A 461373-nucleotide genomic window follows, 5' to 3' on the forward strand; every position below is an offset into this window, starting at 1 on the left:
GCGTATCGGCGCCGCGTTTTCTGGCGGCCATCATGGCCAGTACCCGGAAGGTGTCATCAATGGTATCGACACTGGATGCGTTGACGGTTTCCAGACTTCGGGTGTCCGGCAGAAACTCGTCCAGAACCGTCACAAAGGTATTGGCCGCGCGATTCCAGGCGCCGGCACCCTGCTTGAACTGACTCCAGCCCAGCATGTAACGCGCCTTGGTGCTGAATTCCGCGCTATTGCCGGATTCAATCAGTTGGCGATAGCCGGCTTCTGCCTCCGCGTAGCGACCGGACGCGAAGGCCGATTCGGCAATCCGGAACCTGGCCTCTGGCACCAGCGGCGAGTCAGGGTAGAGCCCAACCAGCTGTTTCAGGCGCTGGATGGATTCCTCATGGTTGCCGGTCAGGGCATGGGCTTTCGCCATCTGATACAGCAGCTCGTCAAGACTCCCGCTGAAGCTGCCCCGCTCGAGAATCGATTCGTAGCTGCTGATTGCCTCGCGGTAGACCTGCACTTCCTCCGAGGGTGAGAACCCGATGTCTTCCCCGGACCGGTCCCGAATGTTGCTCAAACGGTTCAGGGCATCGATCCGCACCTCAGGTTCATCGGAGTTCCGGAACAGGCTCTGATAGCGCCGCGCGACTTCCGATGGCGAAATGGCCGGCAAGGGGCGGGATTCGAATTTGAGGAACACGGGGCGCATATCGCCAATGGTTTCGCCATCGCGCCCGAGCTCGACCCGGAAGGATTCCTGGGCCATCACCGGCGAAATGAACCAGAGCGCTGCCAGGAACCCCGGAACCAAACGCATCATGGCCGCCCCTCCCCGGTTTTTTCCCCGGACAGCTCGGCTTCGGCAAGATTCTGCAGGGCAAGATACTCGTACAGGTGGGCGATCTGTTGTGCGGTTTTATCGAGCGCGAACGCCATCCGTTGATCCTGGCTGGCAACGTACTCGAGTGTCATGGTGTCCAGCGCCGTCTCGGCGTCGCGCCGCAGGCCTTGCACCGAGGACATCAATGCCTCGTTCCTGCGCTTCAGCGCCAGCGCCTGGTCACGCAGTGCCCTCAGAACTCCCGGTCGCTCGGATACCCTTTGATCGAGGGAGTGCAGTTTTTCCCGGGTATCCGCCAGGGTTTTCGACAGCTTGGCCAGACGGCTTTCCTGGCCAGCATCCAGCGTTTGGGCCAACAACTGGTCGAGCCGCGCCCTCAGGTCGGCCCCCTGCTTGGCGAGCGCTGTTGTGCCGGTACCGGCAGCCCGCCCCCCAACCAGGGCAATCTGCTCCGCCAACACACTCGCAAAGACCTGCAGATCCCGCTGGAAACCGGCAAGCTGAGTCTCCATCGCTTCCAGGGTGGCGACCCGCCCTGCGGCCTGCTGGGCTTCCGGCTGTTCCATGAAGCGGAGCAGGTAGGCCGTGCGTGGCTGGGCCAGTTTCCGGCTGTCGGCCAGGAACCAGTCGACGCCGGTTTCGCCGGCGTCTTCCACCAGGCTTTTGTACGCCCCTTCACTCCGGATTTTGTCCGCCAGTTTGCGCAGCGTCACCCGCTCACTTTCAAAGGCGGCGTTGGCCGCCAGATACGCCTCCCCGGCCTGGCCGAGATAGCCAGAGAGATCGTATCCCCGGCCCATGGCAATCCATGCGTCGGCAACGCCCGGGTACGCCAGGGGGTATTTCCGCGCCCGGTGCCAGCTCTGCATGGCAGCCCGGTGGTTGTTCCTTTGCGAGAGCGCCAGGCCATGAAGGTAGAGCGCTCTTGGCGTATTGAAGCTGTCCAGCGCCACCTTTTCCAGAAAGCCGATCGCCTTCTCGTACTCCTCATGCTGATAGGCAAGGTAGCCGGCTCTTATGAGCAGGCGGTTGCGAAGGTCTTCCCGGCGTGCCGACTTTTCCTCCGCCTCCAGCATCGCCATTGCGACCCTCAGGGCAACGAGCGCGCGGGCGGGATTCAGATCTTCCCGGGCATAATCGGTCGACAGATTGAGATAGCCAACCGCGGCCCAGTACCCCGCTTTCATTTCAGCAAGGACGCGCCCGGCCTCGTCCGTCTGGCCGTTCAACCGGGCCTCTTCCGCCTGCTGATAAAGCTCCCGCTGGTGCCTGTCGCCCAGATCGATACCCAGGCCGCTCGCCTGCCTGAACTGTTCCAGGCCTGCCCGGATATCAGCCGGCAAATCCGATGAGGCAGAAACCATCAACGGGCTGGTCACAAAAAGCGCAAGGCTTATGAGCAGGGTACGGAAGGTCATGGCAACCTACTTCCACTCAACAATCGAAACCCGGGGTTCATAGTCTGGCGCACGCGCTTCCAGACTCATCTGAAGCCGCAGGGCGCCCGGGCGCTTGCTGAACCGGTATACCGACTCACGCCGGACGAAGTCCTCATTGGCGGAGCGGGCCGTAATAACCGTCTTCAGCTCATGCTCGCCGTTCCGGAGATTGCCGATAAACAGTTGCTGAATACCGCCACGTTCGAGGGACGCCCGTTCTCTTTCGCTGTACAGGTGTGAGGCGACGGGCTGGCCGTTCAGGAAAAGCTCCACCGAATCAAGATCAAGCGCCTCCCGGCTCTGAAGTGTCAGAAAAACTGCCAGTCGCGTATTGGCGGGATGCAACAGCTTCTGTTCCAGGGCAAAAACCGTGTCGGAGTGCCTGTCCACCTCAGCGCCCAGGGCCTGGATTCTCTCATCAAGGGCGGAGGCCGCCAGTACCGGCGCTGAGAGCAGCAGAAAAGAAAACAGCCAGCCGGTCAATAAGCCGAGTTCATGAATCCGGCGCTTTTGTAGAAGTTGTATGCCGAACATAAGCCTCCTGCCTGAGTAACCCGCGCAAACTTGTGTAACAGAACGGAAGAAAGCGTAACACTTGGTAACCGCCAAGAACGGTATCCAGATCACCAAATGGAAAACAGAGAGCGAACGATGAGTGTCGAGTTATTTGACAGAGACAGGGATAACTACAGCAGCTTGGCCATGGCACAGAAATGCGGGAACCCGCAACCACTTGATTTAAATACCGTTAACTCAAGTGGCCCTGTAATTGCTGATGGGGAGGCGACGGGAGCGCCGAACAGGCAACCCCCGTTTGATATGCCGAGCTTTGCCGATGCCCTCAACCGCATCGGCTTTTTTTATTCGGGGTCAGATGAAATTGGGGTCAGATGAAAATTTCATCTGACCCCAATTTCATCTGACCCCAAGTTTACTTGCTGAGTTGCCTCATGGCCGATTCGAGGCCTTCGACGGTGAGCGGGTACATGTGATCATTCACCAGTTGGCGGGTCATGGCCAGGGAGCCACCGTTACCCCAGTAGCTTTCCGGCAACGGATTGAGCCAGACCACCTTGCGGAAGTGATCGGAAATACGCTGGAACCAGGCGGCGCCGGCTTCCTCATTCCAGTGCTCTATCGAGCCGCCGGGGTGGGAAATCTCATAGGGCGCCATGGTGGCATCGCCCACAAAGATCACCTTGTAGTCGGGGGTGTATTTGTGAAGGATATCCCAGGTGCTCATGGTCTCGTTCATCCGGCGGATGTTGTTCTTCCACACACTCTCGTAGAGAAAGTTGTGGAAGTAGAAATATTCCATGTGCTTGAACTCGAGACGCGCGGCCGAGAACAATTCCTCACAGACACGGATATGCGGGTCCATGGAGCCACCGACATCGAAGAAGATCAGCACCTTAACCGCGTTGTGCCGCTCCGGCACCATTTTCAGGTCCAGATAGCCGGCATTCCGGGCCGTTGACCGGATGGTATCGTCCATATCCAGCTGGTCGGCCGCGCCCTGGCGCGCGAACTTTCTGAGCCGCCGTAGCGCTACCTTGATGTTCCGGATACCCAGGGTGATGCTGTCATCCAGATCCTTGTATTCCCGCTTTTCCCAGACCTTCACCGCCCGGCCATGGCGGCCGTTCTTCTGGCCGATCCGGAAGCCTTCGGGGTTGTAGCCATTGGCGCCGAAGGGCGAAGTACCGCCGGTGCCGATCCATTTGTTACCGCCGGCATGGCGCTCCTGCTGCTCCTCCATGCGCTTCTTGAAGGTTTCGATCAGCTCCTCGAGACCACCGAGAGAGTCAATCCTGGCCTTCTCCTCCTCGGACAGGTGCTTTTCGAACTCGGCCCGCAGCCAGTCATCCGGAATCAGCGCTTCCAGAAGGTCGTCCAGGTTCTGGATGCCCTCGAAATACGCCTGGAAGGCCCGGTCGAACTTGTCGAAGTGGCGCTCATCCTTGACCAGGCACAGACGGGCCAGGTAGTAGAACTCTTCCATGTCGGCAAAGGCCAGCCGGTGCTGCAGGGCTTCCAGCAGATCCAGAAATTCCCGCAGGCTGGCCGGTACCTTCGCTCGCCGGACTTCGAGAAAAAAATCAATCAACATAAAACGTGACTCTTGCCAATGTTCTTGCTGAGAATCAGCTGCGGCGGCGCGCCATGAATGCGAGCTTCTGCAACAGATGCACGTCCTGCTCGTTCTTCACCAGGGCACCGTACAGTGGCGGCAGCGCCGAGCTGGTATCCTTCTCCTGCAACATTTTGGCGGACAGCTCATCAGCCATGAGCAGCTTCAGCCAGTCAATCAGCTCCGAGGTAGAAGGCTTCTTCTTGAGCCCCGGTACCTTGCGCACATCGAAGAACACTTCCAGGGCATCACGAACGATTGCCTGTTGCAGTCCCGGGAAGTGAACATCCACGATACTCTGCATGGTGTCATGGTCCGGGAAACTGATGTAGTGGAAGAAACACCGGCGCAGGAACGCATCGGGCAGTTCCTTCTCATTGTTGCTGGTGATCACGATGATCGGGCGGTGTCTGGCCCGGACCGATTGCTGGGTCTCGTAGACAAAAAACTCCATCCGGTCGAGCTCGAGCAGGAGGTCGTTCGGGAACTCAATGTCCGCCTTGTCGATTTCATCGATCAGCAGCACCACCTGTTCTTCAGACTCAAAGGCCTCCCAGAGCTTGCCCTTGACGATGTAGTTGCTGATGTCCTTGACCTTCTCGTCGCCCAGTTGGGAGTCGCGCAGGCGCGAAACCGCGTCGTACTCATAGAGTCCCTGCTGGGCTTTGGTCGTGGACTTGATATGCCACGGAATCAGCCTCATACCCAGGCCTGCGGCCATTTCCTCCGCCAGCAGGGTTTTCCCGGTGCCCGGCTCGCCCTTGATCAACAGCGGACGCTGGAGCGTGATCGCGGCGTTGACGGCCATTTGCAGGTCATCGGTGGCAACGTATTTCTCGGTACCGGTAAACTTCATGGGTCTGGTTCCTGTCGGTTACTTTTTCGGATCTTTTTCGTCGGCTTGTTTTTTCGGATCGTTATCCGGCAAACCGGATTCATCCTCATCGAAATCGGGCAGATCGTCGAACTCGGACAGGTCAAAATCCTCCAGTCCGAATTCTTCGTCGTCTTCTTCCTCCGGAGCGTCGGCATCGGAGGGATCGGCAACATCTTCCAGCTCCGGGATTTCCTCGTCCGCTTCGTGTTCATCGATGACCGCCTCGAGTTCCGACATATCGTCGGCCGGAGCCTCTTCGGTGACCTCCGGTATTTCCTCCGGTTCTGGTTCTGGTTCTGGTTCTGGTTCCGGTTCCGGTTCTGGCTCAGGTTCCGGCTCGGCTTCTGGCTCCGGATCGGCATCCTCTTCCAGATCGTCGATCGTTTCCCGATCAGCCGCAGCGGCGGCCTGGGCTTCCTGGTGCTTGCGACGTTGGCGGATGACGGCCCAGACCACGCCGGCTAACAGGGCAATGCCACCGGCACCCGCCGCAAGCACCCAGAGGGGAACCGGCAAGGCGCTGGTGTCTTCCTCCGGATCCTGGGCATTCGGTGCCGCAGTATCTGCGGGCGTTGCAGAGGTCTTTTCAGGTGGCGCTGAGGGCTCTTTACCCTGAGCTAATGGCTCCTCCACCTGACTGACATCGATGGGCGGAACAATTGTTGGCTGGGCCTGTTCAACAGGGGGTACTGGCACTTCGGCCTTCGGCTGCGGCTCTTGCGGCAAACCGGCAACCGAGCCATCCGGGGCGGCGCCTTCCGGAACGGTATATCCCACCGACGCGCTGAACTTGCGGCTGAAGGTCTGGCCGTCCGCGATGACCGCAATCTCGTACAGGCCCGGGGCCGGCAGGCGATTGACCGTATCACGGTAGATGCCGTCTTCCGGCGGCTGCCCTTCTGACAGAACCTTGGTTCCGCTGCGACCATCCTCGGAGGTGATGGTCAGACTGACCTCCAGAACTCCGAGGAAGTCCGGATTGGTGATCTTGTCCTGCTGTTCGAAAAACGCGATCTCGATAGCCAGCGGCTCTTGCGCAGAGAAGCTGGTGGACAACGGGTTGACTACCATTCGCAGGTCGCTGACAACCGTCACCCGGCTGCCCTCACCCAGTTCGCCGTTGATACGCCACTGGCCTGCCACCGGCTCATTCACCGTAATCAGGTCGTACCCGGCTTCACGAACCCAGCGGACGTTATCCGGCGAATCCGCCAGGTTAACCACCTTTTCGTCCGGTCGGATCAGCTCCAGTTCCCGCGTGGCGGAGGTTTCGGCTTCGCCCCAGAAAATCAGGGCGGTGAATTCCCGAACGCCGTCGTCAACGGTAAAGCCATTGCCCTCAATGGGAATCTGCTCCTGGGGGGCGGCCGTGTTCAGGGCCTCCAGGAATGCGAGGTTCAGTTCATCTGCGGTTTCCGCAACCTGGTAGCGGCCGCCAGACATTTTGGCCAGCGCTCTAAGAAACTCGGTATCACCGGCCTCAGACAGCGCAATCGGGTGGAAGGTGGCGCCGTTGGCAACCAGCGCCGGCACAACCTTTTCCAGAATGCGCTGCTCCTCGGCGGCATTGGCAGCCGGATCTTTGGAAATGTCGACCTTGCCATCGGTCAGCAGAATGAAGTGCGTCCGGCTCAGATCACCGTCGGTGTAGTAGCCATCGCTGGCCACTTCAATGGCTTTGCCCAGGTTGGTTCTCAGGGCCACGGAATTGATCTGCTCCGAGCGCTCTATGGCGGTTTCGCGCCACTGACCGGTCACCTCGCGGTGCGGAACCAGCATGTTCACATACTGCCCGAAGGTCCAGACACCCGCTGTGGCACCCTCGGGCAGGAGCCGGGCCAGCAGGCGCACGGCCGGTTGGCGAAGGTTCCCGGGATCGCTGTCCTTCATGGAACCGGAGATGTCGACAATAATCCGCACATCCGGCTTCGCAGGCAACTGAACATCGCCAGTTTCCTGTGCCGCCGCCAGCGTTGACAGACTAACGGCAAAAATCAGTGCAAGCAGGCCCATCAACCGTGGCATAACGACTCTCACAGCGGTCTTCCATTCTTGTTATTCATCAGCGTTAACGACTAACCAGGCGATAACGAACCAGATCAAGCAACCAGACCAGGAGCATGACCAGGCCGGCAAGCCCCAGATTGAATAACGCCCGCCCGGCCGCGTCGGCATTTCCCAGAATCATCTCATAGCCGGCGAACAGCCAGGCCGGTATCCACCAGTTCTCGAAAATCTGCGACTCGACGGGAGTCAGCAAGAGTGCGACCAGCGCAGCAAGAAGCAGGGTTCTCAGGCCGTACAGTGGCAGGAAGCGAGTGAGGCGCTTCATCATGTAAAAGAACACGACAAAGGCTATCGCGTAAGCGGCCCAGAAAATGCTGTAGGCCAGTTGTGCATCGGTATCAATCATTACAGAATCCAGTGAATGATGTGTTCTTCCCAGTCCTCTTCCGGCACCCGGGCCTCAGAGATAGCCCGGTGACGGATGGAAACGCCCGCTTCGTGCACCGACTCCGGGTCCCCACTGCGAAGCGGGTGCCAGTCAGCCAGCGGCCGGCTTTCCGCCAGGGTTCGGTAGGCGCAGGTGTAAGGAAGCCAATGGTAGTCCGTGACGGTACCCGGTGTCAGCACCGTGCATTCCGGGACTTTATCCAACCGCTCTTCATAGACGGTACAACGGCAGGTTTGCTCATCCATGTACCGGCACACCAGATCGGTGTGATACACCTCGCCGGTGTCTTCATCTTCCAGCTTGTTCAGGCAGCATTTGCCGCAGCCGTCACACAGGGATTCCCATTCCCCGGGTGTCATCTCATCCAGACGTTTGCGTTGCCAGAACGGCACCTGGGCAATCATGGATTGCGCTGCTCCGGTTTTCTCCGGAAGTCCACCACATAGCCATCCTGCTCTTCGGGCATCTGGAGGAAGAAGTCTTTGTCCCCGATGGCCTCAAGCACCTGTTTGCCGGTTGTCCGGGCCAGTTTTCGATCCGGTGTCAGCACCAGATCCATCGAATGCACGGGCTGCCCGAAAATACCGCGCAGGCTCTCCGGCAGCTCCTCCCACTCCTGGCCACGTCGGACAAAAATGTAGGTGTCGCGCTTTTTGCTGCTACGGAATACAGAAACAAATTCCCGCTTTTTCATGACGTCAGTAATTCCTCGATATCAGGGCGAACCGGCGCCAGGATTCTTGCCCGCCAGCCCTGAAAAAATTCATGTTGTGCCAGGTCACGATTCTGCACCAGCTTCTCAAGCCGCTTTCTTGGCGCTAGTAATTCTATTGGAATATCAGCATCTTCCGCCGCTTTCCTGAACAATCGCTTTAGCTGCTTGAAGAACCCCTGCTGGTCTCTCGACAAGGGCGGAGCAATGCGCTCGATACCGGAATTATCCGCGGTCGCGCCTTTGCTCACAAGGTCAAGCACGATGTCGCCGTAGCGTCGAACCGCCCCGGACGGCACACCCTGAATGTTGGAAAGCGCCTTCGGGGTATCCGGCATGGCCTCGGCGATGGCGATCAGCAATGCGTCCGACAGCACCCGGTTTCGGGGTCGGTCCTGCTTCTGGCATTCCAGCTCCCGCCAGCGCACCAGTTCCCGGAGCACGCCCTGCTGCTGTGGCGTAAGTGTCCAACCGCCCCGAAGCTTCAGGTAATGATTCTCCGGATCTTCCTGCCCAGCCAGCTCGTTGGCGAATCGGGTTGACTCCTCGGCCAGAGCAACCTCCAGGCCCCGCTCCCGCAACAAAGCAGTCACCCACTTATGCATGGGTTCGAGAAAACGGATATCGTCAACGGCGTAGCGCTGCTGAGCATCGCTCAGGGGCCGGGCCAGCCAGTCAGACCGGGTGGCGGATTTGTCCAGGGTTTCACCAAACAGCGTCTCCACCAGCCTGGCGTAGCCCAGGGAGAATCCGGCGCCGGCCATGGCAGCACCAATCTGCAAATCAATCACCCCTGCAGGCTCAAGGTTGAGCCACTGCCGGAACAGCTCCAGATCCTCGCTCATGGCATACAAGAGCTTGGGCGTTTCCGGGTCGGTCAGAATCTCCCGGAAGCGGCGGGATTGTTCGGCGACTGCCGGGTCCACCAGACAGAACTGGCCATCCAGGCCGAGCTGGACCAGCCCGGGGATCGGGTAAAAGGTGTTGACCCGTTCGAATTCCGTATCCAGTGCCAGGGGCTTGCCCGGCGCCCGATCCAGCCATTGGTCGAGCATTTCCGGCTCGCGGATCCAGTGGATGCTGGCCGGTGCCGGGGGAACATCAATAGCCGCAGCGGCCTGGGCGGAAATATCCATAGAAGTGCCTGGTCAGATTTATTCGGAGAGAGGTTTTCGGCCCCGGAACGCGTGGGTCAGCGTAAAGCCGTCGACATAGCCCAGTTCACCACCCACCGGAATGCCGTGGGCCAGTCGGGTGATCAGAATTCCGCGGCCATCAAGCCGGTCGGCAATGTAGTGGGCTGTGGCTTCACCTTCAACGGTGGGATTGGTGGCAAGAATCAGCTCGGTAACGCCTTCCTCCCGAACCCGCCTCAGCAGCCGTTCGATACCAATTTCTTCGGGGCCGACGCCATCAATGGGCGACAGGTGACCCATCAACACAAAATAGCTGCCCCGGTAATCACCGGCCTGCTCAATGGCCAGCAGATCCGACGGGCTTTCCACCACGCACAGCGTTCCCGTGCGACGCAGGGGATTGTCGCAAATGCCGCAGATTTCGGTATCGGCGAAATTCTGGCAACTTTCGCAGCGCCGGACACCATTCATGGCCCGGCTCAGGGCGTCCGAGAGACGGGTACCGCCGGAGCGACCCCGTTCCAGCAGGTGAAACGCCATGCGCTGGGCTGTCTTCTGCCCAACGCCGGGCAGGCAACGAAGGGATTCAACAAGCTCATCAACCAGGGGGCTGAACGCCATGAAATGTCCTCAGACTGCAGCAGGATGGAATTCAGAACGGCATCTTGAAACCGGCAGGCAGGCCCATGCCAGACATCATACCGGACATCTTTTCCTTCTGGTTCTCCTCAACCCTACGGACCGCATCGTTTACGGCCGCCGCCAGAAGATCCTCCAGGATGTCCTTTTCCTCCGCCATCAGCGAAGAATCAATATCCACCTTGCGCACATCGTGACGGCCATTCATGGTCACTTTTACCAGCCCGGCACCGGCTTCACCAGTCACCTCCGCCTTTGCCAGTTCCTCTTGTGCTTTCTGCATATCTTCCTGCATTTTCTGGGCTTTTTTCATCATGTCGCCCATATTGTTCATCATGCGTTATCTCCTGCTTGTCTCAACCGGCCGGATACTCTCTTCGACTACCCGCGCTTCAAATCGTTCAACAATAGACTGTACGACGGGATCCTTCCGAATGGACGCCTCCGCTGCCTCCTGACGCGCCTGCCTCTGGCGTTCCTCATAGGCCGCCGGGGTATTCGGGCCAGGCTCGCCCTGCTCTATACGTAACTGAGTGGAGTCGCCGAAGTGGTTTCTCAAGGCAGCGAGGATTTTTTCCTCGTGGCGGGTGTTCAGCAGCCTGGCATGGCCCTGGTCGATCACCAGGGTGATTGTGTCGCCTTCCCGACTCATCGCTCCGTGGCTGGCCAGATTGCCGGGCATACCAACAATGCCGAGGCTTCGGAAATCGCGGTGCCACACGAACTCACCCTCTGGTTCCGCGGGGATCGGAGATTCAGGCTCCGATGCCGACTCAGGTTGAGACTCAGGCTCCTGCTGAGGCTCTGGTTCCAGCTGAGGTTCAGGCTCTTGCTCTGAGACGGCTTCCGATCGTGTCGGATACGGCTCGTCGTATTCCTCGGCCGCCGGGTCAGGTTCATCCCGTGGCTCTGAGACCGCACTCTGGCCGCCGGAGCTGACAGCAGGCGGCTCACGGCGGTCAGTACCGGGGCGGAACGCCAGCATCCGGAGCAGGGTCATTTCGAACCCCATACGGGCATCCGGCGTAATGGCGAGATCTTTGCGGCCTATCAACGCCGACTGATAGAACAGCTGGGCATCTTCGGCGCTGAGTTTTCGCGCCAGCGCCTGGACCTGCCCGGCATCGCCAAGGCTGTTATCAGCACTCCCCGGCACCACCTGCTCCATGGTAACCCGGTGAAACAGCGACAGCAGATCCGCCAGAATCACGCTGTAATCCGGGGCAAAGTCCGAGATCCGGCTGATTTCCGCCAGCAGGGCCGGGCCATCGCCTTCAACCAGGGCATTCACAATGCGCTCGATGTCCCGCTGGTCAATGGTGCCCAGCATGTTGCTGACATCACTGGCGGCCAGTTTCTGGTCACCAAAGGCGATGGCCTGGTCGGTCAGGCTCAGGGCATCCCGCATGCTGCCGTCGGCGGCGCGGGCCAGAAGCCAGAGTGCGGGTTCCTCAAAGGGGATCTCCTCCGCGCCCAACACATGCCTCAGGTGGCCGGCAATGTGTTCCGGGGTCATCCGCTTGAGGTTGAACTGAAGGCACCGGGAAAGCACCGTCACCGGCAATTTCTGGGGGTCGGTCGTCGCGAGCAGAAACTTGACGTGTTCCGGCGGCTCCTCAAGGGTTTTCAGGAAGGCATTGAAGGACTGGTTGGTCAGCATGTGCACCTCGTCAATGAGGTACACCTTGTAGCGGCCGCGGCTGGGCGCGTACTGGACGTTGTCGGTCAGTTCCCGCATGTCATCCACGCCGGTGCGGGAGGCGGCATCGATCTCGATCAGATCAACAAAGCGCCCCTCCTGAATCTCCCGGCAACTGGAGCATTCGCCGCAGGGATTCGGGGTAATACCGGTTTCGCAGTTCAGGCAGCGCGCCAGAAGCCGGCCGATGGTCGTTTTGCCCACCCCACGGGTACCGGTGAACAGATAGGCGTGGTGCAAACGCTGGCTTTCCAGGGCGTGAATCAACGCCTGGAGCACGTGTTCCTGGCCCACCATGTCCTGAAAGGTCCGTGGGCGCCATTTACGGGCAAGTACCTGGTAGCTCATGTTCCGCCAACTGCAGTTAAAAACGGCTCTAACCTTAGCACGGACAAAGATTCAGAAGAAGCAGACGTGGTCCCCGAAATACGCAGAAAAGTGAACGGGTATCGGGGGAAATCAGGGAGATAGAAAAAAGATAGAAGCGAAAGAGAAGGGAAAACTGGGGGTGACTCCATCAGCGACACCCCGGCACACAATTCCACCGCTTCGGCTGCTCCCTTCCGGGCCTGACCGGGTTCACGGTTTCATGTTGCGGAGGCACCAATGGAGCCACCATAACGGCGTTTCAGGACAATTCCCTGAAAGCGGCGCGCATCTTAGCAAAAGGGTTTGCCGACTACAACGAGAAATCCAGAGCAACCCCAATCAGCCCTTATCGCAGGGGCATCTTTACAGCGGAAGTGGCACCTCATCCTGGCGGAACCAGCAGGCCAGGCTGTAACGGGTACGATTAGCCGGCAGTACTTCATGGGGTATCTCTTCGCTCATGAACAGCGCCATGCGCCCGGCCTCTGGCAAGACCGTACCGCACACCTCATGTTCACTGTCCCGATTGAATACCTGAAGCATGCCACCGTCCGCTGCCTGCCAGTCCTCGTTCAGGTAAAGCACCAGGCTGACCACCCGCGACGCCCTGCCCTGAAAACTGTCCAGGTGCTTCTTGTAGAAGTCACCGGGGTGATAGGTGGCGTAATGGGTCTCGAACCGTTTCAGGCCCAGAAACAGTCTCTGGTTCAAGCCCTGGCGAATTGTGTCAAAGAATTCAAACAGCGCCGCCTGAGGCACGGTAACGCCTTGCAGCCAGGCGATCTTGTCACGGCGCACAGATCGGTCACGTACCAGATCATTGCCACGCCCAATGCCGGCCTTCTTCATGGCAGCGGTGCGATCCAGAATGGCAACTTCCTGCTGCAGTGCCGCCAGCAGATCAAGACCGAGCCGGTCACGCACATCCAGCGTCATCCAGCCCTGCTCGCTCAAGCCCTCGGCCAGCTTATCCAGCCAGGCCCCGGTGACAGCCTCAGTGCGGTCGTGAGCGAGATCCACAGGCCGGATATCACTGCCAGCCACGGCATCCTGCGCCATACTGGCGGGCGTGATCAGGGGGTCATGAATGGGAGTGACAACCGGCGTTTCCATCGGCGAGCCTCGTACAGAATTTGAGCGTATTTTAGGCGCAATTGTCGCCGGAGCGGCAGTTTTAATTTACTCTCTGTGTAGGCAAATACACTTAACAGGGATTGATAAGTCACTCACCATGTCAGAAAGCAGTAACAGGCCACCAATATCACTCTCTCCGGGCCAATGGTCCTTCACACGCTGGAAAACCATCGGCCAACTTGAAGCCCTTGAGGTGCACCACCCCCTGTTCCAGGCCACCCTGTTTCTCCAGGGGGCCCACCTGGTGAGCTTCAAGCCCCAGGACGAAGCCGACTGGCTATGGGTGAGCCCCGATGCCCGGTACGAACCAGGCCGCGCAATCCGGGGCGGCATCCCGGTTTGCTGGCCCTGGTTTGGCGACCCGGCGCGAAACGCGCCCGAAGTTCGCAAACGGATTCACACCGAGAGCGCCCACGGCTTTGCCCGCACCGCCCTCTGGAAACTGGAGGACGTGCGCGAAAATGCCCATGAAGTGGAAATCAGCCTGTCGTTGGATGCCAATGAGGATTTCAGCGACGTCTGGACAGGCCACGCGCTCGCCCTGCTCACCTTCAGCTTCTCCATCCGGGGGTGCCAACTGGCATTGACCACCACCAATCTCGGCAATGATCCCCTGGCTTTCAGCCAGGCACTGCACACCTACTTACCCACCAGCGACATCACCCGAACCCGGGTGCTGGGGCTTGGCAATAGCCAGTACATCGACACCCTGGATAACTGGGAATACCACAACCAGGAGGGCCCTGTGTATTTCCGGGGCGAAACCGACCGGATCTATGAAAGCGGCGAACCGCTAATCATCGTAACACCCCGCGCCAGCCGCAAGCTCTCCGCAGTGGGCAGCGATTCAACGGTGGTCTGGAATCCTGGACCGGCCAAGGCCGCAAAGCTGTCGGATTTTCCGGATACCGCCTGGCAATCGATGCTGTGCGTCGAAACCGCCAATGCCGCCGGCGATTACCGGGTGCTTAATAGCGGACAAAGCCACACATTGGGCGTTTTTATCGGAAGAAAAGCATGAGCCTGGCATCGTTTCTGAAATCCAGACTGGTTTCCGCGGAGCTGGACCAACACATCAACCGCATCCGCAAGCCCATCGGCACTCTGGGTTACGACCCCTGGGGCTACAACAACGAGGCCATCAAATACGGGCTCTCGATCACCAAACAGATCTACGAGAAGTACTTCCGGGTGCAGGCGCACGGCGTCGAAAATATCCCCGCTGAGGGGCCGGTGCTGATTATCGCCAATCACAGCGGGCAGTTGCCGATTGACGGCCTGCTGATCGGCTACGCCCTGGCCTCCCGGGAAAAAGATGCCCGCATTCCAAGGGCAATGATTGAGCGCTTCTTTCCCACCGTGCCCTGGCTGGGCAACCTGCTCAATGAAGTCGGCGCCGTACTTGGCGACCCGATCAACTGCGCGAAAATGCTGGCGAATGGCGAAGCCGTCATCGTCTTCCCTGAAGGCATACGCGGTTCCGGCAAGCTCTACCAGGATCGCTACCAGCTCAAACGCTTCGGCAACGGCTTCATGCACCTGGCGATGAAGTACAAGGCACCGATCGTGCCGGTGGGCGTGGTAGGCTGCGAGGAAACCATCCCGGCCATCGCCAACATCAAGCCCCTGGCAAAAGCCCTGGGTATCCCCTACGCCCCGGTCGCCATGCCCGTGGTACTTCCGGCCAAAGTACACCTGAACTTCGGAGCCCCGATGTATTTTGATGACCTGGAAATCCCCGAAGAGCAGGTCACCGAGCGGGTGGAGACCGTCAAGGCGGAAATCAGCCGGCTGATCGACAAGGGACTGAGCGAACGGAAAAGGCTTTTCTGATGACCGAACAACGCAGACCGCACATCCTGATTACCGGTGCCGCCGGCGCCCTCGCCCAGCAGGTCATCGAACAGCTCCGGGATACCTGCGACCTGGTGGCCGTCGACTTCCGGGAACAGGTGTATCTGGGCGACGACATCCCCAGCTACTGCATCGACTTCAACAAGCGGGTGTTCGAGGACCTGTTCCGGCGCTACCAGTTTGACGGTGTGATTCACATGGGCCGGATCATGTCCAGCCAGCTCACCCGCATGCGTCGCTACAATGCCAACGTACTGGGCACCCAGAAGTTGCTGGATCTCAGCCACAAATACGGCATCAAACGGGTGGTGGTGCTCTCCACCTTTCATGTCTATGGGGCGGTGGCCTACAACCCCGCACTCATCGACGAATCCGCGCCGCTCAAGAGCGCGGGGCTCAGTGCCGACCTGATTGATTCCGTGGAGCTGGAAAACCTCGCCAACATCTACCTGTGGCGGTATCCGGAACTGAACATCACCATCCTGCGGCCCTGCAACATCGTGGGCCCGGGCGTGCGCAACACCATCAGTACCCTGCTGGCGAGTGAACGGGCGCCGGTACTGGCAGGTTTTTCCCCGATGATGCAGTTCATCCATATCGATGACATGGCTGATGCCATCGTTCTGGCCTACAAGAAACCGACCCGTGGCGTTTACAACGTGGCGCCGCAGGATTGGGTGGCTTACCAGCATGCGCTCAAGCTTTGTGGCTGCAAGCGCTTTCCGATTCTGTCGATACCACCAGCGGTACCGAGATTCATCCTCAGTACGCTCAAGCTGAAAAGCTTTCCCTCCTATCTGATGGCGTTTTTCAAGTATCCGGTGGTGATTGACGGGCGGGCGTTCGCCAAAGAATTCGAGTTCACCCCCAAACGGCCATTGAAGGAGATCTTCCGGTTCTATCGGGATAACAAACGGCCGGTTTGATCGTTTGTGTTTAGTTTTCAATACAGGGCGCAAAGATTGTGTCCATATTTTTAACACATCACCTGGCGATCTCTTACCTGAATGCTAAGATATTTTTTATAAACAGTAAGTTAGGAAAGGTGGAACGATCTCTGCTTACTCTTCCTCCCGTGTTTACTACATCACATAGGAAGGGAAAGATCATGTCCAAATTAAAAAGGATCGGGACCGCAGTTGGTCTGGCCACGCTTTTATTTTCACCTATTGCCTCAGCCAACCTGCTGACCAATGGAAGTTTTGAGCAAGAATTAGTTTTGGGTGAGGCTGGAGGAGGTTGGGGCTTTTTCAGCCCTGCCGACATCGACGGTTGGTCAAGTGAAACGAACAACATCGAAATCTGGAATTCAGGGTTTAACGGTGTAGACGCGGCTGACGGAAACCAGTTTGCGGAGCTCAATGCTCACCCCGAAACAGGCAACGCGTTCACTCTTTTTCAGGACATCATTACCACCATCGGTGACAGCTATGAGCTGACATTTGCCTATCGTGCAAGATCCGGCCAGGAATCCTTCAGCGTCGGTGCAGGCAGTCTGACGGACACAGTAGCTAACACCAATACAACAAGCTGGACGGTGTATTCAGCGTTATTCACAGCTTCAGAGGCAACCACCAGGCTGCTGTTCACCTCAGTTGATCCAGAAACCGAGACACTCGGCAACTTTCTGGATAACGTCTCAGTAAACAGAGTTCCCGAACCTGGCACTCTTGCGCTTCTCGGTCTCGGATTAGCAGGTCTTGGAATCTCGCGCAGACGCCGCGGCTAAACCCAGCGGTATGACCTCAAAAAGCCAGCGCCTGAAAACCGCTGGCTTTTTTAGTGAAGGAGTTAACCTGACTTTCAAACAAAGCTATTCTTCCCAGAGACACTTCATCTTCTCGGGGCAATGAAGCATGTTCAACAACATGGACGTACTCAGCTACTCGCTGGCGGCGATTACGTTCGGCCTATTGGGAATATTGGTAGCCGCACGCTACTTGCGCCGGGGCGTAGACCGCGCCCTGGCTGTCGCGGCATTCGTGTCAGCCGTGTGGGCCCTTGCTATCTTCAGCCAGAGTCTCTGGGGACACCCGGGATTTAACATCCGATACCTGATTGAACTGATTCGGGACGCTGCCTGGATTTACCTGCTGTTTGCACTGCTTAAAGACGGACTGCGGGAGAACAAGCTCGGCGGCAAGCTAAAACGAATCCTCGGCACCAGCGCTGTCATCCTGCTTATTCTGCTGATCAGCACCGGCGTGATTGAGTATTTCGGCAGCGTCGACGCCTCTACCGGCAAGGTAAAACTGCTCGGTCAGATTGGGCTATCGCTGCTGGGCCTTTCGCTGGTGGAACAGATCTGGAGAAATTCTCCCAGCTTCGGCCGCTCCAGCATCAAGTATATCTGCATCGGCGTAGCCACCATCTTTGCCTTCGACTTCTTCATGTATGCCGATGCCCTGCTGTTTGGGCAGGTGGCGGACTCATTCTGGAATGCACGCGGGTTCGTCAACGCCCTGCTTACCCCGCTTTTCGCGGTCAACGTTATCAACACGCGCAAACAGCCTGTTGATTTCCAGCTTTCGCGGTCTGCGGTGTTTCACGCCGGCACCCTGGTATTCGCAGGCGGTTATCTGCTGTTCCTTGCCTTGGGTGGTTACTACGTCCAGGTGCTCGGAGGTGACTGGGGCGAGGCCCTGCAGGTCCTGTTCTTCACCATCTCGCTGGTATTCCTGGTAACGCTTTTGCTGTCGCGCCGGATCCGCGCCAAGCTGATGGTGCGAATCAGCCAGAATTTTTTCGACTATAAATACGACTACCGGGAAGAGTGGCTGAAAATGACCCGGGAACTGGCGGATCTCAGTGATGACCCGCCACTGCCCGAACGTGTTATTCGCATTCTGGCGAGCCTGGTGGAAAGCAATGGTGGCGCTATCTGGCTCAAAGGCGAGCAGGAAGGCTACACTCTGAAAGCGGCCGTCAATCTATCCACCCCCAAGCACACCCTGATTGACAGTGACGCGGAACTGGTGCGTTTCTTCTCACATCGTGAATGGATTGTCGACTTACACGAATACCAATTGGATCCGGTCAGCTATAACCTCCTGGAAATCCCGGACGCCATTACAAAAACCCCGGACGGCTGGCTGGTTATTCCGCTGTATCTGGGCAACGAGCTCTACGGCATGGCGTTGGTCGGCAACCCCTATGCCCGGGTTGTCCTGAACTGGGAGAACTTCGACCTGATCAAGGTGGTCGCCCGCCAGACTTGCAACCTGCTCGCCCAGGCCGATGCGCAAAGCCGCCTTTCCAGAGCCATGCAGTTTGAGGCCGTCAGCAAAGCCTCGGCCTTTATGGTTCACGATCTAAAAACCGTGATCGCCCAGCTGTCGCTTCTGGTGAAGAATGCACCGAAGCATCGGAATAACCCGGCCTTTATTGATGACATGATCAACACCACCGACCATGCCGTGCGGAAAATGTCGAGCCTGGTGGATCATATTCGCCGGCCCGGCACCGATGACGAGGCTCAGCTAAAGCTGATAAATCTTTCCACCCTGATTACAGAGCTCATCGAGCACCATCAGCATCAGGCGCCCGCTCCGCACCTGGAAGGAGAAATGCCAGAGGCCATCATCAAGGCCGACCCTGAGCAGCTCCGCAGCGTTCTCGGCCACCTCATCCAGAACGCTCAGGATGCCACGCCACCGAATGGCGACATCACGATTGCCCTGAAAATCGCAAAAGGCAATGCCGTCCTGTTCATTCAGGATTCGGGAACCGGGATGACCCGGGAATTTATCTCGAGTCAGCTATTCAAGCCGTTCGAAAGTACCAAGGGCCTGACGGGAATGGGTATTGGGGCGTATCAGGCTCGCGAATATGTCCGGAAGATCGGAGGTAATATTGATGTCACCAGCGAGCCCGGAATTGGCTCCTGTTTTTCCGTTCGGATCCCGCTTGCTGATGAAAAACTCCCGACAGAGGATTTCAAGACCAAACAACCAGTTGCCGTGTCCCAAGACCCGATGAAAAGCGCCAATTATTTGCCATAATTGAAAAGGAACGAAAACCAGCATTGCAAAGTGTCAATCTTCGGTCGAGAATCAGTAGTGTGGAATTATCTTTTAAAAGGACTTGTTGTAGTTGTGACCAGACGACTCTTGATTGTAGAAGATGATCCCGGCCTCCAGAGCCAGATGCGTTGGTGTTTCAGCGAGGATCTGGAAGTATTCCTGGCGTCGGACAGGGAGTCTGCACTCACCTGTCTGCGGCGGGAAGAGCCCGAGGTGGTAACGCTCGACCTGGGCCTTCCTCCCGATCCGGGCGGCGCCGCTGAAGGCTTCAGGCTGCTGGAGGAGATTCTCCAGCTAGCCCCGATGACCAAGGTCATCGTGGTCACCGGGCGCGAAGACAAAGAAAACGCCGTAAAAGCCATCGGCATGGGCGCCTGCGACTTCTATCAGAAACCCCTGGATGCTGACATCCTTACCTTTGTGGTCAACCGCGCGTTCCGGCTGGCGGAACTGGAGCGAGACAACCGCGAACTTTCGCGCCACCGCAATGGCACCAACATCAAGGGCATTGTTGCCGCCAGCCCCCAGATGCTATCCGTTTGCCGGACCCTTGAGAAAGTCGCCCCCACGGATATAACAACCCTGATCACCGGGGAAACCGGCACTGGCAAGGAACTGCTGGCCCGCGCCCTTCACGAGCTGAGCCACCGTGCGGAAAAACCTTTTGCCGCCATCAACTGTGCTGCCATCCCCGAGAACCTGCTTGAGAGCGAGCTGTTCGGATTCGAGAAGGGCTCCTTCACCGGAGCGACCCAGAGCAAGAAAGGCAAAGTCGAAAGCGCCAACGGGGGCACCCTGTTTCTCGACGAGATCGGTGACATGCCCATGGCACTGCAGGCCAAGCTTCTGCGGTTCCTGCAGGAGCGCGTGATCGACCGGGTCGGATCGGTAAAACCAATATCGGTCGACGTTCGCGTTGTGTGCGCCACCCACCGGGATGTTCAGGAACTGATCAGCGAGGGCACGTTCCGCGAGGATCTGTACTACCGCATCAGTGAAATCACCCTGGATGTGCCCGCCCTGCGGGATCGTGAGGGAGACGCCCTGCTGATAGGGCAATCGTTACTGAAATCCCTGGGCAAACAGATGGATCGCCCCAACCTCGTTTTTACCGAAGACGCCATCAAGGCCATCAAGAGCTATGCATGGCCCGGCAACGTGCGGGAAATGATCAACAAAGTGAAGCGTGCCACCATCATGGCCGATGGCAAACGGGTGACCGCCGCCGACCTGCAGCTCACCTGCGACGAGGCAGGCCCCGAAAGCCAGCTCAACCTGCGGCAAGTGCGTGAGAACGCCGAGCGCGCGGCCATTCTGCAGGCCCTTCAGTCCTGCGGGTTCAATATGGCACAGGCCTCGCGCCTGCTGGGCGTGACCCGGCCAACGCTTTACAACCTGACAGACAAATACCGCATAAAAACATCATCAGAAGCATCAAGTGCCTGAGTAACAGGCAGGGAATCCAATAAAGACCCAAAAGGGAAAAGGAACAGGGCGATGAAACCAGTTTCAGCAGTACGTGCCACCCTTCTTTCGGTTGCCATTTCGTTTGCTCTCGTCGGCTGCGGCGAAGACACCCCTGAAATGACGCCGGAAGAGATCAAATATATCAGCCACCTGGATCAGTCACGCTTTTTCCAGCGCCAGGGGGAGCTCAAGGCCAGTACGCTGGAGGCGCGCAGTGCGATTGAGTTGCAGCCCGATAAAATTGACCCCTACTTTCTGATCATCGACAACCTGCTGAAGGCCGGAGATGCAATTAATGCAGAAAGACAGCTTGACTGGGTGATGAAGCAAGTCCCTGAGGGGGAAATCAGTAGCGAGGCCCAGAATCGCGCCAGCCTCATATACGCCGAAGCGAACCTCATGACCAACGAGTATGAGCAGGCTTTGGCCGCACTGGATAAAGTTGCCTCCCCCGACCGTTCCGTCGAGACCCAGGCCGCACTGCTGGAAGGCAAGATCCACCTGGCTTCAGGCAAACTGGACGAAGCCACTGAGGCTTTCGAGAAAGCCAGAACGATTAACCCGGGAGCGGTTGAATCCGTGATTGGCCTCTCCAGGATCGCCTTTGCCCGGGGCGACAAGGAGAAAGCCCAGGAACTGATTGCCAAAGCAGAAGAAATTGATAAGGAGAGCACAGATCTCTGGCTCTGGAAAGCCCAGCTAGCCCACGCCGAAGAACAGTGGCAGAAGGCGGAAGACGGCTACATCCGGGCACTCGAGGATATTGGCCAATACGATGTCATGACCCAGCGTAAATACGCCACTATTTCCGCCCTGATTCGGGTATTAAGAGCCCAGGGGAAACAGGCGGAAGCGTTTGTCTATGAAGAGATACTGGCCAAGTCCGCCCCCGGCACAATCAAAAGCAATATGATGGCCGCCCAGGACGCCATGAAACAGGGCGACCTGGACAGCGCAGCACGATACCTGGAAGAAGTGCTTGCGCAAGCCCCTGGCCATGAGCCCTCCGCACTGATGCTGGGGCTCGTGCGATTCCGACAGGGCCGTGTGGAAGAGGCAGAGAAACTGCTGGCCCCTGTAGCCGAAATGGGGGACTCAGAGTTGGCAAGCAAGTTACTGGCAGCGACCAGACTGCAAATGCACAACCCTCAGGGCGCACAGGAAGTACTCGACAAGCTGGAAGGCAAGGACTCAGACCCTGAAACCCTCGCCCTGGTCGCAATAACTTCACTGGCAAGCGGTGACACCGAAACCGGTGAAGCGCTCATGGAAAAGGCTCTGAAACTCAACCCCGATAACCACCAGCTAAGACTGCGATATGCCAACTATCTGATTCAGCGGGGAGATTATTCACGGGCAATTGACCAGATAGCACAGGTACTTCAGAAGGCACCAGAGCTGGATGAGGCCCGGAGCCTTTTGATTCACGCCCAGGCCAGCTCCGGAGATGCGGCGGCCGCCATCAAAACAGCGTCCGAATGGATCAAGGATGAGCCAGACAATACAACGGCCCTGATTATTCGTGGAAACCTGGCTGCCAGCGAGAACCAGATCAAGGAAGCTCGCGGATACTTCACCCAGGCCCTTAATAAAGATCCCGAAGCAGTGGCCCCCGTTATGGCACTTGGCAGATTGGCGCTGAACCAGAAAAACCAGGCCGAGGCGCAGAAACAGTTCCGCAAAGCCGTCGAAATCGCCCCGGACAACCGGCTCGCCCTCCAGGGGCTTACCTCGGTTCTGAACCGGGATGAAACCGAGACTTTCATGCGGGAAGTTCTCAAAACACACCCGGATGCAACCGGCCCTCGCCTCATACTTCTGGAGCTGGCATTACTGCAAAATGCCACTAAAGAAGCAGACGACCTTACTGCATCGTTACTCGAACGAGCCGAAGAAAACACACCATCGCAGGCTGCACCGCTTGTTGCGAACATCTACAACGGTGTGGCAGCCAAGCTCAGGCAAGCGGGCGAGACAGACCGTGCCTCGGTTGTTCTAAACCGCGCCAGGGTACTCTTCCCCGACAATGAGGCAATTTCACTTCAGGCGGCTGCGCAGGCATTTGCTGCAGAGAACAGCGATGAGGCCCGGCGCATCCTCCAGGAAGCCAAGCTGCAACATCCGGAATCACCGGCGCCTTATCTGGTAGAGGCACGTTATTTTGAAAGCCGGGAAGAATATCAACAGGCAGCCGATTTCTATCAACTGGCCATGGACAAAAAGCCCAGCGCTGGCCTCATGAATGCCTATGCTGAAGTTCTGCAGAAAGCAGGCAAGGACGCAGAGGCCCTGTCGCTGCTGGAATCCGGTATTGATACCTATCCAGATAGTGCGCAACTGCGCCTGAGAATTGCACTGCTTCAACAGGCTGAGGGCGCGAACGACAAAGCCAGAGCCAATTACGAAAAACTACTGAGTGCAATGCCCGAGAGCACAATTGTGCTGAATAATCTGGCCTGGCTGTATCATGAAGCCGGCGATGAGCGGGCTGTGACCATGGCCAGAAAAGCCTATGATCTTGCCCCCGACAATGCCGCCATAGCAGACACCTATGGATGGATCATGCTGCAAGCCGGCAACCATGAGGACAGCTTGCCGATCCTCGAAAAGGCTCATGAGCTTCAGCCCGGGTCAGAGGAGATCGCTCTGCATCTCGCAGAGGCTTACAAAGCTGCCGGCAAGAACGCAGATGCCCAACGAATTCTGGAAAAATTTGGCGGCCAGGGCTAATGGAGCGAGCTTTAACAACGCGGTACCTCTGGGTGGCCGCAATTCCGCTTTTGGTCGTTGGGTTATGGGCTGAGTGGCAGTCATTTTTTCACCTGTGGTACGGCTCTATCATCTACAACCACGGGTTTCTGGTGCTCGGCGGCACCCTCTTTCTTCTGTACCGAAGAAGGCATGCCCTTAAGGCTCTGACCCTGAACGGTTCGCCTCTGGGGCTGCTTTTTCTGGCTGGATCCATTGCGGTTCTCATCCTCTCTCAGGCCGCCGATATCAGGGTATTCCGCCTGGCGCTGGTTCCCCTGATCATTATTTTCTGGGGCTGGTCCATCTGGGGAAAGGCATTTTTAAGCAGTGCAGGCGGGCCGCTCCTGCTGCTCATTTTTGCCGTTCCGGTGTGGGACGACCTCTCTCCCCTGCTCCAACACATTACCGTTTTTTTCAACACGATCCTGCTCCGGGCAGCTGACATTCCGGCGACCATCCATGAATTCTTCATTACCCTGGACGTTGGAACCTTTTTTGTTGAGAACGGCTGCAGCGGTGTGCGATACATGATGGTCGCGCTCTTTCTGGCCGCCTTCTACGGACTGCTTTACTACCGCTCGAACATACGTATAGCACTTTTAATTATCGCGGCGGGCCTGCTGTCCATGGTAGCCAACTGGATACGAGTGTTCGGAATTATTGCGGCGGGGCACTACACCAACATGGAAACCTCGCTGATTGAGGACCATGAGCTCTTCGGGTGGGCAGTCTTCATCGTTGTTACACTGGTGCCCCTGTTCTTTATCTCGGGCAAACTGGAACAGGCTCTCCCGGGTATTGACGACAGCTCCAACCACGGCAAGCCGGAGGCCGTGCCGGCGAGCGGGGCATATACTTCCATGAAGTGGCCAGTCATCGCCTCGCTACTCCTGCTCTTACCCCTGCTCGTGCCAGCAGCCCTCAATGCCCGAACCGAGACGCTGGCCAGTTCATGGGCACCGAAATTGCCCGAACCCGACTCCCATTGGAGCGGCCCCCTGCGGCACGCGAGCATATGGCAGCCTGATTACGTAAAACCAGACATCAACCTGGGCGGCGTGTATGTATCCGACGATCTGGAACAGGTGCAGATGCAAATGACAGGCTATCGGCGCCAGGCCCAGAATAAGGAACTGATCTTTTACGGAAATCAGCTTTTCGACCGCAAGCAGTGGAAGCTTGTATCCAAAGCCTCCCGAACACTGAAAAGCAACCTGAGTGTGAGCCCGGATACCATCAATGAGACCGTTATCCAGAAAAACGGAGAGAGCTCCTACGTTATCCTGTGGTCCTGGTATCAGGTGGGTGACCAGCTTACCAGCTCCAGAACGGAGGCGAAGATCCAGGGGGCGCTCAATAAACTCAGAGGAGACGCCCGTGGCGCCTTGTGGGCACTTGCGGGGCGTTGTGGAGGCTCAAACGATGCTGAATGCGCCGATCAACGGGTCATCTTCGAGCGCTTTCTCCAGAGCCTGAAGTAAGTATTCAGCTCGGCATAAAACCGAGTGTCGATAAATGAGAACCGAGTTATTCAATTAATGTAACTTGAGGATCGGTATAATCACTCGCAACCCCGTTTGTGTCCACCGCTCGTATCTGGAACTGCCATGTTCCGGGAGGAAGATCACTAACAACATAGGACTGGTTCTCAGCCTCTATCCTGATCGGCCCCACAGCGGCAGCGATTGGCTCCAGTTTTATAGCATCCGCTATAACGTAGCCATCAGCGTTGTTAGATAAGGAAACGGTTACCTGGCTGGCACCGGGAATGAAGGACCCCAGATTCTGCCAGATTCCACCACCTGAGGTCTGATCTACTGTGAATTGCTTCTCCTCGATGCTACCACTCTCAGACTCATACTGGACCCGATAGGTCGCGTTTGTGGCGCGATTGCTGTAAGACGTCCAGTTAACAGATACACGGTGCTCCGTTCCCGGTGTAACGTTACTTACTAACCAGCTCGCGACGTTTTCACCGGACCCAGCGGGCATCGCTACATAATTTTCGCCAATATACCCTTTTGTTGCGGTCGAAGTACTCGAGTCAGACCCGTAAACCACAAATTCGGGTGAGCTGTTATCCGAAACTATTCCCGCGGTACTCCCACCGTCCGTTCTTGCATATTTCAGCTCGTAATAATCAATCTCTTCAGGGGAAAGAGCGTTTCCGTCAGTTCGCGTAACCGGCGGCTCCCAGGTGAGCAGGACTGTATTCGCCGCTAATACACTTGCGGCATTCGTCGGCTCTGTTCCTGCCAGATACTCCTGGTAGTTGGTATAACCGTCGCCGTCTGCATCCAGGTCACTGTCTGGTGAGGTCGGGTCCAGTGATGCTGTGGTTTCGTAACCGTCAGGCATGCCGTCGCTGTCGGTATCGAGGTTAAATGGGGCCGTCATCCCCAGAAATTCCTGCAGATTGGTCAATCCGTCGCCGTCAGGATCCTGCCCGGCATCCAGGGCGTTAGTTGGATCCAGCCCCTGATTAAGCTCCCAGGCATCCGGCATGCTGTCATTATCCGCATCCGCATCCGCAGAAGACGTTGCGGGTGCCTCCTCGAAAAGCACTGCATCAGCGATGACATAACCATTAGCGTCATTGGAAACAGTTACCCGGCTGGTGAGCGACGACATCCGGAAAGTGCCTAATTTGAACCACTCTCCGCCAAACTCTGTTTGATCAACCTCAACCGTCGTCGTAGTCAGATTATCCTGCTCGTTCAGGTGATGAACGACATACTTTACATTTGTGCCGCGGTTGCTGTGCGACGTCCATCTGACGAACACATCAAAACGTTTTACAATATTGAGGTTCCAGGTCGCAGTCTTTGCTCCTGTGCCACTCTCCGCAGCCAGATATCCTTCACCGATGTATCCACTTGTAACCGAGGATTGCTTCCACTCTCCGTCGGTGTAAAAGCCAGGGTTTGAATTATCGATAACGTATTCAGCACTAATGCCTGCCGAGGGTGCCGGCAGCTGGTCAACATCCCCTTTTGGTTTAAGGCTACTGCACCCGGTTACTACACTTCCCGACGCAACCGCCAATACCACCATGTTTATCCGTTTCATCGTCGTCCCATCCTTGTTATGCACAACAACTATGAGAATGATGGCACATATTCGGGCTTCCACAGGCCGGGCGCTAGTTCATTTCGCGATATGCCCGAGGCCTTTATCGCGAACCCTGCTTACCCAGCTTTCCCTTCTTTTTATAAGGAAAAACCCTATCAGGCCCAGGCAGGAAAGTATCAGGGCTGATGGTTCCGGCACGCCGACTGCAAAGGATGGTTGACCGAAACCACCTTGGCTCGAACCTGTCGAATGATTTTACACGTTCAATTCTGTAGCTTAGCGAAGTGATTGATTTAAAAGTTTTGGCTTAGTATTTGCTTCCCTGAAGCCTTGGCAGTGATTTCACCATTTGTTGGCCCATGGCCCCAAAAGACGCTCGTCAATTTATCGCCTCTATGGAAGAGCGACTCGAGAGCGTCAGGACCTGACAAGTAAGGAGACAAAGTGATGGGTATTGCATATAAAAAGCTTGGGGCGGTCTTTGCGCGGGCAGGAATACTGGCAAGTATTCTAATGGCGGCATCTTCGTTTTTGATTCCGTCGATTACCGAGGCATCCATAATCACTGTTGATCCTGGTGATTATGCAGAGGGCGCTGACCTGTCTAATGTTTCTCCATTTGTCACGTTGCAATATTTAGATGGCTCGTACGGCTCTTATCCAATTAAGGCGAAGAGGTCCTTCTTTAGCGGCGACCTCACTTTTGGGACTATGCAATCCCAGTGGGTTCAGTGTGTCGGACGGTATGAGTGTGCTCAAGGTTTTGGAATGGCATTTACGCACTCTCCCCGATGGGTTTCTTTTTCAATGACGCTCACAAATATTGTTCTCAGCGAGCTGAGTACCCTAGTTTGGCACGCTTTCGATGAAGTTGGCGATGAGATAGCCTGGCAACGAACGATAACTTATGGCCTTGAACCCGGACAGTTTTATTCGTGGAATATCGCCGTCCCGAATATGAAGTATCTCGTTGTAGGTGGTGGTGGCTATCCAAGCCCAGGAGAGTTTAATCAGCTTTCCTTTGCCGTGGGGGTGGCCGAACCGTCAGCACTAGCTCTTTTCTCTCTAGGATTAATGGGTTTATTCTTCAAGAGAAGGGTAATTCATTTAGAAGCTGGCCTACGAAATCGCCAAACCTAAGCCCTTTGCTCATACGCTGCATCAGTGGATGCTGGCGTGTCACCGCCAGAAAGTACCGGATGGATCCGGAAGCATTGGATTACAGCCTCAATCGGTGGGAAGCGCTGACGAGCTATTGTCCCATAACTGGAAGCCAGCTATGCCTGGCAAGATGTGATGACCAGAAGCTTACGACCCATCGATCCATCTCTTTGCCATAGTAGTCTGCTCAGTCGTTGGCAAGTATTGCGCCAAGCGCCAAAATTAAGCAGTTAGAGAGGAAGCGATTTCAATTCTGTTAAAAAAACTGACAGGATCTTGTTTAGGAAAGTAGGGGAAACTGTTTCTAAGACGCCCATTCCGATATCACGGAAGCAATCAAGGACACATCCTGGCTCGTGACATCCTCATGGCTCGGCAACGTAAGCAGTCGATTGGCAAACGAGGCAGCATTTGGGTAATCGCTAGCTGAGCCGGGCACGATACCCTTCAAACCTTCAATTTCGGGCAATGCTCGCTCATAGAAAGCATTCGCCCCAATGCCCTTTTGGTTAAGCGCATTAATCGCTCTATCCCTGACGTGCTGATTGGGGGCCAATACCCCATACCGCAGCGTCACACGGCCCTCGGCCTGTGGGGCTATATCTTGCTCCATAAACAACGTCCAGCGGCGCTGCCGGAGAAACCCAAGTTTCCTGGTGTATTCTGGTGAGATTGACGCTCGGTTCTTAGCCTCACTGATACCCGCCTCCAGGAGCCCAGCTGGTAGCTTCAGACGGCACAGCCTGACCAAAGGCTTGTATACCGTACTACCAAGCCCCAAAAACGGCACCCGCCTGAGCAGACCGTAACCGAATCGCCCCAGAAGAAAATTGAACAGCTGTCGTCTGGCCTTCCATTTCCAGTCAACGTCCAACTGGATTTCAGGCAGGCCGCTGAGTAAATCAGACGTGGCGGGGCCATGGTCACGGCGAACCAGGAGTGCCCCTCCACCCATCAGGTTAATCGGCTTGCCACGACCAAAACTAAGCACAGCACAGTCCGCGATTGGATCGCGGGCGCAATCCGGCGGAAAACACTGAGCGGAATCTTCAATTAGCCAGACACCATGGTCCCGACAAATACCTGCCAGCGAAGACAATTGCTCTGGCACACCCAGAAAGCCAGCGGCGATCACCGCTACGGTCGCGGCAGAAAGGGAATTGGACAGTTTTTCAGGATCCATGAACGGATAGTCTGGCAGCAAGTCGACCAGCACTGGCCTGGCTCCCTGCGCCACAACCGCAGCCACCAAATCCGGGCAGCCATAGGCAGGCAGAATGACCTCCGGCGTTGAAGGTCTCCGGCTGGACCGAGTGATTGCCAACAACACAGCTGAAGACAAAGCCTGGGTGCCGGAGCCCATGCACCAGGTGTGGTAATTTTCAGCCCACGGCAACTGCAGGTTGGTGCCGGGATGAGGAACCGGAACACGGCTTCCAACGGGCCTCAGCATACCCGTCATCGTTTAGAAGGCGTCCAGACTGTCATTCGCCGACCCTTTAAAAAGTCGATGGTTGCTCGAGCGATCGCCAGGTTCACCTGAACGAAGAAGTAGGGAATCTTGAAGACCGTACGTTCCCGGAGCCCTGGCTTCAGATGCCCGGCGATCACGACACCATAGAACAGGATCTGAACCAGTAAGGCGACCTTGTAGATAACACCATGACCGGTTAACAGTACCGAGATGATAAACAGCAAAACCTGAAACCAGGGAACCGCCCAGCGCATCAGCTTGTGGCCAAACACCTGAAAGGAAAACCAGCCAAACCGGATCGGGTTGAGAACCTCCAGGTGACGGCTAAGGGCTGTGAGCCCCCGGATAATGGTCCGGATCTTCCGTTGATACTCTTTGGAGGCATCAGCTACATCCTGATAGAGGCCCAACACATCGGGTGCGGTTACCGCCACCAGGCCGTGGCGGGCACAGTTGAGCGCAGTATTGAAATCGCTGGGGGAATAGATGTCCCATTCATCACATACTGAGCGCCTGGCCGCAAAAAATGATCCGCTGAGCCCCACCAGACCAGCCCTATCGGATTCCAGCCCCCTGAGCCACATCTCATATCGGACATAGGCACCCTCACCCACAATGCTGCCATCACGGCTAACGAACCGATCCTCACTGGATACAGCCCCAACGGTAGGATCATCGAAATACCGCACCATCCTGCCCAATGCATCTTCAGGTATGGAGGTAGCCACATCCGAAAATATCAGAATATCGCCCGTAGCCCGTTTGATGGCCTGCAACTGGGCGTGCTCCTTGCCTTTTCGCTCCTCTGAACGAGCAAGCTTTACACCGCGCACCTGGTAGGCCAGTACGATCTGGTCTGTATCATCAGTAGAGGCATCGGAAGCGACAATGATCTCCAGCTCGGGATAATCCAGGGCCAGGCAGTTTTCAATCTTTTCCTGAATGCGGTGCGCTTCATTGTGGGCCGTAACAATAAGAGAGACCCGTTGAAGTGCATTTGCCTGAGCGATATCCCTGCCAATTCCAGAGCGCCGCGGTATGAAGCCTAGTATGAGTGGATAGAGAAAATAGCTGAACAGTACACCAACAACTCCAAACCAGAACAGAATTACCAGCATTTCTCCCAATCCCTGTGAATCCTCGTGGATGACATCTCTGCACACTACTGGCAGAATCCCTATGGCAACGAATATACATGGACGAGTACGCCAAAACCATTGGTGAAGCCGACGGAGGCCCGAGGCGTGGCATTGATCCGATCTGTTCTTAAATCAGGCGCACTTGCCGTGCTTGCAGGATTCGGCTGGCTGCGAATCCGCTTATCCACCAAGCCAACACTCTTGGTTTTCACCTATCACAGAGTGCTGCCCGCCGACTCCTCCGAAAGAGCAGCAGAACAGCCTGGCATGATCACTAGCCCCGAGACGCTGCAAAAGCATATTCGACTCGCCAAAAAGCTCGGGGCTGAATCCATACATTTGGACGAATGGGTAAAACTGAGTAAACAGAACCACACGCTCCCCAGGCTAGCTATCGCCTTTACGTTTGATGACGGCTGGAGAGATAACTACCAGCACGCTTACTCAACGCTAAAGATACAGAATACCCCGGCCACTATTTTTCTGGTCACTCAGATGATCGATACCGATAAAACGTTCTGGCCCGAACAAGTCCTTGAATTACTGACCACCCATACCCTTTCCATCAGTGACAAAACTTTTGATTGGCTCCGCCCGCACCTTCCGGCATCAGTAACTGATTGCGAATGTGGGCCTCTCTCGCTGATGGAAGGCGATGAAGTAATTTCTCGACTCAAGTCAATGGACGACAAGACGATCCTTGCGAACCTTGAAACGGTGTATCAAGCCTACCCCGATCTCGCACCGGCAAAAACCTCAAGGGCAATTCTAAGCTCCTCCGAGCTTGACGAAATGTCGACCGCCGGACTGGTTCGATATGGGGCCCATACCAGACACCACTACCGGCTTAACCGGCTAAATAACAAACAAATGCTGAAAGAAGAAATAGCAGGCTGCAGTGACGACATGAAAGCTCTCAGCAAGGCTTCCGTACCCGTTTTCTGTTATCCCAACGGAGACATCACAGGCGAGGGAGAGGCATTGGTCTCCGAGCATTACGAAGCCGCCTGCACCACCAAAACGGGCTGGAACCGCGCCGGCTGTGACCCTTATGATCTACACAGATTCAATCTTCATGACGGGAACAGTCATAGCAGCCGGGCCCTGCTGGCAACCATCGGGCGCGGTCTTCTATGACTGCGGACATCACCAAGCCAGTGGTAACCCATATTGTATCCGGAGATTTGTGGGCAGGTGCAGAAGCACAGGTCTTTCAGCTGATCCAGAGGCTGGCAGAGAGCAAAACAGTGACCCTTTCTGTCATCGTTTTTAATCCCGGAGATTTATACCAGAAGCTCTCAGATCTCGGCATATCCGTCGAACTCGCTGACGAGAAAAAATTGGGGCCCCTCTCACAGGTTAATGCCATCAGAAAACACCTGATCCAGCACCGGACCCAGGTGGTTCATACACACGGATTCAAAGAAAACATCCTGGGAACGATCGCCCAACACCTCTCAGGAGTCCCGAAATCTTTGCGAACTGTACATGGCAGTCCGGAAACGCAGTCTCAAAGGCGATCTCTCAAAAAAGCAGTTATCACACTGATAGACGCCATCGCTGCGCGCCTTGGCCAAGATGCCCTGGTGGCGGTATCAAGCCAACTTTATAAACAGCTTTCTAAGACATTTCCCGGGAAAACGACCGTAATTCTCAACTTCATTGATACCGACACTTCGAATTCAGGAAGCTTGGATCGTAACTCTGGTAACAAGCAGGACGAATTTGTGCTGGGTCTGGTGGGTCGATTAGTTCCGGTAAAGCGTGTAGATCTGTTTTTAGAAGCCGTCGCCATTTTAAGAGAACGATACCACAAGCCCGTTAAAGGCGTCGTTGTAGGGAGTGGCCCGCTTCTTGACGAACTTCGGCACCAAGCAACATCTCTTGGAATTGGCGAACACGTTAAATTTACCGGCTTCAGCAACAGCGTTCACAAAGAATTGCTGGCGTTTGATGCCCTTCTGATGCCTTCTGATCATGAGGGACTTCCCATGACTCTTTTGGAGGCTCTGGCATTGCGGGTTCCTGCCATAGGGCACAATGCTGGCGGCATTCCGGAAGTTCTTGATGGAGGACATTGCGGACTGCTGGTTGACCACCACACGCCCGAAGGCTATGCGGATGCTGTTTTGAAGCTAATGGGTATGCCTCCTTATGAGGTCGACCAACTGACGGAGCGTGGTTCAAAGCACCTGACAAATAATTTCGACAGTCGGAAAAATTCAGAAAAATACGAATCTCTGTACAAACAACTAGTTAACAGCTAATTGCAAAACTTAAAGTACCTAATCATCCAGATATTAAAAGCCGCTCAATATGATCATTGCATACATGTACGAGCTTCAGGTCTATCCGCCTCGAGGCGGCAACCACCGTCACGCCTATGAACTGGTTTCCGGTTTTATAGCAAAGGCCCATGAAGTCAGGGTCCTGAATGACCCGACAGCTCCCGGTGCCCAAAATTTCCCCCATGACCATCTGGATGGGTTTCTGGAAGGCGCTGATGTTCTTTACGTGCGAATCGACGCCCGCCCGGTGAGAAACACATTGTTTGAAGAAGTCATAAAACAGGCCAGGTGCCCCGTGGTTTGGGAGGTAAACGCTCCCGCCAATGAGGCTCTGGCCTATTCCTGGCTGGGCGGAAAACTTGATCTTCGCAAAGAGTCACCCCTCAAACAGCTGAAGCGCTTCGTGCACGCATTACGCCAATACCCACGCATCTACCTTGAAGAAAGCACCAGAAAGGCACTCTCAAAAAAGGTTTCCGCTCATATTTGCGTCACCAGAGCGTTGGCACAATACTCAAAGATTCGACTGGCAGCTCGCTCAACCGTGGTGAACCCCAATGGCGGCAACCCTCTCCCTCGACCCGCGTCGAATGAGGAAGCTGGCAAAGAAAAACGCTTTACCGTGTTGTACAGTGGTTCGGCCATGTACCCCTGGCAGGGGCTTCACTACCTGAATGAAGTGACCGCCAAGGCCCTCGAGCAGGAGCCGGAAGTCGAGTTTGTTTTCTGTGTTTCGTCCCATCCGGAAGCTATTGTTCAACGCGCCAATACAACCATTCATGTGGGCCTTCCTCACGATCAGATTCTCAGCAAGATTGGCTCGGCGGATGTCTGCATTGCCCTTTATCCCGACTATCCATGGTCTCCATGGGGGCTTCATAACTCTCCAATGAAGCTCTTTGAGTATTTTGGCTGTGGCGCCGCTACGATCACTTCAAATCTTGGCCAGATGAAAGATCTATTCACGGGAAAGAACGTCTGCCTTTTAACGGAAAACACTCCTGAAGCGATATTGACCAATATCCAGAAGATCAAGCGCAACCCATTACTGAAAAAACAACTCCAGGAAAATGCATACCGCCTGATTACAGAGGAAATGGGCTGGGATCGAGTTGTTGAGAAAACCCTGAACGTCTTCGAGGAGGCCCTGGATGAAGCAAGGTAATCTCCTCTTGGCATCCAACTATTCTTCGGACACGGGCTACGCCTGGTGGTTGATGGAGTTCTTCTGGCTAATTTTTTCAGAGCGTTCCGCGTTTCAAACAACTTATCTCGCCTACCCGAAGATCAGATCAGTGCCATCGGCTATCGCGAAAAGCTCGATAAATACCGTAGAACTCGATCTAACAGCACGAGACGGAGCCAGCACTCAAAAAATATGTCAATTTATCAGAAAAAATCATATCAAATGCCTGTATCTCACCGACCAACCTTATTTCTCATGGCAGTATCTCGCATACCGTTTGGCAGGTGTGGAGCACATTATTGTGCATGACCACACCCCTGGCGACAGACCGTCGATTACAGGCCTCAAGGGCTTTGTTAAGGCCGTGCGAAATCGCCTTCCCCTGCTCACAGCAGACCTCGTGATGAACGTATCGCCGCTAATGCGCCGCAGATCATTGCTTAATGGAAGGATTCCCTCGAATAAATGCATCAGTATACAAAATGGTATTGATGTCAAAGTTCCAGAGATCGGATGTACAACAAAAACCAACGGGCAATCTATACGAGCAGAACTCAACCTACCGGCAGATTCGGTAATTGTCGTGACAGCCAGCCGGATGCACGCTTATAAACAAGTCGATTTCGCAATCCAAACCTTCGTCAGGGCGTTGTCGCACACAACCCGGAATCTGCATTTCCTGATCATCGGCAACGGGCCAGACGAAGATCAGCTCAAAAGCATGCAGGAAGTCCAGGAGAATCCGAACAGGATTCACTTTCTCGGGTACCGCAACGATGTCCCACAGATTCTTGCTGACTCCGACATCGCTATACACTGCGCCAAGGGCGAGGGATTTTCACTCTCAATCATCGAGTACATGCATCAGAAGCTTCCCGTTTTAGTGCCTGACACGCCCTCGGTTTCCCAGGCACTGGAGCATAGGAAGAGCGGCCTTATTTATCAGGCGGGGAATCTTGAGTCGGCAACGTCCTGCCTTCTTGAACTGGCTGAGGATAACGACCTACGTTCAACCATGGGGCAGAACGCTAAAGATACATGCCTTAAGAAGTACACCATTGATCAGACCAGACGCCAATTTACAGAAGCACTTGACGCATTTGGGATCTAGTAATGAAAAGGATAATCTTCGACTTTATTCGCCCACCCGAACCTCGCCTCGAGCAGGTGGAATCCGGGGAGGCACCAAAGGAATCGCTCGTCGGTTACTATTACCTTAGGAAGTCCGGCTACAACGTGGCCCATACATCACGACCGGCAGTTGAACAGGTCAACGGGAAACTACGCCGCCTTATCCGAAGCCTGGAGATCCCCTCCTATTCCGACCTGAGAACATGGCGTACGGCCGATACCATCGTCCTCGTAACAAGAATGTCGCTACTGCCAGGCATCGTGATTAAGCTCATGGGCAAGGAGCTGGTATTTTATGACGCCATGCAGACACTGCCAAAGCACCCTTTAAAAAAGATGATACTGAAACTGGTGATCGGCCTGGCCGACAAGATTATCGGTTTCTCAGAAAACCAGCTAAGGGAATGGGAAAAACGCTATCCGGCATTCCGGGAAAAGGGAGCGGCAATCAACTATGGGATTGATTCTGACTTTTTCTCACCAAACGAGATACAAGCAGAGCGATCCAGCCAATACATCTCTGTTGGCCGGGATCCCAACCGTGATTTCTCCATCCTCAATGATTTTCTCAATACTCCATCACGTAAACTGATACTGGTCACCAAGGATTACCTTGTGACACCTCAGCTAAGAGAGAATCCGGCAGTAGAAATCCTGGATGGCTTGAGCTATGAGGAACTGGAAAACCTTTACCACCAGAGTCAGGCCACTGTTATCCCCCTGAAAAAAGGAACAACCCACCTGAGTGGTATCAGGGCCTCCCTGGAAGCCATGGCAAATAGAACACCTGTCATCATTGCGAGAAACCAGAGCCTGGAAGAATACTTTACCGATCGAAAGCATGTGGTATTTTTCGAACCAGAATCTTTAAGCTCACTCGAGTCCGCGTTGCAGTTCCTGGAACAACCGGAGAATCGGACACGGATGGTTGAGGAGGCGTATCAGCTTGTGCGCGAAAAATATAACTACAAACAAATGGCTGAATCGCTTATTCGCACTATTGAAGGCTGAAATGGAATATGTATAACGTTGTTGTTGTATTGAATGCGGACGGTCGCAGTATATCCAAGTCCGAGACCTTTATTCACTCTCATATCGATAGCTTAAGAAACGAGTTCAACGTGACCACGCTGGTGGGCAACCCGGGCCAGCGCAAGATCCTGGAGGAAGGCAAGGATTTCCAGTCGCTCCGTTTCATTCCACGTGCAATCCGGAAGCTTTTACGGCTCCTCCACAGAACAACTATACGCCAGCAGGATAACGCCGCACTGGGAAAGTTCTTCAAGAAACGGAATATCCATTGCTGTTTTGCTGAGTATGGTATGAGTGGCGTGGGAGTCATGGAGGTATGCCGGCGGCTCAATACTCCACTGCTAGTCCACTTTCATGGTTATGACGCATATCGCAACGACCTCTTGAAGAAATACCGCCGTGACTACTACGAGATGTTCCAGGTTGCGGAAGGTATCATCGCCGTATCGAAAGACATGAAAGGGAAACTGGAACGAGAAGTAGGATTCGCAGAAAAGATCATTCACAGCTCTTGCGGTTTTAACCCTTCAATTGTCAATAACTCGGAAACTCTCTCCAAGCAGCCCAATACTGTAACCTTTGTAGGCCGGCTGACACCGAAAAAGGATCCCGTCGGATTAATCCGGGCCTTTGCCGCTGTAGTATCAAAAATCCCTGAGGCCCAATTGACGATTATCGGTGATGGTGAACTAAGATCCCACTGCGAGAAAACGATCCTGGAACTGGACCTACAAGAAAATGTCACATTACTCGGCTGGAAGGGGCATGACGAAGTGCTCGGAATCCTTGGACAATCTACGGCATTCGTCATGAATTCTGTAACGGCTAAAAATGGCGATAAAGAAGGTACGCCTGTTGCCATTATGGAAGCCATGGCTCTCAAAAATATCGTCATCGCGACCCAGCACGGCGGGATCGTCGATATCATCGAAGATGGCAGGAGTGGTTTGCTTTACCCGGAGTTCGATTATGAACTCCTGTCCCACAAAATGATCGCAGCATTGTCTGGCGCTTGTGATCCCGCGATCCCGGACAATGCACGTCAGTATGCTATCAGCAACCTCAGCGCTTCACTCAAGAACCAATTTTTGAACACGCTTGTTTGGCAGAGCATAGAGAAATCTACCTCTTCGCTTTGAAAGGGCATGATGCGTAAAGACCCGGCTTTAAAAGGGCTGTGTCAGGTTGAGGGTATGAGTTGATAAAGTTTTCCAGGGCATCGTCTTCGACCGCCCCCTGAATAGCTAGTGGCTTTGGCGGTTTAATATTATATGCGGAAAAGTAGTCGCGAAATTTAACACCATCGCCGCCAAGCTTCGACGTGAATTCTACCTGTGCACTTGGTATCGAATAGGCATTTCCCAATATGAGACCGTGAAGCGAGCTTGAAAGTATCATTTCGCATTTCTTGAGATCCCGAACTATGGATTCCACATCCCTGGTCCGTACATCGATGACATTGACCCGCTCGCAACCCTCAAAACTGGCTTTAGCCTCATCGAAATTACAATAATGCGGAACCACCCCAAATTTGTACTGCTTTGGCACCTCCGGATTATAAAAATCGGGTAAGAGAACAGCAGGATCACCATATATTTCCGGGCAGTCATACCCCAACTCCAGCATTCTCTGGCGGGTGAAAAGCCCCCGAACTGCGCAGGTTTTTCTGGGGCGCCAGAAAACCTCATCGGTAATCCCCCCATTTTTAACGGGGTTCAAAAGTAGACCTCAGGCCATCATGGCCAATTTTTGTTGAGGAGTAATTCCTCCGAGTCCCATATTGGGGCGTTCGTGATTGTAGTGCCAGAGCCAGCGGGTGGCATAATCCTGGACTTCTTCGGTGCTGTCGAACAGATACTGTGCCAGCCAATCGTAACGGACCGTTCGGTTGTAGCGTTCGATATAAGCATTCTGCTGGGGTTTGCCAGGCTGAATAAACGCCAGCTTGATCTCTCGTTTTTCGGCCCAGGCTGACAGCTTGCCGCTGATGTACTCAGGCCCGTTGTCACAACGGATAGAGCGCGGTTTACCCCGCCATTCAATGATCTGCTCCAGTGATCGGATAACCCGTTCTGCCGGAAGCGAGAAGTCCACTTCGATGCCAAGCCCCTCGCGGTTAAAGTCATCGATCACATTCAACAGCCGGTAACTGCGTCCGTCGTTGAGCTGGTCGTGCATGAAGTCCATCGACCAACTGTCGTTGATCATTTCCGGCACAGCCAACGGTTCCGGCTTTTCACGAACCAGACGCTTCTTGGGCTTGATGCGCAGATTCAGTTCCAGCTCCCGGTAAATCCGATAGACCCGTTTGTGGTTCCAGGTAAAGCCTTTCACATTGCGCAGATGCAGGAAGCACAGACCAAAGCCCCAGTTCCGCTGATTGTGGGTCAGCCGCACCAGCCAGTCCGCGATCTCAGCGTTCTCGCTGCTCAGTTTGGGATGATAGCGGTAGCAGGTCTCACTGATGCTGAACATCCAGCAGGCCAGACGAATGCTGACACGCTTTTCATCAACGGCTTTCTGCGCCATCTCACGGCGACGAGACGGCTTCACCACTTTTTTTCGATGGCTTCCTTGAGAATGTCAGCCTTCAGCCGCTCCTCGGCATACATCTTCTTGAGCCGGCGGTTTTCATCCTCCAGCTCTTTCAGGCGGGCCATCATCGATGCATCCATGCCGCCAAACTTGGCGCGCCATTTATAAAAGCTGGCACTGCTCATGCCGTGCTCACGGCAAAGCTCCGGAACCGGTACGCCGTTCTCGGCTTGCTTGAGTATCGACAGGATCTGGCTGTCGGAAAAACGTGACTTCTTCATGCAGAATCTCCCTGCGTGTAGCTTACGGAAAATTCTACTTTTGATCACCGCTGTTTTTCGGGGGGATTACCCATCCTGCTCAATGATCCCTGAGCCCCAAACAATACTGTCTTCACAGAACCAACGGACGCACGATCCCACAGTGATGAATACCGTGCTGAGTGATTTATTGGAAGGCTTGCGATGAACTGGCTCGATACCAGAAAGGCTTTTAAACAAATACGGGCCTATCCAATCGCCAAAATTCAGAGGCGGCCCCTCCCACCAAAAAAGATTAGATCGGCTCTCAACTCTGACCGCACGTAGTCCAGCTCTGGCATAAGATTTAAAAACGTCCATTGTTTACCCTGCCCTGTTTTCCTCTACATAGAAATAATCGATGGCTGTATCACATCAGAATTCATGACGATTTCTCAGAACCAGCTTTCCTTTTAATACGCGATTTGACCAACCCGTGGAGATCCGTCAACGCAGGGAGTTTCATGCCTATTGCCAAACCGATGTACAAAACCACACCAGCGAGGACCTGAATCAACAATTCAACTAACGGTTTCTCTAAATCTAAATAAAAGCCAATCAAAAACACGGGTACCGCCATCAAACTTGCTGCAATTAATGTCGGCAACAAGGCTCTGAAAAAATCCAGCAACCGCAGTCCGATCAAAGATCCGGCGCGGGACAGAGTAATCTGAGTATTTATGAGAACAGCTACCAGCGATCCTGTCGCAATCCCGACAAGCCCCCAGGGCAAACCAATAACCACACCAAGAATTGCAATTGGTCTGGTCACGAGATTAACCCGGAACTGAAGCTTCGACGCACCCTGGGAAAGATAGACAGAGCCCGTAATGGTTACGATCGACGATGCGATACCTGCAATAGAAAGGATCCGAATGATCGGGATCATCGCAGCCCACTGCTCACCTAAAACGCCTACGACAAAGTTATCTGCCACAGCCATCATGCCTAACATCATTGGAAAGGTTGCAAGAGCAATTGCCTGAGTGCTCCTCAAGTAGACTCTCCTCACCCTTGCAACGTCGTCTTGCACCATGCTGAGGGCCGGGAACATCACATTCCCGACCACGTGCGATATGTTTTTCAGAGGTAGCAGTAAAAGAGTTTGGGCTCTGCCCAAAATCCCAACGGCGTCACTCCCCAGATAGCGACCAGCCAAAAGTTTATCGACCGTGCGTGCCCCGTACTGGATCATCTGTGTACCAAAGACATACATGCTGAAATTCACCAAACCTTTGAGAGCGCTGAAACTAAACGCCAGCCGAGGTATCCAACGGCAGGACAAACAAATAACTAGAGTTGTCACCACACTGCTAGCGACGGCTTGCCATGCCAAGGCCCAAAATCCATAACCAACCACGGCCATATAAACGGCCAGAGCCCCGGCGCAAAGCATCCCCAGAAGATTTGCAATAGCGACATAGCCAAAATGCAGCTCTCTTGCGAGCCGGTTTCCAGGAACCAGGCGAATTGCGTCCAGGACGAACTGAAGCGAGAGGATTTTTGCAATTAATGACAATTCCTCCCGCTGGTAAAAGGCTGCAATCCAGTCGGAACTGATGAAAATGAGTCCAGTGAAGAAAAGCCCAAGCCCGAGGTTAGTCCAGAATACTGTGGAGTAATCCAGCTCTGTCACATCCTTTTTTTGAATCAGGGCTGAGCCCAAGCCGACATCTGCTAATAAACCGGCAAACCCCGTGAACACCGCGACCATAGTGATAAGGCCAAAATCGTCAGGGGTAAGCAAACGGGCGAGAGTTATGGTGTAGCCAAGAGAAACCAGCTGAATGACCACCCGACTACCACCACTTATCGCGACAGCATTTACTACTCTGTTTTTGTATTCACTCACGGATGAGTATCCTAATTACCTTCATCTGTGATCGCTCTCTGAAATATCCGGCAACAAATTCACAACCTCAAAGGCCGCTGTTCTCAAATGGGCAACTTTCTTCTCTATTATTTTTCTCACAACTTCGTAGTCATCAATGGCCGTTTTAACCAATGAGATAAGCTTTTCACCGGAAAGGGAATCGACATCAGTATATTGATTTTCCATCTCCAGCCCCTCGAAGAGTTCAACCAGCTTGAATTCATAAGCAACCCCAATTGTCACAACACCCGCCACTAGAGCGAGAATGGCAGCATGCATTCGCGTGGCAATTACCAAGTCGAATTCGGAAATGTCTTCAATAAATTGATGGGGCTGACGGTTACGGGAATCGATCTTAATACTTTCTCTGAGATCAGGCGATACCATATCCGCTATGATTTTCGCTTCTCTTGAGTCGTCCGTCCAGTATGATTCTATGCCCTGGCACGTTGAAATAAATACCACTTCACAGGACATAGTTTTTATTAACTCACTAGCCAAACAAGAAATTGAGTGCCGATACAACTCCTTTTTTTCTTCGTTAAAAAATTCAAGAGACCTAACCGATATGGCTACCTTTCGTATAGTCTGTCCATCGCTGGAAAACTTCGCCCTGGCACCGGAGGCAAGGGCAAACGCAGCGTCTGGGACAACATGCACATTTCCCGCTTTGCACCCTATTTCTCGCGTGTTCTCCAGTGAACGCTGATCCCTTAGAAGTAATAAATCAACCCTTTCAAAAATCTTACGAAACTCAAGAACGTTCTTAGGGTTGGTAAATGGCCCCAAACTCTGAGTAAACAATACAATGGGGACCTCCGCAGCCAGGGCCAGCTTAAATTCAAAAATCCTAGGTTCCAGATTGTAATTTTCGACTAAATAAGTACCACCAGCGCTAACGATTATATCAGCGTTATTGTACCTTTTAAGTCTTTCAAACAAGCTTCTTCCTATAACAACTCTAACAAGGCTCTGGGGAAATCCTAACTTTAAGAGTGTTAATGAAAACCTACAGATAAAATAACGCCCCCTATTGAACCAATGCCCATAACCTACTTTTTTAAGTACTTTTTTTATTGAACTATCAGATGGACCATTAAAAATAGAGGATGCAAATTCCGCCCACGGGCGGTGGCGCTTCGCGGCTTCTGCGGCAGTATCGAAAACCATTATCGAACAAGACGCACCATATTTCTCTTCTAGAACATTCATCATGCCCTGTAGGATAGCGGCATCACCAAGATTCAACGAAACCTGATTTATAACTACGATCTTGATGTTATTTTTCATAACCAAATTCTTCCATCATAGATGCACAAATGGAATTTATTTTATCTAACTGTCTAACTGCATAAAAATCTACCCATGTGACCTTTGAATTACCTTTAGGTTGAAACTGGACATCTTGAATACTTTTAGCAGACCGCAACTTTTCATATCCTAATTTAATTGCCAGCTCATCAATCACTTCCTTCTTGTTCCGATTAAACTCTTCATATCTAATCAAAACCGAAGTATCTTGATTATTAGATATTATTTCGGCAATCATAGCCCATCTGTTGGCGAGAACTTCAATATAGTCGTCACCGGCGATATCCGGGTATTCACCTTTTAATAGCGACTTCCAACCGAACGGTAAATCGAGTTGGTCTAACGTTACCTTAGATGGATCACCCGGTAAATTAAGCCTGTTAAGTATTGATCGAATGGTATCCCGGGGATCTCGAATGATGGAAACAATCTTCATATTTGGAAACACACTGCGAAGGTCTGTAAGCATCATCGGAAAATGAGGATCTTTTATAACAATAGAACGAAAAAACTGGGGGTGGGACTTAACCAACTGGTGAAATGAAATCTCTCTTTTTTCCAATCTAATTCGAGCATTAACATCAATTAGATTTATCTGATGAAGAGGATCACTACTAACATCTCGATTTATCGTCGCACCTAGAATCTTAGCCACAGCAGTTGTACCGGATTTATGCATTCCTGCCAGAACGATTTTCGGTTCTTTTCGGCAAAGAAAATTCTTAAGGCTTGAACTTCTCCGATTTTTAAACACCTATTACCTCTACCAGTATATCTATTTCAAAGGCTTTATTGGTATAGTGATATTACAACCCAATACTCTATTCCTAAAAGTCAATCCATAATTAACTTCGGAAAAGTTGTATTCGCCGGCACAACGATAAATTAAACACATTACTGGAGAGGTGGAAAGCGGAGACTATTAGAAAAGATCTCATCAAACCTCCTTTGTTTGACTTCATGCAGCCTAATCTATCGATAAACCCTAACGATTGTTAAACCACATACTAGGTGACCTAAGCCCGTTCAGCAATAGAAATCAACACTGTTTGTCAAAATGTTGATCGTAATTTCATTATCAGAAGATGTAACCTCAATTTCAAAGAACCAAGCGGACCGGCAAGCTCTTGACCCTGGCAACTGGTGGATCAAGGCATCTGCGGGAGCATTCTTCCGCAGCTCGAAAAAGCTGGCCAACGAAGGCCCAAATCATACGGGTATGGGAGGCGTCAATCTAGGGACCTTTGAGCCCCCCCGATTCAATGCTTTGTGATGTAAGGTCGATCGGGCGACGTTCCGCACACGAAATTAGTGAACCACCTCTCGACCAGTCACAAGCAGTAACCGAATTGCAACCCGACAAAACGCAATATTTTGTCAAATCGCATATAATGGTCCCTCGAACCAGCTTGGGAGCATGATCGACATGGCATTTTTCAGACCCTTCACCACACTCGCTGTCGCCACTCTCTTCGCCAGTGCTGCCCTTGGCCAGCCACTGATAGTGGATTCATTTGAATCCGGGGACATGTCGGCAACAAACGAAGATGGCTTCGACTGGGGTGCAAACAATCGAACATCCGTTGTCACCGCTGATGCTGCCGTCTATAACAACAAGACGATAGAAAACCCGATTGGCAGTGACCAAAATTGGAATCCCAAGGATGGTGAACACAGCTTACGATTTCGATACCCGGCTGGGCAGCCCATGGCCGAACAGCGATTCAATCTGGGCAAACACTACAGAGACGTCTGGGTGACTTACTGGATCAGAGTTCCTTTTAATTTCACACAAGGGTCGCTAAACAGTAAATTCTTAGCACTGTGGCCATCAACCTACGATCGTCCAGGTACCGTCACTTGGCAAACGCGTCCGAACGGGAATGGCGGTGCCAATCTCGTATATCAGGATGGCGGTGTAACAGGCGGGGAGATTGGTTCAGCCGCCTTCATATCAGTTCCTGACGACAGGGGGCGCTGGATGCAGGTTGCCGCCCACGTCAAGGCATCCTCAGGCCCAAGCGCCAATGATGGGATAATCCAGTTATTCCGCCGATGGGAAGGCGCAGATTCATTCACCAAGATACATGAAAAGCTAACTGCTGATACTTGGGATGACAGCAGTAGTCAGCAAGGTTTATCTCAAGGCTACATTATGGGATGGGCAAATGACCCTTATGATCAAGATACTGAATGGTTGCTTGATGAGTTCGCCGTTTATACTGAATCACCAATCGATAATGTTTTCATCAGCGAAAGGCCGAACCCACCCACACTTACCCTACGATAGCTGAAATTCGCATCTTCAATAGCGTGGACTCTGCCCCAACACGATGATGTTTTGGCTGTCCACGCTAATCCAGCAGGCAAGCCACTAAGGTATCTAATAATTTTTTGCCCTGCCTTTAATCGCTCTAAATAATGAAATAAATCTTGCAATGAAATAAACATAATTCAATATGGAATTTTGCAAAATAAGATTTTTCCTAGCCCCCCTAAAGCGCATCTCACTAATAATCAGATTAAGCCCTAAAAATAAAAAAATAAGCACTAAAAAAACGATGTATTTCCCACTTACTAAAAAACCTAAGAGTATAAGATGGGCGAGACCATAAGCGATTGCCATTAACGCGATCCTTGAATTTAAGAAAGCATTAAGGCTCATAAAGTCTCCCTCTCCATGCCAACACTCTCTATTCATAAAGCTTCTTATGTCCGTCGGATAACCTAAGTGTATAGACTTCAATTTAGAATCTGGCTGATACTTTATCTCCGGGTCAATTTTTGCTCTATTACAAAAGTCTACATCCTCTCCTGTTTTCAATTTAGGATTAAATCCACATAACTTATCAAATGCATCACGCGAAGCAATCAAATTCCCCCCGTTTATATGAGTGCTTTTCATATTATCAAACCAACATCGCTCTATCCAAGATGAGTCTTCTCTTATACCGTACTGGAAACCAGTTACAAAAGGCGCGACTTTGGATTTGCATAAAATTGAAATACGTGAACCCCAGTCACCCTCCAATACAACATCAGCATCAATGAAAGCGAGCACTTCTCCCTTAGCATACTCTACTCCAATATTCCGTGCCTGGGCTACGGAGGTACGGGAAATATTAATTACTCTGACCTGAGAAAAAGATGAAGCTACGGTAGCGGTATTGTCTGTTGACCCATTATTTATTATAATAACCTCGTAAATTAAACCTTTTCCATTAAGCGCCATTGATATGGAAGAGCAGCAGGAAGCTATATAGTCCTCTTCATTAAACGCTGGAACTATTATCGACAAATCCATAAATCTCCCAAAAATCAAAAAAAATCCGAAGATAATTTACATCCATACCGCTTCAATCTGACTTTTTAACAATATTAGTCAGTGCAACCAATAAAGAAAGATGGATCCATAAAAATGGATAATAAGCTACAGTCACAAACTGCCCCGCAACGGTAAATCCGAGAAGTGAAATATTCAACCCCAAACCGATATTTTTTATAAAATAAATAGCTCCTTTATCTATATCACGGGCCTTAATTACGGCCAATATTAACATACTAATGAATATAAAAAGTCCAATTAATCCTGCATCTGTCCCTACCTGAATAAAAATATTATGCGGCAATTCCACTCGGTCAACTAACAAATCTTCCGGGTAATACCGAGCAAAGTATGGAGCGAAATTAAAATATCCCACACCGAGGATCGGGTTATCCTTAATCATTTCAAGTCCATTTTCCAGATAAATAATTCTTTGGCGCGAAGTTCTATCCTCCCCCATAGAGTCGAAGCGCTCTTTCTGGGCATCCGGCAGGAATGTCCAGATCAAAAATATCGAAACGAGCAAGGAAACAAGAACTTTTGGTTTAAATACTACCTTATAATTCATAAAAACAAGCTGTACGGCTAGAGCAATCTGTCCCCCGCGGGAACTGGAGCCAAGAATAACCATAACTGCTGTAATGGGCATCAGCATCAACAGGCGATACCATATTTTGCTTACATAGGGTTTAAGCGAATGCGCAAAAACCCAGGCGATCGGCCAAAATACAAGCATCTGGATCGCTAGCTCGCCGGAATTCTGGAAAAAGCCCTCCGGCCCCATCAACCCCCAGTCAGTAAAACCAAAACCTCGCTTTGCCCATGTGATCGCAAGTGATAACGAAAGTTTGAAGGAGGCCAGAAAAAAGATGCACAAAAATATAAAAAATCTCTTTCTTGTATTTATGATATTTATAATTAGGAAGTAAATTATCACCCACAAATAATAATTATCCAGCTTTCCATAAGACACCGATGGGAAATAAGAAAACACACTGGACAAAAGAATTACGATCAGAAAAATAATCAGTAAAACATTTACCGGCGAAGAAACCCATCGAACCGTTCTGTCTGCGAAGCACCCGAAAAACGCTCCGATTAACGCCAACTGCGTCCAGGGGAGAAAATCTATGGCCGGATAGATTGATTGAGGACGCACATACTCGAAAAACAGATAAACGCAGATCATCCAGAAGGCAAAGCTTTCACCTTTGAAATATTGCCACATCCTACCGATCTTGAGGGAATAAAAATCCTCGTCGGCGATTTCTCTTACCTTTTTACGCATAGAGCCCCCGGACACATTCCATTACTTTGGACTCACACCGTGTGAAAAACACCGGGCAGCAATTGAAGGGATCGTGGATATACGAGATGGGGTTTCGGCAGTAGCTGCCAGCCAGAACCATGGAGTACCCCTTCCCTACTTTCTTCTCGAACTGATAAAGGTGGGAGGGTTCCATAACAACAATGAGATCCGAATCCCTGAACTCAAAATCCCGGACATTTATTGTTTTATGATTTTCCAGGCTTAAGCCCTGCCCCAGGGCGAATTCACGGGCCCGGGGATCTGCAGGATAGGCATCGCCGCAATTCAGGCCGCAGGAGGCAGCCTCCATACCGAGGCTGCGGGCATAAACTTCCGCCAGAGGGCTCCGGCAGATGTTGCCACTGCAGATGAAAACGGTACGCCGGGAGGCAATGGAACCTGTGTCGCAGGAATACTTACGGTAGGCGCCTGACAATGCCAGCGCCCGATGATAGAAAAAACGGACAAATCCCTTTTTCGAGCCAAACCGCTCGTAAACCCACTGGCCCAACGCACAATCTCCCTGTAGTTCGAACCGAACGCTAACTGACTTCCCTTTATGCCTTCATCATGCCACAACTATGGTTCTCACTGTGACCCCATCAGGCCTTTTCCTGCACACAGGCATGGCGGTGATAGAATTCACAGTCATTATGCAGGATAATTGGCCAACAGTTGAACACTTGGTAAAAACACAGGACGTTATTACCCATGGAACCCAGAGTTCTGGTGCTGGATGGAAATCAGAGGGCGGCACTCGCTGCGGTTCGTTCGCTGGGTGGAAAAGGTTTGTGGGTGGCCGTTGGTGAGTCCTGTTCACCTTGCATGGCGGGTCTATCCCGCTTTTGCTGCCAAACCACAACCTACACAGATCCGTTTACCTCGCCCAGGCAATTTTTTGAAGACCTTCTGAAACACATCCGTGAACTGAATATCACGTTTCTGCTTCCCATTACGGAGGCTACCGCCTACGTTGTTCTCGCCTACCGTAACGAACTGCCTCAGCACGTTACTCTGCCCTTTGCTGAAACGGAGTCGGTAGAGCGGCTGGCCAACAAAAACCGTCTGTTTCAGCTTGCGCTTGACCAGGGCGTGCCGGTGCCGGAGACGATCTTCTGTGATCATGCTGAAGATGGCCTCAAGGCTCTCGAATCGATCGACCGGTTTCCCGTGGTGTTGAAGCCCTTTAAATCCAAAATTCTTGAGCCGGATGCCATTCTTGCAACGCAGGTTGTCATTGCGAACTCCCGCAAGGAAGCCGTCGATGCCTTGAACAGCCACTTTTTCTTTCAGTTTCCGTTCACTATACAATCGTTTGTAGAAGGCTCCGGCCAGGGCATTTTTGCGCTTTTCGACCACGGCGAACCTGTGTGTTTTTTCGCCCATCGCAGGCTTCGTGAGAAACCACCTGGCGGGGGCGTCAGCGTCCTTTGCGAATCGGCGCCCGTGGACGATCAGCTCCGAATGCATGCAGAAAAACTGCTTCGTTCGGTCGCCTGGCATGGCGTCGCCATGGTGGAATTTCGCGTCTCTGCAGATGGCACGGCGTACCTGATGGAAATAAATCCCAGGTTCTGGGGCTCATTGCAGTTAGCCATTGATTCCGGGGTCGACTTTCCCTGGTGGCTGTACCTGGCCAGCACAGGGCAGACTGTGCCGGAGGTACCGTGGCAACACCGACGGGTACGATGGCTGCTCGGCGACGTGGACCGGCTTTACCTGGTGTTGAAATCCTCATCAGACACATACAGCATCGGCAAAAAGCTGGTTGAGATCTTGCGGTTTTTCAAACCAGGCTGGCGAACCCGTCACGAGGTTAACCGCTGGCAAGACCTCCGCCCTTTCTGGTTTGAGCTGAAACAGTACTTACGCGCACTCAAAAGCTGACGCATTCTATGAATAAACCGTATGTCATCATTCTTGCCAACGGCCTTAACGGGCTTGGTGCCGTGCGCTCCGCCGCGCACGCAGGCCTGCGTACCTACACGCTTCTGACAAGCCAGACCGATCTCAGCGCCTACAGCCGATACAGCCAGTACCGATTCCTGTTACCGGCAACCCCGGGGGTGGAGGACATTCGGCCCATCCTTGACCATCTGTACCGTAATGAAGACGGGCCGGGTGTCCTGCTGGCCTGTTCAGACCTGGCGGCGGAACTGCTGGGCAAACTGAAGACCGAGGGTTATTCCCATCACCACCTGATTGTTCCGACATCGGAAACGACGGAAATCCTCAATGACAAGAAACTGGAATGCCAGTCCATGGAGGAAGGCGGGATCACCCTACCCAAAACTTACTACGAGTTGGCCACCGATGTTCCGGACGCTTTCCCGATTATTATCAAACCCCGAACCTTTCGGGAGTATGCGGTACTGGGGGCAAAGAATGTCATTGTTAACACCCGGGCCGAACTGGAGGAGTTCCGGGAGCGCTTCCGTGGCAAGCTTGATCGTTTTATTGCCCAGGAAGTGATAGAGGGTGACGACGATAATCTGTGGGTATGCAACGTTACCTTTGGCCTCAACAAAGAGCTGAGCGCGTGCTTCGTGTTCAACCGCCTGGGAACCATGCCTTCGCATTATGGCGTAACATCCCTGGCAATTAGCCGGGAGAATCAGGTACTGCGCGATGAATGCGCAAAGATTGGCAAGGCCCTCAATTACTCCGGGCCGGCGATGATCGAATTCAAGAAAGACCAGAACTCGGGGGATTATTTCTATATTGAGACCAATCCGCGGCTGGGAATGTGCAACTGGTTTGATACGCGGTGTGGAATCAACAATATTCTTGCCTGCACGCAAGTCGCCTACGGCAATAAGGTGGAGTTTGCACCGCAGAAAAATAACCGCCTTTACTGGAATTTCTTCGGAGATCTCGTTGCCCGGCTTGAAGACCGGGAGAACGTGTTTGCGGTATTGTTGCGCTACCTGATGTTGCTTCGTTACCGGCGGGTGGCAGCCCTGTTTTACTGGAAAGACCCGCACCCGGCGATCAGATACTCCTGCATGTCTATCAGGGATATTGCTACCCGGGTTGGGCGCAAATTACGTGGTGACACCCATTAGCCCCGGAGCTTCTCTTTCACTGCCTCGAAGCGGTTAACAATCTGGAGGAAATCCGCTGTATTCTCCGGCAAGGAAAAGCGTGGTAACTGATAAGGGTCCAGCCCCCGCCTTACGTAGGCTGGAACCGTATTGAAGGCCATACTGAACCCGGCCTGCCTGAGTTCTTCCATGTCCTGATCATCGTAATCTGCAGGCCGGCCTGTCGGGTAGGCAAAAACTTGTGGCGCATACCCCAGTTCCTCACCTGCCCGCTCAAGAGAGCCACGGATTTCCTCGCGTTTTTCTGTTGGGCTTAATGTCGAGAGAATCCTGTGGGACCGTGTGTGCGGATAAACACCATGCCCCCTCTCACGCAGTGATCTCGCATCCGCCCAGGACATCGGGCGATAGTCCGGCGGAATCGAGGACGGAAACTCAACACCCAGTTTCCCGAAAAACTCGTCACGCAACCATTGGTAAAGCTCTCCCTGAGGCCCGGCTTTCAGGGCCTCACGCAGCTCCCTGGCAGTTTTCCCAAGCGATTGCGCTTCCAGGTTAACCGAAAAGATAGCCCCGGATGGCAAGTCAATGTCCGCACGCCGTACCTGGGAGTGTTTGAGGGCGAAAGCAACCTGGTCATCCCAGGGCCATAGCTGCTGGTCAAGCAGGCCCGTGATGACAAAGAAGTTCAGCGGGAAACCGAATTCGTCAAACACCTTTGCCGCCACGTCATGATGATCATAAAAGCCGTCATCGATCGTGAATAGAACCGATCTGGATGGTATTTCCCTGCCCTCATCAAGAGATTGCCAAAGCTCATCCATTGAAAGAATCTTGTACCGTCTTTCTGAAAGGTAATGAAGGTAACTGCGTAATTGCTCCGCAGTAAGTCCTCCCGGAACCCCGTCATCCCCTTCTGTTACGCGATGAAGCATAAAGACAGGCACGCTGCCGGGGCACAAAAGCCGGTACAGACCGGTTTCGCCCAGTATATTTGCCCATTTCAGAACCTGTTCCTTCAATGGTTTACTCCCATGAGAGTCGGTCGCAACTCAAAGTGGTGCACCTTGATTCACTTTTCCACCGGGAAAACTTCGCGTCCATCTCGAGCAAACCTGCATCCAGTGTCATCAACCACCACATCAGGCGAGCTGAGGACTGAACGATGGGAATGTCGGCAGGCTCCAGCGTCAAACCCAGTACTTTATTGATCCCGCCTGTGTTCGATAGCACCCTGTCCAGGCGGGGTTTCAACTGGCTTGTAAGCCAGCTTGTTTCCGGTGTCACGAAGCCGATTTTGGGCCACTCAACAGCGGATGAATCGACCAGCCGCCTGAAAATCTCTCTCAAAGCTGGCTTCGCATCGCCAGCTTCATCAAAACGAAGTTTGAACGGGAGTTTTCTCGCGATCTCAACCATACCCTGTGAAAGGAAAGGATAGTAAACAGGGATATTTGAGTCACTGGCTAATTTACCGTTGCGCTCCAGCATACACCTCAGAAAAAGGGCGGTATTGGCTTCAAGGCTCATCCCAACGATATTTGCGGATTCATAAGCACTCAACGGTATCCCGGAAAATGGTGATACCCCCAGCTTTCTGACGACAGAGACTTGCTGCTCTTCGTAGTCGATAGTGAACAGGCCACTCAGCAGCGATTCGAGATCGTTCGCCAGGATCCTTTTCAGGTGGTCACGTTTTCGAGGGCTGACTTTGCCCAGAATCATTGAGATAAGGGGTTTGAAAAGGCCTGGAACCCGGCTGGCCCAAACCAGTTTCTTGTGGATCTTTACAACCGATCTGTTGCTCTTGGTGCCAAATAAAGCGTCTGCACCGTCACCGGCTATGATGGCATCGTAGCCTTTGATTTCCTGAAAAATCCTGCGGACGACGATATTGTTGATATGCCTTGAGGGCCCCTCGAGCATTGAAACGACATCCGCAAAAACAGCGCCCAGGTCCTCCAGCTTCAGTGTGACGATTTCGTGCCTCAAACCCAGCTTTTCCGCGACGTATACGGCCCGTTCCAACTCAGGATTATCGAAGCCTTCGATTTCACAGGAAAACGCCACACAGTCAACAAAATGTTTCTTGGCGTAGGCGGCCATTATTGATGAATCAACGCCACCACTCAGTAACACGGCAGCGCTGCGCACGGTCTTGCCAAGACCGGCAAACTCGCGCTCAAGCGCATTCTCGATGCGGCTGACGACGCCGGCCAATTCAAGAGTTTCGTCAGGCTCAATCACGAGAGGGTAAGGCTTATTGATGTGTGCAGTGTTACCTCCCCTGTCGATTTCAACCACACCGTTATCGTGTACTTTTTCAATGCCTGAAATCATGCTTTCAGGCGCACGACAGAATCCGAGCCAGAAACTGTCCGTTAAGGCTGCTGGTGAAACCGAGAGCGACTTTATCCAGGGCAACAGGAGGTACGCTTCTGAAGAAACAGCCAGTTGTCGTTCGTCGGAGCTGTAATATACCGGCCTCATCCCGAATCTATCGGTCATCAACCGGACATTAGACCCGTTCAGTTGACATACAACGAGGGAAAAGCAGCCTTCAAAGTCTTCTTTCAACGGATCGCCAGGCTGAGCGAATAGCGTTCGAAAGTCCTTTGCGTCACCGGAATAGGCCGACAAAGCGCCCGCACGGCGAAAATAACCGCACAAAATAAATAGCAGGCCCAGAGATTCATCCCGATGAACGCTTACCTTGCCTGAGTAGGCAACATGAATGTCACCATGGGAAAGCGTCTTTATATCTCCCACACGAGGCGTCGACTCTTGCAATACCGCTTGCACTGACGCCGATGCGACATCAGGGCCCGCTTCCTTGCCCTTACTGATATATACCAAGAACCTGGACATCCTTTATCCATCCCTTTTCTATTTCACCAATTGGCGATAGATTTCCTTGTACCTCGTCAACATGGATTGCAAAGAGAAGCGCTCTATAGCACTTCGTCTCGCCTCACCTATCACACTTTTTCGCCTGGACTCATTCATCATGGTCTGAACGGCCACGACGATGGCCCCGGCATCTTTTACTGGCACCAAAATGCCCGATACGCCGTCAGTGATGATTTCTTCGGGCCCACCACTTCGGGTCGCAACTACCGGCACCCCGGCCATCATGGCCTCCACGGTGGAGATAGAGAAGCCCTCAGATACGGAAGGCAAAAGGAAGATATCGGCCTGCCGGAGAATATCGGCGACATCGTCCCGGAATCCCAGCCAATGAATATTGGGTTTTCTGGGAGCCTTTGCGACCTGATCCATAAGTTTGTTGAAAAGCGCTTCTTTCTGGTGCCCCACTACCACAAAGTGAACCTTAGGGTCCCTCTCCGCCATGATGATCGCGGCGTCAACCAGGTATTCATACCCTTTGGCCGGGCGGATGTTGCCGATGGAGACCACAAGGGTCACGTCCTGAGGCAGCCCGAGTTCTTCTTTGAGCCCCGACGCCGGGGCTCCTCTGAACGCCCTGGGGTCCACTCCGTTATAGATGAGTTTCAGCTTATGGGTGGATAAAGGGCTGCGATCCGCCAGTTCTTGCTGAAGCCGCTTTGACACACACACGATGGCGGAGGCTCCGCGGCCTATCAGGAAAAACTTCGCCCGTAAAAACCGTTCCCTGGAGGCGACATCGACGGCGCCATGAAAAGTGGCAATCATTGGTTTTCGGCAGACCAGGGCCAAAAGCGCGCCATACACGTTGGAGCCCAGGAGGTGTGCGTGAATCAGCTCCACCCTCTCGCTTGCAATCAACTGGCGCAGGGCACTGACATAGGCAAGATTGAAACTTCCCTTGGAATCGATAATGTGTGGCGTGATGCCAAGGCCGCGCACCCTGTCGGCCACCCATCCCTCGCCACGCAGTACTACGATATTGCGGAAGTCCGTTTGCTCAAGCTCTTCCAATAGATTGGTGAATACGGTTTCCGCGCCACCGGGCCCCGTTGTATCTATGAGATGCAGAATGGTCGTCATCGCACTCCCTGCAACAGATGGTTCACCCTCTCATCCAGTATAGGGCACGGAACAGAACGCTTTTTACAAGCATGATGGAAATGAACTGGTACTGATCCGTCGCAAACCGGGACTTATAGTCTTCATGCTTGCCCTGGCCTGCCAGCAGATCCAGCCTGTGGGTGTCCTGGGCGTTGAACGCCTCCTCAATGGCATAACCCAGATGCAGAGAGCCAAGGGATAACTTCCTGTGGAAGTCTTCATCAAAGCCTGCCTGGATATTGTAAACGACGCCTCGAAACCACACATTATAGAGTACTGAAACCACGTTGCCGTCACAATACAGGGCAGACAACAGAGGCTTGCCCCCCTCTGCCTCAACCCGGGACAGAAACTTTTTATGGAACTCCAGACTGGTTGGCGTTACACAGTTCTTCTGCCACCTGGCCACATGAAACCGGTTAAGATGCTGGAAGAACTCATCGCTATTGGATGGCCAGAGATTTTCCTGCCGAACGCCCCCAAGTGACTCCAGTATTTTCCTGCGATTGAAAAGGCGCAAGCGGCTGTTGGCACCCAGGGAGGCGATGTAGTTATCGAAGCTTCCCGATGTCGACACTGCGTAGCCATTATCTGACGCGGTAATCCGGAATGCCCAGTTATGGGTGGCGGCGATGGTCACCAGGGCAGACAACTCTTCAGAGCCAGTACGCAGGTCATTGAAAACGGCTTCGGTCCAGGGGTCCGCCTGGAGCATCTCGTCCATGTCCCTCAACAAAGGCTGACCACTCAGGTTATCCGGGCAAAACTGGTTATATTCGGTTCTGGGCGTTCTCAACTCACGGTAACTGGTTCCTACGAATTGAAGTGAGCGCACCGGCAGCAATCCCTTAAACCGATATCTGGACTCGTACAGGCCGGATACCCGGCCATCCCACTCTCTGAGCAGCCTGAAGCCTTTCTGGTTGCCCCAGGTTTCCCACCATGCGCTTTGCCAGGCCTTCGTCTGGAACAGGCTCATCAAGGAAGCCCCTTTACGATATGAGGCCCTAGCAGATTCGTCAGTTTCACTGGCAATCGTCGCCATACCGCTATCATCAGTCTGAATTTCGGGTTGTGGGGATTCAGCGCCGGTAGTTCGGCACCGGCTGGAAGCAGGTAGTCCCAGTAAAGCTTGAGGGCCTGCGCGCCCCATTGCTGCTTGAAGCGGTAGGTACCGGCATCATGGCTGCAGCGGCCAAAATCAAACACTTCGAAACCCTGCTGGACGGCAAACTCCAGGATTTTCCAGTACATGCTCATGTTGATACCGGTGTGGTTATACCGCCGCAGCGTCGATGCCCAGGGAATTTCCATTCTACCGCGGTAGCCGGTCAGAAAGGCGCAGCCGACTGCTCGCCCATCTATCTTCGCCACCACAAGCCAGGCCTGCCCGTGCAGGGCCCGTAACAGATTGGCGAAAAAGTCCTTGCCATAAACGGGGGTGCCAAGGTCACGCATGTTCACTGAGAAAACCCGGTAGAATTCGTCGAGTAATTCCAGCCCACCAATACGGAATTGGCTCATTTCCCGCTCGCCCCGGCGGATCTGGGCACGGACTTTGGGCTGGAAACTGTCCCAGAGCTCACCGGTGTTCTCCGGCAATGGCAACCAGAAGCTTACTTTGTCTGTCTTTTGGGGCAGGCCCAGATCATTATCCTGGCAGAAGCGGAGCTCCAGGTGCCTGGCGTTGGTTTCCTGCCGCCAATGATCGGCCTGTGCGATCAGGCTCCGTGCAATATCACGGTTGTCTGCCAGCACACCGCCGTAGTTGAAATAGGGCATGGCGACAAGGAAGTTACCGAACAGGCGGCTGTTGAGCTGGACGACAGGGAGAACGCCAACCACGTTGCCGGTTGCGTCCAGTGCGCAGAAATATCGGGTACTGTGACCGTAGGTAAACTCAATAAACGAGGTTACTGTCGGGCGGTGCCATATGGAGGCTGCCGGATGGCCTGCCAGGTAAGCCTCAACAGCGGGAAGAAGGCTTTCACTGCATTCTTCAACGCTTACTGCACCGCAGGTTGGCTTGCTGGCAATAGCCGGGGGAATTTCTATCGGCCCCGGCGCCCATTTTTTTTCTGCCGGGGTTTCATTGAGCTGCTTTTTAAGGCGTTTCTGAAGCTGCTTTATCTCATCGGAGACCTGCTTCAGCTCACTGATAAGTTCGTCTTTACCCAGGCCTGAATTCCGGGCCTCGCCTACCTGACGGCTCAGGCGGCCTTTGACCGATTTAAGCTCATCCAGCCGGTCTTTTGATGCACTCATCCGGGGCTCAGGCATCTCCATTCCCATTGCGCTATCCTTAAAGGTCTCTTAGACGACAACAGCACCAGCGGGTATGTTTGTCTCCGATAGTACATCTGAAACCGAACCGAAACGGAAGTCCCCGAGCAAGCGCTCCAGCCTGCCCATACACTTGTCCAGGTTGTTATAGTGCCGGAATCGCGACAGCGCCTTGACCTCTAGGCGGGGTTGCCCGGTATCGATTTCCCATGGATGGAGGTAAAAAATGAAGGGCTGCCCTGCCCTGTTAATCTTCCCCAGCCCCCAGCGGCTCAGCCAATAGGGATACAGGCGGAAGTACCCACCGCCGGCTATCGGTAACCGGTAGTTCCCCAAAGGGCAGGTGGACAGCGGGAATTCGATCAACGTTCCGCCGCCGGGCGCTTCCAGGCGATAAGGCTGATGAGGTGTTCCCGGCATGCCGTAGCGGTCATGGTGTACGGGGAAGATGGAGGAGTCCCAGGTAAATCCTTCTTCGCAAAGGATATCCAGCGCCCAGCGCGACTGTGCCGTAATCGAGTAGCTGGCTGCCCGGTAGCCGGTAATCGGCTCACCGGTGATGTCTTCCAGTATCTGCTTCGACTTGCGTGTTTCATCCCGAAACACATCCGGCGTCTGATTATAGACGAGTTGATGGCTGTATCCGTGGCTCGCAATCTCGTGCCCGGCTTTCTGGATACGCCGGATCAGTTCCGGGGATCGCTCAGCCACCCAGCCAAGGGTGAAGAAGGTTGCCTTCACATCCCGCTCAGAGAAGAGTTCAAGCAGCTTATCGGTGTTTGCCTCGACGCGGTATTCCATCGAAGGCCAGTCTTTGCGGTCTACCGCTTCAGCCAGTGCTGCCACCTGAAAGTAGTCTTCGACATCAATGGTCAGCGCGTTCTTTGTCACTTCCATGGTGCTCCGGATAATGAACGTCGTGTTGCGACTGCGAATCAGAAGAACTGATAAGCAAGGCCCAGGGATATCCAGTTCTCCTGGTATTCGTTCGAACTCAAATCACTGGTTCTGGTGGTGTGACCAATCCGGCCGTTAAGGCCGAGATCCCGGGTAAGCTCATACAGCAGGCCAATGTCTGCTCTGTAGGTGCTGTCATTCAGACCGTCCGCATCAAATGTACGGTACTGATATCGAGCCCGGGTCTGAAGCGAGAGCAAGGCTGAGATGGTGCGGTTGTAGTTGACTGAAATACCCACCTTGTCCTCAACTTCATCCGTGCTTAGGTAATCGGAACGGTTGGCGAACACACCCACACTGACCCGCGAAGCATCACTGAACTGCCTGGAAATACCCGCATCCAGTGCCGTAACCTCTACCGCAATGGTTTCACGGAGGTTGAAGACGAACTCTCCGAACCTGATATCAAAATCCGACGTCTGGTCCGTCAACTCCCGGCTGGCCCGGATAAAGGCCTGGGTCACGGCGTTTATATCCCGCTCAAGAGAGAAGTCCCATACAACACCGTCACTCGACTGGCTGTTAGCTCCGACACGGCTCTCGAGCTGGCTGACACCCACACTTCCCGAAAACCTTGTCGCCCGCCAGGATTTGGAAAAAAGCACGCTGGCCACGTCGGTGTCTATTTCTGCGCCGGTATCCAGCTCGACCCGGTTGGTACTGAACTGAAGCCCGCCTGAGAGCGTCTGGCTGAAGATATGGTTCCAACTGGCTGAGCCAATGTAACGTTCGCTATCCCTGTCCTCCGGTTCACTGAACTCGGTGTTGCCATATTTTGCAGAAAAGGTTAGCTGGTCAAGGTCGCCAAGCATCAACGAATAAACCGGCCCGGTACGGAAGATGTTCTTGCGGGTGCGGTTATCCGGTGTGTCGCTGGCCCTTGCGTTTTGGGCTACGTCTCGCAGATAGTCCGAGACCTCCCAGGAAAGGCCTCTTGCCAATGCGCAATCCCCGGAGAAATCCAGCGATGCATAATCCTGAGGGTCATAGGTCTCGTTGTACCAGACACCATAACCAACGGATGCCGCGGTACTTGCCTCACATTCGCCGGGATCGGTCTGATGTGCCAGTGTCAGATTGACTCTGGTTTCAGCATCACTGGTTTCGTCAGAAGAGGTGAGTTCAGTATTGTCACTGAAACGATTTGTCAGCTCTCCTGACAAGGCCAATGGCTCTGCCTGCGCGACATTGATCGCCGAGAAAGCAGCACAGAGAACCGTAAAGCTGAAAAACTCTGGGCACTTCCGTAGACCGGATAATCTAGCCATTTATGACAGCTCCAACGAATTTTTCCGAGTGAAACGCCAAGGCGGCCTGCTCCACGGCACTGACAGTCATGCCTCCATGGGGAACAACCAGCATCGCATAGTCACACAACTCGGTGAGTATCCGGGCGTCAGGTGATTCTGAAATAGGCGCGGTGTCGAGCACGATAAACCGGTCTGGGTACCGTCTTCTCACCGCCTGCAGAAACTGCTTCATGCGGAAGGAGGTAAAGAACTCACTCGGTGTTTCACGCCGGCTTCCTGCCGGAATCAGGCGTAACCTGGGGATACCGGTCGGATACAGAATCCGTGAAATGTCAAAATCAGGGTCGTCCAGGAAATCTGTCAACCCGTATTCGGGAATGATATCGAGAGTCGAATGCAGCGCAGGCTCCCGCAAATTACAGTCAATGATCAGCGCAGTTTTTGCCTGGTCGAACGCAAACGCCGCTGCCAGGTTCAGGGAAACAAATGACGCCCCGGCGCCTGACCGTGCGCCACTGACCACGAGGGTGAAATTGTTACCGCCAGACTTTTCCAGCAGTTTGGTGCGCAGGTTCCTGAAATGGTTAACCAGCCTTCTGTTACTGGATTCGGGATAAATGATCCGCCGTTCATCCAGATCATCCGGCGTGAGCCGGCGCGGCTCCTGCATCCGGACAATCTGTTTGCTGATGACATACCGATCTACGGCTCCAGGCCCGAGCTCCAGGGAGCTGGGCACAAGCATCCGGGAATCCTCCGAATCGGAGTACGGTATGCCTCGGCTGACCGAGCTGCCCGGCCCGGCGCCACGATCTCCAGACCCGGCTTGGTAGTCAGGGCCCTCACCGTTCTTGCCTTTTTTTTCAGACACTTCGTTGTATCGGTCCGTCCTGGGATCACTCATCAAAACACTCCAAACACTGCGGCCAGAGCGACTGCGATATAAGCACTGGTAACAATGACTGCCATGAATACAACACCCATCGTAATCCTGCGGTCCCGTCGCTTTTCAAATGGTGTTCGTGCTTCCGGCAGTTGCTCCAGTATCGGCAATTCCAGCACGTCTTCTATCTGCTCACGGGAACGCACCCTGGGGTCAACCTGCAACAAAGCCGCAACGGCACCAAATGGCGCGACTAACCCAACGAACAGGCCCGCCAGTGCAAACATCGAGAATTTTGGCCCGCTCGGGCTGTTGGGGTACTGAGCGGTTTCGTTGATTTTGTAATTCAGTCCCTGGCCTTCAATATCCAGATGCATGGAAACGCGCGCCTTTTCCCTCCGTCTGAGGAGATCGTTATAAATTTCCTTGTTAACTTCCAGGTCTCGCGTCAGGTCTGAGTACTGCGCCTTGTTCGCCTGGATACGCTCCATGCGTTTGGTCTGTTCGGTTATCAGCTGTTGCAGTGAGTGAATCCGTGTTTCAACGGTTTGAATGTCAGTCCGGGTTTGTACCAGTGAGGACCGAATGTCCTGGTAGACCGGGTTGGCAATATTGATACCACCAAGCGATTCCGGTGATTCGGTCTGATCTGCGAGAGCCCGTTGCCGCTGCTTCTGAAGCTCTGAAATCTGCTCCCGAAGAATGATAATGTCCGGGTAGGTATCGAGGTAACGCAAGCGCAAATTGTCCAGTTGCGCCTGCATTGCACTGATGCGCTCCAGGTACCCATCCGACGTTTCCCCTTGCCTGATTCTCGGGCTGATTTTGGCCATTTGCTCTTCAAAGGCGTTGGCCCGGGTTTCAAGCTCTTCCTTTTCAAGCTGGGCCAGCTCCAGACGACTGCGAAGGTTGGCTAACCTGGCGTTGGCACCCTCCTCTGTGCCGTCAACATTCTCCGACAGGAACTGCTTCAGGCGCTCCTCGACACCGGCGATCTGTCGCTCGTAACTTTTGACCTGTTTGTCAATAAAGTCGTAAGCAGAACGGCTCTCCGCCCTTTTACGCTCGCTGTTCTCGGCAATAAACGCCTGCCCCAGTTTCTGGGCAACCTGGAAAGCTTTCATGGGAGAGGAGGCTGAATACCCAATGCTGAAGTAGTTGTCGCCTCGCGTGACTACCGACATGTTACTGCGGATGCCGCTTATCCTGCCGATCAGTGCCTCAGGACTCAGGTCGTCAGCATTTTCGCCGTAAATATCCTTGTCGGTGGCAATTGTTTCCATAACGCTGCGGGACCAGAGCAGCTCTCTGGCGGCTGATGCTTTTTCGCTAATCTCGGTCGTAACGGCCCGCCCTTCCATCAGCGGCTCGATGATGTTTCGGGCGTCTACAAAGATAATAACCTGCGACTGATATTTATAAGGCCACAAAAAACCGGCAGCCAGCACGGCAAAACTGACAAACGCAAACACAGATAACGCAAGCCATTTACGGGCCCGGATCTCGCGAGCTATCTCTGCAGGCAACTGACTTAACGGAAGTGCCATCTTTTTTACCTCCTGACTGAATGCGCCAGCCGGTTCTTTATTTCAGGGTCTATCAGAGAGTTCGCTCGGGCACTGTGAGGATGTCCCCCGGGCGAAGCCTGTAGTTGGTCGAAATATCGCCACGGGTCAGTATGTCATCCAGTCTGATTGGAATGGCAACCACCTTTCCTTCAACGACCCGGTACAGCATCGAGTTGTTGGGAGCAGCAAAGGGTGACAGGCCGCCTGAAGTCAGCACCATATCCAGCACTGTCATGCCGGCACGGTGAGGGACGGAGGTAGGTTGTGCCACCGCGCCGGTCACCCGGACGCGATCACTGAATTCATGGCTTCCCATGCTTGTGACAACCACGCTGACCTGTGGCTCACGGATGTACGACTCAAGATTCTGCTCGATATCGTAGGCCAGTTCTTCAGGAGTTTTTCCGCTGGCCTGAACATCACCAGCGAGGGGGACCGAGATCTTTCCATCCGGCCTGACGGGGACAGAAATGCTGAGATCGTCGTTACGCCAGACCGAAACCCGGACAACGTCCGTCGCACCAAGAATGTATTGATCCACACTGTTTCTTGTGTCCACAGCCAGAGCTTTCTGGATCATTTCGGGCGATGACGCACCGGGCCCGGCACAGCCTGCAACAAACACTACCGCGGTGAGGGACATCAGCAGCCCCTGCAGTGAATACTTCGATGACATTGTCATTCCTCTCTAGTTCCGTTTCTGATTCCATGTCTCGGGGAGAGCAGGTCCCGAAACTACCTTGATCCTTTCTTGAACAATACCACTTCTACTGTCTGAATTATAATCAACAAATCCAGCAACAAACTTTGATTCTTGATGTAGTAAAGGTCGTAGCGGAGTTTCTCCCGCGTATCCTCCTCATTGTCCGCGTACGCGAAACACAGTTGAGCCCAGCCGGTCAAACCCGGTTTGACTCGATGCCGCTCACTGTAAAATGGAATCCTTTCGGACAACTGTTCAACGAATACCGGCCGTTCGGGGCGCGGGCCGACAAAGGCCATGGTGCCGTTGAGCACATTGAATATTTGTGGCAGCTCGTCGATTCTTACCTTGCGGATGAATTCCCCGACCCGGGTCACCCGGGTATCATTTCTACTCGCCCACACAGCCCCGTTTTTTTCGGCATCCGTGATCATCGAGCGAAATTTGTGGACCTTGAACACGCTGCCGTTAAGACCCACCCGTTCCTGGCTGTAAAAAACCGGCGCCTTCAGGCCGTCTTCAATCTTGATCGCAATGGCGGTCAGTAGCATCAGTGGCAGGCCAGGCAGCAACAGTGCGACGGCCGCCAGCAGGTCCAGGGAGCGCTTGCCAAAGCCGAACACCGAGGAAACGGTAAACCCGTCGGAAAATACCAGCCAGCCGCGAGTGACCATTTCCAGGGCCACTTTCCTGGACTCCCGCTCATAGAAACTGGCGCCATCAACAATCTTTACACCTTCCATCTTGCATTCCAGCAGGTCTTCCATGGGCAACCCTTTGCGGCGGTCGTCCACGGCCACCACGATTTCGCTGACCGGGTGCTTGATGATGTATTGCTGGAGTGTGGTGGGTATGTTCAGCAGGTATTCTTCACTGATATCCACCGGCTCGTCTGGCAGGGGAACAAAACCCACCAGGGTGAAACCCTTGCGGTTCATTGGCGTTTTGAGATCTTCGTGGATCTGCCGCGCCCGGTAGCCGGCGCCCAATACCAGCACCTTTCGTTTGAAGGCTTCCTTGCCCACGGTGGCAATGAAAAGCGAGCGTGCAATGCCCATCAGGAAGAAGCCGAACACAGACGCCGTTGACAATACGCCGCTGGCACCGACATACCACAGCCAGTCTGGCGCCAGCAGATAGGCGAAGCCGCATAAAGGAATACTGACGATCAGGGCCATGAGGGTGCGAAGCATCATCCCCGACATGCCTTCCTCGAGGCGGGACTGGTGAACACCCAGCGCTATCATCACCAGCAGATTCATCGCGGCAAATACAGTCGCTGATGGCAACAGGAAGTTCAGGTTTTCAAGGAAGAAGGAAAGATCGCCGAAGTAGCGAAAGAACACCGTCAGGCCAAGGGCAAACGCCAGCAGCAGGAAATCTATCAGGCCTAGAAGGACATAGGGAAGATGGATGTAGTGTCTGAACAATCTGACGTGGGCCACGCCAACTCCTTTTGCTGCTCACAACAAGAAAACGACGCATCCGGTGCGTTTGCATACAGCGTTATATGACCAGCAGTGTACTGTAAATTTCTGTAACTGCAATCGCCAGTAAACAAACACACCTGCCCTACTGTAAAAGAACCTGACAACCCTGATTTGAAGTCAGATCACAAAAAGACTCGCGAATTCATGAACCGGTGTCGCTTCCAGCGCTTTCTGGTTCCTGCAGAGCTGGTCAATCCTTTCGCAACGCTGGCCGGGGAACCGCGTGGCGAGGTTCGTATAGAACTTGCCTTCCAGTAGCGGAATCCCCTCTTTCCTCCGGCGACGGTGGCCGATGGGGTATTCAACCGCGACCTTGTCCGTACTGCTGCCATCCTTGAAAAACACCTGAATGGCATTCGCGATGGAGCGTTTGTCCTCTTCCAGATATTCCCGGCTGTAGCGCTCATCTTCCACCACTTCCATTTTTTCCCGAACTCTGTCGATGATCGGGTTGGCCTTATGAAAGCTGTTTTCGTAGTGCTCGGCCGTCAGGTTGCCAAAGATCAGCGGCACCGCCGCCATGTACTGCAGGCAGTGGTCCCGATCCGCCGGGTTGGCCAGCTTGCCCTGCTTGGAGATGATGCGGATGGCGGATTCGTGAGTAGTGAGGACTATGCGATCAATTTCATCGAGTCGGTCTTTAACCTGGGGGTGCAGGGTGACTGCCGCCTCAGCCGCTGTCTGGGCGTGAAACTCCGCGGGGAAGGAGATTTTGAAAAGAACATTCTCCATCACGTAAGAGCCGAATTCCTGGGGTAACGAAAACTGGCGCTTATCCTCGGGCTTGAGCTTCTGATCTTTGTTGGTTTTGCTGAACAGAACGTCATAGAAGCCCCATTGAGGGGCTGTGAGGGCGCTCGGAATGCCCATTTCTCCGCGCATGGCAATATCGGCCAGGCGCACAGCCCGGGACGTGGCATCCCCGGCGGCCCAAGATTTTCTGGAGCCGGCATTGGGCGCGTGGCGGTAGGTTCGCAATGACTGGCCATCCACCCAGGCGTGGGACAGAGCCGATAGCAGTTGCTCCCTGTTAGCGCCCATCAGTTTTGCGGTAACCGCAGTCGACGCCACTTTTACCAGCACCACATGATCCAGCCCTACCCGATTGAAGGAATTCTCAAGCGCCAGTACCCCCTGGATTTCATGGGCCATGATCATGGCCTCCAGCACCTCTTTCATGATCAAAGGCGGCTTGCCGTCAGCCACCCGTTTCTGGGAAAGGTGATCGGCCACCGCCAGAATCCCCCCCAGGTTGTCAGAGGGGTGGCCCCACTCGGCAGCCAGCCAGGTGTCGTTGTAATCCAGCCAGCGGATGATGCAGCCAATGTCCCAGGCAGCCTTCACCGGATCCAGCCGGAAGGAGGTTCCGGGAACCCGGGCGCCGTGAGGAACGACCGTGCCCTCGACGAGCGGGCCCAGGTGTTTCGTGCATTCCGGAAAGCGCAGGGCCAGCAAGCCACAACCCAACGTGTCCATCAGGCAGTTTCGGGCGGTGTTCCAGGCCTCTTTGCTTTTTACCTGGTAGTTGAGGGTGTAATCGGCGATGGCCTGGATGAGGTCGTCGTAATCCGGGCGGTCGTTGATATCGAACGTTGCTGACATGGCGGCGGCTCCTTCGATTCTTGTGTCTGCTCATCACAGACTAGCGCACCTGGCACCAAGGCCCAAAGGCTGACAATAGAAAGACGTGTGTCGCAGCAATTACTTCCGGTCATCAAGACTGGTTTTTTCATCAGCCTTAACGTGCACCTCTCTCAGCCTGAAGCATCTTCTTTTAAACCGGATTACATTAAGTCAGCAAATGTGTAAATTATTCTGACAACAATAAATATAATGTTGTATCAATTTAGTTACATATAAATCAAACCAACTGTAGAGTTAAAATACCTGTTAACGTTAACTGCATTTGATTAAATTTATAGAAAGAAAAGTTATTTAAATCAAATGGTTATGATATTTATACAGAGATGGCCTCAGAAACCGTTAAAATATTTTAATGAATAGTCTCGTGGGAAACTTCCCTAATTTAACTTCAACTATTTGTTTGTTCTTCAGTTCTTTAAAATCAATCGTTTTCAAAGCCGTAATGGTACAACGTGGTTTTGCCAGCATTTTCTCGCCTATAATCTTTCCGCTATTAATGAACAACCCGTTAGCAAACTTTAACCAAGCATTCATGGAATTATCTATATATCGTGGGAACGCCAGTGAATAGCACCGCCATAGCATCTGCACTTGCCGAATGGGCCACCATTCTGGATGAATCCGGAGTCATCGCGGCGGGTGCAGCGAAGTTTGGCGCATCCACGACAGGGGCAAAACGCACTATTCCTGCGGTACTCCGCCCCGCTAACCAGGAACAGGTCGCGTCGGTTCTGCAGGTGGCGCAACGATGGCGTGTCGCGGTTTATCCGGTGAGTACCGGCAATAACTGGGGCTATGGCAGTGCCAACCCGGTTGAGGATGACTGCGTCATCCTTGACCTCAGCCGGCTCGACCGAATTTCCGAGTTTGATGCCGAAATGGGCGTTGTCACGGTTGAACCCGGTGTAACCCAGGGCGCCCTGAGAGAATTCCTGGACCGCCATGATGGCAATTACCTGGTGCCGGTAACCGGTGCCGGGCCCACGTGCAGCATTCTGGGTAACGCGCTTGAACGGGGTTACGGCATCACTCCGATTACTGACCATTTTGCAGCCGTGACCAAAATTGAAGCGATCCTGCCCGATGGCACCCTGTACCGCACGTCACTCAGCGAACTTGGTGGCGAAGAAGTGGACGGACTTTTCAAGTGGGGCGTCGGCCCCTATCTCGACGGCCTTTTCAGCCAGGGGAACTTCGGCGTGGTTGTGAAAATGACCATTGCCCTCGCGCCGGCGCCTGAAACCGTGACGGCGTTTTTCTTTTCCACCAAAGACGACGCAAAACTGGAAGCGCTGGTGCCGACCGTCAGGGCTGTGTTGCGCGCGCTTGGCGGTTCAGTTGTCGCGATTAACCTGCTCAACAGCCAACGCATGCTTTCGATGATGACGCCCTTCCCTGAAGACCGGGCCGTTGATGGCGTTCTGCCTGCTGACGAAGTGAAAAGTCTCGCCAACAGTCATGGCGTTCCGGCGTGGAGTGGGGTTGGCGCTATCTATGCCTCGAAGGAAGTCGCCCGAGCGGCCCGGCGCACATTACGGCGCCTGCTCGGGCCGGTGACCGACCGCCTCGTCTTTATCAACAGGCGAAAGGTTGGCGTGGCGCGCAGTCTTTCCCGCGTACTGCCTCCCCGGCTGGCAACGAGGGTGAGAGGCATGGCAGACACGCTCTCCGGCGCGCTGGAAATCATGCACGGCGCGCCAAATGATGTTGCGCTGGCCCTGGCCTATTGGCGCTCGGGCACCCTCCCCCAGCCGGGACAGCCCAAAAACCCTGCGAGGGATGGCTGTGGTCTCATCTGGTTCGCACCGCTGGTTCCGATACGCGGGGGCGACGTTCGCCGCTATATCAATATGATCGAGAGAATTTGTCCGCAGTATGGAGTCAATCCGCTGATTACCTTGACGACGGTAAACGACCGCTGCTTCGACTCCACCGTTCCACTGCTTTTTGATCGCCGGGATCCCGATGCGACAGCCCGTGCCAACGAGTGTTATCGGGCTCTGTATGACGCCGGCCAGAAGGAAGGCTTCCTGCCCTACCGACTCAACATCGACGCCATGGGCACACTGAATTCCGGTGGCTCGGCTTTCTCCAGACTTGCCAGTCAACTGAAAGCCGCAGTCGACCCCAATTATATCCTGGCACCAGGACGTTACGTGCCCAGGATCAAGCGTTCCGAGGTCTGATGCGCTGTAACCTCCGATACGCCCGTAGTACGCCATCAAATGGAGTTTAGACGGCGCTTTTTCTCACTGCGACTATCGCTACAACAGCTCCCTGAATGGGGAAGAACGAGGGCCAGAAAATGAACTCAGGGTTTGCACTTCGTCCAGAAACAGAAAATCAACAAAGTCATGAAGACGTCAGTACCATTTTCAACTCGGTATTCAATGTCGAGTTAGCAACCTCACAAGAGGCAATCAACAAGGTCTTCGAAGTGCGATACCAGGTTTACTGCATCGACCGGCCATTCGAGGACCCCAATTGCTTCGCCGATAAACGCGAACACGATGCATATGACCTGCGATCGGCTCACGCGCTGATTCGCCACCGAATGACCGGCGACAGCGTTGCCACTGTTCGTCTCGTTATGGCGGGTGATAACCCGGACCAGGCCGACTTTCCGATGGAAGCCCCCTGCATCCACCGGATGAACCAGCACGCCCAGGAGGCTTTTGCAGGCGCACGCCGGGAAAAGGTCGCGGAGATATCACGGATGGCCGTCAGCCGGGAGTTTCGGCGGCGCCTGAACGAGGACGAATCCGGCACAGGCATCAGCGATTTCGTCTGCTACAGCGATTCGGAAAACGGCAAACGCGCCATGCCCTACATCAGCCTCGGACTTTTCGCCGGCATCCTCCAGATGTCGGTCAGACACGGCATAACCCACTGGATTGCTGTGATGGAACCCGCCCAGCTGCGCCTGTTAAAGCGATTTGGTGTGGAGTTTGATCATGTGGGCCCGCTGATTGAGTATCACGGTCGCCGTCGCCCGGCTTTCACCGAGGCAGCCTCACTGATTGAAGGTATAAGAAGGCGACGCCCGGATGTCTGGTCTCTCATTACGGACAATGGACGTTATTTGCCTGCAAAGCCGGATACTGATTTTGCGGAAAACGAGAAACAGGTTGCCTGATCCTGCACCTGAGCGATGCTCGCTGGCCCCCAGTGACTTTGCTTTGGGCGCTGGCCAAGACTGAAAAAGCCCCCGCTTGTTAGCGGGGGCTTTTTACCGGCATTACCATCTGAATGCTGTTTCTATTCAGACTTTATGCCTTTGCAGCTTTTCTCCTGCGTGCCAGTCCAAGGCCGGCAAGGCCCATGCCCAGCAGAGCCAGGGTGCCTGGCTCAGGCACTTCTACCGCTGTGATCTTGAAGCGGGTATCGAAATGATTGGCTGTTCCCTCTTCGGTCAGAAGACCAACGCATCCGGAGGCAGCGCCCGCTGCTGTACAGGCATCATCATCCAGAACGGCCAACCCGATCAGTTCAAGGAATACTGTATACTTGTAATCATCGAGAATGAACGAGGAGGCGAACTGGAAGCCACCTGAACCGTTATCCACAGCGCCCAGGTCCTCGAAGTTGTCGATCGTGAAGATATCATCGCAGTTGGAGACTGAGTCGTCGACACAGTTTCCATTATTCAACGTTTCATTGAAGAAGCTGATGAACTTAGTCGATGTTGGGGGCAGCGGATCGCCAGGAGGTGCAAACGGAGTCAGGGTCAGCGTCGAAGTCAGATCGAAGCTGGCCAGCGCCGCGCCACTGGCTGGGAGCGTATTGTTGGTGTGGGTGAATACCCCACCGTCTACGAAACCCCCGTTGGTCATCAGACCACTCGGCTCAGCAACATCAGTGATCGAGACAGACGACTGTGGTCCGGAACCAACGCCCCAAGACAGCTTGCGGTCAGAGTCAGTGGCTGTAACAGATCCATCGCCGGTTGTCTGGGTCCAGTTGGAGAATACGCTGTCAACCTCATATCCCCAGTCGGTGATCATCACTGCGCTGGCAGATTGCGCCGCCAGAGCAAAGGGTACGACAAGAGCCGATAGAAGGGTTCTTTTAAATGCAGTTTTCATAATAATCTCTCCTTGATTGATGACGCTGTCAGTTGCTGGACTTCAAGTACGCACGTCAGCGGTCCCTAACCTATAAGCATCAGCCATGCCATGAAATTAAATCTTTTATCTTTCAGTAAACTATCGTCAAAATTCCATTGGCCTTGAGAGCAAGGTGTAAGCATCTTCGACATTCAGAGAGCACAAATACATCGCTTCAGGCGCTATGTATTTTTTATAAGGGCTTCGAAGGAAGCAATCAGAAGAAAGGTGTTTAGATAAGCCTTTTTTTAGTAATTTCAGGATTAAGAATGTCTTTAAAAATAAGGCTCGCCACAAGGAATGTAAACTAACCTGACACCGTAAAAGCCAGGTTGATCTATATTGTGGTCAAAGGTGCAGGCTATGCACCAGCCAGCGTTATACTTGAGGCAGGGCTCAGTCTGAAAGCCCGCTCCTACCTGTCGACTTTCCTTACACAATTGCAATTCCCGCCATCAATTATGCCGACAATCCATTGTTTTATATGTCTTATTTTTTTAAGGCCCTAAATTTGCTATGTCGCTGACTCGGACATCCATTCGATAGTTGGAGTTGCCTTATGAGAAGGATTGATCAATTGGTGGCGGGTACCGCGCTCACACTGTTTGCCAGCGCGGCATCTGCCACCATTATTATTGATAACAACACGACCGGTTGGTACAACGACGGCTTGGGGGATCTGGCAGAAACCTACGGCCCGCTGTCCTCTTCGTTTCCGGGTGCAGGAGTCAGCGAGGGAGACCCCGTTGTCAACCCGCTGCCCGAGCCGGATCTCTCCCTGACCCCAAACCTGGGTAACTGGCTTGGTGCTGATTTCACGGCGGGAACCTGGAGCGGCCCAAACACCCCGATCCCCGGAAGCTGGACGGTTAATGATGAGACAGCCATTGTCTATCAATTCATTCTGGATAAGGCAGCAAGCATTACGGTTGATATTGGCGTAGACAATGGGATCTTTGCCTGGATCAACGGTAATTTCGAGTTTGGTGCCATGGCAAGCGGTGGCTCCAGCCCCGGGGAATATTCCTTTGGCACTGTGCTGGGTGCAGGAACGCACTATCTTCAACTTCTGCGGGAGGACCACGGTGGAAGCACCGGGTACGACATCATGGTGACGGCGGTGCCTGAGCCCGCCACATTGGCGCTTATGGGGTTAGGCCTGCTGGGTATGGGCATGGCCCGGCGTAAAAGCTGAGCCCAGCCTACGGGGGTGCCGCCAGGCCCCCCGTTGACAACTCCCCCGCAATCTCTCGCTGCAGGTTTGTAAATTCCGACTCAGAAACGGTCTCCGGGCACCCTCACCCAACCCTCCATCAAAACCCGCGCACTACGGCTCATAATGGCTTTGGTTGCCGTCCACTGACCATCCACTTCCTTTGCTTCCGCCCCAACACGCAAGGTGCCGGAAGGATGGCCGAAGGTCACATGAGTGCGATCTCCCCCGCCGGCGGCGAGGTTCACCAGGGTTCCCGGAACCGCCGATGCCGTAGCAATGGCCACGGCAGCCGTGCCCATCATGGCGTGGTGGAGTTTGCCCATGGACAGAGCGCGGACCAGAACATCCACATCCCCGGCTCCGATGCTCTTTCCGCTTGAGGACACGTAATCCGCAGGCTTCGCCACGAAGGCTACTTTCGGGGTGTGCTGACGGTTTGCCGCTTCTTCGATGTTCTGGATCAGCCCCATTTGCACCGCGCCATGGGCCCGGATGGATTCAAACCTGGCGAGGGCCTTGGGGTCGGAGTTGATGTCGTCCTGCAGCTCGGTGCCCTTGTATCCGATGTCTTCGGCGTTAACAAAGATGGTGGGGATGCCGGCGTTGATCATGGTGGCTTTCAGGGTGCCGACGCCGGGTACTTCCAGGTCGTCCACCAGGTTGCCGGTGGGGAACATGGAGCCTTCGCCATCGGCCGGATCCATGAATTCCACCTGTACTTCGGCTGCTGGGAATGTGACACCGTCCAGCTCGAAATCGCCGGTTTCCTGCACTTCGCCGTTGGTGATGGGGATGTGGGCGACGATGGTTTTCCGGATGTTGGCCTGCCAGATGCGCACGGTGCAGGTCCCGTTTTCCGGAATCCGGTCTTTGCCGACAAAGCCGCTGTTGATGGCGAAAGCGCCTACGGCGGCGGTGAGGTTGCCGCAGTTACCGCTCCAGTCCACAAACGGCTTGTCGATGGAGACCTGGCCGAACAGATAGTCAACGTCGTGGCCCGGCTGGGTGGGTTCCGCCAGGATCACGGTTTTGCTGGTGCTGGAAGTGGCGCCGCCCATGCCGTCGATTTGTTTCTGGTACGGGTCCGGGCTGCCGATTACGCGAAGCAGGAGTTTGTCTCTTGCCTCGCCCGGGGTTTGTGCCGCTTCCGGGAGATCCTGAAGGCGGAAGAAGACGCCTTTTGATGTGCCGCCACGCATGTAGGTGGCGGGGATTTTGATTTGTGGCTTGTTAGGCATGGGGTACCTTTTGGCTTTTTGTCGGATTACGCTGCGCTAATCCGACCTACATGGGGCGGTTTCATTGTCGGATTACGGCTTTGCCTAATCCGACCTACGTTGGTTTGGCTATAGCCATGGCGTAGGTCGGATTAGGCCCAAAGGGCCGTAATCCGACATTTTTTCAGGCTACGCAGCCCCTTCGGACTGCAGGAAATCCTCCGCAAACCGCTGCAACACACCGCCAGCACTGTAGATGGAGACTTCCTCAGCGGTATCCAGGCGGCACATCACGGGCACGCGTTCGGTGCTGCCGTTCTTCCGATGGATGACCAGCGTGAGCTCGGCGCGGGGCGCCGGGCTGCCTTCTACGTCGTAGGTTTCGGTGCCGTCGAGGGCCAGGGTCTTGCGGGTGGTGCCTTCCTCGAACTGCAGGGGCATTACGCCCATACCGATCAGGTTGGTCCGGTGAATCCGCTCGAAGCCTTCGGCTGCAATGGCTTCTACACCGGCCAGGGCAACGCCCTTGGCGGCCCAGTCCCGGGATGAGCCCTGGCCATAGTCGGCGCCGGCGATGATGATCAGTGGCTGCTTGCGCTCCATGTAGGTTTCGATGGCTTCCCACATGCGAACAACCTTGCCTTCCGGCTCAATGCGGGCCAGGGAGCCCTGCTTCACGTTGCCGTTTTCGTCCCGGACCATTTCGTTGAACAGTTTCGGGTTGGCGAAGGTAGCGCGCTGGGCTGTCAGGTGGTCACCACGGTGGGTTGCGTAGGAATTGAAGTCTTCCTCCGGCACGCCCATTTTGTGCAGGTATTCACCGGCGGCACTGTTCATCATGATCGCGTTTGAGGGCGACAGATGGTCGGTGGTGATGTTGTCCGGTAACACGGCCAGCGGGCGCATACCCTTGAGGGTTTTCTCACCGACCATGCCGCCTTCCCAGTACGGCGGGCGACGGATGTAGGTGCTCTGCGGGCGCCACTCGTACAGCGGGTTGGTGTTGGCCTGGGCATCCCGGGTGATGTCGAACATCGGGATGTAGGTGCTACGGAACTGTTCCGGCTTCACGCTGGCTTTCACGATGGCATCGATTTCCGCATCGTCCGGCCAGATGTCTTTCAGGGTGACGGGGTTACCGTCCTTGTCGTAGCCCAGGGCATCTTTTTCGATGTCGAAGCGGATGGTGCCGGCGATTGCATAGGCCACCACCAGCGGCGGCGACGCCAGGAATGCCTGTTTGGCATAGGGGTGAATCCGGCCGTCGAAGTTCCGGTTACCGGAGAGCACCGCGGTGGAAAACAGGTCGCGATCCATGATTTCCTGGGCGATTTTCGGATCCAGAGCGCCACTCATGCCGTTACAGGTGGTGCAGGCAAAGGCCACCACGCCAAAACCGAGTTGCTCCAGTTCCGGCAGCAATTTGGCTTCTTCCAGGTACATCTTGACCGTTTTGGAGCCCGGCGCCAGGGAGGTCTTCACCCAGGGCTTGCGGGTCAGGCCCAGCTTGTTGGCGTTTCGGGCGATCAGGCCAGCGGCCACCATGTTGCGCGGGTTACTGGTGTTGGTGCAGCTGGTGATGGCGGCGATGATGCAGGCGCCATCCGGCATCTTGCCCTCTTCCTGTTCCCACTCACCGGCAATGCCGCGCTCTGCCAGCTCGGATGTGGGCAGGTGCGCATGGGGATTGGAAGGACCAGCCAGGGTACGAGTAACCTTGGACAGGTCGAACTTCAGCACACGCTCGTATTCCGCGTTCTTCATGCTGTCGGCCCAGAGGCCGGTTTCCTTGGCGAACGTTTCTACCAGGGCCACCTGATCGTCCTCACGGCCGGTCAGTTTCAGGTAGTCGATGGTCTGGCCGTCGATGTAGAACATCGCTGCCGTAGCACCGTATTCCGGGGTCATGTTGGAGATGGTGGCGCGGTCGCCTACGGTGAGGCTGTCAGCGCCTTCGCCGTAGAATTCGAGATAAGCGCCAACCACGCGCTCCCTGCGCAGGAATTCGGTAATCGCCAGTACCATGTCTGTGCTGGTGATACCCGGCTGAATTTTACCGGTCAGCTCAACACCGACGATATCGGGCAGCCGCATCATGGAGGCGCGGCCGAGCATCACGCTCTCGGCTTCCAGGCCGCCTACACCCACAGAAATAACGCCGAGGGCATCCACCATCGGGGTGTGGCTGTCAGTACCGACACAGGTGTCCGGGAAGGCGACACCGTCACGGCGCTGCACCACGGGAGACATCTTCTCCAGGTTGATCTGGTGCATGATGCCGTTGCCCGGCGGAATCACGTCCACATTCTTGAACGCGGTTTTGGTCCAGTTGATGAAGTGGAACCGGTCGTCATTGCGGCGGTCTTCGATCTGGCGGTTCTTCTCGAACGCGTCTTTCTCGAAACCGGCGTGCTCAACGGCCAGGGAGTGATCCACGATCAGCTGTGTGGGAACCACCGGATTGACCTTGGCGGGATCACCGCCCTTCTCGGCGATGGCGTCACGCAGGCCGGCCAGATCCACCAGCGCGGTCTGGCCGAGGATGTCGTGGCAGACCACGCGGGCCGGGTACCAGGGGAAATCCAGATCGCGCTTGCGCTCGATCAGCTGTTTCAGGGAATCCGTCAGCACCTCGGGATCGCAGCGGCGGACCAGCTGTTCGGCCAGGATTTTGGAGGTGTACGGGAGTTTGTCGTACGCGCCGGCCTGGATGTCTTCCACGGCCTGGCGGGTGTCGAAGTAGTCCAGGTCGGTGCCTGGTAGGGGTTTGCGGTAGTTGGTGTTCATGGGCGGTACCCTGATTCTGGTATTGTCGGATTACGGCTTCGCCTAATCCGACCTACTTGGATAATGGCGCTAACCCGTAGGTCGGATTAGTTTTTGTCGGATTACGGCTTCGCCTAATTCGACCTACTTGGAAGATGACGCTGGCTTGTAGGTCGGATTAGCCGAAGGCGTAATCCGACACTCAGGCCTTAATTCAATTCACGGCCGCTCGTCGATCGGCACCCACTTGGCATCCGCCGGGCCGGTGTAATCGGCGCTTGGACGGATAATGCGATTGTTCTCGCGCTGCTCTTTCACGTGGGCGGTCCAGCCGGACACGCGGGACATCACGAAGATCGGGGTGAACAGCTCGGTCGGGATGCCCATGAAGTGATAGGCCGAGGCGTGGAAGAAGTCGGCGTTGCAGAACAGTTTCTTCTCGCGCCACATGACTTCTTCACAACGTTCGGAGACCGGATACAGCACGGTGTCGCCCACTTCGTCCGCCAGCTTTTTGGACCACTGTTTGATGATGGCGTTGCGCGGGTCGGAATCCTTGTAGATCGCGTGGCCGAAGCCCATGATCTTTTCCTTGCGCTCGAGCATGCCCATCAGGCCTTCTTCGGCTTCGTCCGGGGTCTGGAAGCGCTGGATCAGTGCCATGGCGGCTTCGTTGGCACCACCGTGCAGCGGGCCGCGCAGGGTGCCGATGGCGCCGGTGACGCAGCTGTGAATATCAGACAGCGTGGAGGCGCAGACGCGCGCGGTGAATGTGGAGGCGTTGAACTCGTGCTCGGCGTAGAGAATCAGCGACACGTTCATCACGCGTTCGTGCAGTTCGCTGGGCTTCTTGCCGTGCAGCAGTTCCAGGAAATGACCGCCGATGGAATCCACATCACTTTCGGTCTCGATGCGAACGCCTTCGTGGGCGAAGCGGTACCAATAGGTGATGATTGACGGGAACACCGCCAGCATGCGGTCGATCTTGTCGTCCTGCTCGCTGAAGTCCTGTTCGGTTTCCAGGTTGCCGAGCATGGAGCAGCCGGTGCGCATCACGTCCATCGGATGTGCGTCCTTGGGAATGTGCTCCAGAACGGTTTTCAGAGCATATGGCAGGCCACGCAGGTTCTGCAGTTTCTTGACGTAGGCGTCCAGCTCCTGGCGGTTCGGCAGTTTGCCTCGCAGCAGAAGGTACGCGATTTCCTCGAATTGGGCCTTCTCGGCCAGATCCGCGATGTCGTAGCCGCGGTAGGTCAGGCCCGCGCCGCTCTTGCCGACAGTGCACAGTGCGGTTTCACCAGCTACCTGGCCACGAAGGCCGGCGCCGCCGAGTTTTTTTGCTTCAGCCATTGTTGTCTCCCATCTTTATCTTGTTTGGGGTGTCGGATTACGCCTTGGGCTAATCCGACCTACTGATTTGTTGCTTAACTTTGGATTGGGTTGTCGGATTACTGTCAGTCTTAAAGGCGGGGGCAGAAGAAAGCGTTCTTCTGACCCCAGGTTCACATTCCTCGACCTCGGGGGTGGTTGTCGGATTACGCCTGCGGCTAATCCGACCTACATTTCCAATGCCCGAGTTTTGTAGTTTTGTAGGTCGGATTAGGCGAAGCCGTAATCCGACAAACCACATCTCCAATGCCGGCGTTTTGTAGTTTTGTAGGTCGAATTAGGCGGAGCCGTAATCCGACAAACCACATCTCCAATGCCGGCGTTTTGTAGTTTTGTAGGTCGAATTAGGCGGAGCCGTAATCCGACAAACCACATCTCCAATGCCGGAGTTTTGTAGTTTTGTAGGTCGAATTAGGCGAAGCCGTAATCCGACAAACCACATCTCCAATGCCGGCGTTTTGTAGTTTTGTAGGTCGAATTAGGCGGAGCCGTAATCCGACAAACCTCATTAACCTTTGCTCTGCTGGAACAGCTGATCCAGCTTCTGCTCGAAATCGTGGTAGTTCAGGAAATCATACAGCTCCATCCGGGTCTGCATCAGATCTACCACATCTTTCTGGTCACCCTTCTCCAGGATGTTCTGGTACACCGTCAATGCCGCCTTGTTCATGGCCCGGAAGGCGCTGAGTGGGTAGAGCACCATATCGGCGCCGGCCTGGGCCAGTTCTTTTCGGTTATACAACGGTGTGGCGCCAAACTCTGTGATATTGGCCAGGATGGGCACATCCAGGGCTTCGGCGAAGGCCTTGTAGTGCTCCAGCTCGGTGACCGCTTCGGCGAAGATGCCATCGGCACCGGCTTCGATGCAGGCCTTGGCGCGCTCAATGGCAGCGTCCAGGCCTTCCTTTTGGAACGCATCGGTACGGGCCATGATGAAGAAGTCTTCGTCTTCACGGGCATCCACAGCGGCCTTGATACGGTCAACCATTTCGTCCTGGGACACGATTTCCTTGTTCGGGCGGTGGCCACAGCGCTTCTGGGCAACCTGGTCTTCGATATGGACAGCGGCTGCGCCGGCGCGTTCCATCTCGCGGATGGTGCGGGCGATGTTGAAAGCTCCGCCCCAGCCGGTGTCGATGTCGACCAGCAAGGGTACGTCGGTGGCGGCAGTGATGCGGCGCACGTCTTCCACGACGTCATTCATGGTGGTCATGCCCAGGTCCGGCAATCCGTAGGAGGCATTGGCGACGCCGCCGCCGGACAGGTAGATGGCCTGGTGACCGACTTTTTCAGCCATCATGGCGGCGTAGGCGTTGATGGTTCCTACGATCTGCAGGGGCTGGTTTTCTTTCAGGGCCTTGCGGAAGCGGGCGCCGGGGCTGAGTTTTGTGGACATGGTGCTGGCCTCTTCTCTTTTGGATTCTTTCTGTCGGATTACGCCGTTGGCTAATCCGACCTACGGGGTCTGAGTTTATTTGTCGGATTACGCCTTTGGCTAATCCGACCTACGGGGTCTGATTTTGGTTTGTCGGATTACGCCTTGGGCTAATCCGACCTACGTTAGATCGTTATGTCGCCTTCCTGGATCTTTTTCTCGATGTTCAGGCGGGCGGCGTTTATATGGCGTTTCATGAGAAATTCGGCGAGTTCGCCGTCGCGTTGGGCAATGGCTTCGACGATACGGCGGTGTTCACCCAGCGCCCGGTGGGGGCGGCCGGTGGAGGTGCTTAACCGGTAACGGTACATCCGCACCATGTAGTACAGATCGCCCAACAGCATCTGGGCCAGTTTGGTATTGCGGCTGCCGGTGGCGATGCGGTGGTGGAAGTCGTAATCGCCTTCAGCCTGGTAATAGGCCTGGCCCTGGGCTTCGTCGATCATCCGTTCGTGGCTGTCGAGCGTGGCCTGAAGATCAGCAATGTCCTGGTCGGTCATGCGTTCGGCGGCCTGGCGAGCGGCCAGCCCTTCCATCACTTCCCGAATGCGGTAGAGCTCCATCAACTCAGAGGCGCTCACGGAGACCACTTTTACCCCGGCATGCGGCCGGCGTACCAGTAACCCACGGGATTCGAGGCGCCCGAGCGCCTCCCGCAAGGGGCCGCGGGTAAGGTTGAAACGGGAACAGAGCTCCACTTCACCGATTTTTTCGCCGGGAATGAGGTCGCCCTTAACAATGGCTGTTTGCAGACAATCAAAGGCTTCGTCAGCGCGGGTATAGGTTTGGATCGTGGTATCGGCCATGCTTTGTCAACAATAGTGACTGAATTAATCCAAAACTTACGCCTATGGATACTTATTGTCAACAATCCACAGGCTAAAGATTGCTCAGTTGTTGACACAGCGTCCTACTTGCCCAGTAACTCCCCGACCGCCTTCAGATTGCTGACGTGGTCGCAGAGCGTTTTGATGATCATCAGTACGGGCGTCGCAATGATCAGCCCCACCGGCCCCCAGAGCCAGCCCCAAAACAGCAGGCCGATGAAGATCGCCACTTCGTTAAGGCTGGAGACGCGGCTGGTGAGCATGGGCAGCAGCAGGTTCCCCTGAATGCTGGTAACCACGAGCGAGGCACCGGCGACGATGACCGCCATATCGAGAGAGCCAAACTGAATGAATGCTGCCACGCCGGAACCAACCAACACCAGAAACGGCCCCAGGTATGGCGCTGCACTTGCCACACCGGCGACCACGCCCCAGAACACAGCCTGCTCCATTCCCAGTAAAAAGAAGGCCAGCCAGGTAAAAAAGCCCACAAAAAGAGCGCCCAGAAGCATCACAAACAGGAAACGCCGCACCTGGCTGTGGAACTCATTCATGATCCGCGCAGCCTTGCGCATGCTATGGAATGCCGGCCCCGACAACTTGACCACTTTGCGCTTGTAGAGCCGCCCCGCCGAAAGCATGAAAAACACCAGCAACAGGGCGGAAAAAGCCTGGGAAGTCATTACCAGTATCGTAGAGGATTCCTGCATCAGGTATTGCCAGACACTGAACGACTTATCTACCACCCTGACTCGCATCACATCCGGCTGCTGCTTTGCCACCTTCTCATCCTGTTGCTTGGAGGTGTCCTCGATTTTCTTGGCCACCTCCTGCGCCTTTTCCATGACACTCTCTTCCTCAGGCGCCGCGCGGGCGTCTTCCCGCTGGAACCGTTCGATGGCCAGGGGCGCTTTCTCCAGTATCGCCAGGGTTTCACGGTGCAGAGGGATGCTCGCAGCGGCAATCGTGCCCACCACAATAGTTAATACCAGAAGGGCACCGAGGACCCGTGGGACCCGGAATCTCTCAAGCCCAGTCACCATGGGATCCAGGGCATAACTGATGAGAATGGCCACCACCAGAGGAAGCAGCACCGCCTGTGCCCAGGAGATAAAATACAGGCCAGCAACACTGGTGAGGATGACCATTGCGGTGCTGCGGATGTTCACCCTCGGGGTGACATTGCGTTCAGGCTCTGGTGTTAATTCCCTTGGTTCCATGGCCATGCCCTTTCCTGTTCCGGAGGCGGCGTGTATTGGTAAATCCAGGTTTCCGTGAGCGGTTCGTCACCCAACCGGAGATAAAGCCGGATATTGATGGGCTCGAGGGAGTCGCCGGGCACCAGGTCGAACATGGCGCGATAGCCATTGATTGACGACAATGGCCGGGCAGAGGTGATCTCGACGTCTCCACGGCTGACACTGATCACAGGTTCTACCTCGGCATTGTCGCCAAGCATCTCGAGGGCACCGCCGGCGAAGTCGACGGCAAAACGCCAGGAAAAATAGGTCCGGTCCTGGCCAATAACACCGCCAAGCCCGGTCCTCGTTGCCTGAACCGTTGCCAGTTCATAGGGTCTTACCGGCGGCTGCTCGCCCCAGTGCAACCGGTAACTGAACAGGTACTCCTGGCCCGGCAGCAAGGGTTTTTCCGGATGCCAGAATGCCACGATGTTGTCGAAGGTTTCGTCAACGGTCGGTATCTCCACCAGGTCAATGCTGCCCTGCCCCCAGTCGCCCCGGGGTTCCACCCAGACACTCGGGCGAAGGTTGTAGAATACCCCATCATCCTGGTAGTGGTCGAAGTTGCGGTCGCGCTGCAGTAACCCAAAACCCCGGGGGTTGTTGTCCTGAAAACTGTTGAACCGCAGGTTCGTCGGGTTCACCAATGGCCGCCAAAGCCACTCCCCGCTGCCGGTGTGCATTGCCAGCCCGTCGGAATCATGAATTTCCGGCCGCCAGTCGTAGTCCATGCGCTGGCTGTTCTCGCCCACCTGATACATGCTGGTCAGCGGCGCAATACCCGCTCTTGGTATTTCAGTTCGCGGGTACAGTGCGACATCCACATCCATCACCATATTTCGCCCCGGGTCCAGAACGAATGCATAGGCACCTGTGACGCTCGGTGAATCCAGAAGCGCCCACACCCTGAGAAGATGACTGCCCGGCTCGGGCTTCTGCAGCCAGAATTCCGAGAACCGTGGGAACTCTTCCTGGCGATTCATACCGGTATCAATCGCCAGCCCCCTGGCCGACATGCCGTACTGCATGTCGGATCCTACGGCCCGGAAATAGCTTGCACCCAGAAAAGCCGCCAGGTCTAGCGCAAAGTTGTTTTGATAGTGAACCCGGAACCCGGCATAGCCCAGATCGTCCGGCAGATTTCCCAGGGGCTGCTCCCCGCCATACTTGAACAGGTCCTGGCGGTACGCCAGCTCATTCGCCTGGCCATCAATTACCTCGTGGATCCTGACCGGCTGCAGAAAATAGAGCCCGAGGTGGAACAGCTGGATCTGGAAGGCGCTGTCCGTATCACGCCAGAGGGCCTTGTCTGCCCGGAAGCTGATGGCCTGGTAATCATCCCAGGAAAGTGTTCGGAGCGATTGCGGCAACTCCCCTTCGTGGGAAACATAATCCTCACCGGCAAGTGCCCGGGCCTTGCCTTTCAGCCAGGCATAACTGAACGGCTGAGGATCGCTACCAGACACGGGCTTGATACCCGCCCCGAACACAAAAGGTGCCACGGGAAGTGCACTGGCCCCCATTAACGTGGCCAGCGCCTTGACCAGTGTCCGTCTATCCATCATTACCCTGTCTCCTCTGAGGTTTTGAACGTACAACTGCCGGAAGTTAAAGAGGGCCCTGGGGACGATTCTTGCGCCCTATACACTGCCCCCAATAGCTGTTGTCAGGCGCACGCCAGGCGCCGGCATGCAACTCTTCGAGCGACGCCCGGTCACGGGCCAGAAAACTCAGTTCGCCGCTGCTCAGGCTCTCAGCCCCACGGTTCAGGCATCGGTGCACAGAGGCCTCAAGCTCTGCGCGTCTGGGACCCCGGCGGTGATTCCGGGCCAGGGCCTGGTGCAGACGATTAAGCCGGGGCACCAGGACCGCCTGCTCGAACGGGCTGAGCAAATGGTCACCGGCCTCGGCCGCCCGGAACCGCCGGGCATCTTCCAGCAGCGGCAAGGGGGCCTCGAGCTCTTCCGGAATGCTTAGCAGGCCCCGGTCCCTCAGATAGCTGCCCGGCCCGGTGCGGCTGAGGAACACGGCTGTCGGGGCCGCCAGTAACAAGGGTATTGCCACGGGGAGCGACCAGAGGAAAAAAAGCGGATCCAGACTCCACGCAAACGCCGACCAGAAACCACCCAGCAACATACCAGGCAACTGAGTGACCAGGGCCTCCCGCCAGGTGGTTTCCTCGGTCCGGTTCTGGCCGGCCCAGGTGAGTGACAGGTTGAGCAAGGCTCCAACCACAAAACGGCTGTGCGCCCACATCCGTACCGGCGCCAGCAGGACCGAGATAACGATTTCCAGCAGAACACTGGCGAACAATTTCAGGAAGCCACCGTATTTCCGGGCATACCGGTGCAGCACCGCATCAACGATGGCAAGGAACTTGGGTAGAAATAGCAGGGAGAGTGTGGTAAGCGCCAGGCTCAGCGCCCACTCCGGCCGCCACTCGGGCCAGAGCGGGAACAGCCCCACCCGGCCCTCGGGGAAATACTCGATCGGTGAAAGTGTCATTCGGGCTGCTTCCACCGTGGTCAGGATAAGAAACCCGAGCCAGAGCGGAGACGCCACGTACGCCATGATCCCGTTCAGAAAGGCCATGCGGTGAGCAAATCGCAATCCCGGTTCCCGAAGCATCACCCAGAGGTGCTGCAGGTTGCCCTTGGCCCAGCGATTGTCCCGGGACAACTCATCCGCCAGTGTCGGTGGTGACTCCTCGAAACTGTTGCCGAGCCCGGTCTCCAGCCAGATTTCGTAGCCAGCCCGCCCCATGTAGGCCGCTTCAACGAAATCATGGCTCATGATCGGCCCGCCAAATATCCCGAAGCCGGGCAGTTTGGGCAAGCCACAGTGTTTCATGAAGGGCTCGACGCGCAGGATCGCGTTGTGGCCCCAGAACGCGGCGTCGCCCATCTGTATGGCAGCCAGGCCAGTGGCAAACAGCGTTGAGTAAAAACGGTTGGCGAACTGCTGGAGCCGGGCAAACAGGGATTGCCCGTTAATAATGGTTGGATTGGTCTGCAGGATTCCGACGCCCGGCTCACGCTCCATGAGACGGACCATGCGCACGACGGTTTCGCCGCTCAGCAGGCTGTCGGCATCCAGCACCACCATGTATTTGCACCGGCGCCCCCAGCGGCGGAGAAAGTCCGCCACATTGCCGCTCTTGTAGTTGAGGTTAACCGGGCGTCGCCGGTAAAACAGCCGCCCTTCTGCGCCAAGTTCCCTGGCCAGCGCGTGCCAGGTTGCCTGCTCTTCCAGCCAGACATTCGGGTCGCGACTGTCGGAAAGAATGTAGAACTCGAAGTGCTCGATATGGCCGGTACGCTCTATGTCCCGATAAACCGCCTTCAGGCCACTCAGGGTCCAGTGCACCGGCTCATGGTAGATGGGCAGCAGGATGGCGGTTTTTGCCAGGGGCGTATCAGCCAGCGCTTCGCTACTGTGGCGCCGCAACAGAGCGTGCCGGTCGCCACCGATCAGGCGCAACACAAAGCCCAGTACAGCGGTCCAGAAGCCAATCGCAATCCAGGCGTAAAGGATCGCGAACAATGCCGTCATGCCCAGTTCCAGCCAGGTGCCACCGTGATAGGGCAAAACCCAGAGCAGGTAATAGCAGGCGACGGCGGTTTGCCCCAGCACAAAAAGAATCAGCAGGCTGCGACGGAAAAAGGCAACGCCACGCCAGCGATGACGAGGCGCATCGGTAACACCGGAGGTCTTAACCATGAGTCGGGTACCCGATGCTGCCGCGACACAGCGGCGGATTGGGTGCCGGGAGTGCCTCCTCCTCGATCGGGAAATAGGCCGGGAGCCGATCCATGGTCTGGACGAGCAGGTCCGTCTCGCTCAGGCGGCCGGCTGCTTCCGGTTGCCCGGACTCGGCCAGTGTATCGTCCATAAGCTGAAGCAGGGTGCGGCTGCGGGCCCGGGTCATTTCGACCCCGGATTCTGCGAGATAGCTGAACACCCGCACGAAGACACGCTGAAGGGTCTGATCTGCCATGAAATACCTCCTTTCGTCACCGGCGTTATTCGGGGTTGGCCCGCAAGCCCGTCGATGGCGCCAGTGAATACGTCCATGTTTCGGTCAGCGGCTGGTCGTCCAGGCTGAGAAACCCTCTTAACGTCAGTGGCTTGGCCACGTCCGGCCGTGCCAGAATCGAAAGCCGCCAGACATTACTGGCTTCGATATATTCAACAAAGTGCTCGATCACCTCAACGCCTTCGCCGCCGGTTACCTGGCTGACAACCGCCGCATCCGGCCGCAGGCCGTCCAGTGGTTTGCCCTGGAAGTCGACGATAAACCGGTAGGCTCCCGCTCCCTCACCACCGCCCGGCCGGTTACCGTCGCCGAGAAAGGTCTGCATGGTGCGGCCGGAGGGGTGGCCGGTAACCTCTGGCCGTCCGAACGCCAGGGCATATTCAAACCGGCGCTGTTCGCCGGCCTTCACTGCCTGGTCCGATTTCCAGAATGCCACAATGTTGTCGTTGCTTTCCGCATTGGTTGGAATCTCGACCAGCACCACTGACCCTGCCCCCCAGTTGTCCTTTGGCTGAACCCAGGCACTGGGTCGCAGATCATAACGCGCCTCGCTGTCCTCAAACTGGTGGAATTTCTGGTCACGTTGAACCAAACCAAATCCCGCCAACTGCTTCACCTGATGAAAGCTCAACTGCAATTGCGAGGGATTCAGCAGCGGGCGCCAGAGCCACTCACCGGATGCGCCATCATGAACCAGCAGCCCATCCGAATCATGAACCTGGGGCCGCCATTCCCCCCTGGGCCGTATCGTGTTGTCGCCGTAGTAAAACATGGAGGTAAGAGGCGCCAGCCCCAATTGCCGGATGTCGTTCCGGAAAAAAAGTTGTGCCGTCACCTGCATCCGGGTACTTGCGCCGGGCCGAATCACAAAGCGGTACGCGCCGGTCAGGCTGGGGCCGTCCAGCAGGCCATATACCACCATGGTGTCGCTGCCCGCTGCAGGGCGCTCCAGCCAGAACTCCGTGAACGATGGAAATTCCTCGCCCGAGGGCAACCCGGTATCCACCGCAACACCGCGCCCCGAGAGCCCGAATCGCTGCCCTGCCCCCACGGCCCGGAAATAACTCGCGCCACCGAACACCAGAAACTGGTTCTGGATATTCTTGCCGGCCAGCGGAAAGGTCAGTTTGAACCCGGCGTAGCCAAGGTCTGCCGGGATGCGCTTCGCCAGTTCCGGGTTCGGATAATCGAAAACGGTCTTGTCGAACTCCAGCGGGTGGACCCCTTCACTGTCGATCACATTCAGTTTTACCGCGTGGGAATAAAAGCTCCCCTGGGGGATCATCATTACCTGAAACTGCGACCGACCCAGACGCCAGATGCTGGCTTCCGGTTTGAAGCGAATCGTCTGATAGTCCGGGTATTTCAGTGCCCTGAGAAACTCCGGTGCCAGCGGCGGAGCCTTGTAATCCTTCTGGGCCAGTACCTCGGCCTGCGCCGCCACATTCTCAAAGTCGAATGCATTGGCGATGGCCGGTAACCCAAACAAAAGACCAGCCAACAGGCCGGTAATTGATAGTGCTGATCCTTTCATGCAGAAAATTCCTTGTTTTCCCGTACTTAAATGTAGCACTTCATGCGGACATGGTCTCAAGTGACATCTTCGTAACGGCATTGAAAGGACAATAACTACGAAGGGACCCGGGGTTATGGGCCAATCCGGGTATGGGAGGCCTTAGATTCCCACTGACATGGACAGGGAAATGTCTGGGCTGGCCGGTCGCTGCATCGCCTGGCCGGAGAGGTCCAGAATCTGGCCAACGCTCATGCTGGCGTGGAAACCCTGCCCCTGAAGGCGCAGGGAGATTTCTCCGGTACTGGCGCGAAACCGGTCCTGACCTGCTCCTGAGGTTGACGCCCAGCCCTTGAGAACCGAGACCATAAGGAAGGAATTGACGGCGTCTGTGAATGGCATGGAGTAACCCGGGCTACGGGCGTTCAGACGAACCCACCCGCCTTCCGAGACATACATTGACTGGCCATTGAACCCCTTCATCATCGATGGCCCTGCAATCTGCAGGTATTCCGACGAGGCCAGATCATCCGGCGCGAACTGATAGCGGCCAGCGACGCCGAGATCCCAGGTGTAGAACGACCGGTTCAGCGATGCGGATAGCGCCAGCTTGTGGAACCGATTGCCCTCTGAGGAAGACCCCGTTGTGCTCAGGGATTCCCGGGTTTCCCAGCCGCCCAGCGCGGTCAGGCTCGATCCGGCCATAAAGCCCCCCGGCAGTTCCCGCTCTCCGGAGCATCGCACGCCAAGACGGGAAATTTCATGCGTGGAATCAGAGACCCACATCGATTCTTCAAACGACCGGCTCGTGCCCTTCGAATGGCTGAACAGGCTATCAAGCTGCAGACCCTGCCAGGACCAAAGCGAGCGGCTTCCGGAAATCGTCAGCCCCTCGTATTCGCCCTGGGCATCCAGTTGCTGCCCGGCGCTTTCCACCACGCCGGAATGCCGTGAGTCTTCCATTGCCAATTGAAAATCAGTGCCCGCTACCGGAAGGGAATATCGAAACACGAGGGTCTGGGAGTCGCTCCCATCCTGACGGGACGCCGAATCCCTGAAATCGAGGGCAATATCATGGCTGGACCAGATCACATTGTTGCCCGCCAAATTCAGGCGGCCCTTCGCCTGCTCATCGCTCTGGTCCGAATTGCCTGAGAACTGGAGGTGTGATGCCAGAAAACGGGAAACCGATTTGAGCAGGTTCTCCGGATAGAGGTCCCAGGCGGTCGGGTTTACCGGTACCCGCTCTGCCAGGGAGACAGCGCCGGCCGGCGCGCACCACAACAGTGCAAGAAAACAATAAATTCGCACAAGAAACGCCTCGGGAGGTCACTCAAAGAATTACCAACACTTTAAGTGTCACAGGCCCGGTAAGCCACAGCGTATTGCTAAAATTTACAATTTTAATGTTATTTAAAAACAGTATCTTATAGATACATGTGAAAGCTGTATCTTAATGTTGCAGACGGCCGGCTAGCGGCAACACAGACACACTCTTGGTTACAATTACCCTCTGTCCCCCTGCATTTCGTTCAGCAACTTGGTTAAACTCGGCACACTTTGTGATTGACCAGCAGTGAACAAGCTGACGTAATGGCGTCACGCAGCGCCCACAGGCCGTGACCTCAACGAAATTAAGGACAAGCGTTATGATCAAAAAGTGTCTGTTCCCTGTTGCCGGTTACGGCACCCGATTCCTGCCCGCCACCAAGGCCATGCCCAAGGAAATCCTGCCCGTGGTAAACAAGCCACTGGTGCAATACGGCGTTGAAGAAGCTGCGGAAGCCGGCATTCACGAGTTTGGCTTTGTCACCGGCCGGGGCAAACGGGCGATTGAAGATCATTTCGATATCAGCTACGAACTGGAGCACCAGATTGCCGGCTCCGGCAAGGAAGACCTTCTGACCTCAATCCGCGACCTGATTGATCACAACACCTTCGCCTTCACCCGGCAAAACGAAATGAAAGGGCTTGGCCACGCCATTCTCACCGGCCGCAACCTGGTGGGCGACAACCCGTTTGCGGTGGTACTGGCCGACGACTTCTGCATCGGCCCCGAAGGCGAAGACGGTGTTCTGGCGCAGATGGTGAAGCTTTACAACCAGTTTCGCTGCTCGATTGTTGCCATAGAGGAAGTGCCCGAGGACGAAACCCATAAGTACGGGGTGATTGCCGGCGAGTCCATGAAGGATGGCCTGTACCGGATCACCGACATGGTCGAGAAGCCGGCACCCAAGGATGCACCGAGCAACCTGGCGATTATCGGCCGTTACATTCTGACGCCGGACATTTTTGATATTATCGAGCGCACCCCGGCGGGCAAGAACGGTGAGGTGCAGATCACCGACGCCCTGCTGGAACAGGCCAGAAACGGGTGTGTGCTGGCCTATCAGTTCAAGGGCCGCCGATTTGACTGTGGCAGCATCGATGGCTTTGTGGAAGCCACCAACTACGTTTACGAGAACATATACAAGAAAGGCAAAAAGTAGGCGGAAGGCGCGGGCCGTCAGCCGCCCAGAATCTGAAGAACCATTCGCCGGTTTTCCGCACTTGTCCTGCGGAACCGGCGAAGCAGTTCCGTCTCCTCTAGTGTGAGCCTGGCCCGCTCCAGCTCTTCCTCAAGTTCACCCAGCGACACCAGAAGATCGTCACTTTTATCGAGGGCAATCCCGGGCAGCTCCAGTTGCCCGTCGTATTCAGGCTCCTCTGGCTCCCAGTGCTGAATGGATTGCATGTGCTGCATGGCCAATTACCTCGTCATTCCAACCGCGACCAATGTCCCGGAAAATGCCGTGCGAAGTGAATTAATCCTGAAATGTAGCGTACATATAGCTTTGCACACAATCTGCCTATACTGAATATGGCAATAACCGGACAGGACGTTTATGGCGGCAAGAATCCTGGATATCGAGTCGGCATGGGAACTGGTACTCAGTGCAGTAAACCGCAGCAATGTGACACTGCCATTGCCGGGCACAGATATCGAAGCCGTAGAACTGAATGGCCATGGTGCCTGGCACCTGGTTCAACCCGCCACCCGTGAGGCACAGGATCTGCTTTCGGTGTTTCTCCCGCTTTGCCGCCCCTTGCCGGCAGACGGACGTTCCAAAGTGATCGGGCAGCTTGGCCAGAGCCTGGACGGGCGCATTGCAACCGCGACCGGGTGTTCACGGTTTATCAACGGTGACGATGGCATTACCCACCTTCACCGGATCCGCGCGGTATCGGATGCTGTGATTGTTGGCGCTGCCACGGCTTGCACCGACAACCCCCGCCTTACGGTTCGTCGCACCCACGGCCGGAACCCCGTGCGGGTGGTGATTGACCGGCACCGTCGGGTTCCCGACAGCCACTTGCTGTTCACCGATGATGTATCCCCTACCCTGCGGCTGGTTGCCGGCAACTATGAGAAGCAGCGTCATGCCGCTGTTGAGCCTGGCGTTACCGAAATACCCTGCCTGGGCCCTGCAGATTCGAATGCCCCTGCGGATCCCCGACTGATTCTCCAGGTACTCGCCGATTTCGGATTGAAAAAGGTCTTTGTGGAGGGTGGCGGCGTTACGGTGTCGGCGTTTCTGAATGCCGGCCTGCTGGACCGTCTGCACGTAATGGTGGCGCCGATGATCATTGGCAGCGGCCGACCGGCCTTCTCGCTGCCGGAAATTGATTTACTGGACGACGCGCTGCGGCCCAGGGCTCAGTTAATCAACCTTGGCAGTGACATGCTTTTTGATCTGGATTTTACCCGCGCTCCCGTCGCCTGCCCGTGAAGACAAACGCCAGGCCTGGAAGGCTGGAGAAAAAAACCAGAGCACCGTACCCCACGCTGAGCGCAACGCCCTGCTCAGCTGGCAGGCCCGCCAGCGGCCAGAGCACAGCCGCGGCGCCTTCCCGGATACCCCAGCCGGCAACCGTCAGCGGTATCACCATACTCAGCAGCAGGACACTCCCCAGGCCGGCCACCACGATAGCAGCGCCCATACTATCCAGATAACCCGCCCCCACAGCCAGGCACAGGAACACGCCCAGATAGCTGGCCAGCACCAGCAGGGACGTTGCCAGTTGAACCGGCATGGCCGGCCAGCACAGTAACGCACGAAACAGATCCCGGCGGAGGCGGTCAAAATAGCCGGCCAGCCTTTCAAGCATCGCCCGGAAAAACCCGGTTTTCAGGGCAAACGCGAACGCAATCGCCAGCAGTATCAGCGCTGCGACTGCCGGAAGAGCTGTATCGGGCTGCAATATTCGGGGCGGCTCAAGTCGGCTGGATTGCATCAACCAACCAACGGACACCAAAACCACCAGTACCAGTATTAACTGACCGGATAACCGCTCAATGGCCACGGCGTGGACGGCGGTCAGCCTCTGGCCCGCAGAGGCGCCATGGCGCCAGGCGCGGTTGACATCACCCAACACACCTCCGGGCAATACCTGGTTCAGGAATGTGGCCAGATAATACTCCTGAATGGCCAACTGAAGCGGCAGACAGAGCCCCAGCCTGTGCGCGGTATAGCGCCAGCGCCAGGCCGACAGGACCACCTGAACCAACGTGAGTGCGAGGGCCGGCACGATCACCAGGGGTGAAACCGCACGCAGCTCCCGCCAGAGAGTCTCACCATCCAGCAACCAGACAACCAGGGAGATCAACAGGCCGGATAGCAGCCAGCGGCCCGCGAGCCGGGCCAGGCGGGCGCTCAGGTCGGGCAAGCCATCGCCTCCGGTGGCAGCGCCAACAGATCGACGTGGTTCACCCGGATTGTCAGCCCAGCCTCCGCAAGCTGCACCTTGCGGGTTTCCAGCCAGCCGGAAACCCGGTCCCTGTGGTCAGGCGCCTGCTCCAGTGCCGCCTCTACCCAGCCCGTCATCAGCATCTCCATCAACGCCGCGTCGCCGGAACCCAGTTGCCAGGGCGAGTCTGCCAGCTCAACCTCATACCCGTGCCGGGCAAGCCCTTGCTGCAGCGCCGCCGTCGCCTCCGGACCCAGGGCTGCCCCTGTGCCCTTGTCGCCTTGCTGGTGCTGGTTGACCAGCTCGCGGATCAGCGAATCGTCAGAGTGCCCGGGCGACACATCGAACTGCCCGCCGTAGCTGAGCACCACCAGCACCGCTGCCTTTCTGGCAGCGGCCGCGTCGACCAGGGCATTCAGCCAGCGCTCCGACACCAGGTCGATCAGCGCCGAAGCGGTGATCACCGCCACGTCCGCCGACAGATGCTGGCCGACGCTTTCCGGAGTCAGCAGCGCAGCCTCCGTCTCAAACGGCACATCCAGTGCGCTCACCCGCTGGCTTGCTTCCCGCAGCAATCCGGTGTCCTGATCGAGGGCCAGCCAGCTCTGGGGCACCTGCAGGGCGCGGACCAGATAAACCGCATTGGAGCCGCGGCCGGCGCCAAGATCGACAATCCGCAAAGGTTTATGGCGGTTCCCGGCTTGCTGATCGGTATAGCGGCGGTTCAGCCACCGGTTGAGTTGCACCGTCAACGCCCGGGAGCGCGCCCGATGGTCGGCGCCTTCTCTTGCCGTCAACCAGTGACTGGCAAACGACGACTGACGGTGAGCCTGCCGTTGGCCCCCACGGAACTCCGCCATGGCCGCCAGGAAGTCCACGGCGGTGTCCGACCATGCCCGGATCCGCCTGGATTCCTTGCGGGCCAGCTTACCGGCATGCGCCCGTTCTTCCGGGTGTTCCAGCCAGCGCCTGATGCGCGCCGACAGCGCCCTCACATCACCAGCGCAATACTGAACGACGCCGGGGCGGGCGCCGGTACTCGCCAGGGCCCCGCCGTCCGAGGAAATTACCGGCAGGCCGCACGCCAGGGCCTCGTCGATCACCATGCCATAACCCTCGTAGAGCGATGGCAACACGAAGATATCCGCCCGGCGATACTGCTCGGCCAGCGCGCCCTCCTCCAGCTCGCCGGTTAGCTCAATACGGTCTTCCAGGCCGGCAGCCAGGATCTGCTGCCGTACCTGCTCGCCATACCGGGCATTGCGGGTCTCCGAGCCGGCCAGTACGCAATGCCAGGGCAGGCCATCGAGGCTTTTCAGGGCCTCGACCAACTGGTGCTGGGCTTTCCTGGGAGAGAAATGCGCGACACAGAGCAGCCTGGGAACTCCCTGTGTGGTGGCTAATTTATCAGCAGCCACCAGATCGCTGATTTTCGCCACACCGGGTTCCGCCACGCGGATTATCCCGGCCGGTACGTCATAATCTGCGAGCCGGGAGGCGGTGTGTCGACTGGTCGTAACAACGCCCTGCACGAAGGCCAGGGCACGCCTCTCTGCCTCAAAGAACCAGGCCCTGTCGGCCTCATTCAGGCCGGTTTCGTCCGCCAGCGGATGATGCACCAGGGCCAGCATTTGCAGGCGCTCGTGGTGTTTGCCGAGGACCTCTGGCAAGCCACCCATGGCAAGCCCGTCGAGCACTGCGCAGGTGCCATCGGGCATGGCCCCAAGCTGCTGGGCCAGTGCCGCCCGGGCCTCGGTATCAGGGCGCGGAAAGCGGCCTGGCAATCCTGTTACCCGAGCTCTGTAGCCGCGCTCGTTGAGCGCCTCCACCAGTTTGCGCACGTAACGGTAGCCGCCGGTGTTCTGGTCTGGATCTCCCGGGACCAGGAACTCGACGAAAGCGGAGCTTTCAGATTCCGGCATGGTAGCTGGCCCAGGCAATGTGGGACTCAGACAGTGTGACTTTGAGGCTGACGATGCCCTTCCCCGTTTCGCCCAGCTTCCCGGCGTGGATGGCTGCCGCCATGCGATCAAACACCATCCGGGCCATGAATTCGGTGGTGGTGTTCCGGCCCGACAGCTCCGGCAGATCATCCAGGTTCTGCATGTTGAACTCGCCGAGAACGTCTTTCAGAACCTGTGACGCCAGGCCGATATCCACGATCAGGTCATCCCTGTCGAGCTGATGACGCTCGAAGGTGACATCCACCACGTAGGTGGCGCCGTGCAGTTTTTGCGCCGGTCCGAAAATCTCCCCGTTGAAGCTGTGGGCAATCATCATGTGGTCCCGAACGGTCAGGCCAAACATAGGGTCTCCTTGGCGGTTGAAGTGATATTGTCAGTAGACAATCCGATGGCACAAAGTATCCCGGCCATCAATCAGAATTCGTGGCATGGCCTTTGGCAGCTCTTCAAACCGGCACTCACCGGTAATCAGCGCATCCAGCGTGTCATCCCGGAGTAACTCCAGAGCCAGGGCCAGGCGCTGCTCATAGTTCCAGCGGGGCACCCGGGCGGGGCTTATCCGGCCTACCTGGCTGGATTTCAGCGTCAGCCTTCGGGGATGAAAGGCCGCACCGAGAGGCGCCGATACCGGCTGATCGCCATACCAGCTCATTTCCACAATGGTCGCCTCCTGGCCCGCCAGCCCCAGAGCCGTTTCCAGGCCGGACGGATGACCACTGGCATGGATCACCAGGTCGTGGTCGTCCGGCGCCGGCCCGCTACTGAAGGTCAGCCCCAGGGATTCCGCCACGGCCCGCCTGTCCGGGTTGGTATCGATCGCGGTCACCCGGGTTCCGGGAATGCGGCTGGCCAGCCACGCGACCAGCAGACCGACCACACCCAGGCCAACCACCGCAATGCGGTCGCCAATCGCCGGCGCCCCATCCCACAACCCGTTAACAGCGGTTTCCATATTGGCGGCCAGTATCGCCCTCTCCGGGGGGAGCCCCTCCGGCAGCAGTGTCACCGCCGCAGCGGGGACCCGGTAATGGTCCTGATGCGGGTAGAGGCAGAAAACCGTTTTACCGAGCAGTTCGGCAGGGCCACCCAGCACGCGCCCGACATTGGCGTAGCCATATTTCACCGGCCAGGGGAAATCCCCCGCCTGAAAGGGCGCGCGCATCCGGGAGTGTTCAGTTTTCGGAACCCGGCCATGGAACACCAGCGATTCGGTGCCCCGGCTGATACCGGAATAGAGCGACTCGACGGTAACCAGGTGCCCGGCCTGTTGTGCATCCGATTCTGCCAGACACGTTTCGAGGATTTCGCCCTTACCGGCACCGGTTACCCACCAGGCGCGAGCCCGTTCAGAGGAGTTACTGCTCTCAGCATCAGATTGCAATCGAAGCTCCTTTCATTGCTGCCCAATTCGGCCTTTGCGCCGGGAGGGCCTGAAGGTCTGAATGGACTCTCCGCTCGTAATCACGAAGAGACGTATCAACTATAGTCAGTGTACAAGGCATCTGCGGTGCCCGATGCCTGCAAACCTATACGCTGGAGTTCGGTGATGGATTCTAACGGCCAATCCGCTTCATTCAGGTTTCCGCTTTCGCTGGATCTGGCCTGGGGCTTTGGTCTTGTGCTCATCCTCGGCCTCGCAGCCGGCTGGCTGGCCGATCTGTCGTTGATGTTCCATGCCGTTACGTGGCTGCTCTATGGCACTGTGGCCGGTTGTATTGTGCATTACTGGCCTGCCACCCGGGACTTCGGCTGGGCTAACCGGGCAACCCTGCTCCGGACGGGCCTGGTTGTTATTCTGGTCGCCTTGGCGCCCTTTGCGGATCAGCTTGCTGGCGACCTCTGGCTTTATGGCTCGCTGGCCGCACTGGCGCTGATCCTGGACGGTGTCGACGGCACGGTGGCCCGGGCGACCGGATCCCAGAGCGATTTCGGGGCCCGGTTTGATATGGAGCTGGATGCCCTGTTCATCCTGGGGCTCAGTGTCGCTGTCCTGGCTCTGGATAAGGCCGGCATCTGGGTACTGGCACTTGGCGTGATGCGCTATGCCTTCGTGGCTGCCAGTGGCCTGCTGGGCTGGCTCAAAGCGCCACTGCCGGAGAGTTTCCGACGCAAAACGGTCTGCGTATGGCAGATCGTCACCCTGGTGGTAGCAGTGCTGCCGCCGGTAAATAGCCTGTTCGCCAGCACCACGCTTGCCACGGCCCTTGCCCTGCTTGCGTGGTCGTTTTACCTGGATGTCCGCTGGCTCTATCGAAGGAGAGATTCCAATGATGTCTGTTAATCGAAACGCACTCTTCCGGTCCGTTGTCGGGTTTCCGGCGATTCTGGCACTTAGCCCGGCGGCAGTGGCAGAGCCACGGACCTACGTCGTTGATGACGAGCACTTTTCCATCATGTTCGAAATCATGCACATTGGTTATGCCCCGGTCATGGGGATGTTCCGGGAAGTTGAAGGCGAATTTGTCTACGACGAGGAAGCCAGGAAGCTTAGCTCCGGCCAACTGGTTTTCCAGAGCGACAGTGTGTACACCAACCATGAGAAGCGGGACGAACACCTGCGCGGCAGCGACTTTCTGGGCACCGAAAAATATCCGGAAATTACCTTTACCGTCACCGACTTCAAAACCACCGGCGAGAACACCGGTAAGGTGACCGGTGGCCTCACGATGCTGGGCCAGACCAACCCCGTGGTGCTGGACGTAACCCTCAACAAGTCTGCGGTTTACCCTTTCGGCCACGAGGAATACACCCTGGGCATCAGCGCGTCCACTACGCTGAAGCGCAGCGACTGGGGCATGACCTACGGTATCGACCAGGCCATGGTGGGTGATGAAGTCACCCTTCGGTTTGGATTTGAAGCAAATCGGGAATCCTGAATGTTCTGAGCCCCCGAATAGTGTGACCGCTATCACAACGCAGACACATTCTGTTACATAAATCGGCGAGATTTTTGGGGTATGCGGCAAAGCCCGTTATGGTTAGGAAGCCAAAAATAAAAAAAGGAATGGATGCATGGCCCGGAAGGTGCTGCTGCTTCTGACACTGGTTTCCACAAGCGTATTGGGGATGGGGTATTTTCTGTCGGCGGAGAATCATCGCGCTTTCCGCTGGCTGACGACCCTGGCAAGCTCCCCGTCTCCCGGGCCTCTGCACCCGGCCTCAGCCGCGGCCCCGGCTGAGGCCTCCGCCAGCCAACATTCGCCTGAACCGCCGTCCGATAATGCCCTCGGGTTTATGCTGGCGAGTGTCGCCGAGCAATACGCGCAGTCCACCCGCTACCCGCCCTGGTCGGTCCCGCTCAGTGCTGCCCAGGCCCGGGCTTACCAGGGCAACCACTTTGAGCCGGTCGCCCTGCCCCTGGAAGGTGGCGGGCAATTTACCGTTACCCTTGAGAAGTACCGGTTTACACGGGGAGACACGATACTGGTCGCTGCCGCCATTCAGGGGCCACAGGTTGTTGGCCGCCCCCTCACGGCAACGCTCGAGAAGCCCACAAGCCGCGATGCTGTTGCCAGTGCCATGCTGGAACCGGCCGGGGCACCGGGCTATTTTCAGGGCGAACTGGAGGCAAAGGCAGAGCCGGGTGAGTATCGCCTGATCGTGGAGGCGAAAATAGACGGCCAACCTGTCCGCCACGCATCCCCCCTGACCATTGAGCCCTACCTCGGCGAGTTCGGCAGTCTCGGCGACCCGCATGTCAGTAACAACAATCTGGTCATTCCCATCCGGTTCTCAGCAGAACAGCCCGGTTTCTATGCGCTTTCTGCCCAGCTTTATGCCGGCCAGCAGCCGGTCGCCCAGCTTCAGACGGAACAGCGTCTGGACGGCACGTCCGACACCATCAATCTCAGGGCCCATGGCACTGTCCTTGCCAACAAGAGCGATACCGGACAATTCCAGCTGCGCAATATCCAGATCCGCCAGCTACCAGCCAGGCCCGGTGACCGGACCCACTATGGGTTTGGCCCCGACGAGGGCTACACATTCACACCGCCGGATCTTGATGATCTGACCGACACGCCGGCGGCGAACCCCGAATCAGAACAGCGAGCAGCGCTGCTCCGGCAGCTTGCCGAAAAGTTCTGATGGCAGGGCCTGGCCCTGCACCGGCTAGCGCCGGGCAGTACCGCCTCAACCGGCGGGTAAACGTCTTGAAACAACAATAATGCTGCAAAGACGGAGCAAACATGAATACAACAATGATCGGAAGTGCCTGCAAGACCGCCCTGGCGGTCGCCATCACCGGCAGCCTGTTTGCCGGAACCGCCCAGGCCCAACTCGCCGGGCACAATATCATCCTGGTGCATGGCTTCCAGCAGGATGACCTGGCCAATCCACCGGCCAGTTTCCAGGACGTCAAAAACGCCGGTGAAGATTACTGGCGCACCTTCTGGCTCTCCCGCTCGGAGGCCCGCATTGACTGGGCGAGCAACGGGCGGGTTGAGGGAAGCATCGCCCAGCAGGCCTATCAGCAGCTGCGCCAGATCAGCCAGCAAGGGCTGTGCAATAACTATTGCATCGTCGTTTCCCACTCCACCGGCGACCTGGTAACCCGCTATCTGCTGGAAAACCAGGCCCGCTGGCTCCAGTCCGACGGTCTGCAGCCCCTGAAGATCCTGGCGGCGATTGACTATTCCGGCGCCGGTGGTGGTACCGAGCTGGCGAACCTGGCCATGAGTCTTGCCTACAACGACAGCTGGTACAACTGGCCTCTGCGGGCAGCGGTGGAAGCGTTCACGGGCATCGAGCCCGAGCCCGGGAAACTGGGCGTGGTCAACGACCTGCAAACCAATACCGCCCGTAACCTGGCGGTCAGCCCGAACTCGATTCCGCGCCTGCGGTTTGTCGCCGGTGGCTCCTCCTACGGCGGTATCACCAAGCCGTTCATTGCCGGCACGGACGATGGCGTGGTGCCCACCCATTCTGCCTGTGGCGCCACCAGCGCAGATGGCGTCGAATCCTGCTCATCGAGCATCAGCCTCGCCGGCAAAGTCACCGGGCAGGACGGCCCTGACGGCCTGTACTACAACCACTACCCGGTGCTGATGAACGAGGGCGCTTCCCACAGCGGAGTGCTGGGAACCGAGACCGGCAACATCTCGGTACCCGTCGTGAACAACGCCACGCTCGGTGGGCTGCGGGTGGATTTCGCCAGCCGCACCTACAATCAGCGGGCCTGGTGGCAGTGGTGGGGTGATGGCGACCAGTACATTGAGGTTCCCGGTTCAGACCAGACCGACATGTCGACCCTCGTGTACACCACCCTGAATAACTGACCGCTTCCAGAGTATTCAGAAGATGGGGTCAGATGAAATTTTCATCTGACCCCGATTTCAACCCCGATTTCACAACTTCCTCGGTAGTTTTCCCATCTTTCCTTTTTAGTTCGCAAACTATACATTGGTGCGCTTCCTCATTGATTCATCCGTTGCCGGCATAGCGATTCCCCAATGTCTGACGCTCACAAATCCGATCTGTTACTGGTTGTTGTTACCCTGTTTGCGGCCATCAGCTGGATGTTTTCCAAAGAATCCGTACTGCTGATGCCTCCCCTGATGTTCATGGCCGCCAGATTCCTGATCGCCGGGGCCGTACTTACCCTCTTCGCCCACCGATCCCTGTTGGCGCTCAGCCTGGATCAGCTGCGCCGCAGCGTGGGTGTGGGCCTGGTGTTTGGAACGGCGATGACCTGCTGGGTGATGGGCCTGTTTTACGGTAAGAGCCTGGGAGAAGGCGCATTCTTGACCAGCCTGGGTGTCGTGATTGTCCCCATCATCGCGCGGCTGGTGTTTCGGGAAGCGCAGCCTCCCAGCACCTGGCTGGCAATACCCATTGCAGTCGCCGGCCTTGCCCTGCTGTCACTGAAGAATGGTTTTCGGCCGGAAGCGGGCCAGATCTTTTTCGTGATGGCAGCCACCATCTTTGCGCTGTATTTCACCCTCAATACCCGGGCCGCCAATCAGAGAACGGTGGTGAACCGGCTTGGCAAAACCGTGGAAAAGCAGCGAGTGCCCGCCCTGCCCCTGACTGCCATCGCATTGCTCACGGTAGGCCTGTTCACCCTCGTGGAATCCGCCATTCTTGAAGAGTGGCAACCCACCCTGAGCGAACCCGCCCCTTTATTAATCTGGTGGGTTCTGGCCAGCGCGGTGATTGGCACTGCCGGGCGATTCCTGATCCAGACCTTCGCCCAGAGCCTGTCTGCAAACAGCCATGGTGTGGTGATTCTGGTGCTGGAACCGGTATGGGTCGCGCTGTTTGCTGCAGCCTGGTTCGGTGAAACCATGACCAGCATTCAGCTGGCCGGTTGCGGCCTGATTTTCACGGCACTCATCGTGAATCGGTGGACGGTGCTGAGCAAGGTCATCAAGGAGAAACTCCGGAGCCGGAAAACCACATAAAAGTGGTTGACCAGCGTGAGAGGAATCAGTATATTTCGTCCCCGTTGCAGGACACAGGACCATAGCTCAGTTGGTTAGAGCGCTACCTTGACATGGTAGAGGTCCCCAGTTCGAATCTGGGTGGTCCTACCAATCCTGCCAAGAAAGTCAGTTACTTACGCGCCCCGTGAGAACTGGCTTTTTTTCTTTCCCGATATTTTCCCAAAACCAAGTACTTATACAGTAAGCCGTAGCTTCTTTTGGCCTCATGCTAAGGCACCCATTAGACAGAATGGGAAGTCGAGCCAAATCCTTTTCAATGACCAAAAATTAGAACTAAGAGCCGCGTGCCAGTGTCAGAATTTATTACGGTGATTCAGTTCCCTTTCCAATGTACAAGAATAAACCAGCTTTTTTTAGTAACTTGTATATGTTGGTGTCCAAATTGCTGGACACGTTCCGATGAAATCTAATCACAAAACGGAACGTGCACATTATGAAAATTTGGGCTCTTATAACACTTACATTAGTTTCTTTAACCATCAATGCGGAACCAATTACGTATAAGTTCACCGGGCACATAACTAGTTTGGGCGACAGTTGGGCAGGCGGTTATCCCTACGACCCGGGGTTCCGTGATTGGTGGCCCGAACTTGGTGACCCTTACAGTGGAACAGTCACTGTCGACGAAGATGCCTTAATTTACGATGCGACCTCCTGCATTGCTGGCCCTATCTGCGGCGGGCTAGTTTCGTTTGAAATGATTTTAGGAGGGGGTTCAGTCAGCTTTCAAAAAGGCAATGGCACTGGTATCGAAGCATACGGCTCCTCCCTCTACAATTTTACTGCATGGGCAACAAGCTTCCGTGGAGATGGTGCGTTTTACGACAGTTTCTCATTTGACTCAACAGGCTTTCAGGCCGTCGATAACGAATATTGGGATAGCATTGCAGGAAACGCTGACTCCTTTGTTCGCGTTCCTGAACCGCCAACTCTTGCTCTCTTAATTGGTTCTCTTCTGGCAATTGGCTTCCGAAAAAATTATCAACGCCTTTGAACAAACAGCATGAAATTCTTTATTTTTGCATTTACCCGGAAGCAAGGGATATCGCATAGGGGTTGGTGCAAATTTCGGACAGTACCGGAAAAGCAGCCGTGTAAACTCGCGTTGGTTTGAAGGATTAAGCCGTCTCGGACCAAAGCCGGCATGGATGCCCGGCGAACGAGACACCTGCCCATTGGTGCGAGCGCAGTGAAAGAGCTGCCTGAGGCTATTGAGGGAGGGGCCCGCCCCCCCTCCTCTTTTTTTCACTCCTTGAACGGACCAGGGATCTGGCGCAACACCAGCAGCACGAGCTCGCTCTCCTGAGCGAAAATCACCCTGAAGAACTCGTTACATAAGAAGCAGAGCGCTCCTGTCATTCAGAGGTCGTCTTGCAGAAGTCGAACAAACACCCCCCACCTGATGATCCACTGCCCGCAGCTGGGGGGATCATCGCCCAGGCCCGGAAATCCATGATCGCCAGCCCCTACATCATCCACCGCCGACCGGTTCGCAAGGTGGCAGCCGAGGGCCGGGACCAGTGGGCCAGGCTCACCCCCAACACGTTCACCGCGGAGTTCCGTAAAACCCGGGACAAATGCAAATGCTTCGAAAACATGCCGAGGCAGCACCGCCCAACCTTTCACGAGATCCAGGCCTTGGGTTCATGATTGTACAAAAAGTAGGGATTCTACAACGAGACCTATATCCAGCCGCTCATGGCGCACGCTTATCAGAAGATGACGGAGCATTATCAGCAGTGGCATGGGCAGCAGTGGGTAACGGTTGAGGCGGGGCTGAAAATCAAATGAGCAGTCCCGCTCTGGTAGCCGATTCGTCTAAGCTAAAGGTAAAAAGCTAGCAAGGTATTTAATTTACCTATACAGTATTGGCACCTATTGCTTAATTTATACACAATAACTAAGATAAAGCCCGTTTTTGATGGACTACGAGAAAGCCCTTAAGGATATACCGGCGCCGGCACCAGGTAATCGCAAAGAAATTTGTTTCCTTCAGATACACCCTGAAACCGTTGCGACCTACGCTAATGCTGGCAAGCGGACTAAGCTATTCGAGATGCTTTACAACGTCTGCGGAGTTGTTCCACCGGTACCCAACATTGGCTTTCACGAACAGGAACACGTTTTTCCTGATCACCATGGTGGCGTGAAGCACGCTTGCAGCCTGTTTCAAGGCATAAACCGACCGTTCGTCGACAATGGTCGAGATGGTGAAATTTTAGTATATATCGTCAAACCCAAGTTTTTTTACGAGTACATCGCTCACATGGTGTGCGTGGCTCAAAGGCAAGAAGTTCCACAAGAGGCACTTTTTGCCATTTATGTAAATTTTGAAGATCCCGACTACACTGATGGAGTAATTCTTGGCTGGGAGTGGATTCCAGCAGATACTCAAGATTGCTACCTCCCGGAAGATCATGAAGAAAGGTATGAGAAGAGGGTTTGGTAATGGAAACGCTTAATACTGTTCTGGATAGAGCATTCAACGTCTCTCTGGCCGAGGCCTTCGAGGCGAAAGCAACCTACAACGCCCCAATGGATTGTGTCGAATACGTCAACTCTGATGAGTTTGCTTTGGCTGTTCGTATCGACGGTTTCCTCACCCTGTACAAAGACAAGTCTCGTCAGCGTGTCATTGGCTTTAAGTGCAAAGGTTTCCGTTACATTTTTGAGCGGGTCCGTGAACAGCATCCTGAGATTGCTGAGTGTCACTTCATCCCGATGATTCGGATAATTGAGGCTGCGCTCTCTTATGCTGGTGACGAGTTGTTTGAAGGCAAGCGCGCAGCTTATGAGCAAGCTCGGGAAATTGCTGACCGAGAAAACGTTCAGATCGAGTGCCCCGAACTCAAAGCTGCGTAACGATTACACAGCTTCAAAAAACCAGGCCATCGGCTTGGTTTTTTTGTGCCAAAATTTTCCAGATATACAGTACGTAATGCGTTGACTTATATAGCCTGCAAAGTGTGCATTGAAGGCGGGCAATCTACGATAATATTTACATTTAGTTCAGACACTTACTTTGCTTAGTGCGTTATTTTGACATGGTAGAGGTCCCCAGTTCGAATCTGGGTGGTCCTACCAATCCTGCCAAGAAAGTCATTCACTCGAATGAGCTCTTAAACACGAGTATTGACCCTGGTTCGAACAGTTCAACTACAGTCCTTCCCTAAAATACCCTCAGAGACCAGAGAACTTATCTGTTCAGGAGACAGCCCCAGGACCGTTCCAAGTATCTGGCCAGAATGTTCGCCAAGCAGCGGGGGCGCCGAGCGGTAATCCACGGGAGTCAGAGTGAACCTCAGAGGATTCCCGACAGTCGGGACGGCGCCCAACACCGGATGGTTCAACTGGCGCTGTATACCGCGAGCGAGCACCTGTGAATCCGAGAACACCCGATCGATAGTGTTGACGGGGCCGCAGGGAACCCCGGCCTTTTCAAGTGCGCCAACCCAGTCATCAGTGCTACGCATTACGGTCGCCTGGCGAATCCTCGGAACCAACTCTTTCCGATTGGCCACGCGTGCGCGATTGGTTTTAAAGCGCTCGTCGCCAGCCCATTCCGGGTGCCCCAAAACATCACACAGGCGGGCAAACTGCTCATCGTTGCCCACCGTCAGCACCATATCGCCATCGGCGGTCGGGAAGGCCTCGTAGGGAACGATGTTCGGGTGCGCATTACCCATTCGCTGCGGAACCGTGCCGCTGGTGAGAAAATTCATGGCCTGATTGGCGAGCGAGGCTACCTGGACATCCAGCAAGGATGTTTCAACGTGTTGCCCCATGCCGGTTCGCTCCCGGTGATTCAACGCGGCAAGAATCCCGATAGTTGCGTATAGGCCGGTCATAATATCTGTCATCGCAACTCCGACCTTCACCGGGCCAGCTCCCGGGGCGCCGTCAGGCTGGCCGGTGATGCTCATTAGGCCTCCCATTGCCTGAATCAGAAAGTCGTAGCCGGGCCGGCTGGCGTAGGGGCCATCCTGGCCAAAACCGGTAATAGAGCAGTAAATCAGGCCGGGGTTCATTGCTTTGAGACTGTCATAGTCCAGACCATACCGCTTTAATCCGCCGACCTTGAAATTTTCCAGGACGATGTCGGATTCAGATACCAACTTACGAACAAGCTCCTGACCTTTGTCGGTGGCGATGTCGATCGCCAACGACTGCTTGTTGCGGTTGGCAGAGAGGAAGTAGGCGGACAGCTCTGATGAGCCATCGGCTCCTGTAAGGTAGGGTGGCCCCCAATTTCGCGTGTCATCCCCTGAGCCGGGGCGTTCGACTTTGATGACCTCGGCACCCAGATCGCCAAGGATCTGAGCTGACCAGGGACCGGCCAGAACTCTCGATAAATCCAGGACACGAAGGCCTGACAGCGATCCGGACATCCACCTCTCCTGTTTCAGTGCTTCAACGCATACCACCAAGACACAGGTATTTGAGCTCCATGAACTCATCAAGCCCGTAACGGGAACCTTCGCGGCCCAATCCACTTTCCTTCACCCCGCCAAATGGCGCGGTTTCTGTAGAAATGATGCCATCGTTGATACCAATCATGCCGGTTTCGAGTGACTCGGCGACATGCCAGATCCGCTGAATGTTCTGACTGTAAAAATACGCGGCCAGACCAAACTCTGAGTCGTTAGCCATCGTAATCGCCTGATCCTCAGTCTCAAACCGGAAGATCGGGGCAACAGGGCCAAAGGTCTCCTCCCGCGCCACCAGCATATCCTGAGTGACGTCAGTCAGGATGGTGGGCTCAAAGAAGGTCCCTCCCAGGGCATGGGCCTTTCCCCCCAGAGCCACCCTGGCACCATTGGAGGTTGCGTCAGCAATATGACGCTCAACCTTATCAACGGCAGCCTGGTTGATCAGGGGCCCCTGGTGAGTCTCACCCTCAAGGCCCGGGCCTACAACAAGGTTGCCGACCGCCGACTTCAATTTTTCAACGAACGCGTCGTAAACGGATGACTGAACATAAATTCGGTTGGCACAAACACAGGTCTGGCCCGTATTCCGGTATTTGGATGCCATCAATCCGGTAACCGCAGCATCAAGGTCGGCATCGTCGAAAACAATGAACGGCGCATTGCCACCAAGCTCCAGACTGACCTTTTTGACGGTGCTGCTAGCCTGGCGCATCAGAAGCTTACCCACTGGTGTGGAGCCGGTGAAAGACACTTTTCGCACAACAGGATTTGTGGTGAGCTCTTCCCCGACCTCCGGGGCCCGGGCCTTTGAGCAGGTCACGATGTTCACGAGGCCAGCCGGCAAGCCGGCTTTTTCTGCAAGTACCGCCAGCGCCAGGGCACAAAGCGGCGTATCTTCTGCTGGCTTGACCACGACCGGGCACCCGGCCGCAAGCGCGGGTGCCACTTTCCGGGTGATCATTGCAATCGGAAAATTCCACGGTGTGATCGCAGCGACAACGCCAATGGGCTGCTTGATCACAAGTATCCGTTTGTCCCGTCCATGGCCGGGAATCACATCCCCATAGGCCCGCTTCGCTTCTTCAGCAAACCATTCCACGAAGCTTGCGCCATACCCGACTTCTCCCCGGGCTTCGGCAAGCGGCTTGCCCTGCTCCGCCGTCATCAGTCGGGCAAGATCTTCTTTATGCTCCATCATCAGGTCGAACCAGCGACGAAGTATCGCCGCCCTTTCCTTTGCCGGAACTGCTCGCCAGGCCGGCCAGGCCGCTTCAGCCGCGGCGATGGCCGCGCGGGTGTCTTCTGCCCCCATATCGGGAACATCAGAAAGATGCTCACCATTGGCCGGGTTGGTGACGGCGAAGCTCTGGCCAGAGTGGGCTTGCACCCATTCGCCATTGATATAGGCACGATTACGCAAAAGCGCGGAATGACTCACAACAGGATTCATCTCAGTCCTCTCAATAGCGAATTATCAGTCGCGCAGCAGGTAGCTTTCAATCACATCCCTTACAAACACCGCGTATTCATCGGCGAGCAGTCAGGGTGATAATGCCCGATCCTGCTCCACCATTATCAGCTCCTCAAGATCAAACTCCTCTGCCCTGGCCCGCGCCTTGAAGGCTTCGATTGCCTCTTCGCTGACCTCCGGTGTTCGGGACAGGAACCACAGGTAGTCCCGGTTGTAGCCGGTCACATAGGCGTAGGAATAGGCTTCCTTGTCCAGTTGGAAAACGACATAAGAGGCATAGAAGGGGCCGAAGAAGGAGACTTTAAGGTGGCCGGTATTTTCATCGCCCACAAACACGGCCCGCCCATCGGCGACGTCCCACTGGCCTTCCTCCGCGTTGTAGCCCCGATTAATGACTTTGATGCTGCCATCATCGTTACGGCTGTATTCTGCACGGACATTGCTGAGACCACGCTCGAAGGAGTGGTCCAGGCGAGCGATCTCATACCATGTGCCGAGGTAGCGCTCGGCGTTAAACCCCGTCACCGGATTGATGCCCTCCGGAACACCGGTGCAGCCGCCCAGAACGGCGAGTATAACAAGCAGGAACCAGTTTTTTACCACATGCATATCGTGCGTTTCTCCGTGACCGGGCAAACCATAAGCAAAGGGCCAGCGATCGCTGGCCCTTTGCTTTAGACTTTATAGAAGTCCCGATACCAGTCGACGAATCGGGCGATGCCTTCATCCACCGTGGTGGAAGGCTTGTAGCCGACGTCATCGATCAGATCATCCACGTTGGCGTATGTCGCCGGCACGTCACCCGGTTGAAGGGGCAGCAGATTCTTTTGGGCTTTCTTACCCAGCCGCTCTTCAATGATCTCGATAAAGCGGGACAGCTCCACCGGGTTGTTGCTACCGATGTTGTACAGACGATACGGCGCCTTACTGGTGCCCGGATCAGGCGTTGCGCCGCTCCAGTCCTGGTTCGGTTCCGCCACATGATCGAGGGTGCGGATCACACCCTCTACGATGTCATCAATGTAGGTGAAATCCCGACGGTGATGGCCATGATTGAAGACATCAATCGGTTCGCCGGCGAGAATCTTTTTGGTAAAGATAAACAACGCCATATCCGGCCGGCCCCAGGGACCGTAGACCGTAAAGAACCGCAGGCCCGTGGTCGGCAGGTTGTACAGATGGCTGTAGGTATGGGCCATCAGTTCATTGGCTTTCTTGGAGGCTGCGTAAAGGCTCAGTGGATGGTCAACGTTGTCATGCACCGAGAAGGGCATGGTTTCGTTAGCGCCGTATACCGAGCTGCTGGACGCGTACACCAGGTGTTTCACACCATTGTGGCGGCAGCCCTCCAGGACATTCATGAAGCCAACAAGGTTGGCGTCCACATAGGCATTCGGATTCTCGATGGAGTAACGCACCCCGGCCTGGGCCGCAAGGTGCACCACACGTTCCGGTTTTTCGCTAGCAAAGAGCGCCTCCATGGCCGCCCTGTCAGACACATCCTTGCGGACTTCGGTAAAGCCCGCCTTGGCAGTCAGCCTTGCCAGGCGAGCTTCCTTCAGGTTCACATCGTAATAGTCATTGACGTTGTCCACGCCAATGACTTCATCACCCCTGTCCAGCAGGCGATGAGCCAGATGTGATCCGATAAAGCCCGCGGTACCGGTTACGAGAATCTTCAAGTGTCTCTCCTTGGAACTTAATAGCGCCCTTAGAACGTAACGCCCGCGCTCACAAACGGCCCGCCGATCTCCACATCCAGCCGATCATTGCCGTCTTCGTAATCGATGGCCATCTGGCGATAGCCTGCCCGGAACTGAAGCAGAGCGATCTCGTACTGGCCGTAGGCGTTGAAATCGCGCAGCGAGTCGCCGTCGAAGCTGATGAAGTTGCCTTCCGCGCCCACTGACACTCCGGTAAACGGCAGGTCGAAACGTGCGGCGACATAACCCATCGGGATAACTGCATCGACCTTGGTTTCGTTAACCGCAAATCCGCCACCGATCTGCTGCACGACAAGCTTGCCGGAGAGGTCACGGGCCGTGAGGCCAAGATCAAGGTTCGCCCAGTTATCAAGCACTTCGTAGTAGAGTGTGAGGTCCAGTTGATCCAGATCGAACTCGGACTGAACCGGGACACTGCCCGGAATGCCGACAAACCCGGATGTACCCAACTCCCCCCGGCCACTCTGCTGAACCAGCGTATAGTTCAGGCGAACGTTGGGCAATATCGGTACGGGATGCTCAAAATACACTGACGCATTGGCATTGGAATCACTCTCGAGGTTGAGATCGTTCTCTACATCAACAACGTCATTATTGGTGGCGGCCTGACCGGAAAGATCAGAATCCCAGTAACTTACGCTGGCACCCAGACCGACGACGTCCGCCTGGGACAAAGGGGTTACCAGGATCAGGGAACCACCTACAGCAAGCATCAGTTTACGCATGGCACACCTTTTTGATTTGTTTTCAGTTTTAATCAGTCGAACTGGATACCCAGCCGACGGCCAACTTCCTCGTAGGTTTCAATAACCTCACCCAGGCCCTGACGGAAACGGTCCTTGTCCATTTTCTTGCGGGTTTCCCTGTCCCAGATCCGGCAGCCGTCCGGGCTGAATTCATCACCCAGGACAATCCCGGTGCCACTGCGGCCAAATTCGAGCTTGTAATCCACCAGCAGCATGCCGGCTTCATCAAACAGCGCCTTGAGAACATCGTTCACCTTGTAGGTGAGCGCTTTCATCCGGGCCAACTCATCAGCCGTTGCCCAGCCAAAGCTGACCGCCAGGGACTCGTTAACCATCGGGTCGTGGAGCGCGTCGTTCTTCAGGAACAGCTCATAGGTGGGCGGATTCAGCTCCTGCCCCTCAGCCACGCCAAGGCGGCGGCACAGACTGCCAGCGGAAATATTCCGAACCACACACTCCACCGGGATCATGTCCAGCTTTTTGACCAGAGATTCCGTGGACGACAGCAGCCCTTCGAAGTGAGTCGGCACGCCCGCCGCCTCGAGCTTTTCCATGATGAACGCGTTGAATTTGTTGTTCACCATGCCCTTGCGGTTCAACTGTTCCTTTTTTTCGCCATCAAAGGCGGAGGTATCATCACGGAATACCATCACGAACCGTTCGGGATCGTCTGTACGGTAGACTGATTTTGCCTTGCCGGCATAGAGTTCTTCACGCTTTTCCATCAGGGGTCTCCGAAAAGCGGCCGCGGCAGGCGGCCCCTTTCTGAATCAGTATAGATAATCGAATAGTTGTGTGAGCAAATCGGCCGTGGTGCGGCTACCAGTGTAACCCGGTACGGGTTCGGTAGAGACCACAATGGTTCCGTTTCGCTGATTGAGATTCACCGTATGGGTATGCCGTGGCGCTTCCGCATCGCTGAACCAGCTGAACCAGCCCGGATCCCGCTCATCCTCGGTACGGAAGTCCACCTGAAACCAGCCTTCACTGCGATTCAGGTCAACAACCGGGATGTCGGACTCCGTAAGCGCCCGGTTCACTTCAGCCCAGGAGCGGCCGTAATCCAGCTCCATCCGGATAGCGACGGCTTTGTCATTTTCCGAAATCAGGCGGACGAGCGGTTCGCTGACCATGCCGGAGGCAGCACGGGAAAAGGACTTGCTCTCCTCCCGGCCCCTGAGAAAATCGCCCAGGTCTGCCAGAATGCGCTTTTGCGTGGCCAGTGACTGCTCTGAGGGGGAAGAGACGCCAGTCCAGGGCAGCATTTCGTCTGGCTGATCGGCAACGTCCAGCTTGCGCACCTGTATTTCCGTGGTTTTGCGCCGGACACCGGGCGCCATGCGAACCTGCACAACCACCTTCCGCTCTTCAGCAGACGGATCGTCAGGCAGTTCCAGCAACTGTCGGGCGCGCTTGCTGAAGTTCGCCAGCTCACTCTGCAGAATACCCAGTTGGGGGCTCTCCAGGGCCACGCCAAGGCCGCGCTCAGCCATGTAGGTATTCACGGCGGGCCAGATCCGCCCTGGTACATCGTTCACCAGGAGCCAGACTCTGCCATCCAGTTCTTCGATGACGTAATTCTCATCAAGGATGTCAGAGGTCATGTCCGGCGGCTGCGGAATTACAGCCGGGTACATTCTGCTCGCATCGGCCGGTTCGACATCACGGATGGGCATGGTCTGGCTGAACCGGGACTCATCTGCCGACTCCGGCAGTTCCAGCGGCTCACCTTCCTTCGCGTTCACATACCGCTCGGAGCGGTCTTCTACCAGACTGCATCCGGCCAAGGTTGCGATAACCAGCAGGCCGGACAAAACAACAACGGATTTCAGCATGGCGGTGTTAACGGTTCCTTGTAGAACCTGCATCAGGTTACTCCGGGTCAGGGACAAATTAAGCAAACTCAGAGTACACCTGAGGCCTTGAGGGCATCTTCGACTTCACCGTGGAACTTCTCACTGAGCGGTGTCAGCGGCAGGCGGATGCCCTCTCCGATCATTCCCATACGATGCAGCGCCCACTTCACCGGGATCGGGTTAGCCTCGAGGAACAGCTTCCGGTTCAGCGGCATCAGCAACTCGTTGAGCCGCTCGGTTTCGGCGCGATTGCCGGCAATCGCCGCCTCGCAGAGCTGGGACATTGCCTTTGGCGCCACATTGGCGGTAACCGAGACATTGCCCTTGGCGCCGGCAAGCATGAGCTCGGCCGCGGTGGCGTCATCGCCGGAATATACCGCAAGGCGCCCGTCCAGAGCTTCAATCAGTTCGGCACCGCGGGGAATGTTACCGGTGGCGTCTTTAATACCGATAATGTTCGGGATGTCTGCCAGGCGCAGCACGGTCTCGTTGAGCATGTCACAGGCGGTTCGGCCAGGCACGTTGTAGAGCATCTGGCTCATTCCCGGGACGGCTTCGGCAATCGCCTTGAAGTGCCGGTAAAGGCCTTCCTGGGTCGGCTTGTTGTAGTAGGGCACGACCAGCAGGCAGGCGTCGGCCCCCAGCTTGTGGGCCTCGGTCGTCAGCTCGATGGCTTCGCGGGTGCTGTTGCCGCCAGTGCCGGCGATCACCGGAGCCCTGCCGTTCACACGTTTGATGATGTGGCCGATAACCCGGCAGTGCTCGTCCGGGTCAAGCGTTGCGGATTCGCCAGTGGTACCGACAGCGACGATTCCGTGCGTGCCGTTTTCAAGATGAAAGTCTACCAGCTTGTCCAGATCCTCCCAGTGAATTTCACCGTCTGGATGCATGGGCGTGACCAGTGCGACAAGGCTACCCGTAATCATAAAAGCTCCGTCCGAATAAAACCGATATGGTAATGTTGGGCACGAACTGACACAAGGAAATTAAAGGAGATGTCATGCCATCCGTCGAGTTAAACAAACCTGTTCCCGATTTTGAAGCGCCGGCAACAGGCGACCAGATCATTCGCCTGGACGACCTCAAGGGCCGCAATGTGATTATTTATTTTTACCCGAAAGACAACACGCCCGGCTGCACCACCGAGGGACAGGACTTCCGGGACCGGATGCAGGCGTTTGAGGAGCTGGACACGGAGATTATCGGGGTCTCCCGGGATGGCCTGAAAGCACACGAGAATTTCAGGAAAAAACACGAATTTCCTTTCCACCTGATTTCCGACAAGGACGAGACCCTGTGCAAGCTCTTTGATGTCATCAAGCTCAAGAAACTGTATGGCAAGGAGTACATGGGAATCGACCGCAGCACCTTCCTGATCGACAAGGAAGGTGTGCTGAAGGCCGAGTGGCGTGGCGTCAAGGTCAAGGGCCACGCCGATGAGGTTCTGGAGGCTGTAAAGGCGCTTTAAGCCTCTTCGTCACTGCTTTTCGGTCTCTGGTAAAGGAAGGGAGTCCTTTACCGGCCAGGCGGAAAACACCGCCTTGAGCATGGTTGCCAGAGGAATGGCAAAGAACACGCCCCACAAGCCCCAGATGCCCCCGAAAAAGAGCACTGCGACGATGATCACCACCGGATGCAGGTTGTTCACTTCCGAGAACAGCACCGGCACCAGGACATTGCCGTCCAGAGCCTGAATGATACCATAGATGACCATTATCCAGATAAACTGGCTGCCCCAGCCGAAGGCAAACAGCGCAATGACGGCCACTGGGATAGTCACCACGGCGGCGCCGATATAGGGAATCACAACGCTCAGGCCGACCAGCAGGGACAATAACGCCGCATAGGGCATGCCGAGAAACTTGAAGGCAATGTAGGTGACTCCGCCGACAATCAGAATCTCAAGCGCCTTGCCCCGGACATAATTGGCACACTGCAGGTTTACCTCATGCCAGATCTGCAGCATCATCGGACGCTGGGGCGGGAGCAGCCGGGCAACGGCACCCAGCAGGACCTTCCGGTCCTTGAGAAAGAAGAACACCAGGATCGGCACCAGCACCATATAGATCAGCAACGCCACCAGATCCGGAATGCTCGACAGAGAGAAGGACACCAGCCATTGGGTGAACTGGCCAACTTCGGTGCTGACCTGCTGATAAACCGTACTGACCGCCTCAGCGGAAATCAGGTGGGGGTACTGCTCTGGCAACAATTCAAGGTAGGACTGGAGCCCACGAATAATCCGGGGGGCTTCTCCGGCCAGGGCACTGACCTGCGTCCAGACAAGCGGCAGCAGGCCAAACAGGAAACCGACCAGGATACCGAGGAAGACGAGGAACACCCCGAGAATGGACACAGTCTCGCCAACGCCCAGCTTGTTTAGCTTGGTGACCAGCCCCTGCAGAATAAAGGCAATAATAAGCGATGCAATGGCCGGGGCGAGCATGGCGCCAAACAGGATGACAAAAACCGTTCCGGTAACCAGAATCAGAAACAGGATGACCGCTTCTTCGTCCGAGAAATATTTGTGCGCAAGACTGCGTAATGTCCTGATCATTTGAAACTCCGGAAAATTAACCGCCGCACTTTATCACAAACCGGAACTGGCCGGCGGATTCGGAACTGCTGATCAGGGTGTGTCGGGATAGCTGCAGAAATGCCGGTATATCGCGGGCGGAGCCGGCGTCGGTGGCCAGAACCTCCAACTCCTCGCCGGGGGCCATGGAGTTCAGCTCCAGTTTGGTTTTCAGCAGCGGCATCGGGCATTGCAGCCCGGAGGCATCAAGGGATCGGTCAACCATAAAAACGGGGCACCATCGCAGTCACTATAAGCGGATTTAACAAGCAGGCATTATGCCGACAGTGATAATGTATTGCATCACAATCCTCTTCAAGGAGAGGATCAGAACTTTTTATCGTAACCCGCTGTCAAACCGGCAATTCAGATCACAGGTAACCGGCATTACATGATTGTTAACCAGCCCGTGACCAGGGCACTTCCAGGATTACTGACATCGGTTTCACTGGCCTTTGCCCTGCTTGTCACTGCCTTGCCCGCTCAGGCGCAGGAAACCGAGCTGCCCAGCATAGGGGGCGCCGGCGGCGGCCTGATTGCCGGCCAGCAGGAATCAGACATTGGCCGACAGGTGATGGTCTCCATTCGCCGGTCTGCCCCGCGCATTACCGACCCTCTGGTCTACGATTACCTGAGCGCCATTACCTACCAACTGGTGCCTTATGCCCCTCTCCAGGAGCGGGACCTGACCCTCGCGCTGATTGACAGCCCCGCCATCAATGCCTTTGCCGTGCCCGGTGGCGTTGTCGGGGTCAACGGCGGGCTTTTCCTGAACGCTGTGACTGAACAGCAGTTCGCATCCGTGCTGGCCCACGAACTTGCACACCTCAGTCAGCGGCATTTTGCCCGGCGCATGGAGCAGCAGGCAACCAATGCGCCCCTGACTCTGGCGGGGATGATCGCCGGCATCGTACTCTCGGCGGTGACTCAATCGGACATAGGATTTGCAGCCATTGCCGGAAGCCAGGCACTGGCAGCGCAGAATATGCTGGCCTACAGCCGGGCCCATGAGCAGGAGGCAGACCGGATTGGCATGGATATTCTGGCCTCCGCGGGAATGGATCCAAGCGGCATGCCGGAAATGTTCGAAATCATGATGCGGCAGAATCGCCTGCAGGGAAACCGGCTGCCAGAGTACCTCTCTACCCACCCCCTGACACAGAGCCGTGTTGCCGACACCCGCAACCGGGCCGCCCAGTACCCCGATGAAAAGATCCGGGACGGGCAGGAATACCACCTGATGCGCAGCCGCCTTCAGGTGCATTACGCACCCTCACCGGAGGTCGCGGTGGAAACCTTCGAGGCCTACCTTGAACAGGCAGACCCGAAGAGAATTGACGCCATCCGGTATGGCTTGTCGGTCGCCTACCTCGAAAACAGGCAATATGAGAAAGCGGCAGGCATCCTGAACGAACTGCTGGAAAAGAATCCCGGCCGGATCACCTTCCAGGTTACTCTGGCAGAGGTTCGGCTTGCCCAGAACAGGCCAGACGATGCCAGGGCAATCCTCACGGAGGCTCTGGCACGAAACCCGGGCAACTATCCGATTACCTACACCCTGGCCGAGGCGGAAATTGCCGACGGGAATGGCGCCGCGGCCGCCGACTACCTCAGGCAACTCACCCGCACACTGCCGGGCCAGGAACATCTCTGGCTAAAACTTGCAGAAGCTGAGGGCATGGCCAGAAACATTGTGGGCGTTCACCGGGCCCGGGCCGAGTACGATGTGTTGATGGGGGACCTGGAGGCTGCCCAGCGACAACTCAGACAAGCCCAGGAGAAACTGCCAGCGGGCACACCCCAGAGGCAGATCGTGACCGAGCGCCTCGCAGAGATCACCAGCCGGTTAAACGCCCAGTCCAATGGCTGATCAGGCGTTACCGGCCGCCTTGAGATTCATATTGGCGGTAAAATCGAGCATGCGCTGCAAGGGCATCAATGCGCGCTCTCGCAGTGCAGGGTTCACATGCACCTCCTGATCGCCCCGCTCCAATACCTGCAACAGATTTTCAAGGCCATTCATCGCCATCCACGGGCAATGGGCACAGCTGCGACAGGTCGCCCCGTTGCCCGCCGTGGGCGCTTCGATCAGCGTCTTGTTCGGCGCCAGCTGCTGCATCTTGTAAAAAATGCCATTGTCGGTGGCAACAATGAAGCTCGCGTTGGGCAGTGTCTGAACCGCATGAATCAACTGGGACGTTGAACCTACTACGTCGGCCATCTCCACGACTGCATCCGGCGATTCCGGGTGTACCAGAACCGCCGCATCCGGATAGAGCGCCTTGAGGTCTTCAAGACCACGGTACTTGAATTCCTCATGGACGATGCAGGAACCATCCCACAGCAACATGTCGGCGCCGGTTTTTTTCTGAACGTAATGCCCAAGATGCTTGTCCGGCGCCCAGAGGATCTTTTCACCCCGGGCATCAAGATGGTCGACAATGGCCTGGGCGCAGCTTGAGGTGACGACCCAGTCTGCCCGCGCCTTGACCGCCGCAGAGGTGTTGGCATAAACCACCACGGTACGGTCCGGGTGCTGATCACAGAACGCCGAAAACTCGTCTTCCGGGCAGCCGACGTCCAGGGAACAGGTTGCCTCAAGTGTCGGCATCAGCACCCGCTTTTCCGGATTCAGGATCTTGGCGGTTTCCCCCATGAAGCGAACCCCGGCGACCACCACAGTCGACGCCGGGTGCTGGTTACCGAATCGGGCCATCTCGAGGGAATCGGCGACACAGCCGCCAGTCTCTTCGGCGAGGCGCTGAATATCAGGATCCGTATAGTAGTGCGCCACAAGCACCGCATCCTGCGCTTTCAGGGCGGATTTGATGCGGGCTTCCAGGTCAGCCTTTTCGCTGGCGCTGAGCGGTTTCGGTTCAGCGGCATGGGCCAGGTGTTCCTGGACAAGGATACGGTCTTCAGCGTGTGTCATTACGGCATCTCTGTGTTGCGTTCACGGGGCGATTATAGCATTTCAGGACCCGTTTTAATGATTCAGAAACACGGGTGTCATCCGATCATGATGGCTTTTCCTGTCACCTGTGTAACTAGGTAAGAACGTATACGCAAAAAAAAAGAGCCCGGAGGCTCTTTTTTCCCAAAAACCCTGAGGTTTCTGTTATTTGGTGGGTCGTGAAGGATTCGAACCTTCGACCAATTGGTTAAAAGCCAACTGCTCTACCAACTGAGCTAACGACCCATGACTGCCGATCAAAGCCTGGGGCCCCGATCCATACCGAGCGACTCAGTCCACCCGGTATTTCGTATTTGGTGGGTCGTGAAGGATTCGAACCTTCGACCAATTGGTTAAAAGCCAACTGCTCTACCAACTGAGCTAACGACCCAAACGAGGCGCATATAGTAATGATTTTTGGCCGCTGATCAACCCCTTTCTTTCAGGTTTCTCAACATTTTTGCCAGACCCGGGCCTCAGATCTTACCGGACTCCAGATACTTCCTGGCCAGGTCTGCAGCACTGCTGGCCGGGTATTTATCGATGACCTCCTGCATACGCCGCCGCGCCTCGTCCTTTTTCCCCAGGCGGTCAAGGGTCACGCCAAGCTTGTAGAGCGCATCCGGGGCCTTCCTGTGATCGGCATAACGTGTCGCGACAATGGTGAAGGCCTGCTTTGCCTGTTCCAGTTGCGGCAGAACCAGATACACCTCTCCGAGCCAGTAATAGGCGTTTACGGTGAGGTCGCCTTCAGGGTATTTATCGAGAAACTCGTAAATCCGGCTGATGGCTTCGTCATACTTCTTTTGCTTATGAATGAGATTCTGGATTTCGTCATACGCCTTGCGCTCGTCGGGGCCTGGCGGGCGATAGTCCTTGACCACCGGTTTGGCGCCAGCGGTGGCCGGGCTCGGCCCTGCAGATGCCTCCGGCGCCGGCCGGGAAGCGAGCTTTTCAGACAGGTCAAGAATACGCTGGTCCAGGTCTATATACCGGTCGCGCGCCTGCTCCTGCAAGCGGTTAATCTCGTGCCTCTGTTCTTCCACATCACCCTGAAGACGCCGGACTTCACCCTGAAGCTGCTGGATCATATAGAACAGCTCAGCGGTGGCCTGGCTGTTATTGGCACTACGCTGAACATCCGGAGCTGATTGCGCCAGCACTGCCCCCGCATGCCCGAGGGCAAACGGGAGCAGAACTGTCGCCATGAGTGTTTTTCTCATGGTGCTTCCTGTGCTGTGTAATTACTCAAATACGAGTTCCACACGACGGTTCTGGGCCCACACGCTTTCACCGGAACCCATCACTGCCGGCTTCTCCTCGCCATAGCTTACGGTTTCAATCTGGCCGCGTGACGCACCATTGACGATCAGGAAGCGCTCCACTGCGTTGGCGCGGCGCTCGCCCAGGGCCAGGTTGTACTCCTTGGTGCCACGCTCATCGGCGTGACCTTCAAGGCGAACGTTCTGGGCCGGGTTATTGGCAAGAAAGCGGGCATGGGCCACCAGAACGTCACGGGCTTCCGGCTTGATTTCCGCGGTGTCAAAATCAAAGTAGAACACCCTGATCTCGCGCAGCGCTTCCATCTCGGCCTGTTCACGGGCTGCCATGCGCTCTTCTTCTGTCAATACTGACGAAGACACGCCACCCTGACCCTCACCACTGTATACGGTAGACCCGCCTTGCTGATCCACAGCCCCAACGTCTGAGCCCATCGCACCTTCTTCCGTGGTTCCGCCGGTTGAGCTACAGCCGGCAACAAGACCTACTGAGAGTAGAAGGGCAAATACCTTGAATTGAGCAGAAATCTTCATAATCTTTTCCTTTCAGTTGATTGACGTTGTTTCCTGAACGATTACTGAGGCCAGTCAGGCGACAGCAATCAGCGAACCAGGGGTCCCCAGGCGGGGTCCCGAACTTCACCCTCTGAACCCGGCAGGCTGTAGGCAGCACCGCCGTCCGAGGATATAACGGTCAGCACACCAGTGCCGTTCTGATCGGTTGCGTAGATCAGCATCCGGCCATTCGGAGCAACACTGGGCGATTCATCAGATCTGGATCGGGTAAGGATCGTTTCCTCCCCGGTCTCCAGATTGGTGCGGGCGATATGAAACGCCTGATCCCGCTGATGTACGTAATACACAAATTCTCCATTGGGACCCGGACGCGGCCGGGCGTTGTAACGACTTCCGAAAGTAATCCTCCGGGGTTCGGCACCGGGCGTTTCCATGTGGTAGATCTGGGGCCCACCGGAACGGTCGGAGGTAAAGAAAATACCCTCACCACTGGCGTCCCAGACTGCCTCTGTATCGATTGCCCAGTGATCGGTCAGTTTCGTCAACTGACGATTCTCCAGATTCATGCGGTAAATCTCCGCGTTACCGTCCTTGGACAAGGTCATCAGCAGGGATTCGCCATCCGGAGACCATGCCGGAGCCGAGTTCAGACCCGGGAAATCGGCGACCTTGGTGCGTTTTCCGGTGGCGAGTTCGTGCACGAAGATCACCGGCTTGCCGGTTTCAAACGACACGTACGCCAGTTTCTTGCCATCCGGTGACCACGCCGGCGACAGGATCGGCTCCCGACTTTCCAGCCGGATGCGGGCACGCTTGCCGTCCACATCGCTGACCTGAAGCCGATAGCGAGATTCGCCATTGGCTCTGTCCAGCGTCACAAACGCAAGCTGGGTCGAAAAGATCCCGGGCACGCCGGTAATGGCTTCGTAGACCTTGTCGCTGATGTGATGAGCCAGGGAGCGCATGTTGGACGCCGGCGCTGCCGCGGTTTCTCCGAGAACCCGCTCCTCCCGGTTGACATCGAAGAGTTCGTAGCGGGCCTCAACCCGGTCGCCACTGCGAGTGAGCGAGCCGACCAGAACATAGCGCTGGCCCAGCAAACGCCAGTCCCGGAAATACACCTCTTCCCTCCTGGACGGAAGGCTCAGCATCTTTTCGGGCGGAAGCGCACGGAACTCACCGGTCATGGCGAGATCCGCCTGTACAATGCTACTCACCGTATCGCCAGCAGGCATCTGGCCCGACTCGGCGAAGGGAACGACGGAAATCGGTATGGCGGAATCCGCACCTTCGGTGATCCGGATCAACAGTTCCGCACGCACGCCGGAGACCATCACAAACAAAAGCATGATGACTGCCACGAGTGTTCTGGACGGGTAGTGCCAAATCCGCTGCGTCATAGAGTTATCCGTGCCCTTATCTCAACCTGCGCGGGTTGAATTCAATCGTAAACTGCCGGAAATAGCGTTCAAACGTATCCCGGTCCTCTGGTATCGGGTAGCGGCTAAGAGAGCGCACTGCACTCAGAGCCGAATTGTCAAAAGCTGTGTTGCCGCTGCTACCCACCAGCTTAACACCTGCCAGCTCGCCCGTCGGCAACAGGGTTATCTGGAGGCGGGCGGTCATATCCTCGGTCGCGGAGGATGGCGGATACCAGGCCTGGCTCAGGCGTTCCCGGATCAGCGCCTGATACTTTTCACTTTCCGACAGCATCCTCGCTTCTCTGGCTTTTGCGGCCGCAGCTTCCTGTCGGCGGCGGGCCTGCTCTTCAAGTGCCGTCCGGGCAGCCTCTGCCTGTGCCTCCAGCTGCTGCTCCCGGAGCTTACGTTCCGCCTCGAGGCGTTTACGTTCGGCTTCCTGGCGGGCGAGCTCTTCCTGCCGCTTGCGCTCGGCCTCTTCCTGCTTCCTCAGCTCCTCCTGGCGGCGCTTTTCTGCTTCCGCCTTCTTTCTGGCCTCTTCCTGCCTGCGCTTCTCTTCCTCGGCCTTCTGGCGCTCGCGTTCCCTGGCTTGTGCCTCCGCCTTTTTACGGGCCGCTTCCTCCTCACGAGCCTTGCGGGCCTGCCGTTCCTTCGCTTCGGCTTGCTGTCGCTCCTTTTGCTGCTGAAGCTTTTTCTGTTCTTCTTCCCGCTTCTGCTCGGCGATTCGACGTGCTTCCTCTTCCTGCCGAAGCCGCTCAGCTTCTTTCTGCTGACGCTGTTCCTCGGCCTTACGCTCTTCATCAAGCTTCTGCTGATCAACCGGATCAACCACCGGGCTCGGCTCAGGTTTCTGCTGGGTAATCAGGCGGGCCGCTATGCTCCGGGGTGGCGGCTCATGCTCCTGACTGGTCCATGACCAGCCGGCCACAGCAATGCCCAGAATCAGCACATGCAAGGTCACCGAAAATACCACCGGCGATTTCCAGGGTGGCACGCCGTTTGGGCCCACTTCGCGTTCGTTATCTCTCACAACTTTCCTGCCCGAGCCGGTATCACTTTTCTTCCCGGGGTGATTCGGTGATCAGGCCGATACTGCTGGCACCCGCCCCCTGCAATTCCGCCATCAGACGCACGACCGTCCCATAATCCACGTACTCATCACCCCGCACAAGAATTTCACTGGAGCTGCGCTGGGACAGGATTTTGGTAATCCTTTCGCGGACGTCGGCCAGGGACATCGGGTCGCTGCCTTCGTCGCCCACTTCCACGTAATAGGCGCCGTTGGCGTCTACGGATACGATCACCGACTCGACGTTTTTCTCGGCCTGGATGGGGTCTGAAGTAGTCTCCGGCAAGTCCACCTTGACGCCCTGCGTCATCATCGGCGCGGTAACCATAAAAATAATCAGCAGCACCAGCATTACATCAATGTACGGAACCACGTTGATTTCCGACATTGGCTTGCGCCGTTGCTCCGGCATCATTCCCATGCCTTTCATAACTTTTTACTCCTGCCGTGACTCCTGCCATGAACGCTGGGGACCATTTACGCGGCGCCCCTGTCACTCTGGTGAACCCGTCTATGAAGAATGCTGGAGAATTCTTCAGCAAAGGTTTCATAATTCTTCAGCAACGCATCGGACATTGCGGAGAAGCGGTTGTAGGCGATGACCGCAGGAATGGCTGCGAAAAGGCCCATGGCGGTTGCTATCAGTGCTTCGGAAATACCCGGGGCAACGGTGGCGAGCGTCGCCTGCTGGACCTGGGCCAGCCCGCGAAAGGAATTCATGATCCCCCAGACAGTCCCGAACAAGCCAACGTAAGGACTGGTTGAGCCAACAGTCGCCAGAAACGGCAGATGGGCCTCCAGGCGCTCCTGTTCGCGGGAAAAGGCAACACGCATGGCCCGCTGTGTACCTTCCATTACCGCGTCGGCGTCGCGACTTTGCTGACGCAGCCGGGAAAATTCTTTGAAACCGGCCCTGAACAGGGACTCCATGCCGGAAAACGGGGTCGGTTCGGCATTCACCTCCCGGTATAACTGGCCGAGATCCATGCCGGACCAGAAGCGATCCTCAAAGGCCAGTTGGGCCCGTTTGGCTTTCCGGAACACCTGCAGACGCTGAAAAATAAGCGTCCAGGACATGATCGAAGCGAAGGCCAGCAAAAGCATGACCAGTTGCACCAGCACACCGGCATTTGCAATCAGGTACCAGACTGATATTTCTGAATCCACTTCTTACTCCTGGCTCATTCTGTTAGTAGATTGAGGAGGCCGGACGTTCCTGCCCAGCACTTCCTGCATGTTTTCCGGCAGCCGGCGGGGCCGGCCGGTATCCAGTGCAACACAGGCTACCCGTACTTCGCCATCACAGAGCAGTTTCCTGTCGGCGGCACGGATGACTCTCTGCCTGAAATCCATCCAAACCCGGCCAAAGGCCTCCGGCTCAGCGGTCACCAGCAACTCGTCGTCGAGCTTCGCCGGGATCGAATAATGGAGGTTCAGCCGCTGCACAACGTAGCTGATATTGTCGGCAAGCCCGGCCCTCAGGCCCACACCACAACTGCGCACCCACTCGGTCCGGGCCCGCTCCATGAAATGAAGGTATTTGGCATGGAACACGATGCCGCCCGCATCGGTATCTTCAATATAGACCCGGACCGGTAATTCGAATCTGGCATCAACCAACTGATCAGCCAAAAAGATCGTCCTCCCTGCCCGATTTCGGCGGGATCACCCCGAAATGCTGGTAGGCGTTGGACGTAACCATTCGGCCCCTGGGCGTGCGAACCATATAGCCCTGCTGGATAAGGAACGGTTCAAGAACATCCTCGATCGTGCCCCGTTCCTCACTGATGGCGGCGGCAAGGCTCTCAACCCCCACTGGGCCACCATCAAACTTTTCAATCATTGCCAGCAGCAACCGGCGGTCCATATGGTCAAAGCCCTGATTGTCCACTTTCAGCATGTTCAGGGCCTGATCGGCAATGTCCGATGTGATACGACCATCGGAACGGACTTCGGCAAAATCACGGACCCTGCGCAACAGACGATTGGCAATCCGTGGGGTTCCCCGCGATCGCCGGGCAATCTCGAAAGCACCGGCCTCGTCGATGGTAACCGACGACAGGCGGGCGGACCGGACGATAATGCGGGTGAGGTCTTCGGTGTTGTAGAACTCGAGACGCTGAACAATACCGAAGCGATCCCGTAAAGGCGATGTCAGCAAGCCGGCACGCGTGGTCGCTCCCACCAGCGTGAACGGTGGCAGATCCAGCTTGATCGAGCGGGCGGCCGGACCTTCACCGATCATGATATCCAGCTGATAGTCTTCCATCGCCGGATACAGCACCTCTTCCACCGCCGCGCTGAGGCGGTGGATCTCGTCAATGAAGAGGACGTCGCCCTCTTCAAGGTTGGTCAACATGGCCGCCAGGTCACCGGCCTTCTCCAGAACCGGGCCCGAGGTCGTCTTGATGGATACACCCATCTCGTTGGCAATGATATTGGCGAGCGTTGTCTTGCCAAGGCCGGGAGGGCCGAAGATCAGGACATGATCCAGCGCTTCCTGGCGGCCACGGGCCGCAGAGATGAAAATGCCCATCTGTTCCCGGACCGTCGGCTGACCCACGTATTCGGCCAGCAGGGTCGGGCGAATTGCCCTGTCATGCACTTCTTCGTAGTCACCGGCCCGGGCCGAGATCAACCGGTCGGATTCGATCATGGCATCACCCATGGTGTGGGAATAAACATCGTGCCTTACCTTTTACCCGCAACGACTTGGCGCTGCTCCAGGCTGCCCCAATTGTACAAAGGGGTTTGGAGGTGTCACGTTACGCTCTATTCAGATTCGCGACAGGTTTCTGCGATCAGGCCGGTATCATATTGCGAAGGGCCAGCCGGATCAGAGCCTCACTGGTCATGCCCTCCTCTGCCACCTTGCTGATCGCCCTGGCGGCCTCCTGGGGCTTGTAACCCAGCGCGATCAGGGCGGCTTCCGCCTCCTCTGTCGCCGCCGGTCCCTGATGCAACGCCTGTCCGGCAGCCGCCCCCGCTCCTGTCGTATCCGGCGACGTTGGCACAAACTGCCCTTCAAGTTGCCCTATCCGGTCAGTCATTTCAATAAGAAGCCGCTCGGCCGTTTTCTTGCCCACCCCGGGCAGCTTGACCAGCGAGGCGGAATCACGGGCTTCAACACAGCGAATGAACTGCTGGGCGTCGAGCCCGGAGAGAATGCCAACGGCCAGTTTTGGCCCTACGCCATTCACCCTGATCAGCAGCCGGAACAAATCCCGGTCGAGCCGGGAGGCAAAACCATAGAGGCTCTGGGCATCTTCGCGAACGGCAAAATGGGTGTGCAGCGTCACTTCCTCGCCGGTTTCAGGCAGATGAAAGAACGTGGTGTAGGGAATATCGACTTCGTAGCCGAGGCCGGCACACTCTACCAGCGCCTGACCCGGAGCCTTTTCAACCAGAATACCTCGGATACGACCAATCAAGGGGTGTCTCCTGTGGCTCTTGTGAGCGGATTATTGCTGTCGCACGCGACCGCCTCGTACCTTCCCGGCGCCACTGGCCACCCGCAGGATACTCTGGCTCATGTGGGCGTGGCACATGGCGATTGCCAGCGCATCTGCGGCGTCTGCCTGTGGCTTGCGGGAGAGAGAAAGCAGCACCTGGACCATATGCTGGACCTGGGACTTGTCTGCCCCACCCTTGCCGACCACCGCCTGCTTGACCTGCCGGGCGGAGTATTCGTGAACGGCCAGGCCGCTGTTTGCGGCACTGACAATGGCGGCCCCACGGGCCTGCCCCAGCTTCAGGGCCGAGTCGGGATTGCGCGCCATGAACACCTGCTCAATGGCGAACTCCTCAGGACGATACTCACCAATCAGGGTCGCAAGGCTCTGAAAGATGGTCTGCAGGCGCTGCGCCATCGGCATCTCGCCCACGCGGATGCAGCCACTATCGAGGTACTCGATATGCCGGCCTTCCGCGCGGATGACACCGTAACCGGTGATTCTCGAACCGGGGTCTACGCCCAGAATTATCGCCACATCAGCGCCCCTGAATGGTCACCGCGACTCGTCGATCGCCCGAGCGCGGAGCAAGTGCCCTCGCGCCGGTTACTCACAACTTACTCCTCACTCCCGGCTGATTCGGCGGTGTTGCCTTCCACCGGCTTTGCCGGCTTGCGCAGACGAATATGCAGCTCGCGCAACTGTTTCTCGTCGACTTCGCCCGGCGCCTGGGTCATCAGACAGGTGGCGCTCTGGGTTTTCGGGAAAGCGATGACATCACGGATGGATGTGGCGCCGGTCATCAGCATGATCAGGCGATCGAGGCCGAAGGCCAGGCCACCATGGGGCGGGCAGCCGAACTTCAGGGCATCCAGCAGGAAGCCGAACTTGGCCCGAGCCTCTTCCTCGCCGATCCCGAGAATGCGGAATACCGTTTCCTGCATTTTCTCGTCGTGAATACGGATTGAACCGCCACCCAGCTCTGTACCGTTCAGCACCATGTCATAGGCCCGGGACAGCGCGTTGGCCGGATCTGCAGCGAGGTCTTCCGGGCTGCAGGAAGGTGCGGTGAACGGGTGGTGAATGGCCGTCAGACCACCATCCGGGGTTTCCTCGAACATCGGGAAATCCACAACCCAGAGCGGCGCCCAGTCGGTGGTCAGCATGTTCATGTCGTGGCCGACCTTGATGCGCAGGGCACCCAGGGCTTCATTCACCACGCTGGTCTTGTCGGCCCCGAAGAACACAATGTCGCCGTCTTCCGCTGCGACGCGCTCCATGATTGCCATGGCCACGTCATCGCCCAGGAACTTGATAATGGGCGACTGCAGGCCTTCCACGCCCTTGGACAGATCGTTGACCTTGATGTAGGCCAGCCCCTTGGCGCCGTAGATACCAACGAATTTGGTGTAGTCGTCAATCTGCTTTCGGGTCAGCTCGCCGCCCCTGGGTACCCGCAGGGCCGCCACACGACCTTTCGGATCCTTGGCGGGGCCAGCGAAGACCTTGAAGTCCACCCCTGCCACCAGGTCATTGACGTCCAGCAATTCCAGCGGGATGCGCAGGTCCGGCTTGTCGCTGCCGTAGCGCTGCATGGCCTCGGCATAGGGCATTTGCGGGAACGCGGGCAGCTCTACGTCAAGTACGTCCTTGAACAGAGAGCGAATCATGTCCTCATTCAGGCCCATCAGGATCTTTTCATCAATGAAGGAGGCCTCAATGTCGACCTGAGTGAACTCCGGCTGACGATCAGCCCGCAGGTCTTCATCCCGGAAACACTTAGCGATCTGGTAGTAGCGGTCAACACCAGACACCATCAGCAACTGCTTGAACAGCTGGGGCGACTGCGGCAATGCGAAGAACGAACCTTCGTGGGTGCGGCTGGGCACCAGATAGTCCCGGGCGCCTTCCGGCGTGGCACGGGTCAGGATCGGCGTTTCCACATCCATGAAGCCGTTGCTGTCCAGGTAGTTACGGATGTAGCTGGTAACCCGGGAGCGGAAACGCAGGCGGTTGATCATTTCCGGGCGGCGCAGATCCACATAACGGTAGCGCAGGCGCACATCCTCGCCCACATCGACATGCTCGTCCAGCGGGAACGGCGGCGTCGCCGCGGCATTCAGGATGCTCAGCTCCTTGCCCAACAGCTCAACCTGCCCGGTCGGCATGTTGTTGTTCTCGGTGCCGGCAGGACGACGACGCACCCGGCCGGTAACCTTGATAACAAACTCGCTGCGGACCTTTTCCGCCAGGGCAAAGCTTTCAGGGGTGTCCGGGTCGACAACCACCTGAGACATACCATCCCGATCCCGCAGATCCAGGAAGATAACTCCACCGTGGTCACGGCGACGGTGCACCCATCCGCAAAGCGTGACTTCCTGATCGATGTGGGATTCGTTGATCCCACCGCAATAATGACTGCGCATACCGGTTCCCGTTACGTTTGATGTGTTCAAATTTGGTTCTTGAATCTGGTGCTTTAAGCACCGCACCGGATGTGGTGGCTCTATCCGAAACACGCTGTGAATACGTCCATGTACGCTCTGCTCCGCCATCCATGGCTCCGCAAGGTTTCGGATAGAGCCACCACACCCGGCGCTACCTTGTTCGTGCCCGCTCAAAAATGTTGCGACCATAGCGGAAAAGCCGCCCATTATAAACACAATGGCGCTGAAAATCAGGCGTGCCGGCACGCAAATCCGGCGGCCGGATGACTGCAGGTGAGCAGCCGGCTAGAATGCTTCTTTTTTACCAGCAGACGGAGTCTGAATTTGGCCACCAGAGCGGAGCAGAAACTCAAAACCCGGCGGGCACTGATGGACGCGGCGCTCTCGCAACTCAGCGCGGATCGGGGCTTTGGCAGTCTCAGTTTGCGGGAAGTTGCCCGGGAAGCCGGGATTGCTCCCACCTCTTTTTACCGGCATTTCGCTGAGCTCGATGAACTCGGGCTTGCGCTGGTGGACGAAGGCGGTGTTGCCCTGCGCCAATTGATGCGCCAGGCCCGCAAGCGGATTGCCCGGGACGGCGGCAGTGCCATTGCCACCTCCGTGGAAACCTTCATGGAGTATCTGGGCAACAACGCAAACCTTTTCCGGCTGATGCTGCGTGAGCGCACAGGCGTGTCGACAACATTTCGAACAGCGGTAAAGGCTGAAATCGACCATTTTGTCACCGAACTGGCCGACGATCTTCGGCGAATCGCCGAGGCCCAGAGCAAACCGCTCTCGGAATCAAGGCTGGTGGCCGAAGCCATGGTGACCCTGGTGTTCAACCAGGGTGCGGAAGCGCTGGATGCGACTCCGAGGGAGCGAGAGGAGCTGAAGGTCAAACTGAAAACCGAGCTCAGGATGATCCTGGTCGGGTCCCAGACGCTGGCGAAATATCGGGCCCGCTCGGAGCGCTAGACGCCCGACTGCAGCTTTGCGCAGACCGGGGCGAGCAGACTCCGGACCTGCTCCAGTTGGGCTTCGGTGTAGGGCGCCGGCGCCTGCTTGCCCCATACCGGGCCCGGCCACGCCGGGTCTCCTTCGAAACGCACGATGTGATGCAGGTGCAGTTGGGGCACCATGTTGCCAAGGGCGGCGACGTTCATCTTGTCGCCCCCGAACAGGTCCATCATGGCCTCGCTGAGCACTGAGGACTCCCGCAACAGTTGATGCTGCTGTTCTGCCGATAGCTGGTAGATCTCCCTGATGCCCGCAACCGCCGGCACCAATAGCAGCCAGGGCCAGGTGCTGTCGTTCATCAGCCGGATCTCGCACAGCTTGCTGCAACCCAGGCCCAGTGTGTCGGCAGCCAGCCGTTCGTGTAACCGGAACTCCTCTGACCTGCTCATGATCGCGCTCCTTCGTTACGCCCAATGGTTATTACGAATGAAACCGGGAGCGACCCCGTCCGATAGCGTAGTAAACCAGCTCATACCGCTCCAGCATTTCCGGCTCATACAGATTGCGGCCGTCGAATACCACCGGCTCACGGAGGGTGGCGGCAATGGATTCGAAATCCGGGGAGCGGAACTCCTTCCACTCGGTGCAGATCGCCAGCGCGTCCGCACCCTTGAGCGCCTGCTCCTTGGTGCCACAGAGCATCAGCGCTGGCTGATCGCCATAGATTCGCTGGGTTTCCTCCATGGCTTCGGGATCAAACGCCTGCACGGTAGCACCGGCCTTCCACAGATCTTCCATCAGGGTTCGCGATGATGCCTCGCGCATGTCGTCAGTGTTGGGCTTGAACGCCAGGCCCCAGAGTGCCACGACCTTGCCCTTCAGATCGCCATGGAAATAGTGGCTGATCTTGTCAAACAGAACGTGTTTCTGGGCGTAGTTCACGCCTTCTACGGCATTCAGAAGTTTCGCCTCGTAACCACAGTCACCGGCTGTCCGGGCCAGCGCCTGGACATCTTTCGGGAAACAGGAGCCACCGTAGCCGCACCCGGGATAGATAAAGTGATAACCAATACGCGGGTCAGAACCGATACCGCGACGGACCGCTTCAATATCCGCGCCCAGCCGTTCAGCCAGGTTGGCAATTTCATTCATGAAGCTGATTTTGGTGGCCAGCATGGCGTTGGCGGCATATTTGGTCAGTTCCGCAGACCGCAAGTCCATGAAAATCATGCGGTCGTGATTGCGGTTGAACGGGTAATAGACTTCCCGCAGCAGCTCCGCGGCGCGCTCGCTGTCTGTGCCCACCACGATCCGGTCCGGCTTCATGAAATCATTAACGGCGGCCCCTTCCTTGAGGAATTCCGGGTTGGACACGACATCAAAATCCAGCTCCAGCCCGCGATGATCAAGCTGGGCACGAACGGCCGCCCTGACCCGGTCACCCGTGCCCACCGGGACCGTAGACTTGTCGACCAACACTTTGTAATCGTCCATGTACTGACCGATGGATTGAGCCACGGCCGTCACATACTGAAGGTCTGCAGAGCCGTCTTCGTCCGGCGGTGTACCCACGGCGATAAACTGCAGGGTGCCATGGCGGACGGCTTCTTGCGTGTCCGTGGTGAAGGCAAGACGGCCCGACTCAACGGTGTGCCTGACAATGTTTTCCAGACCTGGCTCGTAGATGGGAATCTGGCCATTTTTGAGCTTCTCGATCTTGCCCTGATCAACATCCATGCACAGCACGTTGTGACCGACATCTGCCAGACATGCACCGGTCACAAGGCCGACATAACCGGTTCCAAAAATCGTAATCTTCATCCGTTAAATCCCGATTCAAATACAAAAAGGTTAATGAGGGTCTTCTGCTCTTTTCTGCTGCCAGATGGCTTCCCAGGCCAGAGCCGTAGAGACAATCGTGCCCAGATCGTCGTAATCGGGCTGCCATCCAAGGGTTTGCCGAATGAGCGTGTTATCGGCCATCAGCGCCGCCGGGTCGCCGGCCCGCCGGCCGGTTTCGGTGACCGGAAAATCGACGCCGGACTGTTTCTTCACAACGTCAATCACTTCCTGAACCGTGAACCCACGGCCGTAACCGCAATTCAGGACTTTTGAGTCACCACCGGTTGCCATGTAATCCAGCGCCATGACATGGGCTTTGGCCAGGTCTTCCACATGGATGTAGTCGCGGATACAGGTGCCGTCCCGGGTATCGTAGTCCGTGCCAAAGACACTCATACCCTCGCGCTGGCCGGTCACGCATTCACAGGCCACCTTGATCAGGTGGGTCGCTTCAGGCGTAGCCTGGCCAAGCAGGCCGTCGGGGTTGGCACCGGCGACATTGAAGTAGCGCAGGATCACATAGTTGAGACTGGAGGCCGCGGCGACATCCATTATCATGCGCTCACTCATCATCTTGGAGGCGCCATAGGGATTGATGGGAGCCAGCGGCAGATCCTCGGTCAGCACCGTCTGCTCCGGCATGCCATAGACCGCCGCGGTGGAGGAAAACACCATGTAAGGTACCTGGTGTTTCTCGACTGCTTTCAGGAGGTTCAGGGTGTTACGGGTGTTGTTGCTGTAGTACTTCAGGGGGTTGGCAACCGACTCCGGCACCACGATGTTGGCCGCGAAGTGCAGGACCGCTTCAAAGTTGTGGCGGGAAAACAGGTCGTCAATCGCGGCTTCATCGGCCAGGTCCCCGACGACCAGCTCACCAGCAGTGACTGCCCAGCGATAACCTGTGGACAGGTTGTCAAACACTACAATATCGTGTCCGGCGTGACCCAATTGACGAACCACATGACTGCCAATATACCCGGCACCGCCGGTAACGAGGACTTTCATAGACGAGAACTACTCCTTCCCTGAAGGTTGTTTGCGGCGACGCCGTATTTCTGCACGCCGTTGACTGAAAAAGTCGCTGATTGTCTCACTGCACCGGGTCGCCAGAACCCCGCCCACGGCAGTTACATCCCAGTTCAGGTGCGGCTCATCCAGTGTCCGGCGGGCTGATTCCACCGCCCCGGCCTTGGGTTCAACCGCACCGTACACGAGGCGGCTGATCCGGCTATGCACAATGGCACCTACACACATGGTACAGGGCTCCAGCGTCACGTAAAGCGCGGCACCGGGAAGCCGGTAATTGCCGGCCCGAGCGGCGGCATCACGCAGGGCCCGGATTTCGGCATGTGCAGTCGGGTCACACCCGGAGATTGGCGCATTGCAGCCTGCACCGATCTCCCTGCCATCAAGTACCACCACGGCGCCCACCGGCACTTCGCCTTTCTCGGCCGCCTGGGCAGCCAACTCAAGCGCGCGATTCATCCAGTGTTCGTCAACCCTGCTTTGATCAGACATTACATCCAGCTTTTCATCAATCGACCGGACCGCCCGGCCGGGAAAAGCGCGGTGCGGCGAACGGGAGGATAGCGCCCGGAACTCCGGATTTCCAGCGGCAGCGCCACTTTGCCCGGGGCAATGAGGAATCTGGCCGCCTTCCTGTGCCATGACCAATTGCGGTAGGATGATTGATCACCCACGAAAATCCCGGAAGGCTGCGCCAGTGGACTCCAAATTTTTCTGGATTATCCGGCAGCACCTCAGAAAAATCTGGGTGCGCGTGATCAGTTTTGCGCTGCTCGCTGTTCTGACTCTGGCCCTGACACCGGTACTTTCACCCCTTATTCCCACGCATTTGGGTGCGAGCCTTGGCAGTGTTTCGGTTGACCAGATTCTGACAATCCTTGCCTCGTCCATGCTGGCGGTGACCACCTTCTCTTTATCGATCGCGGTGTCCGCATTCGCTGCCGCAGCCGCCAACGCCACCCCGCGGGCAACCGCGATTCTGCAACAGGATCCCACCACGCAGAATGTGCTTTCAACCTTTCTGGGCGCTTTTCTGTTCAGCCTCATCGGGCTGATCGGCCTGCGAACCGACTTCTATGACCAGCAGGGGCAAGTCTTTCTGTTTATGGCGACGCTGGTGGTTGTATCGCTGGTGGTGATTGCCTTACTGCGCTGGATCGGGCATATCAGCAACTTCGGGAGAATGCACGATATCCTCTCGCGTGTGGAACGGGCGGCAACAATCTCGTTCCGACACCAACTGGAAAACCCCTACCTGCGGGCCAGGCCCCTGTCAGGCAGCGTACCCGACGATGCCTACCCGATCGCCCCCACCCGCACCGGCTATGTTCAGCATATCGACATCAAGGCTCTGAACGAATGCGCCCGCAATCAGCAAATTGACATCTATATCGACGCCTTGCCCGGAACCTTCGTGCACGCTGCTGCCCGCCTGGTTCGAATCCGGGGGGCGAACGTCAGCGCCAAGCAGCAGCAATTCCTGCGCGATGCATTTACCATCGAGACCAAACGCTCATTTGATCAGGATCCACGATTTGCATTGATCGTTTTATCGGAGATTGCCTCCAGGGCGCTGTCGCCGGCAGTGAATGACCCCGGAACCGCGATCAGCGTTATTGGCCATCTGGTTCGGGTATTGTCCACCTGGAAGGAACCTCAAGAGCCACCAGTCGACTTTCCCTCGGTACATGTGCCCGCGGTTCTGCCGTCCGACATGATTATTGATGCGTTCCGACCTATCGCGAGGGATGGCGCAGCGTTCATCGAGGTACAGGTCCGCCTGCAGAAGGCCCTGGCGTCGCTGGGCAGGATTGCACCGGAGATCTTTGGACGACCGGTCGCCGAGCTATCGGCCTACGCCATTGACCGTGCGGCCGACGCAGGCATGTGCCGGGAAGAACTGAAGAGCCTGGAAACACTCAGAGTGCCATCCCGCGCCGGCAGTAACGCCGGGCAGAATGACGACACCTGGGAGACACTTTAGCCTGATCCGCAATCGCGGGTCTTATTCCCACTCGATGGTGGCTGGCGGCTTGGAGGAAACGTCGTAAGTGACCCGGGACACACCGGTGATCTCGTTGATGATCCGGTTGGAAACGGTTTCCAGCAGGTCGTACGGCAGGTGTGCCCACCGGGCGGTCATGAAATCGATGGTTTCCACGGCGCGCAGGGCCACCACGTATTCGTAGCGGCGTGCATCGCCGACCACGCCTACGGATTTGACCGGCAGGAAAACGGCAAACGCCTGGCTGGTCTTGTGGTAGAGATCGGCACGGTGGAGTTCTTCCAGGAAAATGGCGTCCGCCTTGCGCAGAATATCCGCGTATTCCTTTTTCACCTCACCGAGGATACGAACGCCGAGACCCGGCCCCGGGAACGGATGACGGTAGACCATGTCGTAGGGCAGGCCCAGCTCAAGGCCGATCCGGCGCACCTCATCCTTGAACAGTTCCCGCAGCGGCTCCACCAGTTTCATTTTCATGGTTTCCGGCAGGCCACCGACGTTGTGGTGGGACTTGATCACATGCGCCTTGCCGGTCTTGGAGGCCGCCGACTCGATGACATCCGGGTAGATGGTGCCCTGGGCAAGCCAGTTCACGTCGCGGATAGTGGCGGCTTCTGCGTCAAACACATCGATAAAGGTGTTGCCGATGATCTTGCGCTTCTGCTCGGGATCGTCAACGCCCTTGAGTTTCGACAGGAACAGATCTTCCGCATCCACCCGAATGACTTTCACCCCCATATTGCGGGCGAACATGTCCATCACCTGGTCGCCTTCGTGGAGGCGCAACAGGCCGTTATCCACGAACACGCAGGTTAACTGATCACCAATGGCGCGATGCAGCAGCGCTGCCGTTACCGAGGAATCGACACCGCCAGACAGGCCCAGCAGCACCTTGTCAGTGCCCACCTGGTCACGAATCTGCCGAACCGCATCGTCGACGATCTTGGCCGGTGTCCACAGGGCATCGCACTGACAGACATCCAGGATGAAATGCTCAAGAATCCGTTTGCCCTGAAGTGTGTGAGTCACTTCCGGGTGGAACTGGACGCCGTAAAGGTTCCGGCTAAGGTCCTGCATGGCGGCAATGGGAGCACTCTCGGTGGAGGCCAGCAGCTCGAAGCCTTCCGGCATGGCCACTACCTTGTCGCCATGACTCATCCAGACGTCCAGCAGTGAATCGCCGGTGGCCGTCAGGTGATCCGTAATGTCCCGGAGCAACGGGCCGGCCGCGCGCACTTTAACCTGGGCATAGCCGAACTCCCGTTTCTCGGAGCTGGCCACCCGGCCGCCGAGCTGCTCGGCCATGGTCTGCATGCCGTAGCAGATCCCCAGAACCGGAATGCCGCGATCAAACAGGCCTTCCGGCGCCCGCGGGCCACCCAGTTGGGTGACCGATTCCGGCCCACCGGCAAGGACAATCCCCTTCGGGTTGAACTCATCAAGTTCTTCATCGGTGATATCGAACGCCCTGATCTCACAGTAAACGCCGATCTCGCGAACGCGGCGTGCAATGAGCTGGGTGTACTGGGAACCGAAATCAAGAATCAGGATGCGGTGGTCGTGAATGTTATGGGCCATGGAGTCCTCGGAGCTAAATGAACAACGCGGCCCTCAGGGGAGCCGCGTCTGGTCAGGCAATGATTAACCGATACGGTAGTTAGGCGCTTCTTTGGTGATGGTGACATCGTGCACGTGGCTCTCACGCATGCCCGCGTTGGTGATGCGCACAAATTCCGGTTTGGTGCGCATCTCTTCCATGGTAGCACTACCGGTGTAGCCCATAGCCGCACGAAGGCCCCCTACCAGTTGGTGCACAATATTGCGCATGGGCCCCTTGCAGGCGACACGACCTTCAATGCCTTCCGGCACCAGCTTCTCAATGCCTTTGCTGGCATCCTGGAAGTAACGGTCACTGGAGCCCTGCCCCATGGCACCGATTGATCCCATGCCACGGTAGGCCTTGTAGCTGCGGCCCTGGAACAGCTCTACCTCGCCGGGCGCTTCGTCGGTTCCTGCCAGCAGACTGCCGATCATGACGCAGTGGGCGCCGGCAGCAATCGCTTTGGCGATATCGCCGGAGAACCGAATGCCGCCGTCAGCAATCAGCGGCACTCCGCGTTCTTTCAATGCCGCCGCAACGTTCGACACTGCGGAAATCTGGGGTACGCCAATACCGGCAACGATTCGGGTGGTACAGATCGAACCAGGGCCAATACCAACCTTCACCGCGTCCGCGCCGGCATCTGCCAGGGCCAGGGCTGCGTGTGAGGTCGCGATGTTGCCACCGATCACCTGGACTTCCGGGAAGTTCTGCTTGACCCAGCGCACACGCTCGATCACGCCCCGGGAATGGCCGTGAGCGGTATCAACTACAATGACATCGACACCGGCTTCAGCCAGCGCAGTAATCCGGGCCTCGGTATCGCCTCCGGTACTGACAGCAGCGCCAACCCGCAAACGGCCCTGGTCGTCTTTGCAGGCCAACGGGTAGTCCTTGGCCTTCTGGATGTCCTTGACGGTAATAAGCCCGCGCAGCTCGAAATCGTCGTTTACCACCAACACCTTTTCGATGCGATGGCGGTGCAGCAACTCTTTGACGTCGTCCAGGCTGGCGCCCTCTTTCACCGTAACCAGCTTCTCCTTCGGCGTCATGATGTCCTGGACCGGGGTGTCCATCCGGCTTTCAAAACGGATGTCGCGGCCGGTAACGATGCCAACCAGATCGCGGCCATCTACAACCGGCAGGCCAGAGATGTTGTTTGCCATGGTAATGTCAACAAGCTCACGAACGGTGGTATCCCGCGTAACCGTAATCGGATCTTTCACCACACCGCTTTCGAACTTCTTGACCTTGCGAACCGCCGCTGCCTGCTGCTCAACGGTCATGTTCTTGTGCATGATGCCAATCCCGCCTTCCTGAGCCATGGCAATGGCCAGGTCAGCATCGGTGACGGTGTCCATGGCGGCCGACACAAGCGGAATGTTCAGAGTGATCGTCTTGGTCAACCGAGTCTGCAGGCTGACCTGGTGAGGCAGAACTTCTGAATATCCGGGGACCAGCAGAACGTCATCAAATGTGAGGGCTTCTTCGGCAATTCGCAGCATTGGGATCCGCCTTTTGAACGTGCTAAGTTGGGAATTTCCGTGCTGTACCCGCGGCGGTACAGCAAAGCAAAATCCTTAATCGATCTATTATAAAGGGGCACTCGGGGACAGTAAACCACGCCGTTTTTAACGTTTGATTGCATCTTTTTGAAATTTCGCTATTTTTACCCTCCCACTTTTCGATCATTTCGGCTATTGCGTATGGATAACGACGGAGTCAGACCGGTGACATCCTCCCTTCAGGACACCCGCCCCCGGGCCCTCAGCGTCAGCGAGCTCAATCACCAGGCCAGGCATCTGCTGGAGTCCAGTTTCATGCAGGTGTGGGTGGAGGGTGAACTGTCCGGTTTCTCACGCCCCTCCTCCGGCCACTGGTACTTTTCCCTCAAGGATCGCAAATGCCAGATCCGCTGCGCCATGTTCCGCGGGATGAACCAGCATATCCGCACGCTCCCGAAAGAAGGCGACCAGGTGCGCATCCGGGGCAAAGTGACTCTCTATGAGAACCGGGGCGACTTCCAGATCATCGTCGAGCACATCGAACCGGCGGGGCTTGGTGAACTGCAGCAGGCCTTCGATGCGCTCAAGCGCAAACTCCTGGCCGAAGGCCTGTTCGATAACGCCCGGAAAAAAACCATTCCCTCATTGCCGGGGCATATTGGTGTGGTGACATCGCCTACCGGTGCCGCCATTCACGACATTCTCACCGTGCTGGCACGACGCTGCCCGGCCATTCCGGTTACGCTTTATCCAACCGCGGTTCAGGGCAAGGCCGCAACCGCCGATATCGTCCGCGCCATTGAGCGGGCCCAGGCCCATGGCGCTGCAGATGTACTGATTATCGGCCGCGGGGGTGGCTCCCTGGAGGATCTCTGGTGCTTCAATGAGGAGGCCGTGGCCCGGGCCATTGCGGCCTGCAAGATCCCGACCGTGAGCGCGGTTGGCCACGAGGTGGATGTGACCATTGCCGATTTCGTGGCCGACCTGCGAGCCCCCACGCCCTCCGCCGCCGCCGAAAAAATCTCTCCGGACCAGTCCGCCTGGCTGAAACAGCTCCGGGAACGGGAGCTACGGCTTTTCAGCGCGGCAGGGGTGGCCCTGAAACGTTTCGGCACCCAACTCGGGCACCTCACTGCACGGCTTCGGGACCCCAGACGGGAATTACTGGAAAAAAACCAACGACTGGATGAACTGGAACTGCGACTGGAGAAAGCGATCCGACAGCGGCTCAGCACGGTTTCCGTGAGGGGCGACCACCTGGAACAGAGGCTGGCTATGCAGTCACCTCAGCGGAGGCTGTCACAAAGCCGGGACATGGTGGCGCGCACATCCGAGCGACTGGTCGCGGCGATGCAACGAGGTCTCAGCTACCGGCAGGAAAAGCTCGAACACGCCGCGCAGTCGCTCAACATCATGAGCCCTCTGGCTACGCTGGGCCGGGGCTATGCCATCGTCAAGGATGGCAATGGCAATATCATCCGGGAAGCGGCCAGAGTCAGCCCCGGCGAGACCGTTTCTGCACGTGTGGCCAGGGGTGAAGTGACGGCAAGGGTGACCTCGGTCAAATCAACGGATGAAAGCGGCCCCTAACTCCCCAAACTAAGCCAATGGTCTACTAGTCCATGTTCTCAAACGGCCTAAAGTTGTCAGGAAGCGCATTAGAACAACAACAGGCACGATGAGGTGGAATCTATGGACTATCACTCAGAATTCCGGCGGTCGATCGACAAACCGGACGATTTCTGGCGTGAACAGGCGGAAAACATTGACTGGATCGAACCGCCCAAAACCATCTGGCAGCCAACCGATAATGGCCACGGCCAGTGGTTCCCCGACGGCATACTGAATACCTCCGACGTTGCCCTGGACGCCAACATCCGGGCTGGTCGCGGCGATCAGAAAGCCCTGATCTACGACTCACCGGTTACCGACACCCGGCGCTCCTACACCTACAATGAGCTGACAGATGAAGTGGCCCGCTTTGCAGGCGCCCTGAAAGAGCGCGGCATCGCCAGGGGTGACCGGGTCATCATCTACATGCCGATGATTCCGGAAGCCGTCATAGCCATGCTGGGGTGCGCACGTATCGGGGCCATTCATTCCGTGGTGTTCGGCGGATTTGCTGCCCACGAACTGGCTGTCCGCATTGACGACGCAACACCCAAGGCCGTGATCACGGCCTCCTGCGGTATTGAGGTTAGCCGTGTTATCGAATACAAACCGCTGGTCAACAAGGCCATCGAGCAGGCCAGCCACAAACCCGAGACCTGCATTGTTTACCAGCGGCCCCAGGTGAAGGCCGACCTTCACCCAGGCCGGGATCATGACTGGAACGAGCTGATGGCTGCCGCCGAACCGGCCGCCCCGGTTCCGGTCAAATCCACCGACCCGCTCTACATACTTTACACCTCCGGCACCACCGGCAAGCCCAAAGGCGTGGTCAGGGATAATGGCGGCCATGCCGTGGCCCTGAACTACAGCATGAAGCTGGTCTATAACGCCAGGCCGGGCGACGTTTACTGGGCGGCTTCGGACGTAGGCTGGGTGGTTGGCCACAGCTATATCGTTTACGCCCCGCTGTTTGCCGGGTGCACGACCATACTCTACGAAGGCAAACCGGTAAAAACGCCGGATGCCGGCGCTTTCTGGCGGGTAGTTCAGGATCACAAGGTCAACATGCTGTTTACCGCGCCTACCGCCTTCCGGGCAGTCCGCAAGGAAGACCCCGAGGCGGACCAACTCTCGCGCTATGACATCAGCTCACTCAAACGCCTGTTTCTGGCCGGTGAGCGCCTGGACCCGGCCACCTACGAGTGGCTGAAGGAGCACACCGGCCTGCCGGTTCTCGATCACTGGTGGCAGACCGAAACCGGCTGGGCGATCTGTTGCAACCCGGTCGGCATCGAGATGATGGCCACAAAGCCGGGCTCGGCAACGGTCCCCTCCCCGGGCTACAACGTGCAAGTGGTGGAGCGCAACGGCAGCCAGATGCCGGCCGGAGAACAGGGGCAGATTGCTGTAAAACTGCCACTGCCACCGGGCTGCATGATGACCGTATGGGGCGACGACGAGCGCTTCAGAAAGACTTATCTGGAGCCCATTCCCGGGTTTTACAGCTCCGGTGACGGCGGTTTTATCGATGACGACGGCTACGTCTTTGTCATGGGGCGCACGGATGATGTGATCAATGTTGCCGGCCACCGGCTATCCACCGGCGAAATGGAAGAAGTGGTGGCGTCCCATCCGGCCATTGCCGAATGCTGCGTGGTTGGCGCCGCCGATGAGATGAAGGGCCAGATCCCCATTGGCCTCGTGCTGATCAAGGACGGCGCAACCATTGACCACGATGAGCTTGAAGACGAGCTGGTGGAAATGGTACGCGACAAGATTGGTGCTATCGCCTGTTTCCGCCGTGCCCTGGTGGTCGACCGTCTGCCGAAAACCCGGTCTGGCAAGATCCTGCGTAGGGTAATCCGGCAGATTGCCGATGGCGAGAAATACGCCGTACCCAGCACCATTGACGATCCCGCGATACTGGAGGAAATCAGCGAGCGCTTCCGCCGCTGACCCGATCTGCCACCACCGAAACCCGTTCCCGGTCAAGCCGGGGACGGTGGTTTTTGCATGAAAACTTATAACCTCTTGTTTTTAAGCATTTTAAAAGCTTAAATAAAGGTTAAAAATTTCGTTGACGCCCCCCAAACTCGGTCTATACTGAATTTGCTGTGAAAATACAGCGGTATTTGGTGAATGCGTTTCAACGTCCTGCCGAAGTGCTCTTCGTTGCCCCTTTCCTCAGTACTCTCTGGATTTCTCAGCGCCGGTTCCATATGGAATTTGAAGGTCCCGTGAGGGCAAATTACAGAAAGACAGGAAAGATCAATGTCCGATACTAAAACTGGCCACGTTAAGTGGTTTAACGAGTCCAAAGGCTTTGGTTTCATCGCTCAGGACGGTGGCAGTGACGTGTTTGTTCACTACAGTGCAATCAACTCAAGCGGTTTCCGTACCCTGACCGAAGGCCAGCAGGTACAGTTCACCGTTACCCAGGGCCCGAAAGGCCCCCAGGCGGAAAACGTAACCCCGGTCTGAGGGTTCACGCTCCGTCCTTTGCCCCTCACGGGCATCGGAAAATCAACAAGCCGGCATCCGTGCCGGCTTGTGTCGTTCAGGGCGCCAGGCTCCTCAGGCGCCGGCAATCTCAGCGTTCCTCGCCGGCTGAGGCATGTCGAAACCCACCGCCTGCGCGACGGCCGAGAACAGCGCCTGCAGTGTCGCAGACGTGGTATCTTCGGCCAGTGCCGCGGCGCTGCAGTGCCGGCCATTCGCGGTCAGGCGGATGCAGGCCAGGGCATTGGCATTGGTGCCCTCGCCCAGGGCAAACTCGTCGTATGCCTCCACGGCAATGGCAATACCAAACCGGGCTTCCAGGGCATCGGAAACCGCTTCCACGGCACCGAGACCGCGGCCTTCCAGACGAACCGGCGCCTCATCACCACCAACCGAGACGTCGGCACGAACACCGTCTTCGTCCCGATGCAGATCGTAGGAGCGCAATGCCCAGTCTGCATGAACCTTCAGATAACGGTCCTCGAACAATCGGTGAATGGTCAGTGAATCGATTTCACCACCATTGGTTTCTGCCTCCCGCTGCACCAGCTTGCTGAACTCGATCTGCAACCAGCGCGGCAGGCTGATGTTGTAATCCCGCTCCAGCACGTAAGCGACACCGCCCTTGCCGGACTGGCTGTTAATGCGCACCACCTCTTCGTAACGGCGGCCAACATCGAACGGATCGATGGGCAGGTAGGCAACATTCCAGACTTCCCCTTCCGTTCTGCGCGCCAGGCACTTGCGGATGGCATCCTGGTGACTGCCGGAGAATGCGGTGAACACCAGCTCGCCGGCGTAAGGGTGGCGGGGATGCGTGGAGATTTCAGTACAGGCTTCGACCACCTCGCTGATCTCCGCCATACCGGAGAGATCCAGCGTCGGATCGATCCCTTGGGAGTAAAGGTTCATGGCCATGGTCACCAGATCCATGTTGCCGGTGCGCTCGCCATTACCCATCAGGGTGCCCTCAACCCGGTCGGCACCGGCCATGACCGCCAGTTCGGCTGCCGCCACGGCGCAGCCCCGGTCGTTGTGAGTATGCACGCTGATGCTGATGTGCTCACGGCGCTTGATGTGATCGCAGATCCATTCGATCTGATCGGCAAATACGTTGGGCGTTGCCATTTCCACGGTCGCCGGGAGGTTGATAATCATCGGCTGACCCTGATCCGGGCGCCAGACGTCGCTCACGGCATCAATAACCTCGGCCGCGAAATCCAGCTCGGTCCCGGTAAAGCTCTCCGGTGAATACTGGAACGTCCATTCGGTTTCCGGATGACGGGCTGCGATGTCACGGACCAACCTGGCGCCGTTGACCGCAATATCACGAATGCCATCACGGTCCAGCCCGAAGACCTGCTCCCGTTGTACGGTAGAGGTGGAGTTGTAGACATGCACGATCGCCTTGCGGGCGCCCGCCAGTGCTTCGTAGGTTCGCTCGATCAGCTCCGGCCGGGCCTGGGTCAGCACCTGGATTTTCACATCCTCGGGAATGCGGTTTTCCTCGATGAGTTTGCGACAGAAATCAAAGTCCGGCTGGCTGGCTGCGGGAAAGCCGATTTCGATTTCCTTGAACCCCAGCTTGACCAGCAAATCGAACAGACGTTGCTTCTGGGCAACTGACATGGGCTTGACCAGCGCCTGATTGCCGTCCCGAAGATCTACCGCACACCATACGGGTGCTTTCGCGATGACCTTATCCGGCCAGCGACGATCGGTTTTGCCAACAGGTTTGAACGCAACGTATTTGCGATGATCGAAAGCCATGGGTGTCTTTCCTTGCGGTTTCGGGAATGAATTTCTCAATGGTTGACAGGATAACGCGACAACGCTGGAATTTGATTGCGAAGTTTGGCACAAAGGCGTAGTTTTTATCCTTTAATTGCCCATTAATTCCTGTTTGTGGAATTTTATGCCTTCAATGCAGAAAGACCTTATCAAAATTGACAAAACCGACCGCCGGATTCTCGAACAGATCCAGCAGGATGGCGCCCTGACCAACCAGGAACTTGCGGAAAAAGTCGGACTTTCCCCCTCGCCCTGCCTGCGCCGTGTTCGGGCCCTGGAAGACGCTGGGGTTATCGTCAGGACGGTGACCATTCTCGACCACAAAAAACTGGGCCTGTCATTAACGGCGATCATCCTGATCGGGATGGACCGCCACACACCCGAGCGCTTTGCCGCGTTCGAAGAGGAGGTGGCCGAATACCCGGAGGTGCAGGAGTGTTACCTGATCACCGGCCAGGATGCGGACTACATGCTAAAGGTGGTGGTCCCGGACATGGATCACTACCACCACTTCCTGCTCAACCGGATCACCCGGATTCAGGGGGTCAGCGGTGTGCATTCAAGCTTTGTGCTCCGGCGGGTGCTGGACAGTACCGCCCTGCCCCTTGGCTACCTGTCCTGAACCAGGAAACCGGTTCGCGCGCCCAGCGCAACAGCCTCAGATTCGCCAGCCATCATCTGTACCTTGTGCAGCAGGCTCCGTACAATAACGCGTAGTTTACGACAAAGAGAACCTGTGGCGGCCCGACCCGCCATCTGTCCTTTAGACCAACACTCCAGATTTCTGACAAACGGAAGAGACGATGCGAGCAAGCCGTTACCTGATTGCCACCCAGAAAGAGACCCCCGCCGACGCGGAAATCATCAGTCACCAGCTGATGTTGCGTGCTGGCATGATCCGCAAGCTGGCTGCCGGGTTGTACACCTGGTTGCCAATGGGGCTGCGGACCCTGCGCAAGGTTGAACGGATTGTTCGTGAAGAGATGGATAAAAGCGGTGCCCAGGAAGTGTTGATGCCGGCGGTCCAGCCTGCAGAGCTTTGGCAGGAATCCGGCCGCTGGACCCAGTATGGCGGCGAACTGCTCCGGATGAAAGACCGCCATGGCCGGGATTTCTGTTTCGGCCCGACCCACGAAGAGGTCATCACCGACCTGGTTCGCAACGAGCTGAGCAGTTACAAGGAACTGCCCGCCAATTTCTATCAGATCCAGACCAAGTTCCGGGACGAGCGTCGCCCCCGGTTCGGTGTGATGCGGGCCCGGGAATTCATCATGAAGGATGCCTACTCCTTCCACATCAATGCCGAATCCCTGGATGAAACCTACCAGTTGATGCACCGCACCTACTGCGCGATCTTCGACCGCCTCGGGCTGGATTATCGCCCGGTGCAGGCCGACTCGGGTGCCATTGGCGGCAGCGCCTCCCACGAATTCCACGTGCTTGCCTCCTCCGGCGAAGACGACATCGTGTTCAGTACCGACAGTGACTATGCCGCCAACATCGAGAAGGCAGAAGCAGTGGCGCCGGCGGGCGAGCGTCCGGCTCCCGCCGAGGAAATGAAGGAGGTTGCCACACCCGACCAGAGAACCATTGAAGCCATCTCCGCCTTCCTGAACATCGATGCCACACGCACCGTCAAGACCCTTCTGGTCAAAGGCGAAGCCGATGACGAGGGTCGCTCGGGTCTGGTCGCACTGATCCTTCGGGGCGACCACACCCTGAATGACATCAAGGCCGAGAACCTCGCAGGCGTGGCGGAGCCACTGACCATGGCGACGGACGAAGAAATCGAGCAGACAATCGGCTGCAAGGCTGGCTCCATTGGTCCCGTCCGCCTGAATGTGCCGGTGATTGTCGACCGAAGTGCTGCGCACCTGGCCGACTTCGTCTGCGGTGCCAACCGCGAGGGTTACCACCTGACCGGCGTGAACTGGGAAAGGGACGTTCCGCTGGCGCGGGTTGAAGACCTTCGCAATGTGGTGGAGGGTGACCGCAGCCCGGACGGCAAGGGCACGCTGGAAATCCGCCGCGGCATTGAAGTCGGACACATCTTCAAACTGGGCAACAAGTATAGTACCGCCATGAATGCAACCGTTCTGGATGAGAACGGCAAGAGCGCGATCATGGACATGGGCTGCTACGGTATCGGCGTGTCGCGGATTGTCGCGGCGTCCATCGAGCAGAACCACGACGACAAGGGCATTATCTGGCCAGACGCCATTGCGCCTTTCCAGGTGGCTATCGTAACGCTCAATGCTCACAAGTCACCTATCGTGGCCGAAGCCGGTGAGAAGCTCTACGAGCAACTGCGCCAGGCAGGTTACGACGTTCTGCTGGATGACCGGAACGAGCGCCCGGGCGTGAAGTTTGCCGACATGGAACTGATCGGCATTCCGCACCGGTTTGTGATTTCCGAGCGTGGCCTCGCGGCTGGCACCCTTGAATACAAGGGCCGCCGGGATGAGGAAAAACAGGACGTGCCCGTGGCTGAAGCGCTACCCTTCCTGGTTAACGCCTCGCCCCGGAAAGGGCTTTAAGCCCGGCCCGCCTTTCGGCAGGCTGACACTCTGGCGGCACTTTCGATTATGTGCCGTCAGGGGCTGGTCGACCCGGCAACAATGCCGGGTTCCATCTCCAGAGTAACCCGGAAGCGCTGCTCCACGGATTTCCGGATCTCCTCCGCCAGCACCAGAATGTCTTCACCATTGCCGCCAGAGTGATTGATCAGAACCAGGGCCTGCCGGTTGTGGACGCCCACCCGGGCGTTGCGGAACCCTTTCCAGCCGCACTGGTCGATCAGCCAGGCCGCCGCCAGTTTGACACCCTGCTCCTGAGGATAACCAACAATATCCGGATACCGGTCCTTCAGCGCATCAAACCGGGCCTTCTCCACCACCGGATTCTTGAAGAAACTGCCGGCATTGGGAATGATCGCGGGATCCGGCAACTTTCGCCGGCGGATGGCCATGACTGCCTCGGCCACCGCCAGCGGTTCCAGAGCAGAGTCCTGCGCGCCGCCGAGGTACTCCTGAAGATCACGGTAGCCCAATGCCAGAGGCCTGTTCCGGGAAAGCGCCAAGCGGATGTTGGTGATCACGAAACGACCGGGCATGTGCTTGAAAAGGCTGTCGCGATAGGCAAACCGGCATTCGGAATTGTTGAGGGTTACCAGCTCTCCGGTGGTGCGATCCAGTGCGGTGACTGACTCCAGGCAATCACACAGCTCAACACCGTAGGCACCGATGTTCTGAACCGGAGCCGCCCCGGCGGTACCCGGAATCAACGCCAGGTTCTCGATGCCGCGATAGCCGGCCCGGCCAGCATAAAGGACCGCCTCATGCCAGTTCTCTCCGGCGCCCAGAACCAGCGTGGCCTGGTGATCAACAATATGCTCCCAGCGGCGCCCCCGAATGGCCATGCGAATAACCAGCCCGGGAAAATCGCCGGCAAACACCAGGTTGCTGCCACCACCAAGAACCAGAGTCTCGTGTTTCAGTTCCCTTGCCCAGTCCAGGGCTCTGATCAGCTCGGAGGCACTTTTGACCTCGGCATAATACGCCGCCCGGGCACGCACGCGAAGGGTATTCATTGCCTCCAGCTCGACGTTTTCCCGGATCTCCGGATCCTGCCTCAAGCCAGACGCCCCCGGATATCGGCCAACAAGCCCTCGCCAGCATCACGAATCAGATCCAGTACCCGCTCGAAACCGTCTGCGCCCCCGTAATAGGGATCCGGCACCTCATCGTGCTTCGAACGACCGTAATCGAGGAATAATGCGGGCCGCGTGCCGCCGTTCTGATGCCAGATATCCTTGATATCGGCAAGATTCTGGCGGTCCATCACCAACACATAATCAAAGCTGTCCAGATCTTCAGGACTGAACTGCCGGGCCCGCAAACCGCTGATATCAATGCCGCGCCGGCTGGCCGCCTCCTGGGCCCGGGCATCCGGGCTTTTGCCGATGTGCCAGTGCCCGGTACCACAGGAATCGATCTGGACCTGTTCGGCCAGGTCGGCCGCCTCAACCTGGGCACGAAAGACACCTTCCGCTGTGGGTGAGCGGCAGATATTGCCCAGGCACACGAAAAGCACCCTCACCGGTTCAGCCATGGCCTTCGCCCTCCCGTTCCAGCCACTGCCTTACCCGCTGCAGGTCGCTTTCGGTGTCGACACCGGCCGGCGGATTGACCGAGGCCACATCCACGTGGATTCGCGCGCCGTTGTACAGGGCGCGTAGTTGCTCCAGGGATTCGGTGATCTCGGTAGGCGCCGGCGCCCAACCGACAAACTGCCCCAGTACCGACACCCGGTAACCGTAAATTCCAATATGCCGGAAGTAACCGATGTTATCAGGCAGGGAAACGTCAACGGCGCTCAACGGTGTGCCGTTCTGCCAATGGTCCCGGGCCCAGGGGATCGGCGCACGGCTGAAATAGTGCGCCATACCCTGATGATCAAACACCACCTTGACCACATTCGGATTGAAAACCTGCTCCGGATCATGAATCCGCTCACACAGGGTCGCGATGGCCGCTTCCGGGAAAAATTCCAGATTATCAGCCACCTGGTTAATCAGGTCCGGGGGAATAAGGGGCTCGTCGCCCTGTACATTGACCACCCGGTGATCCGGCTCAAAACCGAGCTTGCGTGCCACCTCTTCCAGTCGGTCAGTGCCGCTGGCGTGGTTGGGTGACGTCATCACCACTTCCGCCCCAAACGCCTTACACACCCGCTGGATGCGTTCATCATCGGTGGCCACCACCACGCGATCCGCGCGGCTTTCGCCGGCACGCTCGCATACATGCTGGATCATGGGCTTCCCGGCGATTTCCGCGAGTGGCTTCCCCGGGAGCCGGCTGGATGCATAGCGGGCCGGAATCACAACCGTAAATGACATGGCAGAACTACCCTGAAAACCCTTGAATTTAACGCTTGTGCAGGCGTTCGTCGGTGGAGAGAGTGCGGGCTTCGCTGGCCAGCATCACCGGGATTCCCTCCCGGATCGGGAACGCCATGGCATCCTGGTAACAGACCAGCTCGGTTCGGTCATCGTTAAGCTTCAGATCGCCCTTGCAGACCGGACAGGCCAGTATCGCCAACAATTTCTTATCCATGGTACTTACTCGCTCGATGTCAGGAGGTTAACTGTTCGGAGCACTGCTGAATCCGCTCCAGAAAAGCGTCCCGGAAGCCGTCTGGCAGTCGGGCATTCACCGTCAGGGTCCAGGCATTGTCTGGTGCAAAGCCTCGGCACTTCACCGCATCCTTTGCAGTCATCACGATCATCTCATCGTGGCCGGCGCTCAGGTCTGATGGGCGGAAACGGTGGTGATCCGGAAACGCCACCTCGGTGACCTCGGCCCCCAGATTCCTCAGTGTATCGAAAAACCGGGACGGATTACCGATCCCTGCAACCGCCCTGACCGCCTGCCCTCTCAAGCCGGACAGTGGTTTCTGCTCACCCGTCGCCAGATGAATCAGACGTCCGGGCTCAAGGACCATGGAATAGATGGCAGGGTGATCGATACCCTCAAAACTCTCCATGACCTCGGGCGCAAAATCCGCACCGTTTACAATAACAAAATCCACGGAGGAAAGCCTCGACACCGGTTCCCGCAAGGGCCCGACCGGAATCAGGGCACCATTGCCGATACCCCTGCGGGCATCAAACACCGACAACTCCACATCCCGTGGCAGCTTGTAGTGCTGCAGGCCGTCGTCGCAGACAAGCAGGTTGCCGAGTTTCCTGTCCAGCGCATAACCAGCCGCACGCCGGCGCTGCGGGTCGACAACAACCGGGCACCCGGTGCTGGCAGCCAGCATCACCGGCTCGTCGCCAGCCTCAATGGCACTGCTGCCGGCATTGACCTCCATGGGGTAGTTGTCGGCCTTGCCGCCATACCCGCGACTGAGGATCACCGGCCGCCAGCCGGCGCCGACCAGCTCAGCGACCAGCCAGGCTGTCAGGGGGGATTTTCCGGTTCCACCGGCCGTTATGTTACCAACCACGACCACCGGAACCGGCAGGGCCATATCATGGGCCTCCCAGGCGGCTCGGCGTCGAGCTTCTGCTATGTTGCGGTACAGCCAGGCTAACGGCGCCAGGAACCAGAGTGGACGACGGTCGCCGTACCAGAGACGATCTATCAGTGAACTCATGGCTGTTCGCTGAACTGCATCTGGTGCAATTGCGCGTAGGCGCCACCGGCAGCAAGAAGTTCCTCGTGACGGCCGGATTCGGCAATCCGGCCGTTGTCCATCACCAGTATCCGGTCGGCCTTTTCGATGGTTGACAGCCGGTGCGCGATCACCAGTGTGGTGCGCCCCTGCATTACGGATTCCAGGGCATCCTGGATGTGCCGCTCGGATTCGGTATCCAGCGCAGAGGTTGCCTCGTCCAGAATCAGGATCGGCGCATTCTTGAGCAATGCCCGGGCAATTGCGAGCCTCTGGCGCTGGCCGCCGGACAACATCACACCATTATCTCCGATCATGGTATCCAGGCCCTGAGGCATGCGATCGATGAACTCCAGCGCATGGGCCTTGGCTGCGGCCTCACGGATGTCTTCCCGGCTGCAATTCCGGAGCGCGCCATAAGCGATATTGGCCGCGATGGTATCGTTGAACAGCACGACATTCTGGGTCACCAGCGCTATCTGAGCCCGCAGGGCCTTCAGCGAGAAGTCCCGTAACGAACGACCGTCGATGCGAATATCACCACCGGTAAATTCATAGAACCTCGGCAACAGGCTCACCAGCGTGGATTTACCGCTGCCGGAGCGACCGACCAGAGCGACGCTCTGGCCTGCAGGGATGTTCAGGGATATCCCCTCCAGTACATTATCCAGTTGATCACGGTACCGGAAACAGACCTGGTCAAAATCGATCCTGCCTTCAACCCGATCCGGGGAATAGGTACCCGGGTCCTGCTCCGGCGGCTCATCAATGGTTTCGAATACATCGTAGGCTGCCGCGACACCTTTCTGGATCTTGGCGTGAACCGACGTGACCTGCCGGATCGGCTTGGCCATGGTGGTTGCCGCCGTTATGAAAGCCACCAGCTCGCCAGTGGTCATGCCACCCCGGATCTCCGGGGCCAACATCATCCAGACCAGCGCTGCGATGGCTATCGCCACCAGCACCTGGATCACCGGAATACTGATCGCCTGAGTGGACGCCATCTTCAGGCTCTGCCTGAGGTTTTTATTGCTAACCTCCTGAAACCGATGGCGTTCGTAATTTTCACCGCCAAACGCGCGAACCACCCGGTATCCGGTAATAGATTCCGACGCGACATGGGTGATATCCCCCATGGAGCCCTGGATTCTCTGGCTGATCTTGCGGAAACGTTTACTGGCAAAGCTCACAACAGCCGCAATCAGCGGGCCGACAGCGAGGAAAATCAGGGTGAGTTTCCAGTTGGTATACAACATATAGCCGAGCAGGCCGACAATGGTCAGGCCCTCCCGAAGAGTGATGGTCACCGCGTCGGTGGTGGCCTCCGCCACCTGCTCCACATTGAACGTCAGTTTTGACACCAGTCGCCCCGAGGCATTGTCGTCGAAATAACGGGAGGGAAGCGTCATCAGGCGATTGAATACCTGATTGCGCAGCGCATTGATCACCTGGCGGCCAACATAGCTTATGAAGTACTGGCTCAAAAAGGTTCCGAGACCACGAAACGCGAACACCCCCACAATGACCAGGGTCAGCAGCAAGCGGTTTTTCTCGGTGGGATTCTCGATGGCCGCAATCACGTATTCCATGGCCGCCGCCATGCCGGTCGATGCGGCGGCATAGATAATATTACCAACCACCGCAAGGGAAAATGCCACCCAGAACGGTTTCACATAGGCCAGCAATCGCTTGTAGGTATCCCAGCTTCCGGCCGGCAACACAGCAGATGGATCAGGCAAAGGCTCGGTTACCTTCACTGACTCTCAGCCTCCCGCTCGGTGGTAATGCTCAGCTTGGAAAATCCGAGACGGCCGGCCACGTCCATGGCACGAACCACATATTCGTGGGGCGTGCGGGCGTCTGCGGTGATGATAAACGGCATCGAAGTGTTCCCCTTCGCCAGCTCGCGCACGCCACGCTCAAGGGTTTCACGACGGTTATTGACCAGCGTGCGGTCGTTCAGGATGTACTGACCTTCGGCGTTGATCACCACATCAATCTGCCGGACATCGGAGGCTTCTCGCGGCTCACCGCTTGCTTCCGGCAGATCCACCCGCAGATGACTTTCCCGGGTGAACGTGGTGGAGACCATGAAGAAAATCAGCAGCAGGAACACCACGTCGATCAGTGGTGTCAGGTCAACCCCGACTTCCTGGCTTCTCTGGCGCTTGAACTTCACAGTGTTCAGGCTCCTTCCACATCAATTTCGCGATCCCCGTGTACAACCTCAACCAGCTTGATGGCCTCCTGCTCCATGCCAACCACCAGCTCATCCACCCTGCGGATAAAGTAGCGGTGGCAGATCAATGCCGGAATCGCAACACTCAGACCGGCGGCCGTGGTGATCAGTGCCTCGGAGATACCCCCGGCCAGGTTGCCCGCATTACCGACTCCGGCCAGCTGAATCTCGGCAAACACCTTGATCATGCCGATCACGGTGCCCAGGAGGCCCAGCAGGGGAGAAATGGTGGCCACGGTACCCAGCGGGTTCAGGAAGCGCTCCAGATCATGGATCACCTGGCTGGCTTCGTGTTCGATGCTCTCTTTCATGATTTCGCGGCCATGCTTGGCATTGATCAGGCCGCCGGCCAGAATCCGCCCCAGGGGTGAAGATCCCTGCAGGGCTTTCAGCTTCCGGCCATTCAGTTCTTTTTTCTTGATCCAGCGCCACAATTCATTAATGGTCTGTGGCGGCGCGACCCTGGAAGGACGGAGGGTCCAGAAACGCTCCAGAATGATGGCGAGCGCCAGAATGGAACAGGCGACAATGGGCACCATCAGAATACCACCAGCTTTCAACAGCTCGAACACGCTTGGTCTCCCTGATTGTTTGCAAGCCGCGCTACTTTAGCATAGCTACCGGTAGAGGCCACACCCGGAATGTCACGGTATTTTACATTGGTCACGGGCCAGTCCCGGGCCGCTGATCCAGAACGGCGCTTCATCCCGCATTTCCTTTACCACCAGCCGGTTATCGGCAATGGTCATCAGCACACTGCCGGAGCAGGCGGTGTTAAGCTGTACCGCGCCGGCACGCCTGTAGCGCGCCGTTACCACGGGATGTGGGTGACCGTAACGGTGGCGATAGCCGGCGGTATAGAGCACCCAGTCGGGGTCCAGGCCCTGAACCCAGGCCTCTGAAGAGGATGTCCTGCTGCCATGGTGGGGAGCGATGACCACCCGGCGGTCAGCATCGGGCAAGTCGGTATCAGCGGCCAGGTATGCGGCCTCTACCCGTCCGGTAATATCGCCGGGGAGAATCCACTCGGTGTGCGACCCGGAATGATGGATCCGGAGAACACAGGACGCATCGTTTCCTTCGCGGTCACCCTCTGCTTGCCAGTAGTCGATGATCAGCGCCCCGAGGGTTTCCGTGGCCCGGTCACAGGGCGAAACGGACACTTCCGGCACCCGGTCTTGAATGATCGTGGGCTCACCGGCCACAATCCGGCCGATTTCAATTTCCTCCGCGAGCTTTTCAAGGCCTCCGGCATGATCACCGTCGGCATGGCTTATAACCAGGGTATCGATTCTCCGGATGCCCTCCGCCTGCAGGTTTGGCAACAGCGTCGATTCCACCGCCGAAAACACCCCGGGAACGGCAGGACCTGTGTCATAGACAAGGACTTTCCGGCCGTGCCGGACAAGTACCGACAGGCCCTGCCCGACATCCCAGACGCGGATTTCCGGCCGCGCCACTGCCAGGTTCCGCGGTAACGAGGTAACGGGGTAGGCCAACCACAATAATGCCGATACAACTGCCACCAGCCGGAACCCGGTCAACGGGGCCAACACCATAAAAAGTGCCAGCATTGATAAAACCGCGATCTCTTCCGTACTGGCGGCAATTTCGGGCATCTGCCAGTGGGCGAGCCAGCCAAGGACACTCCAGAGCAGCCCCAGCACCAGATCAAAGGCAGGCCCGAACACTTCGGCCGCCGCCGGAACCGCAGCGGTTATCAGGCCGCCCGTCACCAGCAGCGGCATGACCACCAGTGACACCCAGGGAATGGCAATCAGGTTTGCCGCCAACCCGGCCAGCGGCTGCCCCTGGCCGAATGCCACCAGCACTGGCCATAATCCCGCGAATACCGAGATCTGGGCGACCAGGAGGCCGGCCAGCCAACCACTACCTGCCAGCCGCGCCGAAAATACGGCGATAAGCACGGCAACGGCGGCAAACGACAGCCAGAAGCCCTGGCCCAGCGGTGCAAAAGGATCCAGCGCCAGGACCAACGCCAGAGCGATCAGATACGATTGCCAGACTGGCGATTGTCGGGCCAGTAAAATCAGCCATCCCCCCACAATCACCATGACCAGCGCCCGTCGCGTGGGCACGGTAAAGCCGGCGGCAAGCGCGTAAAGCACGCAACATAGCACTACAGCCGCAAAGACCAGCCGCCGCCCCGTGCGTTCGTTTACGCAATGCACCGGCAACGCCAGCAGAAGCCGACGGCACACAAAACCGGCACCCAGTGCGATCAACCCGAGATGCAGGCCAGAAATTGCGACGAGATGAATGGTGCCCGTTGCCTTGAGAACATCCCAATGCTGTTGCGTCATGTGACCGCGATAGCCGATCAGCAGCGAGGAAACCAGCGCAAAATGTCTGGTAGCGCCGAACCGGGCTTGCACCCACTCGGCCAACGCCAGGTGCATGGTCCGGTACTGGCAATACACGGAGCAGCTCACGGTCGGGTCGGCCTGAACACGGCGGACACTGCCCGTGGCCCTGTAGCCTTTTCGGAACAGCCAGTTTTCGTATCGGAATCCCACCGGGTTCAGGGTACCGTGGGGCCGCTTGAGCCTGACCTCCAGGCGCAAACGGGCGCCCGGCAACGTCTCTGTTCCGTGGCCATACCAGGCCAGTCGCAGCAGATCGGGTGGTCGCGTACCGGAAGCATAAACCTCGGGCAGGTTATGCCAGCGGGTAACACAGAAGCTGAAACGCAAGCTGTTGAAGCTTCCGGGGGATGGAATGTCACAGAGGTATCCGGATACCGACAGGGGCTTCCCTTCGGCCGCGGGCGGTAAGACTTCTGCAAGCTGGCTCCGGGCATGCCATGACGCCAAGGAAAGCCCCACCATAAGGCCAGATGCCAGCACGGTTAACCGGCGGAACCCGACAGACCCTCGCCGGCCAAAGGCCAAAAAAAGTAGCACTCCGGGCACTGCCAGCCACTCCGGAGGTGGCAGGATCGACAGCCAATACAGTAAGATAACGCCACAAGAGAAGGCGAAAACGCCCGGGGCTGCGACATTCTGCCTGTCCGGCAGGCGCAAAGGACGGTTCAGACTTTCGGACATTCCTTGTCCTCCTGTATGCCATGTTGACCGGCAACATCCGATGTGCCGGCATTTTAACTCCTTTTAAAGGCAGAGCTTCCAATGCCAAAGAAGTTCATGAAACGCTATCTGCCCACCCCGGAGAAGGTGCGAGCGATGCAGTCGCTCAGCTTCCTGGGCGATATCCTTCACGAACCGAACCTCTGGCATATCAATCGCCACAGCGTCGCCCGCGCCTTTCTTGTCGGCGTCTGGTTCTGCTTTATACCCATGCCGTTCCAGATGCTCGCGGCGGCCATTTTTGCTGTCTGGCTCAACGCCAACCTGCCGCTGTCGGTTGTTCTGGTCTGGATCAGCAACCCGATAACCATGCCGCCGCTTTTCTATTTCAACTATAAAGTCGGCGCCTGGGCGCTTAGCCGCCCGGTTCTCAGTTTCGAGTTCCAACTGTCATGGTCGTGGATCAGTGAGCGCATCATGGACATTGGCATCCCCCTGTATCTGGGCTCGCTGATTGTCGCAACTGTGTCGGCCTGCTTTTCGTACCTGATTATCCAGTTGCTGTGGCGCCGCAAGGTACGCTCTGACTGGCGGTTACGGCAGATCAACCGACGGAAACGCCATCAGGCAGCCGATCAAACTTCCTGAATCAGCCGGCCCTGCTCCAGCCGAAGCACTCGCCCGAGACTCCGGGCCATTTTCATGTCATGGGTCACCATCACAAACGCAATGCCGAACTGATCCCGAAGGGATTCAATCAGCGACCGGACTCCCTCTCCGGTATGCTCATCAAGGTTGCCGGTGGGCTCATCCATCAGTACACAATCCGGCTCATTGACCAGTGCCCGGGCAATGGCAACCCTCTGGCGCTCGCCGCCGGAGAGTTCACCGGGTTTATGGGCCAGGCGCTCGGCAAGACCAACCCGACCTAACAGCACATCCGCTTTCTTCCGGGCATCCGCAACCGGCAGGCCGCCCAGTACGCAGGGCATCATGACGTTTTCCAGGGCCGTAAACTCAGGTAGCAGGTGGTGAAACTGATACACAAAGCCCAGGTGACGGTTGCGGAACCTGGCGCGACCGCCCTCGGAAAGCCGGTGAATCTCCTTGCCGCAGATGGAAATCTGGCCCGATGATGGCTTGTCCAGCCCGCCCAGCAGGTTGAGCAGCGTGGTCTTACCGGCGCCGCTGCTGCCGACAATGGCGACCGTTTCTCCGGGCGCCACTTCAAGGGAAATATCCGAAAAAATGGTCAGCTTTTCAGGACCCTCACTGTAGGTTCGGGTCACCTGCCGACAGTCAATCACCAGGGGTGAATCCGACATGGCCGATTGTTCCTTACTCATAGCGAAGCGCCTCCGCCGGATCTACCCGGGAAGCCCGCCAGGCCGGGTAAATGGTTGCCAGAAGACTCATGGCAAGGCCAGCGCCGCTGATTATGAAAACGTCCTGCCATAGCAGTTGCGATGGCAGGTAACTGATGAAATAAACGTCAGAACTCAGGAACTGGTGCCCGATAACCCCCTCCAGCCAGGAGATAAACGCACTGATATTGAGGGCGCCCACCACACCCAGCGTGGTGCCTATGAGGGTGCCAAAGACACCGATCACTGCGCCCTGCACAACGAAAATCCGCATGATCCGGCCCGGTGTCGCGCCCATGGTCCGGAGAATGGCAATATCGCCGGTTTTGTCAGTCACCACCATCACCAGGGTGGACACGATATTGAACGCGGCCACAGCAACAATGAACATGAGCAGCAGGCCAATCATGGTTTTCTCCATCCGGATGGCCTGGAACAGGTTACCGTGAGTACGGGTCCAGTCAGAAACGTAATACCGCCCGGGAAGCTGCCGCGCTACTTCCTCTGAGACCTTGGGAGCCGCAAACAGGTCGTCCACCAGCAGGCGAATACCTTCGGCCTTGCCACCGGTGCGCATGAGGACCGATGCATCGTCCATATGGATCAGGGTGTAACTGCCATCGAGCTCCGCCCCGACGCTGAAAACACCCTTCACGGTGAATCGCTTGAGCCTGGGCAGGACGCCCGCGGGCGTAATGGACGCTTCCGGCAGTACCACGGTAACCTTGTCGCCCACCTGGAGCCGCAGACTGGCTGCCATCAGCCGGCCGACAATGATGCCGAATTCACCGGACACCAGGTCGTCAAGGCTGCCTTCGATCATATGGTCTTCAATGATGGAAACGGTACGTTCCTGCTCCGGCAGAATGCCATTGAGCATGACACCCCGGACATTGCCACCACCGGTGACCATGGCCTGGCCCTGAATAAACGGAGCGGCTGCCAGCACCCGGGGATGCTGCTCCACCCGGGCATCAATCGAGCGCCAGTCGTCAAGCGGGCCAGTGCCCTGGATCGTGGCGTGGGGCACCATCCCGAGAATCCTCTGTTTGAGCTCCCGGTCAAAGCCGTTCATCACGGAAAGAACAATAATCAGAACCGCGACACCGAGCATCAGCCCGATCATCGAGGTCAGGGAGATGAAGGAAATGAAGTGATTCCGGCGTTTGGCCGCCGTGTACCGCAAGCCTATATAAAATGATAAGGGTCTGAACATGGAGAGGAGCCTGTTGCTACCTTCAGGTCGGTCGTGGTCTGGTTTTCCCGAGTACCTTCCAGCACAGAGGGAAACTGCTAAACTATTCTGTATCAATACAATTTCAGTTTTCCGGAGCCGAGATGCCGCCATCCAACACCCCCAGCGCACCAACGGATGATGCATCCGAACGCCGAGACTTTTTCCGGATTGACGACCGCATCGGCCTGGAAATCCGCAAACTGGCGCCGGATAGCCCCCCGGATTCAGACGTTTTCGACGGCGGCCACCTTGAAAGCCTGAAAGCAGAGTTCAGGCGGCTGGACCAGGACGTAAAATCCCAGTTGGCCAGCCTTGCCGACAGAGACCGGCTGCTTACCGGACTGATCAAATCCCTGAACGGCAAGCTGGATACGCTTGCGCGCATTATGGCCTTTGAGCAAAATCCGTTGCAACCGGAGGACTGGCAGGAGGCGACCCTGAGCGAGGGCGGCCTGTCGTTCGCAAGCAAAACCCCTGCCTGGCAACCGGGGGACCGACTTGCCCTTCGCATGACGCTTCCGCCCGAACTTTTTCAGCCGCAGGCGATCGCACGGGTACTGGAGGTACACCCCGACGCTGCAGGTGGGGCAAGGGTCCACACCGAGTTTATACGGATTGATGACAGCGACCGCCAGCAAATCGCGCGTCATGTGATGCGTTGGCAGATCCGACAGCGGCAAAAAGGGTAGACTGGGGAAAAACGGGTGACTTTTACCAATCTTTTTCGGATATTACGCTTTATCCATGTCCTCGGGAACGATCGTTTGGAGGGCACCAGTCGTTATGGAGATCGAACAATGAACAAAAACCGAACCCTGCTGGGGGCACTGGCCCTGTCCACCACACTTGCCCTGCTTCCCACCGCGTCCGCTGTTGCCGAAGAGATTCTTGTACCGGTAGGAAGCCAGGCAGACCGGGAACCGGCAAACATTCCCCGCACCGGTACAAGCCAGGACACGGTCAGATCGACCTGGGGTGCGCCCCTGGAAATTCAGGGCCCGGTTGGTCAACCGCCCATTACCCAGTGGCACTACCAGACTTTTGTGGTGTATTTCGAAAATGATCGGGTAATCCATACCGTTCTCAAGCACAATCCCCAATAGCCGATAACGGCCCTCAAAGGCCGGAAACTCCCTGCTAATGTCCTGACGGTCAGACGACGGTTGGTCCGAAGGGCGTCTTTTTTTGATTCAAGGTGGCTGCGAAGTGACAACCAGACGCGTATTGCCCGCAGAATGGGCGCCCCAGAGTGCCGTAATGCTGACCTGGCCCCACCCCGGGACAGACTGGGCAAACAGCCTGGAGGAGGTCGAACCGGTCTTCCTCGACATCGCCAGGGCCGTGCTGCGCTACGAAAATCTGGTTATCAGCGGCGAATACGTCGCCCGCCTGCAGGAGCTTGACCGCGACCTGAACCGCTATGCCCAGGAAAACGGTTTGCCCGGCCGGGTATACACCGTTCCCGCACCAGCAAACGACACCTGGGCAAGGGATCATGGCCCGATTACCGTCGCAACTGATGACGGCCCGGCGCTGCTGGATTTCCGGTTCAATGCCTGGGGCGGGAAGTTTCCGTTCGAAAAAGACGACGCCCTCAACCGACACCTGGCCAATGCCGGGGTATTCGGCAGCACCCCGATGCATCAGGTCGACTTTGTGCTGGAAGGCGGCTCCATTGAAGCCGATGGTCAGGGAACACTGCTGACCACCTCCGAGTGCCTGTTGACCCCTACCAGGAATCCGTCGGTGGATCGCACCGCGATCGAGCAGCTTCTTGCCGAAGTTCTGGGCGTCACCCGCATTCTCTGGCTGAATCATGGTTACCTTGCCGGAGACGACACCGACAGCCATATTGATACGCTGGCCCGTTTCTGCGCCCCGGATCACATCTGCTATGTGACCTGCCCGGATGTCGCAGACGAACACTACAGCGCCCTGGCAGCCATGGAGGAGGAGTTACAGGAGTTCCGCCAGCCCGACGGCACGCCTTACAGGCTCACCGCCCTGCCCTGGCCAGACCCCATCCATGATGAAGACGGCGAACGCCTGCCAGCCACCTATGCCAATTTCCTGATCATTAACGATGCCGTGTTGCTGCCCGTTTATGGCGTTCCCCAGGACGGAGAGGCGATTAAGGTCATGAAGCGGATTTTCCCCTCCCGGGACATCCTGCCAATTGACTGTCGGGCCCTGATTCACCAGCATGGCAGCCTGCACTGTGTAACCATGCAGATTCCGGCAGGAGTCGTGACACCATGAGCCACAACCCGATGCCCAACCAGATCGCCATCGCCGCCATCCAGCAGGCCTGCAGCCCTGATAAGGCCGCCAGCCTGGCTGTCACGGAAAAACTGGTACGGGAAGCCGCGACAAACGGAGCAGGCCTGATTATCCTGCAGGAACTCCACGCCACACTGTATTTCTGCCAGACCGAGGACACTTCAGTCTTTGAACTGGCCGAGCCAATACCTGGCCCGACCAGCAAGAGACTGGCCGACCTGGCCCGGGAACTTGGCATTGTGCTCGTGGGCTCCATCTTTGAACGGCGGATGAACGGGGTTTATCACAACACGGCCGTGGTGTTTGAGAAGGACGGCACCCTGGCCGGACTGTACCGGAAAATGCATATCCCGGATGATCCCGGCTTTTATGAGAAGTTCTACTTCACCCCGGGTGACGCTCAGTTCAACGATGGCCGGAGCGGCTTTACGCCCATCGAGACCTCCGTGGGCAAGCTGGGCGTTCTGGTGTGCTGGGACCAGTGGTACCCGGAGGCTGCCCGGCTGATGGCCCTGGCCGGCGCGGAAATCCTCATCTACCCCACGGCGATCGGCTGGGATGTCACCGACGATCCCGACGAACAGGCCCGGCAACTGGAGGCCTGGGTCACCGTACAGCGGGGCCACGCTGTCGCCAACAACCTGCCGGTGGTCGCACCCAACCGCGTCGGCACCGAACCCGACCCTTCCGGCCAGACCGACGGCATTCGCTTCTGGGGCAACAGCTTCATTTGCGGGCCCCAGGGCGAATTCCTGGCCCGGGCCGATGACCGCTCTGAATGCATTCTGGCCGTCACCCTTGACCGCAACCGCAGTGAATCGGTTCGTCGCATCTGGCCGTATCTGAGAGACCGCCGTATAGACGCCTACGGCGATATTCTCAAGCGCGTGAGGGACTGAGCCCGGAATGAAAAAACTGGTCGACACCGTTGTCAGTGAACTGAACCAGATACTTCTGGGCAAGGATCAACAGGTTCGCCTGGCGCTCTGCGGGCTCCTGGCTCGCGGCCACCTGCTCATTGAAGACATCCCGGGCATGGGCAAGACCACCCTCTCCCATGCCCTGGCCAAAGTGATGGGGCTCAGCTACCAGCGCATCCAGTTCACCAACGACCTGCTGCCTGCCGACGTACTGGGCTACTCCATGTACGACAAACAGGCCGGCAGCCTGGTTTTTCACCCGGGCCCGATCTTCGCCCAGGTCGTACTGGCCGATGAAATAAACCGGGCATCGCCGCGCACCCAGAGCGCGCTGCTGGAAGCCATGGAAGAGCGACAGGTGTCCATTGAGGGAGAAACCCGCCCACTGCCCCACCCCTTCTTCGTAATCGCCACCCAGAACCCGATTGAACAGGGCGGTACTTATCCGTTACCGGAATCCCAGTTGGACCGGTTCCTGATGCGCCTGCGCCTTGGCTACCCGGACCCTAGGGCCGAGCGCGAACTGCTGGAAGGCGAGGACCGCCGCGTGCTGACCGAACAACTCGGCGCCCTGCTCTCCCGGGACGATCTGATGACCCTCCAGGAAGGCGTAACCCGGGTGACCGCAAGTCCCGCCCTGCTGGATTACATCCAGCGCCTCCTGGGCCAGAGCCGAAGAATGCCTGGCCTGCTCTACGGCTTGTCACCCAGGGCCGGCCTCGGCCTGCTCCGGGCCGCCAAGGCCTGGGCCATGATGGACGGCAGGCATCACGTACTGCCTGACGATATCCAGGCGGTGTTCCCCGCCGTGGCCGAACACCGCCTGGAACAGGGCGAGTCCGGCAAAAGCGCCGAGCGCGTGCGCCAGCTCCTGGCAACCGTTTCGGTGCTTGAGTAAATAGCAAGGTTTTATAAGCGAAATTGCCCAAAACAAATGGCAGACTGCCGCTTTCATGTTAGCCTTTTCACCTTTCCCCGAAGCGCCCGGCCCTGAATACCGCGCCGGGCAATGTACTGCTTTTTCAGTGAGAGACCTTCAATGAGCGAGACCAAACATTCCCGACTGATCATCCTCGGTTCCGGCCCGGCGGGGTACACCGCTGCTGTGTACGCAGCCCGCGCCAACCTGAACCCGACCCTGATTACCGGTATTGAAGTCGGCGGCCAGCTCACAACCACCACCGACGTCGACAACTGGCCCGGCGATAACGACGGCGTACAGGGCCCGGAATTGATGCAACGCATGCTCAAACACGCCGAGCGCTTCGAAACCAGCATTGTCTACGACACCATCAACGAAGCCGACCTGCGCAACCGCCCCTTCCGCCTCAAGGGCGACGGTGGCGAATACACCTGCGACGCCCTGATTATCGCAACCGGCGCGTCCGCCATGTACCTGGGCCTGGAATCCGAAGAGAAATTCAAAGGCCAGGGCGTCTCCGCCTGCGCCACCTGCGACGGCTTCTTCTACAAGAAACAGAAAGTCGCCGTTATCGGCGGCGGCAACACCGCCGTTGAAGAGGCCCTGTACCTCTCGAACATTGCCGACGAAGTCACCCTGGTGCACCGCCGGGACAGCCTCCGCGCCGAGAAGATCCTGCAGGACAAACTGTTCGAGAAAGCCGAGAACGGCAACGTCAAGATCGTCTGGGACCACACCCTGGACGAAGTCCTTGGCGACGGCACCGGCGTCACCGGCATGCGCATCAGAAACACCAAAGACGGCTCCACCCAGGAAATGAACCTGGCCGGCGTGTTCATCGCCATCGGCCACAAGCCCAACACCGATCTGTTCCAGGGCCAACTGGACATGGAAAACGGCTACATCCGCATCCGCTCCGGCCTCGAAGGCATGGCCACCCAGAGCAGCATCCCCGGCGTCTTCGCCGCCGGCGACGTCGCCGACCACGTCTACCGCCAGGCCGTCACCTCCGCCGGCTTCGGCTGCATGGCCGCTCTGGATGCCGAAAAGTTTCTGGATCAGCAAGACTGATTGTGATTCAGTAACAAAGAGGAACGCGAACTCAAAAGTTTGCGAAGGCCGGTGGGAGCCGCCTTCTGAAACTGTGCGGAGCCATGGATGGCGGAGCCAAGCGTACAAGGACGTATTCACAGCGTGTTTCAGAAGGCGGCTCCCACCGGCCTGAACTCTATAGGCCCGAAACATCGCAGTAATTACCGGAGAAGGATGACCTCACTACCCTGGCTAGACCCCGACCAACTCTGGTTCCCCCCCGCCAGCGAAGCCCTGGACGACCCGGACGGCCTGCTGGCCCTCGGCGGCGACCTGTCTACCGACAGACTCATACTCGCCTACCGAAACGGCATATTCCCCTGGTACAGCGATGAGCAGCCCATACTCTGGTGGTCTCCCAACCCACGATGCGTGCTGTTCCCAAACGAAATCCACGTATCCCGCAGCCTGCACCGAACCCTCAACAAACAGCGCTTTCAGGTGACTGCGGACCGGGCCTTCGGCCGGATCATCCGGCTGTGCGCGTCCACACGGGCCGAGGGCACCTGGATTACCCAGGAAATGATTGCCAGTTATGCGGAACTGCACCGAATGGGTGTGGCGCATTCTATTGAAGTCTGGAATCACCGGGGCGACCTGGCCGGCGGCATGTACGGCCTGGCCATCGGCACGTGTTTCTTCGGGGAATCCATGTTCTCCCTGGAAACCAACGCATCCAAGGTTCTGATGGTGCACCTGGCCCACCAGCTGCAGGACTGGGGCTACCGCATCATGGACTGCCAGGTGGAGAGCCGACACCTCCTGACCATGGGCGCCAGGACCATTCCCCGGGAAGAGTTTTTATCTATACTCAGGATGAGCATCGATCAGAAACCGGATCAGACCGACTGGACCTTCCAATGGTGTTGGCCCGGGCCGGAGGTGTAAATGAGCAACCTCAGAACACTGGTGTTTTTTGCAACCCCGCCACACGATTGCAGCTACCTGCCAGACCGCGAGGCAACCACCATGTTTGTGGACCCGCGGGCTCATATTGACAAAAAGCTCTACAGCCAGCTCACGGCCCTGGGGTTTCGCCGCAGCGGGTCGCATTACTACCGCCCCCATTGCGAACAGTGTAACGCCTGCATTCCCGTTCGCCTGAAAGTCGATGATTTCAAGCCTGATCGAAGCCAGAGGCGGGTACTGAAGAAAAACGAGGACCTGGAGTGCAGCCTGGTACCGGCGACCTTCGCCGAGCGCTACTACCAGCTTTATGCCACCTATATTGAGCAGCGCCACAGTGACGGGGATATGTATCCCCCGTCGCGGGAGCAGTTCATCTCATTCCTGGTAGAAGGGGCCACCGATTCGTGGTTTCTGGAAATCCGGAAAGACAACCACCTTGTGGGCCTGGCAGCCGTCGACCTGCTCGATGATGGCCTGTCTGCTATCTACACGGTTTTCGAACCCGGGATGGAAGACCGCAGCCTTGGTACCTTTGCCGTCCTGTGGCAAATTGCCGAGGCCCGCCGCAAGGGCCTGCCGCACCTGTACCTCGGGTACTGGATCAAACAGTGCCGGAAAATGAATTACAAAACCCGTTTTCGCCCCATCGAGGCGCTCCGGGACGGGCATTGGCGCGAGCTGGACACAGGCTGACTTTGCCAAACGCGGATAAATCAGGCAGAATTGCGCAATTTAGAATCACGAGAACCATACCCTAACGAGGTTTCTACTGAATGCCGAAATCAGATGCCATTGAAATGGAAGGCGTTATTATCGATACCCTTCCGAACACCATGTTCCGTGTTGAGCTGAGCAACGGTCATGTTGTGACGGCTCACATCTCCGGAAAGATGCGCAAAAACTACATCCGCATCCTGACAGGTGACAAGGTCAAGGTTGAGCTGACTCCCTATGACCTGAGCAAGGGCCGCATCGTTTACCGCGCCCGTTAATGCTCCCGTGACATCTGAAAAGCCCCATCCGGGGCTTTTTTGTTGGCTCGAAAAAAACCGCTGCCGGTCAACCCGATAGCGGTTTTTCTTTACTTCACCGCTCCAGAACTCAGACGGCTTCCGCAGGCTCGTCCTCGTACTCGAACACCAGCTCATCGTCACGGAGGTGGATGAAGACATCCCCGCCCTTCTCCGACAGGCGCCCGAACAGGATCTGCTCAGCCAGTGGCCGCTTGATCTTGTCCTGGATCAGACGGGACATTGGACGAGCACCCATGGTGACATCGTATCCTTTGTCCGCCAGCCAGGATTTGGCCGCATCATCCACATGCAATACCACATGCTTTTCGTCCAGCTGCGCCTGCAGCTCCGTCAGGAACTTGTCCACCACATGGGTGATGGTGTCCTTCTGCAGGTCACCGAACTGAATAATGCCGTCCAGACGATTGCGGAACTCCGGCGTGAAGGTCTTGCTGATGATTTCCATGCCATCGGTGCTGTGGTCCTGCTCGCTGAAGCCGATCGAACGGCGGGCCATGCTTTCAGCCCCGGCGTTGGTGGTCATCACCAGGATTACATGGCGGAAATCCGCTTTTCGGCCATTGTTATCGGTCAGCGTACCGTGGTCCATGACCTGCAGAAGCAGGTTGAAGACTTCCGGATGGGCCTTCTCAATTTCATCCAGCAACAACACACAATGGGGGTGCTTGGTGACAGACTCCGTCAGCAGGCCGCCCTGGTCATAACCGACATAGCCCGGCGGCGCACCAATGAGTCTTGAGACCGTATGGCGCTCCATATACTCCGACATGTCGAAGCGCACCAGCTCGATACCCAGAACCTTGGCCAACTGCTTGGTGACCTCGGTTTTACCAACACCCGTTGGCCCCGCGAACAGGAAAGCACCTTCTGGCTTCTCAGGCGCCTTCAGGCCAGCGCGAGCCAGCTTGATCGATGTCGAGAGAGACTCGATGGCCGGATCCTGACCAAACACCACCATCTTCAGGTCCCGCTCGATATTGCGCAGCAGATCCTTGTCGCTGGTAGAGACGTTCTTCGGCGGGATGCGGGCAATATTCGCGACCACATCCTCGATCTCGGTCACGTCGACGGTCTTCTTGCGCTTGCCCTCGGGCTGCAACCGCTGCCGGGCGCCAGCTTCGTCGATGACATCAATGGCCTTGTCCGGAAGATGGCGGTCGGTGATATACCGGTCCGCCAGTTCTGCGGCAACCCTCAGAGCCTTGTCGGTGTACTTCAGATCGTGGTGCTTCTCGAAGTTCGGCTTCAGACCCTTGAGGATCTGGTACGTATCCTCAACGCTGGGCTCATTGACATCGATTTTCTGGAACCGGCGGGCCAGTGCACTGTCCTTTTCGAAAATTCCTCGGAATTCCTGGAAGGTGGTGGAACCAATGCACCGGATCTCGCCGGAACTCAGCATCGGCTTCAGCAGATTGGAAGCGTCCATAACGCCACCGGATGCCGAACCGGCACCGATAATGGTGTGGATCTCGTCGATAAACAGGATCGCATGATTCTCTTTCTTGAGCTCCGCCAGCAACCCTTTCAGGCGCTTCTCGAAATCACCACGGTACTTGGTTCCCGCAAGCAGAGCACCCAGATCCAGGGAGTAGACCACGGCGTCGGAAATGATGTCCGGTACCTGGCCGTCCACGATCCGCTTGGCCAGACCCTCAGCGATAGCGGTCTTGCCTACGCCGGCCTCACCGACCAGCAGCGGGTTGTTCTTACGCCGGCGCACCAGAATCTGGACCACCCGCTCGACCTCGTGCTCCCGGCCGATCAGCGGATCAATCCGGCCCTGGCGGGCCTGCTCGTTCAGGTTGGTTGCGTAGCTTTCCAGTGGTTTGGAATGGCCGCCTTCCTCTCCAGCTTCATCATGGGACGCCTGATCATGGCTCTCCGAATCCTCGGCACCCTGAACCCGGGAGATCCCGTGGGACACAAAGTTGACCACATCAATGCGGGCAACGCTCTGTTTCTTCAGGACATACACTGCCTGGCTTTCCTGCTCGCTGAAAATTGCGACCAGTACGTTAGCCCCGGTTACTTCTTTCTTACCCGAGGACTGCACATGAAACACCGCCCGCTGCAGTACCCGCTGGAAACCCAGAGTCGGCTGGGTCTCGCGCTCACTGTCACTGTTCGGGATCAATGGTGTTGTTGAGTCCACAAATTCGACCAGTTCCTCCTGAAGTCGCTTGAGGTCTGCACCACAGGCCTTCAGGACGCCCACCGCCGATTCGTTATCCAACAGGGCCAGCAACAAATGCTCCACGGTCATGAACTCATGACGCTTGTCGCGGGCATTTTTGAAAGCCGTGTTCAGCGTAATTTCCAGATCTTTGCTCAGCATGGGCCACCCCAACGTCTTTCAGTCCGCACGTTCAATCTCGCAAAGGAGCGGATGTTCGCATTCCGAGGAATACTGGTTCACCTGTGCCGCCTTTGTTTCCGCGATGTCCCGGGTAAATACCCCGCATACGGCCTTTCCCTGCGTATGGACGAGCAGCATCACCTGCGTCGCCTTTTCCTCGTTCATTCCGAAGAACGTCATCAGTACATCCACAACAAAATCCATGGGTGTGTAATCGTCGTTCAGCAGCACCACCCTGTAACGCGCCGGGCGCTTGAGAGCAGGCTTCTCGGGAGCAACGCTGAGGTCATCCTGCCGCCCCGGTTGTTCGTCCTCCCCCTGATTCAATACTAGTAGAGAATTTTCGATAGTCCGCATCATTCCTAACCGGTTTATCGGTGCTCCTGTCTAAATGTGGATGTCGGCCCCGAGGTTTTCAAGCAGGGCGTGAGATATTTAGCACTACGAACATGATACCGCTTCCAGACTGCGTTCAACCACACTTTCCGGGTATAGAAGCTCTTGACTCCACACTATGATTGGCCGAAAGTTAAGTTGCATTGTAAAATAATGTTAACTGATGCGATGTTTATGTAACGGCCGAAAGGCAAATAACACAACCAAAAACAGTGACAGCAAAAGAACAGGGGAGTTCATCATGCCAAGAGGCAAAGTCAAGTGGTTCAACAATGCCAAAGGGTACGGGTTCATCATCGAGGATGGTTGCAGTGACGATCTGTTTGCGCACTTCTCGTCGGTTCAAATGGACGGCTACAAGACCCTGAAGGCCGGTCAGACCGTATCCTTTGATAAAAAGCCCAGTGACAAGGGCGTTCACGCAGTCAACATCATTCCGGATGAGCAACCCGCGAGCAAGGCGGGGACGGATGTCGGAAGCGACGTTGCAACAGAGTCGGGGCCCCAGGAACCCGGCCGGGACGGCTATCCCCCCCGCGCAGTGAACGGCTGACCGTCCCTGATATCTGGCGTCTGACACCCACTGGCCGCAGGCTGGTGGCGTTCTTTTCTTTTACCTGCAAAGCCTGACATCCATGTAATTGCTGGCAATTCGACTTTGCCAGCAATTACCGTTCAAGTACCCTGCTCTTTCCGACCTATTCTGAGAGTCTATGGATCTGCAACGGCATGGCTGAACTGATTCTTTTCAATAAACCTTTTCAGGTGCTGAGCCAGTTCACTGACGACCGTGCCGATGGAGGAGACTCACCACGCGCCACACTGGCGGACTACCTGCAGATTCCCTGTGTCTACCCGGCCGGCAGGCTGGATTATGATTCCGAGGGCCTGCTCCTGCTTACCGCGGATGGCGCCTTACAGCACCGGATAGCGTCCCCCGCCCTGAAAATGCCCAAGACCTACTGGGTTCAGGTAGAGGGAGAGGTTTCGGACGACGCCCTCAAAAAGCTCTCGGAAGGCGTAATGCTGAAAGATGGCCAGACCCGACCAGCGAAGGCCTCAAGGTTGCAATCGCCGGCCATCTGGCAGCGGGTACCGCCTGTGCGGCACCGCGACACCGTACCCACATGCTGGCTTGAGCTGACCATTACCGAAGGCCGGAACCGACAAGTCCGGCGAATGACCGCCGCAGTAGGCTTTCCAACGTTGAGACTGATCCGTTACCGGATTGGTGACTGGACCCTGGAGGGCCTGAAACCCGGCGACTACCGGACAGTGGCCGTTAACCTGCCGGCCCGCCCGAACACCCAATCCCGCCCCGGTCGCAGCGGCACCGGGGCCAGAGCCCGGAGAAAGAGAAAAACATGACCTGGACACCCCATGCCACTGTAGCCGTTATCGTTGAAGACCCGACCGGGCGATTTCTCATGGTGGAAGAGTTCAGTGGCGGCAGGATTGTATTCAACCAGCCCGCCGGCCACATCGAGGAAGACGAGGCCATACTCGACGCCGTTCGCCGGGAAACACTGGAGGAAACCGGCTGGACGGTTGACCCGGTGCATTTCCTGGGCATCTACACATACAAGGCCCCGGCAAATGGCGTGACCTATTACCGCTTCTGTTATGTGGCGAGGGCCGGTGCGAAGGAGTCAGACGACCTGGATGACGGCATCATCGCCGCCCACTGGCTGACCCTTGAGGAGATTCGATGCCTTGGCGACAAGCTCCGAAGCCCGCTTGTCCTGCAATGCATAGAAGATTACCGAAATGGTCGCCGGTACCCGCTGGACGTGGTCGTCGATTCAAAGACGGCGCCTTAGGAAAATGTTAAACTCGCGGTTTTTTAACCGGTAGCAACGCTGTAATGACCAACGCCCCTGAAGCTCACTCTTCAAACAGCCCAACCAACACCCGCGTCATTGTCGGCATGTCCGGCGGCGTCGATTCGTCCGTGGCCGCCTGGCTGCTCAAGGATCAGGGCTATCAGGTAGAAGGCCTGTTCATGAAGAACTGGGATGAGGATGACGGTACCGAATACTGCACCGCCATGACCGACCTGGCGGATGCCCAGGCTGTTGCCGATGCCATTGGTATCAAGCTGCATACCGCCAGCTTTGCCGCCGAGTACTGGGACCGGGTATTTGAACATTTCCTTTTGGAGTACCAGGCCGGTCGCACGCCGAACCCGGATATCCTGTGCAACAAGGAGGTCAAGTTCCGCGCCTTCCTGGACTACGCCATTACCCTGGGTGCTGACTATATAGCCACCGGACACTACGCCCGCCAGCGCCCCGTTGCTGGCTCATCCGGCAAGGCCCAGCTCTTGAAGGGGCTGGATCCAAACAAGGACCAGAGCTACTTCCTGCATGCCGTCTCCGGCGATCGCATCGCACGGACCCTGTTCCCCGTGGGCGAGCTTGAGAAACCGGAAGTACGCCGGATTGCCGAGCAGCAGGGTTTCGTAACCCACGACAAGAAAGACTCCACTGGCATCTGCTTCATTGGCGAGCGTAAATTCCGGGATTTCCTGAAGCAGTACCTGCCCGCCCAGCCCGGCGATATCGAAACCCCGAATGGCCAGAAGATCGGCCGCCACCAGGGCCTGATGTATCACACTATTGGCCAGCGCCAGGGCCTCGGTATTGGCGGCTTGAGCGAATTCGGCGATGAACCCTGGTACGTTGCGGAAAAGGATCTCGACCGTAATGTCCTGATAGCGGTCCAGGGCAAGCATCACCCTCTGCTGTTCTCGCGGGGGCTGGTTTCCGGCCCGATTGACTGGGTTGCGGGCCAGCCGCCCTCTTCGGCTTTCCGCTGCAGAGCCAAGACCCGGTATCGGCAGCCGGACCAGGACTGCCAGGTGTCTGTGATCGACGGGGGCGTGCGGGTCGATTTTGACGATGCCCAACGGGCAGTCACACCGGGTCAGTCCGTTGTCTTTTACGACGGTGAGGTCTGCCTCGGCGGCGGGGTTATCGAGGCAACCTGGCGAGATGGCGAGACCCTGCCCGCCCGCCTGGCCGGTGACCGGGCCCGGGAAGAAACCGCATGAGCCGTTCGCTGAAAGACCAGACCCTGGCTCTGGCGGGGGTGTTTCAGGCCGCGAACCTGGTTCAGCAGATTGCTCACAGTGGCCAGTGCAACCAGGCCAGCCTGGAGACCTCCCTGCGCTCCCTGTTCGCCACCGACCCCGAGAACACCCTGGATGTATACGGCGGTGAGCTCCGCGACATCCGGGAGGGCCTGGTCACACTGTCCTCAGTATTGAGCCAGCAAAGCAAGCAGCAGGATATCGAAGCCCTGCGCTATACCCTCAACCTGATTCAACTGGAATCCCGGCTCAACCGGCGGTCCGACATGCTGGATGTCATCGGCAGCCGGATCGACCAGGCGCGGCATACCGCCAGCCACTTTGGCTATACCCACCCTAACCTGATCAGCAACCTGGCCTCGGTTTACGCCGATACCATCAGCACCTTCCGCTTGCGCATCCAGGTGAGCGGTAATCCCTCGATCCTGCAGCAGGAAGAAAACGCCGCCAAGGTTCGGGCCCTGCTTCTGGCAGGTATCCGCTCGGCGGTACTCTGGCGCCAGACCGGCGGTCGTCGCTGGCAACTGATCTTTTCCCGCAAAAAGATTATCCGGCTCGCCGGGGAACTGGCCGAGGAAGCAAATCACTCCCTGTACCACTGAGAGCGCTGATTCAGTGCCTGCGGTGGTGTATGATATGCACCCTTTATTTTCGTTTGATCCGATTCTTTGATGACTTGAGAGGTTTTCGATGGAACTCACCGCGCTGACCGCCATTTCCCCGGTCGATGGACGCTACGGCAGTAAAGTCACCGTCTTCCGTGACATCTTCAGTGAATATGGCCTGATCAGGAACCGTGTGACCGTCGAGATCCGTTGGTTGCAGAAGCTGGCAGCCCACCCCGGGGTAACCGAAGTGCCTGCTTTTTCCGCGGATGCCAATGCCTGTCTCGACCGACTGGTGAGCGAATTCAGCCTGGCGGACGCAGAGCGCATCAAGGAAATCGAACGGACCACCAATCACGACGTGAAGGCGGTGGAGTACTTCATCAAGGAAAAGATCGCCGGTGTTCCGGAACTGCACGCGGTCACCGAGTTTGTCCACTTTGCCTGTACTTCGGAAGACATCAATAACCTGTCCCACGCCCTGATGCTGCGGGAGGGTCTGGATCATGGTCTGCTCCCCGCCATGGACCGGGTTGTCGACAAGCTGGCGCAGTTGGCCCACGAGCACGCCGAACAGCCCATGCTGTCCCGTACACACGGGCAAACCGCGTCTCCCACCACGGTAGGCAAGGAGTTGGCCAACGTGGTTCACCGCCTGCGCCGGCAAGTCAGGCTAATCCGGCAAACCGAGCTGCTGGGCAAAATCAATGGCGCCGTCGGCAACTACAATGCCCATCTTTCGGCCTATCCGGACATCGACTGGGCCCTGAACGCCCGTGAATTCATCGAGAGCCTCGGGCTGGACTGGAACCCTTACACCACCCAGATCGAGCCCCACGATTACATTGCCGAACTGTACGACGCCATCGCCCGTTTCAACACCATCCTGATCGACCTGGACAGGGATATCTGGGGCTATATCTCCCTCGGTTACTTCAAACAGAAAACCGTAGAAGGCGAGGTGGGCTCCTCCACCATGCCGCACAAGGTCAACCCGATCGACTTCGAGAACTCCGAAGGCAACCTCGGCATAGCCAATGCGCTGTTCAGCCACCTCTCCGCCAAGCTGCCCATTTCGCGCTGGCAGCGGGACCTGACTGACTCCACCGTGCTCCGCAATTTGGGGGTGGGCTTTGCCCATAGCCTGATTGCCTATGAAGCAAGCCTGAAAGGCCTGGGCAAGCTCGAAATCAACCCGGCCCGTCTGGACGAAGACCTTGATCATGCCTGGGAAGTACTCGCCGAGCCGATCCAGACAGTGATGCGTCGGTACAACATCGAAAAACCCTACGAAAAGCTCAAGGCATTGACCCGCGGCAAGGCAATGACTCCGGAAGTGATCAAGAATTTTGTCGAGACCCTCGAGATTCCGGATCACGCCAAGGCAGAGCTGATGGCGCTGACGCCGGGCAATTACATCGGCAATGCCGTCGATCAGGCAAAGACCATCTGAAACCCGGAGCGCATCCATGGACATGCTTGGCGGACTGACCCCTTCTGAATTCCTGCGGGATTACTGGCAGAAGAAGCCACTGGTTATCCGCCGGGCGTTTCCCGGTTTCCAGTGCCCGGTGAGTGCCGATGAGCTGGCGGGGCTGGCCTGTGAAGAGGGCGTGGAATCCCGGATTGTCATCGAAAACGACGACGGCAAGCCCTGGCAACTCCACAACGGCCCCTTTGCCCCGGACCGGTTCAGTGAATTGCCGGAGCAGGACTGGACCCTGCTGGTTCAGGGCCTCGACCACTGGGTGCCGGAGATCGCCGATCTGCTTGAGCATTTCCGCTTCGTTCCGAACTGGCGCCTGGACGACATCATGGCCAGTTATGCGCCCAAAGGCGGCAGTGTTGGCCCTCACTACGACCAGTACGACGTCTTCCTGCTCCAGGCCCAGGGACACCGCCGCTGGACCTTTGGCGGCCACTGCGACCACACCTCACCCAGAGTGGAAGGCACCCCGCTCCGGATACTGAGCAGTTGGGATGGCGAGGAAACGGTCACCCTGGCCCCGGGCGACATGCTGTACCTGCCACCCGGCATCGGGCACCACGGAGTAGCCGAAGACGATTGCATAACACTGTCCGTGGGGTTCAGGGCGCCGACCATCGACGATGTTCTGACCGGATTCACCGACTTTCTGTGCAACCAGTCAGACGCCTCGGACCACCTCAACGATCCGGACCTGCAGGTTCAGGACAACCCGGGCACCATCCAGCCCGATGTGATTGACCGTCTTGAGACCGTTATCCGGGAAAAACTCGGCGACCGCCGGCAGCTTGCCCTCTGGTTCGGCCAGTATTCCACCGCTCCGAAAAGCATGGACATCGTGGTACCTGCCGAGGAGCCGGCCTCCGCGGAGGACCTTGCCAAGGCGATCCATACCGGCGAGCAGATGCGCTGGAACGAAGGCTCCCGCTTCGCCTACTACGAGTTTGCCAGTGAAACTGCCCTGTTTGTGGACGGCGAGCAATTCCTGCTCAAAGGCGAGGCGTGCCCGCTCGCCCCGCTACTGTGTTCCGCCGCCCGCATTGACATGGCGGCGCTGGCCCGCTTTGCTGACGACGAGGCATTGCTTGGTCTTCTGATCACGCTTTACAATCAGGGTTCTGTGTACTTCGAGTAAAACTGAACATTGGCGGGTTAAGGCGAGTGGATGGTCCCATCCACTCGCCTTCGCAGGCTTGGGTATGAATATCCGATTCAGAAAATACAGTTGGCAACTAGCCCCGGCATCGGTCCAGGAGATCCGGCAAAAGGTTTTTATCGACGAGCAGAAGGTTCCTCCGGAGCTGGAGTGGGATGAAACCGACGAAATTGCCGATCATTACCTGGCGGTTCTTCCCGACAATACGCCCGCTGGCGTCGCCCGGCTGTTTTCAACCCTGGAAGAAACCGGCCATATCGGTCGCATGGCGATTTTGCCGCAGTATCGGGGACAGGGCATCGGGGAAGTCCTGCTGAGGCATTTGATTGCAGAATCCGCCGGGCGGTTTTCCGAGCTCAGGCTTTCTGCCCAGGAGCACGCCATTCCCTTCTATCAGCGCTCAGGCTTCCATGTCTGTTCGGACGTTTATGACGACGCCGGCATTCCTCACTTTGACATGCGCTGCCTGGCACCGTATCTGGCTGTTGAGAAGCTCAGCGACAGGAATCAGCCGCTAATTTTGGGCTGTGACGGGGATTCCTGGCTGTTTGATACCGAAGCCCGGCTGCTGGGGCTGATGGATTCCGTGGTGGGCCAGGCCGGCCAGCGCCTCTGGCTGTATGATCGCCTGCTTGAGCATGACCTGTATGACCGGCATCGGTTCCGGGACTTGATCTCCGCCCTCGCCCGGCGGCACCGGCTCAGCGAGGTCAGGCTATTGATCCATGACGACAAGCCTCTGGTGAAACGTCGACACACGCTGGTGGAGCTGATGCGTCGGCTGCCGAGCCGCATGGAGCTTCGGCTGGTCAATGAGGACTATCCGGTTGCGGACCAGCCATTCATTCTCGCGGATCGCGAAGGCGTGGTATACCGGCATGACTTTTACAAGCCGGAAGGTTTTGCCAAGTTCTCCGACGGCGGTCGGGTGAAGCTGCTGTCTGAAAATTTCCAGCGTATGTGGGATGCGGCGCGCCCTTCCCTGGAACTCCGGGAACTACCGCTCTGAGTGATGGGCCTGGGGCGTGTCCGGCGCCTCGAACCTGGCCCCGAACGGGGCGAACTCGGTATCCACTTCAGTGGCCACTTCCGCGATCAGCTTGCGCAGCCACTGATGATCCGCATTGTGCTGCAAAAGCGGGCTCCAGGCCATTTTCAGTTCGAACGGTGGAATCTCGAAAGGCGGCACCTTGACCACCAGGTTCGGATTGTCTTTCTGCAGCCAGGCAGCGCGGGATGGAAGCGTGGCGATCAGGTCATGCTGTTCCGCCAGTAGCATGGCCACCTGATAATGCCGGGTGAATACCGAAATCTGCCGCTTGCGTCCCATCCGGGACAGGGCCTCATCCACCCACCCCAGACGCTGGACATCTTTCGGGTTAACCCCGACCCCGACGCCGAACCCGGTCTTGCTGACCCAGATGTGGCTGGCATCCAGGTAGGTATCCAGCGTAAAGGGTTCTCTGAGCAAGGGGTTACGGGCATTCATCAGGCAGGCGAAATACTCGGGCCAGAGGGTTTTCTGGTGAAACGACTGGGGAATCTTGTCGAACCGGTTAATCGCCATATCCAGCCGGCCCTGCTCCACGTCAAGAAAGCTGACGTCACTTGGGGTCAGAACATCCAGAGTCACCTGCGGCGCTTCCTGCCGGATCCGCCTGAGCACCCGGGGCATCAGGCAGGATTCGGCGTAGTCACTGGCCATGATCCGGAACACCCGCTGACTCTCCAGGGCCGAGAACGGGGTCTTTTCCTGTACCGCCTGTTCGATATCCGAAAGAATTCCACGTACCAGCGGTTGCAGCTCACGGGCACGCTCGGTGGCCGTCATACCCTCACTGGTTCGCACCAGCAGCGGATCGCTGAACAGGTCCCTCAACCGCCTCAGCCCATTGCTCATGGCCGGCTGGGTGATACCGAGATGATTGGCCGCTTTGGTGACATTCCGTTCGCGCAACAGCACATCGAGGTAGACGAGGAGATTCAGATCAACACGGGAAATATCCACAGACAACTCCGGAATGGCAGGAAAACGCGGTGAATTACCTTGTATTCACGAAGACAATATACATGATACGTAAAATTCACATAATTGATATCCAATACGAACTTTCACATTCGGAAACGGATTCAATGCTGTATTTCTGCTAGTCTTCCGGATACTTGCTGAATATTATCGGTATTTTGAGGCCGGTTTGCCCACCTACCGTCGTTTGATCCTGAAGCCGGAGCCGTTACTGACAAAATGGATACCACTACGATTGTCCTGTTGCTGGCCGCCATCGTTATCGTCTCAATTGTCATTATTGTGCTCAGCCAGATGCGCGAGAGGGCTCGTATTGAACGGGCCCGCAAGATCACTTCCCAGGAGGACGCCTATAATCGGGCCTTCCGCCTGCTCTCGGAGATCCCCGGCCAATACCTGACCGCCGACCTGAAACTTCTACTGATCAAACGGATGGAAGAGGCCTGCAATGAACTCGCCGGGCTCAGATCCAACCTGCCGGTAAAACAGTGGCAGGAGTCGGCAACCGACCTGAAAAAGCAGGTCCTTGAAAACCGGGACGCCACCACACCGGTAAAGATTGATTCCCCGGAAAAATCGAACTATGTAAAAGAGCTGCTTCAGAATCTGTTCAAGATGATCGAAGCGATGCATAAAAGCGGTCGGATTGACGCGGCGACTGCCAAGAAGAACCTGAAATACGTGCTGTTCCTGGTCCACAAGACCCATGCGGACCTGCACGTTTTCCAGGCCAGGGATTATGTCCGCCAGAATCAGACCCGCAAGGCGATTCACGCCTATCACCTGGCCAGTACCGAAATGGCCAAGTCACGGGATAACCCGCTTGCCCTCAGAGCGGTCAAGAGCTTCCGGATGCGAATCAAGGAACTGGAAGCCATGAGCGCCGAGGGCAAAGACAGTCAGCATAATGAATCCCAGTCCAAACTGGATCGGGAATGGGATACTTTTCTCCACGACGACGAGTGGAAGAAAAAGGCCGATTACGACGACTGACCGCCACAAACCGGGCCGCCCTGAGCGGCCTGCTAACAGGGACAGTGTGAATCCGTGAGCAATCGCTTCAGACAGCGGCTTTCCTACCGCCTTACCCGTGACACCGTGCTGGTTGCGATGGCTCTGGGTCTGGTGCTCAATGTCGTCCAGATCGGGCTCGACTATTTCAGCGCCAGGGCATCCATGGAGAACGAGATCCACGCCCTGGTCGATATCAGCAAAAGCCCGGCGTCCCAGATTGCCTACAACATCGACGTACGGTTGGCCGAAGAGTTGCTGGACGGCCTGCTCAGACACCCGGCAATGATTGATGCCCGAATCGTCGATAATGACAACCACACCATGGCCGCCTCCAGCAAGAGTAGCCCGGACTCGCCCTACCGTTGGGTCAGCGATCTGCTGTTCGGGGCCGACAGGGTGTTTCGGCAGGAACTGAGCGTGCCACAGCTCGAGGACCTGCCGCTCGGGGAACTCGTCCTCACCATCGATACCTATCATTATGGCTCCCAGTTCCTTGAACGGGCCGGCTACACTCTGGTTAGCGGGCTTTTTAAAAGCCTTATCCTGTCAGCTGCGCTGCTCACCATTTTCTATTTCGTACTTACCCGGCCGATGCTGAACGTTATCAGCGCTCTCAGCCAGGTGCGCGCCAGCTCTCCCGAGAAAGTCAGGTTACCGATTCCGGCGAATCACCGGGAAGACGAAATCGGAACCATGGTCGGCATCATCAACCAGCACCTGGAAACCATTGATTCCACACTGGCCCAGCTCCGGCAGGCCGAGAGCGCCATGAAGAACTACTCCGCCCAGCTCGAACAGGAGGTGGCGGACCGGACCCGGGAAATCTCGGAGAAGAACCGGGCCCTGCAACGGGGTAACCGCGCCCTGGTAAAAGCCAAGGAAGACGCCGTGCGCCGAGCCCGGGCCAGAGCCAATTTCCTGGCCAGCATGAGCCACGAGATCCGCACCCCCCTCAATGGCGTTCTGGGGATGCTCGGCCTGGCGCTTGAGGGCGATCTCGATTCCGAGCAGCGCAACCGGCTGGAGATCGCGCTGAATGCCGGTGAGAGTCTGCTGGGCCTGCTGAACGATATTCTGGACATTTCAAAGGTGGAAGCCGGCAAGCTTAGCCTCGAAAACATCCCGTTCAGCATCCGGCAACTGATCGAGGAGTGCGCAACACTCCATGCCCAACAAGCCCGCAGGAAGGGCATTTACCTGGAAACCGATATTGATCCGGAACTGCCTGAACGCTTTCTGGGCGACCCGACCCGAACCCGGCAGGTGCTCAACAATTTGCTCAGCAATGCCATCAAGTTTACCGACGAAGGCGGCGTCCGGGTGCGGACAGGCTATTCTGGCGGCAGCCTCAGAATCGACGTTGTTGATACTGGCATCGGCATGTCGAAACAGGGCCTGCACCGGATTTTCTCGCCCTTCTCGCAAGCCGACGCAGAGACTACCCGGCTTTATGGCGGCACCGGCCTTGGCCTGACGCTCTGTCGCCAGCTGGTGGAACGTATGCACGGCCAGATTCTGGTGGACTCCCGGGAGGGCAGCGGCACCCATTTTACCGTCACCCTGCCGCTACCTGTTCATGATGCCGCGCCTGCCGCCGTGAATTCGACTGTCCCGAATGGCCGCCCCGATTTTACCAGTGCGGCATTGCAACCGGAGACTGATCAGCCACTGTCGATTCTTCTGGTAGAAGACAACCGGGTCAACCAACTGGTGGCCAGCAGCCTGCTCAAAAAGCTTGGCCACGAGACAGACCATGCAGAAAACGGCCAGAGAGCCATTCACGCGCTGGAGCAGAAGCACTACGACATGGTGCTGATGGACTGCCAGATGCCCGTGATGGACGGCTACGAGGCGACTCAGCGGATACGCCAGAACCCGGAATGGAGAGACCTGCCCATCATCGCGGTGACCGCCAATGTCATGCAGGGCGATCGAGAGGACTGCCTGGCCTCAGGCATGAATGATTACATCACCAAACCCTACAAGCGCGATGATCTGAGGGCGGTGATCAATCGCTGGCGCCCGCCTGTCCCTCAAGAACCGTCAGGACCTGCCTGAGCTCATTTCTCAGGGCCAGCAGCCGTTCCGGCGCCACATCAATACCACACAACAGGCGACCGGGAATCTGCTCAGCCTGGTCCTGCAGGCCGCGCCCTGATTCGGTCAGGGAAACCGTCACCACACGCTCGTCATGCTGGTTTCGGGCGCGGCTCACCAGCCCCCGCTCTGCCAGCCGCTTCAAGAGGGGCGTCAGGGTTCCCGAGTCCAGCCGAAGCCTCGCCGCCAGGTCAGAAACCCTGGTCAGCCGGCCAAGTCTTGCCTGCTCCCAAAGCACCAACATTACCAGGTATTGTGGATAGGTCAGGCCAAGGTCCTTTAACAGGGGGCGGTAGCGGGCCGTTACCGCCCTGTTTGCGGCATACAGGGCAAAACAGACCTGGTTATCAAGGTCCAGCAGATCGCCCTCTGATCCGGGTTTTCCTGTCATGCCGGCAGTAACTTCTCGATGTCAGCCCGGATATCCCCGGGCTTGGTTGTCGGCGGGTAACGGCGGACCACCTTGCCATCGGGCCCCACCAGAAACTTGGTGAAGTTCCACTTCACTTTTTCCGACCCCATCAACCCCCTGGCTTCACGCTTGAGAAAGCGGAACAGTGGATGGGCGCCGTCGCCGTTGACTTCAATCTTGGAAAACATGGGGAAATCGACGCCGTAGTTGAGACTGCAGAACTGGCTGATCGCGTCGTCATTGCCCGGGTCCTGGTTGAGGAACTGGTTGCAGGGAAAGCCCAGCACCTCGAAGCCCCGTCCGCCAAGTTCGGTATGGAGCGACTGAAGCCCCTCGAATTGCGGTGTGAAGCCACACTTGCTGGCGGTGTTAACAATCAGCAGCACCCTGCCCTGATAGTCGGCCATGCTTTTCTGATTGCCTTTGATATCCGTAACTTCGAAGTCGTAAATCGTATTGCCAGCCATTGGTCTCTCCCTGGGTGAAATTAGCTTTTGCAAGATTATATTGTGCACAATTCAGTTAACAAAGTCATGGCCGTACAGGCCGCCTGGGCCAGACTTTTACAAACCGGTTCAGCTTTGCACGGTAAATCTGCCTGAATACGCCACAATTCATCATAATTCCCCTGTTGCCGCCGCCCTTCGCTCCGCTAGAATAAAGCCCTGTCGTTTCGGCAGGCGTCATTTTCCGCTCTCACAAGTAAGGAAGCCCGGGTCCTATGCAGAACTACCATAAATCCGCCAAGCTGGATAACGTGTGTTATGAGATACGTGGCGTAGTTCTGCGGGAAGCGCGGCGGCTGGAGGAAGAAGGCCACCGGGTCCTCAAGCTGAATATCGGCAACCCTGCCGCGTTTGAGCTGGATGTACCGGAAGAAATCCAGCAGGACGTTATTTACAACATGCACCTTGCCCAGGGCTACGTGGAATCAAAGGGCCTGTTTTCTGCCCGCAAGGCGGTCATGCATTACTGCCAGCAACGGGGCATCGATAAGGTCGATATTGACGACATCTACCTTGGCAATGGCGTCAGCGAACTGATCGTCATGTCCATGCAGGCGATGCTCAATACCGGCGATGAGGTACTCATCCCGGCCCCGGATTACCCGCTGTGGACGGCCGCTGTGACCCTGTCCAGCGGCAAGCCCGTGCACTATCGCTGTGATGAACAGCAGGACTGGTTTCCGGACATCGACGATATTCGCAAGAAGATCACCCGTCGAACCCGCGCGATTGTTCTGATCAATCCGAACAACCCGACCGGCGCGGTGTATTCTAAAGAGCTTCTGGAGCAGGTCATCGACCTCGCCCGCAAACACAACCTTATCGTTCTGTCCGATGAGATCTATGACAAGATTCTCTACGATGGCACCCAGCATATTTCCACTGCCTCACTGGCCGACGACGTTCTGTTCTTCACCTACAATGGCCTGTCCAAGAATTACCGGGCGGCCGGGTATCGCTCGGGCTGGATGATTGTCAGCGGGGCCAAACACCGCGCCCGGGATCTGATTGAGGGCATCGAGATGCTCTCCAACATGCGCCTGTGCGCAAACGTTCCGGCGCAACTGGCCATACAGACGGCACTGGGTGGGTACCAGTCGATCAATGACCTGGTTGCTCCGGGCGGGCGGCTCTTCGAACAGAGAGAGACAGCCTGGCGGATGCTCAACGATATTCCGGGCGTAAGCTGCGTAAAACCCCAGGGCGCGCTCTATCTCTTCCCGAAGCTGGATCCCAAGCGCTTCCCCATCGTCAATGATGAAAAGCTGGTGCTGGACCTGTTGCTGCAGGAAAAAATTCTTCTGGTTCAGGGGTCGGCATTCAACGTTGATGACAAACAGCATCTCAGGGTGGTTTTCCTGCCCCGGGAAGACACCCTGGAAGATGCCATGGGCCGGCTCGGAAACTTCCTGACCAATTACCAACAGTAGCGGGAAACCTCATGGCTGATATTCACGTCGAGGAATTCTACAAGGATGTGGCCATTGCCCTGACTCAGCTCTACGGTGCCTTTCCACGAAGGGTAAACGTGTTTGTGGAAGATATTGCCGGGCCCGATGAGCCTGACGAGTTCGGCTTGCACAGCAAGCGGCATATGGCCTGTTTCGGCGCGCTGCTCTGGCTCGCCGAGGAAGGCCTGTTGCGCTATGTCGATACCATTCGCCAGGAAGCGCTGGATCAGGCCGTTCTGACCCGGCACGCCTTTATCCGCCTGAGTGCGCCCGCGCCGGATGCCCTGGCACGGGAGTTTGGAGTTGCCGATGGAAAAGCCACCGGAGCCCTCCCGCCCTCCATTCAGGAAGATCTTTCCACCCATATCCATCTGGTGCGCACCGCCCTCAGAAGCGGCAACTCCGCCCGCATCAGCCAGGTCATGCGGGCAATCTTCTTCGCCGACCACAGCAATGATTAAATCGGTGTAAGGTCATTGATTGATCGGCCCGGGGCCGTATATATCGGTCTGAACAACCGCTTTAATGTCTGTAATGAACTGATCAGGTAACCACCATGCGTATTCTGCTGTTTCTGGCAACCAACCTTGCCGTGATCCTTGTCGCCAGCTTCACGCTTCAACTGCTGGGCGTGGACAGCTACCTCGCCCAGAACGGGATCCAGTATGGCTCGTTACTGGCTTTTGCCGCCGTCTTCGGGTTTGCCGGCGCCATCATTTCCCTGCTCATGTCCAAACCGATGGCCAAGTGGAGCACCCGGGCAAGGGTGATTGACTCCCCGAAAACGCCCGCCGAGCGCTGGCTGGTCGAAACCATCGCCGAACTGGCTAAAAATGCGGGCATCGGCATGCCGGAGGTGGCCATCTTTCCGGCCTCGCAGTCCAACGCTTTCGCAACCGGATGGAACAGGAACAGCGCACTGGTTGCCGTCAGCGAAGGCCTTCTGCAACGTTTCAACAAAGACGAGATCCGGGCGGTGCTTGGCCATGAAATTGGACACGTCGCCAACGGCGACATGGTGACCCTGGCGTTGATTCAGGGCGTGGTGAATACCTTCGTGATATTCGCCTCCCGGGTAATCGGCTCGCTGGTGGACCGGGTGGTGTTCAGGAATGAAAATGGTCACGGCTTCGGCTTTTTTGCGGTCAGTATCGTGGCCGAGATCGTACTGGGCATACTGGCCAGTACCATTGTGTTCTGGTTCTCACGCCGCCGGGAATTCCGGGCCGACATCGCAGGAGCCCAGCTGGCCGGACGTTCAGCAATGATCAGTGCGCTGGCACGGCTCAAGCAGGAAAGCGAAGTCCCGGACCAGATGCCCGACACCCTGCAGGCGTTCGGTATCAATCGCGGTGCCCGGGGCGGATTAAGCGCGCTCTTCATGACCCACCCTCCGCTGGACGTCCGTATACAGGCCTTGCAGAGCGCAAAGCTGTAACAAAGAAACCGGGGCAGCGCCCCGGTTTCTTTGTTTTCTTTCCTGGCACCATCACCGGTCAGGATGTCAGCTTGAAGCCCATTGCCTGAAAACGGTCCCGGAGCGCTTTATTCGCACCCTCAAACCGGATCTCCAGGCTGGAATTCTCCCGGCGTACCGGGTAGTGCCGGCGAAGCCGATCGAAAGCCGCGGCCCGCTCCTCAACCGAACCGGTCATGGCATGCCGGAACCGGGTATCGTCCCGGCGGGGATCGTAGCCGGCTCGCAGTGCAATGCGGGTGGCCTCTACTTCACTGGCAGAGCGGGTGAAAGAGAGCGTGCTGAGGGCGGGTTCCGGCAGAAACTGGTTCGCCGTTTTGCGAACCGGCAAACCCAGCGACCGACTCAGTGCCCGGTAAATCATTTCGGTCCCCTGTACCTTTCCCTCCAGGCTGTACCCGGCGATATGCGGTGTTGCCAGCCATACCTGATCAAGGAGGCCAGGATCGACCCGCGGCTCCTGTTCCCAGACATCCAGCGCCACGGTGGGCGCATGTCCGCGCCCGAGGCGGGTCAGCAGCGCGGCCGAGTCAATCACCTCACCTCGCCCCGAGTTGATAAGCAGCTGGCTTTCGCCCAGGCCATCCAGCGCCTGCTGGCCAACCATATGGAACGTCGGATGGCTACCCTGGCGGGTCAGCGGTGTATGCAGGGTAACTACATCGCACTTCATGGCCTGTGCGAGGGTGACAAATGCCGAGCCCTGGTCTTCGCTTTCTGCCCGTGGCGGGTCGCAAAGCCGCACGTCAAAACCGAGTCTTTTGAGCCTGCGCGCCAGCTCGCCACCGACGTTACCCACGCCGACGATACCGACCGTCAACTGCGACCAGTCGTCCAGACCCCGCTTCTCGGCATAAAGCGACAATACCGATAGCACGTACTCGGCAACACTGTTGGCATTGCAACCAGGCGCAGCCGAAAACCGGATACCCTGGCGTTCAAGCCAGTCCAGATCCACGTGGTCGGTGCCAATGGTCGCGGTACCCACGAAGCGCACCCGACTGCCGTCCAGCAGCTCGCGGTTGACCCGGGTAACGGAGCGCACCAGCAGGACATCGGCATCCCGAAGATCCCCGGCGGTCATGGAGCGGCCGGCAACTCGGCGAATCTCACCGATATCGCCGAAAAATTCGTCCAGTAACGGAATGTTTTCGTCTGCCACGATCAGCATAATCGAGCCTGGCCCTGTCAGTTCCGGCGCTGACGCTGGTTGCGGCCGCCCGGACCACCGCGTCCGCCCTGCCCCTGAGGACGACGGCCCCGCTTGCGGGTAATGGGCGGGTTGTCCATGGGCACCATCAGCGCTTCATCCGGCACGGCGGTTTTCAGCTTCTGGCTGATATAGGACTCGATGGCTGGCAGCGAGAAGGAGTCATCCTCACCGGCAAAACTTATGGAGACCCCGTGTTTCCCGGCCCTGCCGGTACGGCCGATGCGATGCACGTAGTCCTCGGCGTTTTCCGGAAGATTGTAGTTGAACACGTGGGTTACGCCGTTCACATGGATGCCCCGGCCAGCGACATCGGTGGCGACCAGCACCTGGATACTGCCCTTCTTGAACTGGTCCAGCGTCTTGAGGCGTTTGTTCTGGGCAATCTCGCCCGACATCAGGGCCACCTTCACGCCCTGGTTCCGGAGGTCTTCCTCAAGATCTCGGCACTGATCACGCCGATTGGCAAACACCAGCGCCTTTTCCACTTCCGGCCGTTTCAGGAAGTTCACCAGCACCGGCAGCTTTTCGTCGTCGCCTACCAGGTAGACGGTCTGCTCCACCCGCTCGGCGGTTTTCTGCTCGGGCTCGATCTCCACGAATTCGGCATTGCTGGTCCACATGGACGCAAGGTTGAGCACGTCCTGATTGAAGGTGGCACTGAACAGCAGCGTCTGGCGCTCATCCTTGGGCGTGCATTTGCGGATAATTCGCTTCACATCGGGGATGAAGCCCATATCGAGCATACGGTCGGCTTCATCCAGGATCAGGATATCAAGCTGATCGAGGAATACGTCCTGGGAGCCAAGAAAATCAATCAGGCGGCCGGGCGTGGCCACCAGAATGTCGACGATCTCGTTCTGCAACTGATCCCGCTGCTTGTCGTAGTTCATTCCGCCCACAACCGTTACCACATTGTGGCCGGTATGCTGGCACAACTGCTCGGCATCCTTGGCAATCTGCATGGCAAGCTCACGGGTGGGCGCCAGGGCCAGAACCCGGGGCTCCGAAGCAAACCGGTCGTTTTCGGGAATGGGGGTTTCCAGCAGGCTCTGAATCGCCGTGATCAGAAACGCTGCGGTTTTACCAGTGCCGGTCTGGGCCTGGCCGATGAGATCCTCACAGGCCAGTGTCCACGGCAGGGTTTCCGCCTGGATGGGTGTGCAGTATTCAAAACCAATGGCCGTTATCGCATCCAGCAAACGCTTGTCCAGGTTCAGCTCGCTGAACCTGAGGTCGCCGGTGTGTTTTGGGTCAGATGTCATAGAGTCTCAGTTTTCCTGCGGATGTCCTGATGCATAATGGTCCGGAGCGATGCGCCGGGCGTCTTCCTGCCAGCGCGCTTCGAGTGTTGCTCCGCTACCGTAAAATGTTGCCAGCGATTCAAAAAAAGACTGCGCCCGGGGCGGCAACCCCCGTTCCAGATACGCACCCGCCCTGTCACGCACATTCTGGCGGAAGCGAACTTCATTGGCAGCGCCGGCTCCGAAGAGGTTGTCCACACTGATATGAAAACGAAAGCCTGCAGCCACGGAAAATAGCCATTCGATGGCCTGGGGTTTCACCTCAACCTGTTCGAAGGCGAGTTGCTGCTGCAATGTGCGGCCATCCGGGCAGTACCAGTAACCATAGTCGTGCAGAGTGCGCCGGTGCTCACCAGCAATACACCAGTGGCTTATCTCATGCAAAGCACTGGCATAATAACCGTGAGCAAACACAACCCGGGCAAGGCCTTCCGGTCCGCCCGCAGGCAGATATTCAGGTTCATCGCTGCCTTTGACCAGAACTGTCCGGTATGCTTCCCGAAACAGGTCATTAAACAGCATGATAAGATCATTCGGGCTGTGCTTCATTGGGTGGCTATTGTGCGACTTTACCGCCTTCAATACCAGAGGGAACTTTGGCGGGGCCTCCGTGTCCACTGCTCGCGCAACAAACCGCCAGCACGGTGGCACCGGCACCCTGACAGTCCACCTGAACCAGACACCAACCGGGAACCTTTACGAGCAATGACGGCTTTCTCTGCAGTAACGAAGCTGAAACGCCACAGAGCGGCGAACCCACTGAATCTTATCCTGGCACTCGCCGTGTGTCTTGTCGCCGCCACTCCCGCCTGGGCACTCGGCAGCACCTCGGGCTCCCTCTTTGGCGGCCAGGGCAGTTTTGGCGGCCAGAACAGTGGTTTTCTGCCAGTTGACGAAGCACTGCCATTCAGTTCCAGCATCGGCGAAGACGGCGTGATCCTGTCCTGGGATATTACCCCGGGCCACTATCTCTATCGTGAACGGATCAGCATCAGTAGCGCCGATCCGACCGTTGATATCGGCAACCCTGTGTTCTCCAGCACCGGCTCTGCAATTGAAGACGAGTATTTTGGCAAATCCACAGTATTTTTTGACCCGATCCAGGCCCGGGTCCCCGTCACCTTGCCCGCGGGCGTCCGGGAAGCCGAACTCCAGGTAACCTATCAGGGTTGCGCCAAGGCCGGCCTGTGCTATCCACCGCAGACCAGAGATGTTCTTTTTTATCAGGGTAACGGTGGCGAAGCATCCCGGGCGGCGGCCTCCGGAGGGTTGCAACAGACGACCGCCCAGGGACCGGTGAACACCGAGACCGCGACGGGCCTGGCCGGTTTCCTCAAGGCGCAGTCCACCCTCGTGATTGCGGGCGTTTTTCTGCTCCTTGGACTGGGGCTGACCTTTACGCCCTGCGTATTGCCCATGGTCCCGATTATTTCATCGCTGGTTTCCGGCAGGAATACCCCGACGACCAGTCACGCGCTGTTTCTTTCCAGCAGCTATGTTCTGGGCATGGCGCTGACTTATGCCGCAGCCGGGGTGCTGACAGGCCTGCTCGGCGCCAGCTTCAACCTGCAGGCACAACTGCAGTCGCCCTGGGTGCTGAGCGTTTTCGCCCTGATGTTCGTGATATTCGCGCTCTCCATGTTCGATCTGTTCGAGATTCAGCTACCCCGGTTTATCCGCGAATCGCTCAACAATGCCAGCCACCGTCTGACTGGCTCCAGGGTGGCCAGCATATTCGGTATCGGAGCGCTGTCTGCACTGATCGTATCTCCCTGCGTCTCGGCTCCACTGGCCGGCAGCCTGCTTTACATTTCCAGCACCCAGGACGCGGTGATCGGCGGCGTTGCGCTTTTCTCCCTGGGACTCGGCATGGGTATTCCACTGATCCTGGTGGCGGTCGGTGGCCGAAAACTGCTGCCAACCACCGGGCACTGGATGACCGCAGTCAAACACTTCTACGGCGTTATGTTACTGGCGGTTGCGATCTGGCTGATGGAACGCCTGGTGCCGGCCTGGCTGACACTGACGCTCTGGGGGCTGCTGATCGCGGTTACCGGCGTTCAGCTCGGCGCCTTTGATGCTGCGAAGGCTGGCTGGGAGCGCACTCGCAAGGGGCTCGGTCTGGTGCTGTTCGCCTACGGGCTGGCCCTGCTTGCCGGCGCCGCCAGTGGCGCCAACGACCCGTTCAAACCGCTGGCCCCCTTTACCGCGGGAACCGCCACCGCCTTCGCGGGCCCCATCGAGACCCAGCACGCGGGTTTTCAGCGGGTGGAACAGCCCGCCCGGATCCGAGCCATGCTCCGGCAGGCCCGGGAGCAAGGCCGCCCGGTGATGCTGGATTTCTATGCCGACTGGTGCATTTCCTGCAAGGTCATGGAACGCAACGTGTTCAGCAAGCCGGATGTCATCCAGGCACTGGCGCCCTACACCCTGCTACAGATCGACATGACCGGTAACACCCCGGAGCAGCAGGCGCTACTGAATGAGCTGGGCCTGTTCGGACCGCCGGCTATCCTGTTTTACAGCAGCAAGGGCGAGGAGCTGACTCAACTACGGGTGCTCGGCGAGATGGACCGTGAGGAATTCCTCAGCCACCTGCGGGAAGTGAGCCCGAACGTCTGACGCCGTGATCACTCGGCCCGTCGTATCAGGTAGATGAACAGGTCATCGGACGCCTGATGGCTGACCAGCTCATGGCCCAGGAACTGACAAAACCTGGGAATATCCCGGGTTGTGGACGGGTCCGTGGCGATAACCCGCAGGATGCCGCCCGGCTCCACATCATTTATGCGGTTGTGCAGCATCATCACCGGCTCAGGGCAGAAAAGGCCCCGGGCGTCCAGTTCAACGTCGTAATCAGATGCACTCACACCCTGTCTCCTGTCATTTGACCTGATTTTTCGTAAATACATGCTAAATTATTGATTATGGCAGTTTAAACATATGGAGGTCGGCCATGATCCGGGTTCTCATCGAACGTCATATTGCTGAGTCACTGGAGACAGCCTACGCGGAACGCTCGCGCATCATTCTCCAGAGAGCTGTCAACGCCCCCGGGTTCATTTCCGGGGAAGCCCTGATCGACCAACATGACCCTGATCACCGGTTTATTCTTGCCAACTGGCGATCCGAGGCCGACTGGGACCGGTGGTACCACTCCGAGGAACGACACGACCTTATGGCGGAACTGATTCCCATGCTGGATCAGGACGAGAAGATCACGGTGTTGGAGCAAACTGTCGCTTAACCCGTTCGCTCGATAAAGCAGGTGATTTCCTCGCGATCATGATAGAGATGGCGGGCCCTGAGGCGAAATCCGATGCCCGCCTCCCTTAATCCGTTCACCAGAATTTCCTGGCAGACCAGCCACTCATCATAACGCTTCTTCATTGGCAGCTTGAGGTTGAAAACGGTGTAGCGACAGAGGCCCTCGGCAAGCCAGCTAACCGCAAGCCTTGCGGTCTTTCTGGGCTGATCCACGATATCGCAGACCATCCAGTCAATACCACGCTTTGGCCGCCATCCATAGCCATCTGCCACTACGTGCTCAACCTGCCCGGTGGCCATCAGTTCCGGATTCATCGGCCCGTTATCCACAGCGCTCACCAGCATGCCCTGGCGCACCAGTTGCCAGGTCCAGCCACCCGGAGCAGCGCCCAGATCCGCGGCTTTTTTGCCACCACCCAGATACTCGAGTTCCTGGTCAGGCGGCAGGAAGACCTTCCAGGCTTCCTCGAGCTTCAGCGCCGAGCGGCTGGGTGCTGACGCCGGCAACCGCAGTCGCGGAATCCCCCCCACGAAGCGGGCCCGATTGGTAGCGAGACTGAACCCCACGACCGCACGGGAAAAATCCGGCAACAACACCTCGAGGCGGGCCGGTGCGGGCAGGTTCTGGTCTGCTTTCAACAAGCCGGCGCCGCGCAAGCCCCTGGAGAGTGGAGACACCCACTTCCGGGCGAAGTTGCCAAGATCACTATCGGCATTGTTTTCCGGCACCCGGATTTCCACACGCGCGCAGCCCGGAAACCCCCGCCCCAGTTCCGTCAGGCCCTCAATGATGGCACTTACCCGATCCGCCCCGGGAAGATCGATTTCTCCGAGCACCACAAACCAGTCCCGGACAAACACCAGATCCTCCAGGCACAGGCGCGCCATCAGCTCATCGGCGGTTTCCGGAGCCGAGGGATAGAAACGAACCAGGCCACGGTCCTTTTCAGGCTCGAAGAATCCGAAAATACCTTCACCCGCGGCCGCATCGGTTACTTCACGGCCGGCCTCGATTTCAAAGCCCGGCCGGCAAAAAAGCAGAATCTGTTCCATGGACTACCCGAAGTTGGCGGGCCGAATGACAACCCGCAAAAGTTGAATCTGTTTAACAGTGCCGGTTGTCTTCTCTGGCTACACTTCCACATCTGATATCAGCGGGAAGTGCCGAATGTCGCCTGTTTTGCGCATGTTTATTGTCCTGAGCCTTGTACTCTTTCCCGCCCTGGCCACGCCTGATCCAGGGTCACTGCGTATCGGCTGCCAAACCCTCGATGCAACAGACAGCGGTGCCCGCCATTCACTGATGCAGTACGTCTGTTTTTACAGTGCGCCCCCCGGCGAACCCGCCTATGACGCTTCCGAACCCGGGCAGCTTCCCGAGGATCTGGCCTGGACTCCGGCCCACGGCCGGGACCTGGTTTTCAGCGCCACCCGGTCGGTTTACTGGGTGCATCTGCACATCCGCAACTCGGGGGCTCATCGAAGCCTCTGGTACCTGAAGCTGGATTACCCGCTGCTGGATGAGATCACCTTCTGGCAAACAGGGCATGATACTACAGAGTCTCTTGTAACCGGTGATCAACACCCGTTTTCCTCCCGGGGAATAGACTACCGGTATTTTCTTCTGCCGGTCACTCTGGATGCAGGCGAGACCCACTCGATTACTCTGAGAGTTCACAGCAGCGGTGCCCTGAATGTTCCTCTAAGCCTGGAAACACCTGCCGAAATCATTGCCGGCAGCAATCACCTGACACTGGCCCACGGGCTGTTTTACGGGGCACTTCTGGTGTTCGCCGTATTCAATCTGCTGCTGTTCTTCAGTTCCGGCACGGTATACTACTTTTACAATGCCTTCTACATGGCTGCCCTGGGGCTCTTCCTGTTTGCGATGGGCGGCTTTGCCAATCAGTATTTCTGGTCAAACAGTACCGACCTTGCCAATACCTCCATTCCGCTTTCGTTGTCTCTCTGTGCCTTGGCCATGACACTTTTTGGCCGCTCATTTCTGGACGTCTCGCCCGGAACCACCTCGGAAACCGCGCTTAAAACCCAGGCCTGGCTATGCGTCGGGTTCCTCGCTCTGACATTCGTTCTGCCCTACAGCAAAACCATCCTGCTGAACACAGTGTTGACACTCGCAGTCATCTCAAGCCTTTTCATCATTGCGGCCATTCGCTGGAAACAGGGTTATCAGCCAGCGCTCTGGTACCTGCTTGCCTGGCTGGTCATGCTGATTGGCGGCCTGATTTACGCGCTGGCAGCATTCGGCTACCTCACTGACTTCCTGGCCAGGGAGGCGCTGATGCAAATTGCCGTCGGCGGGCAGGTCATTCTGCTCAACTACGCGATGGTGCAGCGTTGGCGCCTGCTCAACGAAAAACTGCTGGCGGTGGAACACAATGCCCGGACCGAGCTCGAATTCAAGGTTCACGAGCGCACCGCACAGCTCAGGAGCACCATGCGGGAGCTGGAAAAGGCCAACCGGAAGCTGTCAACCCTCAGTCTGAACGATGCCCTGACGGGACTGCACAACCGGCGGCACCTGGATACCATTTTCCCCGAACTGTGTGCCGAAGCACGCCGGACAGGCCACACGTTGAGCCTTGCTCTGGTGGATGCGGATCATTTCAAGAGAATCAACGATACCTGGGGTCACAGCTTTGGTGATACCTGCCTTCAGTTTATTGCAGAAATGCTGAGCCGCCATGTGAAGCGCCCGCGGGATATTGCGATCCGCTTTGGTGGCGAGGAGTTTGCACTCCTGCTACCGGGAACCGACGCCTCTGGCGCAAGAAACGTCTGTAACGCGTTGCTGGCCGACATCGCCAACACACCCTTAACGGCACCGGATGGCACCGAGGTGCGGATCACCCTCAGCGCGGGCATCGCCTCCCTGGCCGCCGGCGAAAACCAGGACCAACTTTTCGAGCGGGCAGACGAAGCACTCTACGCGGCGAAAACTGAGGGCCGTAACTGTGCCCTGCTGTCTCAAGCCACCGAAGCATAAGGGCACTATGTGCCAGTCCCTCAGGATGTCACAAATTCATCAATGAAAATCCGTGTTTCCCTGGCAGCGGTGGCCAACAGGTCCCGCCAGGTGAGCTGTTGGCGCTTGAGTGGCTGAAAATCGTGGTTGCCCCCCTCCAGCCAGCGTAACCTTACGAATCCGAGCGCCTGTTCATGGCCGACCATTTCGTCAGGCTTGCCAAACGGATCACGGGTTCCCTGCACAATCAGCGCTGGCGATCTCACCTCATGGAAGTGGCCGGTACGCCATTGCTCCGGCTTTCCCGGCGGATGGAAGGGGTATCCGTAACAAGCGACACCATCGATACCGTCCCGCTGGCTGGCCAGAAGACTGGCCATTCGCCCTCCCATGGATTTGCCGCCAACCAACAACCGGCCACCATCGCCCAGCTCTGCACGCATCTCATCGACCAGCAGGGAAAAGTGCTCCAGCAACACAACCTGCCGGTCTGGCGGTCGCTTTTTGCCATCGGCCCGACGCTTCTGCATGTAGGGGAACTCAAACCGGACCGTGGTAATTCCCTCTGCTTTCAGAGCATTGGCGAGCGCCTCCATGAAGGGCGAATCCGCCGGAGCACCGGCACCGTGCGCAAGAATCAGTGTAATATTCTCACTATTCCCACAACCTTTGATCTTGATCAACCTCACAGAATTCACCTCGGCGGTTTACGGGTTTATCATTCCTCCCCAGGCAACAAAGATTCCACGTGGTAAACAACTCCAATAACGCCTTGAAAAAGGAAGCCATGTTGCTGATTTCGGCGCATTTGACGGATGTCAGGAGTTGACCTGAGTCATTGCAAACAGCTAATGGTTTCTCCATACTTGCGACCGCATATTTCCCCACTTTAAACCCATTGGTAAGGCTATGAGCACAGTAGATGCAAACCTGACATATAACTATAAGGTGGTGAGGCAGTTCGCCATCATGACGGTAGTCTGGGGCATTGTTGGCATGGGAATGGGCGTGTTGATCGCGTCCCAGCTTGTCTGGCCATCGATGAACCTGGATATGCCCTGGACGCACTTTGGTCGTCTCCGCCCCCTGCACACTAACCTGGTAATCTTCGGATTCGGCGGTTCAGCGTTGTTTGCCACTTCCTACTACGTTGTTCAACGGACGTGTCAGGCACGGCTTATTTCGGATGGTCTGGCGGCCTTCACGTTCTGGGGCTGGCAGGCGATTCTGGTCGGTGCCATCATCACCCTGCCGCAGGGTCTGACCTCGTCCAAGGAATACGCCGAACTGGAATGGCCCATCGATATTGCCATCGCTGTTGTCTGGGTAGCCTACGCTCTGGTGTTCTTCGGAACAATCATGAAACGCAGTACGCCACACATTTACGTGGCGAACTGGTTCTATGGCGCATTCATCATTACCGTTGCCGTTCTGCATATCGGTAACAACCTGGCCCTGCCGGCCGGCGCCTTCAAGTCCTATTCGGCCTACGCCGGTGTCACCGACGCCATGATGCAATGGTGGTGGGGCCACAATGCGGTAGGTTTTTTCCTGACCGCGGGCTTCCTCGGCATGATGTACTATTTCGTGCCAAAGCAGGCCAACCGTCCCGTCTATTCCTACCGGTTGTCCATCGTTCACTTCTGGGCGCTGATTGCCACCTATGTCTGGGCCGGTGGCCACCACCTGCATTACTCTGCTCTGCCGGACTGGGCACAGACCGCGGGTATGGTTATGTCCCTGATTCTGCTGGCGCCTTCCTGGGGCGGCATGATCAACGGCATGATGACCCTGTCAGGTGCCTGGCATAAACTCCGCACCGACCCTATCCTGCGGTTCCTGGTGGTCTCCCTGTCGTTCTACGGCATGTCCACCTTTGAAGGCCCGATGATGGCCATCAAGACCGTAAACGCCCTGTCCCACAACACGGACTGGACCATCGGCCACGTCCACTCCGGCGCTCTGGGCTGGGTAGCCATGATCAGTATCGGCGCAATTTATCATCTGGTTCCGAAGCTCTGGGGTCTCCGGGCGATGTACAGCACCAGCCTGATCAACATTCACTTCTGGCTCGCCACTGTTGGTACCGTGCTTTACATCGTTGCCATGTGGGTTAACGGCATCATGCAGGGCCTGATGTGGCGTGCTGTCAACGAAGACGGCACGTTGACCTACAGCTTCGTCGAAGCCCTGGAAGCTTCATATCCGGGTTACTTCGTCCGCTTCGTCGGTGGCGTAATCTTCCTGAGCGGTATGCTTGTTATGGCTTACAACGTCTACATGACCGTACGCCAGAAAGATGCGGTTGCGCAGGACAACGCGGCAACACAGCCGGCGTAACGGGAGAGAGATCAGATGAAACACGAAATAGTTGAAAAGAATATCGGCCTGATGATCGTACTGATCATCCTGACCATCAGTGGTGGCTTTCTGGCCGAAGTAGTGCCCCTGTTCTTCCTGAAGAGCGTGAATGAGCCAATTGAGGGCCTCGAGCCTCTGTCAGCGCTCGAGCTGGAAGGTCGGGACATCTACATCCGTGAAGGCTGCCACGTGTGCCATACCCAGCAGATCCGTCCGTTCCGTGCGGAAACCGAGCGCTATGGCCACTACTCCGTTGCGGGTGAGTTCGTATACGACCGGCCGTTCCTGTGGGGCTCCAAGCGCACCGGCCCTGATCTAGCGCGCGTCGGCGGGCGTTATTCCGACGCCTGGCACCGTCAGCACCTTTACAACCCACGCAGCGTGGTGCCCGAATCGAACATGCCGGCGTTCCCCTGGTTGTTCGAGGATAGGGTGGACTTCACCCAGACCGCCGAAAAGCTGGAGACCCTCCAGACCCTGGGCGTGCCCTACACCGACGAGCAGATTGCCAATGCAGCCGCTGAGGTTAAAGGCAAATTTGAAATTCAAGCTCTGGTCGCCTACCTGCAGCAGCTGGGTACGGTGATTTCAGAAAAACGGTGAACCCATGGATATTAATGAGTTGCGCGGCATTCACACGCTTCTGGTAATGGCGGTTTTTTTTGGAATCGTCTGGTGGGCGTACAGCGCCCATCGCAAGAAGGCCAACGATGAAGCAGCCCACCTGATCTTCGAAGATGACGACGTGGAGCAGCGTACGCTCGAACAGGAAAAAACGGAGAAAAAACAATGAGTACCTTCTGGAGCATCTGGGTCAGCGTGATCGTGCTTGGTACCGTTTTTGGCTGCTGGTGGCTGCTTTGGGCAACCCGTAAAAGCCAGCCGACCGATAGCGAAACCGACCGCACCATGGGCCATTCCTTTGATGGCATTGAGGAATATGATAACCCCCTTCCCAAGTGGTGGTTCTATCTGTTCATCGCTACCTGTGTTTTCGCACTTGGCTACCTCGCTCTGTATCCCGGCCTTGGCAACTGGAAAGGCCTGCTGGGCTGGACCTCCCACAATCAGTGGCAAGCGGAAGTTGCCGCCGCTGAGGAAAAATATGGAGAGATCTACGCACAATTTGGTCAGACGCCGGTTCCGCAACTGGCCGAAAACGGCGATGCGATGAAGATCGGCCAGCGCCTGTTTGCCAACAACTGTGCTGTCTGCCACGGTTCTGCTGCGCGTGGCCAGGTTGGTTTCCCCAACCTGACCGACGATGACTGGCTGCACGGTGGAACCCCCGAAGCCATCCTGACAACCCTGCACAATGGCCGAATTGCCAACATGCCCGCTAAAGGCGTGATGCCAAACATGACCAATGAGCAGGTTGACCAGGTCGTCAACTACGTTCTGAGCTTCAGCGGCCGGGCAAAGGATGCCGAGGCTGCAAAAGCCGGCAAGCAGATCTTCGCCCAGGCGTGTTCGGCCTGTCACGGCCCCAACGCCAAAGGCAACAATGCCATCGGCGCGCCCAACCTGACCGACAACACCTGGCTTTACGGCTCGACCTACGACTGGATCAAGGAAACCGTGATGAACGGCCGTCAGAACCAGATGCCCGCTCAGGAAGGTCGCCTCTCAGACGACCAGATTCAGATACTGGCTGCTTACGTATACAGCCTGTCAAACTGAATCACCCGACCGGGGTCTATCCCCGGTTCGGTCTTTTCAACCCTGTGTCTGCCCTGCGGGCACAGGCTTGAAAGGATCAGCAGTCTCCGGGGCGGCCGCCCCACACCATTTTCATCTGGAGGTAACGATGAGCAGTGAGATCCCGGTCAAACAGATTGACCCATCCTCTGACCCCTCCGACAAAAACAACAAATCCGGAAACGTCGAGCTATACGCCAGCCGCAAGAAGATCTACGTCAAGGAAGTGAAAGGCTTCTTCCAGCGGATCCGGAATGTCAGCCTGCTTGCGCTCATGGGCATGTACTTTGCGTTCGTCTGGTTCACTCTGGACGGTCAACCGCTGATTCACTTTGATCTTCCCGCCCGGGAGTTCCACCTCTATGGCATGACGTTCTACCCGAAAGACTTTTTCCTGCTGTCGGGCATGCTGATCATCGCGGCGTTTGGCCTGTTCTTCATTACCACGCTGTTCGGCCGGGTCTGGTGCGGCTACACCTGTCCACAAACGGTCTGGACATTCATCTTCATGTGGGTGGAAGAACGCATTGAAGGCAGCCGAAACAAGCGGATGAAGCTCGACAAGGCGCCCCGCTCGGCCGAGAAAATCTTCAAGAAGTCCGCCAAGCACGCGGTCTGGCTACTGATTGCACTGGCTACCGGGCTGACGTTCGTCGGCTATTTCTATCCTATACGGGAACTACTTGCGGATGTTTTCACCCTTCAGGCCAATGGCTGGGCCTACTTCTGGGTGGGCTTTTTCACCGTGGCCACCTACCTGAACGCAGGCTGGATGCGCGAACAGGTCTGCCTCTACATGTGCCCCTATGCCCGATTCCAGTCGGTCATGTTTGACCCGAACACCCGGGTGGTTTCCTATGACCCCAACCGCGGTGAGCCAAGAGGCGGGCGGAAGAAAGAGGTTGATCCTGCCGAAGTCGGACTGGGCGACTGCATTGACTGCGGCCAATGCGTACAGGTTTGCCCTACGGGCATTGATATTCGTGACGGATTGCAATACGAATGCATCGGCTGCGCACTGTGCATCGATGCCTGCGATGAGATCATGGACAAGATGAATTACCCCAGGGGCCTGATCCGGTATACCACCGAGAACGAACTGGAAGGTAAGCCATCGAAGCTTCTGAGGCCACGTACCTTCGGGTACGGTGCCGTGCTCTCATTGATGATTGCGGCGACCATTTTCATCATTGCCACCCGGGTTCCGGCCCAACTGGATGTATTGCGCGACCGCGGCGCCCTCTACAGCTTCAATGGCGAAGGCCGGATTGAGAACTCCTATACCCTGAAAATTTCCAACATGTCGGAAGTGCCACAGACCTTCTCCCTGTCAGTGAGCGGCATGGAGGACATCCGGATTCTGACTGAAACCAGTGTCACCGTCGAAAGCGGAGAGAACCGGTCATTGCCTACGGTCGTTGACGTGCCGCCGGAGTCCATTGAGGAATCCAATACCGAAATCCTGTTCAGGGCGCATTCGGAGACTGATCCGTCGCTGACCCTTGAAACTGAAAGCCGGTTTGTGGGTCCAACGGACTGATCCATCATGTGGCAACGACTCCAACTTTTTAAGCGAGATAGTGATTTATGACTGATGAAGCACCGGTGAGCCCCTGGTACCGCCAGCCCTGGCTCTGGTTTCTGATCATGTTCCCGGCAGCATCCATCGTTTATTGCAGCATTGCGATTACGATTTCCATGAACATGGACAATTCCCTGGTGACGGACGACTGGTCCAAGCAGGGCCGGGGCATCAACATGTCCATCGCCCGGGATGAGAAGGCGGCAGACCTGGGCATGCAGGCCCAGATCGATTTCGACGAGCGGAACGTCACCATCAATCTGAGCACCGATGATGGCCCTGCGGACTTCCCCTACCTTGTCCTCAACCTGTTTCACCCCACACTTGCGAACCGGGACCGTACCGTCCAGTTCCGGCAGGTTGCCCCGGGCAAGTTCGTGGGTCAGCTCCATGAAGACATCAAGGGCCGCTGGTACTACGATCTTAGGGGGCCGGCCAATGAATGGCGACTGAAAGGCGAAACCTGGCTTCCCTCGAAAAGTGGCATTACGGTCAAAGCTGCGGAGTATGCCCAAGGTTGACCACCACCCCGAATTGCTTTCATTGCGGCGAACCGGCCGACGGTGAGCCGCCCATTACCCTTGAGCTCGGCGGCAAAACCCGCCATTTTTGCTGCCAGGGCTGCAAGGCGGTGTGCCAGACCATCCAGAACGAGGGGCTGACCGGTTTTTACGATTTCCGGACAGAGCCCGCGGTTACCCCGAGGCAGTTGACTGCCCCTGAGGTCTCCCGCTTGAGAGAGATGGATCACCCACTGGTACAGACCTCATTTGTTGCATCGGTGAAAGGCGCCCAGGAGGCCCAGCTACTGATCGGTGGTATTACCTGCGCGGCCTGTATCTGGCTACTGGAAAACCACATGAAGCAGCAACCGGGAGTGGTCTCCTTCTCGGTGAATCACAGCACCCAGCGGGCGAGACTGGTTTGGTCCCGGGATCAGGCGCCACTGAGCGACCTTCTGATCGCCATCCATGAGTTGGGATACACTGCCCGACCCTATCAAGCGGACGAAGCCGAACGGGCGCTCAAGGCGGAGCATCGCTCCATGCTGATCCGCTTGGCAATTGCCGGCATTGGCTCCTTCCAGAGCATGATGCTGGCGTTCCCCCTGTATTTTGAGATGGTCAACGACCTGTCCCCCCAGTTTGTCAGCTTTTTCCGCTGGTTCAGCCTGCTGGTGGCCACGCCGGTGGTTTTCTACAGTGCCGCACCGTTTTTCCGGAATGCCCGGCGTGATGTTCTCAGCCGGCACCTGACAATGGATGTGCCGGTGGCCATAGCCATTGGTCTGGCCTACCTCGCCAGTGCCTGGGTAACGGTCGTTGGTGGCGATGAGGTGTACTTCGAGTCCGTGTGCATGTTCACTTTCTTCCTGCTTCTCGGGCGGTACGTCGAAGTTCAGGCCCGCTACCGCGCAGGCCTCACAGGCAACGCGCTGGCCGGCTTCCAGCCGACAGTTGCCACGCTGGTGACCGGTGATGAGTCGACAATCGTCCCGGCGCATCAGGTAAGGCCGGGGGATATCATCCGTGTGCGACCGGGCGAAACGCTGCCTATTGACGGCGACATTGTCCGTGGCCAGTCCACTCTCAACGAGGCCGCGCTCACCGGCGAGTATCTCCCGGAGACCCGGTATCCCGGGGACCCGGTGCATGCCGGGAGCATCAACGGCGAAAACCCGCTGGATGTCCGGGTCACTAAAGCCGGCGCCCAGACACGCCTTTCGGGCATTCTGCGGGTTCTGGACCGGGTTCAGGCGGAAAAGCCCCGGGTCGCGCGGATGGCTGACCGGATGGCGGGCAAGTTCGTCAGCCGGGTACTCATCCTGGCACCCATCGTCTGGCTTGGCTGGTGGCTGGCCGGCTCGGATAACGCCTTCGACATCACTCTGTCCGTACTCGTCGTGACCTGTCCCTGTGCGTTGTCGCTTGCCACACCCACAGCCATTACCTCGGCGACCGTCAAGCTCCGGCGCCTGGGTTTTCTGCCCACCCGGGGACATACCCTGGAGTCCATGAACACCGTCGACACCGTGGTGTTTGATAAAACCGGCACGCTGACCCGGGGCGAACTGAGCCTGGTGGCAACCGAGGTCATCGGAAACATGGACCAACAAGCCTGCCTGCAGCTCGCAGCGGGGCTGGAGCAATACTCCGAGCACCCCATTGCCAGGGTTTTTCAAAAACGCGCCGCTGCACCTGTCGAGCAGGTTCAGAACCACCTCGGTGGCGGGCTGTCTGGCAGGTTGCAGGATCGCTCACTGTATATCGGCCATCGGGGGTTTGTAGAACAATACATAACGGTGCCATGTCCGGATACCGGGCAACACCGGGGAATGGAAATATGGCTGGCCTCTGATCAGCAATGGCTGGCCTGTTTCAGACTGGACGACCAACCCCGTGACGATGCCCGCTCCGCCATCAAGGCGCTACAGGATGAAGGCATCCGCACCCTGCTTCTGAGCGGGGACCGCTCAGACCACGTCAGCCAGGTTGCCAGCGAGCTCGGGATTGACGAAGCCATCGGCCAGGCCTCCCCGGAGGATAAGCTCGCGGTACTTGAAAAACTGAAGGCCGAGGGGCGTCAGATCATGATGGTGGGCGATGGCCTGAACGACCTCCCCTCCATGGCCGGGGCGGGCATTTCGGTGGCCATGGGATCAGCCGCAGACCTGACTCAGCTCAAGGCAGATGCGGTACTTCTCAACGGCCAGCTGTTACAGTTGGTGGAAGCGCTGAAAACCAGCCGCCAGACCCGCAAGGTTATCCGCCAGAATCTCTGGTGGGCTCTCGTCTATAATGCCTGCGCCCTGCCGCTGGCGGCGGCTGGCCTGGTCCCGCCCTGGCTGGCGGCACTGGGCATGTCAGTCAGCTCATTGGTCGTCGTCCTTAACGCACTGAGGCTGGGTCGGGCACCGGCCCGACAAACTCCGGACCACGGCCTGGTTGGCGCCCGGACGCCAGCTTGATAACGTATCCCTACACTCTCTTTCGCGAGGATCAATCCGTGCAAATTGTGATGTTCCTGGTCCCGCTGATGCTCATACTGGTGGCGCTGGGCATTGGGCTGTTTTCGTGGGCGGTAAAAAATGGCCAGTACGATGACCTTGAGGGTCCGGCCCACCGGATACTCTACGATGACGACAAGGACATGATCCCGGACGAGGCCCGGACTGATAAACCGGCCGATACACCTGGCACCACTCAGCAATCCGATGACCGCGAGGAAACCGGCACGGGAGAGGAGAAGGCCGGAAAAGAATGAGCCCGGAACTATACCTCAGTTATCCGAGTGCTTTTCTGATCGGCCTGCTCGGCAGCACTCATTGCCTGGGCATGTGCGGAGGCATCAGCGCGTCGCTTTCCATGGCCCTGCCGGTCGGCAAGGGTTTCCGGCTGCGGCAGTCTGCCATGCTGCTCGCCTTCAATGCCGGCCGCATCGGCAGCTATGTTCTGATCGCCACCCTGGTAGCGCTGGCCAGCACCTTTGCCGCCAGCCAGTGGGCGCTGGCGGGCCTGGTTCTGCGAACCCTCGCAGGCATTCTGTTGATCTTCATGGGTTTGTCCATGGCCCGGTGGTGGCAGGGTATCCGCTATGTCGAACGGATTGGCGCCCCCGTCTGGGCCCGACTGTCCCCCCTGACCCGGCGTTTACTGCCGGTCAATCATGGCGGCCAGGCGCTGGCCCTGGGTGCTCTGTGGGGCTGGTTGCCCTGTGGACTGGTGTACAGCACCCTCGGCTGGGCAGCATTGCAGCCGACCGTGGGCTCTGCCGCATTGACCATGCTGTTTTTCGGGCTGGGAACCCTGCCGTCAATGCTGGCAACAGGCTATGCCGCAGGCTGGATCCAGGGTTTGAAGACACACCGGCTATTCCGGAAAATCACCGGTGCCCTGCTGATCCTGTTCGGCCTCTGGACGCTGCCCTTCCAGCAACTGGTCGGGCATTTGGGCTGAATCTGGCCGAGAGTCAGATGTTCAGCACATCCAGGCGCCCGAACGTGCCCTCCTCTTGCGGTTCCGCGGTCTGCACCGCCTGACGCTTGCCACCCAGACGCTTTCCCTCCCGAAAATCATAGAGGTTGGTATCCGCCAGATGGGACGGTTCAACATTGCACATGGCCCGGAACATGGTTTCCAGACGCCCCGGGTGCTGCTTGTCCCAGCTCTGGAACATGTCCTTGATCACCTGGCGCTGGAGGTTTTCCTGGGAACCGCAAAGGTTACAGGGAATAATCGGAAAGTTCCTGAGGGCGGCGTATCGCGCGATGTCTTTCTCCCGGCTGAACGCCAGCGGCCGGATCACGGTATTTCGGCCGTCATCGCTGTGCAGAACCGGCGGCATGGATTTCAGTTTGCCACCATAGAACATGTTCAGGAACAGGGTTTCCAGAAGATCGTCCCGATGATGGCCAAGGGCAATCTTGGTGACGCCATGTTCGGCCGCGAAATTATAGAGAATTCCGCGACGTAGACGGGAACACAGGCCGCAGGTGGTCTTCCCTTCAGGCACTTTTTCCTTAACAATGCTATAAGTGTCCTTCTCGATGATGTGGTACTCGATACCCATGGACTCAAGGTATTCGGGCAGCACTTCCTCCGGGAAGCCGGGCTGCTTCTGATCGAGGTTTACAGCGATCAACTCAAACGAAACCGGTGCACTTTTCTGCAGGTTCAGCAGAATGTCCAGCATGGCGTAAGAGTCTTTACCGCCGCTGAGGCAGCACATGACTTTGTCACCGGCTTCAATCATCGAGAAATCGGCAATCGCCTGCCCGACTTCGCGGCGCAGACGTTTCTGCAGCTTGTTCAACTCCAGTTTCTGGCGGCGTTCGCGCTCTGGATCAAGAGACTGTTCGGGACTGGCGATCATTGCTTCGGGCATACCAACGACGTTCACAAGGTAAATGGACGGGGAATTATACGCGTCACAGGCATTCAGGGACAGGATACCGACATGGATAAGTTGCAACCAAAAGAACAGGCGACCGGGAAACGGGCGCAGAACCGCCTACGAAACCGCACGGCCATCCTGGAGGCCGCCCGTGAATGTTTTCGGGAGCGGGGCTATGACAACTCCACCATCCGGGACATTGTTCGCCGCACCAATCTGGCCGCGGGCACCTTCTATAACTACTTTTCAAACAAACAGGAGATCTTTGCCGCCCTGCTTGCCGATTTCCTCACCCGGCTGAACGACAACCTGACCCGCTACCGCCGGGCCGCAGACAACACCCAGGACTTTATCCATTACGCCTACATGGCCCTCTACAGCGCAACCGCCCAGGACCCGCTGGTTTATGAACTCGCCCACCGCAATGACCGGGCACTTCGGGAACTGTTCGGCTCGGATATCCTGGGTCTGGCAATGCGTTCGCTTGACGAAGATGTCCGGGATGCCATGGCGCGAGGGCTTCTCCCGAACGTCGACCATGAGTACCTTTGCGCCGCGTTTTTCGGAGTTGCCTGTGAAACCAGTCTGGCCGTTGCGAAACGCGCCCACAGGAAGCCGGAAAGCGCAGAGGCGGAAGCCTTGCTCGCCACACGATTCTCAACGACACTGTTTCTCGGCGGGCTTCCTCGACTGGAGACACTTCCCTGATGGCCCGGAGTCCCCTACCATTGGGTTCATGACCGATAGCCACTCCAGCATGAGCCCCACATCACCGCAGGCGGCCCACACCGCCGCCCTGATTGAGCAACAGATTCAACACCTGCTTGTTGCTGTGGAACATGAGCTTCGGGGGGCGGCTGCGGGAATGAATGAGCTGGCACTGATCAAGGCTCTTCAGAGGCCGCCGTGGGAGCTGCTCGGAAAGGTCAGTTTCAATGAACCGGAAAAACTTTACCCCGTCCATTTTCTGCTGTTCCACGTACTGTACCGGTTGCGGGACCGGCTCTCTGAAACCGGCGAGAGCCTCAGGATTTCGCCTCTGAATATCCGCCTGGAGGCTCAGCGAGTCATTAGTGGCACGGGGGTACCGGACGGTGTCGATGGCTTGCGGGAATTCTATCTGGACCTTTCCCATTATCGTTTGCCGGAAGACGCAATACACCAGATGATGGACGATTTCTGGGCCGGTCGCTCCGGCAACGGGCCGGCTCAGGCGGAAACCAGAGCCGCCGCCGAGGTGCTGGGGTTCGAGGCCTTGCCGCCGGATTTTTCGTCGGTAAAGCAACGCTTTCGGCGCGCGGTAATGCGAGCGCACCCCGACCGCGGTGGCAGGACGGAAACCATCCAGCGCCTGAACGAGGCATTCGCGGTTCTGAAAGCCCATTTCCGGCACAGCACCTGACCGGTCCCGATAGCGTCGTATTCCAGCCAAGCCAGGAGAGATAATGCCATTCAGAACACTCGTCAGACCGCTCGCCCTCCTTTCAATGATGGTCGCGGCCTTCGCGGCAAGGGCTGACCTTGTTGTGCTCCAGTATCACCATGTAAGCGACTCCACACCGTCAGCAACGTCCACATCGGTCTCACTGTTTGAGGGCCAGTTGGACATGATCTCGGAGCTGGGTCTCGAGGTGGTTGGTCTGCTTGAGGGTACACAACAAACCCTGGCCGGCGAGGCCGGGACTGACAACCGCATTGCCATCACCTTCGACGATGCCTACAAGTCAGTCTACACCGAAGCCGCGCCCCTGCTGGCGTCGACAGGCTATCCTTACACCATCTTCGTCAATACACAGGCGGTCGGCCGCAATGGCTACATGACCTGGGCGCAGATTAAAGAACTGGCCGGGCGTGAGGGTGTGACCATCGCCAACCACAGTGCCGACCACGGCCACCTGGCCAGGAAGCCCGGCGAGGCTGAAAGCGAATGGCAAACCCGCGTCGCCAACAGCCTGGATTCTGCCCAGAAAACCCTCGATAACAAGCTCGGCGCTGCCGCGCCCCTTTTTGCCTATCCCTATGGCGAATTTGACCAGGCGCTCGAACAAGAACTGGTGGCACGGGGGTGGTTTGGATACGGCCAGCAGTCCGGTGCCATCGGGCCAGAATACGCCACAACGCGGCTGCCCCGCTTTCCCATGGCCAACGCCTATGGGCAGTTGAGCAGCCTCGAGACCAAACTTCGCAGCAAGGCCTTTCCCATCGACACCGGGAAACTGCCGGATGGAGTGATTTCCGACAACCCGCCGACCCTGAGCTTCCCGCTGGATTCAGGCATGAGTGCCGGCCGGCTGACCTGCTTCGCCTCGGGTCAGGGCCGGATCGGCTTTGACGTGGTTGACGGGATTGTCAGGGTGAAAGCGTCGGAGCCTTTCAGCAGCAGGCGGTTTCGCTATAACTGCACCCATCCGGCGGGCGGCGGCAGCTACTACTGGCTATCGCAGCAATGGCTGGATCTGAGCAGGCCGGAAGACTGAACAGTCAGTCCTCTACCTGCATCACTCCGATCTCGCCATGCCGTACGTGGGGAATGCTTTGCGGGCCGGAGGGTGTTTCGATGACGGTCTGGCTTTCCAGATCTGACTTGCGGGTGAAAAGCACCATCCAGCGCTCGCCCCGGTCTGGAAAGGCCGGGATCCAGGCTTCCAGATAGCCTCGCTGGTGCCAGCTCTCCGGTTCGAAATCCATCACCAGATCCGTGACCAGACGGATCGGCTCCATGCGCTCGCCAAGAAACACCACCGATGGTACGAATACGCCATTCCGGGCGTAGGAACGCAGCCGGAAAACAAGGCTGCCACCCTTATCCGCAGCCGGAAGCGCCACCAGCTGATAGGGGCTGGCGCCGGTCAGGAATGAATGAACACTAGAGCTTTCGGAGAGTCTGACGCCAAACTCCCGGCCGGATTGCCAGCTCTGGTAGCCCTGAGTCTCCAGAGACTCACAGCAACTGGCGGAAAAACGGGCGAGAAAATCATCGGCAGCCGGCTCAATGCCAAGAATGGCGAACGCATCGGGGTCATATCCGGGCACGGGCGCAGGGGCCACCTGCTGGTCGCCGGCATGATACACACGGGCTTCGGTAATGCGGACGGGCGGCTCAACCAGCCCTTTCTGCTGATCCGTGCGGGTGTCAGGCCGGTAATAACTGACCCGGACATTGCCCTGCGCGTCCCGCCATGTGAAATAGGGTTGCCGTTGGCCGGGGCGAACATAACCGTCCCTGGCCAGTTGTTCGGCGTCCGGGTAATTCTCCAGGGTGTATTCGGTTTCCTCATCAAGTGCTGGTTGCTCGCCTGGCTCGAGAGCCTTTTCGCCAGCGATCTTCCCCTTGCTTTGCCCGTCGGTTCCGACAATCGGTGACGACCGGACCCTGCCCTGCTCGTCCACCCAGGTGAAATACCCCTCCCGCTCAGAGACCGGGGAGCCACCAACCTGGCAGCCGGTGAGCGCTGTGGCAAGCAACAGGCAGAATGCGGATTTCAGGAACATGCTGTTGGTCACTGGGAACACCTACCCTATGGTTTGCGGCGGCTCTCAGAATTTTGTACGGAAACTGAGGCCGGCCATCACCACCCGAAGCGAGGTTTTGACATCCAGGCCTGCATACGGGTTGTAAATGATGTTGGTGATATTGTCACAGTTCAGGTTACAGCTGGTATTCGCAGGGATCGACTCTATCGACTGAAGATAGCTGAGATTCATATCGATCTGGGTATTCTTGTCCCACTGATACCCCATCCCGACACTGTAAAGATTCGCACCGCCAAACGGGGCCATAACCTGGCGCTGATCATCCGGAATTACCGAATCCCGAATTTCCACCCCCGCCCGCAGATCGAGCCGGGAGGAGGCATGAAACTCCATGCCGAACGCCCAGTTCCACTGGCTCTTGAAGCCCAGCGGGAGTCTCAGGGTATTGGGTGTTGCGTTCTCCGGAGACAGGATTCGTGCCGCATTCAGAAACTCCAGGTTCCGGTCGAAACGGAACACGAAGGCGTCCCACTGTTCGTAGTCGGTCCAGCCAATGTCAGCGTTCAGGGTCAGCTTCGGGTGCACATCCACGCTGATGCCGGTCTGGAAATGCTGGGGGTAGACCAGATCCATGCTGACATTGCCGGCCTCCCTGGGGGCACCGGACGGGAGGCTCAGAATGGCGGACGTAATGGCACCCAGTACCGAGCTGTTGACACTCTGCCAGAAGCCCGACCAGTCGTCGGTGTACTGGATTTCGAAGGTGCCCTTCAGGTTCATATCGGCTTCGGACGTGTAACTCGCCCCCCAGCTGAACCACTCCGTCGGCTCCCACATCACACCAAGGGCATAGGTGGGTGATAGAGTGTCCTGAACGTTGACGTTCAGGGCCCCAATATCGTCCCAGGGGCCAACATTCCCGCCACACAGGGCAAGCCAGGGTTGAAGTGGCTCATCACCACTTTCACAGTTGAAGGCGTCCTGCAGCACTTCCGCGACACCCAACAGCATGTTGGGCGCACGCATGTACTGGTCCGCTGCGATCCCCATGTGCGACAGATGGATGCCCGCGCCCACCGACCATTCGTCGTTGATTTCGTACCCGATGGTCGGCGACAGATAGGTGGTCCTTTGCAAGGCAGTCGCCTGAGGCTGGTATCGGCCGGGATCGTCCTTGTCCCGGTAAAAGCCCGCTGCCATGGGCAGGTAGAAAGCGTTGGCAAAGGTCAGCTTCGACCCGGGGGGATTGATGCTGATACCTGCCGATGGCGCGAGAGCGGGCCCCGGTGGCGCGCGCAGAATGCCATAGCCAGGCAGATACAGCGCCACGTTGTTGGTATGGCTGTGGGTATTGGCAACCGGATCCCGCTGCCTGCCGGTGCGGGGGTCAATCTCCAGCCCGTCGATGCCGAAAATCTCGTAACCTTCAGGCGCCATGAAGTTCGCGTCGATATCCAGATAGACGCTCATCAGGTTGACTTCCAGCTGGCGCCCTTCCAGTTTGGTCAGACCCGCCGGGTTGTAATGTATTGCCATGATCCCGGGAGGATCCGCCGTGACCGCATTGCCAAGTGCCAGGGCCTTGGGATGAATGGTCAGGTTCTGCGCCAGCTGGGCCTGGGCACCACACGAGATGGTCGAGGCTAGCAGAACCGCGAGAATCTGCCGGTTGTGGCTGTTCTGTCCCATGGAATCCTTCCCTTCCCGTAAATCGTCAACGACACCAATCACTCTTTGAGACCAGAGAAGTTAATCGGCAGGGATACGCCCAGAGAAAAGTCCGGTGCGTCCTCTGTCAAACCAATGCCGAGGCTGGTGTTTACGATGGTGGTATCGCTGACGCGGGTACCCAGGGACATGCTCAGGAATCCGGACATCTGGTCCTGGGCTACGGCTTTGTCACCGTTGGAGAAGGTCAGCACCGTCTCATCGCTGTAGCTGAACTGGGCCGAGATACTGAGCGAGATGTCGTACGACAGGGAATAGGCAAAGCCGGCCGACCCGGAGAGCCCCAGGCCGGGATCAACGGATTCCAGCAGCCGGGCACCGCGCACCTGCTGTAGGTCTTCTGCTGGCAGATTGTAGGTCGCGCTCACCGAACCAAAGATCACGACGGGATCCAGCACCTTGGACAGGCTGGCCCCGCCACCGACAGAGTAATAGCCACTGCCCGTGGAAAGCTGCTCGTTGATATCGATCTCGAAAGGGCTGACGCCGGTCTTGGTAGACAGTGTGCCGAACAGGGTCGTGGACATCTTGCCGGGAACATAGGCGAAAGGCTGCCAGCGACCTGTAAAGGAAATGTCGCCGAAATCATAGACGCTAAGCTCGTCCTGAGTGTCGTACTTGACCACCAGAGGAATACGGGTACCAACCGTGAGGTTATCCAGCAGGCCGTAATCGTAGGAAAACGAGTTGGTGAAGCTGTGGGTTGCAGACGGCACGACATCGAGGTTCCTGACCGAACCGTTGGTAATGGCCAGGTCCAGCCGCTGATCGCCGGTATAGGAATAGTCGAACGAGTAGTTCAGGGAGTGCGTGCCCTTCTTCTGCAACGAATAATTCTTCTCCGCCGCCTGGAACACTTCCTCAAGTTGCTGGGAAGCGTCCTCGTCGCCTTCCTTTCGGGCCAACGCCTCCCGGGCCTGATCCACACTTCCTTCCTGAGCCAGTACCATGCCCGGAAGCAGGCCTGCCGTCGAAAAGAGGATAAAGCCTCGCACAAACCAACGATTCATCCTGACTCCCTTAATTTTATTTGTAGTGTTCCTGCCGGGGGTCACCCGGAAAATTAGTTACGACGGTAGTGCAACTGCTTTCTGGTGTTCTCGACACTGCCGTCGGGATTGTTTTTCTGCCGTTCCAGAAGATTCTGGATTCGCCGCTGCGTGGACTCGTGAAACGCCGGTATCCGTTCCAGCGCCAGGAGGGTCATTGTCTGGTCATCCACAAAGCGCAGGTCTTCCTCTTTCAGCTCAAGGTTATCGAGGGGCTTGTCACCGCCCGGGAAGACAATGAACAAGACGTTGTCGTCCCACTTTTCCTCGAATTGCGCCAGGGTGAACGAAATATTGCCCACCGAAGGGTCGGCCATGTAGACGCGCCCATCCCGGATCGTCCGCAATACGACAAAGTGTTTGAACCCGGCATGATGAATCGGAACGATTGCCGGATGATCCAGGTCTTTGAGGTCATCGATGGTGGCCCGGAAACCGCCGGACGGATAGCCCAGTGCAGTCACCAGACGTTTCATATCGAGCATGGAGAATGCCCGGCGTTCAACAATCCGCTCGCTTTCACCATAGTGGAGCAGACCTTCCATCACCTGGCGTTCGGACAGCGTGCGCCCCAGATAGAAGTTCAGCACCGTTGTCAGTGCCGCACTGCCGCAACTGTAGTCGTAGGCCTGGCGAACAATATTGCGGAATTTCTGTTCGACCAGGGGCTCAACCCTTACCTCGGAGCGCAGCGTGACAGGACTTGAATCCACATCCTGCTGGATAACCATGGTGCCTTTTTCATAGGGCTCGACCACAGTGGCTTCCTGCACCATGGCGAATGTCAGAATGGATCCAGCGAGCACCAGCAGCATGTCAGACGACGTTCCTGTTTTTGTTGCCCCCGGCATTTACCGGGTTACATGTTGTTACGGTAAGATACCGAAATCCCTGAGCCCTGAAAGATAACTGTGCCTCAAATCTGTCGCTGCGGAAGGGGCCCTCGGAGCGCTATTTGAGAACCGGTTCATGGCCTTATCCAAAGGCCCGCGAGAGTTGACGCAACTACCCAAAGTCGGTATCAACTGCAATCCAGTCACTTTATTTCCAGACGCAGATCCTGATGACAACAACACTGAATCCGGGACAGATCACCTTTATTGCGGCCAAAAACCAGAGCCCGCTTCCACCCCCGGCCCTGCTTGCCAGAGACCGGTTCAACGAAGTGCTGCATGATCTGGAGCCGGTCGGCCTGCTGCTGGTTCATGCCCCTGCCGGATACGGCAAAACCACCACTATTGCCGAGCGACTGGTCGCTCTGAAAGCGCGGGCTGCCTGGTTCCGGCTGGAAACCAGCGATAACCACCCCGAACGCTTTGCCGGTTATCTTGGCAATGCGCTCAACAGGGCGACGGAAGGCAGCTGCCAGCAGGTTCTGGACACCCTCCAGTCCGAGGGCTACCCGGGGCTTGAGGACTTTCTCACCGATCTGTTGGCCGGGTTACCTCAGGATGACGCGCCGCTCTATCTGGTGCTGGATGATTACCACCTGATTACCAGCCCCGAGATCCACGACGCACTGCGTTTTCTGCTCCGGCACCTGCCGGGCTACCTGACCCTGGTCCTTCTCAGTCGCACCATGCCGCCCGTGGGGGTGGCCCAGCTACGCATGCAGGGGCGCCTGGCGGAAATCACCACTCGCGATCTCGGCTTCGCCGCCGACGAAGCACAACAGTACCTCCAGAGTCGTCTGCCGTTCGAGATCGCCCGGGAGGATATCGAACGCGCCGTGCGCCGGGTTGAGGGTTGGATTTCCGCCCTGCAATTACTCTCGGCCTCAGCAGCAACCAGTGTCGAGTTCAGCGAATTTGTCGACCAGCTGGAGCACGGCAACCAGAACATCTTTGATTATTTCGATGAACTCGTTGGCAGTAATCTGAGCGAGCAGCAGCGCCGCTTTCTGATGCGTACCAGCATTCTCGAACGCTTCAACGCCGGCATGGTGATGCGGGTCATGGACGACGCCGATGGCCAGGCCCTGCTCAGCAGCCTGCTCTCCATGGGGCTGTTCATTACGCCCGTGGACAATTCTGCCCTCTGGTTCCGCTATCACCCGCTGTTTTCGGTCTACTTGCGCCATCTGTTGACCTGCACCACCCGGGAAAACCAGACAGAGCTGCACCAACGGGCGGCGGATGCCTGGCTGGAGCTGAATCATGCCGAGGAAGCGGCCAAGCACGCCATTGCCGCCGAAGATCCGGCGCGAATTACCCGGGTTCTGACCATCCACGGGCGGAAATTTTTTACCGAGGGCCAGTTCAGCCTGCTTCAGCGCTGCCTTGACACCCTGCCCCAGGACTTCATCGCTGATGATCCCACACTTACTCTGCTCAGGGCCTGGGTGGCCCAGGGCCAATACAGGTTCGATGAGGTTGAGAACTGGCTTTCAGCAGCGGAGGCGCGCCTGCAGGCATCCATGAGTGAGGATACCCAGCGGGCCGTTCATGGCGAGTTCAGTGCGATCCGTGCCCAGGTGGCGATGAATTATGGCGATGGCGACCGGGCGCTGATCCTCGCCCGGGAAGCGATCGAGCAGGAGGCCCGCTATCTGCCCACATCGCGGGTAGCAGCAGCTTCGGTCATCGGTGAGGCTCTGTTCGTCCGGGGCGAACTGGAGGAAGCGCTGGCCCGCATGCAGGATACCGAGCATCTTGCCCGAGCCCATCAGGCCCACCAGAACGTGATCTGGGCCTTGTGTCAGCAGAGCGAAATCAGTGTTGCCATGGGGCTTTTACAGAAGGCCTACAACATTCAGGAGCGTGCCTTCCAGTATGCCGAGGACAACCAGCTGAACCACCTCCCGATTCTGGAATTCCTGTTCCGTATCCGCAGCCAGGTGATGTGGGAATGGCATCATCTTGAGAGCGCCGAGCGTTGCGCGCTGCAAGGCATCGAGATTCTGGAGGCCCAGGGGGAGCGCTGGTATGTTCAGAGCTACACCTCCCTGGCCAAGGTTGCTCAGGCCAGGGGCCGCCAGAGCCTGTGCGCCGACTACATCGCCAAGATCCAGAAAATGCTGGCGGCCGGTGATTATCACCTGGACTGGGTCGCCAATGCCCATGCCACCATGCTGTCCTATTGGGATGCCGTGCGGGATCGCGATGCCATCCAGCGCTGGCTCACCGTCGCTCCACCCTGCGATCCGGCCAATGCGACCAATCATTTCTACCAGTGCAACGGCCGCAACCAGGCCCGGGCCCTGATTAGCCTGGGCCAGTTCGAGCTGGCACGGCCTCTGCTGGAAGAGCTGACATCAGTGGCACGGAAATTCGGTCTGAAAACCGATCTGAACCGCAACCACATCGGCCTTGCCTACCTGTACTGGCAGCTTGATGACCGGAATCAGTCGCTCAGACACATGAAAATCGCCCTGGAACTGGCAAGCACCACCGGGGCAGTCGGGAGTTTCCTGCGCCTGGGCAAGGAGCTGATTGTGCTGCTCAAGGCACTGATCAACGAGGAAGTCATCGAAGGCATGGAACTTCAGCGGGCAGAACGTTTGATTCAACTGGCCCAGCAGCAGCGAGATTTCAGCCGGGCTATCCGGATCTCGCTGGATGAGGCCATCATCCAGGATATCATCGACCGGCCGGACGTGCCGGAACTGATCCGTACCTCTCCTCTGACCCGGCGGGAGTGGCAGATCCTGAGCCTGATCCACGCCGGGCTCTCCAATGACCAGATCGCGGAACACCTGAAAGTGGCCTCGACAACCGTCAAGACCCATATCCGGAGTCTCTACCAGAAACAGAACATCAGCCATCGCTCAGAGGCCATCGAGCTGGCCAAGGACCTGCTGAGCAAGATCCAGGGGGACTAGCTCCGCTGCAACTGGCGGTCGTGAACACCGCCAAGCAGAATCAGGGCAAGGATAGCGCCGGACAGCGCCCAGGCCATATCCGACTGGGTATCCCAGACATAACCCTGGGTGCCCAGAAACGCTTCCGCGGCTTCCTCACTCAGCAGGGCCACCCACCATTCAATCAGCTCATAAAAGGCGCTGAAGGCCAGACAGAAACAGACAATAAAAAACGAGCGCCAGCCCCGGTGGACAAATACGCCGAAACGTATCACCAGTTCCCGGGCAAGGATGGCCGGCACAAAGCCCTGGGCCAGGTGGCCCAGTTTGTCGTAATTGTTGCGCTCCCAGCCGAACCAGTCCCGGAACCAGTCGAACAGTGGTACCTCGGCATAGGTGTAGTGGCCGCCGACCATCAGGATCACCGCGTGCACCAGGATCAGCTGGTACGCCAGGGGCGTCAGCGGGTACCGGAAGAAACACCACGCAACCAGGCCAAAACCCACGATGGCTGGCAATACCTCCAGCACCCAGGTAGCCCAGTCTTTCGGGTTGATGGCAGACCACACAAACACGGCCAGAAATACCCCTACCCAGGCTACAGGCGCCAGTCTGTTGTTCATCCTTTCACTCCCGTTTCCGGTTTATCCAGCCGCGCCGGCACCGAACTCTTCAACCAGCACAATATCCATGCCGTCAGCGTACACCGTGAACGGTGTCGGAAGCCGTTGCCAGCAAAAGTTGCCGCCAAAGCGCCTGATTTCACGGCGCTCACCGGATTCTTATCCGGCTGCCATCGGCCAGTTGACGGTCCGGATGGCGAACCACCCGATCGCCTTCGCTCAGGCCGTCCAGAACAACCGTATGAAACCCGTTGGTGCGGCAGGTTGAAACGGGGGTAAGCTCCGCCCGGCCGTCCACCACCCGGAACACCAGGCTCTGGCCATCCGTGCGAAAAATAGCGGACTCGGGGATCTGAAGCTCATTGGCCGAAGCCCAGAGCACGAATTCGGCATCTACCCGGTAACCGTCACCGAGTGTTTTCCAGGCGTCCCGGGGGCTGGTGATATCCGCGACCACCTGTACCCGCCTTTCTTCGACACCGAGGGCGGAGACATCCTCAAAGCCCACCGGCTCAACCCGCCTGACAACCGCATCCAGAGTGCCGCCGCCCCAACCGGTCAGGCGTGCGGGAACACCGGGGCTCAGCTTGACAGCATCGAAGCTCAGGACATCGATAACCACTTCCAGTGCCCCCGGATCACCCAGCTCCAGAATGGCCTCGCCGGCGTGTATCACCCCCTCGCTTTTCCGCGCTACGTCCAGCACTGAGCCATTGACCGGAGACCGCACCGGCACCCGCTCCACGGCGCCACTTCCCGAGGCCCTGGCAGCGGAGACTTCAAGGCGGGTTCTGATGGCCGCCAGTTCGTGGGCCATGACTTCTTCATCAAAGCGGGCGGAGCGCAGGATAGCCTGAGCCCTGTCCGCAGCAGCCCTGGCCTGCTGCAAACGTTCTTGGGACACAAAATTTTCGCCGCTGAGCGCCTGAAGGCGGGCCAGCTCACGCATCGCCAGATCCGCTTCCGCCCGGGCGGCGGCGACTTTCTGCCGGGCCGAGTTCAGCGCCGACAGGGCCGACTTTGCCTTGGCCTCCGCCTCCGCCCGGCTCCGGGCGTCCAGGGTGCTGGCTGGCATGGGATCGACCTCGGTAAGCAGCTCTCCGGGGATAACCGGGTCACCGACCTCAAGGAGCACGCGATGAAGGTAGCCTGACACCGGGGACGACACCACATACCGGTCCCGGACCCGGGTTCTGCCCTCTTCCTTGATGGTTATCTCCATTGGCCCACGGCTCACGGTTGCCAGGTCCACCCACACAGGATCGGGGCGAATCGTAAACACCAGCGCGACAATGGCAAGCAACACAAAGGCGCCCCAGAACAGCCATTTCCCCGAAAACCATTTTGCTGCCATAGTGTCAACTCACTCCCCGTTTTCTGCGGCAACTATTCCCGTGTCTTCAACACGGCCACCAGATCCAGCGCCCTCAGGCGCATCCACGCAATAACCCCCGAGGCAATTGCCGATACCACCACAACCAGCGCCGATACGCCCAGGGTCTGGGACGTTATGGTCAGCGGCACCCGATAGAGCTCCGTTTGCATGGCCGTGACAATCAGCAGCGCCAGCCCCTGCCCGACCAACCATCCGAGTGGCACGCCAAGCAGCAGCAAAAGAGCCACCTCACCCAACAATATATGCGCAACTTCATTGTGGGTGTACCCGAGTACCCTGAGGCTTGCCAGTTCCCGCCCCTTCTCGGCCAGAGAGATGCGAATGGTGTTATAGACAACCCCGAAGGCAATGATGCCGCCCATCAGACTGTTGAAAAAAGTGAACGTGAGGAACGTCCGGGCCAGCGTGTCGTAAAAGCTGTCAAGCATGGCCTGGCGAATACTCAGGCCCAGTACGCCGGGGGTTTCGCGGAGGCGGTCATAGACTTCGGTGGCCATGGCGGAATCCAGGTTGATCATGGCCTGGTTGACCAGTGGCCCATCACCGAGAGCGCGGTTCAGCGCGTCCAGGCTCATATAAGCACCCACTCCGACATACTCACTGGTGATTCCGGCCACCGGCACTGGCACCTTTCTCCGGTCGCCTTCAAGCAGCTCCAGTTGAACGCTGTCGCCGGCCTTCACTCCGAGCTCCCGGGCCAGGTAATCGGTCAGCAGAAGACCTTCTGCAGGAAGGTGTACCTGCGCCAGATTGCTGTCGATCACAAACTGCAGCCGTGCGTTCCGGGGTATTCCGGTCACGGCACTACGCCATTCCCGATGCCCGAACGTCAGGCGTGCCGGCACGGTGCGGCGGCCCTCAACGTAACGGATCCCGGGTTGGCGCTGCAGCGCATAAAGCGCCGAGCGATTTACCGGATCAATAAAGGAGACGGCGAGATCTTGCTGCTGCACCCGGGCAAACTGGGTATGCACCATCAAAGACACGGAATCAAACTGGAAGTTACCCACCATAACGATGGCCGTGGCCATGGCGACACCACTCATGGACAGCAGTGTCCGCGCCGGCCGGCGGGCGAGCTGGCGCACGATCATTCGCGAGGGCTGGGAGAACCGGATTGCCGAAAACAGTTTTTCCAGCCCTGTAACCCGATATCTGGCTGGCCCTTCGGGCCTCATGGCTTCAGCAGGCGGCAGGGCCGCGGCCTGACTGATGGATCTTCGGGCCCCCAGCCAGGCGACCGAGACCGTTAGCGCTGCCAGCAATACCAGCCAGAGGGGATTGATACGGAACAGTAGCCCGGGAAAACGGTAGAAATCCATGTACAGCTCGCCCAGCGCGCGGCCCAGCCATAACCCCAGCGCCAGCCCGAGCAGCAGCCCGGTAACGGCAATCACGATTACCAGCTTGCTGTAGTGCCAGGCAATCTGTCGGTTGCCATAGCCAAAGGCCTTGAGCACCGCAATGATATCCCTCTGGGTACTGATCAGCCGGCTGACCACCACGTTCAGGAGGAACATGGCCACGCCCATGAAAATCAGGGGAAACACCGTGGCCATGGTTTTCAGCTGGTTCAGTTCATCGCTCAGGAAACGGTGGGAAAACTGATCCTCCCGACCATAGGCGCCGGTCGCGCCGTAACGGGCCAGTAGCCGATCGAGCGCGTCGGCCACGGCATCAACTGAATAGCCCGGCCTTAACGTCACCACCAGGCTGTTAAACGCCCCCTTCATGTCCATGGCGGCTTCCAGACCCTCTCTGCTCATCCAGAGCACGCCGTACCGCTGGTAATCCGGCAGCATGGCGCCGGGCGGAATCACGTAAATGAATTCCGGCGATTCGACAATGCCGGTCAGAATCAAGGTCTGCCGTCGACCATTGATGATTCCCTGAAACCGGTCGCCCAGTGACAGGTCATGGGCCTCGGCAAAACTCCCGATCACTGCCACCTCCTGGTTTCGGCCGGGGGCGGGAAGCCGGCCCTCCCGGATGAAGAGGCGATTGATGTCTGGCTGGCCATCCGGGGGAAGCGAGACCAGCCGCGCCGACACCGGATCCGTGAAGCCGGGTATTTCCAGTTTGGCGCCCCCCTCCACGCGGCCTTCGTAACGGGCCACGCCGGGCAGCTCCGCAACGTCTTCAAGAATGTGACGGGGCGCGCGCTTGAGTGCAGCAAAAACCTCCGCAAACTGGTTCTGTTCGTAATACTGGGCCCGGGTGGCCACCAGGGAGGAATAGTTCACCAGTGACATGACGCACACGGCCACCCCACCGGCGATCACCAGGGCAATGGCAAGCACCTGGCCCCGCATCTGCCAGAGCTCACGGCGTAGCTTTATGTTCAAAACCGTGTTCAGTGCATTGCTGGCCATTGCGCCCTCTTCAGCAGGCCGGCTACCAAGAGAGCGTCCGCGGATCCTGGCGCTGATCGTTACGGCGCTCGCCGCTGATATTGCCGTCGGAAAGCGTGATCACTCGGTCGCCCATGCCGGCAATAGATGCATTATGGGTAATGATAACGGTGGTGGTGCCGGTTTCCCGGTTGGCTTTTTCCAGGGCCGCGAGCACCAGCACACCAGTGGCCGAATCCAGGGCACCCGTGGGCTCGTCGCACAGCAATACCTCCGGGCGCTTGGCGATGGCCCGGGCAATGGCAACGCGCTGCTGCTCTCCGCCGGAAAGCTGCGCCGGAAAATGATCAATGCGCGCCTTCAGGCCAACCAGTTCAAGAGCTTCTTCGGGCGACATCGGGTTGGCCGCGATTTCGGTGACGGCCGCCACATTTTCCCGCGCCGTCAGGCTCGGAATCAGATTATAAAACTGGAACACGAAGCCGACGTGTTCCCGGCGGTAACGAGTCAGCTCGCGATCGCCGGCGGCACTGAGGTCAATGTCGCGGTAGCGCACCTCCCCGGAGGTCGGTACATCCAGCCCACCGAGAATGTTCAGAAGGGTTGATTTTCCTGAGCCGGAGGCCCCCAGCATCACCACCAGCTCGCCGCGATACAGGTCGAGGTCCACCCCCCGGAGGGCGTATACCTGCACCTCACCCTGATCGTAGGTCTTGGTCAGCCCCCGGGTGTGGAATACCGGTGGTTCTGCCATGGTGGCCGTCCCTGGTTCCATAAGCTCAGTCAGTCTTCGGCACAGTCAACACACAGGGTGGTATAGGGCAACACCTGCAACCGGCGCGGATCAATAGCCTCGCCACAGGTTTCGCACTCATCGCCCACACCATTGTTGATTCGCTCAAGCGCCCGTTCGATCTGTGCCAGTTCGGTGCGGGTTTCTGTTTCAAGGGAGTCAACCACTTCGTCATTCTGGGTCTGGGTGGCCTGCTCCTCGAAATCCTTGTCCAGCGCGCCGCCCTCACGGTGTTGATGTGCCTCAAAACGGGAGAGTCTGGCTTTCAGGTCTGCTCGCAGTGTTTCCAGTTCCGCTTTCCTGTCGTTCATAGTTCGCCTCCTGGCTTTCCGGATGGACCGGGATAAATAAATGCTTACAGTAAAGCATAAGCTGAACCGGGGATTGATGCTTGTCAAAAACGCGTAATACTCACTGGGGCAAAATGGGGCTCCAATCAACCTGTATGCAAGGGAGTTGTAGCAATGACCAATGACCTGTTTGAAAAAGCCACCCGTCTGAACGAAACCCTCTTCGAGCAGTTCAGCAAGGCCGCGGAAATGCAGATGAACGCCTTTCGCCGTTACGCAGATGTCACCATGGAGCAGGCAAAAAAAGTCTCTGAAGTCCGTGATCTGGAGGGCCTGAAAACCCTGACCGGAGATCAGGCTGAAACCCTGAAATCCCTGAGCGAGCAGTTCACGGCAGACTGGAAAGCCTGGCAGGACTACTTCAATGACAGCCGGGCGCAGATTCAGAAGGTCTTCGAGAAGGCGCCGGAAGAAACCGCCAAGCCGGCCCCGAAAGCCGCCAAATAAGGGATCACCATGTTCGGCCTGGATACGCTCGGTAAAGCCGTCAATCAGTTGGTCACCAGCTTTGAAACCAACGTCCGGCAGGGGCAGCAGCATCTCGAGAAGCTATTCGGGGATGCCGGCGTCATGGACGACGCCACACTCTCCACTCTGACGGAAATGTCGGACGCCTACCGGACCATGGCCGAGGACCTGTTGCTCCATCCCCTCCGGCTTGCCAGCGCCGAGCTGGATCTGGCCCGCACGTACCTTGGCCTTGGGTACTACACCCTTGCCAGGCTAGCGGGCAACGACCGGCCGCCGGTGGCGGAGCCGGAGCCCGATGACCGGCGCTTCCAGGCAGAGGACTGGCACAGGCACCTGCCCTTCGATGTGCTGCACCAGGCCTATCTGATCAATTCCCGGGCGTTCCTGAGCTGGGCGGAAGGTATGGAAGGCCTCCCCCAGGCAGGGCGGGACCAGATGCTGTTCTACGCCAGGCAACTCACCAGCCTGCTCTCGCCCGCAAACTTCCCGGCCACCAACCCGGAGGTTCTCAGGATCACCTGGGAACGCAAAGGTGTGAACCTGGTGGATGGCGGCCGGCAGCTCATCGAGGATCTGCGCCAGAATCCCTCTCTGTTCAACGTCGGCATGACCGACCGCTCAGCGTTTGAAGTGGGACGTAACCTGGCAACCACCCCGGGCAAGGTGGTGTTCCAGAATGAGCTGATGCAGCTGATCCAATACTCACCGACCACGGAAACTGTCAGCAAGCGACCCTTGCTGATTGTTCCCCCCTGGATCAACAAGTACTACATCCTGGACCTGACCGCCCGGAACTCCTTTATCCAGTGGCTGGTAAACCAGGGCCAGACCGTGTTCATCATTTCCTGGCGCAATCCCGGCCCCTCACTCCGGGACAAGGGTTGGGAAGACTACATGGAGCTGGGCCCGCTGGCTGCCATGGATGCGGTCACCGAAGCCACTGGCGAAGAGCGGATGAATGCGATCGGGTACTGCATCGGTGGCACTCTGCTGGGCTCAACACTGGCCTGGCTCAAGAAAAAGGGCCGCGACCCGGTGGTCAGTGCCACCTATCTGGCGACCCTGCTGGATTTCTCTGATCCGGGCGGGATCGGTGTGTTTATCAACGACCATTCGATCCGGGGTATTGAAAGGATGCTTGAGCGCAAGGGCTACCTGGATGGCCGCGCCATGGCGTTCACCTTCAATCTGCTGCGGGAGAACGAGCTGTTCTGGTCGTTCTGGACCAATAACTACCTGAAAGGCCAGAAGCCGGCGGCTTTTGACCTGCTTTACTGGAACACCGACGGCACCAACCTGCCGGCCAGAATGCACAGTTTCTATCTGCGGCAGATGTATCTGAACAACCGGCTGGTTCAACCGGATTCCCTGCACCTGCTCGGTGAATCCATCAACCTGTCTGAAATCGATGTGCCTTCTTTTTTCCTGTCGGCCCGGCAGGATCATATCGCCAAATGGAAAACCACCTACAAAGGGGCTCTGGCTCACGGCGGTGATGTTCGCTTTGTGCTCTCCGGCTCCGGCCACATCGCCGGCGTGATCAATCCGCCCTACAAGGAAAAGTACGGCTACTGGACCAATGACACACTGGTGCCGGAGTCTGACGCCTGGTTTGACGGCTCGGAACATCACCCGGGGTCCTGGTGGCCACACTGGCTTGAATGGCTCGCAGCCTTCACCGAAGAGAAAGTTCCTGCTCGCAAGCCCGGCGACGGCAACCTGCCCGTGCTTGAAGATGCACCCGGCAGCTATGTCAAAGTCAAAGCTGCGGACGCTGCGAAGCAGTGAACACCGAAAAGCCAAAGCGCCGGCCGCTTCCGATATCCCGCATCAAGGCTCCGCAACTGGCGGAGCGGGTGATTGAAGCCTCCTTCGAAGGCATTATGGTCACCGATAATAACGTGAACATTGAATTCGTAAACCCGGCGTTCACGCAGCTTACCGGTTACACCCAGGAGGAGGTCGTTGGCAAGACACCGCAGATCCTGTCGTCCGGAAGGCACGACAGCGAATTCTACCAGCGGATGTGGAACTCGCTGGTCACCCATGGCTACTGGCGGGGCGAGGTCTGGAACCGGCGCAAAACCGGGGAACTCTATCTCGAGCTACTGACCATCACCGCCATAACAGACAACGAAGGCAATACCACCCATTACGCCGGACTGTTCACTGACATCACCCAGAACCGGAAGAATGAGGAGCAGATCCGCCAGCTCGCCTACTACGACGCGCTTACCGGTATTCCGAATCGCCGGTTGCTGGAAGACCGCCTCGAGCATGCCATTCGCCACGCCCATCGCCGCTCATCTTTGCTGGCGGTCATGTTCATGGATCTGGACCACTTCAAGAAGGTGAATGACCGACTCGGCCATGCGGCCGGCGACGAATTGCTGGTTCAATTTACCAGGCGTGTCCAGGGCTGTTTGCGGGAGGACGATACCCTCGCCCGCCTCGGTGGAGATGAATTCATTGTCCTGCTGCCCGACCTGGAACAGCTTGATGACGCCTATCAGGTTGCTGAGCGGCTGATCGCGCGGAATCAGGAACCCTACCGAATCAATGGCGAAGCCCTGACAGTGGGGTCCAGCATTGGCATGAGCCTTTACCCCCGGGATGGCACCACCGCCTCCGAGCTGCTGCAGGGTGCCGATATCGCCATGTACCGGGCGAAGAAGGACGGGCGAAACCTGTTCCGGTCCTTCAGCCCCGCAATTACCGACGGCACCTGACCTCGCCCCGCAATCGCCAATGTGGCACTATTGCGCGCTGGATGACCGTCGGAGACCCACGCAATGTTCTATACCACCCTCGCGGCGATCGCAGCCGCCATGATCCTGTTTGCCTGGCTTGGACTCAGGGCCCGCTTGGCTGACGGCGGACTGGACGATTACGTAACGGCTCGCAATAGCCAGGGCGCCCGCGCGCTCGGGCTTTCGTTTCTTGCCTCCGGCATGGGAGGGTGGATTCTGTTTGCACCGCCCGAGGTGGGCGCAACGGTGGGCCCTCTAGCACTGGCAGGCTACGCCCTCGGCGCAGCCCTTCCCTTTATCGTCTTCGCCTTCTGCGGTCCGGCTATCCGCCGGCTTCTTCCCGAGGGCCGCAGTATCGGAGAGTTTGCCGATGCCTGCTATGGAACCGGAGTCCGCCATTACGTCTCGCTGATCTCCGTGCTTTACATGTTCTGCTTCCTGACCGCCGAACTCACCGCCATCGGCGCCATTACCTCACTGCTGTCCGATATCAACGGCAGCATCGTGGTGCTTGGCGTGGCGGTAACCACACTGGTGTACACCGCCGTGGGTGGGCTGCGCGCGAGCATTGTGACCGACCAGTGGCAGGCCCTCCTCCTCATCGGCCTGCTGGCACTGGTCGCCATTGTGGCCGTTGGCAAACTGCCTGACGCCGCGCCCGCCGCATTGCCGGACATCCCCGCGTCTGCAGCCCTCAGCGTAGCCCTGACCCTGGTCATTGCGGTAACCGCAGCCAACCTGTTTCATCAGGGCTACTGGCAACGCTTGTGGTCGGCCCGGGACACCGACGCCCTGAGCCGCGGTGCGCTGCTGGGCGGGGTGGTCACCATCGGCGTCGTTGCCGTGGTCGGCGGCCTGGGCATCCTGGCCGCCATGAGCGGTGCCGACCTGGGCAGCCCTCCCATTCCCTTCTTTGCGTTGCTGGCCGATGCCCCTGCCTGGCTTACGGTGCCCGCACTTATCCTGGCCATCACCCTGGTGGCCTCATCCGTCGATACACTGCAGAACGCGCTGGCGTCCCTGGCAGTAACCGAGAAACAGGGGCTTTCCATTGTCAGCGCCCGGTGGTTCACCGTGCTGCTGATGATTCCGGTGGTCCTGGTGGCTCTGCAGGGTATCTCGGTGCTGCGGCTTTTCCTGATCGCCGACCTGCTGTGTGCCACGGCGGTGCTGCCTGTGCTGATGGGTTTGTGGGGCCGGATGACAACCCGGGCGGCGATTCTGGGTTGTCTGGCAGGGCTAGTTGGCGCCATACTGCCCGGCTGGGTCACCGGAGGCAGCCTCATGGCAGGCCTGGAAGCCGCCAGCTTCCCCGGCAGCATTCCCACATTGATGCCCTTCATTGGCGCCCTGGCCGGCTCCGGTGTCGTGAGCCTGTTGGTCGCCTTAACCAGCCCGAAACGTTAAGCCAAAGCGCTGTCCGGGCAGAACCGGACAGCGCCGCCTCCCCGCATCAACCGCCGATTTCTCTGCCTACCCCCTCCTACGCCCCCCTCATCCCCCCGACTACGCCAATAAAAAGTGCCGCAGGAGGATGAACGGAGCGCAAGCCGGCTTCAGTATGACTCGGGTCTATCTGGTGAAATTGAATAACAAACTTTCACCGCGAGAATTACAAGCGAGGCTACATGATCAAGAACCCGGACTGGTGGCGTGGCGCCGTCATTTATCAAGTTTATCCACGCAGTTTCTATGACTCCAACGGCGATGGCATTGGCGACCTGCCCGGAGTCACCGCAAAGCTGGACTACATTGCCAGCCTGAACGTGGACGCCATCTGGCTGTCGCCCTTCTTTACCTCCCCGATGAAAGACTTCGGCTACGATGTCTCAGATTACCGCAACGTGGACCCTATTTTTGGCACGCTCCAGGACTTCGACGAGCTGATTACCGAGGCCCACAAGCGGGACCTGAAGATCATGATTGATCAGGTACTGAGCCATTCCTCCGACCAGCACCCCTGGTTTGTCGAAAGCCGTGCCAGCCGTGACAACCCCAGGGCAGACTGGTACGTATGGGCCGACCCGAAGGCCGACGGCACCCCGCCGAACAACTGGCTGTCGGTATTCGGCGGTTCGGCCTGGGCCTGGGACAGCCGGCGCAAGCAGTACTACCTGCACAACTTCCTGGCCAGCCAGCCGGACCTGAACTTCCACAACCTGAAGGTTCAGGAACAGGTACTGTCGGATGTAAAGTTCTGGCTGGATCGAGGCGTCGACGGCTTCCGCCTGGATGCCATCAACTTCTGCTTCCACGACCCGAAGCTGCGGGACAACCCCGCCAGCAACGCGGTGGCCGAGGGCTCGATCGGCGTTCGCAAGGAAAACCCCTACGCCTACCAGTTCCACAAATTCGACAAGACCCAGACGGAGAACATCGAATTTCTGAAGCGTCTGCGTGCCCTGCTGGACCAGTACCCGGGCACCACCACCGTGGGCGAAATCGGCGATGACAATTCCCTTCAGACCATGGCCGACTACACCAGTGGCGGCGACAAGCTGCACATGGCCTACTCCTTCGATCTGCTTACCGAACAGCATGGCGCGGACTTCTTCCATAAAACGGTGAACACCATCGAAGCCAGGCTGACCGACGGCTGGCCCTGCTGGGCCATCGGCAACCACGATGTCGCACGGGTGGCCACCCGCTGGAACGCCAGGTCTGAGCAGCAGTTGAAGACCTACATGGCCATGTTGCTCACCCTCCGGGGTAGCGTGTGCATCTATCAGGGCGAAGAACTGGGCCTGACCGAGGCCGAGTTGCGTTACGAAGATCTGGTGGACCCCTACGGCATTACCTTCTGGCCGGAATACAAGGGCCGGGACGGTTGCCGCACGCCCATGGTCTGGCACCACCAACAATCCCACGCCGGATTCTCCGATGCGCGCCCCTGGCTGCCGGTTTATGATGATCATTACAACGCTGCTGTCGCGGTCCAGCATGCTGAGGACAATTCCGTGCTCGCCGCTTATCGGGCGTTCCTGGGCTGGAGAAAGGACCAACCTATCCTGCTTAAAGGCGACATCGAGTTCAGCAAGAGCCCGAAGAATACCCTGGTCTACACCCGCAGCCTGGATGGTGAGACGGTCATGGTGGCACTGAACCTCAGCGAACGCGCCGTTACCATTCCAATGCCCGGCGCCGGCACGCCTGAACCGGATACCCCGGATTTCGTGGGCGGCCAATGGCATGGCAAGAATCTGACACTCGGGCCCTGGGGCATCGACATCGCCCGGCTCTGACACTCAATGACCTAACAAGAAGACAAGAGATATGGCCAGCGTCACTTTACGCAATATCTGCAAGAGCTATGACGAAGCCCAGGTAACCCGAGACGTTAACCTGGACATTCAGGACGGAGAATTCGTGGTCTTTGTCGGGCCCTCCGGCTGCGGCAAATCCACCCTGCTGCGCATGATCGCAGGCCTGGAAGACATTACCTCCGGCGACATGTACATCGGCAACAACCGGGTCAACAACCTGCCTCCCAAAGAACGGGAAGTGGGTATGGTGTTTCAGTCCTATGCCCTCTACCCCCACATGGACGTGGCGGAAAACATGGCGTTTGGCCTCAAGCTGGCCAAAACCAACAAAGCTGAAATCAACCGTCGTGTCCAGGACGCCGCCAACCTGTTGCAACTGGACAAGCTGCTGGAGCGCAAACCCAAAGACCTCTCCGGCGGCCAGCGCCAGCGCGTGGCCATCGGCCGGACCATCGTCCGGGAACCGGAGGTATTTCTGTTTGACGAACCCCTGTCAAACCTCGACGCCTCCCTGCGGGTACAGATGCGCATCGAAATCTCCCGCCTGCACAAACGCCTCGGCGCCACCATGGTGTATGTGACCCATGACCAGGTAGAGGCCATGACCATGGCAGACAAAATCGTGGCCCTGGATAACGGCACCATCGCCCAGGTGGGCAAACCCATGGAGCTGTACCACTACCCGGCAACAAAGTTCGTGGCCGGCTTCATCGGCTCACCGAAGATGAACTTCATCGACTGCACCGTCGCTTCCGCCAGCAGCCAGTCGACCGCCATCATCATGCCGGGCGACCACCGCCTGGAGCTACCGGTAAACGGCGCCGAACTCTCCGAAGGCGAAAGCGTCACCCTGGGCATCCGCCCCGAACACCTGACTGAAGACCAGGAAGCCGACATGTACCTGCAAGGCGAAGTGCACGTGGTCGAACGCCTGGGCTACCAGACCCTGGTGCACCTGGACGTCAACAACGTCGAAGGCGTCATCACCATGCGCACCGACGGCAGCAACCCGGTGCAGGAAGGCGCCCGCGTGACCCTGGGCATGAACGCCAACAAATGCCACCTGTTCCGCCAGGACGGCACCGCCTGCCCCCGCCTCTACCGGGAACCCTGCATCGATTTCTGATCCGCACCGACTCCCCCAGGGGCCAATCCCGGCCCCTGGTCTTGCCGAACTGCTCTCACCCTTAACAGGGTTACTCTTCTTGGCCGGTTCCGTCACGTACCGGCCCTTTTTTTGCGTCGTTCAAGTTACCAACCTCATGTCGATCCTTAGTTCCCCGAGCAGCTTCGCCTGCGGCTGGACTTCCGATGTAGCGCATTGATCGGGGAAGCCCTGACAAAACCGTGCGGAGCCATGGATGGCGGAGCCGAGCGTACAGGGACGTATCGGCAGCGTGTTTTGTCAGGGCTTCCCCGATCAATGTGCGGGCGGCCATACTCACATCCGCACGGATTCAAGGATCGACAGACACAAAAAAGCCCGGTCAGCAGGGGGAAATTAACCTGACCGGGTCGCGAAAGGTAACGCTGGAAGACGCGAAGATCGCGTAATGAGGAGAGCCTAGCCCTTGACACCGCCTGCGGTCAGCCCGCCAACAATCCACTTCTGGCAGTACAGGAAAATCACTGTAATGGGCAGCCCGGAAAGCACCGCCGCGGCCGCAAAATCGCCCCACAGGTAATTCTGCTCATAGAGATATTGCTGGGCGCCCACCGCCAGGGTCAGCTTTTCAGTATCCACCAGCAGTATCGAAGCCATCGGATACTCCATGATCGTCATGATGAACGCCAGGATGAACACCACCACCAGAATCGGCACCGACAGCGGCAGGAGGATAAAACGGAACGCCTGCCAGGTCGTGGCACCATCCACGATAGCCGCCTCCTCGAGGGACCGGTCTACGGAATCGAAATAGCCTTTGATGGTCCAGATGTGCAGTGCCATGCCGCCGAGGGAAGCCACAATAACCGCACCGTGGGTATTCAGGCCCAGCCAGCTCACATGATTGCCGATCTGGTCGAACAGGGCATAAAGCGCGACCAGAGAAAGCACCGGTGGAAACATCTGGAAAATCAGCATGGATTTGAGCACAAAGCCCTTGCCGGCAAAACGCATGCGCGCGAAAGCGTAGGCACTCGTCGTCGACAGGGCCAGAATCAGCACCGCCGAGATCACCGCAATCTTGATCGAATTCCACAACCACAGCAGCACCGGGAACGGCGGCTGCGTGATCACGCCATCTTCACCGGTGTAGGGAATTCCCAACGCCAGGTACCAGTGTTCCAGGGAGGGATTCTCCGGCAGCAGGCTGCCGGCGGCAAAATTACCGCTACGGAAGGAAATGGAAATAACCATCAGCAGCGGGAACAGAATAATCGCAATGAACGCCAGCATCCCCAGGTGAGATGCCAGCACGCGGTATTTGGTGGAGCGGGGTTCAACCATGGCCATGAGAAGCTCCTTATACTTTAATCTTCGACAGTTTGAGATTGATCAGGGACAGCGCACCCACCACCAGGAAGATTGCGGTGGCAATGGCAGCGGCCAGACCAAAGTTCTGCCCGGAATCCTGGAACGCAATGCGGTAGGTGTAACTCACCAAAAGATCGGTGGTACCTGCCGGCGTGCTCGCACCGATGATGTCCGGAGCGCCCCCGGTCAGCAGTGCAATCAGGACAAAGTTATTGAAGTTGAATGCGAAGCTGGCGATCAGCAGTGGCATCAGCGGTTTGATGATCAACGGCAGCGTGATATTGAACAGGTTGTTCACCGGCCCGGCGCCATCCATCGCTGAGGCTTCGTAAAGATCCCGGGGAATGGCCTGCAACAGGCCCATGCACAACAGCATCATGTAGGGATAGCCCAGCCAGGTATTCACGATCAGAATCATGGTGCGAGCCAGTGCCGGGTCACTGAACCAGTTCGGGCGAACGCCAAAGAGGTTCTCCAGCACCAGGTTGATCTCGCCGAAGTTCTGGTTGAACAGGCCCTTGAACACCAGTATCGAAATAAACGCCGGCACCGCGTAGGGCAGGATAAGCATGGTCCGGTAGAAGCCCTTGCCGCGAATCTGGTCCCATTGCAGCAGATTGGCCAGCAACAGGCCAAGCGCCAGGGTGAAAACCACGGTAGCCACGGCAAACGACAGCGTCCAGACGAAAATCTGGAAGAACGGCCCGCGAATCGAAGGGTCCATCACCACCTTCAGGTAGTTATCCCAGCCGATGTTGACGGTCCAGCCCGGCACCAGTTTCTCGCCTTCCGGGCTCACATAAAAGCCGATGTCGTGGTTCGGAAAGTAGGTAACGTCGGTCTGGTTATTGGTCAGTGTGCCATTCTCATGCAGGGTAAACTGCGGATGAATGGCGGCAAAAGAGCGCAGGCTGGCCTGGCTGAGCTCACGCTTGTCGCCAGTAATCAGTTTCACGCCGGCCAGCTCCTGGCGCAGCTTGATCACATCCCGGATCTGCAGCGGCTCGCCGTCCGGCACGGAGGTCGCCGGAACCAGAGGGGCGCGAGTTTCTCCGGCTGCCAGGTTGATCGGCGGCGTTACGAGGTCCTGGTTGTTGCCTTCGAGATACAGCACGTAGCCTTCCGGCGTCTTGTAGGCGTCGAACTCATAACGCACCGACTCGGACTGGAAACTGCGGCTGAGCAGGTTTTCCTGCACCTGTTCAAAACTGAGCAGGTTACTGGCGCTGTAGTTGGTGAAGCCGATGCCCACCGTATACATCAGCGGAAAAATCACGAACAGGCCCATGCCCGCGATCGCCGGAAAAATGTAGCGGTGGGCGTAGAACCTTTTGCTGGCAAAGACCACCACGGCAGAGGCGGTCAGCACCAGGAACAGCATGGCGAACACGAACTCACGCTGCACGTAGAGCGCCAGAATCAGATAGAGCGCGGCAGCAACAAGCAGCGCCAGTGCACCCCACTTCAGGAATTCTCGGGTCATGGTATATCTGCTTTCAATACCGGGAGAGGACAGGGTTTGCGTTATCATTGTAGTCAGCCCGTTGGTGACCGTCGCGCCTGTGGCGACGGCGGGTTGTCACACACATCTGAGGTCTCCGGAACCAGACAGCGGTGGGCCATCCGGCACCGGAGCTCCGGCCTGATCAGCGGGTAATGCGCTGCGCCGCTGCGTTCAGGGCATCTTCAACGGGCTGGCGCCCGGAGGTGATGTTCTGCAGGGCAGGCCCCATTGCCGACCAGAACGCCCCCATGGCCGGCACGTTCGGCATGGGCTTACCCAACCGGGCATTCTCGAAGGTGGCCTTGATGTTCGGGTTCTCGGACAACGCCTCCATCAACTCCTTGTTGGCCACGGCGCCCAGCGGAACGTCGTCATTAATCATCTTCAGGCCCTTGACGGACAGCGCGTAGTTCTCGAGGAACTCCACCGCCAGGTCCTTATTGGGGCTGGCTGAGTTCAGGGTGGCCGCCATAACACCGACCATCGGCTTGCTGGGCTGGCCATCAACGGTAGGCAGTGTGGTTACGCCGAAATCGATTCCGCTCTTTTTCAGGTTGCCCCAGGCCCAGGGACCGTTAATCATCATCGCGGTCTCGCCCTTGTTGAAGCTGGCCTCCATGGCGCTGTAATCGGCACCCCGGGGCATCACACCTTCATCAATCAGCATCTTGAGGGTGTTGGCACCCTTCATGGCACCTTCGTTATTGACACCGGTATCGCTCACATCCACGGTCCCGTCGGCATTCTCGCCAAAGATATAGCCACCGGCAGCGGCCAGCATCGGCCAGGTGAAATAGGTGTTGTTGTAATCCCACAAGATGGCCCGCTTGCCCTCCTTCGCGAGTTTCTTGTGAATCGCGGGAATTTCCTCAAAAGACTTGGGAGGCTCCGGCAGCAGATCCGTGTTGTAGATCAGGCCAATGGATTCAACCGCCATGGGGTAGCCATACGTCTTTCCATTAACCGTGACCGCATCCCAGGTGAAGTCGTAATTGGCGTCAATAACCTCCTGGGAAGGCTTGATCTCGGAGATGATGCCGCTCTGGGCCCATTCACCGAAGCGGTCATGGGCCCAGATAAAAATGTCGGGGCCATTGCCGGTGGCGGCGGATTGCTGGAACTTGTCGGTGGCGCTGTCTGGGTGGGCAACCTCGACCGGGATGCCGGTTTCCCTGGTGAACCAGTCACCAACTTGCTGCAGGCCATCATAACCCTTGTCACCGTTGATCCAGACAACCAGCTTGCCCTCTTCGATCTCGGCGTGGGCGGGTGCGGCAACGCCGAACGTTGCGGCAATGACTGACGCGGCGAGTGTGCTTCGAATAAATGTACGACGATTCATCAGGCGATTCCTCTGAGTGTTACTGCCTTGTTCTTGTTTTCCGGCCAGTCACGAGGTTACCGGGCCGGAGGTGACGCAAACTTTTCTTTTGCGAGTTTCCGCACTTTGTTGCAAATTCTCAGAATACGCATCACCCCTTATTTCATTCCCCGAGGCGTAGCATGGGGGAGTAGACGGGCTTAGAAAATTCCGTCTACCACCCCCTGGCGGAGTCTGGTTTGATGGCAGCCACAACAATGAAAGCCTGAACCGGAGCCAATGACATGACCCGCTGCGCAAACCACCTGAAGCTCTCTGCCTGCATCGCCACTGCCCTGATCACCGCCGGCTGCGCGTCCGGCCCTGGCAATCCCCCGGATGTGGCAGGACCACCCGCGCTGAAGGATAGCAACGGTTACTGTGAAGCCGCGTCAGCCGAAATGACGATTCCAGTGGGCGCTGCGTTTGCCGATGGCACCCTGGTCCGGGACTTTTACACAGGCAACACCGCCCGTGTGAAAAACGGTAAGGTGACCATGGCGCCCGGCAAAGGCGCGGAGGGCCTGGTACTGCTGGAGGCCACTGAGCCGCCCGTGGGCCGGTTCACCTGGGACGGCGCCACAGTTTACTTTGCGGTAACCGACCGCTTTGCCAACGGAACCACGGCAAACGACCGCAATTACGGCCGCCTTCCAGACGGCAAGCAAGAGATCGGGACCTTTCATGGCGGCGATTTTGTCGGCCTGACAGAGAAACTCGATTACCTGTCGAAGCTTGGCGTCACCGCTCTCTGGATGACGCCACCCTTCGAGCAGATGCACGGCTGGGTCGGCGGGGGTGACCAAGGCGACTTCAAGCACTACGGATATCACGGCTACTATGCCCTGGATTTCACCGTTCCCGACGCCAACTTCGGTACCCGGGAAGAGTTCCGCACCCTCGTCCGGGAAGCCCACGAACGCGGTATCCGCGTGGTGATGGACGTGGTCATGAATCACCCCGGATACAGCACCCTGCAGGATATGCAGACCTTCGGATTCGGCTCACTGTTCGAGGGTTTTGAACAGTATCTTCCGGAGCAGTGGGGCCATTGGCAGCCCGAGTCCTGGGAAAGCCTCCACGCCTACCACGCCTTCATTGATTATGACCATCCTGACTGGAGCCTCTGGTGGGGCAAGGACTGGGTAAGGGCCGGAATCGCGGATTACGACACGCCACCCAATGCATCGGTCGACCCTGTCCGGGGCTCCCTGGCCTTCCTGCCGGATTTCAAGACAGAAGCCACCGGGGCCGTGGATCTGCCGGTTTTCCTGAAGAATAAGGAAAGCTCCCGGAGCGAGCAACTGGAGGGCGCGACCGTTCGGGACTACCTGATTACCTGGCTGACCGACTGGGTGCGAGAATTCGGGGTCGACGGCTTCCGTGTGGACACCGCCAAGCACGTGGAGCCGGAAGCCTGGAGCGAACTCAAGCAAAAGGCCCAGGCGGCACTGGAAGATTATCGCAGCCGCCACCCCGAAGCGGACCTGCCCGCAGAGGACTTCTGGATGGTCGCGGAAGTGTTTCCCCACTCCGTTCGCAAGAGCGCCTATTTTGATGCCGGCTTTGACGCTGTCATCAACTTCGACCTCCAGGAAGAAGCAAAGGCCGGTGCCGCCTGCCTGAGCGCCATGGAACCGGTGTACAGCGAATATGCCGGGAAGCTCAACGGAACGGCGGGGTTCAATGTGCTGAGCTATATTTCCTCCCATGACACCACACTGTTCAGCCAGATTGCCGGCGGCGATCACAGCCTTCAGAAGCGCGCTGCTGCCGCACTGATGCTGACACCCGGTGCCGTTCAGGTGTTCTACGGGGACGAATCCGGCCGGGCATTCGGGCCCACCGGATCAGACCCGCACCAGGGCACACGTTCCGACATGAACTGGAATGCCATTGAGAATGGTGATGTGTCCGCTATCCTTGAGCACTGGCAAACACTTGGCCAGTTCCGGGCGCGTCATCCTGCGATCGGCGCGGGCGAACACCGGTTGATCAGCCAGCAACCTTACGTTTTCTCAAGAACCCACGGCGACGACCGGGTAGTCGTCGCCTTCGGCAGAAAGTGACCTGACCATGAGCTATTCCGATTTTCTCGACGACATTCCCCTGATCCCGGGCATGATGCGCCTGCTGGATCACGCCGAGCTGTGCAAGCCGGCGAACCTGGCACGCTGGGTCCACCAGCGGCTGGATGACGGGCTGAACGTTTTTGACCACGCCGATATCTATGGCGATGGCGAGTGCGAACGGATCTTTGGCGAGGCCCTGGCGGACTCCCCGGAGCTGAGGCAGCGCGTCCGGGTGATTTCGAAAGCCGGCATTGTTCCGGCCCACCGCGACCAGAGCCAGTGGGCAACCAAACACTACCGGGCCGAGGCCAACTATTTCACCAAAGCGATTGATGATTCGCTCAGCCGCCTGCGGGTTGACCAGATCCACACGTTTCTGATCCACCGGCCAGACCCGCTCCTGGAAGCCCATACACTGGCGCAGGCGCTGGAGACGGCGGTCCGGGCCGGCAAGATCCGGCACATCGGAGTGTCGAACTTCCTGCCGGAGCAATGGCGCTGGCTTGAGCGCAACACCGACCTGCCGCTGGCGTGCAACCAGAGCGAGCTGTCCCTGAGCCACACCAGCCCACTGTTTGATGGAACCCTGGAAGCGCACCTGAGTGACGGCCTGCGCTGGCTGGCCTGGTCTCCCCTGGCCGGGGGCGCCCTGGCAGACTCCATTCCGCCCCCGCTGCTGGAAACGGCGAAAGAGGAAACAGGGCTGTGTGCAACCGGCCTGGCAATTGCCTGGTTACGGCAGATCCCCGGCGCCCCCGTTCCTGTGCTCGGCTCCATGCGGGAATCGCGGATTGAAGCAGCCCTGCAGGGCGCCCGCCGTGAACTGCCAACGCCACTCTGGTTTGCCCTGCTGGAGGCCATGCGCGGCAATCCAGTAGCCTGACAAGGGTGGCCTGTCCCGGCATCCAGTGTGCTAAAGTGGCGCCGGGAATTTGATATATATCACCAACCTACAATTTGTTACCCAAACTTCCACTTTAGTCCCATTGTTGGCCCCATAATCAGCTCTGAAACTAGTGTCCCGACTAATAACCAAAAAAAGAACGTGGCCCGCTTCCCCAGTGGCGCTGCAATTCTGGAGGCCAACCCGAATGACGATCAGAAAAGTGCTCTTTTCTGCCTGCCTGCTGTTGCTGGCAAGCACCACTGTCTACGCCGAAACCCTGAAGATCGGCCTGAATTACCCACAGACTGGCCGCTACAAGGATCAGGGCCTGCAGCAGCGCCTGGGTGCCTTTCTGGCGGTTGACGAAATCAACGCGGCCGGCGGCGTCATGGGCCGGCAACTGGAACTGGTAATCCGGAATACGCGGGGCGAACCGGCCCGGGGCGCGAAAAACACCGCAGAACTGATCGACCGTGAAGGCGTCGAGATGGTTTTCGGGGGTGTTTCCAGTGCCGTGGCCATTGCTTCGGGCAAGGCCGCCCGGGATCGTAACCGGGTGTACTTCGGCACCCTCACCTACTCAAACGCGACCACTGGCGCCGAAGGGCATTCCCATATGTTCCGGGAACCCTACAACGCCTGGATGACCGCCAAGGTGCTCAGCCAGTACCTGAAGACCAACCATCAGAACGACGAGTATTTCTACATCACCGCCGACTATACCTGGGGCTGGTCGGTGGAAGAATCCGTCCGGAAATTCTCCGGCACCGAAGACACCGAACGTCATAAGGGTGTAAAAACCCCGTTCCCGAGAGCGCTGATTACCGATTTCCGGGACGCTCTTGAGCAAGCGAAAGCCAGCAATGCCAAGGTTCTGATGATGGTGCTGTTCGGCGACGACATGGTGCGGGCCCTGAATGTTGCCTACGAGATGGGGCTCACCGAAAAGATGCAGATCGTGGTACCCAACCTGACCCTGGGCATGGCCCGACAGGTTGGCCCCACTATCATGGAAGGGATCGTCGGTGGCTCGCCATGGGTCTGGAACCTGCCCTACGAGCGGAACTATCCCCGCGGCAAGGAATTCGTGGAAGCCTTCTCCAAACGCTACGAGATGCGCCCCTCCACCGCGGCTGCGTCAGCTTACAGCATCGTGTACCAGTACAAGGACGCCGTGGAGCGAGCGGGCACTACCGACACCGCCGCCATCATCAAGGCCCTGGAAGGACACCGGTACACCTTCCTGAAAGACGAGCAATACTGGCGTGCGTTTGACCACCAGAACATCCAGACCGTGTATGTGGTCAAGATCAAGCCACGGAACACCATCGTGGCCGACGAGTACAGTTCCGATTATTTCAGCATCATCGATTCCATGCCCGGCGACCAGGCCGCCCAGACCCGCGAAGAATGGGAAGCACGTCGACGGGAGGCCGGCAAACCCACCAGGCTTTGATCTTTAGCGGCACCGACCATCAGAACAGATAATCGGTGCCACTCCCGGCTAGCGGCCGCCCGCTCATCCCCTCAGTTGATCTCACACTCCGACACGACAAGACCCGACGCCTCAGCCAGCGCCCCGGCAATGGTGCCGAACTCGTCCGCATGCAGGGAGGCGCCGCCAATCAGCCCGCCATCGACATCGGCCAGACTGAACAGTTCAAAGGCATTGGCCGCCTTCACGCTGCCCCCGTAGATCACCCTCAGTTGCTGGCTGATATCATCGGATGCCTCTGGCGCACTGTTGGCGATGAATTGCCGGATCTCCTGGTGCACCCGGGACACCTGCTCCGGCGTTGCAGTCTTCCCCGTACCAATGGCCCAGACCGGCTCATAGGCGATAATCCCGTTCGCCATGGCGGCCAGCCCGACTTCATCGATAACCGCCTGCAATTGCCGCTCAATAACCAGCCCGGTCTGGTTTGACTCCCGCTCTGCCAGAGTTTCGCCAACACAAAGCACCGGTGTGAGCCCGGCGGCCAGAACAGACCGGTATCGAGCGGCAACCTCCAGACTGCTTTCGGCAAACAGCGCCCGACGTTCGGAATGGCCTACCAGCACGTACCGACACCCCATTTCCTGGAGCATGGTGGCACTGACCTCCCCGGTATAGGCGCCGGATACAAAGCTGGAGGCATTCTGTGCCCCCAGGGCTATGCCGGTGTAGCCGAGCAGATCCCGAACCTGGAACAGATAGGGGAACGGCGGGCAAACAGCCAGATCAATTGTCTTGCGGAACATTCTCAGCCGGGGCAGCACACGCACCATCAGTGCCTGGTTGGCGTGCAGGCTGCCGTTCATCTTCCAGTTACCAATCAGAATCGGTTTTCTCATGAGGTCTCTCCCGAACAACGGCGTCAGGTGTCGAGGGCGCAACGAATCGCACCGACACCGGGATAAAATGCATGGTTACCCAGGTCCTGCTCGATTCGCAGCAGGCGGTTGTATTTGGCCACCCGGTCTGAGCGGCAGAGCGAGCCGGTCTTGATCTGTCCTGACCGCGTTGCCACGGCCAGATCCGAAATGAAGGTATCTTCGGTTTCGCCGCTGCGGTGGGAAATAACAGTCGTGTAGCCGGCATCCTGCGCCATGCCGATGGCATCCAGGGTTTCTGTCAGGGTGCCGATCTGGTTGAACTTGATCAGAACCGAATTGGCAATGCCCTTCCTGATGCCCTCGGAGAGGATGCCGGTGTTGGTGACAAACAGATCATCACCAACCAGCTGTACCCGCTCCCCGAGCTTTTCGGTCAGTTGCTTCCAGCCATCCCAGTCGCTTTCATCCATTCCATCCTCGATCGAGGCAATCGGGTAATGCATGGCAAGATCGAACAGGTAGTCCGCAAACTCTCCTGAGGTGAATCGTTTACCGGCCCCCCTGAGGTGGTAAAAGCCTTCCTCATAAAATTCGGATGCGGCGCAATCCAGCGCCAGGACAACGTCCGAACCCGGCCGGTAACCCGCCTTCTCAACCGCTGAGAGGATAAGATCAAGCGCTTCTTCGCTGGAACGAAGGTTGGGGGCGAAACCCCCTTCATCGCCAACAGCGCTGGACAACCCGTTCTTGCGAAGCAGTGACTTCAGGGCATGAAACGTCTCTACACCCATTCTGAGCGCTTCGCTGTAACTGGGCGCCCCGACGGGCTGGATCATGAACTCCTGGATATCCACATTGTTATCGGCGTGGGCACCGCCGTTGATGATGTTCATCATGGGTACAGGCATCACGCCCGGGCCAGTGCAGCCATATAGCTCAGCCAGGTACCTGTAAAGCGGCTGCTGCCGGTAGTTCGCGCCGGCATTGGCAATTGCCAGAGAAACCGCAAGGGTGGCATTGGCACCCAGTTCTGATTTGTTGGGGGTGCCATCCATGTCACACATCAGACGGTCGATAACCAGCTGGTCGAAAACCACCCGGCCTTCCAGTGCCGGCGCGATGCGTTCGTTAACAGAGCGGACAGCCTGAAGTACGCCTTTGCCGTTATAGCGCCGGCTGTCGCCATCACGCTTTTCCAGGGCCTCCCGGCTGCCTGTCGACGCCCCGGATGGCGCCCGGCCCTGCCCGACTACGCCGTTACGGAGCTCAACGTCCACTTCCACTGTGGGGAATCCCCGGGAGTCCAGAATTTCCCGGGCGGTGACTGTTTTTATATGTTCCATAGCGTCGTTCCTGTTACATCATTGTTGTTTGCAATTTTTTTGGATAACGAACCTAAATGACATCTTAATATTCGTAAACGAACATCATCAAGCGAAAAAAACCGCCAATCAGACAGATTCGTTATATGGAATCGAAAATTTGCCCTTGACTGGTTTCGTCAGTGCACCCGAAAGCGAGCCATCAGTGACTCAATATTCGTCACCGAATGCTCCAGTCGATCACAGGTGGTGACCAGTTCGTCAATTCTTTCGAGGCTTTCAACCGCCGAGGCACTGATGTCTGTGACCTGCCGCGCCACCGACTGACTGACCGTTTCCTGCTCATCCATGCCGTGACGGATATGCTCAGCCCCCTGGTGGATCCGCCCCATCACCGAGCCAATCCTGCCAGCCCCGTCCGAGACGCTGGCCATGAGCCCACGCACTGATCGAAGCTGATCGAAACTGGCGTCCATTGAGCTCACCGAATCCGAGGCTTCCCGTTGCAGATCCTCCACCAGATTACGAATGGTATCGGTACTTTCGGTGGTCTTCCGTGCCAGGCCCCGAACCTCATCAGCAACCACGGCAAACCCGCGACCGGCATCCCCGGCCCGAGCCGATTCAATGGCGGCATTCAGGGCCAGCAGGTTGGTCTGGTTGGCAATATCGTCAATAGCCTCGGTTATCCGTCCGATATCAAGGGATGCCTGTTCAAGCTGACGCAGTTTTCCAGCGGTCTGCTCCGCCTGATTCTCCAGGCCTGCCACACAATCCATACCCCGGGCGGCCGCTGCCAGGTTATCTTCCACCTGCTGGTTAACCTCGCCAACCAGGTCATGAGTATCCCGGACGGAACCGGCCACCTCCCTTGCCGAGGCCTCCATCTGGGTCATCGCTGCGGCAATCGCGCCTAGCTCATCTGACTGGCTCCGGATACGCTCGTTAAAGTCCCGGGCAAACCTGGCGTTACCCGATGCGATCACCGATATGTCGGAGCCAGCCTGCTGCAAGCTACCCAGCACGGTCGCCATTGCCTCTGATAAACAGTTCACGGAATTCTTCAGGTCGACAAACTCGCCCCGGGCCGGAAATTCCAGTACCCGGGAGTAATCGCCCTCGGCCATTGCTGACAGGTGTTCCTGGGTCGCCTGAAGCGGACGGCTGATCATCCGTCCGAGCCTGAAAGAAATTGCCAGAGCAACAAGAACCACCACGGGCAGCAGCCAGTAAACAAGCTGTTCCGAATCAAGCGCAGTTGCATCCAGCGCGAATACCGAAGCGCTCGCTCGGTCCGCGAGGGCATTGCCTGCCTCATCCAGCTCTGAAGCCATTGCCGTGAGAATTCCCTCGACCTCCCCGGCCGTTCTTGCAAGCTCAAGCCGGCTTTGCCGATAGCCGGAGTACTGGCTGATAATGCCGGCATCGTCATTCACTGCCTGCAGAAACCTGCTTACCAGCGGCGGCAGCCCCTCCAGGCGCGGCACCTCCGCCACCAGAGCCGATATATCCTGCTCAAATGTCCGGGTGTTGAAGCGGAGGTTCTCGATGATGGTATCCAACTGCCGCGCATCTTCGGTGCTGACCATCTGCATGATCAGCAGCTCGATGTTGGCCAGGTTTTCCATCACCGTGGTGAACAGGTCGCGGATGTATATATCCCGGCCAGCCGGTTCTGTACCCTCGAGCACCAATGTTCGTTTCATCTCCCCATTGTTGGCGAGGAACTCACTCAGGCCGGTGTTCACTGCTTCCGACATGGACAGCAGCCGCGCCTTGAGCGCGACCAGGGCCTCAGACGAGCGTTCCAGCTCAGCCAACTGGCCACGCGCGTTTTCGCTCACCGACTTCAGTTCAGGAAACATGGCCGTGGGAGCCGACACCGCAAGGGCACCAATACTGTCGTTCAGCTCATTCAAAGCGCTCTTGAGATTCGCGGACCGGTCCGTCAGCGACTGCGGTTGTTCAGCGGAAACGACTTCCACTGCGTACTTTCCTGCAGCCGAGCGATGGGCCTCCATTTCCTGAATCAGTCCGCTGAGCGGAAACACATCCGTTGTCAGTTTGTCGGTGGTTCCTGAGAACGCCGACATGATGCTGATATTGAATGCTCCCCAGCAGACAATAATCACGCAAAGCAGGCCGAAGCCCGCGTACAAGCGATGGATTACGGAGATTCTGTTCATAGGACACACCCTTCCCGCCATACGTCTGCGAAGGCGGGCCAAACGGTAGAAAAAGGGCCGGCAGGGCTTACCCCGGGAGGGGTTACCTTGAAATGCTTTAAAGGGGGGGGAACTATAAGCAACCGGCCAAAACCCACCGTGACAACGGTGCTCTGCCTGCCGCAACTGAGGGACCTGTTGCGGCAGGCATTGCTCTTCAGGAAATCAGCTCGCCTTAGCGGGCCTCTTCCCAGGTTTTCAGCAGTTCGTCATAGGCAACCGTCTTGCCTTGCGGCTTCTCGTTAGCCAGTTTCGGCTTGGGCGCACCCGGCTGATCCAGCCAGTATTGCGGGTCGCGTGGCTCGTTCAGCTTCGGACCACAGGTCGGCTGAACACTGGCACGCTCCAGGCGCTCCATAACCCGGTCCTGGGCTTCCGCCAGACCATCCAGGGCTTTCTGCGGAGTTGCCTCGCCGCTGGCAGCCTGGGCAATGTACTGCCACCAGAGCTGAGCCAGCTTGGGATAATCAGGCACGTTGGTGCCGGTTGGCGACCACTGAACACGGGCCGGGCTGCGGTAGAACTCCACCAGGCCACCCAGTTTGGGCGCCAATTCAGTCATCGCATCGGAATTGATATCAGATTCGCGGATCGGCGTCAGACCGGCGATGGTCTTCTCCAGGGAAACCGTCTTGGAAACCGTGAACTGGGCATACAGCCAGGCGGCCAGGCGGCGCTTCTGCGGAGTCGACTTCATGAAGGTCCAGGAACCCACGTCCTGATACCCCAGCTTCATGCCCTCTTCCCAGTAGGGTCCGCGGGGCGACGGCGCCATGCGCCATTTCGGGGTGCCATCTTCGTTCACCACTGGCAGACCGTCTTTGATCATGCTTGCGGTAAACGCGGTGTACCAGAAGATCTGCTGGGCAATGTTACCCTGCGCCGGCACCGGGCCCGCTTCCGAGAAGGTCATGCCCTGGGCTTCGGGAGGCGCGTACTTTTCAAGCCAGTCCACGTATTTCTGGGTTGCGTAGACAGCAGCGGGGCCATTAGTTGCGCCACCACGGCTGACACTGGAGCCAACCGGATGACACTCGTCAACACGGATGCCCCACTCATCCACCGGCAGACCATTTGGCAGACCCTTGTCGCCGGCACCGGCCATGGAGAACCAGGCATCGGTAAAGCGCCAGCCCAGTGACGGGTCCTTCTTGCCGTAGTCCATGTGGCCGTATACACGCTTACCGTCGATTTCTTTCACATGAACCGAGAAGAACTCGGCAATATCCTCATAGGCGGACCAGTTGACGGGCACGCCCAGCTCGTAACCGTAGATTTCCTTGAACTGTTTCTTCAGGTCCTCACGCTCAAACCAGTCCGCACGGAACCAGTAGAGGTTGGCGAACTGCTGGTCCGGCAATTGATACAGCTTGCCATCCGGGCCGGTGGTGAAATCCAGGCCAATGAAATCGTCGAGATCAAGCGTTGGCAGGGTCAGATCCTTGCCTTCGCCCTTGATGATGTCCTCCACCGGGAACACCTTGCCATAGCGGAAGTGGGTACCGATCAGGTCGGAGTCATTAACCCAGCCGTCGTAGATATTCCGGCCGGACTGCATCTGGGTCTGCAACTTCTCGATAACGTCACCTTCCTGAATCAGCGTGTGTGTCAGGTTGATGCCGGTAATTTCAGAGAAGGCCTTGGCCAGAACGTTGGATTCGTATTCGTGCGTGGCAATGGTTTCCGAAACAACGTTGATATCCATGCCGCGGAACTGCTTCGCAGCTTCGATAAACCACTTCATTTCTTCCATTTGCTGTTCTTTGGTCAGGGTCGACCGCTTGAACTCCTGATTCACCCACTTTTCAGCCGCATCCGTGTACTGATCAGCGCTGGCCTGCAGGCTTGAACCCATGCCTACAGCACCTATGGCGGCACTCAGAAGCAGGGCTCCAGGATATTTATTGTTCTTGAACATATCCAACCTCGTTCGTCTTGTTTTGAGTGGAACGAATCACCGGGTGCTCCGTTCCGGTTGCATAGCGCCTTCGAGTCGCTATCCGTTGAAGCCGGAACCGATCAATGATCGATTCCGATCATGCCTTAGAAAATAGTTCGTTTTCGAAATCTTTACAAGCTTTTTCGTCTTGAATTCATACCCGGATGTTCGGTTTGACACAACGCCCGGGCACACCTTCTGTTCAGCCCCAGCGCATCAGCACAAGAAGCCAGATCACCGAAACGGCTAACGCGATCCAGAGCGTGATATCACTGACCGCAAGGAAGGTCAGATGGATATAGGCCGCGGAAAGCAGCCCGATAAACAGCCTGTCCCCGCGGGTGGTCGAGATCGGCAGAAAGCCCTTCCGTTCGGTGCACGGTGAAACAATTTCGTACACGGTCATGATCGCCAGTATGGTTGCAATCACAGAGAAAAAAATCGCCACGGACGGAGTCCAATTCATCCAAGCAAGCATGTTCATTCTCCTTTTTTATACCCGTCCGAGGGCGAACCCGGTGGCGACATGGTTACGAACGAACCAGATCACCAGGATTCCGGGAATGATGGTGAGCGAGCCGGCGGCCGCCAGCACACCCCAGTCGATACCGCTGGCACCCACTGTTCGCGTCATCACCGCACCAATGGGAATGGCATCCACCGAGGTCAGCGTTCGGGCCAGCAACAACTCCACCCAGGAAAACATGAAGGCAAAGAACGCCGTGACCCCGATTCCGGAGCGGATCATCGGCAGAAAAATCTTCACGAAGAACCTGGGAAAGCTGTATCCATCAATGTAGGCCATCTCGTCGTATTCGCGAGGCACCCCGGACATGAAACCTTCCAGGATCCACACCGCCAGTGGCACGTTGAACAGGCAGTGCGCCAGCGCCACCGCGAGATGGGTGTCGAACAGGCCTATGGAGGAATAGAGCTGGAAGAACGGCAGCAGGAACACTGCCGGCGGCGCCATCCGGTTGCTCAGCAACCAGAAGAACAGGTGTTTGTCACCCACGAACTTGTACCTGCTGAAGGCATAGGCAGCAGGCAAAGACACCAGCAGGGTGATCACCACGTTCATGGAAACGTAGATCATCGAGTTGATGTAGCCGTTGTACCAACTCGGATCCGTGAAAATGACCTCATAGTTGGCAAGGGTAAAATCCTCAGGCCAAAGAGTCAGGCCACTGAGAATTTCCTGGTTGGTCTTGAATGACATGTTCAGCAACCAGTAGATCGGTGTCAGCAGGAGCAGGATAAAAATCGTGATCCCGACGTTCTTGGAACGCGTCTGTTTCATCACAGTCTCCTTATTTTTCTTTGTCGGCAGCAGTAATGGCGGTGAAGAACAGCCATGAAATCAGCAGCACGATCAGGAAGTAGATCAGCGAGAAGGCCGCTGCCCGGCCGAGGTCGAACTGGCCGACCGCCATGGTGGTCAACGTCTGGCTCAGGAAGGTGGTTGAGCTTCCGGGGCCGCCGCCGGTCAGAACAAAAGGCTCGGTGTAGATCATGAAGCTGTCCATAAAGCGCAGCAACACGGCGATGATCAGAACATTCTTCAGGCGCGGTAGCTGGATGTAACGGAACACCGCCCACCTGGAGGCACGGTCAATCTCCGCGGCCTGGTAGAAGGCTTCCGGAATCGCCCTCAGGCCGGAGTAACACAACAGGGCCACCAGGGGTGTCCAGTGCCAGACATCCATCAGCAACACGGTCAGCCAGGCATCCAGGGTGTCACCGGTATAGTTGTAATCAAACCCGATCGCGTTCAACGCCCAGCCGAACAGGCCAATATCGCCGCGGCCGAAGATCTGCCAGATGGTGCCCACCACGTTCCAGGGAATCAGCAGCGGAATCGCCAGCAGGATCAGGGCCAGGGACGCCTTGATGCCTGATTTCGGCATCATCAGTGCCACCCCGATGCCGAGTGGAATCTCGATCAGCAGTACCGCACCGGAGAAAATGAACTGCCGCAGGAGGGACTCCTGAAGCCGCTCATCATGGAGAATGATTTCGAACCATTCGGTACCAACGTAATAGGCGTTACCGGGCCCGAAAATATCCTGTACCGAGTAGTTGACCACTGTCATCAGTGGGATCAGCGCCGAAAAAGCCACCAGCAGGAAGACCGGAAGGACCAGCCACCAGGCGCGATTGTTGGGAATTTTGACCATTATTGTTGCTCCTTGATCAGGAACTCATCCACGTAGAGCATCAGCCACTGCTTGGGAAACGACAGATGCACCACCCCGCCAATTTCCGCTTCAAATTCTTCGTTCTGGCGGGCTTTCAGCGTTTCGTGGCCGAGTTCGACGGTGACAATCTTGTAAGTGCCCAGATCTTCGACATCGAGGACTGTAGCCTCAAAGGTTTCATCAGTGGCCTGATCAGAAACCTCGACAAACTCCGGGCGTATGCCGATCTTGAGATTGCTGGTTTTCTGGCGTTGCAGAACCTCCACCTGCCATTCATCCAGAGGCACCACGATGCTGCCGAAACAGACACCGCGCGGGCAGCGCTGTACCTCGATCAGGTTCATGCCGGGGCTGCCGATGAAGAAGCCCACAAAGGTGTGGTTCGGCCGCTCAAACAGCTCGGTCGGGGTTCCGAACTGAACGATTTGGCCGCCGTACATCACCGCGATCTTGTCGGCGAACGTCGAAGCCTCCAACTGGTCGTGCGTGACATAGACCATGGTGATGTCGAATTGCTCGTGAATCTGCTTCAGCTTGCGCCGGAGTTTCCACTTGAGCTGGGGGTCGATCACCGTCAGCGGTTCATCGAACAGAATGGCGGATACGTCTTCCCGGACCAGGCCACGCCCCATGGACACCTTCTGCTTTTCATCGGCCGTGAGATTCTTGGCCTTCTTGTAAAGCTTGTCCTGAATTTCCAGGACTTCGGCAATTTCGTGAACCCTCGCCTTGACCCGGGACGCTTCAACCCCGTTGTTCCGCAACGGAAAAGCCAGGTTATCGAACACGGTCATGGAGTCATAGATCACCGGGAACTGGAAGACCTGTGCAATGTTCCGGTCCCTGGGGGACAGTTCGTTGACCCGCTTGCCATCAAACAGAACGTCCCCCTCCGACGGCTGAAGCAGGCCGGAGATAATGTTCAGCATGGTGCTCTTGCCACAGCCGGACGGGCCCAGCAGCGCGTAGGCTCCGCCCTTATCCCAGACATGATCGAGGTGCCGGATAGCATAATCATCCGGGCCGTCCGGCGTGTCACTGTAACTGTGAGCGAGTGATTTCAGTTGAATCTCAGCCATCAGGCAGCCCTCTTTGATGTCTCGGACGGGGTGTGCACCAGCTGTTCATTGCTGTCGAATACGAACAGCTTGTTGATCGGCAGATAAATCTTGATGGGTGAACCGGTCCGGTAGGAATGCACACCCATCAGTTGAGCGACCATCTCGAAATGGCTGTTCTGGACGTGCATGAAGGTCTCGGAACCACTGATGTCGCTGAGCTCAACCTCCATCGACATTTCCAGGTCGTCATCACTGGTGGGTACCAGGCCGATGTGACTCGGCCGGATGCCGAACCAGTAGTCCCCGGGCGCGAGCTTCGACAGTTCCCGGGTCAGGCCGTGGTGCGAGTATTCATCGAAGGTGACCTCGGTATCGGTAACTCGGCCGCGAATCATGTTCATTGGCGGCTCGCTGAACAGCTCGGCTGCCAGAGTGTTGGTGGGCGCCCGATAGACACTCATGACCGGCCCGGTCTGAACCACGCGGCCCTCATGCAGGAGCGTGGTGGTTCCCCCAAGAGCGAGTGCCTCGTTGGCCTCCGTGGTGGCATAGACCGCAATACACTGGCGCTCCTGGAACAGTTGGCGGAGCTCCGACCGCAGCTCTTCCCGGAGCTTGTAGTCAAGGTTCACCAGGGGTTCGTCGAACAGCACCAGCGTGGCATCCTTGACCAACGCCCGGGCCATGGCACACCGCTGCTGCTGGCCGCCCGACAGCTCCAGCGGATAACGCTTGAGCAGAGGGTCAATCCGGAGCATCGCGGCGGTTTCCCGAACTCGACGTTCGATCTCACTGTCCGGCATTTTCGCCAGCCGCAGCGGCGATGCGATGTTCTCAAACACCGTCAGGTTGGGGTAGTTGATAAATTGCTGGTAAATCATCGAGATGTTCCGCTGCTGGACAGCCTGCCCGGTAACATCCTCGCCGTTATAGACAAGGCGGCCTTCGGAGGGCTTGTCCAGCCCGGCCATCAGTCGCATCAGAGAGGTTTTACCAGCCAGTGTGCGTCCAAGCAGAACATTGAATGAACCTGCCTCGAAGGTCAGGTTGGCATCCCGGATGTAGTCGACACCGTCGACCTCACGGGAGATATTCTCCAGTGTTAAGGACATAGGCTTTCCTTGTTGTTCTTGTGGAAACTCGCTCCGGGTGCTCAGTCGGCATCCCGGAAATTCGATTTCGAATCCCATTACGCAAGGCGTGTACCAGTTTTCACATACCCTTAGGTATTTTTACCTATCGCGTTGTTTTATAAGATATTATCTCTAACCCGTAATTTCTCAACCGAAAATTTATATGTTCGTTTAGCAATACTTTGTTCAAATTGAACATTGACGTGAACAGTGTTTGCACAGATGATTGAACAGGTGACAGCGGGGTGTTGACCGGATACCCGGAAGGTATAGCCGCAAAAAACAACAAACGAACACCAGAGTAAGACCGGATGAGAAAAAACGAATACTCCGATTACCGACGCGTGATCGCCGACTCCTGGAACCGCTGCATTGCATGGGGCCTCAGCCATGAACATGAACCGGCGGCTCCCGAACCGGAGGCGGGGCGGCTGGAGGAAATTCAGCGCCTGCATGGCGAGTTACTTGCGGTGACCGAAGCCGAGGTACTGCCCTACTACCGGAACGTGCTCGCCAACAGCCGCTGCCTGATTCTGCTTGCCGATCAACATGCCACGGTGCTGAATAGCTGGGGTGACGAACGCATTACGGAAACCCGCCTGAAGCCCTGGTTCCAGAAAGGTGCCAACTGGCAGGAGCAGAACTGCGGGACCAATGCCATCGGGACAGCGATTGCCATCGGCGCACCGGTCCAGATCAAGCGCAACGAGCATTTCCTGAAGGCCAACCGCAGCATTATCGGCTCCGCCGCCCCGATTTTTGATGCCCACCGGCAAATTGCCGGCGTTCTAAGCGTTTTCAGCGACGCTTACCTGCCCCAGGCTCATACCCTGGGCATGGTTCGCCTGCTTTCCCAGTCTGTGGAAAACCGTCTGATCAGTCGCCAGTTCGGCCCGGACCATTTCCAGATAACGGTCAATACCACCGCCGACAACTTCGACAGCCCCTGGTCGGGTATCCTTGCCAGCGACGACTCCGGGCGGATTATTGCCAGCAACCAGCGGGCGGATCAGTTGCTTGGAATGCCAACGGTCAATGCACGCCTGGATGAATTGTTCACCACCCATCGAAACCATATTCTTGGTTATCGCGAACAGGAGCCGCTGCAGCTGACAACGCGGAGCAAGGTTCGGCTGAGCGCCCGAATAAAGCGGCCGTCTCTGCCAGAAAAGCCTCCGGAGCGAACGCAACAACCATCCGGGACCGGCAATACCGTGCAGAGTGGGCTCCAACCCGACATAGACCACCTGGAGTTCGGCGATTCGGCCGTGAAGCGCTGCGCCACCCAGAGCCTCAAGGTACTTGAGCGCGGCGTGCCGGTGCTTATTACAGGAGAAACCGGGGTGGGAAAAGAAGTCCTGGTCAAGGCGCTGCACCAGGCCTCGCACCGCAAGGATCAGCCCCTGATGGCGGTAAACTGCGCCGCCATTCCACCGGAGCTGGTGGAGTCGGAGCTGTTCGGATACGAGCCCGGAGCCTTTACCGGAGCCCGCGCTCAGGGCTCCCTGGGCTTTATCCGGAAGGCTCACAAGGGCATTCTGTTCCTCGATGAAATCGGCGAAATGCCGCTTTCGGCACAGTCCCGCCTGCTGAGGGTTTTGCAGGAACGGGTTGTCACTCCGGTCGGTTCCACAGAGAGCGTTCCCGTCGATATCCTGCTGGTAACCGCCACCAACCGCCCCCTCAATTCACGCATTGATGATGGCCATTTCCGCGCTGACCTCTACTACCGCATCAATGGCTTGTGTGTGGAGCTGCCATCACTCCGGCACCGGGCCGACCGGCGACGCCTGATACAAAACATCTATGCCCGGCACCGGGATCCCTGCCAGGCGGAAGAGCTGTCTCCGAAGGTGCTGTCGGCGCTTGAAAACCATCCCTGGCCGGGCAACATCCGCCAACTGGTGAATGTACTTCGGGTGGCCGTGGCGATCGCTGACGGTGAAGACATTCAGGTCTGGCACCTGCCAGAGGACTTCCTGGCCGAATTCGATTCGGCGGCGAACAGCGAGACCAGCCCGGAAACCCGAGCGCAGGCAGAACACACCGGCCAGGCGGAAGCGGACCCGCTGGCCCGAACGCTGCAGGTCTATCACAAGTACACCGGGAATATATCCCAGGCAGCCAGAGAGCTGGCGATCAGCCGGAACACCCTTTACAAGCGGCTTCGGGAACTTGGAGTTCGCTAACCACGCCAGGGCTGTGCGGCCCCGTGTCGGTCAGAGTTTCTGTACCGCCGTTATCCAGCCCTCGTAAAGCTGGTCCCGGTGTTCTTTGGTCATCACCGGCTCAAAGTTACGGTCGCAACGCCACAGCCCGGCCAACTCCTCAAGAGAGCCATAGACCCCCGCCTCAAGGCCGGCCAGGTAAGCGGCTCCCAGCGCTGTTGTCTCGACCAGTGACGGGCGATCCACCCGGGCGCCGAGGATATCCGCCAGGAACTGCAAAACCCAGTTGTTGGCCACCATACCGCCATCCACGCGCAAGGTCACCGGGCGTATGCCATCTTTCTCCATGGCTTTTTGCAGGTCCTTCGTCTGGTAACACACCGACTGGAGACCGGCAGTGACAATTTCCTTGATGCCGGTATCCCGGGTCAGGCCGAAAATGGCACCGCGAGCATTCGGATCCCAATAGGGTGCGCCGAGGCCGGTAAATGCCGGCACCAGATAGACACCGTGATCCACCGGCGTTCCCTCGGCCAGAGGTTCGGTCTCGCAGGCATCACGGATAAGCCGCAAACCATCCCTTAGCCACTGGATGGTCGCACCGGCTATAAAAATACTGCCCTCCAGCGCGTAGGTAGGCTTGCCATTTATCCGATAGGCCACCGTGGTCAGTAGGCGATGCTCCGACTGCAGGGCCTTGTCGCCGGTGTTCAGCATCAGGAAACACCCGGTTCCGTATGTGCTCTTTGCCATTCCGATGCTGAAACAGGTCTGGCCGAACAGCGCCGCCTGCTGATCCCCGGCGATACCCAGCACACGGGTTCCGTTCAGTGCGCCACCCTGGGCGATCTGCCCGAACTGATCGGCGGAATCCATGACTTCCGGCAGCAAGGATTCGGGAATACCAAAGAGCTCCAACAGTTCCGGATCCCACTGCTGGGTGTGGATATTGAACAGCAGGGTCCGACTGGCGTTGGTGGCGTCGGTACGATGTTCACGGCCGCCCGTCAGTCGCCAAAGCAAAAAGCTGTCGATGGTGCCAAAGGCAAGTTCACCGCGTTCCGCTCTCTCTCTTGCACCGGCAACATTTTCCAGAATCCAGCGAATTTTTGTGGCCGAGAAATAGGGATCAATCAGCAGGCCCGTCTTGCCGCTCACCAGGGGCTCAAGGTCCTGGCTTTTCAGAGACTCGCAGTAAGACGCGGTTCGCCGGTCCTGCCAGACGATGGCGTTATAGACCGGCTCCCCGGTTTTCCTGTCCCACAGAATGGTGGTTTCGCGCTGGTTGGTAATCCCTGCCGCGATAACTTCATCATCCTCTGCGCAGGCTTCCGACATCACGGCGTCACAGGTCTGCCGGACCGACGACCAGATGTCTTCGGGATCATGTTCCACCCAGCCACTGGCCGGGAAGTGTTGGGGAAATTCCTGCTGGCGCGTGGCGTGAATGTTACCTTGCAGGTCAAAGAGTATTGCCCGGGAGCTGGTAGTTCCCTGATCGATGGAAAGAATGTACTGGCTCATTGTGATTTGCACCTCGGGTTCTTATTTTTTCGTATTTTTACCTTTTTGAACATAAATTCCAAGAGAATTCCACTTCCATTGCGCACGGACGAAAGGCAACTCACTAAAAAAGCTGCATAAACCCCGGGAAACCACTAAACTTTGAAGATGTTTTCGGTTGCACACTATTTCGCATGAGAAAAATGACAAAGCGGGGGAGGTATTAATGGCACAGCGTCGCCGACAGGATCTGATCATGGAGCTGATCCAGCAGAACGGTTTTGTAACCACCGAGCAACTGGTGGACCAGTTCAAGGTAACGCCGCAGACTATCCGCCGGGATCTCAACGAACTTGCGAAACAGAAGAAGCTCCGCCGTCACCACGGAGGTGCCGGTATTGACTCCAGCACCGTGAACACCGCTTACCAGGCCCGCAAGATCATGGACCTTGAAGCCAAGGAACGCATCGCCGAAGCGCTGGTGGACATGATTCCGGATAACTCCTCCATGTTCATCAACATTGGCACCACCACTGAAACCATCGCCAAGGCGCTGCTGGAAAAGAACAACCTGCAGATCGTCACCAACAACCTCCATGTTGCCTCCATTCTCTCGGCCAAAGAGGATTTCCACGTGATCATAGCCGGAGGCGAAGTTCGCAACCGGGATGGCGGCATTGTGGGCGAGGCCACCCGCGATTTTATCAACCAGTTCAAGATGGATTTTGGCATCATCGGGATCAGCGGCATCCATAACGACGGCTCGCTGCTGGATTTCGACTATCGCGAAGTCCGGGTCGCCCAGGCAATCATCGAGAACTCCAACCAGGTTCTGCTGGCAGCGGACCACTCCAAGTTCGGCCGAAATGCCATGGTGCGCCTGGGCAGCATCACGCAGGCGAACCACGTGTTCACCGATCAGCAGCCTCCGCTGGAAATCCGCCAGCTTCTGACCGAACACAACGTCGAACTCCACCTCGTCTAGCGCCTTTGGCGTCACAGCCAACCGAAAACGTGACCGCCTCCACTTTTTCGTTTTTTTTCTGTTTTTTCCTTTACGAATATCTTGAGCTTTCGCATAATAGCGGTATACCCCATATTAGACATTGAAAAGTGCGCAAGACAACAAAGCCTCTTTTCCATTGGCGTCAGGAGATGACCAACAATGACTATGGAGCACGAACAGTTTGACGTTATTGTCGTTGGCGGTGGAGTCAACGGCACAGGCATTGCCATGGATGCCGCGGGGCGAGGGCTGAAAGTTCTGCTCTGCGAAATGAATGACCTGGCCTCTGCCACTTCGTCGAGCAGCAGCAAGCTGATACACGGCGGGCTGAGGTACCTTGAGCATTATGAATTCCGGCTGGTCCGGGAAGCACTGGCCGAACGCGAGTCACTGCTCAGGAACTCGCCACACATCATGTGGCCCATGCGCTTTCGCCTGCCACACCGCCCTCACCTGCGACCCGCCTGGATGATCCGCACCGGTTTGTTTCTTTACGATCATCTGGCGAAGCGCGAAATCCTGCCGGGATCCCGCTCAATCCGCTTCGATGAAAGCGGACCGCTGAAGCCCGATATCACCAAAGGCTTTGAATACTCCGATGGCTGGGTTGATGACGCCCGGCTGGTCGTCCTCACCGCCAAAAAGGCCCAGCAATTCGGTGCCCGGATCATGACCCGCACCAAATGTGTGAAGGCTGAACGGGGAGCCAGAGAGTGGTTGGTCACGCTCCGTGACATGACCAACGAAACCGAAACCCGGGTCTCGGCGAAAGCAATCGTCAATGCCTCCGGCCCCTGGGTCAGCAAGCTGTTCGGTGAAACGCTTTCCATGCCGGCTCCGAAACTGATTCGCATGGTCAAGGGCAGCCATATTGTGGTGCCGCGACTGAACAAGGGTACCGAAGCCTATATTCTGCAGAACGAGGACGAGCGCATTGTCTTCGTCATTCCCTACGAAGACGAGTTTTCCCTGGTTGGCACAACCGATGTGGACTACGAAGGGGATCCCAGGAAGGCGAAAATCTCGCCGGAAGAAACCGACTATCTGTTGAACATCGTAAACTCGCATTTCAGGCGTCAGCTTCAGCCGTCAGATGTGGTCTGGTCCTACTCCGGCGTTCGCCCGCTGATGGATGGCGAGGAGGAAAACGCGCAGAAGGCATCCCGGGACTACTCCTTCGAAGTCAGCAGCGAAAAGAACAAGGCGCCGATTATTTCCGTGTTCGGCGGCAAGATTACCACCTATCGCAAACTGGCCGAGGCGGCAACCGACAAGCTGTGCCAGTTCTTCCCGGAAGCGGGAGGCCGGTGGACCAAAAAGGCCGTGCTGCCCGGCGGCGATTTCGACAACCACGCATCGCTCGAGGAGAAGCTGCGCAGTGACTTCCCGTGGCTTCCGGAGAAGATCATCAGCCGTTATGTTCGAACCTACGGCATGACGTCCTATGACATCCTGCGCAATTGCACCTCGATCGAAGACCTGGGAGCCCACTTCGCAGGCACCTTGTACGAAAAGGAAGTGCTGCACCTGGTGAAAAACGAGTGGGCAATGACATCCGATGACATTCTCTGGCGCCGGACCAAACAGGGCCTCTACGCAACAGACAGTGAAGTTGAAGCTTTGGACCGATTCCTGATGAACGCAGCAGCACCCCGGGCTCGCAACACCGCTCTCCACCACAGCGCCTGAAGCTCTCTCAGGCATCTTTGCTCCGGCCGGATGATCTCCGCCCGGAGCTTTTTTGCTTTTGAGACTTGTTAACCCGACTGTCACTGCGTGCTGCCCACCGGCCTCTTTTCAGAAGCCCGGACAACAAAAAAGGCTGAGGAATACACCTCAACCTTTTTGGAAAGCCCGGCTAAACAGGGCTATCAACAACGATCAGAACGTCAGCTGTGAACCGAAGATAATGACATCGTACTCGCCCTGGCCATTGCCCGTCCCGAGCGTGGTGTACTCAGCCATCAGCGTCAGGTTGTCGGTTGCGGCATATCGTGCGAACAGCATGGTCAGATCGGTATCATCACCGGTGCCGGCAATGAAATCGTCCTCACCTTCACCATAACTGACCCCCAGTGTGGTCCGGTCGATCCTGTAGGTGCTCTCAACATACCACTGGCTGGCGGCTTCCTCGTTGGGGTCCAGACGCGCCGCGTACACGAAGTTGCCGGTACCGGAGGTCATCGCGTAGTTGCCGCGAACGGTCAGATCGCCCAGGGAGACCGAGCCACCAAAATCGATACCGGACATGGTGTAGCTGTCAAAGCTGCCGGTCCTGGAGTCCACATCCTGGGTAAAGCCGCTGGACCACAGGGAGAAGTTGCTGCCGGAGTAGACCACGTTTGCTTCGATACGGGGCATGGTGTACTCGGCATCTGTGGCCAGCGGATAATCTCCCTCATCCATCTTTGAGGGGCTAAACAAACCGACCTTGAACTGCAGGCCGCCCAGGCTGTTGGAGGTGTACATCACGCGAGGTGTGAAGTTGGCGTAAAAGTAGCCGTTACCAATACGACCGGCAGTCGCCGCGATCTGGTCCGGGCCGTTGATCAGGCCGACACCCAGCGCACTGCCATTATCGCCAATGGCAGGCACACCGAAGATACCAAAACCCTTACCGATATTGACCTTGCCGAAATCGCCGGCCACGGCAATCTCAGAGACCCGGCTGCGGAAGTTGGCTTCCGCATCACCTGGGGCAATGTCGGCATTCATCTGGAAATGACCGGACACCTGGAGACCATTCTGGGTTGGTGCGTAGATGTTGGTCTGCAACGTGGCCGGATTGAACCCGGTTGTAATAGTGAACGAGTCTTCGTCGGTCGGCTGGTCATAGCTGCCGAACACGGCAAAGACCGGGATATGGCCGCTAAAACCCACTTTCCAGCCGCTGTCGGATTCCAGCGACACTTCCGCCATGACTGGCGAGGCAGCCCCCGCAGCCAGCAGCGACAGGGCTGCCGCCAGAGGCGCCTTCCGGAATGAACGCTTGCCGGACAACATAGAGACATTGTTATTTTCGATCATGTTAGCTTCCTGTTTTTGTTAGCGCTGAACGGTCATCAGCCACCCGGATCCCTCCGCCCAGGAACACACCCGCGGCCAGGCTCCTCGCGACTGACTGTGTTAACGAACCGCCTCGTTTTCGTTTCAAGGCCATATAGTTCGAAACAGAACAAATCTAACTCCGAAAATCGAAAATGAAAAGTTTATGATCGAAAAAATTTTCGTTTAGACGGGATTAAGGCTGGCAAACTTCATCACATAACACGCTAAAAACCTGTTATACAACGATTTTTATTACTTTCCCAGAACATTTTTATTTTTCGTTGACGAACACCGAAACGAATTCTATGATCGTTATTTGTACGAAAACCAACAAAAACAAGAGACGATCATGAAAAAACTGCCATTACTACTCGGCTTACTGCTCTTGCTGGGCCGCCCCGCAGACGCCGGCCCACTGTTCGACTCACTTCCGGACGCAAAACAGTCGCTTATCCTCGCGCTGATCCGCGATCACCTGCCGGATTCCACGTTGTCGAAAGACGAGCAGGCCGAGGAACTGGCCTGGTTCGCCCATGCCGCGGCAGACCTGAAGGGCGTAGAAATCTCGGTTCTTTCCGAACAACTGCCGACCCATGATTATGAGGCGGAGGTCCTCGCCCCGGCTTTTTCCGGGCTTACCGGGATTGAGGTCACCCATGACAGAAAACCGGAAGGCGAGGTCATCCGGCAGATAAACCTGCAACGGATCATGGCGGCAAAAGGCCAGTACGATGCGTTCGTCAATGACTCCGACATGATCGGCACTCATGCCCGTAGCGGCTGGGCCCTGGCCCTCAGCGATTACATGCAAGGAGCAGGCAAGGCCGTCACCTTGCCGACCCTGGCACTGGAGGACTTCATTGGCCTGGAATTCGTCACTGGCCCGGATGGCAAGATCTATCAGCTTCCAGACCAGCAGTTCGCCAATCTCTACTGGTTCCGCTACGACTGGTTCCAGCGGCCGGAGTTACGGGCACAGTTCCGGGAACGTTACGGCTACGAGCTTGGCGTGCCCGTTAACTGGTCGGCCTACGAGGACATCGCAGAGTTCTTCACTATTCACGTGCGAGAGATCGATGGCGAACGAGTCTATGGCCACATGGACTACGGCAAGCGTGACCCGTCTCTGGGCTGGCGTTTTACCGATGCCTGGTTTTCCATGGCGGGCGCTGGCGACCGGGGCATACCGAACGGTTTGCCGGTCGACGAATGGGGCATTCGCATGGAAGGCTGCCACCCCGTTGGCTCTTCAGTCAGTCGGGGTGGAGCAACCAACAGCCCGGCGGCGGTCTACGCGCTGGAGAAGTACATCGACTGGCTGGATCGCTTCGCTCCGCCCGAGGCCCGGGATATGACCTTCTCAGAGGCAGGCCCGGTCCCCGCCAGAGGGCATGTTGCCCAGCAGATTTTCTGGTACACCGCCTTTACCTCGGATATGACCAAAGAGGGCCTGCCCGTGGTGAACGAAGACGGCACGCCGAAATGGCGCATGGCACCCTCGCCCCACGGCGCCTACTGGCAGGATGGCATGAAACTCGGCTACCAGGACGTGGGCGCCTGGACCATTCCCCGGGCCATGGGAGCCGAGCAGCAGAAGGCAGCCTGGCTCTATGCCCAGTTCACGGTCTCGAGGACCGTGTCGCTCCAGAAAACCCTTCACGGGCTAACCCCGATCCGCCTGTCCGACCTGGAATCCCCGCAGATGCAACAGAAGGCGCCGGCGCTGGGCGGCCTGGTGGAGTTCTATCGCAGCCCCGCACGACAGGCCTGGTCTCCCACCGGCGTGAACGTTCCGGATTACCCCCGCCTGGCCAAGCTCTGGTGGCCGAACATTGCCGATGCGGTAACTGGCAAAGTCAGCCCTCAGCAAGCACTGGATAACCTGGCCGACGCCCAGGATCGAGCCCTGTCGGTTATTGAACGCAATTTCCTGGTCCGAGAGTGCGGCCCGAGGATGGCCGACGATGCGCAGATCAAGGGCGCAGAATGGTGGCTCGCCCAGCCGGGCGCTCCCAAGCCACGCCTGAGCGACGAAAAGCCGCAGGGCAAAACCATCCGTTATGAGGATCTTCTCCGGCAATGGGACATCGCCGGTAACTGAACCGGACGGGACGTTACCACCGGCGATGACTCCCGGCGCCGTTATGAACCGGGAGCCAGAAGCTCTGCTACCCGCCGCTGCAATGCGGGCACAACCTCGCTTTCAAACCAGGGGTTACGGCGCAGCCATAGGTTGTTTCTTGGGCTGGGGTGAGGCATGGGCAGAACCTCGGGCCAATACTCGCGCCAGTGCTGGACGTTGGCAGTTACCGATTTCCGGTTGTTGGCCAGATGCCAGCGATGGGCGTACTGGCCGATAACCAGCGTCAGGCCGATGTCCGGCAGACGGCCCAGAAGAGCCTGGCGCCAGGCGGGGGCGCATTCCGGCCGAGGGGGGAGGTCGCCGGATTTACCGGTACCCGGGTAGCAGAAGCCCATGGGCAGAATTGCCAGTTTCTGTTCATCGTAGAAGGTGTCCCGGGTAACCCCCATCCATTGCCGGAGCCGATCACCGCTGGGATCGTTGAACGGCAGCCCGGTTTCGTGCACCCGCCGGCCCGGCGCCTGACCGACCACCAGAATTGTTGCGCTTTCCGACATCTGGATCACTGGCCTTGGCCCAAGGGGCAGGACCTCGGCACAGAGGGTGCAGGTCCGCACCCGGCGGACCAGGTCATCGAAAGAAAGCTGGGACAGATCTTCCGTCATACTGCGAGCGTCACCCGGGCGATGGCATAAACCAGAATTTCCCGTAACGATAGAGGCACAATCAACGCAGAACAAGTCTTGAAGGACAAATATGAACGCGAAAGCAGGCTCTCTACCGCTGCCGGAAATTGATGTCGAGGAATTCCGGAAAACACCGGGTGAAAAAGCTGCTCAACCTGCCCGGCAGAGGACTGGTCACCATGGTGCTGGCGGCAGGCCGGCGGGCCGAAAACGGCGTTTATAACCGCCAGTACCGGTTTGATCAGAGCCAATTGGTGCATTACCTCTGATGCGTTACCGGCAGCCGGGAGTCAAACCTCCGGGTTGCCCAGTGCCTCGGCGGCTCCCAGCAGGCCGGTGTAGGGCTCGGTGACCACGTAGACCGGCGTGAACTCCAACAGCGGGCGCATTCTGCCCTTGTCCTCGAAGCCATTACGGAACGGACTTTCCAGAAAGAATTCAAGAAAGCGCGGCAGGATGCCGCCACACAGGTAGACCCCTCCTGTGCTTCCGAGCGTGAGGACGCCATTGCCGGCCACCCGGCCGAGGATTTCGCAGAAATGGCGAAGCGTGTGGCGAGCCAGGCTGTCGGTGTTTCCCACCGCCGCAGCAGTAATTTTCTCCGGCGCATCCAGCGGCGCCGCAACGCCCTGGATTTCGGCATGGGCCTGATACAGGTTCAGCAGGCCCTGGCCGCACAGAATCCGCTCTACCGACACCCGGCCAAACCGGGCCTTGAGAATCCGCAGAACGGCCATTTCGGTGTCATCGGTCGGGGCAAAATCCACATGACCACCCTCGGTCATGAGCGGCACCCAGCCATGCGCGATTGGCACCAGACCGGAAACACCAAGACCGGTACCCGGCCCGATAACCAGACGCGGGCGCCGCCCGTCACCGGGGCCGCCACAGACATGAACCAGTTGACCTTCCGGTACATGAGGAACACCAAGCGCCATGGCCGCAAAATCATTGATCACCTTGAAGGCTGACCAGCCGAACTGCTTACGAACCTCTTCGGTATCAAAACGCCAGTGATTATTGGTCATTCGAACCTGGGTTCCACGCACCGGGGAGGCAACGGCCAGGCAGGCCCCGCCAACTTCCGGAACGCCGACCCGGGCCAGATAATCCCGAACCGCGTCGTCCAGGTTGTTGTAATCACTGCAGGGCAGTATTTCGATGGCCTGCGGCTGGACACTGCCGTGCTCTACCAGGGCGAAGCGCGCATTGGTGCCGCCGATATCACCGACCAGTGAATAGTGTGTTGCTGTCATGCGTCATGATTCCAGAAAAAGCTGGCCCCTTCCTCGGGATTGCCGGCGGCGCGGCGCATCCAGCCGAACAACTCCCGACCATAGCCCTGATGATACCCTGTCAGGTCTGCTTTTTCAGATTCCCGGCGGGCAAATTCCTGCTCATCCACGCGGACAGACAGAACGCCCTGCTCGGCGTCCAGGCAGACCACATCGCCGGCTTTCACTTTCGCCAGAGGCCCGCCATCCAGGGCCTCCGGATACACATGTATCGCCGCCGGCACCTTGCCGGAGGCGCCCGACATACGGCCGTCGGTTACCAGCCCCACCTTGTAACCACGGTCCTGCAGCACCCCGAGATAGGGTGTGAGCTTGTGCAGCTCCGGCATGCCGTTGCTCCTGGGCCCCTGAAACCGGACAATCACAATGCAGTCCCGATCCAGATCGCCGGCCTCAAAGGCTGCCTTGAGTTCGTTCTGATCGTTGAATACCACCGCTGGCGCTTCCACCTTGCGATGCTCCGGCGCAACGGCCGACACTTTGATCACGCCGCGGCCGAGATTGCCGTCAAGCACTCGCAAGCCGCCATCGGGCGCAAAAGGTTCTGCCGCCGTACTGAGTACATCCGGGCGCAGGCTCTTTTCCGGAGCCGGTTTCCACACCAGCCTGTCGCCTTCCAGTTCCGGCATCTCGGTGTAGCGCTCCAGGCCATGCCCCACAACGGTGTTCACATCGTTGTGCAGGTACCCGCCACCCAACAGCTCCTTGATCAGGAAAGGTGTTCCACCCGCCTCGTGGAACGCATTTACATCTTCCTGACCATTAGGGTAGATCCGGGTCATGGAGGGGACCACCGATGAGAGCTCGGCGTAGTCGTTCCAGTCGATGATGATGCCCGCCGCCCGGGCAATGGCGATCCAGTGGATCGTGTGATTGGTGGAGCCGCCAGTGACCAGCAACGCCACCAGGGCGTTGACGATGCTCTTCTCATCCACCATGTCACCCAGCCCCAGCTCGCCGCCCTGGGGCTTGGACAGCCGGATCACCTGTTCCGTTGCCGCCCGGGTAAGCTGATCACGCAGCGGCGTATTGGGATTCACAAAGGCCGCCCCGGGCAGATGCAGGCCCATCACCTCTACCAGCAACTGGTTGCTGTTGGCGGTTCCATAGAAGGTACAGGTGCCCGGGCTGTGATAGGACTTGCTCTCCGCTTCAAGCAACTCGTCCTTGCCGACCTTGCCTTCAGCATAGAGCTGGCGGATGCGCTGCTTTTCCTTGTTAGGCAAGCCCGAGGGCATGGGGCCCGCCGGAACCAGGATGGTGGGCAGGTAGCCAAAGCTGAGCGAGCCGATCAACAGGCCGGGAACGATCTTGTCGCAGATTCCCAGCAGCATGGTCGCGTCAAACATGTTGTGGCTCAGGGCCACGGCGGTGCTCATGGCGATGGTATCCCGGGAGAACAGGCTCAACTCCATCCCCGGCTGGCCCTGGGTAACCCCGTCACACATAGCCGGTGTGCCGCCGGCAACCTGGGCCACCGAACCCATTCCGCGTGCCGCCTCCCGGATGAGGTCCGGGAACTTTTCATAGGGCTGGTGGGCCGAAAGCATATCGTTGTACGCCGTCACCATGGCCACGTTGGCCTTGTTCATCAGCTTCAGGGTGTCCTTGTCCCCCTGGTTGCAGGCCGCAAAGCCGTGGGCCAGATTGCCACAGGACAGGGAGCTGCGATGCGGAGACTGGGCTTTCAGTGCGCTCATCCGGCTCAGGTAGTCCTGCCGGCTGGCACGGCTGCGTTCGATGATTCGCTGGGTAACCTTGTCAATGGTCGGGTGCATGGTGGGCTCCATTGCATAAATTATTAGAGTGTTCGCTTTTAGACGTAATTTTACTTCCTTTTTTTGGTAATTCCACCTTTGTATCGTTCATTTTTTCATTTTTTGTTGTTATATTTACTACATTGCAAGTTCCAATCGAACAATAAACAACCAAACAAGGAGTCGGGAGATGACTATCCGTATCGCAATCAACGGTTTTGGCCGGATCGGTCGCAATGTCCTTCGGGCATTGTATGAAAATAACTACCGGAAACAGATCCAGGTTGTCGCCATCAATGATCTCGGCGATGCCGAAACCAACGCCCATCTATTGAAGTATGACAGCGTTCATGGCCGTTTTGAGGGTGTCGTCAGCCACGACGCCGAATCGCTCACCGTCAACGGCGACCGCATTGCTATCACAGCAATCCGCAATCCCGAAGAACTGCCCTGGAGCGAATTCCATGTCGATGTGGTCTTCGAATGCACCGGATTGTTCACCAAACGCGACAAAGCCGCTGCCCACCTGACCGCCGGAGCCCGCAAGGTCATCATTTCGGCGCCAAGCCCCGATGCGGACGCCATGGTGGTTTACGGGGTTAATCATGACACCCTGACCGCCGACCACCACATTATTTCCAACGCCTCCTGCACCACCAACTGCCTGGCACCGGTTGTCGAGGCACTGCACAAGGCCGTCGGCATCGAAAGCGGGTTGATGACCACCATTCACTCGTACACCAACGATCAGAAGCTGAGCGATGTCTACCATTCAGACCTCTACCGTGCCCGCTCCGCCACACAATCCATGATCCCCACCAAAACCGGCGCCGCTGCCGCCATCGGCAAGGTCATTCCCGAGCTGAACGGAAAGCTCGACGGGCTGGCCGTAAGGGTTCCCACCATCAACGTCTCCCTGGTCGATTTCGGCTTCATTGCCGGGCGTGAAACCACCGTGGAGGAAATAAACGACGCAGTGAAGGCTGCCGCCGAGAAAAGCCCGGTTCTGGGCTATAACGTCGAGAAGCTGGTGAGCGTGGATTTCAACCATAACGCCCTTTCAAGCATCTTCGACGCCAACCACACCCGGGTTCTGGGTCGTCATGTAAAAGTCATGGCCTGGTATGACAATGAATGGGGCTTCTCGAATCGAATGCTGGATAATGCCATTGCCCTGATGAACGCCGGTCAATAAATCTGACCGGTTTCGGTTATTCCGCTACTCTATTCGGGACCATTTTGAAGAACCAAAGGACACCAACCATGCTCAGGCGTACCAAGATCGTCGCCACCCTCGGCCCGGCGACTGACTCGCCGGAATCCCTCGCCGCTATCATTGCTGCCGGCGTGGACGTTACCCGGCTGAACTTTTCCCACGGCAGCGCAGAGGAGCATATTGGCCGCGCCCGCCGTGTTCGCGAAACCGCGGCAGCGCAGGGGCGATTTGTTGCCCTGCTGGCGGATCTGCAGGGCCCGAAACTCCGGATTGCCCGGTTTTCCGAGAACAAAGTGACCCTGACAGCCGGCCAGACCTTCATCCTGGACGCCGCGATGGACAAGGAAGCCGGTACCGAAGAACGGGTCGGCATCGATTACGAGCAACTGATCCAGGACGTTGAGCCGGGCGACATTCTGGTCCTGGACGATGGCCGCATTGAGATGGAAGTACAGTCCGTCGACGACCACAGCATCACCTCCACTGTCCTGATAGGTGGCCCTCTCTCCAACAACAAGGGCCTGAACAAACGCGGCGGTGGCCTCTCGGCCGAGGCGCTCACCGAAAAGGACAAGCGGGATATTGTGACCGCTGCCAGGCTGGGCGCGGATTACGTGGCCGTCTCATTTGTACGCACCGCCGAGGACATGCACATTGCCCGCCGCCTGCTCCGGGATGCAGGCTCTGACGCCGGCCTGGTCGCCAAGATTGAGCGCGCCGAGCTCGCCGACGATGTGGCCGCACTTGACGCCGTTATCGAGGCTTCAGATGCCGTGATGGTTGCCCGCGGGGATCTGGCTGTCGAAATCGGCGATGCCCAGTTGGTGGGTGTTCAGAAGCACATTATCTCCAGGGCCCGGGTGCTGAACCGTGCGGTGATCACTGCGACCCAGATGATGGAGTCGATGATCACCAATCCGATGCCAACCCGTGCGGAAGTCTCGGACGTTGCCAACGCGGTGATGGACTACACTGACGCCGTCATGCTGTCGGCCGAAACCGCTGTCGGCGATTACCCGAAGGAGGCTGTGGAAGCCATGGTGCGCATCTGCCTTGGCGCAGAAAAGCATCCGTCCATGCATCAGTCCAAACACCGGATTCATGAGAGCATGGAAGAGGTAGACGAGGCCATCGCCCTGTCGGCCATGTACGCCGCCAACCACCTGGAAGGGGTCTCGGCGATCATCTGCATGACAGAAACCGGTGCCACGCCACGGCTAATGTCCCGCATCAAATCCAGCCTGCCGATTTTTGCATTCTCGCGCCATCACTCGACCCAGCATCGGGTTGTCATGTTCCGGGGCGTTCAGACGATTCCGTTTGATTCCGCGAAGATTCCGAATGAGCGTACCAATGCTTTGGCGGTTTCCGAGCTGGTGAACCGCGAGGCGGTGAAGGAAGGCGATCTCGTTGTCATCACCAAGGGTGACTATGTGAATGCCCAAGGCGGGACCAATACCATGAAAATCGTTCGTGTCGGGTCTGATATTCGCTGATTCTCTCCTTTTAAGCCCGCTGTCGTTGGTGTATGACCTCGTAGCCTGAGGGTATGTGCCAGGCGGCAGCGGACTTACCCTTTCCAAAAACCGCTACGAGCACGTCCATGTGCGCTTGGCTGTGGCCATCCTTGGCCACAGACATTTTTGGAAAGGGTAAGCCCACTACCACCGCTTAACTCCACAAAAATATCGCCAGATTCAGGCATTGCCAATGGGCTGCGGTATCGTGAGGCCAAACGAGCAGTTTGGGGTGGGGCTTTTCGGGAATGTGGCTGGCCATGGATGGCCAGCCCCAAGCGCACATGGATGTGCTCGTAGCGTTTCCCGAAAAGCCCCACCCCAAAGTGCGAAAACTCCAAAGGTGCAGGCTACGGATTCAAGACGCCAATGTCAGAGGTCCGTCAGACTCCCCCGCGCAATCTCGGTAATCTGCGCCCAGTCTTTCGCAGCCACAACATCCGATGGCGTCAACCAGGTGCCACCCACGGCCTGGACGTTGCCAAGGGCCAGGTAGTCTGCCGCCGTGTTACGGCGGATGCCGCCGGTGGGGCAAAAGGTAACATCCGGGAAAGGCCCACCGAAGGCTTTCAGGGCCGGGATACCGCCAGCGACTTCGGCCGGGAAGAACTTGAACTCCCGATAGCCCAGGTTGTAGCCGACCATCAGCTCGGAAATGGTGGCCACACCCGGCAACAGTGGCGCTTCCGACGTCAACGCGAATTCCAGGATAGCCTCGGTAACGCCCGGAGTAATCACGAACTGGGCGCCTGCAGCCTCAACCTGACGGTACTGGGCGATGCTGGTAACTGTGCCCGCACCTACCCACGCATCCGGAATAGCCTTGCGGACCTTTTCGATGGCTTTGATGCCGTGCTCGGTTCGCAGGGTGATTTCAAGAACGTTAATACCACCATCAACCAGTGCCTGGCACAGGGGCACTGCGTCGTCGATATCGTTAATTGTGATCACCGGTATCAGCGGGGAGGCACTCAATACCGTGCGGACACGCTCACGATGGTAATCGGAAAGTCGGCTCATAGTCTTCTCCATAAATAATTCAAAGTACTCAGGGACTCCAGAACACCTGCAAACCCGGTTTCAGGAAGGCCCGCACGGGCATCTGCATAACGCTTTCAAGGTCAGAAACAGCCTGGCTCAGGGTGTCCAGCTTGTCCTCACCCCGGAGATGTAATGCCGTGAATCGTGCATCCCGCAGCGGCGGCAAGGTCAGGGTTATTCGCTTCTGGGGCTGTGACGCCGGCGTCGTTGCGGCAACGATTTCCTGACACTGCGGATCCATGGCATGGGCCAGTTCCGGTGCATCGGGAAACAGCGAAGCGGTATGGCCGTCGTTGCCCATGCCCAGAATCAGCACATCCAGCGGCAGCGCCAGATCCGCCAGTTCGGCCTTAACTGCCTCCAGCCCTTCCGAAGGCGTGGCCCCAGGTTGTTTCAATGACAGGAATCGGGCCGACACAGCCTTATTTTGCAGCAGGTTTTCGCGGACCAATTGGGTGTTGCTGGCAGGGTCGTCTTCGCTCACCCAGCGCTCATCCGCCAGCAGAACGTCTACCCTGCTCCAGTCCAGATCCCTGCCCGACAAGGCCCTGAAAAAAGGCAGGGGCGTGGAGCCTCCGGAAACCACGAGACTGGCCCGGGTCGCCTCTCTCAGGCGAACCGCCAGAAAGCCGGCAACGGCATCGGCAAGAGCAAGCGCTACCTCATCCGGCGTCTCACCGAAGCGGGCCTGCACGCCTTCCGGCAATGTCAGATCAGACGTCTTCATACCAGCTCCTGCCGTCACGGGTGATCATTGCAATGGAGGCCACCGGGCCCCAGGTGCCGGCCGCGTAGCGCTTGGGCGGTTCGCCACCGTCTCTCCAGTTCTGGATAATCTGATCTACCCAGCGCCAGGCAAACTCAACCTCATCGCGGCGCACGAAGAGATATTGATTGCCCTTCATTACCTCCCACAGGAGACGCTCGTAGGCATCGGGAATCCGGTCGGTGGCAAAGGTCTCGGAGAAGGTCAGTTCCAGCGGGCCCTGGCGCAGGCGCATGCCTTTATCGAGCCCCTGATCCTTGGTAAGGATCTTCAGGGCCATGCCCTCATCCGGCTGCAGACGGATAATCAGCTTGTTGTTGGCCAGGTGCTTCTGGTCCGGATCAAAGATGTAATGGGGCGCTGGCTTGAAGTGAATAATAATCTGCGACAGCTTCTCGGGCAGGCGCTTGCCGGTGCGGATATAGAAGGGCACACCAGACCAGCGCCAGTTGTCGATTTCAGCTTTCAGTGCCACAAAGGTTTCGGTGGAACTGCCCTTGTTGGCGCCCTCCTCTTCCAGATAACCCGGTACCGGCTTGCCGTTGCTGGTGCCGGCGGTGTACTGCCCCCGAACAACAAAACTGTCCATCATGTCCGGAGTAATCCTTTTCAGCGCCTTCAGCACCTTCACTTTTTCATCCCGGATGCTGTCCGCGGAAAGATCCGAGGGCGGGTCCATGGCAATCAGGCACAGCAACTGCAGCAGGTGATTCTGGATCATGTCGCGAATCTGGCCGGCCTTGTCAAAATAGCCCCACCGGCCCTCGATGCCGACACTCTCCGCAACGGTTATCTCAACATGGGATATGTGGTTCTGATCCCACTGGGAAGCAAACAGGTTGTTGGCAAACCGCAGGGCGATGAGATTCTGGACCGTTTCCTTGCCCAGGTAATGATCGATACGGAACAACTGGTTCTCGTTATAGACCTCGCCCAGCTCATCGTTGATGACCTTCGACGATTCCAGATCGTGGCCGATCGGTTTCTCCACCACCACACGGGTCTTTTCAGTGCAGCAACTGGCCGAACGAAGGTTCCGGGCGATCACACCATACATGGAGGGAGGGGTTGCCATGTAAACGATGAGTTCGTTGTTGGCGTCATCACGCCACTCGTTAAGCACACTGAAAGTGTCTGGATCATTGAAATCCAGAATCTGGTAATCCACCCGCTGAAGAAAGGTATCGGCAACGGATGCGTCGAATTCTTCTGCTTTCACATGCTGCTTGAGCTTTTCGAGCAACTGCTTGCGCACAGTTCCGGTATCGGCATCCGTGCGGGCGATGGCAAGCACCCGGCTGCCATCCGCCAACAGGTTCGCCCGCTCAAGTTGATAGAGCGCGGGGAACAGTTTGCGCTGGGCAAGATCGCCCAGGGCTCCGAATAGCATCAGGTCACAACGGGTATTGATCTTGTTGACCATTGGTTCCTTCTCTTTGGTGGGCGGCCCGGCACTGAATCACCCGGGCGCGGTTTGATGTAGTAATTTTAAACAAATAATGACATCCAAAAATCGTTTTTCCAAGAAAAAAGTGCGCTTTGTGATATTTTTACTACCCAAAATACCGTAAAAAAGCGGTATAATCAGCGCGGTTTTACAATAACGATCGCCCATGCTTCAGGGAGTACCATAGATGGCCGCGAACCAGGCGCACCGTGACGACAATCTGCTTGAGGACATCCAGTCCCGGCTGGACAGCCTTAACAAATCCGAGCGCAAAGTGGCCGAGGCCATTCTCCGGGACCCGAGCGCGGCTACCCGCTACAGCATAGCTGCTCTGGCCCGGGCTGCCGACGTGAGCGAGCCCACGGTCAACCGGTTCTGCCGGGGGTTCTCGGCCACAGGCTTCCCGGACTTCAAGATCCGGCTGGCCCAGAGCATCGCAACAGGCACTCCCTACATAGGCCAGAATATCGAACCGGACGATACCGTTGCCGAATTCGCCGACAAGATTATGCTCAGCACCATTGCCAGCCTGGATAAATCACGCCAGGCCCTGGATCCAAAAGCCCTGGCCACGGCCATCGATTACCTGATCCAGGCCAAGCAGATCAATTTCTTTGGCATGGGCGGCTCGGCATCGGTGGCCCTGGACGCCCAGCACAAGTTTTTCCGCTTCAATATCCCGGTCATGTCCTACGACGATGCCCTGATGCAACGCATGGTTGCGGCGGGCGCCAATGTCGGCGATGTCATTGTCCTGATCTCCTACACCGGCCGGACCCGGGAAACAGTGGACATCGCCCAGTTGGCCCGGGCCAATGGTGCCACTGTGATCGGCATCACGAATCCGGACTCGCCCCTGGCGGAGATCTGCACGGTCGTGCTGGGCGTGACCGCGCCCGAGGACACCGAGGTGTACATGCCGATGTCGTCGCGCATTATTCACCTGACCGTTATCGACATCCTGGCAACCGGGGTAACCCTCAAGCGGGGCGTGGATTTCCTCGGCCACCTCAAGAAAATCAAGGAAAGCCTCAAACCCACCCGGTTCCCGCAAAACGACGCCTGAAAGGGGCGTCAGAAAAGCTGGCAAAGCGATAGATAGAGGGGCTCATCCTCCTACGCCCCTCCTCCCCCTGAAAACTCACCCCCCAAATTCTTCGGGGCGGATGATGTGCCCTCCCCTTCGTTACAACACTATGAAATCCGGTTTCCCAATGTCTGATTGGCAGAAGCTGCAATCGCGGGAACCGGAAGCCTGATTCGGCCAATACGGATGGATTTCGAATGGCCGGAGATTCCGCTTCCCTGACATTAAAACGACAAAAAGCACAGGACACAGATGATGCAAAACAAAAAGCGCTTCACGGTAAACAAACTTCCCCTCGCTGCTGCGATTACCGCGGCGGTGCTGGCTACCCCGGCCGTCGCCGTTGATTTTCACGGTTATGCCCGGGCTGGCGTCTCCAGCAATATTGGCAGTGGCGGTGAGCAAACCTGTTTCGGTAGCGGAGCTACTGGCCATTACGTCGGCCGCCTGGCCGATGAGTGCGACACTTATGCCGAGCTTGGCTTGGGCGAGGAACTGTTCAGCCAGGATGGCAAAACATTCCGTTTTGACTCAATGCTGTCGTACAGCGCCAATCGCCAGGGAAACGACTACCAGGCCCTGAACGGCTTCAACAACATCAACAATGTTGACTTCACCAACCAGGAAACCACGTCGAATAGCTCCGATCCTTACGGCGGCGGTGATATTGCCCTTCGCCAACTTTATGTTTCCGCCAAGAACGTTATCGAATTCCTGCCTGGCTCAACTCTCTGGGCTGGCAAGCGCTTCTACCAGCGCAAGGACATTCACCAGCTCGATCTGTTCTACCTCAGCAACTCCGGCTACGGCGCGGGTGTTGAGAACATCAAGGCAGGCTCGGGCCAGCTCTCTCTGGCCTACACCAATGCCGACACCAGTGATGGCGACAACTTCGTCCAGAATAACAAGTTCGATGTCAGGTATTCATTCCCCCTGGCCGGCGGGAACAATCTCGAGTTGATCGGCATCTACGCCATGGCCGACCTTACTGATGCCCAGGAAGCAGCGGGAATCAATGATGAGAATGGCTACTTCTTCACCGCCGAGCTCTCTTCAGGCGTGATGGGCGGCTTTAACAAGTTCGCCATCCAGTACGGTGCCGATTCCATGGGCTTCGCTGCCGCTGAAAATGGCAGCGGCGGTCGGGTCGACAACGGCAACGTGGCCGGATATTTCGAGTCCAGCTGGCGCCTTCTCAATCATGGGGTGATCAAACTGGGCAAAGGCTGGGACCTCGGCCATTCCGTTGTATACGAACAGGCCCAGTCTCATGACCCATCCGCGAAAGATGGCGAACGTCTGAGCATTGTCGCTCGCCCGATCTATAACTGGTCTCCGGTAATGAGTACGGCGATTGAAGTGGGTTACAGCGATACCGATCGCCCCTGGTTCGCCGAATCCCAGGATCTTGGGAAATTTGCCATTGCCCAACAGTGGCAAGCAGGTCCGGGATACTGGGCACGCCCTGTTATCCGTGTATACGCTGCAACCTTCTTCGGTGACGAGGCCGAAGCAGCGCGCGGCGGTGAAGGCATCGACGGAGATATCCAGGTCGGCGCCCAGATCGAAGCCTGGTGGTAAGGCTCTAAACGCCACACTCTCGTTGGACCTCTTGGGCCGGCATTTGCCGGCCCTTTTTTACGCCGATTTAAACACCGTTCTACCACCCCTCTCCTGATTCGCCTACGCCTCGAAAAGTTGCCCCCCGAAGGATGTCCTTTCGGTGCGATCGCGTAACCATGAATCTGGCCCGACTGGGTTCGAAGCCAAACAAAAACAATGGAAAAAGGGGATTTCCCATGCCTGAGCAAAAACTGGTTGCAGGTTTTTTCATGCTGGCGTTTACGCTGGCACTGACCGGCTGCAACTCCGGAAGCGACACTTCCTCGGCCGACGGTAGTGGCGGCGGCGTGAGCCAGACCGACGCATTAATCGAGCCGGACGAAAACGAAGCATTGCTTTATTACAAAAGAACGGACGAAAACTACACCGGCTGGGGCCTGCATCTTTGGAACAATCCCGCCGATGGCTGCAATGGCCTTGCCGAGGGTGTTCCAACGGAGTGGAGCAGCCCAAGGCTGCCCGATGGCATCAATGACACTTACGGCGCCTACTACCTGATTCCCATGCGCGAGGCCGGTGAGTGCATGAACTTCATCATGCACAAGGGCGCTGAAAAAGATCTGGGCGGTATTGACCATCGCTGGCATTTCGATGCTCTGGGCAACCGAATCTTTACACTCAGCGGAAGCCAGCAACTGTCGCAGAGCCCGATTGAGGCAAAAACCATCACCATCAGCGGCGCAAAAGCCCACTGGCTTGATGAAACTACCGTTGTCATCAAGGACGCCGACAACCTGGCCCGCCTTGAACTGCGCCATGACCAGAATGCGGGCATCCGCGTTACCGCAGACGAAACGCTCAGCGGCGGCCGGGTGATTCAGCTGTCAGCTTCGACCCTGCCGACCGCACTCGCGGAGCAGTTCCCCCACCTGGGCGACTGGCCCGCATTCGAGGTTCAGGCAGCAACCAGTGACATTAAAGCAGCCCTGAAGGGTCAGTTGGTTGCCGCCGGGTACAACAGCAGCGATGACCTGGTCTTCGCCACCGGGGTTCAGGTTCCCGGAGTTCTGGACGACCTGTTTGCCTATGACGGTGATCTGGGTGCCGTCGTAGAAGGAGCCGATGTGAATTTCGCCGTTTGGGCGCCAACCGCACAGAGCCTGCGAATACATGCCTTTGACGAGACAGGCTCATTACTCGCGGGCTACCCGGTAAACATGACCGAAACCGGAGGCGTCTGGCGCCACAGCGGAGATTTCGCTGAGCTGGATCATCAGTACTACCAGTACGAAATTTCCGTTTATCACCCGCGCACTGGTGAAATCGAAAATACCATGGTTTCGGATCCTTATGCCCTGAGCCTATCCGCTAACGGGCAATACGCACAGGTTGTCGATTTGGCAAACAGCCACAAACCTGCCGGCTGGGACACCCTGGCACCACCCGCCATGGCGGCTCCGGAAGATGTCGTAGTTTACGAGGCCCACATCCGGGATTTCAGTGCCACGGATGAGACACTGGAAAGAGCATTAAGGGGCAAGTACCGTGCGTTCACGGCCCCCGCCGATGGCAGTGTTGACAGCGTGGCACACCTCAAAGCCATGGCGGATGCCGGCGTAACCCACCTGCACCTGCTGCCGACCTTCGACCTTGCCACCGTCAACGAAAACCCGGACAACGTCGTCGACATTACCGACGATTTCAGTCGGCTGTGCAGGCTCTCCTCGGCAGCCGCCACGAACTACGCAAGCCTCTGCAACACTGGCAGAACCATTCGACAGGTTCTGGATGGCATGGATCCGCTGACTGGCGACGCCCAGGCTCTCTATAGCACCTTCAGGAGTCTGGACAGCTTCAACTGGGGCTACGATCCGGTGCACTACACCGTGCCGGAGGGCAGCTATGCCTCCGATGCCAACGGCGCCCAACGAATTCTGGAATTCCGCGAAATGGTGCAGGCTGCCACCGGGCTTGGCCTGAACGTAGTCATGGATGTGGTATACAACCACACCAACTCATCCGGGCTTGCCGAAAATTCTGTCCTGGACAAGCTGGTTCCGGGCTATTACCACCGCCAGAATCCGGAAACCGGAGCGGTTGAACATTCCACCTGCTGCGAGAATACCGCCAGCGAACACGCCATGATGGAAAAGCTCATGGTGGACTCACTGGTAACCTGGGCGGACCAGTACAGGATCTCCGGATTCCGCTTTGACCTCATGGGCCACCATATGCTCAGCAATATGGAGAAAGCGCTTGCAGCGGTAAAGGCGGTTGATCCGGACACCTACTTCTACGGGGAGGCCTGGAACTTCGGAGAAGTGGCCAATAATGCCCGGGGCCGGAACGCCATCCAGTCGAATATGGCAGGTACCGGCATCGGCTCTTTCAACGACCGGCTCCGGGATGCCGTTCGGGGCGGCGGCCCCTTTGACGGCGGCGATGCCATCCGCGCCAATCAGGGACTCGGCAATGGGCTCTTCACCTTCCCGAACGATCGCAACAGTGGCAGCGAAGACGAGAAAAACCGGCTTCTCCAGGTCAGCGACTGGGTTCGCATCGGTATTGCCGGCAGCCTGAGGGATTTCAGCTTTGAAACCGCCAATGGCGAGATCCTTAAGGGCTCCGAGATCGACTATAACGGGCAGAAAGCCGGCTACACCGACGATCCCCAGGAAATCATCAACTACGTGTCGAAGCACGACAACCAGACCCTGTGGGACAACAACCAATACAAGGCAGATTATGCCGCGACCACCATGGAGCGGGCGCAGATGCAGGTGGTCAGCCTGGCCGTACCCATCCTCAGCCAAGGCATCCCGTTCCTGCATATGGGCTCAGAGCTGCTGCGCTCGAAATCCATGGAACGCGACAGCTACGACTCCGGCGACTGGTACAACGAAGTGGACTTCAGTTACCAGAGCTCTGCCTGGAACCGGGGACTGCCTCGCCAGGACAAAGACGGCTCAAACTGGGATCTGATTACCGAAGTCATTCAATCCGCCGGAGCCAATGCGGTCCCGACACCTGAGGCCATCAGCTACACCAACGCCCAGGTTCAGAAGCTCATCGGGGTACGCAAGGACAGCCCGCTGTTCCGCCTGCAAACAGCCGAGGCTATCCAGAACCGGCTGCGCTTCCTGAATACCGGCACCGGACAGATTCCGGGCATGATTGGCTACAGCCTGCTGGATGATAACAGTAACGGCCTGGCAGATCTGGATGCGGTTAACGACGAAATCGTTGTTGTGATCAATGCCAGCAACAGCACTCAGATCCTCAACACGGCTCTGACCGGCGCCTTTGCGGTCCTGGCGGACACCTCACCAACTAACACGGCTAGCGCATCGGGCGGAGATTTCTCCGTTCCAGCGCTGTCCGTCGGGGTTTTTGCCCGCTGATCAACGCGTATTGAGACCACCACACAGCTACCGCCACACCCGGTGGCTTTTACTTTGACACCTCCGACGAAGTGCCACAGGTCTATATTAAAAAGGCCGAATAGCAGAAAAGCCCGGGCATTCGCACCGACTTTTCATCTCTACCGGGGCGCCAAACGGCGCCCTTTTTTCTAACCGAACCTACGGGCGCTCAACTTCCGCACGATTCCTCAGGAACTGCTGGTATGCAGCATACTCCTGCTGCCCCTCCAGCGATGCCAGGAATTGGCGAAGCTGATCCAGCTCCTTGCTATCCTCGGCAACCTCTCCATCGTTGACGGACTTCAGTGCAATGACCGAGGCAGAACTGGCTGACACGGTTTTGCCATAGCTCGCTTTGTCGTCGGCCGGACGGGGGAGCGAAAAAGCCTGTTGCATCACGGCAGGACCCGCTTTGGAGGAATTACGGGGCAGGCTGTCATAGCTGGTCCATTCCCCGGCACTCTCAGCAGAGTCGCCCGCCTCAAGTTTTGCGATGATGGCATCTGCCCTTTCAGCCAGGGCTTCCCGGGTTTTACGTTGCTCCAGCGCGGCCCGGATGTCATCGCGGACCTCTGCCAGAGGCAATTGCTTCGCCTCACGGTGTTCGCGGACCCGCGCCACCACAGAGACACTGTCACCGACATCAATCAGTTCGGTATTGTAGCCACCGTCCAGTACGTCCTCCGAGAACAGCTGGCGAACCAGGCCGTCATGATCGAACGGCGCTGGCCCCCCTTCCCGGGTGATGCCTTTCGCCTCGCGAACCTCCAGGCCAAACTCTTTAGCTGGACCGGCCAGGTCGTCAGCGGCGTAGGCTGAGTCGGCAAGCTGGGTCCGGATCTCGGCAAACCGCTCATTGGCCTTGTCTCGCGCAAGCTCGCGGCGCAACTGCTCTTCAATCTCTGCCAAAGGCGGCACCTCGGACTTTCTGATGTCCTCCAGACGAATCAGATGTACCCCGAACGATGTCCGAACCGGCTTGGAAACCTCGCCTTCCTCAAGGGCAAACAGTGCCTCCTCAAAGGCCGGATCATAGATCCCGCGGCCGGCATAGCCCAGGTCACCACCGTCCTTCGCCGACACCGTGTCGATGGAATACTCCCGGGCCAGATCAGCGAACGACTCGCCGGCTTTCAGGCGCTTCTGAATCTCTGCAATTGTCTCGTCGGCCTTGCTGCCCTGCTCGATCAGAATGTGGGATGCACGGCGTTCCTCACTGGCAAGATCAGCGGCACGCTGCTCGTAGTACGCCTTGAGTTCCTTGTCACTGATGTCGATGTTCTCGGCCAGCGCTCCCAGGGAAAGCGTGATATAGGCAGCATCTACCTGCTCAGGCTGTTTGAATGCATCTTTGTTCTGCTGGTAGAACTCTTCGATCTCGGCATCGCTTATCGACACCCTGTCGGAAACCGCACTGGCGGGAATATCGAGCACCCGGAAAGTCCTGGTCTGGTTCTGGATTTTCAGGAGCTGGGCTGCATTTTCATCCGCAACAACCGCGCTCTGGATGATGCCGGCACGTATCTGGTTGACCACATACTGCTTGCGTATTGCTTCGCGGAACTCGGCAACGCCCATTCCCATGTTTCGAACGGTCGCGACAAAGCGGTCACGGTTGAACTGTCCATCCACCTGGAACTGGGGCATCCGGGTAATCAACGCATCAATGTCGGCGTCACTGAGCTCAAGCCCCTGACTTCTCGCATCCTGGATCAGGACCTGCTGCTGAATCAGGGAGTCGAGAACGTCTTTACGGATCTGGTCTTCATTGAGCAGGGAAGGGTCAGGAGTTTCCATCCTGGACAGCTGGCGCTGGCTCTCCAACTGGACCACGCGGAGGAATTCCCGCTCGGGAATATCCTCACCATTAACGGTTGCCACTTCAGGCTCGCCGGTAAAACCGCCGATAATGGCGTCCATTCCCCAGATGGATAGCGACACGATCAGTACGCCGATTATAATCTTGGCAATCGTGCCCTGGGCATTTTCGCGAATATCTTGAAGCATGTTTCTCCCGAGTCCCTGTTCAAGGTCGTGCAGTGTTATTCGTTTCAGCGCGCTGTTACGGGCGGACCTAACGTAAAAAGGCGCACCCGGTTCGGAATGCGCCTTGAATTCTTCTTGGGTGGCCCCCTGTGACAGGAACCACCGGAGAAAGAACCGTTACTTAACGGCGTCTTTCAGGGCCTTGCCTGCTTTGAACCCAGGCACTTTGGAGGCCGGAATCTTGATCTCGGCACCCGTCTGCGGGTTACGACCGGTACGAGCAGCACGCTCTTTAACGGAGAAGGTACCAAAACCAATCAGAGTGACCTGATCGCCTTTTTTCAGGGCGCCGGTAATGGAGGTGGTCATTGCGTCCAGAGCACGGCCAGCGGCGGCTTTGGAGATATCTGCGGACTCTGCAATTGCATCGATAAGTTCGGACTTGTTCACACTAAACCCCTTCGATTCCAGGTTGAAGATGTTATAGGTTGGTTTGTTTTTTCTCGGACGTTCTCGACTATCGCATAAGCGGTCGGAGAATTCCATTCTTCAGTTTTCTTATTCCTTGCGGCATTAAACCGGTGATCGGAATAGGCACTTACTGCGCGGGAGCCCTTGGTATTGGCTGCTTCACGGCGAAACAGTTATACCAATGGGCTCTCTGGCATGTCAACAACTCATCAAGGCTTTAATGTGTATTTATGCGTTCTGAGGAGTCACCCTCGTCATCGCGGGGCTTACCGGAACCGGTTTCCGATGATGAGTCCACGGTCCGCGGCTCCGGCGGGTAAGCCAGTGCGATGTCGAGAACTTCGTCAATCCACTTGGCCGGGCGAATCTCCAGGGATTCCTTGATATTGTCCGGTATCTCCTTGAGATCCCTGACATTCTCATCAGGAATAATAACCGTCTTGATGCCCCCGCGATGCGCTGCCAGCAGCTTCTCCTTGAGCCCGCCAATCGCCAGCACACGCCCCCTCAGGGTGATCTCGCCGGTCATGGCAACGTCGGCCCGTACCGGAATCTTGGTCAGCGCTGAAACCAGTGCGGTGCACATGCCAATGCCCGCGCTCGGGCCGTCTTTGGGCGTTGCGCCCTCGGGAACGTGAACGTGCAGGTCATGCTTCTCGTGGAAGTCATCGGCAATACCAAGGCCCGGGGCCCGGCTACGAACCACCGTCAACGCCGTCTGGATTGACTCCTGCATGACATCGCCCAGGGACCCGGTTTTGACAACGCGTCCCTTGCCAGGGGTGAGAGCACACTCAATGTGCAGAAGCTCGCCGCCAACCTGGGTCCAGGCCAGCCCGGTAACCTGACCGATCTCGTTCTTCTCTTCCGCCAGTCCGTACTTGAACTTCTTGACCCCCGAGTAGTCCTCAAGCATCTCCGGCGTGATCGCCACGGAGGCCTTGTCGCCACTCTCGACGTGGTCGCGTACAACCTTGCGGCAGATCTTGGCAATTTCACGCTCGAGGCCACGGACACCCGCCTCACGGGTGTAGTAACGGATCAGGTCCCGAAGCGTTTCCTCCGGCAGCAGCAGTTCGTCCTTGCGCAGCCCATTGGCCTTGACCTGCTTGGGCAGCAGGTAGCGCAGCGCGATGTTGACCTTCTCCTCCTCGGTATACCCGGGAATGCGGATAATCTCCATCCGGTCCAGCAGGGCCGGCGGGATGTTCATGGAGTTCGAGGTACAGACAAACATCACATCCGAGAGATCGTAATCAACCTCCAGGTAATGATCGTTGAAGGTGTGGTTCTGTTCCGGGTCAAGCACCTCAAGCAGCGCAGAAGCAGGATCGCCACGGTGATCCATACCCATCTTGTCGATTTCATCAAACAGGAACAGCGGGTTCTTCACGCCCACCTTGGAGAGCTTCTGCAGAAGCTTGCCCGGCAGCGCCCCAATGTAGGTTTTCCGATGGCCGCGGATCTCGGCTTCATCGCGGACACCGCCCAAAGCCATTCGGGTGTATTTGCGATTGGTCGCACGTGCAATGGACTGCCCCAGCGAGGTCTTGCCGACGCCCGGAGGACCGACCAGACACAGGACAGGGCCTTTCACTTTCTTGACACGGCTCTGAACGGCCAGGTATTCCAGAATACGCTTCTTCACTTCATCCAGGCCGTAATGATCCTGGTCGAGGATTTCACGGGCCTTCTCGATGTCGTGGCGAACCCGGCTGCGCTTTTTCCAGGGGACTGCCAGCATCCAGTCAATGTAGCCCCGAACCACGGTGGCTTCCGCAGACATGGGCGACATCATCTTCAGCTTGTTAAGCTCGGTTTCGGTTTTCTTGCGGGCTTCTTCCGGCAGGCCGGCTTCCTCAAGCTTCTGCTCGAGCTCTTCGAAGTCGTTGTTGCCCTCGCCCAGGTTACCCATTTCTTTCTGGATAGCCTTCATCTGTTCGTTCAGATAGTACTCGCGCTGGCTGCGCTCCATCTGCTTTTTGACCCGGCCGCGAATGCGCTTCTCGACCTCAATCAGGTCAATCTCGCCATCGAGCTTGCCGAGCAACAGATCAACGCGCTTGCGGATATCCAGCGCTTCGAGGAGCTCCTGCTTTTCCGGAATACGCATCTCAAGATGCGCTGCCATGGTATCGGCCAGACGCTCAAGCTCGTCAATGCCGGTCAGGGCATTGGACACTTCCGAGGGCACCTTCTTGGAGAGCTTCACGTACTTCTCGAACTCGTCCATCAAGGTCTTGATCAGTACCTCTTCCTCGCGCTCTGGCAGACCGTCTTCATCCATCAGCACAGCGCTGCCTGAGAGGTACTCAGCCTCGCTGATATCGCTGATGGTGGCGCGGGCATTGCCCTCAACCAACACCTTCACGGTGCCGTCCGGCAGCCTGAGCATCTGCAGAACCGTGGCCAGGGTACCCATATCAAACACATCCTTTGGGCCCGGCTCATCGGTGGAAGCATCTTTCTGGGCGACCAGAAGAATCTCTTTGCTTCCCTCCATTGCGGCTTCCAGTGCCTGAATGGATTTTTCTCGGCCCACAAACAGGGGAACCACCATGTGGGGGAATACCACGACGTCTCGCAGCGGAAGCAGCGGATATTCGTGCACGGCATTTTCAGGTATCCGGGTCATAGGAAGTCCTCTGACGATATTTTTTTCAGCATATCACCCTTCATTGGGGCGCCGACGTAAATTGCAATATTTTTACCGGAGGGAACGAAGGGGAATGGCATATAACGAAAACGGGGTCAGATGAAAGCCTTCATCTGACCCCTGTCTGGCTGGGCCGCTTACGGGAAACAGCTCAATCCTCGGGCACCGCCTTGGCATGATCACTGCTAGCGTAGATCTTGAACGGCTCGGAATCTCCCTTGATCACGCTTTCATCAATCACAACCTTGGTGACGTCATGTTCAGACGGAATCTGGTACATGGTATCCAGCAACGTTGCTTCCATGATCGACCGCAAGCCACGGGCACCGGTTTTCCGAACCATGGCCTTCTTGGCAACGGCACGCAATGCATCATCCCGGAAATCCAGTTCAACGCCTTCCATGTCAAACAGCTTCTGGTACTGCCTGGTCAGCGAGTTCTTGGGCTCGGTCAGGATCTGGATCAGCGCCTCCTCATCGAGCTCGTTGAGCGTTGCAACCACTGGCAGACGGCCAACGAATTCCGGAATCAGGCCATACTTGACCAGATCTTCGGTTTCCACATCCTTAATGATATCGCCGGTGTTCTTGGCGTCGTCCTGGCTAGCCACGGAGGCCGAGAAGCCAATGCTGTTCTTCTCGGTGCGCTCACGAATCACCTTGTCGAGACCTGCAAAGGCACCGCCACAGATGAACAGCATGTTGCCGGTATCGACCTGCAGGAATTCCTGCTGGGGATGCTTGCGGCCACCCTGGGGAGGAACCGAGGCAACCGTGCCCTCAATCAGTTTCAGTAATGCCTGCTGCACACCCTCACCGGACACGTCCCGGGTAATCGAGGGGTTATCGGACTTGCGCGAGATCTTGTCGATCTCATCAATGTAGACAATGCCTCGTTGCGCCTTGTCGACATCATAGTCGCACTTCTGCAGCAGCTTCTGGATGATGTTCTCGACATCCTCACCCACGTACCCGGCTTCAGTCAGGGTGGTCGCGTCTGCAATAGTGAAAGGGACATTCAGCATGCGGGCCAGGGTCTCGGCCAGCAGGGTCTTACCGCTGCCCGTCGGGCCGATCAGCAGAATGTTGCTTTTGCCCAGCTCGACATCACCCTTACCTTCGCCATAGCGTAGACGTTTGTAATGGTTGTAAACCGCAACAGACAACACGACCTTGGCGCGATCCTGACCGATGACGTACTCGTCGAGGGTCGTGCGGATTTCGGCCGGAGTAGGAAGGCGATCGCCAGGCTCTTCCTGAGCATTCTCCTGGATTTCTTCCCGGATAATGTCATTGCACAGGTCAACGCACTCGTCGCAGATGAACACCGAGGGCCCTGCAATGAGCTTACGGACTTCATGCTGGCTCTTTCCACAAAACGAGCAGTAGAGCAACTTGCCGTTATCGTCGCCCCTGCCGTTTCTTTCATCTGCCATTGAAATACCTCTGATCTCGTTTTGCCGGTGCAAAGAACTCATGCGCCGGTCAAGTATGATGCGATTACTTCCAGTATTATTTATTCGGTACGCGCTTATCAAGTATAGAATCAATCAGCCCATACTCTTTGGCCTGAGACGGATCCATGAAGTAATCACGGTCTGTGTCCCTGGCGATGGTCTCCAGATCCTGCCCGGTATGGTGGGCAAGGATTGAGTTCAGCGTATGCCGGATTTTGAGAATCTCACGAGTGTGAATCTCGATATCCGTAGCCTGCCCCTGATAGCCGCCCAGCGGCTGGTGGATCATCACGCGGGAGTTGGGCAGGCACGCTCGCTTACCGGCAGCGCCACCGGCAAGCAGAAACGCACCCATGCTGGCGGCCTGGCCGACACACAGCGTTGCCACATCCGGCTTGATAAACTGCATGGTGTCGTAGATGGACATGCCTGCAGTCACGGAGCCACCCGGGCTATTGATATAAAGGTGGATGTCCTTGTCCGGGTTTTCCGATTCCAGAAACAGGAGCTGAGCCACAATCAGGTTCGCCATGTGGTCTTCCACTTGACCCACCATGAAGATCACCCGCTCCTTGAGCAGACGGGAATAGATATCGAACGACCGCTCACCGCGAGCTGTCTGCTCGATAACAATCGGGACCAGTCCGGAACTGGTAACCATTGCGGGACCATCAATTGGTTTCTGCGTCATGATGCGCCTGAACTCCTTATGGACAATGGGTCGTGGACTCGTGCCACGGCAGTTTCAATCATCTTGCACTCTATACTTTGCCAGCAGCAGGCCCAGATGAAAACAGCCGGGCATGCCGGCTGTTTTCAGGGATTGGCCAGCAGGACCGAAACACATTCCGGTCCCGGGGCAAATCAGCGCTGGGGCTGACCGGCCTGAATGGCCTCTTCGTACTTGACCGCCTTTTCTTTCACGCTGGCCTGTTCAAGTACGAGGTCAACAACCGCATCTTCCAGTACTGAGGACTCGATCTGGGACTTCTGTTCCGGGTTGCTGTTGAAGTGTGCAACAACCTCCTCGGGCTGTTCATACGTTGACGCAATCTCCTGGATCTTTTCTTCCACTTTCGCCGGATCCGCCTTCAGGTCATTTTTCTTGACCACTTCCTGGAACAGAAGACCGGTCTTCACACGACGCTCAGCCTGCTCCTGGAAAATCTCCTTCGGCAGTTGCTGGAAATCCACCTGGCCGCCGAAACGCTGAACGGCGTCTTGACGGAGACGGTCAATTTCCTGATCCACGAGGGCAGCGGGAATATCCAGCTCGGTGGTTTCGAGCAGGCCATCCACAACATCATTCTTGACCTTGTTGGAAACCGCCTGCTTGAGCTCCCGCTCCATGTTCTTTTTGACTTCCTCACGGAATGCCGCTTCGTCTTCGGCATCGATACCGAACTTCTTGAAGAATTCAGTATCCAGTTCCGGCAACTGGGGCTCTTCCACCTTGTGGATCTTGATTTCGAACCTGGCCGGCTTGCCCGCCAGGTCCTCGTTCTGGTAATCCTCCGGGAAGGTCACTTCGATTTCCATATCTTCGCCGGCCTTACCGCCCACAATGGCTTTCTCGAAGCCCGGAATCATCTGGCCGGAGCCCAGGGTCAGGCGATGGCCCTCGGCAGCACCGCCCTCGAATTCCTCGCCATCGATAAAACCTTTGAAATCAATAGTCAGCACGTCCTTGTTCTTGGACTTGCGGCCAACTTCTTTCATGGTCGCTTGCTGGCGACGCAGGTTGTCGATCATATTATCGACATCTTTGTCAGTGATTTCGGAGGTCAGCTTCTCGACAGAGATCTTGCTCAGATCGCCGAGCTCGATTTCCGGAAGAACTTCGAAAATGGCAACGAACTCGAGGTCCTTGCCTTCTTCCATGGTCTTCGGCTCAAACTTCGGCCAGCCTGCCGGGTTGATGTCCTGCTCCTGCAGCGCCTTGATGTAGTTGTCGCGCATAACCTCGCCGACGATTTCCTGGCGGACGCTGTCACCGAAACGACGCTTGACCACGCTCAGGGGCACTTTACCCGGACGGAAACCATTAAGACGCACGGTACGTGCGGTTTCCTGCAGGCGTTTCTGAACCGCCTGATCAATTTCCTGGGCGGGCACACCAATCGTCATGCGACGCTCGATGTTGGAGGTCGTTTCAACAGACACTTGCATGGAAGATCCTCAAATTACAGGTTCGGTATGTGAATGAAATTAAAACCAAAAGTCCTTTCAGGGGGAACGCCCGCAAAAGGACCGAAAATTAAAAGCCGGTAGTTTATCATGCTTTGCACCGCCGAGAGAATCACCTGACTCGGCACTTTGGCGTGCGGCGCAGACAATGGGCCCGTGAACGTGCCGGAAAAGAGATGGGGACGAAACCGAAAAAAGAAAGGGGGGGGGGTGGTGCGCGAGGAGAGACTCGAACTCTCACGGGTTGCCCCACTGGAACCTAAATCCAGCGCGTCTACCAGTTCCGCCACTCGCGCACAACAGAATGAAGAATGCCCGATGACCGTCAAGTCATCAATCAGTTCAACAAACGCGGAATCAAACCTGAAAGAAAAGTGGGGTGGACGAAGGGGTTCGAACCCTCGACCGCAGGAGTCACAATCCTGAGCTCTACCAACTGAGCTACGTCCACCACATCGGGACATGCCACTACTTTTCAACTTTGCTGGTTACGGTCGCTCCGGCGCGGACCAAGCCGACGACTTGATGGCGCGCCCGGCAGGACTCGAACCTGCGACCACCCGCTTAGAAGGCGGGTGCTCTATCCAGCTGAGCTACGGGCGCTTGACCGTTCGCCCACCTGAATATCCAGAAAATGGTCGGGGTAGAGAGATTCGAACTCCCGACATCCTGCTCCCAAAGCAGGCGCGCTACCAGACTGCGCTATACCCCGTCTGAACTGAACAACAAGTGCCTCAGCAAAGTTGGCGCGCATATTACCGGCGCCGGCGGGCGCCGTCAACACGGAATTCCAATTTCCCTGAAACAACAGTCTCTTCAGTGACAAAAGGCCCGAGAGAAAGTTCCCCCGGGCGGACCCGCACGCCCCGCCAATTGGAGTTCCGACGCAAGCATGAGACAATGCCCGGCCTTCAACTTACTGATGCCCAACCGACAAGACGAGACATGACCGCCAAACTGATCAACGGAAAAGAAACTGCCGCCAAAGTAAGACAGCAGGTCGCCGCCGGCGTCGAAGCCCGCAGGCAGCAAGGACTTCGCGCCCCGGGACTGGCCGTAGTGCTGGTGGGGAATGATCCCGCCTCCCATGTGTATGTAGGCAACAAACGCAAGGCCTGTGACGAGGCCGGTATCCTCTCACTGTCGTACGACCTGCCAGAGGACACCTCCCAGGAAGCACTGGAAGCATTGATCGATGAACTGAACGAAAACCCGGCAGTGGACGGCATCCTGGTACAACTGCCCCTGCCCGACCAACTGGATGCCGACCCCATACTGGTCAAGATCCGGCCAGACAAGGATGTAGACGGCTTTCACCCGTACAACATCGGCAGGCTGATGCAGCGCAAACCCACCCTACGCCCCTGCACACCCGCAGGCATTATCACCCTGCTCGACAGCATCGGTACGCCCTACAAAGGCCAGCATGCGGTGATTGTCGGCGCCTCCAACATCGTCGGCCGCCCCATGAGCATGGAACTGCTCCTGAAAGGCGCCACCATCACCGTTTGCCACCGATTCACGCCGAATCTTGAGAAGTTTGTAGGCGAAGCAGACATTCTGGTGGCCGCTGTTGGCAAGCCGGGCCTGATCAAGGGGAATTGGGTAAAACCGGGGGCTACCGTGATTGATGTCGGCATCAACAGGATGGAGGACGGCAAGCTGCATGGTGATGTCGATTTCGCAGCCGCTTCTGAGCGCGCCGCCTACATCACGCCTGTTCCGGGCGGTGTGGGTCCGATGACCATCGCCACCCTGCTGCAGAATACCCTGTACGCCGCTGATGTCCTGCACAAGGACTGAGCTCAAGTGTTGGATTACGGCTTCGCCTAATCCAACCTGCGAGAGAGTGCAGGTATTCAAGTAGGTCGGATTAGGCGAAGCCGTAATCCGACAAGCCATAAAAAACCCCGCCGCGGCGGGGTTTTTTGTTGTCAGAGCTTACTGACCATACTTCGCTTTCGCCTTCAGGCGATAGGCGTGCAGCAGCGGCTCGGTATAGCCGTTTGGCTGCTCGCGGCCCTTGAGAACCAGGTCCAGTGCAGCCTGGAAAGCTACACTGTCATCAAAGTTCCCGGCCATGGCGCGGTAGGCAGAATCACCGGCGTTCTGCTTGTCGACCACAGCCGCCATGCGCTTCATGGTTTCCATGATCTGTTCTTCGGAACAGATACCGTGGTGCAGCCAGTTGGCCAGCAACTGGGAAGCGATCCGCAGGGTAGCGCGGTCTTCCATCAGGCCCACATCGTTGATGTCCGGCACCTTGGAGCAGCCAACGCCCTGGTCGATCCAGCGCACAACATAGCCGAGGATCCCCTGGGCATTGTTGTCCAGTTCCTGCTGGATATCCGCAGCGCTCAGGGAGGCAGGATCGTCCATCACCGGCACCGTCAGGATGTCTTCCAGGGCGGCACGGGTGCGGCTTTCCAGCTGCTTCTGAACGTCTGCCACATTTACCTGGTGGTAGTGAGTGGCATGAAGGGTGGCGGCCGTGGGAGACGGAACCCACGCGGTGTTGGCGCCCGCCTTCGGATGACCGATCTTGGCTTCCAGCATGCCGGCCATCAGGTCCGGCATGGCCCACATGCCCTTGCCAATCTGGGCAACGCCACGGAAGCCGGTTTCCAGGCCGATGTCCACGTTCCACTGCTCGTAGGCATTAATCCAGGTGGCCTGCTTCATCGCACCTTTGCGAATAAACGGCCCCAGTTCCATGGAGGTATGAATCTCGTCACCGGTGCGATCCAGGAAGCCGGTATTAATAAACACGGCGCGCTCTTTCGCGGCGTGGATACAGGCTTTCAGGTTAACTGTGGTGCGACGCTCCTCGTCCATGATGCCGACCTTCAGACTGAAGCGCGGCAGGCTGAGCGCATCTTCAACGCGACCGAAGAATTCATTGGTGAACGCCACCTCTTCCGGACCGTGCATCTTCGGCTTCACAATGTACATGGAGCCCTTGGTGCTGTTCTGGAACTTGCCGTTGCCTTTCATATCGTGAATGGCAATCAGCGAGGTGATCAGACCATCCATCAGCCCTTCCGGCACTTCCTTGCCGTCTTTCAACAGGATGGCCGGATTGGTCATCAGGTGGCCGACGTTACGGATAAACATCAGGCTGCGGCCTTTCAGGCTCAGCTCACTGCCATCCGGCGCCGTATAGGTACGATCCGGGTTCATCTTGCGGGTCAGTTGCTCGCCACCCTTTTCGAAAGTTTCCTGAAGATCGCCCTTCATCAGGCCCAGCCAGTTGCGGTAGGCCAGTGCCTTGTCGTCGGCATCCACGGCGGCAACCGAGTCTTCACAGTCCATGATGGTGGTCAGGGCCGACTCCATCAGTACGTCTTTGACGTGGGCATCGTCGCTCTTGCCGATCGGGTGGCTGGCGTCAATCTGGATCTCGAAGTGCATGCCGTTCTTCACCAGCAGAACGCCCGTGGGCGCATCGGCAGCACCGGTGTAACCCACAAATCCGGCTTCGTCTTTCAGGCCGGTGGTGTCGCCGTTCTGCAGCTTGACCACCAGCTTGCCACCTTCCACCTGATACTTGGCGGCGTCTTTGTGGCTGCCCGCGGAGAGCGGGGCGGAGCTGTCCAGCAGGTTACGGGCCCACTCGATTACCCTGGCGCCGCGTACCGGGTTATAACCGCGACCCTTTTCGGCACCATCTTCTTCAGAGATGGCATCGGTGCCATACAGGGCATCATACAGGCTGCCCCAGCGAGCGTTCGCCGCGTTCAGGGCAAAGCGGGCATTCATGATCGGAACCACCAGCTGCGGGCCAGCCATGGTTGCCACTTCCGGATCAACATTGGAGGTAGAGATCTTGAACCCGGAAGGCTCGTCCACCAGGTAACCGATGTCTTTCAGGAAAGACTTGTACTCGGCCATGTCGAGCTTCTGGCCCTTGTGGTCCCGGTTCCACCTGTCCATTTTTTCCTGGATCGCGTCACGCTTGGCCAGAAGCTCGCGGTTTCGCGGTGCCAGCTCGTTCACGATCTTGTCGAATTCTGCCCAGAACTTGTCGGCGTCAACGCCGGTGCCCGGGATGGCTTCGTTGTTTACGAAGTCATACAGATTCTTTGCGACCTGAATGCCGCCGACTTGTACGCGCTCTGTCATCGTTGTCTGCCTCAATGGGTTACGTTTCCCGACTCCCCCTTCGCCTTTGGTCACGAGAGGGCATTCTAATTTGTGCGCCGCATTGTAAGGGAAAATCCTTACAAGTTCATTCCTGCACACGCAAAACTGGTCTGACCAACCGCTATTACCCGGAAATTCAGGCTCTCCGCCAGCTCGTTCCCTCGCGGGCGTCGTCCAGAATAATCCCCTTCTCCGCGAGATGGTCGCGTATCCGGTCAGCCTCGGCAAAATCCTTCGCCTTGCGGGCGTCGGTCCGGGCCTGAATCATGGCTTCAATGTCGCCGGCGCGGAGCTCACCACCGGTGTCCGCCTGGAAGAACGCCTCGGGATCCTGCTGCAGCAGGCCAAGCACGCCGCCGAGCCTTACCAGCACCGCCGCACTGCGTTTGGCATCCTCTTCCCTGCCGTCCCGACGGTGCTGATTGATCTCGTTGGCAACCGCATGCAGGACCGCAATTGCGCCCGCGGTGTTGAAGTCATCGTCCATCGCCTCGGCAAACCGCTGATCGTGCCCGGACTCGGGCACATCCGCCGCCTTGGCAGGCACAATCCCGCGCAGGGCGTGGTAAAGCCGGGTAAGCGTGCGACCAGCCTCTGCCAGGTTTTCCTCGGAATAATCCACCTGGCTGCGGTAATGGCTGGAGACCAGGAAGTAACGAACCACTTCAGCCGGATACGTTTCCATGATCTCCCGGATGGTAAAGAAATTGCCCAGGGATTTGGACATCTTCTCCTTGTTCACCCGGATCGCACCCGCGTGCATCCAGGTGTGCACAAAGGTGTGGCCGGTGGCGCATTCAGACTGGGCAATCTCGTTCTCATGGTGCGGGAACAGCAGGTCCGGACCACCGCCGTGGATATCGAAGGTATCGCCCAGGCAGGAGGTAGACATGGCGGAACACTCGATGTGCCAGCCGGGGCGACCATCGCCCCAGGGCGAAGGCCAACTGACCTCACCTGCTTTCGCTGCTTTCCAAAGCGCAAAATCCGCCGGGCTGCGCTTGGCTTCCTGAACATCCACCCTCGCGCCCGCCAGCAGATCTTCCAGCTTTTTCTTGCTGAGCTTGCCGTAGCCATCGAAGGAATCAACGGCAAAGTAGACATCGCCGCTATCCACGGCGTAGGCGTGGCCACCGGAAATCAGCTTGTGGATCATGGCGATGATTTCGTCGATAAACGCGGTCGCCCGGGGCTCGTCGTCCGGTGACAGCACGCCCAGCCGGGCCTCGTCCTCGTGCATGGCCTGGATCATGCGGCCGGTGAGCTCACGGTAGGGCTCCCCGTTTTCATCCGCCCGGCGCAGAATCTTGTCGTCGATATCGGTGATATTGCGAACGTAACGCACCTCGTAGCCGCGCTGGCGCAGGTAGCGGGTGACCACATCAAAGGCCACCAGCACCCGGGCGTGGCCCAGGTGGCAATAGTCATACACGGTCATGCCGCAGACATAGATCCGGACCTTGCCCGGCTCGATCGGCCGGAACTCTTCCTTCTGCTGGCTGAGAGTGTTGTAGATGCGAATCACTTGCCCCCCTTACCCCAGGAATCCCTGAGCGTGACGGTGCGATTGAACACCGGCCGGCCGGCGCTGGCGGTGTGCTCCTGATCGCAGAAGAAGTAACCTTCCCGCTCGAACTGGTACGGCAGATCGGTGCGGGGCTCGGCCAGACTCTTCTCGACCCGCGCGCCCCGGAGAACCACCAGTGACTCCGGGTTCAGGTGGTCCATCAGGTCGCCTTCCTTGTCGCTGTCCGGTGATTCGTGGTTGAACAGGCGGTCGTACAGATTAATGTCTGCCTCCACACTATCGGTGGCCGAAACCCAGTGGATAACGCCGTTGGGCTTGTAGCCCTCCGGGTTCACACCCAGGGTGTCGGGATCGTACTCGCACTTGAGCTCGACGATCTCGCCACTGGCGTCACGAACCACTTCCCGGCAGGTCATCACGTAGCCGCCCCGCAGGCGCACGGCCTGGTCGGGCGCCAGGCGCTTCCACTTGCGCGGCGGCTCCACTTCGAAGTCCTCGCGATCAATATACAGGGTCTGGGTCCAGGGCACTTCCCGCTCGCCCATTTCGGGGTTTTGCGGGTGCACCGGCAGGGCCAGGGTCTCGTTCTGGTCCGCCGGGTAGTTGGTCAGCGTTACCTTCAGCGGGCGCATCACGCACATGGCACGCGGCGCCCGGTTGTTCAGGTCTTCCCGGATAGCGTGCTCCAGCATGCCGACATCGACGGTGCCCCCGGCCTTGTTCACGCCGATCATGTCGCAGAAGGTACGGACGGATTCCGGCGTGTAACCGCGGCGGCGCATCCCGGAAATGGTCGGCATGCGGGGGTCATTCCAGCCATCAACCACCGCTTCATCCACCAGGCGCTTGAGTTTGCGCTTCGAAGTGATGGTGTAGTTCAGGTTCAGCCTTGCAAATTCGATCTGACGCGGGTGGCACGGGCCGGAGATATTATCCAGCACCCAGTCATACAGCGGCCGGTGATCCTCGAATTCCAGGGTGCACAGGGAGTGGGTGATTCCCTCCATGGCGTCGGAAATCGGATGGGTGAAGTCGTACATCGGGTAGATGCACCATTTATTGCCGGTCTGGTGGTGCTCGGCGTAACGGATGCGGTAGAGGATCGGGTCCCGCAGGTTGATGTTCGGGGAGGCCATATCGATCTTGGCCCGCAAGACCAGCTCGCCATTCTGGAACTTGCCATCACGCATGTCGCGGAACAACCGAAGGCTCTCCGCCACCGGCCGGTCCCGGTAGGGACTGTTCCTGCCCGGCTCTTTCAGGCTGCCCCGGTACTCCGCCATCTCGTCGGCGGTCAGGGCGCACACGTAGGCCTTGTCACGGGTAATCAGCTCTTCGGCAAACTCATACAGGGCGCCAAAGTAATCCGAGGCGTACCTCACCTCTCCGGCCCACTCGTAACCAAGCCATTCCACATCCTGCTTGATGGCGTCAATGTACTCCTGATTTTCCTTCTCCGGATTGGTGTCGTCAAACCGCAGGTTACAGTCACCGGAAAAGGTTTCGGCGATGCCAAAGTTCAGGCAGATCGATTTGGCGTGGCCAATGTGCAGATAGCCATTGGGCTCGGGCGGGAAACGGGTCACCACCTTGCCGGTGTGTTCGCCCTTGGCGATGGCGTCTTCGATCAGGCTCTGGATAAAGTTGTGGGCTTTCTTCGACTCGGCGCTCATACAATCTCTGTTAAAAGGGGAGTGATTCTTAAACCGCGTATTATACTCACAAATCCTTCCCGGACTCATGCATAGCGGGAAAGTCTTGAGTACAATGGGCCTCTGACATACCTAACCTTTCTGAACAGGAAACCCTGATGATTCTGCTGACAACCAACCACGGTGATATCAAGCTCGAACTGGACTACGACAAGGCTCCGGAAACCGCCAAAAACTTTGAGCAGTACGTTCGCGACGGGTTTTACGATGGCCTGATTTTTCACCGTGTGATCAGCAACTTCATGATTCAGGGCGGCGGTTTCGAGCCGGGAATGACTCCGCGTAAAACCCGCGAGTCCATCCAGAATGAAGCCGACAATGGCCTGAGCAACATGCAGGGCACCATCGCCATGGCCCGCACCATGGACCCGCATTCCGCCACGGCCCAGTTCTTCATCAACGTCGAGAATAACGGCTTCCTGGATCACACCGCGAAGAATGCCGAAGGCTGGGGCTACTGTGTGTTCGGCAAAGTGGTTGACGGCATGGATACGGTCAACGCGATTCGCGCCGTTCGCACCACCATGCGCGCGGGGCATCAGGATGTTCCGGCGGATGATGTGGTTATCGAGAAGGCCGAGGTTCTGGAGGACGCGTGACCACGCTGTTTATTTCAGACCTTCACCTCGAGGAATCACGCCCGGACATAACCAGGGCGTTTCTGTCCTTCCTGGATGAGAAAGCCGCCGGGGCAGAACAGCTCTATATCCTCGGCGACTTCTTCGAGGCCTGGATCGGGGACGACGAGCGCACCCAGTTGCAGGAACAGGTTGCTGCTGCCCTGCGCAAGCTGAGCGACCGCGGCACCGGGATTTTCCTGATGCATGGCAACCGGGATTTCCTGATCGGCGAAGATTTCTGCAATCGCGCCGGTGCAACCCTGCTGGACGACCCAACCGTGGTCGACCTCTACGGCACGCCTACCTTGCTGATGCACGGGGACAGCCTGTGCACGGCCGATGTGGAGTACCAGAAGTTCCGGGCCAACATGCGCAACCCGCAATGGCAGCAGATGATTCTCCAGCGCCCCCTGGAAGACCGCCAGCAGATGGCCCGGCAGCTTCGGGAAATCAGCATGGCCAAAAACCAGGGCAAGGAAGAGTTCATCATGGACGTAACCCCCGAGGAGGTCGTCCGGGAAATGGAAGCCCACGGTGTTCAGCGAATGATCCATGGGCATACCCATCGCCCGGCGGAGCATGAACTGACCGCAAACGGTCAGCCGGCGAAGCGGATTGTCCTGGGCGACTGGGCCGAAAACGTCTGGTGGCTTGAGGTAACGTCAGATACGCCCCCTGCTCTGCACAAATACCCGCTTTGATACAGACAGGCCGGGCAGTTGCCCGACCTGTCGACTCTCAGTTGTGCAGAATCTGCTGCAGGAATTTCTGGGTTCGGGGCTCCCTGGGGTTGGAGAAAAACTCCTGGGGCGGCGCTTCCTCCACGATCTCGCCCCCATCCATGAAGATCACCCGGTCCGCCACGGTTTTGGCAAAGCCCATTTCGTGGGTGACACAGATCATCGTCATGCCACTTTTCGCCAACTCGACCATGACGTCGAGCACTTCCTTGATCATTTCCGGGTCCAGAGCCGAAGTGGGCTCATCAAACAGCATGATCTTCGGCTTCATGCACAGAGCGCGGGCAATGGCCACCCGCTGTTGCTGGCCACCCGATAACTGACCCGGGTATTTGTTGGCCTGATCGGGGATCTTTACCCGCTCGAGATACTCCATGGCCGTGGCCTCTGCTTCCTTGCGCGGAATCTTGCGGACCCAGATCGGTGACAGACAGCAGTTCTCCAGCACCGTTAGATGCGGAAACAGGTTGAAATGCTGGAACACCATGCCAACCTCACGACGCACCGTGTCAATCTGGCGCACGTCATCGGTCAACTCCACATCATCCACCACGATCTTGCCCTGCTGGTGCTCCTCAAGGCGGTTTATACAGCGAATAAAGGTGGATTTGCCGGAGCCGGACGGGCCGCAGATAACGATCCGCTCGCCCTGCTTTACGGTCAGATTCAGGTCCTTCAGCACGTGAAAGTCGCCGTACCATTTGTGCATGCCCTCGACACGGATAATGTCGATTTTGGGCTCACGCCGGCTTTCGGCGGTTTGCTGGTTGTCTGGTGTTTGGGTGGTTTCTGTCATTGGCTTACCCATCATGATTTATGCCCCGTATCGAGTTTGCGTTCCAGGTTCTGGCTGTAGCGGGAAATGCCAAAACAGAACACCCAGAAACAGAAGGCAACGAAGACATACCCCTCCACGGCCACGTTCTGCCAGGCGGGGTCGGTTATGGTTGACTGAACCGTGCCAAGGAGGTCAAACAGGCCGATGATCAGCACCAGCGTGGTGTCCTTGAACAGGGCAATGAAGGTGTTAACAATGCCGGGAATGACCATTTTCAGGGCCTGCGGCAGGATGATCAGGCCGGTTTTTTTCCAGTACCCGAGCCCCAGCGCATCCGCCGCTTCGTACTGCCCGCGCGGAATGGCCTGCAAGCCGCCCCGGATCACTTCCGCCATGTAGGCCGACTGCCAGAGCGTGATGCCGATCAACGCCCGCAGCAGCTTTTCGAAGTTCATGCCTTCCGGCAGGAACAGCGGCAGCATTACCGAGGCCATGAACAACACCGTTATCAGCGGTACCGCCCGCCAGACCTCAATAAACACGATACAGAGGCCCCGAATGATCGGCATCTCCGAACGCCGCCCCAGGGCCAGCAGAATCCCGATGGGCAGGGACGCGATAATGCCGATGTAGGCAATGATCAGCGTCAGCATCAGCCCGCCCCATTTGGCGCTGTCTACGGCCTCAAGGCCAAAACTGCCGCCCGGGATCAGGAAATAGCCTATTACGGGTAGCCCGGTCATCCCGAAAATGCCCAGCCACTTCCGGCCCGGGAAATTCTCGATGAACTGCGGCACGAACGATAGCGCCAGCAGGGCGAACATGACATCGACACGCCACTGCAGCTCGTTGGGATAAAATCCGTAGATAAAGAAATTCAGACGCTGGTTGATGAACAGCCAGCAGGCCCCGGCGCCGGTGCAGTCACCGGGCTCGCTGCCCTTGAAATCCGCCTCGAGGAACAGCCAGTTCAGAACTGGCCCCACGCTGGTGACCAGCAGGTAACCCACAACCAGGGTCAGCAGGGTGTTATACCAGCTGGAAAACAGGTGCATCCGCATCCAGGCGACCGGGCCCAGCAGCTTTTTCGGTGGTTTCATTACAGATTCAGCCATCATCGCTCCTTAATCGCCACGGCCCGGTTATAGATATTCATAAACAGGGAGATGAGCAGACTGATTGTCAGATACACGGCCATCGTAATGGCCACAACCTCAACGGCCTGACCGGTCTGGTTCAGGGTCGTCCCCATGAAGACAGCCACCAGATCAGGGTAGCCAATCGCCGTCGCTAGTGAGGAGTTTTTGACCAGGTTCAGGTACTGGCTGGTGAGCGGAGGAATGATGACCCGCATGGCCTGGGGAATGACTACCAGGCGCAGAGTAAGACTGTTGGGCAGGCCCAGCGCCTTGGAGGCCTCTGTCTGGCCCTTGCTCACCGAAAGAATACCCGAACGGACAATCTCCGCGATGAAACTTGCGGTGTAGAGCGACAGGGCAATCCACAAGGCCGCAAGCTCGGGAATGATGGTAATGCCACCGCCGAAATTGAACCCTTTCAGGGCCGGAATGTCCCAGGTCAGCGGTTGCCCCGCCACCAGGTATGCCAGTAACGGCAAAAGCACCAGAGCTGACAGACCCACTTTGAACGTCGGGAAAATCTGCCCGGTCGCCAGCTGACGTTTATTGGCCCAGAGGCGGAGCGCCACCACCGCAACGATGGCAACAACCAACACACCCCAGACCAGGCCAAAGCCTTCCTGGGTCACCGGCTCGGGAAGGTACAGACCCCGGTTATTCAGGAACATCGCGCCGCCTACATCAACACTCTGACGGGGCGATGGCAGATTACTCAGCACCGCGAAGTACCAGAAGAAGATTTGCAGCAACAGCGGAATGTTGCGGATCACTTCAATGTAAACAAGGGCGACTTTGGCCACCAACCAGTTACTGGACAGGCGGGCAACCCCGAGAATGAACCCCAGAATGGTGGCAGCAACGATGCCCATCGCGGACACCAGCAAGGTATTGGTAAGCCCCACCAGGAAAGTCCGCCCATACGACATGGTGGCATCGTAGGGAATCAGGCTCATGATGATGCCGAAGCCGGCGGTTTCATCAAGAAACCCGAAACCGGTGCTGATGCCCCGGCTTTCCATGTTGGACAAGGTATTCTCGATCAGGGTCCAGCCGGCCCAGAAGACCAGGGACAGAGTGACGATCTGAAAGAAAATGGAGCGAATACGAGGGTCGTACCAGGGCTTGGGGCCCGCAGGTCTCGAATCAATGGTTTGTTTTTTCATGCATTTTCCCGAAAAGCTTCCGTGCGGTTAAACACATCACAGATGGACTGGAGGCCCGGCCGAACTGAGCTGGCCTCCAGTGTGCTCTCAGGATTTACCGAACCGGCGGGGCGTACATGATGCCGCCATCGGTCCAGAGTGCGTTGAGCCCGCGCTCCAGATCCAGCGGGGTGCCCGGGCCTACGTTACGGTTATACATCTCGCCATAGTTACCGACCTGCTTGACGATCTTGTAGCCGAAGTCTGCCGGCAGGCCCAGCTTGGCGCCCATATCCCCGTCGGTACCCAGCAGACGCTTGACGTTCGGGTTGTCGGATTTCAGCATGTCATCGACATTTTCCATGGTTATGCCGAGTTCTTCGGCGTTGATCTGGGTAAACAGAACCCACTTCACGATGTTGAACCACTCGTCATCCCCCTGACGCACCACGGGGCCAAGCGGCTCTTTGGAGATGGTGTTCGGCAGGATCTTCGCCGCCGACGGGTCTGCAAGTTTCGACTTCAGCGCCGCAAGCTGGGAGCGATCCGAGGTGAGAACGTCGCAGCGGCCGGCCGCGAAGCCCTGCACAGTCTGCTCGGAGGTATCGAAAACGATGGGACGGAATTCCATGCCCTTGGCCCTGAAGTAATCCGCCAGGTTCAGCTCCGTGGTGGTGCCCGCCTGGATGCACACGGTGGCCCCGTCAAGCTGCGTGGCATCGTCTACGCCGAGGTTCTTTTTCACCAGGAAGCCCTGGCCATCGTAGTAATTGACCCCGGTGAAGTTCAGGCCGAGCGAGGCGTCACGGGTCAGGGTCCAGGTGGTGTTCCGGGACAACATGTCGATTTCACCGGACTGCAGCGCTGTGAAACGCTCCTTGGCAGTCAGCGGGGTGAATTGCACAGCCTTGGCATCGCCAAATACGGCGGCAGCCACGGCCCGACAGGTATCCACATCAATGCCTGTCCAGTTGCCATTTTCATCAGGCTGTGAAAAGCCGGGGAGACCACTGGTAACACCGCACTGCAGGTGCCCCTTATCCTTGACTGCCTCAAGCGTGGTGGCCGCGTTGGCCGTTGATGCGGTAAACGCGCCCAGAATCAGGGCAGCGCCGATGGCAATCGACTTGGCTTTGTTCATTATATTTTCTCCGAAGTTCCGTTGATTAGACGTGCAACGGTTCTCAGCAATTTATAAGCCAGAGAACTTAACGCATTGATTTATTGTGTTTATTTTCTTGCGAGCCATTCCCTTCAACACACTTCGGCCACACCACTGTGCAGACCGTGCCTCAATTCGGCGCACGGGGAGACTGTCGGTCGGTAGGAAGGTGTTTTCCTGAACGCTCAGTTACAAGATAGAACAAAGATCAGGATTTGAAGTAGTTTTATGAAGAAAATGTTGTTTCCGGGGGTTCAGCGTAGGTCTCGAGCCGCTTCAGCCAGCCTGGCAGCCAGCGTTCCCGCTCAATCGGGTTGTCAGCGTTGTGCGCTCGCCGGGCCAGCACTCGCCCGGCCGCTTCGCGAAAGTTCGCCAGCGCGGTTTTGCCCGCGCGCGCCCTCATCTCAAGCAACACCTGCAAAAGTCCCCATCCCTCACCCTTGTATCGCTCGGTGGTCGAGAGACCCTCGCCCTTGAAATTCACGTAATCCATCACCGCGTAAACTCCACCAGGCGTCTTGCTTAAGGCCTCGAGTCGACCGACTACCTCACCTTTTCGTCCGGGCGGCGCAGCCTCAATCACCCGCTCCAAGGAGTTTCTGGCGCGGTGAAAGATAAATTCGGCCTGGATTCCCCGGGTGGAAGCCAGGAATTCCCGCAACTCCGCAACCCTTGACGAATCCCCGGCCGTCATAAAGGACTGCCTGTCCGGCCAGGGCGCGTCAAAGGGTTCAAGGCGCTGCAACCAGCCGGGAATGGGAACCCGCCGCTGCCTCATATAATCGATCAGGGCCGGGAAGCTCTCCACGAATCGCCCGTCCACCCCTTCGGGATACCAGATGAAATGGCCTATCCCCAGAGACGGAAAGGCCTCGCCCGTATTCCAGTGAACCAGGCATTCAAATCGGCCCGCGCATTCGTTTCGGAAGATCTGCCGCCCCACCCAGTCCAGTTGGGCAGGCGTAAGCGTCAGGGTTATGTTTCGAGTCGCCGAGCCCGAGTGCTGGACAGCCGGGTCCCCGACGACGCGAGCCTGAGCATTGTTATCGGAATCACAGCCGACGAGAGTCAGCACGCTGGCAAGGACAATCACTGCCAGACACTGAAAGACCATTACTAATTTCACGCCACCCGATGCTCAGAAAGTTTTGATCTGATTTCATCAGGGATCGGCAGGGCTTTTTCTGTCTCGTAGTCAAAATGAATCAATACCGCCACGCCACGGGCAATCTGTTTGCCGTTCTGCCAGGCCTCCTGGATTACATGGAAGGAGCTGTTGCCGATCTTGCCAATCCCGGTTCGGATCTCCACCGGCATGTGCCAGTAGCTCTGCGCCAACAGATCAATTTCCAGCCGGGCGATGATCAGCGGCCAGGTCTCGACTTCAAGGGTCGGATGAAAAATACGAAATACCGGCGTTCTGGCCTGCTCGAACCAGACCGGCAGACTGGTGTTACTGATGTGCCCGAGGGCATCGGTATCGCTGAAACGTGGTTCCAGTTCGAGATGAAACATCGTGACTTCCCTATTTCCAAAACCCGCTACTATACACCGATGGTGGGCCCGGTAGCTCTACCGTCTGCACGATTGCACCGGTGGGACACAGACAAAAAACCGGAGCATCCCGCTCCGGTTTTTCAAAGGCTGGGTAAGAGGGCTTTGAACGATAATCTGCCCAACTTACTGTTCGACAAAGGCCCGTTCAATAACATAGTGCCCCATCTCGCCACCGCGAGCCTCCTTGAAACCCATGTGGTTCAGGATAGCGCAGGTGTCCTTGAGCATGCTCGGGCTACCGCAGATCATGAAGCGATCGTTTTCCAGATCAAATTCCGGCAGGCCCAGGTCACGGGTAATCTTTCCGGTTTCCATCGCGTCGGTCAGGCGCCCCTTATTGCGGAATTCCTCCCGGGTAACGGTGGGGTAATACTCCAGCTTGCCCTTCACCATCTCTCCGAAATACTCGTTCTCCGGCAGCTCCTCGATTTCCTGCTGGTAAGCCAGCTCCGACACGTAACGCACACCGTGGGTCAGGATAACCTTGTCGAACGCCTCATAGACTTCCGGATCCTTGATGATACTCATGAACGGGGCAAGCCCCGTGCCCGTGCTGATCAGCCACAGGTTCTTGCCCGGCAGCAGGTTATCGAGAATCAGGGTACCGGTGGGCTTGCGGCTCACCAGGATTTCGTCGCCCACCTGAATTTTCTGCAGACGGGAGGTCAGCGGGCCGTCCTGCACCTTTATCGAGAAGAACTCCAGTTCTTCCTCATAATTGGCACTGGCGATACTGTAGGCGCGCATCAATGGCTTGCCATCGGTTTCCAGGCCAATCATGACAAAATGGCCGTTCTTGAACCGAAACCCCGGATCGCGGCTTGTAGTAAAGCTGAACAGGGTATCGTTCCAGTGATGGACGCTGGTCACTTTCTCTTTGATCAGGTTGCTCATGTAAACCTCTTGCCTGTTCGATACGCTTTTTACGGCGAATGTTTCAAATTTGGATTGCGAACAGTATAACCCGGCACTAACCTATCGGGAAAATGGGATATTTTCATAACCTTATTCGGGCGAATCGATTTAGAGCGAACTCATATGAAATACAGTTTCCGCCAACTGGAAGTTTTCCTGGCCGCGGCCCATTTCCAGAACATCACTCGCGCCGCCGAGTCTCTTTCCATGTCACAGTCTGCCGCCAGCAGTGCACTCAAAGAGCTGGAAAACCAGTTTGACATCCAGCTGTTTGACCGGGTTGGCAAGCGCCTTCAGCTCAATGAACTCGGGCGCTTGTACCGGCCCAAAGTCGAGGCCGTCCTGGCCCAGGCGAAAGAGCTGGAGCAGGCGTTCAGCAAACACACTGAAGTGGGCGCGCTGAAAGTCGGCGCCACCCTCACTATCGGTAACTATCTGGCCGTGGGGGTTATGGCCCAATACATGAATACCCCTACCCGGCCGCGGGTCTCTCTGGAGGTTGCCAATACGAGTACCATTGCCAGGCGAGTCAAGGATTTTGAACTCGATATCGGGCTGATCGAGGGTGAACTTCAGTCGCCGGACCTGGACGTCATTCCCTGGCGGGGCGACGCCCTGGTGGTTTTCTGCTCGCCCAGCCACCCTCTGGCCAGCAAACCGTCACTGACCGACGACGACCTTCGCAACGCCACCTGGATCATGCGTGAACCGGGTTCTGGTACGCGCCAGAGTTTTGAAAGGGGCATGCACGGGCTATTGCCGGATCTGAATGTATTGCTGGAACTGGAGCACACGGAAGCCATCAAGCGCGCGGTGGAAGCCGATCTTGGCATAGGCTGCCTGTCGGAAGTGGTTCTGGCTGACGCGTTCAGGCGGGGAAGCCTGGTCCCGCTCACGGTGCCGGAGCATCGGCAGTTTGATCGGCAGTTCTACTTCATCCTGCACAAACAGAAATACCGCAGTGCAGGGATTGATGCCTGGATCGAGCTGTGCCGGAAGCTTGGTTAAAAGGCGTGAACTGGGGGTCAGATGAACGCCTTCATCTGACCCCGCCGTCGCCACCCCGTCTTCGCCAGGGCAGCTTCAGATTACCGGCCCACTGTGAAACCGGAACTCGCTGTCCGGCGTTTCAATCAACTCGCGCTCAATGGCCAGAAACTCCCCCACCCGCTCATCCACTGGCGCGCCGTTAGCCTGCACTGCCAGCTTCAGATAGTCCTGATAATGGCGCGCCTCGGATTTCAGCAGGCTGGCGTAGAAGTCTTCCAGCTTGTCATCCAGAAGTGGTGCCAGCGCCGCAAACCGCTCGCAGGAGCGGGCCTCGATAATGGCGCCGACGATCAGAACATCGACCAGACGCCCCGGATCGTCCGAGCGGACTTCCTTTCTCAAACCGGCGGCATAACGAGCCGGTGTCAGGTGGCAATACTCCACCCCCCGTTTATTCATGATCGCCAGCACCTGTTCAAAATGCCGGAGCTCCTCGCGGGCCAGCCGGGACATTCTGTTCAGCAACTCGGAATTGTCGACATAGCGGTACATCAGGCTCAGGGCGGTTGATGCCGCTTTTTTCTCACAGTGGGCGTGGTCGATGAGCATCAAATCCTGGTTAGCCAGGGCATTCTCGAGCCACTGCCGGGGAGTCGGGCAAGGCAGAAAGTCGTGAATCTCTTGCAGGGCGTCGTTCATGGCATTGATTCGGTGGTGGGTTGGCGGCCCGGAAGTATAACCGATCTAACAGATTGCTCCGACCACTGTCCAACTTAACTTTATAAGGGGTTTCCTATAGAATGCAGCGCCAGATTAAGGAGTCTCTGAATAAACCCTGAAACCCCATCGGTGATTTGAGGCATTATTCAGAGGCTCCTGCGGCCTTTCCGCCAAAATCCTCCCGCCAGGCATGAAGCCGGGCGCGGGACATTCCAACTGATGAGGGTCCATATCGTGTTAGAAGCCTACCGTGAACACGTTGCCGAACGTGAAGCCCTGGGTATTCCTCCCAAGCCCCTGAATGCCGAGCAGACTGCCGCTCTGGTCGAGCTGCTGAAGAATCCGCCTGCCGGTGAGGAAGAAACTCTGGTCTACCTCCTGGAAAACCGCGTTCCGCCGGGTGTCGACGAAGCCGCTTACGTAAAAGCTGCATTCCTGTCCGCCATTGTTAAAGGCGAAGCCGCGTCTCCGCTGATCGATAAAAAGAAAGCTGTTCAGCTGCTGGGCATGATGCAGGGTGGCTACAACATCGCGACCCTCGTTGACCTTCTGGATGACAGCGAACTGGCTAAGCTGGCCGGCGAGGAACTCAAGCACACCCTGCTGATGTTCGACGCCTTCAACGACGTCAAAGAAAAGATGGACGCCGGTAACGCGGTGGCCAGATCTGTGGTGGAATCCTGGGCCAATGCCGAGTGGTTCACCAACAAGAAGAAGGTGCCGGAAAGCACCAAAATGGTGGTGTTCAAGGTCACCGGCGAAACCAACACCGACGACCTGTCGCCGGCCCCGGATGCATGGTCACGCCCGGACATCCCGCTGCACGCCCGCGCTGCCTATAAAATGGAACGCGACGGCCTGAAGCCGGAAGAGCCCGGCGTAACCGGCCCGATGAGCCAGATCGACGAAATCAAAGCCAAAGGCCTGCCCGTTGCGTTCGTGGGTGACGTTGTTGGTACCGGCTCCTCGCGGAAATCTGCCACCAACTCCGTTCTGTGGTTCTTCGGTGAAGACATCCCCGGTGTGCCTAACAAGCGTGCCGGCGGTGTCTGTATCGGCAACAAGGTTGCCCCGATTTTCTTCAACACCATGGAAGACGCCGGCGCCCTGGTATTCGAAGCGCCGGTCGACAACATGAACATGGGCGACGTGATCGAAATCCGCCCATACGAAGGCAAGATCCTGAACGAAGCCGGCGAAACCATCTCCGAGTTCAGCTTCAAGTCTGACGTGATCCTGGATGAAGTTCAGGCGGGTGGCCGTATTCCGCTGATCATCGGCCGTGGCCTGACCGCCAAGGCCCGCACCGCGCTGGGCCTGGGCGCGACCGACCTGTTCCGCCTGCCGAAAGACCCCGAAGCCGGCACCAAGGGCTTCACCCTGGGCCAGAAGATGGTGGGCAAGGCCTGCGGTCTGGAAGAAGGCAAGGGCGTGCGTCCGGGCACCTACTGCGAACCGCACATGACAACTGTCGGTTCCCAGGATACTACCGGCCCGATGACCCGCGACGAACTGAAAGACCTGGCATGCCTGGGCTTCCAGGCTGACCTGGTGATGCAGTCTTTCTGTCACACCGCTGCCTATCCGAAGCCGGTTGACGTGGAAATGCAGCATACCATGCCGGACTTCATCCGTACCCGCGGCGGTGTTTCCCTGCGCCCGGGCGACGGCATCATCCATTCCTGGCTGAACCGCATGCTGCTGCCGGATACCGTGGGCACCGGCGGTGACTCCCACACCCGTTTCCCCATGGGCATCTCCTTCCCGGCCGGCTCCGGCCTGGTCGCCTTCGCCGCAGCCACCGGCGTTATGCCGCTGGATATGCCGGAATCGGTCCTGGTTCGCTTCAAGGGCGAAATGCAGCCGGGTATCACCCTGCGTGATCTGGTACACGCCATTCCGCTGTATGGCATCAAACAGGGCCTGCTGACCGTTGAGAAGAAAGGCAAGATCAACGAATTCTCCGGCCGCATCCTGGAAATCGAAGGCCTGGAGCACCTGACCGTCGAGCAGGCGTTCGAGCTCTCTGACGCGTCCGCCGAGCGCTCCGCAGCCGGCTGTACCATCAACCTGTCTGAAGAGTCCGTGGCCGAGTACCTGCGCTCCAACATCACCATGCTGCGCTGGATGATCGCTGAAGGTTACGGCGACCCCCGCACCCTGGAGCGTCGTGCCCAGCAGATGGAAGAGTGGATTGCCGATCCCAAGCTGATGCGTGCCGACAAGGACGCGGAATACTCGCACGTAGTGGAAATCGATCTGGCCGAAATCAAAGAGCCGATCGTATGCTGCCCGAACGACCCGGACGATGCCCGCACCCTGTCCGAAGTGGCCGGCGACAAGGTCGACGAAGTGTTCATCGGCTCCTGCATGACCAACATCGGTCACTTCCGCGCCGCGGGTAAACTGCTGGCACAGAACAAGGAACCCCTGAAGACCCGCCTGTGGATGTCTCCGCCCACCAAGATGGACCAGGCCCAGCTGATGGAAGAAGGTTACTTCAACATCTACGGCACCGCCGGTGTGCGCACCGAAATGCCGGGCTGCTCCCTGTGCATGGGTAACCAGGCCCGTGTAGCTGCCAAGAGCACCGTGCTGTCCACCTCCACCCGGAACTTCCCGAACCGCCTGGGCGATGGTGCCAATGTGTACCTGACCTCTGCGGAACTGGCTGCAGTGGGCGCGGTACTGGGCAAACTCCCCTCCGCCGAGGAATACATGGAGTACGCCAAGGACCTCAACAGCATGTCAAAAGAGATCTACAAGTATCTCAACTTCGACCAGATGGAGAACTACACCAAGAAGGCCTCTGAGGCGAACGTTGCCTAAGCGCTACCTCTTGAGGTAATCACCATTGAAAACGCCAGCCTTCGGGCTGGCGTTTTTTTTGCACATTGCCCGACTCAGCGCTCGAGAAGAATTTTCCCCACAGCGAGCCCCGACTCAATACGGCGATGCGCCTCGCCAATCTGGCGGAAAGCGTACCGGTGCTCATCCAGCAACGGGCGCACGCTGCCCTGCTCCAGCATGTCGCTCAGCGCCGCCATCAGCCGGGGCTGGTCATCCATGCCAATGCCGTGCAGAAGCGGAATGGAGCGGAAGATAACATGCAAGGTGAGACCTTTAGCGTGCATGGCTGTCAGGTCGTGGGTAGAGCGGGTGTTAATGGAACACAGGCGCCCGCTAATGGCCGTCGCCTCGATCGACCGATCAACATTTTCCCGGCCCACGGTGTCGAACACCAGGCTGAAACCCCGTCCCTCGGTGAGTCTTTGACTGTAATCCTTTACCGACTCTTCCCGGTAAAAAATGGTATCGTCGGCCCCCAGACGGCGTGCCAGCTCTGCCTTGTCTTCCGTTGATACGGTTGTCGCGACACGGGCGCCCATCGCCTTCGCAATCTGAATGGCAACATGGCCCACGCCACCGGTTCCGGCATGAATCAGCACATGCTCGCCGGACTGAATGCCGGCCCGGTCCACCAGGGCGGTCCACGCGGTCAGGAACACCAGGGGCAACGCAGCGCATTCCGCCAGTGGCAACGACATGGCCGGCGTTCGCCTGACCAGTAGCCGGACATCGGCAATCATGTAATCGGCCAGCGCGCCCTGCCAGCCACGAACACCACCGGCGCAGCCAAACACCTCATCCCCTGCCGCCAGGGACGTGACGCCCGGGCCGACCTTGTCCACCACACCGGCAACGTCGCCGTTGAGGATGGCGGGCATCGCTGGCCCGGTTTTCACAAGGCCGGAGCGGATTTTGGTTTCTATCGGGTTCACACTGGAAGCAATAACGCGAATCCGGACCTGGCCCGCGGCCGGCTCGGGTGTCGGCATCTCCCTCTCCACGAAAACCTCAGGGCCGCCAAACTCTTCAATAACCATGGCTTTCATGTGTAACCTCCAGCCGCCAATTAATAAAGGATGAGCCTTACCAGAATCGCCGCCACCATCACGAGGGTGATCCACTTGACCCACTGGGCCCCTTTGTTACTGAGGTTGACGCGAACCGCGATAAACGCACCGGTAATATTGCCGAGTGCCAGCGTCAGCCCCATGCCCCAACGTACCTGGTCACTGATGGCAAATATCAGCAAGGCCGGCAGCGTGTAAAGCAGAACGATAGACACCTTGAACACGTTCACCTGGCGCAGATCGATTCGCAACATGCGATACAGAACCACCAGGAACAGGGCACCGACGCCGACCTGAATAAAGCCGCCGTAGACGCCGATCAGGAACATGGCCAGATAGATAACCGGGCCCAGCCGGTCCGTCGTCAGAGGACGGGTGTCCAGCTTGGGCTGGGGCAGCAGCATGAACACTGACGCACCAATCATGGCAACCACGAGAACAAACTCGAAGATGGCGTCATTCACCCAGGTCGCTACCCAGGCCCCCAGGAGGGAGCCCAGCACCGCCGGCACGGCCAGGTGAAGACTGACCACGAGGTTGCCATGCCCCATCCGGTGGAAGGATCCCACGGCGGTTATGCTCTGCAGGGTGATGGCGACCCGGTTGGTGCCGTTCGCCACCTGCGGCGGCAATCCGAGGAACATCAGCAGCGGCAGTGTCAGCATGGAACCGCCGGCTGACAGGACATTGATAAAGCCCGCCAATCCGCCCAGGGCAAGCAGGGCTGCTACTTCGATCAGTGACATCTTGCAGCTTCCTTTAAGCCGGCGCGGCCGTCCTGGACGCCCTGCCCCTGCGGCTGCTCCAGACCAGTACCGCCAGGAAAATCACCAGGCCTGCAGTGTCCAGCAAAAGCTGGCCATGGGGCCAGAGCATCAAGGCGCCAACCGGGAAGATCAGGATACGGACCAACAGAGGCAGCTTGTGCTCGAGGAAGCCTTCCATTCCGGCGATGATGGCATAGATGCCAAACAGCGCGAAAAAGGACACCCGCAGCATTTCGGTGAAGTCTCCGGTAATCAGGGGCGAATAGGCAAAAAGCAATGGAATGATGTAGAGGCCCTTGGCCAGCTTCCAGGCGGTAAACCCGGTACGCATCTGCGGAGTCCCGGCAATCGCTGCGGCGGCGAAGGCCGTCAGGCACACTGGCGGTGTGACGTTGGAATCCTGCGACAGCCAGAAAATGATCATGTGTGCCGCTACCAGAATCATCGACAACGCGGCCGGAGAGAGCGCCTGCTCAAGCAGCTGGGTATTGAAGGTATCCGGCACAACCGCCAGCAGCTGCTGGGCCGTGGCCAGATCCATCGGCGCGTTGAGCAAGGCCATCCTGTCCGGGGCAGCAAGCATGAATATGGCTTTGGCCTGATCCGGCAGGTTGCCGCTCACCAGGAGGTCCAGTAACTGCTCCTGCGCAATCAGGGTGTAGATTGCCGGTGCCGACAGGGTCGCCAGAACGATATACGCCGCTGTCACCGGCAGGCCCATGCCAAGAATCAGCGACGCCAGCGCCACCAGCACGATGGTAATGATGAGGCTGCCACCGGCCCAGCTGGTAATCATCAGCGAGAAGGTATTTCCGATACCAGTGGTTGAAACCACCATAACAATCAGGCCCACGGTGATCAGAAGAATTGCCGTGGTGGTTATATTTCTCGCGCCCATCGCCAGGGCATCCAGTATGTCCCGGAAGCTCATGGGATGCCTCGACAGCCAGGACGCGACAATAACCGAAAGAATGGCGATGCCGGCCGCGTAGGTGGGCGTATAGCCATAGATGAGTGCCGCAACCAGAACGGCCAGAGGCAGCAGAAAATGCCAGCCGCCTTTCATGACCTCCTTCAGGGAGGGCGCCTCTTCGTCATCAAGCTGGACCGCATGGCTGCGTTTGGCTTCAATCCGGACAAACATGGCCACCGAGATGAAATACAGCAAGGCAGGTAATGCCGCCACGCCGATGATGGTCAGGTAAGACACCTGGGTGTAGGACGCCATGATAAACGCCCCTGCCCCCATCACCGGTGGCATCAGCTGGCCGCCGGTAGAGGCAGCAGCCTCAACGCCGGCGGCAAAACGTGCCGGGAAACCAGCCTTGCGCATCAGGGGAATGGTAATAACACCGGTGGACACGGTATTAGCCACACTGGAGCCGGAGACCGAGCCCATGAGACCCGATGCGAACACAGCGACGAAGCCGGGGCCGCCGACAAACCGGCCGGCAGCACAGCGCGCCAGTTCGATAATAAAATCGCCCGCTCCGGACTTCACCAGAAAGGCGCCAAACAGAATGAACATGAACACATAGGTCCACGAAATCCGGGCAATCGAACCGAGCATGCCCTGGCCGCCAATATAGGAGCGGAACAGCACGGTTTCCCAGCTCAGGCCGGGAAAGTTGAAGATGCCATCAATATACTGCCCCCACCAGGCCACATAGGTCAGGGCGATCACACACAACACCGGAATGAACCAGCCCACCGTGCGCCGGGCGAATTCCAGTACGAGCACCACTGCGGCAATGGAGACAACCCAGTCTGCCGTGCTGAAATTGACGCCACGCTGGTACAAATCGTCCTCGAAGAGAATCAGATAGAAGGCGCAGGCCAGTGCCATCAGCCCGAGAATAATATCCACGCCCAGGACCACACGCTGGCCAGAGGCAGTTCTGGCCTTTCGCATTGGCGTGGTGAGCGTACAGATCAGGCCAAAAAGGCCAAAATGTAACGCCGAAGTCCACAGCTCAGAGAGCGTGGACAGGGTGTTGAAGTACAGATGTATCAACGCAGCGCCAACCGCGAGCCAGAAAATCACCGGCCCGATCAGCCGGTGATCCAGTCGCTCAGCCGCCTCGCTGGCACTTTCGTCGCGAACCTCTACCGGAGGTTCGCTGGTTGCTCCCTGGGCCATGATTACTTCGCAATCAGGCGATCAGGAATGGTCAGCCCCTGTTCCCGGTAAAACCTTACGGCGCCCGGATGCAGCGGCATCGGCAGACCGGCGATAGCCTTTTCCAGTGCCATCGCCTTGGTAGCCGGATGGATATTGTTCAGGAACGGCAGGTTCTCGTAGATGGTTTTGGTAATCTGGTAAACGTCTTCCTCGGGAACATCCGCACGCACAGCCAGGATGTTGGGCTGGGCAATCGTTTCAATGGGCTCCTCCTGGCTGGGATAGGTACCCGCCGGAATCGTATAGGGCGTCCAAAGTTCAAAATCACTGTTCACCTGAGCCAACTGGTCAGCGGTGAAGTTCAGAGTAGTGATCTCGTCGCCCACGTTGGCATAGGCCCGGGTAACCGCAGAAGCTGGCACGCCCGCCGGAATGTTCATGCCTTCGATGTTGCCATTCTGCAGGGCGTCTGCACTGGGACCGTAGCCGAGGTAGGCCAGATCAATCTTGTCCAGATCGACCCCAAGCTTGCCCAGAATAAAACGGCCGGAGCCCTCGGTGCCGGAATTGCGCCTCCCGATAGAGAAGCTCTCGCCATAGAGGTTGGTCATGTCGGCGATGGTGCCTGTTTTCGCAAGTTCCTTGGACACCACGAAGTGCTCAACGTTCTGCCAGAGCATGGAAACCGAACGAAGGTTCTTGTATGGCTTGGGCACCGGGCCGGTCCCGTTCCATGCATAGGCACCGTACAACCCCTGGAGAATACCGAACTGAATCTGGTCTTCATCCATCAGCTTGAGATTCTCACCGGAACCGGCGGAACTGATGGCCGACACCGAGATATTGGTCTTCGGTTCAAGCTTGACCTTGATAAGCGTGGAAATTGCAACGCCCACCGGGTAATAGGTGCCGCCAGTGGTGGCGGTACCCATCACATAGTTTCCTTCGGCCTGCACTCCCGAGGAAAAGGAAAAGATGGTCGCGGCCAATACACCCACGGTGGATTTCAGGAATTGTTTGCGGTTCATAAAGCGTTGTCCTCTCGTCGTTATTTTGCTTATTTCACTGAGACATAACGTAAATAAAGTAGCGGTTTCAGGGGTGATCCACAAGTCAATATGAGCGACTCAAGGAAGGAGTCTGCACGTTGGGGAAGCCCCGACCAGGCACTTCCCCAACAAACACCACCCCTGTGGCGACGGTTCAGCGCACTTTAGAGAGGAACTTCTGGGTGAGCGGGTTTTGCGGATCGGTAATCACCTGCCTGGCTTCACCGATCTCTGCAATCACGCCTTCATGGAAATACGCCACGCGATCCGAGACATCCCGCGCGAACCCCATTTCATGCGTAACGCAGATCATGGTCATGCCCTCTTCCGCCAATAAGCGCAGGGTGTCCAGAACCTCGCCGACCAGTTCGGGGTCAAGCGCGGAGGTCACCTCATCAAGCAGCATGTAGTCCGGTTTCATGGCCAGGGCACGGGCAATCGCCAGGCGCTGCTGTTGGCCGCCGGACATTTTGGTGGGGTAGACGTCCAGCTTGTCACCCAGGCCAACATGCTCCAGTTCCTTTTTGGCGATTTCAATCGCCTCTTCCTTGCTCATTTTCTTGACGATTCTGGGAGCAAGCGCCGCGTTCTCCAGCACAGTCATGTGAGGGAAGGAGTTCCATTGCTGGAACACCATGCCAAGTTTCTGGCGCAGCTTGTCCTTGTTGGTCGCTTTGGCGTGGACATCCACATCATCGACAAGAATCTTGCCCTTGTTGATCGTCTCGATGGCGTTGATGCAGTACAGCAGGGTCGACTTGCCGCTGCCGGAACCGCCGATGACGCTTACCACTTCGCCTTTCTTTACATCCAGGCTGACGCCTTTCAGCACTTCAAGATCTCCGAAGGATTTATGGACATTCTGGACACTGATCATATTGCCATTTTCCTCTCAACATACCGGCCGTAGTAGGACAGCGGGTACGAAATAATGAAGTAAAAGATACCGACACCTATCAGGATCTCGAGCGGTTGCTGGGTTCGTGAGATAAGTTGCTCTGACGTGCGCAGCAATTCCATGTAACCAATAACGGATACCAGCGCCGAATCCTTGATAACGCTGAGGGAAACGCCAAGCCAGGAGGGGAACACGGCACGCAGACCGATCGGGAACCGAATGTGATAGATGGTTTGCCAGTGCGTCATTCCCAGCGAACGCGCGGCAACCTGCATCGATGGGCTGACGCTCTCAAACCCACCCCGGAACACCTCGCTCATGAAGGCCATGGTGTACAGCGAAAGCACGATAGCGCCAGCGACAAACGGGTCCATCGGATTCCCCATTGCGCCCACAAAGGTGGAAAACAGTATCAGTTGAATAATCAGGGGGACACTTCGGAGGATGTCCAGCACGCTGCCGAACAATACGTTAGCCACCTTTTTACTCTCCGCCCGGGCAAAGCCGACGACCAAACCCAGGAGTGTACCTACCACGATAGCGACAACGGATATGGTGATGGTGTTCCAGACACCCGTCAGGATAAAACCGGTGTCGCTCCAGGACAGGGGCGTAAACAGTGAGTTCATCAGATTTCCCCCTTGAACAGTCTGCGGGAGAGGAGCGATGCGGAGAACAACACCAGCTTGGTGATCACGAAGTACATAACGGCCGCCACGATAAAGAACTCAAGTGTTCGGAACGACAGCGACTGCAACCTCTGGGTTGTACCGGACAACTCACTCATGCCCACAAGAATGCCCAGCGAACTCATCAGGATGGACCAGACGAACTGGTTGGTCATCGGGTGATAAATGCGTCGGAGCATCTGCGGGAGGATGATATACCGGTAGGTCTGGAGGCTGGTCATTCCAAGGGATTTGGAAGCGCTGTACTGGGTAACGGGAATAGACTGGAATCCTCCGCGGAAGGTCTCGGTGAGGTATCCCGCGTTGATGAAGACCAGTGCGCTCAATACCGCAACATAGGGACTGAGGTGAATGCCCAGCGCCCCGAGGCCAAAATAGGCCATGTAAATCTGAAACAGTGCCGGGGTGTTCCTGGCAATCTCGACCCACACCGTTGCGACATAACAGAAAGGCTTGCTGTTGTTCATTTTGGCGATCGCCAACAGTATGGCGATAACAATACCCAGCAGCATGGCAAGCACCGAGACGTGCAGGGTAACAAAGGCACCATTCAGCAACTGGGGTAGCTTCTGGAACACAACGTTCCAGTGAAATTCGTAATCCATACCTTGACCATTTTATGAATGGAAGGAAACTCCACTACTCCATCGGCGGGCGCAGTGATCAGAATTTACAGCCAGGACACATGCGGGATTGCCCCACGCCTGGAAATCGGGCCAGGGCGACCACCGTTCCGACAGCCGCCCGTCCACCGTTTACTTGTTGGCTCTCAGTGTCTCGATGAGCTCGGCCGGCACATCGCCACCAAAGTGTTTGTTATAGGCTTCGTTCATGTTGCCATCGCGAATCTGGTGCACCAGGAACAGGTTCAGGTAGTTGATCCAGGCGAGTTCATCTCTCTTGGCAATGATTCCCACAACGTCATCATAGTTGGGCACAAAGGGGCCTGCCTCGAAATCCTTGAATTCCTTGCTTCGGAGCTTTGTCGCAATATTCGCGTTGGTTGAAATGATGGCATCGACCTTGCCCTGATAAAGTCCCAGGAAGCCATCGTTCTCAGAGGCAAAAGAGGTGTAGTTGTCCCGACCCCAGCCCATTTTATCGGCGTAGGCCAGATATTCGGTTTCGTAGGTGGTACCGAGAGCGGCGCCGACCTTCAGGTTTTTCAGGTCATCGAAGGAGTCGATATTCTTGTCTTCGCGGGCAATGACCTGGAACTTGAACACAAAGTACGGATAAGTGAAACCAACTGTCTTGGCACGTTCCAGGGTGTCGGAAGTAGAACCGATAACCACATCGGTCTTGCCGGAGATCAGGGACGGAATGCGATCACCCCAGGTGAGGTTGACAACATTGACGTCTACGCCGAGAACCTCGGCAAGGTCTTTGCAGTAGTCAACATCGAAACCGGCCGGTTCGTTATTTTCATCAAAGTACCCCATGGGGGGGAAGTCCAGAACGACACCGCAGTTCAGCGTGCCTCGTTGGATGACGGTATCAAGTTGATCGGCGTTTGCGTTCACGGACGTGAGCGTCGCACAGGCAAGTACCAGCGTTGCAAGTTTACGAATCATAGTTATTCTCACTTGTTCTTTCGTGGGCCTTTATTTGAGTTATCAATATGCTTACACACCACGCAGTATGTGCAAAAAGCATACGTATAAAATACTACCGTAGATTTTTTAGTGAAAATTCTTGAAGTTTGCCTTTCAGTAGGTAAATTTCCTAAATTATCGAAATTTAACCGGGCTTTATAAGTTGAAAACTCCAGATGCCGGTCAGATGTTCAAGAAAAGACCTCTCATTGCTGGGATAACCAGCTAATTTAATAGTCTTTTTTACCTCCACCTCGTAAAAGGCTAATTCATTACGGTTCCCGGGCTTCAGACGCAACAAACCCCCGCCGGTGAGCGAGGGTTTGTCAGCTATCAACCAGGGCTCCTACTGGAGCCCTGGGACTTTTCAGGCCTTATGAAGCCATTACCCTAGCGGGTGATGTGCTGGTACTCGCCGGCATCAGACGTCGCCAGGCTCACTACCATGATGGCAATCCAGGAAGCAATGAAGCCTGGAATGATTTCATACACGCCCGGGCCACCCATGAACTCGGAACTCCAGCCCATTGAAATCCAGACGATGACGGTGAGAGCACCCACAACCATGCCCGCGATGGCGCCGGCACCATTGGCACGCGGCCACATCAGCGAAAGAATGATCAGCGGGCCGAATGCCGCACCAAAGCCCGCCCAGGCGTTACTGACCAGACCCAGAACCTTGGAGGTCGGATCGGAAGCAATCACGGCGGCAACCAGACCTACCAGTACCACACACACCCGACCGATATTGACACATTCACGATCTGAGGCTTCCTTGCGAAGGAAGAGACGATAGAAATCTTCGGTGAGTGACGACGAGGACACCAGCAACTGACTGGAGATAGTGCTCATGACCGCTGCCAGCAAGGCCGCATAGAGGAAGCCGGTGATCAGCGGATGGAACAGCAACTCGGAGAGAATGATGAAGATGGTTTCCGGATCCTCAACGTTCAGGCCGTTACGCACCGCGTAAGCGCGGCCGAAAATGCCCAGGGCGATAGCGCCAATCAGGGAAATACCCATCCAGCCCATACCGATATTCCGGGCAACAGGAACGTCTTTCAGGGTTCGGATAGCCATGAACCGAACGATAATATGTGGTTGGCCAAAGTAGCCAAGGCCCCAGGTAACCGCGGACAACCAACCGATAAAGGTGAGTCCCTCGGTCCAGGACAACAACGTGGGATCCACTTCATTGAGTGTCTGAGTGGCCTGGGCATAGCCACCGCCACCCTCGCCAAACAGCACTACAAGAGGCATGATCACCAACGCAATCATCATGATGCAGCCCTGAACAAAATCGGTCATGCTCACGGCCAGAAACCCACCGACAACGGTGTACGCCAGAACCACGCCCAGTGTGATCACCACACCCGCCCCGTAGTCACTAAGGCCGCCGAAATTGAAAAGGCCGGCAAATGCACTCTCAAACAGCTTGCCGCCGGCAACCAGACCGGACGCGGTATAGACGGCGAAAAAGATAACGATGACGATCGCGGATACGGTCCTCAGAGACAATGCCTGGGTCGGGAAGCGATTTGCCAGGAAAGAAGGGATGGTAATGGCGTTGCCGTAATGCACCGTTTGTTCCCGGAGCCTGGGAGCAACGAGCACCCAGTTGAAAAAGGCACCCACGAACAGGCCGATACCAATCCAGGCGGAAGCCAGACCGGAAACGTACAGCGCCCCCGGGAGGCCCAGAAGCAACCATCCACTCATGTCCGAAGCGCCCGCAGAGAGGGCTGCCACTTTTGGACTGAGAGCTCGCCCGCCCAGCATATAGTCTTCAGACGACGAGGTAGATCTGCGCATTGCAAAGATGCCGATGGCAATCATGAGCGCAAAATATAGAAACAGACTGATCCAAACACCAATAGCCATAAGGCTCCTCCGGTTTAATGAGTCGGATTAGATCCGCTCGCGATGCACAAAGCCGGTCTTTCGCCAGCTCGTTGTGCCGTTCTTCTTGTCTCCCCCGAAATCCGGCCTGACTGAAGCAAGCCAACCCGCTGTGCAGCCACTCCCTGACTATAGTTGACCACTCAACGATTTCGACAGCGCCCGTGCCAGGCGGGCCCGAGACGCCATACGTTAGTATTACTACGGACCTCAGGCTTACGAAATCCTACGATTCTTTTACAGAATCCTACGGTACTGCCGCAAACCCCGATCAATTCAGGCCACAGCCGCCCGGACTTGAAGCCTGGAGGGTGTCGTGCCCTTGTACTTCCGCAACGCGTTGGTCAATGCACTCTGGGAAGAAAAGCCGGTGCGATAGCTGATTTCAGAGACTGAGAGGCTGGTCGAGGCAAGCAATTCGGCGGCCCGATCCAGGCGGGTCCTCAGCAGAAACTGATGAGGCGTTATACCAGCGGCTTCCCTGAAGACCTCGTGGAACCGGCTGACGCTCAGGCATGCTTCACCGGCCATATCCTCAACGGTAATTTTTCGGTGCAGATTGCTGAAGATATAGCGTCTGATCGCTTCAGGACTGACGCTGTAACGATTTGAAGTTTCTGCTTTGCGGTCCGTCATCCGGTCCGCCATGCAGTACAGGATGCTTGCAGCCAGATGCTGCTGAAGCGTGTGATTATCGGGTGCGCGATCAAACTCGCCCGCAGCAAACTGGACAAGCCCCTGCAAGCGATTGTCCATCTGCAGGGTCCGGGGCCTCTCGAAAATTCGCATCATGCGCTCGTAGTCGGCGTGCGCGGGGGTATTGAATGCGGGCGTCAAAGGGTCGAGATTAATGACCAGAACATGATTTTTATCATCGCCACAATAATCATGGCTGGCTTCCGTTGGAACGAAACAGGCCTTCCAGGTGTCGAGCCAGGACCCGGTCCCGTCGACGCTCAGTTCAGCTTCTCCACGCACTCCAACAACAATCTGATGGTGTTCATGCTTGTGCTGATGAGCCGCCGTTGGAAGCTTCAGAAGTTTCGATTGGAGCATTAATACTGCCGACTTTTAATTGAGAATGTACATCAAGTAAAGCAGATCATTACAAAAACTGCACGAATGCGGGAGGAATCGTGGCGAATCACGGCGAAATTCAGAGCGATGCTGACATCTTGAACAGGCGTGCCAGCACTCGACTGACACCATCGGATACCTCTTCCAGCGAGCGCGCCGCATCAATCACATGATACCGGGAAGGCAGCGCCGCCGCCCTTGCCAGATAGACGTCCCGGATTCGTTGGAAAAATTCGAGATCTTCCTGCTCGAAACGGTCCAGCTCACCCCGCTTTTGCGCTCTGGCCATTCCCGTTGCAACCGGCGCATCGAGAAGAATAACGTGGTCTGGCCGTACCTCACCCTGAACCAGGGTTTCCAGAAGGGCAATCCGTTGAGCCGAGACGCCCCGGCCCCCGCCCTGATAAGCAAAGGTCGCGTCGGTAAAGCGGTCACACAACACCCATTTGCCTGCATTCAGAGCCGGCAGAATGCGGTTGTACAGGTGCTGCGCCCGCGCTGCAAACATCAGGAGAAGCTCTGTGGTTTCGTGTACCGGCTCCTCCCTGGGCGACAGCAACAGCTCGCGAATGGCCTCTGCCATGGGCGTCCCGCCGGGTTCCCTTGTGACAATGAAATCGACACCCAAACCCTCGAGGGTTCTCGCCGCATTGGCGAGTTGCGTCGACTTACCAACCCCCTCGGTGCCCTCAAAGGTAATGAATTGCCCCTGGCGGCTCATTCTGCGCCCTCGCCATTGCTCGGTGAGGCCTCTTCCGGAGCCGGAGACGACCGGTAATCGTTGCGACGGTTCAGCTGAAACTCCCGCACCGCCTTCTGGTGTTCGTCGAGCGTGCTGGAAAACTTGTGCGAACCATCCCCCCGGGCCACGAAATAGAGCGCATTGCCATTATCCGGGTGCAGCGCTGCATGTATCGAATCTCGGCCCGGCAAAGCAATCGGCGTGGGTGGCAGGCCATCAATCCGGTAGGTGTTATAGGGCGTGTGGGTAAGAAGATCTTTCCGGCTGATGCCGCCGTCGTAACTCTCCCCCATTCCGTAAATAACGGTAGGGTCGGTCTGTAGCCGCATACCCTTCTCCAAACGGCGAACAAACACACCCGCCACCTGGTCCCGTTCACCCGGCGCCCCGGTTTCCCGTTCCACGATAGACGCCATGATCAGAGCTTCGTAGGGGGTATCGTATGGCAACCCCTCTTCCCGCTCTTGCCACTCCTCCGCCAAAACAGCCTCCATCTTGCCGAAGGCACGCTTCAGAACGTCCAGGTCAGTGTCATTGCTGGTAAAGGCATAGGTGTCGGGAAAGAATCGTCCCTCGGGATGTTGTCCTTCCGCGCCGACGGCGGCCATGATCTGCTCACCAGACCACTTCCCGGTAACTTGCCCTAACCGCTCAGCCCGGGCCAGCGCTGCTCGCATGTCACGAAAGGTCCAGCCTTCAATAAACTGCACGTACCAATGCTTGATTTCACCGGACACCATCAGGTCAACCATGGTTTTCGGGCTCATGCCGTCGAGAAACTCATAGTCACCCGCCTTGATTCGAGCCTGCGCCGGGAAGAGGCGGCCGTATAACTGGAGCCACAGGCTCTGCCCGACCAGCCCCCGTGCTTCCATTTTTTCAGCCACCGCTGTATAGGTCGCCCCCTGGGGAACGTTGAAAAGCATCGGTTCTTCGAGAACCACTGGTCTTTCCAGGCTCTGCAGCCCTTGCCAGACCCACAGCCCGGTGCCGGCCGATGCCAGCACAGCGACACAAAAACCCGCAAGCAATAACTTCTTGAGCAAACGATTTATTCCAGTAGTTCGAGAGGATTGAAGATTGTCGCAAGTACGCCATCGACAGGCAAATCATGGCCAGCGATAGTGCGAACCGGGACAATACCGAGCACACTGTTGAGAAGGAACAAACCCTGGCATTCCGAACCCAGTACATCCGGGACCGTCAGTGGCCGCTCAAACACCGCCTGGCCGCTTTGCCGCAAACGCTCCAGCAGCCATTGCCGGAGTACTCCAGCAACCGCCAGACAGGCCGACGGCGGCGTAATCCAGGTATCATTTTTCCGAAGCAGAAGATTGGTTCGGGTGCCCTCCACCAGGTTACCGTCGCTGTCCGACATGATGACCTCAAACAGAGCGCTGCCGAGCTCAGCCGCTGCCATTACCTGCTCAAGCCGGCTCAGGGACTTGATGCCGGCGAGCAGCGGATTGACGGTCAGCGGCACTCGGGAGAAGTCGACCATGACGCCAGAGGCATCGGCCGCGGGGGGCATTGGCGAGGCAGACACAAGCAGGTTCGGGGCCATGCCTGGGTCCGGTCGGTAACCACGCCCCCCCGCACCACGGGTCAGGGTAAGCTTCAGAACCCAGTCCTGATCGTTGAACCTTTCGGCAAACCGCTGCCCGGCCTGGGTACAGACGGTGGCGAGTTCCTGGCGCGAGACCTTGATACCCAGTCGCCTGGCATCCCGAACCATACGCTCCAGGTGCCGGGAAAGCAGCACACCTTTTTGCCCGGCCATACGGATGGTTTCGAACAGGCCATCCCCATAAGCCAGCCCACGGTCATCCGCCGGCAGGCCGCCCGCCTCTGCCCAGAACAGGCGAAGAGCCACCATAATCAGCCTTCGTAACGACGGAAAATCAGGGTGCCATTAGTACCGCCGAACCCGAACGAGTTGGACAAGGCCACCCGCACATCCGCCTTCCGACTATTATGGGCCACGAAATCAAGGTCGCACCCGTCGTCGGGGTTGTCCAGATTGATGGTCGGAGGCAACAAGCCATCGCGGATCGCCAACACCGAAAATATCGCTTCGACAGCGCCGGCCGCCCCAAGCAGGTGCCCTGTCATGGACTTTGTACTGCTCATGGCGAGCTTTTCGGCATGACCTTCAAATACCCGCCGGACCGCCGCCACTTCGGCCACATCTCCTACCTGGGTGGACGTGCCGTGGGCGTTGATATAGTCAACTTCATCAGGCTTCAGGCCGGCATCCCGGATCGCATTCACCATGGAACGGGCGGCGCCTTCGCCGGTCTCCGGCGGCGCGGTGATGTGGTGGGCGTCATCGCTCATGCCAAAGCCAACAACCTCACCGTAAATCGTGGCACCTCGGCGCTTCGCATGGTCCAGTTCTTCAAGCACTACCACACCCGCGCCATCACTCAGCACAAAGCCGTCCCGGTCCCTGTCCCACGGTCGACTTGCTTTGGTCGGCTCGTCGTTGCGGGTCGACAGTGCCCTGGCGGCAGAAAATGCCGCCATTCCGGTACGGGTTGTTGCCATTTCCGAACCACCCGCCAGCATCACATCGGCATCACCGTAGGCGATGGTACGGGCCGCATAACCAATGTTGTGAGTACCAGTGGTGCAGGCCGTCACAATCGCAATATTGGGGCCACGATAGCCAAAGCGGATAGCCGCATTACCGGAAATCATGTTGATCACGGAAGCCGGAACAAAAAACGGTGAGACTTTACGGGGCCCCGACTTGTCCATCGTAAGGACGCTTTTCTCGATGTACTCGAGCCCCCCGATCCCGGAGCCGATTGCGATACCGACCCGCTCACGGTCCAGCGCATCAAAAGCCTCAATACCGCTGTCATCCACCGCCTGCTGTGCAGCAATCAGGCCGTAGTGAATGAAGGCATCAAGCTTTCGCGCATCCTTGGCGGAGAGGTATGGCTCCATATCCAGATCCCGAATTGCGCCGCCGATCCGGGTGTTGTAGCCGGACGCGTCAAAACGGTCGATCATTCCAATCCCGCTGCGCCCTGCCTGAACCCCTTCCCAGGATGACGCCACGTCATTACCCAATGGAGACAGCATGCCCATACCTGTGATGACAACTCGCCGTTTAGCCATAAGCCCTTGCACCTGATCTTATGCGTGTAAATCCGAAGGCCGATTTAACCTTATTTGCAACCAATAAAAAAGCCGCCCCCCAGTATTTCAGAAGGACGGCTTTTTGCCTGGCTTACTTAAATGCAGAGTATCAGGTGTGCGCGACGATGTAGTCGATCGCGTCCTGAACACTTGCCAGCTTCTCGGCTTCCTCGTCAGGAATCTCGGTTTCGAATTCCTCTTCAAGTGCCATAACCAGCTCAACGGTGTCCAGTGAGTCAGCGCCAAGATCCTCTACAAAAGAAGATGAGTTCTGAACTTCGGACTCTTTAACGCCCAACTGTTCACAAACGATCTTCTTCACGCGCTCTTCAACTGTACTCATAATGTCCTCACTATTTGTGTGTCAACCAAGCAACTCAGATGCTGCCAGTTTAGTTTAAACCCTACCTGCAAACAAGCAGGGATTCTGTCAAACATGTTGTGCGACAAGGAGTTGCGCACAAGCTCCGGAACGGAGCTTATCCCATGTACATTCCACCGTTTACGTTGATGGTTTCACCCGTCACATATCCGGCGGCATCAGATGCCAGGAAGGCAACCACCGCTGCCACTTCTTCCGGCTCACCCAGACGACCCGCGGGTATGATTTCCAGCATAGCCTCGCGCTGCTTGTCGTCCAGTTTTTTTGTCATATCCGTGTCAATAAACCCCGGCGCCACGCAATTTGCGGTAATACCCCGGTTCGACATTTCCTTGGCCAGGCTACGGGTGAAACCTTCCACCCCGGCTTTGGCGGCGCAATAGTTACCTTGCCCGGGATTGCCCATACCTGCAACCACAGAACTGATATTGATGATGCGACCCCACTTCGCCTTCGCCATGCCACGAAGCACTGCCTTACTGGTGCGATAGACGCTCGACAGGTTGGTTTCCAGAACCGACGTCCAATCCTCATCCTTCAGGCGCATCAGCAGGTTATCACGGGTAATGCCAGCGTTGTTGACGAGAATCAGTGGCGCTCCGGATTTCTCCGTCAGCGCCTTCAGGCCTGCCTCGATGCTGGCGGGATCCGCCACATTCATAACCATGCCGTAGCCCTTGAGCCCGGCTGACTGCAGATCATTGGTGATAGACTCGGCACCGCCGGCGCTGGTGGCAGTGCCGATTACTTCGGCGCCCTGCTCTGCCAGTGCACGAGCAATCGCCTGGCCGATACCACGGGTGGCACCGGTTACCAATGCAATCTTACCTTCCAGAGACATGAATCACTCCCTTTCGTTTCAAGACTGGCCGAACGCGTCAAGCGCCTTCGCCAGTGAGTCCGGGTCTTCAATACTGTGAACTGTCAGATCCCGGTCAATGCGCTTTGCGAGCCCGGCCAGAACCTTGCCGGTACCACACTCTACCACCACTCCCACACTGCTGCCGACGAGCACCCGGATCGAATCTGTCCAGAGAACCGGTGAATAAAGCTGCTTGAGAAGATTGGCCTTCAGTGTAACGGATTCTTTCTCGGCGGCGGCGTTAACATTCTGTATAACCGGGATGACAGCATCATTAAACCGCACATCCTCCAGCGCCTTGGCCAACTCCTCCGATGCCCCTTTCATCAAGGCACAATGCGAGGGAACGCTGACCGGCAGCGGCATGGCCTTGCGCGCGCCTTTTTCCTTGCATGCGTCAATGGCCCGCTCCACGGCAGCAGCGGAACCGGCGATGACCACCTGCCCGGGTGCGTTGAAGTTTACGGCGGACACAACCTCACCTTGGGCCGCGCTTTCACAGGCCGCAACAACCACATCATCCTCGAGACCGAGAATCGCCGCCATCTTGCCTTCACCGGCTGGCACCGCATCCTGCATGAGCTCACCACGCAGGCGGACCAGTTTCACCGCCTCAACGAAATCAAGGCTCTCTGCGGCGACCAGGGCGCTGTACTCTCCCAGGCTGTGACCGGCCAGGAAATCCGGCTTGTTCCCGCCAGCCACGAACCACTGGCGCCACAGGGCGACGCTGGCCGTAAGCAGTGCGGGCTGGGTGATCATGGTTTTGTTAAGCTCTTCGGCCGGGCCCTTCTGACACAACTGCCAGAGATCGTAGCCCAACACATTGGAGGCTTCATCAAAGGTTCTGGAGATAATGGGCCACGCTTCAGCGGCTGCCGAAAGCATGCCAACGGATTGTGCCCCCTGTCCGGGGAAAATAAAGGCTGATTTCATAAGCGCGATCTTATCGTCATTGAGGGGTTACGTGAGATTAGCCAATAGTACAAGTTAGGCCAATTATCCGCGAATGCGCGATCAGGCCAGGGCAGACTTTAGTCTCAAACGCCTAAAGCATAAGGTCGTCGAGGCGCTCATTGATCCGGCGGGGCACTTCCAGATCGACTTCCCTGACGGCCTGGCGAATGGCTGAAAGCATGGCTCGCTCATTGGCGTTGCCGTGGCTTTTGATAACCACACCCTGCAAGCCGAGCAGGCTGGCGCCGTTGTGGCGGGAAGGGTCCATTAACTGAAGCAGGCGACCGATAATCGGTCGGGCCAGCAGCCCTACCAGCCGGCCATACAGATTCCGGGTGAACGCCTGCTCCATCAATTCAATCAGTAACCCGGCAACACCTTCGCCGGTTTTCAGGGCAATGTTCCCGACAAAGCCATCACACACAACCACATCGGCCACATCGCGGAACAGGTCGCTGCCCTCCACATAACCGATGTAATTGATGCTGTCACACTGGGCCAGCATGTGAGAGGCCAGGCGGACCTGCTCATTCCCCTTGATCTCTTCCTCGCCGACATTGAGCAGCGCAACCCGGGGCTCTGCCTGCTGACAGATTGCCGACGCCATCAGCGAACCCATCAGGGCATACTGGTAGAGGTTTTCCGCGGTTGAATCGACATTGGCACCAAGATCCAGGACATGACAACGCCCACGCAGTGAAGGAATCAGCTTGGCAATCGCCGGTCGCTCAATACCCGGATACATGCGGATAATGCTACGGCCAAACGCCATCAGGGCACCGGTATTCCCGGCACTGACACAGCCCTGGGCCTCGCCGTCACGAACCAGACTGAGGGCAATGGCCATGGAGGAGTTTTTCTTGTGCCGAAGAGCATGGGACGGGCGCTCGTTCATGCGCACCACATCAGCCGCCTCAACTACGTGAATTCTGGCGTGCCCCTCATGCAACAAAGCCTCAAGCTCGCTCCGGATTCCCACCAGAACGATACTCAAGGCTTCATTTTCTCGCACCGCCTGTAACGATGCGGCAACCACAACAGCGGCTCCGCGATCGCCACTCATGGCATCAATCGCGATGGTGACCGGGTTCACCGTTCGGCCATCCGATTCGGGGCGCTGCATACAGGCGACAAACTTACTCGTCGCGCGCTTCGATTACCTGCTTGCCACGGTAGAAACCGTCCGGAGATACATGGTGACGGCGATGAACTTCACCAGTCGTCGCGTCGGTGCTCAGAGCGGCAGTGCTCAGAGCATCGTGTGAGCGGCGCATGCCACGCTTGGAACGGGTCTTTCGGTTTTGCTGTACAGCCATGATTATGCTCCTGACCTGAGAACGTAAACTTTGAATTACCTGAAAAGTAACGTGTGTTCGTTTAATGTGCGCTGACTGTCCAGGGGACACTCAGCACCCGGTTAATGCTTTGTTTTCTTGAGATCCGCCAGCACACTGAATGGATTCTCGCCCGACTTCACTACCGGCTCTGCCGCAGAGCTGTCATGCTCGTACGCTTCCAGATCTTCCCGGGCCGGACAATCATTCCGATCGTGAAGCGGGAAAGGCGGCAGCACCAGCAACAGCTCGTCTTCGACCATCGACCACAGGTTTGCGGTGAAATCATCGGTCAGAAACGGCTCGAGATCTTTCGGCAGCTGCTGTGCCTGTTCGTCACTGGTTACCAACCCCAGGCTGAACTGTGAAACCAGCGCCACACCAATGGGGCCCATGCACCGCTGGCATTCCAGCTCTACCGGAGCCTCCAGCTCACCCGCAACCACACGACGCCGCTCGCTGTCCATGTAAAAGGACAGCTTCACGCGACACACAGCACCCTCTCCGAACCCAAGGACGGCGTCCCGGAAACGGTCAAGCCCGCTGAGAGGAATGACTCCCTCCAGAGTGCCGTTTTGTTCCGCCAACCGATAAGGATCAACAGATTTGGGCAACGCTTTAGACAACTCGGTGTTTGGCGCATTTGACATAGGCGCGCAATTTTAGGGGCGTAGCCTGCTACTGTCAAAGACTTCGTTGCTTTTTGGCCAGGGGTTTCCGTGCGGGTAGGTGTAATTTACGATAAATGCGCATCACGGACCTCTGTCCTCCCCAAGGAAATTGCTCATGACCCACAAACCCTTGCTGCTGGCCTCATCGTCACCTTATCGCAAACAGCTTCTGGAACGCCTCGGACTGCCCTTTGATTGTGCAAGCCCCGACATCAATGAAACGCCCATACAGGGTGAAACCGGGGAAGCACTGGCAACTCGCCTGGCGGAAACCAAAGCCCGGGCCCTGAAAGAACGCTTTCCCGGCCACTGGATCATTGGCTCTGACCAGGTAGCCTGCATGCCGGATGGCTCCGTGCTGAGCAAACCCGGAAATCACGAGCAGGCCAAAGGCCAGCTACGACAGAGCAGTGGCCAACGCGTCCTGTTTCTGACAGGTCTGGCCCTGCTGGACTCGGATTCCGGAAAAGTGGAGCGCCTATGTGAGCCCTACAGTGTGCTGTTCCGGCCGCTGACGGACCAGGAAATTGACACCTACCTGCACCGTGAGCAACCGTATGACTGCGCGGGCAGCTTCAAGATGGAAGGCCTGGGCATCACCCTGTTCGACGCCCTGGAAGGCCGGGACCCGAACAGCCTTGTCGGGCTGCCCCTGATAGCACTGAATGACATGCTGCGACGCTGGGGCCGGAACCCCCTGCTGGAATCCCGGCCGGATACCACCCGGTATTAACGCAACTCCAGCCGGGATTCCATCAACTGACCGGCAAGGCCCTCGCCGAAGGCGACACCGAGCTGGTCAACAATGTCCTGGAATGGTGATTTTCGGTGGCTGTAATCCACCAACTCTTCCTGCCCGATAATCTGCCGGGCAACGTGCGAAGCGCTTCCCAGCCCATCAACCAGGCCGAGCTCAACGGCCTGGTCGCCGTTCCAGACCAGACCACTGAACAGGCGCTCATCATCCGCAAGGCGATCTCCCCGCCCCTGCTTCACAGCCGCAATGAACTGTTTATGAGTGTTCTCGAGGACACTCTGCCAGAACGCCACTTCGCCCTGTTCCTCCGGGGAGAAGGGATCCAGGAAAGCCTTGTTCTCACCGGCGGTATACAAACGGCGCTCCACACCAACCTTGTCCATCACTTCGGTAAAACCGAAACCGCCGGCAACAACACCGATTGAACCGACAAGACTGGCACGGTTTGCGTAGATTTCGTTGGCAGCCGAGGCAATGTAGTACGCCCCGGACGCGCCAATATCGGAAATCACCGCGTACACTTTCTTTTCCGGATACTCGCCGCGCAACCGCATTATTTCATCGTACACATACCCTGACTGAACCGGGCTTCCGCCGGGGCTGTTGATTCGAAGAATCACGGCGACCGAATCCGGGTCCTCGAAGGCCGTGCGGAGCGAACCGATAATATTGTCAGCACTGGCCAGCTCATCCGCCGCTATCGGGCCGGTCACCTCTATCAGGGCGGTATGCTTGCCGGACACACTGTCCAGCGAATCACCAAGCGGCAGGTTCAGCATGAACAGCAACGCAATCAGATAACCGAAGGTAAGAAACTTGAAGAAGATCCCCCAGCGACGACTCCGGCGCTGCTCGGCCTGAAGCGACATCACCAGTTTTTCGATCAGCTTCCAGTCCCGGCCAGATTCCGGAGGCAGCTTCGGCGACTTGCGACCAGACGACGCCCCCCTTTCCTTTTCAGGCTCTGCCGGTTGATCACCCCATTCCGGGGACTTATCAGATTCCCAGTCACTCATGTACTCATCCTGTCAGCAACATTGATAAAAATGGCCGGCCTCGCCCGATCAAAGCCCGAGCACCCGACGCAGGTCGGGGACAGTATCCACAATGGCATGGGGCGAATAACCACCCAGCACATCCTTCTTGTGCACCCCCCACTCAACACCAATTGACGGCATTCCGATACGCTGGGCCATTTCGAGATCATAGCGGGTATCGCCAATCATGACGGCTTCGCCCGGCTCAATGCCGTAAAACTCCAGAATCTCCGCGAGCATTGCGGGGTCCGGCTTGGAACGGGTCTCATCCGCGCACCGGGTTATCTCGAAGTGACTGCCAAGGCCGCTGGAAACCAGGGCCGAATCAAGCCCTCGCCGGCTTTTGCCGGTCGCCACCGAGCAACTGCGGCCAGAGCCACGCAGATCGGCAAGCACACCCGCCATACCCTCAAACACATTCTGGGGCGTCGTGGTCTTGCTGAAAAAGTAGCCTGCATAACCTTCACGGATGCTGTTCATTTCGGCGCGGCTGAGCCCCGGGTAGAGTTTTTCCAGCGCCTCAACCATGCCAAGGCCGATAATATCCCGGTAGGCCTCGCGCTCCAGGGCCGGGTAACCCAGATCGGTTGCCGCCTGGTGCAGGCTTTCGGCAATGTGCTCAACCGAATCCACCAGGGTTCCGTCCCAATCAAAAATAACCACTCTGACGTTCATTGATCTGTTCCTTTCAGGCGCGCCCCGAGCTTCTCGAGCACGTCGTTGAATGCATCGTCGTACGGAGCTTCCAGCCTCACAGCCTCCCCCGACACCGGCAAGGTGAATTCAAGAGCCCTGGCATGGAGCATGAGCCGCTGGCCACCGATCGCCCTGAACGCTTTGAGGCTGACATCATCCATATACTTGTCGTCGCCTGCAATCGGATGACCCGCCCAGGCACTGTGCACCCGGATCTGGTGCGTTCGCCCGGTTATCGGCGAAGCTTCCACCAGGCTGTAGCCTTGAAAGCGAGCCAGGCATCGGAAGGTGGTCAAAGACGCCTTGCCGGAATCATCAACCTTGACCCGGCGCTCACCGTTAGGCATCTCGTAGCGCAGCAGTGGAACGTCCACCCGGTCGACACCTTTGGGCCAGTCACCGGCCACCAGCGCATGGTAATGTTTCCTGATCCGCTTCTGGCGAAGCTCGTCCTGAAGATACCTCAGCGCCGAGCGCTTCTTGGCGACCATGACCAGCCCGGACGTGTCGCGGTCCAGTCGGTGCACCAACTCCAGAAATTTTGCCGATGGCCGCCCCGAGCGCAACACCTCAATCAGGCCGAAGCTCAGGCCACTGCCCCCGTGAACTGCGATACCCGACGGTTTGTTCACCACCAGCATCTGGTCGTTCTCAAAAACTACCGCCGCCTCAACAACGCCCTGCACGCGGGAGCCGGGCGCAACCTGCGCAGGCTTCTCTTTGCGAGTGACCGGGGGAATCCGCACCTGGTCACCCGTTTTCAGCCGGGTATCGGGCTTCACCCGACCCTTGTTGACGCGAACCTCGCCCTTTCTGACCACCCGATAGATAATGCTTTTCGGTACGCCGCGAAGCTGCGCCAGCAGAAAATTGTCGACCCTCTGCCCATCATTATCCTCATCCACCGTGACCCACTGCACACCCTGCCGGACTTCTCCGCGGGGAGCGCCCGCCTCGCCAGACCTTGCCCCGAGTGCTGGAGGCGCCATGCCGGACCTGGTTCTGACTGGCTTTCTGTTCGCGGGCTTGCGGGGCATGGAATTCCTGTGATGAAGGCTTGACTGCAGGATTGATCGCCAACCTGAATACTGTTATATTCCGGCGTGCTCTGTCGTTTGTCTACGGCCTGACCAACTCAAGTCAGAAGCCGGAGCGGCAGAAGTATACCGACACTATTCGAGAGTTTGAACGCCGTGCACCCAATCACTACCGGGAACGGCGAAGTAAATGTTCCCGGAGAACCAGGCCAGATCTTTGAAAGACTGACTCCTGGCCCCGGGAAAAGGAAAAACCGCGCAGAAAACCGCGGGCGACATCGCGAAGAATCATTGCCACGCAGGGCCGGGCCGTCCAGCTTACGAATACGACGTGAGACCCAGGCACCTGAGTGAACCTGAAAAACGGATAACATGCGTCAACAGACACGAACCTTAAACGCCCCTTCCCTGCCTACAGGCAGCCGGATCGTCGGCATTGGTCTCAGACTGAAAGGATCACACCCCAGAAGGGTCTGATTCGTCTGGCCGCCGGTCCGCCCTTGATGTACAGGGCCCGCGGCACGCACATCCCGCTTCGCTGATGCGACCCCTCCGGTTTTCTGTCAAAACCAAACGACAGGAACTCTTTCTTTCCATGAAAAGAATGCTCATCAATGCAACTCATCCTGAAGAGTTGCGCGTAGCTCTGGTTGACGGCCAACGCCTGTTTGACCTCGACATTGAATCCAGCTCCCGCGAGCAGAAAAAAGCCAACGTCTATAAAGGACGTATTACCCGCGTTGAGCCGAGCCTCGAAGCTGCCTTCGTGGATTTCGGCGCCGATCGCCACGGCTTTCTGCCCCTGAAGGAAATCTCCAAGGAGTACTTCAAGAAATCGCCGGGCCAGATCGAGGGCAAGATCAACATCAAGGACGTGATCTCCGAAGGTCAGGAAGTCATCGTCCAGGTCGACAAGGAAGAGCGTGGCAACAAGGGCGCCGCCCTGACCACGTTTATTTCCCTCGCCGGCCGCTACCTGGTCCTCATGCCCAACAACCCCCGTGCCGGTGGCATTTCCCGCCGCATTGAAGGCGACGAGCGGGCCCAGCTCAAAGACGCCATGAACAATGTTCAGGTACCGAAGTCCATGGGCATCATCGTGCGTACGGCCGGCATTGGCCGTACTACCGAAGAGCTTCAGTGGGATCTGGATTATCTGGTGCAGTTCTGGGAAGCCATTTCCCAGGCCGCGGGCGAGCGCAAGGCGCCGTTCCTGATTCACCAGGAAAGCAACGTGATTATCCGCGCCGTACGGGACTACCTCCGCCAGGACATTGGCGAGGTTCTGATCGATTCCGACAGCGTCCATGAAGACGTGCTGAATTTCGTCCGCGCGGTGATGCCGACGTTCGAGAACAAGATCAAGCTGTACAAGGATGAAATCCCGCTGTTCAGCCGTTACCAGATAGAAGGCCAGATCGAGACCGCCTTTCAGCGGGAAGTGAAGCTGCCTTCCGGTGGTTCCATTGTTATCGATCCGACTGAGGCACTGGTCTCCATCGACATCAACTCCTCCCGGGCCACCAAGGGCCATGACATCGAGGAGACGGCCCTTCAGACCAACCTGGAAGCGGCCGAGGAAATCGCCCGCCAACTGCGTCTGCGTGACATGGGCGGTCTGATTGTCATCGATTTCATTGATATGACACCGGCCAAGCACCAGCGGGAAGTTGAACAGAAAATTCGTGAGGCACTGGAAATTGACCGGGCCCGGGTTCAGGTCGGCAAGATTTCGCGATTCGGCCTGCTCGAGATGTCCCGTCAGCGTCTGCGCCCCTCCCTCGGGGAAACCCGCAGTGAGGTTTGCCCCCGCTGCGAAGGCCAGGGCACCATCCGGGGCATTGAATCCCTCGCCCTGAGCATCATGCGCCTGATTTACGAGGAATCGTCAAAAGACAAGACGGGCGAAGTCCGGGCCGTTGTTCCGGTGTCGGTGGCCACCTTCCTGCTGAACGAAAAACGCAAGCAACTGGCCGATATCGAAGCGCGCCAGGAAGTCAGCATCGTGGTGGTTCCGGTCCCGCACATGGAAACACCGCACTTCGAAATTATCCGGATGCGTGACGATGAAACGACGCCCGAGCACATTTCCAGCCACCAGGTGGCCCAGGAATACAGCGAGCGTGAAGAGGAGATTTTCGAAGCGCCAGCCCCGGAAAAACCGGTGCGAGAACAGGCAGCCGTGAGAGCAATTCGCCCCAGCGCGCCAGCACCGACGCCGGCGCCCAAGGCGGAAGCCGAAGCTGCCGAGCCGGAAGAAGGCCTGTTCCGCCGCCTCGGCCGGAAGATTGCCTGCTTCTTTAACGGAGAAGAGGAACAGAAGGCCGAGACCACCGAGAAAAATCGCAGCCAGCGTGAAGATCACCGGAACCAGGGGCGCCAGGATCGCCGTAAATCCCGCGTAGCCCGTGGTGACGAGCAACGTTCCGGCGGCAATCGCAGTGGCAACGAACGTCGCCAGGGCGGCCAGCAAGGCCGTGGTGATGACAACCGCGGCCGCAACCGGAACCGCAATGACGATCAGAACCGCGGAAACCAGAATCGCCAGACTCCCGACACCCGGGACAGCGATAACAAAGTCGAGAACAAAGGCGAGAACAAGGGTTCTGACAACCGTCGGGATAACCGCCGGGACAACCAGAACCGTGGCCGCAACAAGCCGCAGCGGGACCAGAAAGAGGGCCGCGACCAGAAGGAACAGAGCCCACAGGAAACCGTGGCCAAGTCCTCCGGAAGCGAAAAATCCGCGTCCGACGAGAAGCGCCGCAAACCTCGCCGCCAGCGTAATCGCGACGGCTCCCCCACTGAAAACCCGGCTTCTACGCCGGCAGAGCGCAAGACGGCTCGCAGTGAAAGGCATCAGAAGGACACCCAGCCGGAAGCCAGTTCCGAAAGCGGCAAGCCTGAAGTGACCGCCGAGCAACCTCGGGAAAACCGTCAGAAAGCCTCTGATCAGAAAACCTCTGAAAAACCCGAGACCAGGGCAAGTGAACCGGTCGCCAAGGACGAGCCGAAGAAGGACGAACCAAAAGTCGCAACAGCGGCCGTGGACCAGCCGACGGAAAAGGCTGCCGGCACCGCTTCCTCCGGCAAAGACTCTGAGCCGACTCAAAAAGCCAAGGAGGACAGCGACAAGGCTTCCGTTGCCGAACAGAAGCCAGCCGAAGAGGTAAAAGTCCCTGCCGCTGACGAGCAAAAGCACTTGGCTACCAATGAGAAGCCCGTCGCTGCCGATAAAAAGCCCTCTGCACCGGAGCAAAAACCGGCTGCTGACAGTGCGGACCAGGCACCGAAGGCTCAGCCAGACGCTGCACCGAAGGCTCAGGCCGAAGCGGAACCAAGGCAGCCTGCCAAGGCGGAGAAGGTGCCCGGGGCCCCGACTGAGAAACCGGCCAGGAACTCTGAGTCGCCAGCGACCAAAGAGGAAGCGCCGGCAGCCAAAGAGCCAGCACCGGCCGCGGCTGAAAAGCCACCGGCAGCTGATAAACCGGCAAGGCAGCCTCGCACGCCAAAGGCCGCCCCGAAGAAAGAGCAGCCCGCGCAGGAGCCCTCTCCAGCCGCAGATCCGCAGGCTGAAAAAACCGTGAAAGCGGAAAAGCCGGAAGCGGAAACTGCAAACAAGAACGAGACTCCCGAAACGCCGGCACCCAGTGTTCCTGTGACACCGGGACGTGCCTACAACGACCCAAGAGAAGTCCGCAAGCGCCAGAAGGCTGCGGAAGAGGCCAAAAAGGCCGGGAGTAACTAACTGATGCTATCGAACTCCGACATAGAAGCGCTGGAAGACATCCTCTTTGCCGAGCCCTGGGGCGATGATGCCCTGGACTTCTTCGGTTTCCACGGGGTTGTCTGCGCCAGCGTCGTCGGTCCGGCGGAACTGGGGGCGGAAGAAATCTTCCGCCTTGCCACGGGCATCGATCAGATACCCGATAACGGGATTCCCGAGATATTCAAGCGCTGCGCGGATCAGCTGGCCGGAGACATGGCCCATGCCCTGGATATGGGCCAGGCCCTGGAGCTGCCCGAGCCGGAAGACGGAGACCCGATGAACGCACTGGAAAACTGGTGCGCCGGGTTCGTGGACACCTTCCTGGAACACGAGGAAGCCTGGTTGAACGCGGCCAGCGAAGAGGAAACCGCTGACCTGCTGGTTCCCATGCTAACGCTGTCGGGGCTGTTTGATGACGAGGATTTCCAGAAGGTTCGTAATAGCGAGGAGCTGTCCCGGAAAATGGCCGAGGCCATTCCGGACTCACTGACCGACCTGTACCTGCTGTTTCACGCGCCGGATTAAGCCGACGCGGGATTCAGAATCGGTTGCCTGAACGAATGCCAGACCGGCTCAAGCCCGTCTGGCATTTTCGTAATACGGCCAAGCTCACACCAGGGTGCGCCGGCAAAGTGGAAATCACTGCCCTGGGATGCCAGCAATCCTTCCCGTCGGCACAACTCCGCGAGAAACCCCAGGTCGCCGCTGGACTGCCCTGAGGTGGAAACTTCGATCGCCTGCCCCCCAGCTCTCCGGAAGTCGGCGGTCAACGCCCGGAGTTTGGTGGCGGTGAGCTGGTATTTCCGTGGATGGGCAAGCACCGCAATGCCACCCGCAGCATTAATCCAGTGGACCACTTCCGGCAATTCCGGCCAATAGGCTTTCACGTCACCGGCCTTGCCGCTTCCGAGGTATCGCTTGAAGGCCTGCGCAGCGTTGCGCACCACCCCCGCCCCCGTCAGGACCTGGGCAAAATGCGGGCGCCCGGGAACATCGCCGCCGGCAAAAGCGGTTGCCTGTTCCAGCAGGTCATCCACATCAAGCTTGTCCAGCCGATCAGCAATCATCCGTGCCCTGGCCCACCGGTTCTCGTTTTGCTGCGCCAGGGCGCGGCGGAATCCATCGTCCCCGGGGTAAAAGTCCAGCCCCACAATATGGATCGTCCGGCTTTTCCAGATACAGGACAGTTCCACCCCGGGAATCAGGGTGACACCATGAATCCCTGCCGCACACTCCGCTTCGGCGAGCCCGGCAATCGTGTCATGATCCGTCAGGGCAAGATGGCTGACTCCGCGCTCAGCGGCACGCTCAACCAGCGCAGAGGGCGATAGCGCGCCATCGGAGGCGGTGCTGTGGCAATGCAGATCAATGCACAAAACCGGGTCTTGCGGTATAGTCACAGTACATCCTGAGTCATTGGGGAAAGGGCGACAGGCCGTTGATGCACAGTGTATCAGCCATCCCCGCCGCTGTACGACTGCTGATGACCGTTCAGCCCGTTACGTCCAACAGCTTCAATCCGGAGATCTGAATGCACTACGCCATTATCAGTGAAGATGTCGAAAACAGCCTGTCGATGCGTCAGTCTGCGCGCCCCGCTCATATCGAACGGCTGCAGGCTCTGAAAGCCGAGGGCAGATTGCTTGTCGCCGGGCCGCACCCGGCACTGGACACGCCGGAGCCCGGTGACGCCGGCTTTACCGGCAGCCTGGTGATTGCCGAGTTCGACTCGCTGGAAGAAGCCCGGGCATGGGCCGATGCTGACCCCTACATTGAGGCCGGTGTCTACCAGAAGGTTACCGTAAAGCCGTTCAAGCCGGTTCTGCCGTGAGTTGCCGCATGAGTTTATTGTAATGATGGCTCGCTTGCACAGCCGGGTAACTGTGACAAAATTGCGCTTTTAATCATGCACCGACTTCATTCAGAGAATTTCAGGGAACGTAACCAGTGACGCTTTTTCGTCTCGCCATCAGTGTGTTGTTTGCAGTGTCGTCAATTGCCGTTGCTCAGGCCAAAACCGTCTGGGTGGACGATCAGCTGTACCTTCCGGTGAGGTCTGGCGCGGGTACCCAGTACCGGATTATCGAAAATGCCGTGCCGAGTGGCACCCCCCTCGAAGTTCTTGATGCGTCTGACGACGGTTTTACCCTCGTTCGCACGCCAAAGGGTACCGAGGGCTGGGTTTCCAGCCAGTACCTGAGCGAGACGCCGATCGCAGAAGACCAGTTGAATACCGCAAAGCGCCAGCTCGAACAGGCCCGTTCAGAGCTGACCCAGGTAAAAGACCAACTGGCCCAGGTCACCAAGGAACGGGACGCGCTGCAAAACTCCGAATCCTCGCTTTCCAACCGCAGCCAGGAGCTGCAGCAGGAGCTGCAGCGCATCAAGAACATTGCCTCCGATTCCATCAATCTGGCACGCCGCAATCGCGAACTCCTTGAGGAAAACCAGAAGATACGCAATGACCTGGAAGTTCTTACGGCAGAAAACGAGCGCCTGGAGGCCAGCAAGGAATACGACTTCATGCTGCTCGGGGCCGGCCTGGTACTGGGTGGCGTTTTGCTGGCATTGATTATCCCGATGCTCAAACCAACGAGAAAGACCGATAACTGGGCCTGATGCCATGAAGGACTACTCGGAAAAACGCGATTTTCACCGCATGCAGGTGAACTCTGAAATCGAGATCATCGACAGCCAGGGCAACAGGTTCACCGGAATCTGCCGTGACCTGAGCGCGGCCGGCATGCAACTCTATGTCGGTCGTGAGGTCGCCCCGGGAGAAGAACTTCAGACTATCCTCCACCCCAGCAGTGATCAGTTTCCGCCACTGGAAACGGTGTGTGAAGTGACTCGGTGCCAACCAGAGGGTGACGGATTTCTGCTCGGAACGAATATCAGCGAAGTGACTCGCTGACACAAAAACGGCGGCCATTGGCCGCCGTTTTTGTTTGCTCCGGGAATACCTCAGACCAGAGGCTTCTCAGAAACAACAATGCCGTTATTATCGGCATAGACATAATGCCCGGGATGAAAGGTTACACCGTGAAAGGTGACCGGCACGTTCAGGTCGCCAAGCCCACGTTTTTCACTTTTCCGGGGGTGGGTACCCAGGGCCTGGACGCCGAGCGCGGTGTTGCCAATCTCATCCACGTCGCGAACACAGCCATAGATAATGAGCCCGGCCCAGCCATTGCTGGCTGCTTTTTCGGCCAGCATGTCGCCCAGCAGTGCATGGCGCTTTGACGCACCGCCATCCACCACCATGACCCGACCATTGCCGGGCTGGCCAACCTGCTCCTTCACCACGGAATTGTCCTCAAAGCATTTCACAGTCACGATCTCACCGCCAAAGGCCTTGTGTCCGCCGTAGTTGTTAAAGCCCGGCTCCACGACCTGCACCTCGGGAAACTCGTCGCACAGGTCCGGGGTAATAATCGTCGTCACCTTGTCGCTCTCCTATTATCCTGGAAATGAACTCTGCCTATCCTGGAATCGACCTCAGTCGATCTTCTCGTCGGCCAGGAAGAACCAGGTATCCAGCACCGAATCCGGGTTCAGGGAGACGGTATCAATGCCCTGGTCCATCAGCCACTTGGCGAGATCCGGATGATCCGATGGCCCCTGCCCGCAGATACCAATGTACTTGCCCGCCTTCTTGCAGGCCTGGATAGCATTGGACAACAGAACCTTGACGGCCTCGTTACGCTCATCGAACAGATGGGCAATGATGCCGGAATCCCGATCCAGACCAAGGGTCAGCTGGGTCAGGTCATTGGAGCCGATCGAGAAGCCATCGAAATGCTCGAGGAACTGGTCGGCCAGAATCGCGTTGGCCGGCAGCTCGCACATCATGATCACACGAAGGCCATTTTCTCCCCGCTTCAGACCATTTTCCGCCAGCAGACTGACTACCTGCTCTGCCTCACCAACGGTGCGGACAAACGGTACCATGACTTCCACATTGGTCAGCCCCATCTCGTTGCGCACCTTCTTCAGGGCGCGGCATTCCAGCTCGAAGCAGTCGCGGAAGGTTTCGGAGATGTAGCGGGATGCGCCACGGAAACCCAGCATCGGGTTTTCTTCGTCCGGCTCATAGAGAGTGCCGCCGATCAGGTTGGCGTATTCGTTGGACTTGAAGTCCGACAACCGCACGATGACCTTTTTCGGCGCAAAGGCAGCAGCCAGTGTGGAAATACCTTCCACCAGCTTGTCGACATAGAAATCGACCGGGGAAGAATACCCCGAAATACGCTTCTCAACGGTTTGCTTGATGTCACGCGGGAGGCCATCAAAATTCAGCAGGGCCTTGGGGTGCACGCCAATCATCCGGTTGATGATGAATTCGAGGCGAGCCAGGCCAACGCCTTCATTGGGCAGCGACTGGAAATCAAAGGCACGGTCCGGGTTACCCACGTTCATCATGATCTTGAACGGAATATTGGGCATGGAATCGACGGTGTTTTCCCGCAGTTCGAAGTCCAGTGCGCCCTCATAGATCAGACCGGTATCGCCTTCGGCACAGGAAACCGTCACTTCCTGGCCATCGCTCAGAAGCTCGGTGGCGTCACCGCAGCCAACGACCGCCGGTATGCCCAGCTCGCGGGCAATAATGGCTGCGTGGCAGGTACGCCCGCCGCGATCGGTCACGATGGCGGAAGCGCGCTTCATGACCGGTTCCCAGTCCGGGTCAGTCATGTCAGTTACCAGCACATCACCGGCCTGGACGCGGTCCATTTCCTTGATGCTGGTGATGATCTTGACCGGGCCACTGCCGATCTTGTGGCCGATGCTGCGGCCTTCCACCAGAATCTTGCCGGTTTCATTCAGCAGGTAACGCTCCATCACGTTGGCGGAGGCGCGGCTCTTGACCGTTTCGGGACGGGCCTGAACAATGTAGATCTTGCCGTCATCGCCATCCTTCGCCCATTCAATATCCATCGGGCGCTGATAGTGCTTCTCGATAATCATTGCCTGGCGGGCCAGGTCTTCCACTTCGGCATCGGTAATACAGAAGCGGTTGCGCTCCTCCTGCCCGACCTTGACCGTTTCCACAAACTCACCTTCACCGGGGTTTGTGTGGTAAACCATCTTGATGGCCTTGCTACCCAGATTCCGGCGCAGCACCGCAGGGCGGCCAGCCTCCAGTGTGGGCTTGTGAACATAGAATTCATCCGGGTTCACCGCGCCCTGCACAACCGTTTCACCAAGGCCGTAGGAGGCGGTTACAAAAACCACATCCCGGAACCCGGATTCGGTATCCAGGGTAAACATCACGCCACTGGCTGCAGTCTCGCTGCGCACCATTTTCTGGATGCCTGCGGACAGAGCAACCAGTTTGTGATCAAAGCCATGGTGAACCCGGTAGGAAATGGCGCGGTCATTGAACAGTGATGCAAACACCTCTTTCACCGAGGTGCGCACCTGCTGCAGCCCCACCACGTTCAGGAAGGTTTCCTGCTGGCCGGCAAACGAGGCGTCTGGCAGGTCTTCGGCGGTGGCTGAGGAACGCACCGCTACGGCCATGTGTTCATTGCCATCCTGCAATGCAGCAAATGACGCTTCCAGGGCCTTCTCCAGAGCATCCGGAAAGGGTGTTTCGATAATCCACTCACGAATCTGCGCACCGACCCGGGCCAGTTCGTTGACGTCGTTGATGTCCAGGGCGTCCAGGGCGTTGTCAATGCGCTCTTTCAGGCCATCTTTGGCGAGAAATTCGCGATAGGCATGTGCTGTTGTGGCAAAACCACCGGGAACGGTAACACCAGCATTGGCGAGATTACTGATCATTTCGCCGAGGGAGGCGTTCTTCCCGCCCACCCGGTCGACATCCGACATTCCCAGGTGATCAAACCAGATAATGTAATCTTCCAAAGCACGTCTCCCTTGAGTCTGTGAAGCAAAGAGCAAAACCGGACCAGCGGTATCTAGTGGTAAATGCAGGCAATATCCACTGCGAGGTCTCGAACTTGGCGTGTATGATACTGTAACCTGCGGAAATTACCTAGGGAACCACCCGCTGAATCCGGAACCGGACGATACACCATGAAACGCACCGCTTTTTTCATTTCCGATGGCACCGGCCTGACCGCCGAGGCACTGGGGCACAGCCTTCTGGCACAGTTTGAAAAGATCGAGTTTGAACGGTTAACCATTCCCTACATTGCTGACGAAGAAAAAGCCCGGGAGACGGTCACCCGCATCAACAAGGCCGCCGAGACAGACGGCGCCCGCCCGCTGGTGTTTGACACCATCGTAAACAGCGATATCCGGGACATTATCTCCACCGCCGAAGGTTTCATGGTGGATATTTTCGGGACCTTCCTCAATCCCCTGGAACAGGAACTGCAGTCGTCCTCGTCCTACACGGTCGGAAAATCCCATTCAATCAATAATGAAGGAAGTTACGAGCGGCGGATCAAGGCGGTCAATTTCGCACTGGATAACGACGACGGGGCCCGCACCCGGCATTACGACGAGGCGGACCTGATCCTGGTTGGCGCCTCCCGAAGCGGAAAGACGCCAACCTGCCTCTACCTGGCGCTGCAATACGGCATAAAAGCGGCCAATTACCCGATTACGGAAGAAGATCTGGAAGACCAGCAAATGCCGGCCGCCCTGAAGCCCCATAAGGAAAAGATCTTCGGCCTGACCATCGACCCGGAGCGGCTGGCCACAATCCGCAATGAGCGCCGCCCGAACTCGCGGTACTCCTCAATCAAGCAGTGCATGCACGAAATCGAAGAGATCGAACTGATGTACCGGCGTGAACGCATTCCCTACCTGAACACCACGGCCTATTCCGTGGAAGAGATCTCGACCCGGATCATGGTAAGCACCGGGCTCAAGCGGAATCGCTGAGCGGGAAAGTGGAAGGTGGGGTCAGATGAACGCTTTCATCTGACCCCGTGTTCACCCCCCAGCGGCGTTCAAAGCTCCTGAATCTCCAGGCCAAGCTTCTCGACCCTGGCCCTGTTCTCGGGGCTGGTGACAACCGCCGTACTCGCCTTCTCCGGGATTAGCCAGGTGCTGGCAACGCGCTTGAGATCGTCCAGGGTGACCGAGAGCACCCGCTCCCGGAACCGGGCTCGCTGTTCCGGAGAACGGCCAAACAGCTTGTTGTGGAACGCATGGCGTGCCGCGCCCGCCGGAGAGCGGGGTCTGTCGAGCTGGCCAATCACCCCGAGGATGGACTCTTCAAGTTCCTGGTAGTCGTGGTCGGTTTCCTGCAGCCAGGTCAGCGCCTTGTCGAAGTCATCCAGGGTCTCCTCCAGCCGGGGATCCCGGTAGGAGAAGAAGCGGAAAGTTCCGTTCACGCTGTCCTGGCCTGCGCCACCGCCGTAGGCACCGCCCTTTTCCCGGATGGCACGATGCAGGTAGCCGTTGCGCAGGAAGCCGCCGAGTACCGTCAGCGCGGCTGCATCCGGATGATCCACGGGCACAGTATTGTAGGCCTTGGCACAGAAGTTCACCTGGGTAGACGTAAGCCAGGCTTCACGGGTCGTATAATTGACCGGCGCCATTTTCCAGCCTTCTCCGGCAGCTTCGGAGGTACCCGCCCAGCAGGACTTCAGGTCATCAACCATGGCCGGAAGCTGTTCTTCCTCACCAATCACCAGGAATTCACGGCGCTGGTTACGGATTTTTTCATGCAACGCCGAGAGCTTTTCACACAGGGCTGCCAACTCTTCCGGATCTTTCAAAGCCTGATCCAGTTGCTTGGTACCGCGAATACCTGCCAGCCCGCCAAGGCGGAACGATAACCAGGCACCCGGGCTCATGCCCTGGGACGCCGCGCCCATCGCCAGGGCGTGACCACTGCCGGTCACTGCCTGCTCACGGCGCGCGCGGATCTGGGCAATAATTTCCCGAATCCGCTCTTTCTCGTCGAAGCGGGCGCTGGTGTGCAGGTCCCGGAGCAATTGCGTCAGAGCGCTCCGGTTCCGGGCCAGCGCCTTGCCGTTGAAGATAATGTAGCCGGACAGATCCTGGACATCGTCGATACCGCCCTTGGCGCTGAAGGCAGCACCAATGCCACCGGATTCGGCGGAAATGCGGTCCTGCATCTGCAGGTAATCCAATTCGCCGCAGCCCACCTCGGAGATCAGGGTGGTGTAGTACGGCACCAGCAGCAATTCCTCTTCGGTCAGCGCCGGCACCGGCACAATCACCTGTTCGTAAACCAGGCCATTGGTGCCACGGGCGTATACGGTTGCCGAGATATCGCCGTCGTACCGGCCTTCCGGCTCGGGCATCTGCAACGGCACGTCGGACAGATCCACCTTTGGCAGAATGGAATCGTCGTCCTTGCCCATCTGGCGCTCTTCCAGGGCCCGGGCACGGTCAACAATCTGCCGGACCTCGTCCTCGGTCAATGCTTCCTTGCGCCGGGCCAGGGCTTCACGGATCGCAGCCTGACGGTGACCTTCAAGCTTTTCGTCCGGGCGCAGGGTGAGCGTTACCCGGTGTGGGTTTTCCAGCAGTTTCTTGCGGATCAGCCCGGGCACGTAGCCGGGATCACGGATTTTCTCGCGCAGCGTCGCCAGAACCGGCTCCAGATCAAGCAGCTCAACCGGATCGCCGCCATGAACCATCGGCGCTATCGCAGTCATGATCAGTTGCAGACCATAAGGGAACTGGTCACCGGCGATCTCCCGCTGGTGCAGCTCCAACTGGTGCAGAATGGCTTCCAGGCGCTCCTCGCTGACACCCTCTTCAACCACTTTCAGCAGCGTTGCCTCGATCAGTGCTTCCAGTTCCTTGTGCTTGCCGGGCTCGCTGCCTTCGATACCACAGACAAACGTCATCTCGCGGTTGGAATCCTCCAGGCCACACATGGGCGAAGGCGCATGGCCCAGATCGGTGGTCTCCAGGGCCCGCATCAGGGGTGACGCACTGTTCTCCAGAAGCACGGCAGATAACAACTGGCCTTCCAGGTTTTCCAGCAAATCAAAACTGTGACCCAGGAGCCAGCCGACCACAATGTGGGTCTTGCTGTCTGTGCTTTCCCCTTCGCTTACCGCGTACCCCTGTTCGACCCTTACCGGGGCAAACATCCGTTTCTCATCACGGACCGGCAGATCAACGTCGAGCCTGTCGAATCGCTTGAGCGCCAGCGCCTCGAATTTCTCGTGGTGCTCCCTGGCCGGGATATTCCCGTAGGTAGCGAAGATCGCATTGCTGGGATGATAATGGTGACGATAGAACCTGATCAGGTCATCGTAGGAAAGATCGACAATATGATCCGGCTCACCACCACTGTTGTAATGGTAGGTGGTCGTCGGAAACAGGTGGCTGCTCAGGTTCTGCCACAGCTGGGACGTGGCCGAACTCATGGCGCCCTTCATTTCATTATAGACGACACCCCGGTAGACCAGATCGGTGGATGGGTCTTCCGGCTTTTCGAACTCCAGGCGGTGGCCTTCCTGGGCGAAATCCAGCGGATCCAGCTTGGAGAAGAACACGCAATCGAGATACACCGACAGCAGGTTGTCGAAATCCTTGCGATTCATGCTGGCGAAAGGATAGGCCGTCCAGTCGCTGCTGGTAAAGGCGTTCATGAAGGTATTCAGTGACCGCCGGATCATCATGAAGAACGGATCACGGACCGGGAATCGCTCACTGCCGCAGAGCGCGGTGTGTTCGAGAATATGGGCCACACCGGTCGAATCCATCGGGAAAGTGCGCAGGGCGACGAAGAAGACGTTTTCATCGTTGTCTGCCGCCAGATGCAGGTGCCGGGCCCCGGTTTTTTTGTGGCGATACTCCTCAACCTCGAGGTTGAGCGTGTCTATCCGGTGACTGCGAAGCTTCTCAAAGGCCGGATGGATTGCGTTGTCGATCACTGCAGCCATTCAAACTATCCTGTCTTTAAACAATTGGAGAATTGTAGGGTAACACGTAGTATCGATTATGATGCATCACTCCTGTAGCGATAAGGTACCCCGCCAATCCATGACGACACCTGCACCCCACACCAAGGCTGTTGATGCCCCCGAAGTCGCCGCCTACTGGGCCGAGCGGCGCCATTACCTGGAACGCATCCGGAAAGTTCCGGAAATCCGACAGCGCTTCTGGCGGGAAGTTGCCATCTATTTCCTCCGGAGGCTGCTCTGGTCATTCGGCTTCTTTCCGGTGTTTATCGCCTTCTGGGTGCCCTTCGTGCTCGCAAGTTTCAACCCGGTTGTCATGGCGGCGGATCTCATTCCGCTGCTGGAGGACTTTGTCAATTCCAACCCGGAAGTTCAGGCGACGACCATCACCACCCTGGTGACCGCCTGGGCATCGATTGGATTCTTCTTCCTGGTATTTGATTTTGTCCTCACCCCGTTCAAATCACCCTATGAATACGAAGCCGATGTGTACATGAGATCATGGGAGCAACTCAACCATGATCAGCTTCCGGACAAAGTGTGATTTGGCCTGCATTCTCGTTAACTCCAGACACTTTCTGTTACATAAGGTTTCATTCACTGGTTAAGATGAAACGGTAAACAGAATTCCGAGAATGCAGGCTCACGAGGTTCCGACATGGTCGATTTCAGACCGCTTCTGTTCATAAACGCCCTGGCGCTTATGCTGCTGGTCACCGCCGGATTCGCATCGGTGCGGGATGAACTGCGGCTAACAGAAACCTTCAAACCACCTGCCCCGGAACAGACCGTTGCTTCCGAATCGCCCGCAGCCGTGGAGCCTCCCGAAACCGTGGAGCCAACGACAGCCATGGCGCCCGTCGCGGTTGAACCGGCCCCGGTGATTGCGGAGCAAGCCCCGGCCGAACCGCGCCAGCCGGTATTCGACAATACCCCGTTCACCGTGCCGGCCATGCCGGAAAACCCCACCGTGCTGGCGGTCGCAGAGCCGCCCTCGGCCATGGCAACCCGTACTGACGCGCCGCCCGTGCAGGAAAAGCAGGCGCCTGAGAAGGCCCAAGAGCCACCACCGGAACCACCCGCAACCACCGGCACCCTGGTGCTGCGCTCAAACGTTGTGGGTGACCAGGTCACCGTCAACGGTAAGGATTACGGGGCAACCCGCCTGGATCTGGAGCTGGAGCCAGGCCGGTACGATATCACCATCAGCAAACCCGGCTTCAAACCCTGGAGCCAGACGGTAGCCCTGGAGGCCGGCAACGAAATGACCCTGGTTGGCAAACTGGAAGCCTACACCACAGTGAACTACCACAACGGCAACTGGGTCGGCGGCGTCCGCACCGGTGACGGCACCTACCAGAATGCCGATGGCCTGCGTTACGAAGGGCATTTCATCAACGGCGAATTTGATGGCCAGGGCACCGCCTGGTACCCGGACGGCAGCCGGTACGAAGGCGGGTGGTCCGGCGGCAAACGCGATGGCGAAGGCGTATGGCGCAGCGCTGATGGTGCCCGCTACACAGGCGAATTCAAAGACGACCAGTTCAGCGGCAAAGGCACACTGACCCGGGCCAACGGCGATATCCTGATGGGGCACTGGGAGCAGGGGCAACTGAATGGCCAGGGCTCACTGACCACGGCCGACGGCATGCTCTACGTCGGTGGCTTCCGCAATGGCGAGTTCCACGGAACCGGCGCCCTGACCTACCCCGACGGGCACCACTACGAAGGTGAATTCTCCAACGGCGCCTTCCACGGCACCGGTACAGAGGTCTTTGCCGACGGCAAAAAGTACGAGGGCCAGTACATTGAAGGAAAGTTCCATGGCAAGGGGCTGTTAATGAACCCGAATGGCAGTTCCATTGAAGCGACTTTCCGCCATGGCGAGCCTTATGGACAGGTACAACTGACCACAGCGGCCGGGGAAATTTTCACTGCCCGCACAACGGAACCCGGTGTTTGTTATCGGGAAAAAAGCTACCGGGCCACCGAATGCCCGAAACTGGAAAGCTGGTAATCAGACTGGCCCGCTAACAAACGCGTTTGCTGTAAACGATTGAGGTATCACATGACGATCAAGAACGCTCTGCTGGTAGATGACTCCAAAGTGGCACGATTTGCCCTGAGCAAACTGCTGGAGGGTCATGATATGGAAGTCAACATGGCAGGCTCGGCCGAAGAAGCCCTCGACTTCCTGAACAGTCACGGCCGGCCAGACGTGATCTTCATGGACCACCTGATGCCGGGCATGAACGGCGTGGAAGCGACCAAGGCCATCAAGGGCAATCCGGAGACCGCGGGCATCCCCATCATCATGTGTACGTCCAAAAAATCCTCATCCTTCATGGAGGAGGCCAGGAATTTCGGCGTTTACAACATCCTCACCAAACCACCCCAGACTGACGGCCTCAGCCAGGTACTGGATCAACTGGCCATCGATGTCACCCGGGGCAGTCTGCCAGAGCCACTGGCCGACAAGGCCGCCCACCCGGAGGACGAAGAGGACCTGTTGAACATACCGGCAGATGCCTCGGTGCAGCTCTCACCCAAAACCGGGGATGGCGACAGTCGCGGCGGTCCCCAGGCCAACGTGGTTCCCCTGACTAGCGAGCTGATCGAGCAGATTGCCCGCTCGGCAGTCAAAACCCATATCAACAACCGCCTGCACGAACTGCTCAGCTCGCTGTTTGATGAACAGTTTGACCACCTGAAACGCGCCCTGGACGAATCCCGCGGCAAGCAGGAAGCGGTTATAGAGGAGCGCCTCAATGCCGTTTCTGAAATGGTTGAGGCGCGCACCCGGAATCTGCGGGATGAAGTGGCCGCCGAGGTGAACCTGAACCTGGGCAGCGAGCTTGCGGTGCTGAAGAAGGACCTGAAAAAGAATTCCGGATTCACCAGCGAGCACATGGCCGAACTGAAGGACCACATCACCAGCGTTCAGACCATCGACACCGAATTCTGGCAAACCCTGCAATCCGAAGCCATTCAGCAGGCCCACGAGATTTCCCGGGAAACCGCCGAGGACATCGCCCAGCGCACCATCGATCTGTTCGTGGCCCAGCAGAAGTCGGCGTCGTCCCGGGTCTATACCATTGGCCTGGCAGTCAGTCTCGGCATTTTCAGCGTCGGGATCGCCTGGTTGTCGGGCCTGTTTGGCTGAGCAACGCCCTGATTCTCTGCCAATCTGCCGGGGTGTCCACATCGTCATGGACCCCCGGAATCTCCACGCGGGTTGCCCTCACCTCCGCCAGCAGTCGCCCGGCACCGCGATCGCCCTCCAGGTCCAGCACCAGGGGCCACAGCCAGCGTGGCAGGTAGGCCGGAACGCCCGGCCGGTTGCCGTAATCCGCGGCAATGGGTTGCTCCGGAACATAGCGGGCAGCGTCGCCAAACGCCTTCAGGGCATTCAGATCCAGCAGTGGCTGGTCCGCCACCAGCACAAACACCCCTTTCACCGCCGGCCCCAGGCTGCGGATTCCAGCGGCCAGGGAGGCCGATAAGCCTTCGTGCCATTCAGGGGCTTTCAGCCACACCGACGGTTGCCGCTGGCAACGAAAGCGAATCAGCGGATACCAGGCGCCACAGACCACCCGGACATCACGGCTCAAAACCCGCCCCTGCTCAATCGCCTGATCCAGCACAACGCGCTTACCCGCCCCCAGCGGCAGCAGGGCCTTAGGCCGGCCAAGGCGACTCGAGGCCCCGGCGGCGAGTATCAGTGCCGGAAACTCCTGATCGTTGATCTGTCTGCGGAAGTTTATGATGATGCGCCCGATAGCAGGAAGTAATGGTGCCCGGCACTCAGCCAGACTGCTGTACCCGGGGATTTTTGCTAGAATTCGCCCATCAATCAACCATACCCGCCCGGAAATTTGATGAACCATTTGTTTGTAGACAATCTGACCGTTATTGATTTCGCCTACCTGGACCCGACACGGGGGCTGGTGGGCGAAAGCTGGATTGCGGATGTGGTGCTTGGCGGGGACCTGGACGAGCAGGGAATGGTGTTCGATTTCAGCAACGTGAAACGCACCATCAAGCGGGTGATCGACGAGCGCGTCGATCACCGACTGGTGATTCCCCGTGGCTACCAGGGATTGTCCTGGGGCGAGGAACAGCCGGACAGGTTCACCTGGGCCTTGACTGACGGCAGCCAGATTATTCACCGCTCGCCCGACGAAGCCATCGTCTGGTTGTCCGCCGACCGCGCTGTGCCCTCGGCTGTCGCCACGCTGCTGGAGCAGGAGATCAAGGCGGTGCTGCCGGCGAACGTAACGTCTGTCGAGATCCAGCTCCGGGAAGAAGAGATTGACGGCGCCTACTACCACTACGTACATGGCCTGAAGAAACACCTCGGCAACTGCCAGCGTATCGCCCACGGCCACCGCTCCCCCATTCGCATTGACCGGAACGGGCATCGCGATTACGACCTGGAACGCCGCTGGGCGACGCTCTGGCGGGACGTCTACGTGGGCTCCGAGGAAGACGTGGTGCGGCGTCATGTGGGCGACGACGGTGTTCGGTACGTGACCTTCGAGTACGAGGCGAACCAGGGCGAGTTTGCGCTGACCCTGCCGGAAGAGCGGGTTTACATGCTGGATACCGACACCACGGTTGAGCTGATTGCCGCGCACATGGCCGACAAGCTGAAAGTCGAGTTTCCGACGGACACGATTCGGGTCAAGGCATACGAGGGCGTGGGCAAAGGCGCGATTGCCGAGCGTTGAGTGAACGTGGGGGCAGGCACAAAAAAACCGCCCGAAGGCGGTTTTTTTGATGGCTTTCCGGTGGACTAAACCGTCAAGCCGTATTGGCGTCCCCTAGGGGGTTCGAACCCCTGTTGCCGCCGTGAAAGGGCGGAGTCCTAGGCCACTAGACGAAGGGGACTAGAAATTGGTGGAGCCAAGCGGGATCGAACCGCTGACCTCAACACTGCCAGTGTTGCGCTCTCCCAGCTGAGCTATGGCCCCTCAACGGCTGCGTATATTAAGGATCCGCCCTATGGGCGTCAACCTTTTGAACACACTTTTTTTCAGTTTTCTGAACATCCTTGTTCAGGCCGCTCACTAATTCACCAAAGCGGTTATCAAACACCCAGTGCGGCGTATTCTTTTTCCACTTTCTTGGTTTCTTTCTTGGAGAAGCCACCCAGTATTTCCAGGGCATGGCGCAACCGGGAACGTGTCATGTCCGGTCCGAGCAGGGCCATGGAGTCCATCACCGACCAGGAGTTGGGTGTTCCGGCGATGGCCACGAAAATAGAGAACATGAAGTCGCCCATTTTCAGGTCCATCGCCTTGGCCAGGGCCTTGATGTCAGCAAAGATGGTGTCTTTGCTCCAGTGGCGCTGGGCTTCAAGCTTCCAGAGGGTGAACTGCAGTACCCGCCGGATCTGGGACTCTTCCAGCTTGCCGTGGCCAAAGTCCTCCGGTTTCAGATTGAGCATGCCGGAGAACATGAACTGGGCCATGGGCGCCACATCGGAGAAAACCTCCGCCCTGCCCTTGATATGGGGCACCAGGGCGCTCAAGGCATCTTCATTGAACCACCACTGGCGCATGCGCTCGATGAACTGCTCTTCGGTCAGCTCATCCCGCAGCCACTGGCCGTTGAGCCAGCGCAACTTCTCCACATCGAAGACCGGGCCACCCAGAGACACCCGCTGGATATCGAAGTTCTCGATCATCTCGTCCAGGGTGAATTTCTCCCGCTCGTCGGGCATGGACCAGCCCATGCGCCCCAGATAGTTGGTGACCGCCTCCGGCAGAAACCCCATACGCTCGTAGAAATTGATGCTGGTGGGGTTCTTGCGCTTGGACAGCTTGCTCTTGTCCGGATTGCGCAGCAGTGGAAGGTGGCAGAGCACCGGCATGTCCCAGCCAAAATACTGGTACAGCAGTTTGTGCTTGGGCGCCGAGTTGATCCATTCCTCGCCGCGCAGAACGTGGGTTATTTCCATCAGGTGATCATCCACCACGTTGGCCAGGTGATAGGTGGGCATGCCGTCGGATTTGAGCAGAATCTGGCAGTCCACCTGGGCCCAGTCGATTTCAATCGTACCCCGGAGCATATCGTCGATCTCGCAAATGCCCTCGTCGGGCACTTTCATGCGAATCACGTAGGGATCGCCAGCATCCAGGCGATGCTTCACCTCCTCCTCCGGCAGCTCCAGATCGCCCTTGATGCCCGGGTTCAGCCCCTGGGCCTTGCGCTCTTCCCGAATGGCTTCCAGCTCTTCCGGTGTCCGAAAACAATAGAATGCATGGCCGGCGGTGACCAGATCCTCGGCATACTGACGGTAGGAGTGTTTGCGCTCTGACTGGCGATAGGGGCCATGAGGCCCCCCCACATCGGGGCCCTCATCCCAGTTCAGGCCAAGCCAGCGCAACGCCTTGAGAATGTCCTGCTCCGATTCCGCCGTGCTCCGGGCCTGGTCGGTGTCTTCAATCCGAAGGATGAACTGGCCGCCGTGCTGACGGGCAAAGCACAGGTTAAACAGGGCCACGTAGGCGGTACCAACGTGAGGATCACCGGTGGGTGACGGAGCAATTCGGGTACGTACAGTCATGAAACCTTCCTGAAAAATCGGTGGCCGTTTGGTAAACCCGGCATTATACCGGCCATCGCCGGGTTTCGCATGATCAGAGCGGCATCCGGGATGCGACAAACTATCGGCATGAATAAATTTTGCTGACTCACATCAAAGTTGTTATATTATAACATTGCAAATCACTGGAAGGATTCCCCGCCCCATGCACGTTCCCGGAAAAGCACTGTCACTGGCAATGGGTGCCACTGCCCTCTTTCTCAGCGGCGCCCTGCAGGCCGAAACCCGCATTGTCACTTCCATCAAACCGGTTGAGCTGATTGTCCGTGCTGTTGCTACCGAAGACATGCAGACCACCACCCTGGTCCCCCCCGGCTCAAGCCCTCACAACTACACCATGAAACCATCCCAACGGCGCGCCCTGGAAAAGGCCGATGTGATTTTCTGGGTGGGGCCAGACATGGAAACCTTTCTGAACCGGCTGCTCGCCGGGCAGGAGTTCAGCAGCCGGACGATTGCGCTGGGGCAGGCAGACCATCAACCGGAAGCCGGGCATGATCATGGCATGGGTGAAGACCCCCACATCTGGCTCGATCCGGAACAGGCCGTTGCAATGGCCGAGACCATCCACGACGCCCTCTCCAAGCTTAAAGGCGTTGACGAGGCGGCACTGGACCGGAATCTTGAGCAGTTCCGGGCCCGCATCCGCGAAACCGACAGCGCGATTCGTGCCCGACTGGCTCCGGCGCACGAGATCAGCCTGTTCTCCTATCACAGTGCCTTCACCCGGTTCGCCAACCATTACGACCTGAAACTGGAGGGCGTGCTGACCCTGAACCCGGAACTCTCCCCGGGCGCACGCCATATTGCCGAGGTTCAGAACAAGCTGCGCAATGGCCGGCACCCCTGCCTGCTGACCGAGCCCCAGTTCAATCACCAGTGGTGGAAATCGATGACCGAAGGCATGGACGTCACCTTCAGCACCTGGGACCCTCTGGCAACAGACATCGAGGCAACCGCAAACGGGTACAACGATCTCCAGCACGGCATTGCCGATGCCGTGCTGAAATGCCTACCAGAGGAGACTCAGCATTAACGGAATGGAGGCAATGGCCAGCAGGGTCTGGCCACTGATGATGCCCGCCATCAAAAGAGCGTCGCCGCCCAGTTGCCGGGCCAGGATGTAAGCCGAGGTGGCGGTGGGCAGAGTCGCCAGCAAAACAGCAACCTGCACCATCAGGCCATCCAGGCCCAACAGAAACGCAAGCCCGACGGTGATCAGGGGGAAGGCCACCAGCTTCAGAACCGAAGCAACGATAAACGGCATGGACGCCCCTCGTAGCGCCTGCAGTTGCAGCCCTGCGCCCACCGTCATCAACCCCATTGGCAGGGCCAGGTTACTGAGCGGTTCCAGAATGCCCGCTATCAGCGGGTGAAACCCGATCTCGAAGAAGCTCCAGACAACCCCGACAACCGAGCCAACAATCAACGGGTTGGTGACAATCGCCCTGAATACCGGCCCGAGCCGGACCGGCCCGTCGGTCGCCACCAGCGAAAACATCAGGATGCAGAGCAGATTGAGCAGTGGCACCATCACCGCCACGGCAATGGCTGTCAGCGACAGGCCCGCATCACCCAGCAGCATCCCCCCTGCAGCCAGGCCCACGTAGGAATTGAACCGTATGGCGCCCTGGAAGACCGATGAGAACACCGGCCCTCGCCAGCGCCAGATCCATTGCGCCAGAACCAGCACCAGCGTCATTGCAAGCAGCATGGCCCCAATGAGTAACGCGATATCGCCATAAGCCGATGCCGGCAGCCTGGCCTGCCCGAGCTTGAACACAAGCATGGCCGGAAACAGCACGTAGTAGGTAAAGCGCTCGGCCTGGGGCCAGAAATCACCACCGGGAAAATCCAGGCGGCGGAACACATGTCCGAGCATGATAAGGACAAACACAGGCACCAGGGCCTGAACCATTACCGGCATAACAAAAAGCTCCAGCCGCAGTTGGCATCACCGGATACGATCCGAAACGCGTTAAACAGGCTGCGCAGAATAACAGACACCGACCACGGCGTCCTGAGGGCCGATTCCGGAGGCAAAAAGAAGCGCTTGCACTTGGAAAAAAAACCGTCAACACTTTGAGCAGATCCCCCACGGCAGATCGAGACTCTCCTTGACCCATAACCACGATGCCGACGTTGCCAAAGAAGACTTCGGGCCGGCTGCCTCCGCGAATCTGGAAATGCTGCCGCCAGACGCTCGCTTTTACAGGCTGACCCAGATTTACCGCGCACTCAGCGAGATCAACCAGGCGATCATTCGCATGAGCGATGAGCGGGAACTCTTCCCCCTGGTATGCCGCATCGCGGTTGAATACGGCGGCGTCAATATGGCCTGGATTGGCGTCGTTGAAGAGGGTTCTGAGCACCTCGTTCCTGTCGAGCGTTCCGGCATGGGCACGGATTACCTCGAATCCCTCCGTATATCCACCCAGCAAGGGAGCGCCGAGGGGCGAGGTCCATCGGCCACAGCCTATCGGGAGAATCGGCCTGTCATCGTCAACCAGTTCGCCAACAGCCCGATTACCGCACCCTGGCACGAACGGGCGAAGCGCTTCGGATGGGAAAGCAGCGGGTGCTTTCCCATCCAGAGGAACGGCAAGCCATATGCCGTTCTGTCGGTCTACCATCAAGCCGACGACTTCTTTGACAGCGAAACCATCAGCCTGCTCGAGGAGATGGCTCAGGATATCAGTTTCGCGCTCGACAACTCTGATCGCGAGAATGAACGCCGCGCGGTCCTGGAGGCTCTGCGCGCCAAAGAACAGCACTTTCGCGCTTATTTCGAGCGATCGATGCTGGGTATGGCGGCCACCCGACCGGACCGAAGCTGGCTCGAAGCTAACGAAAGCCTCTGCGACATGCTCGGGTATTCCATTGACGAGCTGTGCACCAAAAACTGGGAAGAGCTCACCTATCCAGAGGATCTGGCACGCAACAATGAGCTGTTCGGGCAACTGCTTGATGGCCGGATCAACGAGTTCGTGATTGAAAAGCGGTTCATCCGGAAAACCGGCGAACTGATTGATGCGCACCTGGCCGTTCGCGCCGTAAGAAACGAAGATGGCAGCCTGGCCTATGCGGTATCCTTGATTGAGGACATCACGCACCGAAAACAGGCGGAACGACGCGAGAGCATGCGGCGGCGTATACTCGAGAAGGTCGCCAAAGGTGGCAGCCTGGACGAGATCATGCGGCAGGTGACCTATGAAGCGGAGGCCATCTATCCAGGCTCCCTGTGCTCGATTCTGGTTGCCGATGAACGGGGGGAGCGACTGCTGAGCGGCGCCGCACCGAGCCTGCCCGACTTTTTCAACGAGGCCGTGAACGGCATCCCCATCGCCGAAGGTGTGGGTTCCTGCGGCACTGCCGCGTACCTTCGTAGCCGGATTATTGTTGAGGACATTGCATCCCATCCTTACTGGAAGGATTACAAGGACCTTGCTGCCAAAGTCGGGGTTTCATCCTGCTGGTCGGAACCCGTGCTTTCCGTTTCCGGCGAAGCACTGGGCACCTTCGGGATCTATCGACGGGAACCCGGATTGCCAGATGACCAGGAAATTGCCCTGATTGAAAGCGCAGCCAACCTGGTCGGCATTGCCATCGAACGACAGCGTGCCGAAAAAGAGCTGCACCTCGCCTCGTCCATCTACAGCCACAGTGCCGAAGCCGTCCTGGTCACCGATGCGGACAACAAGATCATCGCCGTCAACCCGGCCTTCACCAGAATCACCGGGTATACGCTGGCCGATGTCCGTGGCAAAGACCCCTCTGTGCTTCGCTCCGGCAGGCACGACCCTGATTTTTACCGGGCAATGTGGCAGGACCTTCTTGGGCATGGGGGATGGCAGGGGGAAATCTGGAATCGGCGAAAAAACGGTGAGACCTTCCCTGCCTGGCTCACCATCAATGCCATCCGGAATGAAAAGGGAGACATTCAACGATACGTAGCACTGGGCTCGGACATCAGCAACAAAATCCGCTCCGACGAACTTATCTGGCGCCAGGCTAATTACGACTTCCTGACGGACCTGCCAAACCGGCACATGTTTCAGGATCGCCTGGAACACGAACTGAGGAAAGCCCGCCGTCACCAGTCCCTGCTGGCGCTGTTTTTCGTCGATCTTGATCACTTCAAGGATGTCAACGACACCCTGGGGCACACATCGGGTGACCGGCTACTGATCGATGCCGCGGAGCGAATCTCCCGATGCCTGAGGGAATCTGACACCGTTGCCCGGATGGGCGGCGACGAATTTACCGTGATCCTGCCGGATCTGACAGACCCAGCAGATGCCGAAGGTGTGGCGACTCACATCATCACCGCTCTGGCGGAGCCCTACGTCATCAATGGTCAGGCACTCTATTTGTCCGCAAGCATTGGCATTACCTTTTATCCCGAGGATTCAACCGACGCGGACCAGTTGTTACGGAGCGCAGATCAGGCCATGTACGCTGCCAAGCACGCGGGCCGGAACTGTATTCGTTACTTCACAAAATCGTTGCACGACTCCGCCCAGAATCGCCTGACACTGATCAACGATATGCGCGTGGCCGTTGCCCAAAAACAGTTTGAACTGTACTTTCAGCCCATTGTGGACCTTGGTACCGGCAGAGTCGTCAAAGCGGAAGCCTTGATCCGCTGGCACCACCCGGAGCGCGGCATGATAAGCCCGGCCGACTTCATACCTCTGGCCGAAGAATCCGGGCTCATCGTTGAGATCGGCGACTGGGTTTTCAGAGAGGCTGCAACATGGGCAAAACGATGGAACGACCTTTTCGAGGGCGGCATACAGGTTTCTGTCAATACCTCTCCAAGCCAATTCCAGAGCGATGCGTTCAAGGTTCCGGAATGGCTGGCGTACCTGCAATCTCTCGATCTGCATGAGAAGTACCTGAGCATCGAAATCACCGAGGGGCTGCTGTTGAACGCCAGCCAGCAAGTTACCGACAAGTTGCTACGATTCCGGGATGCCGGGATTCAGGTAGCGATTGACGACTTTGGGGTTGGCTATTCGGCCCTGTCTTATCTCAAACGGTTTGATATCGATTACCTGAAAATCGACCAGTCTTTCATTCGTAATCTCGGGACAGAAGAGAACGACCTGGCCCTCTCCGAAGCCATCGTCATCATGGCGCACAAACTGGGCCTTCAGGTCATTGCCGAAGGCGTGGAAACCGAAACGCAATGCCGTCTCCTGCTTGATATAGGATGTGACTGCGGCCAGGGCTACCTGTTCTCTCGTCCCCTGCCCGCCGAGGCGTTCGAGACCTTCCTTGGCGGGGCGGGCAAGGCCGGGTTCAAATGATGCCTTCCCTAAATGCCGAGGCACTCTGCCAACTGAAGGTTCGCTTTCAATGGCAACCGCTGCCGGCACCGACGTCGAGAGCGAGACCGGCTTTCTTGTCGAGCTGCGGGAGCCAGTCGCTGTGGACCTGTTCGAAGGTCCGGGACTGGTATTGGGTGAAGAATCTTTGAGCGTGGCTATTGTAGGGGGCGTACGTCATGCTACCGCTAACTTTGCAGCCTGTTGCCACATAAAGTTTGGCATAGGCGTACGGAGTTGCCAGGTAATACTCATTGGCTGTGAACCCGTATGGGATGCGTAGTCGACCTCCCCGTAATTCACAAAGCCCATCGTGCGACCATATTCATCTTTGGCTTGCTCCCTTACAAACAAGAACAATCGTTTGTTGTTGGAGCGGTGCTGAATATAGTCCTTCCCTTTCCCGCGATCAGGCCGGGCGCTGTTTTGCGACTGCCAATGAAACAACTTCTCGCTTATGGCGTAGTCGTGGTACATGGTCGTGGGGGAAAACTGCTTTTCATTTTTGTCCAGGGTGACAAATAACAGCTCAATATTCAGATCTTGAATGACAAAAACACCTTCTCGTGAAGGAGGCTGGCGCTCGAAGGTCATTGCACCAAACCCAACCAGAATTTCCTCGCGAGAGTAACGCGCATGCAGACGCAAAGGCACTTGCTGCAAATCCGGCATGACTGGCTGCTCATGTTTGATTTGCGCCAATTTCCAATCGAGCACATCAAGCAGCTCTTGCGTAAGCCCCAACTTCTTGAGTTCGGCCAAGCTCTGGGAAAGTGACTCGAGCTCCAGCTCAGGCCCGGATTTTTGCCATAAATCATAATGACACATCAGTGCCCAACGGCTTTCTGTCTGATCCCAAACAAAGCCCATCTGGCACAATTTTTTAAGGAAAAGCAGGTATTGATGATCGTCACACATCAAAATCCGATTGAAGATCGCCTTTTTTGCCAGTTTGAACCGCGACTCATCAACAACGTCCTCATCCTTGGCTTTACTGACAAGCTCTGACCAGCTGCACCGCTTGTACAGCTCATTGAGATCAATGTGTGGATGCTGAATTAAGAAGTTCTTCAGTGTCAGGGGCTGCGTTGAATGGTGAGGAAACTGGCGAACCAGCGACACCAGACGCTTTATCGTCAAAGTGGCCTGTCGAATGTTGGTGAGCACCATCTCCTGGGTTTTCTTGGTCAGCTCAATCCGACAACCCAACGGCGCATGAGGGAAGCCTTGTTTCAGTTCGTCGGTGATCGAACGTTTAGATTTACCCACCAGCGCTCTGAATTTATTCGCAAAATCATACTCAGGCCGGGAATTACCGACGAAATCCAAAACAGTGCAGCAATCTTTACCGTCCGCCAAACGCAGACCGCGACCAAGTTGCTGTAAAAAAATGGTCAAGCTCTCTGTTGGCCGCAGAAACAGCAGGGTGTCTACTTCCGGAATGTCGATGCCTTCGTTAAAGATATCGACCACACACAATACGTTGATCTGCCCCGAGCGAATGGCTTGCTGCTTTTGTTGGCGTTCATGGCTGTTGTCGCTGGTCAACAAATCAGCCTTGATGCCATGCAGCAGAAACTGCTGCACCATAAATTTTGCGTGATCCCGGCTCACACAGAATGCCAAAGCCTTCATGGCTTCTATTTCGGTGACAATTTCCCGCAAACTGCGCAAAATCTTTTTCACTCGGTCATGATTGTGCGTGTAAAGGTTGGTCAATTGAGCGAGATCGTAACGACCACGATTCCACGGAATGGTGCGAAGATCGGTGTCGTCATCAACCCCGAAATATTGGAACGGGCACAGGTGACGGCGATTAATCGCTTCCGGCAGCCGGAGCTCAGCAGCAATGACGCCGCCAAAGTCTCCGAGAATATCGCCACTATCATGCCGCTCTGGTGTCGCCGTCAGTCCCAACAATATCGAAGGCGAGAAGTGTTCAAGCACTGCCCGGTAACTTGAGGCGGCAATGTGGTGAACCTCATCGATCACGATGTAGTCGTAGTAATCCGGTGTCAGTTTCAGCTGATCCAGCTGGTTATTTAATGTCTGGATGGATACGAACAACTGGCGGTAGTGATCAGGCAGTTGTCCTCCTACCCATAGCTCACCAAAACCGCTGTTTCTCAATACGCCCCGATAGGCTTCACGAGCCTGTCGCAGGATTTCCTCCCGGTGGGCAACAAACAGAAAATTGGCGTTGGGGTTCGATTTCAAGAATCGGCGGAAGTCAAAAGCTGAAATAAGCGTCTTGCCTGTCCCTGTTGCAGCTACGATAAGGTTTCTATAGCGCTGGTGTACGTCCCGTTCCACAGAAAGCTGTTCCAGAATGTCCTTCTGGTGGGGAAACGGCGTAATATCAAAAAAATGCAACGCGCCGGCATCATCCCGTCCTCTCTGCTGCCTCAGTGCACGCTTGAGTTTCTCAGTACTTTCAGCCTGGCCATCAAACCGCTCAAATTCGTCCGATGCCCAATAGGTTTCAAAGGTACTGAGGGATTTGTTGATGATGTGTGGAATTTCCTGAGACGTGATTTTCAGGTTCCACTCGAGGCCATTGGTCAACGCCGAGCGGGAGAGGTTTGATGATCCGATGTAGCCGGTGTGATAACCCGAATGTCTAAGGAACAAATAACTTTTGGCGTGCAGCCTCTCGCGCTCGGTGTTGTAACTCAACTTCACTTCGGTGTTAGGTAAGCTGGCCAGGTACTCAACAGCCTTCGCATCCGTTGCGCCCATGTAGGATGTGGTGATTATTTTGAGCTCGCGACCACTGGCGGTAAAGGCTTCTAGTTCTTTCCTGAAAATGCGAATGCCGGCCCACTTTATGAACGACACCAGCCAGTAAATCCTGTCCGCGGACAGAATTTCGCGCTTCAGTTCGGATTCCAGAGACAGGCCCGCATTGCTTCCCGAGAACAGTTCGCTCTGGGTGAGCCCGGTGAGAGGGAAAATGTCTTCTACGTATTGCTTGAGGTTGGCTGCAACGGGGTTTTCCAGCTCATATAGAGCTGTCAGGATCTTTCCCTGACTATCAAGAAGGTTCTCTTCCAGAAATCCGTCGTCCTGAATCTGACCTTTGAGCCACATCAGCAGTTGATTTGATAGCTCAATCTGCTCTTGCAGCCGATGGTCGCCCGAGGGCACCGACTCAATGGCAAATTCCAGGATATTGGACAGGAACCGTGACAACCAAACAGCCGCGTCCGCACTACTGAGCTGGCGTTCGCCAACGTAGAATCTTTCCCGATCCAGACGACTCTCAATGAGGTTTGTAATCAGCTGCTCGTAAATACCGGTTTGCTGCATCATTTACGTTCCATGCTGATGGAACTCACCACAGATCTCATTTATGACAACACCAAACGTCGACTCCACAATCGCTTCGGCGTTGTTATCGTCATAGCCCAGCGTATCCGGCATGGGAAAGTTTCCTTGCTATTGATTCGTGTGGCATTTTTCCGAACCAGGTTAACAGCAGGCCTCGAAATGGCCAAGTTGCATGAACCAGGGAATCGGCTAGCCTTGAATTTCATTCAGTCGCGATAGTGAGCCATGACCGAGAACAACAAGCCCCCACTCAAATTCCGCTTCCGGGTCCGCTACGGCGAGTGCGACGCCCAGGGCGTCGTCTTCAACGCCCGCTACGCCGACTTCGTGGACATTTCCGTCAACGAATACATCCGGGCCGTGTTCGGTGATTACCAGCGCCTGCTGGACCAGGATCTGGACGTTCAGGTGGTGAGCCTCACGGTGAACTGGAAAGCGCCCGCCCGGTTTGATGATGTGCTGGAAGCAAGGATTCGCACCGGGCGGATCGGCAACACGTCGTTCACCCTGCACCTGGAGTTCTATCACTACGAGGATGGCCTATTCATTGCCGATGCCGACATCACCGATGTGATGATCCGGTCATCCACCATGTCGAAGCTGGCCATTCCGGATCATATTCGCGCGCAGCTCGAGGCAGGCGCACCGGGAGTGATTATCAGCCATGCAGGGGAAGAGTGATCGTTATGCATTATCGATAATACCGGTTTGCCTTGATATTGCTCATTGTTTAGGATCGCGCACCTTTCAATGCACCACTTCAGGGCAGGCGACGGGTTATGGGATTGCGGAACGAGCAACTGCGCTGGCAACTGGCCAAAGGACTGGTCCAGGCATTACATCTCGAACGGCTGGCAAGCCGTTACAGTCGCACCACCGTGATGGCGGTGTTCAATTTCGTCAACGGCGGCCTCAGCATCGCACTGGTGTCATTTGTGGCCCTGGTTACCCAGGAAGCATTCATCTTTCCCTCCCTCGGTGCCACCGCCTTCATTCTGTTCTATGTCCCTCTTGCCCAACCCGCGTCTCCCCGGAACACGCTTTGCGGGCACCTGATAGGGGCGTCGGCGGGTCTTCTGAGCCTTTACCTTTTTGGCTTACAGCAGCATCCCTCCGCTTTCACGACCGGCGTTGACCTGGCCAGGGTCGGTGCGGCGTCGCTCTCGCTGGGCCTTACCAGTTGCCTGATGGTAATCCTGCGAGTTGCTCATCCACCAGCCGGGGCAACGGCACTGATTGTCTCGCTGGGCCTGATGCCGGATCCGGCCCAACTGCCTATACTGATGGCTGGCGTGGGGTTGTTGCTCACCCACGCTTTCATCATGAATCGCCTTGCCGGCATCCCCTATCCGATATGGTCACAAGACACCGCCGCACCGGCAACGCGGGTGCCATTGCAGTAAGTAGTTGAGGATTTGCGCCAAAAAACGGGAACCAATCATGCAGGACTTTTTCGGAACTGAGCTCCCCATCATCCAGGCGCCCATGGCGGGTGTTCAGGATCACAGACTGGCCGCCGCCGTCTCGAATGCCGGTGGTCTGGGCTCGCTGCCCTGCGCCATGCTGGACGCACAGGCTCTCCGGGCGGAACTTCAGGCTCTCAGAGCTGCCACCGACCGGTCTTTCAATCTCAACTTCTTCGCCCACACCTCTCCAACACCCGATGCAGACGATGAGCAGAGGTGGCGTGCGGCCCTGGCGCCCTATTATCAGGAGATCGGCATCGATCCGGATTCCCTATCTTCAGGTCCGGGCCGGATGCCCTTCGATGAAGACGCCGCCGCTGCAGTGGAGGAGTTCCGCCCGGCAGTGGTGAGTTTCCATTTCGGGTTGCCGAAGCCTGCCCTGGTTGAACGGGTTCGGCAAACCGGGGCCAAGATCCTGTCGACGGCAACCACGGTGGAGGAAGCGCTCTGGCTGGAGCAGCATGGTGCAGACGCCATTATTGCCCAGGGTCTTGAGGCCGGTGGCCACCGCGGGATTTTTCTGACCACGGATATGACCAACCAGATGGGCACCTTTGCCCTACTGCCCCAGATCGTCTCGGCAGTGAATGTGCCGGTGATTGCCGCCGGCGGCATCGCCGATGCCCGGGGAGTAAAAGCCGCACTGGATCTTGGCGCAATGGCGGCACAGGTGGGAACCGCCTTTTTACTCTGTCACGAGGCCACCACCAGGCCGGCACACCGGGAAGCACTGAAAGGCGCCCATGCCCGGCATACCGCCATCACCAACCTGTTCTCTGGAGGGCCGGCCCGGGGCATTGTGAACCGTGTAATGCGGGAGCTGGGTCCGGTATCCCCGGAGGCACCAGCGTTTCCGCTCGCCACCAGCGCCATTGCGCCACTTCGGGCCGCGGCGGAGGCCGCCGGCTCCGGAGATTTTTCACCCTTGTGGTGTGGCCAGAACGCCTCGGGCTGCCGGGAGGCTTCGGCGGCAGTGGTTCTGGAACGGCTGATGCCCTGAACGACTGCTAACAACTGTATCCGGGGTTGGGCCGCGGGCAATGAGACTTCGCCAAAGCCCTACGGCAAATACCCGGCCAACCCTGTTAAACTACGGCGTTCAGATTTTCGTACTGACAATTGTTTTCCGTAGATAGGTTACCGACATGCCCACAACTCCCACATTGGACGCCATTCGCACTAAATCCGGCCCTCCCCGCCGATTCTGCGTGGCCCCGATGATGGACTGGACCACCAGCCACTACCGCTACCTGGCGCGGCAGCTGAGTCGCAACACATTACTGTACACAGAGATGGTAACCACTGGCGCACTGATTCATGGCGATACCGCGCGTTTCCTTCGCCACGATGAAGCCGAATACCCGCTGGCGCTGCAGCTCGGTGGCAGCGATGCCGGAGAGCTGGCCCACTGCGCCCAACTGGCGCAGCAGTACGGCTTCGATGAGGTCAATCTGAACGTAGGTTGCCCAAGCGATCGGGTTCAAAACAACATGATTGGCGCCTGCCTGATGGGGCACCCAGACAAGGTCGCGGATGGTGTGCGCGCCATGATTGAGGCCACCGATCTGCCGGTGACGGTAAAACACCGGATCGGCATTGATGGCCGGGAATCCTGGGATGATCTGTGTGAGTTTGTGGAAAAGGTGGCCGAGGCAGGCTGCCGGACGTTTATCGTTCATGCCCGCATTGCCATTCTGGAAGGCCTCAGCCCCAAGGAAAATCGTGATATTCCGCCGCTCAAGTACGACTGGGTGTACCGCCTGAAAGCCAGATACCCACACCTGGAAATCATCATCAATGGCGGGATCAAGACCTTCGACGAGTGCCACGAGCATCTCCGGCATACCGACGGCGTGATGCTGGGCCGGGAGGCCTATCACAACCCATGGCTGCTGGCGGGGGTGGACCCGGCATTCTTCGGCCAGGCCGCACCGTCTGAAAGCCGCCACCAGGCGCTGCGGGCAATACTTCCGTTCATCCAGAGCGAACTGGACCGGGGCGTCTTCCTCACGCACATGTCCCGGCATCTGCTGGGCCTTTTCCATGGCCAGCCCGGGGGCCGGCAGTTCCGCCGCTATATCAGCGAAAATGCCCATAAAGCCGGCGCAGGCCTTGAGGTTATCGAGACAGCCCTGGCAAAGGTGCGTGAACCGGAAGCGCCGGAGATTGCCGAAGCTTAATCGCCGGCAATGGCTACCCTACCTTTTGTTGTCTTGTTCCTGTCAGAGCGGCCCGCTATTGTAGGCATATAGCCAGCGCCCGGGATTCGGGCGCATCAATAACAGATCAACCGGGATGACAGGACGAATGACCAGCAAGCTCGACCAACTGAAAACCATGACCACGGTTGTGGCCGACACCGGCGATATCGAAGCCATCGCCAAATGGCGGCCGGAAGATGCCACTACCAACCCGTCTCTTCTGCTCAAGGCGGCCGCTTCCGAGGCCTATCGCCCGATGCTCGACAAAGCTGTGGCCGAAGCCCGGCGCCGCGGTGGCTCGGAGGCCGAGCAGCTCACCATGGCGACGGACATGCTCGCCGTGCTTGCCGGCAAGGAGATCCTGAAGCTGATTCCGGGTGTCGTTTCCACCGAAGTCGATGCGCGGCTGTCGTTCGATACCGCCGCTACCCTGGAACGGGCCCGGCGCCTGGTTGAGCTCTATGACAAGCAGGGCGTGGATACCAGCCGGGTACTGATCAAGATCGCCGCCACCTGGGAAGGCATTCGGGCTGCCGAGCAACTGGAGAAGGAAGGCATCCACTGCAACCTGACTCTCCTGTTCTCGTTCATCCAGGCGGCGGCCTGCGCCCAGGCCGGGGCATTCCTGATCTCGCCCTTTGTCGGGCGCATTCTTGACTGGCACCTGGCCAGCAGCGGCCGGGACAGTTACCCCGCGGCCGAAGATCCGGGGGTACTTTCGGTAACCCGCATCTACAATTACTACAAGGCCAACGGTTTCAATACTGTGGTGATGGGCGCCAGCTTCCGGAACACCGGGGAAATCGAAATGCTGGCCGGGTGCGACCGGTTGACGATCAGCCCTGCCCTGCTGCAGGAACTGAAAGACGACGAGGGCGAGCTGCCACAGCGGCTTTCTGCCCGGTCCGCCAGCTCACCGGATCGCTTTGGTACGATTGACGAAAAACTGTTCCGCTGGGAATCCAACGAAGATGCCATGGCCACGGACAAACTGGCCGATGGAATCCGCCGATTCACGGCGGACCAGATTACACTGGAAAGCCGGGTCCGGCAGCTCGCGAAAGCCGCCTGACTCCGCGCCTCAAACCGAACACAGTAGTAGGACTGTCAGATCATGATCGAGCGCCTGAAAAAACTGTTCGCGGCACCGGAAGCTGACAGCAGGAAACCCGATTCTCATCAACTGGCCGTGGCTGCAACGGCATTAATGGTTCAGCTTTCCCGAGTCGATCAGGATGAGGACCAGCGGGAACAGCAGGCCATTGTCGAGGCTGCGGTGAAAGCCCACCAGGTAACGCGGGCTGAGGCGGAAGAGCTTCTTGAAGACGCCCTAAGCCACGCAGACGATGCCACCTCGCTCTATGAGTTTACTGGTCAGATCAACGAGCACCTGGATCAGGATGGCAAGCAGGCACTGCTTGAGAGCATCTGGCGCGTTGCGCTCGCGGACGGGCGCATTGACAAATACGAAGAACACCTTATTCGCCGCATGGCGGACCTGCTGCATCTTAATCATCGGGAATACATGCAGGCGCGGCACCGCGCGGAAGACGCCGGCTCATAAAAGGAGACAGCATGTTAGCCATCCTTCACCCCAACACGGCTCTGGACAGCGCAGAATACCGCCAGACCATGCATTACCTTGAAAACCTGCCAGGGGTTTCGGTGCGAGTTCACGAGGTACAGGGCGCCACCCAGCGGCTGACCGAGATTTACCTGCTGGGCGACACCAAGGGTCTGAACAAGGAAGAGATCGAGGCGCTTCCCGCGGTGGAGCGGGCTGTCCGCATCTCCGACGATTACCGGATTCTGGGCCGCCATAAGGATGACCGCCGGCAGAGCGGCTTCACCTACAATGGTGTCGAGTTCAACCAGTCCAACCTGAACATTTTTGCCGGCCTGTGCGCCGTCGATGTGCCGGAGCACGTCGAAATGATGATGCAGGCACTGGAGGACAACGGGCAGGTCTGCACCCGCATGGGCGCCTACAAGCCGCGCACCAATCCGTATTCTTTCCAGGGCCATGGCAAGGGCTGCCTGCCCTGGGTGTTCGAGAAAGCGGGCAAGCATGGCATCAAGGTGATCGCCATGGAGATCACCCACGAGAGCCACATCGAGGAAATCGATACCTGCCTGGAGAAACTCGGGCGCCCCACCGGTGTGATGCTTCAGGTCGGCACCCGGAACACCCAGAACTTCGAGCTGCTCAAAGCCATTGGTCGCCAGAGCACCTACCCCGTGCTCCTCAAGCGGGGTTTTGGTATCACCCTGAACGAATCCCTGAACGCCGGTGAATACCTGGCCAGCGAGGGGAATGCCAACGTTATCTTCTGCCTGCGGGGCATGAAAACGGAGGCCGGCCAGCCCCATCGCAATATGGTGGATTTTGCCCACGTGCCGGCCGTAAAGCGCCTCACCCGCATGCCGGTGTGCGTTGACCCCTCCCACTCGGTAGGCACCCGCGAGAAGTCTCCGGATGGCATTCTCGATGTCATGCACGCCACCGCCCAGGGCGTTATTGCCGGCGCCAACATGGTGCTGGTGGATTTCCACCCGAAACCGGAAAAGGCCCTTGTGGATGGCCCCCAGGCCCTGCTGATGCATGAATTGCCGGCGTACCTGGAAGATATCCACCTCTGCCACGACACCTGGAAAAAGCGCCAGGCCATTTACCAACGCCTTAAGGATAACGCATCGGAATGATTGTCTACGGACACAGGGGCGCTAAGGGAGAAGCCCCGGAAAATACCCTTCCCGGATTCATCCATGCCTACCGGCACGGTATTCGGCACTTCGAGCTCGATCTGGTGCTGTCGAAGGATGGCAAGCCGGTGCTGGTGCACGACCTGTCGGTGGACCGCACCACCGGCCAGAAAGGCATTATCAGCAAATACACGGCGGCGGAGCTGGCTGCCATGGACGCACGGCGCAATACCAGTTCCTGGCCAAGGCCTACCGGTATACCTTCGCTGGACGACCTGCTGGACCAGTTCGACGATCTGGAACATCTGCAACTGGAAGTCAAAAAAGACAACCGCCACCGGCTGAATATCCTTTGTAACCGGCTGACCGAGGTCATCCAGCACCGCAACCTGTATCAGACCGCTGCCATCACCTCGTCCGACACCTGGTTCCTGAAGGAAATCCGGCGGCGCAACAAGAACATCCGCATCGGCCTGGTAACGGAACGCAAGTTCCCCCGCCCGATCAGCATGGCCAGCCGGCTGGGGTGTGAATATCTGTGCATTAACTGGAAGCTGTGCTCAAAAGAACTGGTCGAACAGGCCCACCGACGTGGCATGCACGTGTCCACCTGGACGGTGAACCGGATCCACGACATGTTGCAACTGGAAGAGATGGGCGTCGACAGCATTATTACTGACTACCCCACCAGCACCCGGATGTTTTTCGATAACCGGGCCAGGGCCTTGCTGAGCTTGCCTGCAAGGGAGAGGCAGGGACTGGATACGGAGACGGAAATGAAGCTGGGGTCAGATATGAACATGGGGTCAGATGAAAGCGCTCATCTAACCCCGGGAGGCTGAACTCGGGGTCAGAACATGGGGTCAGAACATGGGGTCAGATGAAGGCTTTCATCTGACCCCGTCTTCATGACCCGTCTTCATCATGCAAACCTCAGAAGATACGGTTCAGGCCGTTCAGTGCTGCCACCCGGTAGGCTTCAGCCATGGTCGGGTAGTTGAAGGTGGTATTGATAAAGTAGTTAAGGGAGTTCGACTCGCCCTCCTGATTCATGATCGCCTGGCCGATGTGGACGATTTCCGCCGCCTGGTCACCAAAGCAGTGAATGCCCAGAATCTGGCGGGTCTCACGGTGGAACAGCAGCTTCAGCATGCCGACCGCTTCACCGGTTATCTGGGCCCGCGCCAGGTCCTTGAAGAACGCCTGGCCCACCTCGTACGGAACCTTGGCCTCAGTCAGTTCGCGTTCGGTTTTTCCAACGGAGCTGATTTCCGGGATGGTGTAAATGCCGGTCGGCACATCCGAAACGAACCGGTAGAACTCATCCTTCACAATGTCCGAGGAGGCTGAGCGGCCCTGGTCGTAGGCGGCACTGGCCAGGCTCGGCCAGCCGATGACATCGCCCGCAGCGTAGATATTCTCGACTTCCGTCCGGTAGTGCTCATCCACCGCCAACTGGCCGCGACCGTTCGGTACCAGGCCAATATTATCCAGCCCCAGTCTTTCCGTGTTACCACTGCGGCCGTTACACCAGAGGAAAGCGTCAGCACGGATTTTCTTGCCAGACTGCAGTGACAGCACCACGCCATGATCATCGCCCACCACGGTCTCGTAAAGCTCGTTGTGGCGCACCAGCACACCGTTGTTGCGAAGGTGGTAGCTCAGGGCGTCAGAGATTTCGTCATCCAGGAAATTGAGCAGGCGGCTACCGGGGTTAATCAAATCCACTTTCACACCCAGCCCGGCAAAAATCGAGGCGTATTCCGAGCCGATCACACCTGCGCCATAAATGATCAGCGTCCGGGGCGTGTGTGACAGGTTAAGAATGGTGTCAGAGTTATAAATCCGATGATGCCGGAAATCGACATCTGGCGGCAGATACGGGCGCGAACCGGTGGCTATGATGGCTTGCTTGAAATGCAGGACTTCATTGGATTTGCTGCCGCGTACTTCAATCCGGTTCTGGTCAATGAACGAGGCGCGCCCATTGATCAGGTCAATACGGTTGCGGGAATAGAACTGGGTTCTGAGCTTGACCTGTTTGCCGATAACCTTCTGGGCGTTCTGCAGTACCCGCGGGAAGGAGAACCAGCGGGGCTCACCGATATCACGGAACATCTGGTTGGTGTTGAAGGTGATGATCTGCTTTACCGAGTGACGCAGGGCCTTGGACGGAATGGTGCCCCAGTGTGTGCAGTTTCCGCCGACGGTCGGTTTGTCCTCTATGATCGCCACACGCTTGCCGTGTTTCGTCGCATTCATCGCCGCACCTTCCCCTGAAGGGCCAGCGCCGATCACAACAACGTCGTAATGATGTTCCGCCATCTGTGCAATAACTCCTTATCTGCGAACCGAATTCGCAGTCGCTGCGGGTATGGTTCTGAGGGTAATTTCTATTGGCGGTCCCTGGAGGCATCGTAAGCCAGATCCTCGGCATCGTCCGAACCATCCCGGCCTTCTTCACACTTTTTGACGTTACCACCACAGATTTCACAGGATGCGCTGATACCCAAGGCGCCTATGCCCCCACAAGTACCGCTGATCGGTTTGCGGCCAAAAATCACGCCGATCGACATGGCGGCAACCAATAGCACGACAATGAACAAGACAAGAAGAAACGTACCCATACTGCCCTCCTTTACTGAACCACATACGAGGAAAAGGCGGGCGTCTGATAGGTCTGGAAGCCGCTCTTTTCCCGCACAATAAAATAGGCGGGAATATTGTCCCGTGTTGCCAGCGCCTCGGCCTTTTCCCGCCCCATGACCGTAAATGCGGTCGCCAGTGCGTCGGCTGTCATGCAGTCGTCCGCAATCACCGAAACCGACGCCAGGTTATGGCGGATCGGTTTCCCGGTCTCAGGGTCTATTGTATGGGAATAGCGCCGCCCTTCCGATTCGTAATAGTTCCGATAGTCGCCCGAGGTCGCCATGGCACCATCACTCATCGCAACAATCCGGTTCACCGCACGTTCGCCACTGACCGGCTGCTCAATCGCAAGGCGCCAGCTGTCGCCATTGGGCTTCTTGCCGCTAACCCGAACCTCTCCACCGATTTCCACCAGATAGCTACTCACCTGGTGCCCGTCCAGGTAGCGGGCCACCACATCAACGCCATAGCCCTTGGCAATCGCGGAGAGATCCAGGTAAAGATGCCCACGGGCCCGGATTGACTTCGGGTTCTCGCGCAGCATGAGCCGCTCAAAACCGACCTGAGAGAGCCGCTCGGCCAGCAGGTCTTCGGGCGGAACCTCTTCGGGGCGGGCTTCCGGGCCGAAGCCCCAGAGGTTAACCACGGGCCCTACGGTGATGTCGAAGGCACCATCGCTTAGCCGGGAAATCTCCTGGGCCTTATTCAGCACGGTGTACAGCGAGTCAGAGACGGGAACCCAGTCATTCTGGTTCTCCAGACTGTTGAACCGGGAGAGCTCGGAGGCCGGCTTCCAGGTTGACATTGTCATGTCGACTTCCTGCATCGCCGCCTCAATGCCATCCGCCAGCGCCTGCAGGCGTTCCGGGTCGTCAGGCATTACCACACTGATGTGGTACGTAGTACCGAAAACGCCACCGGAAATTTCCCAGACTTTTTTCTCGTCCTGAAATGAACAACCCGCCAGGGTTGCCAGAGCCAGCGCAAAAAGTGCGCTGACCCAGACTACCCGGGCGGGCAAATACCTTGAGGATGTCATCAGAGAACCTTAACCCCCAAAGTCATCCAGCATGATATTTTCGTCCTCAACGCCCATATCTTTGAGCATCTTGATCACGGACGCGTTCATGATTGGGGGCCCACACATGTAGAACTCACAATCCTCCGGCGCCGGGTGATCCTTCAGATAGTTCTCGTACAACACGTTATGGATAAAGCCGGTCGGGCCTTCCCAGTTGTCTTCCGGCAAGGCGTCGGACAGAGCAACGTGCCACTCGAAGTTCTCGTTTTCGTCCTGCAGCATGTCGAAGTCTTCCACGTAGAACATCTCGCGGACACTGCGGGCGCCGTACCAGAAGCTGATCTTGCGTTTGGAATTCAGGCGCTTGAGCTGGTCGAAGATGTGGGAGCGCATCGGAGCCATGCCGGCACCACCACCAATAAACACCATCTCGGCATCGGTCTTTTTGGCAAAGAACTCACCGAACGGCCCCATTACGGTCACCTTGTCACCCGGCTTCAGGTTGAACACATAGCTGGACATGATGCCCGGCAGATGGTCGGTTCCCGGCGGCGGCGTGGCAATACGGATGTTGAACTTGAGAACACCTTTCTCTTCCGGGTAGTTCGCCATGGAATAGGCGCGAATGGTGTCTTCCTTGTTGATTGCCTTGTACCGCCAGATGTTGTGCTTGTCCCAGTCTTCGTGGAACTCTTCCTCGATATCGAAATCCTTGAACTCGATCTCGTAGGGAGGGCATTCCAGCTGCACGTAACCACCGGCGCGGAAATCCACCTCTTCCCCTTCCGGCAGTTTCAGCACCAGTTCCTTGATGAAGGTGGCCACGTTGTGGTTGGACACAACCTCGCATTCCCACTTCTTGACGCCGAAGAACTCTTCCGGCACCTCAACCTTCATGTCCTGCTTGACAGGAACCTGGCAGGAAAGGCGCCAGCCTTCTTTCTCTTCCCGGTTGGTAAAGTGTGTTTTTTCGGTCGGCAGCATGGCGCCACCGCCTTCGAACACCTTGCACTTGCACTGGGCGCAAGTGCCACCGCCACCGCAGGCGGAAGACAGGAAGATGCCGTTACTTGCGAGAGTACCGAGCAGCTTGCCGCCAGCTTCGGTCTTCAGCGTATGTTCAGGATCGTCGTTGATCTCAATCGTCACATCACCGGTGCTTACGAGCCTGGACCGGGCCGCGAGAATGATCGCAACCAGCGCCAGCACGATAACGGTGAACATGACCACACCAAGAATGATTTCTGTACTCATGGTCTCGCCTTTTCGTTAAACCCAATCACCGGATGCCTTACAGGGAGATGCCGGAGAAGGACATAAAGCCCAGGGACATCAGCCCAACGGTTATGAATGTGATACCAAGACCACGAAGGCCGGGAGGCACGTCACTGTACTTCAGCTTCTCCCGGATGCCCGCCAGGGCAACGATGGCCAGGGCCCAGCCCAGGCCGGCGCCAAAACCGTAGACAACGCTCTCACCGAACTCATAGTCACGCTCGACCATGAACAGTGCCGCTCCCAGAATGGCGCAGTTCACGGTGATCAGAGGCAGAAACACACCCAGCGCGGCGTACAGCGCCGGGATGTATTTATCCATCACCATCTCCATGATCTGAACGATGGCGGCGATAACACCGATGTAGGTGATCAGACCGAGGAAACTCAGGTCGGTATTGGGCAACCCGGCCCAGTCCAGCGCCCCTTCTCTCAACACGTAGTTGTAGATGAGATTATTCACCGGGACGGTAATCGTCAGAACCACGACAACCGCAATACCGAGGCCAATAGCGGCCTCGATCTTCTTGGAAATCGCGATAAACGTACACATCCCGAGGAAGAAGGCCAGTGCCATGTTTTCAATGAAAACCGCCTTTACCAGAAGACTCAGATAATGTTCCATCAGAAGGCCTCCCGGACTTTGTGAGCAGACAGTTTGTAATCAGGCTCTTCAACCTGATCAGGCTTCCAGGTGCGCAGCGCCCAGATGCTCAGACCGATAATAAAGAACGCGCTCGGTGGCAGCAGCAGCAAGCCGTTGGTCACATACCAGCCACCATCACTCACCGGCGTCAGGATCGTGAAGCCGAACAGCGAGCCCGAGCCGAACAGCTCGCGCCAGAAGCCCACGAACAGCAGCAGAACCGAGTAGCCAAGGCCATTACCGATACCGTCAAGGAAGCTTAGCCAGGGGCCATTCTGCATGGCAAAGCCTTCGGCACGGCCCATAACAATACAGTTGGTGATAATCAGACCAACAAACACAGACAACTGTTTGCTGATTTCATAGGCGTAAGCCTTGAGCAACTGATCCACCACAATAACCAGGGAGGCAATGATCGTCATCTGCACGATGATCCGGATGCTGCCCGGGATCTGGGCACGGATCAGGGAGATCGCCATGCTGGAGAAGGCAGTTACCGCAGTCACCGAAATACACATTACGATAGTGACGCTCAGGCTGGATGTCACCGCCAGTGCGGAGCAGATACCCAGAATCTGCAATGCAATCGGGTTATTACTGAAAATCGGTTCGAAAAGAACCTGTTTGGCTGATGCATTTGCCATGATCAGACCTCCCCTTGGCGCAAGTTTTTCAGGTACTGGGCATAGCCACGGTCACCCAACCAATAATTGACAAGGTTTTGAACACCCCGGCTGGTGAGCGTGGCGCCCGACAGGGCATCCACCTTGTGTTGCTTGTTCTTGGTGTTTTCCGTCACCCCGCCCTTGACGAGCTGGATCTTCGGCTCGGTCATATCCTCGCCATAGACCACCTTGCCCTCCCATTGGGCTTTCCAGCGCGGGTTGTCGACTTCACCGCCCAGGCCCGGGGTTTCCGCCTGCTGGTAGAAGCCAAGCCCTTCAATGGTGTTGGCATCGCCCTTCAGGGAAACGAACCCGTAAAGTGTGGACCACAGGCCATAACCGTGAATCGGCAGAACCACCTTCTTCAGCTCCCCATTGTCGCGGAGTATGTAGACCTTGGCGACATCCGGGCGCCGACCGATACCCGCCTTGTCCTGGTCTGCCGGAATGTCCGTAGACAGTTTCGGGTTGGAGGCCGCCTTGTACATGTCGTAACTCATCGGCTCCTTGACACCCACGAAACTGGGTTCCACGTATTCTCCGGTTTTCAGGTTAACCAGCTTGACCTCGAATTTGGCGAAGGCCTCTTCGATCTCGTCCGGGCTGGGGCTTGCCGGCAGCATATCGGCGGCTGCCAGAATGTTGGTCTTGATGTTCAGATTCTGGTTTTTAACCTGCAACGGTTTGAGCATTACGGCGGCGCTCGACACGATCACCGAGAAGAAAACACTCAGTACCAACGCAACCAAAACCGTTCTGGTGACAGTTTCCCTGGATTTAGCCACGTGCAAGCCTCCGTTTGATGTTGGCCTGGACCACGAAATGATCCATCAGCGGCGCGAACAGGTTGGCGAACAGAATCGCAAGCATGATGCCCTCCGGGAACGCCGGGTTGACCACACGGATCAGCACCGTCATCACGCCCACCAGAATGCCGAAGCACCAGCGGCCGGTATTGGTCATCGCCGCCGACACCGGGTCGGTGGCCATGAACATCATGCCAAAGGCGAAACCACCCATGACCAGATGCCAGTATGCCGGCACGGCAAACATCGGGTTGGTGTTCGAGCCGATCAGATTGAACACCAGCGACATGCCGATCATGCCAATCAGGACACCACCGACAATCCGGTAGGACGCAATCTTCATGACCAGCAGGATCAGGCCACCGATCAGGATTGCCAGGGTGGAGGTTTCACCCACGGAGCCCTGGATGGTGCCGATGAAAGCATTCATCCAGCCGATGTTCTGCTGCAGCGCTTCCAGGCCTCCCGACGCTGCCCAGCTCAGGGCGGTGGCGCCACTGAAGCCGTCAACTGCGGTCCAGATGGTGTCGCCGGAGATCTGTGCCGGGTACGCAAAGTACAGGAAGGCGCGGCCGGTCAGGGCCGGATTCAGGAAGTTCTTGCCGGTACCGCCGAACACTTCCTTACCGATGACCACACCGAAGGAGATACCCAATGCCACCTGCCACAGCGGGATCGTGGGCGGGCAGATCAGGGCAAACAGGATTGAAGTTACGAAGAAGCCTTCGTTAACTTCATGGCGGCGCACGGTGGCAAACAGGACTTCCCAGAAGCCACCCACTACGAAGGTCACGAAGTAGATGGGCACGAAGTAGGCCAGGCCATAAACGAAGTTATCCCAGACTCCGGCAGCGGCTCCGGTTACGGCCAGGGCCTGGATAAAGGCAGTACGCAGGCCTCCGTCAGCAATCATGGCCTCCGGATTGGCCGCCAGATAACTGTTGGCCTGAAAGCCGATATTCCACATACCGAAGAACATCGCCGGGAAGGTACACAGCCACACCGTGATCATAATGCGCTTCAGGTCAATACCATCGCGCACGTGGGAGGTGGTGGAGGTCACGCTCGCCGGCGAGTAGAAAATGGTATCTACCGCCTCGTAGAGCGCATACCAGCGCTCGTACTTGCCACCTTTTTCAAAGTGATGCTCGATTCCATCGAGAAACTGTCTGATAGCCATCGTATTAGCCCTCGATCTCGATTCGGGTCAGGTTCTCGCGGAGAATCGGACCATATTCATATTTACCCGGGCACACGAAGGTACACAGTGCCAGATCCTCTTCATCCAGTTCCAACGCGCCCAGCTTCTGCGCCATTTCCGTGTCGCCCACAATCAGTGACCGCAACAACTGGGTAGGCAGGATGTCCAGTGGCATCACCTTTTCATAGACCCCGACCGGCACCATCGCCCGCTCACTACCGTTGGTGGTGGTCGTCATATCAAACCGTTTGCCACCAACCAGCTTGGACAGGTAAATATTCATGATCGAGAACTTGTTGGCACCGGGCGACAGCCAACCCATGAACTCGCGCTTGTTGCCTTCTTCCAGAACGGACACCTGGTTGGCGAAACGGCCCAGATAGGCGCAGGGGCCATCGCCGCGACGGCCACCGAACACGGAGCCGGAGATCAGGCGCACCTCACAGTCTGTGGCAACCTCACCGTCCAGAAGTTCCGGCAGGCTGGCACCCAAACGGGTACGGACCAGCCGGGGCTTCACCGCTTTGGGGCCACCAATAGCCACAATTCGCTCGACCGGTACTTCACCGGTTTCGAACAGTCGGGCGATATCGATCACATCCTGGTAGTTGATGGACCAGACCGTTTTGCTGCCGGATACCGGATCCAGATGGTGGATATGGGTACCGACATTACCGGCAGGGTGGACGCCGTCGAACTGCTGCACTTCGACCGCATCGTGTTTGGGAACGGCAACATTGGAGCCTGGCTTGCCAGTGACAAACACCTTGCCAGTGGTCAGCCTGGTCAGGATGGTCAGGCCGTGTTCAAAGGCCTGGCTGTTCTCACCGATAATAACGGTCGGATCGGCTGCCAGCGGATTGGTGTCCATCACGGACACGAAAATGGAGTGAGGCGCCGAGTCAATTTCCGGAACCTTGCTGTACGGACGCGTTTTAAACGCTGTCCACAAGCCGGATTCGACCAGGTTGTCAACGACCTGCTGGCGCTCAAGGCCGGCCAGATCTGCGGCACTATAACGCGCGAAGGATTCAGCCTCGTCGCCATCGATCTCGATAACGATTGACTGGAAAACACGACGCTCCCCACGGTTGATCTCTTTCACTACGCCGGCGGCGGGTGAAGTATAACGAACGCCTTCGGTCTTCTTGTCCGTGAACAGCAGCGTACCGCGCTTGACACGGTCCCCCTCTTTCACAGCCATCGTCGGCTTCATGCCGTTGTAGTCAAAACCGATCAACGCCACGTGGCGAACGGGTTTGCCGTCTGTAATGGTCTGTTGGGGAGCGCCGCTGATGGGAAGATCCAGGCCTTTTTTGATCTTAATCATTAGCCTCGTCCAATCATCAGAAACTATTCAAAGGATTTGTAACGCCCAACCCCTGCGGCCCAGAAAACGTTGAGAAACGGGGTGCCAGACGTACCCAAAATCGCGCCAATTATAGAGATTAAGGAAACCTATTTCCACCAGAAACCGGAACAGGTTTGTGCCCGAACGTAAACCGCACAACTCACAGATCGGAAAAACAAAAAACCCCGACAGCAAAAACTGTCGGGGTTTTCACGCTTCCCGGGTCAGAAACCCGGCCCGGAGCGATCAGTCGCGCGCGCGCTTGGGGAAGATGGGGTAGTTAACGCCAGCCATCTGATTGACCACCCGGATTACCTGGGCGCTGTAACCGAATTCGTTGTCATACCAGACGTACAGGATCAGTCGCTTGCCACTGGCAATGGTTGCCTGGGCGTCCACGATACCGGCATGGCGGGAACCCACAAAGTCGGTGGAAACGACTTCCGGCGAGTTCACGAAATCGATCTGCTTCTGCAACTCGGAGTGCAGGGCCATTTCCCGGAGGTATTCATTGACACCTTCCACATCAACCTCCTTCTTGAGGTTGAGATTCAGAATGGCCATCGAGACGTTCGGGGTCGGCACCCGAATGGCGTTACCAGTCAGCTTGCCCTTGAGAACCGGCAGTGCCTTGGCAACCGCCTTGGCTGCGCCGGTTTCAGTGATCACCATATTCAGGGCGGCACTGCGGCCACGGCGGCTGCCCTTGTGGTAGTTGTCAATCAGGTTCTGGTCGTTGGTGTAGGAGTGGACGGTCTCAACGTGCCCGTCTTCGATTCCGTACTCGTCCTCAATCGCCTTCAGGACCGGCGTAATGGCATTGGTGGTACAGGACGCAGCCGACAGGATCTTGTCGTCATCGGTGATCCAGTCATTGTTGATGCCATACACGATGTTCTTGATGTCGCCCTTGCCCGGCGCGGTCAGGATCACCCGGCTTACGCCCCTGGACTTCAGATGCAGGCCCAGGCCCGCTTCGTCACGCCATTTACCGGTATTATCAACCACGATGGCGTTGTTAATGCCGTACTGGGTGTAGTCCACCTTGTCGGGACCATCGGAATAGATAACCTTGATGTAGTTACCGTTGGCAATAAGCGCCGATTCCTTTTCGTCAACGGAAATCGTGCCGTCAAACGGACCGTGAACCGAGTCGCGGCGCAGCAGGCTTGCACGCTTCTCCAGATCATTCTCGGCACCACCCTGGCGAACCACGATCGCCCGCAGGCGCAGGTTGTTACCGCCGCCGGCCTTCTCGATCAGGATCCGCGCCAGAAGCCGACCAATTCGGCCGAAACCGTACAGAACCACGTCCTTGGTGTCGTTGTTGGCATCTTCCTCGGACTGGGCTGCGTACTGGCCAATCACGGGACCAATCTCGCGCTGCAGGAAGTCGGTGAGGTCACCGCCCTCTTCCTTGAACTTGACCGCCAGCTTGCCGATATCAATGTGGGCACGGCCAAGATCAAGCTTGTCCATGGCCTCGAGGATCGGCAGGGTGTCGCACACAGACAGCTCGCTATCTTCAACCTGACGCACGAACCGGTGGGCCCGGATGATATCGATAACAGACTGGTTAATGATTGCGCGGCCATAGACAGAAGTCACCACGTTGTTCTTGCGGTAGAGACGGCCGATCAGCGGAATCATGGCTTCCGCAGTGGATTCTCGTTCAGTCCAGTTGGACAGGTACTGATTGATCTGTTCGTGACTCACGCTGTGACCTCGGCAATTGGCACTTGGAAATTGGGGCGCATATTATCCAACTTAATCCGGTCGACCGCAAATACGGGCGGCCAAGACCTTCGTAGACATCCGCTTTCGGCCACAAACCCTGAAAGCCGCCGGCCGCAGCCGCCATGACAGCGTCAGCTCCGGGCGTTAGAATACGCGGCTCGCCGCCTCCCGGACATCCACTGCAGGAGAACCAGACTGCCCATGAGCCAAGGTGCAACCACCCGCCCGCCAGCCCAGACCCTGATCGCCCCGGAGTTTCCAACCCGGCCGGCCGATCATCGCCTTTGGGGCCAATTGCACGGCAGCAGTGACGCGCTGGCCATCTGTGAAAGCGCCCGCGCCCACAAGGGCCTGACCCTGGTCATCACCCGCAGCACCGACGATGCCATCCGCCTGGAACAGGCCATGCGCTTTTTCCTCGGCCTGGCCGCTGAGGAGGATGGTCCGGCAATCAGCGAGGACGGCCTGGAACTGCTGTCGCTTCCAGACTGGGAAACCCTGCCCTATGACCTGTTCTCGCCGCACCAGGACATCACCTCGCGGCGCATCCGCACCCTGCACCGGTTGCCCTCAACCAGCCACGGCGTGCTCGTGGTGCCGGCACGGACCCTGATGCACCGGCTGCCTCCGGTCAGCTACCTCCAGGGCAACACCCTGTTACTGGAAGTCGGCCAGTCCGTGGACATCGCCAACTGGCGGATGCAACTGGAAGCCGCGGGATACCGACACGCGGAGAATGTCTACGAGCATGGCGAATATGCCGTCCGCGGGGCAATCCTCGACATCTTTCCCATGGGGGCCAGCCAGCCCTACCGGATCGATCTGTTCGATGACGAGATTGAAACCCTCCGCACCTTTGACCCGGAGAGCCAGCGATCCATCGATCGTATTGATCGGATCGAACTGCTGCCGGCTTACGAATTTCCCTGGCACAAGGAAGCCCGCTCGGGGTTCCGCAGCCGCTGGTTTGAGCAGTTTCCCAACGCCGACAAGGACACACCGATCTATCAGGATGTCACCCAGGGCATTACGCCGCCGGGCATCGAGTACTACCTGCCCCTGTTCTTCGACGAAACAGCGACGCTGTTCGATTATCTGCCCGGCACAACCCATGTGTTCACGGCGGCGGAGCTGAACGACGCCGTCAGCCACTTCGATTCCGAAACCCGGGACCGCTACGAAGACCGCCGGCACGACCGGCTGCGGCCCATCCTGCCACCTGGCCGCCTGTTCCTGCAGCAGGATGAACTGTTCGGTTACCTGAAGGGGTTTCCACGGGTATCGCTCTCCTCACAAACCTCCGATGCCGCCGGAGCGGTCAACTGCCCGAGTGAATCCCTACCCGATATTGCCATGGACGGCCGCGCTGCCGACCCCTCCGGCCGCCTGAAGCGGTTTCTCGGGGCGTTCAGTGGCCGGGTGCTGATCTGCGCGGAATCCTCCGGCCGCCGCGAGGCGCTGATCGACAACCTGGGAGACCAGGGCCTTGAACTGGAGACACTGGCCGGCTGGCAGGCCTTTGTGCAGGACAGCGACTGCCCGCTGGGGATCACCATCGCCCCCATGGAGCAGGGACTCCTGCTGCCGGAGCACGGGCTCGCGCTGATTACCGAAACCGCACTGTTCGGGGAACGGGTGCTGCAGAGACGGCGACGGGACAAGCCGACGGAAACCGACGATTCCGGCTTCCGTGACCTGTCGGAACTGCGCATAGGCGCGCCGGTCGTGCATATTGACCATGGTGTCGGCCGTTACCGGGGCCTGGAAACCATTACCGTTGAGGGCGATGCCAGTGAATTTCTGATGCTGGAGTACGCCGGCGGCTCCAAGCTCTATGTACCGGTATCCAGCCTGCATCTGATCTCCCGTTACGCCGGTAACGACACCGAGCACGCCCCGCTGCACAAACTCGGCACGGATCGCTGGAGCACAACCAAGCAGAAAGCGCTGGAGAAAATCCGCGACACCGCTGCCGAACTGCTGGATGTCTACGCCCGCCGGGAGGCTCGCAAGGGTTTCAGCTTTGAAGACCCGAAAGAGGCCTACCGGGCCTTTGCCGCCGGGTTCCCCTTCGAGGAGACCCCCGACCAGCAGATCGCCATCGAGTCGGTTATTGAGGATATGACCAGCGAACGCCCGATGGACCGGCTTGTCTGTGGCGACGTCGGCTTCGGAAAAACCGAAGTGGCCATGCGCGCCGCCTTTATGGCCACCTGGTCCGGCAAACAGGTGGCCGTGCTGGTACCGACAACCCTGCTGGCCCAGCAACACTACGAATCCTTCCGCGACCGCTTTTCCGACACTGCGGTACAGGTGGAACTGCTCAGCCGCTTCCGGTCGGCCGGCCAGACCAGCAAGGCGATGGACGCCATTGAAAACGGTAAGGCCGACATCGTGATCGGCACCCACAAACTGCTTCAGGGCGACATCCGGTTCAAGAACCTCGGGCTGGTGATCATCGACGAAGAGCACCGATTCGGGGTTCAGCAGAAAGAAAAATTTAAGGCGTTGAGAGCGGAAGTCGACATGCTCACCCTGACAGCGACACCGATTCCCCGCACGCTCAACATGGCCATGGGCCACCTGAGGGACCTGTCGATCATCGCCACGCCGCCGGCCAGGCGGCTGTCGGTAAAAACCTTTGTCCGGCAGCGTGACAACCCCATGGTCAAGGAAGCCATCCTCCGGGAGATTCTCCGGGGCGGCCAGGTGTACTTCCTGCACAATGATGTCGCGACCATTGAAAAGACCGCCGAGGACCTTCGGGCACTGATCCCTGAAGCCCGCGTGGGCGTGGCTCATGGCCAGATGCGGGAGCGGGACCTGGAACAGATCATGTCCGATTTCTACCACAAGCGGTTCAATGTGCTGGTGTGCACCACCATCATCGAAACCGGCATCGACATTCCCAGCGCAAATACCATCATTATCGAACGGGCCGACAAGTTCGGTCTGGCACAGTTGCACCAGCTCCGCGGCCGGGTGGGTCGCTCGCACCACCAGGCCTACGCTTACCTGCTGACGCCACCCCCCAAGGCCATCAGCTCCGATGCAAAAAAACGGCTGGACGCCATCTCGGAAGCCCAGGATCTGGGCGCCGGCTTCATGCTTGCCACCCACGACCTGGAAATCCGGGGTGCCGGCGAGTTGCTCGGCGAAGAACAGAGTGGCCAGATCGAAAGCATCGGTTTTACCCTGTACATGCAACTGCTGGACGAGGCCGTCAAGGCGATACGGGAGGGCCGGACGCCCAATGCCGACCTGCCACTGAGCCATGGCACCGAAATGAACCTGCGCATTCCGGCCCTGATTCCCGAGGATTACCTGCCGGATGTCCATAACCGGCTGATGCTGTACAAGCGCATTGCCAGCGTGGATAACATTAACGCATTAAAAGAACTTCAGGTTGAGATGATCGACCGGTTCGGATTATTACCGGATTCGGCCAAGAACCTGATCCGCCAGACCGAGCTCAGGCTCCAGGCAGAGGCTCTGGGCATTGTAAAAGTCGATGCTGGCAAGGAATGGGCGCGGCTGGAGTTTGGCAGCTCCACGCCGGTCGACCCGCTGGTTCTTGTTAAAAAAGTGCAATCCGGCCCTGACCAGTATCGGCTTGAAGGCGCCAACAGCTTCCGGTTCCGGCTGAAGGATACGACAACCGGTGGTAAACTCGACGGTGTTTCCCGGATGCTAGGCGAACTGAAGCCTGAAAAGCGTGGCGCATCCGGCTCATGAACGCCCGATCAACATGTGGAGTACTACCCTTGCAGATTGATGGAATTCGCTCGTACCGATACGCGACACGGGCCTTTCTGGCAGCAATTCTGCTGACCTTTGCAATCCCCGGCCATGCCCAGCAACCAGAGCGCGACAATCTGCCACTGGCACCGGGCAAACCCGTTCCGGAGGACTATTACCGCGCTGAATTCGTGATTGTTGAGCGGATTGTCGAGCCCGAGGCGGTGAATGAGCACATGTCGGATCGCGACGTGGAGCCGCCGGTGAAAACCGACGAGGTGCTCTGGTCAGTGCTTCAGGGCGGCGCCACAGAAAGCACGCTGGACCTGGTACCCCCGAACGAGCTGTATCTGGCAAACGCAGCCGCGCGTCTGGAACGCAGTGGCCGGTATCGCGTGCTGGCAAGGGCAGGCTGGTACCAGGCCTTCCCACCGAATTATGAGGGCAGCCCCCTGAGGGTTGCGGTCGGCGACTGGATTGAGGGTGCCGCAACCCGGGAGATAGAAGGCCACATCACCATCGACCGCGAGCGCTATCTACATGTCAATGTTCACCTGAATCACTGGCAGCGCGCCGCGCCCGCACAGCAGGCGCTCAATGAGCCGATGGCCGGACAAATCCCGACGACCGCCGCTGATGGCGCCTCGACGCCTGAAGGCGCAGCAGCCCCGGCCACTGCCTCAACTGGCAACCTGGCCGTTCAAGCGCAAGCGCTGAGGGCTGAACCGGTCCCGCTGGAACTGCTCACCTGGATTCGGGAAACCCGCCGGATGCGCAGCGAGGAAATCCACTTTCTGGACTCCCCCACCATCGGCGTCCTGATTTTCTTCAAGAGCATTGAGGCAGCGGAGTAAGCGCACCGAGGCTGGCTATTGAGACTTCCAGGATGCGCCTGACACCGGACATCCCCTGCTCAATGGCCTCTTCAATTTCTGCCATGGTGATGATGTGGTCGGACTTGCCGGCCGCCCAGTTAACCACCAGCCCGAGGCAGACATAGCGCATACCCAACTCTGCCGCCAGCGCGGCTTCCGGCATCCCGGTCATGCCCACCAGATCACAGCCGTCCCGCTCCATCCGGAGGATCTCCGCCGCCGTTTCCAGCCTCGGCCCCTGGGTTGCCCCATAGACTCCGAAGCCGGAGAATGGCACCTTCTCCGCGCCAGCGGCATCAATCAGAATCTGGCGGGCGCTGTCATCGTAGGGCCAGGTGAAATCAATATGGGTGACCGACTGCAGATCGCCCTCAAAGAACGTACTGGCGCGCCCCCAGGTGTAGTCAATGATCTGGTCGGGGACCACCACCTGCGCCGGCCCCATGTCACGGTGAATCCCGCCAACCGCATTGACGCCGACAACCGTCCGCGCGCCGCTGTCATAGAGAGCCTGAAGGTTGGCACGGTAGTTCACCTGGTGGGGCGGGAGGCGATGAGGATTGCCATGGCGTGACAGAAAGATCACCGGCTGGTCGCCCAACCGGCCATCAACCAGCGGCGCGGAAGGGACGCCCCAGGGCGTCTCGACTTGCCTTTCGCCGGTAATTTCCAGGTCCGACAGGGTTGTCAGACCAGTGCCACCGATAACGCCCACGGGGTGAGGTTTTGCTGACGATATCATTCTGACTCTCCTGATTCATCCAGATCGCCAACGGTCTGGCGCTCCCCGGCTTTTGCAGACGAATCCCCGGAAGCAGCCGCTTTATCCCAGCTGCCTGCCTCCTCACGCTCCTCTGCCGCCAGACGAATACGTTCGGGCAGGTGCAAGGTGCGTGTCGGAAAGGCCACTTCGGCACCGTAACCCACGATAATGTCGCTGATTTTCAGCAGCACATCCTGTTTCACCTCATGGAAGCGAACCCATTCGACCGTCTTGGTAAAGGTGTAAACCATGATATCCAGGGACGACGCGTTGAACTCAAGGAAGTTCACGATCAGGGTCTGGTTGGCGTCTATGTCTTCATGTTGCTCAAGCATGGCCCTGATGTCGGCCACAATCGTTGCAATCTGGCCGACATCGGCATAACGGATACCGATGGTTTCGGAGATCCGCCGGTTGGTCATGCGGGACGGATTTTCAACTGCGATGGTGGTAAACACGGCATTCGGAACATACAACGGGCGTTTGTCGAAGGTGCGCACCGTGGTCAGCCGCCAGCCAATATGCTCCACCGTGCCTTCAATGTTGCGGTCGGGGGAGCGCACCCAGTCGCCCACCTTGAACGGCCGGTCCAGATGGATGATAAAGCCGCCAAAGAAGTTCGCCAGCAGATCCTTGGCGGCAAAACCGACGGCAATACCGCCCACGCCACCGAATGCCAGAACCCCGGACATGCTGTAGCCCAGGGATTGCAAAAGGGTCAGTAGCGCCGTAATTATAACCACGGCCCGGGACAACTTGCTCACCGCGTTGACGGTGGTGTAGTCCATGGGCTTTTTCATCTTCACGGGCGAAACCAATATCGCTTCGCCTTCCTTTATCAGGCGCAGAACCGTCCAGACCAGAACAAACACGAAGCCCACTCTGAGCACGGTTTCATTGGCCTTGAAGATCTCGGCGTCAGAGTACCGGTGTGCCACCTCGGCGGCCCAGTACACCCCCTGCAACCAGACGAATACCACCACGGGTTTCCGGGACGCATGCAGAAGGGCGTCATCCCACAGGTTCCTGGTCTTGCTGAACCGGCGTTCCAGCGCGCCAATTATGTGGCTGGCGATGTAGGCCACCGTGGCGGTGCCGAACACCAGCGCGAACACTACGATTCCCACGCGCCAGGCTTCAGACAGCAGCCCGAAATTCTCAATCCAGCCATTCACCATGGCCACAAGTTCCCCGATCATCGGATTCCTCTGATAAAAAAAGGTTTAACGGATGGTAACGGCGGTGCCCGGCCCCACCCGGCCAAACAGATCAATCACATCGGCATTTCGCATCCGCACGCAGCCATGGGACAGCGGCACCCCCATGGGCTCACTGTTCGGTGTGCCGTGAATGTATATGAAGCGACGGAAAGTATCGACACCCGGGCCGCGGTTTCTCCCCCACTCCAGGCCACACAGCCAGAGAATCCGGGACAGAATCCAGTCGCGACCGGGGTGGGCCAGGGCAAGTTCGGGGTTGAAGACTTCACCGGTAGGTCGCCGGGCCCGGAACACGGTTCCTGAAGGAAGTCCGCCGCCAATGCTGGCACGGATATAGTGACTGCCCCGGGGCGTGCAGCCACTGCCATCCTGCTCTCCGGGACCGTTGAGCGCTGTGGAGACCGGGTAGCAGGCGAGCACCTGCCCGTCTGCACCCAAAAGGCTGAGGCTCTGGCGCGTCAGATCAATGTCGATTCGGGCTGTGGTGAAATGCATTAAAACTGGCCAGGCTCCTTTCGGAATTGAAAAAGAAGCCTAACCGAGAGCGCGGAGTTCAGGCAACCGAGACCTTGCTTCCGGGAGAGGGAATCAGCATGGCGTCTTCAGCCTGCATGCCGGCGGCCAGGAAGGGCACCAGCCGGGCCGCAATCTCCTGAACGGTGGTTTCAACACCCAGCTTGTTCTGCAGTATGTCTCGCAGGGCATCGCTGCTGGACATGGTGAACGCCGTTGCCCCGAGCATGAACTGGATGCGCCAGTAACGGTCGACCGACGACAGCTGCGGTGTGGCTTCCTTGAGAAGCCGCATGAAACGACTGAACGGCTCGCTGTACTCCTGCTCCAGAAACTTCCGGAGGTGCCCCTGGGACTGGGTGTAGGCAAGGCCCAGCAGGCGCATGAAGATCGAGATACCCTTCTCGTTCCGCTGGGGCATTCGCACGGCGCTTTCTGTCAGGGCCCAGAGAGTCTGGTTCAGCGTTGGCGGCTTACCATCACAGCGCTCTTCAAGCTCGTCAAAGGCATTTTCCAGGGTTGCCGAAAACGGCGTCAGAAACCGTGCAAAAACGGCGTGAATCAACGCGTTTTTTGAACCAAAGTGGTAATTGACAGCAGCCAGATTTACTTTAGCCTTACTGGTAATCATGCGAAGCGAGGTTTCGGAAAAACCACGGTCGGCAAACAGCTCTTCGGCTGCATCGAGAATCCGGTCAACGGTGTCAGATTGCGCCATTTTGTTTCAATGCCTCTAGCAAACGTCTGTTTGAAACATACGTTTGAACCGAAGCCATGTCAAGTTCTCGGCTCGGGCTCTGCCGCAACCTCCCGCCAGCCACGATCAATGGCGCTCTGATTGCCCTCAAAGAAAGCCTTCTGGACCCGACTGTACGCCTTCTCCGCCTCCAGCAGGTATATCAGGTACAGCCGCACGTGCTCCCGCCGGTTCAGTTGGCGGGACAGGGAGCGGTTTTCCGACAGCCTCAGCAGATGACTGAAGCGGGCGTTTCTCAGAGCGGGATTAAAATCGGACATCTGCGCGCACTGCCAGATAAGCCCGTCCGTGCCCTCCAGGTGCGCCACATGCCGCCTCGCCTCCCGAAGCATCCGCTGACGGGTAACGATGAGATCCAGATAGGACGGCCTGGAGGTGTAGATATGCCGAACGGAAGGAATTCCCAGCAGCAGGATGATGACAAAAGCCCCGAACCCGCCGCCGGCAATCCAAGCCGGGACAAATCCCGTCAAACCGCTCAGGAACACGAGGGCGGCAATCAGTGCGCTGAATAGCCAAAGGTCCCGGCTCCTGCGCGCTTCGGCCATAGTGTAATTATCCGGCCAGTCGTTCATGGCCAGTAGATCAAAATCCATCAGCAGTACCCGGTCGCATTGTCGCAACATCAGCCGAAGCTTGCGTTGCCGGGACTCCGCCACCACCTGCTCTGAACTGCCGCTGTTTTTTTCACCGCCTTCGTCGGGCCCAGCCTGAAGGTCAGGCACTGCTGACGGATCGGATCCAGGCTCCGACACCGCGGAGTCCACAGTGCCCTCCGGGTCAGGGTCAGGCACAGAGGGCGAAGGGCGGGCAGATGTCGCCGGGGCCCCTGGCACCGGATCCGCCGGCCGGCCGGGCCGCAATACCGGCGCCCGGGCAGGCGTTTTGGCTTGTGAGGCATTGCTCTGGTTTTCTGCCATGGCAGCGTGTCCGGATCAAAATGGGTTATACCAGGTATCGACCATCAAGCCGTATTCTTGAATCCTTTGCTGCCGCCTTGGCATCGGGCGGCCCGCTCGCTATCCTTTGCGCTCCTGCCATACTGGCAGCGGCACACCATACGATGAGGTCAGGTTATGTTCACAGGCATTGTTCAGGGTATCGCAACCATTGAAGAGGTCACTGCCGAACCCGGTCTTAGCACCTTTGTTGTCCGCTTCCCGGCAGACCGCGTTGACGGCGTCAGCATCGGCGCATCCGTGGCTATCAATGGCACCTGTCTGACCGTCACCCGCCAGCAGGGCAGCTCGCTTTGCTTTGACGCCATGCAGGAGACGCTGAGACTGACCACACTTGGGGGCCTGAAAGCCGGGGACGTGGTGAATTTCGAGCGCGCGGCCCGTATAGGGGATGAGATTGGCGGGCACCTGCTGTCTGGCCATGTTCACACGACCGCCGAAATCGTGGAAATCCTGCGGCCGGAAAACAACGTCACCCTCTGGTTTGCCGTACCCGATGAGTGGACCCGCTACATTTTCCCCAAGGGCTACATTGCCGTTAATGGCGCCAGCCTGACCATCGGAGAAGTGCGGGGTAACCGGTTCAATGTCCACCTGATTCCGGAAACCCTCCGGGCCACAACCTTCGGCGCCGCCCACGAAGGCCAGCGGGTTAATATCGAAATAGACAGTCAGACCCAGACAATCGTCGATACCCTGGCACGAATGGGTTATGACCGACCGGCCCCTACTGTTTAATCAACGAGCAGCCCAGACAGCGGTTAGTCAGCCAGTCGGCGATTGCCAGCCTGGAAGACCACGAACTTGGGACTGGCATCGATCTGATCGACCGATGAGAAATACCGCCGCAGGCTACGGTGATAGCCCAGGTGCCGGTTTCCAACCATCAGAAAGACTCCCCCTGGTGCCAGATGCCGGGCGGCCTGGTCGAACAGGCGCTGAGCAATATGATCGCCGACCACCCCACCTTCGTGAAACGGCGGATTCAGGAGTATAAGGTCAAATTTGTCCTCGCCGGGCCCGATACCATCGGCATGTATAAAGGCCTGCAGGGCACCAGGAAACGACCGTTCGACATTGTGGCGGGCGCTGACCACCGCCTGACTGGACACATCGCTGAAGCACACCTGCAGGTCCCGCCGCACCGCCAGCGCGGCCAGGCCAAGTACGCCATTGCCACAGGCGAGATCGAGAATACGGGTGCCGGGTTCGGCCCTGGCCGCAGCGTTCGCCACATGGGGCATGAGTAACCGGGTGCCGATATCCAGCGTTTCCCGGGCAAACACCGCCGGCAGCGCCTCAACCTCCAGATCGCGCTGACCGCTTACAACGTAGCCTTTCCAGGTCCCCGGCCAACCGGCAAGATCGGCACGCCCCTTCCGGCAACGAATAACCCGTGCTTTCTTCCGGGCAGGCAACACCTGCTCGGTGTGAACGGCTTCGGCAAACACCTCCACGCTTCTGGCCGGCACGTGTTTGATCATCCCGCCCGCAAGCAGAACACCGGATTCTGCCAGAACGCCATTGAGCCAGCGCAGCAGCCAGGCCAGATAGTCCGCCTGCCTTGGTATCCGCAGCACCACGAGCTCAAAAGGCCCGGAGGGCGGGTTAAGCCAGCTATACACCGGGCCCGGCGCGACCAGAGTAGGATTGAGTGGCGCATTGCTGCTCAGCGCTGAGTCCAGCGTGGCGCTGTCGGCAACGACGACCGGCGAGAGGCCTGAGAGACCGAGCGACAGGGCGCCGAATTGATCGTCAACAATCAATATTCTGGGCCCGGTAACATCAGCGGCGGCTTTCAGGGCCTCCTCGATCAGAAGCTCGTCCGCCGCATCCCAGGCCCGCAGTTCCGGGGCGGTCGTTCCGGGTCGGCTCAGGGTCAGGTTTTTGGTGGAAGTACCGTCGGAATAAACCAGTTCGGCAGTTGTCATTTCGGGGGTCCTGCGGGCGCTTTTCATAAAAGCGTCATTTTAGGCTGATTATTCTAGAAATTAACCCTAGAGTTGCAGGTGTTCACGCTGAATACCCCCTTTTTTCCGGTTAGCTCCGTTGTTCTGGATGCAAACCTTTCGCCCCTCACCCCAGGGGCTTTTTTTATTTCAGGGCTGACGAAACGCCCGATACACGGTGAAGCGCCGGTCTTCCCGCAACCGCTCGACCGGACCGATGCAGCGCTTCATCAGGGGTTCATAGGGCAGGAAGTTGTTGGCCACCAGGCGAACCTCACCACCGGGAGTCAGGTGTCGCACCACCTCGCGAAGAAACCGCTCGGTCATGGACATATCGGTTCTGACGCCGCTATGGAAAGGCGGATTACTGAGGATCACCGGCCATACACCCCCGACATGAGTGAGGCCGTCCGACGCCATTATGTCACCGGAAACACCGGCACGCCGGTAGGTTGCCCGCGCGCAGGTGATGGCCTGGGACTGAACATCCACCCCATCGACGGTGAGTGACGGCAGCGCCATCTGTTTTTGCCGGGCCTCAAGCCAGGCGCCGATGACGCCGGCACCACAGGCGAAGTCGAGAACGCGGCTGGCTTGCAGAGGCTGGTCGCTGAGGGTGTCAAGCAACATCCGGGTGCCGTCGTCGAGCTCTCCGTGGCTGAAAACACCCGGCAGCCCTGCCACGTCCACCTGAATGCCCCCGCACTCGATACCGGTCCAGCTCAGCCAGTCCTGGAGATCAAACCCGGGCATCGGCTCCACCGACTCTGCGCACCAGACCTGGCAATGCCGGGCACTGTCCACCTTGGTCGCTTGCGGAACCGCCGCCTTCAGCTGTTTGACAGCCCCGGCAATACCCTCCTTCTTCTCGCCAACAAGGACCAGACTGGCGTCTTTCGCCGCCAGCCAGCGCGCCAGGGCCAGGCGCAATTCCAGCTCAGCCCTTGCCTTGGGCAGGAACACCACCAGGGTATTGAAGCGGCCGGCATCCAGAGTCGGGTCCTCATAGCCAAAACAGACCTTCCAGCCATCTCGCCCGCGCAAGGTTTCGCAGACCCCGGCATGCTCACTCATAGCCATGCCGCTGGCCCCGGAAAGTTCGGACAGCAAGCCCGAGGAAGTCACACCCAACAGGGCCACCTCACCCGTGAGCAAGTGGCGGTTCTTCAGCAAGGCTTCGTGGGAGTTGGGCAAAGACATTGAACAGGTAATCCCGCTTGGGTGGCTCGGAAACGGGATACTTTAACCGGAATGCGCCCCCGAGTCTTGCACGCCGAACCAGACACCGAGGGTCAGAAAGTGGCACTAATCACGTTTTTTTGACGCTATTTTACATTATTTTCTATGCGGTCTTTTGACGCCCGGAACGCACTGGCCGGAGAACCAGTTCATCCAGACTGGTTTGCCGGACCATTTCAAGACCTTCCTCACCAGCCACCGACAACCCCATATCCCGGAGAATGCCGTCCGCCACATCGTAGACAAAACCATGCACCGTCAAGGGCTGGCCTCGCTTCCAGGCGTCCTGCACGATACTGTTCTGGCAGACATGCCCCACCTGTTCAACGACATTCAGTTCGCACAGACGGTCTATCCGGTCCTGCACGCCTGGCAGGGCATCGAGCACCTCCTGATGGCGGTCGCGCACGTCCTGCACGTGTCGCAGCCAGTTGCTGATCAGCCCGAAACCTTCATTCAACAGTGCCGCCCGGACACCACCACAGCCATAATGCCCCACCACCAGAATGTGCTTGACCTTCAGCACATCGATGGCGAACTGGAGCACCGACAGACAGTTGAAATCCGTGTGCACAACCACGTTGGCCACGTTCCGGTGGACAAACAGCTCACCAGGCATCAAATCGACAATCTGGTTGGCCGGAACGCGACTGTCTGCACAGCCAATCCAGAGATATTCCGGGGCCTGCTGATTCGACAGCCGATGGAAAAACTGCGGGTCCATGGCTTTGATGCCATCGGCCCAGTCGCGGTTCTTTTCAAGAAGGTGGTCAAGCTGACCCATTGTTCTACTCCGTTAAGTGGTTCCCCACCGCCGATTGAACGGGAATCATGCCCCCAAAGCAATACCTAGATCGTCTGAGTCTCCGCCTCAACCTCGCCATGAGGCTGGTGCATGGTGGTCTGGGCCAGATCCAGAAGTTCCCGCAACGCCACCGAGAACATCGCATATTCCGGCTCTCGCACCCCCTTGAGCTCTGACAGCATGGATTTCCAGCGGTCAATCATTGGCTGTTGCCGTGCCATCCAGGCCTCAACACAGGCCGGCACGTCCTCGGGTTTTTCCGCCAGCTTCAGTACCCCCGTGGTCAAGGCCCGCTGCTGCCAGTCCAGATCCTCACGGAAGCTTTCCCTGGCCAGTGCCTGCCAGTGAGAAGCGGGCGCCAGGGCGGCAATGGCATTGGCGAACCAGCTCAGATCAAGGCGGTCACCCAGTTCGTAGTACAGATTAGCAACCGTCTTCAATGGCATACCCGACGCTTCCTGCGCTTCGATAATGCCAAGGGATGAATACAGGTGCCCGGTGCCGGAAACCACAGACGCCAGCTCGGTCGGTAATCCCGCGTCCACCAGTCCCTGGTGCCGCTTCTCCCAACTGATCCGCGCCTGCTCGCCCAGATATTCCGGCAGGCCTGCGGTAATCGCCCACACGCTGTCGGCAAAGCGCTCCATGTGATTCTGGATACTCAGCTCCGCCCTGCGGTTACGCAACAGCCAGCGCACCGAGCGGCGCATCAGCCGCATCAGATCCTGCATCAGCTGCATCTGAAGCTGCGCCGGCACGTGGAAATCCAGATCTTCAATGCGGTCCCACCAGTTATCAATCCGGAAAACGTCCCGGGCAATAATCCAGGCCAGCGCAATGGAGGCGGCGTCAGCACCGGTAGACTGATTAAGTCGCTCGACAAAGGTAATCCCCATGTGATTAACCATGTCATTGGCAATCTGGGTGGCAATGATTTCGCGGCGTAACTGGTGTTCGCCCAGCTCCTTCGCAAATTTCTGGTTCAGGTCCCGCGGGAACACCTTGAACATCTCGCCGGCCAGCATCGGGTCGTCTGGCAGTGAGCTGTTGATCAGGGTCTGCTTGAGATCGCCCTTCACATAGGAGATCAGCACCGACAGCTCAGGCCGGGTCAGCCCTTTCTTGTCCAGCTTTCGCTCAGACAGGGTGTCGTCATCCGGCAGGAACTCCAGGGCCCGATTCAGCTTACCCTCACTTTCCATGGTGTTCATCAGCCGGCGATACTCTTCCAGCCGGGTTGCCGCATCCTCATTGGCAATACTGAGAGCCTGGGTCTGGCGGTAGTTATTTTTCAGGACCAGCTCCCCAACGTCGTCGGTCATTTCCTCCAGCATGATGTTGCGCTGCTTGAAGGTGAGGTCACCCATGGCCATTGCCCGGTTGAGCAGGATCTTCATGTTGACTTCATGGTCGGAGCAGTCAACGCCACCGGAGTTGTCGATGAAATCGGTATTCAGACGACCGCCCCTTAAGGCGTATTCAATGCGCCCGAGCTGTGTCAGCCCCAGGTTTCCACCCTCGCCGACCACCTTACAGCGCAGCTCGGCACCATTGATGCGCAGGCCATCGTTGGCCTTGTCGCCGACATCGCCATGGGATTCGCTCGTTGCCTTCACATAGGTGCCGATACCGCCCACCCAGAGCAGGTCCACCTGGGCCCTGAGAATATGAGAAATCAGCATATTCGGCGGTACCCGGTCAGACTTGATGTCCAGCAGCTTCTTCACTTCCGGGCTGACCGGAATTGACTTGGCACTCCGGCTGAAAACGCCGCCACCCCTGGAGATGAGTTTGGGGTCGTAATCGGTCCACGCAGACCGGGGCAAGGCGAACAGCCGCTTGCGCTCCTTGTAGCTCTGCTCCGGATCGGGCGCCGGATCGATAAAGATATGGATATGATTGAACGCGGCCACCAGTTTGGTTTTTTCCGATGACAGCAGACCATTGCCGAACACGTCGCCGCCCATGTCACCAATGCCGATGGCGGTGAATTCGTCCAGCGCCGGGTTAATGCCCATTTCCCGGAAATGGCGCTCCACAGAAACCCAGGCACCCCGGGCGGTAATGCCCATCTTTTTGTGGTCGTAGCCATTACTTCCGCCGGAGGCAAAGGCATCGCCCATCCAGAAGCCGTATTCCGCAGCCAGGCCATTGGCAATGTCCGAGAAGGTTGCCGTACCCTTATCCGCGGCCACGACCAGGTAATGATCATCCTCATCGTGCCGGATGACTCGCTCCGGCGGCTGGATGCCGGCATCGACCAGGTTATCGGTGATATCCAGCAAGCCGCGGATAAAGGTTTTATAGGCTTCGATGCCCTCCGCCTGGAAGGCCTCGCGATCCGAAGGGTCTGGCAGCCACTTGGCGACAAAACCGCCTTTGGCACCGACCGGAACAATCACCGCGTTCTTGACCTGCTGCGCCTTCACCAGGCCCAGAATCTCGGTCCGGTAATCCTCGAACCGGTCCGACCAGCGCAGGCCGCCCCGGGCCACCTTGCCGCCGCGCAGATGGACACCCTCTACCCTCGGCGAGTACACGAAGATCTCGAACATCGGCAGCGGCAGCGGCACATCCGGAATCTCTGAGGGATCGAACTTCACGCTGATGTAGGATTTCGGCCCGCCTGCCTCGTTCAACTGGTAATAGTTGGTGCGCAGGGTGGCCTGGATCAGTTCCAGGTAAAGTCGTAGCACCCGGTCTTCACTGAGGTTATCCACCTCTTCCAGGCCGGCGTTGAACTCAATCTCCAGCTTTTGCTGCGCGGCCTGGCACTTGCCCGGGCTCTGGTAACGGGCCGGATTGAAACGGACTTCGAAAAATTCCAGTAGCAGCCGGGTCAGCTCAACATGATTCACCAGCGTATTGGAGATAAAGGTCTGACTGTTGGAGAAACGGATCTGGCGCATGTAACGGGCGTAGGTCCGCAGCAGCGCGATTTCCCGCCAGCTCATGTAGGACGACAGCAGCATCCGGTTGAAGGCGTCGTTTTCGGCCTCCCCATACCAGACCCGGCGGAACAACTCCTCGAAAATCGGCCGGATACGGTGAATATCCACCACATCGCCGGTGTGGGCCTGAAGGGTGAAATCGTGAATCCAGACCGCCTTGTTATTGCGGTTTGTCACGCCGAAGGGGTGCTCACCGAGAACCCGGAAGCCGAGATTATCGAAAATCGGCATCACGTCTGACAGCGGCAGCGGCTGGTCCGGATAGAACAGTTTGAAGTGGAGGGTGCTCTCATCCTCTTCCAGCGCCCGGTAAAAGCTCATGGCGAGGTCGCCCCGGGTGGCGGCCGCCGAAATGTGCTCGAGATCGATCGCCGCTCGCCTCGCCGAGAACATATCGGTATAGCTGGCCGGGAACCCGCCGGCCCAGAGCCGATAGAACTCGTTGCCCTGCTCTTCGCCGTAGGCCTCACTCAGGGCCTCCGACAACCCGTCACGCCAGGACTGCGCCAGTTCTATGACTTTTTCGCGGATCTCCGCCGTTGGCAACTGGCGGTTCTCAACCTGGGGTACCCGGATGGTAAACTGCACCCGGGCCAGCACAGACTCCGAGAAATGGGTAACAAATTCGACATCCTCCGCTCCAAGCCGGTCGATCAGCACCTGCTCCACTTTCAGACGGAGCTCGGTGTTGTAGATGTCCCGTGGGAAAAACGCCAGGCAGGTAACGAACTGGCCGTACACGTCCTCCCGCATGAACAGCTCAATACGACGACGTTCCTGAATATAGAGAATACTTTTTGCCACTCTGAGCAGCTCGTCCGGCTCGATCTGGAACAGCTCATCCCGGGGATAAAGCGTCAGGATCTGCTCCAGTTCCTTGCCGGCATAATCATCCCGCAGAAAACCGGAACGCTTCATGACGCTCTGGAACTTGCGACGAAGCAGGGGGATTTCATCCGGACGCTCGTTGTAGACCCGGGCGGTATACAGACCCAGGAAGCGGCGCTCGCCGACAACCTCGCCCTTGCTGTTGAACTTCTTGACGGCAATGTAGTCCGGGTAGGCCGGGCGATGGACCCGTGAGCGCTGGGCCGATTTGGCGAAGATAAAGATATCATCGGTGCGGGTCATCTCATGCCGGGTACGCTGGGGCAACTCGTTTAGGCGAACCCGATCCGGCCGTTCGTTGTTGACCCGCAGTATACCGAGCTCGGAGTTCTCAACTCGCCGGACCACCATGCCGCTCTTGTCCTTGGCGAAGTCGTATTCGTCGTACCCGAGAAAGGTAAAGTGGTCCCGTGACAGCCACTCGAGAAAAGCCCGGGCCTCCTCCTTCTGCTCCTCATTGATACCCGCGGTGGTGCTGTCCAGTTCCCCGATGATCTCGGTAACCTTCTCAGAAACCACCGGGAAATCGGAGACTGCGATCCGGACTTCATGCAGCACGTTCTGCAGGGCATTTTCCAGGTCCCGCAGATCTTCCGGATTGCTGTGACGGTCAATTTCCAGAACGATGAAAGCCTCGTAGGCCGATCCGGAGGCACTCTTCTTGGTGGCATGCAGCTTTTTCAGCTTGCCACCGCTGTCCCGTTCGACCTGCAGAATCGAATGCTGAATCGAGTGGGTGCCAATTTCCCGCTGATTGATGGCAATGCGCAGGGAGTCAATCAGAAACGGGATATTGGGGTGCAGAATGAAGACCACGGTGTGGGTCGACTGCCAGCCGTCGCTTTCAAGATCGGGGTTGAAAACCGCCACCGACGTTTCTTCGACGGAGCGCTTCTGCAGGAATTTCCAGGCTGCCAGCACGGCACCGTAGGTATCGGCGAATCGTCGGCTGACCAGCTCTTCCAGGGGAATGTGGGCGTAATGTTGCTTGGCAAATTCGCTGATTTTCTTGGCTTCGGTTTTGGTAATCTTCTTTGCGAAGGCCTCAGCCAACTGTTCAAAGAACTGATCCTTGCTGGCCACTGTCAGCGCATTCATGGTCGACCTCAGTAAGTGTGAATTAAACGTAATCACGGTATCGTCACATAAGCATAGTCAAACCCTTGATTTTTGCCGGCCAGACGCCAAAACTGCGGCAACTACCTACGCAAGATACGGGTTTCTCCAGAAAAACCTCATGAGAGGGAGCAGTCACTTCCAATGTCGTTACAGCATACGTTCGGTGAGTTACGGGGACAGTTAGCCAAACGGATAATCGGCCAGGAAAAACTGGTGGACCGCCTGCTGATTGCCCTGCTCGCAGATGGACATCTGCTTGTCGAGGGTGCCCCGGGCCTGGCAAAGACCACCGCCATCAAAGCCCTTGCAGACCACCTGGACGGCGACTTTCACCGCATCCAGTTCACTCCGGACCTGCTGCCGTCCGATGTCACTGGCAGCGAGATCTACCGGCCGGAGACCGGCCAGTTCGAGTTTCAGCGCGGTCCGATTTTCCACAACCTGGTACTGGCCGACGAGATCAACCGGGCCCCCGCCAAGGTACAGTCGGCATTGCTGGAAGCCATGGGCGAACGACAGATCAGCGTGGGCATGCGCACCTTCCATCTGGAACAGCCATTCATGGTGATGGCCACCCAGAACCCGATCGAACAGGAAGGCACCTACCCGCTGCCCGAAGCGCAGCTGGACCGGTTTCTGATGCACGTGGTGATTCACTACCCGTCGGCCGAAGCTGAAAAAGCCATTCTCCAGCTCGCGCGGAACGATTACCGCCAGGGCCTGCCCAAAACAGACCTTCGCCTCACCGCCGAACAGGTGTTTGCCGCCCGGACGGAGGTCGCCGATATCTTCATGGCCGAGGCCGTAGAGCAGTACCTGCTGGCGCTGGTGCTGGCCACCCGGGACCCGGCAGCCCTGGATCCGGAGCTGGCACGCTGGACAGCCTTTGGCGCCAGTCCCCGGGGCACCATCGCCCTTGATCGATGCGCCCGTGCCCTGGCCTGGCTGGACGGCCGGGACTACGTGACCCCGGACGACGTTCGCGCCATGGCCTTCGACGTACTCCGGCACCGGATCCTGCTCACCTTCGAGGCCGAGGCCGAGGGCATGACGGCAGACACCGTCATTGAGCGGCTGATCGAACGTGTTCCGGTGAGTGCCTGAGGCCAACGACGGAAGCAATTCGCGGGAGCCGTCAGGAATGGTGAACACCGAAGCACTAACCCACATAGCCCTGCCCGACCTGATCCGTCTGCAGGCCGATGCACGGGCGTTGAAACTGCCCTCTGCCCGGCCGGTCCGGTCCCGCCAGGCCGGCCTCCAGCGCTCGCCCCAGCGGGGCCGCGGCATGGCCTTTGCCGAAGTCCGGCTCTACCAGCCGGGCGATGACATCCGCAGTATCGACTGGCGGGTGACGGCACGACGGCAGGCACCGCACACCAAACTGTATGAAGAGGAAAGGGAGCGGCCGGTGCTGCTGCTCTGCGATCTCGGGCCCAGCCTGTTTTTTGCCAGCACGGGCGCCTTCAAGCAAGTGCGCTGTGCCCAGCTTGCCTCGATACTCGCCTGGCTGGCCCTGTGGTCCGGAGACCAGGTGGGTGGCATTGTCTTCAACGGCGAATCCCTGAGCGTTCAGCGCCCGGCGCGGCGCAAAAAATCGGTGCTTCGACTCCTGGACACGCTGGCGGAGCAGCAACGCACAGACAGCCGGGAACTGGCCTCCATCGGTGCCTCCAGCCAGACCCGGCTGGATACCGCCCTGACCGAGGCTCGCCGGGTTGCGCACACGGGCAGCCGGATCTTCGTGATCAGCGACTTTCTGGAAATCTCGCCGGACACCGGGAAATTACTGGGCGCCCTCGCCCGCCACAACTCGGTCAGCGCCCTGAGAGTGCTCGACCCCCTGGAAGAAGAACTGCCGAAAACCGGGCGGTTTGCGGTCGCCGGGCCCAACGGCCCGGTCTGGTTTGATGCCGCGAACCCGCGTTTCCAGCAGGCCTGGCACGCCAAAGTGGCCAGCCACCAGCGGCAACTGGAAGACTGTTTCAGGACCTCCGGCGTTATCGCGGCCAGTGTCTCGACCGGGGAGGACCCGGCGACAGCTCTGAAGGCACTGCTGGGGCCGGGAGGGCGAATCGGATGAATCCGCAGGATCCACTCAGCCAACTCCGGGACATTCATCTGCCAGAGCCCGGCGGTTTCTGGCCTCCGGCGCCCGGCTGGTGGGTTCTTGCCCTTCTGGCGACCGCGCTTCTCGCAACCCTGATCTGGCTGGCAATCAGGCGCAGACGCCGGAATCGCTGGTTCCGGGCGGCCGGGGCACAACTGGCAGGGCTTGAGCGCTCGGCCGCCCAGGAACCCTGGTGGTTTATGCAGCTCAATACGCTCCTGAAACAGGCGGCCCGGGAACGGTACCCCGAGTCACACCCCGAAGCGCTGACCGGCGATGCCTGGGTAGAATTTCTGCTGGCCACTGCTCCCAAACACCGGATCGCGTCCCGACCGGTGGTGGAAGCTCTGGTTGAAAGTGCCTGGCGGCCTTCGGTCTCAACGGAGCCCGCCCAGGCACTGGCCTTTGCCAGGCAGTGGCTGGGAGGTCAGAAATGCTGAACCTCGCCTGGCCCTGGGCACTTGTTCTGGTGGCCCTTCCCTTCGTTCTGCAATGGCGTAAACCACGGGGGCAGTCGGTGGATGCGCCGGTGTTGCCGGTTGGCCACTGGCTGTCGGGCCTGCCCGGCGTCACTCGCCGGGGCAACGCTGTGCCCCTGTGGCAGAAACTGCTGTTATTGCTGCTGTGGGTGTTGTTCGTGACCGCCCTGGCACGGCCCCAGTATGTTGGTGAAAAAACCCGAATGCCGGTGACCGGCCGCGACCTCATGCTGGTGGTGGATATTTCGCCCAGCATGGACGAGCAGGACATGATCCTGAATGGCAGGAGCATCAACAGGCTGCAGGCGGTCAAACAGGTTCTGGATGATTTCATCGCCCACCGCAAGGGCGACCGGTTGGGTCTGATCCTGTTCGGCACAGAGCCCTATGTCCAGGCGCCGCTGACCTTTGACCTGGAAACGGTCAGGACCCTGATGCAGGAAGCCGGGCTCGGAATGGCCGGCCGGGCCACCGCCATAGGGGATGCCATTGGCCTTGCCACCAAGCGCCTGCGGGACCGACCGAAAGACCAGCGTGTGGTGGTGCTGCTCACCGATGGCGCCAACACCGCCGGCGAAATCACACCGGACAAAGCCGCCGAGATTGCGGCTGCTGCCGGCGTGCGCATCTACACCATCGGTATCGGCGCCGAATCCATGGTGCAACGGGGCCTGCTGGGCTCCCGCCGGGTCAACCCCTCCCGCGATCTGGACGAAGCGCTGTTGACCCGAATTGCTCAACAGACCGGTGGTCAGTATTTCCGGGCGCGCAGCCTGCCGGAACTTGAACTCATCTACCAGAGCATCGATCAGCTAGAACCCATCGAACTGGAAGGCAAGTTCTATCGCCCGGTCACTGAACTCTATGCCTGGCCGGCCGGGCTTGCCGTTGCCCTGTGGGCGATGTTGTTTGTTTATCGGCGTTTGGGCCTGATGCTGGCCGCGCGCCGCCAGCAAAAGGAGGGCGAACCGGATGTTGGCTGATTTTCATTTCCTGCGCCCGCTGTGGCTGCTTCTGATTCTGTTGCTGCCGCTGATGTATCTTGCCTTCCGCCAGCTACGACTTGGCGACAGCGGCTGGTCCCGGCTGATTCCGGCTCGGCTATTGTCGCCCGTTATCCGCCACGATGGCACCTCCGGCAAGAGCGCCAAGTCCCCTCTTGCGCCGGCGACTATCGCCCTGATTGTCCTGGCCATTGCCCTGGCCGGTCCGGCCTGGCGGCAGGCACCGACACCGCTGAAAAAACCGGGGGACAGCCTTGTGATTGCGCTCGACCTGTCACTGTCCATGCTGGCGACCGATGTCGAGCCAGACCGCCTTACCCGGGCCAAACGGAAAATCCGGGATATTCTGGCGGCACGGGAGGGCAGCCTGACCGGGCTACTCGTCTACGCCGGCGATGCCCACGTGGTCACACCACTGACCGAGGACGCCAGAACCATAGAAGCCATGCTGGATGTGCTCGACCCGGTCATAATGCCTGCCACCGGCAACCGGGCCGACATTGCTGTGGCCAGTGCAGTCGATCTGCTGCAACAGGGCGCCCCCGGTGACGGCCGGATTCTGCTGATCACTGACCAGGTCAGTGAACGCTACCGACCTGATATACGGCAAACCCTGTCCGGAACCGGCTATGCCCTCAGTACGCTGGTCGTCGGAACCGAGGAAGGCGGTCCCATTCCCCTGGCCCGCCGCGGCTTCATCCGGGAAAATGGCGAGATTGTGATCAGCCGCGCCACCCCCGCCGCCCTGGCGGAGCTCGCCCGGAATACGGGCGGCCAAAGCCACCAGTTGACGCTCGATAACACCGACATTAACGCCCTGGAACTCAGTGCCAAAGACTCCGACAACTGGCAGAAGGCGGAAACCGGCCTCACCGTCAGCCGCTGGCAGGACGACGGCTACTGGCTGCTCTGGCTGGCTCTCCCGCTGATCCTCCTCGGCTGGCGGCGAGGCGCCTTCACAGCCCTTGTGATCATCCTTTTGCCGGCGTTTCCGCAACCGGCCGCCGCCATGGGCTGGGATGCGCTTTGGCAGCGCCAGGATCAGAGAGCTCCCGAACTGATCAAACAGGACCCCAGGCAGGCCGCCACCCGGCTGGAGGATCCCGAGTGGAAAGGCTCGGCACTGTACCGGTCTGGCCAGTTTGAGGCCGCAGCCAAGGCATTTTCCGGGGCTGAAGGGCCCCGTGCTGCCTACAACCGGGCCAATGCACTGGCCCGGGCAGGCAAACTGAAAGAGGCCCTGGCAGCCTACGACGCTGCCCTGGCGGCAAATCCGGAGATGGCGGACGCCCGCCACAACCGGAAGATTGTCAAGGAACTGCTGAAGCAGCAAAAGCAGGGCAAAGACGGCAACAAGAGCAACAGCCAGAAAGACTCTTCCGATTCAAAGGGCGACGAAGGCAAAAAACCGCAGAATGGTCAGAACCAATCCGGAGACAATCAGAAACCGGGCGACTCCGGCGGCGACCAGAAGCAGGACTCCGATGCCAGCCAGCGTTCGTCGGGCAATCCCGAAAAGCCCGGCGAACAGAACCGCGAACCGGGCCAGAAAAAGGATGAGCAGAAAGAACAGCCTGCCGAACCGGCCTCCGGACAGCCCGGACAAAAAGAGGCACAAACCGGCGAGGTCCCGGCACCCGCGGCCATTTCCGAGACACCGCTGACCCAGAGCCAGGAACAATGGCTCAGACGGGTGCCTGACAACCCAGGCGGCCTGTTGCAACGCAAGTTTCTGCAACAGTATCAACAACGCCAGACTCCATCCGACGAGGGCGATACACCATGGTAAAACGGTTGATCACATCGGCTGTCTGCCTGTTTCTGCTAATGGCCATCTGGCTGCCGGTTCAGGCACAGGAACTGACGGTCGAGCCTGACAGGACAAAGCTCTACGAGGGCGAGGTACTGACCCTGACCGTCAAGGGCAGCATGGAGCTGGATATCAACCTCAGCAATCTGTTCAATTTCGACCTGTCCAGCCTGCCGAAGCCCGACATCGAAAAGGTCGAGCCCGAGTTCCGGATCCTGGCCCAGAACCAGCAGTACAGCATCAAGACCATCAATGACCAGATGGTGGGTGAGATCACCTGGACCTACCAGCTTGCCCCGACAACCACCGGCAAACTGACCATCCCGGCCCTCACCTTCAATGGCGCGGAATCCAGGCCGGTAACCATCGAAGTCGTGGACGGTACGCCGCCAGAGCAGGCGGGCACCGGCCGGGACAGCTTTATTGAACTGTCTGCCGACAAGGCCGAAGTGTATGTGCAGGAGCAGTTGATCCTGACCGTTCGCCTGTTTTTCCGTGGCAACCTGATCCGGGGCGAACTGTCGGAGCCCCAGCACCCGAACGTGGTTATCGAACCGCTCGGCCGCCAACAGGAATTCTCGCGTTATCGTGACGGCGTGCGCTATCGCGTGGTGGAGCGGCGTTACGCCCTGTTTCCCCAACAGCCCGGCAGCCTCAAGCTGCCTCCGATCCGGTTCGAGGGCCAGGCCCGGGACGCCAACGGTCAACTCAAATTCCTCAGGGACAGCGAGGAGCTGTTTGAAATACCGGTCAAGAAGGTGCCATCGGAGTTCAGCGGGAAAACCTGGTTGCCTGCCAGCAACCTGAGCCTGTCAGACTCCGGGCTGCCGCCCAGCCTCGAGGTGGCAACCGGTGAAAACCTCACCCGGGAAATCCGACTGACAGCATCGGGGTTGCCGGCGGCGACGCTGCCTCCGCTGCCGGATACCACCCCACCGGGCCTGAGAAGTTATCCGGAACAGCCCGAGCGCACCACCGAGACTACCCCGGACGGTCTCAAGTCTTCGCTGACCCAGACCGTTGCTCTGGTGCCCGTCGAACCCGGGCAAATGACTCTGCCGGCGATCCGCATTCCCTGGTGGGATACAACCGCCGACCGGGAGCGGGTGGCCGTGATTTCGGAGAAAACACTGACAGTAACGGCCGCCCAAGGCGCTGCTGCGGTGCCGCCACAGAACACCCCGGAACCCGCCGGGCAAACACCCGAACCTGCCAAGGAGCCGGTTTCACCGGGGATTTCGACACCGGCGCCCAGTCTCTGGTCATTCTGGCCATGGCTCAGCCTGGCATTGGCGGTGTTGTGGGGCGGCACACTGCTGCTCTGGTGGCGGTCCCGGAGGAGCAAGCCGGAAAAACCGCCTGAAACCAGGGAAAACGGGAATGAGAAGATCGCCTTTGACCGGCTGGCCAAGGCAGCTCGGGAAGGCTCAGCAACCACACCGGAACGGCTGGTGGAATGGGCTAACCTGCGCAGCCCCGGGCATGGCTTTCACTCGGCGGCGGAGGCTGCCGGGCATTTCCGGAGCGAGACCCTGGCAACGGAAATGCGCAAACTGCAGGCCCGGCTTTTCGCCCCGACCAGGGACCAGGAGCCCTGGGACGGGGCCCCGCTGGTCAGGATACTGGAAGAAATAAGGGTAACCACCGGAAAGCCTGAGGCCCAAGCTGACCTGCCGCCGCTCTACCCCCGGGGCCTGGCCTAGCCGGCTAACGCCTCCGTTCAGTTGGTCAGTTGCTGGTCGATCACGATGGCGACCGGCTCGCCCTGACTTTTGCCCACGGCCACTGGCTCATCGGTGCCGCCCTGCCAGTCTCCCGGTTGGGCACTGACACTGCCAGACCGGGTCAGCCGCGCTGTGATGACGACCTCTTCGGCGCTTGAGATCCTTGCCCGGGGCGACATGGATTTGCTGTCATCCAGGCGTATTTCTGCGGGCAACTGAGCCGCGGTCAGTCTTGCCACAGCCAGCGGCGGCCCCTGCCGGGCACCAGCCTGGCGCGCAAATACAAACAGTGTGGTATCGGCCGGCACCTGATCCCGGAAGGCCTCGGCAAGGGTTACCCGGACACTGACTCCGGCGCCACCGGCCCCGGGTTGCGCAGCCAGTTCAGGTGGTTCTTCGCCCAGCCGAGTGTAGGCTTCACGGATTCCGCCACGAATGGCGGCAATCTGGGGGTGGTCCGGCGCCACAGCCACAATCCGTTCCCAGTAGTCGATGGCCTTGTGATAGTTCTGCTGGCTGAACGCGTTGATACCAAGCAAGCCAAGGGCATTCACCTCATCGGGGTTCAGCTTGCGAGCCTGTTCGATGGCCGCCGTGACTTCTTCCGTCATGGCACCCTTGCTGTCAAAGAACAGTGCCTGGGCCGCCAGGCCATAGGCAACGGACTCTGCGCGCTTGTCCCCGGAGACACTGGCCGCCAGTTGGCGAAATGCCCAGGCGGCATCAACATAGCGTTCCAGGCGCATGTAGGTGCGGCCGAGCATGGCCCAGCCGTCCGGGTTGTCAGGGCTGGCCTCAAGACGCTCGCGCAGCTGGCCGGCAAGCTCGGTCATCTGCGCCCGCCTTGAGGCATCGGTGGCGTCCATCTTCTGCATGGTGATGAACTGCTCAACCTGGTCCATCGCGCCCCACTGCTGATACAGAAAGAACGTCGCCGCTGGAACCAGAAGAATAGCCACCAGGCCAACCGCCATGGCACTCCTCCGCCCCTTGATCACGGGCTTCAGCTGTTCGTTTTCCGGCACATCATCCAGCATGGCGCCGGCCAGCTCGTCTTTCAGTTGGCGGTAGTTTTCTTCGTCCAGAACGCCGGCCTCGTACTCGCTGTCGAGTTCCTGCATTCTGGAGCGGTAAGCGAGCAGGTTCTGGTTTTTCAGGTCTGCCTGTTTCCTGGCGCCCGCCCGGTGAAAAAAGACCGGGTAAAGCACAAACGCCAGGGCAAGAATGATCAGTACCGTTGCGGCAATCCAGAATGTTTGAGTCATGGAGTTCCAGTCACAGATTCAGAATTAAAAGGGATGGTGGCGTGAACCTCGGGGCCGGTAACAGGGTCAGGACGGTGTATCCTGGTGCTGCCCCGCCAGCATTCTATCCGCGCGGGCCTTTTCTTCCTCGCTCAGCGCCGGGGCATCGGTTCCGGCCCGACGCGAGCGTCTCACCACGCCGACAACCACCAGCAGCCCCACCAGTACGGCGATGGCCGGTGTCGCCCAGAGCAGAATGGTCCGGCTTTCGAATTCCGGTTTATAGCGGACAAACTCACCAAACCGGGCCACCAGTGACTCGACAATGGCCTCATCACTGGCCCCGTCTTTCATCATCCGGTAGACCTCTTCCCGCATATCCGCGGCGATGGGAGAGTTGGAATCGGCAATGTTCTGGTTCTGGCACTTCGGGCAGCGCAGTTCGGCAGTCAGGTTCTGGTAACGCTGCTGCTGGGCCATGGTATCGAAGTCATAAACATCCGCCACTTCTGCCATCGCAGGAGCGGAAATCAGGACAGCAAGGGCAAAACACACAATCCGGATCATCAGCCATTACCCCGGACTTCGTTGATGACCGGCAAGAGTTTCTGCTCCCAGACAGACTCATTGATCACGCCGACATGGCGGTAGCGAACGGTGCCATCGGCATCGATGACGAACGTTTCCGGTGCACCGTAAACACCCAGATCAAAGCCCAGGGTTCCCTTGGGGTCGTATATGGTTTTCTGGTAAGGGTTGCCCAGGTCGTCGAGCCAGACCAGGGCATCATCACGATTGTCCTTGTAGTTGAGCCCGATGATGGGCATGCCTTTTTCTTCCGCAAGCCACATGAGGTCATCGTGTTCCGCCCGGCAGGACGGGCACCAGGTACCCCACACGTTCAGCAGGGTCACCTGGCCGCGAAACAGGCTCTGATCAAGCGTGACATCGGCATTATGCAGATCCTGCAGGCTGAACTCAGGCACCGGTTTACCAACCAGTGCCGACTCCAGTTTGGTGGGATCCCTTCCAATTCCGGCAAACAGCACTACGCCGATCACAACCGCAATGAGCAGGGGAAGAAAGAGCAGGAATCGCTTCATGACACGGCCCCTGCGGAACGGGCGGAACCTGTGTCCGTCACAGCGGCACCGGTATGGGCTTTGCCTTCTGCCCGTTCGCGGATCCGGTAACGACGGTCCGAAATGGCCAGGAAGCCACCGGCGGCCATGAATATCGCGCCCAGCCACAGCCAGCGAATCAGCGGTTTGTATTGCAGGCGGATGGCCCAGGCATCATCCGAGATGCGCTCGCCTATCGCGACAAAGATATCCCGGAACAGTCCGGCATCGATATCCGCTTCGGTCATGACACTCATGCCAACGGAATACTGGCGCTTTTCCGGGTGCAGCTCGGAAATACGTTCGCCATCCAGCAGGACATCAAAGCTGCCGTATTGGGCGGTATAGTTGGCCCCGCGACGCTCGCCCATGTTCTTGAACACAAACTGGTATTCTCCGACCGTGGCGACATCGCCCGGCACCATGCGCACGTCCCGCTCAATGCCGTAATTGGAAACCACCGTGGCCCCGGCCATGGTTATTGCCAGGCCCAGATGGCCGAGCACCATTCCGTAATAGCTGCGGGACTGCCGCTTGAGGCCATGAATGCGCCCGTTCCTGGACGACGATTTGTCCCAGAGATCCCAGAAGGTGGCAACGGTAACCCAGATGGCCGTGAACAGCCCGAGAAACGCCCAGGGCTTGAAGCTCCCGTAACCGATGATCACCGCTGTGCTGGCGACAAGACTGACCGCCAACGGCCACAACAGCTTGCGCCCAAGCCAGCCACCGTCGGTTTTCTTCCAGCGCGAGAAAATACCCGCCCCCATCAACAGGCCTGCTGCCACCGCCAGCGGGCTGAACGTGAGGTTGAAGAATGGCTGACCGATAGACAGCCGGCCCATTTCCAGATAATCCAGAACCAGGGGGTAAAGCGTGCCAATGGCAACCAGCAGGGTGGCGGACACCAGCAGGACATTATTGAGAAGCAGGAAGATTTCACGGGACAGTGACCCGTAGCGGGACCGGACGTGAACCACCGGCGCCCGGAAGGCATAGAGCGCAAGACTGGCAATGATCGTGAATGCCAGCAGGCCCAGCAGGAAGGCGCCCCGCTCCGGATCGGAGGCAAAGGCATGAACCGAGGTCAGCACCCCGGAGCGGACCAGGAAGGTACCCAGCAGGCTGAGTGAGAAGGTAACGATCGCCAGCAGCACGGTCCAGCTCTTGAACACACCACGCTTTTCGGTCACCGCCAGAGAGTGCATGAGCGCAGTACCGGCCAACCAGGGCAACAGGGAGGCGTTCTCCACCGGATCCCAGAACCACCAGCCGCCCCAGCCTAGCTCGTAATAGGCCCACCAGCTACCCAGGGCGATACCCAGGGAGAGGAAGGCCCACGCCACGGTCGTCCAGGGTCGGGACCAGCGCGCCCAGGCGGCATCCAGGCGACCGTTGATCAAGGCAGCGATTGCAAAGGCAAAGGCGACGGCGAACCCAACATACCCCATATAGAGCATGGGTGGATGAATGATCAGGCCGAGGTCCTGCAACAACGGGTTCAGATCCGCGCCGTCTGCGGGCACATTGGGCAACAGGCGATCAAACGGGTTCGAGGTGACCACGATGAACAGCAGGAACCCGACACTGACCATACCCAGCACTGAAAGCACTTGTGAAATCATCACCGAGGGCAGTCGACGGCTGAAGATCGCCACCGCCAGCGTCCAGCCGGAGAGCATCAGTATCCAGAGCAGCAGGGAGCCCTCATGGCCACCCCAGACGGCACTGAACTTGAAGTACCAGGGCAGCATGCTGTTGCTGTTGTTGGCAACATAGGCAACCGAGAAGTCATCGGTGACAAAGGCGTGGGCCAGGATGGCAAAGGCAAGACCAACGAACACGAACTGTCCGGCAGCCAGTGGCCTGGCAAAGGCCTGGAGGTTGTCCCGACCGGTCAGGGACCCTGCCAGGGGCACTACGGAAAGGAGCACTGCCAACAACAGCGCGAGGATCAGTGCAAGCTGTCCGAGTTCGGGATACATCGAAGCCCTCCAGAAACCAGGCGATTAGTTGAAACGTTTAGTAGGTAACTGTGTCGGCGCTGCCGCTGGCCTTGTCAGAGACTTTCGAAGCCTTTTTCAGCGCATCAGCCACTTCCGGCGGCATGTAATTCTCATCGTGCTTGGCCAGCACTTCATCGGCCACGAAGCGACCATTGCTGTTCAGGCGCCCCATGGCAACCACGCCCTGCCCCTCAGCGAACAGGTCGGGAAGAATCCCCGTGTATTCAACGGGGACCGAGGCATTGAAATCAGTCACCCGGAACTGAACCTTGAGACTGTCCGGATCCCGCACAACCGACCCCTCCTCAACCATGCCACCCGCCCGGATTCTGACGTCCACCGGGGCTTTACCGGTGGAAATCTGGGTGGGGTCGTAGAACAGGTTGATATTCTGGCGCAAGGCGTAGGTTGTCAGCGCTACAGCGATGCCCAGCCCCACCAGCAGGAACAGGACAATCGTCAGTCGTTTTTTTCGGATCGGGTGCATCAGCTACCTGCCATTCAGTCTTGGGAAACGTTTACACGGGTGAAGGACGCCGCAGCACCATGGGCAGCCTGCTGTTCGCGTCTGCCGGCCTGAAACTCGTAACCCCGCCGGCAGGACTCAATCACTGCCCTGCGGCGACGTACCGACCAGACCATCATCGCGATCATCAGCAGGAAAAAAGCGCCGTAACTGGCCCAGACATACGGCCCGTGGCCTTCCATCACCAGAAATGCCGAAAAGGAATCGAACGCCATGCTTCAGCCCCTCCCGGCCATGACAAAGTCTTTTACCCAGCGGGTTCGCTGCTCACGGAACAGGATTTCCGTTTGCATCCGCAGGCAGGCCAGCCAACCAAACACCAGGTACAGCCCAAGCACCGAAAGCAGCAACGGAACCCACATTTCCGCTGGCATGGTGGGCTTTTCCGTCAGCTTGAAGGTGGCCGGCTGGTGCAGGGTATTCCACCACTCCACCGAATACTTGATAATCGGGATATTCACCACCCCGACCAGAACCAGCACCGCCACCGCGCGTGCCGCCGACTTTTCATCATTGATCGCCCGGTCCAGGGCGATGACGCCGCCATAAAGGAACAGCAAAATCAGCATGGAGGTCAGCCGGGCGTCCCATATCCACCAGGTTCCCCAGGTAGGCTTACCCCAGACAGCTCCGGTAAACAGCGCGAGAAACGTGAGTACCAGACCAACGGGCGCCACGGCTTTGACAAAAACATCTGCCAGCTTCATGCGCCAGACCAGGGTCACCACCGCCGCGACGGCCATCATGACGTAGATCGACTGGGCAATGAAAGCCGTGGGCACGTGGATAAAAATAATCCGGTAACTGTTGCCCTGGAGGTAGTCTTTGGGTGCGAACGCAAGCCCCCAGACAATGCCTGCCATCAACAGCAGCAAACCCGCCGCCAGCAACCAGGGCATAAGCCGGTTGGCAATCCCGAAGAACCACCTGGGAGAGCCCAGCTTGTGAAAAAATTGCCACATCAGATAGTCACCGTCTTACCGTTACCTTGTTTTAGCCGTTAGACAGGCTGATACGTAGCGCTGCGGCCGATGCAAACGGCGCCAGGGTCAGCGCCAGCACCAGAAATGCCCCCATCAGGGCTACATAAGCACCGACTTCGGCACCGTCTGTAGCGGCCGCCACGGTTCCCGTACCAAAAATCAGTACGGGAATGTACAGCGGAATGATCAACAGGGACAAGAGCACTCCTGCCGAACGTAACCCGAGGGTCAGGGCTGCACCAATCGAACCAATCAGGCTCAGCACCGGTGTACCGATCAGCAGCGTTAGACACAAAACTCCAATGGAGTTCCCGTCAAGATGCACCATCACGCCCAGAACCGGTGTCAGTATCACCAGTGGCAGCCCCGTTAACACCCAGTGCGCCAGGGTTTTCGCCAGCACCAGCAGGAAAAGAGGCTGGGGCTGGAGCACCAGTTGTTCGAGGGTGCCGTCATCAAAATCGTGCCGGAACAGATGATCCAGTGACAGCAACACCGAAAGCAGCGCTGCAACCCACAGGATACCTGCCCCCGCCTCCCTTAGAAATGCCACTTCCGGGCTAACTCCAAGGGGGAAGAGGGTGACAACCATAACAAAGAACAACAGCGGATTGAGCAGATCCTGTCGTTGGCGGAAGGCCACCTTCAAATCACGGGCAAAGACGCCTCGCATAGCTGCCAGGGCGCCTACTGTATCGTCCCTCAATCCCAGAACGGGGCGGACATCAGCATTCATCAGATAATCCTCCGCCCAGAGTAATACGCTGCATGCCCGGCATCCTCAGATCGTGGTGGGTGGTCACAACCACGGCACCACCCTCGGCAGCGCGCTGGCCAAGGAGATGTTCAATGGCGCCGACACCGTCGGCATCAATCGCAGTGAAGATCTCGTCCAGCAGCCACAGGGGCTCATCGGCGATCAGCAGCCTGGCGAGGGCTACCCGCCGTTGCTGGCCCGCCGACAGATTCCGGCAGGGCACATTCTGGAACCCTGCCAGCCCGGTGCCTTCAAGGGCCTGGCGCAGAACCGCTTCGGGAACCGGGCGGCGGCCGGCGGTTAGCGCCCGGAGGTTTTCCACAGGTGTCAGCAACGGCTTGATACCTGGCCGATGGCCCAGATACAGGGTGTTTCTCAGAAATTCTTCACGCCGGCCGGACCTTGGCTGGCCACACCACAGAAGTTCACCGGACCAGGCATCGTTCAGGCCCGCCAGCATTCGCAGCAATGTGGTCTTGCCAGAGCCGTTGGGGCCCTCGACACGGGTAATCGTACCGGGCAGTATGGAGAACGACAGGTCGCGGAACAGAATCCGTTCGTCCCGTTCGCACTGCAGATCGACAGCCTGTAATAGCGGCTCAGACATCAGGGCCCCGTAACCAGGACGATGCGCGGGTGTGCGGCATCGGGTGCATTCGTGACTTGGCCGGCTTGTGCGCAAATACTCACCCATGGCCGGCCGGCGCGGCGTATTATAACGAAAGCGCTTGCCGATTACTCTTGTCCAACATCAAATCAGTGGCGATGAAACTACCCAGCGGACAACAGCCTCCTACGCCTCCTGCCCAGCCGGCATCCCAGAAGCCGGGGCCAACCGCCGCCCTTGAGGCCGGCCGGGAGCCCGGTGCCAGCTCTGCCCGACAACTGCTGGACCAACTCCAGTTGGCAAACCGGGCAACCACCCTGGCGAGGGTCGCCGAGATCATGAACAGGCCGGGAGGAAATGCCGATGTCTTGCTGGATATTCGCGGAAAATCGCTCCTGGTTCAGGCGGCGATCGGAAACACCGAGCTCTCGCCCGGTGACTGGGTCAAGGTGATGCGGGCTGGCAATGAGCTACAACTGATGGGCAAGCTTGCGCCGGCCCCGGAAGCCGGCATTGCCCGTGCCCTGGCCCAGCGACTGCCCTGGCAGCAAACCCTGGATACCGGGCTGGCAAAGCTTATGGGCGCACTGACCCAGGGCCTGAAGCAGGACCCCCTGCCCGGGCAGTTACCGTCAGCGCGGCAGACTCAACCTCTTCCGGAAGCGGCGCGGCAGACCATTGAGCAACTGGTGGCGAGGCTTCCGTCGGGAAGCCGCCCGGCACCCGGTGCTGGCGCGACCACAGAGCCGGCGACTCCGCAACAGGTGCGCCAGTGGCTTGCCGAAAGCGGCCTGTTTGCGGAATCCCGCCTGACCCAGGCGCCCTCCGCTCACCTCCCCGATCTGAAACTGGCCCTCGGCCGGGTGATCACCGCATTGCTGGCGCAGCAGGGCAGTACGCCGGATCAGTTCAACCGGCTGACGCCCATATCAACCCCCGAGTTGATGCAGGCGCCCCTGCAATTCCCGCAGCCACTGGCAACGCCCCAGGCGCCCGGAGACGGTGAGCCACCCAGTGTCGGACAGATGCTCCGCCTGCTGGCCGGCATGCTCAATCGGATTACCGTGAACCAGTTGCACAGCCAGGTGCTGACCGCCCGGGGCGGCGGTGATGCCGCTGCGCCCGCCTCTACCCTGCTGCTGGACCTGCCCTGGCTGACCCCCCAGAACGAGCCAAGGCTGGCACAGGTGCGCATTGAACAGTATCCGCAGGACAGCCAGGCAGACCGGAAGGCCCCGGGGCAAACAACAACCGAGTGGCGGCTTTCGCTGACCATGGACCTGGATGAGGCCGGGCCTCTGCACTTCGATGTCGCCTTGCGGCAGCAGGCTGTCAGTGCCCGGGTCTGGGCCGAAAAGCAGGCGACCTTGCGACAGGTCAACGAGGAGTTGCCCGCGCTGCGGCAGAGCCTGACCGACATCGGGCTGGAGGTAACCGATCTGGAATGCCGGCGCGGCACACCCCGGGCCAGCGTTACCCGGCTTGAACACAGACTGGTGGATACCCGGGCATGAGATCAGACGCAGGCCATCACGACACCAGGGCTGCCGTCGCACTCAAATACGATGGCGACAAGGCCCCCACCATCAGCGCAACCGGCACTCACGAGCTGGCGGAAGAAATCATCCGCATTGCCCGGGAGCATGAGGTTCCGCTGTATGAAAACGCCGAACTGGCAAGCATTCTGGCCCGGCTCTCCCTGAACGAGCAAATCCCCGAATCGCTGTACCGGGTCATCGCCGAAATACTGGCCTTTGCCTTCCATATTCGGGGGCTGACCCCGGAGGACCGGAGACCCGGCCCGGAGGATCCCTGAAGGGATCGGTGAACGTCACACCAGGAGACATTGAGCAGCCCGGGACCTCAGGCAGCCTGGCGCTTCCGAAGCGCTGATACCAGCTCCGCTTCAGGGCGGGAAATCCCGCAGGTATTCATCAGGTCGTCGATATCGGCACCGAGATCAACCAGTCTTGAGGCTTCATCGTAGGAAATTCGCAACGGATCGTTCTGGCGCATCTCGTCCATGGTGTTGCGCAGTTCGTGGAGCTGACGCTCGCAGGCCACCAGACGCTGCCCGACACCCATGCTACCACTGGTGGTGGCGTGCAATTCCCGCCCCAGAATGTCGCAGCGTTCTTTCAGGGAGGCTTTCAGACTGCGCACCTGGCGCCCCAGAAGCAGCCCCTGGACCAGCACCAGAGACAGGGCAACCACGGTCAGCGCCCAGGGAAGGTAGGAAGGAATTTCTGCAAACATGACGGATGTCTCCCGTTAATTGCCACGGAAGGCATCCATCATCCGGCCTGTAACGGGTTACCCCGGATTACAGTGCCGCGATTTCAGCCCACTCGTGGTCTGACAGCATCTTGTCGAACTCGACCAGTATGATCAGTTCGCCATCCTTGTTGCACACGCCCTGGATAAACTTGGCACTTTCCTCGTTACCCACGTTCGGTGCGGTTTCAATTTCACTGGCCTTCAGGTACACCACCTCGGCCACGGAATCCACCAGGATACCCATCACCTGGTTTTCAGATTCCATCACCACAATCCGGGTTGCGTCGGTCACTTCCGCATCCGCAAGGCCGAAGCGCCGGCGGGTGTCGATCACCGTGACCACGTTACCCCGAAGGTTGATAATACCGAGCACGTAATCCGGCGCGCCGGGTACCGGAGCAATCTCGGTGTATCTCAGCACTTCCTGGATCTGCATGACATCCAGACCGTAAGTTTCGTCATCCAGCCGGAAGGTCACGTACTGCAGTACCTGATTGTCCTGGGTCTGATTGGTTTGTCCGCTCGGGGCTGCCATAGCGATGTTTCTCCTCTTGGGCTGCCCGGCGGGCAACCTGATCGTCAAAAAATTAGCGTCAGTGCCCAATACTATAGTTAAGGGCACAAACCGTGCCAGCACGGCTCGGTTTCATTCAGTAACCGTTATTTGCGTCAGCTCAGGTCGAGATGATGCTCCCGCTCGGCACGCACCAGCAGGTCTGCCATGGTGCGTACATCAATCAGCGCGCACATCTGATCAATCACCGTACCCGCCAGCCAGGGCCGCTTGCTGCGGGCAGTCCGCCACCGCACCTCATCCGGCTTGAGGGTAAACGACTGGGCAACATCATCGCAGGCCAGCCCCCAGTCACTGTTATCCAGCCGGATCACAAACCGGTAGTTGTCCCGCGCATCCGGCGGCACCCGCCCCGCCATGATCCATTCCGCGGAATCCACCACCCGGAGATTCTGATCCCGGTCGGGCCGGATGCCCATGTACCAGCGTGGGCTGCCGGGAATTGGCCGGATTTCTTCCTCGATTCGATGGATCGCGCCCAGCAGGATCAGCGGAACCGCCAATTGCAGGCCTGCAACGGTAAAAATAAGGCACTCGAAGGGCTGCTCCGACCACTCCGGACGCGACGGCGGCGCGGCTGGTTCCGGCTCAGGCTCAGGCGTTGCAATCGCTTCCGGCTCCGGCACGACGGTCACCGGAGCCTGGCGAACCACTGGCCGCACAGTCACGGCCGGCGTTTCTCCCAAGGGTTTGGGCGTCTCCTGCCGGGCTGCCGGTTTTTCGGCGGTTTTCAGCGGCGCGGGGCGGGGCCGGGGCTCAGCGCGAAGCTCATTATGAACCGGTTTGGCCGGCGCGGGTGCCTCGGTCTCCTCCTGCAATGCCGAATCGGTTGCGGTGTGCAGCAGTTCGTCAAGATAACTGGCAATGGCGGCGTCCGGGCCTGCGAGCCTTGTCAATTTCCCGTCAGCCATGGCGACGCTCCTTCCCGGAACCCACACGAGCCATCAGGTCATCCAACAGGTGGCTGTAGGCCCGGACACCATGGGTTTCAGCATCAACCGCCGACGGAATCACACCGGCCTGGCTGGCATCCCGGAATTTGGTATCCACGGGGATGGCAAACTGCCACAGGGATTCCCGGTAGGTTTTGCGCAGCAGATTGAGACTTTTCACCGACGCCTGGGTTCGCCGGTCATAGAGCGTTGGCACAATGGTGTAGGCCAGCTCGTTTTTTTGGGAGCGCATGATCATTTTGAGAGTGTGAAGCATGCGCTCCAGGCCCTTGATGGCAAGAAACTCGGTCTGCACCGGGATAATAAGGTGCTGGGCGGCGGCCAGGGCATTGACCATCAGCACACCCAGGGATGGCGTGTTATCCAGAAGTACGTAATCGAAGTCATCCCAGAGCTGGGTGAGCGCCCGGGAGACAATCAGGCCCATGCCCTCCACGCCAATCATCCGGCGCTCCAGGGTTGCCAGTGCCGCACTGGCCGGCAGCAGCGAAAGGCCCCGGCAACTGGTTTCGGTAATTAACTGGGCTGGCAGTCCGTCAGGCACCTTGCCCTGGTGCTGGAACAGATCGAACACGCTGTGGGCGATAGTGTCCGGGTCATAGCCGAACCAGCTGGTCAGCGAGCCATGGGGGTCCAGATCGACCACAAGTACGCGCTTGCCACGCTCAGCGAGCAAGCCGCCCAGCGCAACAACGGATGTGGTTTTTCCGACACCACCTTTCTGATTGGCTACTGCCCAGATTCGCACGCTTTGATTCTCCAGAGAACGCTTTGACGGGGCCAGACTAAAACGGCCCACAATTCCGGTTATCGGCAGGTCCCGGGGCAACTTGAACCGTTCACCCGGGGATTTCCGGCAAGCCTTTGCCGTCGCCTATTGTTGCCGGGAATTAATACAGGAACCGTGCCAACGGAACCATACGCATCTGCCGAGGAGCGTCATGATCGAGCGGTAATTTGCGAGGCACCAGGTACTATCGCATGGCGCCCCGGATGCTGGCGTCACGGGAAATCAGCAACACTACCCGTCGGTTCCTGCGCCGGCCCTCTTCCGTGTCGTTCCGGGCAACCGGCTGGTACTGGCCATAGCCAATTGCTGCCAGTCGCTCGGGCTCAATGCCTTCCATCACCAGCATCCGGACAACAGCCGAGGCCCGGGCAGCGGACAGTTCCCAGTTGGACGGGAACCGGGAGGTACTGATGGGTTGATTATCGGTGAACCCTTCAACACGCACGGCGTTGTCGCGGTTTCTCAATACGGTGGCAATTTTCTCGACCACCTCGAAGGCATCGTAGTGGGGTTCGGCATCACCGCTGCCGAACAGCAGACTGCTGGGCAGGTTCAGCTCCAGCCACTGGTCACTGGTTTCCAGCGTGACCACGCCCTGGTTGATCAGCTCATCAAACTCCATGGTCAACTGGTCCGCCATGGCACGCAGGGCCTCGGTGCGGGCCTGGGCATCCATCCGGGGGTTTTGGGGGGCGTCGGTGACCGCCGGGGGTATCACGCTTTCGGCGGGTGCATTGAGGGATCTTTGGGGCTGGTCACCCACTTCGATGGGCTGGAGGGATCGCTGGGGCGCATTGAACACGCCAGTCAGGGTTTCCGACAGTACCTTGTACTTGCCTTCGTTCACGGACGACACCGAGTACATCACCACAAAAAAAGCAAACAGCAAGGTGATGAAATCAGCATAGGAAATCAGCCAACGCTCCTTGTTATGCAGCTCATCCCGGGGTTGCCTACGTCGGCGCATACATTAACCTGGCCATGCCTACTGCAGGAAGCCCCGCAGCCGCAACTCAATGGATTTCGGGTTTTCACCCTCGGCGATGGCAATAATGCCGTCAATCATCATGTCCTCATAGCGGGTACGTTCCCTGACGATGCCGCGCATCTTGTTGGCCACCGGAAAAAACAGCAGGTTGGCCAGGGCAACACCGTAAATGGTCGCTACAAAGGCCGTGGCGATACCACTGCCAAGAGACTGCGGGTCTTCCAGATTGGTCATCACCTGGATCAGTCCCATGACGGCACCAATGATCCCGATGGTCGGGGAATAGCCGCCCATGGCCTCAAACACCCTGGCCGATTCGATATCACGCTGCTCACGGGATTCCAGGTCCACCTCCATGATGCTCCGGATGGTTTCCGGCTCGGCGCCATCCACCAGCAGTTGCAGGCCTTTTCGGGCAAATGGCTCGGGCTCTCTCTCGGCCAGCCCTTCAAGGCCCAGGAGCCCCTGCTTGCGAGCCTTCACGCTCCAGTCTATGACCTTGCCGATGCCATCTTCCATACTGATGAACGGCGGAACAAAGACCCAACGAACCTGGGTGAAGGCCCGTTTGAGCATCGGCCAGGAGGTCTGAAGAATCGTCGCGGCGAAGGTGCCGCCGACCACGATGACCGCCGCAGGCCCATTGAACAGAGACTCGAGGGCACCGCCTTCCAGCAGGTTACCGCCGAGTATCGCGGCAAATGCGAGAACAACCCCGAGAAGACTCAGGATATCCATCAGCAGACACCTTCCACCAGGCGCGGGCCAACCTCGTCCAGTGACAGGACTTCATCCGTCAGCCCGGCCTTGGCAACGGCCATGGGCATGCCGTAGATGACCGAGGATTTTTCATCCTGGGACCAGATATCCGACCCGCTCTGCTTCATCATGCGGCAGCCTTCCTTGCCGTCGGCTCCCATGCCGGTGAGGATCACCCCGAGGGTCTTGCCCGGAAAACTCCGGGCCAGGGAGCCAAAGGTGACATCCACAGAGGGTTTGTAATTAAGCCGCTCGTCGCCGGGCAGAATCCGCACCCGGGCCTGCCCGCCGCGGTTCTCGATCATCATCTGTTTGCCACCGGGCGCCAGCAGCGCAAGGCCCGGGCGAAGCACGTCGCCATCCTCGGCCTGCCGGACTTCAATCCGGCACAGCTTGTTCAGCCGCTCGGCAAAGGCGGGCGTAAAACTGGCGGGCATGTGCTGGACCAGCACCAGCGGCGCCGGAAAAGAGGCAGGCAAAGCGGTGAGTACCCGCTGCAGCGCAACCGGGCCGCCCGTTGAGGTGCCAATACCGACCACTGCGTAATGTTTGGCGGGGCCCCGGCGGGTAGGGCGTCTGGGCGCTTCCGGCTCGATGCTGGCGCCGCCGGTTGTTGCCCGGTCATGGCCGGCCGGTCGCGGGTGCTGAAGTGTTTCATGCCGGGGCCGGGCCGGCACGGAATCACGGGGTGATCGGGACGCAGTCGGTGCCGGCGGCTCTGGTCTTGCCGGAATAGCCGGCCGGGCGCCGGGCCGGCTGCGGGCGACATCCAGAACCCGGTCAATCAGAATTTTCTGGAGCTGGCTGTTGTCCCTGGCAATTTCTTCGAAGTTCTTGGGAAGGAAATCAACCGCGCCGGCTTCCAGGGCATCGAGAGTTACCCGGGCACCTTCATAGGTAAGCGACGAAAACATGAGCACAGGCACCGGATGCTTGCGCATGATTTCGCGCACGGCCGAGATGCCATCCATAACCGGCATTTCGTAATCCATGGTGATGACGTCCGGGCGCAGCTTCTCGGCAAGCTCGACGCCCTCCCGACCATTGGTGGCAGCACCCACAACCTTGATCTGGCCCGAGCTGGTCAGGATTTCCGTCAGCCGTTTGCGAAAAAACCCTGAATCGTCAACGACCAGGACAGAAACTGTCATCCGCTTCTCCTACCCATTCCATAGTTACCGGCTGATAACGGCCTAACCGTAATGTTGCAGCAGGCTGGGAACATCAATAATCAGTGCGATCCGGCCGTCACCGGTGATGGTGGCACCGGCCATGCCCGGAGTGCCCTGGAGTGCCCGGCCCAGCGGCTTGATAACCACCTCTTCCTGCCCCACCAGCTGATCAACCACAAATCCGACCTGTTTCGTGCCCATGGCCACAATCACCACGTGGGCATTCGCCGGCACTTCCCGGGCTCCGTTATCACGGACCAGCCAGCGTTTGATATGAAACAGCGGGAACACTTTCTCGCGAACCACGATGCATTCGCGGCCATCGACAATGTTGGTCTTGGTGAGGTCCAGATGGAAAATCTCCACCACGTTCACCAGCGGTAACGCAAAGGACTGGTCTCCCAGCATGATCATCAGGGTGGGCATGATCGCCAGCGTCAACGGAACCTTGATGATGATCCGCGAGCCCTTGCCCAGCTCCGACTCGACACTCAACTGGCCATTGAGCTGGCCAATCTTGGTTTTAACCACATCCATGCCAACGCCACGGCCGGACACATCGGAAATCTGGTCCTTGGTCGAAAAGCCTGCCGCAAAGATCAGGTTGTAGCATTCGGTGTTGGTCAGCCGGTCTGCGGCATCCTGGTCATAGATACCTTTTTCCACCGCCTTGCGACGCAGGACTTCCGGATTCATACCGGCGCCGTCATCCTCGATGGAGAGCAGGATATGATCACCTTCCTGCTCGGCTGACAGCGTTACGGTGCCCTGGCGGGGCTTGCCGGCCTTCTCGCGAATGTCGGGGGCCTCGATACCATGGTCAACCGAGTTTCGAACCAGATGTACCAGCGGATCAGACAGGGCCTCCACCAGGTTCTTGTCGAGGTCGGTTTCCTCGCCGTGCATCACCAGATTCACCTCTTTCTTGAGGCTTCTGGCGAGATCCCGCACGACGCGCGGGAAACGACCGAATACTTTCTTGATCGGCTGCATGCGGGTCTGCATGACAGCAGACTGAAGATCGGTGGTGACCACATCCAGGTTGGATACGGCCTTGTGCATGTGTTCGTCTTCGCTCGCCGCACCGAGGCGCTGCAACCGGTTCCGCACCAGCACCAGTTCGCCCACCATGTTCATGATGTCGTCCAGGCGCCTGGTGTCTACCCGCACCGTGGTTTCCGCCGCAGGAGCGCTTTCGCGAGCCGGCATGGCCGGTGCCGCAGCCCCCTTGGCTTCGGGTTTCTCAACGGGTTTGGCGGGCTCCTTCGGCTTCTCAGGCTGCGCCGGTTTTGTCGGCTTCTTTGCGGCAGCAGAGTCGCCCACGGTGGGGCTTCCGCCCTTGCCGTGAAGGTCATCGAGCAGCTTTTCGAATTCGTCGTCGGTGATCAGGTCGTCGCTGCCACTGGCTCCTGCCCCGGCCGACGGTTGCGGGTCTTTGCCAGCGGATTCTTCTTCGCCCGCCGGGGCACCGGCAAACTGCCCCTTCCCGTGGAGCTGGTCCAGCAGCGCCTCGAACTCGTCGTCGGTTATCTCGTCGCCGCCGGAGCTTCCCCGGTCACCGGACGCCTCACCGGCATCTGCTGCCGGTGGGGCGCCTTCGGATTTGTCATCCTGCAAGGCATCCAGTAACTGCTCGAATTCGTCATCGGTGATGTCGCCGCCGTCTGCCGGCTGATTACCGCCGGTCTGTTCCGGCTGCGGGGCCGATGCCGCAGCGGTTCCGCTCTCGGGCCTGGCCAGGGCATCCAGCGCCGCAATCAGTTCGTCCGGGGCGGGTGTCAATTCCTCGTGGTTGCGCACCTGCTCGAACATCGCGTTGACGTTATCGAGCGCTTCCAGCACCACATCCATCAGCTCCGAATCCACCTTGCGCTTGTGATTGCGCAGGATATCGAACACGTTCTCCGCGGAATGGCAGCAATTGACCAGGGCATCAAGCTGCAGGAAGCCCGCGCCGCCCTTAACGGTGTGAAAACCACGGAAGATGGCGTTGAGCAGATCACTGTCATCCGGATGTTGCTCTAGATCCACCAACTGTTCTGACAGCTTCTCGAGGATTTCGCCGGCTTCAACCAGGAAGTCCTGCAAAATCTCGTCATCGGCATCAAACGCCATGCGCTACCCTCTTTATTCAGAAACCGAGACTGGACAACAGATCGTCCACGTCGTCTTGTCCCGAGACTACATCGTCACGCTCATCGGCCTTGATCTGCGGCCCGACGCCCTTCTCTGCAGATTCCTGCCTTTCTTCAATCTGGTGCACCGTGCCCGTCAACTGATCGACATGACCGGCCATCACCACCAGACTGAGCATCTGTTCCTCAACCTCTTTGACCAGGGTGGTGACCTTCTGGATGACCTGGCCGGTCAGGTCCTGGAAGTCCTGGGCCAGCAGGATTTCCGAGAGATTGGCGTACATGGTGTCGGCATCGGTTGTCATGCCGGCAAAAAACCGGTCGATCCGGCCATACAGTTCCCGGAACTCCGCCGGCTGCATTTCCCTGCGACGTAATCGCTGCCACTCATCACGCAGGGCGCCGGCCTCCTCCCGAATGGCATTGGCCAACGGCATGGTCGCCTCGACCAGGTCCATCGTGCGATTGGCCGCCTCGCCGGTCATCTGCACGACATACTCGAGACGATCCGAGGCGTCTGTCATTTTCGACAGAGCCTCCTGCTGCTCCGCATTACGGGGGTCTATCTGAAAGTTCCGGATCGCCTCGTGCAGGCTGCGAGTCAGACGCCCAACCTCACGGTAGAGACTCTGATCCCTGACTTCGCTCAGTTCATTGATCAGGGTCATGGCCTTGGCATATTCTCCGGCATTGACGCACTCAGCCAGTTCGGTGGCCTGACGCTGAAGCTTCTCCGTCACTTCCGGCTCCAGGCCCCGATGGTGCTTTTTGCTATCGCTCATGAGAGCCATCCGACCTATGGTTACTGGATTCTTTCAAAGATCTTCTCGATCTTTTCCTTGAGCACCGCAGCGGTAAACGGTTTGACCACATAGCCGTTTACGCCCGCCTGGGCAGCGGCAACGATCTGGTCCCGTTTGGCCTCTGCGGTCACCATCAGCACCGGCAGGGTTTTCAGGTTCTCATCCGCCCTGACCGCCTTGAGCAGATCGAACCCCGACATACCCGGCATGTTCCAGTCGGTAACCAGAAAATCGTATTTCCCGCTTCTCAGCATCGGCAGCGCCGTGTTGCCGTCATCGGCCTCATCGGTATTGGTAAAGCCGAGATCACGCAGCAGGTTCTTGATGATCCGTCGCATTGTGGAAAAGTCATCCACAATGAGGATTTTCATGTTCTTGTCCAAAGGGACCTCCAGTTAGTAACACCCGGAATTCATTTGACCTTTCTGCTCGAAGTCTAGCAGGCCGTTGATTTAACCGCTTATTGTCGGATCTTTGCTTCGGTTGTAAAGCATCGGTTACCAAAAACTACAGACGGTACCGTCGCGGACACACAAAGGCTGTGATCAGTTGCCGGCATCCTGTTGCCAGTCCGACAAGCGCCCCCGGAGGCGCAAGGCGGCCTGGCTGTGAATCTGGCTGACCCGGCTTTCACTGACACCAAGCACGGCGCCGATTTCCTTGAGGTTCAGCTCTTCCTGGTAATACAGGCTCAATACCAGCTTTTCACGCTCCGGCAGCTCTTCGATCGCTTTCGCGAGGCTGTGTCGGAAGGCATCGGACGACAGACCTTCGAGCGGGTTGTCCCGTGGCTCTGTCTGTTCTATCGGCAGCTCGCCGGATTCATTGAGCTCATCAAGACTAAAAAGTCGGCCGCTGTTGGAATCGGAGAGGTAGGAATGGTACTCGGACAGTCCCATGCCCAGTTCTTCCGCCACTTCCATATCCTGGGCTTCCCGGCCAAGGCGATCTTCAACGGTCTTGATGGCCTGGGATATACGGCGGGCATTACGATGCACGGAACGGGGTACCCAGTCACCCTTGCGAATCTCGTCCACCATGGCACCACGAATCCGGATACCGGCGTAGGTCTCAAAGGTTGCGCCCCTGGTAGAGCTGTATCGCTGGGCGGCTTCAAGAAGACCGATCATGCCGGCCTGCATCAGATCCTCCAACTGAACGGAGGCAGGCAGCCGGGCCATCAGGTGCAGGGCAATTTTCTTGACCAGTGGCGCTTGCTCCTCAACAAGCTGAGAAGGCTTCTGGGCACCCGACTGGTTATAGAGTCCAAGATTATTCGCCAATGTCATGTATCCAATGTTCTTGTTTGACTGGATCCGATTCAGACTTCGACGAGCCGCTCCACAAAGAATTCCAGATGACCGCGGGGAGAGGAAGGCAGCGGCCAGTTATCAACTTTCTCCGCCAGAGCCTTGATCGCCAGGGACGCTTTCGATCTGGGATAGGCATCCAGCACTGCGCGCTGACGCTGCACCGCCTTTTTGACAGCTTCATCGTAAGGCACCATACCGACGTATTGTAGCCCCACGTCCAGGAAGCGCTCGGTGACCCGGGTCAGTTTCTCGAAGAGATGACGCCCTTCCTGCTCATTTTTCACCTGATTGGCAAGTATGCGGAACCGGTTGGTGCCGTAATCCCGGTTCATGAGCTTGATCAGGGCATAACAGTCGGTGATCGAGGTGGGTTCGTCAACGACCACCAGGAGCAGCTCCTGGGACGCTCTCAGAAAACTCACCACCGACTCGGAAATGCCTGCTGCTGTATCGACAATCAGGACATCAATCTGGTCAGCCAGTTCGCTGAACGCGCTGATCAACCCGGCATGCTCCATCGGGCTCAGTTGGGTCATGCGCTGGGTGCCGGACGAGGCCGGAACGATCTTGATGCCCCCGGGGCCATTAACAAGAACGTCCCTGAGATCACACTCCCCGGCCAGCACATCCTGCAGGTTGCGGTTGGCGGTAATGCCCAGCAGTACATCGATATTGGCCAGCCCCAGGTCGGCATCGAGAAGCACCACCCTGCGGCCTTTCTGTGCCAGGGCAATTCCGAGGTTAACCGACACATTGCTTTTGCCGACTCCACCCTTGCCGCCGGAAACCGCGATCACCTGTACAGGTTGTGCTTTGCTCATACTGTTTTTTGTCTCTCGCCACGTTTAGCGGGTGCTGTTGCTTGACGCTTGCTGCCGTTCTGTACTGTCTCGGGCCGGTTCTCTCACGCGCCCTCTGCCACCGCCTGCTGTTGCTGGAGGGTCCTGAGCCGGTCAACGGCCAGTCGCACCAGCGGAACAGCCTCTGCGTGATGCAGGTCTTCGGGAATCTTTTGCCCGTCTGTGTAATAGGCCACCGGCAGGCCGGTTTCCATCACAAAGCCGAGAGACTCGCCCAGTGTCAGGGCTTCGTCAATCTTGGTCATGACGCAACCTGCAAGATTTGCCATCTTATAGCAATGCCAGACGGATTTCATGATACGCGGCTGGCTGGTAGCCGAAACCACCAGATGGGTCTTGATATTGTGATGGCTGCGCGCCAGTTCGGCCAGTTGTTCCTGATAACCTTTGTCGGCACTGGTGAGCCCGGCGGTATCAATCAATACCAGGTGACGGTCTGACAACTCGTCCAGAATATCATCCAGGCTGTGGCTGTCATCCACCACGCGAACCGGCACGTTGAGGATACGGCCGAAAACAAACAACTGCTCGTGGGCCGCGACCCGGTAGCGGTCGGTGGTGACCAGCGCCACCGAATCAGCGCCATGCTTGAGGACATACCGCGCGGCGAGCTTGCCGATGGTGGTGGTTTTACCCGATCCGGTTGGCCCTACCAGGGCGTAGACGCCGCCCTGATCCAGCCATTCCAAGCGTGAGGTCCGAACCCCGGTGCACAGCATTTTCAGGGACTGCTTCCAGCCATCTTCCAGGCGCCCGGCTTTGTGACGACGGGAGAGTGATCCTGCCAGTTCGCTACCGAGCCCGAATTCCTGCAGCCGTTCGGCCAGCCTTTGCTGAACCGCCGTAGTGGCCGGAACCTCAGGCTCCGGCTTGCGGCCATGCATCAGGTCTTTCAGGGAGCTGATTTCCGCGCGCATCTGCGCCAGCTCATCGGAATAGGCCACCCCGGACCGGGCCGGCGCTGCAACTTGGCCACCAAACCCGGCCTCAACAGATTCCTTGACCGCTGCAAACGAGCCACCCGAATACCCTGCGCCGACGGAGGCCCTTTTTTCCCGGACCTCTCGGATCCGATCCCTTGACCGCCCCAGTTCGTCCTCAAGGCGACGGTGCTGGTCGGCTTGCATTTCCGCCAGTCGCGAGCCATTGGTGGCCTCCTGTGCCTGGTCGCCCAGGCGCTGGCGCGCCATGTTTTCGTCATAGTCGAGCGCCGTCACGATTTCGACGCCACCGTCTACCCGGCGGTTTGAGAGAATGACGGCGTCCGGCCCCATCTGTTCGCTGACCTGTTTCAACGCCTCCGCCATGGACTTGGCAAAAAACCGTTTTACTTTCATGATGCCTCTTCCTCCACCGGCAACGCCGTGCCGGCGCTGTCCGCTCTGTCATCCGCGCCGTTACTGGCCAACGGACGCCACGATCGTAATCTGTTTGTTGTCTGGCACTTCCTGGTACGAGAGCACATGCAGGCGCTCTACACCGTAACTGGCAAACCTGGCCAGAACCGGCCGCAGGGGCCCGGACACCAGCAGGATGGCCGGCTTACCAAGCATTTCCTGGCGCTGGACACTCTCCTGGAGCGAGCGCTGGAGCTTCTCAACCATGTTCGGCTCCAGAACCAGGCCAATATCTTCCTGACCGCCGGATTGTTGACTCTGCTGAACAGACTTTAGCAATAACTGTTCCAGATCCGGATCCAGGGTAATCACCGGTATCTCCGATTCGTTGCCGCAGATGCTCTGGACAATCATCCGGCGCAGTGACTGGCGGGCGACCATGGTCAGCAGCTTCGGATCCTGGCTCTTCGGGTGGACATTGACGATCGCCTCGGCGATCGAGCGCATATCCCGGATCGGCACTTCTTCGCGCAGCAGATTCTGCAGCACCTTGAGCAACAGGCTGATAGAAACGGTGGTCGGTACCAGTTCCTCGGCGAGCTTGGGTGAAACTTTCTCCAGTTGATCCAACCACTTCTGGACCTCTTCATGGCCCAGCAGCTCATGGGCGTGCTTCTGCAGCACCTGGTTCAGGTGGGTGGCGACGACCGTGCTGGCATCAACTACGGTGTAGCCCAGGGTCTGGGCCTGGTCTTTCCGGTCCGGCTCTATCCAACAGGCATCCAGGCCAAAGGCCGGATCCTTGCCCTCGATCCCCTCGATTTTTCCGAATACCTGGCCGGGATCGATCGCCAACTCCCGGTCAGGGTGAATTTCTGCCTCGGCAATGGTCACGCCCATCAGGGTGATGCGGTAGACGTTGGGCATCAGATCGAGATTGTCGCGGATATGCACCGACGGCATCAGGAAGCCGAGGTCCTGGGACATCTTCTTGCGCACGCCCTTGATCCGGCTGAGGAGCTGGCCGCCCTGGGACTTGTCGACCAGCGGAATCAGGCGGTAACCCACTTCCAGGCCGACAATGTCCACGGTTGCAACATCGTCCCAGCCCAGCTCTTTGGTCTCGCCGGGCGCCGGAAGCTGCCGGCCCTGGTCGCTGCCGGCATCACCGCCCGGAGGCAGGTCCCGGCCGGCAGGCCGTGGCGCACCTGCGGCCCCGCCGCGGCCCGGAAACACACCCTCTTCTTCGATGGTCTGGCGCTGCTGCTTCCAGATATACCAGGCGGCGCCTCCAGCCAGCGAACCCAGGCCAAGAAACGCGACATGGGGCATGCCGGGAATCAGGCCCAGGATGATCAGGATGCCGGCGGAAATGGACAGCGCCTTGGGCGCACTGAACATCTGCTGAAGGATTTGTCCGCCCATGTCCTGGCTGGAGGTGACCCGGGTCACCATGATGGCGGCGGACGTGGAGAGCAGCAGCGACGGGATCTGCGCCACCAGGCCGTCACCGATGGTCAGCAGGGCGTAGCGCTGCATGGCCACACCAAAATCCAGACTGTGCTGCAGCATGCCGATGGCCACCCCGCCCACCAGGTTGATCGCCAGAATCAGCAAGCCTGCTACTGCATCACCCTTTACGAACTTTGACGCACCGTCCATCGAGCCATAGAAATCTGCCTCCTGGGCAATTTCCGCCCGCCGATGCTTGGCCTCATCCTGGTTGATCAGGCCGGCATTCAGGTCGGCATCGATGGCCATCTGCTTACCGGGCATGGCATCCAGGGTGAAGCGCGCACTCACCTCGGACACCCGGCCGGCACCCTTGGTCACCACCAGAAAGTTGATAATCATCAGGATGGCAAACACCACCAGGCCAACCGCGAAGTTGCCGCCGATCAGCACCTCCCCGAACGACTGGATAACCTTACCGGCGGCGGCACCTCCCTCGTGGCCGTTCAACAGCACAATCCGCGTTGACGCCACGTTCAGCGCCAGGCGCAGCAGGGTCGCTACCAGCAACACGGTCGGGAAGGACGCGAATTCCATCGGCCGGAGCGCATAGACACACACCAGCAGAATGACAATTGAGAGCGTGATATTGAAGGTAAAGAACACGTCGAGAAGAAACGCGGGCATGGGCAGGATCATCATGCCCAACAGCCCCATGACCATGACAGGCACACCCAGGTTGCCCCGCGTCAGGGTTTTGACATTATTGAGGACTAAAGCTCTGTCCATGCCGGAAACGTCTCCGATTAGCCGTGCCTGCTGGCGTTGTAATGGTCGAAAATCTGACACCGTGGCGTCGTTTAACAGGGGTATCGCAAGATCCGTACCACACTCCCGAGCATTTCCCTTATCGGCATTTTTTGCGGCCTGACTCGCCTTGCCAGATGCGGTATCCTTGCGCCATTTGATCGCGACAGTAAAAACTCCAACCAGACGCACAGGTGACCCCATGCCAATCCACGAGGTAAAGCACCCCCTGATCCGCCACAAGCTCGGCCTGATGCGCCGGGCGGACATCAGCACCAAGAATTTTCGTGAGCTGGCGCAGGAAGTCGGCGCGCTGCTGACCTATGAGGCCACCAAGGATTTCAATCTGCAGGAAAAGACCATCGAGGGCTGGGCCGGGCCGGTGAACGTGGAACAGATCCACGGCAAGAAAATCACCGTCGTGCCGATTCTTCGCGCCGGCCTGGGCATGCTCGATGGCGTGCTCAGCCTGATCCCGGTTGCCCGGGTAAGCGTGGTCGGCCAGATCCGCAACGAGGAAACCCTGGAAGCCAGCACCTACCTGGAAAAACTGGTCGGCGAGCTGGATCAGCGCACGGCCCTGATTGTCGATCCGATGCTGGCCACCGGCGGCTCCATGATCTCCACCATCGATCTGCTCAAGAAGGCCGGCAGCACCGAAATCCGCGCCCTGGTCCTGGTCGCCGCCCCGGAAGGGATTGAAAGAGTCCTGAAGAAGCACCCGGACGTATCCATCTTCACGGCCTCCGTTGATGAGCGGCTGAACGAGAAGGGCTACATCCTGCCCGGGCTCGGCGATGCCGGCGACAAGATCTTCGGCACCAAACAGAAGGACGTGTAAGCATGCAGGACCATACCAAGGACCCAGTCTGGAAACAGGCGATTGCCGGCTCCCAGATGCTGCTGGTGGCGTTTGGCGCCCTGGTTCTGATGCCGCTGATTACCGGGCTGGATCCCAACGTCGCGCTGTTCACGGCGGGGCTGGGCACCCTGATCTTCCACGTGGCGACTGGCGGCCAGATTCCCATTTTCCTGGCCTCGTCCTTCGCCTTTATCGCGCCGGTTATTGTCTCCAAGGGTCGGTTCGGCATGGAGGAAACCCTTGGCGGCCTCACGGCCGCAGGTATCCTCTACATCCTCCTGAGCGGCCTGGTTCGCCTCCGGGGCACCGGTTTTGTCCGTCGTCTTCTGCCCCCGGTCGTTATCGGCCCGGTCATCATGACCATCGGTCTTGGCCTGGCTCCGGTCGCCGTACACATGGCCTCCGGCCGCACCGGCGACGGCGCCACCCAACTGATTCCCTACGACACCGCCATCTGGATCGCCATGACCTCCCTGGCGGTGACGATCATCATGTCGGTCTGGGCCAGCGGCATCTTCCGGCTGATCCCCATCATGTTCGGGGTTATCACCGGCTATATCCTCTCGGCCTTTGCCGGCATCGTGGATCTCACGCCAATCCGGGAAGCCGCCTGGTTCGCGGCACCTGACTTTGTTGCCCCGGCCTTCAGCTGGGGCGCGATTCTGTTCATGATTCCGGTGGCTATCGCCCCCGCCATCGAGCACATCGGGGACGTACTGGCCATCGGAAATGTCACCGGCAAGAACTACCTGGAAAAGCCAGGCCTGCATCGCACCCTGCTGGGTGACGGCCTCGCCACCAGTGCCGCCTCCATGCTCGGCGGACCGCCCAATACTACCTACTCGGAGGTTACCGGCGCCGTCATGCTGACCCGGAACTTCAACCCGAAGGTGATGTGGTGGGCCGCCTGCATTGCCATGGTCCTGGCTTTCGTGGGCAAATTCGGCGCCGCCCTGCAGACGATCCCGGTACCCGTCATGGGCGGCATCCTGTGCCTGCTGTTTGGCTCCATCGCGGTGGTTGGCCTGAACACGCTGATCCGCCACCAGGTCGATCTGTCCCAGGCCCGCAACCTGGTTATCGTGGGGGTCACCCTGGTGTTCGGCATTGGCGGAATGGTTCTGGGCAATCTGGAAGGCATCGCGTTGTGTGCGGTGGCTGCCATCATCCTGAACCTGGTGCTACCGGGCGGCCGCGAGGCATGGGGTAAAGCCATCTATGAGCACAAAGCCGACTGACAGCTCCGGCATCAGCTTCACAGCCCTGTATACCGGTGCGGTCTGGCACCGGTACGGGCTCTCTGATGACGCCCTCGCCACGGCAAAAGGCCGCTGGCTCTACCACGTGATGACGCCCTTCGAGGCCGCCAGCAAGGCGGCCATTGGCGGCAACATCCGTACCTTTCTGCTCCAGCGCCACCTGATCATTGACCACCTGATCGACCAGGCGATCCGGGACAAGGGCATCACCCAGGTACTGGAAATCGCCTGTGGTATGTCGCCCCGGGGGATCCGGCTCCGGCAACGGCATCCCCTGCTCCACATGGTGGAAGCCGACCTGCCCGACATGGCCGGCCGCAAGGCACTGCGACTTCTGGCCACCGACCGGCTGGGCGACCATCACCAGGTCACGCCAATCGATATCCTCGCGGACTACGGTGAATACCAACTGGAAAAGGTGATCGACCGCGTGTTCGACAACACCCGGCCGGTGATCATCATTACCGAAGGCCTGACCAGTTATTTTTCGCTGGAGACTATCACCCGGTTCTGGCAAAGGCTATCCGCCGCCATGGCCAGGCGTCCGGGCTCGATTTACCTCTCTGAAAGCTACTACCTACCCATCCAGCCGCTGCTGAGCACCACCCTCAAAGCCCTCGGCCGCTTGCTCGGAGCAGCCACCCGAAGCCAGGTTACTTTCCACTTCCAGACCGACGAGCAGGCCAGTGAGCATTTCCTGTCCTGCGGTTTTGCTTCGGTCACGGCACATAACCCCCGATCCTGGTACCGGATTCTGCCGATTCCCGAAAGCCGCGGGGAGCCGATGGTTCGGGTTATTGAGGCTGGCAGCTGATCTGACCATCAACCCCTGCCCCAGCCTGCGGGTTTCGCAGGAGGAGGTTTGTGGGGTTGCCTCCCAAAAACCGCTACGAGCACGTCCATGTGCGCTTGTTTCCGGCCATCCTTGGCCTCCAACATTTTTGGGAGGCAACCCCACAAACCTCGCGAACCTGAGAAGAATCCGCCAAGGCCTCGTAGGTTGGATTAGGCGAAGCCGTAATCCAACAAAAAGGAGTGAAATCGAAATAGCACTGTCGGATTATGGCTTCGTCTAATCCGACCTACAGTCAACCTTAGTATTTTTCGGCAATATCGATGGGTTTGATAAGTGGTTGTGGGCGGCCTTTTCAGGACTGTCTGTGGCCATGGATGGCCACAGCCAAGCGCACATGGATGTGCTCGTAGCGTGTCCTGAAAAGGCCGCCCGCAACCACGCTTACTCCCAAACCTACAGGCTACAAAAGGAACCGAACTCCAAACTAAACATCCCGCCGCAAATCCGACGGAATAGGCAAATCAGGCATGCCGGGCTTGGGCCCGCGCCCTTTGCGGAACTGACGAAGCTGGAACACATAGGCGAGCACCTGGGCAATCGCCATATAGAGGCCATCCGGTATCTCCTCGCCAATGTCAGTATTGTGATAGACCGCCCGGGTCAGCGGCGGTGTGCGCAGGATCTCGACCTTGTTCTCGCGGGCGATTTCCATGATCTTGAAGGCAATCTCATCGGCGCCCTTGGCCACCACAACCGGCGCGCCCATGGCTTTCTGGTCGTATTTCAGGGCCACCGCGTAGTGGGTCGGGTTGGTGATCACCACGTCTGCGGTGGGCACGTCCTGCATCATCCGGCGCTGAGCCATTTCTCGCTGGAGTTGGCGAATCTTGCCTTTGACCTCCGGTTTACCCTCGGTGTCCTTATACTCGTCCTTCACTTCCTGCATGGTCATCCGGAGTTTTTTCTGGTGATCAAAGATCTGGAACGGCACGTCGATCATGGCAATAACGATGGTGGCGCAGGACAGCAGGAAGAAGCTCCAGCCGAGGGTCCAGAGTACATGCTCCATGGCGGGCACCGCCGGCTCTTCGGCGATGGCCAGCAGGTCTTCGGTGCGCAGGTTGAGGATGAGGATGGCAATGGCCATGACCAGGCCGACTTTGGCGATGGCTTTGACCAGTTCGATCAGCGAACGCAGGGAGAACATGCGGCCAAGGCCCTTGATCGGGTCCATGCGGTTCAGTTTGGGTGCGATGGCTTTGCCGCTGACCAGGAGGCCGCCGATGCCGATGGAGCCGAAGATCGCAGCAATCAGGAGCATCACGAGGATGGGCGCGAGTGCCAGGGCGGCTTCTTTGGCGGAGGCCAGTAGCTGGAGGCTCATGTGCCCGGTGTCGTAGATGGCGGAGCGCTCGATAACGAAGCTGTCGCGCATGATGGCTTCAAGGGATGCGCCCAGGCTGGTGCCGAACATGAGCAGGCCGCCAGCGCCGGCCAGGAGTACAGCCATGGTGGCCAGTTCTTTTGAACGGGCAGTCTGGCCCTCCTCCCGGGCCTTTTCGAGCCTTCGGGGGGTGGCCTCTTCCGTTTTTTCCTGACTGTTGTCGTTTTCTTCGGCCATTCTCTTGGTCCAACTTTCAGAGTTCCGGGCGGGGCTGATGGCTTCCCGAAACACGCTCCTTGCGGCACATCCCTGTGACGCTTGGGCTCCGCCATCCATGGCTCCGCACAGTTTCGGGAAGCCATCAGCCCCACCCTTAACCAGACTCCGAGATAAATCCCGGGAACAGATCAGGCTTGATCAGGGCTGCCGTTGGAGCCCCCGCATGAAATCAAACGTCTCTCTCGTGTACTGCTCAAAGTGTGGCAGAAAATTGGCGTGCAGCACCCATATGGCAAACAATCCAAAAATCAGGCCAATCGGGAACCCCAGGGCGAAGATGTTCATCTGGGGCGCGGCTCGGGTCATCACGCCGAAGGAGATGTTGACGATCAGTACCGCGGTGACGGCCGGCAGTGCCAGCAGCATCGCGGAGGCAAACATCCAGCTTATTCGGTGGGCCAGTTCCCAGACGCCGGCCTGCCCCAGGCCTTCCATGCCGATGGGCATGGAGCGGAAGCTTTCGACGAAGACTTCGAGGGCGACCAGGTGTCCGTTCATGGCCAGGAACAGGAGGGTGATGGTGATGGTGTAGATCTGCGCCAGCACCGGTACGTTGATGCCGTTGGCCGGGTCGACCATGGAGGCGAAGCCGAGCCCCATCTGCATGGCGATCATCTGCCCGGCGATGACGAAGAGTTGCCACAGGGCGGTCAGCGCAAAGCCCATGCCGACACCGATCAGGATCTGTTGCAGGCTGATGACCACGGCGTCGGCGCTCAAGGCATCGACCTGTGGAACCGGCGGGATCATGGGCACGATAAGTATGGTCATCAGCAAGGCAAGGCCGAGGCGCACCCGGGCCGGTACCAGTTGGGTGCCAAAGATGGGGACTACCATCAGAAAGCTGGCCAGGCGGAACAGGGGCCAGAGATGCTGGCCGACCCACTGGCCCAGGAGGTCCGCGCTGATGTCCGTCGGCATCATGGGTCAGCCGATCAGGTAGGGGATGTTGGCGAACAGGCGGTTGGCGTGGTCCAGGAGCTGGGTCAGCATCCAGGGACCCCAGACGATGATGACGATCAGGGTAATCAACAGGCGCGGCAGGAAACTGAGGGTCTGCTCGTTGATCTGGGTCGCCGCCTGGAAGGTGCTGACAACCAGGCCAATAACCAGCCCCGGGCCGATGATGACCGACGATAACAGAACGATCAGCCACAGTGCCTCGCGCAGGATATCGATAACGGTTTCCGGTGTCATGACTCCCCCTATATTCCGTAACTGGCGGCCAGGGTGCCCATGATCAGGGCCCAGCCGTCGACCAGTACAAACAGCATGATCTTGAAGGGCAGAGAGATGATGATGGGCGAGAGCATCATCATACCCATGGCCATTAGAACACTGGCCACTACCATGTCGATAACCAGGAACGGGATAAACAGGATAAACCCGATCTGGAAGGCGGTCTTGAGCTCGCTGGTGACAAATGCCGGCATCAGTATCCAGAAGGAGACATCCTCCGGCGTGTCGTAGGTCACGTCAGCAATTCGCATGAACAGGGCCAGGTCGTCTTCCCGGGTCTGTTCCAGCATGAATTTCTTGAACGGCTGGCTGGCCAGCTTCACCGCTTCGATCGAGGTCACTTCTTCCTGCAGATAGGGCTGCAGACCCACCTGGTTGGCCTCTTCCAGAACCGGCTTCATGATGAAGATGCTCAGGAACAGCGCCAGGCCCAGCAGGATCTGGTTCGAAGGCGTGGACTGCAGGCCGATGGCCTGACGGAGAATGGCAAACACCACGATGATGCGGGTGAACGAGGTCATCATCATGAGCATGGCCGGCAGGAAGGTCAGCGCGGTCATCAGCGCCAGGATCTGCAGGGTTACCGAGTATTCCTGGACGCCCTCGCCCGAGGCCGGCGAGACCGTGAAGGCGGGAATCGCTGGAATGCCAGTCGATTCCTGGGCCAGTGCCAGCGGCGCCCAGGCCAGGCCGGCCAGTACAATCAGGGACGGGATCAGTCGTTTGAGCATCGCGGCGAGCATGGGCCTAGTCATTCCTTGTCGGGGAGGTCCAGGATTTGCCGATCATGCTTTGCAGACGGCGGGCGAAATCACCGGAATTGGCATTGCCAGGGTCGACAACCGGCTCGTCAAATACGTGCAGGGTCCGGATCGCCGAGGGCGTGATTCCCAACAGGATCTGCTGGCCGCCCACCTCGATCAGCGCGATCCGTTCCCGGGCGCCAATGGCCATGACCGACACCACCTTGATGGCGTTGTTGTTCATTCCGGTCATGCCGTTCATCCGGCGGATAATCCAGGCGCAGCCATAAATCACCGCGATCACGGCAACCAGGCCCAGGCCAAGGCTGACGATGGTGCCAAGCGTATCCGGCGCCCGGGCCGGGGCCGCAACGGCCGACTTGCCCGCCGTTTCCTGGGCCAGGGCCGGAGCCGCCAGTACCAGCAGTGCGATACCCGGGAGTCTGGACCACATATTACTTCTGCAACCGTTTGATGCGCTCACCCGGGCTGATCACGTCGGTCAGGCGGATACCGAATTTTTCATTCACCATAACCACTTCACCGTGGGCAATCAGGGTTCCGTTGACCAGGACATCCAGTGGCTCCCCCGCCAGCCGGTCCAGCTCGATCACCGAGCCCTGGTTCAGCTGCAGAAGGTTGCGTATGGGAATCTGGGTGTTGCCCACCTCCATGGAAATGGTGACCGGGATATCGAGAATAACGTCGATATCCGGTGCCGGGCCGGCGCCCCGGGCGGGCTCGGTTCCGGTGTCAAATTCCTCCATGGGGGCGGTCTGAACGCCATCGTCTGCGTCTGCGTCTGCGCCAGCCTCGGCCATGGCGGCAGCCCACTCGTCTTCACGGCCACCTTCATCACCGGACTCCTCCATGGCTGCTTCCCACTCGGCAGCCAGCTTTTCATCTTCGCTGAGCTCCTGCCCGCTTTTCTTGTCGTCGTCAGCCATTGCGTCCCACCTTCAGTTGTTTCTTTACTTTGGGCAGCGTTGCCCGTTCGTGAATTCTCAGCGCCAGTTTTCCATCGCGGGTCCCCATCGTGGCTTTGTAGATGGGAATGCCATTGGCGGTCACGGTCAGGTGCTCCGGCATTTCCACGGGGATGATGTCTCCGGCTTTCAGTTTGGCAATATCCCGCAAGGAGATGCGGCGACGACACACCGTGGTGTTGATCGGTACGTTGACTTCCTTGATGTCTTCCTGAAGTGCGTTCACCCAGCGCTCATCAACGTCATCAATATCGCTCTGAACCCCGGCGTCCAGCACGTCCCTGATAGGCTCAATCATGGAGTACGGCAGGGCAAAGTGGAGCTCACCGCCGCCGCCGTCCAGCTCGATATGGAAGGTGCTGACCACCACCACTTCGCTGGGGCTGACGATATTGGCCATCGCCGGATTGACTTCCGAGCTGAGGTATTCGAAATCGACCTTGAGTACGGCGTGCCAGGCCTCTTTCATATCGGTGAAAACCTGGTTCAGAACCATCTGCACGATGCGGGTCTCGGTCGGCGTGAATTCCCGGCCTTCGATCTTGGCATGCCGCCCTTCCCCGCCGAAGAAATTGTCCACCAGCTTGAACACCAGCTTGGCGTCCAGCACGAACAGGGAGGTGCCGCGCAACGGGCGTACCTTGCACAGGTTGAGGCTGGTAGGCACATACAACGTGTGGATGTATTCACCGAATTTCATGATCTTGACGCCGCCGGTGGACACATCGGCATTGCGGCGCATCAGGTTGAAAAGACTGATTCGGGTATAACGGGCAAACCGTTCATTGATCATTTCCAGAGTCGGCATGCGACCACGGACAATGCGATCCTGACTGGAGAGGTCGTAGGACTTTATGCCGGTTTCATCGGTCTCTTCATAGGTATCAATGTCGCCATCGTCCACCCCGTGGAGGAGGGCATCGATTTCATCCTGTGACAACAAGTCCTGCATACGTAGTCCTGCCCCTTCGTAGTCCTGCCCCTGATAGGCTGCGCCCGTGCCCTATTGCACGACAAAATTTCTGAATAACACCCGTTTGACGGCGGGTTCACCTTCCTGTTCCAGCACCTGGTTTACCGTTGTAAGCATTCGCTCGGCCAGGCCTCTGCGCCCCTCGGGCGTCTGCAGATCATTGAACTCGCTTTTGCCCAGAAGCATGATCAGCTGGCTGCGAATCAGCGGCAGATGCAGCTGTGCCGCCGCCAGAGCCTGGGGATCCGTCGCCTCCAGAGCCAGGTAGACCTGGGCATAGCGCTGGCGCCCCTGGGCCTGCACCGTGGTAACCAGGGCCTTGTCAATCAGCAGGTAGGTGCTGGGTACAAAGGCTTCCTCTGTTGTCTCGCCGGCCTCGCCATGGTCTTCACTCATGAAGGGCAAGCCGCCCCCTAGAAACCACATGGTTCCCACCACCGACAGCACAATCGCCATAATAATGACCACCACCAGCATGATGATCAGCTTCAGTTTGCCTTTTTTGGCGGGAGCCGTTTCAGACGCGTTGTTTTCAGCCATAGTAATCGCTTTGCCAGAAATCCGTCAGAGGGAGCGTTTTTCCGTGACTTTCAGGATTGGATGCAAAGGACGGGCCAGAAGGCCCAACCTTCCCGTTCAGAACAGCAGTTTAGCGTTGCCAGGAAGGATGGGCAAAAGAGATTGGAGGGCCGGGCAGGAACAATCAGGCGAAGATGTCTACTTCGCCCTTCCAGCTGAGATCAAGGTGACCGGAGTTCGGTTGATCATCACCGGCATCCGCGTCTGCCAGTGACGATGCCCGGCCACCCGAGCCACCACCATCGCCGGCGCCCTGGTCGCCGGTCTGCTGCCTCGGCGAATCAGACACATCGAACCCGGCCAGAGAAAGCCCCTGTTCCCCGAGCATGTCGCGCAGCCGGTGGGAATGCAGCTCAAGCTGGTCGCGCACCACCGGATTGGCAGCGTGAACCGTGATATTCGCCTGCTCGTTATGGACCCGCACCTTGACTTCCATCGGCCCCATATCGGGCGGCGTGAGATGGATTTCGGCAACGGACATATTCCGGGCCGTCAGCCAGCTCAGTTTACCGACGAGCTTGTCACCCCATTCGGCGTGACCAACCGGCACGTCAATCGAGGTGGCATAGCTTTTTAGAGGCCCTGCTGTCTCGGCCGCCAGCTTTGCTGCGACATTAGTGCCACTGGCTCCCTGCTGGGAGACCAGATCAAGAGCCGACTGAAAACGGCCCGAGGTCAGTGCTGTATCCGGATCCGCGTTCCCGCCAAGGTCGGTAAGTGCTGCAGCCTTGACGGCTTCGGTTACCGTGGCATCCGTCTTGACGCCTGCAGGCAGCTTGCCGCCCTGGCCCAGAAGGCCGTTGAACAGGGCCACGCCCGGGGCAGCCTGCTGGCCGGACATGCCCGCCGCCACCGGAGACCCGGCCATGGGCGCTGCGGCGAACAGGCCGGTCTCACCCGAGCCACCGGCTTTCGGGCTCAGCCAGGCCTGCAGTTCAGCAAAGGTGAGAGGCAGCGCCGTGGCATCCTCGCCAGCCACCTCCCCGATTACTTCCGCCTCGGCAGCCTTTGGCTCTGCCGCATCGGAAGACTGCACGGCTTCGCCATCAGCTTTTTCGGCGGCCACCTCCGTCTCGCTGGCAGGCCTGCCCTCGCCGGAATCAGACTTGGCCGGCCGAGCTTCATCGGTGGCACTGGCATTGGCGTTGTTGTCGGCGTTGTCCTTCTGTTCCGCTTTCTGGCGGTCCAGGCGTTTCTGCTCCGCCCGGGAGACGGACTCGAAATCGCTCGTTCGTTCGGCCGGATCCCGACTGCTGCCGGATCTGGACGGACCTGCATCCTTCTGGATACCGGGCGCAGGCGTTTGGGGGAGAACCAGTTGGGCCATGGCAACCTCTTGCCGCTTTTCTCAGGTTGGCGCCCCCAGCTTGCCGGACTCCGGCCAATTCAGGGGCAATACAGTCACACTTGCACAAAGCAAAGCAAATGCGGTGCCACCACCTCCCGGACTGATCAATCCGGCGCTATAAAGCGCTGCCAGTCAGCGAACCAGAAGCCCCTCCAGCCGCTCACCTACCTCACGGAACTCCGCGTCAATAGCCGCCAGCAATGCCGGGACGTCTTCCAGACGGGACGCCTTTCCCGCCAGTTCAGCTTTCAGGTTCAGTTCACCAAGGCGGGGAGCGCCGATATTGATGCAGCTACCCTTGAAACTGTGGGCGGCCTTGGCGAAGGCATCGCTGTCATTTGCCGCCAGCGCTTCCCGCAGGCTTCGGATTCTGTCCCGCGAATCCTCAAGATAGGTATGTATCAGAACTTCAAATTCATCTTCCATGACGTCCTGAAGCTCAGCCAGTGCTTCCTCGTCAAGGTGTGGTTTATCACTCATGACCAACCCCCTGGTTCCGTTGATAACCTCTAGGTTGCCTCGCTTCCCGGATTCGCTGAAGCGCCACTAAAATGCCAATCATAAACAATTTCAACATGGTTACCCTGCTCATGAAACCGGATCGATTCAGAGAGCCGCTTCAGCAATAACAGCCCCCGACCCGCATATCGCCTGCTTCGACCGAGATGAACGCTGGATGTGGCGCCCGGATGGTTCTGGAAATCAAAGCCCCGGCCGCTGTCCTCGCAGACAACACGCAGCCGGCCACCTTCCGGTTTCAGCGAATGATGAAGGGTGAAGCGAATGTAATGGCCCTCGACGTTGGCCAGGCGCCGCCTGCGCTCCTGATAGTAACGCTCAAACCCTTCCGGCGAATGCTTCCATTCCGATGGCAACTCCAGCACGCCATGCTCCAGGGCATTATTGTAAAGCTCTGCCAGCAGGGTATAGATCTCACCGCTTTTACGCCGCAGCCCCGGAACCTCCATGCAGATATGCAGCAACAGCGGCAACGGACTGAACTCCCCGAGAGTCTGCTCCCGGATTTCATAGCTGCAGCGCCACTCCGCCGGGCCGGCAAGCGCAGACGGCATGGCCCGGTCGGGCACGGCCGAGAGGCCCGCCTGATCGCTCATTTCCAGGCAGCAGAGGGTCAGATCGTCGCCGTCCGTGAAGCCGCCGGTAAACCGGTGAACCGCGGACATCATCGCGTCAAAGGGGTGATCACTGGCATCCAGGTGCGCCAGGGCCTGGTTCACGCCCTGTTCGCCAAAAACCTGGCCGGAACTGTCCGCCGATTCCAGGAAGCCGTCGGTCATCAGCAGTAGCCGGTCTCCGGAACCGGCACCAAGCCGATCGAACTCAGCGTTGAACTGTTCTGGCGGAAGTATGCCCAGGGGCAGATGCTGGGAAGGCAGCGCCTGCCGTTCACCCGAGGCGCGAATCAGCCAGCCGTCCGGCAAACCGCCGTTCCAGACCTGAACCTGGTTGAGCTTGAAATCGGCCTCGATCATGGCGCCGCAACAGAACATGTCGGTGGGTAGAATACGCTTGAGCTTCTGGTTGATCTCGCGCAGTACATCCTGGCCGTTGAAACCCTTGCTCGCCATGCCGTAAAAGATTTCTGCCACCGGCATGGCACCGATCGCCGCCGGCAACCCATGGCCGGTAAAATCGCCCATGAAGATGAGCACACCGCCGGCCGGTCTCGGCGAGGCAAACAACACGTCGCCATTGAAAATGGATTGTGGCGATGCATGGTAGCGGATGTTGCTGGCCCCCAGGCAACCGGAATGGGCAACGTTGTCGAAGACCCGCTTGGCGATTTCCTGCTCTTCCGTCAATTGCCGGTTCCGCTCCCGGCTCAGATCCCGCTGTTCAGACAGGGCCTGGTGCATCAGCCGCATACGGTTGAACGCGTTGATCTTCGCTTCGATGATAATCCGGTTGTAGGGTTTTCCCAGAAAGCCGTCACCGCCGGCCTCCAGGCAGCGGGCGAGCGCGCCGGCCTCGGACAGGGAGGTCAGGAAAATCACCGGAACCAGCCGTTCCCCGGCCAGGGATTTGATCTGCCGGGCCGCTTCCATGCCATCCATAACCGGCATAAGGGCATCCAGCAGAACCAGATCGGGCGCTTCCCGCCGGAACAGGGCCACCGCATCGAGACCATTGGAGGCTTCCAGAACCTGGTGGCCCAGCCGCTTCACAAGCGTTCTGAGAATCAGCCGGTCACTGTCGGAGTCATCAGCAATCAAAATTCTGAGTGGTCTGTGTTCTGCCACGGAATCATCCATGAGAACTCCGGCAGTGCGCGGTCATCAGCGAATAGTGAACAATTGCTCGAAATTGGAAATGGAGAGAATGCGACGTACATCGTTATTGCAGTTTTCAATGACAATACGGCCGCTGTCGCCACCGGCGTAATCCCGGAGCAATAACAGCATGCCCAGGGCCGAACTATCCAGGTAGGTGGTCTCCGAGAGGTCTATGATATAACCGCGGATGTCCGGATCACCATGCTCGTAGGCATCCCGGAATGCCTGATGGGTGCTGAAGTCAAAGCGCCCTTCAATCCTGATAACAAGTGTCTGACCGTCATCATCGCGGCGCGTCTGAATCGGCATTCCAAAACCTCCAAAGGCGTCAAGAGCAGAATTCCACCGGCCCTGCACGCCGGCTTTTCATGGGTTAAGGATAGCTGAGTGACCTGAAATTGCATCCGCATTTGTTTGATGCAGGGCAAGATTCAACGCTGCCGGCGGTTAAAGGCCCTGCCCGCGGCCTCATCCGAGAGCTTCTGCTCGCGCAGGTCCTGCGCTCTGAGTTCCTGCTGCCGGCAGGTATCAATGTATTTTTCCATACCACGACGCCGTTCCCAGGCTTGCTGCCATTCCTGCCTGCGCAGCTCGAACACCTTTTGCGCCTGGTCCAGCTGTGCCTGCTGCTGCCCGATCACCTGATCCAGTTGCGCGATGAAGGCCTGCCAGGCCTGCAGGCGGGACACCTGAACCACACCTTGCTGGCTGTCCCGGATCTGCTGGCGATACTCCTGCTGATAGCGGTTCAGGTTTTCCACCTGTTCACGCTGCTGGTCAACCAGTTTGCGGGCATCGCCCATACGCTTCAGGGCTTCCTGCTCCTTGCGCTCCTCCAGGGAGAGCACCACGGCCAGCCGCCGGGATTTCAGCATCAGCCGTCACCTCCGCCGCCGGCGGGATTGGGTACCGCAGACTTGCGCCGTTCCGGGGACCGGCGCTCCGGCACCACCGCCAGCAGCTGTTCAATACTGTCGTTCAGTGGTGCGCTCTCGTTCAGCCCCTGCTGCAGAAACTGGCGCATATTACTGATGTGGGTAATGGCAAAGTCGGTTTCCGGGTCGGAACCTTTCACATACGCACCCACGGATATCAGATCCCGGGCCTGCTGATAGCGGGAATACACCTGCTTGAATCGCTGCGCCCGGGAGAAATGTTCGGTTTCGGTAACCTGCGGCATCACCCGGCTGATGGAAGCTTCCACATCAATGGCCGGGTAATGCCCCTCCTCGGCCAGCCGGCGGGACAACACAATATGCCCATCGAGAATCGCCCGGGCGGCATCGGCAATAGGATCCTGCTGATCGTCGCCTTCGGTGAGCACGGTATAGAATGCGGTAATTGAACCGCCACCCGGGCGGCCATTGCCCGTGCGCTCGACCAGCTGCGGCAGTTTGGCAAACACCGATGGCGGATAACCCTTGGTCGCAGGCGGCTCACCGACGGCCAGGGCAATCTCGCGCTGGGCCTGGGCATAACGGGTCAGGGAATCCATCAGCAGAAGCACGCGCTTGCCCTGATCCCGGTAATATTCGGCAATCCGGGTGGTCAGCATGGCCGCGCGCAGGCGCATCAGCGGGGAGTCATCCGCCGGTGAGGCCACCACCACAGAGCGTGACAGTCCTTCCTCGCCCAGGATGTCCTCGATGAACTCCTTGACCTCCCGGCCCCGCTCGCCGATCAGGCCAACCACGGTAATATCGGCATCGGTGAATCGCGTCATCATGCCCAGCAGCATGCTCTTGCCCACGCCACTGCCGGCGAACAGGCCCAGCCGCTGACCCTGGCCAACGGTCATCAGCGCATTGATCGCGCGAATGCCGACATCCATGGACTGGCGCACCGGCGCCCGGTTCAGGGGGTTGATGATATCGCCGGTCAGGGGCACCCGGGCTTCCGCCTGCAGGGGGCCCTTGCCGTCCAGGGGTTCACCGCTGCCATCGACCACCCGGCCCAGCAGTTGAGGGCCCACCGGCACCCGGCTGGCGGCCGCAAGCGGCAACACCCGTGCCCCGGGTTTGAGCCCCTCAATGGCGGTTAGGGGCATCAGGTAGACCCGGTCATCCTCGAAACCCACCACTTCGGCTTCGACATTACCGGTGCCCTGGCCCGCGATCACACACCGGTCGCCCACTACCATGGGGCAACCAACGCATTCGAGGGTCAGGCCGACCATACGGGTCAACCGGCCGGATAGCTCAGGCTCTGGCTCGTTGCCAATATAGCCCCGGAAGCGGTTCAGGCGGTCAGCGAGGCTCGAGGTCATCGCCGTCATCCTGGTTTCGTGCCGGCGTCGGGGCGTCTTCGGCCCGCTCCGGTTCCTGCGAATCAAGTACATCACGATGGAAACCGGTCAGATCGTCCATCAGTGAATCCAGCTCTTCGGTTTCCCCAGCTTCACTCTCGCTCATCTGTTGGTCCAACATGCCCTGAACCGCCCGCTGAAAGCGCTTCTCAACGGTGAAATCAACCAGGCTGTGGCGGGTTTCCACCCTGCAGCCACCGGGCAGAATGGTGTCGTCTTCAATGACCGAAGCGGAGGTTTCGAGGCGTGCAGCCACGTCCCGGACGGTTTCGCAGTCGTCCGGGTGAATATGAATGCGGATGTTTTCGGCGGTGGAAGGAAGCGCCTCCAGGGCCCGGCGAACCACCTGCCGGATCTGGGACGAATCGATGCTCAGCTCCCGGTAGACCACGGCCCGGGCCAGAACGGTCGTCAGGTTGACCAGAGCGGTTTCCAATTCGTCTTCGTGGCGACGAATGGGCAGCAGCAGCTCGCCCATCAGATGCTCCAGACGGTCAACCCGGGTGTCCATTTCCTTTCGGGTGTCTTCGTAGCCCCGGGTCTTGCCCTGCTCACGGCCTTCCGCCAGCCCGGTCTCCAGGCCTTCCTGATGGCCCTGCTGACGACCTTCCGCGAGCCCGGACTGGTAACCCTGCTCGCGGCCCTCGTTGTAGCCATCTTCCCGCGCCGCCTGGCGAATCTCGTCTATGTCCGCGGCCGTCAGGGGTTTGACGTCCCGCTCTTCTACCCGGGCCACCTCGTTGCCGCGCTCGTCGAGCAACGGCAGCTCCCAGCGCTCATAGGCTGTCAGCTGTTCCTTGGGAATCCGGTTGAGGTCGCGGGTGGAATCTTTCATCACATCATTTCTTCGCCAGCGCCACCGAGGGAGATTTCACCGGCCTCGGCCATGCGGCGTGCGATGGTAATAATATCTTTCTGTGCCGACTCCACTTCACTGACCTTGACCGGCCCCTTGGCCTCCAGGTCATCCTGAAGCAGCTCTGCGGCACGCTTTGACATGTTCTTGAAGATTTTTTCCTGCACCTGTTCGTCGGCACCCTTGAGCGCCACCACCAGGACTTCCGAGGACACTTCGCGCAACAGCGCCTGGATACCCCGGTCATCAACCTCCTTGAGGTTGTCGAACACGAACATCAGGTCTTCGATGGTGCTGGCAAGATCCGGATCCATATCCTTGATGGAATCCATCAGGTTGCCTTCGATGCTCCGGTCCATGAAGTTCATGATGTCTGCTGCTCGCTTGACGCCGCCAATCCGGCTGGTCTGGGAAGCCGCACCGCCAGAGAACTGTTTCTCGAGAATGTCGTTCAGTTCCTGCAGGGCCTGGGGCTGGATGCTTTCAAGTGACGCCACCCGCATCATCACGTCCAGGCGGACCTTGTCATCCAGCGTGGCAAGAATTTCTGCCGCCTGGTCCGGATCCAGGTAGGAGATAACGATGGCCTGGATCTGTGGGTGCTCGTACCGGATGATGTCACCCACGGCCCGGGGCTCCATCCATTTGAGGGTGTCGAGCCCGGTGGTGTTGCCACCGATCAGGATGCGGTCAATCAGGCTGGCGGCCTTGTCGTCGCCCAGCGCCTGGGTCAGCATTGCCCGGATGTAGTCGTCATTGCCCACGCCGAGGCCGGTCTGGCCGCCCACGGCATCGACAAACTGGTTCAGCACAAAGGTGACATCGTCCTTGCTGACATCTTTCATCTGCGCCATGGCAACGCCCACACGCTGAACCTCTTTCGGCCCCATGTGTTTCAGAACCTCAGCGGCGTCCGCCTCACCCAGGGACATCAGCAGAATGGCCGCCTGCTCCACCCTCGGAATTTTCCGCTGTGGCTTCTGCGGTGCGCTGGCACCTTGCGGATTGGCTTGTTCAGTCATCGACGTTCACCCACTGGCGCATCACCTGTGCAACCCTTGCCGGGTCTTCCGAAATCAGGCCTTTCAGTGCATTCAGCTGCCTATCATAACTGTCTGTGGCACCCGGCAAAAGCAGATCATCCTGGGACGTCATGGCCTTGCGCAGTTCATCTCCGCCCTCGATCTGGTCCAGGCCGTCATAGCCGCTGTCCCCATAATCGCCGCTCCGCTCCCGGCGTCCGCCACCAGAGAGGCTTTTGAGCGTCGGGCGCAACAGGCCCAGCACCAGTACCAGAATCACGAGCCCCGCCAGCACCTGCTTCATCAAGTCCCAGAACCAGGGCTGTTGCCAGAAATTGGGAGCGACGAATTCAACGGCTTCTTCCGGTGCGAATGCAGTATTCATGACCGTAACACTGTCGCCCCTGGCTGCCGAATACCCCACGGCATCCCGCACCAGCATGCTCAGACGCTGCAATTCCTGCTCGGGCCAGGGCTGGAATGTCACTTCGCCGGTCTGGGGGTCGACCACTCTCATGTCGTCCACGGCCAGGGCAACGGTGATTCGCTTGATGCGACCGAGCTCCTGGCGCGTGTAACTGACGGTGCGGTCCATTTCATAATTGCGCGTCGACTCGCGACGGATATTCACCGGCTGGGGCGCAGGCCCCTGGCCATTCCCGCCGGCGGCCTGCTCTGGCACTGTCGCGTCCGCCGGCGGCTGGTTGGACAGGGCGCCGGGAATGCCTCCTTCGGCGCCAGCGGCGCGCTGCTCGGTGAGCTCACGCTCGCTTCGAATGGCCTGCTGCTCGGGATTGAACAGCTCGGCCGCCTGCTCGATCGAGGAAAAATCGAGATCGGCCGACACCTCTGCGCGATAACGGCCATCGCCCACAATCGGTGCGATCAGCGACGCGACGTTACGGGTCAGCCGCTCCTCAACCCGGGCTGTGTACTCAAACTGGTCTGACATCCGGTCGGCATTATCCTGGCTCTCTTCACCGGTGAGCAGGTTGCCGTTCTGGTCAACGACGGTTACGTGTTCCTTGTTCATCATCGGAATGCTGCCGGCAACCAGGTTCACAATGGCGCTGATCTGTTCCTGCTCCGGACGCCCGCCGGCGAACACTTCAAGAAATACCGAGGCCGAGGGTTCTCGGGCATCGCGGACGAAAACCGATCGCTCCGGGATAGCCAGGTGCACCCGGGCATTGCGCACACCGCGCATACTGGCAATGGTACGCGCCAGCTCTCCTTCAAGTCCCCTGCGGTAGCTGATGGTTTCCATGAATTGGGACGTACCAAGGCCCCGCTCCTGGTCAAGCAGCTCATAGCCGATGGTCTTGCGGTCAGTCACACCCTGGGCCGCCAGCTTCATCCGGGCGTTGTAGAGCTGGTCTGACGGCACCAGCAGGGCGCCGGTGCGCGGGTCCATCTTGTATTCGATGCCGCTGTTCTCAAGGATGGAGGTGACGTCTTGGGGGTTGTAGGAAGACAGGTCTCCCACCACCGGCTGGTAATTCGGTTCCTGGGCCCAGAGCACCACGGCCAGTCCCAGAGCCACGCTGGCGGCGAGACCAACCATCAGGCCAATCTGGCGCAACAGGTTCAGACGGTTGAAGCCCAGGAACAGATCGCTCCGGCCCTCGGGCGCGTCGCTATCCCGGGCGGCCGGAACATTGGAGGTACTGGTTTCTGCGGGTACGCTGGCCATGTCTCTGCTCCGTTATCAGATCGGCATGTTCATAATGTCTTCGTAGGCCCGGACCACCCGGTTACGCACCTGGGTCAGCGCTTCAAAGGAGACAGAGGATTTCTGTGCAGCAATCATCACACGGGTAATATCCACGTTCGGGTCGCCCATCTCGTAGGCGGTGCGCAGATCCCCGGCGGTTTGCTGGAGGTCATTGACGTTGTTCACGGCCTTGCCCAGCATGTCGCTGAAACTCGCAGTATCCTGGGTTTCCTGAACCTGGCGGGGGCCGTCGATGCGGCCACGAACCGATTGATCCTGCTCGACTCGCTGGTTCTGCATCATCTGTGAACGCAGGGACCGGATATCGGACAAAACACTGTTGATGTCGGCGCGCTGAACCATAACTCTCTCCTGGCTCCGCCCTGCCACGGGCGAAAATTCTCTTGGGACTCGGTTACACCGAACAAAGCAAGCAGCAGGCCAACTGATATTTATTTTTTAATATCATACAGTTAATTTATTCTTCAGGAGTGCAGGCAACGTCAACGTCGGACTTTTGACAATACAGCGGGTCGTGCACAGGGTCAGTACAGACAAAAAAATAGCACCCCGGAGGGTGCCAGTGAAGGAGTTCGTTTGCAGGGGTCAGGCCATGGCCATCTCGGCATCCAGATCGATTCCGGCATCGCGCATCTGGGCCAGTTTGTAGCGGAGCGTCCTGGGACTGATCCCGAGTTGCTCTGCGGCCCGATTGCGACGCCCACGCTCTTTCCGGAGGGTCTGGATAATGATACGGAACTCCTGCTGGCGCAGATCATTGCCCAGTGAACCCGCCGCCTCGGCGCCCTCCTCGAACGACGGCTGAGCCGGCTCTTCCCGGATAACCGGGTGGCCCTGGGCGACGTCTGTCGGGCGTGACGGGTAGACATCAGCCGGCACAGGGGCCGGCGCAACACTGTGAATATCGGTGCGGCCGGAGATGCCCAGTTCCAGGCACAGGTCATCGGCGTGAATCACATTGCCCTGATGCAGCACCAGGGCCCGCTGAAGGGCATTATCCAGCTCCCGGACATTGCCCGGCCACCGGTGGGCCATCAGGGCAGCCCTGGCGTCCGGCGCAAAACTGATCCCCGTCAGCTTCATCTTCCGGCAATGCTTCTTCAGCAAGGATATCGCCAGCGGCATAATGTCCAGCGGCCGCTCCCGCAGGGGCTGCCAGTGCATGGGAAATACCGTCAGCCGGTAGTACAGATCTTCCCGGAACTTGCCTTCGCGAACGTAGTCGGCCAGATCCCGGTTGGTGGTCGCCACCACCCGGACATCCAGGCTGATGGTCTTGCGGCCGCCCACACGCTCCACTTCCCGCTCCTGCAATACCCGCAGCAGTTTGGACTGGAGCCCCGGATCCATTTCCGAGATTTCATCCAGCAGGATGGTGCCGCCGTTGGCCTGCTCGAACTTGCCCGGCGCAGACGCCACGGCACCGGTAAAGGCGCCCTTTTCGTGGCCGAACAGAATCGCTTCCAGCATGTTCTCGGGAATCGCAGCGCAGTTAATTGCCACAAAGGGCTGATCCGCCCGGGGGGACTGCTGGTGAATAAAGCGGGCCAGCACTTCCTTGCCGGTACCGCTTTCGCCGGAGATCATCACCGTGGAATCACTGCCGGCGACTTTTGTGGCGAGCTGGAACATGCGCTTGCTGACGGGATCTTCGGCCACCGGCTCATCGCCGGATTTCACCCGGCCGCCGCCCACCACCTTGCTGACCGCATCCACCAGGACCTGTGGCTCGAAAGGTTTGACCAGGTAATCGGTAGCACCCGCCTGCATGGCAGACACCGCATCGCTGATCTGGCCGTAGGCGGTAATCAGCATCATCGGCAGGCCGGGATAGAGGCGCTGAACCTCGGCCAACAACTGATGCCCGGACAGTCCCGGCATGTTGACATCGCTGACCACCATGTCCACTGGTGCCTCGGCCAGCCGCTCCAGCGCCTCATTGGCATTGCGCGCTTCCCGCACCCGGAACTTCGCCAGTTCAAGCGTGGTAACCAGCGCTTCCCGCAGGTCATGGTCATCTTCAACAATCAGAATCTGGGCCTTGGCCATGGTTGCCTCCGATCAGTATTTGTTACGCAGTTGCGGTACACGCAAGGTGGCGACAACGCCGCCCTGCTCCGGCGATTCGATGGAAAAGTGCCCCTGGTGAGCTTTGATAACAGCCTGTACCACCGCTAGCCCGAGCCCGGTGCCATGGGATTTGGTGGTGTAGAAGGCCTCGGTAAGACGGTTAACCTCTGACGGCTCAAAACCCGGGCCGTTATCCAGCACCCGGATGACCAGTTCGCCGGCCGCGTCCGCCACCTGGACGATCACACTGGTTGCGCCGGCTTCCAGGCTGTTGTTCACAAGGTTGGTGCAGGCGCCGACCAGGGCATCCCGGTTGCACATCAGGCGACACGCCTCGGAAACTGTGTCCTGCAGCGTCACCTCAGCTCCGGGTGCAGGCCGCAGCCCACCAATAGCGGCAGACAACGCTGACACCAGCTTGCCGGCGGAGAGCTCCTCGGCCAGCCGGGTTTCGCCGCGGGCAAAAATCAGCATGTCCCGTACCTGCTGCTCCAGGTGGGTCAGGCGGGACATCAAACGGGAGGCACAGCGCTGGCGCATCTCTTCGTCCAGGTCGTCCTGGCTGAGATGGCCACCGTAGAGAATGGCCGCCGACAGCGGCGTTCGGATTTGGTGCGCAAGAGACGCCACCATCTTACCCATGGCGGAGAGCCGCTGGGCGTGGGCAAGCTGGGCCTGGAGATGGCGGGTTTCCGTCAGGTCGGTAAGCAGAATCAGCTGGCCGGGCTGGTTTTCCATGGTCCGGATTTCAATGCTGACCCGGCGGCCATCCTTCAGGGACACCTCGTGTCCGTCATCCCGGCGTGGTGCAAAGCAGCGCTGAATCACATCAATCCAGCGGGCGCCGTCCAGGGGCTCCCCCAGCAGCGCAATGGCGGCCGGGTTTGTCTGGGTGACCACGCCCTGGCTGTCCAGAACCACCACACCCGCAGGCAATGCATTCAACAGGGTCGACAGCCGGTCAGCCAACTGCTCCTTTTCTTCCAGCTCCCGCTGGCGCTGCTGCGATTCCTGGGTCAGCTCGCCGGATAACTGGTTAACCCGGGATTCCAGAGTACGGTAGGAGTCAGTGATCTGGCGTGACATCCGGTTGAACAGCTCCAGAGCGGAATCCACTGCCTCGTCTTCCTGCTGCGGAAACAGCGCTGTCACCTTGTCATTTACGTCCGCTGCCGCATTCGCTTGCGCGTTTCCGGCCCCGGGCTGAAGAACAAATTGTGCCTGACTCATAACCTGACTCCCCGATGGGTCCATCCGTTCGGACCCCGTAATTCGGATACTTCGTATACAGGTTGATAAGCCAGCACCGTGCCAACTTGAATTTTTCGTTATATTTCAGAAAGAAAGGAAATCACCAGGCGGGCGAATGACAATTTTACGTCGGCCAGAAACGAGAACGGCGCCTCAGGTTACAAACCCTTGACGCCATTCATGAACGCTTTTCCAGCCATCCTGCGACGGCTCATGACCCCTCGGATTCTTCCTCCCGCAGGCCGTACTTTCGCACTTTCTCCACCAGAGTAGTGCGCCGGATCCGCAGTTTTTCGGCAGCCCGCGCGACCACGCCGCCCGCCTCATCCAGCGCCTGCTGGATCAACTGTTTCTCAAGGTTCGAGAGGTAGTCTTTCAGATCAATCCCGTTCACCGGCAGCAACGCTGGCGCGTCCAGCCCGACCAGCCCGGGTATGCCCGATGGCATTCCGGTGTCTTCCACCGGGCGGTTCTCGTCGTAGTCGTCGACATACCGGAACTTCTTGGGCAACTCCTGCACCCCAATCACGCCATAGGGGTGCATGATGGCCAGGCGCTCGACCAGGTTGGCGAGTTCACGCACGTTGCCCGGCCATTCATGGTGACAGAGGCTCATGATCGCTGCCGAATTCATTCTCAGGGAGCCGCGCTTCTCTTTTTCCATCCGGGCGATCAGTTCGTTGATCAGCAGGGGAATGTCCTCTATCCGCTCGCGCAACGCCGGCATCTCTATCGGAAACACGTTCAGACGGTAGTAAAGATCTTCCCGGAAGTTACCGGCCTCGATCATGTCCTCGAGGTTCTTGTGGGTTGCCGCGATGACCCGGACATCCGCCGACTGGGTGCGATTGCTGCCCACCCGCTCAAAGGTGCGCTCCTGCAGGACCCGCAGGATTTTGACCTGCATATTGAGGGGCATATCGCCGATCTCATCCAGAAACAGGGTACCGCCCTCGGCCAGTTCGAACCGCCCGACCCGGGCGGTAATGGCGCCGGTGAACGCGCCTTTCTCATGGCCGAATAATTCACTTTCCAGCAGTTCGGCCGGAATGGCACCGCAGTTAACCGGAACAAAGGGCTTTTCTCGGCGGGAGGAATGGTAATGCAGGTTGCGCGCCACCACTTCCTTACCGGTACCGGATTCGCCGGTGATCAGAACACTCACATCCTTGTCGGCCACCTGCTCCATCAGCTGCCGCACGTGCTGGACCTTGCGACTGGTGCCCACAAGGCTGCGGAAAAGCTGAAGGCTCCGCTGCTGGCCGCGTTCCCGGGACCGGCTGAACTGATCCCGGTAGATCTGGGCCCGGTAAAGCGAATCGACGAACTTGGTGTAGTTCAGCGGCCACTCCATACGGGCAATGATCCGGGCGTTATCTTCCTCTGAGAGGCCCTTCAGTTCCCGGCCATCGAGCAGCAGCAGAGGAACGCCCTTGACGGCCTTGCAGATGGTCGCGATGGTCTCAACGGCTCCGGCATCCTCCCCGTTTACCACCGCCGCCGATAGGCCGGAAAGGCTCTCCTCGTCACCATTGCGCAACAGTGCCTTCGCCTCCTCGCCGGCAAGGACCTGTTCCTCGCCGATGAACTCGAGAATGGTGACCATGTCCCGTAATCGTGACTCATCCTCGCTTAGCACCAGCACTTTGTTATCTTTAGACATTCACCAGAATCTCTTGAGGGATTTGTGCGGTATTTAAGACTGTCAGGGCGAAAGAGTCAATTTTATGACGCTATCTTGGCCGACTTGAGGAAACGTTTTGATAGGCTTTTGCCGCACTGCGGTTCCGGTTCACCCCTTTCAAGCCGTCTTCCGCTTCTTTGCGGGCAATCCGGGCAGATTCATCTGCCGCGTCAACAAACTGCTGCAGTTCTTCCAGCCGGAGCCTGACCGGCTCCGGTTCCAACTCCCCCGCCTCCAGTGCTGCCAACAGGGGCTCAACCGCCGGCTTCACCCTGTTGTTCAGCTGCGCCATGGCGCCCCAGTCCTTGTCAGCCAGGGCGCGACCGAGATCCGCCAGCAGACGGTCAAGGTGTTCGAGATGAGCGTTTGAATCTGCCATTCCGGTCTCCAGTTCACTCAACGGCGGGCGGCCCGACGGGCTGATGATGCCGTGAACTCGCTGTCCCGGAACCCCGGGTTGAAGTCGTATGCCGGAAAACCATCATCCAGGCCATCAACGTAGTACCGCGCCGCTTTCAGGTCGTAGGTCATTTCCATGGTAGTCCAGAACACCGGCTCACTGTAATAGCTGATGTTGTGAGCTTCTGAAACACGCCACAGGTTTCCCTCGGCATCGTACTCCTCAGACGCCAGAATCTGCCAGCTGTCCTCGTCAACATAAAACACCCGGCGGTCATAGATATGACCGATGCCGGTCCGGCGCCTGGCTTCGACAACCCATACCCGGTGCAACTCGTAGCGAGCCAGCTCCTGGTTGATGTGGCCGGCGCGGATCACATCTTCCGGCTTCACGGTCGGGCCGTGCAGTTTGTAGGCGTTGTAGGGCACGAACAGTTCGCGTTTGCCCTTGAGCTCCCAGTCATACTGGTTCGGAGCACCGTTGTACATGTCTTTCTGGTCCACAGAACGCAGTGAGGAAGAATTCGGCAGATCCGTCTCATAGGCCAGATTCGGGGATCGGCGAAGGCGGCGGGACCCGGCGTCATAGCGCCAGGCAAGGCGGGGCGAACGCACCTGATCGAGGGTCTCATGAACCAGCGTTATGGTGCCCGCGAGCGAAGACGGCGCGATCGTGTCGGTCTTCAGGTAGAAGATTTTGTTATCGATTTCCGCCAGCTCCGCGCCTTTCTGACTGTAGGCAAAGAAGTAACTGTAATCGTTGACCACGGGGTTGAACGAGCCGTCTACCTGGGGTGTAGCCGATGAGCTTCGAAAGCGGATCTCCTCCCCCCGGTAACGCAGAATATGGTTCCAGATCACCTCCAGGCCATTGGCCGGGATCGGGAACGGGCTGGTCATAATGGTGTTCCGGACGCCATTGCCATTATCAAGCAACTCGGCGGTCACTGCGTTTTCCCGGGATTTCCCGTAGACGTGCTCGGGAAATGCCGCTGTGCGCCGGGTCCGGTATACCGGCATGAAAAAATCCGGGCCATACTTCTCCAGCATGGCAATATGGCCATCGGAGAGCCTGTCCCGGTATAGATCCAGGTTGTCGGCGGTAATCACAAACAGGGCTTCATCCTGGGGAAACGGATTTGCTTCTACCTGCCCTTTGCGCCAGCCGGCCGGAGGCTGGGTAAGCCCGCCGGTCCATTCGGGAATCGTCCCCGAGGCGTTGGCGCCGCGCTCAGCTCCGACCGGGGTGAGATCGGCACCCAGACGCTGGGCTTCGGCCGCTGTAACTTTGGACAGCGCCTGTCCGGACAAACCGAGTAGAACCGCGGCAACACCTGCAACAATAGGGCTTCGCATCCCGTACACCTCCAGAAATTCATGCAGTTGGGCAGCCGCAACGATCGAAACTCGCACAGCCGGGCGCCTTTTTGCCAAATTCAAACGGTCGTTTCAAGCGAATGTTTGTATTTTATTGTGAAGCCTGTCCGAACGGGCGGTGCCTGTCCGTACCTGACGAGCCAAAGACAGCGGAAGAAATTTCGCGGCAGAAATGGTATGCTGCAAGATTACTTTTCTGGGTTACGCCCGCGCTCTGGGACTGCAGGTACTTCATGGCCTCACAATGGCATTCACTGGTTTCGCAGAAGCTGTTTCTCGCCCGCACACTGCTCGGTCAGCTTGACCGGTTCACAGCTCAGAACGAGGAGTATGCGCCCAACGAAGCGGAACAGGCGTTACGCCGTGAAGCGGCGATTCAGGGGGCCATCGAGTTGATCTTGCGCTCCAGGCGCCTGCTTTTGGTGATGATTGCCCGGTTGTATCAGGAAAAGTCTCGGGAACCTTCAACACTGACCGAACTGGCGAGCGTGATCGGAGAGGAGTCCCGTGAAATAGACCGGCTGCGGGAGCTTGAGCACCGGGCGGGAAGCTGGTGGGACCATCTGGATCAGTTGGAAACGGCCCAGGGCCGGCCGCCAGCCACCCGAAAAACAGTCAGCACGGAAAATATCATTGCGATATCCACTGACTCGGGCCCGGACCGGTCGGCCCCGGCATTGCTGAAAACACTCAATGCCGTCAAAAACTTTGCCGATGATCTGGAAGAACAGCACAGCGAATGGTAAACGCGCCAAGCCGCCCGCTATCCGGATCGCACCAAACTAAAGGTTTACTGAATGTCACCTTCGTTTTTTGAAATCGTACAACTGACCAATGGCGATTATGCTCTGCGCCGCATTGACGACGACAGCGCACCACTGGTGAGGATCTCGTTCTCGGAAGAAGCCCGGGAAATGATGGAAGACCGCGACCTGTCCGTTGCCAAGGCGATGATCGCAGCAGGTATTGAGGCTGTCGGCAGCGTTGAGCACAACATCGACTGGGACGATGACGAGCTGGACGCCCCGGACAGCCAGCCTTCCTACACCCTGCACTGAGCGATTAACGCTGGCGCAGCACCACACCGTGACTATTGCCCTCGGCGGAAGCCTTTTGCAGGGAATCGAAGGCCGCCCGCCCCAGCTTCCGGGTCCACATGACCACCGCATGGCATGTCCCCGCGCTCAAGGCGCGCTCAGCCAGTTCCTGGGCAGGGTATTCCGGTGTTGAGCGCAGCACCAGCAGCTCCCCGGCAATAATCCCATGCATCTTCTGCCACTTGCTGACAAGCGCCTGGGGCGGATCAATCCATGCCAGCCAGCGCTTTTCCTGATTAAGCTGAGTCAGCATCGGCAACAGCAACTGGAAGTTTTCCACCTGCCCCTGGGGCAGGATAATTTCCGTTACATTTCCGGTGGCAGGCGCCTCAGAGGTATCCGCAGTCCGTCGGGCGCGAATAACAGAACGTCGCTCGCGGGCGGCGGTTGCCGGCACTGAACAGGACAGAGCATTATGTTGGTAAGCCAGATTCTGGTTGAAGCTCAGTTGTTCCATAATTCACCCATTTCTCAATAAATCTGCGGCTACCCGGACTGATCAGTGGAGATCAGAGCGGCGGATCACACCCACACCAAGACCTTCAATGAACAGCTCCTGTTCTTTCAGGTCGACTTCGATGGGCGCGAACTCCTCGTTCTCGGCAATCAGGTAGACTTTCGAGCCTTCCTTCCGGAAGCGCTTGACGGTGACCTCATCTCCCACCCGGGCAACGACCACCTGGCCGTTATGGACATCCTGGGTGCTGTGCACTGCCAGCAGGTCCCCGTCCAGAATTCCGATGTTCTTCATGCTCATGCCCCTGACCCGAAGCAGGTAATCAGCCGACGGTGAAAAGAACTCCGGCCGCAGGGTGCAATGATCCTCGATATGCTCCTGTGCCAATATCGGACTGCCGGCCGCCACCTGGCCGATCACCGGCAGACCCAGATCCTCTTCCGCCTCAGGCAGACGGATGCCCCGGCTTGCTCCGGGCACCATTTCAATGGCGCCTTTCCGGGCAAGCGCCCGCAAATGCTCCTCGGCGGCATTGGCTGAACGGAAACCCAGTTCGGCTGCAATTTCTGCACGGGTGGGCGGATAGCCGGTCTCGTCGACGTATCGGCGGATAATGTCCAGTACCTGGGATTGCCTTGCTGTAAGCTTCATTAAGCTGCTCCGCTTGGTCAGGGCCGGTGTATCCGCTTTGAAGCGATCTCTGGGGGCGCCGGCCGTCCTGTCTTTATATACAGTGTTTTGACTATATACAGTGTTTTATCCAGTGTAAAGTCCGCTTCCGGATTTTCTCTCCGGTGCTTAACAATGACGATGAATAAGGGTGTGATATGGTGAAACCCTATTTCCCTACCCTCAGGAAGCAACATGACGCAGAGCAGGGCCTGCAGGATGCCGGACATTGTCACGACCGCTGACGGCAATGAACGCAGGGTTGGCGTTGAAATTGAGCTGTCCGGCCTGGGCTACGACGAACTTGTGGCTCTGGCTGCCCGGCTCCTGGGCGGCACGCCGGTGCTCCAGTCACGTTATGTCACCAGCCTTGAAACCGCGGTTGGCGGGTTCACCATCGAGCTGGATTCCGACCCGATCAAAGACCTCGATCTGGCCGATGCGCGTCTGCCCCGCTCTATCCGGGAACTGGGCGGCCAGGCGATGGACGTGATTGATGCTGCCGCCGAACGAATCGTGCCACTGGAAATCATCAGCCCACCGCTGGCATTTTCCAATCTCGAGATGGTCGAATCCCTGGTTGACAATCTCCGGTCCGCCGGTGCCCTGGGCAGCCGTGATGCCATCTATTTTGCCTTCGGCCTGCAGCTCAACCCCGAACTGCCCGACCTCAGGCCAGCCACCCTGGTGCGCTATCTCCAGGCCTTCGCGTTACTCTACGACTGGCTCAAGGCGCGGCACCAGCTTGATATCAGCCGCAAGTTCACAACCTATATCGAGCCCTGGCACAGCCGGTACGTCGAGCTGCTGATAGACGATGATTACCAGCCGGATCTGCCGCAACTGATGGAGGATTACCTGGAGTTCAACCCGACCCGGAACCGGGCCCTGGACCTTCTGCCCCTGTTTGCCCACCTCGATCGTGAACGGCTGGGCCGCTACGTTCGGGACCCGAGAATCAAAAGCCGCCCAACCCTGCATTACCGTCTTCCGGATTGCGATATCGACAACCCCGGCTGGCACTTTTCATCGGTCTGGAATGACTGGGTGGTTCTCGAACAACTGGCCAGCCACGCCGATGATCTGGCGCAGCTTCGGGCCGTATTTCGTGAACGCCGCAAACTCAGCCTGCACAATCTGACCCACAGCTGGCTTGAAACCACCGAAGAATGGCTGGTCAGGAAGGGCTATGCCTGAGGTGAACCCGACCCGGGAGCCGGAAATACCGGGCCTGACCGTGGGCATCAGCGGCCCGGCACGAAAAAGCCTGGCGCACCGGCTGATCAGTCTTGGCCTGAGACTACATGGAGCCCGGACCTATTACATCCGGCCTGGTTCACGGGTGGATGTCTCCCTGCTCGACGGCCTGGTGTTATCCGGTGGCACCCACGTGCACCCTGAACGCTATGGCCAGCAACCGAAGGTAACGGCCCGTTATGACCGCGCGCGGGACGCTACCGACCAGTCGCTTCTGGAACAGGCGGAACGCATCGGCATTCCTGTACTGGGTATCTGCCGGGGGGCCCAGTTCATCAACGTGTTCCACGAGGGCACGTTGTGCCAGAACGTCACACCCTTGCGGGTCAACACCCGGCACCGTCCCCTGCTGCTGCCCCTGCAGACGGTTCGCCTGGTTGAGCACAGCCGGCTGAGGGAGCTGATGGATTCTCCGGTGATCGGTGCCAACCGGATTCACAGCCAGACGATCAGGCGCCTGGGCCGGAACCTGCGGGTTACCGCGGTCGATAATGATCTTTTTGTTCAGGCCATTGAAAACACCCGGGGGCAGTGGCTGATGGGCATTCAGTGGCACCCGGAGTACCTGCTGTACCACAGCGGGCACAGGCGCATCTTCGGCGAGTTTGTCGAAGCGGCGCGACGATTCAAACTGGTACGCCTGGAGCCGGACACCGGCGAGGCCTGATATCAACATACATCCCACAGGAGGAAATTCCATGGCCGGACGGAACCGAAAGTCCCGTTTTCTTCTTACCCTGGCACTGCTGGTGCCCGTTATGACTCTGGCGGGGGAAGTTACCCTCACCGGCGAGGGCAGTGTGCGCTATGAGCCGGACAGCGCCCGGCTTGAGTTCACCGCGAACGCAGAACATGCGCTGCCGCAGAAGGCCACGGAAAAAGTGGCAACCCTGGTGACGCAATGGCGGGAAGGCATCAGCGCCTACCGGGATCAGTTGGACGACTACTCCGACTCCACCGTCAATCTTTACACCCGCACCCTGCCCTCCGAGCAACGGGGTGAAGAATTGCAAAAGCTGGCGGTCGCCTCCCAGACAATCAGTTTTACCATCAAGGACCTGAGCCTGCTGAACCCCTTGTTACAACAGGCTCAGGCGCTGGGGCTGGACTACAGCCTGGGGCCGTACCAGTTCTTCCACTCGGATGAGGCCGGCATGGAGCAGGAGGCACTGGCCCGGGCCATTGCCGACGCAAGGGCCCGCTGCAGCTTCGTGGCGGAAAAACTGGGCCAGACCTGTGGCGAGGTCGTGACGATCAACGTTAATGGCGGCCATCGGCCGGTGCCGATGATGATGGCCGAAGCCAAAGCAATGTCAGATACCGTCTCGAGCGTGGGCGAACGGGAGATCCGCGCTTCAGTCAGCGCCACCTTTGAGCTGGACTGACCTCAGAAATCCCGGGTATAGAATATGTCGAGGGAAGCCGCCAGGCCGCTGGCGGCTTCCAGATAGAAATACTTGCCAAGATCGTAGCGCAGCGCGACCGTCGTGATCGGCTCGAAAACCCCGACACCATACCGCACGCTCAAATCGTCGGTGAGATAGCCACTGGCCACCACGGATGTCTGCTCGCCGGAGCCTTCGGCTTCCAGGGTGAGCTGGCGAATGCCGAGTTCCTCGCCAATCTGCCCCGTCACCTTGTTGGCCTGGGTCAGGCCCAGCGACAGTGCCGCCCGGGTCATCTGCCCCTGGTCGCCACCGCCTTGAGGAGGGCGCCCCAGGATCAGGTAGGACAGAGCATCCGTTTGTGGCATATCGGGATTGGAAAAGACCTCGGTCTGGGGTGACTGAACCGGCCCACTGAGCCGAATACCGGCGATGACAGTACCGACCTCCCGCACCGCCTCGATATCGAGGTAAGGTTGCGCCAGGTTCCCGACAAACAGCAACCGGGCTCTTTTCAGCTCCAGCTCCTGGCCGTAGGCTTCATACCGGCCATTGACCAGACGCAAGGTGCCACGGGTGTCCATGTTGTCGGTAATTCTCAACGTGCCTTCAAGATTACCGGTCAACCCGAAAGCCGCGAACGTCAACTTGTCTTCGCCCACCACAACCGTGACGTCCATCTCCAGGGAGCGGACAACCGGTTCTTCTTTCTGAGCACCCACGATCACTTCATCTTTTGACACCGATACCGCCTGCGGCGGCAACCCTTCTATCTCGATACTACCCCTGGGCACACCAACCTGACCGGTTACCTGCAACGCCCCTTCCCGAAAGGCAATCTTGAGGTCCGGCGCTATCTCAAGCCGGGCATAAGGCTCGATGTTAAAGGGAACCCGCTTCCCGGTAACCGTGATTTCACCCTCTGGCGCCCGTTGCCAGTCGAACTGGCCATCAATAATGGTCTGGCTTCGGGCGTTACTTTCGATACGGCCACTGAGCTGCGCGGAATAACCATTGAATTCAAGACTGGCGACCACCTCTTCCAGGGGCACCGGCAGCGTCGGGTCCGAGATCCGGCCGTTGGTCAGGTGCACCGCGCCGTTCACCGCCGGCTTCATCAGCGGGCCGGAAAGCTGGCCTTCACCATCGATCTGGCCAGCAATGTCCTGGATTCCGGTAAACAGGCCGGCAAGGGCGAGGTCCAGCCCCTTGAGCCGGAATGAACCATCGACCCTGCGCTCCTTCGCGGTGGGATCAAGCCCCAGATCCAGGGAAAACTCGCCAAGCTCGGGCCCCTTGAGTCGAACATCCAATTTGGCCCGCTGTGGCTTGAGGTTCATTTCGGTGGTAAAGGCGTTATAAGCCAGAGGCTCCCAGTCACCGTCAACCAGTACCTGGAACTCGCCGTCTCCAGCGTCCAGGAAAATCCGGCCATCGGGGCCGGCATCCGTGACCGAAAAGTCAATTTCCCCGTTAATCAGCGCATCCCAGCGTAGGGTTTCCGGCAGAAGCGGTGCCAGAGCCCCGGTCGGGAACCGGTTGATGGTGTAGGCAATCCGGGGCACCGGGAGCAACGTCTGGTCCTCGGCGCAGACACTGCTTTGCTGCCAGCGCCAGCAATGGTTGCCAAAGGTCAGCTCACCGCTTTCGCTGAAAGCCAGAGCGGCCGGGGATTGTAACTGCCAGCGCTGGTCCTGCTCTGGCAGAGCAATCAGCCCTCGGGCCAGGGCGCCCTGCCAGGTTTGCCAGTCTGGCCCTGCACCGCCCTCAAACGCGAGCTCCAGGTTGGCCTCGGCATGGCTGGCGCTGACGGTAATACGGTGCTCAGATTGCTGACCGTTCGCGGTTACTGTCAGCGCTTTGAGCTCCTGCCCGAACGCCGCGATATCAGACCCCTCAAGGCTGCTTGTCAGTCTCATCCCCGGTTCCAGGCGGGCATCGAGAGTCAGCCTTTCTGCCGCCAGTTTTTCCTGCCAGCTCAGGTTCCGGGCGCTGGCCTTCAGCACCGCCGTCGGATCCGTGGGGGTACCACCTGCCTCCAGAGTCGCCTGCAGACTGCCCGCAAGCCCCGGCAGTATGGCCTCGGGCCTTGGCACGGCCAGCGCCAGATTGGTGCGCAGGCGATCACCCCAGACACCGCTGCCTTCAAGCGTGTTCTCACCCACCGCCAGTTCAAGCCCGGAAAGCTCCCAGTTGCCCGACGAGGTATCCAGGTTGCCAACCAGAGAGGCGGGGTTCGAGCGCCAGGCTCCCTCGAGATTCCAGCGCGCGCTCATGTCCGGTATCTCGCCGTCCCGGAGCTGGCCTTCGGTTTTCACCTCGCCGCTGAGACTGGCTTCCAGGGCCGGCACCCAAAACCCCGGATTGAAGTCCTTGAGCTGCAACGCCGCCTGCCACGCCACCGCGCCGGCATAGTTCACGGATCCGTTACCCACCAGTGAGCCGGCGCCGGTGACCAGGGCAAGGTCCGTCAGCCGGACTTTCTCCAGGTCGCCATCGACCGTGGCCGACACTTCTGCCTTGCCCTGGGGACTGTCCACCTCGGCAGTCAGCTGCGCCTGGTAATTGCCTTCCTGCCAGCTAACGGTGCCATCGAGGGATTGCAGGGAGACCGGCGGCGGCCCCAGTTGGGGAACCAGCGTGTACCAGGGAAAACCGCGAAGCCGCAGGTCTGCACTGGCGTTCAACCCACCGATCCAGTTCACCTTCCCGGTCGCGACCACGGTATCCTGGCCACTCCCGGATTCGTTGGCGGTCGCCAGTTCGATACGGACATCCTGCGCCGCCTCGGTGGTGACCAGCCCCTCGAGCAGGAGTTTTACCGGCCCTGTGGTGCCGGGAAGTCGGGCCTGCCCTCGGGTACGGAAGCCGTTTTGCAAGCTGCCCTGGGCCTCGACAAACCAACCCCGGAGCATCAGGGTTTCCGGCAGCGCAGGCGTCGCCAGGAACTTGTCGGACGTCACTTTCAGGCGGGCCGGGAGCGCCGGATCCAGCGGCTGGACCTGACCTTCCAGGCTGGCCTCGAGATAGCCACGGCTGCGGGCGTTCACCATCAAGTCCCGGACACTCCCAGAAAGCGTGGCCTCGACAACCCACTCATCACCATAGGGCGGCGGCAGACTGGCCGTAACCTCCAGGTTGACCGGCCAGTCCCGGCGGGTTTCGACCCGGCCGGAGGCGGTAACCTTGTAGTCGTCAAGCCGATACAGGAGTCGGTCAATGTTCCAGGCGGCGCCGGATCCGCCGGCATCCAGCTCCAGCCGATCCCAGATTTTGGTGCCGTTGAAGGTGAGCGTCCCCATCCGGACGCCGGTGACTCTCAGACCCAGGGGCAGGTCCACGCCGGGCAGGGTTACGCCGCCGGAGCCACCGGATTTATCCGCCGGTGGCAGTTGGGTAATCGTGAGTTTCTCCGCCTGCAGTGTGTCCAGGCAGAGCTGCTTGCGGAGCAGGCAGGACGGAGACCAGTCCACCCGGGGTGCCTGCACGATGACCTCAACCCCGTAGCCCCGCCATTCCAGGTGCCGGGCCTGCCACTGCCCCAACAGCGAACCACGGCCATGTGTTACCTGCAGTCCCGGCACCTGGTCGATCACCCAGGCGGTTCCGGTTTCCGAACGCAGGGCCAGAAGAACCGCCGAGACAAGCAGAACGGGCAGGAGCACCAGTAACCCCAGGCACAAAAGCAGCCAGAAACGCAGCCGGTGCCTCGCCCCTGGCCGCTTCGGTTTCTGGTCTGTGGGTTGTTCCGGCGTCTGCGTCACAGCTCAGGCCCCATGGAAAAGTGTATGCGCCAGCCCCCGCCAAATTCCGGGTCCAGCCCCTTGGCTATGTCCAGGCGCAGCGGTCCGACCGGACTGATCCAGCGAATACCGACACCAGCACCGGTGGCCAGGGGATCGCCCAGATCATTGATGGCGTTACCCTGGTCCACAAACAGAGCCGCCCGCCACTGGTCGGCGAACTGGTACTGATATTCGACACTTCCAACCATCAGATAGCGGCCGCCCACCGGAACGCCGTTATCGTTCTCCGGCGACAGGGTCTTGTAGCCATACCCGCGCACACTCTGGTCACCACCGGCGAAGAAGCGCAGCGATGGAGGAACATCCTCAAAACGGTTGGTGGCAATGCCCCCGATCTGAAACCGGGCCAGAAAACGGTGGTTACCCGCGAGTGTATACAATCCCTTTGCCAGCGCATCCACATGGAGGATATCCACGTCGGAGAGAAGCGCCGTATGCGATCCGGTTGCGTTAAACTGCAACCGGTAACCACGGGAGGGATCCAGCGGTGAGTCAGCGTGGAGCTTGGAATAACCAACGCCCGGCAGGAGCAGGGAGCTGGTTCCGGTCTCATCATTGCCGATGTTAAAGCGCTCCCCTTCCCAGCGCAGGGACAATACCTGCAGCCAGCCATCCTCAAGCTGGTGCTGCCATTGTTGCCCGAACGTCAGCAGTTCCGATTCGACGTTTTCAATGTCTTCTCTCTGATAACCACCGGTCAGTCGGATCAGGTCGGTCATGGGCGGGTCCAGCGGCAGTTCATACCAGGCGCTCAGGCTCTGCCGGGGTTGGGACAGCTCGGTTTCCGCGCCGCGTTTATGGCCCTTGGGGTTGATCCAGTGCTCTCGCCAGGTGCCCCGCAACCGTGGCCCGACGTCGGTGGAGAAACCGATACCGGCGGCCACCGAGCGCGGCTCGCGCCGGGTAAGGGCAACGCTGACCGGAATCACGCCCTTTTCAGCGTTGGCCGGGGAGGCGTCGATATCCACCCCCCGGAAATAGCCGCTGTCCTGCAAATCATTGTTCAGTTTTGCAATCTTGTCGGCATGATACGGTGTGCCCGGCTGGAAGGTAACGAACCGGTTCAGAAGATCGGTTTCAAACCAGTGCCCTTTCTCGAAGGTCACGTCTCCCAACAGGTATCGTTCCCCACTCTCGTAGATCAGGGTGATCGCGGCCGTCCGGGCTGCAGGGTCGACCTTCAGGGTATGGGTGACAAACTTGCCGTCAAAATACCCCCGGCGGCGCGCCCGGGTCTGGATGGTCTCCCGGAGATTGGTGTACTCGCCGTGATTGAGAACCTCGCCTTCCGCGGGATGGACCGGGAGATTGCCGGTAAACGGCCTATCGGAGGAGGCCGGCCCCCTGATTTCAACAGTGCGGGAGGTCACCCGGACCGGCTTCCCGGGATCGATGGACAAGATCAACGTGGCCGTTGTTTCCGAATCGCCTTCCCGTACCCGCCAGTCAATCGTCGGGCTGTAATAGCCAAGAGCCCGCAAGGCTTCTTTGGCCTGGTTCACCGCCGTGGGTGCGTAGCGACGAAGATTTCCCTCGCTGCGGCCTTCCACGTCACCAATAAAAGCCTCGGCATTGGCCTTGAGATTGGGGTAATCCCCTTCCATCTGCACGTCGACCTGTTGCGCCACAGCCCAGCCAGGCAGCCAGCAGAGTAACGCCAAAAACAGCCGGATCCGGCCCGGTTTCGCAACTTGGTAGTTTGATAGCATCCGGCTATTTCAGTATTGGTGGTAACAAGAAAGATTTCCGTTCAAGCGTGGGAGTTTAATGGCACCTGGTCAAGTTAATCCACGGTTGGCCGCACCGCCTCCGGAGCCCGGCGTCCGGGCGAGTCGTTTGTACTGACCAAATAAGCTAACCTGTCAGGTACTTAGCAACAGTTGGCAACAGACCGGACCCAGGCGAATGCTGAAGATAAACCGAGAAAACCTCAAATCCAGCCACCAGCTCATCTGGTTTATCATCGATTTCCTGATGCTGGGGCTGCTGATTCTCAACCTGGCATTCATCATCTGGGATTCGATCTACAACTTTGTCGCCATCCAGAATCTGCTGAAAGAATACGCCCCCACTATCCAGTCCATGTACCACCCGATCCATGAGCGGTTCATTTTTTACGATCTGGTGTTTGTCAGCATCTTCCTGACCGAGTTCTTTGTCCGCTGGGGCTACGCCATCAAGGCCAGGGTCTACGACCGCTGGTATTTCTACCCGTTTATCCACTGGTATGACCTGGTCGGCTGCATTCCTGTCGGCAGCCTGCGCTTCCTCCGTATTCTCAGGGTGATCTCCATCATCTATCGCCTGCACCAGTACAAGATCATTGATGTTACGAGCACCAGAATCTATCAGTTCCTCAATTTCTATTACGAAGCGTTTATGGAAGAACTGTCGGACCGTATCGTGCTCAAGGTACTGAGCGGCGTGCAGGAGGAAGTGAAACGCGGTTCCCGGCTGTTCGAAAACATCCAGCAGGACATTCTCTACCCGCGCCGGGACATGCTGTCAGACTGGATTTCAGCCCGGGTCGCCGAGGCCGCCCGGGAGGGCTACGTCCCCAACCGCGGCGCGCTCAGAAGTTATCTGGAGAGCCGGGTCGATAATGCCCTGAAACAGAATCTGGAGCTGTCACGCCTGAAATACCTGCCCATGGTCGGGCCAACCATCCAGGAAACCCTGGAAGAGGCAGTGGGCGACATTGTTGCCAATGTTATCCACCAGATCCTTGATGACCTGGCTTCGGCGTCCAACCACGCCTTCATTGAGGACATCGTGAACGTTTTCCTTCCGACACCCGAGGAGGGGCAACCGGATGAAGCCCGCAATGAGGCACTGATCACCCTGATCATCGAGATCATTGATGCGGTCAAGGGCCAGGTGAAGGTGAAACACTGGCGCTCAGAGCTTCCCTGAGCCACTGGTAACCGCTGACTGACTACTCAACAAAAAACGAGAACATCCATGGATTCACCGAACCGTCCCTTGCACTCTGCATTGCGCTCTCCATTGCACTATCAGCCGGCCCATGAACTCCTGGACCAACTGGAGGCCGGAACCCTGACCAGCGAGACACTGGTCAGCAGCCTGCTGGCTCGAATCCGCGAACACAACCCGGCCATCAATGCCATTGTAACCCTGGATGAACAGCGGGCGCTGGCCCGCGCCCGGGAGGCGGATAAACAACGCGCGGCCAATGCCATAAAAGGCCCGCTGCACGGTCTGCCGCTCACCCTGAAGGACACCTGGGAAGTGGCGGGCATGGCCTGCACGGCCGGGGCGCCGGCACTGAGAAACCACCGGCCGGACACGCATGCCGATGTCGTCCAGCGGCTGGAGGACGCCGGAGCGATCATTCTGGGCAAGACCAACGTGCCGATCTATGCCACCGATCTGCAAAGCTACAACAAGCTGTTTGGTGTCACCAATAACCCCCACAACCCCGCCCACACACCCGGCGGATCCTCCGGTGGTGCGGCCGCGGCGCTTGCTGCCGGCATGACGCCTCTGGAGGTGGGCAGTGATCTGGCCGGCTCCATACGCACGCCCGCACACTTCTGCGGCGTATTCGGCCACAAGCCAACCCGCGCGCTGGTTTCCTTCCGGGGCCATATTCCCGGCCCCCCGGGCACCCAGTCCCGGCCGGATCTGGTCGAGGGCGGCCCAATGGCCCGCAATGCCAGGGATCTCGAACTGCTGTTGCGAGTCATTGCCGGGCCCCGGCCTGCCGATCAACGCAGTTGGGCCCTGAACATGGCGCCATCCGGGCTGCAGGGCCTTGATCAGGCCCGTATCGGCTTGTGGCTGGAAGACCCGCTGTGCCCGGTGATGGAGGAGCTGTCCGAAGGCTATCGCACCCTCGGCAAAGCCCTGGCCGACAGGGGGGCCCTGGTGACTGAGGCCAGCCACCCTCTGCTCAGCCTGGAGCATATCCTGCCGCCTTACTTCAATCTTCTGGGCAGCTTGCTCAGCACCTCCCTGAAACCCGCTCAGCGCCGGCAGATGAAATGGATCGCCCGGCTCGGCCCCTGGTTGCGGTTTCTCGGCCCCACCACGGCGTTTATCGATGAGTACGGCCGGGGCGTGAATCAGCCGGTGCATCAATGGACTGTCTGGAGCGAAATGCGGGAGAAAATGCGGGCGGAAATCGAATCCCTGTTCCGGGAGGTGGATGTGTTGCTCACCCCGATAACGCCGACAACCGCCATCCAGCACAACCATACCTACCCGGTGTTCAAGCGGCGTATCACCGTTGCCGGCCAACCAAGGGCCTATATGGATCAGTTCTGCTGGATTGCCCTTGCCACCCTGCTGGGCCTGCCAGCCACCTCAGTGCCCATCGGGCGGACTGCAGAAGGCCTGCCGTTCAGTGTTCAGGTGATCGGTGCGCCGGGGATGGACCTGACGACCATCGGCTTTGCGCAATTGCTGGAGGACGCGGGGCTTGCCGGGTTTGTTAAGCCGGAGGGTTTCTGAAAGGCCGGGCGTCAGTTTGGAGGAGATAAAACGAACAAAGCCCGCGAAAGCGAGCTTTGTTTCAAAAATGGTAGCGGGGAGCGGACGCGATCAAGCGTTCGCGGCGCCGACAAAGCAGCACGCAGTGCTGAAAAAGAGTCGGAGACTCAAAAGCCCCGGCTTAAAAGCAACAAAGCCCGCGAAAGCGAGCTTTGTTTCAAAAATGGTAGCGGGGGCTGGATTCGAACCAACGACCTCCGGGTTATGAGCCCGACGAGCTACCAGACTGCTCTACCCCGCATCAAACTTTTACTCAAAACTGTTTGTTTCTCAGGGAACCCCTGATCAACGTGGCGCGCATGGTAAGGGCTCGGCCTGGACTTGTCAAAGGAAAGTTCTGAAGTTTCCAAAACTTACCGCTCCAGAATGGCCGTAACCCCCTGCCCGCCGGCCGCGCAGATCGATATCAGGCCGCGGCCACTGCCTTTTTCCTCCAGCAGCTTGGCCAGGGTTGCAACAATACGCCCACCGGTAGCAGCGAACGGGTGGCCCGTGGCCAGGCTGCTGCCTTTCACATTGAGTTTAGCCCGGTCGATGCTGCCCAGCGGCTTGTCCAGCCCCAGGCGCTCCTTGCAGAAGACGGGATCTTCCCAGGCGTTCAGGGTACACAGAACCTGCGCAGCGAACGCTTCGTGAATTTCGTAGAAATCAAAATCCTGAAGCGTCAGCCCCGCTTTTTCCAGCATCCGGGGCACTGCGTAGGTCGGCGCCATCAAAAGCCCCTCCTTCTTGTCGACAAAATCGACCGCGGCAACTTCAGAGAAGGTCAGCCAGGCCTTCACTTCGCAGTTGTTCGCCTTCGCCCACGCCTCACTGGCCAGCAGCACGCAGGACGCACCATCAGTCAGCGCGGTGCTGTTGGCCGCCGTGAGCGTGCCGTTCTCCCGGTCGAACACCGGCTTGAGCGTCGCCAGCTTCTCCAGGGTCGTGTCCGGCCGCAGGATATTATCCCGTTCCAGGCCCGCCAGCGGGGTCAGCAAATCGGTAAAGAATCCCTCCTCATAGGCCTTGGCCAGTTTCTGATGACTCTCCCAGGCCACGCGGTCCTGGTCTTCCCGGGCAATCCCCCACTCCTTCGCAGTCACCTGGGCATGCTCACCCATCGACATCCCCGTGCGCGGCTCACTGTTCTCCGGCACCTCCGGCTTCAGATACCCCGGCCGGAACCGCGCCAGAATCTTCAGCCGCTCACCGGTGGTTTTGGCCCGGTTGAGATCCAGCAGAATCCCCCGCAGACCCTCACCCACACCAATCGGCGCATCGGAGGTCGTGTCCGTACCCCCAGCGATACCACACTCAATCTGCCCCAGGGCGATCTTGTTGGCCACCAGAATCGCTGCCTCCAGCCCCGTCCCGCAGGCCTGCTGAACATCATAAGCCGGCGTCTCCGGCGCCAGCCCACAACTCATCACCGACTCCCGGGTGAGATTGAAATCCCGGGAATGCTTGATAACCGCCCCGGCGGCCACCTCACCCAGCCGTTTACCCTGAAGACTGTAGCGATCCACCAGCCCCCGAAGCGCCGATGTCAGCAACTCCTGGTTACTGATCTTGCTGTAGGCGGTGTTGGACCGGGCAAACGGAACCCGGTTACCACCAATGACCGCAACACGTCGAATCCCGGAAGGGGCGGTACTGGTCTTTTTTGCGGTGGGCGTTTTGTTTTGAGTAGTTTTCGGTGCCTGTGCCATGATCATTACATTCCTTTTTGAGATATCTGCGTTGTCCGAAGAGGCATCGGGGGTGGGCTTCCCAAAACCGTGCGGAGCCAGGGATGGCGGAGCCGAGCGTACATGGACGTATTCACAGCGTGTTTTGGGAAGCCCACCCCCGATGCCTCCGCACCCAAGTCAAAAATCCGTAAATGCAAAACAGTTTAGCGAGAACACCATGTGGCTCATTGGCACCCCTGACAACACCCTACAGGCATTGAGTCAATCCAAAAACTGTCCGATTCTTTACCCTGTAGGACAATCCGCAGCCAGTCAACCAATTGCAACCAACAAGGAAGCCCCCATGTCCGACCTCTACCTCAAAATAGTAAACACTGCCGCAGGCAAAACCGCAGCCCAAACCCTCGGACTGCCCGCACCCGTGCCCCTGAAGCGCCTCAGGCGCACCGACCAGCCGTTCATTGAAGGCGACATTCTCATCGGCGCCGCCGGCGGCGCAAAAGCCGTAGCCACCCTTGGCAGCGTACTCAGCGCCAGCGCCGCCAACCTGCACCACGCCAGCGGTAACCAACGGCTGAACGACTCCGCCAAAGCCGGCAACAAAGCCCAGCCACTGGAACTCGGCGCTGACATCCACCAGACCTTCTCAGCCCTGGTGTTCGACGCCACCGGCCTCAGGAGCCCGGACGACCTCCGGGCGCTGTACGACTTTTTTCACCCTACCATCAAGAAACTGGGCGGCAACGCCCGTGTACTGGTGATCGGCCAGAATCCCGCCAGCTGCCGCAAGCCCCCCCATGCCGCCGCGCAGCAGGCGCTGGAGGGTTTTGTCCGTAGTGTCGGCAAGGAAATCGGCAAAAAGGGTTCCACCGCCAACCTGCTGTGGATGGCGCCGGGCGCCGAAAAGCAGCTGGATTCCAGTGTGCGCTTCTTTCTCTCGCCCCGCTCCGCTTACGTCTCCGGTCAGGTGGTCAAAATCGGCAAGCGGGAGTCCTCCAAAGCCACCAACCCTGTTGCGCCACTGACCGGCAAGGTTGCCCTGGTAACCGGCGCCTCCCGGGGTATCGGGGCCGCCATCGCCGAAACCCTGGCCCGGGACGGCGCCACGGTCGTCGGCCTGGATATCCCGCCGGCCATGGAGGAACTGGAGAAGGTCACCAGCGCCATCAACGGCAAGGCCCTCGCCTGCGACATCACCGATGCCAAAGCCCCGAAACTGATCGGCGATTTCCTTGAAGAGCATTTCGGAGGCGTGGACCTGGTCATCCACAACGCCGGCATCACCCGGGACAAAACCCTCGGCAACATGCCCGAACACTTCTGGGACATGACCATTGCCGTGAATTTGAGTGCGGAAGAACTGATTGATGAGGAACTGATACACCGGGAACTGCTGAAAGAAAACGGGCGAATCGTCTGCATCTCCTCCATCAGCGGCATTGCCGGCAATTTCGGGCAGACCAACTACTCCACCGCCAAATGCGGGGTCATTGGCTATGTCGAGGCCATGGCCCGGCAGGTGAGAAACGGCGTCACCATCAACGCCGTGGCCCCCGGGTTTATCGAAACCCAGATGACTGCCGCCATGCCCATCACCCTCCGCGAGGCCGGCCGCCGCATGAACAGTTTGTCCCAGGGCGGACAACCGGTTGATGTTGCCGAAACCATCGCCTGGTACTGCAGCCCCGCCTCCAACGGCGTCAATGGCAATGTGGTGCGGGTTTGCGGGCAGTCTCTGATAGGCAAGTGAACATGGGGTCAGATGAAGATGGGGTCAGATGAACTTTTCATCTGACCCCATCTTCATCTGACCTCGATTTCCAGGCACAAAAAAAGGCCGATCCTGACGGACCGGCCTTTTCGGAATTCTGGTGGGTGGTACTGGGATCGAACCAGTGACCCTCGCCTTGTAAGGGCGATGCTCTCCCAGCTGAGCTAACCACCCGGGAAAAATGGCGGAGCGGACGGGACTCGAACCCGCGACCCCCGGCGTGACAGGCCGGTATTCTAACCAACTGAACTACCGCTCCGCATCAATTCTGGCCCGTGAGCCTGAACCTGAAACCGGACGGGGTGATCCGGTGATGCTTTTGAAAGTGGTGGGTGGTACTGGGATCGAACCAGTGACCCTCGCCTTGTAAGGGCGATGCTCTCCCAGCTGAGCTAACCACCCGCTTCCAAGCCTTCAAAAGGCGCTCACCTGATTGCCAGCCTTGCTGTCTCAACCAAGTGAGAGGCGCATTTTAAGCATTTGGCTGACGGTGTCAAATATTTTCCGGAACTTTTCTGAGAAAACCTGCAAGCCGTTAGAAACCGGACGGTTTTTAAACAATTCTAGTTTTCCCGCGGGGCCTTGCCAGAGGGTTTGACAGCGCGTATCGCCGGACGAGTCTGGCCAGCCTGCCGGGCTTTTTCCTGCAGTGACAGCTCACTGACACGGCCACGCCTGTCTTCCGGAACGGCCCGGTTCGCCAGCGAGCAGTTCAGATCGTCAAGCCGCTTCTGAAGATCGCCCCAGCTGTCCAACAGTTGGGGAACGACGTTATCCGCCAGTTTCTCGAATCTGAGACGAAGAGAATTCTTGCGAGCCATTGGTTTTTAACTTCCTGAGTCTTTCACCTGTCCACAGTGTAGTCAGCCCTCAGAAAATCCACCAGCCGCCGCCGGATTCGGCTTCCTCTTGCCGCTCTCGCTCCCGCTCCAGCCGGGCGTACTCCCGTTCCAGCTTTCTGATCTCGCGGTCGGTTTCCAGAGGCACTGTCGGTCCGCCACCAAACGGCCAGAACCAGGACGCAGATTCGTACTTGCCCGCCTCCTTCAGGCGCTCGATCTCAAGCTCGCGTTCCTCCTCAAGCCGGGTGAGTTGCCGCTCGTAATCAATATCCTCGGTGGTTTCAACAATCGACGTGGCCGCATGGTTCGGCGCCAGCAGATCGCTGTTCAGGAAGCGGGTGGAGACAATCTCTTCCGCCTGCATTGCATAGTCCCGGGTGACCAGCTGCAATGCGCCCTGGGCCAGCGGGTCATCGGGGGCCAGTTCAGGATGCCGCCGAGCCGGCTCCGAGAGTTCATTGTACCGAAGGTAATAGATCTGGCCGGGCTCAACCTTCAGGGTGGCATCGGCAATCAGGCTGAGGCTGAAAGAATTCAGTCCTTCCAGGCCCAGCAACGGTCGGCGCATGGCAATGTGACGCTCCCCCGGGCTGACTTCCAGCCAGGTATAACTGTCGTTTCGGATATTGAAGTAGTGTGTGTCGTCGATATAGACGCTTGGCGCCTCAATCTCGTCAGCCGCCCACTGGGAGTGGGGCCGGTAAAAATACAGCAGCGCATTCCGGTGATCCCACTTTTCATTGGCGATGTGCACGAAATCGTGACCGGAAACCGGGTGCAGGTAGGAGCCAACACTCTTGCCGATCGACTGGTAGACCGTGCAACCCGACATCGCCAGCAGCAAAGACAACAGGGCCAGCGGCCGGAAGACAGACACAATAGAGGGCACTCGGGTTTTCATTGTTGTTAACTCTTCATCCTGATTGCGAGTTGCCTGATCATAACAACTGCCAAACGGCAGAAATGAGAGCTACCGCAAGGGATGACTACAAACCGTTACAAAACCCGAAATGCCCTGCCTCCACGCGATCGCTCGCCCCTGCTTGCGGCCCCCTCTACTGGGCCCGGAGCCGGTTCACCTCCTCAGACAGCCGGATCAGGCGAGAGGTCAGCTGTGAGCGGGATGCATCAATGGATTCCACCGTCCGTTTGAGGCTCGCCAGCTCGTTCCGGAGCTCCTTGACCCCGCTGCCGCCGGCAAGCTGATTGACCGATCGCTCCAGAGCGGCAACCCGGCCTTCCAGCCCGTTTATTCCCAGTTTTTGCTCGCGCTCAAAACGCTGAATCCGGTTCTCAACCAACTGGTCCACATCCGCCATCTGCTTGCTCAACCGGGTAAGCTGCTCCGTCGCCTGCCGGTTTGCCTCCTGCAGGGCCGTTACCGAGGTTTCAGTCTGTTGCTTCACGGAGGCGATATCGGCCGAAAGCGACGTGCGGACCTTCTCGACGGAGGCTTCAAGCGCATCGATTGCCTGCGTGCCCTCAGCCAGCCCGGACTCCAACGCCGCAATCCGCTCCTGCTGTTCATCCAGACGCTTCTTGTTGCGCTCATTGGCAATCACCCAAAGCTTCCGGATCTCACTGTCTGCAGCATCCAGCCGCTTCTTCTGGGCGGCAATCTGGTCCTCCAGCGAGGCTCCCCGTTCCTGAAGGTTCTCCCCCGTCTCGGATAGATCCCCCTGGAACCGGGCCAACGCCAGCTTGCTCTGCCGCGCCCAATAGTCGGCCTCTTCAAGCTGACTTTCGAGAGCCCGCACCCGCTGGCTCTGGGAATACCAGGCGACACCCGCACCAACGGCCACCGCAATCACCAACAACCAGAGCACGGCCAGACTCCCGCGACCACTGCCCCCGTTACCGCTCCTGCCGCTCCCGCCGGCACCGGATGGCGGCTCACGCCGCGGTGGTTCGCCCTTCCCGGCGGACGATGGTTTCGGCTTCCTCTCCGCCGCCCTGGGCTCGGCACTGCCAATCGGTCGCTCGGCTCTCAGCTCATCATCATCTGGACGGATGGGTTCCATTACAGCTCCTGACTATGGACGGTTTGAACAATAAGGATGGATAATACCTGCACTTGTTCGCATGTGAAAATGAAGCCGGGCTTACGCGGCCACTGCCACGAAGCTCAGGGGGCAGGATGGAGGCTCTTTCCGGAAATGTCTGAAGCCATGAATGGCTTCAGTCAAGCGCACAGGGATATGCTCGTAGCGGTTTCCGGAAAGAGCCTCCATCCTGCCCTGCCTCCGAAGCCAGAAGTTTGCATGGTAGGTAGCCAAAACATACAATGGCCGGCTTTCCAATTATCACAGGACTGTTGCATATGCAGCCGCTTGTAGGACTCATCATGGGTTCCAAATCCGACTGGCCCACCATGGAACACGCCGCCGACATGCTCGAAAAACTCGGCGTGCCCTATGAAACCAAAGTCGTCTCGGCCCATCGCACCCCGGACCTGCTGTTTGACTACGCCAAAACCGCTGCCGATCGCGGCCTGAAAGTCATCATCGCCGGCGCCGGCGGCGCAGCGCACCTGCCAGGCATGGTTGCCTCACAAACCGCCCTGCCCGTACTGGGCGTACCGGTTCAGTCCAAGGCTCTGAACGGCCTGGATTCCCTGCTCTCCATCGTCCAGATGCCCGGCGGCATCGCAGTTGGCACACTGGCCATAGGAAAAGCCGGGGCCACCAACGCTGGCCTGCTGGCAGCACAGATTATCGGCACTTCAGACGACAACGTCCGAAAAGCCGTGGAAAAATTTCGCTCTACTCAAACACAGACAATACTGGCCAATCCTGACCCTCAGGATCAGTAATCAGAACTGGGTGCCAGGCCCCGGAGCCAAACTCCGGAGAAAGGAGCCTTCGGGAGATGCCCTTCCAAAACACGCTACAAGCACGTCCATGTGCGCTTGTTTCGGGCCATCCATGGCCCTCTACAGTTTTGGAAGGGCATCTCCCGAAGGCTCCCCCAGCTTTGGGTGGTTCATCATAAATGGCACCATGGTCAGACGAACTAAGCCACGCGTTGACTCCCAAGTCTGCTGAGCGGGGTGGAAACCCTTTTCCAAAACTGTGCGGAGCCATGGATGGCGGAGCCCAAGCGTCACATGGACGTGCCGCAAGGAGCGTGTTTTGGAAAAGGGTTTCCACCCCGCTCACACTCCGAAAGTCAGACGCTAATCGCCAAACACTGGCAGGAGAACACAAATGAGAATTGGTGTACTGGGCGCCGGCCAACTGGGAAGAATGCTGGCACTGGCCGGATACCCACTGGCCAAGACCTTTGTTTTCTATGACATGTCCGGCAGCCCCAGTGCCGGCCTTGGTGAAGTCATCATCGACCGTGACGGCCAATACCTGGACGACTTCCTGTCCCGCGTGGACCGGGTTACCTACGAATTTGAACACCTGCCGGTCGAGGTTGCCGAGAAAATCGCCGCCCACAAACCGGTACACCCCTGCCCCCGAGCCCTGCAGGTGTGCCAGAACCGCGAGGCGGAGAAAACCCTGTTTGGCCAACTGGGCATCCCCACGCCGGAGTGGAAAATTGCCGACAGCGCCGCCGCCCTGAAAGCCGCCGCCGAAGAGCTTGGCTGCCCGGTGGTGGCAAAATCGAACACCGAAGGTTACGACGGCAAGGGCCAGGCAGTCCTGAAAAGCCCGGAAGATGCCGAGGCAGCATGGGACTCCATCGGCCATCCGCGCCTGATCGTGGAAAAATTTGTCGACTTCCACCGGGAAGTCTCGATCATCGCGGTCAGAGCCGAAGACGGTGATCTCGCCTTTTACCCGATGGCGGAAAACACCCACCACGAAGGTATCCTGCGCTACTCGATTGCCCCGGCACCGAAGCTTGAGAGACACATCCAGGAAGATGCCGAGCGATACATCAAGGCACTACTGAACGAATTGGATTATGTCGGCGTACTGACCCTTGAGCTGTTTGAGACTTCCGAAGGCCTGGTGGCCAACGAGATGGCCCCGAGGGTCCACAACTCCGGGCACTGGAGCATCGAAGGGGCGATGACCAGCCAGTTCGAAAATCACATCCGCGCAGTAAGCGGCCATCCCCTGGGCAATGTCGCTCCCCGCGGGCTGAGCTGCATGATCAACATCATCGGCGAGCACGGCGATATCGAGCGCATCCTCGAACTGCCCTATGCCCACGTTCACCTCTATAATAAAGGGGAGCGGCCGGGCCGTAAGCTGGGCCATGTGAACATTCTTGCAGACAGCTACGAGGAGCTGGTGTGGCGTGTAAAGAACTGCGCGCAGTTCCTGCCCGGCAGCCCGGAGTTTAAAAGTTCTTTGACAGCAAAGGGTTGATCTGACTCAAATCGACCCTATATTAGGACGACGTACATTCACATAAATAGAGAGACAGGGAGAACGACCTCATGGCATTTGAACTTCCCGCACTGCCTTACGAAAAGAACGCACTGGAACCGCATATCTCTCAGGAAACCCTTGAGTACCATTACGGCAAGCACCACAACACCTACGTAACCAAGCTGAATGGCCTGGTCGAAGGTACCGATAACGCCAACAAGTCTCTTGAAGACATCATCAAGAGCGCCAGTGGCCCGCTGTTCAACAACGCCGCGCAGGTGTGGAACCACACCTTCTACTGGCACTGCCTGAGCCCGAACGGTGGCGGTGAGCCGACCGGCGCAGCCAAGGAAGCCATCGAAAAAGCGTTCGGCTCCTTCGAAGACTTCAAGAAAGAGTTCAACGACAAGGCCGCCAACAACTTCGGCTCCGGCTGGACCTGGCTGGCGAAGAAGGCCGACGGCAGTGTTGCCATCGCCAACACCAGCAACGCCGAAACCCCGCTGACCGGTGCCGACAAGCCGGTACTGACGGTCGACGTGTGGGAACATGCGTACTACATAGACTACCGCAACTCGCGCCCGAACTATCTGGAAGCCTTCTGGAACCTGGTCAACTGGGATTTCGTGAACGAAAACCTGGCCTGATCCGGCCCAGTTACCCAGTGCAGCGATTAAACGCTGCGAGACACGAACGCCCGCCCTGCGCGGGCGTTCGTGTATGTGTCATTGAAAAGTAATTACAAATTGATACAACCACGCCCTGAAATCTTTGGAAAAATCGCCGATACTCAGTTCAGTTATCCTTACTCTGAACCATACGTACAAGTAACCCTCAGGGTGAGATTCCACGCGCCGTGATTCATACGCTGCGCTATCGCCCCGAGGAAACCGGATTTTAACAGGCCTGAATGCAGAACTCCTTTGAGGTTGAACATCGCCTGGGCTATCGAATACTACGGTGGATCCTTGCCGTGGCCCTGGTAAGTGGTGTTATTGTCAGCACCATTCAGGTGATCCTGGACGCTCAGCGCGTGTCCGCCGGGCTGGACAATGACGCCGGCCAGACCATCACCATGGTGAAAGACGCGGCAACCCAGGCCGTGTTCAGTATTGATGCCGAACTGGCCCAGCAGGTGGTAGACGGCCTGTTCGCCAAGGAAGCCATTCACAGGGCCCGCATCACCCACCCCGACGGTGACCCCCTCGGCAATCGCAGCCGCCCGATGCAGGAGGCCGGCTTCAGGCCCCTTACCGACCCGATTTTTGGCGCCGAGCGCCACTTCCGCGAGCCTCTGTTCCGGGAAGGCCGGCCGGAGACTGTCTACGGCTATCTGGATGTTCACTACGACACGGCACCGGCGGCCGGTACCTGGCTGGATCGCGCGGCTGTCACCTTTGCCTCGGGGATAGCAACGGCCCTTATTCTCGGCATGGTGCTTTTTTACGTCTTCCACCTGTTACTCACCCGGCCACTGCTGCGAATCGTCCGCTCCGTCAAGCAGGTTGATCCGGCCCACCCGGACGACCGCCTGGTCACCATCCCCTCCGGCCACCAGAAAGATGAACTGGGCTTGTGGGTGAACGCTACCAACAACCTTCTGGTCGCCATTGGCGACAGCCAGAAACGCCACCGGGAGGCTGAGGACAGGGTCAGCCGCCTGTCGCGCTATGACCAGCTGACCGGCCTGCCCAGCCGCGACACCTTTATGGAATTGCTGGTGCGCAACATTGAGGAGGCTGGTACGCGGAACACCCAGCTTTCGCTGATTGTCTGCGGCATTGATGATTTCAAGTCGGTGAACGAGCAATGCGGTTTCCGCACCGGCGATCTCATTCTGCAGACGATCGCAGACCGGATGACCCACATGCTGGACAATGCCCGCTTCACCATAGCCCGACTGGGCAGCGATCAGTTTGTGATTGTTGAAAAGGGCCTCCGGGACGGCTTCCAGGCGGCAGATACCGCCGAGCGCATCCTTGACTGCATCAGCATGCCCATGCTGGTGGAGGACCAGAACATTGCCATGACGGCAACCATGGGCGTTGCGCTGTTTCCGTCTGATACCGACCAGGCCGACCGGCTGCTGCAGAGCGCCGAACAGACCATGACCCTGGCCAAGCAGAACGGCCATAACCACTTCCAGTTCTATGTCGCCAGTATCGACCAGGAGATCCGTGACCGGAAACAGCTGGAAAAAGACCTGGCCCAGGCCCTCGCCAATCATCAGCTCCACCTGGTGTACCAGCCCCAGATCAACCTGGAAAGCAAGCGGGTGATCGGTGCCGAGGCGCTGCTACGGTGGGAACATCCCACCCGCGGTCTTGTACCGCCCGATTTCTTCATTCCCGTGGCCGAAGCCAATGGCTCCATCGTCGAGATTGGCCAATGGGTTCTGGACCAGGCCTGCTGGCAGGCAGCTCGCTGGGCATTCGGTGGCACCCCGCTGCGTATTGCCGTGAACCTCTCGGCCGTTCAGTTGCGTCAGGATTCGATTGTGGATGACATTCTCGACACTCTGAGGCGCCACAAGATTCCGGCCGGCCGGCTGGAGCTTGAAGTAACTGAAACCAGCTTCATGACCAACCTGTCCGATGCCGTGGCCAAACTGCGTCGCTTGCGCAAGGCGGGCATCAGCATTGCGGTTGACGATTTTGGTACCGGCTATTCATCGCTCACCTACCTCAAGCAGATGCCGGTTCAGCACCTCAAGATCGACAAGCAGTTCATCCGCGACCTGCTGGT

The 461373-nt window shown here is 58.0% G+C and carries 408 protein-coding genes, 13 tRNA genes and 1 other RNA gene (2 of these 422 only partly in view); 152 read left to right on the top strand and 270 right to left on the bottom strand.

Going from position 1 to position 461373, the window contains the following annotated elements; all coding sequences use genetic code 11:
• From msub_RS03720 to msub_RS03790, 15 genes are all read right to left on the bottom strand, one after another.
• Positions 1-805: the 5' portion of a tetratricopeptide repeat protein gene (locus msub_RS03720; RefSeq protein WP_048494766.1), read on the bottom strand. 2018 nt of this gene lie to the left of the window's left edge; 805 of the gene's 2823 nt are visible here — the first part of the coding sequence; it begins with the start codon at positions 803-805; the stop codon falls past the left edge of the window.
• Positions 802-2244 (bottom strand): tetratricopeptide repeat protein, encoded by a 1443-nt coding sequence (locus msub_RS03725; RefSeq protein WP_048494767.1) that lies wholly within the window; start codon positions 2242-2244, stop codon positions 802-804. Before msub_RS03725 ends, msub_RS03720 begins: the two co-directional genes overlap by 4 nt.
• A gap of 6 nt (positions 2245-2250) precedes the next feature.
• On the bottom strand, positions 2251-2799 hold the full coding sequence (locus tag msub_RS03730; protein ID WP_227506627.1) for a hypothetical protein: 549 nt from the start codon (positions 2797-2799) through the stop codon (positions 2251-2253).
• Positions 2800-3196: 397 nt separating this feature from the next.
• Complete coding sequence (locus msub_RS03740) at positions 3197-4375, bottom strand: vWA domain-containing protein (protein ID WP_048494769.1); 1179 nt, start codon at positions 4373-4375, stop codon at positions 3197-3199.
• A 34-nt stretch (positions 4376-4409) separates the two neighbouring features.
• The gene (locus msub_RS03745; protein WP_048494770.1) at positions 4410-5252 is read right to left on the bottom strand and encodes an AAA family ATPase; all 843 of its coding nucleotides are present in this window, start codon (positions 5250-5252) and stop codon (positions 4410-4412) included.
• 18 nt (positions 5253-5270) lie between these two features.
• Positions 5271-7298 (bottom strand): vWA domain-containing protein, encoded by a 2028-nt coding sequence (locus tag msub_RS03750; RefSeq protein WP_227506628.1) that lies wholly within the window; start codon positions 7296-7298, stop codon positions 5271-5273.
• A gap of 43 nt (positions 7299-7341) precedes the next feature.
• Complete coding sequence (locus tag msub_RS03755; protein WP_048494772.1) at positions 7342-7686, bottom strand: hypothetical protein; 345 nt, start codon at positions 7684-7686, stop codon at positions 7342-7344.
• Positions 7686-8132 (bottom strand): YcgN family cysteine cluster protein, encoded by a 447-nt coding sequence (locus msub_RS03760; RefSeq protein ID WP_048494773.1) that lies wholly within the window; start codon positions 8130-8132, stop codon positions 7686-7688. The genes msub_RS03755 and msub_RS03760 overlap by 1 nt, the downstream gene beginning before the upstream one ends.
• Positions 8129-8422, bottom strand: a complete 294-nt coding sequence (locus tag msub_RS03765) for a YcgL domain-containing protein (RefSeq protein WP_048494774.1) — start codon at positions 8420-8422, stop codon at positions 8129-8131. Before msub_RS03765 ends, msub_RS03760 begins: the two co-directional genes overlap by 4 nt.
• Positions 8419-9576, bottom strand: coding sequence for a ribonuclease D (locus msub_RS03770; protein WP_048494775.1), 1158 nt, complete (start codon positions 9574-9576; stop codon positions 8419-8421). Before msub_RS03770 ends, msub_RS03765 begins: the two co-directional genes overlap by 4 nt.
• A gap of 18 nt (positions 9577-9594) precedes the next feature.
• Positions 9595-10197, bottom strand: coding sequence for a recombination mediator RecR (gene recR, locus msub_RS03775; RefSeq protein ID WP_048494776.1), 603 nt, complete (start codon positions 10195-10197; stop codon positions 9595-9597).
• A 31-nt stretch (positions 10198-10228) separates the two neighbouring features.
• The gene (locus tag msub_RS03780; RefSeq protein WP_048494777.1) at positions 10229-10552 is read right to left on the bottom strand and encodes a YbaB/EbfC family nucleoid-associated protein; all 324 of its coding nucleotides are present in this window, start codon (positions 10550-10552) and stop codon (positions 10229-10231) included.
• A 3-nt stretch (positions 10553-10555) separates the two neighbouring features.
• Positions 10556-12262 carry a DNA polymerase III subunit gamma/tau gene (gene dnaX / locus msub_RS03785; protein WP_048494778.1) on the bottom strand — a complete coding sequence of 569 codons (1707 nt, stop codon included), beginning with the start codon at positions 12260-12262 and terminating at the stop codon, positions 10556-10558.
• 164 nt (positions 12263-12426) lie between these two features.
• Positions 12427-12523, bottom strand: an RNA gene (gene ffs, locus msub_RS20960) — signal recognition particle sRNA small type.
• 123 nt (positions 12524-12646) lie between these two features.
• Complete coding sequence (locus tag msub_RS03790) at positions 12647-13396, bottom strand: 2OG-Fe(II) oxygenase (RefSeq protein ID WP_048494779.1); 750 nt, start codon at positions 13394-13396, stop codon at positions 12647-12649.
• Between the two features lie 118 nt (positions 13397-13514).
• Between msub_RS03790 and msub_RS03795 the strand changes: the two genes are divergently transcribed.
• The 8 genes from msub_RS03795 to xrtA all read left to right on the top strand — a co-directional run bounded on the left by msub_RS03795 (position 13515) and on the right by xrtA (position 24992).
• Entirely contained in the window at positions 13515-14438 is a 924-nt protein-coding gene (locus msub_RS03795; RefSeq protein WP_048494780.1) for a D-hexose-6-phosphate mutarotase, read from the top strand.
• Positions 14435-15250 carry a lysophospholipid acyltransferase family protein gene (locus tag msub_RS03800; protein WP_048494781.1) on the top strand — a complete coding sequence of 272 codons (816 nt, stop codon included), beginning with the start codon at positions 14435-14437 and terminating at the stop codon, positions 15248-15250. Before msub_RS03795 ends, msub_RS03800 begins: the two co-directional genes overlap by 4 nt.
• Positions 15250-16197 (top strand): SDR family oxidoreductase, encoded by a 948-nt coding sequence (locus msub_RS03805; RefSeq protein ID WP_048494782.1) that lies wholly within the window; start codon positions 15250-15252, stop codon positions 16195-16197. The genes msub_RS03800 and msub_RS03805 overlap by 1 nt, the downstream gene beginning before the upstream one ends.
• Before the next feature lie 182 nt (positions 16198-16379).
• On the top strand, positions 16380-17000 hold the full coding sequence (locus tag msub_RS03810; RefSeq protein ID WP_048494783.1) for a DUF642 domain-containing protein: 621 nt from the start codon (positions 16380-16382) through the stop codon (positions 16998-17000).
• Positions 17001-17127: 127 nt separating this feature from the next.
• Positions 17128-19272, top strand: a complete 2145-nt coding sequence (gene prsK / locus msub_RS03815; protein ID WP_048494784.1) for an XrtA/PEP-CTERM system histidine kinase PrsK — start codon at positions 17128-17130, stop codon at positions 19270-19272.
• Positions 19273-19365: 93 nt separating this feature from the next.
• Positions 19366-20739: a PEP-CTERM-box response regulator transcription factor gene (prsR, locus tag msub_RS03820; protein WP_082146398.1), complete on the top strand. Its 1374-nt coding sequence runs from the start codon at positions 19366-19368 to the stop codon at positions 20737-20739.
• Between the two features lie 51 nt (positions 20740-20790).
• Positions 20791-23490, top strand: a complete 2700-nt coding sequence (locus tag msub_RS03825) for a tetratricopeptide repeat protein (protein ID WP_048494785.1) — start codon at positions 20791-20793, stop codon at positions 23488-23490.
• Positions 23491-23522: 32 nt separating this feature from the next.
• Positions 23523-24992 carry an exosortase A gene (gene xrtA, locus msub_RS03830; RefSeq protein ID WP_197083786.1) on the top strand — a complete coding sequence of 490 codons (1470 nt, stop codon included), beginning with the start codon at positions 23523-23525 and terminating at the stop codon, positions 24990-24992.
• 46 nt (positions 24993-25038) lie between these two features.
• On the opposite strand, the gene msub_RS03835 is transcribed toward xrtA, so the two are convergent.
• Both msub_RS03835 and msub_RS22520 read right to left on the bottom strand, forming a co-directional pair.
• Complete coding sequence (locus tag msub_RS03835) at positions 25039-26580, bottom strand: golvesin C-terminal-like domain-containing protein (protein ID WP_048494787.1); 1542 nt, start codon at positions 26578-26580, stop codon at positions 25039-25041.
• Between the two features lie 78 nt (positions 26581-26658).
• Positions 26659-26781 carry a PEP-CTERM sorting domain-containing protein gene (locus tag msub_RS22520; protein ID WP_082146399.1) on the bottom strand — a complete coding sequence of 41 codons (123 nt, stop codon included), beginning with the start codon at positions 26779-26781 and terminating at the stop codon, positions 26659-26661.
• 249 nt (positions 26782-27030) lie between these two features.
• Between msub_RS22520 and msub_RS03840 the strand changes: the two genes are divergently transcribed.
• On the top strand, positions 27031-27723 hold the full coding sequence (locus tag msub_RS03840; protein ID WP_048494788.1) for a PEP-CTERM sorting domain-containing protein: 693 nt from the start codon (positions 27031-27033) through the stop codon (positions 27721-27723).
• A gap of 325 nt (positions 27724-28048) precedes the next feature.
• Here msub_RS03840 and msub_RS03845 read toward each other — a convergent pair whose 3' ends face one another.
• Together msub_RS03845 and msub_RS03850 are read right to left on the bottom strand one after the other, a co-directional pair.
• Positions 28049-29068: a DegT/DnrJ/EryC1/StrS family aminotransferase gene (locus tag msub_RS03845; RefSeq protein ID WP_227506768.1), complete on the bottom strand. Its 1020-nt coding sequence runs from the start codon at positions 29066-29068 to the stop codon at positions 28049-28051.
• 134 nt (positions 29069-29202) lie between these two features.
• Positions 29203-30336: a glycosyltransferase family 2 protein gene (locus msub_RS03850; RefSeq protein WP_048494790.1), complete on the bottom strand. Its 1134-nt coding sequence runs from the start codon at positions 30334-30336 to the stop codon at positions 29203-29205.
• A 126-nt stretch (positions 30337-30462) separates the two neighbouring features.
• On the opposite strand from msub_RS03850, the gene msub_RS03855 reads away from it, so the two are divergent.
• The 6 genes from msub_RS03855 to msub_RS03880 all read left to right on the top strand — a co-directional run bounded on the left by msub_RS03855 (position 30463) and on the right by msub_RS03880 (position 37133).
• Entirely contained in the window at positions 30463-31494 is a 1032-nt protein-coding gene (locus msub_RS03855) for a polysaccharide deacetylase family protein (protein ID WP_227506629.1), read from the top strand.
• Positions 31491-32624 (top strand): glycosyltransferase family 4 protein, encoded by a 1134-nt coding sequence (locus tag msub_RS03860; protein ID WP_048494792.1) that lies wholly within the window; start codon positions 31491-31493, stop codon positions 32622-32624. Before msub_RS03855 ends, msub_RS03860 begins: the two co-directional genes overlap by 4 nt.
• Before the next feature lie 64 nt (positions 32625-32688).
• On the top strand, positions 32689-33810 hold the full coding sequence (locus msub_RS03865; RefSeq protein ID WP_197083788.1) for a glycosyltransferase family 4 protein: 1122 nt from the start codon (positions 32689-32691) through the stop codon (positions 33808-33810).
• Positions 33797-34942, top strand: a complete 1146-nt coding sequence (locus msub_RS03870; protein WP_048494794.1) for a glycosyltransferase family 4 protein — start codon at positions 33797-33799, stop codon at positions 34940-34942. The genes msub_RS03865 and msub_RS03870 overlap by 14 nt, the downstream gene beginning before the upstream one ends.
• A gap of 2 nt (positions 34943-34944) precedes the next feature.
• Complete coding sequence (locus msub_RS03875; RefSeq protein WP_048494795.1) at positions 34945-35973, top strand: glycosyltransferase family 4 protein; 1029 nt, start codon at positions 34945-34947, stop codon at positions 35971-35973.
• Between the two features lie 8 nt (positions 35974-35981).
• Complete coding sequence (locus tag msub_RS03880; RefSeq protein WP_048494796.1) at positions 35982-37133, top strand: glycosyltransferase; 1152 nt, start codon at positions 35982-35984, stop codon at positions 37131-37133.
• Here the strand turns inward: msub_RS03880 and msub_RS03885 are convergent.
• The 5 genes from msub_RS03885 to msub_RS03910 form a co-directional block, all read right to left on the bottom strand.
• Positions 37117-37713, bottom strand: a complete 597-nt coding sequence (locus msub_RS03885; RefSeq protein WP_156182719.1) for a polysaccharide pyruvyl transferase family protein — start codon at positions 37711-37713, stop codon at positions 37117-37119. The genes msub_RS03880 and msub_RS03885 overlap by 17 nt on opposite strands.
• A gap of 9 nt (positions 37714-37722) precedes the next feature.
• Positions 37723-38810, bottom strand: a protein-coding gene (locus msub_RS03890; RefSeq protein WP_227506621.1) for an IS3 family transposase whose coding sequence is annotated in 2 segments (ribosomal slippage) — positions 37723-38558 and positions 38558-38810 — 1089 coding nt in all. Because the reading frame shifts where the segments join, the coding sequence is not laid out codon by codon here.
• A gap of 400 nt (positions 38811-39210) precedes the next feature.
• On the bottom strand, positions 39211-40680 hold the full coding sequence (locus tag msub_RS03900; RefSeq protein ID WP_082146401.1) for a lipopolysaccharide biosynthesis protein: 1470 nt from the start codon (positions 40678-40680) through the stop codon (positions 39211-39213).
• 21 nt (positions 40681-40701) lie between these two features.
• Complete coding sequence (locus msub_RS03905) at positions 40702-41991, bottom strand: polysaccharide pyruvyl transferase family protein (RefSeq protein ID WP_048494798.1); 1290 nt, start codon at positions 41989-41991, stop codon at positions 40702-40704.
• On the bottom strand, positions 41981-42766 hold the full coding sequence (locus tag msub_RS03910; RefSeq protein WP_156182720.1) for a sulfotransferase family protein: 786 nt from the start codon (positions 42764-42766) through the stop codon (positions 41981-41983). Before msub_RS03910 ends, msub_RS03905 begins: the two co-directional genes overlap by 11 nt.
• Before the next feature lie 672 nt (positions 42767-43438).
• Here msub_RS03910 and msub_RS03915 point away from each other — a divergent pair.
• A complete protein-coding gene (locus tag msub_RS03915) occupies positions 43439-44302 on the top strand; it encodes a hypothetical protein (protein ID WP_227506630.1) in 864 nt (287 codons plus the stop codon).
• A 93-nt stretch (positions 44303-44395) separates the two neighbouring features.
• Here the strand turns inward: msub_RS03915 and msub_RS20970 are convergent, their stop codons facing one another.
• The 3 genes from msub_RS20970 to msub_RS03930 are packed head-to-tail and all read right to left on the bottom strand — an operon-like array spanning position 44396 to position 47157.
• Positions 44396-45316, bottom strand: a complete 921-nt coding sequence (locus tag msub_RS20970; protein WP_082146403.1) for a glycosyltransferase — start codon at positions 45314-45316, stop codon at positions 44396-44398.
• A 52-nt stretch (positions 45317-45368) separates the two neighbouring features.
• Positions 45369-46625, bottom strand: a complete 1257-nt coding sequence (locus msub_RS03925; protein ID WP_048494802.1) for an O-antigen ligase family protein — start codon at positions 46623-46625, stop codon at positions 45369-45371.
• Positions 46618-47157 (bottom strand): arsenate-mycothiol transferase ArsC, encoded by a 540-nt coding sequence (locus msub_RS03930; RefSeq protein WP_048494803.1) that lies wholly within the window; start codon positions 47155-47157, stop codon positions 46618-46620. The genes msub_RS03925 and msub_RS03930 overlap by 8 nt, the downstream gene beginning before the upstream one ends.
• A 200-nt stretch (positions 47158-47357) precedes the next feature.
• Between msub_RS03930 and msub_RS03935 the strand changes: the two genes are divergently transcribed.
• Complete coding sequence (locus msub_RS03935; protein WP_048494804.1) at positions 47358-48533, top strand: carboxylate--amine ligase; 1176 nt, start codon at positions 47358-47360, stop codon at positions 48531-48533.
• 8 nt (positions 48534-48541) lie between these two features.
• Positions 48542-49711, top strand: coding sequence for a carboxylate--amine ligase (locus tag msub_RS03940; RefSeq protein ID WP_048494805.1), 1170 nt, complete (start codon positions 48542-48544; stop codon positions 49709-49711).
• Here msub_RS03940 and msub_RS03945 read toward each other — a convergent pair.
• From msub_RS03945 to prpD, 12 genes are all read right to left on the bottom strand, one after another.
• Positions 49708-50514, bottom strand: coding sequence for a polysaccharide deacetylase family protein (locus msub_RS03945; RefSeq protein ID WP_048494806.1), 807 nt, complete (start codon positions 50512-50514; stop codon positions 49708-49710). The two genes, msub_RS03940 and msub_RS03945, sit on opposite strands and share 4 nt — an antisense overlap.
• 202 nt (positions 50515-50716) lie before the next feature.
• Positions 50717-52558, bottom strand: a complete 1842-nt coding sequence (locus msub_RS03950) for an asparagine synthase-related protein (protein WP_048494807.1) — start codon at positions 52556-52558, stop codon at positions 50717-50719.
• A gap of 18 nt (positions 52559-52576) precedes the next feature.
• A complete protein-coding gene (locus msub_RS03955) occupies positions 52577-53680 on the bottom strand; it encodes a glycosyltransferase family 4 protein (protein ID WP_048494808.1) in 1104 nt (367 codons plus the stop codon).
• A 22-nt stretch (positions 53681-53702) separates the two neighbouring features.
• Positions 53703-54680 (bottom strand): GNAT family N-acetyltransferase, encoded by a 978-nt coding sequence (locus msub_RS03960; protein ID WP_048494809.1) that lies wholly within the window; start codon positions 54678-54680, stop codon positions 53703-53705.
• Positions 54680-55966 (bottom strand): FemAB family XrtA/PEP-CTERM system-associated protein, encoded by a 1287-nt coding sequence (locus msub_RS03965; RefSeq protein WP_227506631.1) that lies wholly within the window; start codon positions 55964-55966, stop codon positions 54680-54682. Before msub_RS03965 ends, msub_RS03960 begins: the two co-directional genes overlap by 1 nt.
• A gap of 48 nt (positions 55967-56014) precedes the next feature.
• Positions 56015-56881 carry an XrtA system polysaccharide deacetylase gene (locus msub_RS03970; RefSeq protein ID WP_048494811.1) on the bottom strand — a complete coding sequence of 289 codons (867 nt, stop codon included), beginning with the start codon at positions 56879-56881 and terminating at the stop codon, positions 56015-56017.
• A gap of 38 nt (positions 56882-56919) precedes the next feature.
• Positions 56920-58209, bottom strand: coding sequence for an outer membrane beta-barrel protein (locus msub_RS03975; protein ID WP_082146405.1), 1290 nt, complete (start codon positions 58207-58209; stop codon positions 56920-56922).
• Complete coding sequence (locus tag msub_RS03980) at positions 58202-59095, bottom strand: P-loop NTPase family protein (protein WP_227506632.1); 894 nt, start codon at positions 59093-59095, stop codon at positions 58202-58204. Before msub_RS03980 ends, msub_RS03975 begins: the two co-directional genes overlap by 8 nt.
• On the bottom strand, positions 59095-60621 hold the full coding sequence (locus msub_RS03985; protein ID WP_048494812.1) for an XrtA system polysaccharide chain length determinant: 1527 nt from the start codon (positions 60619-60621) through the stop codon (positions 59095-59097). Before msub_RS03985 ends, msub_RS03980 begins: the two co-directional genes overlap by 1 nt.
• 52 nt (positions 60622-60673) lie before the next feature.
• Complete coding sequence (locus tag msub_RS03990; protein ID WP_082146406.1) at positions 60674-61318, bottom strand: XrtA/PEP-CTERM system exopolysaccharide export protein; 645 nt, start codon at positions 61316-61318, stop codon at positions 60674-60676.
• Positions 61319-61377: 59 nt separating this feature from the next.
• On the bottom strand, positions 61378-62790 hold the full coding sequence (locus msub_RS03995) for a TIGR03013 family XrtA/PEP-CTERM system glycosyltransferase (RefSeq protein ID WP_048494813.1): 1413 nt from the start codon (positions 62788-62790) through the stop codon (positions 61378-61380).
• 162 nt (positions 62791-62952) lie between these two features.
• Positions 62953-64437, bottom strand: coding sequence for a 2-methylcitrate dehydratase (gene prpD / locus msub_RS04000; protein ID WP_048494814.1), 1485 nt, complete (start codon positions 64435-64437; stop codon positions 62953-62955).
• A gap of 605 nt (positions 64438-65042) precedes the next feature.
• Between prpD and msub_RS04010 the strand changes: the two genes are divergently transcribed.
• Both msub_RS04010 and msub_RS04015 read left to right on the top strand, forming a co-directional pair.
• Positions 65043-66665 (top strand): FAD-binding oxidoreductase, encoded by a 1623-nt coding sequence (locus msub_RS04010; protein ID WP_048494816.1) that lies wholly within the window; start codon positions 65043-65045, stop codon positions 66663-66665.
• Positions 66666-66784: 119 nt separating this feature from the next.
• Complete coding sequence (locus tag msub_RS04015; protein WP_048494817.1) at positions 66785-67615, top strand: PEP-CTERM/exosortase system-associated acyltransferase; 831 nt, start codon at positions 66785-66787, stop codon at positions 67613-67615.
• A gap of 133 nt (positions 67616-67748) precedes the next feature.
• Here msub_RS04015 and msub_RS04020 read toward each other — a convergent pair whose 3' ends face one another.
• Positions 67749-68564, bottom strand: a complete 816-nt coding sequence (locus msub_RS04020; protein ID WP_048494818.1) for a THxN family PEP-CTERM protein — start codon at positions 68562-68564, stop codon at positions 67749-67751.
• Between the two features lie 580 nt (positions 68565-69144).
• Between msub_RS04020 and msub_RS22020 the strand changes: the two genes are divergently transcribed.
• Complete coding sequence (locus msub_RS22020; RefSeq protein ID WP_082146407.1) at positions 69145-69780, top strand: PEP-CTERM sorting domain-containing protein; 636 nt, start codon at positions 69145-69147, stop codon at positions 69778-69780.
• Positions 69781-69860: 80 nt separating this feature from the next.
• Here msub_RS22020 and prpF read toward each other — a convergent pair whose 3' ends face one another.
• From prpF to msub_RS04080, 11 genes are all read right to left on the bottom strand, one after another.
• On the bottom strand, positions 69861-71039 hold the full coding sequence (gene prpF, locus msub_RS04030; protein WP_048494820.1) for a 2-methylaconitate cis-trans isomerase PrpF: 1179 nt from the start codon (positions 71037-71039) through the stop codon (positions 69861-69863).
• Positions 71040-71207: 168 nt separating this feature from the next.
• A complete protein-coding gene (gene acnD, locus msub_RS04035; RefSeq protein WP_048494821.1) occupies positions 71208-73805 on the bottom strand; it encodes a Fe/S-dependent 2-methylisocitrate dehydratase AcnD in 2598 nt (865 codons plus the stop codon).
• A gap of 198 nt (positions 73806-74003) precedes the next feature.
• Positions 74004-75134: a bifunctional 2-methylcitrate synthase/citrate synthase gene (gene prpC, locus msub_RS04040; RefSeq protein ID WP_048494822.1), complete on the bottom strand. Its 1131-nt coding sequence runs from the start codon at positions 75132-75134 to the stop codon at positions 74004-74006.
• Between the two features lie 547 nt (positions 75135-75681).
• The gene (prpB, locus tag msub_RS04045) at positions 75682-76569 is read right to left on the bottom strand and encodes a methylisocitrate lyase (RefSeq protein ID WP_048494823.1); all 888 of its coding nucleotides are present in this window, start codon (positions 76567-76569) and stop codon (positions 75682-75684) included.
• A gap of 164 nt (positions 76570-76733) precedes the next feature.
• Entirely contained in the window at positions 76734-77414 is a 681-nt protein-coding gene (locus msub_RS04050; RefSeq protein WP_048494824.1) for a GntR family transcriptional regulator, read from the bottom strand.
• A gap of 104 nt (positions 77415-77518) precedes the next feature.
• Positions 77519-78661, bottom strand: a complete 1143-nt coding sequence (locus msub_RS04055) for an AI-2E family transporter (protein WP_048494825.1) — start codon at positions 78659-78661, stop codon at positions 77519-77521.
• Entirely contained in the window at positions 78637-80238 is a 1602-nt protein-coding gene (locus msub_RS04060; protein ID WP_082146529.1) for a glucan biosynthesis protein, read from the bottom strand. The genes msub_RS04055 and msub_RS04060 overlap by 25 nt, the downstream gene beginning before the upstream one ends.
• Before the next feature lie 46 nt (positions 80239-80284).
• Positions 80285-82396 carry a glucans biosynthesis glucosyltransferase MdoH gene (gene mdoH, locus msub_RS04065; protein WP_048494826.1) on the bottom strand — a complete coding sequence of 704 codons (2112 nt, stop codon included), beginning with the start codon at positions 82394-82396 and terminating at the stop codon, positions 80285-80287.
• Positions 82389-82673 (bottom strand): hypothetical protein, encoded by a 285-nt coding sequence (locus tag msub_RS04070; protein ID WP_048494827.1) that lies wholly within the window; start codon positions 82671-82673, stop codon positions 82389-82391. Before msub_RS04070 ends, mdoH begins: the two co-directional genes overlap by 8 nt.
• 25 nt (positions 82674-82698) lie before the next feature.
• Positions 82699-84246 carry a glucan biosynthesis protein G gene (locus msub_RS04075; protein ID WP_053077934.1) on the bottom strand — a complete coding sequence of 516 codons (1548 nt, stop codon included), beginning with the start codon at positions 84244-84246 and terminating at the stop codon, positions 82699-82701.
• 141 nt (positions 84247-84387) lie between these two features.
• Positions 84388-85536 (bottom strand): ShlB/FhaC/HecB family hemolysin secretion/activation protein, encoded by a 1149-nt coding sequence (locus msub_RS04080; protein ID WP_048494828.1) that lies wholly within the window; start codon positions 85534-85536, stop codon positions 84388-84390.
• Positions 85537-85874: 338 nt separating this feature from the next.
• On the opposite strand from msub_RS04080, the gene galU reads away from it, so the two are divergent.
• Positions 85875-86714: a UTP--glucose-1-phosphate uridylyltransferase GalU gene (galU, locus tag msub_RS04085; RefSeq protein WP_048494829.1), complete on the top strand. Its 840-nt coding sequence runs from the start codon at positions 85875-85877 to the stop codon at positions 86712-86714.
• A gap of 17 nt (positions 86715-86731) precedes the next feature.
• On the opposite strand, the gene msub_RS04090 is transcribed toward galU, so the two are convergent.
• Positions 86732-86968, bottom strand: coding sequence for a hypothetical protein (locus msub_RS04090; protein WP_048494830.1), 237 nt, complete (start codon positions 86966-86968; stop codon positions 86732-86734).
• Positions 86969-87110: 142 nt separating this feature from the next.
• On the opposite strand from msub_RS04090, the gene msub_RS04095 reads away from it, so the two are divergent.
• Positions 87111-87995: a RibD family protein gene (locus tag msub_RS04095; RefSeq protein ID WP_048494831.1), complete on the top strand. Its 885-nt coding sequence runs from the start codon at positions 87111-87113 to the stop codon at positions 87993-87995.
• Here msub_RS04095 and msub_RS04100 read toward each other — a convergent pair.
• Genes msub_RS04100 through msub_RS04115 form a run of 4 tightly spaced genes read right to left on the bottom strand, consistent with a single transcriptional unit; the run spans position 87967 to position 92298 of the window.
• Positions 87967-88932 carry a lysylphosphatidylglycerol synthase transmembrane domain-containing protein gene (locus msub_RS04100; RefSeq protein WP_048494832.1) on the bottom strand — a complete coding sequence of 322 codons (966 nt, stop codon included), beginning with the start codon at positions 88930-88932 and terminating at the stop codon, positions 87967-87969. The two genes, msub_RS04095 and msub_RS04100, sit on opposite strands and share 29 nt — an antisense overlap.
• A complete protein-coding gene (locus tag msub_RS04105) occupies positions 88920-90875 on the bottom strand; it encodes a glycosyltransferase family 4 protein (RefSeq protein ID WP_048494833.1) in 1956 nt (651 codons plus the stop codon). Before msub_RS04105 ends, msub_RS04100 begins: the two co-directional genes overlap by 13 nt.
• Positions 90862-91260, bottom strand: a complete 399-nt coding sequence (locus msub_RS04110; RefSeq protein ID WP_048494834.1) for a 6-pyruvoyl trahydropterin synthase family protein — start codon at positions 91258-91260, stop codon at positions 90862-90864. The genes msub_RS04105 and msub_RS04110 overlap by 14 nt, the downstream gene beginning before the upstream one ends.
• 30 nt (positions 91261-91290) lie before the next feature.
• Positions 91291-92298 carry a zinc-dependent alcohol dehydrogenase gene (locus msub_RS04115; RefSeq protein ID WP_048494835.1) on the bottom strand — a complete coding sequence of 336 codons (1008 nt, stop codon included), beginning with the start codon at positions 92296-92298 and terminating at the stop codon, positions 91291-91293.
• A 165-nt stretch (positions 92299-92463) separates the two neighbouring features.
• Here msub_RS04115 and msub_RS04120 point away from each other — a divergent pair, with 165 nt between their 5' ends.
• The 10 genes from msub_RS04120 (at position 92464) to msub_RS04160 (ending at position 100222) form a co-directional block, all read left to right on the top strand.
• Positions 92464-93198: a CDP-alcohol phosphatidyltransferase family protein gene (locus msub_RS04120; RefSeq protein ID WP_048494836.1), complete on the top strand. Its 735-nt coding sequence runs from the start codon at positions 92464-92466 to the stop codon at positions 93196-93198.
• A complete protein-coding gene (locus msub_RS04125; protein WP_048496971.1) occupies positions 93188-93793 on the top strand; it encodes a YceI family protein in 606 nt (201 codons plus the stop codon). Before msub_RS04120 ends, msub_RS04125 begins: the two co-directional genes overlap by 11 nt.
• A gap of 136 nt (positions 93794-93929) precedes the next feature.
• On the top strand, positions 93930-95003 hold the full coding sequence (locus msub_RS04130) for a hypothetical protein (RefSeq protein ID WP_048494837.1): 1074 nt from the start codon (positions 93930-93932) through the stop codon (positions 95001-95003).
• A 101-nt stretch (positions 95004-95104) separates the two neighbouring features.
• On the top strand, positions 95105-96193 hold the full coding sequence (locus msub_RS04135) for a hypothetical protein (protein ID WP_048494838.1): 1089 nt from the start codon (positions 95105-95107) through the stop codon (positions 96191-96193).
• 174 nt (positions 96194-96367) lie between these two features.
• Positions 96368-97318: a DMT family transporter gene (locus msub_RS04140; RefSeq protein WP_048494839.1), complete on the top strand. Its 951-nt coding sequence runs from the start codon at positions 96368-96370 to the stop codon at positions 97316-97318.
• Positions 97319-97373: 55 nt separating this feature from the next.
• Positions 97374-97450: transfer RNA gene (locus tag msub_RS04145), tRNA-Val, on the top strand.
• Between the two features lie 343 nt (positions 97451-97793).
• Entirely contained in the window at positions 97794-98354 is a 561-nt protein-coding gene (locus msub_RS21485; RefSeq protein ID WP_156182721.1) for a PEP-CTERM sorting domain-containing protein, read from the top strand.
• Between the two features lie 458 nt (positions 98355-98812).
• Positions 98813-99010 (top strand): hypothetical protein, encoded by a 198-nt coding sequence (locus tag msub_RS22025; RefSeq protein WP_048494840.1) that lies wholly within the window; start codon positions 98813-98815, stop codon positions 99008-99010.
• Positions 99011-99281: 271 nt separating this feature from the next.
• A complete protein-coding gene (locus msub_RS04155) occupies positions 99282-99809 on the top strand; it encodes a hypothetical protein (RefSeq protein ID WP_048494841.1) in 528 nt (175 codons plus the stop codon).
• Positions 99809-100222 carry a hypothetical protein gene (locus tag msub_RS04160; RefSeq protein ID WP_048494842.1) on the top strand — a complete coding sequence of 138 codons (414 nt, stop codon included), beginning with the start codon at positions 99809-99811 and terminating at the stop codon, positions 100220-100222. Before msub_RS04155 ends, msub_RS04160 begins: the two co-directional genes overlap by 1 nt.
• A gap of 290 nt (positions 100223-100512) precedes the next feature.
• Here the strand turns inward: msub_RS04160 and msub_RS04165 are convergent, their stop codons facing one another.
• The 8 genes from msub_RS04165 to dapA form a co-directional block, all read right to left on the bottom strand.
• Positions 100513-101748, bottom strand: a complete 1236-nt coding sequence (locus tag msub_RS04165) for a CaiB/BaiF CoA transferase family protein (protein WP_048494843.1) — start codon at positions 101746-101748, stop codon at positions 100513-100515.
• Positions 101749-101770: 22 nt separating this feature from the next.
• Positions 101771-103240 (bottom strand): NAD-dependent succinate-semialdehyde dehydrogenase, encoded by a 1470-nt coding sequence (locus msub_RS04170; protein WP_048494844.1) that lies wholly within the window; start codon positions 103238-103240, stop codon positions 101771-101773.
• A gap of 90 nt (positions 103241-103330) precedes the next feature.
• Complete coding sequence (locus tag msub_RS04175; protein ID WP_048494845.1) at positions 103331-103870, bottom strand: lipocalin family protein; 540 nt, start codon at positions 103868-103870, stop codon at positions 103331-103333.
• A 65-nt stretch (positions 103871-103935) separates the two neighbouring features.
• Entirely contained in the window at positions 103936-104943 is a 1008-nt protein-coding gene (locus tag msub_RS04180; RefSeq protein ID WP_048494846.1) for an NAD-dependent epimerase, read from the bottom strand.
• Positions 104944-104972: 29 nt separating this feature from the next.
• A complete protein-coding gene (locus msub_RS04185; protein ID WP_048494847.1) occupies positions 104973-105710 on the bottom strand; it encodes a TIGR04219 family outer membrane beta-barrel protein in 738 nt (245 codons plus the stop codon).
• A gap of 32 nt (positions 105711-105742) precedes the next feature.
• On the bottom strand, positions 105743-106456 hold the full coding sequence (purC, locus tag msub_RS04190; RefSeq protein ID WP_048494848.1) for a phosphoribosylaminoimidazolesuccinocarboxamide synthase: 714 nt from the start codon (positions 106454-106456) through the stop codon (positions 105743-105745).
• 45 nt (positions 106457-106501) lie between these two features.
• Positions 106502-107599: an outer membrane protein assembly factor BamC gene (gene bamC, locus msub_RS04195; protein WP_048494849.1), complete on the bottom strand. Its 1098-nt coding sequence runs from the start codon at positions 107597-107599 to the stop codon at positions 106502-106504.
• A gap of 35 nt (positions 107600-107634) precedes the next feature.
• Positions 107635-108513 carry a 4-hydroxy-tetrahydrodipicolinate synthase gene (dapA, locus tag msub_RS04200; protein WP_048494850.1) on the bottom strand — a complete coding sequence of 293 codons (879 nt, stop codon included), beginning with the start codon at positions 108511-108513 and terminating at the stop codon, positions 107635-107637.
• 74 nt (positions 108514-108587) lie between these two features.
• On the opposite strand from dapA, the gene msub_RS04205 reads away from it, so the two are divergent.
• Positions 108588-109055, top strand: coding sequence for a peroxiredoxin (locus msub_RS04205; protein WP_048494851.1), 468 nt, complete (start codon positions 108588-108590; stop codon positions 109053-109055).
• Positions 109056-109064: 9 nt separating this feature from the next.
• Here the strand turns inward: msub_RS04205 and msub_RS04210 are convergent, their stop codons facing one another.
• Positions 109065-110144: an AI-2E family transporter gene (locus tag msub_RS04210; RefSeq protein WP_048494852.1), complete on the bottom strand. Its 1080-nt coding sequence runs from the start codon at positions 110142-110144 to the stop codon at positions 109065-109067.
• Between the two features lie 16 nt (positions 110145-110160).
• On the bottom strand, positions 110161-110388 hold the full coding sequence (locus msub_RS04215; protein WP_048494853.1) for a sulfurtransferase TusA family protein: 228 nt from the start codon (positions 110386-110388) through the stop codon (positions 110161-110163).
• Positions 110389-110553: 165 nt separating this feature from the next.
• Between msub_RS04215 and msub_RS04220 the strand changes: the two genes are divergently transcribed.
• The gene (locus tag msub_RS04220; RefSeq protein WP_048494854.1) at positions 110554-112032 is read left to right on the top strand and encodes a M48 family metalloprotease; all 1479 of its coding nucleotides are present in this window, start codon (positions 110554-110556) and stop codon (positions 112030-112032) included.
• On the opposite strand, the gene nadA is transcribed toward msub_RS04220, so the two are convergent.
• The 14 genes from nadA to aspS form a co-directional block, all read right to left on the bottom strand.
• Positions 112033-113094 (bottom strand): quinolinate synthase NadA, encoded by a 1062-nt coding sequence (nadA, locus tag msub_RS04225; RefSeq protein WP_048494855.1) that lies wholly within the window; start codon positions 113092-113094, stop codon positions 112033-112035.
• A 191-nt stretch (positions 113095-113285) separates the two neighbouring features.
• Positions 113286-113361, bottom strand: a tRNA-Lys gene (locus msub_RS04230).
• 69 nt (positions 113362-113430) lie between these two features.
• Positions 113431-113506, bottom strand: a tRNA-Lys gene (locus tag msub_RS04235).
• 85 nt (positions 113507-113591) lie between these two features.
• Positions 113592-114338 carry a tol-pal system protein YbgF gene (ybgF, locus tag msub_RS04240; protein WP_048494856.1) on the bottom strand — a complete coding sequence of 249 codons (747 nt, stop codon included), beginning with the start codon at positions 114336-114338 and terminating at the stop codon, positions 113592-113594.
• Positions 114339-114359: 21 nt separating this feature from the next.
• Positions 114360-114929 carry a peptidoglycan-associated lipoprotein Pal gene (gene pal / locus msub_RS04245; protein WP_048494857.1) on the bottom strand — a complete coding sequence of 190 codons (570 nt, stop codon included), beginning with the start codon at positions 114927-114929 and terminating at the stop codon, positions 114360-114362.
• A 68-nt stretch (positions 114930-114997) separates the two neighbouring features.
• Entirely contained in the window at positions 114998-116311 is a 1314-nt protein-coding gene (tolB, locus tag msub_RS04250) for a Tol-Pal system beta propeller repeat protein TolB (protein ID WP_048494858.1), read from the bottom strand.
• A 16-nt stretch (positions 116312-116327) separates the two neighbouring features.
• Positions 116328-117302, bottom strand: coding sequence for a cell envelope integrity protein TolA (gene tolA, locus msub_RS04255; protein WP_048496972.1), 975 nt, complete (start codon positions 117300-117302; stop codon positions 116328-116330).
• Between the two features lie 79 nt (positions 117303-117381).
• Entirely contained in the window at positions 117382-117828 is a 447-nt protein-coding gene (gene tolR, locus msub_RS04260; RefSeq protein WP_048494859.1) for a protein TolR, read from the bottom strand.
• Positions 117829-117875: 47 nt separating this feature from the next.
• Positions 117876-118565 carry a protein TolQ gene (tolQ, locus tag msub_RS04265; protein WP_048494860.1) on the bottom strand — a complete coding sequence of 230 codons (690 nt, stop codon included), beginning with the start codon at positions 118563-118565 and terminating at the stop codon, positions 117876-117878.
• Between the two features lie 3 nt (positions 118566-118568).
• Positions 118569-119030: a tol-pal system-associated acyl-CoA thioesterase gene (gene ybgC / locus msub_RS04270; protein WP_048494861.1), complete on the bottom strand. Its 462-nt coding sequence runs from the start codon at positions 119028-119030 to the stop codon at positions 118569-118571.
• Positions 119023-120054 (bottom strand): Holliday junction branch migration DNA helicase RuvB, encoded by a 1032-nt coding sequence (gene ruvB, locus msub_RS04275; RefSeq protein WP_048496973.1) that lies wholly within the window; start codon positions 120052-120054, stop codon positions 119023-119025. The genes ybgC and ruvB overlap by 8 nt, the downstream gene beginning before the upstream one ends.
• A 145-nt stretch (positions 120055-120199) precedes the next feature.
• Positions 120200-120829, bottom strand: coding sequence for a Holliday junction branch migration protein RuvA (gene ruvA / locus msub_RS04280; RefSeq protein WP_048494862.1), 630 nt, complete (start codon positions 120827-120829; stop codon positions 120200-120202).
• A gap of 30 nt (positions 120830-120859) precedes the next feature.
• Complete coding sequence (gene ruvC / locus msub_RS04285) at positions 120860-121387, bottom strand: crossover junction endodeoxyribonuclease RuvC (RefSeq protein WP_048494863.1); 528 nt, start codon at positions 121385-121387, stop codon at positions 120860-120862.
• An 80-nt stretch (positions 121388-121467) separates the two neighbouring features.
• On the bottom strand, positions 121468-123276 hold the full coding sequence (gene aspS, locus msub_RS04290; protein ID WP_048494864.1) for an aspartate--tRNA ligase: 1809 nt from the start codon (positions 123274-123276) through the stop codon (positions 121468-121470).
• A 345-nt stretch (positions 123277-123621) separates the two neighbouring features.
• Between aspS and fabR the strand changes: the two genes are divergently transcribed.
• Positions 123622-124254, top strand: coding sequence for an HTH-type transcriptional repressor FabR (fabR, locus tag msub_RS04295; protein WP_048494865.1), 633 nt, complete (start codon positions 123622-123624; stop codon positions 124252-124254).
• Here the strand turns inward: fabR and msub_RS04300 are convergent.
• From msub_RS04300 to tadA, 4 genes are read right to left on the bottom strand one after another with little or no spacing between them, the layout of a single operon-like run.
• Complete coding sequence (locus msub_RS04300) at positions 124251-124685, bottom strand: HIT domain-containing protein (RefSeq protein WP_048494866.1); 435 nt, start codon at positions 124683-124685, stop codon at positions 124251-124253. The two genes, fabR and msub_RS04300, sit on opposite strands and share 4 nt — an antisense overlap.
• A gap of 31 nt (positions 124686-124716) precedes the next feature.
• Positions 124717-126057, bottom strand: coding sequence for a UDP-glucose dehydrogenase family protein (locus tag msub_RS04305; protein ID WP_048494867.1), 1341 nt, complete (start codon positions 126055-126057; stop codon positions 124717-124719).
• 30 nt (positions 126058-126087) lie between these two features.
• The gene (galE, locus tag msub_RS04310; RefSeq protein WP_048494868.1) at positions 126088-127083 is read right to left on the bottom strand and encodes a UDP-glucose 4-epimerase GalE; all 996 of its coding nucleotides are present in this window, start codon (positions 127081-127083) and stop codon (positions 126088-126090) included.
• 9 nt (positions 127084-127092) lie between these two features.
• A complete protein-coding gene (tadA, locus tag msub_RS04315) occupies positions 127093-127596 on the bottom strand; it encodes a tRNA adenosine(34) deaminase TadA (protein WP_048496974.1) in 504 nt (167 codons plus the stop codon).
• A gap of 205 nt (positions 127597-127801) precedes the next feature.
• Here tadA and msub_RS04320 point away from each other — a divergent pair, with 205 nt between their 5' ends.
• Positions 127802-129088 (top strand): DUF2254 domain-containing protein, encoded by a 1287-nt coding sequence (locus msub_RS04320; protein WP_048494869.1) that lies wholly within the window; start codon positions 127802-127804, stop codon positions 129086-129088.
• Positions 129089-129109: 21 nt separating this feature from the next.
• Here the strand turns inward: msub_RS04320 and guaA are convergent, their stop codons facing one another.
• Together guaA and guaB are read right to left on the bottom strand one after the other, a co-directional pair.
• The gene (gene guaA, locus msub_RS04325) at positions 129110-130687 is read right to left on the bottom strand and encodes a glutamine-hydrolyzing GMP synthase (protein ID WP_048494870.1); all 1578 of its coding nucleotides are present in this window, start codon (positions 130685-130687) and stop codon (positions 129110-129112) included.
• 63 nt (positions 130688-130750) lie between these two features.
• Positions 130751-132214: an IMP dehydrogenase gene (gene guaB / locus msub_RS04330; protein ID WP_048494871.1), complete on the bottom strand. Its 1464-nt coding sequence runs from the start codon at positions 132212-132214 to the stop codon at positions 130751-130753.
• Positions 132215-132415: 201 nt separating this feature from the next.
• Here guaB and xseA point away from each other — a divergent pair, with 201 nt between their 5' ends.
• The 3 genes from xseA (at position 132416) to msub_RS04345 (ending at position 136306) form a co-directional block, all read left to right on the top strand.
• Positions 132416-133804 carry an exodeoxyribonuclease VII large subunit gene (xseA, locus tag msub_RS04335; protein WP_048494872.1) on the top strand — a complete coding sequence of 463 codons (1389 nt, stop codon included), beginning with the start codon at positions 132416-132418 and terminating at the stop codon, positions 133802-133804.
• A 93-nt stretch (positions 133805-133897) separates the two neighbouring features.
• Positions 133898-135781, top strand: coding sequence for a propionyl-CoA synthetase (locus msub_RS04340; protein ID WP_319803299.1), 1884 nt, complete (start codon positions 133898-133900; stop codon positions 135779-135781).
• 315 nt (positions 135782-136096) lie between these two features.
• A complete protein-coding gene (locus msub_RS04345) occupies positions 136097-136306 on the top strand; it encodes a cold-shock protein (protein WP_048494874.1) in 210 nt (69 codons plus the stop codon).
• 93 nt (positions 136307-136399) lie between these two features.
• Here msub_RS04345 and leuA read toward each other — a convergent pair whose 3' ends face one another.
• Positions 136400-138094, bottom strand: a complete 1695-nt coding sequence (gene leuA, locus msub_RS04350) for a 2-isopropylmalate synthase (RefSeq protein WP_048494875.1) — start codon at positions 138092-138094, stop codon at positions 136400-136402.
• A 154-nt stretch (positions 138095-138248) separates the two neighbouring features.
• Between leuA and msub_RS04355 the strand changes: the two genes are divergently transcribed.
• Both msub_RS04355 and msub_RS04360 read left to right on the top strand, forming a co-directional pair.
• Positions 138249-138737, top strand: coding sequence for an Lrp/AsnC family transcriptional regulator (locus msub_RS04355; RefSeq protein WP_227506636.1), 489 nt, complete (start codon positions 138249-138251; stop codon positions 138735-138737).
• Between the two features lie 181 nt (positions 138738-138918).
• Positions 138919-140652 carry a proline--tRNA ligase gene (locus tag msub_RS04360; RefSeq protein WP_048494877.1) on the top strand — a complete coding sequence of 578 codons (1734 nt, stop codon included), beginning with the start codon at positions 138919-138921 and terminating at the stop codon, positions 140650-140652.
• A gap of 56 nt (positions 140653-140708) precedes the next feature.
• Here msub_RS04360 and murB read toward each other — a convergent pair whose 3' ends face one another.
• From murB to msub_RS04405, 9 genes are all read right to left on the bottom strand, one after another.
• A complete protein-coding gene (murB, locus tag msub_RS04365; protein WP_048494878.1) occupies positions 140709-141749 on the bottom strand; it encodes a UDP-N-acetylmuramate dehydrogenase in 1041 nt (346 codons plus the stop codon).
• A complete protein-coding gene (locus tag msub_RS04370) occupies positions 141746-142225 on the bottom strand; it encodes a low molecular weight protein-tyrosine-phosphatase (protein ID WP_048494879.1) in 480 nt (159 codons plus the stop codon). The genes murB and msub_RS04370 overlap by 4 nt, the downstream gene beginning before the upstream one ends.
• Positions 142218-143012, bottom strand: coding sequence for a 3-deoxy-manno-octulosonate cytidylyltransferase (gene kdsB, locus msub_RS04375; protein ID WP_048494880.1), 795 nt, complete (start codon positions 143010-143012; stop codon positions 142218-142220). The genes msub_RS04370 and kdsB overlap by 8 nt, the downstream gene beginning before the upstream one ends.
• 28 nt (positions 143013-143040) lie before the next feature.
• Positions 143041-143229, bottom strand: coding sequence for a Trm112 family protein (locus msub_RS04380; RefSeq protein WP_048494881.1), 189 nt, complete (start codon positions 143227-143229; stop codon positions 143041-143043).
• 19 nt (positions 143230-143248) lie between these two features.
• Positions 143249-144274 carry a tetraacyldisaccharide 4'-kinase gene (gene lpxK, locus msub_RS04385; protein WP_048494882.1) on the bottom strand — a complete coding sequence of 342 codons (1026 nt, stop codon included), beginning with the start codon at positions 144272-144274 and terminating at the stop codon, positions 143249-143251.
• The gene (gene msbA, locus msub_RS04390) at positions 144271-146049 is read right to left on the bottom strand and encodes a lipid A export permease/ATP-binding protein MsbA (RefSeq protein WP_048494883.1); all 1779 of its coding nucleotides are present in this window, start codon (positions 146047-146049) and stop codon (positions 144271-144273) included. Before msbA ends, lpxK begins: the two co-directional genes overlap by 4 nt.
• On the bottom strand, positions 146046-146471 hold the full coding sequence (locus msub_RS04395) for an ExbD/TolR family protein (RefSeq protein WP_048494884.1): 426 nt from the start codon (positions 146469-146471) through the stop codon (positions 146046-146048). The genes msbA and msub_RS04395 overlap by 4 nt, the downstream gene beginning before the upstream one ends.
• Positions 146472-146476: 5 nt before the next feature.
• Complete coding sequence (locus tag msub_RS04400) at positions 146477-147103, bottom strand: MotA/TolQ/ExbB proton channel family protein (RefSeq protein WP_048494885.1); 627 nt, start codon at positions 147101-147103, stop codon at positions 146477-146479.
• 72 nt (positions 147104-147175) lie between these two features.
• Positions 147176-149599 (bottom strand): DNA internalization-related competence protein ComEC/Rec2, encoded by a 2424-nt coding sequence (locus msub_RS04405; RefSeq protein WP_048494886.1) that lies wholly within the window; start codon positions 149597-149599, stop codon positions 147176-147178.
• Positions 149600-149680: 81 nt separating this feature from the next.
• On the opposite strand from msub_RS04405, the gene msub_RS04410 reads away from it, so the two are divergent.
• Positions 149681-150226, top strand: coding sequence for a DUF2062 domain-containing protein (locus msub_RS04410; RefSeq protein WP_048494887.1), 546 nt, complete (start codon positions 149681-149683; stop codon positions 150224-150226).
• Here msub_RS04410 and msub_RS04415 read toward each other — a convergent pair.
• Complete coding sequence (locus tag msub_RS04415) at positions 150214-150903, bottom strand: ABC transporter ATP-binding protein (RefSeq protein ID WP_048494888.1); 690 nt, start codon at positions 150901-150903, stop codon at positions 150214-150216. The genes msub_RS04410 and msub_RS04415 overlap by 13 nt on opposite strands.
• 13 nt (positions 150904-150916) lie before the next feature.
• The gene (locus tag msub_RS04420) at positions 150917-152158 is read right to left on the bottom strand and encodes a lipoprotein-releasing ABC transporter permease subunit (RefSeq protein ID WP_048494889.1); all 1242 of its coding nucleotides are present in this window, start codon (positions 152156-152158) and stop codon (positions 150917-150919) included.
• 122 nt (positions 152159-152280) lie between these two features.
• Between msub_RS04420 and msub_RS04425 the strand changes: the two genes are divergently transcribed.
• From msub_RS04425 to infA, 9 genes are all read left to right on the top strand, one after another.
• Positions 152281-152868: a PilZ domain-containing protein gene (locus tag msub_RS04425; RefSeq protein WP_048494890.1), complete on the top strand. Its 588-nt coding sequence runs from the start codon at positions 152281-152283 to the stop codon at positions 152866-152868.
• A 108-nt stretch (positions 152869-152976) separates the two neighbouring features.
• Positions 152977-153282: a hypothetical protein gene (locus msub_RS04430; protein WP_048494891.1), complete on the top strand. Its 306-nt coding sequence runs from the start codon at positions 152977-152979 to the stop codon at positions 153280-153282.
• Positions 153283-153385: 103 nt separating this feature from the next.
• The gene (locus tag msub_RS04435; RefSeq protein ID WP_082146530.1) at positions 153386-154438 is read left to right on the top strand and encodes an agmatine deiminase family protein; all 1053 of its coding nucleotides are present in this window, start codon (positions 153386-153388) and stop codon (positions 154436-154438) included.
• Complete coding sequence (locus tag msub_RS04440; RefSeq protein ID WP_048494893.1) at positions 154435-155358, top strand: carbon-nitrogen hydrolase; 924 nt, start codon at positions 154435-154437, stop codon at positions 155356-155358. The genes msub_RS04435 and msub_RS04440 overlap by 4 nt, the downstream gene beginning before the upstream one ends.
• 7 nt (positions 155359-155365) lie before the next feature.
• Positions 155366-156277, top strand: coding sequence for an AAA family ATPase (locus msub_RS04445; protein ID WP_048494894.1), 912 nt, complete (start codon positions 155366-155368; stop codon positions 156275-156277).
• A 141-nt stretch (positions 156278-156418) separates the two neighbouring features.
• Positions 156419-157372 carry a thioredoxin-disulfide reductase gene (gene trxB / locus msub_RS04450; RefSeq protein WP_048494895.1) on the top strand — a complete coding sequence of 318 codons (954 nt, stop codon included), beginning with the start codon at positions 156419-156421 and terminating at the stop codon, positions 157370-157372.
• Positions 157373-157567: 195 nt separating this feature from the next.
• Positions 157568-158281: a leucyl/phenylalanyl-tRNA--protein transferase gene (aat, locus tag msub_RS04455; RefSeq protein ID WP_048494896.1), complete on the top strand. Its 714-nt coding sequence runs from the start codon at positions 157568-157570 to the stop codon at positions 158279-158281.
• Positions 158282-158995, top strand: a complete 714-nt coding sequence (locus tag msub_RS04460; protein ID WP_048494897.1) for an arginyltransferase — start codon at positions 158282-158284, stop codon at positions 158993-158995.
• Positions 158996-159075: 80 nt separating this feature from the next.
• Positions 159076-159294 (top strand): translation initiation factor IF-1, encoded by a 219-nt coding sequence (gene infA / locus msub_RS04465; protein ID WP_008169200.1) that lies wholly within the window; start codon positions 159076-159078, stop codon positions 159292-159294.
• Between the two features lie 109 nt (positions 159295-159403).
• Here the strand turns inward: infA and clpA are convergent, their stop codons facing one another.
• On the bottom strand, positions 159404-161674 hold the full coding sequence (gene clpA, locus msub_RS04470; protein WP_048494898.1) for an ATP-dependent Clp protease ATP-binding subunit ClpA: 2271 nt from the start codon (positions 161672-161674) through the stop codon (positions 159404-159406).
• An 18-nt stretch (positions 161675-161692) separates the two neighbouring features.
• Positions 161693-162052, bottom strand: a complete 360-nt coding sequence (gene clpS / locus msub_RS04475; protein ID WP_048496975.1) for an ATP-dependent Clp protease adapter ClpS — start codon at positions 162050-162052, stop codon at positions 161693-161695.
• 280 nt (positions 162053-162332) lie between these two features.
• Here clpS and msub_RS22455 point away from each other — a divergent pair, with 280 nt between their 5' ends.
• From msub_RS22455 to msub_RS04515, 8 genes are all read left to right on the top strand, one after another.
• Positions 162333-162644 carry a cold shock domain-containing protein gene (locus tag msub_RS22455; protein ID WP_048494899.1) on the top strand — a complete coding sequence of 104 codons (312 nt, stop codon included), beginning with the start codon at positions 162333-162335 and terminating at the stop codon, positions 162642-162644.
• A 176-nt stretch (positions 162645-162820) separates the two neighbouring features.
• Complete coding sequence (locus msub_RS04485) at positions 162821-163459, top strand: pseudouridine synthase (RefSeq protein ID WP_048494900.1); 639 nt, start codon at positions 162821-162823, stop codon at positions 163457-163459.
• Positions 163456-163911, top strand: a complete 456-nt coding sequence (locus msub_RS04490) for an NUDIX hydrolase (protein ID WP_048494901.1) — start codon at positions 163456-163458, stop codon at positions 163909-163911. Before msub_RS04485 ends, msub_RS04490 begins: the two co-directional genes overlap by 4 nt.
• Positions 163912-163955: 44 nt before the next feature.
• Complete coding sequence (gene mnmA / locus msub_RS04495) at positions 163956-165143, top strand: tRNA 2-thiouridine(34) synthase MnmA (protein WP_048494902.1); 1188 nt, start codon at positions 163956-163958, stop codon at positions 165141-165143.
• On the top strand, positions 165140-165784 hold the full coding sequence (hflD, locus tag msub_RS04500) for a high frequency lysogenization protein HflD (protein WP_048494903.1): 645 nt from the start codon (positions 165140-165142) through the stop codon (positions 165782-165784). Before mnmA ends, hflD begins: the two co-directional genes overlap by 4 nt.
• A gap of 88 nt (positions 165785-165872) precedes the next feature.
• Complete coding sequence (purB, locus tag msub_RS04505; RefSeq protein WP_048494904.1) at positions 165873-167240, top strand: adenylosuccinate lyase; 1368 nt, start codon at positions 165873-165875, stop codon at positions 167238-167240.
• A gap of 16 nt (positions 167241-167256) precedes the next feature.
• Entirely contained in the window at positions 167257-168408 is a 1152-nt protein-coding gene (locus msub_RS04510; RefSeq protein WP_048494905.1) for a cupin domain-containing protein, read from the top strand.
• Positions 168409-168472: 64 nt separating this feature from the next.
• Complete coding sequence (locus msub_RS04515) at positions 168473-169438, top strand: GNAT family N-acetyltransferase (RefSeq protein WP_048494906.1); 966 nt, start codon at positions 168473-168475, stop codon at positions 169436-169438.
• Here msub_RS04515 and msub_RS04520 read toward each other — a convergent pair.
• On the bottom strand, positions 169427-170437 hold the full coding sequence (locus msub_RS04520) for a LysR family transcriptional regulator (protein ID WP_048494907.1): 1011 nt from the start codon (positions 170435-170437) through the stop codon (positions 169427-169429). The two genes, msub_RS04515 and msub_RS04520, sit on opposite strands and share 12 nt — an antisense overlap.
• A gap of 237 nt (positions 170438-170674) precedes the next feature.
• On the opposite strand from msub_RS04520, the gene msub_RS04525 reads away from it, so the two are divergent.
• Positions 170675-171448: a hypothetical protein gene (locus msub_RS04525; RefSeq protein ID WP_048494908.1), complete on the top strand. Its 774-nt coding sequence runs from the start codon at positions 170675-170677 to the stop codon at positions 171446-171448.
• A gap of 54 nt (positions 171449-171502) precedes the next feature.
• Complete coding sequence (locus msub_RS04530) at positions 171503-173527, top strand: ATP-binding protein (protein WP_048494909.1); 2025 nt, start codon at positions 171503-171505, stop codon at positions 173525-173527.
• Here the strand turns inward: msub_RS04530 and msub_RS04535 are convergent.
• A complete protein-coding gene (locus msub_RS04535; protein WP_048494910.1) occupies positions 173478-173957 on the bottom strand; it encodes a MarR family winged helix-turn-helix transcriptional regulator in 480 nt (159 codons plus the stop codon). The two genes, msub_RS04530 and msub_RS04535, sit on opposite strands and share 50 nt — an antisense overlap.
• The gene (locus msub_RS04540; RefSeq protein ID WP_048494911.1) at positions 173954-174445 is read right to left on the bottom strand and encodes a glutathione peroxidase; all 492 of its coding nucleotides are present in this window, start codon (positions 174443-174445) and stop codon (positions 173954-173956) included. Before msub_RS04540 ends, msub_RS04535 begins: the two co-directional genes overlap by 4 nt.
• Before the next feature lie 254 nt (positions 174446-174699).
• On the opposite strand from msub_RS04540, the gene msub_RS04545 reads away from it, so the two are divergent.
• The 3 genes from msub_RS04545 to htpX all read left to right on the top strand — a co-directional run bounded on the left by msub_RS04545 (position 174700) and on the right by htpX (position 177373).
• The gene (locus msub_RS04545; RefSeq protein ID WP_048494912.1) at positions 174700-175914 is read left to right on the top strand and encodes a pyridoxal phosphate-dependent aminotransferase; all 1215 of its coding nucleotides are present in this window, start codon (positions 174700-174702) and stop codon (positions 175912-175914) included.
• 11 nt (positions 175915-175925) lie between these two features.
• A complete protein-coding gene (locus msub_RS04550) occupies positions 175926-176396 on the top strand; it encodes a hypothetical protein (RefSeq protein WP_048494913.1) in 471 nt (156 codons plus the stop codon).
• 95 nt (positions 176397-176491) lie between these two features.
• Complete coding sequence (gene htpX, locus msub_RS04555; RefSeq protein ID WP_048494914.1) at positions 176492-177373, top strand: protease HtpX; 882 nt, start codon at positions 176492-176494, stop codon at positions 177371-177373.
• 58 nt (positions 177374-177431) lie between these two features.
• Here htpX and pdxB read toward each other — a convergent pair whose 3' ends face one another.
• Genes pdxB through msub_RS04570 form a run of 3 tightly spaced genes read right to left on the bottom strand, consistent with a single transcriptional unit; the run spans position 177432 to position 180475 of the window.
• Positions 177432-178583 carry a 4-phosphoerythronate dehydrogenase PdxB gene (gene pdxB / locus msub_RS04560; RefSeq protein ID WP_048494915.1) on the bottom strand — a complete coding sequence of 384 codons (1152 nt, stop codon included), beginning with the start codon at positions 178581-178583 and terminating at the stop codon, positions 177432-177434.
• Between the two features lie 17 nt (positions 178584-178600).
• Positions 178601-179887 (bottom strand): DEAD/DEAH box helicase, encoded by a 1287-nt coding sequence (locus msub_RS04565; protein ID WP_048494916.1) that lies wholly within the window; start codon positions 179885-179887, stop codon positions 178601-178603.
• Between the two features lie 6 nt (positions 179888-179893).
• A complete protein-coding gene (locus msub_RS04570) occupies positions 179894-180475 on the bottom strand; it encodes an elongation factor P hydroxylase (RefSeq protein WP_048494917.1) in 582 nt (193 codons plus the stop codon).
• A gap of 156 nt (positions 180476-180631) precedes the next feature.
• On the opposite strand from msub_RS04570, the gene dsbD reads away from it, so the two are divergent.
• Positions 180632-182548 (top strand): protein-disulfide reductase DsbD, encoded by a 1917-nt coding sequence (gene dsbD, locus msub_RS04575; RefSeq protein WP_048494918.1) that lies wholly within the window; start codon positions 180632-180634, stop codon positions 182546-182548.
• 8 nt (positions 182549-182556) lie between these two features.
• Here the strand turns inward: dsbD and tusA are convergent, their stop codons facing one another.
• A complete protein-coding gene (tusA, locus tag msub_RS04580; RefSeq protein WP_048494919.1) occupies positions 182557-182838 on the bottom strand; it encodes a sulfurtransferase TusA in 282 nt (93 codons plus the stop codon).
• Positions 182839-182882: 44 nt separating this feature from the next.
• Here tusA and msub_RS04585 point away from each other — a divergent pair, with 44 nt between their 5' ends.
• Positions 182883-183173 carry an antibiotic biosynthesis monooxygenase family protein gene (locus msub_RS04585; protein ID WP_048494920.1) on the top strand — a complete coding sequence of 97 codons (291 nt, stop codon included), beginning with the start codon at positions 182883-182885 and terminating at the stop codon, positions 183171-183173.
• Here the strand turns inward: msub_RS04585 and rlmM are convergent.
• Complete coding sequence (rlmM, locus tag msub_RS04590) at positions 183170-184246, bottom strand: 23S rRNA (cytidine(2498)-2'-O)-methyltransferase RlmM (RefSeq protein WP_048494921.1); 1077 nt, start codon at positions 184244-184246, stop codon at positions 183170-183172. The genes msub_RS04585 and rlmM overlap by 4 nt on opposite strands.
• Before the next feature lie 115 nt (positions 184247-184361).
• Here rlmM and msub_RS04595 point away from each other — a divergent pair, with 115 nt between their 5' ends.
• Positions 184362-186200 (top strand): sensor domain-containing diguanylate cyclase, encoded by a 1839-nt coding sequence (locus msub_RS04595; protein WP_048494922.1) that lies wholly within the window; start codon positions 184362-184364, stop codon positions 186198-186200.
• A gap of 20 nt (positions 186201-186220) precedes the next feature.
• Here the strand turns inward: msub_RS04595 and msub_RS04600 are convergent, their stop codons facing one another.
• Positions 186221-186868: an alpha/beta family hydrolase gene (locus msub_RS04600; protein WP_048494923.1), complete on the bottom strand. Its 648-nt coding sequence runs from the start codon at positions 186866-186868 to the stop codon at positions 186221-186223.
• A 220-nt stretch (positions 186869-187088) separates the two neighbouring features.
• On the opposite strand from msub_RS04600, the gene ccoN reads away from it, so the two are divergent.
• The 9 genes from ccoN to msub_RS04645 all read left to right on the top strand — a co-directional run bounded on the left by ccoN (position 187089) and on the right by msub_RS04645 (position 195776).
• Positions 187089-188519, top strand: coding sequence for a cytochrome-c oxidase, cbb3-type subunit I (ccoN, locus tag msub_RS04605; RefSeq protein ID WP_048494924.1), 1431 nt, complete (start codon positions 187089-187091; stop codon positions 188517-188519).
• 15 nt (positions 188520-188534) lie between these two features.
• The gene (ccoO, locus tag msub_RS04610; RefSeq protein WP_048494925.1) at positions 188535-189143 is read left to right on the top strand and encodes a cytochrome-c oxidase, cbb3-type subunit II; all 609 of its coding nucleotides are present in this window, start codon (positions 188535-188537) and stop codon (positions 189141-189143) included.
• A 4-nt stretch (positions 189144-189147) separates the two neighbouring features.
• On the top strand, positions 189148-189333 hold the full coding sequence (locus msub_RS04615) for a CcoQ/FixQ family Cbb3-type cytochrome c oxidase assembly chaperone (RefSeq protein WP_048494926.1): 186 nt from the start codon (positions 189148-189150) through the stop codon (positions 189331-189333).
• Entirely contained in the window at positions 189330-190220 is an 891-nt protein-coding gene (gene ccoP / locus msub_RS04620; RefSeq protein ID WP_048494927.1) for a cytochrome-c oxidase, cbb3-type subunit III, read from the top strand. Before msub_RS04615 ends, ccoP begins: the two co-directional genes overlap by 4 nt.
• A 127-nt stretch (positions 190221-190347) precedes the next feature.
• Entirely contained in the window at positions 190348-191778 is a 1431-nt protein-coding gene (gene ccoG / locus msub_RS04625; protein ID WP_048494928.1) for a cytochrome c oxidase accessory protein CcoG, read from the top strand.
• A 47-nt stretch (positions 191779-191825) separates the two neighbouring features.
• On the top strand, positions 191826-192341 hold the full coding sequence (locus msub_RS04630) for a FixH family protein (RefSeq protein ID WP_048494929.1): 516 nt from the start codon (positions 191826-191828) through the stop codon (positions 192339-192341).
• A complete protein-coding gene (locus msub_RS04635; RefSeq protein WP_048494930.1) occupies positions 192338-194788 on the top strand; it encodes a heavy metal translocating P-type ATPase in 2451 nt (816 codons plus the stop codon). Before msub_RS04630 ends, msub_RS04635 begins: the two co-directional genes overlap by 4 nt.
• Before the next feature lie 38 nt (positions 194789-194826).
• The gene (gene ccoS / locus msub_RS04640; RefSeq protein WP_048494931.1) at positions 194827-195084 is read left to right on the top strand and encodes a cbb3-type cytochrome oxidase assembly protein CcoS; all 258 of its coding nucleotides are present in this window, start codon (positions 194827-194829) and stop codon (positions 195082-195084) included.
• Positions 195081-195776: a sulfite exporter TauE/SafE family protein gene (locus msub_RS04645; protein WP_048494932.1), complete on the top strand. Its 696-nt coding sequence runs from the start codon at positions 195081-195083 to the stop codon at positions 195774-195776. The genes ccoS and msub_RS04645 overlap by 4 nt, the downstream gene beginning before the upstream one ends.
• Positions 195777-195789: 13 nt before the next feature.
• Here the strand turns inward: msub_RS04645 and ttcA are convergent, their stop codons facing one another.
• On the bottom strand, positions 195790-196704 hold the full coding sequence (gene ttcA, locus msub_RS04650) for a tRNA 2-thiocytidine(32) synthetase TtcA (protein WP_048494933.1): 915 nt from the start codon (positions 196702-196704) through the stop codon (positions 195790-195792).
• A 72-nt stretch (positions 196705-196776) separates the two neighbouring features.
• Between ttcA and msub_RS04655 the strand changes: the two genes are divergently transcribed.
• From msub_RS04655 to msub_RS04665, 3 genes are read left to right on the top strand one after another with little or no spacing between them, the layout of a single operon-like run.
• Complete coding sequence (locus msub_RS04655; RefSeq protein ID WP_048494934.1) at positions 196777-197421, top strand: TetR/AcrR family transcriptional regulator; 645 nt, start codon at positions 196777-196779, stop codon at positions 197419-197421.
• A 49-nt stretch (positions 197422-197470) separates the two neighbouring features.
• The gene (locus tag msub_RS04660; protein WP_227506639.1) at positions 197471-198115 is read left to right on the top strand and encodes a DNA-J related domain-containing protein; all 645 of its coding nucleotides are present in this window, start codon (positions 197471-197473) and stop codon (positions 198113-198115) included.
• Positions 198116-198158: 43 nt separating this feature from the next.
• Positions 198159-199190: a polysaccharide deacetylase family protein gene (locus msub_RS04665; protein WP_048494936.1), complete on the top strand. Its 1032-nt coding sequence runs from the start codon at positions 198159-198161 to the stop codon at positions 199188-199190.
• A 4-nt stretch (positions 199191-199194) separates the two neighbouring features.
• Here msub_RS04665 and msub_RS04670 read toward each other — a convergent pair whose 3' ends face one another.
• Genes msub_RS04670 through msub_RS04685 form a run of 4 tightly spaced genes read right to left on the bottom strand, consistent with a single transcriptional unit; the run spans position 199195 to position 203779 of the window.
• Positions 199195-200205 (bottom strand): MalM family protein, encoded by a 1011-nt coding sequence (locus tag msub_RS04670; protein ID WP_048496976.1) that lies wholly within the window; start codon positions 200203-200205, stop codon positions 199195-199197.
• A gap of 45 nt (positions 200206-200250) precedes the next feature.
• Positions 200251-201876, bottom strand: a complete 1626-nt coding sequence (locus tag msub_RS04675; protein WP_048494937.1) for an OmpP1/FadL family transporter — start codon at positions 201874-201876, stop codon at positions 200251-200253.
• 38 nt (positions 201877-201914) lie between these two features.
• Positions 201915-202925 (bottom strand): hypothetical protein, encoded by a 1011-nt coding sequence (locus tag msub_RS04680; RefSeq protein WP_048494938.1) that lies wholly within the window; start codon positions 202923-202925, stop codon positions 201915-201917.
• A gap of 53 nt (positions 202926-202978) precedes the next feature.
• Entirely contained in the window at positions 202979-203779 is an 801-nt protein-coding gene (locus msub_RS04685; RefSeq protein WP_048494939.1) for a C39 family peptidase, read from the bottom strand.
• Positions 203780-204027: 248 nt separating this feature from the next.
• On the opposite strand from msub_RS04685, the gene malT reads away from it, so the two are divergent.
• Entirely contained in the window at positions 204028-206784 is a 2757-nt protein-coding gene (gene malT, locus msub_RS04690; RefSeq protein ID WP_048494940.1) for an HTH-type transcriptional regulator MalT, read from the top strand.
• Here the strand turns inward: malT and msub_RS04695 are convergent.
• From msub_RS04695 to msub_RS04715, 5 genes are all read right to left on the bottom strand, one after another.
• Positions 206781-207386 (bottom strand): DUF2238 domain-containing protein, encoded by a 606-nt coding sequence (locus msub_RS04695; protein WP_048494941.1) that lies wholly within the window; start codon positions 207384-207386, stop codon positions 206781-206783. The two genes, malT and msub_RS04695, sit on opposite strands and share 4 nt — an antisense overlap.
• Before the next feature lie 148 nt (positions 207387-207534).
• The gene (locus msub_RS04700) at positions 207535-208740 is read right to left on the bottom strand and encodes an efflux RND transporter periplasmic adaptor subunit (protein WP_048494942.1); all 1206 of its coding nucleotides are present in this window, start codon (positions 208738-208740) and stop codon (positions 207535-207537) included.
• A gap of 32 nt (positions 208741-208772) precedes the next feature.
• Complete coding sequence (locus tag msub_RS04705; protein WP_048494943.1) at positions 208773-211154, bottom strand: ABC transporter permease; 2382 nt, start codon at positions 211152-211154, stop codon at positions 208773-208775.
• Between the two features lie 22 nt (positions 211155-211176).
• Positions 211177-211887 (bottom strand): ABC transporter ATP-binding protein, encoded by a 711-nt coding sequence (locus msub_RS04710; RefSeq protein ID WP_227506641.1) that lies wholly within the window; start codon positions 211885-211887, stop codon positions 211177-211179.
• A gap of 29 nt (positions 211888-211916) precedes the next feature.
• Positions 211917-212237, bottom strand: a complete 321-nt coding sequence (locus msub_RS04715) for a TraR/DksA family transcriptional regulator (protein WP_048494945.1) — start codon at positions 212235-212237, stop codon at positions 211917-211919.
• Positions 212238-212390: 153 nt separating this feature from the next.
• On the opposite strand from msub_RS04715, the gene msub_RS04720 reads away from it, so the two are divergent.
• The 6 genes from msub_RS04720 to malK all read left to right on the top strand — a co-directional run bounded on the left by msub_RS04720 (position 212391) and on the right by malK (position 219886).
• The gene (locus msub_RS04720) at positions 212391-212723 is read left to right on the top strand and encodes a phasin family protein (protein WP_048494946.1); all 333 of its coding nucleotides are present in this window, start codon (positions 212391-212393) and stop codon (positions 212721-212723) included.
• A gap of 9 nt (positions 212724-212732) precedes the next feature.
• Positions 212733-214535 (top strand): PHA/PHB synthase family protein, encoded by a 1803-nt coding sequence (locus tag msub_RS04725; protein WP_048494947.1) that lies wholly within the window; start codon positions 212733-212735, stop codon positions 214533-214535.
• Positions 214532-215476: a diguanylate cyclase domain-containing protein gene (locus msub_RS04730; protein ID WP_227506642.1), complete on the top strand. Its 945-nt coding sequence runs from the start codon at positions 214532-214534 to the stop codon at positions 215474-215476. The genes msub_RS04725 and msub_RS04730 overlap by 4 nt, the downstream gene beginning before the upstream one ends.
• A gap of 63 nt (positions 215477-215539) precedes the next feature.
• A complete protein-coding gene (locus msub_RS04735) occupies positions 215540-216904 on the top strand; it encodes an SLC5/6 family protein (protein WP_048494948.1) in 1365 nt (454 codons plus the stop codon).
• A gap of 221 nt (positions 216905-217125) precedes the next feature.
• Complete coding sequence (locus tag msub_RS04740) at positions 217126-218739, top strand: alpha-glucosidase family protein (protein WP_048494949.1); 1614 nt, start codon at positions 217126-217128, stop codon at positions 218737-218739.
• Between the two features lie 31 nt (positions 218740-218770).
• A complete protein-coding gene (malK, locus tag msub_RS04745) occupies positions 218771-219886 on the top strand; it encodes a maltose/maltodextrin ABC transporter ATP-binding protein MalK (protein ID WP_048494950.1) in 1116 nt (371 codons plus the stop codon).
• Positions 219887-220324: 438 nt separating this feature from the next.
• Here malK and malG read toward each other — a convergent pair whose 3' ends face one another.
• The 3 genes from malG to malE form a co-directional block, all read right to left on the bottom strand.
• Positions 220325-221215, bottom strand: coding sequence for a maltose ABC transporter permease MalG (malG, locus tag msub_RS04750; RefSeq protein ID WP_048494951.1), 891 nt, complete (start codon positions 221213-221215; stop codon positions 220325-220327).
• Between the two features lie 10 nt (positions 221216-221225).
• Positions 221226-222767, bottom strand: a complete 1542-nt coding sequence (gene malF, locus msub_RS04755) for a maltose ABC transporter permease MalF (RefSeq protein WP_048494952.1) — start codon at positions 222765-222767, stop codon at positions 221226-221228.
• A gap of 115 nt (positions 222768-222882) precedes the next feature.
• Positions 222883-224082: a maltose/maltodextrin ABC transporter substrate-binding protein MalE gene (malE, locus tag msub_RS04760; RefSeq protein ID WP_048494953.1), complete on the bottom strand. Its 1200-nt coding sequence runs from the start codon at positions 224080-224082 to the stop codon at positions 222883-222885.
• 263 nt (positions 224083-224345) lie between these two features.
• Between malE and msub_RS04765 the strand changes: the two genes are divergently transcribed.
• The 3 genes from msub_RS04765 (at position 224346) to msub_RS04775 (ending at position 228514) form a co-directional block, all read left to right on the top strand.
• Positions 224346-226169, top strand: coding sequence for an alpha-amylase (locus msub_RS04765; protein WP_048494954.1), 1824 nt, complete (start codon positions 224346-224348; stop codon positions 226167-226169).
• A gap of 7 nt (positions 226170-226176) precedes the next feature.
• On the top strand, positions 226177-227055 hold the full coding sequence (locus tag msub_RS04770) for an aldo/keto reductase (protein WP_048494955.1): 879 nt from the start codon (positions 226177-226179) through the stop codon (positions 227053-227055).
• 208 nt (positions 227056-227263) lie between these two features.
• Entirely contained in the window at positions 227264-228514 is a 1251-nt protein-coding gene (locus tag msub_RS04775) for a substrate-binding protein (RefSeq protein ID WP_048494956.1), read from the top strand.
• 71 nt (positions 228515-228585) lie between these two features.
• On the opposite strand, the gene tpiA is transcribed toward msub_RS04775, so the two are convergent.
• The 9 genes from tpiA to msub_RS04820 form a co-directional block, all read right to left on the bottom strand.
• Positions 228586-229392, bottom strand: a complete 807-nt coding sequence (tpiA, locus tag msub_RS04780) for a triose-phosphate isomerase (RefSeq protein WP_048494957.1) — start codon at positions 229390-229392, stop codon at positions 228586-228588.
• 23 nt (positions 229393-229415) lie between these two features.
• The gene (gene eno / locus msub_RS04785) at positions 229416-230717 is read right to left on the bottom strand and encodes a phosphopyruvate hydratase (RefSeq protein ID WP_048494958.1); all 1302 of its coding nucleotides are present in this window, start codon (positions 230715-230717) and stop codon (positions 229416-229418) included.
• A 158-nt stretch (positions 230718-230875) separates the two neighbouring features.
• Positions 230876-232882: a methyl-accepting chemotaxis protein gene (locus tag msub_RS04790; RefSeq protein WP_048494959.1), complete on the bottom strand. Its 2007-nt coding sequence runs from the start codon at positions 232880-232882 to the stop codon at positions 230876-230878.
• 214 nt (positions 232883-233096) lie between these two features.
• Complete coding sequence (locus msub_RS04795; RefSeq protein WP_048494960.1) at positions 233097-234839, bottom strand: ABC transporter substrate-binding protein; 1743 nt, start codon at positions 234837-234839, stop codon at positions 233097-233099.
• A gap of 223 nt (positions 234840-235062) precedes the next feature.
• The gene (locus tag msub_RS04800) at positions 235063-235338 is read right to left on the bottom strand and encodes a DUF2160 domain-containing protein (protein ID WP_048494961.1); all 276 of its coding nucleotides are present in this window, start codon (positions 235336-235338) and stop codon (positions 235063-235065) included.
• 15 nt (positions 235339-235353) lie between these two features.
• The gene (locus msub_RS04805) at positions 235354-236160 is read right to left on the bottom strand and encodes a carbohydrate ABC transporter permease (protein ID WP_048494962.1); all 807 of its coding nucleotides are present in this window, start codon (positions 236158-236160) and stop codon (positions 235354-235356) included.
• A gap of 10 nt (positions 236161-236170) precedes the next feature.
• Positions 236171-237037: a carbohydrate ABC transporter permease gene (locus msub_RS04810; RefSeq protein WP_048494963.1), complete on the bottom strand. Its 867-nt coding sequence runs from the start codon at positions 237035-237037 to the stop codon at positions 236171-236173.
• Positions 237037-238137: an ABC transporter ATP-binding protein gene (locus msub_RS04815; RefSeq protein WP_048494964.1), complete on the bottom strand. Its 1101-nt coding sequence runs from the start codon at positions 238135-238137 to the stop codon at positions 237037-237039. Before msub_RS04815 ends, msub_RS04810 begins: the two co-directional genes overlap by 1 nt.
• Positions 238137-239231, bottom strand: coding sequence for an ABC transporter ATP-binding protein (locus msub_RS04820; protein ID WP_048494965.1), 1095 nt, complete (start codon positions 239229-239231; stop codon positions 238137-238139). The genes msub_RS04815 and msub_RS04820 overlap by 1 nt, the downstream gene beginning before the upstream one ends.
• 332 nt (positions 239232-239563) lie before the next feature.
• On the opposite strand from msub_RS04820, the gene msub_RS04825 reads away from it, so the two are divergent.
• Entirely contained in the window at positions 239564-241441 is a 1878-nt protein-coding gene (locus msub_RS04825) for a sigma-54-dependent Fis family transcriptional regulator (RefSeq protein WP_048494966.1), read from the top strand.
• A gap of 30 nt (positions 241442-241471) precedes the next feature.
• Here the strand turns inward: msub_RS04825 and glpK are convergent, their stop codons facing one another.
• Entirely contained in the window at positions 241472-242944 is a 1473-nt protein-coding gene (gene glpK, locus msub_RS04830; RefSeq protein ID WP_048494967.1) for a glycerol kinase GlpK, read from the bottom strand.
• A gap of 205 nt (positions 242945-243149) precedes the next feature.
• On the opposite strand from glpK, the gene msub_RS04835 reads away from it, so the two are divergent.
• Together msub_RS04835 and glpD are read left to right on the top strand one after the other, a co-directional pair.
• Complete coding sequence (locus msub_RS04835) at positions 243150-243908, top strand: DeoR/GlpR family transcriptional regulator (RefSeq protein ID WP_048494968.1); 759 nt, start codon at positions 243150-243152, stop codon at positions 243906-243908.
• A gap of 180 nt (positions 243909-244088) precedes the next feature.
• The gene (gene glpD, locus msub_RS04840) at positions 244089-245618 is read left to right on the top strand and encodes a glycerol-3-phosphate dehydrogenase (RefSeq protein WP_048494969.1); all 1530 of its coding nucleotides are present in this window, start codon (positions 244089-244091) and stop codon (positions 245616-245618) included.
• Between the two features lie 192 nt (positions 245619-245810).
• Here the strand turns inward: glpD and msub_RS04845 are convergent, their stop codons facing one another.
• The gene (locus tag msub_RS04845) at positions 245811-246956 is read right to left on the bottom strand and encodes a porin (RefSeq protein WP_048494970.1); all 1146 of its coding nucleotides are present in this window, start codon (positions 246954-246956) and stop codon (positions 245811-245813) included.
• A 370-nt stretch (positions 246957-247326) separates the two neighbouring features.
• Here msub_RS04845 and msub_RS04850 point away from each other — a divergent pair, with 370 nt between their 5' ends.
• A complete protein-coding gene (locus msub_RS04850; RefSeq protein WP_082146410.1) occupies positions 247327-249078 on the top strand; it encodes an ABC transporter substrate-binding protein in 1752 nt (583 codons plus the stop codon).
• 41 nt (positions 249079-249119) lie between these two features.
• Here the strand turns inward: msub_RS04850 and msub_RS04855 are convergent, their stop codons facing one another.
• On the bottom strand, positions 249120-249725 hold the full coding sequence (locus msub_RS04855; RefSeq protein WP_048494972.1) for a uracil-DNA glycosylase family protein: 606 nt from the start codon (positions 249723-249725) through the stop codon (positions 249120-249122).
• A gap of 158 nt (positions 249726-249883) precedes the next feature.
• Between msub_RS04855 and msub_RS22340 the strand changes: the two genes are divergently transcribed.
• Entirely contained in the window at positions 249884-250015 is a 132-nt protein-coding gene (locus msub_RS22340; protein WP_264750600.1) for a nitroreductase family protein, read from the top strand.
• A gap of 21 nt (positions 250016-250036) precedes the next feature.
• Here the strand turns inward: msub_RS22340 and msub_RS04860 are convergent, their stop codons facing one another.
• Together msub_RS04860 and edd are read right to left on the bottom strand one after the other, a co-directional pair.
• Positions 250037-251002, bottom strand: coding sequence for a glucokinase (locus msub_RS04860; RefSeq protein WP_048494973.1), 966 nt, complete (start codon positions 251000-251002; stop codon positions 250037-250039).
• Positions 250999-252819 carry a phosphogluconate dehydratase gene (gene edd / locus msub_RS04865; protein WP_048494974.1) on the bottom strand — a complete coding sequence of 607 codons (1821 nt, stop codon included), beginning with the start codon at positions 252817-252819 and terminating at the stop codon, positions 250999-251001. Before edd ends, msub_RS04860 begins: the two co-directional genes overlap by 4 nt.
• Positions 252820-252988: 169 nt before the next feature.
• Between edd and gap the strand changes: the two genes are divergently transcribed.
• Positions 252989-253993 carry a type I glyceraldehyde-3-phosphate dehydrogenase gene (gap, locus tag msub_RS04870; RefSeq protein WP_048494975.1) on the top strand — a complete coding sequence of 335 codons (1005 nt, stop codon included), beginning with the start codon at positions 252989-252991 and terminating at the stop codon, positions 253991-253993.
• 68 nt (positions 253994-254061) lie between these two features.
• Positions 254062-255510 carry a pyruvate kinase gene (gene pyk / locus msub_RS04875; protein WP_048494976.1) on the top strand — a complete coding sequence of 483 codons (1449 nt, stop codon included), beginning with the start codon at positions 254062-254064 and terminating at the stop codon, positions 255508-255510.
• 393 nt (positions 255511-255903) lie between these two features.
• Here pyk and msub_RS04880 read toward each other — a convergent pair whose 3' ends face one another.
• Genes msub_RS04880 through zwf form a run of 3 tightly spaced genes read right to left on the bottom strand, consistent with a single transcriptional unit; the run spans position 255904 to position 258761 of the window.
• Positions 255904-256551, bottom strand: coding sequence for a bifunctional 4-hydroxy-2-oxoglutarate aldolase/2-dehydro-3-deoxy-phosphogluconate aldolase (locus msub_RS04880; RefSeq protein WP_048494977.1), 648 nt, complete (start codon positions 256549-256551; stop codon positions 255904-255906).
• Positions 256552-256579: 28 nt separating this feature from the next.
• Positions 256580-257299 carry a 6-phosphogluconolactonase gene (gene pgl, locus msub_RS04885; protein ID WP_048494978.1) on the bottom strand — a complete coding sequence of 240 codons (720 nt, stop codon included), beginning with the start codon at positions 257297-257299 and terminating at the stop codon, positions 256580-256582.
• Entirely contained in the window at positions 257286-258761 is a 1476-nt protein-coding gene (gene zwf, locus msub_RS04890) for a glucose-6-phosphate dehydrogenase (protein WP_048494979.1), read from the bottom strand. The genes pgl and zwf overlap by 14 nt, the downstream gene beginning before the upstream one ends.
• Positions 258762-258972: 211 nt before the next feature.
• On the opposite strand from zwf, the gene msub_RS04895 reads away from it, so the two are divergent.
• From msub_RS04895 to pulA, 3 genes are all read left to right on the top strand, one after another.
• Positions 258973-259851, top strand: coding sequence for a MurR/RpiR family transcriptional regulator (locus msub_RS04895; RefSeq protein ID WP_048494980.1), 879 nt, complete (start codon positions 258973-258975; stop codon positions 259849-259851).
• 273 nt (positions 259852-260124) lie between these two features.
• Positions 260125-261453 carry a maltoporin LamB gene (gene lamB, locus msub_RS04900; protein WP_227506643.1) on the top strand — a complete coding sequence of 443 codons (1329 nt, stop codon included), beginning with the start codon at positions 260125-260127 and terminating at the stop codon, positions 261451-261453.
• Positions 261454-261671: 218 nt separating this feature from the next.
• Positions 261672-264836: a pullulanase-type alpha-1,6-glucosidase gene (pulA, locus tag msub_RS04905; protein WP_048496978.1), complete on the top strand. Its 3165-nt coding sequence runs from the start codon at positions 261672-261674 to the stop codon at positions 264834-264836.
• 180 nt (positions 264837-265016) lie between these two features.
• On the opposite strand, the gene msub_RS04910 is transcribed toward pulA, so the two are convergent.
• From msub_RS04910 to msub_RS04955, 10 genes are all read right to left on the bottom strand, one after another.
• On the bottom strand, positions 265017-266864 hold the full coding sequence (locus tag msub_RS04910) for a SurA N-terminal domain-containing protein (protein ID WP_048494982.1): 1848 nt from the start codon (positions 266862-266864) through the stop codon (positions 265017-265019).
• A gap of 156 nt (positions 266865-267020) precedes the next feature.
• The gene (locus msub_RS04915) at positions 267021-267293 is read right to left on the bottom strand and encodes an HU family DNA-binding protein (protein ID WP_027832426.1); all 273 of its coding nucleotides are present in this window, start codon (positions 267291-267293) and stop codon (positions 267021-267023) included.
• A gap of 238 nt (positions 267294-267531) precedes the next feature.
• The gene (lon, locus tag msub_RS04920) at positions 267532-269949 is read right to left on the bottom strand and encodes an endopeptidase La (protein ID WP_048494983.1); all 2418 of its coding nucleotides are present in this window, start codon (positions 269947-269949) and stop codon (positions 267532-267534) included.
• Between the two features lie 172 nt (positions 269950-270121).
• Positions 270122-271405, bottom strand: coding sequence for an ATP-dependent Clp protease ATP-binding subunit ClpX (gene clpX, locus msub_RS04925; protein ID WP_048494984.1), 1284 nt, complete (start codon positions 271403-271405; stop codon positions 270122-270124).
• A gap of 76 nt (positions 271406-271481) precedes the next feature.
• Positions 271482-272117, bottom strand: a complete 636-nt coding sequence (gene clpP / locus msub_RS04930) for an ATP-dependent Clp endopeptidase proteolytic subunit ClpP (RefSeq protein ID WP_048494985.1) — start codon at positions 272115-272117, stop codon at positions 271482-271484.
• Between the two features lie 173 nt (positions 272118-272290).
• Positions 272291-273595: a trigger factor gene (gene tig, locus msub_RS04935; protein WP_048494986.1), complete on the bottom strand. Its 1305-nt coding sequence runs from the start codon at positions 273593-273595 to the stop codon at positions 272291-272293.
• 229 nt (positions 273596-273824) lie between these two features.
• A tRNA-Leu gene (locus msub_RS04940) sits at positions 273825-273909 on the bottom strand.
• 79 nt (positions 273910-273988) lie between these two features.
• Positions 273989-274064 (bottom strand) — tRNA-His (locus tag msub_RS04945).
• 75 nt (positions 274065-274139) lie between these two features.
• A tRNA-Arg gene (locus msub_RS04950) sits at positions 274140-274216 on the bottom strand.
• 32 nt (positions 274217-274248) lie between these two features.
• A tRNA-Pro gene (locus msub_RS04955) sits at positions 274249-274325 on the bottom strand.
• 233 nt (positions 274326-274558) lie between these two features.
• Between msub_RS04955 and folD the strand changes: the two genes are divergently transcribed.
• The gene (folD, locus tag msub_RS04960) at positions 274559-275416 is read left to right on the top strand and encodes a bifunctional methylenetetrahydrofolate dehydrogenase/methenyltetrahydrofolate cyclohydrolase FolD (protein ID WP_048494987.1); all 858 of its coding nucleotides are present in this window, start codon (positions 274559-274561) and stop codon (positions 275414-275416) included.
• A gap of 138 nt (positions 275417-275554) precedes the next feature.
• On the opposite strand, the gene msub_RS04965 is transcribed toward folD, so the two are convergent.
• From msub_RS04965 to msub_RS04975, 3 genes are all read right to left on the bottom strand, one after another.
• Positions 275555-277735 (bottom strand): malate synthase G, encoded by a 2181-nt coding sequence (locus msub_RS04965; protein ID WP_048494988.1) that lies wholly within the window; start codon positions 277733-277735, stop codon positions 275555-275557.
• Between the two features lie 157 nt (positions 277736-277892).
• The gene (gene cysS, locus msub_RS04970; protein WP_048494989.1) at positions 277893-279281 is read right to left on the bottom strand and encodes a cysteine--tRNA ligase; all 1389 of its coding nucleotides are present in this window, start codon (positions 279279-279281) and stop codon (positions 277893-277895) included.
• The gene (locus msub_RS04975) at positions 279278-280957 is read right to left on the bottom strand and encodes a glutamine--tRNA ligase/YqeY domain fusion protein (protein ID WP_048494990.1); all 1680 of its coding nucleotides are present in this window, start codon (positions 280955-280957) and stop codon (positions 279278-279280) included. The genes cysS and msub_RS04975 overlap by 4 nt, the downstream gene beginning before the upstream one ends.
• A 137-nt stretch (positions 280958-281094) precedes the next feature.
• Between msub_RS04975 and msub_RS04980 the strand changes: the two genes are divergently transcribed.
• A complete protein-coding gene (locus msub_RS04980) occupies positions 281095-281595 on the top strand; it encodes a peptidylprolyl isomerase (protein WP_048494991.1) in 501 nt (166 codons plus the stop codon).
• Positions 281592-282317, top strand: a complete 726-nt coding sequence (lpxH, locus tag msub_RS04985; protein ID WP_048494992.1) for a UDP-2,3-diacylglucosamine diphosphatase — start codon at positions 281592-281594, stop codon at positions 282315-282317. The genes msub_RS04980 and lpxH overlap by 4 nt, the downstream gene beginning before the upstream one ends.
• A 37-nt stretch (positions 282318-282354) precedes the next feature.
• Here the strand turns inward: lpxH and msub_RS04990 are convergent, their stop codons facing one another.
• From msub_RS04990 to msub_RS05020, 7 genes are all read right to left on the bottom strand, one after another.
• Complete coding sequence (locus msub_RS04990) at positions 282355-283065, bottom strand: amino acid ABC transporter ATP-binding protein (protein WP_156182802.1); 711 nt, start codon at positions 283063-283065, stop codon at positions 282355-282357.
• A 98-nt stretch (positions 283066-283163) separates the two neighbouring features.
• Complete coding sequence (locus msub_RS04995; protein WP_156182724.1) at positions 283164-284249, bottom strand: amino acid ABC transporter permease; 1086 nt, start codon at positions 284247-284249, stop codon at positions 283164-283166.
• Positions 284249-285436: an amino acid ABC transporter permease gene (locus msub_RS05000; RefSeq protein ID WP_048494994.1), complete on the bottom strand. Its 1188-nt coding sequence runs from the start codon at positions 285434-285436 to the stop codon at positions 284249-284251. The genes msub_RS04995 and msub_RS05000 overlap by 1 nt, the downstream gene beginning before the upstream one ends.
• 94 nt (positions 285437-285530) lie before the next feature.
• Positions 285531-286556 (bottom strand): amino acid ABC transporter substrate-binding protein, encoded by a 1026-nt coding sequence (locus msub_RS05005; RefSeq protein WP_048494995.1) that lies wholly within the window; start codon positions 286554-286556, stop codon positions 285531-285533.
• A 247-nt stretch (positions 286557-286803) separates the two neighbouring features.
• Positions 286804-287691, bottom strand: coding sequence for a hypothetical protein (locus tag msub_RS05010; RefSeq protein WP_048494996.1), 888 nt, complete (start codon positions 287689-287691; stop codon positions 286804-286806).
• Between the two features lie 8 nt (positions 287692-287699).
• The gene (locus msub_RS05015) at positions 287700-288092 is read right to left on the bottom strand and encodes an acyl-CoA thioesterase (protein WP_048494997.1); all 393 of its coding nucleotides are present in this window, start codon (positions 288090-288092) and stop codon (positions 287700-287702) included.
• Between the two features lie 165 nt (positions 288093-288257).
• Positions 288258-289028 (bottom strand): ferredoxin--NADP reductase, encoded by a 771-nt coding sequence (locus msub_RS05020; protein WP_048494998.1) that lies wholly within the window; start codon positions 289026-289028, stop codon positions 288258-288260.
• Between the two features lie 144 nt (positions 289029-289172).
• Between msub_RS05020 and msub_RS05025 the strand changes: the two genes are divergently transcribed.
• Entirely contained in the window at positions 289173-290057 is an 885-nt protein-coding gene (locus msub_RS05025) for a LysR substrate-binding domain-containing protein (protein WP_048494999.1), read from the top strand.
• A gap of 75 nt (positions 290058-290132) precedes the next feature.
• Here msub_RS05025 and miaE read toward each other — a convergent pair whose 3' ends face one another.
• Positions 290133-290738, bottom strand: coding sequence for a tRNA-(ms[2]io[6]A)-hydroxylase (miaE, locus tag msub_RS05030; RefSeq protein ID WP_048495000.1), 606 nt, complete (start codon positions 290736-290738; stop codon positions 290133-290135).
• Positions 290739-290993: 255 nt separating this feature from the next.
• On the opposite strand from miaE, the gene msub_RS05035 reads away from it, so the two are divergent.
• Positions 290994-293588, top strand: coding sequence for a bifunctional aconitate hydratase 2/2-methylisocitrate dehydratase (locus msub_RS05035; protein WP_048496980.1), 2595 nt, complete (start codon positions 290994-290996; stop codon positions 293586-293588).
• A gap of 74 nt (positions 293589-293662) precedes the next feature.
• Here the strand turns inward: msub_RS05035 and msub_RS05040 are convergent, their stop codons facing one another.
• From msub_RS05040 to msub_RS05135, 20 genes are all read right to left on the bottom strand, one after another.
• On the bottom strand, positions 293663-294655 hold the full coding sequence (locus msub_RS05040; RefSeq protein WP_048495001.1) for a zinc-dependent alcohol dehydrogenase family protein: 993 nt from the start codon (positions 294653-294655) through the stop codon (positions 293663-293665).
• A 20-nt stretch (positions 294656-294675) separates the two neighbouring features.
• Entirely contained in the window at positions 294676-295422 is a 747-nt protein-coding gene (locus msub_RS05045; RefSeq protein WP_048495002.1) for a sulfite exporter TauE/SafE family protein, read from the bottom strand.
• A 13-nt stretch (positions 295423-295435) separates the two neighbouring features.
• Complete coding sequence (locus tag msub_RS05050; RefSeq protein ID WP_048495003.1) at positions 295436-297583, bottom strand: TRAP transporter permease; 2148 nt, start codon at positions 297581-297583, stop codon at positions 295436-295438.
• A gap of 2 nt (positions 297584-297585) precedes the next feature.
• Positions 297586-298593, bottom strand: coding sequence for a TAXI family TRAP transporter solute-binding subunit (locus msub_RS05055; protein WP_048495004.1), 1008 nt, complete (start codon positions 298591-298593; stop codon positions 297586-297588).
• 175 nt (positions 298594-298768) lie between these two features.
• A complete protein-coding gene (locus msub_RS05060) occupies positions 298769-299491 on the bottom strand; it encodes an amino acid ABC transporter ATP-binding protein (RefSeq protein ID WP_048495005.1) in 723 nt (240 codons plus the stop codon).
• A complete protein-coding gene (locus tag msub_RS05065; protein ID WP_048495006.1) occupies positions 299488-300141 on the bottom strand; it encodes an amino acid ABC transporter permease in 654 nt (217 codons plus the stop codon). Before msub_RS05065 ends, msub_RS05060 begins: the two co-directional genes overlap by 4 nt.
• A complete protein-coding gene (locus tag msub_RS05070; protein ID WP_048495007.1) occupies positions 300141-300806 on the bottom strand; it encodes an amino acid ABC transporter permease in 666 nt (221 codons plus the stop codon). Before msub_RS05070 ends, msub_RS05065 begins: the two co-directional genes overlap by 1 nt.
• 150 nt (positions 300807-300956) lie before the next feature.
• Complete coding sequence (locus tag msub_RS05075) at positions 300957-301775, bottom strand: transporter substrate-binding domain-containing protein (RefSeq protein WP_048495008.1); 819 nt, start codon at positions 301773-301775, stop codon at positions 300957-300959.
• Positions 301776-302186: 411 nt separating this feature from the next.
• Entirely contained in the window at positions 302187-303677 is a 1491-nt protein-coding gene (gene putP, locus msub_RS05080; RefSeq protein ID WP_048495009.1) for a sodium/proline symporter PutP, read from the bottom strand.
• 294 nt (positions 303678-303971) lie between these two features.
• Positions 303972-304751, bottom strand: a complete 780-nt coding sequence (locus msub_RS05085) for an AraC family transcriptional regulator (protein WP_048495010.1) — start codon at positions 304749-304751, stop codon at positions 303972-303974.
• 100 nt (positions 304752-304851) lie between these two features.
• Positions 304852-305493 (bottom strand): dTMP kinase, encoded by a 642-nt coding sequence (tmk, locus tag msub_RS05090; protein ID WP_048495011.1) that lies wholly within the window; start codon positions 305491-305493, stop codon positions 304852-304854.
• Positions 305490-306560, bottom strand: coding sequence for an endolytic transglycosylase MltG (mltG, locus tag msub_RS05095; RefSeq protein WP_048495012.1), 1071 nt, complete (start codon positions 306558-306560; stop codon positions 305490-305492). The genes tmk and mltG overlap by 4 nt, the downstream gene beginning before the upstream one ends.
• A gap of 5 nt (positions 306561-306565) precedes the next feature.
• Complete coding sequence (gene pabC, locus msub_RS05100) at positions 306566-307390, bottom strand: aminodeoxychorismate lyase (RefSeq protein ID WP_048495013.1); 825 nt, start codon at positions 307388-307390, stop codon at positions 306566-306568.
• Between the two features lie 2 nt (positions 307391-307392).
• Entirely contained in the window at positions 307393-308640 is a 1248-nt protein-coding gene (gene fabF, locus msub_RS05105) for a beta-ketoacyl-ACP synthase II (RefSeq protein WP_048495014.1), read from the bottom strand.
• Between the two features lie 130 nt (positions 308641-308770).
• A complete protein-coding gene (gene acpP / locus msub_RS05110; protein WP_012136033.1) occupies positions 308771-309004 on the bottom strand; it encodes an acyl carrier protein in 234 nt (77 codons plus the stop codon).
• Between the two features lie 136 nt (positions 309005-309140).
• Positions 309141-309884: a 3-oxoacyl-ACP reductase FabG gene (gene fabG / locus msub_RS05115; protein ID WP_048495015.1), complete on the bottom strand. Its 744-nt coding sequence runs from the start codon at positions 309882-309884 to the stop codon at positions 309141-309143.
• A gap of 18 nt (positions 309885-309902) precedes the next feature.
• A complete protein-coding gene (fabD, locus tag msub_RS05120) occupies positions 309903-310841 on the bottom strand; it encodes an ACP S-malonyltransferase (protein ID WP_048495016.1) in 939 nt (312 codons plus the stop codon).
• Between the two features lie 112 nt (positions 310842-310953).
• Positions 310954-311955 carry a phosphate acyltransferase PlsX gene (gene plsX, locus msub_RS05125; RefSeq protein WP_227506772.1) on the bottom strand — a complete coding sequence of 334 codons (1002 nt, stop codon included), beginning with the start codon at positions 311953-311955 and terminating at the stop codon, positions 310954-310956.
• 43 nt (positions 311956-311998) lie between these two features.
• The gene (rpmF, locus tag msub_RS05130) at positions 311999-312178 is read right to left on the bottom strand and encodes a 50S ribosomal protein L32 (protein ID WP_048495018.1); all 180 of its coding nucleotides are present in this window, start codon (positions 312176-312178) and stop codon (positions 311999-312001) included.
• 101 nt (positions 312179-312279) lie between these two features.
• Entirely contained in the window at positions 312280-312846 is a 567-nt protein-coding gene (locus tag msub_RS05135) for a YceD family protein (protein WP_048495019.1), read from the bottom strand.
• A gap of 136 nt (positions 312847-312982) precedes the next feature.
• On the opposite strand from msub_RS05135, the gene msub_RS05140 reads away from it, so the two are divergent.
• Positions 312983-313600 carry a Maf family protein gene (locus msub_RS05140; RefSeq protein WP_048495020.1) on the top strand — a complete coding sequence of 206 codons (618 nt, stop codon included), beginning with the start codon at positions 312983-312985 and terminating at the stop codon, positions 313598-313600.
• On the opposite strand, the gene msub_RS05145 is transcribed toward msub_RS05140, so the two are convergent.
• The 3 genes from msub_RS05145 to rluC are packed head-to-tail and all read right to left on the bottom strand — an operon-like array spanning position 313597 to position 316346.
• A complete protein-coding gene (locus msub_RS05145) occupies positions 313597-314640 on the bottom strand; it encodes a S49 family peptidase (protein ID WP_048495021.1) in 1044 nt (347 codons plus the stop codon). The genes msub_RS05140 and msub_RS05145 overlap by 4 nt on opposite strands.
• Before the next feature lie 48 nt (positions 314641-314688).
• The gene (locus msub_RS05150) at positions 314689-315336 is read right to left on the bottom strand and encodes an HAD family hydrolase (RefSeq protein WP_048495022.1); all 648 of its coding nucleotides are present in this window, start codon (positions 315334-315336) and stop codon (positions 314689-314691) included.
• Entirely contained in the window at positions 315333-316346 is a 1014-nt protein-coding gene (rluC, locus tag msub_RS05155) for a 23S rRNA pseudouridine(955/2504/2580) synthase RluC (RefSeq protein ID WP_227506645.1), read from the bottom strand. Before rluC ends, msub_RS05150 begins: the two co-directional genes overlap by 4 nt.
• A 643-nt stretch (positions 316347-316989) precedes the next feature.
• On the opposite strand from rluC, the gene rne reads away from it, so the two are divergent.
• Positions 316990-320142 carry a ribonuclease E gene (gene rne, locus msub_RS05160; RefSeq protein WP_048495024.1) on the top strand — a complete coding sequence of 1051 codons (3153 nt, stop codon included), beginning with the start codon at positions 316990-316992 and terminating at the stop codon, positions 320140-320142.
• A 3-nt stretch (positions 320143-320145) separates the two neighbouring features.
• Entirely contained in the window at positions 320146-320688 is a 543-nt protein-coding gene (locus tag msub_RS05165; RefSeq protein ID WP_048495025.1) for a YecA/YgfB family protein, read from the top strand.
• On the opposite strand, the gene msub_RS05170 is transcribed toward msub_RS05165, so the two are convergent.
• Positions 320685-321563 carry a PHP domain-containing protein gene (locus msub_RS05170; RefSeq protein ID WP_048495026.1) on the bottom strand — a complete coding sequence of 293 codons (879 nt, stop codon included), beginning with the start codon at positions 321561-321563 and terminating at the stop codon, positions 320685-320687. The genes msub_RS05165 and msub_RS05170 overlap by 4 nt on opposite strands.
• Before the next feature lie 131 nt (positions 321564-321694).
• Between msub_RS05170 and msub_RS05175 the strand changes: the two genes are divergently transcribed.
• From msub_RS05175 to msub_RS05185, 3 genes are all read left to right on the top strand, one after another.
• Positions 321695-321994 carry a YciI family protein gene (locus msub_RS05175; protein WP_048495027.1) on the top strand — a complete coding sequence of 100 codons (300 nt, stop codon included), beginning with the start codon at positions 321695-321697 and terminating at the stop codon, positions 321992-321994.
• A 116-nt stretch (positions 321995-322110) separates the two neighbouring features.
• Positions 322111-322782 carry a TIGR04211 family SH3 domain-containing protein gene (locus msub_RS05180; protein WP_048495028.1) on the top strand — a complete coding sequence of 224 codons (672 nt, stop codon included), beginning with the start codon at positions 322111-322113 and terminating at the stop codon, positions 322780-322782.
• A gap of 4 nt (positions 322783-322786) precedes the next feature.
• Positions 322787-323077, top strand: a complete 291-nt coding sequence (locus msub_RS05185; protein ID WP_048495029.1) for a PilZ domain-containing protein — start codon at positions 322787-322789, stop codon at positions 323075-323077.
• 50 nt (positions 323078-323127) lie between these two features.
• Here msub_RS05185 and rraA read toward each other — a convergent pair whose 3' ends face one another.
• Both rraA and ppsA read right to left on the bottom strand, forming a co-directional pair.
• Positions 323128-323607 (bottom strand): ribonuclease E activity regulator RraA, encoded by a 480-nt coding sequence (gene rraA, locus msub_RS05190; RefSeq protein ID WP_048495030.1) that lies wholly within the window; start codon positions 323605-323607, stop codon positions 323128-323130.
• Between the two features lie 54 nt (positions 323608-323661).
• Entirely contained in the window at positions 323662-325998 is a 2337-nt protein-coding gene (gene ppsA, locus msub_RS05195; protein ID WP_406564700.1) for a phosphoenolpyruvate synthase, read from the bottom strand.
• A gap of 207 nt (positions 325999-326205) precedes the next feature.
• Here ppsA and ppsR point away from each other — a divergent pair, with 207 nt between their 5' ends.
• A complete protein-coding gene (ppsR, locus tag msub_RS05200; protein WP_048495032.1) occupies positions 326206-327021 on the top strand; it encodes a posphoenolpyruvate synthetase regulatory kinase/phosphorylase PpsR in 816 nt (271 codons plus the stop codon).
• A 68-nt stretch (positions 327022-327089) separates the two neighbouring features.
• Here ppsR and msub_RS05205 read toward each other — a convergent pair whose 3' ends face one another.
• Positions 327090-330014 carry an insulinase family protein gene (locus msub_RS05205; protein ID WP_048495033.1) on the bottom strand — a complete coding sequence of 975 codons (2925 nt, stop codon included), beginning with the start codon at positions 330012-330014 and terminating at the stop codon, positions 327090-327092.
• A gap of 100 nt (positions 330015-330114) precedes the next feature.
• Between msub_RS05205 and msub_RS05210 the strand changes: the two genes are divergently transcribed.
• From msub_RS05210 to msub_RS05220, 3 genes are all read left to right on the top strand, one after another.
• A complete protein-coding gene (locus msub_RS05210; protein ID WP_048495034.1) occupies positions 330115-330576 on the top strand; it encodes a hypothetical protein in 462 nt (153 codons plus the stop codon).
• 114 nt (positions 330577-330690) lie between these two features.
• Positions 330691-332049 carry an MORN repeat-containing protein gene (locus tag msub_RS05215; protein ID WP_048495035.1) on the top strand — a complete coding sequence of 453 codons (1359 nt, stop codon included), beginning with the start codon at positions 330691-330693 and terminating at the stop codon, positions 332047-332049.
• A gap of 51 nt (positions 332050-332100) precedes the next feature.
• Positions 332101-333195: a response regulator gene (locus tag msub_RS05220; RefSeq protein WP_048495036.1), complete on the top strand. Its 1095-nt coding sequence runs from the start codon at positions 332101-332103 to the stop codon at positions 333193-333195.
• Here the strand turns inward: msub_RS05220 and msub_RS05225 are convergent.
• Positions 333155-333889, bottom strand: coding sequence for a nucleotidyltransferase family protein (locus msub_RS05225; protein ID WP_227506646.1), 735 nt, complete (start codon positions 333887-333889; stop codon positions 333155-333157). The two genes, msub_RS05220 and msub_RS05225, sit on opposite strands and share 41 nt — an antisense overlap.
• Positions 333890-333910: 21 nt before the next feature.
• Between msub_RS05225 and msub_RS05230 the strand changes: the two genes are divergently transcribed.
• Positions 333911-334762, top strand: a complete 852-nt coding sequence (locus tag msub_RS05230; RefSeq protein ID WP_048495037.1) for a 6-carboxytetrahydropterin synthase — start codon at positions 333911-333913, stop codon at positions 334760-334762.
• A gap of 84 nt (positions 334763-334846) precedes the next feature.
• Here msub_RS05230 and msub_RS05235 read toward each other — a convergent pair.
• The 3 genes from msub_RS05235 to gltX all read right to left on the bottom strand — a co-directional run bounded on the left by msub_RS05235 (position 334847) and on the right by gltX (position 336603).
• Positions 334847-334922 (bottom strand) — tRNA-Glu (locus msub_RS05235).
• A gap of 7 nt (positions 334923-334929) precedes the next feature.
• Positions 334930-335005: transfer RNA gene (locus msub_RS05240), tRNA-Ala, on the bottom strand.
• A 116-nt stretch (positions 335006-335121) separates the two neighbouring features.
• Positions 335122-336603, bottom strand: coding sequence for a glutamate--tRNA ligase (gene gltX / locus msub_RS05245; RefSeq protein WP_048495038.1), 1482 nt, complete (start codon positions 336601-336603; stop codon positions 335122-335124).
• 184 nt (positions 336604-336787) lie between these two features.
• On the opposite strand from gltX, the gene msub_RS05250 reads away from it, so the two are divergent.
• A complete protein-coding gene (locus msub_RS05250) occupies positions 336788-337678 on the top strand; it encodes a zinc ABC transporter substrate-binding protein (RefSeq protein ID WP_048495039.1) in 891 nt (296 codons plus the stop codon).
• Here msub_RS05250 and msub_RS05255 read toward each other — a convergent pair.
• The gene (locus msub_RS05255; RefSeq protein WP_048495040.1) at positions 337655-338569 is read right to left on the bottom strand and encodes an AEC family transporter; all 915 of its coding nucleotides are present in this window, start codon (positions 338567-338569) and stop codon (positions 337655-337657) included. The genes msub_RS05250 and msub_RS05255 overlap by 24 nt on opposite strands.
• A gap of 190 nt (positions 338570-338759) precedes the next feature.
• Between msub_RS05255 and msub_RS20800 the strand changes: the two genes are divergently transcribed.
• Positions 338760-341954 (top strand): bifunctional diguanylate cyclase/phosphodiesterase, encoded by a 3195-nt coding sequence (locus tag msub_RS20800; RefSeq protein WP_053077935.1) that lies wholly within the window; start codon positions 338760-338762, stop codon positions 341952-341954.
• A 195-nt stretch (positions 341955-342149) separates the two neighbouring features.
• Here the strand turns inward: msub_RS20800 and msub_RS05265 are convergent, their stop codons facing one another.
• Positions 342150-345281, bottom strand: a complete 3132-nt coding sequence (locus tag msub_RS05265) for a DUF3427 domain-containing protein (RefSeq protein ID WP_048496983.1) — start codon at positions 345279-345281, stop codon at positions 342150-342152.
• A gap of 246 nt (positions 345282-345527) precedes the next feature.
• On the opposite strand from msub_RS05265, the gene msub_RS05270 reads away from it, so the two are divergent.
• The 8 genes from msub_RS05270 (at position 345528) to msub_RS05305 (ending at position 352514) form a co-directional block, all read left to right on the top strand.
• Positions 345528-345983, top strand: a complete 456-nt coding sequence (locus msub_RS05270; RefSeq protein WP_048495041.1) for an acyl-CoA thioesterase — start codon at positions 345528-345530, stop codon at positions 345981-345983.
• Between the two features lie 98 nt (positions 345984-346081).
• Positions 346082-346705 (top strand): HPP family protein, encoded by a 624-nt coding sequence (locus msub_RS05275; protein WP_048495042.1) that lies wholly within the window; start codon positions 346082-346084, stop codon positions 346703-346705.
• A 37-nt stretch (positions 346706-346742) separates the two neighbouring features.
• A complete protein-coding gene (locus msub_RS05280; RefSeq protein WP_048495043.1) occupies positions 346743-347768 on the top strand; it encodes an NAD(P)H-dependent flavin oxidoreductase in 1026 nt (341 codons plus the stop codon).
• Between the two features lie 145 nt (positions 347769-347913).
• Positions 347914-348948: a tRNA dihydrouridine(20/20a) synthase DusA gene (gene dusA / locus msub_RS05285; protein WP_048495044.1), complete on the top strand. Its 1035-nt coding sequence runs from the start codon at positions 347914-347916 to the stop codon at positions 348946-348948.
• Between the two features lie 127 nt (positions 348949-349075).
• Complete coding sequence (gene tal, locus msub_RS05290; RefSeq protein WP_048495045.1) at positions 349076-350041, top strand: transaldolase; 966 nt, start codon at positions 349076-349078, stop codon at positions 350039-350041.
• Positions 350042-350083: 42 nt separating this feature from the next.
• On the top strand, positions 350084-350533 hold the full coding sequence (locus msub_RS05295) for a tellurite resistance TerB family protein (protein WP_048495046.1): 450 nt from the start codon (positions 350084-350086) through the stop codon (positions 350531-350533).
• 11 nt (positions 350534-350544) lie between these two features.
• Positions 350545-351672 (top strand): hypothetical protein, encoded by a 1128-nt coding sequence (locus tag msub_RS05300; RefSeq protein WP_048495047.1) that lies wholly within the window; start codon positions 350545-350547, stop codon positions 351670-351672.
• Entirely contained in the window at positions 351669-352514 is an 846-nt protein-coding gene (locus tag msub_RS05305) for a glycerophosphodiester phosphodiesterase (protein WP_048495048.1), read from the top strand. Before msub_RS05300 ends, msub_RS05305 begins: the two co-directional genes overlap by 4 nt.
• Positions 352515-352605: 91 nt before the next feature.
• On the opposite strand, the gene sthA is transcribed toward msub_RS05305, so the two are convergent.
• From sthA to msub_RS05355, 10 genes are all read right to left on the bottom strand, one after another.
• Positions 352606-353997, bottom strand: coding sequence for a Si-specific NAD(P)(+) transhydrogenase (gene sthA, locus msub_RS05310; protein ID WP_048495049.1), 1392 nt, complete (start codon positions 353995-353997; stop codon positions 352606-352608).
• Between the two features lie 68 nt (positions 353998-354065).
• The gene (gene nqrM / locus msub_RS05315; protein ID WP_048495050.1) at positions 354066-354299 is read right to left on the bottom strand and encodes a (Na+)-NQR maturation NqrM; all 234 of its coding nucleotides are present in this window, start codon (positions 354297-354299) and stop codon (positions 354066-354068) included.
• A gap of 11 nt (positions 354300-354310) precedes the next feature.
• Positions 354311-355360, bottom strand: coding sequence for an FAD:protein FMN transferase (locus msub_RS05320; protein WP_048495051.1), 1050 nt, complete (start codon positions 355358-355360; stop codon positions 354311-354313).
• A 9-nt stretch (positions 355361-355369) separates the two neighbouring features.
• Positions 355370-356596: an NADH:ubiquinone reductase (Na(+)-transporting) subunit F gene (gene nqrF, locus msub_RS05325; RefSeq protein ID WP_048495052.1), complete on the bottom strand. Its 1227-nt coding sequence runs from the start codon at positions 356594-356596 to the stop codon at positions 355370-355372.
• Between the two features lie 37 nt (positions 356597-356633).
• Complete coding sequence (gene nqrE / locus msub_RS05330; RefSeq protein WP_048495053.1) at positions 356634-357242, bottom strand: NADH:ubiquinone reductase (Na(+)-transporting) subunit E; 609 nt, start codon at positions 357240-357242, stop codon at positions 356634-356636.
• Positions 357242-357907: an NADH:ubiquinone reductase (Na(+)-transporting) subunit D gene (locus msub_RS05335; RefSeq protein ID WP_048495054.1), complete on the bottom strand. Its 666-nt coding sequence runs from the start codon at positions 357905-357907 to the stop codon at positions 357242-357244. The genes nqrE and msub_RS05335 overlap by 1 nt, the downstream gene beginning before the upstream one ends.
• A 2-nt stretch (positions 357908-357909) precedes the next feature.
• Positions 357910-358713, bottom strand: a complete 804-nt coding sequence (locus msub_RS05340; RefSeq protein WP_048495055.1) for a Na(+)-translocating NADH-quinone reductase subunit C — start codon at positions 358711-358713, stop codon at positions 357910-357912.
• Positions 358706-359914, bottom strand: a complete 1209-nt coding sequence (locus msub_RS05345; protein ID WP_048495056.1) for an NADH:ubiquinone reductase (Na(+)-transporting) subunit B — start codon at positions 359912-359914, stop codon at positions 358706-358708. Before msub_RS05345 ends, msub_RS05340 begins: the two co-directional genes overlap by 8 nt.
• 4 nt (positions 359915-359918) lie before the next feature.
• Complete coding sequence (locus tag msub_RS05350; protein ID WP_048495057.1) at positions 359919-361265, bottom strand: Na(+)-translocating NADH-quinone reductase subunit A; 1347 nt, start codon at positions 361263-361265, stop codon at positions 359919-359921.
• 267 nt (positions 361266-361532) lie between these two features.
• The gene (locus msub_RS05355) at positions 361533-363002 is read right to left on the bottom strand and encodes a glyceraldehyde-3-phosphate dehydrogenase (RefSeq protein ID WP_048495058.1); all 1470 of its coding nucleotides are present in this window, start codon (positions 363000-363002) and stop codon (positions 361533-361535) included.
• A 222-nt stretch (positions 363003-363224) separates the two neighbouring features.
• On the opposite strand from msub_RS05355, the gene mfd reads away from it, so the two are divergent.
• Both mfd and msub_RS05365 read left to right on the top strand, forming a co-directional pair.
• Complete coding sequence (gene mfd, locus msub_RS05360) at positions 363225-366758, top strand: transcription-repair coupling factor (RefSeq protein WP_048495059.1); 3534 nt, start codon at positions 363225-363227, stop codon at positions 366756-366758.
• Between the two features lie 29 nt (positions 366759-366787).
• A complete protein-coding gene (locus msub_RS05365; protein WP_048495060.1) occupies positions 366788-367615 on the top strand; it encodes a CsiV family protein in 828 nt (275 codons plus the stop codon).
• On the opposite strand, the gene msub_RS05370 is transcribed toward msub_RS05365, so the two are convergent.
• The 5 genes from msub_RS05370 to msub_RS05390 are packed head-to-tail and all read right to left on the bottom strand — an operon-like array spanning position 367590 to position 371809.
• Positions 367590-368378, bottom strand: a complete 789-nt coding sequence (locus msub_RS05370) for an S-methyl-5'-thioinosine phosphorylase (RefSeq protein ID WP_048495061.1) — start codon at positions 368376-368378, stop codon at positions 367590-367592. The two genes, msub_RS05365 and msub_RS05370, sit on opposite strands and share 26 nt — an antisense overlap.
• Positions 368375-369598 carry a mechanosensitive ion channel family protein gene (locus tag msub_RS05375; protein ID WP_048495062.1) on the bottom strand — a complete coding sequence of 408 codons (1224 nt, stop codon included), beginning with the start codon at positions 369596-369598 and terminating at the stop codon, positions 368375-368377. Before msub_RS05375 ends, msub_RS05370 begins: the two co-directional genes overlap by 4 nt.
• Positions 369599-369622: 24 nt before the next feature.
• Positions 369623-370114 (bottom strand): L,D-transpeptidase, encoded by a 492-nt coding sequence (locus tag msub_RS05380; protein WP_048495063.1) that lies wholly within the window; start codon positions 370112-370114, stop codon positions 369623-369625.
• A gap of 58 nt (positions 370115-370172) precedes the next feature.
• Positions 370173-370850, bottom strand: coding sequence for a TetR/AcrR family transcriptional regulator (locus tag msub_RS05385; protein WP_048495064.1), 678 nt, complete (start codon positions 370848-370850; stop codon positions 370173-370175).
• 59 nt (positions 370851-370909) lie between these two features.
• The gene (locus tag msub_RS05390) at positions 370910-371809 is read right to left on the bottom strand and encodes a hypothetical protein (protein ID WP_048495065.1); all 900 of its coding nucleotides are present in this window, start codon (positions 371807-371809) and stop codon (positions 370910-370912) included.
• Between the two features lie 156 nt (positions 371810-371965).
• Between msub_RS05390 and msub_RS05395 the strand changes: the two genes are divergently transcribed.
• The gene (locus msub_RS05395; RefSeq protein WP_048495066.1) at positions 371966-372586 is read left to right on the top strand and encodes a riboflavin synthase; all 621 of its coding nucleotides are present in this window, start codon (positions 371966-371968) and stop codon (positions 372584-372586) included.
• A gap of 23 nt (positions 372587-372609) precedes the next feature.
• Here the strand turns inward: msub_RS05395 and msub_RS05400 are convergent, their stop codons facing one another.
• From msub_RS05400 to msub_RS05415, 4 genes are all read right to left on the bottom strand, one after another.
• The gene (locus msub_RS05400; RefSeq protein ID WP_048495067.1) at positions 372610-373779 is read right to left on the bottom strand and encodes a class I SAM-dependent methyltransferase; all 1170 of its coding nucleotides are present in this window, start codon (positions 373777-373779) and stop codon (positions 372610-372612) included.
• A 168-nt stretch (positions 373780-373947) separates the two neighbouring features.
• A complete protein-coding gene (locus msub_RS05405; RefSeq protein ID WP_048495068.1) occupies positions 373948-374997 on the bottom strand; it encodes a class I SAM-dependent methyltransferase in 1050 nt (349 codons plus the stop codon).
• 142 nt (positions 374998-375139) lie between these two features.
• Positions 375140-375820, bottom strand: a complete 681-nt coding sequence (gene can / locus msub_RS05410) for a carbonate dehydratase (protein WP_048495069.1) — start codon at positions 375818-375820, stop codon at positions 375140-375142.
• A 65-nt stretch (positions 375821-375885) separates the two neighbouring features.
• Complete coding sequence (locus msub_RS05415; protein ID WP_048495070.1) at positions 375886-380778, bottom strand: NAD-glutamate dehydrogenase; 4893 nt, start codon at positions 380776-380778, stop codon at positions 375886-375888.
• A 162-nt stretch (positions 380779-380940) separates the two neighbouring features.
• Here msub_RS05415 and msub_RS05420 point away from each other — a divergent pair, with 162 nt between their 5' ends.
• From msub_RS05420 to msub_RS05445, 6 genes are read left to right on the top strand one after another with little or no spacing between them, the layout of a single operon-like run.
• A complete protein-coding gene (locus msub_RS05420) occupies positions 380941-381903 on the top strand; it encodes an AAA family ATPase (RefSeq protein WP_048495071.1) in 963 nt (320 codons plus the stop codon).
• A gap of 37 nt (positions 381904-381940) precedes the next feature.
• Positions 381941-382882 (top strand): DUF58 domain-containing protein, encoded by a 942-nt coding sequence (locus msub_RS05425; RefSeq protein WP_048495072.1) that lies wholly within the window; start codon positions 381941-381943, stop codon positions 382880-382882.
• Complete coding sequence (locus msub_RS05430) at positions 382879-383349, top strand: DUF4381 domain-containing protein (protein ID WP_048495073.1); 471 nt, start codon at positions 382879-382881, stop codon at positions 383347-383349. The genes msub_RS05425 and msub_RS05430 overlap by 4 nt, the downstream gene beginning before the upstream one ends.
• Positions 383343-384371, top strand: a complete 1029-nt coding sequence (locus msub_RS05435; RefSeq protein ID WP_082146411.1) for a VWA domain-containing protein — start codon at positions 383343-383345, stop codon at positions 384369-384371. The genes msub_RS05430 and msub_RS05435 overlap by 7 nt, the downstream gene beginning before the upstream one ends.
• Entirely contained in the window at positions 384361-386181 is a 1821-nt protein-coding gene (locus tag msub_RS05440) for a VWA domain-containing protein (protein WP_048495074.1), read from the top strand. The genes msub_RS05435 and msub_RS05440 overlap by 11 nt, the downstream gene beginning before the upstream one ends.
• Positions 386175-387905: a BatD family protein gene (locus msub_RS05445; protein WP_048495075.1), complete on the top strand. Its 1731-nt coding sequence runs from the start codon at positions 386175-386177 to the stop codon at positions 387903-387905. Before msub_RS05440 ends, msub_RS05445 begins: the two co-directional genes overlap by 7 nt.
• 17 nt (positions 387906-387922) lie before the next feature.
• Here the strand turns inward: msub_RS05445 and ccmI are convergent, their stop codons facing one another.
• From ccmI to ccmA, 9 genes are all read right to left on the bottom strand, one after another.
• A complete protein-coding gene (gene ccmI / locus msub_RS05450) occupies positions 387923-389191 on the bottom strand; it encodes a c-type cytochrome biogenesis protein CcmI (RefSeq protein ID WP_048495076.1) in 1269 nt (422 codons plus the stop codon).
• 66 nt (positions 389192-389257) lie between these two features.
• A complete protein-coding gene (locus msub_RS05455) occupies positions 389258-389737 on the bottom strand; it encodes a cytochrome c-type biogenesis protein (protein WP_048495077.1) in 480 nt (159 codons plus the stop codon).
• A complete protein-coding gene (locus msub_RS05460; RefSeq protein ID WP_048495078.1) occupies positions 389737-390273 on the bottom strand; it encodes a DsbE family thiol:disulfide interchange protein in 537 nt (178 codons plus the stop codon). Before msub_RS05460 ends, msub_RS05455 begins: the two co-directional genes overlap by 1 nt.
• On the bottom strand, positions 390270-392276 hold the full coding sequence (locus msub_RS05465) for a heme lyase CcmF/NrfE family subunit (protein WP_048495079.1): 2007 nt from the start codon (positions 392274-392276) through the stop codon (positions 390270-390272). The genes msub_RS05460 and msub_RS05465 overlap by 4 nt, the downstream gene beginning before the upstream one ends.
• Positions 392277-392313: 37 nt before the next feature.
• Positions 392314-392784 (bottom strand): cytochrome c maturation protein CcmE, encoded by a 471-nt coding sequence (gene ccmE, locus msub_RS05470; protein ID WP_048495080.1) that lies wholly within the window; start codon positions 392782-392784, stop codon positions 392314-392316.
• Between the two features lie 14 nt (positions 392785-392798).
• On the bottom strand, positions 392799-393038 hold the full coding sequence (gene ccmD / locus msub_RS05475; protein WP_048495081.1) for a heme exporter protein CcmD: 240 nt from the start codon (positions 393036-393038) through the stop codon (positions 392799-392801).
• A 3-nt stretch (positions 393039-393041) separates the two neighbouring features.
• Positions 393042-393785: a heme ABC transporter permease CcmC gene (ccmC, locus tag msub_RS05480; protein WP_048495082.1), complete on the bottom strand. Its 744-nt coding sequence runs from the start codon at positions 393783-393785 to the stop codon at positions 393042-393044.
• A gap of 31 nt (positions 393786-393816) precedes the next feature.
• Entirely contained in the window at positions 393817-394542 is a 726-nt protein-coding gene (ccmB, locus tag msub_RS05485) for a heme exporter protein CcmB (RefSeq protein WP_048495083.1), read from the bottom strand.
• Complete coding sequence (gene ccmA, locus msub_RS05490; protein WP_048495084.1) at positions 394532-395170, bottom strand: cytochrome c biogenesis heme-transporting ATPase CcmA; 639 nt, start codon at positions 395168-395170, stop codon at positions 394532-394534. Before ccmA ends, ccmB begins: the two co-directional genes overlap by 11 nt.
• Positions 395171-395328: 158 nt before the next feature.
• Here ccmA and fliK point away from each other — a divergent pair, with 158 nt between their 5' ends.
• A complete protein-coding gene (gene fliK / locus msub_RS05495) occupies positions 395329-396684 on the top strand; it encodes a flagellar hook-length control protein FliK (protein WP_048496985.1) in 1356 nt (451 codons plus the stop codon).
• Complete coding sequence (locus msub_RS05500; RefSeq protein ID WP_048495085.1) at positions 396681-396986, top strand: EscU/YscU/HrcU family type III secretion system export apparatus switch protein; 306 nt, start codon at positions 396681-396683, stop codon at positions 396984-396986. Before fliK ends, msub_RS05500 begins: the two co-directional genes overlap by 4 nt.
• Before the next feature lie 47 nt (positions 396987-397033).
• On the opposite strand, the gene msub_RS05505 is transcribed toward msub_RS05500, so the two are convergent.
• The 14 genes from msub_RS05505 to flhA form a co-directional block, all read right to left on the bottom strand.
• Complete coding sequence (locus tag msub_RS05505) at positions 397034-397426, bottom strand: DUF2802 domain-containing protein (protein WP_048495086.1); 393 nt, start codon at positions 397424-397426, stop codon at positions 397034-397036.
• A gap of 67 nt (positions 397427-397493) precedes the next feature.
• Positions 397494-397982 (bottom strand): chemotaxis protein CheW, encoded by a 489-nt coding sequence (locus tag msub_RS05510; RefSeq protein WP_048495087.1) that lies wholly within the window; start codon positions 397980-397982, stop codon positions 397494-397496.
• A gap of 134 nt (positions 397983-398116) precedes the next feature.
• A complete protein-coding gene (locus msub_RS05515; protein ID WP_048495088.1) occupies positions 398117-398932 on the bottom strand; it encodes a chemotaxis protein CheW in 816 nt (271 codons plus the stop codon).
• A complete protein-coding gene (locus msub_RS05520) occupies positions 398925-399722 on the bottom strand; it encodes a ParA family protein (RefSeq protein WP_048496986.1) in 798 nt (265 codons plus the stop codon). Before msub_RS05520 ends, msub_RS05515 begins: the two co-directional genes overlap by 8 nt.
• A gap of 226 nt (positions 399723-399948) precedes the next feature.
• Positions 399949-400731 carry a flagellar motor protein MotD gene (motD, locus tag msub_RS05525; RefSeq protein WP_048495089.1) on the bottom strand — a complete coding sequence of 261 codons (783 nt, stop codon included), beginning with the start codon at positions 400729-400731 and terminating at the stop codon, positions 399949-399951.
• Between the two features lie 18 nt (positions 400732-400749).
• Positions 400750-401490, bottom strand: coding sequence for a flagellar motor protein (locus msub_RS05530; RefSeq protein WP_048495090.1), 741 nt, complete (start codon positions 401488-401490; stop codon positions 400750-400752).
• Positions 401490-402662, bottom strand: a complete 1173-nt coding sequence (locus msub_RS05535; protein ID WP_048495091.1) for a protein-glutamate methylesterase/protein-glutamine glutaminase — start codon at positions 402660-402662, stop codon at positions 401490-401492. The genes msub_RS05530 and msub_RS05535 overlap by 1 nt, the downstream gene beginning before the upstream one ends.
• A 42-nt stretch (positions 402663-402704) precedes the next feature.
• A complete protein-coding gene (locus msub_RS05540) occupies positions 402705-404798 on the bottom strand; it encodes a chemotaxis protein CheA (RefSeq protein WP_048495092.1) in 2094 nt (697 codons plus the stop codon).
• 16 nt (positions 404799-404814) lie between these two features.
• On the bottom strand, positions 404815-405600 hold the full coding sequence (locus msub_RS05545; RefSeq protein ID WP_048495093.1) for a protein phosphatase CheZ: 786 nt from the start codon (positions 405598-405600) through the stop codon (positions 404815-404817).
• A 20-nt stretch (positions 405601-405620) separates the two neighbouring features.
• Entirely contained in the window at positions 405621-406004 is a 384-nt protein-coding gene (cheY, locus tag msub_RS05550; protein ID WP_048495094.1) for a chemotaxis response regulator CheY, read from the bottom strand.
• Between the two features lie 162 nt (positions 406005-406166).
• Complete coding sequence (locus tag msub_RS05555) at positions 406167-406910, bottom strand: RNA polymerase sigma factor FliA (RefSeq protein WP_048495095.1); 744 nt, start codon at positions 406908-406910, stop codon at positions 406167-406169.
• 32 nt (positions 406911-406942) lie between these two features.
• On the bottom strand, positions 406943-407755 hold the full coding sequence (locus tag msub_RS05560; protein WP_048495096.1) for a MinD/ParA family ATP-binding protein: 813 nt from the start codon (positions 407753-407755) through the stop codon (positions 406943-406945).
• An 83-nt stretch (positions 407756-407838) separates the two neighbouring features.
• Positions 407839-409131: a flagellar biosynthesis protein FlhF gene (flhF, locus tag msub_RS05565; RefSeq protein ID WP_048495097.1), complete on the bottom strand. Its 1293-nt coding sequence runs from the start codon at positions 409129-409131 to the stop codon at positions 407839-407841.
• Positions 409132-409191: 60 nt separating this feature from the next.
• Entirely contained in the window at positions 409192-411372 is a 2181-nt protein-coding gene (gene flhA, locus msub_RS05570; RefSeq protein ID WP_048495098.1) for a flagellar biosynthesis protein FlhA, read from the bottom strand.
• A gap of 220 nt (positions 411373-411592) precedes the next feature.
• Between flhA and upp the strand changes: the two genes are divergently transcribed.
• The 3 genes from upp to msub_RS05585 are packed head-to-tail and all read left to right on the top strand — an operon-like array spanning position 411593 to position 414325.
• Positions 411593-412231 (top strand): uracil phosphoribosyltransferase, encoded by a 639-nt coding sequence (gene upp / locus msub_RS05575; protein ID WP_048495099.1) that lies wholly within the window; start codon positions 411593-411595, stop codon positions 412229-412231.
• Positions 412232-412233: 2 nt separating this feature from the next.
• Complete coding sequence (locus tag msub_RS05580; RefSeq protein ID WP_048495100.1) at positions 412234-413490, top strand: uracil-xanthine permease family protein; 1257 nt, start codon at positions 412234-412236, stop codon at positions 413488-413490.
• Complete coding sequence (locus tag msub_RS05585) at positions 413471-414325, top strand: class I SAM-dependent methyltransferase (protein WP_048495101.1); 855 nt, start codon at positions 413471-413473, stop codon at positions 414323-414325. The genes msub_RS05580 and msub_RS05585 overlap by 20 nt, the downstream gene beginning before the upstream one ends.
• Positions 414326-414791: 466 nt before the next feature.
• Here msub_RS05585 and flhB read toward each other — a convergent pair whose 3' ends face one another.
• The 23 genes from flhB to msub_RS05700 form a co-directional block, all read right to left on the bottom strand.
• Positions 414792-415928: a flagellar biosynthesis protein FlhB gene (gene flhB / locus msub_RS05590; protein ID WP_048495102.1), complete on the bottom strand. Its 1137-nt coding sequence runs from the start codon at positions 415926-415928 to the stop codon at positions 414792-414794.
• A 180-nt stretch (positions 415929-416108) separates the two neighbouring features.
• Positions 416109-416894: a flagellar biosynthetic protein FliR gene (gene fliR / locus msub_RS05595; protein ID WP_048495103.1), complete on the bottom strand. Its 786-nt coding sequence runs from the start codon at positions 416892-416894 to the stop codon at positions 416109-416111.
• Positions 416895-416897: 3 nt separating this feature from the next.
• Positions 416898-417167, bottom strand: coding sequence for a flagellar biosynthesis protein FliQ (gene fliQ / locus msub_RS05600; protein ID WP_048495104.1), 270 nt, complete (start codon positions 417165-417167; stop codon positions 416898-416900).
• Between the two features lie 8 nt (positions 417168-417175).
• The gene (fliP, locus tag msub_RS05605) at positions 417176-417940 is read right to left on the bottom strand and encodes a flagellar type III secretion system pore protein FliP (protein WP_227506774.1); all 765 of its coding nucleotides are present in this window, start codon (positions 417938-417940) and stop codon (positions 417176-417178) included.
• 16 nt (positions 417941-417956) lie between these two features.
• The gene (fliO, locus tag msub_RS05610; RefSeq protein WP_048495106.1) at positions 417957-418406 is read right to left on the bottom strand and encodes a flagellar biosynthetic protein FliO; all 450 of its coding nucleotides are present in this window, start codon (positions 418404-418406) and stop codon (positions 417957-417959) included.
• Position 418407: 1 nt separating this feature from the next.
• Positions 418408-418899 carry a flagellar motor switch protein FliN gene (gene fliN, locus msub_RS05615; protein WP_048495107.1) on the bottom strand — a complete coding sequence of 164 codons (492 nt, stop codon included), beginning with the start codon at positions 418897-418899 and terminating at the stop codon, positions 418408-418410.
• Positions 418892-419890 carry a flagellar motor switch protein FliM gene (gene fliM, locus msub_RS05620; protein WP_048495108.1) on the bottom strand — a complete coding sequence of 333 codons (999 nt, stop codon included), beginning with the start codon at positions 419888-419890 and terminating at the stop codon, positions 418892-418894. Before fliM ends, fliN begins: the two co-directional genes overlap by 8 nt.
• A gap of 51 nt (positions 419891-419941) precedes the next feature.
• Positions 419942-420451 carry a flagellar basal body-associated FliL family protein gene (locus tag msub_RS05625; protein ID WP_048495109.1) on the bottom strand — a complete coding sequence of 170 codons (510 nt, stop codon included), beginning with the start codon at positions 420449-420451 and terminating at the stop codon, positions 419942-419944.
• Between the two features lie 163 nt (positions 420452-420614).
• Positions 420615-421817, bottom strand: a complete 1203-nt coding sequence (locus tag msub_RS05630; RefSeq protein WP_048495110.1) for a flagellar hook-length control protein FliK — start codon at positions 421815-421817, stop codon at positions 420615-420617.
• 153 nt (positions 421818-421970) lie between these two features.
• Positions 421971-422318, bottom strand: a complete 348-nt coding sequence (locus tag msub_RS05635; RefSeq protein WP_048495111.1) for an Hpt domain-containing protein — start codon at positions 422316-422318, stop codon at positions 421971-421973.
• Between the two features lie 29 nt (positions 422319-422347).
• On the bottom strand, positions 422348-424111 hold the full coding sequence (locus msub_RS05640) for a PP2C family protein-serine/threonine phosphatase (RefSeq protein WP_048495112.1): 1764 nt from the start codon (positions 424109-424111) through the stop codon (positions 422348-422350).
• A 24-nt stretch (positions 424112-424135) separates the two neighbouring features.
• The gene (locus tag msub_RS05645; protein WP_048495113.1) at positions 424136-424441 is read right to left on the bottom strand and encodes an STAS domain-containing protein; all 306 of its coding nucleotides are present in this window, start codon (positions 424439-424441) and stop codon (positions 424136-424138) included.
• Between the two features lie 122 nt (positions 424442-424563).
• On the bottom strand, positions 424564-425007 hold the full coding sequence (gene fliJ / locus msub_RS05650; protein WP_048495114.1) for a flagellar export protein FliJ: 444 nt from the start codon (positions 425005-425007) through the stop codon (positions 424564-424566).
• On the bottom strand, positions 425007-426398 hold the full coding sequence (gene fliI / locus msub_RS05655) for a flagellar protein export ATPase FliI (RefSeq protein ID WP_048495115.1): 1392 nt from the start codon (positions 426396-426398) through the stop codon (positions 425007-425009). Before fliI ends, fliJ begins: the two co-directional genes overlap by 1 nt.
• Entirely contained in the window at positions 426379-427272 is an 894-nt protein-coding gene (locus msub_RS05660) for a flagellar assembly protein FliH (protein WP_048495116.1), read from the bottom strand. Before msub_RS05660 ends, fliI begins: the two co-directional genes overlap by 20 nt.
• The gene (gene fliG / locus msub_RS05665; RefSeq protein WP_048495117.1) at positions 427272-428315 is read right to left on the bottom strand and encodes a flagellar motor switch protein FliG; all 1044 of its coding nucleotides are present in this window, start codon (positions 428313-428315) and stop codon (positions 427272-427274) included. The genes msub_RS05660 and fliG overlap by 1 nt, the downstream gene beginning before the upstream one ends.
• Positions 428308-430008: a flagellar basal-body MS-ring/collar protein FliF gene (fliF, locus tag msub_RS05670; protein ID WP_048495118.1), complete on the bottom strand. Its 1701-nt coding sequence runs from the start codon at positions 430006-430008 to the stop codon at positions 428308-428310. Before fliF ends, fliG begins: the two co-directional genes overlap by 8 nt.
• Before the next feature lie 15 nt (positions 430009-430023).
• Entirely contained in the window at positions 430024-430392 is a 369-nt protein-coding gene (gene fliE, locus msub_RS05675) for a flagellar hook-basal body complex protein FliE (protein ID WP_048495119.1), read from the bottom strand.
• Between the two features lie 243 nt (positions 430393-430635).
• The gene (locus msub_RS05680; RefSeq protein WP_048495120.1) at positions 430636-432099 is read right to left on the bottom strand and encodes a sigma-54-dependent transcriptional regulator; all 1464 of its coding nucleotides are present in this window, start codon (positions 432097-432099) and stop codon (positions 430636-430638) included.
• A gap of 12 nt (positions 432100-432111) precedes the next feature.
• Complete coding sequence (locus msub_RS05685) at positions 432112-433350, bottom strand: sensor histidine kinase (RefSeq protein WP_048495121.1); 1239 nt, start codon at positions 433348-433350, stop codon at positions 432112-432114.
• A 232-nt stretch (positions 433351-433582) separates the two neighbouring features.
• Entirely contained in the window at positions 433583-435034 is a 1452-nt protein-coding gene (locus msub_RS05690) for a sigma-54 dependent transcriptional regulator (protein WP_048495122.1), read from the bottom strand.
• 70 nt (positions 435035-435104) lie between these two features.
• Positions 435105-435434 carry a hypothetical protein gene (locus msub_RS05695; RefSeq protein ID WP_048495123.1) on the bottom strand — a complete coding sequence of 110 codons (330 nt, stop codon included), beginning with the start codon at positions 435432-435434 and terminating at the stop codon, positions 435105-435107.
• Between the two features lie 17 nt (positions 435435-435451).
• Positions 435452-436810, bottom strand: a complete 1359-nt coding sequence (locus msub_RS05700) for a DUF1329 domain-containing protein (RefSeq protein ID WP_048496987.1) — start codon at positions 436808-436810, stop codon at positions 435452-435454.
• Positions 436811-437064: 254 nt separating this feature from the next.
• Here msub_RS05700 and msub_RS05705 point away from each other — a divergent pair, with 254 nt between their 5' ends.
• Positions 437065-437577 (top strand): DUF6586 family protein, encoded by a 513-nt coding sequence (locus msub_RS05705; RefSeq protein WP_048495124.1) that lies wholly within the window; start codon positions 437065-437067, stop codon positions 437575-437577.
• 51 nt (positions 437578-437628) lie between these two features.
• Entirely contained in the window at positions 437629-437889 is a 261-nt protein-coding gene (locus msub_RS05710) for a hypothetical protein (RefSeq protein ID WP_048495125.1), read from the top strand.
• Between the two features lie 4 nt (positions 437890-437893).
• On the opposite strand, the gene msub_RS05715 is transcribed toward msub_RS05710, so the two are convergent.
• Together msub_RS05715 and lexA are read right to left on the bottom strand one after the other, a co-directional pair.
• Entirely contained in the window at positions 437894-438385 is a 492-nt protein-coding gene (locus msub_RS05715; protein WP_048495126.1) for a cell division inhibitor SulA, read from the bottom strand.
• Between the two features lie 42 nt (positions 438386-438427).
• Entirely contained in the window at positions 438428-439036 is a 609-nt protein-coding gene (lexA, locus tag msub_RS05720) for a transcriptional repressor LexA (RefSeq protein WP_048495127.1), read from the bottom strand.
• A 213-nt stretch (positions 439037-439249) separates the two neighbouring features.
• Between lexA and msub_RS05725 the strand changes: the two genes are divergently transcribed.
• Genes msub_RS05725 through msub_RS05735 form a run of 3 tightly spaced genes read left to right on the top strand, consistent with a single transcriptional unit; the run spans position 439250 to position 441696 of the window.
• Complete coding sequence (locus msub_RS05725) at positions 439250-440251, top strand: amidoligase family protein (protein ID WP_048495128.1); 1002 nt, start codon at positions 439250-439252, stop codon at positions 440249-440251.
• The gene (locus tag msub_RS05730; protein WP_048495129.1) at positions 440244-440978 is read left to right on the top strand and encodes a gamma-glutamyl-gamma-aminobutyrate hydrolase family protein; all 735 of its coding nucleotides are present in this window, start codon (positions 440244-440246) and stop codon (positions 440976-440978) included. The genes msub_RS05725 and msub_RS05730 overlap by 8 nt, the downstream gene beginning before the upstream one ends.
• Before the next feature lie 31 nt (positions 440979-441009).
• The gene (locus tag msub_RS05735; RefSeq protein ID WP_048495130.1) at positions 441010-441696 is read left to right on the top strand and encodes an SIMPL domain-containing protein; all 687 of its coding nucleotides are present in this window, start codon (positions 441010-441012) and stop codon (positions 441694-441696) included.
• A 2-nt stretch (positions 441697-441698) separates the two neighbouring features.
• Here msub_RS05735 and msub_RS05740 read toward each other — a convergent pair whose 3' ends face one another.
• Positions 441699-445460, bottom strand: coding sequence for a translocation/assembly module TamB domain-containing protein (locus tag msub_RS05740; RefSeq protein ID WP_082146412.1), 3762 nt, complete (start codon positions 445458-445460; stop codon positions 441699-441701).
• A complete protein-coding gene (locus msub_RS05745; protein ID WP_454786183.1) occupies positions 445457-447211 on the bottom strand; it encodes an autotransporter assembly complex protein TamA in 1755 nt (584 codons plus the stop codon). Before msub_RS05745 ends, msub_RS05740 begins: the two co-directional genes overlap by 4 nt.
• Positions 447212-447407: 196 nt before the next feature.
• On the opposite strand from msub_RS05745, the gene msub_RS05750 reads away from it, so the two are divergent.
• Positions 447408-448415 (top strand): hypothetical protein, encoded by a 1008-nt coding sequence (locus tag msub_RS05750; protein ID WP_048495131.1) that lies wholly within the window; start codon positions 447408-447410, stop codon positions 448413-448415.
• Between the two features lie 48 nt (positions 448416-448463).
• Positions 448464-449975, top strand: a complete 1512-nt coding sequence (locus tag msub_RS05755; protein ID WP_048495132.1) for an amidase family protein — start codon at positions 448464-448466, stop codon at positions 449973-449975.
• A 203-nt stretch (positions 449976-450178) separates the two neighbouring features.
• On the opposite strand, the gene msub_RS05760 is transcribed toward msub_RS05755, so the two are convergent.
• Positions 450179-450255, bottom strand: a tRNA-Met gene (locus tag msub_RS05760).
• Between the two features lie 112 nt (positions 450256-450367).
• Positions 450368-451705 carry an acetyl-CoA C-acetyltransferase gene (locus msub_RS05765; RefSeq protein ID WP_082146536.1) on the bottom strand — a complete coding sequence of 446 codons (1338 nt, stop codon included), beginning with the start codon at positions 451703-451705 and terminating at the stop codon, positions 450368-450370.
• 325 nt (positions 451706-452030) lie between these two features.
• On the opposite strand from msub_RS05765, the gene msub_RS05770 reads away from it, so the two are divergent.
• The gene (locus msub_RS05770) at positions 452031-453437 is read left to right on the top strand and encodes a 3-oxoacyl-ACP reductase (RefSeq protein WP_048495133.1); all 1407 of its coding nucleotides are present in this window, start codon (positions 452031-452033) and stop codon (positions 453435-453437) included.
• Positions 453438-453556: 119 nt separating this feature from the next.
• Here the strand turns inward: msub_RS05770 and msub_RS05775 are convergent.
• The 6 genes from msub_RS05775 to msub_RS05800 all read right to left on the bottom strand — a co-directional run bounded on the left by msub_RS05775 (position 453557) and on the right by msub_RS05800 (position 456321).
• A tRNA-Val gene (locus msub_RS05775) sits at positions 453557-453632 on the bottom strand.
• Positions 453633-453640: 8 nt separating this feature from the next.
• Positions 453641-453717 (bottom strand) — tRNA-Asp (locus msub_RS05780).
• A 67-nt stretch (positions 453718-453784) separates the two neighbouring features.
• Positions 453785-453860, bottom strand: a tRNA-Val gene (locus tag msub_RS05785).
• 161 nt (positions 453861-454021) lie between these two features.
• Entirely contained in the window at positions 454022-454279 is a 258-nt protein-coding gene (locus msub_RS05790; protein WP_048495134.1) for a hypothetical protein, read from the bottom strand.
• Positions 454280-454328: 49 nt separating this feature from the next.
• Positions 454329-455201, bottom strand: coding sequence for a DUF2846 domain-containing protein (locus tag msub_RS05795; RefSeq protein ID WP_048495135.1), 873 nt, complete (start codon positions 455199-455201; stop codon positions 454329-454331).
• A gap of 154 nt (positions 455202-455355) precedes the next feature.
• A complete protein-coding gene (locus tag msub_RS05800) occupies positions 455356-456321 on the bottom strand; it encodes a hypothetical protein (RefSeq protein WP_048495136.1) in 966 nt (321 codons plus the stop codon).
• Between the two features lie 299 nt (positions 456322-456620).
• On the opposite strand from msub_RS05800, the gene purE reads away from it, so the two are divergent.
• The 4 genes from purE to msub_RS05820 all read left to right on the top strand — a co-directional run.
• Complete coding sequence (purE, locus tag msub_RS05805) at positions 456621-457112, top strand: 5-(carboxyamino)imidazole ribonucleotide mutase (protein ID WP_048495137.1); 492 nt, start codon at positions 456621-456623, stop codon at positions 457110-457112.
• Between the two features lie 394 nt (positions 457113-457506).
• Positions 457507-458625, top strand: coding sequence for a 5-(carboxyamino)imidazole ribonucleotide synthase (locus msub_RS05810; protein WP_048495138.1), 1119 nt, complete (start codon positions 457507-457509; stop codon positions 458623-458625).
• Between the two features lie 71 nt (positions 458626-458696).
• Complete coding sequence (sodB, locus tag msub_RS05815) at positions 458697-459275, top strand: superoxide dismutase [Fe] (protein WP_048495139.1); 579 nt, start codon at positions 458697-458699, stop codon at positions 459273-459275.
• A gap of 326 nt (positions 459276-459601) precedes the next feature.
• On the top strand, positions 459602-461373 hold the 5' portion of the coding sequence (locus tag msub_RS05820) for a putative bifunctional diguanylate cyclase/phosphodiesterase (RefSeq protein WP_227506651.1). 226 nt of this gene lie beyond the right edge of the window; only the first 1772 of its 1998 coding nucleotides appear in the window; the start codon lies at positions 459602-459604; the stop codon falls past the right edge of the window.

Source organism: Marinobacter subterrani (assembly GCF_001045555.1).
Classification (GTDB): Bacteria; Pseudomonadota; Gammaproteobacteria; order Pseudomonadales; family Oleiphilaceae; genus Marinobacter; species Marinobacter subterrani.

Bases quoted from the DNA above. Each gene is read 5' to 3' on its own strand.
- upp (WP_048495099.1), top strand. From the start codon at position 411,593: ATGCCAATCCACGAGGTAAAGCACCCCCTGATCCGCCACAAGCTCGGC.
- clpX (WP_048494984.1), bottom strand. From the start codon at position 271,405: ATGGCAGATGAAAGAAACGGCAGGGGCGACGATAACGGCAAGTTGCTC.
- msub_RS05085 (WP_048495010.1), bottom strand. From the start codon at position 304,751: ATGCTCCAATCGAAACTTCTGAAGCTTCCAACGGCGGCTCATCAGCAC.
- msub_RS05400 (WP_048495067.1), bottom strand. From the start codon at position 373,779: ATGACAACTGCCGAACTGGTTTATTCCGACGGTACTTCCACCAAAAAC.
- msub_RS05320 (WP_048495051.1), bottom strand. From the start codon at position 355,360: ATGACATCCTCAAGGTATTTGCCCGCCCGGGTAGTCTGGGTCAGCGCA.
- rlmM (WP_048494921.1), bottom strand. From the start codon at position 184,246: ATGGAACAGATTCTGCTTTTTTGCCGGCCGGGCTTTGAAATCGAGGCC.
- msub_RS03945 (WP_048494806.1), bottom strand. From the start codon at position 50,514: ATGGATGAGCTTTGGCAATCTCTTGATGAGGGCAGGGAAATACCATCC.
- fliK (WP_048496985.1), top strand. From the start codon at position 395,329: ATGAAACTACCCAGCGGACAACAGCCTCCTACGCCTCCTGCCCAGCCG.
- msub_RS04410 (WP_048494887.1), top strand. From the start codon at position 149,681: ATGCCAAAGAAGTTCATGAAACGCTATCTGCCCACCCCGGAGAAGGTG.
- msub_RS04765 (WP_048494954.1), top strand. From the start codon at position 224,346: ATGACCCGCTGCGCAAACCACCTGAAGCTCTCTGCCTGCATCGCCACT.
- msub_RS05745 (WP_454786183.1), bottom strand. From the start codon at position 447,211: ATGCTATCAAACTACCAAGTTGCGAAACCGGGCCGGATCCGGCTGTTT.
- prpB (WP_048494823.1), bottom strand. From the start codon at position 76,569: ATGTCCACAAAACTCAGCCCCGGCGCCCGCTTCCGCAAGGCCCTGAAA.
- fliR (WP_048495103.1), bottom strand. From the start codon at position 416,894: ATGATGCCGACGGACATCAGCGCGGACCTCCTGGGCCAGTGGGTCGGC.
- msub_RS03880 (WP_048494796.1), top strand. From the start codon at position 35,982: ATGTATAACGTTGTTGTTGTATTGAATGCGGACGGTCGCAGTATATCC.
- msub_RS03950 (WP_048494807.1), bottom strand. From the start codon at position 52,558: ATGTCCAGGTTCTTGGTATATATCAGTAAGGGCAAGGAAGCGGGCCCT.
- purB (WP_048494904.1), top strand. From the start codon at position 165,873: ATGGAACTCACCGCGCTGACCGCCATTTCCCCGGTCGATGGACGCTAC.
- msub_RS04685 (WP_048494939.1), bottom strand. From the start codon at position 203,779: ATGCTGCTGGTGCTCGCTGGATCCATTCTGACATTCGCCATGGTGCAG.
- msub_RS05015 (WP_048494997.1), bottom strand. From the start codon at position 288,092: ATGTTTCATCTCGAACTGGAACCACGTTTCAGCGATACCGATGCCCTC.
- fliG (WP_048495117.1), bottom strand. From the start codon at position 428,315: ATGACTGAACAAGCCAATCCGCAAGGTGCCAGCGCACCGCAGAAGCCA.
- msub_RS05770 (WP_048495133.1), top strand. From the start codon at position 452,031: ATGTCCGACCTCTACCTCAAAATAGTAAACACTGCCGCAGGCAAAACC.
- msub_RS04880 (WP_048494977.1), bottom strand. From the start codon at position 256,551: ATGAGCCGACTTTCCGATTACCATCGTGAGCGTGTCCGCACGGTATTG.
- infA (WP_008169200.1), top strand. From the start codon at position 159,076: ATGCCGAAATCAGATGCCATTGAAATGGAAGGCGTTATTATCGATACC.
- dsbD (WP_048494918.1), top strand. From the start codon at position 180,632: ATGACGGCTTTCTCTGCAGTAACGAAGCTGAAACGCCACAGAGCGGCG.
- msub_RS05755 (WP_048495132.1), top strand. From the start codon at position 448,464: ATGGATTCACCGAACCGTCCCTTGCACTCTGCATTGCGCTCTCCATTG.
- malT (WP_048494940.1), top strand. From the start codon at position 204,028: ATGACAACAACACTGAATCCGGGACAGATCACCTTTATTGCGGCCAAA.
- msub_RS04660 (WP_227506639.1), top strand. From the start codon at position 197,471: ATGAGCCCCACATCACCGCAGGCGGCCCACACCGCCGCCCTGATTGAG.
- nqrM (WP_048495050.1), bottom strand. From the start codon at position 354,299: ATGGGTACGTTTCTTCTTGTCTTGTTCATTGTCGTGCTATTGGTTGCC.
- msub_RS04790 (WP_048494959.1), bottom strand. From the start codon at position 232,882: ATGAACAGAATCTCCGTAATCCATCGCTTGTACGCGGGCTTCGGCCTG.
- msub_RS05145 (WP_048495021.1), bottom strand. From the start codon at position 314,640: ATGAGTGACTGGGAATCTGATAAGTCCCCGGAATGGGGTGATCAACCG.
- rluC (WP_227506645.1), bottom strand. From the start codon at position 316,346: ATGGCGCCTCCAGCACTCGGGGCAAGGTCTGGCGAGGCGGGCGCTCCC.
- can (WP_048495069.1), bottom strand. From the start codon at position 375,820: ATGGGTCAGCTTGACCACCTTCTTGAAAAGAACCGCGACTGGGCCGAT.
- msub_RS05350 (WP_048495057.1), bottom strand. From the start codon at position 361,265: ATGATTAAGATCAAAAAAGGCCTGGATCTTCCCATCAGCGGCGCTCCC.
- ccmC (WP_048495082.1), bottom strand. From the start codon at position 393,785: ATGTGGCAATTTTTTCACAAGCTGGGCTCTCCCAGGTGGTTCTTCGGG.
- dnaX (WP_048494778.1), bottom strand. From the start codon at position 12,262: ATGAGCTACCAGGTACTTGCCCGTAAATGGCGCCCACGGACCTTTCAG.
- tpiA (WP_048494957.1), bottom strand. From the start codon at position 229,392: ATGAGAAAACCGATTCTGATTGGTAACTGGAAGATGAACGGCAGCCTG.
- msub_RS03980 (WP_227506632.1), bottom strand. From the start codon at position 59,095: ATGAGTGATCCCAGGACGGACCGATACAACGAAGTGTCTGAAAAAAAA.
- fliI (WP_048495115.1), bottom strand. From the start codon at position 426,398: ATGACCTCGAGCCTCGCTGACCGCCTGAACCGCTTCCGGGGCTATATT.
- msub_RS05515 (WP_048495088.1), bottom strand. From the start codon at position 398,932: ATGGCTGACGGGAAATTGACAAGGCTCGCAGGCCCGGACGCCGCCATT.
- msub_RS04135 (WP_048494838.1), top strand. From the start codon at position 95,105: ATGAATACAACAATGATCGGAAGTGCCTGCAAGACCGCCCTGGCGGTC.
- msub_RS04420 (WP_048494889.1), bottom strand. From the start codon at position 152,158: ATGTTCAGACCCTTATCATTTTATATAGGCTTGCGGTACACGGCGGCC.
- msub_RS03905 (WP_048494798.1), bottom strand. From the start codon at position 41,991: ATGAAAAATAACATCAAGATCGTAGTTATAAATCAGGTTTCGTTGAAT.
- ppsR (WP_048495032.1), top strand. From the start codon at position 326,206: ATGAAACGCACCGCTTTTTTCATTTCCGATGGCACCGGCCTGACCGCC.
- pal (WP_048494857.1), bottom strand. From the start codon at position 114,929: ATGAAGATTTCTGCTCAATTCAAGGTATTTGCCCTTCTACTCTCAGTA.
- purC (WP_048494848.1), bottom strand. From the start codon at position 106,456: ATGGAAAAGCGTGAAGAACTCTATGCCGGCAAGGCAAAATCAGTCTAC.
- msub_RS05685 (WP_048495121.1), bottom strand. From the start codon at position 433,350: ATGAGTCAGGCACAATTTGTTCTTCAGCCCGGGGCCGGAAACGCGCAA.
- motD (WP_048495089.1), bottom strand. From the start codon at position 400,731: ATGCGCCGACGTAGGCAACCCCGGGATGAGCTGCATAACAAGGAGCGT.
- msub_RS04075 (WP_053077934.1), bottom strand. From the start codon at position 84,246: ATGAAAGGATCAGCACTATCAATTACCGGCCTGTTGGCTGGTCTTTTG.
- msub_RS05370 (WP_048495061.1), bottom strand. From the start codon at position 368,378: ATGATATCGTCAGCAAAACCTCACCCCGTGGGCGTTATCGGTGGCACT.
- msub_RS04175 (WP_048494845.1), bottom strand. From the start codon at position 103,870: ATGCATGTGGTAAAAAACTGGTTCCTGCTTGTTATACTCGCCGTTCTG.
- tusA (WP_048494919.1), bottom strand. From the start codon at position 182,838: ATGTATTTACGAAAAATCAGGTCAAATGACAGGAGACAGGGTGTGAGT.
- msub_RS04910 (WP_048494982.1), bottom strand. From the start codon at position 266,864: ATGCTTCAAGATATTCGCGAAAATGCCCAGGGCACGATTGCCAAGATT.
- fabF (WP_048495014.1), bottom strand. From the start codon at position 308,640: ATGGCTAAACGGCGAGTTGTCATCACAGGTATGGGCATGCTGTCTCCA.
- msub_RS04630 (WP_048494929.1), top strand. From the start codon at position 191,826: ATGACTGATGAAGCACCGGTGAGCCCCTGGTACCGCCAGCCCTGGCTC.
- msub_RS04825 (WP_048494966.1), top strand. From the start codon at position 239,564: ATGAGAAAAAACGAATACTCCGATTACCGACGCGTGATCGCCGACTCC.
- msub_RS04700 (WP_048494942.1), bottom strand. From the start codon at position 208,740: ATGGCAGCAAAATGGTTTTCGGGGAAATGGCTGTTCTGGGGCGCCTTT.
- fliE (WP_048495119.1), bottom strand. From the start codon at position 430,392: ATGGTTCAGCGCGCCGACATCAACAGTGTTTTGTCCGATATCCGGTCC.
- msub_RS05640 (WP_048495112.1), bottom strand. From the start codon at position 424,111: ATGGATGATTCCGTGGCAGAACACAGACCACTCAGAATTTTGATTGCT.
- msub_RS05420 (WP_048495071.1), top strand. From the start codon at position 380,941: ATGTCGTTACAGCATACGTTCGGTGAGTTACGGGGACAGTTAGCCAAA.
- msub_RS04165 (WP_048494843.1), bottom strand. From the start codon at position 101,748: ATGTCCGGATCGCTGTCAGGCCTTCGTGTCCTGGATTTATCGAGAGTT.
- ccmA (WP_048495084.1), bottom strand. From the start codon at position 395,170: ATGTCTGAGCCGCTATTACAGGCTGTCGATCTGCAGTGCGAACGGGAC.
- msub_RS05045 (WP_048495002.1), bottom strand. From the start codon at position 295,422: ATGTCACTGATCGAAGTAGCAGCCCTGCTTGCCCTGGGCGGATTGGCG.
- msub_RS05215 (WP_048495035.1), top strand. From the start codon at position 330,691: ATGGTCGATTTCAGACCGCTTCTGTTCATAAACGCCCTGGCGCTTATG.
- msub_RS22020 (WP_082146407.1), top strand. From the start codon at position 69,145: ATGAGAAGGATTGATCAATTGGTGGCGGGTACCGCGCTCACACTGTTT.
- malG (WP_048494951.1), bottom strand. From the start codon at position 221,215: ATGGCCATGGTTGAACCCCGCTCCACCAAATACCGCGTGCTGGCATCT.
- msub_RS05415 (WP_048495070.1), bottom strand. From the start codon at position 380,778: ATGAATGCGCTGACAGTGGCCAGCAAGGATCAGTTCTTTGAACAGTTG.
- msub_RS03940 (WP_048494805.1), top strand. From the start codon at position 48,542: ATGAATAAACCGTATGTCATCATTCTTGCCAACGGCCTTAACGGGCTT.
- pyk (WP_048494976.1), top strand. From the start codon at position 254,062: ATGCTCAGGCGTACCAAGATCGTCGCCACCCTCGGCCCGGCGACTGAC.
- mfd (WP_048495059.1), top strand. From the start codon at position 363,225: ATGAGCCAAGGTGCAACCACCCGCCCGCCAGCCCAGACCCTGATCGCC.
- msub_RS05630 (WP_048495110.1), bottom strand. From the start codon at position 421,817: ATGGCCCAACTGGTTCTCCCCCAAACGCCTGCGCCCGGTATCCAGAAG.
- msub_RS05000 (WP_048494994.1), bottom strand. From the start codon at position 285,436: ATGAAAAAACAAACCATTGATTCGAGACCTGCGGGCCCCAAGCCCTGG.
- msub_RS05440 (WP_048495074.1), top strand. From the start codon at position 384,361: ATGTTGGCTGATTTTCATTTCCTGCGCCCGCTGTGGCTGCTTCTGATT.
- msub_RS04680 (WP_048494938.1), bottom strand. From the start codon at position 202,925: ATGAATCGTTGGTTTGTGCGAGGCTTTATCCTCTTTTCGACGGCAGGC.
- msub_RS05060 (WP_048495005.1), bottom strand. From the start codon at position 299,491: ATGATCAGTGTCCAGAATGTCCATAAATCCTTCGGAGATCTTGAAGTG.
- msub_RS03970 (WP_048494811.1), bottom strand. From the start codon at position 56,881: ATGGAAGTGACAAAGAACGCGCTGACCATTGATGTCGAAGACTACTTT.
- htpX (WP_048494914.1), top strand. From the start codon at position 176,492: ATGCGTATTCTGCTGTTTCTGGCAACCAACCTTGCCGTGATCCTTGTC.
- clpS (WP_048496975.1), bottom strand. From the start codon at position 162,052: ATGCGGACTATCGAAAATTCTCTACTAGTATTGAATCAGGGGGAGGAC.
- msub_RS04550 (WP_048494913.1), top strand. From the start codon at position 175,926: ATGGCTGATATTCACGTCGAGGAATTCTACAAGGATGTGGCCATTGCC.
- flhA (WP_048495098.1), bottom strand. From the start codon at position 411,372: ATGGACAGAGCTTTAGTCCTCAATAATGTCAAAACCCTGACGCGGGGC.
- msub_RS04845 (WP_048494970.1), bottom strand. From the start codon at position 246,956: ATGATCGAAAATAACAATGTCTCTATGTTGTCCGGCAAGCGTTCATTC.
- msub_RS04795 (WP_048494960.1), bottom strand. From the start codon at position 234,839: ATGTTCAAGAACAATAAATATCCTGGAGCCCTGCTTCTGAGTGCCGCC.
- msub_RS05710 (WP_048495125.1), top strand. From the start codon at position 437,629: ATGTCACCTTCGTTTTTTGAAATCGTACAACTGACCAATGGCGATTAT.
- msub_RS05810 (WP_048495138.1), top strand. From the start codon at position 457,507: ATGAGAATTGGTGTACTGGGCGCCGGCCAACTGGGAAGAATGCTGGCA.
- msub_RS05175 (WP_048495027.1), top strand. From the start codon at position 321,695: ATGCACTACGCCATTATCAGTGAAGATGTCGAAAACAGCCTGTCGATG.
- ccoP (WP_048494927.1), top strand. From the start codon at position 189,330: ATGAGTACCTTCTGGAGCATCTGGGTCAGCGTGATCGTGCTTGGTACC.
- msub_RS05425 (WP_048495072.1), top strand. From the start codon at position 381,941: ATGGTGAACACCGAAGCACTAACCCACATAGCCCTGCCCGACCTGATC.
- msub_RS03730 (WP_227506627.1), bottom strand. From the start codon at position 2,799: ATGTTCGGCATACAACTTCTACAAAAGCGCCGGATTCATGAACTCGGC.
- sodB (WP_048495139.1), top strand. From the start codon at position 458,697: ATGGCATTTGAACTTCCCGCACTGCCTTACGAAAAGAACGCACTGGAA.
- putP (WP_048495009.1), bottom strand. From the start codon at position 303,677: ATGGCTATTGGTGTTTGGATCAGTCTGTTTCTATATTTTGCGCTCATG.
- miaE (WP_048495000.1), bottom strand. From the start codon at position 290,738: ATGAACGACGCCCTGCAAGAGATTCACGACTTTCTGCCTTGCCCGACT.
- msub_RS05625 (WP_048495109.1), bottom strand. From the start codon at position 420,451: ATGGCTGAAAACAACGCGTCTGAAACGGCTCCCGCCAAAAAAGGCAAA.
- msub_RS04740 (WP_048494949.1), top strand. From the start codon at position 217,126: ATGATCAAGAACCCGGACTGGTGGCGTGGCGCCGTCATTTATCAAGTT.
- tadA (WP_048496974.1), bottom strand. From the start codon at position 127,596: ATGTCTGATCAAAGCAGGGTTGACGAACACTGGATGAATCGCGCGCTT.
- msub_RS05730 (WP_048495129.1), top strand. From the start codon at position 440,244: ATGCCTGAGGTGAACCCGACCCGGGAGCCGGAAATACCGGGCCTGACC.
- msub_RS05680 (WP_048495120.1), bottom strand. From the start codon at position 432,099: ATGGCCAAGGCCCAGATTCTGATTGTTGAAGATGACCATGACCTGCGG.
- msub_RS03960 (WP_048494809.1), bottom strand. From the start codon at position 54,680: ATGAGCCTGTTCCAGACGAAGGCCTGGCAAAGCGCATGGTGGGAAACC.
- msub_RS05380 (WP_048495063.1), bottom strand. From the start codon at position 370,114: ATGCATTTCACCACAGCCCGAATCGACATTGATCTGACGCGCCAGAGC.
- flhB (WP_048495102.1), bottom strand. From the start codon at position 415,928: ATGGCCGAAGAAAACGACAACAGTCAGGAAAAAACGGAAGAGGCCACC.
- fliN (WP_048495107.1), bottom strand. From the start codon at position 418,899: ATGGCTGACGACGACAAGAAAAGCGGGCAGGAGCTCAGCGAAGATGAA.
- msub_RS05635 (WP_048495111.1), bottom strand. From the start codon at position 422,318: ATGAGTGATAAACCACACCTTGACGAGGAAGCACTGGCTGAGCTTCAG.
- recR (WP_048494776.1), bottom strand. From the start codon at position 10,197: ATGGCGTTCAGCCCCCTGGTTGATGAGCTTGTTGAATCCCTTCGTTGC.
- msub_RS04675 (WP_048494937.1), bottom strand. From the start codon at position 201,876: ATGGGACAGAACAGCCACAACCGGCAGATTCTCGCGGTTCTGCTAGCC.
- ccoO (WP_048494925.1), top strand. From the start codon at position 188,535: ATGAAACACGAAATAGTTGAAAAGAATATCGGCCTGATGATCGTACTG.
- edd (WP_048494974.1), bottom strand. From the start codon at position 252,819: ATGCACCCGACCATTGACAAGGTTACCCAGCGAATCATCGAACGCAGC.
- ppsA (WP_406564700.1), bottom strand. From the start codon at position 325,998: ATGTCGGATGTCGACCGGGTGGGCGGGAAGAACGCCTCCCTCGGCGAA.
- msub_RS04595 (WP_048494922.1), top strand. From the start codon at position 184,362: ATGTCGCCTGTTTTGCGCATGTTTATTGTCCTGAGCCTTGTACTCTTT.
- aat (WP_048494896.1), top strand. From the start codon at position 157,568: ATGACCTCACTACCCTGGCTAGACCCCGACCAACTCTGGTTCCCCCCC.
- msub_RS03805 (WP_048494782.1), top strand. From the start codon at position 15,250: ATGACCGAACAACGCAGACCGCACATCCTGATTACCGGTGCCGCCGGC.
- ttcA (WP_048494933.1), bottom strand. From the start codon at position 196,704: ATGCCCGAAGCAATGATCGCCAGTCCCGAACAGTCTCTTGATCCAGAG.
- msub_RS03835 (WP_048494787.1), bottom strand. From the start codon at position 26,580: ATGAAACGGATAAACATGGTGGTATTGGCGGTTGCGTCGGGAAGTGTA.
- msub_RS03745 (WP_048494770.1), bottom strand. From the start codon at position 5,252: ATGAAGTTTACCGGTACCGAGAAATACGTTGCCACCGATGACCTGCAA.
- msub_RS04715 (WP_048494945.1), bottom strand. From the start codon at position 212,237: ATGAACGACAGGAAAGCGGAACTGGAAACACTGCGAGCAGACCTGAAA.
- msub_RS04655 (WP_048494934.1), top strand. From the start codon at position 196,777: ATGGATAAGTTGCAACCAAAAGAACAGGCGACCGGGAAACGGGCGCAG.
- ccmB (WP_048495083.1), bottom strand. From the start codon at position 394,542: ATGAATGCTGATGTCCGCCCCGTTCTGGGATTGAGGGACGATACAGTA.
- msub_RS04170 (WP_048494844.1), bottom strand. From the start codon at position 103,240: ATGAATCCTGTTGTGAGTCATTCCGCGCTTTTGCGTAATCGTGCCTAT.
- galU (WP_048494829.1), top strand. From the start codon at position 85,875: ATGATCAAAAAGTGTCTGTTCCCTGTTGCCGGTTACGGCACCCGATTC.
- tmk (WP_048495011.1), bottom strand. From the start codon at position 305,493: ATGAGCCGCCAGGGGCAATTCATTACCTTTGAGGGCACCGAGGGGGTT.
- hflD (WP_048494903.1), top strand. From the start codon at position 165,140: ATGAGCCGTTCGCTGAAAGACCAGACCCTGGCTCTGGCGGGGGTGTTT.
- msub_RS04105 (WP_048494833.1), bottom strand. From the start codon at position 90,875: ATGCCGGAATCTGAAAGCTCCGCTTTCGTCGAGTTCCTGGTCCCGGGA.
- msub_RS04095 (WP_048494831.1), top strand. From the start codon at position 87,111: ATGGCGGCAAGAATCCTGGATATCGAGTCGGCATGGGAACTGGTACTC.
- msub_RS04815 (WP_048494964.1), bottom strand. From the start codon at position 238,137: ATGGCTGAGATTCAACTGAAATCACTCGCTCACAGTTACAGTGACACG.
- msub_RS22025 (WP_048494840.1), top strand. From the start codon at position 98,813: ATGATCGCCAGCCCCTACATCATCCACCGCCGACCGGTTCGCAAGGTG.
- msub_RS05445 (WP_048495075.1), top strand. From the start codon at position 386,175: ATGGTAAAACGGTTGATCACATCGGCTGTCTGCCTGTTTCTGCTAATG.
- msub_RS03955 (WP_048494808.1), bottom strand. From the start codon at position 53,680: ATGACGACCATTCTGCATCTCATAGATACAACGGGGCCCGGTGGCGCG.
- fabD (WP_048495016.1), bottom strand. From the start codon at position 310,841: ATGAAATCAGCCTTTATTTTCCCCGGACAGGGGGCACAATCCGTTGGC.
- msub_RS03760 (WP_048494773.1), bottom strand. From the start codon at position 8,132: ATGATTGCCCAGGTGCCGTTCTGGCAACGCAAACGTCTGGATGAGATG.
- msub_RS03870 (WP_048494794.1), top strand. From the start codon at position 33,797: ATGAAGCAAGGTAATCTCCTCTTGGCATCCAACTATTCTTCGGACACG.
- msub_RS04205 (WP_048494851.1), top strand. From the start codon at position 108,588: ATGCCATCCGTCGAGTTAAACAAACCTGTTCCCGATTTTGAAGCGCCG.
- msub_RS04990 (WP_156182802.1), bottom strand. From the start codon at position 283,065: ATGCACAAATGGTACGGCGACTTTCACGTGCTGAAGGACCTGAATCTG.
- msub_RS04360 (WP_048494877.1), top strand. From the start codon at position 138,919: ATGCGAGCAAGCCGTTACCTGATTGCCACCCAGAAAGAGACCCCCGCC.
- msub_RS05375 (WP_048495062.1), bottom strand. From the start codon at position 369,598: ATGATCGGGGAACTTGTGGCCATGGTGAATGGCTGGATTGAGAATTTC.
- msub_RS05455 (WP_048495077.1), bottom strand. From the start codon at position 389,737: ATGATCCGGATTGTGTGTTTTGCCCTTGCTGTCCTGATTTCCGCTCCT.
- msub_RS04415 (WP_048494888.1), bottom strand. From the start codon at position 150,903: ATGTCGGATTCACCCCTGGTGATTGACTGTCGGCAGGTGACCCGAACC.
- msub_RS05510 (WP_048495087.1), bottom strand. From the start codon at position 397,982: ATGGCAGCCCCGAGCGGACAAACCAATCAGACCCAGGACAATCAGGTA.
- folD (WP_048494987.1), top strand. From the start codon at position 274,559: ATGACCGCCAAACTGATCAACGGAAAAGAAACTGCCGCCAAAGTAAGA.
- msub_RS05750 (WP_048495131.1), top strand. From the start codon at position 447,408: ATGCTGAAGATAAACCGAGAAAACCTCAAATCCAGCCACCAGCTCATC.
- msub_RS05795 (WP_048495135.1), bottom strand. From the start codon at position 455,201: ATGAAAACCCGAGTGCCCTCTATTGTGTCTGTCTTCCGGCCGCTGGCC.
- msub_RS05540 (WP_048495092.1), bottom strand. From the start codon at position 404,798: ATGGCGTTTGATGCCGATGACGAGATTTTGCAGGACTTCCTGGTTGAA.
- msub_RS03925 (WP_048494802.1), bottom strand. From the start codon at position 46,625: ATGCGTAAAAAGGTAAGAGAAATCGCCGACGAGGATTTTTATTCCCTC.
- msub_RS04305 (WP_048494867.1), bottom strand. From the start codon at position 126,057: ATGAAGATTACGATTTTTGGAACCGGTTATGTCGGCCTTGTGACCGGT.
- tig (WP_048494986.1), bottom strand. From the start codon at position 273,595: ATGCAAGTGTCTGTTGAAACGACCTCCAACATCGAGCGTCGCATGACG.
- msub_RS05230 (WP_048495037.1), top strand. From the start codon at position 333,911: ATGAACCATTTGTTTGTAGACAATCTGACCGTTATTGATTTCGCCTAC.
- nqrE (WP_048495053.1), bottom strand. From the start codon at position 357,242: ATGGAACATTATCTGAGTCTTCTGGTAAAGGCGGTTTTCATTGAAAAC.
- msub_RS04210 (WP_048494852.1), bottom strand. From the start codon at position 110,144: ATGATCAGGACATTACGCAGTCTTGCGCACAAATATTTCTCGGACGAA.
- mdoH (WP_048494826.1), bottom strand. From the start codon at position 82,396: ATGGTTAAGACCTCCGGTGTTACCGATGCGCCTCGTCATCGCTGGCGT.
- dusA (WP_048495044.1), top strand. From the start codon at position 347,914: ATGCCCACAACTCCCACATTGGACGCCATTCGCACTAAATCCGGCCCT.
- msub_RS04525 (WP_048494908.1), top strand. From the start codon at position 170,675: ATGGATACCACTACGATTGTCCTGTTGCTGGCCGCCATCGTTATCGTC.
- lpxK (WP_048494882.1), bottom strand. From the start codon at position 144,274: ATGAGTTCACTGATAGATCGTCTCTGGTACGGCGACCGTCGTCCACTC.
- msub_RS03825 (WP_048494785.1), top strand. From the start codon at position 20,791: ATGAAACCAGTTTCAGCAGTACGTGCCACCCTTCTTTCGGTTGCCATT.
- msub_RS05150 (WP_048495022.1), bottom strand. From the start codon at position 315,336: ATGAACGTCAGAGTGGTTATTTTTGATTGGGACGGAACCCTGGTGGAT.
- msub_RS04540 (WP_048494911.1), bottom strand. From the start codon at position 174,445: ATGGCTGGCAATACGATTTACGACTTCGAAGTTACGGATATCAAAGGC.
- msub_RS05435 (WP_082146411.1), top strand. From the start codon at position 383,343: ATGCTGAACCTCGCCTGGCCCTGGGCACTTGTTCTGGTGGCCCTTCCC.
- tal (WP_048495045.1), top strand. From the start codon at position 349,076: ATGACCAGCAAGCTCGACCAACTGAAAACCATGACCACGGTTGTGGCC.
- ccmI (WP_048495076.1), bottom strand. From the start codon at position 389,191: ATGACTCAAACATTCTGGATTGCCGCAACGGTACTGATCATTCTTGCC.
- msub_RS05250 (WP_048495039.1), top strand. From the start codon at position 336,788: ATGCACGTTCCCGGAAAAGCACTGTCACTGGCAATGGGTGCCACTGCC.
- msub_RS05385 (WP_048495064.1), bottom strand. From the start codon at position 370,850: ATGGCGCAATCTGACACCGTTGACCGGATTCTCGATGCAGCCGAAGAG.
- msub_RS05390 (WP_048495065.1), bottom strand. From the start codon at position 371,809: ATGGCAGAAAACCAGAGCAATGCCTCACAAGCCAAAACGCCTGCCCGG.
- msub_RS05335 (WP_048495054.1), bottom strand. From the start codon at position 357,907: ATGGCAAATGCATCAGCCAAACAGGTTCTTTTCGAACCGATTTTCAGT.
- glpK (WP_048494967.1), bottom strand. From the start codon at position 242,944: ATGAGCCAGTACATTCTTTCCATCGATCAGGGAACTACCAGCTCCCGG.
- msub_RS05075 (WP_048495008.1), bottom strand. From the start codon at position 301,775: ATGATTCGTAAACTTGCAACGCTGGTACTTGCCTGTGCGACGCTCACG.
- prsK (WP_048494784.1), top strand. From the start codon at position 17,128: ATGTTCAACAACATGGACGTACTCAGCTACTCGCTGGCGGCGATTACG.
- ybgF (WP_048494856.1), bottom strand. From the start codon at position 114,338: ATGAGAAAAACACTCATGGCGACAGTTCTGCTCCCGTTTGCCCTCGGG.
- msub_RS05560 (WP_048495096.1), bottom strand. From the start codon at position 407,755: ATGAGCAAAGCACAACCTGTACAGGTGATCGCGGTTTCCGGCGGCAAG.
- xseA (WP_048494872.1), top strand. From the start codon at position 132,416: ATGGATAACGACGGAGTCAGACCGGTGACATCCTCCCTTCAGGACACC.
- msub_RS04140 (WP_048494839.1), top strand. From the start codon at position 96,368: ATGTCTGACGCTCACAAATCCGATCTGTTACTGGTTGTTGTTACCCTG.
- msub_RS05700 (WP_048496987.1), bottom strand. From the start codon at position 436,810: ATGCGAAGCCCTATTGTTGCAGGTGTTGCCGCGGTTCTACTCGGTTTG.
- msub_RS03865 (WP_197083788.1), top strand. From the start codon at position 32,689: ATGTACGAGCTTCAGGTCTATCCGCCTCGAGGCGGCAACCACCGTCAC.
- sthA (WP_048495049.1), bottom strand. From the start codon at position 353,997: ATGGCGGAACATCATTACGACGTTGTTGTGATCGGCGCTGGCCCTTCA.
- msub_RS05645 (WP_048495113.1), bottom strand. From the start codon at position 424,441: ATGCCGATTCAGACGCGCCGCGATGATGACGGTCAGACACTTGTTATC.
- lon (WP_048494983.1), bottom strand. From the start codon at position 269,949: ATGACCCGGATACCTGAAAATGCCGTGCACGAATATCCGCTGCTTCCG.
- msub_RS04060 (WP_082146529.1), bottom strand. From the start codon at position 80,238: ATGGATAGACGGACACTGGTCAAGGCGCTGGCCACGTTAATGGGGGCC.
- msub_RS05005 (WP_048494995.1), bottom strand. From the start codon at position 286,556: ATGAACAAAGCCAAGTCGATTGCCATCGGCGCTGCCCTGATTCTGGGC.
- zwf (WP_048494979.1), bottom strand. From the start codon at position 258,761: ATGGTCAACAAGATCAATACCCGTTGTGACCTGATGCTATTCGGAGCC.
- msub_RS05275 (WP_048495042.1), top strand. From the start codon at position 346,082: ATGGGATTGCGGAACGAGCAACTGCGCTGGCAACTGGCCAAAGGACTG.
- aspS (WP_048494864.1), bottom strand. From the start codon at position 123,276: ATGCGCAGTCATTATTGCGGTGGGATCAACGAATCCCACATCGATCAG.
- pgl (WP_048494978.1), bottom strand. From the start codon at position 257,299: ATGAAGACGTCTGATCTGACATTGCCGGAAGGCGTGCAGGCCCGCTTC.
- msub_RS05505 (WP_048495086.1), bottom strand. From the start codon at position 397,426: ATGTTTGCAGAAATTCCTTCCTACCTTCCCTGGGCGCTGACCGTGGTT.
- fliM (WP_048495108.1), bottom strand. From the start codon at position 419,890: ATGCAGGACTTGTTGTCACAGGATGAAATCGATGCCCTCCTCCACGGG.
- pulA (WP_048496978.1), top strand. From the start codon at position 261,672: ATGCCTGAGCAAAAACTGGTTGCAGGTTTTTTCATGCTGGCGTTTACG.
- msub_RS04665 (WP_048494936.1), top strand. From the start codon at position 198,159: ATGCCATTCAGAACACTCGTCAGACCGCTCGCCCTCCTTTCAATGATG.
- trxB (WP_048494895.1), top strand. From the start codon at position 156,419: ATGAGCGAGACCAAACATTCCCGACTGATCATCCTCGGTTCCGGCCCG.
- clpP (WP_048494985.1), bottom strand. From the start codon at position 272,117: ATGACGCAGAAACCAATTGATGGTCCCGCAATGGTTACCAGTTCCGGA.
- msub_RS04735 (WP_048494948.1), top strand. From the start codon at position 215,540: ATGTTCTATACCACCCTCGCGGCGATCGCAGCCGCCATGATCCTGTTT.
- flhF (WP_048495097.1), bottom strand. From the start codon at position 409,131: ATGAAAGTAAAACGGTTTTTTGCCAAGTCCATGGCGGAGGCGTTGAAA.
- msub_RS04020 (WP_048494818.1), bottom strand. From the start codon at position 68,564: ATGAAAACTGCATTTAAAAGAACCCTTCTATCGGCTCTTGTCGTACCC.
- msub_RS21485 (WP_156182721.1), top strand. From the start codon at position 97,794: ATGAAAATTTGGGCTCTTATAACACTTACATTAGTTTCTTTAACCATC.
- msub_RS03795 (WP_048494780.1), top strand. From the start codon at position 13,515: ATGTCAGAAAGCAGTAACAGGCCACCAATATCACTCTCTCCGGGCCAA.
- msub_RS05165 (WP_048495025.1), top strand. From the start codon at position 320,146: ATGCTATCGAACTCCGACATAGAAGCGCTGGAAGACATCCTCTTTGCC.
- msub_RS03800 (WP_048494781.1), top strand. From the start codon at position 14,435: ATGAGCCTGGCATCGTTTCTGAAATCCAGACTGGTTTCCGCGGAGCTG.
- msub_RS04695 (WP_048494941.1), bottom strand. From the start codon at position 207,386: ATGAACAACAGACTGGCGCCTGTAGCCTGGGTAGGGGTATTTCTGGCC.
- rpmF (WP_048495018.1), bottom strand. From the start codon at position 312,178: ATGGCTGTACAGCAAAACCGAAAGACCCGTTCCAAGCGTGGCATGCGC.
- msub_RS04430 (WP_048494891.1), top strand. From the start codon at position 152,977: ATGAACAAAAACCGAACCCTGCTGGGGGCACTGGCCCTGTCCACCACA.
- msub_RS04995 (WP_156182724.1), bottom strand. From the start codon at position 284,249: ATGGCTGAATCTGTAATGAAACCACCGAAAAAGCTGCTGGGCCCGGTC.
- msub_RS03985 (WP_048494812.1), bottom strand. From the start codon at position 60,621: ATGGCACTTCCGTTAAGTCAGTTGCCTGCAGAGATAGCTCGCGAGATC.
- msub_RS05555 (WP_048495095.1), bottom strand. From the start codon at position 406,910: ATGACATTGGCGAATAATCTTGGACTCTATAACCAGTCGGGTGCCCAG.
- msub_RS05705 (WP_048495124.1), top strand. From the start codon at position 437,065: ATGGCCTCACAATGGCATTCACTGGTTTCGCAGAAGCTGTTTCTCGCC.
- tolB (WP_048494858.1), bottom strand. From the start codon at position 116,311: ATGACGCAGCGGATTTGGCACTACCCGTCCAGAACACTCGTGGCAGTC.
- ccmD (WP_048495081.1), bottom strand. From the start codon at position 393,038: ATGGCGTTCGATTCCTTTTCGGCATTTCTGGTGATGGAAGGCCACGGG.
- msub_RS05050 (WP_048495003.1), bottom strand. From the start codon at position 297,583: ATGGCCCAGGGAGCAACCAGCGAACCTCCGGTAGAGGTTCGCGACGAA.
- msub_RS05010 (WP_048494996.1), bottom strand. From the start codon at position 287,691: ATGGTCTTTCAGTGTCTGGCAGTGATTGTCCTTGCCAGCGTGCTGACT.
- msub_RS05140 (WP_048495020.1), top strand. From the start codon at position 312,983: ATGACCCACAAACCCTTGCTGCTGGCCTCATCGTCACCTTATCGCAAA.
- msub_RS05300 (WP_048495047.1), top strand. From the start codon at position 350,545: ATGTTAGCCATCCTTCACCCCAACACGGCTCTGGACAGCGCAGAATAC.
- galE (WP_048494868.1), bottom strand. From the start codon at position 127,083: ATGAAAGTCCTCGTTACCGGCGGTGCCGGGTATATTGGCAGTCATGTG.
- fliF (WP_048495118.1), bottom strand. From the start codon at position 430,008: ATGGCCAGCGTACCCGCAGAAACCAGTACCTCCAATGTTCCGGCCGCC.
- malF (WP_048494952.1), bottom strand. From the start codon at position 222,767: ATGATAACGCAAACCCTGTCCTCTCCCGGTATTGAAAGCAGATATACC.
- msub_RS03755 (WP_048494772.1), bottom strand. From the start codon at position 7,686: ATGATTGATACCGATGCACAACTGGCCTACAGCATTTTCTGGGCCGCT.
- msub_RS05690 (WP_048495122.1), bottom strand. From the start codon at position 435,034: ATGTCTAAAGATAACAAAGTGCTGGTGCTAAGCGAGGATGAGTCACGA.
- msub_RS05715 (WP_048495126.1), bottom strand. From the start codon at position 438,385: ATGGAACAACTGAGCTTCAACCAGAATCTGGCTTACCAACATAATGCT.
- gap (WP_048494975.1), top strand. From the start codon at position 252,989: ATGACTATCCGTATCGCAATCAACGGTTTTGGCCGGATCGGTCGCAAT.
- msub_RS04585 (WP_048494920.1), top strand. From the start codon at position 182,883: ATGATCCGGGTTCTCATCGAACGTCATATTGCTGAGTCACTGGAGACA.
- msub_RS05025 (WP_048494999.1), top strand. From the start codon at position 289,173: ATGAAATACAGTTTCCGCCAACTGGAAGTTTTCCTGGCCGCGGCCCAT.
- prpC (WP_048494822.1), bottom strand. From the start codon at position 75,134: ATGGCTGAAGCAAAAAAACTCGGCGGCGCCGGCCTTCGTGGCCAGGTA.
- msub_RS05765 (WP_082146536.1), bottom strand. From the start codon at position 451,705: ATGGCACAGGCACCGAAAACTACTCAAAACAAAACGCCCACCGCAAAA.
- msub_RS04835 (WP_048494968.1), top strand. From the start codon at position 243,150: ATGGCACAGCGTCGCCGACAGGATCTGATCATGGAGCTGATCCAGCAG.
- msub_RS04120 (WP_048494836.1), top strand. From the start codon at position 92,464: ATGGATTCTAACGGCCAATCCGCTTCATTCAGGTTTCCGCTTTCGCTG.
- msub_RS04445 (WP_048494894.1), top strand. From the start codon at position 155,366: ATGAAAAAACTGGTCGACACCGTTGTCAGTGAACTGAACCAGATACTT.
- msub_RS05695 (WP_048495123.1), bottom strand. From the start codon at position 435,434: ATGGCAGATTCAAACGCTCATCTCGAACACCTTGACCGTCTGCTGGCG.
- msub_RS04130 (WP_048494837.1), top strand. From the start codon at position 93,930: ATGGCCCGGAAGGTGCTGCTGCTTCTGACACTGGTTTCCACAAGCGTA.
- mnmA (WP_048494902.1), top strand. From the start codon at position 163,956: ATGACCAACGCCCCTGAAGCTCACTCTTCAAACAGCCCAACCAACACC.
- msub_RS05280 (WP_048495043.1), top strand. From the start codon at position 346,743: ATGCAGGACTTTTTCGGAACTGAGCTCCCCATCATCCAGGCGCCCATG.
- msub_RS05185 (WP_048495029.1), top strand. From the start codon at position 322,787: ATGAAGGACTACTCGGAAAAACGCGATTTTCACCGCATGCAGGTGAAC.
- fabG (WP_048495015.1), bottom strand. From the start codon at position 309,884: ATGTCTCTGGAAGGTAAGATTGCATTGGTAACCGGTGCCACCCGTGGT.
- msub_RS05725 (WP_048495128.1), top strand. From the start codon at position 439,250: ATGACGCAGAGCAGGGCCTGCAGGATGCCGGACATTGTCACGACCGCT.
- msub_RS03750 (WP_227506628.1), bottom strand. From the start codon at position 7,298: ATGCCACGGTTGATGGGCCTGCTTGCACTGATTTTTGCCGTTAGTCTG.
- msub_RS04565 (WP_048494916.1), bottom strand. From the start codon at position 179,887: ATGACATCTGACCCAAAACACACCGGCGACCTCAGGTTCAGCGAGCTG.
- msub_RS05535 (WP_048495091.1), bottom strand. From the start codon at position 402,662: ATGACAGTTTCTGTCCTGGTCGTTGACGATTCAGGGTTTTTTCGCAAA.
- leuA (WP_048494875.1), bottom strand. From the start codon at position 138,094: ATGGCTTTCGATCATCGCAAATACGTTGCGTTCAAACCTGTTGGCAAA.
- msub_RS04110 (WP_048494834.1), bottom strand. From the start codon at position 91,260: ATGTTTGGCCTGACCGTTCGGGACCACATGATGATTGCCCACAGCTTC.
- msub_RS03765 (WP_048494774.1), bottom strand. From the start codon at position 8,422: ATGAAAAAGCGGGAATTTGTTTCTGTATTCCGTAGCAGCAAAAAGCGC.
- msub_RS04440 (WP_048494893.1), top strand. From the start codon at position 154,435: ATGAGCCACAACCCGATGCCCAACCAGATCGCCATCGCCGCCATCCAG.
- msub_RS04705 (WP_048494943.1), bottom strand. From the start codon at position 211,154: ATGGCCAGCAATGCACTGAACACGGTTTTGAACATAAAGCTACGCCGT.
- msub_RS05070 (WP_048495007.1), bottom strand. From the start codon at position 300,806: ATGGATTACGAATTTCACTGGAACGTTGTGTTCCAGAAGCTACCCCAG.
- msub_RS05345 (WP_048495056.1), bottom strand. From the start codon at position 359,914: ATGGCTATCAGACAGTTTCTCGATGGAATCGAGCATCACTTTGAAAAA.
- msub_RS05405 (WP_048495068.1), bottom strand. From the start codon at position 374,997: ATGTCTTTGCCCAACTCCCACGAAGCCTTGCTGAAGAACCGCCACTTG.
- msub_RS03770 (WP_048494775.1), bottom strand. From the start codon at position 9,576: ATGGATATTTCCGCCCAGGCCGCTGCGGCTATTGATGTTCCCCCGGCA.
- msub_RS04860 (WP_048494973.1), bottom strand. From the start codon at position 251,002: ATGACAGCAACACACTATTCACTGGTCGGTGATATCGGCGGCACCAAT.
- msub_RS04055 (WP_048494825.1), bottom strand. From the start codon at position 78,661: ATGGCCATGGAACCAAGGGAATTAACACCAGAGCCTGAACGCAATGTC.
- msub_RS03810 (WP_048494783.1), top strand. From the start codon at position 16,380: ATGTCCAAATTAAAAAGGATCGGGACCGCAGTTGGTCTGGCCACGCTT.
- gltX (WP_048495038.1), bottom strand. From the start codon at position 336,603: ATGACTGTACGTACCCGAATTGCTCCGTCACCCACCGGTGATCCTCAC.
- fliP (WP_227506774.1), bottom strand. From the start codon at position 417,940: ATGCTCAAACGACTGATCCCGTCCCTGATTGTACTGGCCGGCCTGGCC.
- msub_RS04405 (WP_048494886.1), bottom strand. From the start codon at position 149,599: ATGTCCGAAAGTCTGAACCGTCCTTTGCGCCTGCCGGACAGGCAGAAT.
- msub_RS04670 (WP_048496976.1), bottom strand. From the start codon at position 200,205: ATGTTCCTGAAATCCGCATTCTGCCTGTTGCTTGCCACAGCGCTCACC.
- ruvB (WP_048496973.1), bottom strand. From the start codon at position 120,054: ATGATCGAATCCGACCGGTTGATCTCGGCCCGGGCCGGTGACTACGAA.
- acnD (WP_048494821.1), bottom strand. From the start codon at position 73,805: ATGAACACCAACTACCGCAAACCCCTACCAGGCACCGACCTGGACTAC.
- pabC (WP_048495013.1), bottom strand. From the start codon at position 307,390: ATGGTGGCTCTTCGCCTGTTCTGGGCAGAGGCGGGCGGCCTGCCGGCG.
- eno (WP_048494958.1), bottom strand. From the start codon at position 230,717: ATGGAACATATAAAAACAGTCACCGCCCGGGAAATTCTGGACTCCCGG.
- msub_RS05500 (WP_048495085.1), top strand. From the start codon at position 396,681: ATGAGATCAGACGCAGGCCATCACGACACCAGGGCTGCCGTCGCACTC.
- msub_RS05800 (WP_048495136.1), bottom strand. From the start codon at position 456,321: ATGGAACCCATCCGTCCAGATGATGATGAGCTGAGAGCCGAGCGACCG.
- ccoG (WP_048494928.1), top strand. From the start codon at position 190,348: ATGAGCAGTGAGATCCCGGTCAAACAGATTGACCCATCCTCTGACCCC.
- msub_RS05065 (WP_048495006.1), bottom strand. From the start codon at position 300,141: ATGAACTCACTGTTTACGCCCCTGTCCTGGAGCGACACCGGTTTTATC.
- msub_RS03965 (WP_227506631.1), bottom strand. From the start codon at position 55,966: ATGAGTGCATCAAAAGACCGGCTGGATGAGCTTAAATCGGTCAAAGGC.
- msub_RS04425 (WP_048494890.1), top strand. From the start codon at position 152,281: ATGCCGCCATCCAACACCCCCAGCGCACCAACGGATGATGCATCCGAA.
- msub_RS04015 (WP_048494817.1), top strand. From the start codon at position 66,785: ATGAACTCAGGGTTTGCACTTCGTCCAGAAACAGAAAATCAACAAAGT.
- purE (WP_048495137.1), top strand. From the start codon at position 456,621: ATGCAGCCGCTTGTAGGACTCATCATGGGTTCCAAATCCGACTGGCCC.
- msub_RS04965 (WP_048494988.1), bottom strand. From the start codon at position 277,735: ATGACAGAGCGCGTACAAGTCGGCGGCATTCAGGTCGCAAAGAATCTG.
- msub_RS04215 (WP_048494853.1), bottom strand. From the start codon at position 110,388: ATGGTTGACCGATCCCTTGATGCCTCCGGGCTGCAATGCCCGATGCCG.
- msub_RS04615 (WP_048494926.1), top strand. From the start codon at position 189,148: ATGGATATTAATGAGTTGCGCGGCATTCACACGCTTCTGGTAATGGCG.
- msub_RS05205 (WP_048495033.1), bottom strand. From the start codon at position 330,014: ATGGCTGCAGTGATCGACAACGCAATCCATCCGGCCTTTGAGAAGCTT.
- msub_RS04545 (WP_048494912.1), top strand. From the start codon at position 174,700: ATGCAGAACTACCATAAATCCGCCAAGCTGGATAACGTGTGTTATGAG.
- msub_RS03850 (WP_048494790.1), bottom strand. From the start codon at position 30,336: ATGCTGGTAATTCTGTTCTGGTTTGGAGTTGTTGGTGTACTGTTCAGC.
- msub_RS04510 (WP_048494905.1), top strand. From the start codon at position 167,257: ATGGACATGCTTGGCGGACTGACCCCTTCTGAATTCCTGCGGGATTAC.
- msub_RS04090 (WP_048494830.1), bottom strand. From the start codon at position 86,968: ATGCAGCACATGCAATCCATTCAGCACTGGGAGCCAGAGGAGCCTGAA.
- msub_RS03860 (WP_048494792.1), top strand. From the start codon at position 31,491: ATGACTGCGGACATCACCAAGCCAGTGGTAACCCATATTGTATCCGGA.
- msub_RS04820 (WP_048494965.1), bottom strand. From the start codon at position 239,231: ATGTCCTTAACACTGGAGAATATCTCCCGTGAGGTCGACGGTGTCGAC.
- msub_RS04345 (WP_048494874.1), top strand. From the start codon at position 136,097: ATGTCCGATACTAAAACTGGCCACGTTAAGTGGTTTAACGAGTCCAAA.
- kdsB (WP_048494880.1), bottom strand. From the start codon at position 143,012: ATGTCATTTACGGTTGTGATTCCGGCCCGCTATGCATCCAGCCGGCTC.
- msub_RS05295 (WP_048495046.1), top strand. From the start codon at position 350,084: ATGATCGAGCGCCTGAAAAAACTGTTCGCGGCACCGGAAGCTGACAGC.
- msub_RS04485 (WP_048494900.1), top strand. From the start codon at position 162,821: ATGGCTGAACTGATTCTTTTCAATAAACCTTTTCAGGTGCTGAGCCAG.
- msub_RS04805 (WP_048494962.1), bottom strand. From the start codon at position 236,160: ATGAAACAGACGCGTTCCAAGAACGTCGGGATCACGATTTTTATCCTG.
- bamC (WP_048494849.1), bottom strand. From the start codon at position 107,599: ATGCAGGTTCTACAAGGAACCGTTAACACCGCCATGCTGAAATCCGTT.
- msub_RS04380 (WP_048494881.1), bottom strand. From the start codon at position 143,229: ATGGATAAGAAATTGTTGGCGATACTGGCCTGTCCGGTCTGCAAGGGC.
- msub_RS04720 (WP_048494946.1), top strand. From the start codon at position 212,391: ATGACCAATGACCTGTTTGAAAAAGCCACCCGTCTGAACGAAACCCTC.
- msub_RS03915 (WP_227506630.1), top strand. From the start codon at position 43,439: ATGGCATTTTTCAGACCCTTCACCACACTCGCTGTCGCCACTCTCTTC.
- msub_RS03990 (WP_082146406.1), bottom strand. From the start codon at position 61,318: ATGTCATCGAAGTATTCACTGCAGGGGCTGCTGATGTCCCTCACCGCG.
- msub_RS04220 (WP_048494854.1), top strand. From the start codon at position 110,554: ATGATTGTTAACCAGCCCGTGACCAGGGCACTTCCAGGATTACTGACA.
- msub_RS03935 (WP_048494804.1), top strand. From the start codon at position 47,358: ATGGAACCCAGAGTTCTGGTGCTGGATGGAAATCAGAGGGCGGCACTC.
- msub_RS05135 (WP_048495019.1), bottom strand. From the start codon at position 312,846: ATGTCAAATGCGCCAAACACCGAGTTGTCTAAAGCGTTGCCCAAATCT.
- ccoN (WP_048494924.1), top strand. From the start codon at position 187,089: ATGAGCACAGTAGATGCAAACCTGACATATAACTATAAGGTGGTGAGG.
- msub_RS03790 (WP_048494779.1), bottom strand. From the start codon at position 13,396: ATGGAAACGCCGGTTGTCACTCCCATTCATGACCCCCTGATCACGCCC.
- nqrF (WP_048495052.1), bottom strand. From the start codon at position 356,596: ATGAGTACAGAAATCATTCTTGGTGTGGTCATGTTCACCGTTATCGTG.
- msub_RS05210 (WP_048495034.1), top strand. From the start codon at position 330,115: ATGACGACACCTGCACCCCACACCAAGGCTGTTGATGCCCCCGAAGTC.
- lexA (WP_048495127.1), bottom strand. From the start codon at position 439,036: ATGAAGCTTACAGCAAGGCAATCCCAGGTACTGGACATTATCCGCCGA.
- msub_RS05265 (WP_048496983.1), bottom strand. From the start codon at position 345,281: ATGCAGCAAACCGGTATTTACGAGCAGCTGATTACAAACCTCATTGAG.
- msub_RS04775 (WP_048494956.1), top strand. From the start codon at position 227,264: ATGACGATCAGAAAAGTGCTCTTTTCTGCCTGCCTGCTGTTGCTGGCA.
- malE (WP_048494953.1), bottom strand. From the start codon at position 224,082: ATGAATCGTCGTACATTTATTCGAAGCACACTCGCCGCGTCAGTCATT.
- msub_RS04490 (WP_048494901.1), top strand. From the start codon at position 163,456: ATGACCTGGACACCCCATGCCACTGTAGCCGTTATCGTTGAAGACCCG.
- msub_RS05660 (WP_048495116.1), bottom strand. From the start codon at position 427,272: ATGAAAGATTCCACCCGCGACCTCAACCGGATTCCCAAGGAACAGCTG.
- msub_RS04535 (WP_048494910.1), bottom strand. From the start codon at position 173,957: ATGACAGGAAAACCCGGATCAGAGGGCGATCTGCTGGACCTTGATAAC.
- acpP (WP_012136033.1), bottom strand. From the start codon at position 309,004: ATGAGTACAGTTGAAGAGCGCGTGAAGAAGATCGTTTGTGAACAGTTG.
- msub_RS03875 (WP_048494795.1), top strand. From the start codon at position 34,945: ATGAAAAGGATAATCTTCGACTTTATTCGCCCACCCGAACCTCGCCTC.
- msub_RS03740 (WP_048494769.1), bottom strand. From the start codon at position 4,375: ATGTTGATTGATTTTTTTCTCGAAGTCCGGCGAGCGAAGGTACCGGCC.
- msub_RS20970 (WP_082146403.1), bottom strand. From the start codon at position 45,316: ATGGATTTGTCGATAATAGTTCCAGCGTTTAATGAAGAGGACTATATA.
- msub_RS05040 (WP_048495001.1), bottom strand. From the start codon at position 294,655: ATGAAAGCCATGGTTATTGAAGAGTTTGGCGGCCCTGAGGTTTTCGTG.
- guaB (WP_048494871.1), bottom strand. From the start codon at position 132,214: ATGCTGCGAATTGCCGAAGAAGCCCTCACATTTGATGACGTTCTGCTG.
- msub_RS04850 (WP_082146410.1), top strand. From the start codon at position 247,327: ATGAAAAAACTGCCATTACTACTCGGCTTACTGCTCTTGCTGGGCCGC.
- ccmE (WP_048495080.1), bottom strand. From the start codon at position 392,784: ATGCACCCGATCCGAAAAAAACGACTGACGATTGTCCTGTTCCTGCTG.
- msub_RS04300 (WP_048494866.1), bottom strand. From the start codon at position 124,685: ATGAGCAGGTCAGAGGAGTTCCGGTTACACGAACGGCTGGCTGCCGAC.
- msub_RS04895 (WP_048494980.1), top strand. From the start codon at position 258,973: ATGGCCGCGAACCAGGCGCACCGTGACGACAATCTGCTTGAGGACATC.
- fliO (WP_048495106.1), bottom strand. From the start codon at position 418,406: ATGTGGTCCAGACTCCCGGGTATCGCACTGCTGGTACTGGCGGCTCCG.
- pdxB (WP_048494915.1), bottom strand. From the start codon at position 178,583: ATGCTGATCGTGGCAGACGAAAACATTCCGTTACTGGACGAATTTTTC.
- msub_RS05270 (WP_048495041.1), top strand. From the start codon at position 345,528: ATGACCGAGAACAACAAGCCCCCACTCAAATTCCGCTTCCGGGTCCGC.
- msub_RS04125 (WP_048496971.1), top strand. From the start codon at position 93,188: ATGTCTGTTAATCGAAACGCACTCTTCCGGTCCGTTGTCGGGTTTCCG.
- msub_RS05545 (WP_048495093.1), bottom strand. From the start codon at position 405,600: ATGAGCGATAGCAAAAAGCACCATCGGGGCCTGGAGCCGGAAGTGACG.
- msub_RS04855 (WP_048494972.1), bottom strand. From the start codon at position 249,725: ATGACGGAAGATCTGTCCCAGCTTTCTTTCGATGACCTGGTCCGCCGG.
- msub_RS04050 (WP_048494824.1), bottom strand. From the start codon at position 77,414: ATGGCCGATACCACGATCCAAACCTATACCCGCGCTGACGAAGCCTTT.
- msub_RS04460 (WP_048494897.1), top strand. From the start codon at position 158,282: ATGAGCAACCTCAGAACACTGGTGTTTTTTGCAACCCCGCCACACGAT.
- msub_RS05580 (WP_048495100.1), top strand. From the start codon at position 412,234: ATGCAGGACCATACCAAGGACCCAGTCTGGAAACAGGCGATTGCCGGC.
- msub_RS04570 (WP_048494917.1), bottom strand. From the start codon at position 180,475: ATGAAGCACAGCCCGAATGATCTTATCATGCTGTTTAATGACCTGTTT.
- guaA (WP_048494870.1), bottom strand. From the start codon at position 130,687: ATGGCCCATAACATTCACGACCACCGCATCCTGATTCTTGATTTCGGT.
- msub_RS04800 (WP_048494961.1), bottom strand. From the start codon at position 235,338: ATGCTTGCTTGGATGAATTGGACTCCGTCCGTGGCGATTTTTTTCTCT.
- msub_RS04975 (WP_048494990.1), bottom strand. From the start codon at position 280,957: ATGAGCGCCGAGTCGAAGAAAGCCCACAACTTTATCCAGAGCCTGATC.
- msub_RS05460 (WP_048495078.1), bottom strand. From the start codon at position 390,273: ATGAAGCGATTCCTGCTCTTTCTTCCCCTGCTCATTGCGGTTGTGATC.
- msub_RS05465 (WP_048495079.1), bottom strand. From the start codon at position 392,276: ATGTATCCCGAACTCGGACAGCTTGCACTGATCCTCGCGCTGTTGTTG.
- msub_RS03780 (WP_048494777.1), bottom strand. From the start codon at position 10,552: ATGATGAACAATATGGGCGACATGATGAAAAAAGCCCAGAAAATGCAG.
- msub_RS22455 (WP_048494899.1), top strand. From the start codon at position 162,333: ATGCCAAGAGGCAAAGTCAAGTGGTTCAACAATGCCAAAGGGTACGGG.
- msub_RS05735 (WP_048495130.1), top strand. From the start codon at position 441,010: ATGGCCGGACGGAACCGAAAGTCCCGTTTTCTTCTTACCCTGGCACTG.
- msub_RS05430 (WP_048495073.1), top strand. From the start codon at position 382,879: ATGAATCCGCAGGATCCACTCAGCCAACTCCGGGACATTCATCTGCCA.
- msub_RS05395 (WP_048495066.1), top strand. From the start codon at position 371,966: ATGTTCACAGGCATTGTTCAGGGTATCGCAACCATTGAAGAGGTCACT.
- clpA (WP_048494898.1), bottom strand. From the start codon at position 161,674: ATGCTGAGCAAAGATCTGGAAATTACGCTGAACACGGCTTTCAAAAAT.
- fliQ (WP_048495104.1), bottom strand. From the start codon at position 417,167: ATGACACCGGAAACCGTTATCGATATCCTGCGCGAGGCACTGTGGCTG.
- msub_RS04185 (WP_048494847.1), bottom strand. From the start codon at position 105,710: ATGCGTAAACTGATGCTTGCTGTAGGTGGTTCCCTGATCCTGGTAACC.
- msub_RS04710 (WP_227506641.1), bottom strand. From the start codon at position 211,887: ATGGCAGAACCACCGGTATTCCACACCCGGGGGCTGACCAAGACCTAC.
- msub_RS03975 (WP_082146405.1), bottom strand. From the start codon at position 58,209: ATGGCTAGATTATCCGGTCTACGGAAGTGCCCAGAGTTTTTCAGCTTT.
- msub_RS04370 (WP_048494879.1), bottom strand. From the start codon at position 142,225: ATGGCTGAACCGGTGAGGGTGCTTTTCGTGTGCCTGGGCAATATCTGC.
- dapA (WP_048494850.1), bottom strand. From the start codon at position 108,513: ATGATTACGGGTAGCCTTGTCGCACTGGTCACGCCCATGCATCCAGAC.
- prpF (WP_048494820.1), bottom strand. From the start codon at position 71,039: ATGCCTAACAAGCCACAAATCAAAATCCCCGCCACCTACATGCGTGGC.
- msub_RS05585 (WP_048495101.1), top strand. From the start codon at position 413,471: ATGAGCACAAAGCCGACTGACAGCTCCGGCATCAGCTTCACAGCCCTG.
- msub_RS04155 (WP_048494841.1), top strand. From the start codon at position 99,282: ATGGACTACGAGAAAGCCCTTAAGGATATACCGGCGCCGGCACCAGGT.
- msub_RS04355 (WP_227506636.1), top strand. From the start codon at position 138,249: ATGCAGAAAGACCTTATCAAAATTGACAAAACCGACCGCCGGATTCTC.
- malK (WP_048494950.1), top strand. From the start codon at position 218,771: ATGGCCAGCGTCACTTTACGCAATATCTGCAAGAGCTATGACGAAGCC.
- msub_RS05305 (WP_048495048.1), top strand. From the start codon at position 351,669: ATGATTGTCTACGGACACAGGGGCGCTAAGGGAGAAGCCCCGGAAAAT.
- msub_RS04645 (WP_048494932.1), top strand. From the start codon at position 195,081: ATGAGCCCGGAACTATACCTCAGTTATCCGAGTGCTTTTCTGATCGGC.
- msub_RS04515 (WP_048494906.1), top strand. From the start codon at position 168,473: ATGAATATCCGATTCAGAAAATACAGTTGGCAACTAGCCCCGGCATCG.
- glpD (WP_048494969.1), top strand. From the start codon at position 244,089: ATGACTATGGAGCACGAACAGTTTGACGTTATTGTCGTTGGCGGTGGA.
- nadA (WP_048494855.1), bottom strand. From the start codon at position 113,094: ATGACACACGCTGAAGACCGTATCCTTGTCCAGGAACACCTGGCCCAT.
- prpD (WP_048494814.1), bottom strand. From the start codon at position 64,437: ATGTCAGCAACGTTCGATATCAACGACCGCCCGGATTACGACGACCTC.
- tolR (WP_048494859.1), bottom strand. From the start codon at position 117,828: ATGAAAGGCATGGGAATGATGCCGGAGCAACGGCGCAAGCCAATGTCG.
- rne (WP_048495024.1), top strand. From the start codon at position 316,990: ATGAAAAGAATGCTCATCAATGCAACTCATCCTGAAGAGTTGCGCGTA.
- msub_RS04160 (WP_048494842.1), top strand. From the start codon at position 99,809: ATGGAAACGCTTAATACTGTTCTGGATAGAGCATTCAACGTCTCTCTG.
- msub_RS05790 (WP_048495134.1), bottom strand. From the start codon at position 454,279: ATGGCTCGCAAGAATTCTCTTCGTCTCAGATTCGAGAAACTGGCGGAT.
- msub_RS05055 (WP_048495004.1), bottom strand. From the start codon at position 298,593: ATGAACCGCAAACAATTCCTGAAATCCACCGTGGGTGTATTGGCCGCG.
- fliJ (WP_048495114.1), bottom strand. From the start codon at position 425,007: ATGCTGAAATCCCGGCGGCTGGCCGTGGTGCTCTCCCTGGAGGAGCGC.
- msub_RS05020 (WP_048494998.1), bottom strand. From the start codon at position 289,028: ATGAGCAACCTGATCAAAGAGAAAGTGACCAGCGTCCATCACTGGAAC.
- msub_RS04770 (WP_048494955.1), top strand. From the start codon at position 226,177: ATGAGCTATTCCGATTTTCTCGACGACATTCCCCTGATCCCGGGCATG.
- msub_RS05255 (WP_048495040.1), bottom strand. From the start codon at position 338,569: ATGCCGGTAATGGTTCAGGCCCTGGTGCCTGTGTTTGTCCTTATCATG.
- msub_RS03725 (WP_048494767.1), bottom strand. From the start codon at position 2,244: ATGACCTTCCGTACCCTGCTCATAAGCCTTGCGCTTTTTGTGACCAGC.
- msub_RS04980 (WP_048494991.1), top strand. From the start codon at position 281,095: ATGATTCTGCTGACAACCAACCACGGTGATATCAAGCTCGAACTGGAC.
- msub_RS05220 (WP_048495036.1), top strand. From the start codon at position 332,101: ATGACGATCAAGAACGCTCTGCTGGTAGATGACTCCAAAGTGGCACGA.
- msub_RS04725 (WP_048494947.1), top strand. From the start codon at position 212,733: ATGTTCGGCCTGGATACGCTCGGTAAAGCCGTCAATCAGTTGGTCACC.
- msub_RS03840 (WP_048494788.1), top strand. From the start codon at position 27,031: ATGGGTATTGCATATAAAAAGCTTGGGGCGGTCTTTGCGCGGGCAGGA.
- msub_RS05530 (WP_048495090.1), bottom strand. From the start codon at position 401,490: ATGGATATCCTGAGTCTTCTCGGGGTTGTTCTCGCATTTGCCGCGATA.
- msub_RS04810 (WP_048494963.1), bottom strand. From the start codon at position 237,037: ATGGTCAAAATTCCCAACAATCGCGCCTGGTGGCTGGTCCTTCCGGTC.
- msub_RS04070 (WP_048494827.1), bottom strand. From the start codon at position 82,673: ATGGCAGATCAGACCCTTCAGCGTGTCTTCGTGCGGGTGTTCAGCTAT.
- lamB (WP_227506643.1), top strand. From the start codon at position 260,125: ATGATGCAAAACAAAAAGCGCTTCACGGTAAACAAACTTCCCCTCGCT.